The 457,096-nt window shown below is 65.7% G+C and carries 401 protein-coding genes, 8 tRNA genes and 1 CRISPR repeat array (2 of these 410 cut by a window edge); of the genes, 272 read left to right on the top strand and 137 right to left on the bottom strand.

Annotated elements, in window-relative coordinates; translation table 11 throughout:
• From ACQY46_RS16755 to ACQY46_RS16710, 10 genes are all read left to right on the top strand, one after another.
• Positions 1-1,118, top strand: the 3' portion of a protein-coding gene (locus ACQY46_RS16755; RefSeq protein WP_428697150.1) for an MBL fold metallo-hydrolase. 484 nt of this gene lie to the left of the window's left edge; only the last 1,118 of its 1,602 coding nucleotides appear in the window; its start codon lies beyond the left edge, outside the window; its stop codon occupies positions 1,116-1,118.
• A 126-nt stretch (positions 1,119-1,244) separates the two neighbouring features.
• Positions 1,245-2,294 carry a LacI family DNA-binding transcriptional regulator gene (locus ACQY46_RS16750; protein WP_428697149.1) on the top strand — a complete coding sequence of 350 codons (1,050 nt, stop codon included), beginning with the start codon at positions 1,245-1,247 and terminating at the stop codon, positions 2,292-2,294.
• Positions 2,295-2,394: 100 nt separating this feature from the next.
• Entirely contained in the window at positions 2,395-3,855 is a 1,461-nt protein-coding gene (locus tag ACQY46_RS16745; RefSeq protein WP_428697148.1) for an FAD-binding oxidoreductase, read from the top strand.
• Complete coding sequence (locus tag ACQY46_RS16740) at positions 3,848-5,344, top strand: xylulokinase (RefSeq protein WP_428697147.1); 1,497 nt, start codon at positions 3,848-3,850, stop codon at positions 5,342-5,344. Before ACQY46_RS16745 ends, ACQY46_RS16740 begins: the two co-directional genes overlap by 8 nt.
• Positions 5,344-6,426: an ABC transporter ATP-binding protein gene (locus ACQY46_RS16735; RefSeq protein ID WP_428697146.1), complete on the top strand. Its 1,083-nt coding sequence runs from the start codon at positions 5,344-5,346 to the stop codon at positions 6,424-6,426. The genes ACQY46_RS16740 and ACQY46_RS16735 overlap by 1 nt, the downstream gene beginning before the upstream one ends.
• A gap of 48 nt (positions 6,427-6,474) precedes the next feature.
• Complete coding sequence (locus ACQY46_RS16730) at positions 6,475-7,800, top strand: ABC transporter substrate-binding protein (RefSeq protein ID WP_428697145.1); 1,326 nt, start codon at positions 6,475-6,477, stop codon at positions 7,798-7,800.
• 83 nt (positions 7,801-7,883) lie between these two features.
• The gene (locus ACQY46_RS16725; RefSeq protein ID WP_428697144.1) at positions 7,884-8,744 is read left to right on the top strand and encodes a carbohydrate ABC transporter permease; all 861 of its coding nucleotides are present in this window, start codon (positions 7,884-7,886) and stop codon (positions 8,742-8,744) included.
• Positions 8,741-9,577 carry a carbohydrate ABC transporter permease gene (locus ACQY46_RS16720; protein WP_428697143.1) on the top strand — a complete coding sequence of 279 codons (837 nt, stop codon included), beginning with the start codon at positions 8,741-8,743 and terminating at the stop codon, positions 9,575-9,577. Before ACQY46_RS16725 ends, ACQY46_RS16720 begins: the two co-directional genes overlap by 4 nt.
• A gap of 3 nt (positions 9,578-9,580) precedes the next feature.
• Positions 9,581-10,630, top strand: coding sequence for a glycerol dehydrogenase (locus ACQY46_RS16715; RefSeq protein WP_428697142.1), 1,050 nt, complete (start codon positions 9,581-9,583; stop codon positions 10,628-10,630).
• A 29-nt stretch (positions 10,631-10,659) separates the two neighbouring features.
• Positions 10,660-11,349, top strand: coding sequence for an SDR family NAD(P)-dependent oxidoreductase (locus ACQY46_RS16710; RefSeq protein WP_428697141.1), 690 nt, complete (start codon positions 10,660-10,662; stop codon positions 11,347-11,349).
• 27 nt (positions 11,350-11,376) lie between these two features.
• Here the strand turns inward: ACQY46_RS16710 and ACQY46_RS16705 are convergent, their stop codons facing one another.
• The 7 genes from ACQY46_RS16705 to ACQY46_RS16675 form a co-directional block, all read right to left on the bottom strand.
• Entirely contained in the window at positions 11,377-12,105 is a 729-nt protein-coding gene (locus ACQY46_RS16705) for a hypothetical protein (protein WP_428697140.1), read from the bottom strand.
• A 150-nt stretch (positions 12,106-12,255) separates the two neighbouring features.
• The gene (gene menC, locus ACQY46_RS16700; protein WP_428697139.1) at positions 12,256-13,389 is read right to left on the bottom strand and encodes an o-succinylbenzoate synthase; all 1,134 of its coding nucleotides are present in this window, start codon (positions 13,387-13,389) and stop codon (positions 12,256-12,258) included.
• A gap of 49 nt (positions 13,390-13,438) precedes the next feature.
• On the bottom strand, positions 13,439-14,239 hold the full coding sequence (locus ACQY46_RS16695) for an ATP-binding cassette domain-containing protein (RefSeq protein WP_428697138.1): 801 nt from the start codon (positions 14,237-14,239) through the stop codon (positions 13,439-13,441).
• Positions 14,236-15,102, bottom strand: coding sequence for an ABC transporter ATP-binding protein (locus ACQY46_RS16690; RefSeq protein ID WP_428697137.1), 867 nt, complete (start codon positions 15,100-15,102; stop codon positions 14,236-14,238). The genes ACQY46_RS16695 and ACQY46_RS16690 overlap by 4 nt, the downstream gene beginning before the upstream one ends.
• The gene (locus ACQY46_RS16685) at positions 15,099-15,983 is read right to left on the bottom strand and encodes an ABC transporter permease (RefSeq protein ID WP_428697136.1); all 885 of its coding nucleotides are present in this window, start codon (positions 15,981-15,983) and stop codon (positions 15,099-15,101) included. The genes ACQY46_RS16690 and ACQY46_RS16685 overlap by 4 nt, the downstream gene beginning before the upstream one ends.
• A 4-nt stretch (positions 15,984-15,987) precedes the next feature.
• Positions 15,988-16,905, bottom strand: a complete 918-nt coding sequence (locus tag ACQY46_RS16680; protein ID WP_428697135.1) for an ABC transporter permease — start codon at positions 16,903-16,905, stop codon at positions 15,988-15,990.
• A 107-nt stretch (positions 16,906-17,012) separates the two neighbouring features.
• Positions 17,013-18,560 carry an ABC transporter substrate-binding protein gene (locus ACQY46_RS16675; RefSeq protein WP_428697134.1) on the bottom strand — a complete coding sequence of 516 codons (1,548 nt, stop codon included), beginning with the start codon at positions 18,558-18,560 and terminating at the stop codon, positions 17,013-17,015.
• A 155-nt stretch (positions 18,561-18,715) separates the two neighbouring features.
• On the opposite strand from ACQY46_RS16675, the gene ACQY46_RS16670 reads away from it, so the two are divergent.
• Entirely contained in the window at positions 18,716-19,495 is a 780-nt protein-coding gene (locus tag ACQY46_RS16670; protein ID WP_428697133.1) for an IclR family transcriptional regulator, read from the top strand.
• Positions 19,496-19,507: 12 nt separating this feature from the next.
• Here the strand turns inward: ACQY46_RS16670 and ACQY46_RS16665 are convergent, their stop codons facing one another.
• Positions 19,508-19,942, bottom strand: coding sequence for a YqaA family protein (locus ACQY46_RS16665; protein WP_428697132.1), 435 nt, complete (start codon positions 19,940-19,942; stop codon positions 19,508-19,510).
• A 399-nt stretch (positions 19,943-20,341) separates the two neighbouring features.
• Between ACQY46_RS16665 and ACQY46_RS16660 the strand changes: the two genes are divergently transcribed.
• From ACQY46_RS16660 to ACQY46_RS16570, 19 genes are all read left to right on the top strand, one after another.
• Positions 20,342-20,548, top strand: a complete 207-nt coding sequence (locus ACQY46_RS16660; protein ID WP_428697131.1) for a hypothetical protein — start codon at positions 20,342-20,344, stop codon at positions 20,546-20,548.
• Between the two features lie 524 nt (positions 20,549-21,072).
• Complete coding sequence (locus tag ACQY46_RS16655; protein WP_428697130.1) at positions 21,073-21,714, top strand: DUF6088 family protein; 642 nt, start codon at positions 21,073-21,075, stop codon at positions 21,712-21,714.
• Positions 21,715-21,722: 8 nt separating this feature from the next.
• Positions 21,723-22,808 (top strand): nucleotidyl transferase AbiEii/AbiGii toxin family protein, encoded by a 1,086-nt coding sequence (locus tag ACQY46_RS16650; RefSeq protein WP_428697129.1) that lies wholly within the window; start codon positions 21,723-21,725, stop codon positions 22,806-22,808.
• 576 nt (positions 22,809-23,384) lie between these two features.
• Positions 23,385-26,156, top strand: a complete 2,772-nt coding sequence (gene cas3 / locus ACQY46_RS16645) for a CRISPR-associated helicase Cas3' (RefSeq protein WP_428697128.1) — start codon at positions 23,385-23,387, stop codon at positions 26,154-26,156.
• Positions 26,157-26,225: 69 nt separating this feature from the next.
• Positions 26,226-27,914: a type I-E CRISPR-associated protein Cse1/CasA gene (casA, locus tag ACQY46_RS16640; protein ID WP_428697127.1), complete on the top strand. Its 1,689-nt coding sequence runs from the start codon at positions 26,226-26,228 to the stop codon at positions 27,912-27,914.
• On the top strand, positions 27,911-28,522 hold the full coding sequence (casB, locus tag ACQY46_RS16635) for a type I-E CRISPR-associated protein Cse2/CasB (RefSeq protein WP_428697126.1): 612 nt from the start codon (positions 27,911-27,913) through the stop codon (positions 28,520-28,522). Before casA ends, casB begins: the two co-directional genes overlap by 4 nt.
• A gap of 13 nt (positions 28,523-28,535) precedes the next feature.
• On the top strand, positions 28,536-29,612 hold the full coding sequence (gene cas7e, locus ACQY46_RS16630; protein ID WP_428697125.1) for a type I-E CRISPR-associated protein Cas7/Cse4/CasC: 1,077 nt from the start codon (positions 28,536-28,538) through the stop codon (positions 29,610-29,612).
• Entirely contained in the window at positions 29,609-30,355 is a 747-nt protein-coding gene (gene cas5e / locus ACQY46_RS16625) for a type I-E CRISPR-associated protein Cas5/CasD (RefSeq protein ID WP_428697124.1), read from the top strand. Before cas7e ends, cas5e begins: the two co-directional genes overlap by 4 nt.
• The gene (cas6e, locus tag ACQY46_RS16620; protein ID WP_428697123.1) at positions 30,352-31,092 is read left to right on the top strand and encodes a type I-E CRISPR-associated protein Cas6/Cse3/CasE; all 741 of its coding nucleotides are present in this window, start codon (positions 30,352-30,354) and stop codon (positions 31,090-31,092) included. The genes cas5e and cas6e overlap by 4 nt, the downstream gene beginning before the upstream one ends.
• On the top strand, positions 31,092-32,042 hold the full coding sequence (gene cas1e / locus ACQY46_RS16615; protein WP_428697122.1) for a type I-E CRISPR-associated endonuclease Cas1e: 951 nt from the start codon (positions 31,092-31,094) through the stop codon (positions 32,040-32,042). The genes cas6e and cas1e overlap by 1 nt, the downstream gene beginning before the upstream one ends.
• Positions 32,043-32,044: 2 nt before the next feature.
• Complete coding sequence (gene cas2e / locus ACQY46_RS16610) at positions 32,045-32,326, top strand: type I-E CRISPR-associated endoribonuclease Cas2e (RefSeq protein ID WP_428700515.1); 282 nt, start codon at positions 32,045-32,047, stop codon at positions 32,324-32,326.
• Between the two features lie 83 nt (positions 32,327-32,409).
• A CRISPR array of direct repeats spans positions 32,410-33,902; the repeat unit is 29 nt; unit sequence GCGTTCCCCGCACACGCGGGGATGAACCG.
• Between the two features lie 186 nt (positions 33,903-34,088).
• A complete protein-coding gene (locus tag ACQY46_RS16605) occupies positions 34,089-35,603 on the top strand; it encodes a Cas10/Cmr2 second palm domain-containing protein (protein ID WP_428697121.1) in 1,515 nt (504 codons plus the stop codon).
• Positions 35,600-36,172, top strand: a complete 573-nt coding sequence (locus tag ACQY46_RS16600; protein ID WP_428697120.1) for an RAMP superfamily CRISPR-associated protein — start codon at positions 35,600-35,602, stop codon at positions 36,170-36,172. Before ACQY46_RS16605 ends, ACQY46_RS16600 begins: the two co-directional genes overlap by 4 nt.
• A complete protein-coding gene (locus ACQY46_RS16595) occupies positions 36,169-37,566 on the top strand; it encodes a hypothetical protein (RefSeq protein ID WP_428697119.1) in 1,398 nt (465 codons plus the stop codon). The genes ACQY46_RS16600 and ACQY46_RS16595 overlap by 4 nt, the downstream gene beginning before the upstream one ends.
• Positions 37,556-38,848 carry an RAMP superfamily CRISPR-associated protein gene (locus ACQY46_RS16590; protein ID WP_428697118.1) on the top strand — a complete coding sequence of 431 codons (1,293 nt, stop codon included), beginning with the start codon at positions 37,556-37,558 and terminating at the stop codon, positions 38,846-38,848. The genes ACQY46_RS16595 and ACQY46_RS16590 overlap by 11 nt, the downstream gene beginning before the upstream one ends.
• Positions 38,838-39,305, top strand: coding sequence for a hypothetical protein (locus tag ACQY46_RS16585; RefSeq protein ID WP_428697117.1), 468 nt, complete (start codon positions 38,838-38,840; stop codon positions 39,303-39,305). The genes ACQY46_RS16590 and ACQY46_RS16585 overlap by 11 nt, the downstream gene beginning before the upstream one ends.
• Positions 39,302-41,545: a TIGR03986 family type III CRISPR-associated RAMP protein gene (locus tag ACQY46_RS16580; RefSeq protein ID WP_428697116.1), complete on the top strand. Its 2,244-nt coding sequence runs from the start codon at positions 39,302-39,304 to the stop codon at positions 41,543-41,545. Before ACQY46_RS16585 ends, ACQY46_RS16580 begins: the two co-directional genes overlap by 4 nt.
• Positions 41,542-41,838 (top strand): CRISPR-associated protein Csx16, encoded by a 297-nt coding sequence (gene csx16, locus ACQY46_RS16575; protein WP_428697115.1) that lies wholly within the window; start codon positions 41,542-41,544, stop codon positions 41,836-41,838. Before ACQY46_RS16580 ends, csx16 begins: the two co-directional genes overlap by 4 nt.
• A complete protein-coding gene (locus ACQY46_RS16570; RefSeq protein ID WP_428697114.1) occupies positions 41,835-42,767 on the top strand; it encodes a hypothetical protein in 933 nt (310 codons plus the stop codon). Before csx16 ends, ACQY46_RS16570 begins: the two co-directional genes overlap by 4 nt.
• Before the next feature lie 630 nt (positions 42,768-43,397).
• Here ACQY46_RS16570 and cas2 read toward each other — a convergent pair.
• Together cas2 and cas1 are read right to left on the bottom strand one after the other, a co-directional pair.
• Positions 43,398-43,688, bottom strand: a complete 291-nt coding sequence (cas2, locus tag ACQY46_RS16565) for a CRISPR-associated endonuclease Cas2 (protein WP_428697113.1) — start codon at positions 43,686-43,688, stop codon at positions 43,398-43,400.
• Positions 43,688-45,679 (bottom strand): CRISPR-associated endonuclease Cas1, encoded by a 1,992-nt coding sequence (gene cas1, locus ACQY46_RS16560; protein ID WP_428697112.1) that lies wholly within the window; start codon positions 45,677-45,679, stop codon positions 43,688-43,690. Before cas1 ends, cas2 begins: the two co-directional genes overlap by 1 nt.
• Positions 45,680-46,052: 373 nt before the next feature.
• Between cas1 and ACQY46_RS16555 the strand changes: the two genes are divergently transcribed.
• Positions 46,053-47,003 (top strand): hypothetical protein, encoded by a 951-nt coding sequence (locus ACQY46_RS16555; RefSeq protein WP_428697111.1) that lies wholly within the window; start codon positions 46,053-46,055, stop codon positions 47,001-47,003.
• A 476-nt stretch (positions 47,004-47,479) separates the two neighbouring features.
• Entirely contained in the window at positions 47,480-49,321 is a 1,842-nt protein-coding gene (locus tag ACQY46_RS16550) for a DUF3363 domain-containing protein (RefSeq protein ID WP_428697110.1), read from the top strand.
• Between the two features lie 308 nt (positions 49,322-49,629).
• On the opposite strand, the gene ACQY46_RS16545 is transcribed toward ACQY46_RS16550, so the two are convergent.
• Both ACQY46_RS16545 and ACQY46_RS16540 read right to left on the bottom strand, forming a co-directional pair.
• Positions 49,630-51,603: a hypothetical protein gene (locus ACQY46_RS16545; protein ID WP_428697109.1), complete on the bottom strand. Its 1,974-nt coding sequence runs from the start codon at positions 51,601-51,603 to the stop codon at positions 49,630-49,632.
• Between the two features lie 357 nt (positions 51,604-51,960).
• The gene (locus tag ACQY46_RS16540) at positions 51,961-52,212 is read right to left on the bottom strand and encodes a helix-turn-helix domain-containing protein (protein WP_428697108.1); all 252 of its coding nucleotides are present in this window, start codon (positions 52,210-52,212) and stop codon (positions 51,961-51,963) included.
• 190 nt (positions 52,213-52,402) lie between these two features.
• On the opposite strand from ACQY46_RS16540, the gene ACQY46_RS16535 reads away from it, so the two are divergent.
• Together ACQY46_RS16535 and ACQY46_RS16530 are read left to right on the top strand one after the other, a co-directional pair.
• Positions 52,403-53,143: a hypothetical protein gene (locus ACQY46_RS16535; RefSeq protein ID WP_428697107.1), complete on the top strand. Its 741-nt coding sequence runs from the start codon at positions 52,403-52,405 to the stop codon at positions 53,141-53,143.
• A 380-nt stretch (positions 53,144-53,523) separates the two neighbouring features.
• On the top strand, positions 53,524-53,781 hold the full coding sequence (locus tag ACQY46_RS16530; RefSeq protein ID WP_428697106.1) for a hypothetical protein: 258 nt from the start codon (positions 53,524-53,526) through the stop codon (positions 53,779-53,781).
• 798 nt (positions 53,782-54,579) lie between these two features.
• Here ACQY46_RS16530 and ACQY46_RS16525 read toward each other — a convergent pair.
• Positions 54,580-55,011: a hypothetical protein gene (locus tag ACQY46_RS16525; RefSeq protein WP_428697105.1), complete on the bottom strand. Its 432-nt coding sequence runs from the start codon at positions 55,009-55,011 to the stop codon at positions 54,580-54,582.
• On the opposite strand from ACQY46_RS16525, the gene ACQY46_RS16520 reads away from it, so the two are divergent.
• Positions 54,892-55,455 (top strand): tyrosine-type recombinase/integrase, encoded by a 564-nt coding sequence (locus tag ACQY46_RS16520; protein WP_428700514.1) that lies wholly within the window; start codon positions 54,892-54,894, stop codon positions 55,453-55,455. The genes ACQY46_RS16525 and ACQY46_RS16520 overlap by 120 nt on opposite strands.
• Here the strand turns inward: ACQY46_RS16520 and ACQY46_RS16515 are convergent.
• Both ACQY46_RS16515 and ACQY46_RS16510 read right to left on the bottom strand, forming a co-directional pair.
• Positions 55,415-55,490 (bottom strand) — tRNA-Glu (locus tag ACQY46_RS16515). The genes ACQY46_RS16520 and ACQY46_RS16515 overlap by 41 nt on opposite strands.
• 174 nt (positions 55,491-55,664) lie before the next feature.
• Positions 55,665-56,105 (bottom strand): VOC family protein, encoded by a 441-nt coding sequence (locus tag ACQY46_RS16510; protein ID WP_428697104.1) that lies wholly within the window; start codon positions 56,103-56,105, stop codon positions 55,665-55,667.
• Between ACQY46_RS16510 and ACQY46_RS16505 the strand changes: the two genes are divergently transcribed.
• From ACQY46_RS16505 to ACQY46_RS16470, 8 genes are all read left to right on the top strand, one after another.
• Positions 56,104-56,370 (top strand): hypothetical protein, encoded by a 267-nt coding sequence (locus ACQY46_RS16505; RefSeq protein WP_428697103.1) that lies wholly within the window; start codon positions 56,104-56,106, stop codon positions 56,368-56,370. The genes ACQY46_RS16510 and ACQY46_RS16505 overlap by 2 nt on opposite strands.
• A gap of 134 nt (positions 56,371-56,504) precedes the next feature.
• A complete protein-coding gene (locus tag ACQY46_RS16500; RefSeq protein ID WP_428697102.1) occupies positions 56,505-57,089 on the top strand; it encodes a cold-shock protein in 585 nt (194 codons plus the stop codon).
• 13 nt (positions 57,090-57,102) lie between these two features.
• A complete protein-coding gene (locus ACQY46_RS16495; protein WP_428697101.1) occupies positions 57,103-57,648 on the top strand; it encodes a DUF192 domain-containing protein in 546 nt (181 codons plus the stop codon).
• Positions 57,649-57,881: 233 nt separating this feature from the next.
• Positions 57,882-58,403: a methanogen output domain 1-containing protein gene (locus tag ACQY46_RS16490; RefSeq protein WP_428697100.1), complete on the top strand. Its 522-nt coding sequence runs from the start codon at positions 57,882-57,884 to the stop codon at positions 58,401-58,403.
• Positions 58,381-59,346, top strand: a complete 966-nt coding sequence (locus ACQY46_RS16485) for a GGDEF domain-containing protein (protein ID WP_428697099.1) — start codon at positions 58,381-58,383, stop codon at positions 59,344-59,346. The genes ACQY46_RS16490 and ACQY46_RS16485 overlap by 23 nt, the downstream gene beginning before the upstream one ends.
• 147 nt (positions 59,347-59,493) lie before the next feature.
• Positions 59,494-59,570, top strand: a tRNA-Pro gene (locus ACQY46_RS16480).
• A gap of 350 nt (positions 59,571-59,920) precedes the next feature.
• Complete coding sequence (locus ACQY46_RS16475; RefSeq protein ID WP_428700513.1) at positions 59,921-60,226, top strand: ETC complex I subunit; 306 nt, start codon at positions 59,921-59,923, stop codon at positions 60,224-60,226.
• 86 nt (positions 60,227-60,312) lie between these two features.
• Positions 60,313-60,389, top strand: a tRNA-Arg gene (locus ACQY46_RS16470).
• A gap of 21 nt (positions 60,390-60,410) precedes the next feature.
• On the opposite strand, the gene msrA is transcribed toward ACQY46_RS16470, so the two are convergent.
• Together msrA and ACQY46_RS16460 are read right to left on the bottom strand one after the other, a co-directional pair.
• The gene (gene msrA, locus ACQY46_RS16465) at positions 60,411-60,917 is read right to left on the bottom strand and encodes a peptide-methionine (S)-S-oxide reductase MsrA (protein ID WP_428700512.1); all 507 of its coding nucleotides are present in this window, start codon (positions 60,915-60,917) and stop codon (positions 60,411-60,413) included.
• Positions 60,918-61,127: 210 nt separating this feature from the next.
• Positions 61,128-61,556 carry a VOC family protein gene (locus ACQY46_RS16460; RefSeq protein WP_428697098.1) on the bottom strand — a complete coding sequence of 143 codons (429 nt, stop codon included), beginning with the start codon at positions 61,554-61,556 and terminating at the stop codon, positions 61,128-61,130.
• Between the two features lie 98 nt (positions 61,557-61,654).
• Here ACQY46_RS16460 and ACQY46_RS16455 point away from each other — a divergent pair, with 98 nt between their 5' ends.
• A complete protein-coding gene (locus ACQY46_RS16455) occupies positions 61,655-62,512 on the top strand; it encodes a LysR family transcriptional regulator (RefSeq protein ID WP_428697097.1) in 858 nt (285 codons plus the stop codon).
• Between the two features lie 15 nt (positions 62,513-62,527).
• Here ACQY46_RS16455 and ACQY46_RS16450 read toward each other — a convergent pair whose 3' ends face one another.
• On the bottom strand, positions 62,528-63,007 hold the full coding sequence (locus ACQY46_RS16450) for an Lrp/AsnC family transcriptional regulator (protein ID WP_428697096.1): 480 nt from the start codon (positions 63,005-63,007) through the stop codon (positions 62,528-62,530).
• Between the two features lie 143 nt (positions 63,008-63,150).
• On the opposite strand from ACQY46_RS16450, the gene ACQY46_RS16445 reads away from it, so the two are divergent.
• Positions 63,151-64,164: a 1-aminocyclopropane-1-carboxylate deaminase gene (locus ACQY46_RS16445; RefSeq protein ID WP_428697095.1), complete on the top strand. Its 1,014-nt coding sequence runs from the start codon at positions 63,151-63,153 to the stop codon at positions 64,162-64,164.
• Positions 64,165-64,580: 416 nt separating this feature from the next.
• Positions 64,581-66,062 carry a methyl-accepting chemotaxis protein gene (locus ACQY46_RS16440; protein WP_428697094.1) on the top strand — a complete coding sequence of 494 codons (1,482 nt, stop codon included), beginning with the start codon at positions 64,581-64,583 and terminating at the stop codon, positions 66,060-66,062.
• 29 nt (positions 66,063-66,091) lie between these two features.
• On the opposite strand, the gene ACQY46_RS16435 is transcribed toward ACQY46_RS16440, so the two are convergent.
• A complete protein-coding gene (locus ACQY46_RS16435; protein ID WP_428697093.1) occupies positions 66,092-68,236 on the bottom strand; it encodes a putative bifunctional diguanylate cyclase/phosphodiesterase in 2,145 nt (714 codons plus the stop codon).
• 416 nt (positions 68,237-68,652) lie between these two features.
• On the bottom strand, positions 68,653-69,474 hold the full coding sequence (locus ACQY46_RS16430; protein ID WP_428697092.1) for a phosphodiesterase: 822 nt from the start codon (positions 69,472-69,474) through the stop codon (positions 68,653-68,655).
• A gap of 240 nt (positions 69,475-69,714) precedes the next feature.
• Between ACQY46_RS16430 and ACQY46_RS16425 the strand changes: the two genes are divergently transcribed.
• From ACQY46_RS16425 to ACQY46_RS16410, 4 genes are read left to right on the top strand one after another with little or no spacing between them, the layout of a single operon-like run.
• The gene (locus ACQY46_RS16425) at positions 69,715-71,451 is read left to right on the top strand and encodes an ArnT family glycosyltransferase (RefSeq protein ID WP_428697091.1); all 1,737 of its coding nucleotides are present in this window, start codon (positions 69,715-69,717) and stop codon (positions 71,449-71,451) included.
• On the top strand, positions 71,448-72,437 hold the full coding sequence (locus ACQY46_RS16420; protein ID WP_428697090.1) for a phosphatase PAP2 family protein: 990 nt from the start codon (positions 71,448-71,450) through the stop codon (positions 72,435-72,437). Before ACQY46_RS16425 ends, ACQY46_RS16420 begins: the two co-directional genes overlap by 4 nt.
• The gene (locus ACQY46_RS16415) at positions 72,434-73,210 is read left to right on the top strand and encodes a glycosyltransferase family 2 protein (protein WP_428697089.1); all 777 of its coding nucleotides are present in this window, start codon (positions 72,434-72,436) and stop codon (positions 73,208-73,210) included. Before ACQY46_RS16420 ends, ACQY46_RS16415 begins: the two co-directional genes overlap by 4 nt.
• Before the next feature lie 8 nt (positions 73,211-73,218).
• Positions 73,219-73,533 (top strand): lipid-A-disaccharide synthase N-terminal domain-containing protein, encoded by a 315-nt coding sequence (locus tag ACQY46_RS16410; protein ID WP_428700511.1) that lies wholly within the window; start codon positions 73,219-73,221, stop codon positions 73,531-73,533.
• A gap of 79 nt (positions 73,534-73,612) precedes the next feature.
• Here ACQY46_RS16410 and metC read toward each other — a convergent pair whose 3' ends face one another.
• Complete coding sequence (metC, locus tag ACQY46_RS16405; protein ID WP_428697088.1) at positions 73,613-74,791, bottom strand: cystathionine beta-lyase; 1,179 nt, start codon at positions 74,789-74,791, stop codon at positions 73,613-73,615.
• Positions 74,792-75,107: 316 nt separating this feature from the next.
• On the opposite strand from metC, the gene ACQY46_RS16400 reads away from it, so the two are divergent.
• The 4 genes from ACQY46_RS16400 to ACQY46_RS16385 all read left to right on the top strand — a co-directional run bounded on the left by ACQY46_RS16400 (position 75,108) and on the right by ACQY46_RS16385 (position 79,639).
• The gene (locus ACQY46_RS16400; RefSeq protein ID WP_428697087.1) at positions 75,108-76,124 is read left to right on the top strand and encodes an amino acid ABC transporter substrate-binding protein; all 1,017 of its coding nucleotides are present in this window, start codon (positions 75,108-75,110) and stop codon (positions 76,122-76,124) included.
• Between the two features lie 157 nt (positions 76,125-76,281).
• Positions 76,282-77,484, top strand: a complete 1,203-nt coding sequence (locus ACQY46_RS16395; RefSeq protein WP_428697086.1) for an amino acid ABC transporter permease — start codon at positions 76,282-76,284, stop codon at positions 77,482-77,484.
• 127 nt (positions 77,485-77,611) lie between these two features.
• Positions 77,612-78,790, top strand: coding sequence for an amino acid ABC transporter permease (locus ACQY46_RS16390; protein ID WP_428700509.1), 1,179 nt, complete (start codon positions 77,612-77,614; stop codon positions 78,788-78,790).
• 48 nt (positions 78,791-78,838) lie between these two features.
• Positions 78,839-79,639: an amino acid ABC transporter ATP-binding protein gene (locus ACQY46_RS16385; RefSeq protein ID WP_428697085.1), complete on the top strand. Its 801-nt coding sequence runs from the start codon at positions 78,839-78,841 to the stop codon at positions 79,637-79,639.
• A 229-nt stretch (positions 79,640-79,868) separates the two neighbouring features.
• Here ACQY46_RS16385 and ACQY46_RS16380 read toward each other — a convergent pair whose 3' ends face one another.
• From ACQY46_RS16380 to dctP, 4 genes are read right to left on the bottom strand one after another with little or no spacing between them, the layout of a single operon-like run.
• Positions 79,869-80,846: an alpha/beta hydrolase gene (locus ACQY46_RS16380; protein ID WP_428697084.1), complete on the bottom strand. Its 978-nt coding sequence runs from the start codon at positions 80,844-80,846 to the stop codon at positions 79,869-79,871.
• Positions 80,843-82,186, bottom strand: coding sequence for a TRAP transporter large permease (locus ACQY46_RS16375; RefSeq protein WP_428697083.1), 1,344 nt, complete (start codon positions 82,184-82,186; stop codon positions 80,843-80,845). Before ACQY46_RS16375 ends, ACQY46_RS16380 begins: the two co-directional genes overlap by 4 nt.
• On the bottom strand, positions 82,183-82,692 hold the full coding sequence (locus tag ACQY46_RS16370; RefSeq protein WP_428697082.1) for a TRAP transporter small permease: 510 nt from the start codon (positions 82,690-82,692) through the stop codon (positions 82,183-82,185). Before ACQY46_RS16370 ends, ACQY46_RS16375 begins: the two co-directional genes overlap by 4 nt.
• Positions 82,693-82,742: 50 nt before the next feature.
• On the bottom strand, positions 82,743-83,720 hold the full coding sequence (gene dctP / locus ACQY46_RS16365; protein ID WP_428697081.1) for a TRAP transporter substrate-binding protein DctP: 978 nt from the start codon (positions 83,718-83,720) through the stop codon (positions 82,743-82,745).
• 101 nt (positions 83,721-83,821) lie between these two features.
• Here dctP and ACQY46_RS16360 point away from each other — a divergent pair, with 101 nt between their 5' ends.
• Positions 83,822-84,370 carry a MarR family winged helix-turn-helix transcriptional regulator gene (locus ACQY46_RS16360; RefSeq protein WP_428697080.1) on the top strand — a complete coding sequence of 183 codons (549 nt, stop codon included), beginning with the start codon at positions 83,822-83,824 and terminating at the stop codon, positions 84,368-84,370.
• Positions 84,371-84,438: 68 nt separating this feature from the next.
• Here the strand turns inward: ACQY46_RS16360 and ACQY46_RS16355 are convergent, their stop codons facing one another.
• The 3 genes from ACQY46_RS16355 to ACQY46_RS16345 all read right to left on the bottom strand — a co-directional run bounded on the left by ACQY46_RS16355 (position 84,439) and on the right by ACQY46_RS16345 (position 88,249).
• Entirely contained in the window at positions 84,439-85,260 is an 822-nt protein-coding gene (locus tag ACQY46_RS16355; RefSeq protein WP_428697079.1) for a response regulator, read from the bottom strand.
• Entirely contained in the window at positions 85,257-86,825 is a 1,569-nt protein-coding gene (locus ACQY46_RS16350; RefSeq protein WP_428697078.1) for a PAS-domain containing protein, read from the bottom strand. The genes ACQY46_RS16355 and ACQY46_RS16350 overlap by 4 nt, the downstream gene beginning before the upstream one ends.
• Before the next feature lie 389 nt (positions 86,826-87,214).
• Positions 87,215-88,249, bottom strand: coding sequence for a GlxA family transcriptional regulator (locus ACQY46_RS16345; RefSeq protein WP_428697077.1), 1,035 nt, complete (start codon positions 88,247-88,249; stop codon positions 87,215-87,217).
• 293 nt (positions 88,250-88,542) lie between these two features.
• Here ACQY46_RS16345 and ACQY46_RS16340 point away from each other — a divergent pair, with 293 nt between their 5' ends.
• Positions 88,543-89,457: a hypothetical protein gene (locus ACQY46_RS16340; protein WP_428697076.1), complete on the top strand. Its 915-nt coding sequence runs from the start codon at positions 88,543-88,545 to the stop codon at positions 89,455-89,457.
• Here ACQY46_RS16340 and ACQY46_RS16335 read toward each other — a convergent pair.
• Both ACQY46_RS16335 and ACQY46_RS16330 read right to left on the bottom strand, forming a co-directional pair.
• Positions 89,432-89,710 (bottom strand): PilZ domain-containing protein, encoded by a 279-nt coding sequence (locus tag ACQY46_RS16335; RefSeq protein WP_428697075.1) that lies wholly within the window; start codon positions 89,708-89,710, stop codon positions 89,432-89,434. The genes ACQY46_RS16340 and ACQY46_RS16335 overlap by 26 nt on opposite strands.
• Positions 89,711-89,940: 230 nt before the next feature.
• Positions 89,941-90,015 (bottom strand) — tRNA-Val (locus tag ACQY46_RS16330).
• A 330-nt stretch (positions 90,016-90,345) separates the two neighbouring features.
• Here ACQY46_RS16330 and ACQY46_RS16325 point away from each other — a divergent pair.
• Together ACQY46_RS16325 and ACQY46_RS16320 are read left to right on the top strand one after the other, a co-directional pair.
• On the top strand, positions 90,346-92,313 hold the full coding sequence (locus ACQY46_RS16325; RefSeq protein WP_428697074.1) for a methyl-accepting chemotaxis protein: 1,968 nt from the start codon (positions 90,346-90,348) through the stop codon (positions 92,311-92,313).
• 175 nt (positions 92,314-92,488) lie between these two features.
• Positions 92,489-93,625 carry a GNAT family N-acetyltransferase gene (locus ACQY46_RS16320; RefSeq protein WP_428697073.1) on the top strand — a complete coding sequence of 379 codons (1,137 nt, stop codon included), beginning with the start codon at positions 92,489-92,491 and terminating at the stop codon, positions 93,623-93,625.
• Positions 93,626-93,631: 6 nt separating this feature from the next.
• On the opposite strand, the gene ACQY46_RS16315 is transcribed toward ACQY46_RS16320, so the two are convergent.
• Positions 93,632-94,306: an HAD family hydrolase gene (locus ACQY46_RS16315; RefSeq protein WP_428697072.1), complete on the bottom strand. Its 675-nt coding sequence runs from the start codon at positions 94,304-94,306 to the stop codon at positions 93,632-93,634.
• Between the two features lie 133 nt (positions 94,307-94,439).
• Positions 94,440-96,209: a methyl-accepting chemotaxis protein gene (locus ACQY46_RS16310; RefSeq protein WP_428697071.1), complete on the bottom strand. Its 1,770-nt coding sequence runs from the start codon at positions 96,207-96,209 to the stop codon at positions 94,440-94,442.
• 241 nt (positions 96,210-96,450) lie between these two features.
• Between ACQY46_RS16310 and rpiA the strand changes: the two genes are divergently transcribed.
• The 3 genes from rpiA (at position 96,451) to gor (ending at position 99,203) form a co-directional block, all read left to right on the top strand.
• Complete coding sequence (rpiA, locus tag ACQY46_RS16305) at positions 96,451-97,146, top strand: ribose-5-phosphate isomerase RpiA (RefSeq protein WP_306028774.1); 696 nt, start codon at positions 96,451-96,453, stop codon at positions 97,144-97,146.
• 61 nt (positions 97,147-97,207) lie between these two features.
• The gene (locus tag ACQY46_RS16300) at positions 97,208-97,753 is read left to right on the top strand and encodes a DUF2059 domain-containing protein (protein WP_428697070.1); all 546 of its coding nucleotides are present in this window, start codon (positions 97,208-97,210) and stop codon (positions 97,751-97,753) included.
• A gap of 76 nt (positions 97,754-97,829) precedes the next feature.
• The gene (gor, locus tag ACQY46_RS16295) at positions 97,830-99,203 is read left to right on the top strand and encodes a glutathione-disulfide reductase (protein WP_428697069.1); all 1,374 of its coding nucleotides are present in this window, start codon (positions 97,830-97,832) and stop codon (positions 99,201-99,203) included.
• Positions 99,204-99,275: 72 nt separating this feature from the next.
• Here the strand turns inward: gor and ACQY46_RS16290 are convergent, their stop codons facing one another.
• Positions 99,276-100,484, bottom strand: coding sequence for an aminotransferase class V-fold PLP-dependent enzyme (locus ACQY46_RS16290; protein ID WP_428697068.1), 1,209 nt, complete (start codon positions 100,482-100,484; stop codon positions 99,276-99,278).
• Between the two features lie 92 nt (positions 100,485-100,576).
• Here ACQY46_RS16290 and ACQY46_RS16285 point away from each other — a divergent pair, with 92 nt between their 5' ends.
• Complete coding sequence (locus tag ACQY46_RS16285; protein ID WP_428697067.1) at positions 100,577-101,179, top strand: gamma-glutamylcyclotransferase family protein; 603 nt, start codon at positions 100,577-100,579, stop codon at positions 101,177-101,179.
• A 41-nt stretch (positions 101,180-101,220) separates the two neighbouring features.
• Here ACQY46_RS16285 and ACQY46_RS16280 read toward each other — a convergent pair whose 3' ends face one another.
• The 7 genes from ACQY46_RS16280 to ACQY46_RS16250 form a co-directional block, all read right to left on the bottom strand.
• Positions 101,221-101,502: a copper-binding protein gene (locus ACQY46_RS16280; RefSeq protein ID WP_428700508.1), complete on the bottom strand. Its 282-nt coding sequence runs from the start codon at positions 101,500-101,502 to the stop codon at positions 101,221-101,223.
• Between the two features lie 44 nt (positions 101,503-101,546).
• Positions 101,547-102,038 (bottom strand): cupredoxin domain-containing protein, encoded by a 492-nt coding sequence (locus ACQY46_RS16275; RefSeq protein WP_428697066.1) that lies wholly within the window; start codon positions 102,036-102,038, stop codon positions 101,547-101,549.
• A gap of 41 nt (positions 102,039-102,079) precedes the next feature.
• The gene (locus ACQY46_RS16270; protein WP_428697064.1) at positions 102,080-103,462 is read right to left on the bottom strand and encodes a multicopper oxidase family protein; all 1,383 of its coding nucleotides are present in this window, start codon (positions 103,460-103,462) and stop codon (positions 102,080-102,082) included.
• 15 nt (positions 103,463-103,477) lie between these two features.
• Positions 103,478-104,953, bottom strand: coding sequence for a TolC family protein (locus tag ACQY46_RS16265; RefSeq protein ID WP_428697063.1), 1,476 nt, complete (start codon positions 104,951-104,953; stop codon positions 103,478-103,480).
• The gene (locus ACQY46_RS16260) at positions 104,950-105,177 is read right to left on the bottom strand and encodes a hypothetical protein (protein WP_428697062.1); all 228 of its coding nucleotides are present in this window, start codon (positions 105,175-105,177) and stop codon (positions 104,950-104,952) included. Before ACQY46_RS16260 ends, ACQY46_RS16265 begins: the two co-directional genes overlap by 4 nt.
• Positions 105,178-105,257: 80 nt before the next feature.
• Positions 105,258-105,569, bottom strand: coding sequence for a hypothetical protein (locus ACQY46_RS16255; protein WP_428697061.1), 312 nt, complete (start codon positions 105,567-105,569; stop codon positions 105,258-105,260).
• A 184-nt stretch (positions 105,570-105,753) separates the two neighbouring features.
• A complete protein-coding gene (locus ACQY46_RS16250) occupies positions 105,754-106,476 on the bottom strand; it encodes a VIT1/CCC1 transporter family protein (protein WP_428697060.1) in 723 nt (240 codons plus the stop codon).
• A 264-nt stretch (positions 106,477-106,740) separates the two neighbouring features.
• Here ACQY46_RS16250 and ACQY46_RS16245 point away from each other — a divergent pair, with 264 nt between their 5' ends.
• From ACQY46_RS16245 to ACQY46_RS16220, 6 genes are all read left to right on the top strand, one after another.
• Positions 106,741-108,126 carry a class II 3-deoxy-7-phosphoheptulonate synthase gene (locus ACQY46_RS16245; RefSeq protein WP_428697059.1) on the top strand — a complete coding sequence of 462 codons (1,386 nt, stop codon included), beginning with the start codon at positions 106,741-106,743 and terminating at the stop codon, positions 108,124-108,126.
• Between the two features lie 267 nt (positions 108,127-108,393).
• On the top strand, positions 108,394-108,921 hold the full coding sequence (locus ACQY46_RS16240; protein WP_428697058.1) for a response regulator: 528 nt from the start codon (positions 108,394-108,396) through the stop codon (positions 108,919-108,921).
• Positions 108,922-109,020: 99 nt separating this feature from the next.
• Positions 109,021-110,736, top strand: a complete 1,716-nt coding sequence (locus tag ACQY46_RS16235; protein WP_428697057.1) for an NAD+ synthase — start codon at positions 109,021-109,023, stop codon at positions 110,734-110,736.
• A 63-nt stretch (positions 110,737-110,799) separates the two neighbouring features.
• Positions 110,800-112,014, top strand: coding sequence for an MFS transporter (locus ACQY46_RS16230; RefSeq protein ID WP_428697056.1), 1,215 nt, complete (start codon positions 110,800-110,802; stop codon positions 112,012-112,014).
• A 249-nt stretch (positions 112,015-112,263) separates the two neighbouring features.
• Entirely contained in the window at positions 112,264-113,511 is a 1,248-nt protein-coding gene (locus ACQY46_RS16225; protein ID WP_428697055.1) for an MFS transporter, read from the top strand.
• Between the two features lie 9 nt (positions 113,512-113,520).
• Positions 113,521-114,888: a glutamate--tRNA ligase gene (locus tag ACQY46_RS16220; RefSeq protein ID WP_428697054.1), complete on the top strand. Its 1,368-nt coding sequence runs from the start codon at positions 113,521-113,523 to the stop codon at positions 114,886-114,888.
• On the opposite strand, the gene ACQY46_RS16215 is transcribed toward ACQY46_RS16220, so the two are convergent.
• Together ACQY46_RS16215 and ACQY46_RS16210 are read right to left on the bottom strand one after the other, a co-directional pair.
• Positions 114,851-116,092 carry a DUF2865 domain-containing protein gene (locus tag ACQY46_RS16215; protein ID WP_428697053.1) on the bottom strand — a complete coding sequence of 414 codons (1,242 nt, stop codon included), beginning with the start codon at positions 116,090-116,092 and terminating at the stop codon, positions 114,851-114,853. The genes ACQY46_RS16220 and ACQY46_RS16215 overlap by 38 nt on opposite strands.
• A 199-nt stretch (positions 116,093-116,291) precedes the next feature.
• Positions 116,292-116,792 (bottom strand): MarR family transcriptional regulator, encoded by a 501-nt coding sequence (locus ACQY46_RS16210; RefSeq protein ID WP_428697052.1) that lies wholly within the window; start codon positions 116,790-116,792, stop codon positions 116,292-116,294.
• A gap of 239 nt (positions 116,793-117,031) precedes the next feature.
• Here ACQY46_RS16210 and ACQY46_RS16205 point away from each other — a divergent pair, with 239 nt between their 5' ends.
• Positions 117,032-117,418, top strand: a complete 387-nt coding sequence (locus ACQY46_RS16205) for a hypothetical protein (RefSeq protein WP_428697051.1) — start codon at positions 117,032-117,034, stop codon at positions 117,416-117,418.
• Positions 117,419-117,485: 67 nt separating this feature from the next.
• Positions 117,486-118,007: a CreA family protein gene (locus ACQY46_RS16200; RefSeq protein WP_428697050.1), complete on the top strand. Its 522-nt coding sequence runs from the start codon at positions 117,486-117,488 to the stop codon at positions 118,005-118,007.
• A gap of 157 nt (positions 118,008-118,164) precedes the next feature.
• Here ACQY46_RS16200 and ACQY46_RS16195 read toward each other — a convergent pair whose 3' ends face one another.
• A complete protein-coding gene (locus ACQY46_RS16195; RefSeq protein ID WP_306028794.1) occupies positions 118,165-118,497 on the bottom strand; it encodes an ArsR/SmtB family transcription factor in 333 nt (110 codons plus the stop codon).
• A gap of 164 nt (positions 118,498-118,661) precedes the next feature.
• A complete protein-coding gene (locus ACQY46_RS16190; protein ID WP_428697049.1) occupies positions 118,662-119,057 on the bottom strand; it encodes a hypothetical protein in 396 nt (131 codons plus the stop codon).
• Between ACQY46_RS16190 and ACQY46_RS16185 the strand changes: the two genes are divergently transcribed.
• Entirely contained in the window at positions 119,056-119,616 is a 561-nt protein-coding gene (locus ACQY46_RS16185; RefSeq protein WP_428697048.1) for an NADPH-dependent FMN reductase, read from the top strand. The genes ACQY46_RS16190 and ACQY46_RS16185 overlap by 2 nt on opposite strands.
• 24 nt (positions 119,617-119,640) lie before the next feature.
• Here the strand turns inward: ACQY46_RS16185 and ACQY46_RS16180 are convergent, their stop codons facing one another.
• Positions 119,641-121,422 (bottom strand): L,D-transpeptidase family protein, encoded by a 1,782-nt coding sequence (locus ACQY46_RS16180; RefSeq protein WP_428697047.1) that lies wholly within the window; start codon positions 121,420-121,422, stop codon positions 119,641-119,643.
• Between the two features lie 318 nt (positions 121,423-121,740).
• Here ACQY46_RS16180 and cysS point away from each other — a divergent pair, with 318 nt between their 5' ends.
• The 10 genes from cysS (at position 121,741) to pssA (ending at position 133,780) form a co-directional block, all read left to right on the top strand.
• Positions 121,741-123,186, top strand: coding sequence for a cysteine--tRNA ligase (gene cysS / locus ACQY46_RS16175; RefSeq protein WP_428697046.1), 1,446 nt, complete (start codon positions 121,741-121,743; stop codon positions 123,184-123,186).
• A gap of 436 nt (positions 123,187-123,622) precedes the next feature.
• Positions 123,623-124,033: an endonuclease domain-containing protein gene (locus ACQY46_RS16170; RefSeq protein ID WP_428700507.1), complete on the top strand. Its 411-nt coding sequence runs from the start codon at positions 123,623-123,625 to the stop codon at positions 124,031-124,033.
• Positions 124,026-124,556 (top strand): GFA family protein, encoded by a 531-nt coding sequence (locus ACQY46_RS16165; protein WP_428697045.1) that lies wholly within the window; start codon positions 124,026-124,028, stop codon positions 124,554-124,556. Before ACQY46_RS16170 ends, ACQY46_RS16165 begins: the two co-directional genes overlap by 8 nt.
• A gap of 84 nt (positions 124,557-124,640) precedes the next feature.
• Complete coding sequence (gene cimA, locus ACQY46_RS16160; protein ID WP_428697044.1) at positions 124,641-126,233, top strand: citramalate synthase; 1,593 nt, start codon at positions 124,641-124,643, stop codon at positions 126,231-126,233.
• Positions 126,234-126,268: 35 nt separating this feature from the next.
• Positions 126,269-127,198, top strand: coding sequence for an EamA family transporter RarD (rarD, locus tag ACQY46_RS16155; RefSeq protein ID WP_428697043.1), 930 nt, complete (start codon positions 126,269-126,271; stop codon positions 127,196-127,198).
• A 191-nt stretch (positions 127,199-127,389) separates the two neighbouring features.
• Positions 127,390-129,540 carry a TonB-dependent receptor domain-containing protein gene (locus tag ACQY46_RS16150; RefSeq protein WP_428697042.1) on the top strand — a complete coding sequence of 717 codons (2,151 nt, stop codon included), beginning with the start codon at positions 127,390-127,392 and terminating at the stop codon, positions 129,538-129,540.
• Positions 129,541-129,681: 141 nt separating this feature from the next.
• Positions 129,682-130,101: an ArsR/SmtB family transcription factor gene (locus ACQY46_RS16145; RefSeq protein ID WP_428697041.1), complete on the top strand. Its 420-nt coding sequence runs from the start codon at positions 129,682-129,684 to the stop codon at positions 130,099-130,101.
• Positions 130,098-132,047: an ABCB family ABC transporter ATP-binding protein/permease gene (locus tag ACQY46_RS16140; RefSeq protein WP_428697040.1), complete on the top strand. Its 1,950-nt coding sequence runs from the start codon at positions 130,098-130,100 to the stop codon at positions 132,045-132,047. Before ACQY46_RS16145 ends, ACQY46_RS16140 begins: the two co-directional genes overlap by 4 nt.
• Before the next feature lie 136 nt (positions 132,048-132,183).
• Positions 132,184-132,885, top strand: coding sequence for a phosphatidylserine decarboxylase (locus tag ACQY46_RS16135; protein ID WP_428697039.1), 702 nt, complete (start codon positions 132,184-132,186; stop codon positions 132,883-132,885).
• Between the two features lie 13 nt (positions 132,886-132,898).
• The gene (pssA, locus tag ACQY46_RS16130) at positions 132,899-133,780 is read left to right on the top strand and encodes a CDP-diacylglycerol--serine O-phosphatidyltransferase (protein WP_428697038.1); all 882 of its coding nucleotides are present in this window, start codon (positions 132,899-132,901) and stop codon (positions 133,778-133,780) included.
• A gap of 127 nt (positions 133,781-133,907) precedes the next feature.
• Here the strand turns inward: pssA and ACQY46_RS16125 are convergent, their stop codons facing one another.
• The 6 genes from ACQY46_RS16125 to ACQY46_RS16100 all read right to left on the bottom strand — a co-directional run bounded on the left by ACQY46_RS16125 (position 133,908) and on the right by ACQY46_RS16100 (position 141,120).
• Positions 133,908-134,651, bottom strand: a complete 744-nt coding sequence (locus ACQY46_RS16125) for an SDR family NAD(P)-dependent oxidoreductase (protein WP_428697037.1) — start codon at positions 134,649-134,651, stop codon at positions 133,908-133,910.
• 4 nt (positions 134,652-134,655) lie between these two features.
• Positions 134,656-136,161 carry an amidophosphoribosyltransferase gene (gene purF / locus ACQY46_RS16120; protein WP_428697036.1) on the bottom strand — a complete coding sequence of 502 codons (1,506 nt, stop codon included), beginning with the start codon at positions 136,159-136,161 and terminating at the stop codon, positions 134,656-134,658.
• Between the two features lie 154 nt (positions 136,162-136,315).
• On the bottom strand, positions 136,316-136,960 hold the full coding sequence (locus tag ACQY46_RS16115; RefSeq protein ID WP_428697035.1) for a CvpA family protein: 645 nt from the start codon (positions 136,958-136,960) through the stop codon (positions 136,316-136,318).
• A gap of 107 nt (positions 136,961-137,067) precedes the next feature.
• The gene (gene radA, locus ACQY46_RS16110; protein WP_428697034.1) at positions 137,068-138,471 is read right to left on the bottom strand and encodes a DNA repair protein RadA; all 1,404 of its coding nucleotides are present in this window, start codon (positions 138,469-138,471) and stop codon (positions 137,068-137,070) included.
• Positions 138,471-139,619 (bottom strand): alanine racemase, encoded by a 1,149-nt coding sequence (gene alr / locus ACQY46_RS16105; protein ID WP_428697033.1) that lies wholly within the window; start codon positions 139,617-139,619, stop codon positions 138,471-138,473. Before alr ends, radA begins: the two co-directional genes overlap by 1 nt.
• A 13-nt stretch (positions 139,620-139,632) precedes the next feature.
• Positions 139,633-141,120, bottom strand: a complete 1,488-nt coding sequence (locus ACQY46_RS16100) for a replicative DNA helicase (RefSeq protein WP_428697032.1) — start codon at positions 141,118-141,120, stop codon at positions 139,633-139,635.
• A gap of 410 nt (positions 141,121-141,530) precedes the next feature.
• Here ACQY46_RS16100 and ugpB point away from each other — a divergent pair, with 410 nt between their 5' ends.
• The 5 genes from ugpB (at position 141,531) to ACQY46_RS16075 (ending at position 146,905) form a co-directional block, all read left to right on the top strand.
• Positions 141,531-142,850: a sn-glycerol-3-phosphate ABC transporter substrate-binding protein UgpB gene (gene ugpB / locus ACQY46_RS16095; RefSeq protein WP_428697031.1), complete on the top strand. Its 1,320-nt coding sequence runs from the start codon at positions 141,531-141,533 to the stop codon at positions 142,848-142,850.
• A 138-nt stretch (positions 142,851-142,988) separates the two neighbouring features.
• Positions 142,989-143,870, top strand: coding sequence for a sn-glycerol-3-phosphate ABC transporter permease UgpA (gene ugpA / locus ACQY46_RS16090; protein ID WP_428697030.1), 882 nt, complete (start codon positions 142,989-142,991; stop codon positions 143,868-143,870).
• An 8-nt stretch (positions 143,871-143,878) separates the two neighbouring features.
• Positions 143,879-144,715: a sn-glycerol-3-phosphate ABC transporter permease UgpE gene (gene ugpE, locus ACQY46_RS16085; RefSeq protein ID WP_428700506.1), complete on the top strand. Its 837-nt coding sequence runs from the start codon at positions 143,879-143,881 to the stop codon at positions 144,713-144,715.
• Between the two features lie 5 nt (positions 144,716-144,720).
• Entirely contained in the window at positions 144,721-145,773 is a 1,053-nt protein-coding gene (gene ugpC, locus ACQY46_RS16080) for a sn-glycerol-3-phosphate ABC transporter ATP-binding protein UgpC (RefSeq protein ID WP_428697029.1), read from the top strand.
• Between the two features lie 16 nt (positions 145,774-145,789).
• A complete protein-coding gene (locus tag ACQY46_RS16075) occupies positions 145,790-146,905 on the top strand; it encodes a DUF4261 domain-containing protein (protein WP_428697028.1) in 1,116 nt (371 codons plus the stop codon).
• Between the two features lie 152 nt (positions 146,906-147,057).
• Here the strand turns inward: ACQY46_RS16075 and ACQY46_RS16070 are convergent, their stop codons facing one another.
• The 3 genes from ACQY46_RS16070 to ACQY46_RS16060 all read right to left on the bottom strand — a co-directional run bounded on the left by ACQY46_RS16070 (position 147,058) and on the right by ACQY46_RS16060 (position 151,875).
• A complete protein-coding gene (locus tag ACQY46_RS16070) occupies positions 147,058-148,725 on the bottom strand; it encodes a hypothetical protein (RefSeq protein WP_428697027.1) in 1,668 nt (555 codons plus the stop codon).
• 134 nt (positions 148,726-148,859) lie between these two features.
• Entirely contained in the window at positions 148,860-149,993 is a 1,134-nt protein-coding gene (locus ACQY46_RS16065; protein WP_428697026.1) for a M20 family metallopeptidase, read from the bottom strand.
• A gap of 205 nt (positions 149,994-150,198) precedes the next feature.
• Positions 150,199-151,875 (bottom strand): methyl-accepting chemotaxis protein, encoded by a 1,677-nt coding sequence (locus tag ACQY46_RS16060; RefSeq protein ID WP_428697025.1) that lies wholly within the window; start codon positions 151,873-151,875, stop codon positions 150,199-150,201.
• 289 nt (positions 151,876-152,164) lie between these two features.
• On the opposite strand from ACQY46_RS16060, the gene ACQY46_RS16055 reads away from it, so the two are divergent.
• The 3 genes from ACQY46_RS16055 to ACQY46_RS16045 all read left to right on the top strand — a co-directional run bounded on the left by ACQY46_RS16055 (position 152,165) and on the right by ACQY46_RS16045 (position 155,762).
• Entirely contained in the window at positions 152,165-152,854 is a 690-nt protein-coding gene (locus ACQY46_RS16055; RefSeq protein WP_428697024.1) for a glutathione S-transferase family protein, read from the top strand.
• 186 nt (positions 152,855-153,040) lie between these two features.
• On the top strand, positions 153,041-153,463 hold the full coding sequence (ndk, locus tag ACQY46_RS16050) for a nucleoside-diphosphate kinase (protein ID WP_428697023.1): 423 nt from the start codon (positions 153,041-153,043) through the stop codon (positions 153,461-153,463).
• 202 nt (positions 153,464-153,665) lie between these two features.
• Positions 153,666-155,762 carry a molybdopterin oxidoreductase family protein gene (locus tag ACQY46_RS16045; RefSeq protein ID WP_428697022.1) on the top strand — a complete coding sequence of 699 codons (2,097 nt, stop codon included), beginning with the start codon at positions 153,666-153,668 and terminating at the stop codon, positions 155,760-155,762.
• Positions 155,763-155,783: 21 nt separating this feature from the next.
• Here ACQY46_RS16045 and ACQY46_RS16040 read toward each other — a convergent pair whose 3' ends face one another.
• Positions 155,784-156,587 carry a glutathione S-transferase family protein gene (locus tag ACQY46_RS16040; RefSeq protein ID WP_428697021.1) on the bottom strand — a complete coding sequence of 268 codons (804 nt, stop codon included), beginning with the start codon at positions 156,585-156,587 and terminating at the stop codon, positions 155,784-155,786.
• Between the two features lie 43 nt (positions 156,588-156,630).
• Between ACQY46_RS16040 and ACQY46_RS16035 the strand changes: the two genes are divergently transcribed.
• Positions 156,631-157,377 (top strand): helix-turn-helix transcriptional regulator, encoded by a 747-nt coding sequence (locus ACQY46_RS16035; RefSeq protein ID WP_428697020.1) that lies wholly within the window; start codon positions 156,631-156,633, stop codon positions 157,375-157,377.
• 5 nt (positions 157,378-157,382) lie between these two features.
• On the opposite strand, the gene purN is transcribed toward ACQY46_RS16035, so the two are convergent.
• Positions 157,383-157,988, bottom strand: coding sequence for a phosphoribosylglycinamide formyltransferase (gene purN / locus ACQY46_RS16030; RefSeq protein WP_428700505.1), 606 nt, complete (start codon positions 157,986-157,988; stop codon positions 157,383-157,385).
• 65 nt (positions 157,989-158,053) lie between these two features.
• A complete protein-coding gene (gene purM, locus ACQY46_RS16025) occupies positions 158,054-159,172 on the bottom strand; it encodes a phosphoribosylformylglycinamidine cyclo-ligase (protein WP_428697019.1) in 1,119 nt (372 codons plus the stop codon).
• Between the two features lie 274 nt (positions 159,173-159,446).
• Between purM and ACQY46_RS16020 the strand changes: the two genes are divergently transcribed.
• The 4 genes from ACQY46_RS16020 to ACQY46_RS16005 all read left to right on the top strand — a co-directional run bounded on the left by ACQY46_RS16020 (position 159,447) and on the right by ACQY46_RS16005 (position 165,077).
• Positions 159,447-160,550 carry an AI-2E family transporter gene (locus tag ACQY46_RS16020; protein WP_428697018.1) on the top strand — a complete coding sequence of 368 codons (1,104 nt, stop codon included), beginning with the start codon at positions 159,447-159,449 and terminating at the stop codon, positions 160,548-160,550.
• Positions 160,543-161,226 (top strand): HdaA/DnaA family protein, encoded by a 684-nt coding sequence (locus tag ACQY46_RS16015; protein WP_428697017.1) that lies wholly within the window; start codon positions 160,543-160,545, stop codon positions 161,224-161,226. The genes ACQY46_RS16020 and ACQY46_RS16015 overlap by 8 nt, the downstream gene beginning before the upstream one ends.
• A gap of 109 nt (positions 161,227-161,335) precedes the next feature.
• Positions 161,336-163,558 (top strand): RNA degradosome polyphosphate kinase, encoded by a 2,223-nt coding sequence (locus tag ACQY46_RS16010; protein ID WP_428697016.1) that lies wholly within the window; start codon positions 161,336-161,338, stop codon positions 163,556-163,558.
• Positions 163,551-165,077 carry an exopolyphosphatase gene (locus tag ACQY46_RS16005; protein ID WP_428697015.1) on the top strand — a complete coding sequence of 509 codons (1,527 nt, stop codon included), beginning with the start codon at positions 163,551-163,553 and terminating at the stop codon, positions 165,075-165,077. Before ACQY46_RS16010 ends, ACQY46_RS16005 begins: the two co-directional genes overlap by 8 nt.
• Before the next feature lie 99 nt (positions 165,078-165,176).
• Here the strand turns inward: ACQY46_RS16005 and rnd are convergent, their stop codons facing one another.
• Entirely contained in the window at positions 165,177-166,406 is a 1,230-nt protein-coding gene (gene rnd / locus ACQY46_RS16000; protein WP_428697014.1) for a ribonuclease D, read from the bottom strand.
• 229 nt (positions 166,407-166,635) lie between these two features.
• Between rnd and aspS the strand changes: the two genes are divergently transcribed.
• Together aspS and ACQY46_RS15990 are read left to right on the top strand one after the other, a co-directional pair.
• Complete coding sequence (gene aspS, locus ACQY46_RS15995) at positions 166,636-168,420, top strand: aspartate--tRNA ligase (RefSeq protein WP_428697013.1); 1,785 nt, start codon at positions 166,636-166,638, stop codon at positions 168,418-168,420.
• A 79-nt stretch (positions 168,421-168,499) separates the two neighbouring features.
• Positions 168,500-170,287: an ABC transporter ATP-binding protein gene (locus ACQY46_RS15990; RefSeq protein ID WP_428697012.1), complete on the top strand. Its 1,788-nt coding sequence runs from the start codon at positions 168,500-168,502 to the stop codon at positions 170,285-170,287.
• Between the two features lie 809 nt (positions 170,288-171,096).
• Here the strand turns inward: ACQY46_RS15990 and ACQY46_RS15985 are convergent.
• The 3 genes from ACQY46_RS15985 to ACQY46_RS15975 all read right to left on the bottom strand — a co-directional run bounded on the left by ACQY46_RS15985 (position 171,097) and on the right by ACQY46_RS15975 (position 175,539).
• Positions 171,097-173,148: a hypothetical protein gene (locus tag ACQY46_RS15985; RefSeq protein ID WP_428697011.1), complete on the bottom strand. Its 2,052-nt coding sequence runs from the start codon at positions 173,146-173,148 to the stop codon at positions 171,097-171,099.
• An 89-nt stretch (positions 173,149-173,237) separates the two neighbouring features.
• A complete protein-coding gene (locus ACQY46_RS15980; protein WP_428697010.1) occupies positions 173,238-174,443 on the bottom strand; it encodes a hypothetical protein in 1,206 nt (401 codons plus the stop codon).
• Positions 174,444-174,585: 142 nt separating this feature from the next.
• Complete coding sequence (locus ACQY46_RS15975; protein ID WP_428697009.1) at positions 174,586-175,539, bottom strand: sugar kinase; 954 nt, start codon at positions 175,537-175,539, stop codon at positions 174,586-174,588.
• Between the two features lie 143 nt (positions 175,540-175,682).
• Here ACQY46_RS15975 and ACQY46_RS15970 point away from each other — a divergent pair, with 143 nt between their 5' ends.
• Positions 175,683-177,296, top strand: coding sequence for an EAL domain-containing protein (locus ACQY46_RS15970; protein ID WP_428697008.1), 1,614 nt, complete (start codon positions 175,683-175,685; stop codon positions 177,294-177,296).
• 207 nt (positions 177,297-177,503) lie between these two features.
• Positions 177,504-178,049 (top strand): hypothetical protein, encoded by a 546-nt coding sequence (locus tag ACQY46_RS15965; RefSeq protein WP_428697007.1) that lies wholly within the window; start codon positions 177,504-177,506, stop codon positions 178,047-178,049.
• Positions 178,050-178,350: 301 nt separating this feature from the next.
• Here the strand turns inward: ACQY46_RS15965 and ACQY46_RS15960 are convergent, their stop codons facing one another.
• The gene (locus tag ACQY46_RS15960; RefSeq protein WP_428697006.1) at positions 178,351-179,163 is read right to left on the bottom strand and encodes a hypothetical protein; all 813 of its coding nucleotides are present in this window, start codon (positions 179,161-179,163) and stop codon (positions 178,351-178,353) included.
• Between the two features lie 41 nt (positions 179,164-179,204).
• Between ACQY46_RS15960 and ACQY46_RS15955 the strand changes: the two genes are divergently transcribed.
• Entirely contained in the window at positions 179,205-179,405 is a 201-nt protein-coding gene (locus ACQY46_RS15955; RefSeq protein ID WP_428700557.1) for a hypothetical protein, read from the top strand.
• Between the two features lie 651 nt (positions 179,406-180,056).
• On the opposite strand, the gene ACQY46_RS15950 is transcribed toward ACQY46_RS15955, so the two are convergent.
• Together ACQY46_RS15950 and ACQY46_RS15945 are read right to left on the bottom strand one after the other, a co-directional pair.
• Positions 180,057-180,440, bottom strand: coding sequence for an NADH:ubiquinone oxidoreductase subunit NDUFA12 (locus tag ACQY46_RS15950; RefSeq protein WP_428697005.1), 384 nt, complete (start codon positions 180,438-180,440; stop codon positions 180,057-180,059).
• A gap of 180 nt (positions 180,441-180,620) precedes the next feature.
• Complete coding sequence (locus tag ACQY46_RS15945; protein ID WP_428700504.1) at positions 180,621-181,328, bottom strand: response regulator; 708 nt, start codon at positions 181,326-181,328, stop codon at positions 180,621-180,623.
• Positions 181,329-182,243: 915 nt separating this feature from the next.
• Here ACQY46_RS15945 and ACQY46_RS15940 point away from each other — a divergent pair.
• The 3 genes from ACQY46_RS15940 to ACQY46_RS15930 all read left to right on the top strand — a co-directional run bounded on the left by ACQY46_RS15940 (position 182,244) and on the right by ACQY46_RS15930 (position 187,492).
• Positions 182,244-185,981, top strand: coding sequence for a vitamin B12-dependent ribonucleotide reductase (locus ACQY46_RS15940; protein ID WP_428697004.1), 3,738 nt, complete (start codon positions 182,244-182,246; stop codon positions 185,979-185,981).
• A 551-nt stretch (positions 185,982-186,532) separates the two neighbouring features.
• Positions 186,533-186,706, top strand: coding sequence for a hypothetical protein (locus tag ACQY46_RS15935; protein ID WP_428697003.1), 174 nt, complete (start codon positions 186,533-186,535; stop codon positions 186,704-186,706).
• A gap of 363 nt (positions 186,707-187,069) precedes the next feature.
• A complete protein-coding gene (locus ACQY46_RS15930) occupies positions 187,070-187,492 on the top strand; it encodes a hypothetical protein (RefSeq protein WP_428697002.1) in 423 nt (140 codons plus the stop codon).
• Positions 187,493-187,505: 13 nt separating this feature from the next.
• Here the strand turns inward: ACQY46_RS15930 and ACQY46_RS15925 are convergent, their stop codons facing one another.
• A complete protein-coding gene (locus ACQY46_RS15925; protein ID WP_428697001.1) occupies positions 187,506-188,477 on the bottom strand; it encodes a D-alanyl-D-alanine carboxypeptidase family protein in 972 nt (323 codons plus the stop codon).
• A 259-nt stretch (positions 188,478-188,736) separates the two neighbouring features.
• On the opposite strand from ACQY46_RS15925, the gene ACQY46_RS15920 reads away from it, so the two are divergent.
• Positions 188,737-189,138 carry a hypothetical protein gene (locus tag ACQY46_RS15920; RefSeq protein WP_428697000.1) on the top strand — a complete coding sequence of 134 codons (402 nt, stop codon included), beginning with the start codon at positions 188,737-188,739 and terminating at the stop codon, positions 189,136-189,138.
• Between the two features lie 48 nt (positions 189,139-189,186).
• Here the strand turns inward: ACQY46_RS15920 and xth are convergent, their stop codons facing one another.
• Positions 189,187-189,969, bottom strand: a complete 783-nt coding sequence (gene xth, locus ACQY46_RS15915) for an exodeoxyribonuclease III (protein ID WP_428696999.1) — start codon at positions 189,967-189,969, stop codon at positions 189,187-189,189.
• A 33-nt stretch (positions 189,970-190,002) separates the two neighbouring features.
• Positions 190,003-190,356: an iron-sulfur cluster insertion protein ErpA gene (erpA, locus tag ACQY46_RS15910; protein ID WP_428696998.1), complete on the bottom strand. Its 354-nt coding sequence runs from the start codon at positions 190,354-190,356 to the stop codon at positions 190,003-190,005.
• Positions 190,357-190,625: 269 nt separating this feature from the next.
• On the opposite strand from erpA, the gene ACQY46_RS15905 reads away from it, so the two are divergent.
• From ACQY46_RS15905 to ACQY46_RS15720, 38 genes are all read left to right on the top strand, one after another.
• The gene (locus tag ACQY46_RS15905; protein ID WP_428696997.1) at positions 190,626-191,843 is read left to right on the top strand and encodes a deoxyguanosinetriphosphate triphosphohydrolase; all 1,218 of its coding nucleotides are present in this window, start codon (positions 190,626-190,628) and stop codon (positions 191,841-191,843) included.
• A gap of 111 nt (positions 191,844-191,954) precedes the next feature.
• Complete coding sequence (gene argS / locus ACQY46_RS15900) at positions 191,955-193,721, top strand: arginine--tRNA ligase (RefSeq protein ID WP_428696996.1); 1,767 nt, start codon at positions 191,955-191,957, stop codon at positions 193,719-193,721.
• Between the two features lie 11 nt (positions 193,722-193,732).
• Entirely contained in the window at positions 193,733-196,264 is a 2,532-nt protein-coding gene (locus ACQY46_RS15895) for an SPOR domain-containing protein (RefSeq protein WP_428696995.1), read from the top strand.
• Between the two features lie 136 nt (positions 196,265-196,400).
• On the top strand, positions 196,401-197,423 hold the full coding sequence (nagZ, locus tag ACQY46_RS15890) for a beta-N-acetylhexosaminidase (RefSeq protein WP_428696994.1): 1,023 nt from the start codon (positions 196,401-196,403) through the stop codon (positions 197,421-197,423).
• Positions 197,424-197,463: 40 nt separating this feature from the next.
• Entirely contained in the window at positions 197,464-198,306 is an 843-nt protein-coding gene (locus ACQY46_RS15885; RefSeq protein WP_428696993.1) for a segregation and condensation protein A, read from the top strand.
• A 136-nt stretch (positions 198,307-198,442) separates the two neighbouring features.
• Positions 198,443-199,078, top strand: coding sequence for an SMC-Scp complex subunit ScpB (scpB, locus tag ACQY46_RS15880; RefSeq protein WP_428700503.1), 636 nt, complete (start codon positions 198,443-198,445; stop codon positions 199,076-199,078).
• Positions 199,062-200,186, top strand: coding sequence for an ABC transporter ATP-binding protein (locus ACQY46_RS15875; protein ID WP_428696992.1), 1,125 nt, complete (start codon positions 199,062-199,064; stop codon positions 200,184-200,186). Before scpB ends, ACQY46_RS15875 begins: the two co-directional genes overlap by 17 nt.
• A 97-nt stretch (positions 200,187-200,283) precedes the next feature.
• A complete protein-coding gene (locus ACQY46_RS15870; RefSeq protein WP_306028856.1) occupies positions 200,284-200,517 on the top strand; it encodes a twin-arginine translocase TatA/TatE family subunit in 234 nt (77 codons plus the stop codon).
• 128 nt (positions 200,518-200,645) lie between these two features.
• Entirely contained in the window at positions 200,646-201,185 is a 540-nt protein-coding gene (gene tatB / locus ACQY46_RS15865) for a Sec-independent protein translocase protein TatB (protein ID WP_428696991.1), read from the top strand.
• Positions 201,182-201,964, top strand: coding sequence for a twin-arginine translocase subunit TatC (gene tatC / locus ACQY46_RS15860; RefSeq protein WP_428696990.1), 783 nt, complete (start codon positions 201,182-201,184; stop codon positions 201,962-201,964). Before tatB ends, tatC begins: the two co-directional genes overlap by 4 nt.
• Positions 201,965-202,031: 67 nt before the next feature.
• A complete protein-coding gene (serS, locus tag ACQY46_RS15855; RefSeq protein ID WP_428696989.1) occupies positions 202,032-203,312 on the top strand; it encodes a serine--tRNA ligase in 1,281 nt (426 codons plus the stop codon).
• Positions 203,312-204,070 carry a 5'/3'-nucleotidase SurE gene (gene surE / locus ACQY46_RS15850; protein ID WP_428696988.1) on the top strand — a complete coding sequence of 253 codons (759 nt, stop codon included), beginning with the start codon at positions 203,312-203,314 and terminating at the stop codon, positions 204,068-204,070. Before serS ends, surE begins: the two co-directional genes overlap by 1 nt.
• A 29-nt stretch (positions 204,071-204,099) precedes the next feature.
• Positions 204,100-204,798 (top strand): protein-L-isoaspartate(D-aspartate) O-methyltransferase, encoded by a 699-nt coding sequence (locus ACQY46_RS15845; protein WP_428696987.1) that lies wholly within the window; start codon positions 204,100-204,102, stop codon positions 204,796-204,798.
• A 114-nt stretch (positions 204,799-204,912) separates the two neighbouring features.
• Positions 204,913-206,274, top strand: a complete 1,362-nt coding sequence (locus ACQY46_RS15840; RefSeq protein ID WP_428696986.1) for a peptidoglycan DD-metalloendopeptidase family protein — start codon at positions 204,913-204,915, stop codon at positions 206,272-206,274.
• Positions 206,275-206,507: 233 nt separating this feature from the next.
• A tRNA-Asp gene (locus tag ACQY46_RS15835) sits at positions 206,508-206,584 on the top strand.
• A 41-nt stretch (positions 206,585-206,625) separates the two neighbouring features.
• Positions 206,626-206,702, top strand: a tRNA-Asp gene (locus ACQY46_RS15830).
• A gap of 152 nt (positions 206,703-206,854) precedes the next feature.
• Positions 206,855-207,673, top strand: coding sequence for a class D beta-lactamase (gene blaOXA, locus ACQY46_RS15825; RefSeq protein WP_428696985.1), 819 nt, complete (start codon positions 206,855-206,857; stop codon positions 207,671-207,673).
• 246 nt (positions 207,674-207,919) lie between these two features.
• Positions 207,920-208,285 (top strand): NADH-quinone oxidoreductase subunit A, encoded by a 366-nt coding sequence (locus ACQY46_RS15820; RefSeq protein WP_306028864.1) that lies wholly within the window; start codon positions 207,920-207,922, stop codon positions 208,283-208,285.
• Positions 208,276-208,854: a NuoB/complex I 20 kDa subunit family protein gene (locus ACQY46_RS15815; RefSeq protein ID WP_306028865.1), complete on the top strand. Its 579-nt coding sequence runs from the start codon at positions 208,276-208,278 to the stop codon at positions 208,852-208,854. Before ACQY46_RS15820 ends, ACQY46_RS15815 begins: the two co-directional genes overlap by 10 nt.
• A gap of 64 nt (positions 208,855-208,918) precedes the next feature.
• Positions 208,919-209,518 carry an NADH-quinone oxidoreductase subunit C gene (locus ACQY46_RS15810; protein ID WP_428696984.1) on the top strand — a complete coding sequence of 200 codons (600 nt, stop codon included), beginning with the start codon at positions 208,919-208,921 and terminating at the stop codon, positions 209,516-209,518.
• Between the two features lie 11 nt (positions 209,519-209,529).
• Positions 209,530-209,964 (top strand): GFA family protein, encoded by a 435-nt coding sequence (locus tag ACQY46_RS15805; protein ID WP_428696983.1) that lies wholly within the window; start codon positions 209,530-209,532, stop codon positions 209,962-209,964.
• Complete coding sequence (locus ACQY46_RS15800) at positions 209,957-211,141, top strand: NADH-quinone oxidoreductase subunit D (protein ID WP_428696982.1); 1,185 nt, start codon at positions 209,957-209,959, stop codon at positions 211,139-211,141. Before ACQY46_RS15805 ends, ACQY46_RS15800 begins: the two co-directional genes overlap by 8 nt.
• Positions 211,141-212,343, top strand: a complete 1,203-nt coding sequence (locus ACQY46_RS15795) for an NADH-quinone oxidoreductase subunit E (RefSeq protein WP_428696981.1) — start codon at positions 211,141-211,143, stop codon at positions 212,341-212,343. Before ACQY46_RS15800 ends, ACQY46_RS15795 begins: the two co-directional genes overlap by 1 nt.
• Before the next feature lie 14 nt (positions 212,344-212,357).
• Positions 212,358-213,662, top strand: a complete 1,305-nt coding sequence (gene nuoF / locus ACQY46_RS15790) for an NADH-quinone oxidoreductase subunit NuoF (protein WP_428696980.1) — start codon at positions 212,358-212,360, stop codon at positions 213,660-213,662.
• A gap of 7 nt (positions 213,663-213,669) precedes the next feature.
• A complete protein-coding gene (locus ACQY46_RS15785; RefSeq protein WP_428696979.1) occupies positions 213,670-214,020 on the top strand; it encodes a pentapeptide repeat-containing protein in 351 nt (116 codons plus the stop codon).
• On the top strand, positions 214,017-216,116 hold the full coding sequence (nuoG, locus tag ACQY46_RS15780; protein ID WP_428696978.1) for an NADH-quinone oxidoreductase subunit NuoG: 2,100 nt from the start codon (positions 214,017-214,019) through the stop codon (positions 216,114-216,116). The genes ACQY46_RS15785 and nuoG overlap by 4 nt, the downstream gene beginning before the upstream one ends.
• 12 nt (positions 216,117-216,128) lie before the next feature.
• The gene (gene nuoH / locus ACQY46_RS15775; RefSeq protein ID WP_428700502.1) at positions 216,129-217,187 is read left to right on the top strand and encodes an NADH-quinone oxidoreductase subunit NuoH; all 1,059 of its coding nucleotides are present in this window, start codon (positions 216,129-216,131) and stop codon (positions 217,185-217,187) included.
• Between the two features lie 24 nt (positions 217,188-217,211).
• A complete protein-coding gene (locus ACQY46_RS15770) occupies positions 217,212-217,448 on the top strand; it encodes a hypothetical protein (RefSeq protein WP_428696977.1) in 237 nt (78 codons plus the stop codon).
• A 136-nt stretch (positions 217,449-217,584) separates the two neighbouring features.
• On the top strand, positions 217,585-218,073 hold the full coding sequence (gene nuoI / locus ACQY46_RS15765) for an NADH-quinone oxidoreductase subunit NuoI (protein ID WP_428696976.1): 489 nt from the start codon (positions 217,585-217,587) through the stop codon (positions 218,071-218,073).
• 129 nt (positions 218,074-218,202) lie between these two features.
• Positions 218,203-218,817, top strand: a complete 615-nt coding sequence (locus ACQY46_RS15760; protein WP_428696975.1) for an NADH-quinone oxidoreductase subunit J — start codon at positions 218,203-218,205, stop codon at positions 218,815-218,817.
• 80 nt (positions 218,818-218,897) lie between these two features.
• The gene (gene nuoK / locus ACQY46_RS15755) at positions 218,898-219,206 is read left to right on the top strand and encodes an NADH-quinone oxidoreductase subunit NuoK (RefSeq protein WP_029057158.1); all 309 of its coding nucleotides are present in this window, start codon (positions 218,898-218,900) and stop codon (positions 219,204-219,206) included.
• A gap of 7 nt (positions 219,207-219,213) precedes the next feature.
• Positions 219,214-221,175 (top strand): NADH-quinone oxidoreductase subunit L, encoded by a 1,962-nt coding sequence (nuoL, locus tag ACQY46_RS15750; RefSeq protein ID WP_428696974.1) that lies wholly within the window; start codon positions 219,214-219,216, stop codon positions 221,173-221,175.
• Positions 221,175-222,689 carry an NADH-quinone oxidoreductase subunit M gene (locus ACQY46_RS15745; RefSeq protein WP_428696973.1) on the top strand — a complete coding sequence of 505 codons (1,515 nt, stop codon included), beginning with the start codon at positions 221,175-221,177 and terminating at the stop codon, positions 222,687-222,689. The genes nuoL and ACQY46_RS15745 overlap by 1 nt, the downstream gene beginning before the upstream one ends.
• Positions 222,690-222,710: 21 nt before the next feature.
• Positions 222,711-224,171 (top strand): NADH-quinone oxidoreductase subunit NuoN, encoded by a 1,461-nt coding sequence (gene nuoN, locus ACQY46_RS15740; protein WP_428696972.1) that lies wholly within the window; start codon positions 222,711-222,713, stop codon positions 224,169-224,171.
• Positions 224,172-224,227: 56 nt separating this feature from the next.
• On the top strand, positions 224,228-224,989 hold the full coding sequence (locus tag ACQY46_RS15735) for a biotin--[acetyl-CoA-carboxylase] ligase (RefSeq protein ID WP_428696971.1): 762 nt from the start codon (positions 224,228-224,230) through the stop codon (positions 224,987-224,989).
• A gap of 174 nt (positions 224,990-225,163) precedes the next feature.
• A complete protein-coding gene (locus tag ACQY46_RS15730; RefSeq protein ID WP_428696970.1) occupies positions 225,164-226,831 on the top strand; it encodes a ribonuclease J in 1,668 nt (555 codons plus the stop codon).
• Positions 226,832-226,961: 130 nt separating this feature from the next.
• Positions 226,962-227,366 carry a methylmalonyl-CoA epimerase gene (gene mce / locus ACQY46_RS15725; RefSeq protein ID WP_428696969.1) on the top strand — a complete coding sequence of 135 codons (405 nt, stop codon included), beginning with the start codon at positions 226,962-226,964 and terminating at the stop codon, positions 227,364-227,366.
• A 34-nt stretch (positions 227,367-227,400) separates the two neighbouring features.
• Entirely contained in the window at positions 227,401-227,670 is a 270-nt protein-coding gene (locus ACQY46_RS15720; RefSeq protein ID WP_428696968.1) for a DUF1467 family protein, read from the top strand.
• Positions 227,671-227,746: 76 nt separating this feature from the next.
• On the opposite strand, the gene ACQY46_RS15715 is transcribed toward ACQY46_RS15720, so the two are convergent.
• Positions 227,747-228,010 carry a hypothetical protein gene (locus ACQY46_RS15715; RefSeq protein WP_428696967.1) on the bottom strand — a complete coding sequence of 88 codons (264 nt, stop codon included), beginning with the start codon at positions 228,008-228,010 and terminating at the stop codon, positions 227,747-227,749.
• Between the two features lie 377 nt (positions 228,011-228,387).
• On the opposite strand from ACQY46_RS15715, the gene ACQY46_RS15710 reads away from it, so the two are divergent.
• From ACQY46_RS15710 to ACQY46_RS15690, 5 genes are all read left to right on the top strand, one after another.
• Complete coding sequence (locus ACQY46_RS15710; protein WP_428696966.1) at positions 228,388-229,050, top strand: protein-L-isoaspartate O-methyltransferase family protein; 663 nt, start codon at positions 228,388-228,390, stop codon at positions 229,048-229,050.
• A 533-nt stretch (positions 229,051-229,583) separates the two neighbouring features.
• On the top strand, positions 229,584-230,900 hold the full coding sequence (locus ACQY46_RS15705) for a TolC family outer membrane protein (protein ID WP_428696965.1): 1,317 nt from the start codon (positions 229,584-229,586) through the stop codon (positions 230,898-230,900).
• A 395-nt stretch (positions 230,901-231,295) separates the two neighbouring features.
• Positions 231,296-231,823, top strand: coding sequence for a PopZ family protein (locus tag ACQY46_RS15700; RefSeq protein ID WP_428696964.1), 528 nt, complete (start codon positions 231,296-231,298; stop codon positions 231,821-231,823).
• A 137-nt stretch (positions 231,824-231,960) separates the two neighbouring features.
• Complete coding sequence (locus tag ACQY46_RS15695; protein ID WP_428696963.1) at positions 231,961-234,807, top strand: valine--tRNA ligase; 2,847 nt, start codon at positions 231,961-231,963, stop codon at positions 234,805-234,807.
• Between the two features lie 28 nt (positions 234,808-234,835).
• Positions 234,836-235,399 (top strand): DUF2155 domain-containing protein, encoded by a 564-nt coding sequence (locus tag ACQY46_RS15690; protein WP_428696962.1) that lies wholly within the window; start codon positions 234,836-234,838, stop codon positions 235,397-235,399.
• 18 nt (positions 235,400-235,417) lie between these two features.
• On the opposite strand, the gene ACQY46_RS15685 is transcribed toward ACQY46_RS15690, so the two are convergent.
• Positions 235,418-236,476 (bottom strand): alpha/beta hydrolase family protein, encoded by a 1,059-nt coding sequence (locus ACQY46_RS15685; protein ID WP_428696961.1) that lies wholly within the window; start codon positions 236,474-236,476, stop codon positions 235,418-235,420.
• A gap of 88 nt (positions 236,477-236,564) precedes the next feature.
• Positions 236,565-237,434, bottom strand: coding sequence for an ATP-binding protein (locus tag ACQY46_RS15680; RefSeq protein WP_428696960.1), 870 nt, complete (start codon positions 237,432-237,434; stop codon positions 236,565-236,567).
• A 288-nt stretch (positions 237,435-237,722) separates the two neighbouring features.
• On the opposite strand from ACQY46_RS15680, the gene yajC reads away from it, so the two are divergent.
• The 6 genes from yajC to ACQY46_RS15650 all read left to right on the top strand — a co-directional run bounded on the left by yajC (position 237,723) and on the right by ACQY46_RS15650 (position 244,106).
• Positions 237,723-238,055, top strand: a complete 333-nt coding sequence (yajC, locus tag ACQY46_RS15675) for a preprotein translocase subunit YajC (protein ID WP_428696959.1) — start codon at positions 237,723-237,725, stop codon at positions 238,053-238,055.
• A 74-nt stretch (positions 238,056-238,129) separates the two neighbouring features.
• Complete coding sequence (gene secD, locus ACQY46_RS15670; RefSeq protein ID WP_428696958.1) at positions 238,130-239,740, top strand: protein translocase subunit SecD; 1,611 nt, start codon at positions 238,130-238,132, stop codon at positions 239,738-239,740.
• 19 nt (positions 239,741-239,759) lie between these two features.
• Positions 239,760-240,728, top strand: a complete 969-nt coding sequence (gene secF, locus ACQY46_RS15665; protein ID WP_306028892.1) for a protein translocase subunit SecF — start codon at positions 239,760-239,762, stop codon at positions 240,726-240,728.
• Positions 240,729-240,741: 13 nt separating this feature from the next.
• The gene (locus tag ACQY46_RS15660) at positions 240,742-241,140 is read left to right on the top strand and encodes an Mth938-like domain-containing protein (protein WP_428696957.1); all 399 of its coding nucleotides are present in this window, start codon (positions 240,742-240,744) and stop codon (positions 241,138-241,140) included.
• 60 nt (positions 241,141-241,200) lie between these two features.
• On the top strand, positions 241,201-242,073 hold the full coding sequence (locus tag ACQY46_RS15655; protein ID WP_428696956.1) for a phytoene/squalene synthase family protein: 873 nt from the start codon (positions 241,201-241,203) through the stop codon (positions 242,071-242,073).
• A 161-nt stretch (positions 242,074-242,234) separates the two neighbouring features.
• On the top strand, positions 242,235-244,106 hold the full coding sequence (locus ACQY46_RS15650) for a mechanosensitive ion channel family protein (RefSeq protein ID WP_428696955.1): 1,872 nt from the start codon (positions 242,235-242,237) through the stop codon (positions 244,104-244,106).
• A gap of 39 nt (positions 244,107-244,145) precedes the next feature.
• On the opposite strand, the gene trmFO is transcribed toward ACQY46_RS15650, so the two are convergent.
• Complete coding sequence (gene trmFO, locus ACQY46_RS15645) at positions 244,146-245,558, bottom strand: methylenetetrahydrofolate--tRNA-(uracil(54)-C(5))-methyltransferase (FADH(2)-oxidizing) TrmFO (RefSeq protein ID WP_428696954.1); 1,413 nt, start codon at positions 245,556-245,558, stop codon at positions 244,146-244,148.
• Positions 245,559-245,694: 136 nt separating this feature from the next.
• Between trmFO and ACQY46_RS15640 the strand changes: the two genes are divergently transcribed.
• The 20 genes from ACQY46_RS15640 to lpxB all read left to right on the top strand — a co-directional run bounded on the left by ACQY46_RS15640 (position 245,695) and on the right by lpxB (position 272,572).
• Positions 245,695-246,354: a hypothetical protein gene (locus tag ACQY46_RS15640; RefSeq protein ID WP_428696953.1), complete on the top strand. Its 660-nt coding sequence runs from the start codon at positions 245,695-245,697 to the stop codon at positions 246,352-246,354.
• 570 nt (positions 246,355-246,924) lie between these two features.
• A complete protein-coding gene (gene proS, locus ACQY46_RS15635) occupies positions 246,925-248,253 on the top strand; it encodes a proline--tRNA ligase (RefSeq protein WP_428696952.1) in 1,329 nt (442 codons plus the stop codon).
• 241 nt (positions 248,254-248,494) lie between these two features.
• Positions 248,495-249,793, top strand: coding sequence for a lipoprotein-releasing ABC transporter permease subunit (locus tag ACQY46_RS15630; protein ID WP_428696951.1), 1,299 nt, complete (start codon positions 248,495-248,497; stop codon positions 249,791-249,793).
• 8 nt (positions 249,794-249,801) lie between these two features.
• Positions 249,802-250,506 (top strand): ABC transporter ATP-binding protein, encoded by a 705-nt coding sequence (locus ACQY46_RS15625; protein WP_428696950.1) that lies wholly within the window; start codon positions 249,802-249,804, stop codon positions 250,504-250,506.
• 392 nt (positions 250,507-250,898) lie between these two features.
• Positions 250,899-253,028, top strand: a complete 2,130-nt coding sequence (locus ACQY46_RS15620; protein WP_428696949.1) for a tetratricopeptide repeat protein — start codon at positions 250,899-250,901, stop codon at positions 253,026-253,028.
• A gap of 838 nt (positions 253,029-253,866) precedes the next feature.
• Complete coding sequence (dnaE, locus tag ACQY46_RS15615) at positions 253,867-257,307, top strand: DNA polymerase III subunit alpha (RefSeq protein ID WP_428696948.1); 3,441 nt, start codon at positions 253,867-253,869, stop codon at positions 257,305-257,307.
• Positions 257,308-257,851: 544 nt separating this feature from the next.
• A complete protein-coding gene (gene rpsB, locus ACQY46_RS15610) occupies positions 257,852-258,709 on the top strand; it encodes a 30S ribosomal protein S2 (protein ID WP_428696947.1) in 858 nt (285 codons plus the stop codon).
• Positions 258,710-258,836: 127 nt separating this feature from the next.
• Positions 258,837-259,760, top strand: coding sequence for a translation elongation factor Ts (gene tsf, locus ACQY46_RS15605; protein ID WP_428696946.1), 924 nt, complete (start codon positions 258,837-258,839; stop codon positions 259,758-259,760).
• A 131-nt stretch (positions 259,761-259,891) separates the two neighbouring features.
• Positions 259,892-260,611, top strand: a complete 720-nt coding sequence (pyrH, locus tag ACQY46_RS15600) for a UMP kinase (protein ID WP_306028903.1) — start codon at positions 259,892-259,894, stop codon at positions 260,609-260,611.
• Between the two features lie 151 nt (positions 260,612-260,762).
• A complete protein-coding gene (gene frr / locus ACQY46_RS15595) occupies positions 260,763-261,326 on the top strand; it encodes a ribosome recycling factor (RefSeq protein ID WP_428696945.1) in 564 nt (187 codons plus the stop codon).
• A gap of 41 nt (positions 261,327-261,367) precedes the next feature.
• Positions 261,368-262,138: an isoprenyl transferase gene (locus tag ACQY46_RS15590; RefSeq protein WP_428696944.1), complete on the top strand. Its 771-nt coding sequence runs from the start codon at positions 261,368-261,370 to the stop codon at positions 262,136-262,138.
• Entirely contained in the window at positions 262,135-262,995 is an 861-nt protein-coding gene (locus tag ACQY46_RS15585) for a phosphatidate cytidylyltransferase (RefSeq protein ID WP_428696943.1), read from the top strand. The genes ACQY46_RS15590 and ACQY46_RS15585 overlap by 4 nt, the downstream gene beginning before the upstream one ends.
• Positions 262,996-263,058: 63 nt before the next feature.
• Positions 263,059-264,222, top strand: coding sequence for a 1-deoxy-D-xylulose-5-phosphate reductoisomerase (gene dxr, locus ACQY46_RS15580; protein ID WP_428700501.1), 1,164 nt, complete (start codon positions 263,059-263,061; stop codon positions 264,220-264,222).
• Between the two features lie 94 nt (positions 264,223-264,316).
• Positions 264,317-265,453: an RIP metalloprotease RseP gene (gene rseP / locus ACQY46_RS15575; RefSeq protein WP_428696942.1), complete on the top strand. Its 1,137-nt coding sequence runs from the start codon at positions 264,317-264,319 to the stop codon at positions 265,451-265,453.
• 187 nt (positions 265,454-265,640) lie between these two features.
• Positions 265,641-268,007, top strand: a complete 2,367-nt coding sequence (gene bamA / locus ACQY46_RS15570) for an outer membrane protein assembly factor BamA (protein WP_428696941.1) — start codon at positions 265,641-265,643, stop codon at positions 268,005-268,007.
• Between the two features lie 70 nt (positions 268,008-268,077).
• The gene (gene lpxD, locus ACQY46_RS15565) at positions 268,078-269,145 is read left to right on the top strand and encodes a UDP-3-O-(3-hydroxymyristoyl)glucosamine N-acyltransferase (protein WP_428696940.1); all 1,068 of its coding nucleotides are present in this window, start codon (positions 268,078-268,080) and stop codon (positions 269,143-269,145) included.
• Positions 269,146-269,178: 33 nt separating this feature from the next.
• A complete protein-coding gene (gene fabZ, locus ACQY46_RS15560; protein WP_428696939.1) occupies positions 269,179-269,643 on the top strand; it encodes a 3-hydroxyacyl-ACP dehydratase FabZ in 465 nt (154 codons plus the stop codon).
• An 11-nt stretch (positions 269,644-269,654) separates the two neighbouring features.
• Positions 269,655-270,455 (top strand): acyl-ACP--UDP-N-acetylglucosamine O-acyltransferase, encoded by an 801-nt coding sequence (gene lpxA, locus ACQY46_RS15555; RefSeq protein WP_428696938.1) that lies wholly within the window; start codon positions 269,655-269,657, stop codon positions 270,453-270,455.
• 3 nt (positions 270,456-270,458) lie between these two features.
• Positions 270,459-271,358 carry an LpxI family protein gene (locus ACQY46_RS15550; RefSeq protein WP_428696937.1) on the top strand — a complete coding sequence of 300 codons (900 nt, stop codon included), beginning with the start codon at positions 270,459-270,461 and terminating at the stop codon, positions 271,356-271,358.
• Positions 271,355-272,572: a lipid-A-disaccharide synthase gene (gene lpxB, locus ACQY46_RS15545; protein ID WP_428696936.1), complete on the top strand. Its 1,218-nt coding sequence runs from the start codon at positions 271,355-271,357 to the stop codon at positions 272,570-272,572. The genes ACQY46_RS15550 and lpxB overlap by 4 nt, the downstream gene beginning before the upstream one ends.
• Before the next feature lie 105 nt (positions 272,573-272,677).
• Here the strand turns inward: lpxB and gltA are convergent, their stop codons facing one another.
• Positions 272,678-273,970 carry a citrate synthase gene (gene gltA / locus ACQY46_RS15540; RefSeq protein WP_306028914.1) on the bottom strand — a complete coding sequence of 431 codons (1,293 nt, stop codon included), beginning with the start codon at positions 273,968-273,970 and terminating at the stop codon, positions 272,678-272,680.
• A 265-nt stretch (positions 273,971-274,235) separates the two neighbouring features.
• The gene (gene gltX, locus ACQY46_RS15535) at positions 274,236-275,666 is read right to left on the bottom strand and encodes a glutamate--tRNA ligase (protein WP_428696935.1); all 1,431 of its coding nucleotides are present in this window, start codon (positions 275,664-275,666) and stop codon (positions 274,236-274,238) included.
• A gap of 197 nt (positions 275,667-275,863) precedes the next feature.
• Between gltX and ACQY46_RS15530 the strand changes: the two genes are divergently transcribed.
• Positions 275,864-278,305 carry a ComEC/Rec2 family competence protein gene (locus tag ACQY46_RS15530; RefSeq protein WP_428696934.1) on the top strand — a complete coding sequence of 814 codons (2,442 nt, stop codon included), beginning with the start codon at positions 275,864-275,866 and terminating at the stop codon, positions 278,303-278,305.
• A gap of 112 nt (positions 278,306-278,417) precedes the next feature.
• Here ACQY46_RS15530 and lexA read toward each other — a convergent pair whose 3' ends face one another.
• From lexA to ACQY46_RS15500, 6 genes are all read right to left on the bottom strand, one after another.
• Positions 278,418-279,134, bottom strand: a complete 717-nt coding sequence (lexA, locus tag ACQY46_RS15525) for a transcriptional repressor LexA (RefSeq protein ID WP_428696933.1) — start codon at positions 279,132-279,134, stop codon at positions 278,418-278,420.
• A gap of 284 nt (positions 279,135-279,418) precedes the next feature.
• A complete protein-coding gene (locus ACQY46_RS15520) occupies positions 279,419-280,633 on the bottom strand; it encodes a molybdopterin molybdotransferase MoeA (protein WP_428696932.1) in 1,215 nt (404 codons plus the stop codon).
• A gap of 1 nt (position 280,634) precedes the next feature.
• A complete protein-coding gene (gene moaC / locus ACQY46_RS15515; RefSeq protein ID WP_428696931.1) occupies positions 280,635-281,147 on the bottom strand; it encodes a cyclic pyranopterin monophosphate synthase MoaC in 513 nt (170 codons plus the stop codon).
• A gap of 13 nt (positions 281,148-281,160) precedes the next feature.
• Entirely contained in the window at positions 281,161-281,973 is an 813-nt protein-coding gene (gene trpC, locus ACQY46_RS15510) for an indole-3-glycerol phosphate synthase TrpC (RefSeq protein ID WP_428696930.1), read from the bottom strand.
• Complete coding sequence (trpD, locus tag ACQY46_RS15505) at positions 281,966-282,997, bottom strand: anthranilate phosphoribosyltransferase (protein WP_428696929.1); 1,032 nt, start codon at positions 282,995-282,997, stop codon at positions 281,966-281,968. Before trpD ends, trpC begins: the two co-directional genes overlap by 8 nt.
• A 35-nt stretch (positions 282,998-283,032) precedes the next feature.
• Positions 283,033-284,922: a SurA N-terminal domain-containing protein gene (locus ACQY46_RS15500; RefSeq protein WP_428696928.1), complete on the bottom strand. Its 1,890-nt coding sequence runs from the start codon at positions 284,920-284,922 to the stop codon at positions 283,033-283,035.
• A 252-nt stretch (positions 284,923-285,174) separates the two neighbouring features.
• Between ACQY46_RS15500 and tpiA the strand changes: the two genes are divergently transcribed.
• The 11 genes from tpiA to ACQY46_RS15445 all read left to right on the top strand — a co-directional run bounded on the left by tpiA (position 285,175) and on the right by ACQY46_RS15445 (position 299,387).
• Positions 285,175-285,927 carry a triose-phosphate isomerase gene (gene tpiA, locus ACQY46_RS15495; RefSeq protein WP_428696927.1) on the top strand — a complete coding sequence of 251 codons (753 nt, stop codon included), beginning with the start codon at positions 285,175-285,177 and terminating at the stop codon, positions 285,925-285,927.
• 135 nt (positions 285,928-286,062) lie between these two features.
• Positions 286,063-286,434 (top strand): preprotein translocase subunit SecG, encoded by a 372-nt coding sequence (gene secG / locus ACQY46_RS15490; RefSeq protein WP_428696926.1) that lies wholly within the window; start codon positions 286,063-286,065, stop codon positions 286,432-286,434.
• Between the two features lie 121 nt (positions 286,435-286,555).
• Positions 286,556-288,184, top strand: coding sequence for a CTP synthase (locus ACQY46_RS15485; RefSeq protein ID WP_428696925.1), 1,629 nt, complete (start codon positions 286,556-286,558; stop codon positions 288,182-288,184).
• Between the two features lie 32 nt (positions 288,185-288,216).
• Entirely contained in the window at positions 288,217-289,083 is an 867-nt protein-coding gene (locus ACQY46_RS15480; RefSeq protein WP_428696924.1) for a VOC family protein, read from the top strand.
• A 127-nt stretch (positions 289,084-289,210) separates the two neighbouring features.
• Positions 289,211-290,356 (top strand): efflux RND transporter periplasmic adaptor subunit, encoded by a 1,146-nt coding sequence (locus ACQY46_RS15475; RefSeq protein WP_428696923.1) that lies wholly within the window; start codon positions 289,211-289,213, stop codon positions 290,354-290,356.
• 6 nt (positions 290,357-290,362) lie between these two features.
• Entirely contained in the window at positions 290,363-293,518 is a 3,156-nt protein-coding gene (locus tag ACQY46_RS15470; RefSeq protein ID WP_428696922.1) for an efflux RND transporter permease subunit, read from the top strand.
• Positions 293,519-293,602: 84 nt separating this feature from the next.
• Positions 293,603-293,678 (top strand) — tRNA-Lys (locus ACQY46_RS15465).
• Between the two features lie 484 nt (positions 293,679-294,162).
• Complete coding sequence (locus ACQY46_RS15460) at positions 294,163-294,459, top strand: hypothetical protein (RefSeq protein WP_428696921.1); 297 nt, start codon at positions 294,163-294,165, stop codon at positions 294,457-294,459.
• A 570-nt stretch (positions 294,460-295,029) separates the two neighbouring features.
• Positions 295,030-295,980 carry a TAXI family TRAP transporter solute-binding subunit gene (locus tag ACQY46_RS15455; RefSeq protein ID WP_428700500.1) on the top strand — a complete coding sequence of 317 codons (951 nt, stop codon included), beginning with the start codon at positions 295,030-295,032 and terminating at the stop codon, positions 295,978-295,980.
• Positions 295,981-296,118: 138 nt separating this feature from the next.
• Positions 296,119-298,950, top strand: a complete 2,832-nt coding sequence (locus tag ACQY46_RS15450; RefSeq protein ID WP_428696920.1) for a TRAP transporter permease — start codon at positions 296,119-296,121, stop codon at positions 298,948-298,950.
• Between the two features lie 5 nt (positions 298,951-298,955).
• Positions 298,956-299,387, top strand: a complete 432-nt coding sequence (locus ACQY46_RS15445; protein WP_428700499.1) for a universal stress protein — start codon at positions 298,956-298,958, stop codon at positions 299,385-299,387.
• Positions 299,388-299,416: 29 nt separating this feature from the next.
• Here the strand turns inward: ACQY46_RS15445 and ACQY46_RS15440 are convergent, their stop codons facing one another.
• The 3 genes from ACQY46_RS15440 to ACQY46_RS15430 form a co-directional block, all read right to left on the bottom strand.
• A complete protein-coding gene (locus tag ACQY46_RS15440; RefSeq protein ID WP_428696919.1) occupies positions 299,417-300,508 on the bottom strand; it encodes a YeeE/YedE family protein in 1,092 nt (363 codons plus the stop codon).
• Positions 300,509-300,605: 97 nt separating this feature from the next.
• Positions 300,606-300,938: an ArsR/SmtB family transcription factor gene (locus ACQY46_RS15435; protein ID WP_306027360.1), complete on the bottom strand. Its 333-nt coding sequence runs from the start codon at positions 300,936-300,938 to the stop codon at positions 300,606-300,608.
• Positions 300,939-301,058: 120 nt separating this feature from the next.
• Positions 301,059-301,469: a transcriptional regulator gene (locus ACQY46_RS15430; protein ID WP_428696918.1), complete on the bottom strand. Its 411-nt coding sequence runs from the start codon at positions 301,467-301,469 to the stop codon at positions 301,059-301,061.
• 212 nt (positions 301,470-301,681) lie between these two features.
• Here ACQY46_RS15430 and ACQY46_RS15425 point away from each other — a divergent pair, with 212 nt between their 5' ends.
• From ACQY46_RS15425 to ACQY46_RS15380, 10 genes are all read left to right on the top strand, one after another.
• Positions 301,682-302,419, top strand: a complete 738-nt coding sequence (locus ACQY46_RS15425; protein ID WP_428696917.1) for a cytochrome c biogenesis CcdA family protein — start codon at positions 301,682-301,684, stop codon at positions 302,417-302,419.
• A gap of 180 nt (positions 302,420-302,599) precedes the next feature.
• Positions 302,600-303,055, top strand: a complete 456-nt coding sequence (soxX, locus tag ACQY46_RS15420; RefSeq protein WP_428696916.1) for a sulfur oxidation c-type cytochrome SoxX — start codon at positions 302,600-302,602, stop codon at positions 303,053-303,055.
• 86 nt (positions 303,056-303,141) lie between these two features.
• On the top strand, positions 303,142-303,594 hold the full coding sequence (gene soxY, locus ACQY46_RS15415; RefSeq protein WP_428696915.1) for a thiosulfate oxidation carrier protein SoxY: 453 nt from the start codon (positions 303,142-303,144) through the stop codon (positions 303,592-303,594).
• A gap of 52 nt (positions 303,595-303,646) precedes the next feature.
• Complete coding sequence (gene soxZ / locus ACQY46_RS15410) at positions 303,647-303,973, top strand: thiosulfate oxidation carrier complex protein SoxZ (RefSeq protein WP_306027366.1); 327 nt, start codon at positions 303,647-303,649, stop codon at positions 303,971-303,973.
• A gap of 93 nt (positions 303,974-304,066) precedes the next feature.
• The gene (soxA, locus tag ACQY46_RS15405) at positions 304,067-304,921 is read left to right on the top strand and encodes a sulfur oxidation c-type cytochrome SoxA (protein ID WP_428696914.1); all 855 of its coding nucleotides are present in this window, start codon (positions 304,067-304,069) and stop codon (positions 304,919-304,921) included.
• A 188-nt stretch (positions 304,922-305,109) separates the two neighbouring features.
• Entirely contained in the window at positions 305,110-306,804 is a 1,695-nt protein-coding gene (gene soxB / locus ACQY46_RS15400; RefSeq protein WP_428696913.1) for a thiosulfohydrolase SoxB, read from the top strand.
• Positions 306,805-306,891: 87 nt separating this feature from the next.
• Positions 306,892-308,181, top strand: a complete 1,290-nt coding sequence (soxC, locus tag ACQY46_RS15395) for a sulfite dehydrogenase (protein WP_428696912.1) — start codon at positions 306,892-306,894, stop codon at positions 308,179-308,181.
• Positions 308,165-308,830: a c-type cytochrome gene (locus tag ACQY46_RS15390; RefSeq protein ID WP_428696911.1), complete on the top strand. Its 666-nt coding sequence runs from the start codon at positions 308,165-308,167 to the stop codon at positions 308,828-308,830. The genes soxC and ACQY46_RS15390 overlap by 17 nt, the downstream gene beginning before the upstream one ends.
• Positions 308,831-308,887: 57 nt before the next feature.
• A complete protein-coding gene (locus tag ACQY46_RS15385) occupies positions 308,888-309,625 on the top strand; it encodes a c-type cytochrome (RefSeq protein ID WP_428696910.1) in 738 nt (245 codons plus the stop codon).
• Positions 309,626-309,680: 55 nt separating this feature from the next.
• Complete coding sequence (locus tag ACQY46_RS15380) at positions 309,681-310,964, top strand: FCSD flavin-binding domain-containing protein (protein ID WP_428696909.1); 1,284 nt, start codon at positions 309,681-309,683, stop codon at positions 310,962-310,964.
• Positions 310,965-311,040: 76 nt separating this feature from the next.
• Here ACQY46_RS15380 and ACQY46_RS15375 read toward each other — a convergent pair whose 3' ends face one another.
• Together ACQY46_RS15375 and ACQY46_RS15370 are read right to left on the bottom strand one after the other, a co-directional pair.
• Complete coding sequence (locus ACQY46_RS15375) at positions 311,041-312,012, bottom strand: DMT family transporter (RefSeq protein WP_428696908.1); 972 nt, start codon at positions 312,010-312,012, stop codon at positions 311,041-311,043.
• A gap of 63 nt (positions 312,013-312,075) precedes the next feature.
• The gene (locus ACQY46_RS15370; protein WP_428696907.1) at positions 312,076-313,155 is read right to left on the bottom strand and encodes an SPOR domain-containing protein; all 1,080 of its coding nucleotides are present in this window, start codon (positions 313,153-313,155) and stop codon (positions 312,076-312,078) included.
• Between the two features lie 268 nt (positions 313,156-313,423).
• Between ACQY46_RS15370 and glmS the strand changes: the two genes are divergently transcribed.
• The gene (gene glmS / locus ACQY46_RS15365) at positions 313,424-315,250 is read left to right on the top strand and encodes a glutamine--fructose-6-phosphate transaminase (isomerizing) (RefSeq protein WP_428696906.1); all 1,827 of its coding nucleotides are present in this window, start codon (positions 313,424-313,426) and stop codon (positions 315,248-315,250) included.
• 100 nt (positions 315,251-315,350) lie between these two features.
• Here the strand turns inward: glmS and ACQY46_RS15360 are convergent, their stop codons facing one another.
• Positions 315,351-316,697 (bottom strand): hypothetical protein, encoded by a 1,347-nt coding sequence (locus tag ACQY46_RS15360; protein WP_428696905.1) that lies wholly within the window; start codon positions 316,695-316,697, stop codon positions 315,351-315,353.
• A gap of 167 nt (positions 316,698-316,864) precedes the next feature.
• Positions 316,865-317,275, bottom strand: a complete 411-nt coding sequence (locus ACQY46_RS15355; RefSeq protein WP_428696904.1) for a YbaN family protein — start codon at positions 317,273-317,275, stop codon at positions 316,865-316,867.
• A gap of 150 nt (positions 317,276-317,425) precedes the next feature.
• Between ACQY46_RS15355 and ACQY46_RS15350 the strand changes: the two genes are divergently transcribed.
• Positions 317,426-318,175, top strand: a complete 750-nt coding sequence (locus ACQY46_RS15350) for a DUF502 domain-containing protein (protein WP_428696903.1) — start codon at positions 317,426-317,428, stop codon at positions 318,173-318,175.
• Positions 318,176-318,196: 21 nt separating this feature from the next.
• Here the strand turns inward: ACQY46_RS15350 and recG are convergent, their stop codons facing one another.
• Positions 318,197-320,320, bottom strand: a complete 2,124-nt coding sequence (gene recG, locus ACQY46_RS15345) for an ATP-dependent DNA helicase RecG (protein ID WP_428696902.1) — start codon at positions 320,318-320,320, stop codon at positions 318,197-318,199.
• Positions 320,321-320,510: 190 nt separating this feature from the next.
• Here recG and ACQY46_RS15340 point away from each other — a divergent pair, with 190 nt between their 5' ends.
• From ACQY46_RS15340 to ACQY46_RS15285, 12 genes are all read left to right on the top strand, one after another.
• Complete coding sequence (locus ACQY46_RS15340) at positions 320,511-320,834, top strand: succinate dehydrogenase assembly factor 2 (protein ID WP_428696901.1); 324 nt, start codon at positions 320,511-320,513, stop codon at positions 320,832-320,834.
• 17 nt (positions 320,835-320,851) lie between these two features.
• Positions 320,852-324,349, top strand: a complete 3,498-nt coding sequence (gene mfd, locus ACQY46_RS15335) for a transcription-repair coupling factor (RefSeq protein ID WP_428696900.1) — start codon at positions 320,852-320,854, stop codon at positions 324,347-324,349.
• Between the two features lie 126 nt (positions 324,350-324,475).
• The gene (locus tag ACQY46_RS15330; protein ID WP_428696899.1) at positions 324,476-324,808 is read left to right on the top strand and encodes an FtsB family cell division protein; all 333 of its coding nucleotides are present in this window, start codon (positions 324,476-324,478) and stop codon (positions 324,806-324,808) included.
• Between the two features lie 199 nt (positions 324,809-325,007).
• A complete protein-coding gene (gene pdhA / locus ACQY46_RS15325; protein WP_428696898.1) occupies positions 325,008-326,060 on the top strand; it encodes a pyruvate dehydrogenase (acetyl-transferring) E1 component subunit alpha in 1,053 nt (350 codons plus the stop codon).
• Between the two features lie 15 nt (positions 326,061-326,075).
• Entirely contained in the window at positions 326,076-327,464 is a 1,389-nt protein-coding gene (locus ACQY46_RS15320) for a pyruvate dehydrogenase complex E1 component subunit beta (RefSeq protein WP_428696897.1), read from the top strand.
• 15 nt (positions 327,465-327,479) lie between these two features.
• On the top strand, positions 327,480-328,850 hold the full coding sequence (locus ACQY46_RS15315; protein ID WP_428696896.1) for a pyruvate dehydrogenase complex dihydrolipoamide acetyltransferase: 1,371 nt from the start codon (positions 327,480-327,482) through the stop codon (positions 328,848-328,850).
• A gap of 137 nt (positions 328,851-328,987) precedes the next feature.
• Positions 328,988-330,436 (top strand): dihydrolipoyl dehydrogenase, encoded by a 1,449-nt coding sequence (gene lpdA / locus ACQY46_RS15310; protein WP_428696895.1) that lies wholly within the window; start codon positions 328,988-328,990, stop codon positions 330,434-330,436.
• 133 nt (positions 330,437-330,569) lie between these two features.
• Entirely contained in the window at positions 330,570-330,818 is a 249-nt protein-coding gene (locus ACQY46_RS15305) for a GlsB/YeaQ/YmgE family stress response membrane protein (protein WP_428696894.1), read from the top strand.
• A gap of 71 nt (positions 330,819-330,889) precedes the next feature.
• The gene (locus tag ACQY46_RS15300) at positions 330,890-331,129 is read left to right on the top strand and encodes a GlsB/YeaQ/YmgE family stress response membrane protein (protein WP_417767671.1); all 240 of its coding nucleotides are present in this window, start codon (positions 330,890-330,892) and stop codon (positions 331,127-331,129) included.
• A 49-nt stretch (positions 331,130-331,178) separates the two neighbouring features.
• Positions 331,179-331,613: an acyl-CoA thioesterase gene (locus tag ACQY46_RS15295; RefSeq protein ID WP_428696893.1), complete on the top strand. Its 435-nt coding sequence runs from the start codon at positions 331,179-331,181 to the stop codon at positions 331,611-331,613.
• Positions 331,614-331,667: 54 nt separating this feature from the next.
• Positions 331,668-332,651: a lipoyl synthase gene (gene lipA / locus ACQY46_RS15290; protein WP_428696892.1), complete on the top strand. Its 984-nt coding sequence runs from the start codon at positions 331,668-331,670 to the stop codon at positions 332,649-332,651.
• A 146-nt stretch (positions 332,652-332,797) separates the two neighbouring features.
• Complete coding sequence (locus tag ACQY46_RS15285; protein WP_428696891.1) at positions 332,798-333,256, top strand: type II toxin-antitoxin system RatA family toxin; 459 nt, start codon at positions 332,798-332,800, stop codon at positions 333,254-333,256.
• 16 nt (positions 333,257-333,272) lie between these two features.
• Here ACQY46_RS15285 and ACQY46_RS15280 read toward each other — a convergent pair whose 3' ends face one another.
• The 3 genes from ACQY46_RS15280 to ACQY46_RS15270 form a co-directional block, all read right to left on the bottom strand.
• Complete coding sequence (locus ACQY46_RS15280; protein WP_428696890.1) at positions 333,273-333,725, bottom strand: hypothetical protein; 453 nt, start codon at positions 333,723-333,725, stop codon at positions 333,273-333,275.
• Between the two features lie 81 nt (positions 333,726-333,806).
• Entirely contained in the window at positions 333,807-334,331 is a 525-nt protein-coding gene (locus tag ACQY46_RS15275; protein ID WP_428696889.1) for a CinA family protein, read from the bottom strand.
• Position 334,332: 1 nt separating this feature from the next.
• Positions 334,333-335,589 (bottom strand): bifunctional 2-C-methyl-D-erythritol 4-phosphate cytidylyltransferase/2-C-methyl-D-erythritol 2,4-cyclodiphosphate synthase, encoded by a 1,257-nt coding sequence (locus tag ACQY46_RS15270; RefSeq protein WP_428696888.1) that lies wholly within the window; start codon positions 335,587-335,589, stop codon positions 334,333-334,335.
• 147 nt (positions 335,590-335,736) lie between these two features.
• Between ACQY46_RS15270 and dusB the strand changes: the two genes are divergently transcribed.
• The 9 genes from dusB to hflX all read left to right on the top strand — a co-directional run bounded on the left by dusB (position 335,737) and on the right by hflX (position 347,436).
• Positions 335,737-336,765 (top strand): tRNA dihydrouridine synthase DusB, encoded by a 1,029-nt coding sequence (gene dusB, locus ACQY46_RS15265; RefSeq protein ID WP_428696887.1) that lies wholly within the window; start codon positions 335,737-335,739, stop codon positions 336,763-336,765.
• Positions 336,762-337,877, top strand: coding sequence for a two-component system sensor histidine kinase NtrB (locus tag ACQY46_RS15260; RefSeq protein ID WP_428696886.1), 1,116 nt, complete (start codon positions 336,762-336,764; stop codon positions 337,875-337,877). The genes dusB and ACQY46_RS15260 overlap by 4 nt, the downstream gene beginning before the upstream one ends.
• Before the next feature lie 18 nt (positions 337,878-337,895).
• The gene (gene ntrC / locus ACQY46_RS15255; RefSeq protein WP_428696885.1) at positions 337,896-339,332 is read left to right on the top strand and encodes a nitrogen regulation protein NR(I); all 1,437 of its coding nucleotides are present in this window, start codon (positions 337,896-337,898) and stop codon (positions 339,330-339,332) included.
• Positions 339,333-339,493: 161 nt separating this feature from the next.
• Positions 339,494-341,776, top strand: a complete 2,283-nt coding sequence (locus tag ACQY46_RS15250; RefSeq protein WP_428700498.1) for an ATP-binding protein — start codon at positions 339,494-339,496, stop codon at positions 341,774-341,776.
• Positions 341,766-343,133: a sigma-54-dependent transcriptional regulator gene (locus ACQY46_RS15245; RefSeq protein WP_428696884.1), complete on the top strand. Its 1,368-nt coding sequence runs from the start codon at positions 341,766-341,768 to the stop codon at positions 343,131-343,133. The genes ACQY46_RS15250 and ACQY46_RS15245 overlap by 11 nt, the downstream gene beginning before the upstream one ends.
• A gap of 79 nt (positions 343,134-343,212) precedes the next feature.
• Positions 343,213-344,589, top strand: coding sequence for a Trk system potassium transporter TrkA (gene trkA, locus ACQY46_RS15240; protein ID WP_428696883.1), 1,377 nt, complete (start codon positions 343,213-343,215; stop codon positions 344,587-344,589).
• A 54-nt stretch (positions 344,590-344,643) separates the two neighbouring features.
• On the top strand, positions 344,644-345,507 hold the full coding sequence (locus ACQY46_RS15235) for a D-amino-acid transaminase (protein ID WP_428696882.1): 864 nt from the start codon (positions 344,644-344,646) through the stop codon (positions 345,505-345,507).
• Between the two features lie 252 nt (positions 345,508-345,759).
• Positions 345,760-346,017, top strand: coding sequence for an RNA chaperone Hfq (gene hfq, locus ACQY46_RS15230; RefSeq protein ID WP_306027403.1), 258 nt, complete (start codon positions 345,760-345,762; stop codon positions 346,015-346,017).
• Entirely contained in the window at positions 346,018-347,436 is a 1,419-nt protein-coding gene (gene hflX, locus ACQY46_RS15225) for a GTPase HflX (protein WP_428696881.1), read from the top strand. It abuts the gene before it with no gap.
• Here hflX and mazG read toward each other — a convergent pair.
• Complete coding sequence (gene mazG / locus ACQY46_RS15220; protein ID WP_428696880.1) at positions 347,382-348,290, bottom strand: nucleoside triphosphate pyrophosphohydrolase; 909 nt, start codon at positions 348,288-348,290, stop codon at positions 347,382-347,384. The genes hflX and mazG overlap by 55 nt on opposite strands.
• Before the next feature lie 179 nt (positions 348,291-348,469).
• Between mazG and arfB the strand changes: the two genes are divergently transcribed.
• A complete protein-coding gene (gene arfB, locus ACQY46_RS15215) occupies positions 348,470-348,907 on the top strand; it encodes an alternative ribosome rescue aminoacyl-tRNA hydrolase ArfB (protein WP_428696879.1) in 438 nt (145 codons plus the stop codon).
• 11 nt (positions 348,908-348,918) lie between these two features.
• On the opposite strand, the gene ACQY46_RS15210 is transcribed toward arfB, so the two are convergent.
• Positions 348,919-349,731: a helix-turn-helix domain-containing protein gene (locus ACQY46_RS15210; RefSeq protein ID WP_428696878.1), complete on the bottom strand. Its 813-nt coding sequence runs from the start codon at positions 349,729-349,731 to the stop codon at positions 348,919-348,921.
• A gap of 131 nt (positions 349,732-349,862) precedes the next feature.
• Between ACQY46_RS15210 and ACQY46_RS15205 the strand changes: the two genes are divergently transcribed.
• The 3 genes from ACQY46_RS15205 (at position 349,863) to xylA (ending at position 353,200) form a co-directional block, all read left to right on the top strand.
• A complete protein-coding gene (locus tag ACQY46_RS15205; protein ID WP_428696877.1) occupies positions 349,863-350,267 on the top strand; it encodes a hypothetical protein in 405 nt (134 codons plus the stop codon).
• 165 nt (positions 350,268-350,432) lie between these two features.
• Positions 350,433-351,896, top strand: a complete 1,464-nt coding sequence (gene xylB / locus ACQY46_RS15200; RefSeq protein ID WP_428696876.1) for a xylulokinase — start codon at positions 350,433-350,435, stop codon at positions 351,894-351,896.
• Positions 351,893-353,200: a xylose isomerase gene (xylA, locus tag ACQY46_RS15195; protein ID WP_428696875.1), complete on the top strand. Its 1,308-nt coding sequence runs from the start codon at positions 351,893-351,895 to the stop codon at positions 353,198-353,200. Before xylB ends, xylA begins: the two co-directional genes overlap by 4 nt.
• A 109-nt stretch (positions 353,201-353,309) precedes the next feature.
• Here the strand turns inward: xylA and ACQY46_RS15190 are convergent, their stop codons facing one another.
• Positions 353,310-353,513 (bottom strand): hypothetical protein, encoded by a 204-nt coding sequence (locus ACQY46_RS15190; RefSeq protein WP_306027411.1) that lies wholly within the window; start codon positions 353,511-353,513, stop codon positions 353,310-353,312.
• A gap of 182 nt (positions 353,514-353,695) precedes the next feature.
• Between ACQY46_RS15190 and ACQY46_RS15185 the strand changes: the two genes are divergently transcribed.
• Positions 353,696-354,589: a LysR family transcriptional regulator gene (locus tag ACQY46_RS15185; protein WP_428696874.1), complete on the top strand. Its 894-nt coding sequence runs from the start codon at positions 353,696-353,698 to the stop codon at positions 354,587-354,589.
• 55 nt (positions 354,590-354,644) lie between these two features.
• Here the strand turns inward: ACQY46_RS15185 and ACQY46_RS15180 are convergent, their stop codons facing one another.
• Both ACQY46_RS15180 and ACQY46_RS15175 read right to left on the bottom strand, forming a co-directional pair.
• Entirely contained in the window at positions 354,645-357,080 is a 2,436-nt protein-coding gene (locus tag ACQY46_RS15180; protein ID WP_428696873.1) for a GcvT family protein, read from the bottom strand.
• 104 nt (positions 357,081-357,184) lie between these two features.
• Entirely contained in the window at positions 357,185-358,774 is a 1,590-nt protein-coding gene (locus ACQY46_RS15175) for a trimethylamine methyltransferase family protein (RefSeq protein WP_428696872.1), read from the bottom strand.
• A 522-nt stretch (positions 358,775-359,296) separates the two neighbouring features.
• Between ACQY46_RS15175 and ACQY46_RS15170 the strand changes: the two genes are divergently transcribed.
• The 4 genes from ACQY46_RS15170 (at position 359,297) to ACQY46_RS15155 (ending at position 365,194) form a co-directional block, all read left to right on the top strand.
• Complete coding sequence (locus ACQY46_RS15170) at positions 359,297-360,988, top strand: ABC transporter substrate-binding protein (protein ID WP_428696871.1); 1,692 nt, start codon at positions 359,297-359,299, stop codon at positions 360,986-360,988.
• Between the two features lie 125 nt (positions 360,989-361,113).
• Positions 361,114-362,064, top strand: coding sequence for an ABC transporter permease (locus tag ACQY46_RS15165; protein WP_306027416.1), 951 nt, complete (start codon positions 361,114-361,116; stop codon positions 362,062-362,064).
• A gap of 18 nt (positions 362,065-362,082) precedes the next feature.
• Positions 362,083-363,102, top strand: a complete 1,020-nt coding sequence (locus tag ACQY46_RS15160; protein WP_428696870.1) for an ABC transporter permease — start codon at positions 362,083-362,085, stop codon at positions 363,100-363,102.
• 13 nt (positions 363,103-363,115) lie between these two features.
• Positions 363,116-365,194 (top strand): dipeptide ABC transporter ATP-binding protein, encoded by a 2,079-nt coding sequence (locus ACQY46_RS15155; RefSeq protein ID WP_428696869.1) that lies wholly within the window; start codon positions 363,116-363,118, stop codon positions 365,192-365,194.
• Between the two features lie 5 nt (positions 365,195-365,199).
• On the opposite strand, the gene ACQY46_RS15150 is transcribed toward ACQY46_RS15155, so the two are convergent.
• Positions 365,200-365,949: a DUF1194 domain-containing protein gene (locus tag ACQY46_RS15150; RefSeq protein ID WP_428696868.1), complete on the bottom strand. Its 750-nt coding sequence runs from the start codon at positions 365,947-365,949 to the stop codon at positions 365,200-365,202.
• A 204-nt stretch (positions 365,950-366,153) separates the two neighbouring features.
• On the opposite strand from ACQY46_RS15150, the gene ACQY46_RS15145 reads away from it, so the two are divergent.
• Positions 366,154-367,344 carry an adenylate/guanylate cyclase domain-containing protein gene (locus ACQY46_RS15145; RefSeq protein ID WP_428696867.1) on the top strand — a complete coding sequence of 397 codons (1,191 nt, stop codon included), beginning with the start codon at positions 366,154-366,156 and terminating at the stop codon, positions 367,342-367,344.
• Between the two features lie 113 nt (positions 367,345-367,457).
• Positions 367,458-368,066 (top strand): pyridoxamine 5'-phosphate oxidase family protein, encoded by a 609-nt coding sequence (locus tag ACQY46_RS15140; protein WP_428696866.1) that lies wholly within the window; start codon positions 367,458-367,460, stop codon positions 368,064-368,066.
• A gap of 21 nt (positions 368,067-368,087) precedes the next feature.
• Here the strand turns inward: ACQY46_RS15140 and ACQY46_RS15135 are convergent, their stop codons facing one another.
• Complete coding sequence (locus tag ACQY46_RS15135; protein WP_428696865.1) at positions 368,088-369,083, bottom strand: SLAC1 anion channel family protein; 996 nt, start codon at positions 369,081-369,083, stop codon at positions 368,088-368,090.
• A gap of 193 nt (positions 369,084-369,276) precedes the next feature.
• On the opposite strand from ACQY46_RS15135, the gene glmU reads away from it, so the two are divergent.
• Positions 369,277-370,641: a bifunctional UDP-N-acetylglucosamine diphosphorylase/glucosamine-1-phosphate N-acetyltransferase GlmU gene (glmU, locus tag ACQY46_RS15130; RefSeq protein ID WP_428696864.1), complete on the top strand. Its 1,365-nt coding sequence runs from the start codon at positions 369,277-369,279 to the stop codon at positions 370,639-370,641.
• A gap of 14 nt (positions 370,642-370,655) precedes the next feature.
• Here glmU and ACQY46_RS15125 read toward each other — a convergent pair whose 3' ends face one another.
• Complete coding sequence (locus ACQY46_RS15125) at positions 370,656-371,666, bottom strand: NAD-dependent epimerase (RefSeq protein ID WP_428696863.1); 1,011 nt, start codon at positions 371,664-371,666, stop codon at positions 370,656-370,658.
• Positions 371,667-371,692: 26 nt separating this feature from the next.
• Positions 371,693-372,574 carry a UTP--glucose-1-phosphate uridylyltransferase GalU gene (gene galU / locus ACQY46_RS15120; RefSeq protein ID WP_428696862.1) on the bottom strand — a complete coding sequence of 294 codons (882 nt, stop codon included), beginning with the start codon at positions 372,572-372,574 and terminating at the stop codon, positions 371,693-371,695.
• 254 nt (positions 372,575-372,828) lie between these two features.
• Between galU and kdsA the strand changes: the two genes are divergently transcribed.
• From kdsA to ACQY46_RS15105, 3 genes are all read left to right on the top strand, one after another.
• On the top strand, positions 372,829-373,674 hold the full coding sequence (gene kdsA / locus ACQY46_RS15115; RefSeq protein WP_428696861.1) for a 3-deoxy-8-phosphooctulonate synthase: 846 nt from the start codon (positions 372,829-372,831) through the stop codon (positions 373,672-373,674).
• Positions 373,675-373,828: 154 nt separating this feature from the next.
• The gene (gene eno / locus ACQY46_RS15110; protein WP_428696860.1) at positions 373,829-375,103 is read left to right on the top strand and encodes a phosphopyruvate hydratase; all 1,275 of its coding nucleotides are present in this window, start codon (positions 373,829-373,831) and stop codon (positions 375,101-375,103) included.
• A gap of 290 nt (positions 375,104-375,393) precedes the next feature.
• Positions 375,394-375,840, top strand: a complete 447-nt coding sequence (locus tag ACQY46_RS15105; RefSeq protein WP_428696859.1) for a hypothetical protein — start codon at positions 375,394-375,396, stop codon at positions 375,838-375,840.
• A 36-nt stretch (positions 375,841-375,876) separates the two neighbouring features.
• On the opposite strand, the gene ACQY46_RS15100 is transcribed toward ACQY46_RS15105, so the two are convergent.
• From ACQY46_RS15100 to ACQY46_RS15080, 5 genes are all read right to left on the bottom strand, one after another.
• Positions 375,877-376,572: a hypothetical protein gene (locus ACQY46_RS15100; protein ID WP_428696858.1), complete on the bottom strand. Its 696-nt coding sequence runs from the start codon at positions 376,570-376,572 to the stop codon at positions 375,877-375,879.
• 115 nt (positions 376,573-376,687) lie between these two features.
• Positions 376,688-377,365, bottom strand: a complete 678-nt coding sequence (locus tag ACQY46_RS15095; protein ID WP_428696857.1) for a DsbA family oxidoreductase — start codon at positions 377,363-377,365, stop codon at positions 376,688-376,690.
• A 56-nt stretch (positions 377,366-377,421) separates the two neighbouring features.
• On the bottom strand, positions 377,422-378,636 hold the full coding sequence (locus ACQY46_RS15090; RefSeq protein ID WP_428696856.1) for a hypothetical protein: 1,215 nt from the start codon (positions 378,634-378,636) through the stop codon (positions 377,422-377,424).
• Entirely contained in the window at positions 378,633-380,255 is a 1,623-nt protein-coding gene (locus ACQY46_RS15085) for an AMP-binding protein (RefSeq protein WP_428696855.1), read from the bottom strand. Before ACQY46_RS15085 ends, ACQY46_RS15090 begins: the two co-directional genes overlap by 4 nt.
• Positions 380,256-380,274: 19 nt before the next feature.
• Positions 380,275-382,110, bottom strand: coding sequence for an extracellular solute-binding protein (locus tag ACQY46_RS15080; protein WP_428696854.1), 1,836 nt, complete (start codon positions 382,108-382,110; stop codon positions 380,275-380,277).
• 343 nt (positions 382,111-382,453) lie between these two features.
• Here ACQY46_RS15080 and ACQY46_RS15075 point away from each other — a divergent pair, with 343 nt between their 5' ends.
• On the top strand, positions 382,454-383,080 hold the full coding sequence (locus ACQY46_RS15075; RefSeq protein WP_428696853.1) for an invasion associated locus B family protein: 627 nt from the start codon (positions 382,454-382,456) through the stop codon (positions 383,078-383,080).
• Between the two features lie 109 nt (positions 383,081-383,189).
• On the opposite strand, the gene hspQ is transcribed toward ACQY46_RS15075, so the two are convergent.
• The 3 genes from hspQ to ACQY46_RS15060 form a co-directional block, all read right to left on the bottom strand.
• Entirely contained in the window at positions 383,190-383,513 is a 324-nt protein-coding gene (gene hspQ / locus ACQY46_RS15070) for a heat shock protein HspQ (RefSeq protein ID WP_306027437.1), read from the bottom strand.
• A gap of 126 nt (positions 383,514-383,639) precedes the next feature.
• Positions 383,640-384,683: an HpcH/HpaI aldolase/citrate lyase family protein gene (locus tag ACQY46_RS15065; protein WP_428696852.1), complete on the bottom strand. Its 1,044-nt coding sequence runs from the start codon at positions 384,681-384,683 to the stop codon at positions 383,640-383,642.
• A gap of 112 nt (positions 384,684-384,795) precedes the next feature.
• A complete protein-coding gene (locus ACQY46_RS15060) occupies positions 384,796-385,671 on the bottom strand; it encodes a lysophospholipid acyltransferase family protein (RefSeq protein WP_428696850.1) in 876 nt (291 codons plus the stop codon).
• 189 nt (positions 385,672-385,860) lie between these two features.
• Between ACQY46_RS15060 and ACQY46_RS15055 the strand changes: the two genes are divergently transcribed.
• Together ACQY46_RS15055 and ACQY46_RS15050 are read left to right on the top strand one after the other, a co-directional pair.
• On the top strand, positions 385,861-386,814 hold the full coding sequence (locus ACQY46_RS15055; protein ID WP_428696849.1) for an AEC family transporter: 954 nt from the start codon (positions 385,861-385,863) through the stop codon (positions 386,812-386,814).
• A gap of 25 nt (positions 386,815-386,839) precedes the next feature.
• Complete coding sequence (locus ACQY46_RS15050; RefSeq protein WP_428696848.1) at positions 386,840-387,922, top strand: CaiB/BaiF CoA transferase family protein; 1,083 nt, start codon at positions 386,840-386,842, stop codon at positions 387,920-387,922.
• An 8-nt stretch (positions 387,923-387,930) separates the two neighbouring features.
• Here ACQY46_RS15050 and ACQY46_RS15045 read toward each other — a convergent pair whose 3' ends face one another.
• Positions 387,931-389,184, bottom strand: coding sequence for a UbiH/UbiF family hydroxylase (locus ACQY46_RS15045; RefSeq protein WP_428696847.1), 1,254 nt, complete (start codon positions 389,182-389,184; stop codon positions 387,931-387,933).
• Positions 389,185-389,424: 240 nt separating this feature from the next.
• Here ACQY46_RS15045 and ACQY46_RS15040 point away from each other — a divergent pair, with 240 nt between their 5' ends.
• The 14 genes from ACQY46_RS15040 (at position 389,425) to ACQY46_RS14975 (ending at position 404,458) form a co-directional block, all read left to right on the top strand.
• On the top strand, positions 389,425-390,330 hold the full coding sequence (locus ACQY46_RS15040) for a DUF2182 domain-containing protein (protein ID WP_428696846.1): 906 nt from the start codon (positions 389,425-389,427) through the stop codon (positions 390,328-390,330).
• A 146-nt stretch (positions 390,331-390,476) separates the two neighbouring features.
• The gene (locus ACQY46_RS15035; RefSeq protein ID WP_428696845.1) at positions 390,477-391,223 is read left to right on the top strand and encodes a CDP-alcohol phosphatidyltransferase family protein; all 747 of its coding nucleotides are present in this window, start codon (positions 390,477-390,479) and stop codon (positions 391,221-391,223) included.
• 95 nt (positions 391,224-391,318) lie between these two features.
• Positions 391,319-392,041: a TerC family protein gene (locus ACQY46_RS15030; protein WP_428696844.1), complete on the top strand. Its 723-nt coding sequence runs from the start codon at positions 391,319-391,321 to the stop codon at positions 392,039-392,041.
• An 81-nt stretch (positions 392,042-392,122) separates the two neighbouring features.
• Positions 392,123-393,100 (top strand): quinone oxidoreductase family protein, encoded by a 978-nt coding sequence (locus ACQY46_RS15025; RefSeq protein WP_428696843.1) that lies wholly within the window; start codon positions 392,123-392,125, stop codon positions 393,098-393,100.
• A gap of 69 nt (positions 393,101-393,169) precedes the next feature.
• Positions 393,170-394,111, top strand: a complete 942-nt coding sequence (locus ACQY46_RS15020) for a LysR family transcriptional regulator (RefSeq protein ID WP_428696842.1) — start codon at positions 393,170-393,172, stop codon at positions 394,109-394,111.
• A gap of 129 nt (positions 394,112-394,240) precedes the next feature.
• Complete coding sequence (gene uraH, locus ACQY46_RS15015; protein ID WP_428696841.1) at positions 394,241-394,603, top strand: hydroxyisourate hydrolase; 363 nt, start codon at positions 394,241-394,243, stop codon at positions 394,601-394,603.
• Between the two features lie 3 nt (positions 394,604-394,606).
• Positions 394,607-396,091, top strand: coding sequence for a xanthine dehydrogenase small subunit (xdhA, locus tag ACQY46_RS15010; protein ID WP_428696840.1), 1,485 nt, complete (start codon positions 394,607-394,609; stop codon positions 396,089-396,091).
• Positions 396,081-398,420 carry a xanthine dehydrogenase molybdopterin binding subunit gene (gene xdhB, locus ACQY46_RS15005; RefSeq protein ID WP_428696839.1) on the top strand — a complete coding sequence of 780 codons (2,340 nt, stop codon included), beginning with the start codon at positions 396,081-396,083 and terminating at the stop codon, positions 398,418-398,420. The genes xdhA and xdhB overlap by 11 nt, the downstream gene beginning before the upstream one ends.
• The gene (xdhC, locus tag ACQY46_RS15000) at positions 398,417-399,442 is read left to right on the top strand and encodes a xanthine dehydrogenase accessory protein XdhC (RefSeq protein WP_428696838.1); all 1,026 of its coding nucleotides are present in this window, start codon (positions 398,417-398,419) and stop codon (positions 399,440-399,442) included. The genes xdhB and xdhC overlap by 4 nt, the downstream gene beginning before the upstream one ends.
• A gap of 19 nt (positions 399,443-399,461) precedes the next feature.
• Positions 399,462-401,045: an ABC transporter ATP-binding protein gene (locus ACQY46_RS14995; RefSeq protein ID WP_428696837.1), complete on the top strand. Its 1,584-nt coding sequence runs from the start codon at positions 399,462-399,464 to the stop codon at positions 401,043-401,045.
• Positions 401,035-402,114: an ABC transporter permease gene (locus ACQY46_RS14990; protein WP_428696836.1), complete on the top strand. Its 1,080-nt coding sequence runs from the start codon at positions 401,035-401,037 to the stop codon at positions 402,112-402,114. Before ACQY46_RS14995 ends, ACQY46_RS14990 begins: the two co-directional genes overlap by 11 nt.
• A 3-nt stretch (positions 402,115-402,117) precedes the next feature.
• On the top strand, positions 402,118-403,038 hold the full coding sequence (locus ACQY46_RS14985) for an ABC transporter permease (protein WP_428696835.1): 921 nt from the start codon (positions 402,118-402,120) through the stop codon (positions 403,036-403,038).
• Between the two features lie 104 nt (positions 403,039-403,142).
• Positions 403,143-404,210: a BMP family ABC transporter substrate-binding protein gene (locus ACQY46_RS14980; RefSeq protein WP_428696834.1), complete on the top strand. Its 1,068-nt coding sequence runs from the start codon at positions 403,143-403,145 to the stop codon at positions 404,208-404,210.
• 110 nt (positions 404,211-404,320) lie between these two features.
• Positions 404,321-404,458 carry a hypothetical protein gene (locus ACQY46_RS14975; protein WP_428696833.1) on the top strand — a complete coding sequence of 46 codons (138 nt, stop codon included), beginning with the start codon at positions 404,321-404,323 and terminating at the stop codon, positions 404,456-404,458.
• 67 nt (positions 404,459-404,525) lie between these two features.
• On the opposite strand, the gene ACQY46_RS14970 is transcribed toward ACQY46_RS14975, so the two are convergent.
• Positions 404,526-405,074: a DUF3291 domain-containing protein gene (locus tag ACQY46_RS14970; RefSeq protein ID WP_428696832.1), complete on the bottom strand. Its 549-nt coding sequence runs from the start codon at positions 405,072-405,074 to the stop codon at positions 404,526-404,528.
• A 54-nt stretch (positions 405,075-405,128) separates the two neighbouring features.
• Positions 405,129-405,500, bottom strand: a complete 372-nt coding sequence (locus ACQY46_RS14965; RefSeq protein WP_428696831.1) for an SH3 domain-containing protein — start codon at positions 405,498-405,500, stop codon at positions 405,129-405,131.
• A gap of 388 nt (positions 405,501-405,888) precedes the next feature.
• On the opposite strand from ACQY46_RS14965, the gene ACQY46_RS14960 reads away from it, so the two are divergent.
• A complete protein-coding gene (locus ACQY46_RS14960) occupies positions 405,889-407,832 on the top strand; it encodes a diguanylate cyclase domain-containing protein (protein ID WP_428696830.1) in 1,944 nt (647 codons plus the stop codon).
• Positions 407,833-408,021: 189 nt separating this feature from the next.
• Positions 408,022-408,936, top strand: a complete 915-nt coding sequence (locus ACQY46_RS14955) for a hypothetical protein (protein ID WP_428696829.1) — start codon at positions 408,022-408,024, stop codon at positions 408,934-408,936.
• 17 nt (positions 408,937-408,953) lie between these two features.
• Here ACQY46_RS14955 and ACQY46_RS14950 read toward each other — a convergent pair whose 3' ends face one another.
• The 9 genes from ACQY46_RS14950 to ACQY46_RS14910 form a co-directional block, all read right to left on the bottom strand.
• Complete coding sequence (locus ACQY46_RS14950) at positions 408,954-409,460, bottom strand: regulatory protein RecX (RefSeq protein ID WP_428696828.1); 507 nt, start codon at positions 409,458-409,460, stop codon at positions 408,954-408,956.
• Between the two features lie 35 nt (positions 409,461-409,495).
• Positions 409,496-410,320, bottom strand: a complete 825-nt coding sequence (locus tag ACQY46_RS14945) for an MBL fold metallo-hydrolase (RefSeq protein ID WP_428696827.1) — start codon at positions 410,318-410,320, stop codon at positions 409,496-409,498.
• Between the two features lie 5 nt (positions 410,321-410,325).
• On the bottom strand, positions 410,326-411,132 hold the full coding sequence (locus tag ACQY46_RS14940) for a TatD family hydrolase (protein WP_428696826.1): 807 nt from the start codon (positions 411,130-411,132) through the stop codon (positions 410,326-410,328).
• Entirely contained in the window at positions 411,132-412,697 is a 1,566-nt protein-coding gene (gene metG / locus ACQY46_RS14935; RefSeq protein ID WP_428696825.1) for a methionine--tRNA ligase, read from the bottom strand. The genes ACQY46_RS14940 and metG overlap by 1 nt, the downstream gene beginning before the upstream one ends.
• Before the next feature lie 61 nt (positions 412,698-412,758).
• Positions 412,759-413,832 (bottom strand): DNA polymerase III subunit delta', encoded by a 1,074-nt coding sequence (locus ACQY46_RS14930; protein WP_428696824.1) that lies wholly within the window; start codon positions 413,830-413,832, stop codon positions 412,759-412,761.
• Positions 413,829-414,509, bottom strand: coding sequence for a dTMP kinase (gene tmk / locus ACQY46_RS14925; protein ID WP_428700497.1), 681 nt, complete (start codon positions 414,507-414,509; stop codon positions 413,829-413,831). Before tmk ends, ACQY46_RS14930 begins: the two co-directional genes overlap by 4 nt.
• On the bottom strand, positions 414,499-415,653 hold the full coding sequence (locus ACQY46_RS14920; protein WP_428696823.1) for a D-alanyl-D-alanine carboxypeptidase family protein: 1,155 nt from the start codon (positions 415,651-415,653) through the stop codon (positions 414,499-414,501). The genes tmk and ACQY46_RS14920 overlap by 11 nt, the downstream gene beginning before the upstream one ends.
• Positions 415,654-415,904: 251 nt before the next feature.
• Positions 415,905-417,026 carry a septal ring lytic transglycosylase RlpA family protein gene (locus tag ACQY46_RS14915; RefSeq protein ID WP_428696822.1) on the bottom strand — a complete coding sequence of 374 codons (1,122 nt, stop codon included), beginning with the start codon at positions 417,024-417,026 and terminating at the stop codon, positions 415,905-415,907.
• Between the two features lie 498 nt (positions 417,027-417,524).
• Positions 417,525-417,926 carry a hypothetical protein gene (locus ACQY46_RS14910; RefSeq protein ID WP_428696821.1) on the bottom strand — a complete coding sequence of 134 codons (402 nt, stop codon included), beginning with the start codon at positions 417,924-417,926 and terminating at the stop codon, positions 417,525-417,527.
• Between the two features lie 441 nt (positions 417,927-418,367).
• On the opposite strand from ACQY46_RS14910, the gene ACQY46_RS14905 reads away from it, so the two are divergent.
• The 5 genes from ACQY46_RS14905 to ACQY46_RS14885 all read left to right on the top strand — a co-directional run bounded on the left by ACQY46_RS14905 (position 418,368) and on the right by ACQY46_RS14885 (position 422,374).
• Positions 418,368-418,457, top strand: a tRNA-Ser gene (locus ACQY46_RS14905).
• A 336-nt stretch (positions 418,458-418,793) separates the two neighbouring features.
• On the top strand, positions 418,794-419,360 hold the full coding sequence (locus ACQY46_RS14900) for a TetR/AcrR family transcriptional regulator (RefSeq protein WP_428696819.1): 567 nt from the start codon (positions 418,794-418,796) through the stop codon (positions 419,358-419,360).
• A gap of 49 nt (positions 419,361-419,409) precedes the next feature.
• Entirely contained in the window at positions 419,410-420,378 is a 969-nt protein-coding gene (locus tag ACQY46_RS14895) for a quinone oxidoreductase family protein (protein WP_428696818.1), read from the top strand.
• 50 nt (positions 420,379-420,428) lie between these two features.
• Positions 420,429-421,196, top strand: coding sequence for an alpha/beta fold hydrolase (locus ACQY46_RS14890; protein ID WP_428696817.1), 768 nt, complete (start codon positions 420,429-420,431; stop codon positions 421,194-421,196).
• Positions 421,197-421,336: 140 nt separating this feature from the next.
• Positions 421,337-422,374, top strand: a complete 1,038-nt coding sequence (locus ACQY46_RS14885; RefSeq protein ID WP_428696816.1) for an alpha/beta fold hydrolase — start codon at positions 421,337-421,339, stop codon at positions 422,372-422,374.
• A 625-nt stretch (positions 422,375-422,999) separates the two neighbouring features.
• Here the strand turns inward: ACQY46_RS14885 and ACQY46_RS14880 are convergent.
• Positions 423,000-423,407, bottom strand: coding sequence for a DUF6194 family protein (locus ACQY46_RS14880; protein ID WP_428696815.1), 408 nt, complete (start codon positions 423,405-423,407; stop codon positions 423,000-423,002).
• Between the two features lie 92 nt (positions 423,408-423,499).
• Between ACQY46_RS14880 and ACQY46_RS14875 the strand changes: the two genes are divergently transcribed.
• The gene (locus ACQY46_RS14875; RefSeq protein WP_428696814.1) at positions 423,500-424,030 is read left to right on the top strand and encodes a PadR family transcriptional regulator; all 531 of its coding nucleotides are present in this window, start codon (positions 423,500-423,502) and stop codon (positions 424,028-424,030) included.
• Between the two features lie 229 nt (positions 424,031-424,259).
• Here ACQY46_RS14875 and ACQY46_RS14870 read toward each other — a convergent pair whose 3' ends face one another.
• A complete protein-coding gene (locus ACQY46_RS14870; protein WP_428696813.1) occupies positions 424,260-424,706 on the bottom strand; it encodes a helix-turn-helix domain-containing protein in 447 nt (148 codons plus the stop codon).
• A gap of 69 nt (positions 424,707-424,775) precedes the next feature.
• Between ACQY46_RS14870 and ACQY46_RS14865 the strand changes: the two genes are divergently transcribed.
• The gene (locus ACQY46_RS14865; RefSeq protein WP_428696812.1) at positions 424,776-426,023 is read left to right on the top strand and encodes an MFS transporter; all 1,248 of its coding nucleotides are present in this window, start codon (positions 424,776-424,778) and stop codon (positions 426,021-426,023) included.
• Positions 426,024-426,048: 25 nt separating this feature from the next.
• Here ACQY46_RS14865 and ACQY46_RS14860 read toward each other — a convergent pair whose 3' ends face one another.
• Together ACQY46_RS14860 and ACQY46_RS14855 are read right to left on the bottom strand one after the other, a co-directional pair.
• Positions 426,049-426,351, bottom strand: coding sequence for a DUF6958 family protein (locus ACQY46_RS14860; RefSeq protein WP_428696811.1), 303 nt, complete (start codon positions 426,349-426,351; stop codon positions 426,049-426,051).
• Positions 426,335-426,835, bottom strand: a complete 501-nt coding sequence (locus tag ACQY46_RS14855) for a GFA family protein (RefSeq protein ID WP_428696810.1) — start codon at positions 426,833-426,835, stop codon at positions 426,335-426,337. The genes ACQY46_RS14860 and ACQY46_RS14855 overlap by 17 nt, the downstream gene beginning before the upstream one ends.
• Before the next feature lie 125 nt (positions 426,836-426,960).
• Here ACQY46_RS14855 and ACQY46_RS14850 point away from each other — a divergent pair, with 125 nt between their 5' ends.
• A complete protein-coding gene (locus tag ACQY46_RS14850) occupies positions 426,961-427,620 on the top strand; it encodes a TetR/AcrR family transcriptional regulator (RefSeq protein ID WP_428696809.1) in 660 nt (219 codons plus the stop codon).
• A gap of 10 nt (positions 427,621-427,630) precedes the next feature.
• Here the strand turns inward: ACQY46_RS14850 and ACQY46_RS14845 are convergent, their stop codons facing one another.
• The 3 genes from ACQY46_RS14845 to ACQY46_RS14835 all read right to left on the bottom strand — a co-directional run bounded on the left by ACQY46_RS14845 (position 427,631) and on the right by ACQY46_RS14835 (position 429,276).
• Positions 427,631-428,215 (bottom strand): ASCH domain-containing protein, encoded by a 585-nt coding sequence (locus ACQY46_RS14845; protein WP_428696808.1) that lies wholly within the window; start codon positions 428,213-428,215, stop codon positions 427,631-427,633.
• Positions 428,216-428,374: 159 nt separating this feature from the next.
• Positions 428,375-429,061, bottom strand: a complete 687-nt coding sequence (locus tag ACQY46_RS14840) for a LysR substrate-binding domain-containing protein (RefSeq protein WP_428696807.1) — start codon at positions 429,059-429,061, stop codon at positions 428,375-428,377.
• A complete protein-coding gene (locus ACQY46_RS14835; protein WP_428696806.1) occupies positions 429,058-429,276 on the bottom strand; it encodes a LysR family transcriptional regulator in 219 nt (72 codons plus the stop codon). Before ACQY46_RS14835 ends, ACQY46_RS14840 begins: the two co-directional genes overlap by 4 nt.
• 3 nt (positions 429,277-429,279) lie before the next feature.
• Between ACQY46_RS14835 and ACQY46_RS14830 the strand changes: the two genes are divergently transcribed.
• Together ACQY46_RS14830 and ACQY46_RS14825 are read left to right on the top strand one after the other, a co-directional pair.
• Complete coding sequence (locus ACQY46_RS14830) at positions 429,280-430,266, top strand: DMT family transporter (protein ID WP_428696805.1); 987 nt, start codon at positions 429,280-429,282, stop codon at positions 430,264-430,266.
• A 145-nt stretch (positions 430,267-430,411) separates the two neighbouring features.
• Complete coding sequence (locus ACQY46_RS14825) at positions 430,412-431,032, top strand: LysE family translocator (RefSeq protein ID WP_428696804.1); 621 nt, start codon at positions 430,412-430,414, stop codon at positions 431,030-431,032.
• A 43-nt stretch (positions 431,033-431,075) separates the two neighbouring features.
• Here the strand turns inward: ACQY46_RS14825 and ACQY46_RS14820 are convergent, their stop codons facing one another.
• The 3 genes from ACQY46_RS14820 to ACQY46_RS14810 all read right to left on the bottom strand — a co-directional run bounded on the left by ACQY46_RS14820 (position 431,076) and on the right by ACQY46_RS14810 (position 435,310).
• On the bottom strand, positions 431,076-431,459 hold the full coding sequence (locus ACQY46_RS14820; RefSeq protein ID WP_428696803.1) for a hypothetical protein: 384 nt from the start codon (positions 431,457-431,459) through the stop codon (positions 431,076-431,078).
• Between the two features lie 93 nt (positions 431,460-431,552).
• Positions 431,553-434,288 carry an HAD-IC family P-type ATPase gene (locus tag ACQY46_RS14815; protein WP_428696802.1) on the bottom strand — a complete coding sequence of 912 codons (2,736 nt, stop codon included), beginning with the start codon at positions 434,286-434,288 and terminating at the stop codon, positions 431,553-431,555.
• 86 nt (positions 434,289-434,374) lie between these two features.
• Entirely contained in the window at positions 434,375-435,310 is a 936-nt protein-coding gene (locus ACQY46_RS14810; RefSeq protein WP_428696801.1) for a LysR substrate-binding domain-containing protein, read from the bottom strand.
• A gap of 146 nt (positions 435,311-435,456) precedes the next feature.
• Between ACQY46_RS14810 and betC the strand changes: the two genes are divergently transcribed.
• Positions 435,457-436,938, top strand: a complete 1,482-nt coding sequence (betC, locus tag ACQY46_RS14805; RefSeq protein ID WP_428696800.1) for a choline-sulfatase — start codon at positions 435,457-435,459, stop codon at positions 436,936-436,938.
• Positions 436,939-436,980: 42 nt separating this feature from the next.
• Positions 436,981-438,627 carry a BCCT family transporter gene (locus tag ACQY46_RS14800; RefSeq protein ID WP_428696799.1) on the top strand — a complete coding sequence of 549 codons (1,647 nt, stop codon included), beginning with the start codon at positions 436,981-436,983 and terminating at the stop codon, positions 438,625-438,627.
• 124 nt (positions 438,628-438,751) lie between these two features.
• Here the strand turns inward: ACQY46_RS14800 and ACQY46_RS14795 are convergent, their stop codons facing one another.
• The gene (locus ACQY46_RS14795) at positions 438,752-439,855 is read right to left on the bottom strand and encodes a fatty acid desaturase (RefSeq protein ID WP_428696798.1); all 1,104 of its coding nucleotides are present in this window, start codon (positions 439,853-439,855) and stop codon (positions 438,752-438,754) included.
• Between the two features lie 216 nt (positions 439,856-440,071).
• Here ACQY46_RS14795 and ACQY46_RS14790 point away from each other — a divergent pair, with 216 nt between their 5' ends.
• From ACQY46_RS14790 to ACQY46_RS14780, 3 genes are all read left to right on the top strand, one after another.
• Positions 440,072-440,617, top strand: a complete 546-nt coding sequence (locus ACQY46_RS14790; RefSeq protein ID WP_428696797.1) for a hypothetical protein — start codon at positions 440,072-440,074, stop codon at positions 440,615-440,617.
• Positions 440,604-442,775, top strand: coding sequence for a putative bifunctional diguanylate cyclase/phosphodiesterase (locus tag ACQY46_RS14785; protein WP_428696796.1), 2,172 nt, complete (start codon positions 440,604-440,606; stop codon positions 442,773-442,775). The genes ACQY46_RS14790 and ACQY46_RS14785 overlap by 14 nt, the downstream gene beginning before the upstream one ends.
• 156 nt (positions 442,776-442,931) lie before the next feature.
• A complete protein-coding gene (locus tag ACQY46_RS14780) occupies positions 442,932-444,131 on the top strand; it encodes a lytic murein transglycosylase (RefSeq protein ID WP_428696795.1) in 1,200 nt (399 codons plus the stop codon).
• Positions 444,132-444,134: 3 nt separating this feature from the next.
• Here the strand turns inward: ACQY46_RS14780 and map are convergent, their stop codons facing one another.
• The 3 genes from map to ACQY46_RS14765 all read right to left on the bottom strand — a co-directional run bounded on the left by map (position 444,135) and on the right by ACQY46_RS14765 (position 445,558).
• Positions 444,135-444,914 carry a type I methionyl aminopeptidase gene (gene map / locus ACQY46_RS14775; protein ID WP_428696794.1) on the bottom strand — a complete coding sequence of 260 codons (780 nt, stop codon included), beginning with the start codon at positions 444,912-444,914 and terminating at the stop codon, positions 444,135-444,137.
• 1 nt (position 444,915) lies between these two features.
• Positions 444,916-445,122, bottom strand: a complete 207-nt coding sequence (locus ACQY46_RS14770) for a ParD-like family protein (RefSeq protein ID WP_428696793.1) — start codon at positions 445,120-445,122, stop codon at positions 444,916-444,918.
• A gap of 112 nt (positions 445,123-445,234) precedes the next feature.
• Positions 445,235-445,558: a PilZ domain-containing protein gene (locus ACQY46_RS14765; RefSeq protein WP_428696792.1), complete on the bottom strand. Its 324-nt coding sequence runs from the start codon at positions 445,556-445,558 to the stop codon at positions 445,235-445,237.
• Between the two features lie 264 nt (positions 445,559-445,822).
• Here ACQY46_RS14765 and ACQY46_RS14760 point away from each other — a divergent pair, with 264 nt between their 5' ends.
• Positions 445,823-446,281, top strand: coding sequence for a DUF4864 domain-containing protein (locus ACQY46_RS14760; protein WP_428696791.1), 459 nt, complete (start codon positions 445,823-445,825; stop codon positions 446,279-446,281).
• Between the two features lie 53 nt (positions 446,282-446,334).
• Here the strand turns inward: ACQY46_RS14760 and tgt are convergent, their stop codons facing one another.
• The 4 genes from tgt to ACQY46_RS14740 form a co-directional block, all read right to left on the bottom strand.
• Positions 446,335-447,480, bottom strand: coding sequence for a tRNA guanosine(34) transglycosylase Tgt (tgt, locus tag ACQY46_RS14755; RefSeq protein ID WP_428696790.1), 1,146 nt, complete (start codon positions 447,478-447,480; stop codon positions 446,335-446,337).
• On the bottom strand, positions 447,477-448,577 hold the full coding sequence (gene queA / locus ACQY46_RS14750) for a tRNA preQ1(34) S-adenosylmethionine ribosyltransferase-isomerase QueA (RefSeq protein ID WP_428696789.1): 1,101 nt from the start codon (positions 448,575-448,577) through the stop codon (positions 447,477-447,479). Before queA ends, tgt begins: the two co-directional genes overlap by 4 nt.
• A gap of 133 nt (positions 448,578-448,710) precedes the next feature.
• Entirely contained in the window at positions 448,711-449,160 is a 450-nt protein-coding gene (locus ACQY46_RS14745) for a PACE efflux transporter (protein WP_428696788.1), read from the bottom strand.
• 216 nt (positions 449,161-449,376) lie between these two features.
• Complete coding sequence (locus ACQY46_RS14740) at positions 449,377-450,204, bottom strand: tetratricopeptide repeat protein (RefSeq protein ID WP_428696787.1); 828 nt, start codon at positions 450,202-450,204, stop codon at positions 449,377-449,379.
• Positions 450,205-451,069: 865 nt separating this feature from the next.
• On the opposite strand from ACQY46_RS14740, the gene parE reads away from it, so the two are divergent.
• From parE to ACQY46_RS14715, 5 genes are all read left to right on the top strand, one after another.
• A complete protein-coding gene (parE, locus tag ACQY46_RS14735; RefSeq protein ID WP_428696786.1) occupies positions 451,070-453,139 on the top strand; it encodes a DNA topoisomerase IV subunit B in 2,070 nt (689 codons plus the stop codon).
• Positions 453,140-453,208: 69 nt separating this feature from the next.
• A complete protein-coding gene (locus ACQY46_RS14730) occupies positions 453,209-453,943 on the top strand; it encodes a sulfotransferase family 2 domain-containing protein (RefSeq protein WP_428696785.1) in 735 nt (244 codons plus the stop codon).
• 159 nt (positions 453,944-454,102) lie between these two features.
• A complete protein-coding gene (locus tag ACQY46_RS14725) occupies positions 454,103-454,504 on the top strand; it encodes a hypothetical protein (protein ID WP_428696784.1) in 402 nt (133 codons plus the stop codon).
• 167 nt (positions 454,505-454,671) lie between these two features.
• Positions 454,672-456,339 (top strand): DEAD/DEAH box helicase, encoded by a 1,668-nt coding sequence (locus ACQY46_RS14720; RefSeq protein WP_428696783.1) that lies wholly within the window; start codon positions 454,672-454,674, stop codon positions 456,337-456,339.
• 380 nt (positions 456,340-456,719) lie between these two features.
• A protein-coding gene (locus ACQY46_RS14715) for a diguanylate cyclase (RefSeq protein ID WP_428696782.1) crosses the window boundary here: on the top strand, positions 456,720-457,096 show its 5' portion. It continues 682 nt past the right edge of the window; 377 of the gene's 1,059 nt are visible here — the first part of the coding sequence; its start codon is at positions 456,720-456,722; its stop codon lies off the right edge, out of view.

The following is a 457,096-nucleotide window of genomic DNA, read 5'->3' as shown; positions in this document are numbered from 1 at the left end:
GCTTCTGGAACGCGGGCCACCTGCTTGGCTCGGCCTCGGTCGAGCTGGAGATCGCCGAGCCGGCCACCCGGCTGCTGTTTTCCGGTGATATCGGCCCCGATTACAAGCTGTTGCATCCCGACCCGGAGGCACCGAGCGGTGTCGACTATCTCATTTGCGAAAGCACCTATGGCGACACAGATCGGGAGGACGCCACCCCGGCGCACCGGCGGGCGCAACTGCGTGCCGAAGTGAAGGCGGCGATGAACCCGGACGGGGTCCTGCTTATTCCGTCCTTCGCGGTGGAGCGGGCACAGGAACTGATCAGCGATCTGTGCCAGCTGATGGCCGAGGGTGCCCTGCCGCAAATCCCGGTCTACCTGGACTCGCCGCTGGCCGCCGCCGCGACCCGCGTCTTCGCCCGCCATGCCCGCGAGCTGGAGGGCGGCGAGACGCTGCTGCAGGGGCTCGCTGCCGGCAACCTGCAGATGACCGAGACGGTGGAGCAGAGCAAAGCGCTCGACCGCGTCCGAGGCTTCCACATCGTCATCGCGGCCAGCGGCATGTGTGAGGCCGGCCGCATCCGCCACCGACTGAAGAACTGGCTGTGGCGCGACGAGGCGACCGTTCTGATCGTTGGTTATCAGGCAACCGGCACGCTCGGCCGCATACTGCAGGACGGCGCGCCGTCCGTCCGCATCCAGGGCGAGGAGTTTTCCGTCCGTGCCCGGATCCGTTCGATCGACCTTTATTCCGGCCATGCGGACGGCCCGGAGCTTGCAAGCTGGATCGGTGACCGGCTGCCGTTGACACATGACCTGTTCCTGGTCCACGGCGAGCAGGAGGCGATAGAGGGACTTGTCGTCCGTCTGCCCGGCATCGTCGAGGCCGACCACGTGCTGCGCCCCGACCTTGACGAGACGTTCGAGCTGACGAGGGCAGGCGCCGTCCGGCTGGCCGGCCTGCTGCCGCCGCGGCTGCCGCGCGAGGAGGTGGCCCATCTCGATTGGCACAACGACGTCTCTCGCCTGCTGCTGGACATCAGCGACCGGCTTTCCGCCGAGCCGGACGAGAAGAGGCGCAACGTGATGATTCGCCGTCTCCGCCGGGCGCTTTCCGGAGACGAGGCGGCGGAATAGGCGACTGGTGTCGCAGGTTGGCCTTGCCTCTGCGAAAACGTTTGGGCAACTTTCCTGCTTCGACGGAAACGGGATGCGGCACGGCCAATGGCCGACAGTCCGGCCCCGAAGCAGGATCGGCCGGGAATGACCAGGGAAACGACTTCCGCGCAGCGTTCGCGCAGCACCACCTTGCGCGACGTGGCCAAGGCGGCGGGCGTGGATGTCTCCACCGTCTCGCGGGTCCTGAAGAACGACAAGGACGTGCGGACCAGCGCGGAGACGCGCCAGCGCATCATCGATGCGGCCGAGCGGCTGAAATACCGGGCGAACCCGCTGGCGCGGGCGCTGAAGACGGCGCAGTCGCGCACCTTGCTCATCGTCGTGCCGCAGATCGAGAACCCGGTCTTTGCCTCCGCGATTCTCGGGGCGGAGGCCGAGGCGCGGGCGAGGGGATATGTGCTGCTGGTTGCCTATGACCAGAACGGCTCCGCGGCGAGCGTCTTGGAGCGGGTCTCGCAATCGAGCCTGATCGAGGGCGTCATCATCGCGAGCTTCGACGAGGATGACAGCCTGCGTCAGAGCATCGCGGCGATGAACCGCCCCTATGTGGTCATCAACCGCGTCCTTCCCGGCGATGTGCCCTGCGTCGCCGTGGATACCTGTGCGGCCAGCGCGATAGGCGTGCGGCATCTGATCGATCTGGGGCACCGGCGCATCGGGCATGTGGCGGGCCGGCTGGGGCGCTTCAACGGGAATGCCCGCCGGCAGGGCTGGGAGGAGGCGATGTCGGCTGCGGGTCTGGACCCCGATCCGCAACTGGTGGCGGAGGCGGGATACGATCCCGAGCGGGTTCCGGCGGCCGTCGACCGCCTGCTGGACCGCAAGGTGACGGCCATCCATGCCGCGACGCTGCTGACGGGGGCGGCCACCATCGCGCATCTGCACAAGCTCGGACTTGACGTGCCCGGCGATATTTCGGTCGTGACGATGCATGACGACCTTCTTGCCCGCGTGGTCTATCCCGAAATCACGACGGTCGGACTGCCCACGTCGGAAATGGGACACGAAGCCGTGAGAATGCTTGTGGATCAACTCGTGACGCCATCCGACGCAGCGTCGCAAAGGCCTCCCGTTCTGCTGCTGGCACCGGGAAATCTCGTCGTTCGGGGCTCTGCCTCTTCCCTGAAAATTTAGGTGTTGACGTCGCCGGGTCTTTTGCATTCTATTTGAACAAACGTTTGCTCAAGTGTCCGGCCGCGCGAAATCACGCCGCCGTAGTCGAGAAGGGAGGACCATGGTGAGCAGTGAAACGCGGTTCGCGGAGTTTGCGGATATCGTCGGAGCGGAGAACGTCCTGACAACCGAGGAAGATCGCAGGCGGTACGCCCACGACAAGCTGCCCTATGCGAATTACCGGGCCCGCGCCGGGGCGCTGGTCGGCACCCTGCCGGGTGTCGTCCTGCGCCCGGGATCGGCCGACGAGGTCCAGCGGATCGTGCGTCATGCCGCCAAGGCCGGTCTGCCCGTCATCCCCTATGGCAGCGGTTCCGGCGTCCTTGGCGGCACCATTCCGCTCGAGGGCGAGGTGATGATCGACATGCAGCGCATGGACCGGATCACCAGCGTCGACTACGAGAATGCGCTGGTGACGGTCCAGGCCGGCATGAACGGCGAGCTTTTCGAAGCGGAACTCAACGCGAAGGGCTACACGGTCGGCCATCTTCCCCAGTCCTTGACCATTTCCACCACCGGAGGCTGGGCCGCCTGCCGGGGCGGCGGGCAGGAGTCCAGTCGCTACGGCAAGATCGAGGACATCGTCGTCGGCCTCAAGGCAGTGCTTCCCGACGGCCGCCTGCTGGAGATCCGGCCTTTGCCGAAGCGGGCGACCGGCCCGTCGATCCGCGACCTGATCGTCGGCAACGAGGGCACGCTCGCCATCATCACCGAATTGACCCTGCGCCTGTGGAAGCAGCCCGAGGCCGAAGAGGTCATGGTGTTCGCGCTGCCGAAGCGCGCCGCAGCGCTCGGCCTTGCCCGCCGTATCATGCAGGCGGGGCTGCATCCCAGGATCGTGCGGCTCTACGACGAGCGCGAGACGGCATCGCGCACGGAAGGGGTCGCCGCCTTCGCCGACCGGCCCGTGATGGCCAATATCGTGGTCTGCGGGGAGCCGGGCCTCGTGGCTGCCGAAGCGGCACTGGTGCGCTCTTTCGCGGCCGAGGTCGAAGCGGTGGAAACCGAAACCCGGCCCTTCGACGAATGGCGGGCGACCCGTTACAAGTCGATCAGCAAGCTGTGGCAGGACAAGGGCTATTACAACGACACCATCGAGGTGACGGTGAACTGGTCGCGCGCCGCCGCGCTCTACGAGGCGATCGAGAAGCAGGTCCCGGGGATCTGTCCGGATGCGCATTTCAGCGCCCACTGGTCGCATGTCTATCCGGAAGGGGTCTGTCAGTACATGACGATCCGCCTGCCGCAAATGCCGCAGGACGAGGCCCTTCCGCTTCATGCGCGGCTGTGGGAACTGCTGGAGGGTGAAACGCTCGCCCATGGCGGCTCCATCGCCCATCACCACGGCAGCGGCCTGTTCCGAGGTCCCTGGATGGATGGCGAGCTCGGCGTCGGCATGGACCTGCTGCGCGCCGTGAAGCAGGCGATCGATCCGCAGAACCTCTTCAACCCCGGCAAGCTCGGCCTGCCGCCGCGTGCCGGCTCCATCGACCCCTATCGAGACAGGGTGGACCATGCCTGATCCGTTGCTGCTGGGCATAGACCTCGGTGCCGGCTCGCTCAAATCGACCGTGATCGACGGGGCCGGCAAGGTTCACGGCGCGGCCTCGGCCGCGGTCGAGACGCTGGCTCCGCATCCCGGGTTCAGCGAGCAGGATCCGCTCGGCTGGCGGGCGGCGATGATCGACACCCTGTCGCAGCTCTGGCGGCAGGGGATCGATCCGGCCCGGATCGGCGGCATTGCCTTCACCGCCGGCGCGCACACGCATGTTCTCGAGGATGCCGACGGCCATGCGCTTCGCCCGGCGATCATGTGGAACGACCAGCGCTCGGGACGGCAGGTCGCGGCTCTTCGCCAGACGCACGGGGATCGGATCCTGGAGTTGTCCGGCAATCTGGTCAGCGCGACCTGGACGTTGCCGCAGCTTGTGTGGACGCGCGAGAACGAGCCAGAGCTGTTTGCCCGCATCCGGCGCATACGCCCGGCCAAGGACTGGTTGCGGCGTCAGATCGACGGCAGCGATGCAACGGACATCACCGATGCCTGGGGGCTGATGCTGGCCGATGCCGGCGGCTCCGGCTGGTCGGACGAGCTTTGCCGGATGGCGGGGATCGATCCGTCCGTGCTGCCGCCCATCGTCGGCTCGACAGAGGTCACGGGAACGGTCACGGCGGCGGCCGCGCAGGCGACGGGCTTGACGGCCGGAACGCCGGTGATCTGCGGGACGTCGGACACCAATGCAGAGACCTTCTGCGGCGGCATGACCCGCGCCGGGCTCGGCGCGCTCAAGCTGGCGACCGCGGGAACCGTGTCGACGCTCACCGCAAGCCCGGCCTTCTCGGAAAAGGTCATCCATTACCCGCATCTGGTGCCTGGCCATTGCTACACGATCCTTGGAACCAATTCCTGTGCGTCGGCGCATCGCTGGCTGCGTGACACCCTGTTCGGCGCCATCGGCTTCGACGGCATGGACCGCGCCGCGCAAGGTGTGCCGCCGGGAAGCGACGGACTGGTCTTCCACCCCTATCTCAACGGCGAGCGGAGCCCCTACTGGGATCCGGACCTGAGGGCGTCCTATGTCGGCCTCGGCTTTGCCCATGGTCCGGGCCATTTCGTCCGGGCCCTCTATGAGGGCATCGCCTTCAGCCTGCGCGACTGCCTGGAAGTGCTTCGCGGGCTGGGCATGGGCTTTTCGACAGCCAGGCTGGTCGGCGGAGGCACCCGCAGCGAGCTCTGGCAGCAGATCATCGCCGATGTGACGGGCCTGGTGATCGAGATCCCGCGCGAGGGAGATGCCTCCTTCGGCGCCGCCCTGATCGCCGGTCTCGGCGCAGGCGTCTTTGCCGACACGCAGGCGGCGGCCGCCGTGATCGAGGTCAAGGCGACACGCCGGCCCGACCCGGAAGCCGCGCGGCGCTACGAGGAGGGTTTTGCCGTCTACCGCGAAACCAAGGACGCGCTGACGCCCGTCAACCACCGCATCGCCGCAGCCGGCAGGGAAGGGAACTGATGGCCGAAGTGAGCCTGCGCAACCTGCGCAAGACCTATGGCGGCGTGACCGCCGTCGAAGGGGTCAACCTGGACATTGCCAAGGGCGAGCTGATCGTCCTGCTGGGGCCGTCGGGCTGCGGCAAGTCGACAACGCTTCGCATGGTGGCGGGTCTGGAGAGCATTTCCGGCGGGGAGCTGTTCATCGGCGAACGCGATGTCACCAACCTGGAGCCGAAGGATCGCGATATCGCGATGGTGTTCCAGAACTACGCGCTTTATCCGCACAAGACGATACGCGCCAATCTGGGCTTCGGCCTGAAGATGCGCGGCATGACCGCCGCCGACACGGCCCGTCGCGTCGAAGAAGTCGCCGAGATGCTGGCGATCACGCATCTGCTGGAGCGCAAGCCGCGCCAGCTTTCCGGCGGGCAGATGCAGCGTGTGGCACTTGGCCGGGCGCTGGTGCGCGATCCGGCGGTGTTCCTGCTCGACGAGCCGCTGTCGAACCTCGACGCGAAACTCCGGGTGCGCATGCGCGAGGAGATCGCGCTGCTGCAGAAGCGCATCGGCAAGGCGATGGTCTACGTCACCCACGACCAGACCGAGGCGATGACGCTGGCGGACCGCATCGTGATCATGCGCGACGGCCACGTCCAGCAGATCGGCGCGCCGCTGGAGGTCTATGACCGGCCGCGCAACGTCTTCGTCGCCGGCTTCATCGGATCGCCGGAGATGAACCTCTTTCCCGCCGAAATCGGCGAGGGTCGCCTGCGCATGGGGCCGTCCGACGAGATGTCGCTGCCGGCGCCGTCCGGCGCGCCCGACGGGCCGGTGGTCGCCGGCGTGCGGCCCGAAGCGCTCTTCGTCGCCGACGAGGGCATTCCCTTCGTTGTCCGCGCCGTCGAGCAACTGGGCTCGCAGACCTTGCTGATCGGCAGGATCGGCGAGCACCAGCTGCGCGTCATGGAGGACCGGCGCGACGACATCCGCGCCGGCGACACGGTGAACGTGTCGGCCGATCCGGCGGGCATCCATCTCTTCGACAAGGAGACCGAACTGCGACTGGCGCTGTCCGCCTCTGCGGAACCAGCGCGGGACTGAACGATACAACCGCGGCGGAGGACGCGGGGCAACTCGGGAGGAGACATCATGAAGAATTCAGGCAATTCACGGCTGATCACGCGGCGCCAGACCCTGCAAGGGGCCGGCGTGCTGGGCCTTGGCGCGGCGCTGTCGAGCCTCGGCGCACCCGCCCTCAGGGCGCAGGGACGCAAGGAAATCCGGTTCCTCAACTGCGAGACGGGCAAGGATACGCTCGCCTTCTTCGACAGGATCGCGAAGGAGTACCAGGAGAAGACCGGCATCGAGGTGCGGATCGATTCCGTTCCCCTTGGCGAGGCCTTCACCAAGATCACCAACGGCATCCGCAGCGGAACGCCCTACGACATCGCCAATGTCGGCTTTATCGGACACGTCCTGATCCTGGCCGACCAGGGGCAGATCGTGCCGCTGAACGAACTCACCGATCCGTATGAATGGGGCAACAACATCCTGTTCCCGATGGACGACAAGGTCTACTGGTACCCGTTCGACTACAACCTTTCGGTCATCTACTACCGCAAGGACCTCTACGAGCAGAAGGGCCTGTCGATCCCCAACACCTGGGACGATTTCGTCGCCAACTGCCAGGCCACCATCGAGGGCCGGCGCAAGGGTTGCCTGTTCCCCATCGGATCGAACGGCGCCACCAACTGGATGTCGGTCGCCTTCATGTGGGCCGAGGGCGTCAAGCTGTTCGACGACCAGTGGAATGTCACCCTGGACGCCGAAGGCATGAAGTCCAAGGCCGCCGCCTATCTCGACTTCATGGAGCGGCTCTACCCGACCATGCCCCCGGGCGCGATCCAGGCCGATTACGCGACCGTGTTGTCCAATGTCGTCGGCGGGTCCGTCGCGCATGGCGCCTATGCGGGCCGGGTGCTGGAAGCTGCGGAGCGGGACAATCCGCAGGTCGCGGAAAACCTCGGCATCATGCCGTACATGGACAGCGCCGGGAACAACAAGGCTGTCAGCCACGGCTATGACGGCTGGGTGGTCCTGAAGACCGACAATACCGGCCCGGCGATGGAGTTCATGCGCTGGATGACCACCGACCGCCTGGTCGACTTCCTGCACACCGCGCCCGTCCACTTCCAGCCGGCGCGGCTCGACATCTATGACAATGACCGCTGGCGCGACAACGCGATGATCAAGAAGTATTCCGAACAGATCGAGACGATGCGCGGCATGGTCACCGACGACAAGATGCTGGTCACCTCAATCGACACCCAGGGACCGCATCCCGACATTCGCCCGGGCAAGGTGTTCGAGGCCTTCGTCATGCCGGAGATGCTTCAGAACAAGCTCATCAAGGGCATGTCGTCGATGGAGGCCGTCGAGACGGCGGCGGCGCGGATGCGCGACCTGGTGAACTGACCACCGGTTTCGTTCCCGACACCATTCCGGAGGCGGCGCTGCTTGCCGCCTCCGGCCTTCCGGATTGCAAAAAGGGTGCAAGAATGACCCGCTGGATGCTGCCGGCCTTCCTGGCTGTAGGCGTGATCGTGACATTGCTGCTGATCGTCGGTCCGGCGGTCTATGCCGTGTCGCTGAGCTTCTTCGACCTGCCGTCGCTGACCTCCGACCCGGTCTGGGTGGGGTTGGCGAAATACCAGGCCGTGCTGGCAAGCGCGGAGTTCTGGAACGCGCTGTGGAACGGCATCGTCTATGCCGGGCTGGCGATCGTTCTTCAGGTGGTGCTGGGCATCAGCTTCGCGCTCATCCTGCACCAGCCGTTCCGTGGCCGGGCTCTGGTGCGCGGCATGGCGTTCCTGCCCTATCTGCTGCCGACGGTGATTGCGGTGCTGACCTTCAAATGGATGGTCGACGGATCGCTGGGCATCGTCACCATCCTGATGGACGATTGGGGCCTGCCGCCGATCTACTGGTTCGAAACCGAGCAGGCGGCGATGATATCGGTGATCCTGATTTCGGTCTGGCTGTGGACGCCCTTCGTCACCACCACCTTCCTGGCCGGACTGCAGACGGTGCCGACCCAGCTCTACGAGGCTGCCCGCGTCGACGGCGCCGGGCCCGTCCGCCGGTTCTTCCATGTCACGCTTCCGGTGCTGCGGCCGATCCTGACGGTGATCGTGCTGCTGCGCGGGGTGTGGATGTTCAACAAGTTCGACGTCATCTGGCTGACGACGGGCGGCGGGCCGCTTGGGGCGACCGAGCATCTGCCGATCCTGTCCTACCGGACGGCCTTCGCGCTCTACGACATCGGTACGGGCGCGGCGGTCGCGACGATCTCCTTCCTGTTCCTGTCGCTCGCCGTTTTCCTCTATTTCCGAGCCTTTCCCATGGAGGACGATGCATGACAACCGCATCGCGCCGGCCGCTCGCCCGTATCGGCCTCTATCTCGCGGCGATCGCCATCGCGCTCTACAGCGCCTTTCCCATCTACTGGATGGTGTCGTCGTCCCTGCGTCCGACGCCGGAGATGCTGCTCAACCCGACGCTCGTGCCGACCGAGCTGACCTTTCGGTACTATTACAGCCTGCTTGCCCAGACCGATTACCCCCGGCAGTTCCTGAACAGCCTGATCGTCGCCCTGTCGACGGTGGTGCTGACCATGTTCCTGTCGGTGATGATCGCCTATGGCGTCACCCGGCAGAGGATCCGGGGCAAGAAGGCGATCATCGCCGGCATGCTCTATGCCTACATGTTCCCGCCGCTGCTGCTCGCCATCCCGCTCTACGCGATGTTCACCAAGGTCGGGCTGAACGACACGCTCTTTTCCCTCGTTATCTCGCATCTGACCATGACCATGCCGCTCGGGGTCTGGTTCCTGTGGGGGTTCTTCAAGGCGATGCCGTTCGAACTGGAGGAGGCGGCGATGGTCGATGGCTGCACGCGGCTCGGGGCCTTCCTGAGGGTGGTGCTGCCGCTCTCCGTGCCGGGGCTGGTGACGGTGGCGATCTTCGCCTTCCTGCTGTCCTGGACCGACTACACGTTCGCGCTGGTGATGATCGGCTCGGACGTGAACAAGACCGTGCCGCTCGGGCTTGCCTCCATGATCGGTGCGTTCGACCTGCGCTGGGGCGACATCATGGCCGGATCGACGCTGATCGCGATGCCGCTGTTCATCGCCTTCATCCTGCTGTCGCGCTATTTCGTGCAGGGCCTGACGGCCAGCGCGGTGAAAGGTTAGGTCATGGCTCTGCGTATTCTCGGCGCCCCGCAACGCTACGTCCAGGGACCCGGCGCGGTTGCCACGCTCGCCGAGGAGGTCGAGCGGCTGGGAGGAGGCCCGGTTGCCATCGTGATCGATCCGGTTGCCCGCGACCTGCTCGGCGAACAACTCGGGCAATGCCTTCCGCAGGCGCGTCTGCTGTCCTTCGGGGGCGAGTGCACGGCGGAGGAGATCGAGGCGCGCGCCGCTGAGATCGGCGAAGCGCGCCTGATCCTGGGCATTGGCGGGGGCAAGGCGATCGACACGGCCAAGGGTGCGGCGATCCTGCGCGACCTGCCGGTTGCGATCGTTCCAACGATCGCCTCCAACGACAGCCCGACCAGCCACATCGCGGTGGTCTATACCGCCGATCACGCGGTCGAGGGCGTGCGCCACATGCGGGCCAATCCGGTTCTGGTGCTGGTCGATACGGCCGTCATCGCGTCCGCGCCGCGCCGCTTCCTGGCCGCCGGCATCGGCGATGCCATGTCGAAACCCTATGAGCTGGCCGGGGCACTGGCGGGGGGCGGCCTCAACTTCTTCGGCGGCACCCCGACCGAGCTGACCAGGGCCATCGTCGAACGTGCCGGAACCATCCTGCTGGAGGACGGGGAAGCGGCGATGCGGGCCGGGGAGCCGGACGAAGCCTTCGAGCGGGTCGTCGAGGCGGCGATCCTTCTGAGCGGGCTGGCGTTCGAAAGCGGCGGGCTTTCCATCGCACACTCCATGGTGCGCGGGTTCTCGGCCATGCCGCAGCTCGCCCGTCTCCTGCATGGCGAGATGGTGGCGCTCGGCACGCTGACGCAGCTCGCCGCCGGGCAGGGCAGCGAGGCGGAGATCGCGCAGCTTTCGGCCTTCTTCCGGCGGATCGGATTGCCGGTGTCGTTCGCGGAATTCGGGCTGACCGAGGAGGCCGATTTCCGGAAGATGGCCGAGATCTCCCTGACGGCGCCCTATGCCGGGAACTACATGCGCCGGCTGGAGCCGGACGATCTGGTCGCGGCCATGCGCGCCCTCGACGGGCGGTCTTGATGAGCCCATCACACCTGCGGGGAACTTCCATGCGAACGGCAATTGTAACGGGCGGGGGAACCGGCATCGGGCGCGCGACGGCGGAAGGACTGGTCGGGCGCGGCTGGAACGTCGTCGCGGCGGGCCTGGAACGCGACGACGCGCTGTCGAGCGAGGTTTCCTTCATCGAATGCGACATCACTGACGCGACCGCCCGCAAGGCGCTCTTCGCCTCGGTGCCGGAGTTGCACGGGCTCGTCAATTGCGCCGGTGTGATCCGCTTTGACGACGAATGGACGGAGGACGGTTTTCGCAAGGTGATGGACATCAATGTCGGCGGCAGTTTCGCTGCGGCCAACGCCGCCCTGCCGGCGCTTGAACGCGCGGGCGGCGCGGTCGTCAACATCGCCTCGATGTGGAGCTGGTTCGGCAACGCGGCGGCGCCCGCCTACTCCGCGAGCAAGGGGGCCGTCTCCTCCATGACGCGTTCGCTGGCGGTTGCCTGGGGCGGGCGCGGCGTTCGCGTCAATGCGGTGGCGCCGGGCTGGGTCGACACGAAACTGTCGGCCCGGGCGAAGGCGGATCCGGTACGCGGACCGCGGATCGAGGCGCGCATACCTCTCGGTCGCTGGGCGCAGCCTGCCGAGATTGCCTCGGTCATCGCCTTCCTGCTGTCGGAGGAGGCCTCCTACGTTCACGGGGCAATCATCCCCGTCGATGGCGGTTATCTGGCCGCCTGACCCGGGCAAGAACCTGGTGTCGTACCGCTACTGATAATCGGAGAAATCCGGCGCCGGCAGGAGTGTCGACAGCCTCGGGCGGTGGCGTCCGCCGAGGACATGGAAGATGTCCCCGAAGATATAGGTCCAGGGCACCGGATAGCGCGATATCTCGCCATCATGGACATCGCCCGGGCGCTCGCGCGGAGAACGCGCAGGGTTCTCGACCAGCGCCGGAAGCAATGCGTCGAGCCGCCGGTTCATCTCCTCCCACCAGGCCTTCGCGAAGGGCGTTTGCGGTTTGAACACGAAGGCGCAGCAGCCGATCAGGCTGCGGAACTGCAGCTGCAGCCACTTGCGATGCAGGTAGGCGCCGACCCGTTGGTCGAGGCTTTCACCCAGCAGGCAGCTTGAAGAGTACATGTTGGAAATCGCGCCGGGGGAGGGCTCCCGGTAGCCGGCGGCCCAGATCGCGGCGTTCCCGTCCAGCAGCCGGAAGGCCGGTTCCCAGCTGTGGTAGTGGGGCTTGATGTCGGCATAGCCGCCGCCATGGTGCAGCATGGCGTAGCAGCGCAGGAAATCGGCCCGATGCGCGAGATTGAGATAGGGATAGGCGGGATGCAGATCGCTGGCGGGGATGAAATCCGCCACCTGCTCGGCCGTGATCAGCTCGATCCTGCAGCCTGAGTGGTAGCGAAGCGCGGCAAGCCCTTTCTTCCGGTTCTCCGTCAACGGGTTTTCCCCGGTCCAGAAACAGAAGATCCGGCGCTCGAGCATGGGTTCGCATCCCGCGGGAGAAGGGCTGGCGGAGGTGCGGAAGCACGGACGCTGCCGGTCCCGCTGACATTGCTCCTAGCTAGCACGGCCCGGATGCGTGCGCAGCCCTGCGATTTCGCAGCCTGCACCCGCCTCCGGCCCGTTCGCGGTTCAGAACGTCTCGCGTTCGCCGGTGACGCTTTCCAGGAACTCCCGGTCGAGGCGCACGCCGATGCCCGGGCCTTGCGGCACCGCCATCATGCCGTCCTCGGTCTCCAGGCTTTCCACGATGATGTCCTTGCGGAAATAGCGGCTGGCGCTCGAGGTGTCGCCCGGCTTGCGGAAGTTCGGCAGAGTGGAGAGGTGGATGTTGTGGGCGCGGCCGATGCCGGCCTCGAGCATGCCGCCGCACCACACGGGCACGGCCCAGGCGGCGGCGATGTCGTGGATGCGCATCGCCTCCGCATGGCCACCGACCCGGCCCACCTTGATGTTGATGACCCGGGTTGCATCGTTGGCCATCGCCTTGCGGGCGTCTGCGGCCGAGCGAATGCTTTCGTCGAGGCAGATCGGCGTGACGATTCGCTGCTGCAGCACGGCATGGTCGTGCAGGTCGTCATAGGCAAGCGGCTGCTCGATGTATTCGAGGTCGAAGGCGTCGAGGGCGCGCATCACCTTGGTGTCGGCGAGCGAGTAGGCTGTGTTGGCATCGACGCTGAGCCGGGCGCCGGGCAGGGCGGTCCGAACGGCCGAGACAAGCGCGATGTCATGCCCGGGCTGGATCTTCAGCTTGATCCGCTTGTAGCCCTCGGCGTGATGGCGTTTCGCCGCCTCGACCGTTGCCTCGATCGTGTCGATGCCGAGCGAGACACCGACGGCGACCTTGTCGCCGGAGCCGCCAAGCAGGGTCTTGAGCGGCAGGCCGAGGGACTTCGCCCACAGGTCCCAGAACGCCATCTCCACGGTCGCCTTGGCCATCCAGTGGCCGCGCCAGGGGGCGAGCAGGCGTTCGAGTTCGCCCGGGTTGGAGAAGCTCTTGCCGACGACATTCGGCAGGATCGCCTCGCGCAGGAAATGGGTGGTGGCCGATATCGTGTCGTCGAGATAGTCCGGCAGCGGGTCCATGACGCCCTCGGCGATGCCTTCCAGCTCGCCGGACTTCAGCACCAGAACGGGCAGGACCTTCTCGCGCATGGTTCCCGTCGAGGTGGTGAAAGGGTTGATCAGCGGCAGGTGAACGATGCGCAGTTCGGCGCTGTCGATGGTCAGGGCTGCGGATTGCCGGGCGGCAAGCGGAGAGGTCATCTGGGGTCCTCGAAGGATGCTGGAAAAGCTGGAAAGCGGTCGTCGCCTGTCAGCTGGCGAGCGGAACGGTGAGCGCGGAGGCAAGCAGGCGGCGGGTGTAGTCATGCGCCGGGCCGGCGAAGAGGCGCTCTGCCTCGGCCAGTTCGACAATCCTGCCCTCCTGCATCACCGCGACCCGGTCGGCGATATATTCAACAACGGCGAGATCGTGGCTGATGAACAGATAGGTGAGGCCGAACTCGGCTCGCAGCTCCATCAGGAGGTTGAGCACTTCCGCCTGGACGGAAACGTCGAGCGCCGAGGTCGGCTCGTCGCAGATGACGATCTCGGGGCGGGAGATGAGCGCCCGGGCGATCGCCACACGCTGTCGCTGGCCGCCTGACATCTGGCTCGGATAGGCGTCGAGCATGCGCGCGGGCATGCGCAGGATGTCGAGCAGTTCGCGCACCCGCGCGAGCCGCTCGGATGCTGCCACGCCGCCGGCGATGACCAGTGGCATCTCGATGAGCTGGCGCACGGTCTTGCGCGGGTTGAGCGAGGAATAAGGGTCCTGGAACACCGGCTGGACGCGCGCGGCGAACTTGCGCCGGGCGATCGAGGAAACCGGCTTGCCGTCGAGAAAGACCTCGCCCGAGGTCGGTGCCTCGAGGCCGAGCAGGATGCGGGACAGGGTGCTCTTGCCGCTGCCCGATTCCCCGACCAGCGCCAGCACCTCGCCCCGCCGGAGATCAAGACTCACTCCGGCAAGCGCGTCGAGGTTTTTGGGTTTGCCGAAGAGGCCGCCGCTGAGCTGATAGGTGCGTCGGATGTCCCGGATTTCCATAACCGGATCGGTCGTGCTGCCTGTCACGGGCGTATCTCCCGGCTCGCGGTGTCGTCCGCTTCCTCGCTCCAGCGGATGGCGCCCAGCGTGTCGCGGCCCCAGCGCATGCCGCGCCGCGGCACGGAGGAGAGCAGCGCCCTCGTGTAGGGGTGCTTTGGACGGCTGAGGAGGTCGTCGACCGGTCCGCCGTCGACCGTGCGCCCGCCATACATGACCTGGACGCGATGGGCGATGCGCGAGACGACGCCGATGTCGTGGCTGATGAAGACCATGGCGAGGCCGCGCTCCTGCTGCAGCCCGGCGATGAGGTCGAGGATCTGCGCCTGTACCGTCACGTCGAGCGCCGTTGTCGGCTCGTCGGCGATGATCACCTCGGGATCGCACAGGAGTGCCATGGCGATCATCACCCGCTGCCGTAATCCCCCGGAGAGCTGGTGCGGGTAGACGTCCATTCGCTCGCGCGGATGCGGGATGCCGACCCGGTCGAGCAGGTCGATGGCGCGTTCGCGCGCCTCCTTCATCGGCGTCCTGCGATGGCGGAGCCAGGTTTCGGTGAGCTGCCGCCCGACGGTGAGCACCGGATTGAGGGCGGTCATCGGTTCCTGGAAGATCATCGCCATGCGCTCGCCGCGCAGGTCCGCCATTCGCCGCTCGCCCAGCGTCAGGAGATCGGTCTCGCCAAGGCGCATCTCGTCGGCGGTGACGGCGATGCGTTCGGGCAGCAGGCGCATCACGGCCATCGAGGTGACCGACTTGCCGCAGCCGCTTTCGCCGACGATGCCGAGCGTTTCGCCGGCCGCGACTTTCAGGTCGACGCCGCGCACGGCGGCGAGCGGTCCGGCATGGGTGGGGATGGAGACTTCGAGATTGCGGACACTGAGCACGGTCATCCCCGTCCCTCCGGGGTGAGAACGTCGCGCAGGCCGTCGCCGATCAGGTTGATGCCGAGCACGAGGATGGCGATGGCCGCGCCGGGAAGTGCGATCAGACGGGCGTCGAAGAAGACCATGCCCTTGCCCTCCGACACCATCAGTCCCCATGAAGGGGTCGGTGGCTGAACGCCGAGACCGAGGAAGGAAAGCGCCGATTCCAGCAGGATCGCATGGGCCACCTCGAGCGAGCCGATGACGACCAGCGGCCCGACGAGATTGGGCAGCAGCTCGACGATCAGGATGCGCGGCGTCGAGGCGCCCATGGCGCGCGCGGCGGTGACGAATTCCTGGTTACGCAATTGCTGGGTGGCGGAGCGCACGACGACGGCGAAGCGGTCCCACAGCAGCAGGCTGAGCACCGCGACGACGATCCACAATTCACCGCCGAACAGCGACACGACGGCAAGGGCGACGAGCACCACGGGCAGCGCCAGGCGCACGGAGACGATGAAGGTGACGAGGCTGTCGACCTTGCCGCCGAAATAGCCGGCGAGAAGCCCGAGCGTGGTGCCGATGATGCCGGAGCCGAGCGCGGCGGTGAGGCCGATCAGCATCGAGACGCGGGCCCCGTAGAGGATGCGGGAGAAATAGTCCCGGCCGAGCGCGTCGGTGCCGAAAATGTGCTCCCACGAGCCCTTGTCGGACCAGACCGGAGGCACGAGCCGCTTGCTGAGATCCTGAAGGTAGGGATCGTGCGGTGCGATCAGAGGGGCGGCAAGCCCGACAAGCAGCACGGCAAGGACGATCGTACCGCCGATCAGCAGGCCGCGATGCGCCCTTGCGCGCTTCATCAGGATGCGGCGGGGCGAGGGATGGGGAAGACTGGAGGCGACGGTCATCGGGTCAGCTCACGCGGATGCGGGGATCGAGCCAGGCGTTGATCACGTCGGCAAGGAAGGTCAGCCAGACATAGATCATCGCGTAGACGAGAATGATCGCCTGGATGGTCGGGAAATCGTTGCGGGCGATGCTTTCCCAGGCGAGCAGGCCGACACCGCGAATGCCGAACACGCTCTCCACGACGACCGAGCCGCCGAGGATGAAGCCGAATTCGACCGCGGCGACGCTGATCACCGGCAGGATGGCGTTGCGGATGGCGTGGCCGAACAGGACCTGGCGCGGCAGCATGCCCTTGGCCCGCGCCGTGCGGACATAGTCGGAGGCGAGCGCATCGATCATGCCGGCACGGCACAGGCGCAGCATGGAGGGCGCGGCGTAGTAGCCCAGCACCAGCGCCGGCAGCACGAAGTGGGCAAGCGTCTGGGAACCGGAGACCGGCAGCACCCGCAGCTTGACGGCGAAGAGCCAGATCAGCATCAGTCCGAGCCAGAAGCTTGGCGTCGCCTGGCCGATGGTGCCGAAGGTGAGGGCGGCACGGTCGGACACCTTGTTCTGGCGCATCGCGGCGATGATGCCGAGCGGGATCGACAGGACCAGCGCGACGATGATGGCGAGAACGCCGAGCGTCGCGGTCGCCGGAAAGCGCTCCGCGAGCAGGCTGACGACAGGCTTGCTGAAATAGATGCTGTCGCCGAAATCGCCGCGCGCCGCATTGGCGACCCAGGCGCCATACTGGACGAGGATCGGCCGGTCGAAGCCGTAGCGGGTGCGGATGACGGCGATGTCGTCTTCCGTGGCGCCTTCGCCGGCGATCGCGATCGCGGGGTCGCCGGAGACGAACATCAGGCCGAAGCTGATGCCGGAGACGACCAGGGCGACGAGGGCGGCGATCGCCAGTCTCTTGAGGGTGAAGCGGAGCATGCCGGGCCTTTGCGGGAAAGCTGTGCCACGGCGCGAGACATCGCGGCAGTCAGCGAAAATGAACGGGTCCGGCGCCGCATCCGGGCGCGGCGCCGGACCCCTTGCCGTTACTTCCAGCTTGTCGCGTAGAAGCGCGGCAATTCGTCAGCCGACGGCGTGAAGTCGAGCTGCGCGTTGTAGGTGTAGTTCTTGGTGTAGCTGAACAGCGGCAGCCAGTAGACCTCGTCGGCGATCAGCTGGAGGGCCTCCGTGTAACCGGCCTTGCGCACGAAGGCATCCGTCGCCAGATCGGCGCGGCGGACGGCTTCCTGGAGGGCCGGATCCTTGGCCGGATCGTCCGGACCGCCACCGAAGAAGTAGCTGGTGATGGCAGAGACGTCGGGGATCGAGGACGAACCCCAGGTCATGTTGGCAACCGGCGCCTTCCCTTCCCGGATCAGGTCGCGTGCGGCGGCGTATTTCATCCAGCGCAGGTTGGCCTTGATACCGACCTTGGCGAGATCGCCCATGATCGCCTCGGTCACTTCACGGTCACGATAGCCGTAGAGGTCGACGCTGAAGCCGTCCGCCTTGCCGGCTTCGGCAAGCAGGGCCGTTGCCTTCGCCGGGTCGTAGTCATAGGCGGCGACGTCGTCGGTGCAGCCGAACTGGGTCGGGTGGCAGGCGGCATTCACCACCTGGCTGTTCTCGCCCATCAGGTACTTGGCGATGCGGGCCCGGTCGATGGCGTGGCCGACGGCCTTGCGCACGCGCACGTCGGTGAAGACGTCGGTGCCGCTCGTGCCCTTCACGTCGAAGGTCAGGTAGCTGATGCGCATGGTCGGCGCGTTGACCGACGTCAGGTGCGGTGCCTCGGCAAGGGCGGCGGCCTGGTCGTTGCTGATGCCCCAGACCCAGTCGACGCCGCCGGTCATCAGCTCGGCGATCTGCGTTGCGCCGTCCGAGATGGTGCGGTAGGTGATCGCGCCGATGGTCGGCTTACCCTTGGGGCTGCCCTCGAAATAGGCCTCGTTGGCTTCCATCGTCACCGTGTCGCCGGTACCGAAGCCCGTCACCTTGTAGGGGCCGGTGCCGTTCGCCGGGACAGCGGCGAAGCGCTTGTTGCCGTCGCTGCCGGCCTCGGCCTTGTCGAAATGTCCCTCGGCCATGATCGGCAGCACGAGGGCCAGATAGGAGAGGGCGGCGGGGAAAGGCTCGTTGAGATGCAGGCGGACCGAATTGTCGCCGATCTTCTCCACGCTCTTCAGCCACTTGATGTCGCCGTAGTTGAGGACGGCGTTCTTCGGGTCGACGACGAAGTTCAGCGTGTAGACCACATCCTCGGGACCGAAGCTGCTGCCGTCATGGAACGTGACGCCGTCGCGCAGGTCGAATTCGAGCGTGTAGGGGTCGACCTGGCGCCAGGCCGTGGCCAGAAGCGGCTCGAAGGTCTGGGCGGCCTGGTCCCAGTAGACGAGCCCGTCATAGACATGCTGCGAGACAACGACCGCCTCGCGGGACGTGTCGAAATAGGTGTCGGCCGCGGTCAGTTCCTTTTCCGCCGACCACACGAGCGTGTTCTCCGCGGGTCCGGCAAGGGCCGGGCTGGCGAAGGGAGCGGCGAGGAAGAGGGATGCGGCAAGTGCCGTTCCGAATTTCAAGCTGTTCAGGGACATCTGGACCTCCTGGGCGCTGGATCGCCCTTAATCGATATTTTGTTACGATTATCAAATAATGATTATCGACATCGTTATTTAAACGTGGCAACTTATTGCTTGTCAAGCGCGGCCGTCTCGTGCGGCAAATGAGGCGAGGGGAGCGACGACACGCCATGAACGAACAGGCCAGGCCACCGGTGCTTGCCAGCACGCTCGAACGGGGGATGCGGGTGCTGGCGCTTTTCCGCGACAACCACGCCCCGCTCAGCTTGACGGAAATCGCCGAGGCGGCGGGGCTGGAGAAGAGCGCCGCACAGCGGTTGACCTACACGTTGCACGCGCTTGGTTATCTTGACCGCGACGAGAAGACCCGCCGCTATCGGCCGGGTCTCCGGATGCTCGATCTCGCCTATGCCTTTCTCATTCACGACCGGCTTCTGGAGCGCGCGTTGCCGCGCATGATCGAGGCGAGCCGGACATTCCGGAGCACCGTCAATCTCGGCGTTCTCGACGGTCACGAGGTCGTCTACAAGGCCCGGATTCCTCATACGAGCCTTGCCTATGACACGACGCTGATCGGCGTGCGCCAGCCGGCGGCGGTGACGGCGGTGGGGCAGGTGATCGCCGCCTTCTCGCCGCCCGAGGTGCTGGAGCGGATGATGGAGCCGGGCCTGCCGGAGCCGGTGACGCCCTTCACCTGCCAGGATCCGAAGATCGTGCGGGCGCGCGTCGCCCAGGCGCAACGCGACGGCTATGTCATCTCGGTGCAGCAGATCATGGTGCAGGAGATCGTCATCGCTGCGCCCGTGATCGGGGCGAACCGGCAGGCGGTCGCGGCGATCAGCATGCCCGTCTATCTGCCCGAATGGGACGAGGAGCGGGTGCGCCGCGAACTCGTGCCGGCAATCACCGACGCATCGCGGACGATTTCCTCGATCGTGGCGCTGAGCTGACGCGGGCCGCCGTCACATGACCTGGAGTGTCGCGGCGGCGAGGGCCGCATAGCGGCCGGTCTTGGCAATGGCGACCAGCACGAGAAACACGACGAAGCGCTCGCGCATGATGCCGGCCGCCAGCGTCAGGGGGTCGCCGATCACCGGCATCCAGGAAAGCAGCAGCGACCATTTCCCGTAGCGCGCGTACCAGCCCTGCGCCCGCGCCAGCGCGGCTTCGCCGACCGGGAACCAGCGCCGGCCGCGAAACCGCTCGATGCCCCGTCCCAGCATCCAGTTGATGATCGAACCGAGCGTGTTGCCAAGGCTTGCCACGACGACAAGGCCGCCCACCGGGTGCCCGGCCAGCAGCAGGCCGGCAAGCAGCCCTTCCGATTGCAGCGGCAGCAGCGTTGCCGCTCCGAAAGCGGAGAGGAACAGCCCCCCGTAGATGCCAAGCAGCAGCATGTGTCGCGGCGATCCTTCCGTCCCGTTTGTCCAGCAGCCTATAGGCCAGCGGGCGGCCGCCGTCACGCGCGGAGGAGCGGATCAGGCATCGCTGGAAAGGGCCCGGATGGGGAAGGAGCGTCCGCCGGGCCCGCCAGCTGGGGTGGGAAAGGCGCTGGCACTGGTCCGGCGGACGCGAAGGGTTTTTATCCGCGACATGTTTTACGTCGATGGGGCGTCGCGGTTCGTTGTGTGGCGGCGGGCGGGAGACGGGCTGACCTTCCGTCGACCGGCAGTGCCGCTTATTCGATGAACCAAGAACCGTGCCAAGTGCGAGATGGTGGCGTTCCTGACGGAAAACCGTGCACCGGGCGCGCTTGGCCGCGTCAAGGCTGCGGTGGTGACCTGTTCGATCCGCATATGGCATCGGTGGATTCGCGTTTCGCGAAGAAACATTCCCGATTTGCAATCGTATTCAGTTTGTCGCTCCGCGAAGTTCGTTGCGCGGATCGTGAAATGATCGGAAAGACCGGGGTGATGACCGGTCGTCAACGTTCGGGAAGCATCCACGGGATCGACGCAGGTGGCCTGGCGGCCGGCTGGCGTGAAATGAGCCGGGGCCGCTGATGGCGGCTTGCTTGCGCATCGTCCAGGGGGAGTTGCTCTTCGCCGGTGAACCGCTTTTGAAGCGGTGTGGTACGCCCAACGGAAGTAGACAGAGAAAAGAAAAACAATGGCTTAGGCGAAAAATCGTCTAACCAACGAGCCATTGATTCACATAGCAAAATTAGGAAATCTCCTAACCGTTCCAAGTGAGTGGAAGGTCTTCCGCCGATACAGTGCCACAACCGAATTCGTTCTGCTGATACAGGTCTTTATGTCGAGCGACCGCGCCGGGATCAAATCACGCTCCCGCAACCAAAACAAAGAATCAAGAACTTCGCTAAGCCAATCGGTGGCTTTTTTTGTTTTGGTTGCTCACTGCCTGGTTCATAAAAATCAATGACTTAGGTTCACAGGTTCAAATCGTGGGTCGTGTATCCCGCAACCGACCACACACCGGCGGAGATCGTCGCATTGTCCGAAATTTGCATACAGACTTCGGACTCCTTGCTTGCAGGGTGTCCGAAATAGAACTACAAATTTCGGACATGGTGGACACTGCAGTAGATTTAAAAACCGCGATCCTGAAGCGTATCGAAAAGGGTGCGACAAGAGGAGTCTGGACGCCGCGAGACTTCCTCGACCTTGGCGCGCGCGACGCCGTGGATAAGACACTGCAGCGGCTGACACGCGCTGGAAGTTTGCGGCGGGTGGATCGGGGGCTTTACGACAAACTGTCGTTCAACAGTCTGACACAGAAAAGCAATCCTCCCGACCCAAGACAGGTTATCGAGGCCATCGCCCGGCGGGACCAGATCCGCGTACTCGTCGACGGTATGACTGCCGCCAATGATCTCGGACTTACGAATGCGGTTCCTGCAAAAATCGTAGTGCACACGGATGCGCGGCTCAAGTCGATCTCGCTTGGCCAACTTGGAATCACGTTCAAACCAACCGCTGCGAGCAAGCTGTACTGGGCCGGCCGGCCGGCCATGCGCATCGTCCAGGCATTGCATTGGCTACGGGACACCATGGGCCAGGTCGATGACGACGCAATTCTCAAGCGTCGTCTGAACGCAATTCTTCATAATCCGAAAGATGGGCAGGTGCTTCGGACTGACCTGTTGACGGGCCTGTCGACGTTGCCGAGCTGGATGCAGAGCCTGTTGCGGCCGATGTTGAAAGAATAGGCTGGCACATGATGAACCCCGCATTCGATCAGGTCATCGCAGCAGACGATGAGACAAGGTTGGGTCTTTACACGACGACAGCGCAACGCCTCGGTACGACGCCCCAGAATGTCGAAAAAGACTTCTGGGTCTGTTGGACCCTTGATGTGCTCTTCAATGGATTGGCAGACCGGCCACGCTTGCTGTTCAAGGGCGGCACATCGCTCTCCAAAGGGTTTGGCCTGATCAAGCGCTTCTCGGAAGATATCGATGTCACTGTCTTTCGTGACGATCTGGGAGAAGCGGCCTCAATCGAAGAGCTGGAGGCTCTCAGTGGTAAGAAACGCGGCAAAGCTCTGGATGCAATCAAAGCAGCGTGCGAGGCTTACATCAATGGCCCGTGCCTAGCGGAGCTGTCCGCGATCATAGGTGAAACGGCCAACCGCAATGGGTTAAGCACGGAACAGTTCCGCATTGAGCCCGACCCCGAAGACAGTCAGGCGCTCTATGTGCGTTATCCGACGGCAACGCCCGAAGATGCCTATGTCGGCAAGGCTGTAAAGATCGAGTCCGGCGCGAAGTCGGCTCTCGATCCCAATTCAGTTCGCGTCATCCGGCCATATCTGGAAAGCGATATCCTAGGTATCGATCTGGGTGTCGGTAACGTCACAACAGTCGATTCTGAACGAACCTTTTGGGACAAGGTCGTGATCCTGCATGGGCTTCGGCGCTGGTTCGATAATCGTGGCGAACTCAAGGGAAACGGTCAGCGGGTTTCGCGCCACTACTACGACCTATTCCAGTTGCTGGCTTCAGGAGCCGGGCAGAGGGTGTTGAAAGATCGCGAACTGGGCGCCGACTGCGTGGCCCATGCCCGCATGTTCTTCAATCGCCCGGCCTTCGATCTCGCGACGGCAACGCCCCCCACATTCTCCCTTCGGCCCGAGGGCAAGATGCTCGATGACCTCAGGCGCGACTATCGCGCCATGTCGGGCATGATCTTCGGAGAAGCTCCTGTCTTTGAAACGATCATCGAGGATATCATTGAACTTGAGACGGCCCTGAATGCTCTGGCAGAAGGAGCTGAAGAAAGCGACGGCCAGGAACATGGCTAAGAAAACAAAAGTCCGGAAACCGCGCCGTGATCCAAAGTCATCGCCTAAACCGGACAATGCTGATTCCAACGCCGGCAGGAGCTTTCACTATCAGGACGCTGTGTCTGCCTGGCTAGCGGCAGCAATATGGACTGGTCAGCGAGCACCCGCCATCGTGATCCCGGAAGGTGGTGACGATATTGAGCTGCGTGATGAAGCAACGAGCTTTGTTCAGGTCAAGAGCGGGTGTGAGCACCTTGGGACTATACGGAAGGCGAGACAGCCAGACACATTGAAGATCTATGGAATCGGTCGCTCGCCTCCGCGCCGTGGCCGGAGCGACTGGAACTCGTTCTTGAGCGGGAGGCGGCGGGCCTCAGTCCTCTCAATGACCACCCCGCAGTCCGTTTGATCGAAGGTCCGATCAGTACCAGACTTGCAAAATTCAATGGGGCTTCCGATTTTCTCCCGAAACCGTCGCTCACCATGGCGACCTCACCGCAGGAATGGGCGATCAGTCTAATCGTAGATCGGCTGACCTGAACCCGCATCCTCCTCCAGTTTGAGGTAGAATCCGCCCCAACGAGGAGACGGACGATGAAGCCGAATGACACGGCTGCACTCGGCTTGTTCTGGGCCAAGACAGTCACATCACCATCTTTGGACTCTTGTCCCGATACGCAGCCTTTAGCTCCGCTCTACAAACCGGTCCTGCACCATTTTCTGGATGTAGCGGCGTCCGCACTTGCCTGGCAGAGCGCCCGACCAGCTTTCATCGACCGTCTCGGGGCGCGCATCGGTGTGAACCAGGATTGCCTCATCCAAACCTCTGCCTTCCTGGCCGGGCTGCACGATCTGGGCAAGATTTCCCGAAGTTTTCAGGCCAAACGGCCGGATCTTTGGCCCGAGGCAGGGCTCGGCAGGCAGGTGCGAGTTCCTGAACGTGCTCATTGGCGTAACACAGCGCTGCTTCTGCGGGCGGGGCCTTTGCAGGACAAGTTGTTTGGCCTTTTCCCGGGCATCCTGGGCAAGGATACGGATTGTCTTGCGCCCCTCATCGCCGCGGTGGCGGGCCATCACGGTCAGCCCCCAACGGCTGATGAACTCAACGCAAAGCCGAATGATGCGGCGCACGATCCGCAACTCGGTGCCGAGTGTGTTGGGCTCGCCAGAGTTGCTTTCCAGCTTTTGCGAGAAATTGTCGGGCCCTGTCCACTCTCTGGCTTGACCAGCCTTGCTGCATTCAAGGCGTGGTCCTGGTCCCTGTCGGGTCTTGTGACCCTTTCCGATTGGATCGGTTCCGATGCGGAGCATTTTCCGCTCCAACCTGTGGAGACACCATTGCCTGACTACTGGGCACTTGCCCAGACCCAGGCCAAAGAGGCACTTCTTGGCAAGGGTCTGATGACATCGCCCATATTTTCCGCCCCGACGCTAGGCAGGGTTTCCCCTTTGGCGAGCCGATCGCCTCGTCCACTACAAGCATTCGCGAACGCCTTCGAACCGGCTGAGGGGCAGCAGCTTGTCATTCTGGAAGACACAACGGGTGCGGGCAAAACCGAGGCCGCCCTGGTTCTGGCGGCGCGCATGATGGCTGCGGGCAAAGGAGAAGGCGTATTCTTTGCGCTGCCCACCATGGCGACAGCGAATGCCATGTATGAGCGCCTTGCCGGGGCGTACGCAGCCCTTTTCATCGATGGCGCTCAACCGTCGCTTGTTCTGGCCCATGGGCGCGCCGGCCTTTCCGTTCCCTTCCAGGCGAGTGTCGGTTCACCGCTGGCCAATGGTCACCTAGAAGAGGAGACGGCATCGCGGTTTTGTGCAAGCTGGATCGCCGACAGCCGCAAGAAGTGTTTTTTCGCCGATGTGGGTGCGGCTACCATCGATCAGGCCTTTTTGGCGGTCTTGCGCAAGAAACACCTCACCCTTCGTCAGTTGGGCCTTGGCGGGCGCATTCTGATCGTCGACGAGGCCCACTGTTTCGATGCCTACATGAACGAGGAGATGTATACGCTGCTGGAACTGCAAGCCATGCTTGGCGGGTCGGCGATTGTACTTTCGGCGACTTTGACCTTAAAACAAAAGCAGAACATGGCGGAGGCCTTTGGGGCAGGCCTCGGGCTACGAGATGCCGGTGATCTGCGCGAGGAAATCGTCAGCCGGGACTATCCGCTGGCGACGTCGGTCGAGGCCGGCGGCGTGTCGGAACATGCTCCAGGCTTCGATGTCTCACTTCGGCGACGCGTGAGCGTCAGGCGGTTGGGCAGCCGCGAGGAGGCCGTCACGGAGGCGCTGAATGCCGCCGCGGACGGGGCCGCGGTTGCGATCATCTGCAACGCCGTTGACGAGGCGATTTCCGTCCATGCCGAAATCAGGGCCCACTTCGGCGAAAAGGCACATCTGTTCCACGCTCGGTTTGCCCAGTCGGACCGGCAGGCAATCGAAGACGAGATGCTGCTCCGCTTCGGCAAGGCGGGGACGAAAGAGGGGCGGTCGGGCCATGTTCTGGTGGCTACCCAGGTCATCGAGCAATCCCTGGATCTCGATTTCGACCTGGTGATTTCCGACCTGGCGCCGATCGACCTGCTGATCCAGCGTGCGGGGCGGTTGTGGCGGCACGCGGACAAGCGGCCGCCGGCAACGAGACCGATTGCGGGGCCCATGCTCATGGTGGTCAGTGCCGACCCGGGCGCGGTCTCCGGCGCGGATTGGCTCGAACCGGTGTTGGGGAAAGCCGCGTTCACATATCGGGATCCTGCGATTTTGTGGCGCTCGGCGCGGGAAGCCTTCTCGAAGGGGCTGATCGAAACCCCCGGAGATTTCCGGCCGATGATCGAGGCCGTCTACACAGAAGCGGATTTGTCTGATGTTCCTCCCTGTCTGAGAGCCAGGGCTCAACGGGCACAGGGAGAGGCCAGCGGGCAGGGCAGCCTTGGGCGGTTGAATGTCGTCGACTTGCAGGCAGGTTACGCCGGCCTGTCGGGGCAGTTAAGCGCTGACGAGGACATCGGCACCCGGCTTGGCGAGCCGACCGTCACATTGCGGCTGGCGCGGTCTGAGGCAGGACGCCTGGTGCCGTGGTCAAACACGGCCGACCCTGCGACCGCCTGGGCCATGTCGGAGATCCGGGTTCGCACGAAGTGGCTTGGTATTTCGCTGCCGGTTGCCGATGACGAACCAAGGGCCGCTTTGCGAAAACATTGGCCGGAGTGGGAGCAGCAAATTCCTGTGGCGATTGTGAACGATCGAGGCTGCGTGGATTTCGGACGAGGGAGCGCGGCTGACTTTCGCTATCACGACACAATTGGCTTTAGGAGGAATGGCGAGAATTCTCCCGAGGATGCACTGGTTGATTTCATTCATAAATGATTAAGTAGCTGAAGGTTGCAGTCTTCAATGTGCCCGCAACCAACCCAACGTTGGTCTAGGCGAGGCATCATGACCTTCAACCTTCTTTCTGATCGTATGTTTCCGGTTGTTATGCGTGGCGGCGGGCGGGTCTGGTTGAGCTTTCCGGAGCTGGCTGCGGGGCGAACTGCGGACGACGAGTACGCCCTGGATTTCGATTGGGGGCGTCCGGATCTGGATACCGCGTCCTTCGAGTTGTGCATTGGCATCTGCCAACTCGCCTTCGATATCCGCAACGGCGACGATTGGCGGCTGTTGTGGACCGCGTCGCTGAGCGCGGAAGCGATTGCCGGGAAGATCGAGCCGCTGCTTTCTGCTTTCGTGCTTGATGGCGACGGGCCGCGTTTTCTTCAGGACCTGGAACCGTTCGAGGTCCTCGCGAAAGAAGCGGATATCAATGCGATCGAGGCGCTTTTCATCGATACGCCGGGGCAGAACGGCCAGAAGAAAAACGCGGATCTCCTGACGCATCGTGATCGCTTTGCGGGGCTGGGCCTGCCGGCCGCAGCCATGGCGCTTTATGCGCTGCAGGCTTTTGCGCCGGCCGGCGGGGCGGGCAACAGGACATCGATGCGCGGTGGCGGGCCGCTGACAGCCTTGGTGATGCCCACCGCCGCTGATGGCGAGGCGCCTGTGTCCCTGTGGCGGAAAATTCTCGCCAATGTCTGTTACGCGGATCGCGTCAAACCAGGGAACCTTGAAACGGTTCTGCCCTGGCTGTCGCCGACCCTGACCTCCGGCAAGGAGGCCGGGGGGCGGATGATCAACCCGGCGCGGGACGGGGCGGCGCATCCGCTTCAGGCGTTTTTCGGCATGCCGCGGCGACTGCGCCTCGTTTTTGCCGATGCGCCGGGAACCTGTGCGCTGACCGGGACAAAAGGGCCGGTTGCCGTCGGTTTCGTGCAACGGCCGTTTGGAGTGAACTACGGGATCTGGCGCCATCCGCTGACGCCGTACCGGCGCCAGAAGGAGGGGGCCGAACCCTATTCGGCCAAACCGAAAACCGGGCGCTTCGGCTATCGCGACTGGGTCTCTGTCACCATCGGGCAGCAGGAGGGGCTGCTCGCCGACATGGCGGAGACAGTGGCTTGCGCACGGCGGGAACGTGGCGGGGCCCTTCTTTCGTGCGGCGCCGATCCGCGGATCAGGGTTGCCGGCTGGGCCATGAACAACATGGAAGCGGTTGCCTATCTGTTTTCCGAGCAGCCGTTGCATCTGGCACCAACAGCAGCCAAGGCGGAGCTTCTGGAGAAAACGGCACGTGACCTGGCCCGGTCTGCCGACCTTGCACTCTCGGCCTTGCGGGACGCGCTCCGGCGCGGCCTGTTCGGTCCTGCCGGTGCCGATGGCGACAAAGGCGTTCTGAGCCAGGCGCAGACGGCGTTTTACGAGCAGACCGATGCAGCGTTCCATGAATTGCTTGACCGGTTGCTGGTCGATGCCGGGGGAAAAGACGATGCCGGGCGCGCGATTGCCGACGGTTCGCGGCGAGCCTGGCTCAGCCGGCTTCGCAGGACCGCCCTCCGGCTTTTCGATCAGCTCGTGCCGGTGCCGGTCGATGATTTCGAGAAAGCGGAGCCGATTGTTGCGGCCTACCAAGGGCTCGCCCTGACATTGAGCGGCTACGGCAAGGTTGGAGCCAGGCTGTTTGCCGAGCTTGAACTTCCGGTGCCGGAAAAACGACAACGAACCGGACAGGAGGAGCGGGAGGAAGCATGAGGGTGTTCCTGAACGATGAAGCTGTGAATGCCGTCCTTGCCTGGTGGCATGAACTGCATCCCGCTGCAAACGGGCGTGGCGGCAACCGGGGAGGGCGGGCCAGGTTGCGGCGCGCCGAGACGCCGCTCGATGCGCTGCTGGAAGCGGAAACCCAGGCGCTGATCGGCGGCGTTCTCACGGCGCACGGCAGCAGCCGTGCCCGCAGCCGTGCGGCCGACCTCAACCTCCAGACACGCCTCGCCATCTTGGCGATGGCACTGGCTCAGGTTGCGCCTGGCAAGAGGGGAGACCTGAGTTTTGCCGAGATGCTCGGCCGTACATCCGACGGAAAATATGCGGGAAAGGAAGATCGCAGGCGTCTGTCTCCGGCCCGCTTTGGAGCGCTGCTTCGTGCCGCCGACGATCCGGAAAACCTGTGCCGTCTGGTGCGGCGGGCCGTGAAAGTCAGTGGCGATGCCGGGTTCAACATTCGCAAGTTCGTGCGCGACGTCCTTGCCTTTGACGACGACACGCGCCGCGACTGGACCTTCGAATATTACCAGACCCACAGGCCGGGAACGAAAGACACCGGCACGGAAACCGATCTGCCCCAAACGGCGGACGCCTGAGGAGACCCCGAGAATGAGCCGTTTTCTGCAATTGCACGTCCTCACCGCCTATCCGCCGTCCAATCCCAACCGTGACGATCTCGGCCGGCCCAAGTCGGCGGTGATCGGCGGCGTCCAGCGCATGCGGATTTCCAGCCAGGCGATCAAGCGGGCCATCCGGACGGCACCTGCCTTTGTCGATGCCTTGACGGGGCAACTGGGAAACCGGACGCAGCGCCTGGGCGAAGTGATAAGGGAGCATGCGCTCGGCAAAGGGGCCGACGATGCAACGGCGACGACTGTCGCCCGCGAGATTGCGGCCGCGTTCGGGAAGCTGAAGTCCGAAAAGGACGCGCATCCCACCTATACCGAGCAGCTTGCCTTCATCTCGCCTCAGGAGCGCAAAATGGCGCTTGCCCTGGCGGACAAGCGCATCGCCGGAGAAAAGCTGCCCAAGGACAAGGACCTTGCGAAGCTCGTGCTGTTGCGGGCGGACGGGGCCGTGGACATCGCCATGTTCGGTCGCATGCTGGCGGACAACCCGGACTTCAACCGGGAGGCGTCAGTCCAGGTGGCCCATGCCTTCACCACCAACCGGGTCGCCATCGAGGACGACTATTACACGGCCGTCGACGACCTGAAGCTTTCGAGTGAGGATGCGGGGGCCGGGTTTATCGGCGAAGCAGGGTTTGGTGCAGGCGTCTTTTACCTCTACGTCTGCGTCAACCGGGACATTCTGGTGGACAATCTGGCCGGCGACCGGGAACTGGCGGAAACGGCGCTGAAGGCTCTGGTCAAGGCCGTGGCCACAAGTTCGCCCTCCGGCAAGAAGAACTCCTTCGCCAACCATGTCCGCGCCGAGTTCGTTCTGGCGGAACTGGGGGACGGCCAGCCGCGAACCTTGGCCAGCGCGTTCACCGCACCGGTCTCGGGCGATCACCAGATGACCGCTTCAGGGACGGCCTTGATGGGCAAACGCGCTGAGTTCGCCAAGGTCTACGGCCGGGACTGGGCGGACGAACGGCTGATGCAGGTCGGCAGCCCGGAGAGCGTTTCACTGGAGGACCTTGTCTTCTTCGCCGCCTCGGGCCTTGCAGGCGATGTATCATGACCGACTGGCTTGTGGTCACCCTGGCCGGGCCGATGGCGAGCTTCGGCGAAGAGGCGGGAAATGCCCAGCGGAGCACCGCGGACCGGCCGTCGCGATCGGCATTGACCGGCCTCGCCGGCGCGGCTCTCGGCATCTTGCGGGACGACGCGGAAGGCCAGCGACGGCTCGCGCGCGCGTTCCGGGTCGCCACCTGGACCTTGCAGGCCGGAACGCTGCTGTCGGATTTTCATACCTACCAGTCGCTTCCCGGCCCCGCCGGGCGGCCTGCAACGCGTGCCGAGGCGCTGAAACGCCGTTCGGACCTGGCGACGTCGATCACTCGCCGGGAATACCGCAGCGATGTGTTGTATCTGGCGGGATTCCGGTCGACCGGGGCCGGGGCGCCGGGACTGGCGGATCTGCAGGAGGCCTTTCGTCAGCCGGTTTTCACACTCTGTCTCGGGCGCAGGTCCTGTCCGCTGTCGCGGCCGTTGAGCCCGCGGACAATACACGCAGAAACGGCGACAGATGCCTTTCGGGCCTATGTCGACGAGGATGCATCGTTGCTGCGGCGAGGGCGGGCGGCCGGGACGCTTGCCGGCGAGACGATGGCCGATCTCGGGGAATCCAACGAGGCGGCCAGGGCACACATGAGACGTGATGAGCCCGGAGACCGGCGGACCTGGCAGTTCTCGAGCCGGCGCGAATTCGTTCGCCATCTGGCTGTTGCGGCCGTTCGCGGCGGCGAGGGAGATCCGGCATGAGCGAAAACTATCTGTCGAAGCTCACATTGCGCCGGGATGCGGCATCGGTCGCGCCCTTGATTGAGGTGCTGAACCCAGCTGCACCGGGAGCGCGGGTCAATGTCGATCATAAACTGTTGTGGACGGTCATGCCGGAAAACACCCGATCCGGCCCGGCGGGACCGGACACGGGCCGCCGCTCCGCGTTTCTCTGGCGCCGGGACAGCGACGAGGGGCACTTCTACATGCTCGGACCGCAACCGGTCACGGACACGCCCTTCTTTCATGTCGAGACCAGGCCGTTTGCCCCGGCCCTGGTTGCCGGCGACCGGCTGGCTTTCGACTTGCGGGCCAACGCGACCATCGACCGCAAGATCGGCGCCGACGATGCCGGCAAGGCTGTCCGCCAGCGGGTGGATGTGGCGATGGATCTGATGAAGAAGGAAAAAGAGGCGGCCGGCGGCGGCAAGGGCTGGTACGCCCCCCGCCGGCAGGCGCTGGCCGAAACGGCTGCCGAGGCGTGGCTGCAATGCCAGGGCACCGCCAACGGGTTCCGCCTGGAAGCGCTTCATCTCGACGCCTATCGGACGCAGATGGTCCCGCGCGGTGATCGAGGCAAGGCCCGGTTCGGCGTTCTCGACCTGCAGGGCGTTTTGACCGTCACCGACCCGGAGGCCTTTTTGAACCGGCTTGTGGCGGGTTTCGGCCGGGCCAAGGCCTTTGGTTGCGGCCTGATGCTGATCCGCAGGAGCGGCTGATGGCGAGCACCGGCCAGATATCCGGCGCGCCACCGCCCAAACCCATTCCTCTCAAGGACCGGGCATCGATCGTTTTTGTCGAAAGGGGCCAGCTCGATGTGATCGACGGTGCCTTCGTGCTGGTGGATGCCAACGGCGTGCGGATGCATATTCCGGTCGGCGGACTGGCGGCGATCATGCTCGAACCCGGGGTTCGTATCAGTCATGCAGCTGTCGTGCTTGCCGCGCGCGCCGGAACCTTGCTGGTCTGGGTCGGCGAGGCGGGAGTGCGGGTCTACTCCACGGGGCAGCCCGGCGGGGCACGATCCGACCGGCTGTTGTGGCAATGCCGGCTGGCGACGGATCCGGATGCGCGGCTTCGTATCGTGCGCAAGATGTTTCAGGTCAGGTTCGGCGAGAAGGCACCCGAGCGGCGGTCCGTCGACCAGTTGCGCGGTATTGAGGGTGCGCGCGTGCGGACGATCTACCAGGGTCTTGCCGGGCAGTTCGGCGTGACGTGGAAGCGGCGCAACTACGATCCGGGCAACTGGGACGTTTCCGATGTGCCGAACAGATGCCTGTCCGCGGCGACGGCCTGCCTTTACGGTCTGGCGGAAGCCGCTGTCCTGGCCGCCGGATATGCACCTGCGGTCGGCTTCCTGCATACCGGAAAGCCGCTGTCGTTCGTTTATGACGTGGCGGATATCTTCAAGTTCGAGACCGTCGTTCCGGAGGCCTTCCGGATTGCGGGGCGTCACGCCAAGGGTCGGCTTGACGGGCCGCCCGACCGGGAAGTGCGGCTGGCCTGCCGCGACGTTTTCCGGCGTACCAATCTTCTGTCCCGTCTTATTCCGACCATTGAGGAGCTTTTGCTCGCGGGCGAACTGCCGCCGCCCGACATCGCGCCGGATGCTGTCGGACCGGCATTTCCTGATGCACCGCAAAGCGGTGATCCGGGGCACCGGTCATGATGATGGTCGTGACCAACAACGCGCCGCCCCGGTTGCGGGGCAGGCTCGCGGTCTGGCTGCTGGAAGTTCGGGCGGGGGTCTATGTTGGCACCTATTCCGCCCGGACCCGGGAGATGATCACGGAACAGGTGCGGGACATGATCGAAATCGGTGATGCCGTGATCGCCTGGACAGCGGCCAACGATGCCGGTTTCGACTTCGAGACTTTCGGCCAAAACCGGCGGGAAGCGGTGGACTTCGACGGTCTGAAACTCGTTGCTTTCAAGCCGGATGTGCCCTTGTAAGGCTGCTCGCTTTTGGGGTTGCCAAAAGCGGTGCATGCCTGTTCTTTGAAAATGTGCAAGGATATCAGTCGTATCCGGAAAGAGCGTTCCCCGCACACGCGGGGATGAACCGGCCTTCTCGTCGCCGCGGTGCGGGTCGATGTGGCGTTCCCCGCACACGCGGGGATGAACCGCCGAGGCTCTCCCTCGCCCAGCGGACGCCAATGCGTTCCCCGCACACGCGGGGATGAACCGGCCCTGTTCTACATATCTATTAGCCAACCACTGCGTTCCCCGCACACGCGGGGATGAACCGGTTTCCGTTGTCAAATGCAGCGACATCGACAGGCGTTCCCCGCACACGCGGGGATGAACCGCTCAAAGGCAAAAACAAGCCGATGGGCCACAAGCGTTCCCCGCACACGCGGGGATGAACCGGCCCGCACCACATCGTCGGAAAGCCTGTTCGCGCGTTCCCCGCACACGCGGGGATGAACCGAGGCTTGTGCGTGTCGAATTGCGTCTCATAGTGCGTTCCCCGCACACGCGGGGATGAACCGAATAGGTCGGGTCCTCCGTTTCGACGGCCCAAGCGTTCCCCGCACACGCGGGGATGAACCGTTGGACAGAGAAAGGGTGATGCCGTTGTTCTGGCGTTCCCCGCACACGCGGGGATGAACCGCCCACCGACCTTCGCAATACGGCCTATCTGGAGCGTTCCCCGCACACGCGGGGATGAACCGACGCTCTCAGGAGCGGCCGAATTCGCCTCTCGGCGTTCCCCGCACACGCGGGGATGAACCGATCTCCGCAACGATCATCACGACGCCGCCCGTGCGTTCCCCGCACACGCGGGGATGAATCGGTCAGAAAGCGGCCTCCGCGTCTGACAGGGTGGCGTTCCCCGCACACGCGGGGATGAACCGCTTCCCGGCGATCACGCATGGAGGCCCCTGAAGCGTTCCCCGCACACGCGGGGATGAACCGACCGAGGATGACAGCGGAGCAATCACCTGCGTGCGTTCCCCGCACACGCGGGGATGAACCGTCGGAGCGGCATCAAGAACAGGGGTGGCGTGCGCGTTCCCCGCACACGCGGGGATGAACCGACGGTGTTCCCGACGATCTCAACGCCGCCCTGGCGTTCCCCGCACACGCGGGGATGAACCGCGCCTCCCGTTCAGGTCGTTAGACGTGGGCGGGCGTTCTCCGCACACGCGGGGATGAACCGATGAAGGGGCAAGGGCGATGAGTGATGAAGAGGCGTTCCCCGCACACGCGGGGATGAACCGCGTGCCTCCTTTCTCTACGCCGTGCCCGGGGAGCGTTCCCCGCACACGCGGGGATGAACCGCGACGACATGCGCGCCGAACGAACTGGTTCCGGCGTTCCCCGCACACGCGGGGATGAACCGGTGCTGGTGCTTTCCGGCTCGGGCCTTGTCTAGCGTTCCCCGCACACGCGGGGATGAACCGTCTCCGCCGGAGAGATCCGGGTCGAAACCATAGCGTTCCCCGCACACGCGGGGATGAACCGAACGCCATGAACGCCGCCTGCCGGCGGCATGAGCGTTCCCCGCACACGCGGGGATGAACCGATGGGATCTAGTTCAAGTCGCGCCGATCCACCAGCACGCATCTGTATCGGATTTAATGAGTCCGCCGCCCAGGGGGACTGTTCGGCACCAATGAGCGTCATAGTGGGACAAGTGCTGAAACTGGTTCGCGTTATGGTTGTTGACTATTCGGTTCGGCACAACCCTAATGGGCTAGGGGGACGTTGCATGGTATTTCAGGCATACCTTTTCGAGATTCGACAAATTCAGTCATACGTATTCGCCACAGGCAAGCTGCGCGATGCCAGTGGGGCCAGCGAACTGATAGATGCGATCAGTGGCGATGTGGGAGAGGGCGTGTCGGGTCTTGCCGGTCGGGTGCTGCAGGCCGTGGGACTGGATCCGACCGTCTTCCGCGCGGCAGGCGGGGTGCTGGATTTCACATGCCTGGAACCTGACCTGCTGAGAAGGTTTCGTGCGACCTTCCGGCTGACCCTTGCGAAACAAGCGCCTGGCCTTGTGTTCAACGATTGCACCGCTGCGGGGGAAACCGTCGCCAAGGCCCGCGATGCGGCGCGCAACGGGATTGCGGCGGAAGGGCCGGTACGCGGCGCGGCGTTCCCCCTGGGTTCGCCCATGCTGCGACCGGCGCAACGGTCGGGAGGCAACCCGGCAATCCTGCGCGGGGCGACAGGGCAGGACGGCCGCTGCGTGATCACGAAGGAGTTTGCCGATCTGCCGACCCTGGCAAAGCGGCAGTATCTCAAGCGCGGGCAGACGCTGGCCGGCAAGTTCGTGGCACGGAACCAGCGCGCAGGACTGCAATGGCCAACTGTGTTTCGCGAGGACGAGGACGAGGCATCCGATCGGGTGATCTTTCCATTCGGGGAAAAATCGATCCCGCGGGTGGCGGTGCTGCATGCCGACGGTAACGGGATGGGCAAGCTTTTCGTCGAAGCCGTGCAAAGGTTGTCCATCGAGGAGGTGCGCTTCCTTTCGGGCCGGTTGACCGCAGCCACGCAGGCCGCGGTGCAATGTGCCATGTTGCGGGTTGTCGAGGCCGCCGAAGAAGGAGTGGTTCCTGCACGACCGATCCTGTTGGGTGGTGATGACGTTACGGTGATCCTGCGCGCCGATCTGGCCAGTCAGTTCGCGCTGGATTTTGCCTGTGCCTATGAGCGACTGGCGACCGCGGCGGTCCGCGGATTTGCGGCTTTGCAGGACTGGCCCGTGCTGACGACCAAGATCGGATTCGTGGTGATCGGGCCCAATCAGCCCTTCGCGCAAGCCTATCGTCTGGCCGAGGAACTGGCGCGCGAGGCGCGCGATCCGGGGCAAAGCAAGGTCGCCTTCTATCGTGTGACGGGCGCCGCCATTCCGGAAAAAGCCGAAGACATCGCCGCGCAGGGCAAGGCTGACGAAGACTTCACGCTGTGGCGGGCGGCGCATGGGATGGCGGAGTTCGAGTCGCTCAGGGCGCTGGCGCGTTTGCTTGACGATGACGACGTCGGTCGCGGCGGTCTGCGGAAGGTTCCAGAGGTTGTGAAGACGAGTCGCGAGGACGCGCAAAGGCTGTTTGTTCGCGCGAAGCAGGTGGTCAAGGCGCGGGGCGAAACTGTTGCGCACGAACTCGATGCAGCGCTGGCTGCCGCAGGGATGCCCGATCTGACGGCCGCCGATGGCGGTTGGGTGCCGCTGTTGGCGGCGCATGACCTGGCGCATATCGACAGGAGCCAGGCATGAAGCTGATTTTCCGCATCCTGTCGTTCTGGCAGGTCGGCACCGGAGCCGGTGAGATGGGCATCTTCGATGAACGGCCGATCAGGGATCACGAGGGACTGCCATTCATTCCGGGTCGCCAGGTCAAGGGACTGTGCCGCCAGGCAGTTCGCGATGCCGAGGTTCTTGGCTGTGTGAGTGCAGGAACGGCAGATGTGCTGTTCGGTGCCCGCGCAGAACCTGGCAAGCCCCTGCTCGACGATCCCGATCCCGGTGTTCTGCGCTTCGATGATGCGCGGCTGCCGGTGGCGGAGCGTCAGGCACTTGTTGGCCGGCATAAACTGATTTCCGGTCTGTACCGCACCCGGCGCAGCACGGCCATGACCGAAGACGGCGTTGCCCGGCCGCATTCGCTGCGCTTCGAGGAAGTCGCCATCCCGCTGACGCTGGAGGCCGAGGTGTCGCGCCCTGATGAGGCGGATGACGAATGGATGAAGGATCTGGAGAAGGTCCTGCCTTTGATCATCGCACTGGGTTCGGGGCGGACGCGCGGCATGGGGCGCGTGATCGTGACGACGGGGGATGAACGATGATCCGCCAGGGGCTTGAAATTGCCCTGATCGATCCTGTCATCGCCTCATTTGACGTGGCAACGGCGGCGGTTCCGACAAGCCTGCCCTATCTGCCCGGAGCGATGCTGTGGGGCGTCCTGGCGAACCGGGCCTACGGCTCCGCGAAGCCGGCCGGCGAGGTGCTGGACTGGCTGTACGGAGGGGGGCTCCTGGTCGGCGATGCCTGGCTGGCGGTGGAGGGCGATGTCGCCTTGCCGGTGCCGATGTCGTTTCACCGCGACAAGGATACCGGCCAGCTGCTCGACCTGACGACGGACGAGCGCAAGGCCGGATGCAAGCAGCAGCGCGACAAGCAGATCCGGCCGGGCGACGGCAAAGGCGACCACGCCGAGGCCGTGGTTGCGACCGTCGCCACGCGCCGCACGTCCATCGATCCCGACACCCTGCGCGCCTCGGACGGGCACTTCTACAGTTTGCAGGCGCTGGCCGCCGGGCAACGCTTCGTGGCATGGATCGAGGGGCCGCAGGACCAGGTCGACTGGGCCATCGACGCGCTGAGCGGGCAACATCTGCTTGGGCGCTCGCGCATGGCCGAATTCGGACGTGCGCGGATCCGGTCGATAGACCCGCCCGCCATGCCCGCTACCGGCGAAGGAGCCGCGCGATACCTGTGGTGTCTGTCCGATCTGGCAGGACTGGACGAGCATTTCACCCCGACCGAGCGGCCGGAGCGGCTGCTCGGCGCGCAGATCGACTGGTCGCGCAGCTTCGTGCGCCATCGGACCTATGCGCCGTTCAATGCGAAATGGGGCCGGCGGCAGAGCGAGCGGCTGGTGATCGCGCGCGGCTCCGTCCTGACCCTGGAATCCGACGTGTCCGCCGGGCTGCATCGGGCGGGTCTGTGGCAGGAACAGGGGCTCGGACTGATGCTGGCCTCGTCCGACCCGCCGCGCGAGGTGCTGCGACGCTGGAAACGTTGTGACAGGCCGGAACCAGAGGCGCCACCGCAAGTCGTCGAAACGGACCTGTCCCGCCTCCTGCTGGGCTGGGCCGAGACGAAAAAGGAACAACGCGAGCTGAACGCCAGCGCGGCGCGTGTCTGGGACGAGTGGGGCAAGCTGTACGCGACCGCTGAACGCCTGCAAGGGGAACGCTGCGGGCCGACCGCATCGCAATGGGCGGCGCTGGCGCAGATGCCGGACGCCGGCATCCGACCCTTCCTCGAGCGGGCGCGCGACAGCGAGGGAGCCAAGGAGGTCCTGGCCTGGCAGGCCAGGTTCGCACCCGACGCACCGGGAACCTTTGTCGGAAAGGCCCTGGCGATCCTCGACGCCGAAGGCGCGGCGGCGCTCAAGCGTCTGGCCAAGGCCTTGCGCGACAGCCTGAAACGGGAGGCATGGTTCGATGCAACGTGACTGGACCATCCTGCGGGTCACACTGCAAAGCCGCTCGCCGCTGATCATTGCCTCGGGCGAGGACGAGGCGATGTCCGACACCGACCCGGTGCGCGATGCCAACGGCCTGCCTATGCTGCCGGCCACATCGCTGGCCGGGGCGCTGCGGGCGCGGGCCGGGAACACAGCGGACGACTGGTTCGGCTGGCAGGTTGAAGACGGGGGCAAGCGCAGCTCCGTCGCTTTCACCGACGGCCTGTTCCACTGGGCGGACGATCGGCCGCGCGACGGCCTGGTGTTGAAACCGGACGATCTGGCGGGGATGAGCGGCGACGATCTGTGCAAGGCCGTGCTTCCCGGCCAGCGCCCGCTGATCCGTCAACATGTCCGCCTCAACGACAAGGGCACGGTGGACGGCGACGGCAAGTTCTCGCGCGATGCCGTGCCGACCGGCGCCCGCTTCACCTTCGAGATGCGGACCGACAATCGCGCTGCGGCGGATGCGCTGCAAGGGCTGATCCGTGAAGGGCTTTTTCTCGGTGGAGCGACGCGGTCGGGCTACGGCGAGACGGCCTGTGTGCGGCTTCTCCGCGAGGACCTGACGCTGCCGGCGGACTGGTCGCGCTGGTGCGCCATCTTCGGCGGCGACCTGGGACAAGACCGCGACATGAAGGAAAGCGCCTCCGCCACGGCGCGGGGCGCGGATCCTGCGGGATGGGTGCTGTCGGGGAGGATGGAGGGGCCGCTGCTGATTGGCGCCGACGGGCGCAACGATGGCGAGGATCGCGCGCCCTGGCGGGAGCCGCGGATCGTCTGGGACGGTCGCAAGGGACGGCTGGACCAAGAGGTCTTCGTCATCCCCGGCAGCGCCATCAAGGGTCCGGTGCGCCATCGTGCTTTGTATCATCTGCGCAAGGCGAAGGTCGCCGATGCGCAAGCCGTGCTGAATGACATGTTCGGCCATGCGGCCAAGGGCGGCTCTGGTCGCGCGGGACGGCTGCGGTTTCACGATGTCGCGATTGCGAATGCCGAGGTGATCGCCCAGACCCATGTCGGCCTCGACCGGTTCAGCGGCGGGGCGAGGCGCGGCGTTCTTTTCACCGATGCGTTGCTCTGGCGGCCGAGACTGGAAATCCGGATCACGAAACTCGGGTTGTTGACGAGCGAGATGCTGCGGGCACTGGAGGACAGCCTTTCCGACCTGAAGGCGGGGCGCCTTGGCATCGGCGCGGAATGGGGCGAGGGAGCGGGCATCTTCGTGCCCGATCAGCCCTTGGCGGAGGAGGTGGAAGATGCAGCCTGACGACATCCTCGCCTGCCTGCCCGATGATCACGGCTTCACCCGCCTGTCGGTGACGATCTCGGCAAAGGAAACGACGCACCAGAAGGATATCGAGGATCTGGTCCGGACCTGGGCGGGGAAGGGCGCCTCGGGCTGGATCGCGCGTCAATCCGGCGTTGTGTTCCCTCCCGGCGCGGACAATCCCGCCCTCGGCGCGGTCCTCGAGGCCGAGCTCGGCACCCGCGACGCCAGCCTGCAGATCCGGCGGATCGGCGCGGGCTGGGTCTGGACGACCTTCGAGGAGACGGCGGCGGGCGCCGGTGTCTGCGACGACGTCGTGCTGGTGACGGCGCCGCTTGAAAAGGCGGACGCCGCAGGGCCGAGGGCGTCGCGGTATCGGCGCTACTGGCGCCTGCCGGACAACGGGGCGGCGGAAATCTTCGCCTGCCGGCTTGTCGGACTGGAGGAGATCGCATGACCGACGTCACCGCGCCCTACAATTTCGTGCCGCTGGCAAGGCATGTCTGCAAGGCCTCCGATCTGGGCCTGACGGTTCCGCCCAGCCAGGACATGCCGGCGGCCGGCGCGGTCAGCGGGTCAATCGAGATGACGCTGACCTGCGACACGCCCTTTCTGGTCAACTGGGGACCGGAGCGGGAGCCGGGCGTGAAGGCCTTCGGCAGGACGCCCGACGATATCCCCGCGATCCCCGGTTCGACCCTGCGCGGCATGGTCCGCGGCGTGCTGGAAATCGCCGGCTTCGGCAAGATGGCGCTGGCCGACGACGCGCGCACGAGCGTGCGGGATCTGACGCCAGCGGCTCGGCTCGATTACGGGGAGCGGGTCACGGTCGAGCGTGCCGATGGCGCGTATGAACCCCTGAGTCGCGGCGGCTGGCTAAGGATCGATGGAGACACGCTTGTCCTGACGGCGTGTGAATTCGCGCGAATTGAGCATGATGAACTTTCAAAAATTTCGAAGAACTTCAAGACACGCGTCAGGAAAAATGACAATTTTTCCTCCGCTGAAATCATTCAGCAGGAATTTACTGGATCGCCACCCGAGATCCCGATCACACAATCGCTTTTTGTTGAAAAGACGGCCCAAAACCACAAGCACGGTCTGAAGAACAAGAAAAAACCGGAGCTTGGGCACAAGTATATAAGGTACCGCAAAGCCACAGTTGCTGCGTCCAGTGGGTTGGCGGGAACGTTCGAGAAGAAATGTGGCCGCCTCGTCTTTACCGGAATGCCCAGCAAAGACAAGCATATGGAGTTCTTCTTCTACGATCCGGCGCCGCACAAGGCCTTCGAGGTTCCAAAGCAGGTCTGGCGCGGGTTTCTCGACGTGCACGAGCGGCAGGAGAAGATCAGCGACACATGGAGGTGGCGCAAGGCGGCGCTCGGCCGGGGCGAGGCGATCCCGGTATTCTACCTGACCGATGGCGCGGAGATCACCCATCTCGGCCTCGCGATGATGTTCAAGCTGCCGGCCGACACCTCCATCGGCGAGATGATCAAGCACAGTTCGCCCGACCACCGCGACCCGCAGGCCGTCGACCTGGCCGAGGCGATCCTCGGGCGGCTGGAAAGCGGCAAGGGCAAGGGCGACGGCTGGCGGGGGCGGGTGTCCTTCGGCTGGGCGCTGGCCGAGGCCGGCTCCTGGCGCGAGGATCAGGACCCGACCCGGGCAATCCTGGCGAGGCCCAAGCCCGGCTACGCCCCGGCCTATGTGCGCCAGCGCGATTTTCAGTCGGACGATGGAACGGAGCTTCTGAAGGTCGGGACGCACGCGAACGGCGATCCGATCCGGGCCAACTACCGGTCCTACATGAACTGGGATCCGACCGGAAAGGATCCCGTCAAGGAGGAGATCCGCGGCTGGAAGCGCTACCCGGTGCGCGGGCAACCGCATGTGCCGCCGCCGACCGTCGAGGGCGACAGTGTTGGCCGCTTGCGCCCGCTTTGCCCGGTGCCCGAGGGTCCGATCACCTTCACCTTCCGCCTGCGCTATCACAACCTGCATCCGGTCGAACTCGGCGCGCTGCTGTGGGCGGCACTCTGGGGCGGGGACGACGGGCTGCGCCATGCCGTCGGCATGGGGCGGCCGTTCGGCTGGGGACGGGCGAAGGTGGCGGCGGCACTGGACGCGGCCCAGCGCGAGGCGATGCGGCAATTTGCCGAGGCGATGGAGACATGGGCCAGACAAAAAGGCATTGCCGGCGGCTGGGCGGACAGCGTGCAATTGCGCCAGTTGAGGGCGATGGCGGATCCCGAAAAGGGCGCCGACGAGCAAGCGCAGGACCGCATGAAACAGATGCAGATCATTGTCGGAGTCGCCAATGACTTTGTCGATGCAAAGAAGGCCGGAACCGTCCTGCCCGAATATGCCGGCATGGCGGCAACGGAGGTTGCCGATCCGATCGACGAGGACAGCATCAAGATGTCACCGCCGCGCGCGCTCGGCCAGCAGGCGAAAACGACCGTACGGACATTCAACAATGCGGTCCGCGCCCGACAGGGTCGCGGGACGGTTCAAGCTGCGCCTGCGGCGGCGGGCGACGACCGCTTTCCGGTTGGGTCCCGATGGCAATGCGAGGGCCATGGACATGTCGAGATTGTCCGATGGCTCGCGCCCGACCGCCGCTGGGTGCGCCGGGCCGATCGCCCGGATGATGATGGCCGGCCAGTCAGCGTCCGCGCGTTGAGGCCGCTATGACCGCCATCCTCGTCACCCGCCATCCCGGCACGATCGACTGGGCGGCGCGGCACGGGATCGAGGCGCGGGTGGTCCCGCATCTCGATCCGTCCACCGTGGCGCCGGGGGATGTGGTGATGGGCACGCTGCCGGTGCATCTGGCGGCCGAGATCTGCGACAGGGGCGCGCGCTATCTGCACCTGACGCTCGACCTGCCGCCGCAGGCGCGCGGCCGCGACCTGAGCGCCGACGAGATGGAGCGGTTCGGGGCAAGGCTGACGGAATATCTTGTCACGAAGGGAGGCGCCGGATGAAACGCCAGATCCACCCCAAACGCCACCGTGTCGTCAGCGCCGGGCGCCTGGCCTTGTCCTTCCTGGTTGGCGTCGCGGCGGTGGCGACGGTGGGCTACTCGGTCGAGGCGTTTCTCGCGCCGGTCTTCGATCTGCATCCCCTTGCCTTCGCGGCGATCTCCATCCTGCTCGTGGGCGCGGCGGCCTGGCTGGTGTCCTACTGGCAGCATGACCGCCTGCAGCGGCTGGTGCGCTCCGAGGCGCGGGAACTCGATGATCAGGACATCGCGGCGCGGCCCTTCGTGATCATGGGCTTTTCCAGGCTCGGGCGCACGCCCGAGGACTGGACGCGGCTGAGCGCGGGCATCGAGACGGCGCTGCAGGGGATCGACCCGAACCGGATCGGCGAGATCTGCGACGACCAGAAGGAATGGGCCGCCAGGCTGACAGGCTGGCAGCAGGGCCTGCGCCTCCTGCGCTTCCTGCACGAGCGCGGCGAGATGAGGGCGGTCTATGTCATCGACAACGGCACCGGGCAGATCGGCCTGTTCTGCCGCCTGCTGCGCACCTGCTTTCCAGGACTTGAGGTGTCCACGGTCCCCGAGGGCGCGGAGGACGGCGTGAAGCCGTTGCGGATCGACCGCAACTACCAGCCGAAGCCCGATTATGAATCCTACGAATATGTCACCGCCGCCTTCGATCGAGCCTTCGAGCGGATCAGGAAGGACAGCGGCCTGCCGAGGGCCGAGGCGGAAGCGGCGACCTATATCGACGTGACGGCGGGGATGAAGGTCTTTTCCATCGCCGCCGCCATCCAGACGCTCAACCGCGGCGCGATCTTTCTCTACGTCACGAGCAACAGTGATTCCGACAGGGTGTCAGGACGACCGGGCGGACACGCGGTTCTTGGCTATGACGCCGACGCGCAGTTCAACCTGGCGCGGCATTAGGAGCGGGAATCATGTTCGGAAAGGGAGCAAGCTCAGGTGATGAAAGGGAAATTGCGAAATATTCAGGCTTTGTTCCTTTCGAAGGAGTCTGGAAAGTACCTCTGGTTGCGATCCGACGTGCGGAAATCCCTTGCGCGCAGTGGGTTGCACGGGGTAGGGGTGCTGAAGCACTGGCCGCATGACAGCGGATTGAAACTTCGAAGGCTCTTTCGTCACCTCGGCCAAAGTGCTGAAGCACTGGCCGCATGACAGCGGATTGAAACTCTCCATTTCCATGGTCGTTAACTCCCCCTGTGCTGAAGCACTGGCCGCATGACAGCGGATTGAAACTCGCCTCGATGATGAGGTGTTGCGGGCCGTGGTGCTGAAGCATTGGCCGCATGACAGCGGATTGAAACTTCACGCCGTGCTTGAGCTGGTCGCGGTACAGTGCTGAAGCACTGGCCGCATGACAGCGGATTGAAACCTTGGCCGCGAGGCAGTCGATATGTACCGGTGCTGAAGCATTGGCCGCATGACAGCGGATTGAAACAGAACGAAGGAACAAACTAAGACCCTTGAAAGTGCTGAAGCATTGGCCGCATGACAGCAGACAGCCGGGCGGGGCGACCTGCCCGGGTTCTCCGTGGCTCAGAACAGCCAGTAGTCCGCGTCGGCTTCCATCGGTGGGCTGTCGCCATAGACACGGCTGCGGGTCTCGCCATCGGCGGACAGGACATAGACGCGCAGGCTGTCGCCGTCGCCCAATTCGGCGGCGATGCGCTGGGCCAGCGCCTCGGCCCGCGCCCGTGTCAGCCGCGCCTCGAACACCGAGTACTGCACCCGTGTCGCGGCGTCCTCCAGCAGCCGGGCCACTCGCCTGCGTCGCCGGTTCGCGCCGACGTCATAGGTGAAGACCGTCAGCATCTCGCCCCGTGCCATCACGGTTCCATCAGGTAGGGGGTGAACAGCGCCGGGTCCTGCTGTTCTACCGCATCGGCCAGCCGCTGCGCCTGCCAGCGCATCATTGGCCGCCATGCCAGCCGTTGTCCGCGCCCCGGAACATTGACGACGCGGGTCGCCGCCGTTTCATAGCCGCGCACCAGTGCACGCCGCCCGGCCGGGTCGATCGCCACGCTCTTCGGATGCACCTCGAACATTTCGGGGCGCAGGCGGCGGGCATTGAACAGATAAGCGGCGATGCCTTCAGTCAGCGGGGTGCGGAAGGGTTCCATCAGGTCCCACACCAGCGCCCAGTTGCCGTCGCGTGCGGCATGCAGGAAGCCGAAGCCGGGGTGGAGGCCGCTCGCGCCGATGGACTGCGCGACATCGCGTTCCAGTATCCCCGTCAGGTAGTTGATCGCCGCGTTCAGCGGATCGGTTGCGGGCCGTCTGCGGCGGAATGGCACTGGCGCACCGTCGGCCAGACGCCCGAGCGCCGGCCAGAACAGCGCGGCGGCGTGCCCCTCGGCGCCGCGCAGGGCGGCGACATCGGCAAAGCCTTGCAATTTCGCCAGGTGCCGCTTCAGCGTGGCCAGAGCAGCCGTAACCTCGCCATCAGCAACCTTCCGGTTCAGGCGGAAGAGTTGTGTGCGCATGTTGCGGATGCGGGCATCCACCAGTGCGCGGGTCACGGCCGTGGCAAAATCTCCGTCCAGCGCCGCCCGCGCCTGCGCCAGATGCAGCCCGGCCCTGTCCATGCCGCGCGGGGTCCACATCGCCGCCGTTTCGCCCCTTGGGCCGACGATCGCCATCGGTACGTCGTTGCGCAGGGCAAGTCGCTGGGCCTCCCAAGACACCTCGACGCCGGAACCGATCTCGATCCGACCGACGCGCGAGGGTGCGATTCCGGCCAGCAGGTGCCCGCCCGTCGCCATCACGGCAAACACATGCCCCTCGACCAGCAACTGGCGTCCGGGCTCGGTGACATGCAGAACCCGCGTTCCCCGATCATAGCCTGCGCGCCCCTCGTGTTCAGTGCGCTCCTCGGTCTCGGCATCTGCTTCAGCCACGGCGCGCAAGGCTGATACCGGATCCTCCTCGCGGTCCTCGTCCGTCGATTGCATCTGCAGGCCACGCACGAACAAATCGCCCAGAAACTCGAAACCACGGTCGAAGTCGCGCACCCGGCTACCGGCGGCGTGCATCTCCAGTCCCTCTTCGGCGAGCACTTCTCGGGCTTCGGCGAGTGCGGCCTCGGCGCTGTCGCGCTTGCGGGCAAGAATGATGAAATCATCCCCATAGCGGATCAGCCGCAGTCCCTTGTCATCAATCGCGTCGTCCAGTGCGTCCAGGTAGAGGTTCGACAACAGCGGCGACAGCGGCGAGCCTTGCGGCACGCCGCGCCCCGCCACGCCGCTGTCCTGCGCCTGGCCCTCCAGGATCAGCGCCACCAGGTCGACAACCCGGCCCGCCCCCTTGTGCCCGGCCAGTGCGACATCGAGCTTGGACAGCAGCCGGTCATGGCGGACATTGTCGAAGAACGAGACGATATCGGCCTCGACCACATGCCAGAAGCCGCGGTCGCGCCATCTGGCCACCGCTGCAAGCGCCTGTTTGACAGACCGACCGGGGCGGTAGGCGAAACTGGCATCGCTGAACTGTGGTTCAAGGATCGGCGTCAGCGACAGGCCGACCGCCCCATGCACCACCCGGTCCGGCACGGGCGGGATCATCAACCGTCTGGTGCCGCCCTTGCGCTTGGGGATGTCCACCGCCCGCGCGGGGCCCGGTCGCCAGCGGTCCGAGCGCAGGGTGCCGGACAGCCGCAGCAACCGCTGTGTCACACCTTCGGCAAAGCGCGCGACGCTCATGCCGTCGCCGCCGGCAGCGCCATTGTTGGCCAGAACCCGCGCCCAGGACGCCCGCAGGCTGGACAGGTCGGTTGTCGCAAGCCACAATTCATCTGCCGGGGGCTGGCGGTAACGGGGCATCCTTGCGAAATCCGGTTCGGAAAGGAGGTAGCTTCATATGAAATATCAGGAAAACAGCGGTATTCCGACTTTGTTCTTATACACTCTCTCGCCAATGATACTCTGGTCCGGATCGATCGGGAAAAAAATCATTGCCGGAAACAGCTTGCAGAATGTGGGTGCTGAAGCATTGGCCGCATGACAGCGGATTGAAACGCAGATGCCGGCACGGCAGCAACCAGGGTTGCGTGCTGAAGCATTGGCCGCATGACAGCGGATTGAAACCCCTCCAAATTGTCGCTGTTACGAATGACGGTGCTGAAGAACTGGCCGCATGACAGCGGATTGAAACTGGATCGTTGACCTCTTACGCGGCCCCGGTCATCGTGGGCCGATGACGGACGCGATCCCTACGGGTCTGGCGCAATGGCTGGCCGCGCCGGCCGCGGGGGGCGATCTCGCGGCTATCGCGTCGCTGTGGCGCGATCAGGACTGCAGCGTCATTCTCGCCCCGGTGGCACCGGTCGATGCGGGGATCGGTGCGCACCTTCGCCGGTCCTATCTCGGTGCTCTGGCTTCTGGTGCCTCGGCAGCCGCGCGGGCCGGCCAACCGTGCCCGTGGGACCCGCCTTGCGCACTGGATGTTTTCCTGCGCGAGCAGCTGCGGTCCGGAGGCGACGGGCTGCCGAAGCCGTACGTCTTGTTCTGGCACCAACAAGGCCCCGTCCTCACCGTCACCCTGCGCGTGTTCGGCACGGCTTGCGATTGGTTCCCGGTTGCGGCCGAGGCACTGGTGGCCGGCCTTTCCGGCATCCTGCCCTGGACCAAGGCTGTGAAGGGGCAGCGCGCGGCGCCCGAACTTCTTGCACGGCAGACCGGGATTACGCCTTGGGCAGAGGTGCCCGAGGGCCCGCTGACCTTGCGTCTTCTCTCGCCCATGGATGATGAAGGCACCCGGCCGGCAGACAATCGAGACATCGCCGCGCGTATCCTGTCACGCACGCTGCGGCGGGTAGATGCGCTAGCGCGCTGGAGCGGTGCGTCCCTGACCGAGGACGCCCATCGCCAGTTGACCGCCGCCGCCCATGATGTTCAGGCCCAGGCCTTGCGCCTTACGCGCGGCAAGACTGCAAGCCCCAACCGAAAGGGTGAAGCTCGGACGAGGCAGGTGGTCACCGGTGAAATCGACTTGCCCACAATCCCCGCGGACCTGCGTTTGCTGCTGGCGTTTGCCGTCCGCAGCCATATCGGGCGCGGTACGAATGAAGGGCTGGGGAGGATCGGCATCGGACAGAATGCACGCCTGATCGAAAGCCGCGCGGCTGTGGCAGAGAAGACGGAGTGAGCCACCGGGAGCGAAGGTTTCAGCCTGCGGCGTATGGACCAGACCCGTTTCGTCGTGGCGGGTTGGGTCCGTGCGGCGCGAGCAGGTGCGAACCTGTTGATGGCAATCTGGCTTTTGCGCGACGACATAATACGGACCGGGGGAGTGAAATGGGCAGAAAATGACAATGGGGACTTGACGATAGGGATCAGATCAGGAGTGCAAGATAAAGCGAACTCGCGTTCGCACTCCCGCTGGTCGTTAAGTCATTGTCTGCACATTGTTTTTTGAGCAGCCGCCTAGTGCCATTCCGGCACCATTAGAAGGCTGCATGGTGCCGGAGAGTCGGATTCCTTCGTGGTTTCAATGGCTTGGTATGGTGCCATTGAAAGACTGAAGCCAGGCAGCTACGCCCTTCTTGCCTTTATGTCCGCCCACCTGCGATCACGCGGCTTTCGCCCTTGAACGCTCGGAACCGTCGGCCCAGGTCAGCTCTCATGGCAGACGATTTCGATGACATCTTCCGCGTCCGGCCGGGACCGCCGCACAGCCGGGGTGGCGGCGGCAAGTCGGGCGGAAACCCGTTCCGCCGCCAGGTGGAAATGGCGGTGCGCAAGGCGGGCGGCGATCCGCGCCGCATCGGACGGATGGCCGGAAGGGGGAGCGGCCGGTTCAACGCCCGCGGCCGCGGCTCCAAACTGGCGGCAGCGTTGCCCAAAGAAGGCAGCGGCTGGAAGCCCAATGAAGGCGGGATGCGCTTCCGCTCGCGCCGTGTCGTCGCGAAGGCCCGTGTCGTGAAGCTGAATGCAGGGCGCAGCGCCCGCGGTGGCCGCAGCTTCGTCACCAGCGCCAAGGCGGTCGATGCACATCTGCGCAATCTCGAACGCGACGGCGTGACCAAGGACGGCAAGACCCTCAACATCGCCGGCGACTACATCGCCTATGGCATCCGCCACCGGGCATCGGAACGGCTGACGCTGGAACTCGGCCCGCAGAGCGAGCGGGAGGTTGCCCAAAAGCTCGCCAGGGAAATCGATGCCGACCGGCTGACACGGCTCGACCGGATGCTGATCTCCCAGCAACGGGACCACGGCCTGGTCGATCTCAATCCGAATGCGAGCGACAGCTACACCATCCGCGCCAACCGCTATCTGCTGATCGACCGGGTGCGCAAGCTGGAGCGCATGGGGCTGGCGGGAGAAATCGACACCGGACAATGGTCGTTGTCCGACAAGGCCGAGAAGACGCTGAGGGATCTTGGCATCCGCAACGACATCATCAAGACCATGCACCGGGCGCTGACGGCCCATGACCTGGCCGAAGAGCGATCACCGGGCAGCTACGAAATGCATGGGGCAAGCATCAAGGAACCGATCATCGGCCGTGTGCTGGCCAAGGGGCTGGCCGGCGACCAGATGAGCGACCGGCTGCATGTCATCATCAATGGGGTCGACGGCCGCACCCACTATGTGGAGACAGTCGACGCGGCAAGGCTCAATGACATCGACAACGGCCACATCGTCGCCCTGGGGCCGGTCCAGGCCAAGACCGAGCCACGAGCTGCTGACATCAACATCCGCGATGCCACGGACGAGAACGGCATCTACCGGCCAAGCCACCACCTGGAGCTGGCGCGCGACAAGATCAAGCGCATCGGCGGGGATCCTGATGCCTTTATCCGGTCCCATGTTCGTCGCCTCGAAGCGCTGCGTCGGGCAGGGCACGTCGAGCGCGTCGACGAGAACCATTGGAAGGTTCCGCCCGACCTGCCGGAACGCGGCCTCGCCCATGACACCCGCAACAGGGGCAAGGACTTCACCGTGCGCATGCTTTCGGCTTTCGATCTTGAAGCGCAGATCGGCAGCGACGGCGCCACATGGCTCGACCGCGAGCTCACGTCAGGCGACCAGACCAAGCTCGTGCCCAGCGGTTTCGGGAGGGAGCTTACCCAAGCGCTCGACAAGCGCACCTTCAAACTGGTCGAGATGGGCATTGCCACACGGGATGCGACAAACGGCGTCATCACCTTTCCGCGGGGCATGCTGCGCACGCTCGAACGCCAGGAGGTGGCTCGCGTTGGGCGCAAGATAGCCAAGGCCAGAGAGCGAGTGTTCACGACGGTGGAAATCGCAGACGAAGCACGCGGCAAGCTCGTCGGCGCCGCCAATCTCGCCAGCGGCCGCTACGCGATGCTCGACGACGGGTTCCGGTTCCATCTCGTGCCCTGGGAGCCGATGCTGGAAAAGCGGATCGGCCAGACCATCAGCGCCCATATCCGAACCACCGGAGGCATCGAATGGACCTTTGGCCGGCAGCGCGGGATTGGCATCGGGATGTGAGTGGCATGGCATCCCTTACTGGATGGCTGCTGCCGGTCCTGCTCTTTGGACGCGTCAGTTGCGCGCCAGCAGCCGTCCTCGCCAAAGCCGATCTCGAAATGTTGTGTTTGGTGCTGTAAACTGGACTGTCAGGTCTTGGCAGCAGTCACGCAGATAGCTGCCGTTCTGCAGCCGACCCCATTGCGGTCTTCTGGGATGGTTTCGTTGCATCCCAGAACCTGCCATTCGTTCGGCTCAAACGGACGGCTGGAACTGCGGCCAGAAGCGGACTGGCGGCTTGCGGTGATAGGATTCGAGTAGATGATCAGCTACCCCCCTTTTGGCTGCCGCCAGCCATGTCTGCCCGTCAAGAGCTGGCTGTCAGCAAACGCTATCTCGGTCCAGAAATCTCTCGTCCCGAACGTGAGGTGCTGTAGCGGACGGAATGCGGCAGAAACGGACGGCGCACGATCCAGGGCATAGAGGAGCTGGCCAAGGTCCATCCAATAGACATCGATGAAGTATGGGAACAAATCGAGCTCTCCTTGGTCATTGGTGGGCGCGACCTTGGCGAGCCGATCGAGAATCTCGGTTGTTGCCGCGTTGAAGTCCTCAATCGCCTTCACATCTTCGGCCTTAGCGCTAACCGAACCGAACTTTCGGCCCAGGATTGCCGGCATGGCAGTGGCGGTGAGCAACCGGTCCATGATCGGACCGTAGCTCAGCGGAGAAACAGCCACCTTGAAGACCTTGAGGTCTTCCATCTTTTCGTCACCGGAAGTCAGGGGCGGCAGACCAGTCTTGCGAAGATAGAAGTCGTGGCGGACCAGTTGCTTGAGTATCGCGAGGAAACTATCGGCGTAGTCGATAAATCCCGAATAGATGATCCCCGAGCGTGCTTTGGCGGTGAGCGACTTGGCCTTCGTCTCGAATAGCACGAGCGCGCTTTCGTCCCGCGTGCCTACGTCAAGTTGAAACACTTGGTTGTCGCGTTCGTAGGATACATCCGGCGCCACAATGGGTGGCGACTTCTCGCGGCAGGCGGCCGCAATCGCCAATTCCAGCACCTGCCCCGTAACTTCGGCAGCTCGCGATTTGGGTAACCGTCGCCAGATCAGCCTGAACAGCATCTCGCAGGCAGCGTTGACCGCCAGCGGACGTGGCAGCAAGGCGACGCTGTTGTCCGTTGCTTCGAAGATCAGAAACCTGTCCTGGTTTCGGTGGTGACTGTCTGCCGGTTCCTTATAGCCTGGGTTGACCTTGTCTTTGTTGCCGAGGGCTTCGCGCCAAAGGATCGGGTGCGAAGCACGGACTGGCCCGGATGCGAATAGCCGAAGTTCGGTATCGTGACTCTGAACGAGAAGGAGCCGCAGCTCGTTCAGTAGATCGACTAACTTGAACCCGAGCTTTTCCTCGTCCACCGGCTTCAGGCAATCCTTCAGAGCATCGCTGATTTTCATCACGATGAGCTGCGGCGCCTGCGGAAGCGAAAACAGCTCGCGCCATGTGATACTTTCCCGCAGAACCCGCTCGAACTCCTCTGGCGGAATCCGAGCCATCTGCTCGTACTGGCTGTATCGCTGGCAGTCGTGGATGGCGGCAAAATCTCTCGCCAAATCCGTCAGCGTTTTCCAAGCAACCTCTGGCTTGTTTGCGCTGCCCGGAGAGCCGAGGTTCGCGATGGCAAGTGTTAGGAGCCAGCCCCATGGATAGGCCGGCGCATACTCTCTTGGCGTTGATGAGACCCTATTGCCGAAGATGAAAAACCCGTCATGGACAGCCTTGCTCTCAACCAGTACCCGAAAAATCTGCTGGGCGCAGGAAGCGCCCCCTAAGAGCTTCACCAGCGAGATAATCTGATTGCAGATTTGCTTGACGGTTTCCGGCGATGCGTATGGTCCGAATGCCGAAGCTTCGATTCTGTATCCTCGTTTGATCAGGCGACTCGCAGCCTTGCCAACATGAGCGACCCGCTCGGTCCATGACGGCTCCTTAAGAAAGTCAGGCTGCTTCTTCGCCCAGCATATCGCTTCTATCCACGCCTCTGGGTGGTCGAAACCGGCATATCGATCCCCGGACACATCCTTGCTCACTATGCCCAACGTGATGGCAACTGCTTCAGACATCAGACCTGCTGAGGCCGCAATCTGAATTGAGCGCGACAATCGCCAGAGATCTGCTGCATTTAGGCCACCCTCTGCAACTGCTAGAAGTTCGCTGGGCGGACGCGGGTCGGCGAAGCGGCTCTTCTCGGCGTTCAGGAAATATTCCTCGAAAAGCTTGTGATCATCTTTGTGCAACATCTGACCACACTATTCGATCCCTCCGTCTTGTAGAAGGCTCCCGCTATCAGCAAAAGTCTATTGAAGTGACTGCTCTTACACCCAATCTTAACCCTGTTGAATGACCGCAATAGGTGCGCCTAACCGCCGAAATGTGGTGACCACCGGAGTGACCGCTTTACCGACTGAGTCGCTCAAAACCCGACATTCGGGAATCCACCCCATTTCAGACGTGAACGGCGTCGCGGCTTAACGGCTGCTTTCGAGGTTCGGTCTCACCAACCTGAACGTCCAACGTGAAGGCGCTAAGCCGTCATTTCCCGCGAGCATGGCCAAGGTCTCCTTCGCTGAAAGGCTAACCCCGTTCCGCTCAGATGATCACTCGCTGTTAATCGGCCGCGCCAGCCGAACGCCTGGACCACCGCCATTCTGTGAAATGAACTCTACGCCAGCAGCTTCAAGTGCTCTCCGAAGCGCTTCAATCGTCACCTTGTTGGCTTTCAACGGCCCGGAATTCGGCTCAAGCCGCTTAATGGTTGCGAGAGAGACCATGGACACGGCGGCTAAAGTTTTCTGGTCCCATTGCAGCAGCGCTCTTGCCGCTCGTAACTGTTCACTCGTGACTGTCATATGGACTCTGAGTATCATTTGATGCCACAGGCATTGAATCTATGGCAAAGTTCACGTAGGGTAGTCCGCGATTCTGAGTGCGTTCGCACTGCAACTTTGCGCGCGCAACCAGCATTTAAAGCGGCCGAACGCAATGTTGACGCATCGCGATCGGCCTGACCACAACCCAAGCTGTAAGGGAGCTCGGATCATGGATGATTCGGACGATACCACGACTCTGCCTTCCGTCACCCGCAGGCGTTTGCTGAAGGGAACGATAGCGACAACGGCAGCGTGGCCGTTGCAAGACGGGGCGGCGATTGCCGGCGTGCTGGCCAGCAACTCGTCCTTCGACCCGACGCTTTCGCTCTGGCGCGAGTGGAAAGCCGCGTATCTCCACACCGCCGCCCTGTGCCGCAAGCAGCAGCGTTTGGAAACGAAGCTGGTCGGCCGCGTCGGGTTCCCTCAAGCGCAGGTCCATCTGCCGGGCGAAGACGTCACCGTCTCCTGGCTTGGGGACATCGAGGAGCTGTTGGGCGACGATCCCGCGCTGGCCAACATTCGCTCCCAGGCCGAAGCCGATCTCGCCGCCCATCAGGCGCGCTGGGCGGCGGCCGATGCTCAGATCGGCTATTCCTCCGCCAAACGGGAAGAGCAGGAGGCGTCCGACCACGAACAGGGCGTGTTCGATAGCTTAACCCACACGCCCGCCACCTCGCTTTCTGGCGTGGCCGGTAAGCTTGATGCCATCCTGCACGAGGGCGAGAGTGGGGAAAACTGCTCCGACTTTCCCTGGCCACAGGTGCGCTCGGTGCTCGTCGATGTCGTCCGCATCGGGCAGAGGCTGCAGCCTGATGCTTTCATGCCGGGCAGCGATCGTAAGGGGCCGTATCAGCGCCGCCATAGGGACGGCTGCAGCGTTCGGGTCAGGAAGGCTCCGGACGGGAGTTGAAGGCCTGGGCCCGCCAAAAACCTGACGCCCTCGATGCCGAACTCACTGGACCTCGCCGATCCTGAGGAGGTGGCCGCAATGCCCTACGGGAGGCAGACTTCCGCTTCTGGTTTGAAGTGTTCGTCAAGCCGTCTGCCGATCATGAACGGGCCTAGTAATCGCTATGCATGCGCTCGACCTTGGTTCTCGCGTGAGGGCGAGCAGTGGTCGCTTCGCCCGCAGTGACACGAGGAAGCGGCATTGGCGATGAGAGCTTCCCAGAACATACAACGCCCTATGCACCTTTATGTACCCGCCAGAACGACACGATGAAGATTCTGCTTTGAACCCGCCGATTGCCCGTATTTCCTGCCTAAACGCACAGCGTGTTGGAGAATGGCATGGAAGACGAAGCCAAGTTCGAACGGGAAGACACCGATCAGCCGGCCAACGACAATTCCGGACCGGAGCATGCCAATGTCGAGGACGCCGATATCGCACCCTGGCAGCGGGTGGGTCGGGTGGTTCTGAGCGTCACCCGACTGATCGGTCGCCAGATCGCCCGCGAGCGCTTCGAGGCCTTGCAGGTGGCAAATGACAATAGGCGCCCGGTGGAAGAGGCAGAGAGCCACGGTCGGAAGAGCAAGGAAGAAGGATAGAGGAGAAAGCTCCAATGCATCGCACTGCGTTCTACGCCCGCTACTCATCGGGCAACCAGTGGGAAACCTCCATCGAGGGCCAGTTCCGTCTGCGCGAGGAGCATGCGGCACGCGAGGATTGGGTCCAGCATGATCCTGAGGTGGTGCGGACTACCGCTTCTGGCTTGGGGCTTCACCGGCTCCAAGCCTCCTGGATAGGCAGGCGATCGGGGGTTGGACGGGCGATCGAAGTTATGGACAAGGCGGCCGGCCCTGATGACGTTGATGCCTTGCACTGCGCGCTAGGAGTTGGAAGGGCGAATGCGTGACGCAAACGTGTGAGCGCTGGCCGCGTGGGTTGAGGCGGGCTTCCGCCGCAGCCTATCTCGGCATTTCGCCTTCGCAGTTCGATAAGGAGCGGGCGGCGAGACGGATTCCAGCGCCAAAAGACTTGTTCGGAGTGCAAATTTACGATCGGCACGACCTGGACGCGATTTTTGACGGCAAGTTGATCGAAACAGGCAATGACAATGAGTTAAATGCATGGGACGCGCATTGGTTGGGTACCGCAAGCCAAAATACGTGAATGCCTACGAAGATCGACACGGCAAGCTGCGAATCTATTTACGCCGCCCTGGTCAACCGCAGGTGCCCCTGCCTGGCCCGCTGTACTCTGAGCCGTTCTGGATTGCCTACCATAAGGCGATGGAGGGCGAGGCGGTTGCCAAGGTTTCAGGGGCGCCGACGCGATCGGTTTCGGCGGCCATCGCAGCCTACTATGTAAGCGCAGAATTCAAGTCACTAGCATCTATTACACAATCAACGTACCGGAATACGCTGGAGCGATTCCGGAATGACTACGGTCACTTGCCGCTGGCCGGGATGCGGACGCAAGACGTCAACTGCGTTCTTGCCAGCATGTCGCCTGGATCGGCAGTTCATCTCCGCAAACGCCTGCATCAATTGTTTGAGTTCGCGAGAGCGGTCGGCCTCGTCACCGGCAATCCAGTTAAGGAGGCAATGCGCATTCGCAAAAAGTCGGTCGGCTATCGCACGTGGAGCGAGGCTGACATTGCCTCCTTCCGTGCCCACTGGGACGAGGGGACGCCGCAGCGACTGGCCATGGAAATCCTGCTGTACACGGGGCTGCGGCGATCGGATGCCGTGCGGATTGGCTGGCGGCATATTGTCGATGACCGAATCGAGATCGTGGCCAGCAAGACCGGCGTGGACTTGAGCATTCCGATCCATGATGAGCTATGGCGCTTCCTCAAGGAGAGGCCGCTTACCGACCCGACCTTTATCATCACCGCCTACGGCCAGCCGCGTTCCGAGAAGGCATTCACCGGCTTTATAAGCGAGGCGGCGCGTGATGCCGGGATTGAAGCACAGGCCTCACCCCACGGCCTGCGCAAGGCCGCTTGCCGCAGGCTTGCAGACGCGGGCGCCAGCGCGCATGAGATCATGGCCGTCACCGGCCACACGAAGATAGAGGAGATATTGACCTATACTAAGGCAGCGGAACAAAAGCGATTATCACAGACTGCGATGGCGAAAATGGCCGGTGCGTTCGATCTCAAATCGCCTAACCCAGATGAGCGGTTAGGCAAAAGTACCGATAACGTATTGAAAAAACTTGCGCAGATAAGCGATGTGGTACGCCCAACGGGACTCGAACCCGTGTTTCCGCCGTGAAAGGGCGGCGTCCTAGACCGCTAGACGATGGGCGCCCGGTCGGTCGATGTGCGCGGGTTATAAGCAGGTTTGCCGCGGTCGGCAAGAGGGTAGATGGTGCGTCATCCACAGGTCCGGCGACCGGCCCCGCCGGGCCCCGTGCAAAGGACGGGAGCGCCCGCCGGGCAGGTCTTTCGATGCGCCCGGCGGAGATATCGTCTTGCGGCGTGTTACCAGCTGCCGGTGTTGCCCATGGATGCCCATGGCTCCTTCGGCTCCCGGGCACCGCCCTTGTTCAGGATCTCGATCGAGATATTGTCCGGCGAACGGATGAAGGCCATGCGGCCGTCGCGCGGCGGACGGTTGATGGTCACGCCGGCTGCCGCAAGCTTCTCGCAGGTGGCGTAAATGTCGTCGACCTCATAGGCGAGATGGCCGAAATTGCGGCCGCCGTCATACTCCTCCGGGTCCCAGTTGTAGGTGAGCTCCAGCGCGGGAGCCTGTCCGTTGCGCACGGCCTCGGCATCGCCGGGTGCCGCGAGGAAAATCAGGGTGAAGCGGCCGGCCTCGCTTTCATGGCGGCGCACTTCCTCAAGACCGAACTTGTTGCAATAGAAGTCGAGCGACTCGTCAATGTCGCGGACGCGGACCATTGTGTGCAGGTAACGCATGAAAACCTCGTTTTTCCAGTATGTCCGGGGTGGAACGGCTGTTGCCGCCGGGCGGGAGGGCGTGACTTTGGCGCAAGTGCCACCGAACCCGGCGCCGCCGGCCGGGAAGGGCCGCTGGCCGGGCTTCGCGATCCCCGCCTTCGCCGTCAAACAATATGACCTTCGGCCGCGACATCAATCCCGACGGAACAAAATCGGCACACTGAAAGCCAAAACAGCATTGTTGGGCTTTGCGAATCGCTTGAAGGCCGACAAACTTGGTTAAGAAAGCGCCCATGGCACTTTTTCGCAAAATTGACTGGTTCCGGCCTCTCGGGATGCTATCCTTGGCTCGCGGAATCGACGGTATCACGGTTTTGCGCTCACGGATCCAGCTTACGGCGTATCAGAGGCAGGACTATGAAGAACTTGGGGGCAAAGCCTGTCGTGGCGGCGCGTGACGCAGGATCGGAGGATCCCGGCGTTGAGCTTGCGGTGGTCGCGGGGGCGATCAAGTGGTTCGACGTGGCGAAGGGATACGGTTTCATCGTTCCCGACGACGGCCAGCCAGATATCCTTCTTCACGTGACGTGCCTGAGACGCGACGGGTTCCGCACGGCCTATGAGGGCGCTCGCATTGTCTGCGAGGTGGTGCCCGGGTCCCGCGGATTGCAGGCGTTCCGTATCCTGTCGATGGACGAGTCGACCGCCGTTCACCCCTCTCAGCTGCCGCCCTCGCGCACCCATGTCCAGGTCACCCCGGAAGGTGGCTACGAGCGAGCCACAGTCAAATGGTTCAACCGTGTCAAGGGCTTCGGGTTCCTGACCCAGGGCGAGGGAACGGAAGACATCTTCGTCCACATGGAAACCCTGCGCCGTTTCGGCATTACCGAGCTGCGGCCCGGACAGACAGTCATGGTGCGCTTCGGCAAGGGGCCGAAGGGGCGCATGGCGGCCGAGATCCGGCCTGACGGGGATGGCGTCCATATCCCGTCCTCGCACTGAGCGGCCACCCCGCTTGACGAACCTGGCACTCATCGCGCATCCGCGTTCCGTCGGCTTCCGCCGGGGACGTTCCGCCTGGGGTGCCGGGACATTCCTTCTCCTGTGCTTTTCCATGCTGGTGCTTGCGTTCCTGTCCATGCCAGGTCTGGCCGGACAGGGCGATGAACTGGTGCGAGAGCCGCTGGAGATCCGCTCGGCCTCCGGAGTGCACCGCTTCGAGGTGGAGATCGCCGACACGCCGCAGGCCCGGTCCTTCGGGTTGATGCATCGGCAGCATCTCGCGTCGGATGCCGGCATGCTGTTCGACTTCAAGGAGGACCGCGAGGTCGCCTTCTGGATGAAGAACACGCTGATCTCCCTCGACATGCTGTTCATCGACCGCACCGGGCGAATTGCCCATATCGCCGCCGATACCGTGCCGCTGTCGGAAGACCTGGTGCCGTCCCGGGAGGTCGTGCGCTTTGTTCTCGAGGTACCGGCAGGCACCAGCGCCGCCCTCGGGATAGCGCCCGGCGACATGGCGACCAGCGCCACCATCAAGGCCGCGGCTGCCGACTGACCGCCGGTGCGAAGCTCCCGCACCTGATCGGCCCGAACATCGCCGCATTCGTCAGTGCAACGTTATGGCACCGTTATTTTGGCCTTTCAGGGCCCTGAAGACGCGCTTTCAGGGAGCGAATCGTTTTCCGATTCAGCGTAGTGTCGCTATCGGAAAATACGAATCGAACTATGGTTCCTTGAGTTCTGGCGTCAGGACGGATCGCGCCGGGGCGTGCAGACCAAGGAAAACGCATGGATGACGGGAAAGGGCCTGCCGGTGTTGCCGGCTGCGATGTCGATCTGAATCAGACCGGATTTTTTCAGCAAGTCATTGGCACGCTCGCCAATACCCTGGAAGAGGTTGTCGGGCTGGAGGATGCGGCTTCGTTCGTCGGCGTGGTCGGCGGGGAGATCGGCGACGAGCTTTCCCGGAAGTACAGCATGGCGCTTGGTCGCCGCGAACTGGATGTCGGCACGATTGCCGCCATCCTGGTCGATCTGAAGGCCCGCATCGGCGGAAGCTTCCGGATCGAGTCGATTACCGAAGACGAAATCTGCCTCGTCAACGGACATTGCCCCTTTGCCCGGCAGGTTGTCGGGCGACCATCGCTTTGCATGATGACAACCAATGTTTTCGGACGGATCGTATCGAGGGCCTCAGGATATGCGCATGTCGAAATCCTTGAAGCAATTGCTACCGGGCATGCCGGATGCCGCGTCCGTGTCCATCTCAGGCCACAGGCCGATATGGATGGATACGAGTTTTTCGCATGAAACCGGGCTGATGCTCGATGGGGTACGGATCGCCATCGAGAACATGCCGAAGCCGACGCTGGTCATCGATCCCGATGGGCGCGTGCATTTTTCCAACCGGCTCGCCGTCAAGCGGTTCGGCGACCTGTCGCAGGACGGGGTCTTTGCCCTGACCGGCCTGCCACGCGAACTCGTCGAGGAGCGCATGGAGCGGGCCTTCCGTGCGTCCACGCCGGCCTTCATCGGGCTCGAGGGCACCTGCGGGGCGAAGCTGACCTTTTTCGGCTGGCGGCTTGCCGGCATTCCGGGGCTGCAAACGCCGCTCGCCATCCTGCAACTGGACCAGAGCAAGTCGCTGGCCGCAAAGTTCCTCGCCGCGTCGCAGGAAGTGGCGGCACATCGCGAGCGGCTGGCTGACAGTCTCGAGCAACAGCGCAAGCTGCGCGACGAGGCCCGGCGCCTGCAGAGGCTGTCGGTCACCGACCGCATGACAGGCCTGCTCAACGCCATCGAGTTCCGCATCCAGGCGACGGCGCTGATCGCCCAGATCGGCGAAGCCTGTCCTTGCGTCACCTTTGTCTATATCGATCTCGATCATTTCAAGCAGATCAACGACCGGTTCGGCCATCTGGCAGGTGACGCGGCGATCCGGTCGGTCGCACGGGTGCTGAAACGGGCGGTGCGAGAGACCGATATCGTGGGGCGGATGGGGGGCGACGAATTCATGATCGCCTTTGCCGGGGCGACCAGCCACGACATTTGCGAGCGCGTCGAGGAGATCAGCGACCAGATCCGCGAACCGCTGCGCTGGCGCCCGCCCGACGGTGGTCCGCCCTGCCTTCTTGCGACCTCCGCTTCGGTCGGCCTGCACGGTATCAGCGATCCGAACACGGGCTTCGACACGGTGCTGCGCGCGGCGGAAGCGCGGATGTACGATATGAAACATATCAGCCGGGAAGTCTGATCCGGTTGTTCGGCGTATCGTGCGGCCGGCGACGCCTGCCACCGGCGAGCAAAGGTCTGCATTTGCCATGCCTGCGCCTTGTTTTCCCTGTTCGTTCCCGGTTGACGCGGTGGGGCGAAGCCCGATACACCGCATCTTTCCAAGGTCCGGGGTATAGCGCAGCCTGGTAGCGCATCTGCTTTGGGAGCAGAGGGTCGCAAGTTCGAATCTTGCTGCCCCGACCAACCACTCGTTCCGGCCAGGGAACGGGAACCGCGGAGCGGTACGCTCGCTTGAGCCCGCTCCGGATCCCGTCATTTTCGAACAATCTCGACAATTCCGGGCAGAAATTTTCGAAAACTTGTCGTGATTCTGCGCGATTTTTGTCGCACCGGAGAGATCGCGCCGCCGACCGCGGCCGAATCCCCAGGATCGAGGGCTTTGCCGAGTTGACTTCGGCCGGCGAACCAATGAATAACCGGGGATGAGCGGCAGCGCGCGCGGGAACAGTGCGAGGATGCCGATGGTGTCGCGTCTCGGGACTTTCGCGAAAGCGGACCCTGCCGGCGCAATGTTCCGAGCAAGGGTTCTGACCATGGTCGCACGCATCTATTCCCCGGCGAAGACAGCCACCCAGTCGGGTCGCGGCAAGGCCCATGACTGGGTGCTTGAATTCGTGCCGGAACAGGCGCGCTCCATCGAGCCGCTGATGGGCTACACGTCCTCCACCGACATGAAGCAGCAGGTGCGGCTTCGCTTCGAGACGCAGGACGAGGCGATCGCCTATGCCAAGAAGAACGGCATCGCCTACCGGGTCGAGATCCAGCGCGAGCGCCGCGTGCCGAAGATCGCCTATTCCGACAATTTCAAGTACGACCGCTACATGCCCTGGACGCACTGAGCGTCCGGTTCGAACAGTCCTGACCGCGCGGCCTTGCCGGTCGCGCGCCCGCGCCGCGGACGGCTTCCCGCCGCCGCGCCGCCGACGGCCCCGTAGCTCAGCTGGATAGAGCACCGGCCTTCTAAGCCGATGGTCGCAGGTTCAAGTCCTGCCGGGGTCGCCAGTTTTCCTCTGCCCCATCCGCCTATTCGGCCGCGTCGCGGCGCGGAAGAACCCAGCCGGCTCGCGGGAAGTGGCAGGTATAGCCGTTGGGAAAGCGCTCCAGATAGTCCTGGTGCTCGGGCTCGGCCTCCCAAAAATCCCCGACCGGCTCGACCTCGGTCACAACCTTGCCCGGCCACAGACCGGACGCCTCGACATCCGCGATCGTGTCCTGCGCAATCCGCTGCTGCTCGTCGGACGTGTAGTAGATGGCGGAACGGTAGGACGGGCCGATGTCGTTGCCCTGACGGTTGCGGGTGGTGGGATCGTGGATCTGGAAGAAGAATTCCAGCAGCCTGCGATAGTTCGTGACCTGCGGATCGAAGATGATCTCGATCCCCTCGGCGTGGCTGCCGTGATTGCGGTAGGTCGCATTCGGCACATCGCCGCCCGTATAGCCGACGCGGGTCGCAAGGACACCGGGCAGGGCGCGGATCAGGTCCTGCATGCCCCAGAAGCAGCCTCCGGCCAGAACAGCGCGCTCGTTCATCATGCGTCCTCCAGAAGTTTGCGGAAGGTCCCCGAACGCTTTCAAGCGTCGGGCACGCCTTCAAGTATAGGGCAAGGCGGCCGGGTGGGAAGGCAGCGGGCATCATGCCCGTCCCGCCTTGTCCCTGTCCCAGTCCCTGTGCTTGTGCCTGTGTCGGCCCGGCCGGACCGGGCGAGGGATGTTCCTGTCCGGCGGGGTCTGGCGCTCCGATCAAGTTGCGAAGAGCTGGTCCATGTTGGCAAACGCCTTCAGCTCGACCGCGTTTCCGGCCGGATCGGTGAAGAACATCGTTGCCTGCTCGCCGGGCTGTCCCTTGAAGCGGATATAGGGCTCGATGACGAAGTCGACACCGGCCGCGGTCAGCCGGTCGGCCATCTGCTGCCACTCGTCCATCGCCATCACGAGGCCGAAATGGCGCACCGGCACTCCGTGTCCGTCGACCGCGCTGGTCGCGCCCTTGCCGGTTTCCTCCGGTGCGAGATGGGCAACGATCTGGTGGCCGTAGAAGTCGAAATCCACCCAGTGGGGCGAACTGCGGCCCTCGCGGCAGCCGAGAAGCCCCTTGTAGAAGGCGCGGGCGGCCTCGAGATCGTCGACCGGAAAAGCGAGGTGGAAGGGGCGAATGGCACGGTCCGTCATGGTCAGCTCCTGAAATGAATCGATCGCGGCACCCTATCAACGCCCACTCATCATTGATAACTGTATGTTGTGAGGCTGAGGAAAACAAAAGCTTATGAATGATCTCTGAACTCAAGACCCTCGTCGCCGTGGCGCGGCACGGCACCTTTGCAGCGGCGGGCGAGCGGATCGGCCTGACGCAGGCTGCCGTCAGCGGCCAGATGAAGCGGCTGGAGGAGAAGCTCGGCCAGCGCCTGTTCGACCGGACGGGCCGTTCCGCCACGCTGAACGAAACCGGGCGACGGGTGCTTGCGCGCGCCGGAGAACTGCTGGCTCTGGCCGACAGCCTGGCCGAGCCCATGGACCTTTCCAGACAGCACGGATGCCTGCGCATCGGGGCGATCGTCTCGACCCAGCCGACGCTGGTGCGCCGGGCGCTGACCGGGTTCCATCGGGCCTGCCCGGGATATCGGGTGCAAGTGATCCCGGGTCTGTCGCTCGACCTGCTGGACCGGCTCGATGCCGGCGAACTGGATCTGGCGGTGATCATCCGGCCGGGTTTTGGCCTGCCGCAGGATGTCGGCTGGGAACCCTTGGTGCGGGAGCCGTTCGTTCTGGCCGTCCCGCGGGACTGGCCGGACACGGACTGGCGGACGAGCGCCGCGACCCGGCCGTTCCTTAGATACAGCCGCCACTCCTTCGGCGGACGCCAGGTCGAGAGATTCCTCGATCAGCAGGGGGTAAGCGTCAGTGACTGGGCCGAACTCGACGACATTCCGGCGCTGCTGACGATGGTCGCCAACGGACTGGGCGTGGCGATCGTACCGCAGTCAGAGGCTTACATGGGCTATTTCGGCAAGGTCCGCACCGTGTCGCTGGATGCTCCGGACTTCGCGCGGGAGATCGGCGTTGCCGGCCCGATGGCGCGGGACGAGGTCGTTGCCCTGATGATCGGAGAGTGCCGGAAAGCACTGTGAGGGGTCGCTTGCGCCTCAAAAGTCGAGCGGAGCGTTGTCGATCACTTCCTTCATCACGAAGAAGGTGCGGGTCTGGCGGGTGCCGGGCAGGGCGATCAGCTTCTCGCCGTGCAGCCGGTTGAAATCCGCCATGTCGCGCACCCGGATCTTGAGGAAGTAGTCGAAATCCCCGGCCACCAGGTGGCAGTCGAGCACGAAGCTCAGCTTGCGCACGGCATGCTCGAACTCGGTGAAGCTTTCCGGTGTCGATCGGTCGAGCACCACCCCGACCATGACCAGCGCGCCGCGACCGACCTTGTCCGGGGCGACCATGGCGCGGACCTGCGGGATGTACCCCTCGGCCAGCAGCCTCTGGGTGCGACGGTGGCAGGTGGCGGGAGAGGTGTTGGTGCGCAGCGCCAGGTCGGCATTGGTCAGGCGCCCGTCTTCCTGCAGGAGCTTCAGAATCCTGAGATCGGTTCGGTCGAGCAGGGATGATTTGGTGGAATCTTTCATTTTTTCCGGATCAATGACGCTGTGAACTCAATCATACTCATAATACATCAACTTCATCTCGAATAGTACCTTGATTTAGAGAGTACATTTCAAAGCTGAATTGCTAGCGTTTTCGGCATCGAACACTCCTGCCGAGGACAGACATGCTGGACAAATTTGAACGTTATCCGCTGACATTCGGACCGACCCATATCGAGAAGCTCGACCGTCTTGGCGCGCATCTGGGCGGCAAGGTCGAGATCTATGCCAAGCGCGAGGACTGCAATTCCGGTCTTGCCTATGGCGGCAACAAGCTTCGCAAGCTCGAGTACATCATCCCCGATGCAATCCGGAGCGGCGCGGACACGCTCGTCTCCATCGGCGGCGTTCAGTCCAACCACACCCGCATGATCGCCGCCGTTGCGGCCAAGATCGGGTTCAAGTGCCGGCTGGTGCAGGAAAGCTGGGTACCGCACGAGGACGCGGTCTACGACCGGGTCGGCAACATCATGCTGAGCCGGATCATGGGCGCCGACGTGCAGATGGTCGACGAGGGCTTCGACATCGGCATCCGCAAGAGCTGGGAAGAGGCGCTGGCGGATGTGGAGGCAGGAGGAGGCAAGCCCTACGCGATCCCCGCCGGTGCCTCGGTGCACAAGTATGGCGGGCTCGGCTATGTCGGTTTCGCCGAGGAGGTGCGCGCGCAGGAGGCGGAACTCGGCTTCAAGTTCGACTATATCGTCGTGTGCACGGTGACCGGATCGACCCATGCCGGCATGCTGGTCGGCTTTGCCGCGGACGGCCGCGCGCGCCAGGTGATCGGCATCGACGCATCCGCAACACCCGAGCAGACGAAGGCCCAGGTTCTGGAGATCGCGCGGCGTACGGCGGATCTGGTGGAGCTGGGCCAGCCGTTGAGCGAGGACGATGTGGTGCTCGTCGAGGACTATGCCTATCCGCTCTACGGCGTGCCGTCGGAGGAGACGAAGGAAGCGATCCGCGTCTGCGCCCGTCTTGAGGGAATGATCACGGACCCTGTCTATGAGGGCAAATCCATGCAGGGCATGATGGATCTCGTCAGGAAGGGCTATTTCCCGGAAGGATCGAAAGTGCTCTATGCCCATCTCGGCGGCGCTCCGGCCCTGAACGGCTACGGTTACACGTTCCGCAACGGCTGACGACAGGGCGGCCGGTGTCATCACCGGTCGCCTTTGCCTCGATACTCGCCATGAGCACAACCTGAGGGTGATTTCGACAAAAGGGATGGAAGCTTGCCGTGCAGCAGCCTGTGCCGTGATGGCAGATGCGGTATGCGGGCGACATCGAACGCGACGTGGAGTTCCGGAAAACGTAGGGGTTCATGCCGATCTTGGGAGCTTCCAAGGAGCTTCTTCCGGAAGCGATTCTGCGCGAAACGATCGTGATTTTGCTTAGGGGGAATCACTATCATATTGAAAGAAAATCGGTTTTTTGCAGTTAATTGAAAGTTATAAATATCTCTCTTAAGTTGTGATAGGGCAGCATTCCAGTTCAAAGGATGCCGGGGAGGGGGATCATTTAATCCAGGCTCGTCTTTTGGACGAAAGGAAAAGCCATGTTTCGCTTTGGTGGGCGCAAGGTATCGGAATCCGAGGCCATTCGCATTGCGCTGGACAAGTCACAGGCACGCATCGAATTTTCCGCTGACGGAACCATTCTCGACGCCAACCAGAACTTTCTCGACGCGCTCGGCTACAGGCTCGACGAGATCATCGGCAATCACCATTCGATGTTTGTCGACAAGGACTACGCCAGGAGCTCCGAATACAGCGATTTCTGGAAGCGGTTGGGGCGCGGGGAATACCAGGCCGGGCAGTTCAAGCGCTTCGACAAGGAGGGCGTCGTCGTCTGGATCGAGGCCTCCTACAATCCGATCCTGGCCGCGAACGGCAGCGTCCTCAAGATCATCAAGTTTGCCTCCGACGTGACGTCCGCGACGATCGAGGCGGCGGAGATGAAGGGGCAGGTGGAGGCGATCAACAAGGTCAGCGCCGTCATTTCCTTCGACCTGGACGGAACGATCACGGATGCGAATCCGAACTTCCTGGGAGCGGTCGGCTATCGGCTGGAGGAGATCGTCGGCAACCATCACGGGATGTTTGTCGATGACGACTATCGCAAGAGCGCCGATTATCGGGAGTTCTGGCGGAAGCTGCGCGGCGGCGAGTTCCAGGCCGGACAGTTCCGTCGCTACGGCAAGGACGGCAAGGAGATCTGGATCGAGGCGTCCTACAACCCGATCCTGACGCCTGACGGCAAGCCCTACAAGATCATCAAGTTCGCCACCGACATCACCGCGCAGATGAAGCTGCTGCAGAACCTGCAGGAGCTGATTCACAAGAACTTCGCGGACGTGGAGACGGCGCTGTCGCGCACCGACAGGCAGGCCGAAACCGTGGCCGGGGCCGCGGACCAGACCTCCGACCACGTGCAGGCGCTGGCCTCGAGCGCCGAGGAGCTGGCCGCCTCGATTGCTGAAATCTCCCAGAACATGTCCCGATCCCGCGTCGCGACCGAAAGTGCCGCCGAGCATGCGAAGGCGGCCGAGGCGGCGACCGAGAAGCTCGTCAGCGCGGCGACGGCGATGGGCGGGATCGTTGGCCTCATCCAGGATATCGCCGGCCAGATCAACCTTCTGGCGCTGAATGCCACGATCGAGTCGGCGCGCGCCGGCGAGGCCGGCCGCGGCTTTGCCGTGGTGGCCAGCGAGGTGAAGAACCTCGCCGGGGAGGCGGCCAAGGCCACCGACCAGATCGCCCGCGAGATCGACGGCGTGCAGACCGTCACCAGCGACGTGGTGATGACGCTGGAAAACATTCGCGGGGCTGTCGATACGGTCTTCGGTCAGGTGGCCGCCGCCGCGTCCGCGGTGGAGGAACAGAGTGTTGTCACCAGCGGCATGTCGGAAAGCATGCATCAGGTCGCGGCGGCGGTGGGGGCGATTTCCGGCTCGATCACCGAGATCGGGGATGCGGTGACGCAGATCGACGTCGCCTTCAAGACGACCAAGGAGGCGGCCACCGTCCTTGCCAGATAGCGGCCCCGGGCCGTCTCCCGCCGCAGTCGTCAGTGGGTGATGCCGTTGCCGAGATAGGTGCGGATGTCGGACTCGCTCGTGGTCGGGCGGCCGAAGAGGTAGCCCTGGGCGAGGTCGCAGCCGTTTTCCTGCAGGAAGGCGAGCTGTTCCAGCGTCTCGATGCCTTCGGCCACGACATCCATGCCAAGCGATTTGGCCAGGCTGATGACGGTGCGCACGATGACGGCGTCGTCAGGGTCGGTCTCGACATCGCGGACAAACGACTGGTCGATCTTCAGCCGATCCACCTGGATGCGCTTCAGGTGGGCGAGCGAGGCGTAGCCGGTGCCGAAATCATCCAGCGCGATGCGGGTGCCAAGTCGCCGCAATTCGCGCAGGGTCAGGGCAATGCGCTCGGCAAAGCGCCCGAAGATGACGGTCTCCGTCACCTCGACCTCGAGCCTCTCGGCCGGCAACCCGTGCTCTTTCAGCATTGCGGCGACGGTGGCGGCGAAGTCGGGTTCGCGCAGCTGCGCGGCCGAGACATTGACCGAGATCGTGCCATGGTCGAATCCGGCATCGGAGAGCAGTCGCGCAAGGCGCAGCGTGCGGCGCAGGAGCACAAGGCCGAGGGGCACGGCGAGGCCTGTCTCCTCCGACAGGGGGATGAACTCGGCCGGCGAGATCGGCTGGCCGTCCAGCGTCCAGCGGGCGAGCGCCTCGAAGCCCTTGTGAAGGCGGCTGCTCGCCTCGACGATCGGCTGGAAGGCGATGCACAGCTCGTCGGCGGCAATGGCCGCGCGCAACGCCTCGGCAAGGCGCCTGCGACGCTCGCGCACGGCGCTCAGTGCCGGCGAGAAGAACGTGTAGGTCTGCCGGCCCGCAGCCTTGGCCTCGAACAGGGCAATATCTGCATGTTTCAAGAGCGTGTTGGGCGTTTGGCCGTCACGGGGGAAAATCACCGCGCCAAGCGAGACGCTGGTCGACAGGTCGCGGCCTTCGATGCGGACATCCTGCGACAGGCGCGCACTGATGCGGCCGATCACCCTGCGGACCGTGTCCTCGTCCTCGGCCTGGCCGAGAACCACGACGAACTCGTCGCCGCCGATCCGCGCGACGATGTCGGAGGGGCTGACGCATTCGCCCAGCCGCGCGGCGGTGGCGCGCAGGAAGCGGTCGCCGGCATCGTGCCCGAGCGTGTCGTTGATGTCCTTGAAATGATCGAGGTCGAGGAGGATCAGCGCGCCGGAGCGGCCATCCTCCAGCCGCTGGCGCAACGCATCGTCCAGGCGATGGCGCAAAAGGGCGCGATTGGCAAGCCCGGTGAGCTCGTCGCGCTCGGCGAGGCGGCGGATTTCCTCGTCCTTGAGCCGCTGGTTGGTGACGTCGAGGATGACGCTGTGCCAGACGGTTTCTCCGTTTGCCTCGCGGCGCGGCTGGCCGCGCCCCTCAAGCCATTTGAACTTGCCGGAGGGGGTCGTCAGTCGCCAGATATAGTGCCAGGGGGTCAGGCTGCGGGCGGATTCGAGCACCGATTCCATCATCGGCGGCACGTCCTGGGGATGGATCATGTTCCAGATCGGCGTCGGGTCGCTGTTGATCGCCTCCGCCGGCAGTTCCCAGATGCTCTCGCAGCCTGGCGTCATGTCGAAGATCTGGTGCACGCCGTCCTTGCGCAGCCGGTAGCGGAAGATGGCGCCGGGGATGTTTTCTGCCAGCGCACGGAACCTGGCCTCGCTCGCATGCAGGTCCGCATAGGCCTGCATCTGGGCGGTGACGTCGGTGATGGTGATGTTCCAGGCGTCGTTGGGCAGGTCGTGACGGGGCAGGCCGCGTCCGACCGCCCATTTTTCCCGGCCATTGCCGATGTCGATCCGCAGGGTCGCCGTCCATTCTTCGCGCGTGCGGGCGCCGCCGCGCAGCCGGTCGATCACATGCGGCAGATCGTCGGGATGCACGCGTGACCAGAGCCTGCCAAGGTCTTCGCCGACGTCCTGGGGATCCAGACCCCAGACCTCGGCGCAGCTCTCGCTGATATAGTCCACGACATAGGTTCCGTCCGGCCCGCGCGACACGCGCATGACGACGAAGGGCAGGGGATTGGCCAGCATCAGGCGGGCAGCCGGATTGTCCAGGGCCCGCGCCCTGGCAGCGCTGCGTCGTGTCGGTCGGAGCTGCGCCGGCGGCCGTTTCAATATCCCTGTCCGGTTGCTTGCGTCGCCCCTCCTGCCCATGAAACGCATCGGCCGGCGACGACGCTGACGAGTCAGACGTCTGTCGTATACGTAAAAGTGTAGTTCCAACTTCGGCTTAATGGAAATTGATATTTCTACCGTCGTCCACCGGGAGATCAGAGTATGGTATACGCGGTGCAATACTTAAAACCATTCGAAAATTAATATAAACTTGTCGAAAGGGTTTTTTGCCGATGGTTAAAGAGCGGAGGCCGTTCGAAACCTTCGCGGCCGGGGGCTTGTCATCTCTCATAGTGAGGCGGACGGTCCGGCCGCCTGGCGCGGCAACCGGACCTGAGTTCATCTGCTGTTACCCGAATTCGAAGCTTGCTCCCGGGCTTGCCGCAACCATCGAAGCGAACTTCACCTTCAAGACGCTAGAAGCTGACGCCTTCGTCGGCGAAGAAGGGGTAGGGGCCGGCAAATTTCTCAACATAGGCGAGATGGCTGACCACACCGCTGTCACGAGTGTGGTGATGCATGAAGAAGGCCGGCGGCTCCATGATGAATTCGCCCTCGCCCTTGTCGAGTATGTCGAGATGGACCTGATGGCCGGTGCTGGGCGCCAGCGTCATCACCGTTCCGCCGACTGCCGCGATGATCGTGCGGTGGATATGGCCGCACATGACGCGTGCCACGTGGCCGTGACGCGAGATGACGCCGGCAAAGGCGGTGGCATCCTTCAGGCCGATGCGATCCATGTGGGCAATGCCGGTCAGCGCCGGCGGGTGGTGCAGGGCAACCAGCGTCGGGCGGTCGTTCTCGGCCAGCGTGCGATCAAGCCAGGCGAGCTGGGCCTCGCCAAGCTCGCCATGCGGGGCACCCGGGACGGCGCTGTCGAGGGCGACCAGGCGAACATCGCCGATATCGACCGCATAGTGCATCTTGCCGTTCTCGCCCTCGTGGATCGGGCCGACCCCGCTCAGGCTCTCGCGCATAAGCTTGACGGAATCGTGGTTGCCGGGAAGCACGTAGACCGGGGCCTTTAGCCGGGACAGCAGGCGCTGAACGCCGGCATATTCGCGTTCATCCGGGGCGTCGCCGAGATCGCCGGTGACGACGATGGCGTCGGGCTGCGGGTCGAAGGCGTTGAGCGCCTCGATGGCGCGCCGGGCGAGCATGTTGGTTTCGCTGACCCGGTAGCAGGCAAGCCCGCGCGGGCGAATGTGCAGGTCGGTGATCTGTGCGATCAGGGTCATCGGTCTCTCCGTCTTGGGGCGGCACATGCCGGCGCAGTGTCCTGATTTAGCGAAACTGTCCGGCACAGGCGAGGGAAGAAAGCATCGACCGGGTTCCGGATGCGTGGAGCCGGTGCCCGGGGTCAACAGAATGGTTGCGGGATGCGCGCGGAAGGTTTCCCTTTCGCGCGCGCTCATGTAGGAAGCGCGCGGGGGTGTTGGCGCTTGCCGTGGCAGGCCGCAGTAGCAGGCGAATTTGACATGAGCGAAACGACTGCCGGGCAATCCACAGAGGCTTTCGCCGGGCCCGGTGCGCGCTGGTTGCGGACGGTCGGGCATCGCGGCATCGCACCGTTGATGCTGCTCGCGCTTTCGCTTGCCTTCTTCCTGCCCGGTCTTGCGCAGGTGCCGCCGCTCGACCGGGACGAGCCGCGTTTCGCCCAGGCCACCAAACAGATGGTGGAAAGTCGCGATTTCATCGACATCCGTTTCCAGGACGAGGCCCGGCACAAGAAGCCGGTCGGCATCTACTGGCTGCAATCCGCCGCCGTCGAGGCAAGCGGCCTGGGCTCGAAGGCCCCCATCTGGGTCTATCGGCTGCCCTCGCAGATCGGCGCGATCCTCGCCGTGCTCCTGACCTATTGGTGCACGCGGGCCTTTGCCGGCCCGCGCGCCGCCTTCTTTGCCGGCGCGCTTGTCGCGGGGACCCTGCTGCTCGGGGTCGAGGCCCGGCTGGCCAAGACCGATGCGATGCTGCTTGCCACGATCCTGGCGGCGCAGGGCGCGCTGGCGCGCATCTGGCTCGACCGCGAGAGCGGACGCCACCCGCGCCTTGCCGCCGTCTTCTGGGTTGCTCTGGCGCTTTCCGTGCTGATCAAGGGGCCGGTCGGCCCGATGGTCGTCGGTCTGGCGCTTGTTGCTCTTTGCGTGGTGCAACGCCAGCTTTCCTGGCTGAAGCGGCTCTATCCGCTAAAGGGGGGCATCGCGTTCGCGCTGATGGTGCTGCCCTGGTTTGTCGCGATCTATCTTCAGACCGACGGCGCCTTCTTCGACGAGGCGATCGGCAAGGACCTTCTGGCCAAGGTCGGCAGCGGACAGGAGAGCCACGGGGCGCCGCCGCTCACACATCTGGCCGCAGCGCTGGTCACCTTCTGGCCGCTGCCGGCATTCGCCGTGCTGGCCCTGCCGATGCTGATGCGGTCGGTGAAGAGCCCGGTTGTGCTGTTTTCCCTGTGCTGGATCCTGCCGTCCTGGGCGGTGTTCGAGCTGACGGCGACGAAGCTTCCCCATTACACGCTGCCGCTGCTGCCGACGATTGCGCTGCTTGCCGCCGTGCTGCTTTCGCGGCAGTCGGGAGACGCTGAGCAAATGCCCTCGAAGGCGTGGCGCTACGCATCTGCCGGACTGCTGGCCGTGCCGGTGGCGGGTGTCGTCGTGGCGAATTTCGCGGCCGGGCCGGTGCTGGGCACCTGGCCATCGCCTCCTGGCGCGATGATCGCCGTGCTTGCGCTGCTGCCGGCACTTGCGGCGATGCGCCGGCTGGCGCGGGGCGCGGCCGCCGCCGCCCTGCCGCCGACGCTTGCTGCCGGCCTCTTGCTGATCGTCGCGACCTGGGGGTTCACCTTGCCGAGCCTGTCGCCAATGTGGATCAGCCCGCGACTTGCCGCGGAAGTCGGCACGGTCGCAGGGTGTGCGGATCCGCTCGTTGCCAATAGCGGGTTCAACGAGCCGAGCTACATTTTCCTGCAAGGCACTGACACGCGACCGCTTTCGGCTGCGGACACGGCCGCCTTCCTTCTGGAGGTGTCGCAGGCAGGCGGGACCGGACGTTGCCGGATCGCCGTCGTTGAGGCACGCGAGGAAGCTGCCTTCCTCGCCGCGCTGGCCGCGAGCGGGCGCGCGAAGGCGGTTCCCGCAACGCGCATCCAGGGCTTTAACATCAATGGCGGCAAGAAACTGGATTTCGGCATCTACCGGGCCACGGACCTGAACGAATGAGCGAGACCGACAAGAACAGTGACGTGACCGCGACCGACAGCGCCGGTCAGGGCGGGGAGCCGGTGACATCGAGGCTGCCGGCCCGGCTGCGGCGCGCGTTCGAGCGGGCCCGGGCCAACGCGGCGCGCATGAAGGTGCTGGTGGACGGGCGCAATGCGCGGGTCGCCAGCGCGACGCGGACGCTGCCGCCCGGCCATCGGCCGCAGGATGTCCTGGCGGTGCTGCTGCTGACGGTCGGCATTGCCGTCATCGCGCTGGATATCCCGACCTATCCCTGGCTGCGTTCGCTGCCGCAGGAGTACAAGGCGGCCTTCTCGGCGATCACGGATCTTGGCAAGGGGCACTGGATCCTGTGGAGCACCGGTCTTTACTGCCTGCTGACGCTGGCGCTCGACTGGGACGCCATGCGCTTCCGGATACGCATGGCGCTTGGCACCGTGTGGACCTTCGCCGCCTACATCTTCGCGGCGGTGGCGGCAAGCGGTGTTGCCGTTCTGCTGCTGAAATGGGTGCTCGGCCGGGCACGGCCAAAGCTCTACGAGATGGTCGGCCCGGTGCATTTCGACGTGTTCGCCTTCAAAGGTGCCTATACGAGCTTTCCGTCCGGCCATTCCACGACGGTCGCCGCCTATGCCACCGCGCTGGCGCTGATCTTTCCAACCTACCGCTGGCTGATCATCGTGTGCGCCTTCTGGATCGCCTTCAGCCGCATCATGGTCGGGGCGCATTATCCCAGCGACGTGATCGCCGGCACGCTGCTGGGCATGAGCGTGGCGCTGGTCGTCGGACGCTGGATGGCGCGACGGCGCATCGGCTTTGTCTTCGACGATGCCGGCAGCATCCGCCCGATCATCGGCCGGACAGGAGCCCGGCTCGGTGCCAGGGCGCTGCTGCGCGCACTGACCGGAAAGCGCCCGATCGCGGGCACGCCCATCCCCACGCCTTCCGCCGAGGCGCGGCATGACATTCAGGACACACACAAATGAGTGCCGCCGAGCCCGATATTTCCGTCATCGTCCCGGCAAAGGACGAGCGCGACAACCTGGGCGAGCTGATCACCGAGATCTCCGTCGCGCTTGATGGCCGGCTCTTCGAGATCATTGTCGTCGACGACGGTTCGAGCGATGGCACGGCCGGCTATCTGGCGGAACTCGCGCAACAGGCCCCCTATCTGCGAGGGCTGCGTCACGAGGTGGCCTGCGGACAGAGTGCGTCGGTGCGCTCGGGGCTGCATGCCGCGCGCGGGCGCATCGTCGTCACCATAGACGGCGACGGCGAGAACGATCCTGCCTATATTCCGGCGCTGCTCGAAGCGCTTGAGGCGGCCGGTCCCGGCGTGGCGCTGGCGGCCGGGCAGCGCACCGGACGCAAGGCGAGCTGGGCCAAGCGCCAGGCCTCGCGCCTTGCCAACGGGCTGCGCGGCCGGCTGCTGCGGGACCAGACGCGCGATTCCGGCTGCGGGCTGAAGGCAGTGCGGCGGGAGGTCTTTCTGCTTCTGCCTTATTTCGACAGCTGGCACCGCTTCCTGCCGGCGCTGGTTCTGCGCGAGGGGCATGGCGTGACCCATGTCGATATCGTCGACCGGCAACGCCGGCATGGCAGTTCAAAATACGGGATCTTCGACCGCGCGCTGATCGGTATCCTCGATCTTTATGGCGTTTGGTGGCTGCGTCGGCGCCGCCGCAAGGTGCCGCAGGTGACGCCGATCGCGGGCTTCTCGGGTTCGGTCCCGACGAGTGTGGCAACAGGCAAGGAGTGAGCGCCGTGCTGAACGATCTTCTCGCCTGGCTCTATCTGGTCTTTATCGAGCGCTTCGACGGATGGGTGGCGCTCGGCTTCGTCGCCCAGGCGATGTTCATGATGCGCTTCGTGGTGCAGTGGATCGCCTCGGAGCGGGTCGGCCGGTCGATCGTGCCGGTCGCCTTCTGGTTCTTTTCCGTCGCCGGCGGCGGGCTGCTGCTCGTCTACGCGATCCAGGCGGGCGATCCGGTGTTCATCGCCGGGCAGGGACTGGGGCTTGTGATCTATTTCCGCAATCTCTGGCTGATCTTCCGCGAGAAGCGCAAGGACCCCAGCATCTGAAACGCCGCCAGGGGCTTGCCCGCAAGGCCGATGAAAAGCGGGGAAGGGACGGCGCGGGCCGGCGCCGTCCCTTTTTGTTTCAGCCCTTGAGGGCGGCGAAGCCCGCTTCCAGGTCGGCGCGGATGTCGGCGACATCCTCCAGGCCGATATGCAGGCGGATGCCCGGTCCGCCCTCGGGCAGGGGCGTTGCCGTGCGCGCACCCTTGAGGCGAACGGGGATCGCCAGGCTCTCGAACCCGCCCCAGGAGTAGCCGAGCCCGAACAGCTTCAGCGCGTCGAGGAAGGCGTGGCTCTGCTCGAGGCTGACGCTGTCGGTGAAATCGAAGGCGAAGAGGCCGCAGGCGCCGGTGAAATCGCGTTTCCATATGGCATGGCCCGGATCTTCGGGCAGTGCCGGATGGCGGACCCGCGCGACCTCGGGCCGCGTCTGCAGCCAGCGCGCGATCTCCAGGCCGCTGGCCATGTGATGGCGCAGGCGCACGTCCATGGTGCGCAGCCCGCGCAGGCCGAGGAAGACATCGTCCGGCCCGACATGCAGGCCGAGCGCGCCATAGGTCTCGATCAGCCCGTCAAGGGCACGGGGGCTGGCGGCGACGGTGCCCAGCATCGCGTCCGAGTGGCCGACCAGATATTTGGTTCCGGCCTGTATCGACAGGTCGACGCCGTGCTCGATGGCGCGGAAGAAGCAGGCGGTCGCCCAGGTGTTGTCCATCAGAACGAGTGCGCCGGCGGCATGCGCCACCTCGGCGATCGCCGGAATGTCCTGCATCTCGAAGGTCAGCGACCCCGGGGCCTCGGTCATCACCGCCTTCGTGTTCGGCTTGAACAGGGCGGCGATGCCCGCGCCGATGGTCGGGTCGTAATAGTCGACGTCGATGCCCAGGCGCCGAAGCGTGGTTTCGGCGAGATTGCGGGTCGGACCATATGCGCTGTCGGTGATCAGCACGTGGTCGCCGGAAGACAGGCAGGAGAGCAGGGCGAGCGAGATTGCCGCGAGCCCGGACGGGGCGAGCCTGGCACCGGCGGCGCCCTCGATCTCGGTGACGGCGTCCTCAAGGGCGTTGGTGGTCGGATTGCCGCGTCGCGCGTAATGGAAGGGCTGCGCGCCTGTCAGCATTGTCTTGCTGTCGGGGAAGAGGACTGTCGAGGCGTGAACCACCGGCGGGTTCACGAAACCATGGAAATCTTCCGGCGTTCGGCCTGCATGCGTCAGGCGTGTCGCAAGACCTCGCGCCGGGTTGGACTGGGACGCGGACATCTGGATCCTTTCGGAGCTTCTGGCTGGATTTTCGCATTGCGAAAAGTTTTTCACAAATCGTGCCTTACTGTGCGTCGGCCTCTTGACCCATAGCGATAAATGCCATCGAATGCACCCATGAGATGACGGTGGTATCTTCGACGATCACAGAAAAACCAAGATCGCGAAGACGCCGGGAGGGGGTATTCCAGTGTCGACACTGCTTCTTGATGTTGATCGGGGCGGAGTCTGCACACCATGGTCGCATCCTGTATCCCAGACGCGTGATCTCGAAAAAACCCAGAATAAACAGGGCAAAAGAGAAGGCTGCATAACCATGACGCATAAATTCCTTCCGATCGTGCTCGGCGCGGCGCTTGGCTTGACCGCCACCGCCGCTTCCGCTGCGACGCTCGATGATGTGAAGGCCAAGGGCTTCCTGCAGTGCGGCTCGAACACCGGTCTTGCCGGTTTCGCCGCTCCGGACGACAAGGGCGAGTGGAACGGCCTCGATGTCGACACCTGCCGCGCCATCGCCGCGGCTATCTTCGACGATCCGAACGCGGTCAAGTTCACCCCGCTGACGGCCAAGGAGCGCTTCACCGCGCTGCAGACCGGCGAAGTCGACGTGCTGGTGCGCAACACCACCTGGACGATGAGCCGCGACACGACGCTCGGCCTCAACTTCACGGGCGTGAACTACTATGACGGCCAGGGCTTCATGGTCCGCAAGTCGCTCGACGTTTCGTCGGCGCTCGAGCTGTCCGGCGCCTCGGTCTGCGTGCAGACCGGCACCACCACCGAGCTGAACCTGACGGACTACTTCAAGGCCAACGGGATGGACTACAAGCCGGTGGTGTTCGAGAAGCTCGAGGAGGTCAACGCCGCCTACGACGCCAATCGTTGCGACGTCTACACGACCGACGCCTCGGGCCTCTACTCGATCCGCCTGCAGCTTACCAATCCGGGCGACCACATCGTGCTTCCGGAGATCATCTCCAAGGAGCCGCTCGGGCCGGCAGTGCGCCAGGGCGACGACCAGTGGTTCAACCTCGTGAAGTGGGTCCACAACGCGATGCTCAATGCTGAGGAGCTCGGTGTCACCTCGGCCAATGTCGAGGAGATGAAGGCCTCCGAAAACCCGAACATCCGTCGTCTTCTGGGTGTCGAAGGCCAGTTCGGCGAGGCCATCGGCCTCAGCAACGACTGGGCCGCGCGCATCATCAAGCATGTCGGCAACTACGGCGAAACATTCGACCGCAATGTCGGTCCGGATACTCCGCTTGGCATCGCCCGCGGCGTGAATGCGCTGTGGTCGAAGGGTGGCCTGCAGTACGCACCGCCGATCCGCTGATCCGCAAGGACTGAATCGGCCCGGCGCATGATGTGCCGGGCCGGCCTTTCAGTGAAAACCGAGCCTGGTCGTACCGGGCCGGGCATGCCCGCAAAGCGGGTTGGTTTTACGGATCAGGCTGAAGACAGCCGGTCCGGGCGAGGGGAACTTGTCTGACATGACACCTGCGAGCTCTGCCCTTGGCGAGCAAACGGGCGGCGCATCGGGTACATCCTGGTTCTACAATCCGCGCGTGCGCGGTGTGGTCTTCCAGGTGCTCGTCGTCGCTTTCCTTTTCGGGATGCTTGCCTTCTTCGCCTATAACGCGAAGATCAACCTGGAACGTGCTGGGATCGCTTCCGGACTCGGGTTTCTCTCCGAGCGCGCCGGCTTCGACATCTCGCAGACACTGGTCCAGTACACGAATGACAGCAGCTATTTCCGCGCCTTCCTCGTGGGCCTGCTGAACACGCTGCTGGTCGCCGCGATCGGTATCCTGATCGCCACCGTGCTCGGCTTCATCGTCGGTATCTCGCGGCTCTCCAAGAATTTCGTGATCCGCCAGCTCGCCACCTGGTATGTCGAGCTGTTGCGCAACATCCCGCTGCTGCTGCAACTGCTGTTCTGGTACAAGGCCGTGCTGTCGGTGCTGCCGTCGCCGCGCCAGTCGCTGGAACCGCTTTCCGGGGTCTTCCTCAACAATCGCGGCCTGATCCTGCCGGAGATCGTCGGCCAGCCGGGATCCTCGCTGATCGGCTACGCCCTGATCGCCGCCATCGCCGGCGCCTTCGGCCTGTCCCGCTGGGCACGCAAGCGCCAGCTGGCAACGGGCAAGCAGTTCCCCAGCGGCTTCGTCGGCCTCGGCCTGATCCTGGGCCTGCCGCTGCTGGCCTTCCTGCTCGCCGGCATGCCGATGGAGCTCGCCTACGCGGAGCTCAAGGGGTTCAATTTCCGCGGCGGCGTCGTCGTCAACCCGGAATTCATGGCGCTCCTGCTCGGCCTGTCGCTCTACACTGCGGCCTTCATCGCGGAGATCGTGCGTGCCGGTATCCTGGCCGTCTCGCACGGCCAGACGGAAGCCGCCTTCTCGCTCGGTCTCCGGCCGCGGCGCACGCTGCAACTCGTCGTCATCCCGCAGGCGATGCGGGTGATCATTCCGCCGCTGACCAGCCAGTACCTGAACCTGACCAAGAACTCCTCGCTCGCGGTCGCGATCGGTTATCCCGATCTGGTCGCGGTGTTCGCGGGAACGGTGCTCAACCAGACCGGCCAGGCCGTCGAGGTGATCATCATCACGATGCTCGTCTACCTCACCCTGTCGCTGCTCACCTCGGGCTTCATGAACTGGTACAACGCGCGCATGGCGCTGGTGGAGAGGTAGGGCGATGACCACCAACAAGATCGCCTACTTGCGCAAGGACGAGGCGCCCAGCCTGCCGCCGCCGGTGACCAAGACCGGCGCCATCGGCTGGGTGAGGGACAACCTGTTCGACAGCGTCGCAAACTCGATCCTGACGATTGTCGGCATTGCCATCCTGGCGCTGATCCTGCCACCGATCATCAACTGGCTGTTCATCGACGCGGTCTGGACCGGCACCGGCCGCGATGCCTGCGTCGCCGAAGGCGCCGGAGCCTGCTGGGCCTTTGTCTATGCCAAGTTCGGTCAGTTCATGTATGGCCGCTATCCGGATCCGGAGCGCTGGCGGGTGGACCTGACCGGCCTGCTTTTGATCGCCGGCCTGGTGCCGGCGGCGATCCCGCAGGTGCCGTTCAAGCGGGAGACGGTGATCTACCTGCTGGTCGTCTTCCCGATTGTCGGCTTCATATTGCTGACCGGCGGCAATGTAGACATTTCCGGCACCTTCTGGCTTGGTTTTGCGATCATCGGCGGCGTTCTTCTGGCCGTCACGACGATGGTGTGCATGAACGCCGGCATCCCGCTCGCCGGGCCGCTGACCGCGGTCTTGTCCGGGTGGGCAGCGCTGGCGCTCGTCTTCGGTGTGGTGTCCTTCGACTTCGGGCTTGTCTATGTCGAAACGCAGCTGTGGGGCGGGTTGCTGGTGACCCTGGTGGTTGCCATCGTCGGCATCGTCGCCTCGTTCCCGCTGGGTATCGTCCTGGCTCTCGGGCGCCGGTCGAAACTGCCGGCGGTGAAGCTGATCTCGGTGATCTTCATCGAGTTCTGGCGCGGCGTGCCGCTGATCACCGTGCTGTTCATGTCCTCGGTGATGCTGCCTCTGTTCCTTCCTGACGGCGTCAATTTCGACAAGCTGCTCAGGGCGCTGATCGGCGTCGCACTGTTTGCCTCCGCCTATATGGCCGAGGTGGTGCGTGGCGGGTTGCAGGCGATCCCCAAGGGGCAGTACGAGGCGGCCGACGCGATGGGCCTGTCGTTCTGGCAGGGTATCGGGCTGGTGATCATGCCGCAGGCGCTGAAACTGGTCATTCCCGGCATCGTCAACACCTTCATCGGCCTGTTCAAGGATACGAGCCTGGTGCTGATCATCGGGCTGTTCGACCTGCTCGGCATCGTGACGCTGAACTTCTCGGACTCCAACTGGGCCTCACCCAACACGCCGGCGACGGGCTTCATCTTCGCGGCCTTCGTCTTCTGGATCTTCTGCTTCGGCATGTCGCGCTACTCCATCTACATGGAGCGCCGCCTGCATACCGGTCACGCGCGCTGACGCGCGCGGACCCCGGAGCGACCGACATTCGAATTTGGAGCAAGTGACATGACCGAGAACGCAGTCGAGGCCGAGAGCATCCCCGCCGTCCGCAGCAAGATGACGGTGTCGGACACGGATGTGGCCATCGAGATCACCAACATGAACAAGTGGTACGGGGATTTCCACGTGCTGCGCGATATCAACCTGAAGGTCATGCGCGGCGAGCGCATCGTGATCTGCGGCCCTTCGGGCTCGGGCAAGTCGACGATGATCCGCTGCATCAACCGGCTGGAGGAGCACCAGAAGGGTTCCATCGTCGTCGACGGGATCGAACTCACGGACGATCTCAAGAAGATCGACGAGATCCGCCGCGAGGTCGGCATGTGCTTCCAGCACTTCAACCTGTTTCCGCATCTGACGATCCTGGAAAACTGCACGCTGGCGCCGATCTGGGTGCGCAAGATGCCCAAGGCCAAGGCCGAGGAAATCGCCATGCACTACCTGGAGCGGGTGAAGATCCCCGAGCAGGCGAGCAAGTATCCGGGGCAGCTGTCCGGCGGCCAGCAGCAGCGCGTCGCGATCGCCCGTTCGCTGTGCATGAGCCCCAAGATCATGCTGTTCGACGAGCCGACCTCGGCGCTCGATCCGGAGATGATCAAGGAAGTGCTCGACGTGATGGTCGGTCTTGCCGAAGAGGGCATGACCATGCTTTGCGTCACCCACGAAATGGGATTTGCCCGCCAGGTGGCCAACCGGGTCATCTTCATGGATGCGGGTCAGATCGTCGAGCAGAACGAGCCCGAGCCGTTCTTCACCAACCCGCAGCACGAGCGCACCAAGCTGTTCCTCAGCCAGATCCTGCACTGAGGGCAGGGCACGGCGTGCGGACGCCTGTATCCGGTGTGCCTGCCGTTGCGACGCGAGAAGAGCGAAAGGCGCGGACCTGCGATGGTCCGCGCTTTTTTGTGCCGTGCGGAGAGGGGGCCGGTTTTGTCCGGCGCCAGCTGTACCGGCATCGCGGTTTCCGGGCTGTTCTGCCTGAGGGCGAGGGCCAGGACCTCCTTGCGCGCCATGTCGGCTGCCACAGGAGTTGTGGCTATCTTGCGTGTGGGGCGCCGTCTTGCAGAAAGCGCGTTGCCGCATCGAAAACGGACGGGGCCTGTCGTTCGGCGCTGACGAAATGGGCGCCGTTGGCAATCTCCAGATAGTGCTTTTGCCGCGAGGCGAGGCGGTCGAGGAGCTGCAGTGCATCGGCGCGTGTCGAGGTGGGGTCGGCGCCGCCGCGGATCAGCAACACGGGTGCGCGGATCGCGGCCGGATCGTAGAGCGGGCGGGCGCTGAAGGCTTCGAACAGATCGACGAAGGTGCCGTTCGGCGCGCGAAAGGCGGGCGGATCGTGGCGTGCCGAATGCGGGTCGTCGGCAAGCGAAGCGCGCACCATCGCCTGAAAGACGTCCTCGTCGCGCCAGTTCGCGCCCTCGGGCATTTCCGCGTCCCAACGGGCCCGTGTGCCGGTTTCGCTGACAAGGCGGCAGGCGCCGAAATTCGGGTTGAGGCGCGCGGTGTCGTGGGGATCGGCAAGCAGCGACAGCCAGCCGTCGTTCTTCTTCGCGAAAATCGGTGCATAGAGAACCAGCCGGTCGATCCGGCTTCCGCCGATGCCGGCGACATAGGATGCGGTGGTGATGGACCCCCAGGAACCGCCAACGAGATGCAGCCGCGACCGGTCGTGGCGGGCAAGGATCCAGGTCACGGCATCGTCGATGTCGCGCCGTGCCATGGCGGCGCAGGCATAGGGCCTGCCTGAACGCTCCATGGCCGGCGAATGCGACTTTCCGTAGCCGCGAATGTCGATCGCATAGGCGGCGAAGCCCGCAAGCGCGGTCGCTTTCAGCCAGCTTGCCCCAGGGTGCGGCACGTCATAAAGCCGGCTGGCATAGGTCGCGCCATGAACGAACAGGACGGGGATGCGGCCGGGTTCGTCGCCATGGGCGCGCAGGTGCAGCCGCAGCTCCGGGTCATCCGTCGAGGCGACAAAATGCGAGGTCGCGGTGTCATGCCGTCGCCAGCTCATTTGAGCAGCGCCGGGATCGTGGTGACGAGCGCGGGCACCGCCCAAAGGATCAGCATGCCGGCAAGGAAGATGCCGACCACCGGCCACGCGGCGGAAAAGACACGTGCCGTGCTGAGCGAGGGATTGGCGCCGCGCAGGGCAAAGAGCGTGTAACCGAACGGGGGCGTCAGGCTGCCGACCGTCAGGATGATCAGGAACAATGTCCAGAACCAGATCGGATCATAACCCATGGCGGCGACCACCGGCTGATAGATCGGCACGGCGAGCAGCATGAAGGCGATCTGGTCGATGAACATGCACAGAAGGAACGGAATCAGCATCATCAGGAGAAGGGTGAAGTCCGGGCCAAGACCAAGCTCCCCGGTCAGGGCGACGAGGCCGCGCGTCGCGCCGGCCAGGGACAGCAGCTGACTGAAAAGCTTGGCCGAACAGACGATGACGAGAATGACGCCGGATATGGTGACGGCCGAAGCAACCGCATCGCCGAGCATGCGCACCGACAGCCGGCCGAACAGCGCTGCAACGATGACCGCGCCGACGACGCCGGTGGCGGCGGCTTCCGAGGGCGTGGCGATGCCCAGCAGGATCAGGCCCATGACGGAGAAGACGACAATCAGGAAGGGCAGCATGCGGGCGATGGCCAGGGGCACCGAAAGACCGGTGCCTGAAACCGGGACACCTGAAGCCGGAACATCCGAAGCCGGAATGCCTGGAGGTGGGGCCGATGGCCGCGTGGCGGCGCTGTCGCCGCTGAGCAGGACCCAGCCAAGGGTGAGGCTTGCGAACAGGATGCCTGGAACGATGCCGGCGACGAGCAGGCCGGCGATGGAGACATCGGCAAGCGAGCCGACAATGATTGCCAGCAGGCTCGGCGGGATGATGGGAGCAAGGCTGGCGCCGGCGAGGATCGTGCCGGCGGAGAGGCGCGTGTCGTAGCCCCGCTCCTGCATCAGAGGCAGGACCGAACGGCCGAGCATGGCCGCGACGGCGACGGCGGAGCCCGACAACGCGCCGAAGACGGTGGAAAGCGCGATGGTCACCACATAGAGGCGGCCCCGCAGCCGGCCCACCAGCCGGTCGATGCTGTCGAACAGGACGGCGACGGTGCCGGACCGGAACAGGACCTCGCCCATCAGCACGAAAAGCGCGACGGTCATCAGCGACTGGGAGGTTGCCGTCTCGTATATGGAGTTGGAAAACAGGCCGAAACCGCGCGGCCCGAGCAACAGGGTCAGGCCGACGAGGTTGAGCGCCAGGAAAGCGGCGAAGATGCGCACGCCGGCAAACAGGAGCGCCAGAAGCAGTCCGATGGCGACGAGCAGGAACACGGCCCACGTCATCGATGTATCTCGCGGGGCTGAGAGCGGGGCTGAGAGCGGGTCTGGGCGAACTGGCGCGCCAGGTGCACGGCGGCGCTTGCCAGGCCAAGCGCGATAACGGCCGTGATCCACCAGCGCGGGATCGGATTCGCGGCGTTCGTCATCAGGCCACGCTGGAACTGTTTCACGGCTTCTCCGCCGACGATCCAGCCGGAGACAGCGCAGGCGATCGTCGCGACCGCCAGGTTGAACCGGCCAAGCCACAGGGCCAGGCGCGGTCCGGCCATTTCTGGCACGAGGTCGATGGCGACATGGGCGCGGGTGCGGGTGATCTCGGGCAGGGCGCAGAAGATCACGAGCGCGAGGGCGTATTGCACCGCCTCGCCGGACCATGTCGTCGGGGCATCGAAGAGGTAGCGGGCGACAACCTCGAAGACATAAAGCAGCGTGGCCGCGACAAGCCCGCATCCCGCGAGCAGGAAGAGCCCGCGGGAGGCAAGATCATGGGCGAGGGCGAGGCGGTGCATGGAGCGCGTCCGTGCTGTTGCGTGATGGTTGTGGCGCCGGCTCTTCAGCGTCAGTCCGTCAGTCCGGCGCCGCGGGCCAGTTCTCGCAACTCGCCGACCGGCCCGGGCGCGCTTTTCTCGGCCACGGCCCAGACACCGTTCGACCAGAGCGCCTCGAAGCGCTGCGCCTCCTCCCGGGAGAAGCTTGTCATCTTCATGCCGAGTTCAAGCAGGTCGCTTTTTTCCCGGGCGGCCAACTCATCGAAACGGGCGATGCTGTCGCGTTCGAGTTGCAGCGCCGCCCGCTCGATAGCGGCCCGCTCATCGTCGGCGAGGTCGTTCCATGTGTCCAGGTTCATGAAGATCATCAGTCCGACCTGGCCGAAGACGGGATCGGCCATGTAACCGGCGACCTCGTTCCACTTGAAGTCCCGGGCGCCGGACAGTCCCCAGGCGGCGCCGTCGATGACGCCGGTCTGCAGTGCCGAATAGACATCGCCGCCGCCCATGACGACGCCGCTGCCGCCAAGCGCCTCGATCATCGGATGGTAGGAGACGGTGCCGCGAATCTTGCGGCCCTGAAGGCCCGGGCTGCCGGTCACCGGTTGCTTGAGAAAGTAGCGGAATCCCTTGGTTCCGGTTGCCGGCGCCGCGATCAGCTTCATGCCGAGCGTGCGGTAGTGGGCGTCGATAAAGTCGATCACTCCCGAGGAACGGCGTTTTTCGGGATCGGTCGCGATGGCGTCGATGGACAGTCCGACCGGCGTCGTTCCGGCGTGATAGGCAGGGTGGGTGAACAGCATGTCGAAGGCGCCAGCCTGAACGGGTTCGAACTGCTCAAGGCCGGGAACCGCATCGGGGCCGGTGAACGTGACACTCAGCGAGCCGCCGGTTTCCCGCGAAAGCGTCTCGATGAAGGGCGTCGCGATCTCCCGTGTGAAAACGAAATTCTCCGGAAAACCGCCGAGAAGCCTCAGTTCGCGGGCCTCGGCCGCTCCGGCCAGCAGGCTTGCCACCAGGGCTCCGGCCAGAACCAGTGTCTTGCGCATGTCATCCTCCCTTGCGTGTTCAACGCTTATGAGAGAGATATAGTGCCATCTGGAACCAAAAGTAAAGTTCCATTTGGAACCTTTATCTCAAGGGAAACGCCATGCCCGAAGACGCCACCGCCAGTTCCGGGACAACCGGCGGGATCTCGCATGACACCGCCGAGCAGGCGCTGCGCGCACGTTTCGGTGCGCTTGCCGTGACGATGCTCAACGACACGCAGCTTGTGCCGGCGTGGAGCATCAGCTTCATCGCCAACTTCTTCACCGGACCGATCTACCGGGATCTTGGCGAGCGCTTCGGTTTGTCACGGCCCGAATTCGTGATCCTGTTCAGCTTGTTGCAGAAGCCGGGGCTGGTGGCGCGCGATGTCAGCCTGGCAACGGGCCTGCCCAAGAACTCGATCAGCCGGGCGGTTTCCGACCTGCTCGGCAAATCGCTGATCGAGCGGGAGACGGATGCCGGCGACAAGCGGGCGAAGCTGCTCCGACTGACGGAGGCGGGGCAGGACGTGATCTCGCGCGTGGTGCCGTTGTTCGAGACCCGCCAGAGGGCGATGCGTGCCGTTCTCAGCGCGGCGGAGTGCGCCACGTTCGACGCTTTGCTGGCCAAGATGATCTATGCGATGCCGGACTGGGTGGGGTCCGAGTAAGGCGAGGGGGACCGGATGGCGGTGAGGCGGCGGATATCAGGTCCGCCGCGGATGCCGCGCAGGACCTGTCACGCCGGCTGCAGGCAGCCCATCACCAGCTTGAACACGTCGACCGGCCGGTAGGGGTATTCGATGAACTCGTCGACCCCGGTTTCCGCCAGGCCGCTGCGGACGCCGTCCGTCATGTGCGGCGGCGCCAGCAGGACGATCTTGCCCTGCTTCGGGCGTACGCCCGAGTTGGTCATGTATTGCAGGAAGAAGTGGACGATCTTGCTGTAGACGAGGAAAACAAGGTCCTGCGACCCGATGTCGAGGCTCTTCGTCTTCAGCTTCTCCTCCGGGACGAGGATCACCTCGCATCCCAGTTCCTCCAGCGCGGCGCGGATCGGTTCCGTGACCTTCGGCATGCCGCTGACGATCGAGACGCGAAGCGGGCGTTTGTGCACCTCGCGCGACTGGCGCACGGCCTTTTCGATCTTCTTCAACTGCATCCTGTGCGCCAGGCTGATGCGCTCGACTTCCTTCAGCCGGGTTTCGACCGTCGCCAGCAGCATGTCGAAATCGAGCGGCTTGGTCAGATAATCGTCGGCGCCGAGCTTCTTGCCCTGGATGATGTCCTCGCGGGTGGCGAGGGCGGTCAGGAAGATGAAGGGCACGCGCGTCAGCTGCGGCAGGTCCTTGCGGATGCGCTCCAGGACTTCGGGGCCGCCCATGTTCGGCATCATCACGTCGCAGATGATCAGGTCCGGCGTCTGGGTGGCGAGACGCTCCAGCCCCTCCTTGCCGTTGGAAGCGGTGAGAACCTCGTAGCCGGCCTCCTCAAGTTCTTCCTGGAGGTCCTCGAGCAGAAGCGTTTCGTCCTCGATGCAGAGTATTTTTTTCTTGGTCATGTCACGGCCTCGCCTGAGAGGGGGGTGCCGGTGGTTTCCCCGTGATGGGGAAGGCGGATTTCCACGACTGTGCCTTGCCCGACCTGGCTGGTGACGAGCAGCCGTCCCCGGTGTTCCGAGATGATCATCTCCGTCATGTTCAGCCCGATTCCGGTTCCCGGAATGCCGCTGGAAGTGGAGGCACGATAGTAGCGGTTGAAGATCTTCGGGATCTCGTTCTCGGGGATGCCGACCCCCTGGTCCACGAAGCGAATGACGGTAGAGCGGTTGTCGGTCAGCCCTTCGACGCGGATACTGTCCTTGCCGGGAGAATACTTGATGGCATTGGACAGGATGTTGCTCACGCATTGCTCGAAAAGGCGGGCGTCGATCATTGCGCTGTCCGGCAGACGATCGAGATCCGTGTCGATGCGATGGGTTGCGCAGACGCTCTGCTGGCGCTTGCAGACACGCTGGATGAGTTCCTTGAGCGGCGAGGGCTCCGGTTTGATCTCGAGCGCGCCCGACTGGTGCTGGGAGAAACTCAGGAAGCGGTTGATCAGATACTGCATCCGGTCGACCGATTCCCGGATGTTTGCGAGACGTTTGGTGACCGCGTCCGTGTCCAGCACCGCATCGGCCGCCGTGCTGGCAAGCCGGTCGAGACCGCGCTTCAGACGCTGGGCATTGCTGTCGATGATGGCAAGCGGGGTGCGGAATTCGTGCGAGGCCATCGACACGAACTCGCGCTGCATCTCGTTGATCTTCTGCTCGTCGCGCAACATCTTCACGAGCTTGTCGGTGTGCCGTTGCAGCGTGCGGTGCTGGTCCTTGAAGGTCGTGACGTCAGCGAACTTGTAGGTCACCATCCCGTTCTCGCCGGTGGCGCGCCGGCTGACGCGATACCACCTGTCCCTGGCCATGCGGAATTCGCACGGCGTCTCGGGATCGTTCTCCAGCCCCTCAAGGGCTTCCGCCAGACCGGCCGGGCCGAAGCGCTGCATCGTGGCGACAATGTCGGCACCGTCTACGACCCAGCTCCGCTCGCTCGGGAACAGGGTGTCGAAGGTCTCGTTGGTGAGGATGATCCGGCCCTGCGTGTCGACGACGACAAGGCCGTCATTGACCGCGTTGACCGCATTGACCAGCAGGTCGTGACCCTTGCGCAGTTCCGCGGTGCGTTCTTCCAGCCGCTCCTCGAGCAGGTCGCGTTTCTCGGCATCCGCGACTTCCCTGTGGTGAGCCTCGGTCACGTCGGTGTAGATCGTGACGAAGCCGCCGTCGGGCATCGGGGTTCCCTGAACCCGCAAGACGGTGCCGTCCGGGCGGTGACGCTCGAAGTCATGCGCCTCGCGCCGGCGGGCAAGCGTCAACCGGTCCTGCACGAGCGTTTCCACGTCGCCGGGACCATAGTCTCCGCGCTCGGCGTTGAAGCGCAGAAAATCCTCGAAGTTGGCCATGCGTTCGATGAGTTCGACGGGCAGGTCGAGCAACTGTCTGGCCGTTTCATTGGCCAGCACCAGTCGCAGGTCGGGATCCAGCACCGTGATGCCCTGGTGCACGGTGGCCAAAAGGTGCTTCAGCACGCTTCTTTCAGAACTTCCGTCCCGGATGAAATGGTTCACTTGGAGGTCCTGTTCTGGGAACGCTCTGGTTGCGGTCCTCGACTAGAGCACGAAAGACGGAGATTCGAAGCTGAAGTCAAAAACGGCCTTAACGGGACCTTTCAAAAACGCCGTTCGACGTCGCGGAACGCTGACTTCCGGTCAGGTGTCCCGGCTGGGGGGCGAACACGGCCATGCGTCGCCGGCCAGTCAATTTACTAGCCACAACAACAACTTGGGGTTTCATGGAAGAGGGAGGGGAAGTGTTCGCGGCCGGTCGGCCAGTGCCCGTTCGGCACCGTCTCCGCATGACTACCTAGGTCGCCCAGGCGCCCTCGTTTTGCGGGTGCCGGCGGCGAAGGTTCGTCGTGTCAGCTGACCGTCACGAGACGCGCGGCGGCGCCTCGCATCGGCGCCTTGCGGCCGCCCTGCGCCCAGAAATAGGACTGCCGCTCCTCGGTCGGGGTGCAGTTGTAGCGCTCCCGGTAGCATTTGGTGAAATGCGAGGTCGATGCGAAGCCACAGGCAATCGCCACGTCGAGCACCGCGCGGTTGGTGCGGCGAAGCAGGTCGCGGGCCGTTTCCAGCCGGAGCTTGAGATAGTACTGGCCTGGGGTGCAGTCGAAATGGCGGCGGAACAACCGCTCGAGCTGGCGCGGGCTGAGGTTCACCGTCATTGCCAGCTGCTGGCAGGAGAGCGGATCCTCGATATGCAGGTCCATGATGCGGATCGCGTCGAGGATCTTGACGTTGGAGATGCCGGTGCGGCTCTCCAGGTCGTGACGCTGCGCGCTCTCGCCGGAGCGCATGTTCTGGTAGAGCGCGACTTCGGCCACCTCGTGCGCCAGATAGGCGCCGTGCTGGATGGCGATGACGCGCAGCATCATGTCGAGCGCGGCCATTCCGCCGGCGCAGGTGATGCAGTTGCGGTCGATGGCGAAGAGGTCGCCGGACACCTCGATCTCTGGGAACTCCTCGCGGAAGGAGCGCAGGTTCTCCCAGTGAATGGTGCAGCGACGGCCGTCGAGAAGGTGGTAGCGCGCCAGTACGTAGGAACCGGTGCAGACCGCGCCATAGGTGCGCCCGCGCGCGTTCAGCTTGCGCAGCTTGGTGCCGAGCTCCCTGGGCAGCGGAATGCGCTCAACGTCGACCCCGGAACAGATCAGCGTGATGTCGGCGTCCTCTATGTCGGCGATGGCGCCATTGACCGACATGTAGCAGCCGTTGCTCGCCTGGACGGTGTTGCCGTCGACCGAATAGGTCTTCCAGGAATAGAACTCGTCGCCGAGCACCCTGTTGGCGATGCGGATCGGCTCGATGGTCGAGGTGAAGGCGATCAGCGAAAACTGATCCAAAAGGATAAGAGCCACCGATTGTTTTTCGGTGGTGCCGGTCTGTGCCGTCATGCGCTGCGCCCGATCTGTAGACGTCTGGAAAGCTTATGCTTCTTGTTCCGTTTAGTTTGTGAGCGCCCAGCAGACTTGTCAAATAAATTTGGCTTTGAATACATGTGAATGCAGCTTATGGCTGAAATCATGAAATAAACGGGGCGCGCTTCAACAAAATGTCATGGCCGCCGCCGTCGATGCGCGGTGAACGCATGCTCAATCCCTTGCCGGCAATGATGGGCCGTCGATGACGGGTCGGCAATGACGGGCGGGCAATGATGGGCCGTCGATGACGGGGGCGCCGAGGGGGCTTGTCCGAACGAACCCATGCCGGCTTCGCTGTGCGGACGCCGTTCGAACGACGCTATGTGAAGGACCTTGCCGCGAGCGCTCATCCGGACGCGGTCCGCGCCTTCAATGCGACACCGCCCGTGCGGCGCAAGTATTTCGCCGGCGCGCGCGGCTTGTACAGGCCCGAGCATCACTATGTGGTGGTGCCGCCGCGCTGGGAGCGCACGGCAGAGGGAAAGGTCTGGCTCGGCGTATTCGCCCACGAGATCGGACATGCCATCGACATGCACGGGCGAGGCGTGGCGGGTGCGCGCTCGATCGCGCTGGCGCCGGCGATCCGCCGCGACCGGGCCCGGCTTGGCGCGCGTATCGCCGCCGAACGCCGGCTGCCGAAGCGCCAGAGGGGAAGCGAGGGAACCGGGGGACTGTGCCGCTTCCCCGCCGGCGCGCGCGCGGTGCTGCTGCGCACGCTGCCGCATGCCAAGGCGGCGGCGACCTTCGCGCGGGCCTGGCATGACGGCGCGCCGCGCGAGGCGCTGCGGGAACTCGCCGAACGAATGACGCCAATGGAGGGTGCGGGGCAAGACCCGAGACGCAGCCGGCAGACCCGCGAGACAGCGCGGCTGATGGCCTATGCGCTGGCCAGCGTCGGAGATTTCATCGGGGCCGTCTACGACCTTGAGGGCGGCGGGCGTTCACGGGGCTATTACAACCGCTTTCCGGCCGTATCCGGGCCTTCCCTGACGGTCGGCCATACGGCGGAGGCCTTCGCCAACGCCTTTGTCTCGGACGTGCTGGAGGGGAGGGAACTGCTTTCCTACCTGACGCGCACTGCCGCGCCGAGCACCCATGCGGCCTATCGGAACCTGCTTGCCGACATCGGGCGTGCGGGAGCGGCCTGCGGGCAGGTCAGTCGAGATTTTTCATCCAGGTGATGGGCTCGGCGAATTCCACGCCGATCTCGTTGTCCTTGCGCCAGATGATGGTGAGTTCGGCGCGAATGTTCTCGGGAAGGAAGACAAGTTCGACCGCGCCGTCGGTGACCAGCGGCGTCTCCAGCTTCAGCCGCGCGCCTTTCGAGGACATGTTGACGATGCGGCAGTCGATTCCGAACCCGCCCTTTCCGGCGAGCACGACGCGTCCCTGTTTCAGGGTTCTCACGCGGGTCTTCTTGCGAGAGTCGTCCATCGGCAAATTCCTTGTGCCCCTGTGAAACGGGGCGAACGCAGGCGCGGCAGGGTGAGTGATCCCATTGTTTCACCGTCTCCTGCCGCGTCAATATGTTCCGTAGCGTTACGTAGTCGCGCCGTCATCTGCAAGCCGGACGGCGCAGACGCAGTTCGTCGCCGCGCATTCGGGATGAGGAGCCGCTCGAAGGCAGGTCGCAGCGGTTTGTTTTGTAGGGGGAAACAAAGGAATGGTGGGCGATACTGGGATTGAACCAGTGACCCCTCCCGTGTGAAGGGAGTGCTCTCCCGCTGAGCTAATCGCCCTGGCCGTGTCGGCTGGTGGCGGAGGTCTATTATAGGTCGGGGGGATAGGCAATAGGCAAATGACGTTTTCGAACAGGCAAGGCCGGCATCCGGCCCGGTCGTCGGGCGCCGGCACGTCTTCGCGGCGTATTCGCTCCATGCAGGAGAGGCGCATTCAAGATTGCCGGCCCGGATACGCGCGCGACGATTGCGGCGCGCGGCGTATACACGCCTGCGGCCCGTTGTGACGTAGAGTTAGTATTCAATTCTTTGGTTACGAATCAGGCGTAAATCTGCGGGAAAGCTATCCCGCGTGACGTCTTTCCGCGGGGACCTCACGGAGAGTTTCGTATGCCAATCAGCAAGATGTCAGTCGGCGGCAAGGGGCTCATGACCCGCATCCTTGCCGCGGCGACGATGGTGATCGTGTTCGTGTTCGCGGGCTTCGCCTTCTACAACGATGTGGTGAAGCGTGCCGACACGGCTGAAAAGGTCACAGAGAACATGACCATTCTCGGCAAGGCGATGGCGCGCAGCGTCGAGACCTGGCTGGGTGGCAGGGTTTTGCTCACCGAAACGGCGGCACAGGGGCTCAAGGACCTGCCGAACGGGGAGGTGATGCCCGAGCGCTTCAATCTTCCCGCGCTCGTTACAACCTTCGACATGACCTATTACGGCACCTCCGAAGGCGTGATGATCAGCTGGCCGTCGACCGAGATGCCCGAAGGCTACGATCCGCGCAAGCGGCCGTGGTACGAGGCGGCGGTGGCGGCGAAGGGGCCGACGGTCACCGAACCCTATCTCGATGCCACGTCCGGCGGACTTACGGTCACCGTGGCGGTGCCGCGCATGATCGGGGAAACGGTTGCCGGCGTGGTCGGCAGCGACTTTGCCATCGATACCGTGCGCCGCATGCTGGCGGAATCCGATCTCGGCCCGCTCGGCTATCTCTTCATCGCGGATGCTTCCGGCAAGATCCTCATTCATCCGAAGGCGGAGATGATCTCCAGGACGCTGGCGGAGGTGTTCCCCGGCGAGACGATTTCCCTGTCCGGAGACTTGCAGCCGGCGCGTGACGCGGCCGGCTCCGACCGGCTGGTGCGCTTCGAGCCGATCCCGGGCCTGCCGGGCGTCGACTGGCATGTGGGCATGTCGCTTGACCGCGATGTGGCCTATGCCGAAGTGGCCGAGTTTCGCCAGACGGTACTGGTCGCGGTGCTGATCGCGATCGCCGTCATGCTGCTGACGCTTGGCACCGTGTTCCGTCGCCTGCTGGCGCTGCCGCTCAACAGCATCACGTCGGCGATGAGCCGGATTGCGGATGGTGACCTTGCCATCGAAGTGCCGGGACTGGAGCGCCGCGACGAGATCGGTGCGATCGCCGCCGCCGTCGAGGTGTTCAAGGCCAACAGCATCGAGCGCGCGCGGCTCGAACAGGCACAGCAGGCCGAGCAGGCGGCCAAGCAGCGGCGTGTCGAGGCCGTCGACCGGCTGATCGACCTGTTCGGTGCCGACGTCAGCACGGCGCTGGAGACGGTGACCTCCGCCACGGCCGAGGTCGAGGGGACGGCGCGGCAGCTTTCCGCCACCTCGCAGGATAGCGCGCAGAGCGCTACCGCGGCGGCCGCCGCGTCCGAGGAATCGGCCGTCAACGTGCGCTCCGTCGCGGCAGCGTCGGAGGAGCTGACCTCGTCCATCGCCGAGATCGCCAGCCGGGTGGAGAACTCCAACCGCATCGCCGGCCGTGCTTCCGATGCCGCGCAGCAGACCAATGCGACGGTGCACAGTCTGGTCCAGACGACCGACAAGATCAGCCAGATCGTCAGCCTGATCAACGACATCGCCGCGCAGACCAACCTTCTGGCGCTGAATGCGACGATCGAGGCAGCCCGCGCGGGCGAGGCCGGCAGGGGGTTTGCCGTCGTGGCCGCGGAAGTGAAGAGCCTGGCCAACCAGACGGCGTCGGCGACCGAGGAAATCGCGACGCAGATCCAGGCGATGCAGGCGGTGTCCAACCAGGCTGCAACCGCCATCGAGGGGATCGGCGAGGTCATCGGCGAGATGAACCTGATCTCCTCGGAAATCGCTGCCGCCGTCGACCAGCAATCGGGGGCGACCAACGAGATCGCCCGCAATGTGCACGAGGTGGCAAGCGGCACGCAGAACGTGTCGGAGACCCTGTCGCATGTCTCGCGCGGGGCGGCGGAAACCGGCGAGAGCGCGACGGTGCTGCTGACCGCGGCCACCTCGCTGGCGCGTCAGTCGGACACGCTGCGCGATCGCATCAAGGGGTTCCTGAGTGATATCCGGGCCGCCTGACCCGGCACGGGTTCTGGCGGGAAAACATGCAAGGGGCGCGGGCGACCGCGCCCCTTTTACTTTGTTGGGCGCGCATTTCGGCGCCGGACGTAACGTCCGTTTAAACCTGGGTGCAAGACTGGCGGCACCGACAACTATGCGTGTGTGACCCTGGAAACCGGATGGCGGAGCGAGGATGCAGCGGGATGCGAAGGACGGGCTGACATCCGTGGACCTGACGAGTTGCCATTCGGGGCGGGCGATGCGCCGTGACGACCTGCCGGCGGTCGCGGATCTGTTCGCCAGGGTGTTTCGCGGCGGCGTTCGCGCGCCCGATGACGGGCTGGAAGCGTATCTGGAGACGCTGTGCTTCGGCAGCCCCCACTGGACACCGCGGACGGGAAGTCTCGTCTATGAAGCGCCGCCGGGTGAAATCCATGCGGCGATCCTGTCCATGCCGATGCGCTTCCGGGCGGATGGCGAACCGATCGTCGGCCGGCTCCTGGGCAGCTTCATGGCGGATGGCAACGAGGGCAAGCGGGGGGCTGCCTGGCTGTCCCGCCATTTCAGGGCCCGCAATCACGATCTCCTGTTCTCCGACACGGCCCGCGCGGTCAGTGCCGACCACTGGCGGGTGGCGGGCGGGCAGGTGCTGCCCATTCACAGCCTCGACTGGACGCGTGTCTTCCGGCCGCTGGGAGGCATCGCCCTGCGGCTGGCGCAGGGACGCAGCCGCATCGGACGGGCGCTGGCCTATCTTCCTCACGGTCTTCCCGACAGGCTCGTGCGCAGGGCGCGCCCCTCTCTGCGCGCGCAGATGCCCGCGGGATACGGTATCGAGGAAACCGACAGGGCCGGTTTCCTGGCGGCGGCAAGGACGATGCTCCCGCGTTTCACGGTCCATCCGGACTGGGATGCGGCGGAACTCGCCTGGCTCGGCGAGCTCGTTGCCGGCAACCGACATCTCGGTCCGCTGCACCTGAGGCTGGTGACCGGCAGCGATGCGAAGCCCGTGGCCGCCTATGCCTATTGCGGCCGTGGCCGGGGAAAGGCGACGGTTCTCAACCTGTTGTGCCGTGAAAAGCGTGAGGCGGACGCGGTATCGGCCCTGTATGCGGAACTCGACAATGCCGGCTACGCGCTTGCCGGCGGCATGGCCCAGCGGTTCCTCATGACGGCGCTGCAGCGCCACCCGCACGTCACGTTCCGCCACCGCGGCTTCTTCTGCATTGCCAGCCGGCGCGATGCCGTCAATGAGGCGGCACGACAGGGGCAGTTCTATGCGGGCGGCTTCGCATCGGAGACATGGTCGCGGTTGCTGGTGGATTTCTGACCCCGGTCAGCCACCCGCAAGACCGGCCAGCGCTTCTGCGAGCTGGTCGAAATGGTCGATGACGACATCGGGCCCCAGTTCCGAGACCGGCGTGTCGGTGTAGCCGAAGGTGACGGCGACCACCGGCAGCCCGGCGGCGCGTGCCGCATCGATATCGGTCCGGCTGTCGCCGATCATCACCGAGCCCTCAACACGGCCCCCGCTCTGCCCTATCGCCCCGAGAAGCGGCATTGCGTCGGGCTTCGGACGGGCAAAGGTGTCGGCGCCGACCACCGTCCGGAAACGGTCGATCAGGCCCAGTTCGACGAGCAGCTCACGGGCGACCACCTCGGTCTTGTTGGTGCACACGGCCATCTGCCAGCCGGCATCGCGCAGGGTGTCGAGCGCATCGACGGCGCCGGGGAAGGGGCGGCTCAGGGTGGCGATGTCGGCGCGGTAAAAGGCGATGAAGTCACGGTTGAGCCGCTCGATGGTCTCCGGCGTCGGTTCGCTCACTCCGCTGTCGGCCAGCGCCCTGCGCAGCATTGCCCGTCCGCCCTGGCCGAAGAGATGGCCAAGGCGTTCCACGCTGATCTCGTTGTGGCCTTCGGCACGCATCACCGCGTTGATCGCGGCGGCAAGATCGTGGCTCGTATCGACCAGGGTGCCGTCGAGATCGAAGAGAAGAACGGGGAAAGACATTGGCGCGCTCCGCAAGGGTCGGACAGCGCCTTATACAGGCGCTTGCCGTGCGGTGCGAGGACCAAGACCTGTGCGGCAGGCGCCATGGCGCGGCCGGGCGACATGCCCGAAGGCTTCCGTCTTTCCGGCCGGTCTACAGCTTGTAGGCCGTGCGGAAGGCGCCCCAGTGACGGTCGCCGATGACGATCGGGGCATCGACCTCGCGCATCCAGATGATCGTGCCGTTGCCCATGTCACGCGGATACGTCTGAACCAGGAAAGGGCGGGTGTTGCGGGCGGCGCTCAGACCGGCGCGGTCGTCGAAGACGCGCCTGTTGCGGCAGTTGGCGGCGTTCCAGGCCGGATCGTCCGCGCGCTGCGGTTTGGAATAGACGAGATTGTGCACCGGCAGGTAGCCGTTGCGATCGACCGAGGCGCAGAACGCCATGCCGGTTCCGTCGGCCCGGCCGAGAATCTCTTCCTGGATCGGCGGCAGGATCCGGTCGAGCACCGCAAGTGCCCGGTTGGAGACCTGACGCGGGTCGGTGCCCGCCATCGGCTGGTAATCGGTGTCGAACAGGTCGTCCAGCGTCAGGGCGTTGCCCTGGAGGGCCGTTTCCATGGCCTCGATCACCCGCCGGGCGCCGTCCTGCGCGCATTCGATGGACGGGTTGAGTTCGGCGCGCACCCGGGCGAGCACATCGACCAGCCGGCCGGTGAAGGCCTCGCCAGGCTCCTCGAAGGCGCAGTGCATGCCGTTTTCGGAGACGGCGACGACCCGCAGCGCCGTGCGCCCGAGACCGTCGATATCGGCCGTGGCCTGGCCGGTCGAGCCATTGGAGGCTCCGCCCTGCGGCACCAGCAACACGCCGCCGGCGGAAACGTCGCGCGTCTTGACCGGCACGCGGGTGCCACCTTGCGTGACCGTGCCGGTCATCTCGACCGGCAGGCGATCGTCGCGGCGGCGGTCGCCGATGGTGGTCTGCCGGATCATCATGGTGAAGCGGTTGTTGAGGCTCGTTCCGAGCGCCAGCATCTGACTGGAGGCGTTTCCGGCGGCTGTGCCGGCGCGCTCGGCGCTGTCGGTGGCGGCGGCGATGGTCGAAACCTTGTCGGTCACGGCGCGCACGAAATCCGCCGTCTGGCGCGCGGTCTCGCCCACTGACTTCGAGGTTTCCATCTGCTGGCCGACGGCCTCCGCGACGGCGGAGAAACTGGGCAGGATCTCGCCGATCACGCCGATGATGCGGTCGACGGCGTGAATGCTGCCTTCGGCCGACTGCTGCAGCCTGGCGATATTGGCGACGATCTCGTCGGTCGCGGTCTGGGTTTCCACCGAAAGCGCCTTGACCTCGTTGGCGACGACGGCGAAACCCCTGCCGGCCTCGCCGGCGCGCGCCGCCTCGATCGTCGCATTCAACGCCAGAAGGTTGGTCTGCTTGGCAACGTCGGAGATCAGGCGGACCACGTTGGCGATGTCGTCGATCGCCGTCTTCAGTTCCTGTATGCCGGCATTGGCGGTGTCGGCCACCTGCCGGGCCTCCTCGGCAAGCTTGCCGGAGGTGCGCACCTGGGTGTCGATCTCGTTGCTGGCCGCGACCAGGCTTTCCACCGATTGCGACAGGTGATGGGCGGTTTCGTCGGCATGCTGGGATTCGGAGCGCAGCGCCTCGGAATGTCCGCGAATGTCGGAGAGCAGCAGAAGCTGTTCGCCGACCCGCTCCCGCAGCTCTTCTGCGCCGGAGCCGATGCCGGCGGCGGCCGCGCGCAGGTCGGATTCGATCAGGTCGAGCGTCAGGGCGGTCTGATGGTCTCGCCCGAGCGAGGTCGTCTGCGCCTCCGTTGGCGTGCCGGCCTCCTCGATCACTTCCAGAACATCAGTTATTTCAACGGCTTTACGGCGCAATGCCGGAAACATGCGCATGTTTTTTTCTCCGAGGACGTAACTTCCCCAAGGGACTCTGGCCTTTTCTTCATTCAAGGGTCGCAGATTTACTTGAACTGTTGGTTAACGATGCAATGGCGCAGCCTTCGACTTTCGCCGCATGTCAGGGCAGCCGTGCTGGCGGTGGTCCGCGGGTTCTTTGCCTTGCGCGGTTCCCATGCTAAACCCGCGCGACGCTGGCTGTGGCCGGCCCCGCAACCTCAAGGACAGACGGAACGGAATGAGCGAAGACCTGAAGCGACTGGCCGCCGAAGCGGCGCTTGACGAGGTTCGTCACGGCATGCGTCTGGGCATCGGCACGGGATCGACTGCAGAACATTTCGTTCGCGCGCTGGCGGAGAAGGTGAGGGAGGGGCTCGAGGTCATCGGTGTACCGACATCGGAGCGCACCGCAGCCTTGTGCCAGGACCTGGACGTTCCGCTGACGACGCTCGAGGATTGCCCGGAGCTGGACCTGACCGTTGACGGCGCCGACGAACTCGACGCCCGGCTTTGCCTGATCAAGGGCGGCGGCGGTGCGCTGCTGCGTGAAAAGATCGTGGCATCGGCCTCCACTCGCATGATCGTGATCGCCGATGCAAGCAAGAAGGTGGAGGCGCTTGGAGCCTTTCCCCTGCCGGTGGAAGTGGTGCCGTTCGGCCTTGCCTCGACACGCAACGCGATTGCCCGCGCGCTTTCCGGACTTGGTTACGAAGCGCCGATCTGGCTGCGTGGCGGCGACACGCCTTTCGTCACCGATGGCGGACACCATATTCTCGACATTGACATGCGCCAGATCACCGACCCGGCGGCGCTTTCGCGCGCGTTGCTCGATATTCCGGGCGTCGTCGAGCATGGACTTTTCATCGGCATCGCGGATGCCGCCTATCTCGCCGGAAAAACCGGGGTCGAGCGCCTCGTTCCGGTGACCGAATAACCTGACGGCGCCGCCCGGCCGCAAGGGCCGGGTGCCCGATCACTTGCCCATGGAGTACCCGATGTTTCGAAATAGCCGGAAGACCGCGACGATTGCCGCAACGGCCCTCGCGCTTGTCCTGTCGCTGGGGCAGCCGCTCACCGCGCAGGAGAGCTTCACCGACGAGCATATCGCTGCGGCGCGCGACGCGGTCTCTTCCGCCAACGCCATCCGTGCCTTCGACAATGTGCTGCCGTTGATGGCCGACCGGACGCGGACGCTGTTCATCCAGAACAACCCGGCCAATACCGCGATGATCGACGAGGTCGTGAACGAGACGGCCCTCGGGCTTGCCGAGCGCCGGCCGGAGCTGAACCGGGTCGTCTATGAAGTCTGGGCGCGACGGTTCACCGTCGAGGAGCTGAAGGAACTGGCCGCGTTCTACAAGACGCCGTTGGGGCAGAAGTATTCCAAGGTCGAGCCGGAACTGCGCGCGCTGTCGATCGGGGCCGCCAAGCAGTGGGGCGACGTGATCTCGACGGAGATGGTGACCCTGGTGCGTGAGGAGCTGACCAAGCGCCTCGCCGCGCAGGAAAGCCAGGCGACGCCCGAGGCGCCGGCACAGTAAGGACATGCCCGGCCGGATGCCGGGCGGTCCTTTTCGGCACGGACGGGTGCAGGGGCATGGAGCGCAAGGGCGAGGCATGAGCGATTTCGAGTTTGACCTGTTCGTCATCGGTGGCGGATCGGGCGGTGTGCGTGCGGCGCGCATCGCCGCCGGGCACGGTGCACGCGTCGGCATTGCCGAGGAGTACCGCTATGGCGGAACCTGCGTCATCCGCGGCTGCGTGCCGAAGAAACTCTTCGTCTACGCCTCGCGCTTTTCGGAGGAATTCGAGGACGCGGCGGGCTTCGGCTGGCAGGTCGGCGAGAGCCACTTCGACTGGGAACGGTTGATCGATGCCAAGGACCGGGAGATCACCCGGCTCGAAGGCGTCTATCGCCGCAACCTGGAGCGGGCCGGCGTCGAGATGTTCGACAGCCGCGCCGTGCTGGAAGATGCCCATACGGTGCATCTTCTCTCGGACGGTCGTCGCATTCGCGCGGCGAAGATCCTGATCGCGGTCGGCGCCACGCCCAATGTGGATGCCGGCCTGGAGGGCGGCGAGCACGTCATCACCTCGAACGAGGCGTTCCATCTGTCCGACCTGCCCAAGCGGGTGATCGTGGCTGGCGGCGGTTACATCGCCGTCGAATTCGCCGGCATCTTCGCAGGCCTGGGCGCCGAGACGACGCTCATCTATCGCGGCGAGGAGATCCTGCGCGGCTTCGATGACGACCTGCGCAAGGCGCTGCATGAAGAGATGGAAAAGAAAGGCATCCGAGTCATTTGCGGCGATGTCTTCACCTCGATTGAGAAGAATGGAACGGAGCTGGTCGGCCACACCCGCAAGGGCGAGGCGCTGGTTGCCGACAAGATCATGTTCGCCATCGGCCGTCGACCGAACACCGCCGGTCTCGGCCTCGATACCGCCGGTGTCGAGCTTGCCCCCTCCGGCGCGATCATGGTCGATGGGCAGTCGCGCACCAGCGTGCCCTCGATCTTCGCCGTCGGCGATGTCACCGACCGGGTCAACCTGACGCCCGTGGCCATCCGCGAGGGCCATGCCTTCGCCGACACCGAGTTTGGCGGCAAGAGCTGGAGCGCCGACCATTCGATGATCCCGACGGCGGTGTTCTCGCAGCCCGAGATCGGCACGGTCGGCCTGACGCAGGCCGAGGCGCTGGCCGCGCATGGCGCCGTCGACGTCTATCGCTCGCAATTCCGGCCGATGAAGCACACGCTTTCAGGGCGCGACGAGAAGATGCTGATGAAGATTCTCGTCGAGCCGGAGAGCGACAAGGTGCTCGGCGTGCACATTCTCGGGCACGATGCCGGCGAACTGGCACAGGTGCTCGGCATTGCCTTGCGGATGGGCGCCACCAAGGCGGATTTCGACGCCACCATGGCCGTGCATCCGACAGCGGCGGAAGAACTCGTCACCATGCGCGAGCCGACCGAGCGGGTCACCGCCTGACGTTACTGATGTTTCCGACGTTTCGGGCGGCGCCTGTTTCGCCGCCCGGCCGGGTTGGCGATTTCCCCGGGTCTACCGATCCCGTATGGCCTTCAGGAAGGTCCCGATTTCCTCTTCCGTGTTGTAGGCATGGAGCGAGGCCCGAAGCAGTGCGTCGAGGCCGCGGCGCGGCAGGTCGATACGGGCGGAGGAAGCGGTCGAGACCGATGTGTTGATGCCGCAGGCGGAAAGTCGCGCCTTCGTTTGCGCAGGATCCTCGCCCTCCACTGTCAGCGTGACGATGCCGCAGCGGTGCGTGCCGCGGTCGTGAACGGCGGCACCGGGCAGTTTCGCAAGCTCCTCGCGCAGCAATGCCGCCAGCCCCGAGATGCGCGCCTCCAACCGCGCCGGCCCGATGTCGAGCGCGTAGCGCACGGCGCGGGCCAGGCCGATCTGGCCGGCAAAGAAGCGCTCCCAGTTTTCGAACCGCCTTGCGCCGTCGACAAGACGATAGCTCTCGGCATCGAGCCACTGGGTGGATTCCAGGTCGACAAAGGCGGGTTCGAGTTGATCGATGACCTCGTCGCAGACATAGAGGAACCCGGTGCCGCGCGGTCCGCGCAGGTATTTGCGCCCCGTTCCCGACAGCATGTGACAGCCCAAGCGGGTAACATCTAGGGCAATCTGGCCGGCCGACTGGCAGGCGTCGAGCAGGTAGAGAATGCCGTGACGCCGTGCGATGGCGCCGACCTCCTCGGCCGGATTGACGAGGCCGCCGAAGGTCGGAACGTGTGTGAGCGCGATCAGCCGGGTCCTCGGAGTGATCGCGGCCTCGAGCGCCTTCAGGTCGATCTGGCCGCTTTCGTCGTCGTCGACAAGGTCGATCTCGATGCCGGCGCGCGCCTTCATTTGCAGCAGCGCGACGTAGTTCGAGACGTATTCCGCGCGCCCCGTTATCACCCGGTCGCCCGGGCGAAAGGGCACGGAATAGAAGGCCATGTCCCAGGCGCGGGTGGCGTTTTCGATGAAGGCGATCTCGTGGGGACGCGCGCCGATCAGCGCGCCGATGGCGGGATAGAAGTCCGCAACCGCTGCCTCCGCCCGGTCGGCGGCCTCGTATCCGCCGATCTCCGCTTCCAGATCGAGATGGGCCTTCACCGCCTCCAGAACGGGGGAGGGCGGAAGGCTCGCGCCCGCATTGTTGAAGTGGACGAGCCGCGCGCAAGCCGGCGTGTCGGCGCGCAACCTGTCGGTGTCGGACGCGTTCCAGGGGCCGGATTGCAAGTTTTCAGTGCTGGTCATGGCGGTGATGATCCTTTAGGCATTTACGCGGCAGGGTAGCGGATGCGCGGTTCGGGGGCGAACGCGGCGTTTCCGGCGGGGGACAGTTGGCAATGACGCACATCACCTATTTCGGCTACGGCTCGCTCGTCAACACGCGCACGCTTGGCCCGGACGCGTCCGCGGTTGCCGGGATGCTGCATGGCTGGCGCCGCGAATGGCGTGCCTGGTGGCCGCATGACCGCTCCAACCGGTTGAGCTGCGTCTGCACGCTGACGGTTTTCCGCGACCCGGGAACCCGGATCCGCGGCGTCATGGTGCGCGAACCGGCCGAGCGGCTTGCCGTGCTCGACCGGCGCGAGCGGCGGTATCAGCGGATCGACGGGATCGGCGATCACTTCGTCTGCGACCAGGAGGGATCGCGGGTCGCCGCCAACGCCTTTCTTTACGAGGCGGACGCGGACATTCGTCGCTGGGGCGACGAGAGCCATCCGATCCTGCAAAGCTATGTCGACTGCGTGATGGCGGGATTTTACGATTTCTGGGGGGAAGAGGGGGTACGTCACTTCATCGAAACCACCGATGGCTGGCACGCGCCGATGCTGGCCGACCGCGCCGCGCCGCGCTATCCGCGTGCACAGAAGATCGATCCCGAACTGCTTGCCCTTTTCGATCGGCATTTAACGAAAGCCGGCGTGGAGCATATGCCGGCTTGAGGCGGCCGGGGCGGTATCTCCACCGCCCCGGCACCGCGCGTCTACTTCAGTTCGATGATCGTCAGTTTGCCGGCGACCCGTTCGGCAACGAACTCGATCTCCGCCCCTTCCTTCAGTGTCTCCAGCATGGCGCCGTCGGCGGTGCGAAACACCATGGTCATGGCCGGCATATCGAGGTTCTTCAGTTCCTGGTGAATGACAGTGACCTTGCCGGCGTGCAGGTCGACCTTCTTGACGACGCCCTTGGTATATTCGGCGGCGAGCGCCGTGGGCGCGGCGGAGAAAGCGGCAAGGGCGGCAACGAGGGCTGTTGCGAGTTTCATCTTGATCATCCTGGTCTCCTGGGAGGGGTGGTGTCGCGCGCGGGTCATTTGCGGCCGACGCTGATGTCGCCATGCATGCCGGACTCATAGTGTCCCGGGATCAGGCAGGCGAACTCGAACGTGCCGGCCTTGCTGAAGGTCCAGACAACCTCACCCTCTCCCCCGGCGTCCAGCCGGACGGAGTTTGGATCGTCGTGTTCCATCTCCGGGAACTTGGCCATGATTTTCTTGTGTTCCTGGTTCCGAACATGCGTGTCGATGACGAACTCGTGCTCGATCTCGCCGGTGTTGGTGACCTGGAAGCGGATCGTTTCTCCCTGCTTCACCTGCAGCGAAGCCGGCTCGATCGCCATGCCCTCGTCGGTTTCCTTCAGCGTGATGTCGACAGTGCGCGCTGCGGCCGTGGCCTTGCCGGGGCTGCCTGCGGCCATCTCGTCGCCGTGTCCGCCGGCATGGGTGCCGGCGGCAAGCGCGTCACCCATGCCAAGGCCGAGGGCGCAAAGGGCTGCGGCGAGTGTCATTGAAGCGTGTTTCATGATCTGACTGTCCTTTCAGTTTCGGGGGGTATCGGGCGGCATCAGCCGCCATGCTTGTGCGGAGCGACTGGCGCTGGCCGCGGAGCATCGGTAAGGGTGGTGGAGGCGTCGGTGGCGCGGGCGAAGTCCGGCAATTCGCCGGTCCATTCCCAGGCCTGCGTGCCCGGCGGATTTTCGTACCAGCCGGGGTCTGCGTAGTCGCCGGCGGCAAGCCCATCGCGCACTTTCACCACGGAGAACATCCCGCCCATCTCCAGCGGACCGTGGGGACCCCAGCCGGCCATCATGGGGATGGTGTTGTCAGGAAGCGGCATTTCCATCTCGCCCATGTCGGCCATACCGGCGGTTCCCATCGGCATGTATTCGGGCTGCAGCTTGCGGATCTTCGCGGCAAGCGCCGTTTTGTCGACACCGATGAAGGTCGGCACGTCGTGACCCATCGCGTTCATCGTGTGATGCGACTTGTGGCAATGGATGGCCCAGTCGCCGGGATGGACGGCGTCGAACTCGTAAGCGCGCATGGCGCCGACGGGGATGTCGATCGAGACCTCGGGCCAGCGTGCAGATTCAGGCACCCAGCCGCCATCCGTGCAGGTGACCTCGAAGTCGTAGCCATGCATGTGAATGGGATGGTTGGTCATGGTCAGGTTACCGACCCTGACCCGCACCCGGTCGCCCTGGGAGACGACCAGCGGGTCGATATCCGGAAAGATGCGGCTGTTCCAGGTCCACAGGTTGAAGTCGGTCATGGTCATTATCTTCGGCACGTAGGAGCCGGGATCGATGTCGAACGCGTTGAGCATGATCAAGAAATCGCGGTCGACGCGCATGAAGGAGGGATCCTTCGGGTGCACGATGAAGAAGCCCATCATGCCCATCGCCATCTGCACCATCTCGTCGGCATGCGGGTGGTACATGAAGGTGCCGCTCTTCACGAGATCGAACTCGTAGACGAAGGTCTTGCCCGGCGGGATGCCGGGATGGGACAGGCCGCCGACGCCGTCCATGCCCGAGGGAAGGATCAGACCGTGCCAGTGCACGGACGTGTGCTCGGGCAAGCGGTTCGTCACATAGATGCGGACCCGGTCGCCTTCGACCGCCTCGATGGTCGGTCCGATCGACTGGCCGTTATAGCCCCACAGAAAGGCGGTCATGCCGTCGGCCATCTCCCGCTCGACTGGCTCTGCGACCAGATGGAACTCCTTGACGCCGTTATTCATGCGATGCGGCAAGGTCCAGCCGTGGAGGGTGACGACCGGGTTGTAGTCGGGTCCGGAGGTGGGTGTGAGCGGAGCCTGGGTCCGCGGATTGTCCATCGTGGCCGCTTCGGGCAGGCCCGTGTTGGAGGTCTTCGACCAGGCAGTGGTGGAGGCCAGGGTAGCGCCTGCCGCCCCGGCTCCAAGGATCTGACGTCTGTTCAGCATTGTCTGCTCCGTTTCTCAGTGACCGCCGCCGGCATCGGCAAGCGGGGCCTCACCGCCTTCTTCGGCGGCCGCAGGGGCGCCGCCGCCATGGATCGCGGCGGCGAGGTTCGCCTCGGCAAGCCAGAAGTCCCGCTTGGCACGCGCCGAGAGCAGCACGGTGCCGATGCGCGCCCTGGTGTCGGCGAGCAGTTCGAACGTGTTGGTGATCATCCCGTTGTAGGTAAGAAGAGCCTCCTCCTGGACCTGGGTGCGAAGGGGCAGCACGGAGTCGCGGTAGTGGCGGGCAATCTCGTGGGACGCGCGGTAGGCGAGATAGGCCGAGCGTGCCTCCGAGCGGACGTTGACGGCCCGTTCCGCAAGCCGGTTGGCAGCCCGCATGTAGGTGAACTCCGCCTTCTTCATCCGGGCAGCGCCGCTGTCGAAGATCGGAATGGCAAAATCCAGTTCCAGCTGCGCCGTACCCTTGGTCTGGATTTCGCCGTCCTCCAGCTCCCGTTCCGTCTCAAAACCGGCGACGAGGCCGAGATCGGTGACGTAGCGGGTCGCCTTCGTCAGGCCGAGCTCGCGAGCCGTCGCCTCAAGCTCGATCCTGGCCATCTGCAGGTCCGTGCGTCGCTGCAGGGCCTCGCGTTCCACATGTTCCTTCTTCATCAGCCGTCCGGGCAGGGCCGGCAGGGCATCCGGCACGAAGAACTTCGTGTCCGGCCCCCAGAGACCCATGACGCGGGCGAGCTTCTCCTTGGCGAGCTTCGCCGCCAGCCTTGCTTCCGCGATCTGGCCTGTCAGCTCGGCGTGGAACGCATGCTCGCGGGCCTGTGCGGCCTTCGGCATGGCACCGCTCTGGCCGAGCTTTTCCGCCAGTTCGGAGGCGGCGTCGGCGGCCTGGCGCGCCTGGTTGAGAGAGGCGAGTGCCTCGAAGGCGGCCACCGCCCCGACCCACGCCTGGCGGGTTTCCGCCGCGACACGCAAGGTCTCGCCGGCCGCCTGCATCTGCGCCTGGCGGAAGCGGGTTTCGGCGATGGCGCTGCGCCTGGAATGCGTCGCCAGGGCAAGGATATTGCTGGCAAGGAGGCCTTCGATCGTGCGGAAGGCAACGAGCCCGGGTTGGCCGATGCCGAGCAGCCCGACCGAGACCGTCGGGTTTGGCAGCAGGGTCTGCTGCCACGCATCTGCTGCGCTGATACCGAGATCGGAATAGGCGGCCTGCAGCCCGCGATTGTTGATCAGCGCCACCTGGACGGCCGTTTCCGCGCTGATCGTCTTGCCTTGCACCAGCTTGCTGACGCGGTCCGAGACTGTGCGGGCCTGCTCGGCGTTCTGCATCCATGCCGGGCGCGCCTTGCCGGTGGATGGAGCCACCTGGCCCAGCACTTGGGTGAAGCCGGCATCGCCGGGGCCGTAGAGGTCGGAAGAGGCTGTGGCGACGCAGCCACCAAGCAGCAACGGGCCGGCGACCGTCGCCGCCAGTCGATAGAGGCGCGGCCGGATCATGATGCACCTCCGCCCGGTGCCTGGTGGTCATTGAGGCGGCGCCAGTTGCCCGGACCGACCGGAACGCGGTGTGTGTAGGGAGCGACGACCGATGAGCCCTGCATGTGGACGATGCCCGACCGTGCGTCGTCGGGGGCCGGCCCGTGATCGAGCACGGGCAGGGGCGTGGTGCCGCAAGCGGCCACCACCAGCGGCACGACGGCCGCCAGAAGTCTGGAGAGCATGGTGATTTCCTCGAGAATGACAAGGGCGCAGGCCGCACCGGGCGGCACGCGGCAACGGGCCGGTTAGGCCGGCCGGTCGGTCAGGCTCGAGGGGGGCGTTCGGGGCCGTGCGAAAGCGCGGCGACCAGTGTACGGACACTTCGGTCGCTGTCGGGCTTTACGCGCGCTCGCAGCGGAGCGGGCGCGATCTCGCTCGCAAGAACAGGGAAGCAGAAGGACAGGCAGCATTCCGCCTGGGTGGTGTCGCCGTGGTCATGACGGGGCGTGTCGGTGCCTGCGGCATGCTTCGCCGTGTTGCCCGGCTCTGCCTGGGCCATGATCTCGTCGGCAAGGAGATGGTCGTCACCGCGGGCATGGGACATCGCGTCGGCATGGCGGGCATGCCCGGACATATGTCCCTGCGTCGCGGATGAGGAGGCAAGTGTCATTGCAACGCCGCCGGGAGCGGTGTTGGCCAGGATGATCAGTGCCGCGAGAAACAGCCTGAAAAGGCAGGCGGCGAGAGGGCGGGGGGACCCTTGCATGGCGTGAAATGTAATGACGGGGGAGGCAAGCGCAAGCAGAAAATGTCGCTCGTCAGGCTATGAACCTTTCGAGCAGATGGCCGGCCGCCCAGGCAAGTCCGGCAGCGGCGAGCCCGATCGAAAGGGTTTCAAGGCCCGACCGCAACCAGCCCTGCGTCGACCATTTCGACTTGGCCGAACCGATGGCGAAGAAGACGATGCCGGTCGCGATGGCGGCGGTCATCGCCGAGGCGGGCAGTCCGGCGACGAAGGGGACGAGCGGCACCGCGCCACAGACAACGAAGGCGGAAAAGGTCGCCATGGCCGATTTCAACGGGTCGTGCAGTCCGTTGGAGACGCCGTGCTCTTCCGCCAGCATGGTCTCCACCCAGACTGTGCGGCGCGACGTGATCAACGCCGTCATCTGTTCCAGCTCCTCGCCCCGGTAACCCTTGGCCTTGAAGATCTGGCGGATCTCCTCCGTTTCCCCGCCCGGCTCGCGATCGATGTGGCGCTCCTCCATTTTCCTCAGCCGGTCGTAGTCGTCGTGCTCGGCCTTGGTACCGGAATAGTTGGCGGCGGCCATCGAGAAGCCGTCGGCGATCAGATTGGCGATGCCGAGGATCAGGATCACCCGGGCCGAGAGATTGGCACCGATGCTGCCGGCGACGATGGCGAAGGTGGTGACCGCACCGTCGATGCCGCCATAGATCCAGTCGCGCAGATAGCTGACACGCGGACCCTGCGCCAGTCTCGCGGCGATCCCCGCGGCGGTGTGATCGTGTTCGAGCGGCATTGCGGCTTTCCCGTCCAGGAGGTTCCGCCGCCAGAGTTTCAGGGGCCGGGGCGCGATGCAATGCGCAACATCACGGGTGCGGACGGGAACGCGGGTGCCCGCGTTAGGTGTGGCCTCGTGGGGCGGGCGCGTGTATAACGCGCGGCACTGCCGTTCCGCGCAACTTTCGCCAGGGCGGACAGGGATGGACGAAACGCGAAACCGGAGCGGATGCCGGCAGAGACGGAATCTTGCCGCAGGTCGATTTTTAACGGAGTTGGGAAAATGGCGCAGAACTGGACACCGGAAAGCTGGCGGTCAAAGCCGATCGTGCAGGTGCCCGAGTATCGCGACGCGGACGCGCTCGCGGAAGTGGAGCGCCGCCTGTCCGACTTTCCGCCGCTCGTTTTTGCAGGTGAGGCGCGCAAGCTGAAGTCCCAACTCGCCGAAGTCGCCGAAGGACGCGGGTTTCTCCTCCAGGGCGGCGATTGCGCCGAGAGCTTCGCCGAGCATCACGCGGATCACATCCGCGACTTCTTCCGCGTCTTCCTGCAGATGGCGGTGGTGCTCACCTATGCCTCGGCCCAGCCGGTGGTGAAGGTCGGCCGGATCGCCGGCCAGTTCGCAAAGCCGCGTTCCTCTCCGATGGAGAAGAAGGGCGACATCGAGTTGCCGAGCTACCGGGGCGACATCGTCAACGACATCACGTTCGATGCCGTGGGCCGCGAGCCGGATCCGCAGCGCCAGATCATGGCGTACCGCCAGTCGGCGGCGACGCTGAACCTCTTGCGCGCCTTTGCACAGGGCGGTTTCGCCAATCTCGACCATGTGCACCGCTGGATGTTGTCCTTCGTCAAGGACAGCCCGCAGAGCCACCGCTATCAGGCGCTCGCCGACCGCATCTCGGAGAGCCTGGAATTCATGCGTGCCTGCGGCATCGATCCGGACACGGCGCCGCAACTGCGCTCGACCGATTTCTTCACCAGCCACGAGGCGCTGCTGCTCGGCTACGAGCAGTCGATGACCCGTGTCGACAGCACCTCGGGCGACTGGTACGCGACGTCGGGCCACATGCTCTGGATCGGCGACCGCACCCGCCAGCCGGACCATGCGCATGTCGAGTTCTTCCGCGGCATCAAGAACCCGATCGGCCTGAAATGCGGTCCGAGCCTGAAGCCGGACGAGCTGTTGCAGTTGATCGACACGCTGAACCCGGCCAACGAGGCGGGCCGGCTGACGCTGATCTGCCGCTTCGGCGCCGACAAGGTGTTCGAGCACCTGCCGGCGCTGGTGCGCGCGGTGGAGCGCGAAGGGCGCAAGGTGGTCTGGTCCTGCGATCCGATGCATGGCAACACGATCACCGCCAATGGCTACAAGACCCGACCCTTCGACCGCATCCTGCGCGAGGTCGAGGCCTTCTTTGCCGTGCACCGGGCCGAAGGCTCCTATGCCGGCGGCATCCATATCGAGATGACCGGCAAGAATGTCACCGAATGCACGGGCGGTGCCCGGGCGCTGACCGCGGAGGATCTCGCCGACCGCTACCACACCTATTGCGATCCGCGCCTCAACGCCGAGCAGGCCATCGAACTGGCCTTCCTTGTTGCGGAGAACGTGCGCAAGGAACGCGAGGCCCGTGGCGACAGCGAGCGTGAGGCGGCGATCGCCTGACGCCTCCACCGGATTGACGCGACAAGAGAGGCGGCCCTTCAGGCCGCCTCTTTTCGTTTGCGGGAGGCGGCTGCGACATTTTCGGCGGCGCACCCGATCCCGAAAGAAAATCGCAACCAGTCGGGGCGTATGGCGGTTCCCTCAGCGGATACGGGGAAATGGGGGAGGCAGCAAACGCACGGTTGCGGAAACATGCTTACGTAAAGGAAATATTGAGGCGTTTCGCATATATTGAACTATGCGCCAATCGGGAGGGGACCGAACGGCATGATACTGGACCTGTCGGAACTGTCGGTGCTTGTCATCGACGACAATTCGCATATGCGCAGCCTGTTCAGGGCCATCCTGAGCGGCTTTGGCGTTCGCCGCGTGCTGGAGGCCGGTGACGGCTCGGACGGGCTCGCCATGATGCTCGACCGCAAGCCGGATCTCGTCATCTGCGACTGGGTGATGTCGCCGCTCAATGGCGCCGAATTCCTGTCCATCCTGCGCTCGGACACGGATCCGCTGCTTGCCACCACGCCGGTGATCATGGTCAGCGCCGATGCGCGCAAACCGGTGATCCTGCGGGCGCTGGATCTCGGCATTCACGAGTTCCTGGCCAAGCCCGTTTCGCCGGCGATGCTCTACCAGCGCATGCAGCGGGTGCTTACCGAGTATCGGCCGTTCGTGCGCAAGGACGAGGGCCTGCGGCCGGCGCCGCGTGCACCGCAGCCCGCGGCAATGCCCTCGGCTGCCGTCATCGCCAGGAGCGGGGCCTCACGCGGCCATGATGCGGGAACCGTCTTTCTCTGATAAATCGGACCGATCCCTGGAGGGGCCTCGCGCGGAGCGCGCGGCGGCCATGCATCGCGTCGATTGCGCAGGCGGCGGGGCCGCGATAAACCGTTTTGCATGAGCACGCCCCGGACAGATTCTCCCGCAGTCGACCGATCCCAGCCGGCCCGCGACGGCCGTCTCAGACTGGCGGTCGCACAGCTTAACCCCACGGTCGGCGATGTTGCCGGAAACCTGGCTCTGGTCCGCAAGGCCCGCGCGCAGGCCTCCGAGGCCGGCGCCGATCTGGTTCTCTTTTCAGAGCTGTTTCTCTCCGGGTATCCGCCGGAGGATCTCGTCCTCAAGCCGGCTTTCGTTTCGGCCTGCCGGGCAGCGCTCGAGCAACTGGCTGGCGAGACCGCCGATGGCGGCCCGGGCCTCATTGTCGGGCTGCCCTGGCGCGAGGGCGACAAGCTCCACAATGCCGTGGCGCTTGTCGATGGCGGCCGCATCGAGGGCGTACGGTTCAAGGTCGACCTGCCGAACTATGGCGAGTTCGACGAGAAGCGCGTTTTCCAGGCGGGCCCGCTGCCGGGGCCGGTCGGCTTTCGCGGCATCCGCCTCGGCATTCCCGTGTGCGAGGATGCCTGGTCCGACGAGGTCTGCGAGTGCCTGGCGGAGACGGGCGCGGAACTGCTGCTGGTGCCCAACGGCTCTCCCTTTTATGCCGGCAAGCCGGAGGTGCGGCTGCAGGTGATGGTTCAGCGGGTGGTCGAAACCAGCCTGCCGCTCGTCTATTGCAACCAGGTTGGCGGGCAGGACGAACTTGTCTTTGACGGCGGCTCCTTCGCGCTTCAGGCCGACCGCAGGCTTGCCTTCCAGATGGGCGAGTTCATCGACGAGATCGCGATCACCGACTGGCAGCGCTACAGCGACGGTACATGGGCCTGCGAGAGCGGCCCGAAGGCGGCGTTGCCGGACATGGATGCGGCGCGCTGGCAGGCCTGCGTGCTGGGCTTTCGCGACTATGTCGAAAAGAACCGTTTTCCGGGCGTGGTGCTGGGACTTTCCGGCGGCATCGACAGCGCCGTCGTCGCTGCGATGGCCGTCGATGCCCTGGGGGCCGAGCGGGTTCACTGCGTGATGCTGCCCTATCGCTACACCTCCAGCGAAAGCCTTGTCGATGCGCAGGCCTGCGCCGACGCGCTCGGCATGCGCTACGACACGGTGGCGATTTCCCCCGTGGTCGAAGGATTTTCCGCGTCGCTGAACAGGCTCTTCGCCGGCACCGAGGCCGGGGTGACGGAGGAAAACATCCAGTCGCGCACGCGCGGCACGATCCTGATGGCGATCTCCAACAAGTTCGGGGCGATGGTCGCGACGACCGGCAACAAGTCGGAGATGTCGGTCGGCTACGCGACGCTCTATGGCGACATGAACGGCGGCTTCAATCCGATCAAGGATCTCTACAAGACCCAGGTCTACCGGCTCGCCGCCTGGCGCAACGAGCATCGTCCGGACGGGCTGCTCGGCCCGCAAGGCGAGGTGATCCCGGTCAACATCATCACCAAGGTGCCGACGGCGGAGCTGCGCGAGAACCAGACCGACCAGGATTCGCTGCCGCCTTACGAGGTGCTCGACGACATTCTCGAATGCCTCGTGGAGAATGAGATGTCCGTCGGCGACATCGAGGCGCGCGGCCACGACCGGGCACTGATCCACCGGATCGAGCACCTGCTTTACATCGCCGAGTACAAGCGCCGCCAGTCGGCGCCCGGCGTCAAGATCACCCGCAAGAATTTCGGCCGCGACCGCCGCTATCCCATCACCAACCGCTTCCGCGACCGGAGCTGACGGGGGTAATCCCGCCCCTTCCGTCCGGTCCGGCTTCCGCTCTCCAGCCGCCAGGGGAGGCCCATGCGCCTCGACCGGTTTCGCCTCGTCACTATCCTTGCGCTCGGACAGATCGTCGGCTGGGGCACCACCTTCGACATGCCTGGCGTGCTCGGCCGCCTGATGGCCGACGATCTCGGCCTGTCCAACGCGCTCGCCTTCGGCGGGTTGACGGCGATGATGCTGGTCGGCGGCATCGCGGGCCCCTGGACCGGACGGTTGCTCGACCGGCACGGCGCGGCGCGGGTGCTGGCGGCGGGGGCAGCGATCATGGCCGCAGGCCTTGCCCTGATGAGCGTGGCCGAGGGGGTGGCACTCTATTTCGCTGCCTGGGTGATCATGGGCATCGGCGGCGCCTTCGGCCTCTCCGTGCCCTGCAACACCGCCGTCGTCGAGCGCGAAGGCCCGGGCGCGCGGCGGCTGATCGGCGTGCTGATGATCTTCACCGGCCTGTCGGCGGCCGTTTGCTGGCCGCTGTGGAGCCTGCTGGAGCAGGCTGTCGGCTGGCGCAGCGCGATGCTTGTCGCGGTTGCCGCGCAAGTCGTGCTTTGCCCGCTCTATCTGTTCGCGCTGCCGGCGCGCAAGGCGGCCACAACCGAGAGCACGGCCGCTGCCGCGGTCGAGCCGCTGGCCCTGACGCGGCGCGGATCGAGGCTTGCCTTCGCGCTCATCGCCTTCGTCACCATTGTCTTCAGCCTTGTGACCACGGGGCTTGCACCCTCGCTGATCGCGCTGCTGCAGATGGCGGGTGCATCGCCGGTGCTGGCGCTGCAACTGGGCTCGCTTCGATCGGTGCTCGGCATCTCCGCGCGACTGGTCGATCTGGTAGCGGGCCGCTGGGCGACGCCGGTGACCTCCGGCATTGTCGCGGCGGCTCTCCTGGTCGGCTCGCCGCTGATCCTGCTGTTCGCCGATGGTCGCTCGTCGCTGCTGTTCCTGTTCATCGCCTGCTACGGCTTCGGCTCCGGCATCTCCGCCCTGACACGGGCCCTGCTGCCGCTCAGCTATTTCTCGGCCAGCCGCTACGCCCGGGCGAGCGCCACCCTCTCGCTGCCCAGCAATGTCGCGATGGCTGCCGGACCGCTTCTGGTGACGCTGGCGCTCGACCATGGCGGCGTCGCGGGTGTCGTCGGCTATGCGACTGCGTTGTCCGCGCTGGCGCTGGCTGCGCTCGTCTGGCTGATGGTGATGGCATGGCGGGCGCCGGTGCACAGGGCAGGGGCGGCCGTACCCCGGTGATCCGGTCGACGGGCGCGGCATCCGGCGCGGTACTCGGGATATCTTCCTTGGGAAATTCCGCGACTTTCGCGTCATCGCCCGTTTCTCTATGCTGGAGGTCTCACGGTTTCCCTACCGAGCGTATTTCACCGACACCAGCAAGGCGCCTGATCCGCCGCCCGGCACCGCCCGTGCGGACCGGCGCCGCCTGACGGGGGGCAGGGTCGGTCATCCGCCCCACCGTTCGCCAAGACGTCGCAGGACGAACTCATGCCGTTTTTCAGTTTCATCAGGGACAATCTTCGCTGGCTGTTCGCCGGCCTGCTGCTGACATTCTTTTCCAGCTTCGGGCAGACCTATTTCATCTCGCTGGTGGCGGGCGAGCTGCGTGTGGAGTTCAATCTCAGCCATGGCGAGTTCGGCGGTCTCTACATGGCGGCGACGCTGCTGTCCGCGCTGTCGCTGACCTTTGTCGGCAAGCTGGTCGACAGCCAGCCGCTGGCGGTGGTCTCCGGGGGCGTGGTCGTGGCGCTGGCGCTGTTTTCCGCCGGCATGGCGGGCGTTTCCTCCGTCGCCATGCTGTTTGTTGTGCTTTATGGCCTGCGGCTGTTCGGGCAGGGGATGATGACCCATGTCGCGATGACCGCGATGGGGCGCTGGTACGACGCGCAGCGCGGTCGCGCGGTGTCTGTCGCCTCGCTCGGCATCCAGTGCGGGGAGGCAAGCCTGCCGCTGGTCATGGTGCTCCTGTCCGGCATCGTCGGCTGGCGCGGAGCCTGGTGGATCGGGGTGGGGGTGCTGCTTCTCGTCGCGCTGCCCGCCCTGATGATGCTCCTCAAGGTGGAGCGCATCCCGCGCGGCACCATCCACACCGACGAGCGCGCCGCGCCGCAGCGGCAATGGACCCGGGCCGAGGTGCTGCGCGATCCGGCCTACTGGGTGATGTCCGCGGGCACGCTGGCGCCGCCTTTCATCGGCACGACGATCTTCTTCCACCAGGTCTATCTGGTCGAGCTTCGCGGCTGGTCGATGGAGCTTTTCGCCTCCGCCTTCATGGCGATGTCCGCAATGACGATCACCTGCACGCTTCTCGCCGGTTATCTGGTCGACAAGGTGACCGCCTTGCGCCTGCTGCCCGTCTTCCTCATTCCGCTGGGGCTTGCCTGCGTGCTGCTTGGCACGGTGACGCATCCCGCCGCCGCCTTCGGCTTCATGGCGCTGCTCGGCATCAGCTACGGGTTCAGCTCGACGCTGTTCGGCGCGCTCTGGCCGGAAATCTACGGCTCGCGCAATCTCGGTTCGATCCGTTCCATCACGGTCGCCATGATGGTCTTTGCCTCGGCGCTTGGTCCGGGCCTCACCGGCTATCTGATCGACGCGGGCGTCGCCTATTCGGCCCAGGTCTATGCCATGGCACTCTACTGCCTCGTCGCCGCCCTGGCGCTGACACTGACATCGCGGCATGTGCGGCGGCGACAGGCGAGCGGCGGCGTTGCGGGCGGTGCGGCTTCCGGTTAAGAGGTGCCCATGAGTGTCACCGTTCGTTTCGCCCCGTCGCCGACGGGCTTCCTGCATATCGGCAATGCCCGCCCGGCCCTGATGAACTGGCTCTTCGCGCTGAAGAACCAGGGCCGTTTCATCCTGCGCTACGACGATACCGACCGGGAGCGCTCGACAGCCGAATTCGCCGATGCCATCGCCGGAGATCTCGGCTGGCTCGGCATCGCCCCGCACCAGAGCGTGCGCCAGTCCGACCGCATCGCGCTCTATGATGCGGCGGCGGAACGGCTGAAGGCGCAAGGCCTTCTCTATGCGTGCTACGAGACCTCCGACGAGCTCGAACGCCGCCGGGCGCGGGCGCGGGCGCTGGGGCGGCCGCCGGTCTACGACCGGGCCGGGCTGAAGCTTACGGACGAGGACCGGGTGCGACTGGAGGTGGAAGGGCGACGGCCGCACTGGCGTTTCCTGTTGCCCAACCATGACGGCGATCCCTTCGTGACGCGCCGGACCGAGATGGCGTGGGACGACCTTTGCCGGGGCGCGCAGAGCGTCGACCTCGCCTCGCTGTCGGATCCGGTGCTGGTCCGCGAGGACGGCAGCTATCTCTACACGCTGCCTTCCATCGTCGACGATATCGAGCTGGGGATCAGCCATGTCATCCGCGGCGAGGATCATGTGGCCAACACCGCCGTGCAGCTGGCGATCTTCGCGGCGCTTGGGGCCGCCGCACCGGTTTTCGCCCATCACAACCTGCTGACCACCGTCTCGGGCGAGGGGCTGTCCAAGCGCAAGGGCGCGCTGTCGCTGCGCTCGCTGCGGGAGGCGGGCGTCGAGCCAATGGCCGTTGCCTCGCTCGCGGTGCTGACGGGCACCAGCCATGCGATCGAGCCGGCCGACAGTCTGGAGACGCTTGCCGGCATGGTCGATCTTGCCGATGTTTCGCGGTCCTCGGCGAAGTTCGATCCGGACGATCTCGGACCGCTCAACGCGAAGCTGGTGCACGGGCTCGCCTTTGCCGATGTGGCCGGGCGGCTCGCGGCGTTGGGGATTGCCGGCGAGAAGGCCGAGGCGTTCTGGCTGGCAGTGCGGGAGAATTGCGCAACGGTGGGCGAGGCGGCGCGCTGGTGGACGGCGATCACCGATCCTGTCCGGCTGCCGGTCGATGCGGAGGACGCCGATTATGTGACGCTGGCGGCGAGCCTGCTGCCGGAAGAGCCTTTCGACGAGACCACCTGGGGTGCGTGGACCGGGGCGCTGAAGGCGCGTACCGGGCGCAAGGGGCGGGCGCTCTTCCTGCCCTTGCGCAAGGCGCTGACGGGCGAGGCGCACGGCCCCGACATGAAGGCGTTGCTGCCGCTTATTGGGCGACGAAATAGCGTGGGCCGACTATCCTGACATTGCGCTCTTCGGCCGGGAGCGCGGGGTCGGTCTCCGGCTCGACCGGCAGTATCGCGGCGACCGGCTTTTCCGGTTTCGCGGTGACGCCGAGAACCGGCAGCGTCGGCGAGGCCCGCACCGGGGCAAAGCCCAGTTCCATGTTCATCAACGTATCGGGATCGCGCCCGTGGGTGGCCGCCTCGATGGCTTCGGCGGCGACGCCCGACGGCGTCATGCCGCTCCGCAATCCGTCGACGCCCATGCCGCCGGTCGGTTGTCCGTCGCGCAGATAGGTGAGTGCCTCGTCGTCGCCGCTGCGGATCAGGCTTGCCATCGTCTTGCGATCGCTCGAGGCCGACTGGCACCCGCAACCCTCGACATAGGCGGTGCGAAAGCGGTTGGCATTGGGCAGGTCCGCATAGGGCATGCCCTCGACCGAGACGAGGTTTTCGACCGTCTCGCCGGGATTGCGGTGAACGAAAAGCTGAGCCTCGACCGCCGGGCACATGGACCGGCACACGGCGGCGTCGCGACCGAACCCGTCCTGGCTGGTGGAGAAGCTGACCGGAAAGTAGAAGCCGTCGCAGGTGCGCACGCACATGGTCCGGTAGGTGGGGCCGCTTGCCCGGCGCGTGGTGAAGGCGGGCTCCGAGGAGGCGCGGACGCGCGCGGTGGAGCGGGTGCCCGCCTCCTCGCGCAGGGCCACGTCCTGGACCGGCGGCTCGCTGCCGCGCCCGATGCCGAACAGGGCGAGGAACCCTCCGCCGGAGCGCGAACTTGCCCGGATGCCCGGCGTGTCGCCGGCGGCGGCCTGCCGTGTCCCGCCGCAGCCCTGGCGGCGCAACGCGGCGCGCAGCTTGCTCTTGCGCGATGCCGCGCCCGGTGTGGCGTGGCGGTCGCGTTGCCGCTCGATGCTGGCCAGGTTGGAGCGCATGCGCTTGATCTTGTCGCCAAGTCCCGAGCAGGAGCCGGCGGAGGAGGCCGCACAGCCAAGATGGCGGTAGTCGCGCTGCGCAAGGCCGAGAGCCTTGGACTGGTCGCGTGCGGCGGCATCCCATTTGCGGAATTCCGGCGATTTCGCCGATCCGGCGGAAACGCGCTGCAAGTCGGCCTGGAGCGCCGTGCAACTGGCGGAGAGCGCCGGGCCGGCCGTCATGACGAGCATGGCGGCGGCGGCGAAGCTCCGCATCAGCCCTGTCGATCTTGTTGCGATCGGTGCCATACCGGTTTCCGCTGTGCCTTCGGCGCCTGGCCCAGGCGCGGGACCTTCCCTGTGGCGGGTTCGCTGACCCGCGCGGCGGAGGGCCGGCCGGAGCCCGCCGCCAGCGGCCCGGTCAGGACCGGGCTCTTGCCTTGCCTGAACTATGGCTGCGGGCGCTCCCCAAACACAAGGAAAGCCTCGAATTTTAGTAAACTCGCGCCTAACCGGCCGCGGTCTCGCCGGTGGTCGCGGCCTCGCGCTGAAGGTTGGCGCTGAGCAGTTCCGCCTGCCGTGTCAGACGGGTAAGCAGCCGGTCGAGCAGGGCGCGCTCGCCTTCGTCGAGAGGATGGAGAAGCGCATCGACGAACTTTCGCGCCTCCGGAACGAGCGAGCGATAGACCTCGGTGCCGCGCGGTGTCAGGTCGAGGAAGCTTTCGCGCATGTCCCGCGTGTTGGCGGTGCGAAGGATCATGTGCCGCGCCTCCAGCGCGGCGGCGGCGCGCGAGACCTTGGTCTTGTGCATGCGGCTGTGCTGGCCGATCTCCTTGGCGGTCATCGCGCCGAACTGCCCGAGCGTTGCCATGATGCGCCATTCGGGTACCGAAATCCGGTACCGGCGGCGATAGATGCCGGCCAGCGACTGGCTGGCGGTCTCCGCCAGCACGTTCAACCGGTAGGGAAGAAAGCCTTCCAGTTCGAGCAGGGTCTTGTCTTGCGTCATGCCGAGGGTCCGCAGCGGGGAGTGATGACGGCTGACGATGCAATCAGCGCGCGTATGATTGCAATTGTAACCAGTTGCGTCACAGACGGGCAAGGGTCTGGCGGAAAGCCCTGCTGCCATGCGACCGGTGGGCGCAGGCGCGGCGCTTGCCTGTCAGTCGCCGGCGTGGCACTCAGGTTCGACCGTCGATGCCGGTCGCCCGTAGGAGCGGCCCCGGCGAGCAGGAGGCGACAGGCAGCATGGCAGGTTCACCATCGACATCCGGCGAGGCCGGTTCCGCGGGCAGTGAACGCCGGGGAACGCCGCCGCAGAGCGGCGCTTTGGTCTGGACCGTTCTCACCCATGTGCTGTTCCTGCCACTCGCCGGCGCATTCCTGCCGATGCTCATGTTCGGGGCCGGACCGCAGGGCGGCTTTCAGGTGTCCGCCACCGGCGTGACCGTTGCCCTTGCCCTGGTCATCGCAGCCCTGCACGGCTTCGGCTGGTATCTTGCCGGGCGGGCCGGCGAGCGGCGGCTGCAATATGCGGTCCTGCTGCTGGGGGCAACGAGCCTCGCCTCGCTCGTTTTTCTTGCGACGCCGTCGCCGCTGGTCGGCCTGGTGCACATTGCCGGTCTTTTCTTCTGACACCGGTTTGCTTGCGGGGGTTGCTCCCTGCGCCCATATGGGAAAAGCACACCACCGGGAGTTCATGATGATCGCACGCTTTCTTCGCGCCGCCCTGCTTGCCGCCGCCGCACTGGTGGCCATCGCCCAACCGGCCTATTCGGCGGACGAGCCGGATCTGATCTTCAAGAAGTCGACGGTGTGGAAATTCCTGACGCCCGACCACAAGCTGGCGACCTACGCGGTTGACGATCCGCTGGTCGAGGGGGTCGCCTGCCATTTCACCGTTCCCGAAAAAGGCGGCGTCTCCGGCTGGCTTGGCGTTGCCGAGGAAGTGTCCGACATCTCGCTTGCCTGCCGCCAGGTGGGACCGGTTACGTTCACGGCGAAGTTCGAGCAGGGCGAGGAGATGTTCCGCCAGCGCCGCTCCTTCATGTTCAAGAAAATGCGGATCGTGCGCGGCTGCGATACCAAGCGCAACGTACTCGTCTATCTCGTCTATTCGGACAAGATCATCGAGGGCAGTCCCAAGAATTCGACCTCGACGGTGCCGATCATGCCCTGGGGCGAGGCGGCCGCGCCGCGCTGCGCCGACTGGCTGGACGACTGATCCTTCGGCACCTGCCCGGTCATCGGCCTTCGCTCACCCGGTTTGGTTCATCCCTTCGATCACCCCGTGCCGGCCAGTTCCTGCCAGCCAGTTCCTGCCGGTAACGCCGATGCGAGCGCGCACGGATCCCGGCACGGGCGCGAAGGCGCGATCCGGCTCAGGAGGCCGTTTCCAGGGTCTTGAGGCCGAGCGTTGTTTCCGGCGGGCAAAAGTGCTTCTGCAACAGCGCCAGAACGTCCTGCGCGACCTCGCTGTCGAGGCTGTAGTAGATTGTCGTGCCTTCGCGCCGGGTCCGCACAAGGCCCTGGGCGCGCAACAGGGCCAGTTGCTGCGAGACGGTGGGCATGCGCATGCCGGTCAGATCGGCGAGTTGACCGACATTGGTCTCGCCGTTGGACATGTGGCACAAGAGCATCAGGCGCGGTGCGGAGGCGAGCATCTTGAGAAAGCCCGCCGCATCTTCGGCCTTTTCCTGAAGAGCGTTGATCATTCCTGTCCTTCCCGAATGCCTGTCGGCCGGCTTGCGGTTTGACGCGCGATCCTGCAATCACGCCCCAGTTTCGGGTCCGAATGTGGCCTCTTCGAGAGGAGCCTCAGGCATCTGCAATTCGAAGTCGCGACATTAGAGGCGAACAATCGGGCGGAAGCAAGATATCAGCGAATGCTAAAAGACGAACCCTTGGCAGGAATCGCAATAGAGCACACGTTTTCGCTGTAGGAACACGTGGAGTGTGCCGCAATGCGCTGCGAGATGTCCCGATCCGCACCGCCCGAGAGCACGAAAAGCGCGACCGGAGACAGCAACACGGCACCGAAGAGAATCGCCGCAACCATCTGGCGGCAGGTCGAGACGCGGGCAGGGGAGGACTTGGACATGGCGGGCTCCGATACGCAGGAGTTGATCATGGCGCGATCATGCCCGTTCGCATCTGAACCCGTTCTGAGCCGCCCCTTTATCCGCCGTTCAGATTGGTAAACCGCGCCGCCCGGTGCCGCCGCGCGGGCTGTGCGCATTGACAGCGGCCATTGGCTCGCCACTATCGCGGCCATGAAGTTCCTCGCCATATCCGGCAGCGCCCGGGCCGGTTCCACCAATACGGCGCTGCTGCGGGCCTTGCAGGACGCCGTGCCCCGGGGAATCGAGCTCTCGGTGTTTGACGGGGTCGGACGCCTGCCGGTGTTCTCGCCGGACCTTGACGGCCCGAACCCGCCGGACGCCGTGCGCCGGTTCATGCGGATGATCGAGGACAGCGACGGGCTGATCGTCTCCAGTCCGGAATATGTGCGCTCCATTCCCGGCGGGCTGAAGAACGCCATCGACTGGCTCGTGTCGGGAGAGGCGATCGTCGACAAGCCCGTCGCCCTTGCCCATGCCTCTCACAGGGGCGATGACATGCTGGAAAGCCTGCGCGCGGTTCTTTCGACGGTCAGCGGACGTTTCACGTCCGATATCTTCCTGCGGCTGCCCTTGATGAAGATGGAGCCGGCGGAGATATCGCGGATCGTCGGGAGCCCCGAACATCGCAGCCAGGTGCAGGCCTACCTTCAGGCTTTCGCGCTCTTTTGCGCGGACGGCACGAAGCCCGCTGGGGGCTCCATGCCGTTTTGAGGCCATCCGTTCCGCGGGAACGCCCTAAAGATCCGTCGGCCGCAGCGAGGCGATCGCCTTGGCCAGAACCTTGTCGCGTTCATAGATGTCGCGGCGGAAATGCACCGAGCCGTCCTTGTTCACCCAGGCCGTCAGGTAGGTGAGATGCACGGGTAGGGGAGTGGCCAGCTTGATCACCCGGCGCTGACGGGTGTCGCGGGCCGCCTCGAGCTTGCGCTTGTCCCAGCCGTCGGGGGCAAGCAGCGCCTCGCCGAGCGCGAAGGGATCCTCCGCGCGGATGCAGCCGTGGCTGAACGAGCGTTGGGCGCGGGCGAACAGGGCCTTGGACGGCGTATCGTGGATGTAGATGTTGAACGAATTGGGGAACATGAACTTGATGCGGCCGAGCGCATTGTTCTCGCCCGGGTCCTGGCGCAGCGTGAAGGGGAAGCTGCGACGGCTGTAGCTGCCCCAGGTGACCGACCAGGGGTCGATCTCGCGATTGCCGGAAAAGACGCGGATGCCCTTGGCAGCGAGCGCGCCGGGATTGCCCTGCAGCATCGGCAGGTATTCCTTCGTGGCGATGGAATAGGGCACCGTCCAGTACGGGTTCACCTCCGCATAGGTGATCTGGTCGGAAAAGACCGGCGTGGCGTGATAGGGCTTGCCGACCACGACCCGGGTGGTGTGGATGGTCTTGTCATTGTCGACGACCTTCAGGTTCTGGTCGGCGAGATTGACGAAGACGTAGCGGCGGCCGAGATCGTCGGGCATCCAGCGCCGGCGCTCCATGTTGAGTTCCATCTGGTCGATGCGCGTGCCGATCGGCACGTTGATCTCGGCCAGGGTGTTCTTGCCGATGACGCCGTCGACGGCCAGCCCGTGGCGCTCCTGGAAAAGCTCCACCGCCTCGACAAGAGCCCCGTCATAGACATCGCCGGCATGCGTGCCTGCGGTGAACAGGTCCTGTTCGGCGAGGCGTGCGCGCAGGGCCTCAAGCCGCGTGTCGGTCATGCCCGGCTTCAGGGCCTCGCCATCGGGAATGACGGTGAAACCGCCGGACTTTTCCTTGTTCCGGTAGTCGGCGAGCGCTGTCTTGAGACGTGCGTAGTTGGGCGTGTTGGGCGAAAGGCTGTCGAGGGCAAGGGCGAAATCCTCGCCGGATTCCACGAATTCCAGCAGCACGGCCGGGTCGGGCGCCCTGGGGAAGAGGTTGAGGGACTTGTTGACCTCGTTCGGCTTCACCCGGCCGGCCGTCAGGTGGTTGGCGTAGGAGACGAACGTGTTCGAAAGGGCCACCTCGAGGGTGGCGAGATCGTCCACGCCGGCCGCGCTGCCGGCCATCGCCTGGAGCCGCTCGGCGTCGTAGTCGGCCGGGTCGAGCGCATGTTGCGCGGCTGTCTCGAAGGCCTTCAGCAGCATTTCCCCATGCGGGTTGAGCCCGGCATCGGTGACCCAGAGCGGCTGGAATATGCGCCCCTCGTAAAAGCCGGAAATACCGAGTTCCAGTTCATCCTCGCTGCCGGCATTGAAGGCGGCGTCGAGCATCACCGTGGTGTTGGTGGAGAGCTCGCGGGCAATGGCCATCGCCAGCGGATCCGTGGGAAGGGCGGCAGACGATGCCTCGGCCTCTGCCGTGTTGGCCTGAGCCGTGTCGGCGGAGGGGGCTCCGGTCGGGGCAGTCTCCACCGGCAGCGCCGACTGGGCGAAGGCCGGACCGGTGCCGGCGCCAAGGAGCAACGCCAGGGCAAGGCCGGCGATCGTTGCCGGCACGCCGCGCCGGCGGTCTCCCGGCGTCGTGGCATTGGCGCTTTCGAACTGGCTCATGAAAACCTCCCCTTCATATGGCTGACTCGCACCGGCAATATGGCACGCGTCCCACAACGCCAGTGTGATGCAGGACACGTGTCGCGCACCAGCAAAAAGCCTGCCGAAGGGGCATCAAGCTGCCCTTTGCGGCTTGACCGGGGCGGGCAAACGGGTCAGAACCATGATCATGACAACGGCCACCCGGATGACGATTTCGATTCTCATTATTTGCAGCTAGCGACAAAGCTGGCTGTGGCCGTTCCCTCATGCGTGATGCTCTCCGACACGGGAGATTGAGACGGACGCCCCGGCCAGCCGGCCAGGAGACGACCGATCATGCCTTCCGCTCATCGATTGAAGCTGACCAACACGCTGACCCGCACGAAAGAGGATTTCGTGCCGGAGGACGCCGGCAACGTGCGCATGTATGTGTGCGGGCCAACCGTCTACGACTATGCCCATATCGGCAATGCCCGGCCCGTCGTCGTCTTTGACGTGCTCAACAGGCTGCTGCGCCATATCTACGGTGCCGAGCACGTCACCTATGTGCGCAACATCACTGACGTCGACGACAAGATCAACGCGCGTGCCCTGCGCGACTATCCTGCGCTTGCCCTCAACGAGGCGATCGCGGAGGTCACGCGAAAGACGGCCGACCAGTTCCATGCCGATGTGAAGGCGCTGGGCTGCCTGGAGCCGGATTTCGAGCCCCGCGCCACCCAGCACATCGCCGGCATGATCGAGATGATCAACACGCTGATCTCCCGGGGACATGCGTATCAGGCCGGCGGCGAGGTGCTGTTCGACACCGCCTCGATGCCCGCCTATGGCGACCTCTCCAGGCGCAACCTGGAAGACCAGAAGGCTGGCGCGCGGGTCGCCGTCGATGCTCACAAGAAGAGCCCCGGCGACTTCGTCCTGTGGAAGCTTTCCTCCGGCGACGAACCGGGCTGGGACAGCCCCTGGGGGCGGGGGCGTCCCGGCTGGCATATCGAGTGCTCGGTGATGAGCGCCCATCATCTCGGACCCGTCTTCGACATTCACGGCGGCGGGCTCGACCTGATCTTCCCGCATCACGAGAACGAGATCGCCCAGTCCTGCTGCGCCCATGGCACCCAGCTGATGGCGCGTTACTGGCTCCACAACGGCTTCCTGCAGGTGGAAGGCGAGAAGATGTCGAAATCGCTCGGCAACTTCATCACCCTGCACGACCTTCTGGAGACGGAGAAGGTGGGGGGGCGGAAGTGGCCGGGCATGGCGATCCGCCTCGTCCTGCTGATGACCCAGTACCGCCAGCCCCTCGACTTCACCGAAAAGGCGCTGGAGGAGGCGGAAGGCCTGCTGCAGAAGTGGGACGACCTCCTGTCGCGATCCGGCGTCGTCGCGACAGCCGGCGCGGAACCTGCGGCCGAGTTCCTCGAAGCCATGGTCGACGACCTCAACACGCCGCGTGCGCTGGCCGTCCTTCACGGACTGGCGCGCGATGCGCGGGGCGGGGACGCAGAGTCGGCGCAGGCGCTTGCCGACGCGCTGGCGTTCCTCGGCTTTGACCTTGCCGCTATCCGCAAGGCCGTCGATGCCGGCCGGCCCACCGCCGCCGATCCGGCACTTGCCGCAAGGGTCGATGCGCTGATCGCGGAACGCAACGCGGCGCGGGAGGCGAAGGACTGGGGCGAGGCGGACCGCATCCGCGACCTGCTCGCCGCCGAGGGCGTCGTACTGAAGGACACGAAGGACAAGGCGACCGGCCTCGTCGAGACAAGCTGGGAGATGGCGCAGTGATTGTGCCCCGAACTCCTTCCTCCTCTTGAGGGGGAGAGATGCGGGCGAAGAGGGGTAACTCGCACATCAGGTGGTCGAGAACGTTTCCCCCCTCTGTCTCCTGCGGAGACATCTCCCCCTCAAGGGGGGAGAGGGGCGCGGGGGACGGGATGACTGTCCTTCGGCAGGTCTGCGACGGCTGCAGGGCATGGAAGTGACGGGCGGTTCGAGCGGTGCCACAACCTCCATTCTCCCCCCCCTTGAGGGGGAGAGGGGTGCGGGGGACGGGATGACTGTCCTTCGGCAGGTCTGCGACGGCTGCAGGGCATGGAAGTGACGGGACGGTTCGAGCGGTGCCACAACCTCCATTCTCCCCCCCTTGAGGGGGAGATGTCGGCGATAGCCGACAGAGGGGGGAATGTCGGGGCCGGAATGGGGGCAGGGGGCTGGGCAGGGCATGGCGCGACAGGAGCAAGCAACCCGCCTGCGAACCAATGCCAAGCGCCTGCGCAAGGACATGACCGGAGCGGAGCGCCGTCTTTGGAATGTGCTCAGGGCGCACCGTCTCGAAGGCATAGGATTTCGCCGGCAGATGCCGATTGCCGGCTATATCGTCGATTTCGCGGCACCGGCCCACCGCGTGATCGTTGAACTGGACGGGTCGCAGCACGGCGAAATCAACGGTCTTCGGGCTGACAGGCGGCGCGACCTGCGACTTGAGGAGCTTGGATGGACGGTGCTCAGGTTCTGGAATGTGGATGTGATGAACGAACTGGACGGCGTCTGCAGGCGGATACTTGTCGAGTGTCAGTCAAAAGGCACTGGGCTCGAACCGAGCGGTGCCATACGGGAGAACGGACATGAGTGAAACTGAGACCCATACCGGCGGTTGCCAGTGCGGCGCTGTTCGCTTCCGCATTTCCGGGGCGCTGGGCCGTGCCTCGATCTGCCACTGCCGCATGTGCCAGAAGGCGTTCGGCGGCTTCTATGCCCCGCTTGTCGCCATCGACAAGGAGCAGATTGTCTGGACGCGCGGCGAGCCGGCGCATTTCCGCTCCTCCAACCACGTCGCGCGCGGGTTCTGCGCTGCATGCGGCACGCCGCTCACCTATGAGGAGCCGGGAAACACGATGGCGGTTGCCATCGGCGCCTTCGACGCGCCGGGCGGCATCGTGCCGACCATCCAGTACGGAGTGGAGGGCAAGATCGCCTCTGTCGACCACCTGGCCGGCCTGCCGAGCCTGAAAACCATCGAGGATTTGGAAAACGCCGGTTTTCTGGCCGACATCCGCTCCAACCAGCACCCGGACGAAGACACCGGTGACTGGCCGCCTGCCGACTGGCCCCAGGATGCGTGGTCGCATCCCCCCGGTCCGGCGCGGCGCGACTGACATGCCGCCGGCGGGGTTCGCCGGCGACAAGAGAGAAATCATCAGGACCGGCCTGAAGAGCCGGCGGCCCCAGGGATCACGATCATGACAGCGGAACGCCTCTACCTGTTCGACACCACGCTGCGCGACGGAGCGCAGACGGCGGGGATCGATTTCTCGGTGGAGGAGAAGATCGTGATTGCCGAGCTGCTGGAGCGGCTCGGCGTCGACTACGTCGAAGGCGGCTATCCGGGCGCCAATCCGACGGACACGACCTTCTTCGAGGAAAAGCGAACGAGATCTGCGACCTTCACCGCCTTCGGCATGACCAAGCGCGCCGGCCGTTCGGCTGCCAACGACCCGGGCCTCCAGACGGTGCTCGGTTCGGCGGCCGATGCGATCTGCCTTGTCGCCAAGAGCTGGGACTACCATGTGCGCGTCGCGCTCGGTTGCTCCAACGAGGAAAATCTCGTGTCGATCCGCGAGAGCGTCGAGGCGGTCGTTGCAAGCGGCCGCGAGGCGATGATCGACTGCGAGCATTTCTTCGACGGCTACAAGGCCAATCCCGACTATGCGCTGGCCTGCGCGAAGACGGCCTTCGAGGCGGGGGCCCGCTGGGTGGTCCTGTGCGACACCAATGGCGGCACGCTGCCGCACGAGGTCTCGGAGATCGTGCGGCTGGTGGGCGCCCATGTCCCCGGCGCGCGACTGGGTATCCATGCCCATGACGACACTGGCCATGCGGTCGCCAATTCGCTCGCCGCGGTGGCGGCCGGTGCGCGCCAGATCCAGGGCACGCTCAACGGGATCGGCGAGCGTTGCGGTAACGCCAATCTCGTCACGCTCGTGCCGACCTTGATGCTGAAGGCGCCGTTCAAGGACATGTTTACGCTTGGCGTGACGTCCGAGGGCCTGGCCGACATCACGGCGATCTCTCGGGCCTTCGACGAGATCGTCAACCGCTCGCCGAACCGCCACGCGCCGTATGTCGGCGAGAACGCCTTCGCCACCAAGGCCGGCATCCACGCGTCCGCGATCCTCAAGGAACCGGAGACCTACGAGCATGTGCCGCCGGAGACGGTCGGCAATCGCCGCCGGGTGCTCGTTTCCGACCAGGCCGGCAAGTCGAACCTGATCGGCGAGCTTGCCCGGCTCGGCATTTCGGTCGACAAGGCGGATCCGCGTCTCGACACGCTGCTCGCCGACGTCAAGGAGCGCGAGGCCCAGGGCTATGCCTACGAGGCGGCGGACGCATCCTTCGAACTGCTCGCGCGCCGCCGGCTCGGCGAGGTGCCGCGCTATTTCGACATCCATTCCTTCCGCGTCATGGTCGAGCGGCGCTTCAATGCGATCGGCGAACTGGTGACCGTGTCGGAGGCGGTGGTGAAGGTCGATATCGACGGCGAGACGCGCATGTCGGTGGCGGAAGGAAACGGCCCGGTCAATGCGCTCGACACGGCGCTCAGGAAGGATCTCGGCCGCTATCAGGATGTCATCGACGAGATGGAACTGACGGATTTCAAGGTGCGTATCCTCAATGGCGGCACCGACGCCGTCACGCGCGTCCTGATTGAGAGCCAGAACCGGCGCACGCATAAACGCTGGTTCACGATCGGCGTTTCCGGCAATATCGTCGATGCGTCTTTCCAGGCGCTGATTGATTCCCACACCTACACGCTGCTGAAGGCGGGCCGCTGACGGGCCTGCGGGCAGCTGCACCGGACCAGCTGATCATGACGACCTCCCCGGCGAGCGGGGCGGAGGATGCCGAAAGGCGCCTCGGCCTTGCCTTTGCACTTTCGGCCTTCCTGCTGTGGGGCTTCCTGCCTGCCTATTACAAGTGGACGGCCGCGATCCCGGCCGATCTGGTGGTTGCTCACCGGATCCTCTGGTCCGTGCTGTTCCTGGCGATCTTCCTGGGCCTGCGAGGCCGGCTGGGGGAGGTTGGGGCGATCCTGCGCGATCCCGCGACGCTTTCCAAGCTGACGCTGTCGGCCGCGGTCATCTCGATCAACTGGCTGGTGTTCATCTGGGCGGTGGAGCGTGGCCGCATCCTTGAGGTGAGCTTCGGTTATTTCGCCAATCCGCTGGTCTCCGTCGCCATCGGCATGATCGTGCTGAAGGAGACCTTGAGCCGCTGGCAGGCCATTGCCATCGGGCTTGCCACCGTCGCGGTGGGCGTCCAGGCGCTGGCGCTGGGCGGTTTTCCCTGGGTGTCGATGGCGCTGGCCTTCTCCTTCGCCTCGTATGGCTATCTGCGCAAGACGGTGGCCGTCGGCGCCTCGCCGGGGCTGATGGTCGAGGCCATCGTGCTGGCGCCGCTGGCGCTGGCCTATCTGGTCTATGCCGGGATGTCCGGCGGCGGGGCGGCCATGGCCGACGTGCTGCCGGTCGACAGGCCGGGCCTGTTCATGCTGCTGATCGGGACCGGCGTGGTGACGGCGGTGCCGCTGGCGCTGTTTGCCGCCGGGGCGCGGCGCCTGTCGCTGACGGCGGTGGGACTGATGCAATACATCGCCCCGAGCATCCAGTTCCTGCTGGCGCTCTATGTCTATGGCGAGGAGGTGGTGCCGGTGCGTTTGGCCACGTTCGGCCTGATCTGGGTGTCGCTGGCGATCTTCACGACCGACACGCTCTATCGCCACGAGCGTCGCCGAAAGTGACGCTGGGTCACAAATCCCATTGGAATGATTGCCGATTTTAAACTTGACTCTTTTTCTCATATTTTTAGGTTGCGCTCGAGCCACCAGCATCCGGGAGCAGGGTGCGGGGCCACGATACAGCCAGCCGACTTTCTCGCAGCCCTGTCTGCCTGAGACCGCCAGCGACCCCAATCGCAACAATGGAGGCTCATGTGAGCAGGACACGATATCGCGGCGGGCAGACCGCGTTGGTGGTTGTCTGGATGGCCGCGCTGTGCGGCACGCCGTTTTCGGCAATGGCCCAGGACAGCGGAAACAACGAGGATGGCGAGGCGGCGGCAGGCGGCCGGACCCTGCTCCAGCGCATCACCGTCCCCTGGACGAATTTCGAGACGAACCCATACGGCCGGCCGGTCGCCGGCAGCTACACATCGGGGGAGGACCTGCAGGACCGCTTCGGCGGCGATGTCAACGAGGCGCTGCGTTCCAATGCCGGCACCTTCACACGCCAGTCCTCGGACCAGCCGGGCATCACGCCCAATATCCGCGGATTGCAGGGGCAGAGCCGGGTCAACGCGACCATTGACGGCGTGCCGCAGACCTTCACCAACCTGTCGGGCCACGGCGGCACCTTCGACAATTTCGTCTATGTCGACCCGAACCTGGTCGCCGGCATCGGCGTGACGCGGGGCCCGAGCACCGGTGCCGAGGGCATGGGCGCGCTGGCCGGCGCCGTCAATTTCCGCACGCTGGAGGCCGAGGACGTGTTGCGCCCGGGCAAGGCGTTCGGCGCGATGACCACATGGCGGGCCGGCACCAACGCGTATGGCTGGTCGGGCATGAGCGCGGCGGCCGCGCGGGCCGCGTTCTCCGAGGGCGAGATCAGTGTCATCGGCGCCTACAGCCTTTCCGAGTTCAACCACTATGACAATGGCGATGGCGACAAGGTGCCGTTCAACCCCTCGCAGATGCCGCAATCCGGCCTGTTCAAGGTGGCGGTGTCGCCCAATGCCAATCACCGGCTGAAGCTCGGCGGACGCTGGTATTCCAACGCCTTTTTCGTCCAGAGCGGGGGCTATGACTGGTCGATCGACAACCAGACCTACACCGCCAATTACGAGTACACGCCGGGCAATGACTGGTTCGACCTGCGCGCCAATGCCTATCACAACATCACCGAGGTCGCCTTCGACGGCATCGGCGGCACGTTCTCGGGCCGAAGCGGCACCCAGACGGGCACCGGCTTCGACGTGACCAATACGAGCCGGACGGAACTCGGCGAGATCGGCCTGCGCTTCAACTACGGCTTTGCCTTCTCGCATGACGACTACGAGGGCAACGACCAGCGCGGCGCCAATCCCGACGGGACGCTGATCAAGTCGGGCACCTTCGCCGAGGCGGTTGCCTCCTACGGGATCTTCGACCTGACGCTGGGCCTGCGCTACGACACCTGGAACATCGAGGGCGTGCGCGACTACGACGCGCCGGGAGCAGGCAGCTGCCCGCCCGGAGGAGCGGCCTGTCCGGTCGACATGGCGTCGCGGTCGGGTTCGGAATGGAACCCGCGCATCGGCCTCAGTGCCCGGGCGACGGACTGGCTGCAGCTCTATGCCAGCTACGGTCGCAGCTACCGGGCGCCGACGGCCTCGGAAATGTTCTATCCCGGCGGACACAATTTCAACGGCGTCGGCGATCCGATCGCGGGCAATCTCGATCTCGTTCCCGAAATCATGTGGGGGCTCGATATCGGCGCCAACATCACGGCTGAAAATCTCGTGATCGATGGCGACAGCCTCCGCTTCAAGCTTGGCTATTTCGACAACCGGATCGACAATTTCATCACCTATGGCCTCGACCAGAAGCCGGGCGAGCCGCGTCCGATCCCGCGCTGGGTCAATGTCTCCGGCAAGACCCGGATGAACGGCTTCGAGATAGAGGGCGGCTACGATGCCGGTTTCGCCTATGCCAATGTCGCGGTGACGCTGGCCGATACCGAGCAGCCCTTGCCCTATTTCGCCGGCATCGGCACGGATGTCGGCCGGCTGCCGGACGATTTCGCGACACTCGATATCGGTGCCCGCTTCCTCGACCGGACCCTTACGCTGGGCGGTCGCATGAACTATGTCGGCGACAGCGTCCAGGCCTTCGTCGACCAGCGCAACTCGATCCCGATCCCGAGCTACGTCACCGTCGATATCTATGGTTCCTGGCAGTTCAGCGAGCAGGGCAAGCTCTTTGCCTCGGTCGAGAATGTCGGCGATGTCTCCTATGTGGCGGCCAATGCGGGCTTCGCGGATTCCTATTCGGGCAAGGCGACCGGACGCGGGCGCACGTTCCTGGCCGGAGCCAGCCTGAAGTTCTGACCTGTCGCTTGTCCCCGCGAGTGACGTGAAGGGCGCCTCCCGCGAGGGGGGCGCCTTTTTTGTTCGGGCCGGGGCCTTGCCGTCGGCCGGCCGGTCTTCTAGAACTCGTCTCATCGTCAAATTACGATAGGACAAGGTCCCTTGGAAACGACTCACGCTGCCCGCGGCCGTGAGCGGCCCGCGCCGCCCGCTCCTTTGCCCGTCACGCTCCCTTCTGCCGAGGGCGAGCGGCTGGCGAGGGTCTTCAAGGCGCTTTCCCACCCGGTGCGGGTGGAGATCGTGTCGGCGCTGTCGGCCTGTGCGGGGGCCTGCTGCGGCGACATCGTCCGCAACCTGCCGCTTGCCCAGTCGACCGTCTCGCAGCATCTGGCCGTTCTCAGGGCCAGCGGCCTCATCGAGATGCGCGGGGAAGGGCGCTGCTGCCACTACCGGCTTGCGAGCGACGCGCGGGTGCTTGTCGAGACCGCCATTCGCCAGGTTTTCGCCGCGCGCGGATGCGTCGGCCTTGCACCCAACACGGAGCAGGCACCTGCGGGCGCCTGTCGAAAGGACACGGAATGACCAGCCGACGCTCGGGCATTGCCCGGCCCGCGCCACAGATTTCTGCCGATGAGGTTTCCACCCTCAAGACGCTCGGACAGCTCTGGCCCTATATCTGGCCCTCGGAGCGGGGCGACCTGAAGATGCGCGTCGGCCTTGCCGTGCTGGCGCTGGTCATCGCCAAGATCGTCACGGTGTTCTCGCCCTATTTCTTCAAATGGGCAACCGATGCGCTGACGGTGGAAGGCGGCGATGCGGCCGCGTCCGGCGGGACGCTCGGGCTCGGCGTGCTTCCGGTCTGGCTGGTGGCGCCGGTGATGCTGGTCATCGCCTACAATGTCGCCCGGGTGCTGTTCGTGGGCTTCAACCAGCTGCGCGACGCGCTGTTTGCCCGCGTCGGCCAGCATGCCGTGCGCCAGCTCGCCTTTCTCACCTTCCGGCACCTGCATGCGCTGTCGCTGCGCTTCCACCTGGCGCGGCGCACCGGCGGGTTGTCGCGGGTGATCGAGCGCGGCGTCAAGGGCATCGAGAACATCGTCCGCTTCACCATCCTCAACGGCATTCCCACGATCATGGAATTCGGCGCCATGGCCGGGGTGATCTGGTTCCAGTTCGGCTTTGTCTACGTTGTCGTCGTTGCCGCGATGATCGTCGCCTACACCTGGTTCACGGTGCAGACCTCGAACTGGCGCATCGCCATTCGCCGGGAGATGAACGACAACGACACGGAGGCCAATTCCAAGGCCATCGACAGTCTGCTCAACTTCGAGACGGTCAAGTATTTCGGCAACGAGCAGATGGAGGCCGAGCGGTTCGACCGCTCGATGGCCGGCTACGAGAGCGCGGCGACGCGGACCTGGACGTCGCTTGCCTGGCTGAACTTCGGCCAGGCCGTCATTCTCGGCGGCGGAACGGCGATCTGTATGGTGATGTCGGCGCGCGCGGTGATGGCCGGAACCCAGACCATCGGCGATTTCGTCATGATCAACGCCTTGCTGCTGCAACTGTCGATCCCGCTCAACTTCATCGGCTTCCTCTATCGCGAGATCCGCCAGGGACTGACCGACCTGGAGGCGATGTTCCAGCTGCTCGGCCAGCCGGCCGAGATCACCGACCGGGCGGGGGCGAAACCGCTGGCGGTTGCGGGCGGCACCGTGCGGTTCGAGGACGTGGTGTTCCATTACGACGCCGACCGGCCCATCCTGAAGGGCATCAGCTTCGAGGTGCCGGCGGGGCGGACGGTGGCCATTGTCGGGCCGTCGGGTGCGGGCAAGTCGACGATCTCGCGGCTGCTCTTCCGCTTCTACGACGTCACCGGCGGGCGCATCACCATCGACGGGCAGGACGTGCGCGACGTCACCCAGGAAAGCCTTCGCAAGGCGACGGGCATGGTCCCGCAGGACACGGTGCTGTTCAACGACACCGTCGCCTACAACATCCGCTACGGCCGGCCCGACGCCAGCGATGCGGACCTGCGCGAGGCCGCCCGGATGGCGCAGATCGCCGACTTCATCGGGGCGCTGCCGCAGGGCTACCGGACGGAAGTCGGCGAACGCGGACTGAAGCTGTCGGGCGGCGAGAAACAGCGCGTCGCCATCGCCCGCACGATCCTCAAGGCGCCGCCGATCCTGATCCTCGACGAGGCAACCTCCGCGCTCGACACCCATACCGAGCGTGAGATCCAGGCAGCACTTGACCAGGTCTCGCGTAACCGCACGACCGTGGTCATCGCCCACCGGCTTTCCACCGTCGTCAATGCCGACGAGATCCTGGTGCTGGAGCAGGGGCGGATCGTCGAGCGCGGCCGCCACCAGGAGCTTCTGGCCGCGCAGGGGCTCTACGCCTCCATGTGGACGCGCCAGCAGGAGGCGAGCGAGGCGGAGGAGCGGCTGCGCGCCGCGCGCGAGAACGACACGGGCTTCGTCCTGCGCGGTCCGAGGGCCGGCGAGGAGGTGCCGGCGGAGTAAGCGGAGGAGCAACGACGGGCTGCCTCATTTTCCGCGACGGATTGATTTTGCCGCGCTCTCCGGTGCAAAAGGGGCGGGATTGTCGCGTGCGGGGCTTTGGCCCGCTGCGCGACCGCGCTCACCAACGGGACCGCCCATGTCGCTGACCGATACGATTACCAAGACGCTCGTCCCCATCCATCGCGAGGGCTGGCCGTTCGTCGCCATCGCCGGCGCCGCGACGCTGGTCATCGGCTGGTTCGTCGACCCGCTGTTCTGGATCGGCCTGATCCTGACCGCCTGGGTCGCCTATTTCTTCCGCGACCCGGCCCGCGTGACGCCTATCGACGACGATCTGGTCGTCTCCCCGGCCGACGGCACGGTGTGCCAGATCGGGCAGGCCGTACCGCCGGTGGAGCTCGATCTCGGCACGGAGCCGATGATGCGCGTCTGCATCTTCATGAATGTGTTCAACTGCCATGTGAACCGCGCCCCGATCGGCGGGCGTATCACCCGCGTCGCCTATCGTGCCGGTTCGTTCCTCAATGCGGAGTCCGACAAGGCGAGCGAGGAGAACGAGCGCAACGGGCTGGTCATCGAAAGCGGGGAGAGCCGCATCGGCGTGGTGCAGATCGCCGGTCTCGTGGCGCGCCGCATCGTCTGCTTCGTGCGCGAAGGCGAGAATATCGGCGCGGGCGAGCGTTTCGGCCTGATCCGCTTCGGTTCGCGGCTCGATGTCTACCTGCCGGAAGAGGCGAGCGTGCGGGTCGCTGTCGGCCAGACCATGATCGCCGGCGAAACGGTGATCGCCGACCTTGCCACCGAGACGCGCGAAAGCGTGCTCTCGCGGGTCAGCTGAGGCAATCCGGCCGATGTCCGCCCCTTTTGCTCCGTACGACCCGGGTCCGACGCGCCGCCGCCGCGGCCGTGCGCCGCGTTTCAGCCGGGTGCCGCTGCGCCTGATCCTGCCCAACCTGGTGACGCTGCTGGCGCTGTGCTCCGGCCTCACCGCCATTCGCATGGCGCTGGAGGCCCGCTGGGACTACGCCATCGGCGCCATCGTCATCGCCGCCGTTCTCGATGCGCTCGACGGTCGCGTGGCAAGGCTGCTCAAGGGCACCTCGAAATTCGGCGCGGAACTGGATTCGCTTGCCGATTTCGTCAATTTCGGCGTCGCGCCGGCATTGATCCTCTATTCGTGGCTCTTGCAGGAAGTGCGCTCCATCGGCTGGATCGCCGCGCTGATCTTCTCGATCTCGGCTGCCCTGCGGCTCGCCCGCTTCAACGTCTCGATCGACGATCCGGACAAGCCCGCCTGGGCGGTGAACTTCTTCACCGGCGTTCCCGCACCCGCCGGGGCCCTGTCCGTGCTCTTTCCGGTCTATCTGGAACTCGTCGGCGTGCTGCCGCACTGGCCCGAACTTGCGCCTGCCGTGGCACTTTACGTGGTGGCCGTCGCGCTCCTCATGGTCTCGCGCCTGCCGACATTCTCGGGCAAGAAGCTCGGCTCGCGGGTGCGCCGCGACCTCGTGCTGCCGCTCTTCGTCGTGGCCGTGTTTCTCGTCGCGCTTCTCGTCAGCTACCCGTTCGAGATCCTTGCGCTCGGCGTTGCCGGCTATCTGGTCTCGATCCCGCTGGCCTGGCACTGGCACCAGAAATATCTCAAGGGCGAGGCGGCGGAAGCCGTCGATGACGGCGAGGAGGAGACCGACCTCGACCATCTCGGCGACGACGACAAGGACGATGCCGGCTGAGCCTGCCGGACAATGGTCGCGGGATACCGAAAAGGCGAGCCATGCATCTTGTGCGTGGCTCGCCTTTTTCTTTCGAAGGCATTGTCGGAAGTAACTATTTTTCCGCTGCGGGAGTGGCAGGGAAACCTTACGAGGACACTTGAATAAAGTCTCGTAACTCTTTCGATGGAAAGTCGAAAAGCTTCCCGTTTGCCTGATTTTCCGGCGCCGCGAGATCGAGGATCGACGCAGCCAGTTCGGAGGGGTGCGGCAGCGTTTCGGGGTCCTCGCCCGGCATTGCCTCGGCGCGCATCGCGGTGCGCATCGGGCCGGGATTGACCAGCATGCCGGTGACCGGCGTCTGCATCGTCTCCGCCACATAGGTGCGCACCAGCGCTTCAAGGGCCGCCTTGGAGACTGAATAAGGCCCCCAATAAGCCTTGCACTTGTGCGCGGCGCCCGAGGACAGGAACACGACGCGGCCGGCGTCCGACTGGCGCAGCAAGGGGTCGAGCGAGCGGATCAGGCGCCAGTTGGCGGTGACGTTGATCGCCATCACCTTGTCCCACACCCGCGGCGCGATATGGCCGAGCGGCGACAACCCGCCGAGAATGCCGGCATTGCCGATCAGCACGTCGAGCTTGCCCCAGCGCTCGTGGATGGCGGCACCCAGCCGGTCGATCGCGTCATAGTCGGTGAGGTCGACGGGAACCAGCGTCGCCTGGCCGCCGACGCTGCGGATCTCGTCGTCGAGTTCCTCCAGCCCCCCGACCGTGCGCGCCACCGCCACCACATGCGCGCCCTCGGCGGCGAGCGCCCGGGCGGTGAAGTAGCCGATCCCGCGCGAGGCGCCGGTGACAACGGCGACCCGCCCTTCGAACCTTTTCGTCATGCCGTTATCCTACTTCGACCAGGCGCGGCAGATGGGTGACATCCCCGTCCTCGGCCATGTCGGTGAGCGGCGTCGGATAGTCGCCGGTGAAGCAGTGATCGGTGAATTGCGGCGCCTCGTTGTCGCGCCCCTCGTAGCCGATCGCCTTGTAGATGCCGTCGACCGAGAGGAAGGCGAGGCTGTCCGCGCCGATATAGTTGCGCATTTCCTCGAGGCTGTATTTCGCCGCCAGCAGCTTCTCGCGAACCGGCGTGTCGATGCCGTAATAGTCGGAGAAGCGGATCGGCGGCGAGGCGAGGCGGAAGTGGACCTCCCGGGCGCCGGCGTCGCGGATCATCTGGACGATCTTCACCGAGGTGGTGCCGCGCACCAGGCTGTCATCGACCAGCACCACGCGCTTGCCTTCGATCTGCGCCCGGTTGGCCGAGTGCTTGAGCTTCACGCCGAGCGTGCGGATCTGCTGGGTCGGCTCGATGAAGGTCCGCCCCACATAATGGTTGCGGATGATGCCGAGCTCGAAGGGAACGCCGGAGGCATCCGCGTAGCCGAGCGCTGCCGGGACGCCGGAATCGGGCACCGGCACGACGACATCGGCCTCGATCGGGGTTTCCAGCGCCAGCTGGCGGCCGAACTCCTTGCGCACATTGTAGACGCTGCGCCCGCCAAGGATCGAATCCGGCCGGGAGAAATAGATGTATTCGAAGATGCAGGGGCGCGCCGGACGGCGGCCGAAGGGGAAGTAGCTCTCGATGCCGCCGGGGGTGCACACGACCACCTCGCCGTTTTCCACTTCGCGGATGAACTTGGCGCCGATGATGTCGAGCGCGCAGGTCTCCGAGGCGAAGATCGGGGCGCCGTTGAGATCGCCCAGCACCAGCGGGCGAATGCCGAAGGGATCGCGCGCGCCGATCAGCTTCTTGCGGGTCAGCGCGACCAGCGAATAGGCGCCTTCCATCTGGGTGATGGCGTCGATGAAGCGGTCGACGATCTTGTCCTTGCGCGAGCGGGCGACCAGCTGCAGCACGACTTCCGAATCCGAGGTGGACTGGCAGATCGCGCCTTCCTTGATGAGCTTCTTGCGCAGTGTCATCGCGTTGGTGAAGTGGCCGTTGTGGCAGACCGCGATGCCGCCGCCGTCGAGCTCGGCGAAGAGCGGCTGGACGTTGCGCAGGATCGTCTCGCCTGACGTGGAGTAGCGCACATGGCCGATCGCGTAGGGGCCCATCAGCCGGCGGATCGTCTCGGCGTCCGAGAAGTGATCGCCGACGAGGCCCAGATGCCGTTCGGAGCGGAACTGGCTGCCGTCGAAGGTGACGATGCCGGCCGCCTCCTGGCCTCGATGCTGGAGGGCGTGCAGGCCGAGCGCGGTGATCGCCGCGGCGTCGTCATGGCCGAGGATGCCGAACACGCCGCACTCCTCGTGCAGCCTGTCGCCCTCGATCTCCTCGCGCCAGAAATCGGTCGTCACGCTCTCGTTGCGGGAAGCATCATCATGTTCGGGATAGGCCATGGCCTTGCTCCTGGTTGCCCCTGGCGGTGCGGCGCCTGCCGTCGTCAGAAGGGGCTGCAAAACGCGCAAGGGACGGAACCGGTCTTGGCGGTCCGCCCTGGGCGCAGGGATAGCTGTCGGGGTCCGGGCCGGCTTCGTGTCCGGACACGGCACCTTAGTTGGTGGACGAACCCGACGTCGTCAACTGTTCGAGGCCGCGGCGCTCGCTGTCGGAGTAGCCCGGTTCCCCGGCGCTTGCCGCCGGTTGGCTGGCGGGAGGCGTCGTGCCGCCCTCGCTCGGCTCGGTGCGGTTACGGATCCGGTCGAGGATGGTGTTTTCCGGGTTCTCCGGCAGGGCGGAGATCAGCCGGTCGCCGATGCTGTCGAGCATCGGCTTGGATTTCGCCGTCGCGATCCAGGCGGGCTGCTCCTGCCCGGGCACGAACCAGTTGAAGAACAGCATTGCCACGACCACCAGCAGCAGGCCCCGTGCCGCGCCGAAAACGAAACCGACCGTGCGGTCCAGCGCGCCGATGCGGCTGTCGAGGACGAAGTCGGAAATCCGCATCGTGATGTAGCTGACGACGATCAGGGTCACCAGGAAGACGGCGATGACCGCCACGCCGAGCGCGACATTGTCGTTGTTGATGTACTGCTTGGCGAAGGGCAGGACCTGCTTGTGCAGGTAGAAGGCCGCAACGGCCGCCGCCACCCAGGAGGCGATCGACAGGACCTCGCGGACGAAACCCCGGATCATGGCCAGGACGGCCGAGAGGAGCATTATGACGAGAAGGATTCCGTCGAGAATCGTGATCGGCATCGCTCGGCCTGGTCCTTGATCGCAGCCTTAAAGGCGTTGTCGACCCAGTTTTCCGCGTGGGTCGGGCGCGGTTCGTGTCCGTTTGTCCGCACCGGACGAGGTCCGGCCTATCCTTCGGCGTCCGCCGGCCGGTCGGCACCGGCCGAGCTTGCCGCAATCCGGGCGACGAGATCGGTGAGCTCGCTCAGACCCGTCACCTGGTCGCCGTCGGCATCGCCGGCATTCGCCTCCGGCACGAAGGCCGAGGTGAAGCCCAGCTTCCGCGCTTCCTTCAGGCGACTTTGCGCCTGCGAGACCGCGCGCACCGCGCCGGAGAGGCTGACCTCGCCGAAATAGACGCAATCGGCGGGAAGGGCAACCCCGCTGAGCGAGGAGATGAGGGCGGCCGCAACCGCGAGGTCGGCGCCGGTTTCGCTCACCCTGAGGCCGCCGGCGACATTCAGGTAGACGTCGTTCTGGGCAAAGCGCACGCCGCAACGCGCTTCCAGCACGGCCAGGATCATGGAAAGCCTTGCGCTGTCCCAGCCGATCACGGCCCGGCGCGGGGTGCCGAGCGGCGAGGGGGCGACCAGCGCCTGGATCTCGATCAGCAGCGGCCTTGTGCCCTCCAGCCCGGCGAAAACCGCCGATCCCGGCGTACGCCCGGAGCGTTCGCCGAGAAACAGGGCCGAGGGATTGGCGACTTCGGCGAGCCCCTTGTCGGTCATCTCGAAGACGCCGATCTCGTCGGTCGCGCCGAAGCGATTCTTGACCGAGCGCAGGATGCGGTACTGGTGGGCGCCGTCGCCCTCGAAATAGAGAACCGCGTCGACCATGTGCTCGACGACGCGCGGGCCGGCGATCTGGCCGTCCTTGGTGACGTGGCCGACCAGGATCACCGTCGCGCCGCTCGATTTGGCGTAGCGTACCAGCGCCTGCGCGGAGGCCCGCACCTGCGTCACCGTTCCCGGCGGCGATTCCACCATTTCCGACCACAGGGTCTGGATCGAATCGATGATCACCAGCGCCGGCGCCGGACCGTCGGTCAGCGTTGCCAGGATGTCCTCCACGCTGGTCTCGGCGGCAAGTCCGACGGGGGCGTCGGAGAGGCCAAGGCGGGCGGCGCGCAGCCGCACCTGGTCGATCGCCTCCTCGCCCGAGATGTAGACGGCGCGATGGCCGAGCAGCGCGACACGGGCGGCCGCCTGGATCAGCAGCGTCGACTTGCCGATGCCCGGGTCGCCGCCGACGAGCAGCGCCGAACCGCGCACGAAGCCGCCGCCGGTGACGCGGTCGAGCTCGCCGACCCGCGTTTCGACGCGCGGCGGCGCCTCGCTTTCGCCGGACAGTCCGACCAGCGGCACGACGCGGCCGCGCTTGCGGGAGGCGACGGTCGGCGAACCGCCGACGCCGGAGCCGCTGCGCTCCTCGACCAGCGTGTTCCACTCGCCGCAGCTGTCGCAGCGCCCGGCCCATTTGGCGGCAACCGCGCCGCAGGACTGGCAGACATAGGCGGTCGCGCGTTTGGCCATCAGCGTTTGGTTCCGGTCGGGTCGCCGACATGGCGGCGGGTGAAGCGGTGGCCCAGCGAGGTGAGCAGTTCGTAGCCGATGGTTCCGGCGGCGGCGGCGACCTCGTCGACGCCGATATTCGCCCCGAACAGCTCGACGAAGACGCCCCGTTCGGCAAGCCCTTCCGGCAGGGCGCTGATGTCGAAGGCGGTCATGTCCATCGAGACGCGGCCGAGCGCCGGCAGGCGGTATCCGGCAAGCCAGGCATCGGCACCGGCGCGCGCGTCGCTCGAACCGGCGCTTCTCAGGTAGCCGTCCGCATAGCCGGCGGCAACCATGGCGACGCGCATGTCGGCGGGCGCCGTCCAGGCCGCGCCATAGCCGATGGTCTCGCCGCGCGCCAGCACGTGGGTGTGCAGGATGCGGGCCTCGAGCGTGACGACGGGCGCCAGCCGGCTGGCCGCGTCGTTCGAGGGCTGGCCGCCGTAAAGCGCGACCCCCGGGCGGGCGAGATCGAAATGGAAGGTGGGGCCGAGAAAGATGCCGGCGGAGTTGGCAAGCGAGCGGGGAACGCCCGGAAACAGCGCCGAGATCTCCCGGAAACGCGAAAGCTGGCGGGCGTTCGAGGGCGCGTCCGGCGTGTCGGCGCAGGCCAGATGCGACATCACCAGAGACAGTCGCGGCAGCCCGCTCGCGGCGACCCCGGCCGTTTCCCCGGCGGAGAGGCCAAGACGGCTGATGCCCGTGTCGACATGGAGCGCTGCGGGGCCGGGGGCTCCGGCCTCGCGCCACTCGGCGACCTCGGCCGGCGAACCGAGGCAGGGGCGCAGTTCATGGGCGGCATAGTAGTCCGCATCGCCCGGATAGAGGCCGTTCAGAATGTAGGCGGCCGCCTCGGGCAGCATGGCGCGCAGCCTTGCGCCTTCCTGCGGCGTCGCGACGAAGAACGTGCGGCAGCCGGCCTGCCAGAGGGCGCTCATGCAGGGCGCATCGCCGAGGCCGTAGCAGTCGGCCTTGACCGCCGCGCCGCATTCGGTGCCGTCATTCAGCCGGGCGGCAAGGGTGCGCCAGTTGGCGGCCAGCGCCGCCAGGTCGACCGTGATGCGGCCATTGTCGCCCGGCTGCGGGGTGTCCGTGCGAGGCAGGGAGCTGGAGAGGAGGTCTGTCACGGCGCGGTCCGCTTCAATGGGGGTCGGGGAACCGGTCCGGATCGGCAAGGTCGGAGAAGCGTGTGAACTCGCCCTGGAAATGCAGGTTGGCGGTGCCGGTGGGGCCGTGACGCTGCTTGGCGATGATCACCTCCGCGCGGTTTTTCGCCCGGTCGAGCTTCTCCATGTCCTCCGGCGTTGCCTCCGTGCCGATCGCCTTGGCAAGATAATATTCCTCGCGATAGACGAAAAGCACCACGTCGGCGTCCTGCTCGATGGAACCGGATTCACGCAGGTCCGAGAGAATCGGGCGCTTGTCGTCGCGCGATTCGACCTGGCGCGAGAGCTGGGACAGCGCGATGATCGGGACGTTCAGTTCCTTGGCCAGCGCCTTCAGCCCGGTGGTGATCTCGGTGATCTCCTGAACGCGGTTGCCCTGGTTCTTCGAAGAGCCGGTGAGCAGCTGGATATAGTCGACGATCAGCAGGTCGAGGCCGCGCTGGCGTTTCAGCCGGCGGGCGCGGGCGACGAGCTGGGCGATGGAGATGCCGCCGGTCTGGTCGACATGCAGCGGCACGCTCTGCATCGTCTGCGAGGCGGCGGCGAGCTTCTCGAAGTCGTGCTCGGAAATGTCGCCGCGCCGGATCTTCGAGGAGGAGATTTCCGTCTGCTCGGAAATGATACGCGTGGCCAGCTGCTCGGCCGACATTTCCAGCGAGAAGAAGCCGACGACGCCGCCATTGACGGTCTTGATCGTGCCGTCGGGCTGCTCTTCCGACATATAGGCTTCGGCGACATTGTAGGCGATGTTGGTGGCAAGCGAGGTCTTGCCCATGGCCGGGCGTCCGGCGAGCACGATCAGGTCCGAGGGCTGGAGCCCGCCCATCAGGGCGTCGAGGTCGCGCAGCCCGCTGGCGATGCCCGACAGCGCGCCCTCGCGCTGGAACGCGGCCGCCGCCATCTCGATGGTCGCCGTCAGTGCATCGCCGAAGGAGACGAAGCCCTGGTCGGAGCGGCCCTTCTCGGCAAGCTCGAAAAGGCGCCGCTCGGCATCGTCGATCTGCGCGCCGGGCGGCATGTCGATCGGCGCGTCGAAGGCGATGTTGACCATGTCCTCGCCGATGCGGATGAGGTTCCGCCGGATCGCGAGATCATAGATGGCGTGGCCGTAATCCTCGGCATTGATGATCGATGCCGCATCCGCGGCGAGCCGCAGGATGTACTGCGCGGCCGACATGTCGGCGATCTTGCCGTCCTGGGGGAAGAACGTCTTCAGCGTGATCGGCGAGGCGATCTTGCCGGCGCGAATGAGCTGGCCGGCCTTCTCGTAGACCTCCCGGTGCGGAGCGATGAAGAAATGCTCCGGCTCCAGAAAGTCCGATACGCGGTAATAGGTCTCGTTGTTGACGATGATCGCGCCCAGCAGCTGGCGCTCGGCCTCCGCGTTATGCGGGGCGACGCGCATCGTCGCGGCGTTCGTGTCGTTCGCCGGTAGCGGACCCTTCATGTCGTTTCCCCTCATGTGCCTTTGTTCCTAGCGGAGGAGGGGGGCAGGGTGGAAGCGTAAATCACAGGCAGCGCCCATCGCAAAGAGGAACGGGGATAACCGCCCCCGCCGGTTGACGTTCGCGGCGGCTTGCGTTCCGCCGTCGCCCGGTCCTGAAAACGTGGTTTTTCCGCGCGCGGCGGTGCTGTCATACTGCTGTCGCCCGGCATCGGCGAAAAAGCGAACGGGATGTGAAAACCCTCGCGCAATCTGGGGGTTGCGAACGTCATTGAACTGTCGCTTAATGTTCATGTGAGCGACATATCGCGTTCATATGAAAACAATACGAAATGCGGGCGTTTTCGTTCGGCACGACCGGAGAGCGGATCGTGATCGCAACTCAACCGCATGTCGGGCATACCCCCGAGCCTTGGGAGCAAACGAACATGGCATATCGCAAGACATTGGCCGGCCTCGTCGCGGCGACGATCCTCGCCGGCAGCACCGGCGTTTCCTTCGCCGCGACCGAAATCCAGTGGTGGCACGCGTTCACCGGCCGCCTGGGCGATCTGCTCGCCGAGCAGGTCGAGAAGTTCAACGCCTCGCAGGGCGACTATGTCGTCGTCGCCTCGCACAAGGGCAACTATTCCGAGACGCTGAACGCGGGCATCGCCGCCTTCCGCGCCGGCGAGCAGCCGCATGTGCTGATGGTGTTCGAGGTCGGCACCGCGACGATGATGGGTGCCAAGGGCGCCATCAAGCCGGTCTACGAGCTGATGGCCGAGACCGGCAAGCCGTTCGACCAGGACGCCTATCTGGCGGCCGTCGCCGGCTACTACACCACCACCGACGGCGAGATGCTGTCGCTGCCCTACAACTCCTCGACGCCGGTTCTCTATGTCAACCGCGACGCGCTGTCGGCCGCCGGCATCGATCCGGACGCGGACCTGTCGACCTGGGAGAAGGTCGGCGAGGCGCTCGACAAGCTGAAGGCCTCCGGCTCGTCCTGCCCGCTGACCACCGCCTGGCAGAGCTGGGTGCATCTGGAGAACCTCTCCGCCTATCATGACGTACCCTTCGCCACGAAGGAGAACGGCTTTGCCGGCGTCGACACCGAGCTCGCCTTCAACGGCCCGGTCCAGGTCGCTCATGTCGAGGCCATGGGCCAGTGGGCCAAGGACGGCAAGTTCATCTATGCCGGCCGTCGCAACGAGGGCGGCGCCCGCTTCCGCTCGGGTGAATGCGCGTTCTTCACCGAATCCTCGGCCGGTTATGCCGGCGTCAAGGCCGAGGCCGAGTTTGCCTTCGACATCCGCCCGCTGCCGTACTGGGCCTCGGTCGAGGCCGCTCCGGTCAACACCATCATCGGCGGTGCCTCGCTGTGGGTGATGACCGGCCACGAGGCCGCCGAATATGCCGGCGTCGCCGAGTTCCTGAACTTCCTGTCCTCCGCCGACATCCAGGCGAAGTGGCACCAGGACACCGGCTACCTGCCGATCACCCATGCCGCCTATGACCAGACCAAGGCGGCCGGCTTCTACGAGGCCAATCCGGGCACCGACATTGCCGTCATCCAGATGACCGGCAAGGCCCCGACGGCCAACTCGAAGGGTCTGCGTCTGGGCAGCTTCGACCAGATCCGCGGCATCATCGACGAGGAACTGGAAGCCGTGTGGGCCGGTGACAAGGCCGCCAAGGACGCGCTGGACAACGCCGTCGAGCGCGGCAACCAGTTGCTGCGCCGCTTCGAGCAGGCCAACCGCTAAGCCTGAAGTCGGGCCGCGGGCAGGGCGTTTCCCTGCTTGCGGTCCACCCGTTTCGGGAAGCGGTCCGGCGGTCTCCGCCGGGCCGTTTTCTCCCGTCGGCGACAGCCGACGCCTCTGTTTCCGCCGGTGGTCCGCGCCATGCACAAACGCGTCGTCTTCAACAACCGGGTGCTGCCCTACCTGCTGCTCGCGCCGCAGATCCTGGTGACGCTCGTCTTCTTCTTCTGGCCCGCCGGCCAGGCGATCTACCAATCGGCCTATATTCCAGACCCCTTCGGTCTCTCCTCGCAATTCGTCGGCTTCGGCAATTTCGAGTTCCTGCTGAGCGACCGCTACTATCTCGCCTCGTTCAAGACGACGGTCATCTTCTCGACGCTTGTCACGACCCTCTCGATGGGCGCCGCGCTGTGGCTTGCCGTGATGGCCGACCGGGTGATCAAGGGATCGAGTGCCTACAAGACGCTGCTCGTTTGGCCCTATGCGGTGGCGCCCGCCGTTGCCGGTGTCCTGTGGCTGTTCATGTTCAATCCCAATGTCGGCCTCGTCGCCTGGTACCTGAAGGCGATGGGCTACGACTGGAACCACGTGCTCAATGACGGCGAGGCGATGGGCCTTGTCGTCGTCGCCTCGGCATGGCGGCAGATCAGCTACAACTTCCTGTTCTTCCTCGCCGGCCTGCAGGCGATCCCGAGGAGCGTCATCGAGGCGGCCGCCATCGACGGGGCGAGCTTCGCCCGCCGCTTCTGGACCATCGTCTTTCCGCTCCTGTCGCCGACCACCTTCTTCCTGCTCGTCGTCAACATCGTCTACGCCTTCTTCGAGACCTTCGGCGTGATCCACACGATCACCTCGGGCGGGCCGCAGCAGGCGACGACGATCCTTGTCTACAAGGTGTTTTCCGACGGTTTCGTCGGCCAGGATCTCGGGTCCTCGGCGGCCCAGTCGGTCATCCTTCTCTTCGTGGTCGGGCTGCTGACGGTGGTCCAGTTCCGTTACATCGAACGCAAGGTGCACTACTGATGAGCGGCATGGTCGAAAAACGCGGGCTCAGTGTCTGGCTGACCCATCTCGGGCTGATCATTGGCATCGCCATCATCTGCTTCCCGATCTACATGGCCTTCGTCGCCTCGACGGTGACGCAGCCCGAGATCGCCCGGCCGCCGATGCCGCTGCTGCCGGGCGGGCATCTCATCGAGAACTACACGGCTGCGCTGACCAGGGGCGTCAATTCGCCGGTGCTCCTGATGCTGTTCAATTCCAGCGTCATGGCGCTCGGCATCACCATCGGCAAGATCGTCATCTCGATCATATCCGCCTATGCGATCGTCTATTTCCGCTTTCCCTTCCGCATGGCCTTCTTCTGGATGATCTTCCTGACCCTCATGCTGCCCGTCGAGGTGCGCATCGTGCCGACCTACGAGGTCGTCGCCGGCTTCGGCATGCTCAATTCCTACACGGGCCTGATCCTGCCGCTGATCGCCTCGGCAACCGCGACCTTCCTGTTCCGCCAGTTCTTCCTCACCGTGCCGGACGAACTCGTCGAGGCGGCCCGGGTCGACGGGGCAGGGCCTGTGCGCTTCTTCCTCGACATCCTGCTGCCGATGTCGCGCACCAACATCGCGGCGCTCTTTGTGATCCTCTTCATCTACGGCTGGAACCAGTATCTCTGGCCGCTGCTGATCACCACCAAGCCGGACATGAACACCATCGTCATGGGCATCAAGCAGATGTTCCCCTCCGGCGACGACATCGCCGACTGGCCGGTGATCATGGCAACCACGCTGCTGGCGATGCTGCCGCCCGTCGCCGTCGTCATCTTCATGCAGGGGCTCTTCGTGAAGGGCCTCGTGGAAAGCGAGAAATAGATTCCATGGCTGAGATCGCCTTTTCCAACGTCCGCAAGTCCTACGGACCGACCGAGGTCATCCACGGGGTCGACGCGCAGATCGCCGACGGCGAACTGATCGTCATCGTCGGCCCGTCTGGCTGCGGCAAGTCCACCTTGCTGCGCATGGTGGCGGGGCTGGAGACCATCACCTCGGGCGAGATCTCCATCGGCGGCCGGCTGGTCAACGACCTGGAGCCGCGCGAGCGCGACATCGCCATGGTGTTCCAGAACTACGCGCTCTATCCGCACATGTCGGTCTTCGCCAACATGGCCTACGGGCTGAAGATCGCCGGCGTGCCGAAGGCCGAGATCGCCGAGCGCGTCGGCCAGGCGGCGAAGATGCTGGAGCTCGAGCCCTATCTCGACCGCAAGCCGCGCCAGCTCTCCGGCGGCCAGCGCCAGCGCGTCGCCATGGGCCGGGCCATCGTGCGCAAGCCGTCGGTCTTCCTCTTCGACGAGCCGCTGTCCAATCTCGACGCCAAGCTGCGCGTGCAGATGCGCGTCGAGATCAAGACGCTGCAGCGCCGTCTTGCCGTCACCTCGCTCTATGTCACCCACGACCAGGTCGAGGCGATGACCATGGCCGACCGCATCATCGTCATGAACGGCGGCAATGCCGAGCAGGTCGGCACGCCGCTGTCGGTCTACAACAAGCCGGCGACCGTCTTTGTCGGCGGGTTCATCGGTTCGCCGCCGATGAACTTCCTGCAGGCGGCGCGGCTTGAGGCCAGCGGCCTCCTGCGCAAGGTGGCGGAAACGGCCGGCCCGACGGAGGCGCTCGACACGGTCGGCGTGCGCCCCGAGCATCTGTCATTCTGCGAGGAGGGGGCTGCGGTGCTCTCCGGCAAGCTGGTCATTGCCGAGGCCCTGGGTGCGGAGACGCTCGCCCATGTGGAACTCGACGACGGCGAGCGGATGATCGTGCGGGTCGATGGCGGGCGCGAGGTGCCGGTCGCCGGCGCGCGGGTGCATCTGTCCTGCGGTGCCGGACACCTGCACTATTTCGGCGCGGACGGGAAGCGGCTGCCCGACTGACAAAAGCAAGCCGCGCTTGATCCGCACATGCGGATTCACGCATCTGCAACCGTTGGTATCTAGTCTTTGGCGCACCGTTTCAGAGGATGTGCCGATGTCCGACCGTTTCTTCAGTCTCGTGCTGCTCGACGCTGCCCGCCGCCTCGACATGGCGGCCCTGGTCCTGCAGATTCGCCAGCTCACGGCGCCAATCGGGCTCTCCGTCGAGCTCTTGCGCGACGCGCAAGGGGCCGAGCCGGCGATGGTCGGGGTCGGCGGGGTTCCGTTGACGGTCATCGCCCAAGCGGCACCGGTGCCACCGGGGACGATGGAGCAGGCGGTTGCCGCATCCTTGGCCTGGCCGGAATCCGGCGCGGCGGTCGAGGCGCATGGTGCCCATCTCATCGTCGGTTGTGTGGAGCAGCCGGCGGATCACGAGCAGGCCCTGCATTTCGCCATGGTCACCACCTTCGTCACCGCCGCGGCGCTCGATGTGAGCGACGGCCTTGGCGTCTATTGGGCGAGCGGCGAGATGATGCTGTCGCCCGAGGGCATGCGTGAGGCGGTGCGCGCCATGCTGTCGAAAAGCCTGCCGGTCGAGGACTGGGTCAACCTGATGTGGTTCCGGGACGAGATGACCGGGCAAGGTCAGGCGATCGGTGCGGCGACCCTTGGCGCACGCCACTTTTTCGGCATGGAGATTGAATTCCTGCCGGCACCGAAACCGCCGGTCGATGTGGCGCAACGCATCTTCGGGCTGGTCCGCTACCTTCTGGCCCATGGCGCGGTCGTCAAGGACGGCGACACGATCGGTGAAAGCGAGACCGACATCACGCGGGTGCGCTTCCTGGACAGAGGCATGTTTGTGCCCGGCCGGGTATTGCAGCTCGCCGTGGAAACGCGCGGGGAGGAGATGGCCATGTCTTCGCCGGCGTCGCAGTCTTTCCCCGAGGCATCCGGTGAGCCATCGGCCGCGCCGCTAGCGCCTGCTCCCGGCGGCCCGGCGCCCGACGATCAGGAGGCGGAGGAGGCTCTGTCCCCGGCGCCCGCCGCACCGGCCAGTCAGTATCCGGAGGCGATGGTGGCCTTTCCCGATCCCGCCGCCGGCACCGTCCCGAGGCGTCCCGTCTTCGGCAGGCGCGGCCGGACCTGAAATCCCCCCGCTCACGCTAGCGTTTCGATCAGCCGCCGCATCGGCTGCATCCGTTCGCCCGGCGAGGGGATGAGGATGTGCTCGTTGAGGGTGTGGACGTCGTCGCCGTCGGGGCCGAGGCCCGCCGCTGTGTTCCGCGACCTGGCGCGGGCTCAGGAGGTAATCTGGAAGCGCGTGCAGCTCCCGACGCGTTCGGCGGTTTTCTCCGGCCAGTCGACGAACCCGTGTATCGCCTTGATCAGACGGACATCCGTCGAGAAATCGATCCCGCGCAAGCGCCCTTCATTGTCGAAGAGAGCCGCATTGGCGGTGGGTTTGGAAAAATCCGTGCTTTCCGATGCATGAAAGGCGATGGCGCCAAGGCTGCTCAACTCGCTCGGCGCGTAGCAGCCGAGCCTCGCGACCCTGGTTCCGAGGACTTCCGCCGCCTTCTCGAAAGCACTCGCCCCCGTGAGAAGCGCATTGCCGGTCACGCCGAACGCATTGCCGGAAAAGCGTACGAAGAAAGCGTCCTCGTCTTCCACCGCCAGCGACTTCAGCACCGCCGGATCCGCTGCGGTTCCGGAGAAAACGGCCCTTTCGAGATCCGCCATCTGCGTGTTGACGTTGCGGTTGCCGAAATCGCCGCGTGGTTGGGCAAGGGTCCACGTTTCGTTGTGCAAGCGCAATTGCGCGAGTTCGGCCTGGGAGAAGCAGGCATCGCTGTGGGCGTGCGGCGCGGCGGCATAGCGTACGCCCCCGGTCATCTCCTCGAGCGCCGACCACATGGCGATCGCCGTGTCCCGCCTGGACAGCTTGAGCTGGCTTCGCAGCGACGAGCGCAGGTCGTTGCAAACCTCCCTCAGGTCGACGTTGGCGTTCGGGTCGGACAGGTCGACGGCGATATCGGACGCGTGAACCCGCAGCGGCGTGTTCGCGTTGAGCAGTTTGGCGCGGATTGTCTTGTCGCTTTCCGCGAAGATCGGCCTGTCGAGCACATCGGAGCCCCGGCCGATGCTCACGTCCTCACGGTCGAAGAAAAGCGATTCCAGGTATCTCAGGCGAATGTCCACGCTGCTCACGGGCTCGAACACAGCGTCGTTCGACGGCGCTGCGAGGAGCGAAGCCCTGATGATCGTGTTGACGTCGTCGCTGTCGATCGGAAAGGTTTCCTTCGCTTCGACCTGGGCTCCCAGACGCTGATTGAAGGTGCGTTGCAGGTCTTCCAGCATTTCCAGCGACGCGTCGGTTGCCAGGACCTTTCCGGCCCAGCCGGAAACCCCGAAAACATCGCGGGCCCCGGCCGCCAGGTTCTGGATGCCGGAAAGCATCGTTATGTCGACGGCGTCCGTCTTCGACATGCCGAGCGTCATCGAGAACTCGGCGTTGTGCCGGACGGGAAAAATCGGCGTCACACTGCCCGAGATCAGGCCGGAGATGCAGTTCTTGTCGTCGTCGCCGGAGCGGACATCCGTGTAGGTGATGTGCAGAAACGGCAGGTTCTCGACGATGAAGTTGCCGTCATAGTCCTTGATGGACATCGTCAGCTGCGCCGACTGGTTCTCGCGCCGTGCGAGCGAGCGCAGCATGCGCCAAACAGTGTCGTTTTCCCGGCAGTTGAAGACGGAGTAGCCGCTCAGCGCGCCGATCCCCATCTGGTTTTGGATCTCGAGCGAAACATAATTGTCTTCCGAGGGCGAAACCGGCTCGGTGCCGCCCGTCTCGACGCGCCCGGTGATCTGCAGTTCCTCGAAGACAGGGAAGAACTCGTCTGCCCGGGCCTCCGGGGCCAGACCCGAAATGGCCAAAAGCCCGCAGGCGGCAAACCGTCGCAACATCATCCCTTACCCCCCAGATCGAGATTGCAGGGGGAATTCAATTGCAATTCATGGTGGCTGTCAATTGCGGGCGCGGTTGCAGGCGCCGCTGCCAGCAGCGTCCTTGCCCGCTGGTGGCTGACGCCAAGGACGCCTCCTCACTCCAGCGTTTCGATCAGTCGCCGCATCAGCTGCATCCGCTCGCCCAGCGAGGGGATGAGGATGTGCTCGTTGAGGGTGTGGACGTCGTCGCCGTCGGGGCCGAGGCCGTCGAGCGTCGGCACCGCATGGGCGATGAAATTGCCGTCCGAGCCGCCGCCGGTCGTCTCGCCGATCAGCTCGAAGCCGATCTCGGCGGCCAGTCCCGCCGCATGGTCGAAGAGCGCCTTGCTGGCCGGCGACTGCTCGAAGGGCGGGCGGTTCATGCCGCCGGTGACCGTCAGCTTCGTGTCCGGAGTCTTCGGCGTGAGGGAGGTGATGCGGGCAACCATTTCCTCGGCGGCGGCGAGCGTCGGCACGCGCAGGTCGATCTCGGCCACGGCGAATTGCGGCACGACATTGGTGCCGGTGCCGCCCCGGATCTCGCCGACATTGACGGTGATCTCGCGGTCGTAGTCGGTCATCGCCTCCAGCGCGATGATCTGGTGGGCAAGTTCGGTGACGGCGCTGCGGCCCTGCCAGTGGCGCGCGCCGGCATGGGCAGGGCGGCCCTCGACCTTCAGCGTGAAGCGGCCGACGCCCTTGCGCGCGGTGACCACGTGGCCGCCATTGCGGGCCGGCTCCGTCACCAGCGCGTATTTCGCCTTCGCCCCCTGTTCCTCGATCAGCGCCTGCGAGGTCGGGCTGCCGATCTCCTCGTCGGCGGTGAAGAGGATGCTGACGGCCAGCGCCGGGATCGGCCCGCCGGCCTCGATGGCATTGGCGACACTGCGCATGGCGGCGAGGCCGTTGTAGGCGCCGCCCTTCATGTCGCAGATGCCCGGGCCGTAGCAGCGGTCGCCCTCGACGCGCACGGGCAGGTCCTTCTCGATGGTGCCGCGCGGATGCACCGTGTCGAGATGGGAGAGGAAGAGGATACCGGGCGTCGAGTGGTCGCCCCAGGGCGAGCGGACCAGCAGATGGTCGCCGCGGCCGTCGCGGCCGGCAAAGCGCTGCGTGGTCGCGCCGAAGGCCTCGGCCTCGCGGGTCACGAGGTCCATCAGCCGGTTGAGCCCCTCGACATCCGGCGTGTGGGTCTCGATGCGCACCCAGTCGAGCAGGCCGGCGAGCAAGTCCTCCGACGACGGCGTCATGGCTATCCTCATGTGATGTGATGTGGTGTGAAACGTCAGGCGGGAGGCGAATGATAGCGCGGCGTTTCATGCTTCGCGAGGGGCAAAATCGGCAGCCGGCGAAGGTTTTGCCGGTGATCGCCGAGGGACCCGACGTCCGCCGCGGCACAAAAAAACCGCCGGCATTGCTGCCGGCGGCCTGGTCGGTCGAATGCGGGGGCCGCGATCAGGCGGCGCGCACGCCTCCGAGGAAGTTTTCGACTTCCTGCTTGAGGGCGGCGGCGTCGCGGTTGACGGCGGAGGCCGCATTGGTGACGTCGCCGGCGGCGGTCCGGGTCTCGTTCGCCGCGTGGGAAACGCCGAGAATGTTCTCGGTCACTTCCTGGGTGCCGCGCGAGGCCTCTTCGACGTTGCGGGCGATCTCGCCGGTGGCGGCGCCCTGTTCCTCGACGGCGGCGGCGATGGCGGCGGCGATCGCGTTCATCTCCTCGACGGTGCGGCCGATGGACTGGACGGCGCCGACCGCGATCCGCGTCTCGGACTGGATCGCGGAGATCTGCGAGGTGATCTCCTCGGTCGCCTTGGAGGTCTGCGAGGCGAGCTCCTTGACTTCGGCCGCGACGACGGCGAAGCCGCGTCCCGCTTCACCGGCGCGCGCGGCCTCGATGGTCGCGTTGAGCGCCAGGAGGTTGGTCTGCTCGGCAATGGCGGCGATCATGCTGACCACCTGGCCGATCTTCTCGGCGGCATCCGCAAGGCCCTGGATCTGGCTGTCGGTGCGCTGCGCCTCGCCGACGGCCTGGGAGGCGATCTGCGACGACTTGGAGACCTGCGAGCTGATCTCGGAGATGGAGGAGGAGAGCTCCTCCGTGGCCGAGGCGACCGTCTGCACGTTGGCCGCTGCCTGCTGGGCGGCGGTCGCGACCGTGGTCGAGCGGGCGTTGGTGCCTTCCGCGATGTCGGCCATCGAACGGGCATTGTGCTCCATCTCGCCGGCCGACGAGGTGACAGCGGTGAGAAGTGCCGTGGCGCTCTCGTCGAAGCGGCGGGTCATCTCCTCGATGCGGCGGGCACGCTCCTCGCGGGTGCGCTGCTCCTCGATCTGCGCGACGGAGAGGTCCTGGGCGCGCAGCATGCCGTCCCGGAAGACTTCGGTCGCATCCGCCATCTGGCCGATCTCGTCCTTGCGCCCGGCGCCGGGCACCGAGACGGAAAGGTCCCCTTGCGCAAGATGGCGCATGGCATCGGTGATCGCGGCGATGGGCCGGGTGATGCTGTTGGCGAGGAACAGGGCGAAGCCGGCGATGAGCAGGATCAGCGGAACCACCCAGGCGGCGGTCGCGATCAGGTGTGCGTTGAAGGCGGTGTCGACGTCATCGACGTAGAGCGCCGTGCTGATGGCCCAGTTCCAGGGCGCGAAACCCATCGTGTAGCTGATCTTGGGGGCCGGCACGCTCTCGCCCAGACGCGGGAACAGGAAGGAGGTGTAGCCGCCGCCGCGACGGGCGTTCTCGATCTGGCCGACGACGAACTCCGTGCCGTTCGCGTCCTTGGCCGCCCACAGGTTCTTGCCTTCGACCTCGGGGCTGGGATGGGCGACGACGAAGCCCTGGTTGCCGCGGCTGGAGTCGAGCACGATGAAGTAGTCGTTGCCGTTGAAACGCATGGACCGCAGCTTGTTGCGTGCCATCGCCTGGGCTTCTTCGTCGGTCAACCGGCCGGCCTCCGCCTCGTCGTGGAACGTCTTCACGAGGCTGAGGGCGGTCTCCACCTGGGACTGGACCAGGGCGCGGCGGCCGTCCATCAGGCTCTTGTGGAAGGTGTAGGTCTGGACGCCGAGCACGAGAAGGAGCGCGGCGAGTGCGCCCGTGAGCAGCACGAGCATTTTCTGTTTGATCGACATGGGAAAAGCGGCCTCGCAGGACTGAAGATAGCCGCAGTAAATGCTTGGAACGCTGAACCGACCGTAAATGTTTTTCAGAAAATCGCCTTCCCGGGATCTTGCCGTCGCGGCATTTTTTCTTTGATTCAATCTAGGATTATAAAACATCGAAACAATGCACCCTATGATTGAAATGACGTGCTGAGCACGTGTGCGACAGTAACGCGGTTCGTCCTTGGCCGGGCGGGTGGCGAGGGATAGTCTGCGCGGCGAACGGGGAAGCGACCCGGATCCCGAGGGGAGAGACATCTTGAGCCTGATCCTTTACGAACTGCGCGGTGCCGATGCCGCACGCCCTTTCAGCCCCTATGCGTGGCGTGTGCGCATGGCCCTGAAGCACAAGGGCCTCGATTTCGAGACCCGGCCGAAGCCCTTCACGCAGATCGCCTCGATCGCACCGGAGGTCGGCAAGACCGTGCCGATCCTGGTCGACGGGGAGCGGACGATCTGCGACAGCTGGGCCATCGCCACCTATCTGGAAGAGACCTATGCCGACCGGCCGAGCCTGTTTGGCGGACCGGGCGGCCTGGCGGCGGCGAAACTCGTAGAAAGCTGGGCCAATGCCTCGGTGAGCGCGCGGATCGTGCGGATGATCGTCAAGGACATCTGCGACTTGCTCGCACCGGAGGACCAGGCCTATTTCCGGCCGACACGCGAGGAGCGGTTCGGCATGAGCCTTGAAGAGGTGCAGGCGGGGCGCGAGGAGCGGCTTGCCGATCTCGCCACGGCCTTGCTGCCCATGCATCTGATGCTGAAGTCGCAGCCCTTTATCGGCGGCGACAGCCCGCTCCAGGGCGACTACATGCTGTTCGGCACGTTCCAGTGGGCGCGCATCACGAGCGCCTTCCAGCTCCTTGAGCCGGGCTCGCCGGTCGCCGAGTGGCGCGAACGGTGCCTCGATCTCTTCGACGGCTACGCACGCGCCGTTCCGGCGGCCTGACATCCGGCGAGAAACAGCGGGATCCGGCGCCCCTGACGCCTTGCGGGGGCGCCGATCCCCGGCTATACGCATGGCGCGCCCGAAACGGGCGCCACGAGATCAAGGATCGTCCGGCTTTCAAGGCACGGACGGGCGAGGCGCCGCGAGGGCGCGGAGGCCTCGCTGAACAACAACGGGAAAACGATAATGGCGATCGAGCGCACCTTTTCGATGATCAAGCCGGACGCGACGCGTCGCAACCTGACCGGCGCGATCACCGCGATGCTGGAAGAGGCGGGCCTGCGCGTCGTCGCTTCCAAGCGCGTGTGGATGTCGCGCCGCGAGGCCGAGGGCTTCTACGCGGTCCACAAGGACCGTCCCTTCTTCGGCGAGCTGGTCGAGTTCATGTGCTCGGCCCCGACGGTCGTGCAGGTTCTTGAAGGCGAGAACGCGATTGCAAAGAACCGCGAAGTGATGGGCGCCACCAACCCGGCGAATGCCGACGAGGGCACCATTCGCAAGACCCATGCGCTGAACATCGGCGAGAACTCGGTGCACGGCTCCGACGGCGCCGACACGGCCGCCCAGGAGATCTCCTACTGGTTCTCCGAGACCGAGATCGTCGGCTAAGGCCGACTGTCTCCGCGGTTTCCGCGAAGTGTTGCAAGACCGGCCCTTTGGCCGGTCTTGTCGTTTCGGGAGGAGGCGCTCTCTCCCCTGCGGTTTGCGGTTCCGGGGAGCCGGCCCCTTCGTTTGTGGGCCGACCGGTTCTTGACAGCGGGCACGCATGTGCGGACCTTGACGGCTTGTTTCCCTTGCCCGCGAGTGCTGCATGAACGCCCCCGTTGCGAATGCTCCGATCCTGAAGGCTTCCGCCTGTCCGCATGACTGCCCCTCGACCTGCGCGCTGGAGGTGGAGCTGCTTGCCGACGGCACCATTGGCCGGCTCAAGGGCGCGCGCGACAACGCCTATACGGCCGGTGTCATCTGCGCCAAGGTCGCCCGATACGCGGACCGGCTCTATCATCCCGACCGCCTGATGCGTCCGCTGAAGCGCGTCGGGCCGAAGGGGGAAGGGCGCTTCGAGGAGATTTCCTGGGAAGAGGCGCTCGACACGGTCGCGGCTGCCTTTCTCAAGGCGGAGGCCGCGCACGGGGCGCAGGCCGTCTGGCCCTATCACTATGCGGGCACGATGGGGCTGGTGCAGCGCGATTCCATCCACCGGCTGCGTCATGCCAAGGGCTATTCGCGCCAGTTCGACACGATCTGCACCAACATGGCCTGGACCGGCTACATCGCCGGCACGGGGCTGCTTGCCGGGCCCGACCCGCGCGAGATGGCGCGTGCCGACATGGTGGTGATTTGGGGCACCAACCCCGTCTCCACCCAGGTCAACGTGATGACCCATGCGGTCACAGCGCGAAAGACGCGCGGGGCGAAGATCGTCGCCATCGACGTCTATCCGACCCAGACGGTGAAGCAGGCCGATCTCGGCCTCGTCCTGAAGCCCGGCACGGATGCGGCGCTTGCCTGCGCCGTCATGCATGTGCTCTTCCGCGACGGCCATGCCGACCGGGACTACCTCGCCCGCTATACCGACTGTCCGGATGAGCTGGAAGCGCATGTGGCGGCGCGCTCGCCGCAATGGGCGGCGGCGATAACGGGCCTGTCCGTGGAGGAGATCGAGCGTTTCGCGGCGATGGTCGGGGCGACGAAGAAGACCTATTTCCGCCTCGGCTACGGCTTCACCCGGCAGAGGAACGGGGCGGTCTCCATGCATGCCGCCTCCTGCATCGCGGCGGTGACCGGTGCCTGGCAGCATGAAGGGGGCGGGGCGTTCCACAACAACGGCGCGATCTACACGCTCGACAAGTCGATGATCGAGGGGCATTCGCTGATCGACCCGGCGGTGCGGCAGCTCGACCAGAGCCAGATCGGCCAGGTGCTGACCGGCGATGCGGAGGCGCTGCGCCACGGGCCGCCGGTGACGGCGATGCTGATCCAGAACACCAATCCGGTGTCGGTCGCGCCCGAACAGGAGCTGGTCAAGCAGGGTTTCGCCCGGGAAGACCTCTTCGTCTGCGTGCATGAGCAGTTCATGACCGAGACCGCGAAGATGGCAGATATCGTCCTGCCGGCGACGCAGTTCCTCGAGCATGACGACCTCTACAAGGGCGGCGGTCACCAATACCTGATGTTCGGTCCCAAGCTCACCGAGGGACCCGGCGAGACGCGCCCCAATCTTTACGTCCTCAACGAGATCGCCCGCCGCGTCGGGGCGGTGGAGCATCCCGGCTTTGCCATGAGCGCGCGCGAGCATGTCGACTGGATGCTGAAGGCGTCGAATTTCGGTTCGCTGGAGGAGATCGAGCGCGAGCGCTGGGTCGACTGCCAGCCGGAGTTCCGCAAGGCCCACTATCTCGACGGGTTCGCCTGGCCGGACGGCAAGTTCCGCTTCAAGCCCGACTGGCCGACAGTGCCCGCGCCCAATGCCGGACCGATGGGCCCTTTCGAGCAGATGCCGGCCCTGCCGGACTACTGGGCCGTGGTGGAGGAAGCGGATGCGGAGCATCCCTTCCGCCTCGCCACCTCGCCGGCGCGCTCCTTCCTCAACTCGACCTTCAACGAGACCGCCGCCTCGCGTTCCAAGGAAGGCCGGCCGGATCTGATGATCGGGGCGGAGGACGCACAAGGCCTCGGCATCGCCGATGGCGACGCGATCCGCATCGGCAACCGGCGCGGCGCGGTGATGCTGCATGCGCGGTTCACCGCCGGGCTGAAGCGCGGCGTGGTGATCGCCGAAGGCATCTGGCCGAACGAGGCCTATCCGGACGGGAAGGGCATCAACACGCTGACCGGTGCGGACGCGGTTGCCCCTTATGGGGGCGCTGCGTTCCACGACATTTCGGTCTGGGTGCGCAAGGCCTGAGCCCGCCCGGTTCGATCCGCCTCAGGCGGCTTCCGCCGCGCGCTTCAACCGGTCGGGGATCTTTGCTGCCGGCCCGAACACCGTGCGCTCGAAGCGCAAGGCATAGTCCGCGAAGGTCTGGATCGCCCAGGCATGGCGCGTCAAGGTCGTGTCGATCCGGCTTGTCAGCATGTTGATCAGGAGCCCGGCAAGGAACGCATCGACGCTGGTCGGCCTGTCGCCCATGAAGAAGGGCTTGTCGTCGAGGAAGGTGGCGATCGCGTCGAGGTCGTTGCATCCGAACGTGTAGATCTCCTCCGGCGTGTGCCGACCCAGGCCGTGCATGTGGAGCGCCTGGCGGACCTGTTCGCGCACGCCGAGAAAGACATCGCGGCGCATGGCCTCCGGCACGCCGCCGAAGGCCGCGTCGATCATTTCCTCCTCGCCGGCCGGATCGATCCATCGGGCCTGCACCATGCTCCAGCGCAGATGCTCCTCGGCCATGCGGCGGAAGGCTTCCGCCATGGCACGCTCGACGCCCGTCAGCTGTGCATCGATGTCGAGACCGTAACGGCGTTCCAGATGGCGCTGGATCAGCGAACTGTCGGGAATGACGAGGTCTCCGTCCTTGAGCACCGGCACCTTGCCGTGCGGGAGGACGGAGAAGTCGACGACCTCCTCCCTGGTGTAGTCGCGACCGGCGAGCGCGATCAGCGCTTCCGCCTTGTAGGCGAAGGGCGAAAGGCTGCGCAGGCCCAGAGCGGCGGGGAAGTCGAGCAGGACGAGCATGGTGAAACTCCCGGTCAGGTGGTGTTCCAGCTTGTAGCGCTCCCCTGCTGACAGCATACTGTCAGCATTGATAGGCTTCTTGTCAGGTGGAAGGAAACTCATGCGTCGGGCCGACAGGCTGCTTCAGATCATCCAGGTCCTGCGCCGTGCCCGCCGCCCCGTCAGCGGCGGGGCCATCGCGGCCGAGCTGGAAGTGTCGCTGCGCACGGTCTATCGCGACATCGTCGCGCTGCAGGCCTCCGGCGTGCCCGTGCTTGGCGAGGCGGGTGTCGGCTACGTGCTGGAGGACGGCTACGACCTGCCGCCGCTGATGTTCACCTCCGAGGAGCTGGAGATCGTCATGCTCGGCCTGCGCATGGCGCAGACGCGCGGCGACGAGGCGATCTCGCGAACGGCCCGCGATGCGGTCGCCAAGATCGCCACCGTGCTGCCGGAAGAGCTGCGCGGCGGGTTTCTCGACGCTCCGCTCTACGCGCCGCCGCCGGCCTCGCTGCCGGCCGACCGGATCGAGCTGGCCCGGCTGCGCGAGGCGCTGCGGCTGGAGCGCAAGGTGGAAATCCTCTACCAGGTGCCCGGCCGCGAGCCCGAGCGCCGCGTCGTGTGGCCGATCGTGCTGGCCTTTTTCGAGCGCGCCCGGGTGCTTGCCGCCTGGTGCGAGCTGCGCCAGGACCACCGCAATTTCCGCACGGATCGCATGCTGGAAATGACCGTTCTGGAGGCACGACCGCCGCGTGGCCGCAAGCGGCTTTATGCCGAGTGGTGGAAGAAGCGGGCCGAGGAAGCGGCGTGCATGCAGATCGAGGATGCCGTGTCGCCCGAGGCGCCGGCGCGCCGGGCGGCGGGGTAGGCGACTTACGTGGCCGGTACGATCAGCGGTGCCGGGGGAGCTCCGTCGCCCGATTTCAGGCGCACGCGCATGCCGTCGATCTCGACCGCGCCCGAGGCGACCAGCGCCAGCCCCTTCGGATAGATCGCATGCTCGATCTCCAGCACCCGCGCGCCCAGGGTTTGCGGCGTGTCGCCGTCCATCACCGCGACCGCGCCCTGCGCGATGATCGGCCCTGCGTCCATTTCCGCGCGGACATAATGCACGGTGGCGCCATGCAGCCGGCAGCCTTCGGCCAGCGCACGCGCGTGAGTATCGAGGCCCTTGAAGGCCGGCAGCAGGGCCGGGTGAATGTTGAGCAGCCGGTCGTGCCAGCGCTCGACGAACCAGGGCGTCAGGATGCGCATGAAGCCGGCGAGGCAGACGAGTTCGATGTCGCGGGCACGCAGTTCCGCGTCGAGCCGTTCCTCGAACCCCTTGCGGCCGCCCTGGGAGCGATGATCGACGGTCGCGGTTGTGATGCCGGCGGCGGCGGCCTTGTCCAGGGCGGGCGCGCCGGGCACGTTGGCGATGACCAGCGCGATTTCGGCCGGATAGGCCGGATCGCGCGCGGCATCGAGCAGCGCGGTCATGTTCGAACCGCGCCCGGAAACGAGAATGGCCGTGCGCTTGCGGCGGCCTGCGTCCGCTTCGCTGGTCAAAGCGCCAGCGCCCCGTCGAAGATGACGGCCCCGGTGCCTGCTGCACGCTCCTCGAGCCGGCCGATGCGGGCGACGGTCTCGCCCTCGGCGGCAAGCGCCGCGACGACCGCGTCGGCCTCGTCCGCCTCGACCGCGACCACCATGCCGACACCGCAATTGAAGGTGCGCAGCATTTCCGACTGGGCGACGCCGCCGGTCTTCGCCAGCCAGCCGAAGACGGGCGGCACGGCGATCACCGAAAGGTCGATGCGCGCGGCGAGGGTGTCCGGCAGCACGCGCGGCAGGTTCTCCGGCAGCCCGCCGCCGGTGATATGGGCGAGCGCCTTGATGCCGGCGCCGGCCTTCAGGGCGGCGAGCAGCGGCTTCACATAAATGCGGGTCGGGGTCATCAGCGCAGCGCCGAGCGTGGTGCCGGGGGCGAAGGGGGCGTCGGCGTTCCAGTCGAGACCGGCATGTTCGACGATCTTGCGCACCAGCGAGAAGCCGTTGGAATGGACGCCGGAGGAGGCGAGCGCCAGCAGCACGTCGCCGGGTTTCGCATCGCCGCGCGGCAGCAGCGATCCGCGCTCGGCCGCCCCGACGGCGAAGCCGGCAAGGTCGTAGTCGCCGGCCCGGTACATGCCCGGCATCTCCGCCGTCTCGCCGCCGATCAGCGCGCAGCCCGAGATGCGGCAGCCTTCCGCAATGCCCTTGACCACGTCGGCGGCAACATCGATATCGAGCGCGCCGCAGGCATAGTAGTCGAGGAAGAACAGCGGCTCGGCGCCCTGGACGACGAGATCGTTGACGCACATGGCGACGAGGTCGATGCCGACGGTGGCATGGGCACCGCTGTCGATGGCGATCTTCAGCTTGGTGCCGACGCCGTCATTGGCAGCAACCAGAACCGGATCGCTGAAGCCGGCCGCCTTGAGGTCGAAGAGCCCGCCGAAGCCGCCGATCTCGCTGTCGGCGCCGGGTCTTGCCGTCGCCTTGACGAAGGGCTTGATCCGCGTGACGAGGGCGTTGCCCGCGTCGATATCCACCCCGGCATCGGCGTAGCTCAACCCGTTCCCGGAGCCGTTCTCGGGGCCGTTTTGGGAACCGTTCCCGGCGGAAGAACTCGCCTCGCTCATGCTTGTCGTCTCCGAAACCCTTGCAGGGCGCGCATACAAACACAGAAAAGCCGGAATGCAAGCGAAACCGGGCGGTCTTTGCACAGGCTGACGGGCGGACACGCAGGTTGCCATCCGGTCCGGACAATTTGCCGCCCGCGCCTGTGGGCGGTGCGGGACAGCGGGCACAAACGCGAGCCTTTCCGCGCGCCCCGCCTTGACGCTCGGTAGCGTGGCTGCCTATCTGCTTGCAAGGACACGGCGGGTCGGGGCGCCTTGGCAAGGGAAACTTTTCGTGACGCTGCAGCGGCAAATCTATTTCTGGCTCGCCTCCTTCGCGCTGTTCGCAGGGTTCGTCTATCTTTTCAGCCCCATCCTGCTGCCTTTCGTCGCCGGCATGGCGCTTGCCTACCTGCTCGATCCGGTCGCCGACAGGCTGGAGACCTTCGGCCTGCCCAGGCTTGGCGCAACGATCCTCATCCTGGTGCTCTTCGTCATCTGTTTCGTGCTGATCCTGCTCCTGCTGCTGCCGATCCTCGGCACCCAGCTGGCGGCCTTCCTCAAGGCGCTGCCGGGTCTGGTGAATTCTCTGCAGCAACTGATGAGCGACGCGCTCGGCAGTCGCCTCTTTGAAATGATCGGCATCGGTGGCGGCGACATCAAGGCGAATGTCGGCGGTCTGTTGGGCGAGGGGGCCGGTTGGGTCGCGGGCCTGCTCAAGTCGGTCTGGAACGGGGGGCAGGCGCTTTTGTCGCTGGTCTCGCTCTTCGTCGTCACGCCGGTTGTCGCCTTCTACCTGCTGCTCGACTGGGACCGAATGGTCGAGCGCATCGACAGCTGGCTGCCGCGCCAGCATCGCGAGACCGTCCGCAAGCTTGCCCGGGAGATGGACGGGGCCGTTGCCGGCTTCGTGCGCGGCCAGGTCAGCGTCTGTTTCATCCTCGGTGCGTTCTATGCCATCGGCCTTGCCATGGCCGGCCTCAATTTCGGCCTCCTGATCGGCATCGGCGCGGGGCTCGTCAGCTTCATCCCCTATGTCGGCGCGACGCTCGGCCTCGTCGTCTCGCTGGGCGTCGCGCTGGTGCAGTTCTGGCCCGACTGGCCGATGATCGCGGTCGTGCTGGCGATCTTCGTCACCGGCCAGTTCCTGGAGGGCAACGTGCTGCAGCCCAAACTGGTGGGCAGCAATATCGGCCTGCATCCGGTCTGGCTGATGTTCGCGCTCTTCGCCTTCGGCTACATGTTCGGTTTCGTGGGCATGCTGATCGCGGTTCCGGCCTCGGCGATGATCGGCGTGCTCATCCGTTTTGCGCTCTCCCAGTACATGGCAAGCTCGCTCTACTACGGCAGGGCCGGCAGGGACGCCGATATCGACGGCGGCGAGGGGCGCGATGGCTGACATTCGCCGCCACGGGGGGGAACAGCTGCCGCTTGTGCTGCCGCACGAGGTCGCGTTCGGGCACGACGACTTCCTCCTCGGCGCGTCCAACCGGGCCGCCTTCTCGCTGGTCGGGAGCTGGCCGGCCTGGCCCTCGCAAACGGCGGTGATCGCCGGCCCGGTCGGCTCGGGCAAGACGCATCTCGCCCATGTCTGGCAGGGTGTCAGCGGCGCTCCGATCCTGTCGGCCGGCACGCTGCGCGGCGAGGACGTCACGGCGCTGGCGGCAAATCGTGCGGTGGCGATCGAGGATGCCCATGCCGGGTTCGACGAGACGGCGCTGTTCCACCTGTTCAATGCCGCGCGCGACAGCGGCGCGAGCCTCCTGATCACCTCGCGCAGCTGGCCCCAGTCCTGGGGACTGCGGCTGCCGGATCTCGCCTCGCGGCTGCGGGCGGCGACGCCGGTGGAGATCCTGGAGCCGGACGACGATCTGTTGCGCCGGGTCCTGGTCAAGCTTTTCGCCGATCGCCAGATCGACATCGATCCGGCCGTGGTAGAGTTTCTGGTGGTGCGCATGGAGCGCTCCGTCGCCGCCGCGCAGATCCTGGTCGAGCAACTCGACCAGGCGTCGCTGTCGGCGGCACGCAGGATCACCCGGCCGATGGCGGCAAAGGTTCTGGCATCAGCCGGGTAAGGATGCGGACGGGTGGCGAGTGATGCAAATCCGTCAAAACAATCCGATACAGTCGCGCCCGACAGTGACAATCGGATAGCCGGCCATGGCCGGCTCGCAGGAGGCAGGCATGAACGAGACAGGCGCAAACCCGAAGGATGCGGAAGCGGTTGAAGCGCCGGAAACAGCGAAAAGGACCGGCGTCTCCGACGCCGCCGAGGCGCTGTCGGATCATCCCAGCCGGTTCATCAACCGGGAACTTTCCTGGCTTCAGTTCAACCGCCGGGTGCTGGAGGAGGCTGAAAACGCGTCGCATCCGCTGCTCGAGCGCCTGCGTTTCCTCTCGATTTCCGCCAACAATCTCGACGAGTTCTTCATGGTCCGCGTCGCCGGCCTGCGCGCCCAGCAGCGCGAGGGCATGTCGGCCCGTTCGATCGACGGACTGACGCCGAACGAGCAGCTGGAGCGGATCTCGGCGGCGATCCTGGCCCTGCAGAACGAACAGCAAAGCGTCTGGCGCGAGATGCGCAAGCTTCTGGCCGGCGACCGCATCTCGATCATCGACGGGACGAACCTGTCGGCACAGGACCTGCAGTGGCTGGAAGACTATTTCCTCGCCCACATCTTCCCGGTGCTGACGCCGCTGGCCATCGACCCGGCCCACCCGTTCCCGTTCATCGCCAATCTGGGTTTTTCGCTCGTGCTCGAACTGGCGCCGGAAAAGGGCGGCCGGGGCATGACGGCCTTGCTGCGCATTCCCGCCCAGATCGACCGGTTCGTGCGCCTTCCGGCCGCCGACAGCGAGGGAACGGACCGCTACATCACCATCGAGAACGCCCTCGGCCTGTTCATTACCCGGCTGTTCCCGGGCTACGAGATCCGGGGCAAGGGTGCCTTCCGCGTCATCCGCGATTCCGATCTGGAGATCGAGGAGGAAGCGGAGGACCTGGTGCGGCTTTTCGAAAGCGCGCTGAAGCGCCGCCGGCGCGGCTCGGTGATCCGTTTGGAGATCGAGGAATCGACTCCTGCGTCCCTGCGCGAGTTCGTGGCCGAGGCCCTCGGCGCGTCGGCGGAGGAGGTGTTCATGGTTGACGGGCTTCTTGCCCTCAACAACCTGTCGCAACTGGTCTCCATCGACCGCGACGAGCTCAAGTTCGAGCCCTACACGCCGCGCTTTCCCGAGCGCATCCGCGAGCATGGCGGCGACTGTTTCGCGGCGATCCAGCAGAAGGACATCATCGTTCACCACCCGTACGAGTCCTTCGACGTGGTGGTCCAGTACCTGCGCCAGGCGGCCCAGGACCCGGACGTGGTGGCGATCAAGCAGACGCTTTACCGCACCTCGAACAACTCGCCGATCGTCAAGGCCCTGGTCGAGGCGGCGGAGGCCGGCAAGTCGGTGACGGCGCTGGTCGAGCTGAAGGCGCGATTCGACGAGGAGGCGAACATCCGCTGGTCGCGCGATCTCGAGCGCGCCGGCGTGCAGGTCGTCTTCGGCTTCCTGGAGCTGAAGACCCACGCCAAGCTCTCCATGGTGGTTCGCCGCGAGCATGGCGAATTACGCACCTACTGCCATATCGGTACCGGCAACTACCATCCGATCACGGCGCGCATCTACACCGACCTTTCCTATTTCACCGCCGATCCGCGCATCGGGCAGGAGGTCGCCAAGATCTTCAACTTCATCACCGGCTATGCCGAGCCGGTGGAGCTGAAGAACATGATGGTCTCGCCGGTGACGCTGCGACGCGACTTCATGGCGATGATCTCGGCCGAGGCGGAACACGCCAGGGCCGGCCGGCCGGCACAGATCTGGATGAAGATGAACTCGCTTGTCGATCCCGAGATCATCGACGCCCTCTACAAGGCCAGCCAGGCGGGCGTGCAGATCGATCTTGTGATCCGCGGCATCTGCTGCCTGCGGCCGGGGATCCCGGGACTGTCGGAAAACATCCGGGCCAAGTCGATCGTCGGCCGTTTCCTGGAGCACAGCCGCATCTTCTGCTTCGGCAACGGTCATGGGCTTCCCTCGCCCAATGCGGTCGTCTATATCGGCTCGGCGGACCTGATGCCGCGCAACATCGACCGACGGGTGGAAACGCTCGCGCCGCTGTTGACCCCGACCGTGCACGAACAGGTTCTCGATCAGATCATGGTCGCCAATTTCAAGGACAACCAGCAGAGCTGGCGGCTTCTGCCCGATGGCGGGCATGAGCGGGTGCATCTGTCGCGCGGCGAGAAGCCGTTTAACGCGCACCAGTATTTCATGACAAATCCGTCGCTGTCGGGGCGTGGCAAGTCGCTGCGCAGCCACAGCCCGAAACCCTTCGCGGAGCCGAGGAAGCGTGGCTGACGATGCCCATCATGCGATCGTGCGCGGCCGGCTCAACGGGAGCGGGCCGGTCGCGGTGATCGATATCGGATCGAATTCGATCCGCCTTGTGGTCTATGAACGCCACGCCCGGACGCCGACGGTCCTGTTCAACGAAAAGGTGCTTGCCGGGTTGGGGCGCGGGGTCGGGGCGACCGGCCGCCTCTCGGATGCCGCGACGGAGCAGGCGGAGCGGGCGCTGGTCCGCTTCCGCCGGCTGTGCGACCAGATCGGCGTCGGCTACCTGCATATCCTGGCCACGGCCGCGACCCGCGATGCGGACAATGGCCAGCAGTTTCTCGATGCGGTGGAGGCGATCTGCCGGACGCCGGTGCGCCTGCTTTCGGGGCGCGACGAGGCGCGCCTGGCGGCGCTCGGCATCGTCTCCGGCATCTGGCGTCCCGACGGCATTGTCGGGGACCTGGGGGGCGGCAGCCTCGAACTGGTAGAGCTGAAGCATGACGTGATCGGACGCGGCCAGACCCTGCCGCTCGGCGGCATTCGCCTGCAGGAGGAGGCTGACGGCAAGACCGCGAAGGCGCAGAAGATCGCCGAACAGGCGCTCGACAATGTCGACTGGCTGCCGATCGGCTCCGGCAAGCCCTTCTACGCGGTTGGCGGGACGTGGCGCTCGCTTGCCCGGCTGCATCTGCACCAGAACGGCTATCCGCTGCATGTCATGCACGACTATGCGATCCCGGCCGAGGAGGCGATCGAGTTCTGCCAGCTCGTCGCGCGCCGCGACCCCGACAGCCTCGACATGATCGAGGTCGTCTCGCGGGCCCGTCGCCAGTTGCTGCCTTTCGGCGCGGTGGTGATGGAGAAGGTGCTGCGCCGGTCCAAGGCCTCGAAAGTGGTGATGTCGGCCCTCGGCCTGCGCGAGGGGCTGCTCTACGACCTGCTGCCGGAGGAAACACGCCGCCAGGACCCGCTGGTCGAGGCGGCCCGCGAACTTTCGGTCCTGCGCTCGCGCTCGCCCGCCTATGGCGAGGAGCTGATCATCTGGACGGACAAGCTGTTTCCCGCCGTCGGCATTGACGAGACGGAATACGAACGCCGCCTGCGCGCCGCCGGCTGCCTGTTGTCGGATATCGGCTGGCGGGCGCATCCCGATTATCGCGGCGAGCAGAGCCTCAACATCATTTCCAATGCCGGCTTTGTCGGGATCGACCATCCGGGCCGCGCCTATCTGGCGCTTTCCGTCTTCTACCGGCACCAGGGGCTGGTCGAGGATGCGCTCGGACCGCGCATCCGCGAGCTCGCCCACACCCGCCTCAAGGACCGCGCGCGCGTCCTGGGCGGCGCGCTCCGGGTCGCCTCCGTGCTCAGCGCCTCGGTTGCCGGCATCCTGCCGCAGGTGCAGGTGGCCGTCGACGAGGGTGAAGTCGTGATGACGCTGGAGGGGGAGCTTTGCGCCCTTGCCGGCGAGCGGCTGAACAAGCGGCTGACGCAATTCGCGCGGCTGCTCGGGCTCAAGGCGCGGGTCGAGACCCGCCCCTGAAGTTTCCACGCCCCTGAAGCCTCCAAGTTCCTGAGGCTTCCACGTTCCTGAGGCTTTCACGTTCCTGAGGCTTTCACGCCGGGGCGTGTGGCCGCGGTGTTATTCCGCGGCCGCCTTTTCCGTCTTTTGCCGGTTGCGACGGCGTTTCGAGGGCTCGGCCTTGGGGGCGACGACCGGCTCGTCCTGCTCGACGGAGACGATTCGCTTGCCGTTGAAGGCAAGGGCGATCTCGCCGCGCTTCAGCTTCAGGGCGGCCTCGCCGAAGAGTTCCCGGCGCCAGCCCTTCAGGGCGGCGACGTCGGCCTCGTCGCTGGCCGCGATCTTTTCCAGGTCTTCCATCGTCGCGATCACCTTGGAGGCGACGCCGTTGGCCTCGCTGATCAGCTTGAGCAACACCTTGAGAAGATCGACGGCGGCGGCGGACCCGTCCGGCGCGGAGCGGCCCTTGGGAACCTGCGGCAGCTCGTCCTTGGGGATCGCCAGCGCCCGCTTGACCGCGCCGAGGATGTCCTCGGCCGTGCGCGAGCGCTCGAAGCCGCGCGGAATGGTGCGCAGCGCGGCGAGCGCCTGGGTGTTGGTCGGCTGCTGGGCGGCGACCTCGTAGATCGCGTCGTCCTTGATGATGCGGTTGCGCGGCACGTCGCGTTCATGCGCCTCGCGTTCGCGCCAGGCGGCCACTTCCTGCAGCACGGCGAACTCGATGGGCTTGCGGACCCTGAGCTTGAGCCGTTTCCAGGCGTTCTCCGGATCGCTCCTGTAGGTGCTCTCGGAGGTCAGGATCTCCATCTCGTCGCCCACCCAGTGGCTGCGGCCCTGTTCGGCAAGATTGGCCTTGAGGAAGTGATACACCTCCCGCAGATGGGTGACGTCGGCGAGCGCGTAGTCGAGCTGCTTGTCGGAGAGGGGCCGCCGCGCCCAGTCGGTGAAGCGCGACGACTTGTCGATCCGCTCCGCCGTGATGCGGTGGACGAGCTGGTCGTACGAGATCGAATCGCCGAAGCCGCAGACCATCGCCGCCACCTGGGTGTCGAACACCGGGTGGGGGATGAAGCCGCCGAGATGGTAGACGATCTCGATGTCCTGACGCGCGGCGTGGAACACCTTGACGACGCTTTCGTCGCGCATCAGGTCGAAGAACGGACCGAGATCCAGCTCGTCGGCGAGCGGATCGACGATCACGGCTTCCTCGACACTGGCCAACTGAATGACGCAGAGTTTTGGCCAGAAGGTGGTTTCGCGCAGGAACTCGGTGTCGACCGCGACGAAATCATGTTGGGCGAGACGCCGACATACGTCGGCTAGGTCTTTTGTGCTTGTTACGATATGCATGTCGACCGCGAGATATATCCCAAGCCTGCCCGCTTGTCGCCACGAAATCGCCTTGAAGGGGCACCTTGCGCACAAGGGCCCGGAACGGGCCCGAACGGGCGCTCTGCCTTGACTTTGTCGTCGTGCCGTTGTTTGTGCACGGCGCGCGTCGGCGCCGGTCTTCGGCCCGGACTTCTGCCATGCCGCAGGCCTTTCGGCTTTCTTCAAACTTCGGGTCATCGAGGACGAAATGCACCGTTATCGCAGTCACACGTGCGGGGAACTGCGCGAAACCCATGTCGGCGCAACGGCGCGCCTGTCGGGCTGGGTGCACCGCGTGCGCGATCATGGCGGCCTGCTGTTCATCGACCTGCGCGACCATTACGGCATGACGCAATGCGTGGTCGATCCCGATTCGCCCGCCTTCAAGCTGGCCGAGACGGTGCGCGCCGAATGGTGCCTGCGCATCGACGGCGAGGTGAAGAAGCGCACCGACGAGACGATCAACCAGGCGCTGCCGACCGGCGCGATCGAGCTCTTTATCCGCGACATCGAGGTCCTGGGCGCGGCGCGCGAACTGCCGCTGCCGGTCTTCAACGAGCCGGACTATCCCGAAGACATCCGCCTGACCTACCGCTTCCTCGACCTGCGCCGCGAGACGCTGCACGCCAACATCATGACGCGCACGAAGATCATCTCGTCGCTGCGCCAGCGCATGGGCGAGACCGGCTTCACCGAGTTCCAGACGCCGATCCTGACCGCCTCCTCGCCGGAGGGCGCGCGCGACTTCCTGGTGCCCTCGCGGCTGCATCCGGGCAAGTTCTACGCGCTGCCGCAGGCGCCGCAGCAGTTCAAGCAGCTCCTGATGATGTCGGGCTTCGACCGCTATTTCCAGATCGCACCGTGTTTCCGCGACGAGGATCCGCGCGCCGACCGCCTGCCGGGCGAGTTCTACCAGCTCGACGTCGAGATGAGCTTCGTCGAGCAGGACGACGTGTTCTCGACGATGGAACCGGTGATGCGCGGCATCTTCGAGGAATTCGCCAAGGGGAAGGCGGTCACCGAGGTCTTCCCGCGCATTCCCTATGCCGATGCAATCGCCAAATACGGCTCCGACAAGCCGGACCTGCGCAACCCCATCGAGATGCAGGACGTCGGGGCCCACTTTGCCGGGTCGGGCTTCAAGATCTTCGCGCGCCTGCTGGAAGACGAGAAGAACGCCGTGTGGGCCATTCCCGCCGCGACAGGCGGCAGCCGCGCCTTCTGCGACCGGATGAACTCCTGGGCGCAGGGCGAGGGCCAGCCGGGCCTCGGCTACATTTTCTGGCGCGAGGAGGCCGGTGCCATCGAGGGCGCCGGGCCGCTTGCCAAGAACATCGGGCCGGAGCGCACCGAGGCGATCCGCACCCAGCTCGGGCTGAAGGCGGGCGATGCCGCGTTCTTCGTCGCGGGCGACCCGAAGAAGTTCGCCGATTTCGCCGGCAAGGCCCGCACCAGGGCGGCGGAGGAGCTCGACCTTGTCGACCGCGACCGTTTCGCGCTCGCCTGGATCGTCGACTTCCCGTTCTTCGAGTGGGACGAGGAGGAGAAGAAGGTCGAGTTCGCCCACAATCCCTTCTCCATGCCGCAGGGCGGTCTCGAGGCGCTTCAGACCATGGATCCGCTCGACATCAAGGCCTTCCAGTACGACCTCGTGTGCAACGGCTACGAGATCGCCTCCGGCTCGATCCGTAACCAGTCGCCGGACCTGATGGTCAAGGCGTTCGAGACGGTCGGCCTCACCAAGGCGGATGTGGAGGAGCGCTTCGGCGGTCTTTACCGGGCCTTCCAGTACGGCGCCCCGCCGCATGGCGGCATGGCGGCCGGCGTCGACCGCATCGTCATGCTGCTCGTCGGTGCGAAGAACGTGCGCGACGTCAGCCTGTTCCCGATGAACCAGCAGGCCCAGGACCTCCTGATGGGCGCACCGTCCGACGTCTATCCGAAGCAGTTGCGCGAGCTTCACATCCGTCTCAACCTCCCGGAAAAGGGCTGACGCCGACGGCGCCAGCCTCCTCAAGGCACAGCGCGGCCCCGGGGGCGGCCGCCGCGCATCAACGGACAAGGCCGACGCATTGAAACGCATCTGGTCCTCCCTGTTTGCCGACCCGGAAGGGGCGCCCTTCCTGATCCGCCGCCTGGTGCAGGAAAACGCCCGCGACTATGTCTGGCGCTACGCGCTCGCCTTCGTTTTCATGGGGCTCGTCGCGGCCTGCACAGCGGCCAGCGCCTGGATCATGAAGGACGTGATCAACGGGGTGTTCCTGGAGCGCAACGCGACCATGGTGGTGCTCATCGCCGCCTTCGTCCTGTTCGTCTTCACCTTGAAGGGCGCGGCCACCTACGGCCAGCAGGTGGTGCTCGGACAGATCGGCAATGCAATCGTCGCCCGCACCCAGTCGCGCCTGTTTCACGCCATCACCCGCCAGGATGTCGGTTTCTTCGAAACCTCGGGCATTGGCGATCTGGGCACGCGCCTGTCGCATAACGCCACGGCCGCGCGGGCCGCGCTCGAACTCGTCGTCACGGCGCTGGGGCGCGATCTTCTGACGGTGATCGCCCTTGTTGCGGTGATGATCGCCCAGGATCCCCTGATGAGCCTGATCGCGCTGGTGATCATGCCGCCGGCGATCATCATCATCGCCGGGCTGGTGCGGCGGGTGCGCCGGGTCGCCAAGACGCAGTTCGTTTCGCTGACCCGCATCCTGTCTATCGCCCAGGAGACGATTTCCGGCATCCGTGTCGTCAAGGCCTTCGCCGTCGAGAACCGGCTGCGCGCCGAAATGGATGCCGCCGTCGCCGATGTCGAGCTGCGCGCCAACAAGATCACGCGCCTGTCGGCGCGCACCTCGCCGGTGATGGAGACGCTCGGCGGCGCGGCGATCGCGCTGGTCATCCTCTATGGCGGGTACAGCGTCATAGAGCGCGGCGGCGATCCCGGCGCCTTCTTCGCCTTCATCACGGCCCTGTTGCTGGCCTACGATCCCTCGCGGCGGCTGGCGCGCCTCAATGTCAATCTTTCCGCCCACATGGTCGGCATCCGCCTGATGTACGACATCCTCGACAGGGTGCCGGGCGAAAGCGACGAGGTTCCGGCGTCCGGCGACGAGACCGTCACCGAAGGGACCGTGCGGTTTGAGGACGTCACCTTCCACTATGGCGAGGTGCCGGCGCTCGACGGTCTCGATTTTACCGCCCGCGCGGGCGAGGTGACGGCACTGGTCGGCCCGTCGGGGGCGGGCAAGTCAACCGTCTTCGCGCTGATCGAGCGCTTCTACGATCCGACCTCGGGGCGCGTCCTGATCGACGACGCGGATGTCCGCGACCGGTCGCTGGCGGCCCTGCGCGGCCGCATCGCGCTGGTCTCGCAGGACACGTTCCTGTTCGATATCTCGGTGCGCGACAACATCTCCATCGGCCGGCCCGGGGCCAGCGACGAGGAGATCCGCCAGGCGGCGCGCGAGGCCAACGCGCATGACTTCATCCTCGCCCTTGAGGACGGCTACGAGACCCGTGTCGGGGAGGGCGGCGGGCGGCTGTCCGGCGGTCAGCGCCAGCGCGTGGCGATCGCCCGCGCGATCCTGCGCGATGCGCCGCTGCTGCTGCTCGACGAGGCGACCTCGGCGCTCGATTCCGAATCGGAAGCAAAGATCCAGGCGGCGCTGGCCAACCTCATGCGCGGTCGCACCACGATCGTCATCGCCCATCGCCTGGCGACCGTGCGCGAGGCGGACCAGATCGTCGTGATGGACCAGGGCCGGGCCATCGAGCGCGGCACCCATACAGAGCTTTTCGCCCATGGCGGGCTCTACAAACGGCTTTGCGACCTGCAATTCGCCGAGAGCGGTTCGAGCGACGCCTGAGGGCGCTTCATCCCTCCCTGCGGTTGTCCTTCCGTGTTCCCGCCGCACCCGCTCTGGGAACGAATGGGCCCCGGGTCGCGCTTCGCTTGCCCGGGGTGACGGCCGAAGGTGGCACGCCGGCCTTGCCTCCTCTCAGACGTCATCCCGGACTTGATCCGGGATCCATTGGCAACCCCGGCAGGCGTGATCGGCACCGCTGGTCGCGGCAAAGCCGGCACGCAGCCTCCGCGCCCTCGCATCCACCGCTCTGGGAACGAATGGGCCCCGGGTCGCGCTTCGCTTGCCCGGGGTGACGGCCGAAGGTGGCACGCCGGCCTTGCCTCCTCTCAGACGTCATCCCGGACTTGATCCGGGATCCATTGGCAACCCCGGCAGGCGTGATCGGCACCGCTGGTCGCGGCAAAGCCGGCACGCAGCCTCCGCGCCCTCGCATCCACCGCTCTGGAAACGAATGGGCCCCCAAGACTTGCATCTCGCGGCTTCGCCTTGCCCGGGGTGACGGCCCGAGGGTGGGAACAGGGCAGCGAGCCGCTCGTGAGCGCTGGGGCGCCCGAATGGGGCAACGACGGCGAGCCGGCCGCGAGCGGGCGGGCAGCCTGAATGTGGGGCAGGACAACGAGCCAGCCGCCGCACGCGGGGCCGACCTGAATGCGGGGCCGGCGGGGGGCACGCCGGCCTTGCCCCCACTCGGGCGTCATCCCCGGCTTGACCGGGGATCCATTGGCAACCCCGGTATGATCGGTACCGCTGGTCGCGGCAGGGGCGGTCGAGCGCTGGAGGAGGGCTGCGCGCAGCCCTCCAGCCCGTCTTCAGCGGCCCGGATTGGCGCTCACAGTCGCGTTGAGCAGTTGCGGCAGCGTGTTCGGCGCGGTTGCCAGCACGCCCATGATCTGCATTGCCGGCACGGGGTTGGCAGGCTCCACGCTCAGCACCAGTTCGTCCGGCGAGACCAGGAACGCTTTCAGCGCGCCATGCAGGCTCTGGCCGAAGGGGGTGTCCTTCACCGGACCCATCTGGCCTGCCGCCTGGTCGGCGAGGCCGAGAGCCAGCGTTTCCGGCGACAGGCCGGAGCCCTTCGCCTGCTGGGCGATGAAGGCGGAGACGAGCTTGGCGTCGCGCACGGTGATCCGCGCCCGGTTGACGGTCGCCGTGGCGATCGCCATCTGCGCCTGCTCCGGGCTTTCGAAGACGATGCGCGGAATGCCGCCGATCTCCATCTCCATGTCGATCGATCCGCCGCCCTCGATGTTGAAGGACACCGGATCGGCGCTCAGCACCTGGGTGTCCGGATCCCAGCGCAGCCGCATGCGGTCGGAGTAGCGCACGATATCGAGACCCAGCGCCTCGAACAGGGCGCGCGCCTCGTCCTCCTCGATCAGCGAGACCGGGAAGACGGCGTTCTCGGTGAGCCCTTCGATCGCGGTCGGGAACGGCTGGATGAAATCGCTCATCGCCAGCCGGTAGCGACCCAGCAAGACCGGCGCCAGAAGGTCGTCCGAGGCAACCTTGAGCCCCTTGATCTCGATCAGGCCGAGCGTCGGCACGATGGAGAGAATTTCGGCAAGCGAGGGTTCGCTTTTGGCGGCAGCCAGTCCGAAGTCGAGATAGGAGGCGAGCCGCGCCAGGCGCAGGTCCTTCATGGTGAAACCGGCAAGGTCGAAGACGCCGTCGTTCTCCGCGGTCTTGAACGAGGCATCCTTGATGGAGAACTCGCCAACCCCGCCATAGGATGCGTTCCTGGCCGTGACAGTGCCGATGGCGCCGTTGACCGCCTCGCTGCTCACCGCCAGCGCCTCGAGATCGAAACTGTCGAGAGACAGGGCTTCCAGCGCGTCGAGCGCCTCGCGGCCGATTGCGGCAAGGCCCGTCTCGTTCGTGGGCAAGGTGCCGAGCATGGCTTTGTCGCCGATACCCGCCAGGTCCACGGCCGGCTTATCGGCCGCGATGCGGAAACCGGCCGCGGCCATGCTCCGGATCGCGCCCGATCCGAACGAGCCGACGGTGATTTCCACGTTCTCGACGCTCATGGCCTCGATCATCGCGTCGCCGGTCAGCTGGTCCTTGGGCAGCATGCCGAGCAGGCGCAGCAGCGGCTTGATGTCGGTGCCGGTGACGACCTGCGGACCAGCCTCCTGGCGCATCGTCATGGTCTGGCCGTCCGACCCCGGAGCAGGCTTGAACAGCGTCTCCGAAACGGTCTTTTCGATGCGCTGTTCGTCCATCCGGCCGTTGGCGACGCCGGTGATGGTGAAGTTCTCGTAGCGTTCGGTGCTACTGCCGCCATCCGGGAGTTTCGACCTGCCCTCCATGAGACGCACGGACATGCGGTCCATGCGTCCCCGGAGCGAGGCGACGATGGCCGGCACGAAGCGGGAAACGGGCCGTGCCGCGTCCTCCTCGACCCGCAGGAAGGGCTGGAAAAGGTTTTCGGCGACGAGATCGTATTGCGTTGCGGTGATGTCGAAAGGGGTGCGCCGGCCGTTTTCGGTGGCGCCGCCGCTGAACGAGAACTCATGTCCGCCCGGTTGCTCGTACCGGTCGAAATGGACGCCGTCCCCTTCCATGCGGACGCCGATCAGCCGCGTTTCCGGGCTGTCGATGCGGATGTCGATGTCGATATCGACCTTGCCGAAGGAAAAGGCGAAGTCCCAGCCGAGCTTCGCCCCGCGCAGGATCGCATCGGACGGCGCCGTCTCGGTCAGGCTCTCGTACTCGGCGACCGTCGCGCCGTTCGCCTTGGCCCAGGCGAAGAAGGCCTCGGTCGTCTCGATGGCCGGGTTGGCGCTGGCCGGGGCACTGAGCGCCGTCGCGGCAAGCAGGAAGGCGCCGGCGACCGGCGCGCGCAAGAATGTGTTCGACATGATCGGTGTCCGTCGCTGGAAATGGATGTGTGAAGCGCTTCAATCAGCCTGATGCGGAAGCGGGAGGGCGTGAGCCCTCCCGCGATTGCTCAGTTCTCGTTGGCGGTGATGGTCACGCCGAGAATGTCGGGCAGCGTCTGCGGCGCCATCATCGCGGTGCCCAGCACCTGGGCGAAGGGCACCGGCGCCGACGGCATCGCCGTCGCGCTGAGCGACTTGGGATCGTTGAGGAAGGTGGTCGCGGCGGCGGCGACCTTCTTCTGGAAACCGGGATTGTTGATCATCGACAGCATGAAGGGCAGGGCGCCGGTCAGCTGCTGCACGAACTCCTCGCGCGTGGCGCCGGCTTCCTTGGCCTGGTTGTCGAGGAGCCGGTCGACGAGCGAGCCGTTGTCGATGCGCAGCGTCAGGCTCTCCACGAGCAGGCCCTGCATCAGGCCCATCGCCTTTTCCGGATTGTCCTGGGCCGCGTCGAGCTGCTGAACCACCTCGCGGGTCAGGCCGTTGACGCGCAGCGTGGCGTTGATCGTGGCGGCGTTTTCGCCGGTGAGCGTCAGCTTCTCGATGTTGAGGGCGCCGCTTGCCGGATCCCAGTCGATCTTCATCTGCAGGCTCAGCATGACCTTGTCGTAGCCAAGGTCGGTGAGGGTCTTGCGCTCGTCCTCGTCAAGGGCGTCGGCGCTCACCTCCACGCCTTCCAGCGACAGCGAGCCGGCGGTGGGCAGGTCGCCGTCCATCCTGTCGACCACGGCGCTGGCCCGCGCGATGGGGATCGTGCCCTGGTCCTCGGTCTCGACGACGATGCCGGTCAGCTCGGCGCTCGAATATCCCGGCGCGATGGCGTCCGTCGTGGCCTTGGCCTTGACGCTGGCGGCCGAGGGCAGCACCGGCTTGACGATGGCGACGCGGGCAACGCGTGCGTTCACCTTGTCCTTGCCGTCCGTGTCGTCGATGGCGACGTCCGTCATCGTCATGGCGTCGGCCGACAGCTTGCCCTCGGCATCGACGCTGCCGCCCTCGATGGCGGTCTCGGCGATGGAGAGGTCGGACGTCTTGCCGTTGTCGTCGACGCTGGCGCGCAGGCCCGTGATGACGACGTCGCCGCCGCTGCCCGAGATCCCGTCATAGCCGGAGATCGTCGCGTTGCCGGCCTCCAGGATCTCCATGAAGGTGTCGGCGACCTGGTTGCCGGAGGCATCGAAGGCGAGCGCCGAGGGGGAGAGAAGGGGCGCGGCGAGCAGGAACGGGCTGGCCAGCGCGAGCGCGCGGACGCGGCGTAGGGGAAGATAGGTCATGCAGACGTCTCCGAATTTCGTTTGCTGTTATCCGCTCCCTGCCTGCGGAGCGCTACGATGCGTCAAATATGTCCCAAGGACAAGCCGCGCGCGAAGATTGTCCCGCGGAAACCAGGGCAGCGAAAGGGTTGCGTGCGCCGGGCTAGGATGCGGATGCCAAACGCTTTTCCGGCCATTCGGCCATGGCATTTGCGACCATTTCAAGGCCCGGCAGGCTGGCCTCGTTGCCAAGGTGCTGGATCGCGTGCGCCGAGGCCGCGCGGGCGAAGCGGAAATGCGCCTCCCAGTCCTGTCGGGGCCTGTCCTGTCCGGGCCAGTCCTGTGCGGGCCAGTCCTGTCTGGGGGTGGCGAGGAAAGAGTGGATATAGGCGCCGTGAAAGACGTCGCCGGCGCCATTGGTGTCGATGATCCGCTCGCGCGGCACGTCGAGGGCGGGCAGGTGCTTCGTCGGACCGCCATCCTCGTACCAGACGAGGCCCTCGTCGCCGAGCGTCACGCCGCCCACCCGGCAGCCCCTTTCGCGCAAAAGGTCGAGCGTCTCCTCCACGCTTGACCCCAGCTGCTCGCAGAAGCGGGCGGAGACGATGGCGACGTCGATGAAGCGCAGCAGCTCCTGCGTGTTCTCGCGCACCGCGCCGCCGTCGAGCGAGGTCAGGATGCCGGCCTCGCGTGCCGCGCGGGCATAATGGAGCGCGGCGTCCGGCATGTGCCCGTCCAGGTGCAGCGCCCGGCAGCCGTCGAGATTGAGAACCGGGAAGGGGTGCAGGAAATCATTGTCGCGGCAGCGCACGATGGCGCGCTTGCCACCCTTGGGCATGATGAAGGAGAGGGACGATTCGCGCACCTTGCGGCCATGCACCGAGATGCCGTATTTCGCCGCCATGTCGAGGAACATGCGCGCCAGCCAGTCGTCGGCCTGCGAGCACAAGAGGTCGGGGGCGATGCCCAGTTTCGCGCAGGCAAAAGCCGCCGTCACCGCGTTGCCGCCGAAACTGACGGCGTAGTCGCGGGCGATCGTCTTGTCGTCGCCGGTGGGCAGCGCGTCGGTCAGGAAGGTGATGTCGATATAGGCCTGGCCGATGAACAATGCCTGCATGCGGGGCTCCTCTGGCGCAAGATCAACGCAGGCGGCTAAGTGGCCGTGCGTCCGGAATTATTTTCACCGCGTCCGGCCCCTCTTCAGGGGTCATTTACGAAAGCGGCGCATAGTGGCACGGCTGTTCAATCCCGGATGATCGCGTGCCGCATCGCTATACCCGCTTCCTGAAAACGCTCGTGATCGCCCTCGGACTGGCGATCGCGCCCCTGATCGCGGCCAATTACATCCTCAACAACTATGCCGTAACACAGGCCGAAACCGAGATGAAGGCGGTGGCGGAGCGCTATGTGCTGCGCGCCGAGAAGGCCATCGGCGATGCCGTCCAGGTTCTCCAGGGCCTGCACCAGAACGGCTTCGTCACCTGTTCGGCCGCCGACCGCGCCGCCTTCCATGCCGGCCTGATCGAGGCGCCCTTCGTGCAGATGATCGGCGTCGTCAATTCCAGCGGCGTGCTGATGTGCAACGTGCCGGACGAGGCGAGCAGCGGCGAGCCGGTGCTGCCCGTGCTGCAGTCCGAATCGCCGCTGGTCGGCATCGGCATGCGCGACCGCGCCTATGAGGGCACCCGCGTCGCCCTGGTCAGCTGGCGGATCGGCAATGGCAGCCGGCTGCTTGCGGAAATCTCGCCGGTGGCGATCTCCATCGATCCGGGCCCGGAATACCTGCGCGCCCATCGCCATGTCGAGCTGCGCCTCGGCGACGGCGTCGTGTGGCTGCGCTCGGGCGAGTACGGCCGGCTCGATTCGCGCTCCGGCGAGCGCGAGCTCGTCGTCGAGGTCGCCTCGGCGAAATACCCGATGCTCGCCACCGTCACCGCGCCGGCCTCGGCCGCCGACAACCTGGTGCGCGATCTCAAGGTGGTCACGGCCATCGCCGCCGTCGGCTTCGCCATTCTCTTCGTCGCCGTCAGCGTCTGGTTCTCCTGGCGGCCGGAGAGCGAGGCCGAGGACGAGTTCGTCCAGTCGATCCGCCGGGGCGAGTTCGTGCCCTATTACCAGCCGGTGATGGACATCGAGACCGGCCGCCTGCGCGGCTGCGAGGTTCTGATGCGGTGGGCCCGGCCGGACGGCTCCGTCATTTCGCCCGGCGCCTTCATGACCTTCGCCGAGACCTCCGGCCACATCTTCGAGATGACCCGCCAGATCATGCGCAAGACGCGCGACGAGGTCGGCGACCTCTATTTCCAGAACCCGGAATTCAAGCTCTCGGTCAACCTCTTCGCCGGCCATTTCGAGGACCGGCGGATCGTCGAGGACATCATCGAGATCTACGGCGATTCCAAGATCGCCTTCCAGCAGATCGTCATGGAAGTGACCGAGCGCCAGCCTCTGTCGGACATGGACACGGCGCGCAAGATCATCGCCGAGATGCAGGCCGTGGGCGTGCGCGTCGCGCTCGACGACGTGGGCACCGGCCATGGCGGCTTCGCCTATCTGCAGAAGCTGGGCATCGACATCATCAAGATCGACAAGATGTTCATCGACAGCCTCGGCACCGACGACAATTCCACCACCATCGTCGACACGATGGTGGAGCTTGCCGACAACCTGGGCATGGGCATCATCGCCGAGGGCGTCGAGACGATGGAGCAGATCGAGCGGTTGCGCGAGCTTGGCGTCTCCGCCGCGCAGGGCTACATCTTCGCGCCGCCGCTGCCGGCGAAACTCTTCATCGACCTTGCCACCGCGCTCTCCGGCGGCAAGGCCGCCGGCGAAGAGGACGAGAGCGCCGAGGCCGTCGCCAAGGTGGCGTGAGGGAGGCTGGAGAGGGCGGGGGCAATCGATTTCGTCGCCCTTCCGCTTCAGGTCGCCCGGTCGCTTGCCCTTCCATCTCCTTCGCGATTGGGCTGAGCCGGGCACGCCGGAGTTTGACAAAGATTCCGGTTGTCTGATTATCTGTCCTCAGTCCGCGGACAAAGGACAGAAAGCCGGAGCCGGATGAAAAGCCAGGACATCGTCATATTGCTGAAGCTCGCGAGCCTGCAGGAGCAGGAAGATCTTGGCGTGCTTGAGAGCCCCGATGAAATGCCGGGACGCGAAGAACCCTATTCCGTTCGCGGTCTGGGGGCTTCGCTTGGTATCAGCAAGACAGAAGTGAGCGCCTCGCTCAATCGCAGCCTTGCGTCCGGCCTTGCGGTCAGGGACCGGGAGCGCGGCCGGGCGAAGCCCAGCAGGCGCAGCCTCTGTGACTTCATCATTCACGGCTTGAAGTTCGTGTTCCCGGCAAGACCCGGCGCGCCTCAACGCGGCGTTCCAACGGGTTTTGCCGCGCCCATGCTGCAAGGACGCCTCGTGAGCGCCGGCGACGATATCTATGTCTGGCCCGATGCGAAGGGGAGGACGCGGGGTCTGTCGGTCGAGCCCCTGTTCAGGTCCGTGCCGCAAGCGGCCGGGCAGGACGAAAGGCTGTACGAGTATCTCGCGCTTGTCGACGCGATCAGGCTCGGGCGGCAGCGCGAGGCCCATCTTGCCGCAGACCTCATCAGGAAAAGGCTCCTCAAGCGATGAGCGTCCTGGGCGTGGTTCTCGACATGCTTAAAACCGTCGCCGAGGCTCTCGGCGAGGACCTTCGGGTGAGGCTGGTCTTTGACGGGGAATGCCTCAACGAGACGCTTATTCGTCACTGGCCGAGGCTCGAGAGCGGATCAGCGCATGGAAGGAAGACCGCTGCAGCCGTCAACCGCACTCCTCGCCGGGCAATCTCACACCCAACCAGTTTGCCAGTCAAACGGCACCCGAGAAACAGGTTGCATAGGGCCAAACATCAACCCAAGACTCTCTCCAAAATCTGAGGAGACTTTGGATCAGGTCATTCGATCCCGCAATATCTATCGATAATCCCATCCAAGTCAATTCTAAACGAAAATATATTATCGGAACGAAAAACACTTCTTGCAGAGCCGATTTCTTCTATGTTTTTAGACGTATAATTATCAGAGTAACTGGTAATGGCGTCCACCATTACATCCTCATTCAGGCCGGTAAAAAAAAGAATCGCATTTCTGGAAGACCGAAACTCACCCTTCGTAGATCTACGCTTGGAAGGGCATATCCCCATGATCGATTCGCAGTTTCCAGTTTCACGGCAAACGACAATTTCTGAATTCCTAATATAAAAGTCTTCCGTTGCCACACTTATAGCAACTCCGAGTTTTCTCCCGCCGGCTTTTGATAAAGTAACGATCAAATCGCCCCTTTCTGTATATGAACCGTACTGATAAGCAACTATGTCTCCCGAATTGATAATCGGAGAAAATCCACCGGAAGCAACTCGAGCAGTATTATAATTTTGATCAATTGCGAAATTCATAAACAAAAGAATTATGTATACCAAAGGTACTGAAGTCGATCTTAATGTAATTTCGCGACGATTTTCTCTAAATTTTCTTACAGAAAATATGAAAAGAACTATAAATACTAAAACAGATAACAATGTAGAGTATTTAATATATATGAATCCAAAAATAACATTATCCTTGTTTCCAATAAAAATAATACAGTTTATAATTGATGCTATGTATAGAAACTTATTTGATCCAAAAAAGAAATTTCCCGAAAATGGCAATAGCATATTCATTGCTAATGCTGACGCATAAATTTTACTTTCACTTCTGTATTTCATGGAAAAGCTTCCATTTTTTATATTGAGAGTACGGCGACGGAATGTACAAAGATGGTAATCGCCTGCAAGTTCCGCATTTTGAAGCGGTTCGAGGCGACGTGGGATCGTTGTTGATTGAAACCTGTTTCGACCTGGTTGTCAGCGGTTCTCTTTTCGGTTTTGCCAGTGGTTCTGACACACTGCCGGGCAGGTCGTTGATCGAAGCCCTGAGGGGCGTTCGCCCGTTCAAGTTGCGGCCCTGATGCGGGTGCATGCCATTGTCGGTGGCGAGCCAGGCGCCGAGCGCCCTTCCGCATCACCTTGCAGGTTCTGGACACGTGGGAAAGGTCACTCGCAATATCAAGCAGGGACAGCTTGCGGCGTGCTACCTTGTCCTTCGTAGTCATGTTCGTTGGTACTTGGATTTGAGGTGTTCAACGACGCCATCAAACCCGCTCCAACGCGGCATGGCTGCGCCCTCTCAGGCGGGTCAAATATCAGGCGACTACTATCTCAGGACAGACTTTGGTGTCGAAGTTGTCCCTCTGGAAGATTCCGAGAATGCGGGGGATCGGCCCCGGCGGTCGAGTTCTTTTCGCACTTGATATCTGTTTATTGGGGTAGATATCCGCTGCTTCTTTCCAAGATCCTTGTGGGGGCTCCGTAAGTGCAGTTCTCTGATGAGCATGTTCTACGTTTTTCGCCTGCGTTCCAACATGGACAGAATTCAGCCTCACGGTTCAATCAATAACTCTGTCGGTTTTCCTGCGACGGGTTCACACCACCCCAAACGAAAACACCCCGCCGGGCGGTTCCGGCGGGGTGTTTTCGTGTCTCTTCGAAGGCCTGTCGGTGCGCGCCTCTGTCCGTATGGCAGGGCAGCACCGGGCAGGGCAGGAGCCTGAGGCCCGCCCTTACTCGCCCGGTGTCCAGGGCTGGTAGTCGCCGGTGACCTGCGGGCGCTTGTCGCCGGTCAGGATCGAGCCCTTGGGGCGGTAGGCGGCATGCGTGCCGGTGCGGTTGGGGATGTGCGGGGCTTCCCAGGCGCGCGGGGCGTAGTCGGTCTCGCTCGGGGCGACATCCGTGCGGTGGTGCATCCAGCCGTGCCAGCCGGGCGGGATCGTCGAGGCTTCCGCGAGGCCGTCATAGATCACCCAGCGCTTCTTGCCGCCGCGCTCGCGGTAGTAGGAATTGCCGAACTCGTCCTTGCCCACGAACTCGCCCTTGCGCCATGTGAAGAGGCGCGTGCCCCAAGTGGCGCTGTTCCACCAGGTGAAGAATTGCAGCAGGGTTTTCATCGGCTCGCCGTCTCATTTGATCCCGTTGTCCTCGCATAGCGCACCCTTGCGCGTTGCGCAATGCGGCGGGGCGTCCGCAGGCGGGGCGGCAGGCCTTGCGGGCGGTGGCGGGGGAGCGCTGCCTGCCCCGGGGGGCGGGCCGTGGCGTCTTCTCTTTCTTTTCGTCCCGGGCGGCTCTTTTCAGGCGGCGTTCTTGTCGCGCTTGGGCCGCACGGTGGCGAAGCCCGCCCGGCCGCTTTTCTGTCCGGTCTTCTGTCCCCCGGCCATGTCGCCAGCCGCCACCTCGTGCACCGGGGGGTGTGCCGTTTCCGGCTTTCCGGCCAGGCTCTGCGGCACGTCGCGGCGCGTCACGGCGGGCTTGACGGTGACGACATTGCGGCCGTTGCCGATCTGCTGCCACTTGCGCGCCTTGGCGTCGAGACTGTCGGCGACGCCGTCGATGACATAGCGCCCGTCCTCGCCCATCACCAGCGGGCGCGCGTCGCGCAGCGTCCACATCAGCCGGTCGTAAAGGGCGGAGGGCGACAGCGGCTTGGTCAGGACGTGCTGGGCGCCGTCGCGCAGGATCCGGTCGATCAGGGTGCGGGTGCCGTGCGCGGTGCAGAACATCACCGGCAGGAAGCACAGCGGCGCCATCTTGCGCTGGCGGATGGCGCGCAGCAGGGCGACGCCGCTCATCGGTTTCATCCGCCAGTCGGTGATGATGAAATTGGGCGGGTCGAGCCGCATCACCTCGAGCGCCGCCTCGGCGGTGTCGAAGGTCCTGACCCGGCGCACGCGGAACGACAGCAGCGTCGATCGCAGGATCGCCTGCATCGGCTTGGAATCGTCGACGACGACGACATCGAGATCGCCGATGTCCAGTCCGTATGCGTAATGCCGCGTCATCCGAGCCACGTTGCCATCCCGGTTGGAGGTCCTTGGGAGGCATTTAGAGCACAGCCGGATTTCCCCGCGATTGAGGGGAACAAGACGATTCTCAGACAGTTTTGCTAAAATTGAATCAGTATCGCTGTTATATTGGCAAAACAGACGTGATTCTGTTTTTCGCTGGCGCTGTTTCAGGCTGTTTTTGGCCGATTTTGGCGCAAACGGGGACAGATCCGCGCTATCCCCGGAGTGTTCCGGGGCGCCCCGGACGGCTCCGTTTTTCGGGGCGGTTTTCGGGACGGGAAGACAGCCAATCCCCGCAAGCGGCGGTGTGGCGGCGCTCCCGTCTAGCGAGGCCGGAGAGACGCCGGGCAGGGCAGAGGGCCACTTGCAAGGCCTATCTGGCGGCCAAGCCGGCAAAGCACCCGTCATCCTCGTTATCCACACGCACACACTACATTTGGGGTCTGGCCGGGACGTGACCACAATAGATGGATTTGGGTGCTTGACGCTCACCGGCGATTCACCCTAACGTCCGGGTGTCGGATAAATCGCAGACAGGTTGGGGCTTCGACCCCGCGTCCTCATCAACTGCAAGCGTATGGTCCCCGGAGCGATCCGGGTTTCGGCATGGCGACCGCGGCGGTTCGCGATGCGGGAAAATTGCGCCTTGCGTTGACGATATGTCGTGACAATTGGGCGATGATCTACTATATATAGTGCTCATCCTTCACACATGACCGCGCGCTCAAGCGCGGCGACATCACAGGGCGGCGGGGACAAGGGCTTGCGCATCATCAGGTGCGCGGCCCGGCGGCATGGCCGCCTCGCACCGGGCGCCGGCGTCTTGCCGCGCGCCGCTCCACCGGCGGCCTTGGCCGCGAATGAACACCCACGGCCCGCGGGGCCGATGCACGTTAAGGGGGCTTTTGGATGAAGATCGAGCGGCGTTACACGAAGGGCGGCCAGTCGCCCTATGCCGAGATCGCGTTTCGCGTGGCCACAAGCGAAATTCGGAATCCGGACGGCTCGATCGTCTTCCGGCTTGAAAACATTGACGTTCCTGCGCAGTTCTCGCAGGTCGCCGCGGATATCCTGGCGCAGAAATATTTCCGCAAGGCCGGCGTTCCCGCCCGCCTGAAGCCGGTCGAGGAGAACACCGTTCCCTCCTGGCTGTGGCGGCAGGAAGCCGACCTTGCGGCGCTCGAGGCGCTGCCCGAGGAGGAGCGCTACGGCTCCGAGATCGATGCCCGCCAGGTCTTCGACCGGCTCGCCGGCACCTGGACCTACTGGGGCTGGAAGGGCGGATATTTCGACAGCGAGGCGGACGCGCAGACTTTCTACGACGAGCTCCGCTACATGCTCGCCACCCAGAAGGTGGCGCCGAACTCGCCGCAATGGTTCAACACCGGCCTGCACTGGGCCTATGGCATCGACGGCCCGAGCCAGGGGCATTTCTACGTTGATTTTCAAACAGGTGAGCTGACCCGCTCGGCCACCGCCTACGAGCATCCGCAGCCGCATGCCTGCTTCATCCAGTCGGTGCAGGACGATCTCGTCAACGAGAACGGCATCATGGACCTGTGGGTGCGCGAGGCGCGCCTGTTCAAGTACGGATCGGGGACAGGCTCCAACTTCTCCCGCGTGCGCGGCGAGGGCGAGAGGCTTTCGGGCGGCGGCAAGTCGTCCGGCCTGATGAGCTTCCTCAAGATCGGCGACCGGGCCGCCGGCGCCATCAAGTCGGGCGGCACGACGCGCCGCGCCGCCAAGATGGTGGTGGTCGATGTCGATCACCCCGACATCGAGGACTACATCACCTGGAAGGTCCGCGAGGAGCAGAAGGTGGCCGCCCTCGTCACCGGCTCGAAGATCTGCCAGAAGCACCTGACCGCGATCATGAAGGCCTGCGTCAATTGCGAGGCCGACAACGGCGACTGCTTCGATCCGGCGAAGAACCCGGCATTGAAGCGCGAGATCCGCGCCGCCAAGAAGATGATGGTGCCGGAGAACTACATCCAGCGCGTCATCCAGTTCGCCCGCCAGGGTTTCACGAAGATCGAGTTCCCGACCTACAACACGGACTGGGATTCGGAAGCCTACCTGACGGTTTCGGGCCAGAACTCGAACAACTCGGTGCGCGTCACCGACGGCTTCCTGACCTCCGTGATCGAGGACGGCGACTGGAACCTGACCGCCCGCAAGGACGGCCGCGTCACCAAGACGCTGAAGGCCCGCGAATTGTGGGAGCAGATCGGCTATGCGGCCTGGGCCTCGGCCGATCCGGGCATCCAGTACCACACGACCATCAACGACTGGCACACCTGCCCGGCCTCGGGCGAGATCCGCGCCTCGAACCCGTGCTCCGAGTACATGTTCCTCGACGACACGGCCTGCAACCTGGCGTCGCTGAACCTTCTGCAGTTCCGCGGCAAGGACGGCGTGTTCGACGTCGAGGCCTATGAGCACGGCGTGCGCCTGTGGACCATGGTGCTCGAGATCTCGGTGCTGATGGCTCAGTTCCCGTCGAAGGAGATCGCGGAGCTCTCCTATCGCTACCGCACGCTCGGCCTTGGCTACGCCAATATCGGCGGGCTGCTGATGACCTCCGGCATTCCCTATGATAGCGACGAGGGGCGGGCGATCTGCGGCGCGCTCACCGCGATCATGACCGGCGTTTCCTATGCGACCTCGGCGGAAATGGCGGGCGAACTCGGCCCGTTCCCGGGCTATGCGGACAATGCCGGGCACATGCTGCGCGTCATCCGCAACCACCGCCGCGCCGCCCATGGCGAGAGCGAGGGCTACGAGGGGCTGAGCACCAACCCGGTGCCGCTCGACCATGCGTCCTGCGCCGACAAGGTGCTGGTCGAGCGGGCGAAGGCGGCCTGGGACCTGGCGCTGGAGCTGGGCGAGAAGCACGGCTACCGCAACGCCCAGTCGACGGTGATCGCGCCGACCGGCACGATCGGCCTCGTGATGGATTGCGACACGACCGGCATCGAGCCCGACTTCGCGCTGGTGAAGTTCAAGAAGCTGGCCGGTGGCGGCTACTTCAAGATCATCAACCGGGCGGTCCCCGAAGCCCTGCGCACGCTCGGCTATTCCGAGAGCGAGATCGCCGAGATGGAGGCCTACGCGGTCGGTCACGGCACGCTCGACCAGGCCCCGGCCGTCAACCCCGGCCGCCTGCGCGCCAAGGGGTTCACCGACGCCGCTCTTGAGAAGGTGGGGGGCGCGCTGAAGTCGGCCTTCGACATCAAGTTCGTCTTCAACCGCTGGACGCTCGGCGACGACTTCCTGACCGGCGCGCTGAACGTGCCGGCCGAGAAGCTCGACGATCCGGATTTCGAGCTGCTGGCGCATCTCGGCTTCTCGCGCGCCGATATCGAGCAGGCCAACACCCATGTCTGCGGCGCGATGACGCTGGAAGGCGCGCCGTTCCTCAAGCAGGAACACTACGCGGTCTTCGATTGCGCCAATCCGTGCGGCCGCCTGGGCAAGCGGTTCCTGTCGGTGGAGAGCCACATCCGCATGATGGCGGCGGCCCAGCCGTTCATCTCCGGCGCGATCTCCAAGACGATCAACATGCCGAACGACGCGACGGTCTCCGATTGCGCCGAGGCCTACATGCTGTCCTGGCGCCTGGCGCTGAAGGCCAACGCGCTCTACCGCGACGGCTCGAAGCTGAGCCAGCCGCTCAACTCCCAGCTTCTCGCCGACAGCGACGATGACGAGGAGGATGCGGTCGAGGCGCTGATGGCGCAGCCGCAGGCGGCACGGGCCGAGATGGTGGCGGAACGCATTGTCGAGCGTATCGTCGAGCGGGTGGTGGAACGCACCGTGCGCGAGCGCGAGAAGATGCCGGACCGGCGCAAGGGCTACACCCAGAAGGCGCGTGTCGGCGGCCACAAGGTCTATCTCACCACGGGCGAGTATGGCGACGGCCGTCTCGGCGAGATCTTCATCGACATGCACAAGGAAGGCGCTGCCTTCCGCTCGTTGATGAACAATTTCGCCATCGCCATCTCGCTCGGCCTCCAGTACGGCGTGCCGCTCGAGGAATATGTCGACGCCTTCACCTTCACCCGGTTCGAGCCGGCCGGCATGGTGCAGGGCAACGAGGCGATCAAGAACGCGACCTCGATCCTCGACTACATCTTCCGCGAATTGGCGGTCTCCTATCTGGACCGGCACGACCTGGCGCATGTCTCGCCGGAATCGCTGTCGACCACGTCGATCAGCGGCGGCGAGAACGAAGGCCGTCCGGCCGGCACCGCGCATAGCGGCGTCGTGTCCAAGGGACTGGTGCGCGGCCAGACGGAGCGCTTCCGCCTTGTCGGCACCCCGGGTGAGCCGGCCGGCGCGCTTGGCGCTGGCGAGAGCGGCGGCACCAAGGGCGGTACGGCCTCGGCGATTGCCACCAGTGGCATCCATGGCCGCACGGCGGCGGTCGCGACCGCCTTCAAGCGGGAGGTGGACGTGGCACCGGAGACGGATGTCGCCGTCGGCACCGCGGCGCCCGCCAGGGCAAACCAGGCGCAGCAGATCGCCAAGGCCCGGATGCAGGGCTACGAGGGCGAGAGCTGCATGGAATGCGGCAACTTCACCATGGTCAGGAACGGCACCTGCCTGAAATGCGACACCTGCGGCTCGACGAGCGGCTGCAGCTGATAGAGGCGGCGGGAGGCCGGCTGGAAGGCCGGTCCCCCGCTGTTCGGTATACGAGACACAAAACCCGTCCGGCAGCGATGCCGGGCGGGTTTTTGTTTTCAGGAACAAGGCGCAAGGCGTGGCGGCCGGGTCTCACCCGTCATTCCGGACAAGCGCGGCGAAGCCGGCGCGCCGATCCGGAAACCAGTGGATCAGCGCGGGCGCAGCCCGCTCTCCTCACAAGGAAGCCGGCAGGACGCGCCTGCGGCGCGGCTGACACGCTGGATGCCGGATCCGGCCATGCGCCTTGCGGCGCAGACCGTCCGGCATGACGGGAGCATGAGGAGCCCGAACCGGCCCTTGCATAGGCGGTCTTGCGGTCAGCAGGTCGTTCCCCGATCGTTTATTCTTATTCACGCTCTCCGGAGGTAGACGCAGTTTCAGCCCGAAATACTCTGTGTGACCTGCGATCCTCATTTCCCGGTGGGTGCCTGCGGGGTGGTCGCATAACGAAGGTTTTTGCATTCTTGCCCCCACGCCACATCAGTGCGGCGCCGGTGGGAGAACCGAAGATGACCAGCCTCACGGACGACGAGATGGACGCTTGGCTCGACCGGTTCACCGAAGCGATGGCGCGGCCGGGCGAGGCCGAGGAGGCGTACTTTGCGCGGCGGCGTGAACTCGGCCTTGGCGTCGGCCTTGATGACGATGGCAACCTTGTGCGCGCGCCCGAACCCGAGGGCTGAGCGCCTGTCCATACGGCGGAGCCTTTCCCGCCCGCCGCGCTGCCGCGCTCCGCGGACAAAATGTGATCCGCCAAAGCCCCCTCGCGTAAACCGAAAGGAAAGCGTCTTCGCCGGACGCTTCTGCCGACGTCCGTGGTCGTCGGTAGTCGTCCTGACGTCGATATCAGTGCCGGATGGTCGGAAAACTGTGGTAGGATCAGGCACTTCGCGGGTTGTTGGCCGGTTTTCTGGTCGGTTTGCAGGCATGAGCCAACCGGCAGGCGCCAGGCTCTTCGTTCCGCTTCTTTCGGCGGTTCCGGACCATGGGCCATGGCTGACGGAGGCGTTGCAGGAGGCACCGGGAAGGCAAGGGGAGGTAACGGTATGGTGACCGGTCGTTTTGCCCTGGTTCTTGCGATCGTTTTGCCGCTCATGGCGGCAGGCGGGTTTTCCGCTTCGGCTTTGGCGATGGAGCCGGTGCCGGGCACGAAGGTCGGTACCGATCTCAACGAGATCGTCATGAACCTTGCCGAATCCGGCTATACCACCCTGCGCTACATGAACAAGGACGGGCGCATCGAGATCGTGGCGCGCAAGGAGGGCCGGCGCTTCTTCCTGCTGGTCGACGGCGCGAGCGGCATCATCGTGACCGTCGTGCCGGAAGGCGGCGATCCCCTGCTGGAGAAGCCCGAGACCTCTCCGGGGGACGACAGTTCCTCGAGCATTGGCGAGAAGGGACACTTGTCGAAGGCCGCGCCGCTCTCCGGCGAAGGCACGCGCCAGGTCCCCGCGCGGACGGTGTCCTAGGCAGCAATGACAATCACAGGTACTGCTCGATCAGGGCCGTGACCTCGCGGTCGCGCGCGCCCTCGCTCTCTCCCCCGAACACCACTGCAATCACCTGCCGTCCGCCGCGCCTTGCGGAGGCGGCGAGATTGTAGCCCGACAGGCGGATATAGCCGGTCTTGATGCCGTCGACGCCGGCGACGCGGCCGAGCAGGTTGTTGGTCGCCTCGAACGTGCGGCCGTTATAGGCGAAGCTGCGGGCGGTGAAGGCGCGGGCGCGGTTGGCGTGGCGGCTCTTCAGGGCCCGCGACAGGATCGCCATGTCGCGCGCCGTCGTCACCTGGCGTGGATCGGGAAGGCCCGAGGCATTGACGAAATGGGTGCGCCGCATGCCCAGCGCCCGGGCCTTGGAGGTCATGGAGCGGGCGAAGGCGTCTTCGGAGCCGCCGAGGTTTTCGGCAACAGTGACGGCAACATCATTGGCCGACTTGACCGCCAGCGCCTGGATGGCCTGCGAAACGGTGATCGTCCCGCCTTGCCTGAGGCCGATCTTCGCCGGCGGCTGTCCGGCGGCGCGGGCCGAAACCGAAAGCTGTGTGTCGAGGGAGACCCGGCCTTCCGATACGGCGTCGAACAACAGGTAGAGCGTCATCATCTTGGTCAGGGAGGCGGGATAGCGCAGGGCGTCCGCCTGTTCCTCGTGCAGGACGCTGCCGCTCGCCGCGTCGATGACGATCGCGGCATGGGCGCGAGGCTCCGCCTGTCCGGGAGGGGCGAAGGCAAGCGCCGGACCGGCGCTTGTCGTGGCGGTGCCCGGCAGGGCGGGCAGGGTGGCCGTCTGCACGGCGGCAGCGTTCGCCGATACGGAGGTGCCGGCCGGCCTGCCGGCCGTCTGGCAAGCGGCCAGCGCAAGGCTCAGCGACAGGACGGTCGCGATCCGCGACCAGGACCGCTCCGGGGTCCCGCATGCCTGCGCCTTGTGCGGCGATGCGCGTCTGCCAGTCACCTTGCCAGTCACCTTGCCAGTCACCTTGCCAGTCATTTTGCCAGCCACCATGTCAGCCAACTTGCCAACCACCTTGCCAGTCACTTTGGATGTCTCCGCTTGCCGGGAAGTCCGGCGGCCCTGTCGGCGCGCACCATATCGGATCGGGACGGGGGGAAAAAGCCGGGAGAGGACGGCCCCGGCCGATTGTTGCGCGGGGGGCAGGAGAGGCACGGCGCACCCGGCTCGTTTCCATCGCGTTTTCATGGTATGATATGACATGGGCAAGAAGGGCTGGATCCGGACAAGACGTCTGAAGACCCTGCCGAACCCGGCCGCAAGCACCGGCAAGGTGTTTACCGGGAGGGGAATGCTCGCGCTGTTGCTGCTTGTCGCGCTGCCGGCCTTGCCCGGCCTTACGGGGCAAACGGACACTGCCAGGGCGGGCGAGATCCGGCAGGCGGGCGCAAACATGAACTGCACCTGCCGCTTCTTCGGAACCGACTACAAGCTCGGCGACATGGTCTGCCTGCGCGGGCCCGACGGGCCGAGGATGGCCCGCTGTTCGATGAACCTCAACAACACGGCCTGGAAGACACTGGAACGCTCCTGCCCGACATCGCTCAGGCAGTCGCCGCGCGGCGACACGACCACGCTGGCCGGCCTGCCCGCAACGCATTGAGCCACCGTTCCGGGTTGGCCGCAGGCGGCGCAACCCTGGCCGCCATATTCAGGCGGCGAGATCCACCCACACAGGAACATGGTCCGAGGGCTTTTCCCAGCCGCGCACATGCACGTCGATGCCGACGCCTTCCAGGACATCGGTCGCCTCGGGCGACAGCAGCACGTGGTCGATGCGAATGCCGTTGTTCTTCTGCCATGCGCCGGCCTGGTAATCCCAGAAAGTGTAGACGCCGTCCTCCTGGTTGGTGGCACGCACGGCATCGGTCAGGCCAAGCGCGAGCAGGGCCCGGTAGGCGCCGCGGCTTTCCGGCTGGAACAGGGCATCGCCCGTCCAGTTCTCCGGATGGCGGGCATCGCGCGGGTCGGGGATGACGTTGTAGTCGCCGAGGAGGACAAAGCGCTCCTCCTCCTCGAGGCGCATGCGGGCATGACGGACCAGACGGTCCATCCAGCCGAGCTTGTAGGGAAATTTTTCGGTGCCGAGCGGATTGCCGTTCGGCAGGTAGAGACAGCCGACGCGCAAGGGACGCCCGTCCGTCTCGATGCGGGCCTCGATGTAGCGGGCCTGCTCGTCGCTGTCGTCGCCGGGCAGGCCGCGCCGGATATCCGTCAGGGGGACACGGCTCAGAAAGGCGACGCCGTTGAAGCCCTTCTGCCCGTGCGTCTCGACCTGGTAGCCCGCCTCCTCGAAGGCGGCGCGGGGAAAGCCCTCGTCGACCGACTTGATCTCCTGCAGGCAGGCGAGGTCGGGTTTCGCCTCGTCGAGCCAGGCAAGCGTTGTCTCAAGGCGCGCCTTGACGCCGTTGATGTTCCAGGTGGCGATTTTCAACGGCGTCGGTCCTTTGGATCGGTAGGCGGAAGGTCAGATCGAGAAGCTGGTGCCGCAACCGCAACCGGCGGCGGCGAGCGGATTGCGGATCTGGAAGGACTGGCCCATCAGGTCATCGACGAAATCGATGACCGAGCCGCTCATGTATTGCAGCGAGACCGGGTCGATGAGCACGCTCGCGCCGTCGCGGGCGATGACGAGGTCGTCGCTCTCCTGCTCCCGCACGAGGTCGTATTTGTACTGGAAACCCGAACAGCCGCCGCCCTCGACGCTGACGCGCAGGCTGGTTCCTTCCGGTTCCGCGGAAAGGATGCGGGCAATGCGCTTCACCGCCGTGTCGCTGAGGTCGACCGTCTCGGGCGTCGCGTCCGTGATGTGATCCGCCATGGTCATGCTCTTCCGTTTTTTCGGGCGCTGCCGGTGCCGGCGGGGCAATGTCTCCCCGGGCAGCGGACGGCTCCGGTGCTTGCCGCGCCGGGTGATCCGGCCGGGCGGCTTGCGGCTTGCGGGAAATCGCATGCTCCGAGCAAGGCCGCCCTGTGCAAGGCGTTAGTGAATAGGTATGAACAGCGCGGGCATGCGTCAACAGTCTCGCTGCCCGAAAGCGTACGCGATCCTCGCGCACGTCTATCTCCGGCAGACGACCAGGAGGCCTCATGACCGCACCGCTTGGCTATGGAGCCCAGCCGCGCGCCGCCTACGCCACCGACCCGGACAGAAGCGCCGGACGCCTGGTGCCCGAGGCGGAGAGCCCGACCCGCACGCCGTTTCAGCGCGACCGCGACAGGATCATACACTCCACCGCGTTTCGCCGCCTCAAGCACAAGACACAGGTCTTCGTCTATCACGAGGGCGACCATTTCCGCACGCGGCTGACCCACACGATCGAGGTGTCGCAGATCGCCCGCTCGCTCGCCCGGGCCATGCGGCTCGACGAGGATCTGGCCGAATGCCTGGCGCTTGCCCACGATCTTGGCCACACGCCGTTCGGACATGAGGGGGAAGACGTCATGGACGCCGCGATGGCGCCTTTCGGCGGTTTCGACCACAATGCCCAGTCGCTGCGCGTCGTCACCGTGCTGGAGCGTCGCTATGCCGAGTTCGACGGGCTGAACCTCAGCTGGGAGACGCTGGAGGGGCTGGTCAAGCACAACGGGCCGCTTGTCGACGGAAACGGGCATCCGCTCGGCAAGTTCAAGGATACGGGGCTGCCTTTCGCCATCCGCCAATATGCGCAGAAGCAGGACCTGCGCCTCGACAGCTGGCCGAGCGCCGAGGCACAGGCCGCCGCGATCGCCGACGACATCGCCTATGACGCGCATGATCTCGACGACGGGTTGCGCGCCGGGCTGCTCAGCATCGAGCAAATGCGCGAGGTGCCGTTCCTGGCCCGGATCCTTGAGGAGGTCGACGCGCGCTATCCGCAGCTGGAAGAGGCGCGGCGCATTCACGAGATCGTGCGCCGCTCGATCACCCGGATGGTCGAGGACGTGATCGGCGAATCCCTGCGCCGGCTTGCAGCGCTCTCTCCCGGAGATGCGGAGGACATCCGCGCGGCGGGAGCGCCCGTTGTCGCCTTCTCCGAGGAGATGGCGGCACGCGAGCGAGAGGTGAAAGCCTTCCTGTTCGCCAATCTCTACCGGCACGAGACGATGCTCGCCGTCCGCCGACAGGTGGCCGGAGTGGTCCGCGACCTGTTCAAGGCCTACATGAGCGAGCCGGCAGAACTGCCGGAGGAATGGCGGCGCGGTCTCGAGCAGGACGACGACACCCGGCGGGCGCGGCGGGTGTGCGATTTCATCGCCGGGATGACCGACCGTTTCGCCGTCGACGAGCATCGCCGGCTGTTTGACCACACTCCCGATTTGGGATAGGCCCGCCGCGCGGTATACGCCGCTTTTCCAACCGGCCCCGACACGGCCGAACCAGACCAGACCGGATTGCGGCCCACGGGACGTAATCCTCTCCACGGACACAAGAACGCGATGAACATCTTCAGCCACTATGCCGAGCTTGTGCGGGCCGCGATCCTCGAACTCCATCCGGGAGGGGAGGTCGGAGCGGACCTGTTGCAGCGATGCGTGGTGGAGCCGCCGCGCGACAGCGCCCATGGCGATCTTGCGACCAATGCGGCGATGGTGCTGGCAAAGCCGCTGAAGACCAATCCGCGCGCGCTGGCCGAAAGCCTTGGCGCCGTTCTGGCGCGCAACGAGGATATCGTCAGCGCCGAGGTCGCGGGTCCGGGCTTCATCAACCTGCGGCTTGCCGACAGCGTCTGGGCGCGGGTGCTGAAGGCGGTGCTGGAGAGCGGTACCGACTTCGGGCGCTCGGCCATGGGCGGCGGGCTGAAGGTCAATGTCGAATACGTGTCGGCCAATCCGACCGGGCCGATGCATGTCGGCCATTGCCGGGGCGCCGTTGTGGGCGATGCGCTTGCTTCCCTGCTCGATTTCGCGGGCTATGACGTCACCCGCGAGTATTACATCAACGATGCGGGCTCCCAGGTCGACGTGCTCGCCAATTCCGCATTCCTGCGTTACCGCGAGGCGCTGGGCGAGGATATCGGCGCGATCCCGGAAGGGCTCTATCCGGGCGACTATCTGGTGCCGGTCGGCAAGGCGCTTGCGGACGAACATGGCGATGCGCTTCTGGCCATGAGCGATGCCGAGCGTCTGCCCCTGGTCGAGGAAGCCACGATCGCGGCGATGATGGGACTGATCCGCGCGGACCTGGCGCTGCTCAACGTCCATCACGAGGAGTTCTTTTCCGAACGCACCCTGCATGCGCGGGGCGAGGGCAACAGCTCGCCGATCGACCGGATGCTCGATGAACTGCGCGCGCGCGACTTCGTCTATGAAGGCACGCTGCCGCCGCCCAAGGGGCAGCTGCCCGAAGACTGGGAAGACCGCGAGCAGACGCTGTTTCGCGCCACCGCCTTTGGCGACGACATCGACCGGCCGCTGAAGAAGTCGGACGGTTCCTACACGTATTTCGCCGCCGACGTTGCCTATTTCCTGTCGAAATACGAGCGCGGCTTCAAGGAAATGATCTTCATCCTGGGCGCCGACCACGGCGGCTACGTGAAGCGGCTGGAGGCGGTCGGCCGGGCGATTTCGGGCGGCGATGCCAAGGTGATCGTGCGGCTTTGCCAGCTGGTGAAGCTGTTCCGCGCCGGCGAGCAGGTGACCATGTCGAAGCGGTCGGGCGAGTTCATCACGCTGCGCGAGGTTGTCGAGGAGGTCGGCTGCGATCCCGTGCGCTTCATGATGCTGTATCGCAAGAACGACGCGCCGCTGGACTTCGATTTCAAGAAGGTGACGGAACAGTCGAAGGACAATCCCGTCTTCTACGTGCAATACGGCCATGCACGTTGCAGCTCGGTATTGCGTCAGGCGGGCGAGGAATTCGGGGGCATCGATCTCTCGGCGAAGGCCTTGTCGGACATCGACTTTTCCGGCCTCACCGATTCGGGCGAGCGCGACATCGCGGCGAAGCTTGCGGCATGGCCGCGGCTTGTGGAAAGCGCGGCGGAAGCACACGAGCCGCACCGGGTGTCTTTCTACCTGCACGAACTGGCCAGTGCCCTGCATTCTCAATGGAATAAAGGCAAGGATTCGCCGCAATTACGTTTTATTAACGCTGAAGATCGACAAACAACACTGGCCCGCCTTGGTCTCGTACGTGCGGTCTCCCTTGTTCTAGCCTCCGGCCTTGGCATTCTTGGCGTGGCGGCTCCTGAGGAGATGCGGTAGGGCGGGGTGTCATGTCGGCGCGTACGCGCGCCGCAGCCAGCGGGGAAGTCCTCAGCACCATGTCCAATCGCTCGAACTATCCGGCCGGAGGTCCCGACCCGCGCGACGACCGCTATCGCGCCGATGACGGGCATGCCGGGTTCGACGAGGATCCGCTTGTCGAGCTCGCACGCATTGTCAGCGAGGGGAACGCGAAGTACCGGCCTGTCGCGCTGGTGGATCCCGCCGAGGTCGACGAGCCCGAAGCACCGCGCGGCAGCTACGACGCGCGCCGGGACCTGATCGACCACGAAGCCTGGGCGCGTGACCTGGAGGCCGGCCTTTCGGACGATTTCGGCGGCTATGCGCCGGAGCCCGCGTATCGCGAGGAACCGGCGGCGGATGCCGGATATTCCGAAGAGGGCTATTACGAAGAGCCTTATGCGGACGATGCCGGTCCGGCGCCGCAAGCCTATGCGGAAGAGGTTTACGAGCCGCGGGTGCATGCTCCCCGGGAGCCGGCGGTCCACGACCCCTATGCGTCCGAACCCGTCCACACTCCGCAGGCTTATGCACCGCATGACCCCTACGAACCCGCGGCCTATGCGGACGAGGGCCATGCCGGAGCGGACGAGGCCGATGCCGGCCACCATGGCTGGGCCCATGGCGCCGAAGCCTATCCGGGCGAAGGCGCGCCCCTTGATCCGGTCTTCGATCCGCGTTCAGTCACGCCCGAACCGGCCCTGCCGGCCGATGCCTATGGCCAACAACCGGTTGCACCTGCCGGCCATGCCGAAGAGTTTGCCGCCGAACCCTACGCCGAACCCTACGCCGACCCCTACAGGGACGAGGCGCGCTTCGACGAGGCCGATCTCGGCGCTCCGACCCGCGATCCCTATGAGGGCCAGGTCCCGATGCAGTCGGCATTCGGCGCGCCGGCCGGTTTCGACACCGATTTCGATGCGACGCCGACCCGCGAACGGGCGCTGACCGACGACCTGAGCGCATCGCTCGAAGACGAACTGCTTGGCGCGATGGGGGCCGGCCGGCCGCAGGCCGGCGCGCCTGTCCAGCCGCAGGACGATCCCTATCAGGTCGATTCGCGCTACCCGGCACAGGCAAGCGGATATGCCGGGGAACCCGCGTTCGAGGACGAGCAGCTTGACGACCTGCTGCTGGAAGACGATCGGCTGCTGGCGACGCCGGCGCAGGGGTCTCATGCATCCGCCTATGCGGGCGAAGGCTTTGACGAGGCTGTCGACGATATCTTCCAGAGCGATCCCGAGGCCCCGCCGCCGCCGGGCGGATACGATCTCGACGAGGTTGCCCAGGCCATGCGCGAGGGCGATCCGCAGCTGGGCGGTCATGGCGTGCTGCCGCCGCATTCCCAGGGCGGGGAAGAGGCGGCGCCCGAACAGAAATCGCGCCGCGGGCTCTATGCGGCCGCCGCGGTTCTGGGACTTGTCGTGCTTGGCGGCGGCGCGTTCGCCGTCATGGACTTCGGCGACGAGGCCAGCGGTCCGCCGCCGGTGATCACCTCCGATGGCGAGCCGATGAAGGTCTACCCGGAAGGGCAGGAGCCGCCGGCGAACGGGCAGAGCAAACTGATCTACGACCGTGTCGGCGGCGTCGAAACGCCGCGCGACGAGCGTCTGGTCCTGCAGGACCAGACGCCCGTGGCATCGCTGCCGCCGGCGCCGGACACCGCGGGCACCTCGCAAAGCAATGTTCCGGCGGGACCGCGCCGTGTGCGCACGGTCGTCGTGCGTCCGGACGGCACCATCATTTCCAGCGACGAGCCGGTGACCGCCGGCCCGGAAACCCAACCCGATGCCGCCGCCCAGCCGGGTGCGGTGACGACACCGGCCGATCTCCGGGTGCCGGGCACCGATGCCGCGCCGCGCGTGGTGGGCACGGATGCCGGTCAGCAACCCGTCGTGCCGGCCGCAGGACAGAACGCGGGGCAGACCGCACAGCAGGTCGCCGATGCCGCGCGTCAGGTGCGCACCACGGCGATCGTGCCGGATGGCGGACCGGCAACGCAGGCCCCGGGCGACGTTTCGGCCGCGACCGCGAGCACGACCGGCACCGATGCGCCGGCCAACGTGCCGCGCATCAAGCCGGGCGATATCGACACGCTCGCTTCGAGCGCGGCGCCGCCGCTTGCCGTCAACCGACAGGCAACGCCGGCGAGCAGCTCCCCGGCACCGCTCGACCTGACGGCCCAGGCGGGTCGCGCCCAAAACACGCAGAGCGCGCCCGCGGCACCGGTGCAAACCGCTTCCGCTCCGGCGGCAAGCAGCGCCTCGATCCCGTCCGGCGCCTATATCGTGCAGGTTTCCTCGCAGCGCACGCAGGAACAGGCGCAGACCGCGTTCAACGATCTGCAGCGGCGCTACGGTTCGGTCCTTGGCGGTGTGTCGCCGGTGATCCAGCGGGCCGATCTGGGCGATCGGGGCACCTTCTACCGGGTGCGCATTCCCGCCGGCTCCCGCGATGATGCGATCTCGCTCTGCGAGCGGCTGAAATCGGCCGGCGGCGACTGTTTCGTACGTCGCAACTAGGGGCAGGCCCCGGGGTTGCCTCTGGCCGTGCTGCATGCAAAAGACATTTCAAACGGGCGGACGCGGTGCGTTCCGCCCGTTTTCTGTAAGGGCTTCCGCGCCGGGCCGGCGGGAAGCGGGAAAGTGCGGAGCGATCATGACGAAGGCCTTCATCGCGGGTTGCGCGGGTGAAACCCTGAGCGCGGAGGAGCGCGCGTTCTTCGCAAGGGAGCGACCCTGGGGCCTGATCCTGTTTTCCCGCAATTGCATCTCGAGCGAGCGGATTCGCGCCCTGGCGGATGACTTCCGGTCCGTCGTCGGGGTCTCCAACGCACCCGTCCTGATCGATCAGGAAGGCGGGAGGGTTCGCCGGCTGCGTCCCCCGCTTGTCGACGACTACCCGGCGGGAGCCGTTTACGGGCGCCTGTTCGCGGCCTCGCGCGAGGCGGGCAGGCGGGCGGCGTATCTGGGCGGCCGGCTGATCGGCGCCGACCTTGCCGGGCTCGGCATCACCGTCGACTGCGCGCCGATCCTCGATGTGCCCACCCCGCTCACCAGCCAGGCGATCGGCGACAGGGCATACGGGCCGGACGCCGATACCGTGACGGAGATCGGGCGCGCCTTCGCCGAGGGGCTGATGACCTCCGGGGTGCTGCCGGTGGTCAAGCACATGCCCGGACACGGGCGGGCACGCGTCGACAGTCACTATGAGCTGCCGGTGGTGGACGCCGACCCGGCGGCGCTGGAGGCGGTCGATTTCGCGCCGTTTCGCGCGCTTGCCGACCTGCCGATGGCGATGACGGCGCATGTGGTCTTCACCGGGCTGGACCCGGACTGCTGCGCGACCCAGTCGCTCCGGGTGATCGACGGGATCGTTCGCGGACGGATCGGTTTCGACGGGCTGCTGATGAGCGACGACCTGTCGATGAAGGCGCTCGGCGGGGACGTCCATGACCGCGTTGCCAGGCTTTTTGACGCCGGTTGCGACATGGCGCTCCACTGCAATGGCGAAATGGACGAGATGATCGAGGTGGCGCGGGCGAGCCCCGTTCTGGCTGGAGAGGCGGAGCGCCGGGCGCAGGCCGCCCTTGCCGCCTGGCGCCCGGGGCTGCCGTTCGACCGCGCCGAGGCGCGGGCCGAGTACGAGGCTTTGCTGGCGGAGGCGGCCGCACTGTCCTAAAAACGGATGGAACCGATCTGGAACCGAGTTGGGGGCAGGGGTGCAGGACACCTTTTTCGAGGATCCGGATCCGGTCGCAGGCGCAGCCGACCGTGCGACGACCGATCCGGCGCTGGTGGTGGATGTCGACGGCTTCGAAGGGCCGCTCGACCTGCTGCTGACGCTCGCCCGCAAGCAGAAGGTCGACCTTGCCCGCATATCGATCCTGGCGCTTGTGGAGCAGTATCTGGGCTTTGTCGCGGAGGCGCGCCGGCTGCGGCTGGAGCTGGCCGCCGACTATCTCGTCATGGCCGCCTGGCTCGCCTATCTGAAGTCGCGGCTGCTCATTCCCGAGCAGAAGGACGAGGACCAGCTTACCGGCGAGGAAATGGCGGCGGCCCTTGCCTTCCGCCTGCGCCGCCTGGAGGCGATGCGCGAGGCCTCGGAAAAGCTGATGAACCGCAACCGCTCGGGGCGCGACGTCTTTGCCCGGGGCAAGCCGGAAGCCGTCTCCATCGCCCGGCGCAGCGCCTGGACGGCGTCGCTCTACGACCTCCTGATCGCCTATGCCGCGCAGCGCCAGCGAACCTCGGTGACCTCGGTTCACGTGCGCAGGAGAACCGTCTGGTCGCTGCAGGAAGCCCGCGACCTGCTGACACGGCTGGTCGGATTGCATATGGACTGGGCGCCGCTGGACACCTATCTGTCGAGATATATCGGCGAGGCGGGGCAGGCGAGCACCGTTCTGGCCAGCAGCTTTTCCGCGAGCCTGGAACTGGTGCGCGAGGGAGAACTGGAACTGCGTCAGGCGGAGCCTTTCGCCCCGCTCTACCTGAGGCGCAAGGTGCCCGATCCGAATCGCGACATCGCGGTGGAGAGCGGGCCGGAAGACAACGAGGCGTGACGTGACAGGCGGCCGAGAGCAGACCGCGCAGGGCGACGACATGAATGCCGCGACGCGTGATGGCGCACCGGAGACGGGCGGCGGCGAGGCACTGTCCGACAGCGAGAGGGCACTGGCGCTGGCCAGCGGCGTGCGCATGGTCGAGGCGCTGCTTTTCGCTTCCCGCGACCTGCTGAGCGCCGAGGAACTCGCCATTCGCCTGCCGGCGGGTGCCGACATCCCGGCGCTGGTTGCCGAGCTCCGGCGGATCTACGCCACGCGCGGGGTCAATGTCATCGAGATCGGCGGCAAATACGGCTTTCGCACCGCCGAGGACCTGTCCTACCTGCTTGCCCGCGAACAGGTCGAGGAGCGCCGGCTGTCGCGCGCGGCGCTGGAGACGCTGGCGATCATCGCCTACCACCAGCCGGTGACGCGGGCCGAGATCGAGGAAATCCGCGGCGTCTCGACATCGAAGGGCACGGTCGACGTGTTGCTGGAAACCGGCTGGATACGCATGCGCGGCCGGCGACGGACGCCCGGGCGCCCCGTTACCTACGGCACCACGGACGCATTCCTGGAGCATTTCATGCTGGCCTCCGTCGGCGACCTGCCGGGACTTGAGGAACTGAAGGGCACGGGCCTTCTCGACAGCGCCGTGCCGGCCGGCTTCACCGTTCCGGTGCCGAACGATTCGGCGGAGCTGGGCGCGGAGGAAGACCCGATCGAGGACGACGAACTGTTCGACCTGGACGATACGAGCGGCGAGGCCGAACATGACGACCATGGCTGAGCCGGCTGCCAACGACACGGCGCTGAAACGCTGGGGCGTGCGCGGTACGGCGGGCGCGACCATCGCCGCCAGGCTGGCCTTCGAGGCCGTCAGCCACGCCTATGCGGGGCTTGCGGCGGTGCGTTCGGTCGACCTGACGGTTGAGCCAGGCGAGGTTCTCTGCCTGCTCGGCCATTCCGGCTGCGGCAAGACCACCCTGCTCAGGATCGCCGCCGGCGTCGAGCGGCAGAGCGCGGGCCGGGTGCTGATCAACGAGCGCGAGGTCGCCGGCCCGAGCGTGTTCCAGCCGCCGGAAAAGCGCGGCGTCGGGTTGATGTTCCAGGACTACGCGCTGTTTCCGCATCTGACGATCGCCGACAATGTCGCCTTCGGCCTGACCCATCTGGGCAAGGCGGAGGCGCAGCGCACGGCGCTCAACGCGTTGACGCGGGTCGGCCTTTACGATCATGCACAGGACTATCCGCATGCGCTGTCCGGCGGCGAGCAGCAGCGGGTGGCGCTGGCGCGCGCCATCGCGCCGCGTCCCGGCGTGCTCTTGATGGACGAGCCGTTCTCCGGCCTCGACCGGCGGCTGCGCGACACGGTGCGCGACGAGACGCTGTCGGTGCTGCGCGAGACGCGCGCCACCTGCATGCTGGTGACCCACGATCCGGAGGAGGCGATGCGCATGGGCGACAGGATCGCCCTGATGCGCAAGGGCCGCCTGGTGCAGCTGGGCAGCGCCAACGACCTCTACAATCATCCGGTCGACATGTTCGTCGCCCGCTTCTTCTCCGAGCTGAACGAGCTTGACGCCGTGGCGGGGGAGGGCGAGGTCGAAACGATCTTCGGTCGTCATCCGGCGCCCGACATCGCCGCCGGCACCGCGGTGGACGTGTGTGTCCGGCCGCAGGGCATCGTGCTGGGCGAACCGGGCGAGGGGCGCTCGGGGCGCATCATGCGCCGCCGTTTCATCGGCGAGGTCGACCTTGTCGAGGTGGCCGTCGACGGGCTCGAACTGCCGCTGCAGGCGCGCATCCGCGACGGGGGACGCTTTGCCGTGGGCATGGATGTCGGCGTGCGGATCGACGCGCGCGACGTGCTCGCCTTTGCCCGTCCGGTCGATTGACCGGGATCGGCGGAAACGGTTGGTTGCGGTCGCGACCGCTTTGTTGCAATAGTGCCGCGCCGGAGCGCGTGCACCGGAAAGACCAGGGAGTTGGCGTATGGGTATCAGCATTTGGCAGATCCTGATCATCGCGGTGATCGTTGTTCTGCTGTTCGGTCGCGGCAAGATCTCCGAGCTGATGGGAGACGTCGCAAAGGGCATCAAGAGCTTCAAGAAGGGGCTCAACGAGGACGACGACGCCACCACGGCCGACGGTGCCAAGACCATCGACCACAAGGCGGACGAGACGGTCGTCACCAACAAGTCCGAAGACAAGTCCCAGGCGGGCTGAGCGCCATCACGCCCGGCCGGTCGGCGCACTCGGTCGCCGGCGGGCACGGCCTGCCCGGCATCCGGTCCACTCAAGTGGTCCCCGGAGCCGCGGTGTTGTGACCTCGCGAGCGCGGAAAACGGACCCAGATGTTCGATATCGGCTGGACGGAACTGCTGGTTGTCGCCGTCGTCATGATCCTCGTCGTCGGACCGAAGGACCTGCCGCGCATGCTGCGGACCTTTGGTCAGACGCTGGGGAAGGTGCGCCGCATGGCGAGTGATTTCCAGTCGACATTCAACGAGGCGCTGCGCGAGGCCGAGCAGCAGGCCGACCTTGCCGACATGAAGTCGCAGGTCGAGAAGGCCGCGAATTTCGATCCGCTCGGCGATCTCAAGAAATCCATCAATGTCGACAAGGCGAGCAAGCCCAAGGCGAAGGCGGCCGGAGCCCAGTCGGCAGGAACCCAGTCGGCAGGGACCCAGTCGGCAGGGGGGCAGTCGGCCGCGACTGACGCGCCTTCCGGCAAGACGGACGCGGCGGCGGATGCCGGGGATGCTCCCGCTGCCGCCGGTCCGCAGGGCGGGGCGGACACGCAAGGCCCCGCGACTTCTGCCGGTGCATCCGCAGAGGCGCAGGGCGACAACGACGAACAGGCGCCCAAGACGGCGGGTGACGGCAAGGCATGAGCCAGGATGATATCGACGCCTCCAAGGCGCCGCTGATCGAGCACTTGATCGAACTGCGCAGCCGGTTGCTGAAGACCGTGGTGGCGGTGCTCATCGCCTTCATCGTCTGCTTCTACTTTTCGCAGACCATCTACAACATCCTGATCATCCCCTACGAGAACGCCGCCGGCCGCCAGGTGGAAATGATCTTCACCGCGCCGCAGGAGCTGTTCTTCACCCAGTTGAAGCTCGCCTTCTTCGGCGCGCTGTTCATCGCCTTCCCGGTGATCGCCTCGCAGCTCTACATGTTCGTCGCGCCCGGCCTCTACAAGCACGAGCGCGGCGCCTTCCTGCCGTTCCTGGTGGCGACCCCGATCCTGTTCAGCATCGGCGCCTCGCTGGTGTTCTTCCTGATCATGCCGCTTGCCATGGGCTTCTTCCTGTCGATGGAGCAGGACGGCACGGACGGCCAGGCCAAGATCCAGCTGATGGCGCGGGTGAGCGAGTATCTCGGGCTGATCATGACGCTGATCTTCGCCTTCGGTCTCGTCTTCCAGCTGCCTGTCCTGCTGACGCTGCTCGGCCGGGTCGGTATCGTGACCGCCGAGGGCCTGCGGGCGAAGCGCAAATACGCGATCGTCATCGGCTTCGTGCTGGCCGCGGTGCTGACGCCGCCCGATCCGATCAGCCAGATCGGCCTTGCACTTCCCACCCTGCTTCTCTACGAAGTGTCGATCATTTGCGTCCGGCTGGTCGAGAAGAAGCGGGCCGAGCGGGAGGCTGCCGAGGCGGACGCCTGAGCAGCATTCCGGGCCGGGTTCTTCTGCCGCCGCAACGGCGCGCGCGTACCTATCCCGGGGTTCTTTCATGTTCGACATCAAGTGGATCCGCGACAATGCCGCGGCTTTCGATCATGCCATGAAACGGCGCGGTCTCGGCCCGCAGGCCGGGGCGCTCGTCGACATCGACGACCGCCGCCGCGCGCTGATCGCCGAACTCCAGCAGGCCCAGGAGCGCCGCAACGCCGCCTCCAGGGAAATCGGCAAGGCGAAGGCGTCGGGCGACGAGGCGGCCGCGCAGGCGGTCATCGACGAGGTCGCCAAGCTCAAGGCCGCGATCCAGGACGGCGAGGAGCGCGAGCGCCAGATCACGGCCGAGCTCCACGACGCCCTGTCGGTCCTTCCCAACATGCCGCATGACGATGTTCCCGAAGGCGCCGACGAGAGCGACAACGTGGAACTGCGCGCCGTCGGCACGCCGCCGGTCCTCGGTTTCGCGCCGAAGGAGCATTTCGAGATTTCCGGCATCCAGGCCGGGCTTGCCTTCGAGCGCGCCGGGCGCATGTCCGGGTCGCGTTTCGTGATGCTGCAGGGCAAGCTTGCGCGGCTGGAACGCGCGCTCGGCCAGTTCATGATGGACCTGCAGACCGGCGAGCACGGCTACATGGAAGTGGCGCCGCCGCTCTTGGTGCGCGACGAGGCGCTTTTCGGGACCTCGCAGCTGCCGAAATTCGCCGAGGATCTCTTCCGGACCACCGACGGCCGCTGGCTGATCCCGACCGCCGAGGTGCCGCTGACCAACATGGTCGCCGGCGAGATCCTCGACGAGGCCGAACTGCCCTTGCGCGTCACGGCGCTGACCCCGTGCTTCCGCTCGGAAGCCGGATCTGCCGGACGCGACGTTCGCGGCATGCTGCGCCAGCACCAGTTCTGGAAATGCGAGCTTGTGTCGGTGACGCGGCCGGAGGGCTCGCTTGAGGAACTGGAGCGCATGACGGCTTGCGCCGAAGAGGTGCTCAAGCGCCTCGGCCTTGCCTACCGGGTGATGGCGCTGTGCGCCGGCGACATGGGCTTCGGCGCCCGCAAGACCTATGACATCGAGGTCTGGCTGCCGGGGCAGAACGCCTATCGGGAGATTTCGAGCTGTTCGGTCTGCGACGACTTCCAGGCCCGGCGGATGAATGCCCGCTATCGCCCGGCGGGCGAGAAGGGATTGAAGTTCGTTCACACGCTCAACGGATCGGGCATTGCCGTCGGCCGGGCGCTGATCGCGGTGCTTGAGAACTATCAGAACGCGGACGGCAGCATCACGGTGCCCGACGCCTTGCGGCCCTATATGGGCGGGCTCGAGACCATCGAGGGACTTTGATGCGCATTCTCCTGACCAATGACGACGGCATTCATGCCGAAGGCTTCGCCGCGCTTGAAAAGATCGCGCGGGAACTCTCCGACGACGTGTGGATCGTGGCGCCGGAAAGCGACCAGAGCGGTGTCGCGCATTCGCTGACCCTGCATGACCCGCTGCGGGTGCGCAAGCTGGGCGACCAGCGCTACTCGGTGCGCGGCACGCCGACCGATTGCGTGATCATGGGCGTGCGCGAGATCCTTCCCGAGCGGCCCGACCTGATCCTGTCCGGTGTCAATCGCGGCCAGAACGCCGCCGACGACGTCACCTATTCGGGCACCATCGCGGGCGCAATGGAGGGCACGCTGACGGGCATCCGCTCGATCGCGCTGTCGCAGGCCGTCGCCTGGTCGGAAGGCGCGCGAGCGGACTACGCCTGCGCGGTGGCGCATGCGCCGGCTCTGATCGGCAAGCTGCTCGGTTTCACCTTTCCCGCCGACACGCTGCTCAACCTGAATTTCCCGGCCTGCGCGCCCGACGCCGTCGCCGGTGTCGAGGTGACCCGCCAGGGCAAGCGCAAGGTCAGCGAGCTCGCCGTCGATGCCCGCACTGACGGGCGCGGCGTTCCCTATTACTGGCTCGGCTTCCGCAACGCGGAGGAGAACCCGCCGCGCGATACCGACTTGTCGGCGCTGGCCAACCGGTACATTTCCGTGACGCCGCTGAAGCTCGACTTGACGTCCTTCGACGTTATCGGCGAACTGAAGGACCTTTTGGCCTGAGCCTGCCGCGCGGGCGCGGGGAGGGAACGTTGAGCGAGGACGGCGACAACATCGGCGAGCGGATGGATGCGGGCGCGCGACAGGCGGAAGCCGACCGCGAGGCCAATGCCGCGCTGATCCTGAGCCTGCGCTCGCAAGGCATCCGCAGCCACAAGGTGCTCTCGGCCATCGAGCGGGTGCCGCGGCGGCTGTTCCTGTCGGCGGCGCTGCAGCGCCATGCCGCGATGGACAGCGCCCTGCCGATCGAGTGCGGCCAGACCATCTCCCAGCCAAGCCTCGTGGCGATGATGACGGAGGCACTCGACGTCCAGACCGCACACCGTGTTCTCGAAGTCGGCACCGGATCGGGCTATCAGGCCGCGATCCTGGGCCATCTGTCCGGCGAAGTGCATTCGCTGGAGCGCTACCGCACGCTTGTCGATCTTGCGCGCGAACGGCTGGCGACGTTGAAGATCGGCAGCGTCGAAGTGCATCATTGCGACGGGCTGGAAGGGCTGGCGGAGAAGGCGCCCTTCGACCGGATCGTGGTCACCGCGGCCGGCCCGGACATTCCCCGGCCGCTGGCCGATCAACTCGCTGACGGCGGCAAGATGATCCTGCCGCTCGGCCCCAAGGGCACCGTCCAGCAGCTTGTCATGGTGGAAAGACGGGGCGCGGTGCTGGGGCGCCGGGTGCTTGCGGATGTGCGCTTCGTGCCGCTGGTCGAAGGGGTGGCGACCCGCCTCTAGCTGGTATCGTTTGCAGATGGTTTACGTAAAAACAGCCTGCTTTAAGTCTTTATAAACGTTACCGGCATTTAATCGGACATAACGAACTCAGGTGTCTTCAGTCCGAGTAGCGCCATGTCCATGCAGACTTTCCGTCCTTCATCCCGACTGCTTTCGCAGACCGCCATCGTGCTTGTGCTTGCCGCACTTGCCGGGGCGTGCAGCGGAGGTGTCGAGCGCTTCGAAGATCCCATCTTCACCGGAAACACCGCGAACCAGCGCGCCATGCTCGGCACGTCGCAGCCAAGCTTCGACGATGTCGCGGCCGGCCCGCGGAGCGATGCTCGCCCCCAGGCCAGTGCGAGGGTCGAGCGGTCGACCCTGCCGCCGCCGACCCCGGCCAATTCTCGCATCTCCACGGGCTCGATCCCGGCACGCGCGCCGACCACGCCGACGCGTCCGGCAACATTCGCATCCGTGCCGACACCCCGTGCAAGCACCGTGTCGACCACGCCGGTCACGAATGACGGCGAAGCCCGCGCGATCATGTCGTCGAATGCCTCCACCGGGGCTGCGCAGCGCACCGTGCGCGGCTGGACGACGGCTGGCGCGACGCAAGTCAGCGCCAGGTCCGGCGATACCGTCGCCAGCATGTCGCGCCGCTACGGCATTCCCCAGCACGTGCTGGCCGAAATCAACGGGGTGGAGCCGAACGGGTCGTTCCCCGCCGGCCAGCGCGTCACCATTCCGACCTATGTCCATGGCGCCCCGAATATCGCGGCGGCGGCCCCCTCGCAGCCGGTGCGCCTGCCGCCGGCCGGCGGGACGCCGAGCGTGACCGGATCGATCCCGGCCGGTGCGGCCTTCGCCGCAAACGCTCCGAAGCCGCATGCAAAGCCCGGAGCGCCGGTGCGCGTCGCATCGCTCTCCACGCCGACGCGCAGCGATGCCCCGTCCGTCGGGGCTCAGCCGAAGCGCAAGCCGGCGACCCTGTCCAGCCGTACGCCGTCAGCCTCGACGAGCGAGCCGGTTCCGCCGCGCGTGGCGCGGGTCGAGGCCGCACCCACGGCACCGATCGCGGTCAATCGCGACACGGGAGCTGCATCCGGCGACAGCGAGCGCCGGTTCCGCTGGCCCGCCAAGGGGCGGATCATTTCCGACTTCGGCTCCAAGCCGGGCGGGGCGCGCAATGACGGCATCAACCTGGCCCTTCCGGAAGGCACGGAGATCAAGTCCGTTGAGGACGGCACGGTGATCTACTCGGGCAACGAGCTGAAGGGCTATGGCAGCCTCGTGCTGGTCCGCCACGACGATGGCTGGGTCTCCGCCTATGCCCATAACAGCGAATTGCTGGTCAAGCGCGGCGACACCGTGCAGCGCGGCCAGACTGTCGCCAAGGCCGGTTCCACCGGCTCTGTGACGCAGCCGCAGCTTCACTTCGAATTGCGCCGCGGCAACAAGCCGGTCGACCCGATGCTGTATCTGGCGCGGCTCTAAACCGGCCCTGGCCCCTTGCGGCAATGACGGATTTCGGAACGGGCGCGCCATGACGGCGCGCCCGTTGCGCGTTGTGCCGGCCCCTGTCCCGTCGTTTTCCACAGATGGCAGGGCAGGGCGGGCATGGCGCTTTGCAGAAACGTCACAATGGGAGACCGCTTGCGCTTGACTTGAAGCGCGGCTCGCCGTACATCACCGCCACTCCCGGCGGCCTTGTGTCGCCAAGAGGCCAAGCGGGTGTAGCTCAGTTGGTTAGAGTGCCGGCCTGTCACGCCGGAGGTCGCGGGTTCGAGCCCCGTCACTCGCGCCACTTGCCTCTTACGGAGCCCTTCGCGCATGCGAAGCGGGCGAGCGGGTGTAGCTCAGTTGGTTAGAGTGCCGGCCTGTCACGCCGGAGGTCGCGGGTTCGAGCCCCGTCACTCGCGCCACTCGCCCCACATTTCCCCACGAGATCCTGAAAATTCCCCCCGCCGGGGTTCCCCTGGCGGCCCTGCGGCATCGCGGCCGGGATCACACTTTCGCAACATCCTTCCGGTTCCATTGGCGGTCATTGACGGTGTTTCTTGCGAAAGGACTGATCGTGATCATCAAGCCGGTTCTGAGTGCCGCGACGACCCTGATCCTTCTGGCCGGCATCGGCGCGGCGCAGGCGGGGGTCGTCTGCACCCTTGTCATTGATTCGCAGGACGGTGCGCCGTTGCTGGAGGCGGGCGACTGCGACAGCCGGGTGACGCCGGCCTCGACGTTCAAGGTGGCGCTTGCCGCCATCGGTTTCGAGGAAGGCATCCTTGCCGGGCCGCACGCGCCGGTCTGGACCTACGCCAAGGGCGAGGTCGACTGGGGCGGCGACCCGTGGCGCGGGGATGTCGATCCCGCCTGGTGGATGAAATATTCGGTGGTCTGGTATTCGCAGCGCATGGCGCGGAAGCTGGGGACGGCGAGGCTGGAGGAGCGGGCCCGGGCGATCGGCTACGGCAACGCGGATTTTTCCGGCGACCCGGGCAAGGACAACGGGCTGGAGCGCGCCTGGATCGCCTCCTCGCTGAAGATCTCGCCCCGCGAGCAGGCACGCTTTCTCCAAGGCCTTCTGAACCGCTCCCTGCCGCTGTCGGAGGCGGCAATGGCGCAGGCCGAGGGGATCGTGGAAAGCGTCGAGCCGGGCGCGGGCTGGCGCATGGCGGGCAAGACGGGCGGCGCCTATCCGCGCCGCGCGGACGGCAGCTTCGACCGCTCGCGCGGCCATGGCTGGTTCGTCGGCTGGGCGCAAAAGGGCGCGCGCCGGGTGGTCTTTGCAAGGCTGGTTCAGGACGAGAGCCGGCAGCGCGGCTCGCCGGGTATCCGTGCCCGCAAGGCGCTCGTTGCGCAGTGGCCCGAACTGGCGGCGCGCTTCGCGCGTTGAGGTGCGCGGGCTTTGCCTTCAAATTGACGTCAACGTCATTTCGCGCTTGCGAAAATGCCGCTTCGATTACACCGTCGTCGGGCTTGCGTTGCGGTGGAGCGTGGGCTAAGCGTGCCCCTATGGGCACTGGCGGTCGCGCCTCTCCACGCGCACTGCCACAATCGCCGGGATTAGGCTCGGCCGCGTCCGCGCGGCCTGTTAAGCGCACTTCGGTGCTGAGGGCCTGGCGCAAGGACACGTTTGAACATGGAAGAGCTCCTGAGAGACTATGTTCCGATCCTCGTCTTCATCGGGGTATCGCTCGTCATCGGTCTCGCGCTTCTGATTTCGCCGTTCATTCTCGCTTACCAGAACCCCGATTCGGAGAAGCTGTCGGCCTATGAGTGCGGCTTCAACGCATTCGACGACGCGCGGATGAAGTTCGACATCCGGTTCTACCTGGTGGCGCTGCTGTTCATCATCTTCGACCTGGAAGTGGCGTTCCTGTTTCCGTGGGCGGTCGCGTTCGGCGATCTTGGCTGGTACGGCTTCGGATCGATGATGACGTTTCTCGGCGTGCTGACCGTCGGCTTCATCTACGAATGGAAAAAGGGAGCACTGGAATGGGACTGACGTCGCGCGAGCCGCTCGTTGCCCAGGCTCCGAAGGGCATTCTCGATCCGGCCACCGGCAAGCCGGTCGGGGCCAGCGATCCGTTCTTCCTCGAGATCAACGACGAACTGGCCGACAAGGGCTTCGTCGTCACCGCCACCGACAACCTGATCCAGTGGGCGCGCACCGGCTCGCTCATGTGGATGACATTCGGCCTTGCCTGCTGCGCGGTCGAGATGATGCAGATGTCGATGCCGCGCTACGATGTCGAGCGCTTCGGTTTCGCGCCGCGCGCCTCGCCGCGCCAGTCGGACGTGATGATCGTCGCCGGCACGCTGACCAACAAGATGGCGCCGGCGCTGCGCAAGGTCTACGACCAGATGCCCGAGCCGCGCTATGTCATCTCGATGGGCTCGTGCGCCAATGGCGGCGGCTACTACCACTATTCCTATTCGGTGGTGCGCGGCTGCGACCGGGTGGTCCCGGTCGACATCTATGTCCCCGGCTGTCCCCCGACCGCCGAGGCGCTGCTTTACGGCGTGCTTCTTCTGCAGAAGAAGATCCGCCGCACCGGTACGATCGAACGCTGAACCTGCGCCAACGCGGACCCCGGGCGGGTCCGAACTCCCCGGCGCGACAAGACGGGTCAGGATCATGGACGAGACGCTCGCCGAACTTGGCGAACACATTCAGGCGCATCTGGGCGATGCCCTCGACGGCTTCGCCGTGGCCCATGGCGAGCTGACGCTCGCCGCGCGGGCTTCGGATATCGTCCAGGTGGTGCGCTTCCTGCGCGATGATTCCAGCTGCCTGTTCGTCAACCTTGTCGATATCTGCGGTGTCGACTGGCCCAAGCGCGACCGGCGCTTCGAGGTGGTCTACCATTTCCTCTCGCCGGTGCAGAACCTGCGGGTGCGGGTCAAGGTGACGACCGACGAGGAGACCCCGGTTCCCTCGATCATCGACGTGTTCGCCGGTGCGGAGTGGTTCGAGCGCGAAACCTACGACATGTACGGCGTGCTGTTTTCCGGCCATCCGGACCTGCGGCGCATCCTCACCGACTACGGCTTCGACGGCTATCCGCTGCGCAAGGATTTCCCGCTGACCGGTTATGTCGAGGTTCGCTACGACGACGAGAAGAAGCGGGTGGTCTACGAGCCGGTCCGGCTCAACCAGGAGTTCCGCGACTTCGACTTCATGTCTCCCTGGGAGGGCGTCGATTACGTGCTCCCGGGCGACGAGAAGGCAAGCTGAGGGATCACGGGATGGGCGACCGGCTGAACGGTGGATGTCTTTGCGGCGCGGTGCGCTTTTCGGCCGAGCCGAAGGACCGCAACATGGGCGTTTGCCACTGCACCATGTGCCGCCGCTGGAGCGGCGGCGTCTACATGGCCGTGCAGTGCGCGGGCGATGTCGCCATCGAGGACGAGACGGCCGTTGGCGTCTACCGGTCGTCCGGCTATGGCGAGCGGGTGTTCTGCAAGACCTGCGGCACGTCGCTGATGTGGCGGATGCAGGACGGTTCGCACCACAGCGTTTCCGCCCCGGCGTTCGACGACCCGTCGGTCTTCGCGTTCAATTCGGAAATCTTCATTGACGAGAAGCCCGACAACTACACGTTTGCCAATCCGACCCAGAAAATGACAGGCGCCGAGGTGTTCGCTCTCTTCGCGCCCAACCAGGATCCTCAAGATGGCTGAGGCCCAGGTCCGTAACTTCAACATCAATTTCGGTCCGCAGCACCCGGCCGCGCACGGCGTGCTGCGTCTCGTGCTGGAGCTGGACGGCGAGGTGGTGACGCGCGTCGACCCGCATATCGGCCTGCTGCATCGCGGCACCGAGAAGCTGATCGAACACAAGACCTATCTTCAGGCGGTGCCCTATTTCGACCGGCTCGACTATGTCGCGCCGATGAACCAGGAGCACGCCTTCGCGCTGGCGGTGGAAAAGCTCGTCGGCGTCCAGGTGCCCAAGCGCGGCCAGCTTATCCGGGTGCTCTATTCGGAGATCGGCCGCATCCTGTCGCATCTGCTCAACGTGACGACGCAGGCCCTTGATGTCGGCGCGCTGACGCCGCCGCTGTGGGGCTTCGAGCCGCGCGAGGAGCTGATGGTGTTCTACGAGCGGGCCTCGGGATCGCGCATGCATGCCGCCTTCGTGCGGCCGGGCGGCGTGCACCAGGACCTGCCGCCGGACCTGCTCGACGACATCTGGGATTTCTGCGATCCGTTCCTGCAGACGCTCGATGACATCGAGGGCCTGCTGACCGACAACCGCATCTTCAAGCAGCGCAATGTCGACATTGCGGTGGTTTCGCTGGAAGACGCCTGGGCGCGCGGTTTCTCGGGCGTGATGGTGCGCGGGTCGGGCGCGGCCTGGGACCTGCGCAAGTCGCAGCCCTACGAGTGCTATTCCGAGCTCGAGTTCGACATTCCGGTCGGCAAGAACGGCGACTGCTACGACCGCTACCTGATCCGCATGGAAGAGATGCGCCAGTCGGTGCGGCTGATGAAGCAGTGCCTGGAGAAGCTGACGGTCGAAAAAGGTCCGGTCTCGTCCATCGACGGCAAGGTCGTGCCGCCCAAGCGCGGCGAGATGAAGAAGTCGATGGAAGCGCTTATCCATCACTTCAAGCTCTACACCGAAGGTTACCGGGTGCCGGAAGGCGAGGTCTACGCGGCCGTCGAGGCGCCGAAGGGCGAGTTCGGCGTCTTCCTGGTCTCCGACGGCACCAACAAGCCCTATCGCTGCAAGATCAAGGCGCCGGGTTTCGCGCATCTGCAGGCGATGGATTTCCTGTGCCAGGGGCACATGCTGGCGGACGTGTCGGCGATCCTTGGTTCCCTCGATATCGTGTTCGGAGAGGTTGACCGGTAATGGCCGTTCGTCGCCTTCACCCTGAGCAGCCCGAGAGTTTCGCCTTCACGGCGGCCAATCTGGACTGGGCCAAGAAAGTCATCTCGCGCTATCCGGAGGGGCGTCAGGCCTCTGCCGTGATCCCGCTCCTGTGGCGGGCGCAGGAGCAGCACGAAGGCTGGTTGCCGGAACCGGCGATCCGCTATGTGGCGGAGATGCTGTCGATGCCGGACATCCGCGTGCTGGAGGTCGCGACCTTCTACACGATGTTCCAGCTCGCCCCCGTCGGCAAGAAGGCGCATATCCAGGTCTGCGGCACGACACCGTGCCAGCTGCGCGGTTCGGAGGACCTGATCCGGGTCTGCAAGTCGAAGATCGCGGCCCATGCGCACGAATTGTCCGGCGACGGCGATTTCTCCTGGGAAGAGGTCGAGTGCCTCGGCGCCTGCGTCAACGCGCCGATGGTCCAGATCTTCAAGGACACCTACGAGGACCTGACGGCGGAAAGCCTCGAGGCGCTGATCGACGATATCGCGGCGGGTCGCGAGATCACGCCGGGCCCGCAGAACGGCCGCCGCTTCGGCGCGCCGGAAGGCGGCGCGACGACGCTGACCGGCCTTTCGGACAAGACGAAAGGTGCCGATCCCCTGCCGCATCTGGTCAATGGCGCGGAGGTTGCCTCGCACGCCTTCGCCGGTGCCTCGATCAACGGCGGCGGCAACGACTTCAACGGCGTTCCGGGTGTTTCTGCCGGAAAAACGTCCGCGAAGAAGGCTCCAGCTGCAACGCCGGCGGCGAAAGCCAAGGCGCCTGCCGCCGAGGCAGCAGCTCCCAAGGCCGCAACTCCCAAGGCCGCCGCGCCGAAGAAGCCGGACGTCAAGACGGTGCTTGCCGACCAGACGAGCCTCGACCTTGCGCCGGGTACCGAGAAGGAGCCCGAGCTGCTCAAGGGCGCGCGCGGCGGCAAGGCCGACGACCTCAAGCGGATCAAGGGTGTCGGCCCGAAGATCGAGGGCATCCTCAACGAACTTGGCGTCTATCATTTCGACCAGGTCGCGAGCTGGACCGAGGAGAACAAGGCCTGGGTCGATACCAGGTTGAAGTTCAAGGGCCGGATCGACCGCGAGGACTGGATCGCGCAGGCCAAGGTGCTTGCTGCGGGCGATGAAACCGAATTCTCGAAGCGCGTCGACGGTGGCGACGTTCCTTCGAGCAAGGCGTAAGGGAAGGGGTCTGGATGCTCAAGGATCAGGACCGGATCTTCACCAATATCTACGGCCTGCACGACTGGGGCCTCGAGGGCGCGCGCCAGCGCGGCCATTGGGACGGCACCAAGGCGCTGCTCGACAACGGCCGCGACTGGATTGTCAACGAGATGAAGACCTCGGGCCTGCGCGGCCGCGGCGGCGCCGGGTTTCCGACCGGCCTGAAATGGTCGTTCATGCCGAAGGAAAGCGACGGCCGCCCGGCCTATCTCGTCGTCAATGCCGACGAATCCGAGCCCGGCACCTGCAAGGACCGCGAGATCCTGCGCCACGACCCGCACACGCTGGTCGAGGGCTGCCTGATCGCCGGTTTCGCGATGGGCGCGATCGCCGCCTACATCTATGTGCGCGGCGAGTTCATTCGCGAACGCGAGCGCCTGCAGGCCGCCATCGATCAGGCCTATGACGCCGGCCTGATCGGCAAGAACAACAAGAACGGCTACGACTTCGACATCTACGTTCATCACGGCGCCGGCGCCTATATCTGCGGCGAGGAAACCGCGCTGCTCGAAAGCCTCGAGGGCAAGAAGGGCCAGCCGCGCCTGAAGCCGCCGTTCCCGGCCAATGTCGGTCTCTACGGTTGCCCGACGACGGTGAACAATGTCGAGTCCATCGCCGTTGCCCCGACCATCCTGCGCCGCACCGGCGCCTGGTTCGCCGGGCTCGGCAAGCCGAACAACACCGGCACCAAGCTCTTCTGCATCTCCGGGCACGTGAACAAGCCGTGCACGGTCGAGGAGGAGATGGGCATTCCCTTCCGCGAGCTGATCGACCGCCATTGCGGTGGCATTCGCGGCGGCTGGGACAACCTGCTCGCGGTGATCCCGGGCGGATCCTCGGTGCCTTGCGTGACGGCGGAGAACATCGCCGACTGCTCGATGGATTTCGACAGCCTGCGCGGCCTGGGCTCCGGCCTCGGCACGGCGGCGGTGATCGTCATGGACCGCTCCACCGACATCATCAAGGCGATCGCGCGGCTCTCCTATTTCTACAAGCATGAGAGCTGCGGACAGTGCACGCCGTGCCGCGAGGGCACCGGCTGGATGTGGCGCGTGATGGAGCGCATGGTCGCCGGCAACGCGGCCAAGGAAGAGATCGACATGCTCTTCGACGTCACCAAGCAGGTGGAAGGCCACACGATCTGCGCGCTCGGCGATGCCGCCGCCTGGCCGATCCAGGGCTTGATCCGCAACTTCCGCCCCTTGATCGAGGAGCGTATCGACCAGTACACGGCCAAGAGCCGCAAGCCGGCGCACGCGCTGGCGGCGGCAGAATAGGGCTGTCATGAGGATCGACGACGAGAAACACAGGCTGGACGTGGAAAAGAGCTGCCTTTCGGGTTCGCGCTTCCACGATGTCGACATGTCCGGCAGTGCGTTCGACGACGTCAACCTGTCGGGCGGCCGCTACACGAATGTCAATTTCTCTGGCTGCTCGTTTCAGAACCTGAACATGTCGGGCTGGACGGTGTCGGATGCCAATCTGACAGGCCTGCGGATTGACGATGTTAATCTCGCCGGGGCGACCATCACGAACAGTCGATTGCAGGGCATGACAATCGACGGCATAGACGTTTCGGATCTCCTCGAACTGTGGTTCGAGACGCAGAAAAGCCGCGAGGGCAGCACAGCATGAACAAGACGATCTTTGTCGACGGCAAGGAGATCGAGGTTCCGCAGGACTACACGCTGCTGCAGGCTTGCGAGGCGGCGGGTGCCGAGGTGCCGCGTTTCTGTTTCCACGACCGGTTGTCGATCGCCGGCAACTGCCGCATGTGCCTTGTCGAGGTGAAGGGCGGACCGCCGAAGCCGGTGGCCTCCTGCGCGATGAACGTGCGCGACCTGCGTCCCGGCCCGAACGGCGAGGCGCCGGAGGTGTTCACCAAGACGCCGATGGTGAAGAAGGCCCGCGAGGGCGTGATGGAGTTCCTGCTGATCAACCATCCGCTCGACTGCCCGATCTGCGACCAGGGCGGCGAGTGCGACCTGCAGGACCAGGCGATGGCCTATGGCGTCGACGCCTCGCGCTATGCCGAGAACAAGCGCGCCGTCGAGGACAAGTATATCGGCCCGCTGGTCAAGACGATCATGACCCGCTGCATCCACTGCACGCGCTGCGTCCGTTTCACCACGGAAGTCTGCGGCGTCGCCGATCTCGGCCTGATCGGCCGCGGCGAGGATGCGGAGATCACCTCCTATCTGGAGAACGCGCTGTCCTCGGAGATGCAGGGCAACGTCGTTGACCTGTGCCCGGTCGGTGCGCTGACGCACAAGCCCTATGCCTTCCAGGCGCGGCCCTGGGAACTGAAGAAGACCGAATCCGTCGACGTGATGGACGCGGTCGGTTCGGCGATCCGCGTCGATACGCGCGGCCGCGAGGTGATGCGGGTGCTTCCGCGTCTCAACGAGGCGGTCAACGAGGAGTGGATCTCCGACAAGACCCGCTACATCTGGGACGGGCTGAAGACGCAGCGGCTTGACCGGCCCTATGTCAAGACCGGCGGCCGGCTCGCCGCCGCCAGTTGGGGCGAGGCCTTTGCCGCCATCGCCGACAAGGTGGCGGCCTCGAAGCCGGAGCGGATCGCGGCGATTGCCGGCGACCTTGCCAGCGTCGAGGAGATGTTCGCGCTGAAGGCGCTGATGGACGGGCTCGGCTCGGCCAATCTCGACTGCCGGCAGGACGGGGCGGCGCTCGATCCCGCGCTCGGCCGGTCCTCCTATCTCTTCAATGCCACCATCGAGGGCATCGAGGACGCTGACGCCGTCCTCATCATCGGCTCCAATCCGCGCATCGAGGCGCCGGTCCTGAACGCGCGCATCCGCAAGCGCATGCGCATGGGCGAGCTTCCCGTCGGCGTCATCGGCCAGCAGGCCGACCTGACCTACCCGACCACATATCTGGGCGCCGGTCCCGACACGCTCGCCGAACTCGTGGCCGGCAAGCATGCCTTCGCCAAGGTCCTGAAGAAGGCGCAACGCCCGCTTGTCATCATCGGCCAGGGCGCGCTGTCGCGTCCCGACGGGGCCGCCGTTCTCGCCGCCGCCGCCGAACTGGCAAATGCGGTCGGAGCGGTCACCGAAGACTGGAACGGCTTTTGCGTGCTGCACACGGCCGCGGCCCGGGTTGGCGGCCTCGATATCGGCTTCGTGCCGGGCGAGGGCGGCAAGGGCACAGCCGGGATCCAGCAGGCGGCGAGCGCCGGCGAGATCGACGTGGTCTTCCTGCTCGGCGCCGACGAGATCGATATGACCGCCTTCGGCGATGCCTTTGTCGTCTATCTGGGCACCCATGGCGATCGCGGCGCCCACCGGGCCGACGTGATCCTTGCGGGTGCGGCCTATACCGAGAAGTCCGGCACCTGGGTCAATACCGAAGGCCGTGTCCAGCTTGGCGAGCGCGCCGGCTTCCCGCCGGGCGAGGCCCGCGAGGACTGGGCGATCCTGCGGGCGCTGTCGGCACGACTCGGCAAGGCGCTTGCCTTCGATTCCCTCGACGAGTTGCGCGGCGCGCTCTACGCGGCGCATCCGCACATGGCGGCGATCGACGCGATCGCCGGCGATGACGGCACGGGCGTTGCCAATGCGGCCGCACGCGGCGGCAAGATGGCCGGCGAGGCGTTCCATCCGGCGATTGCCGATTTCTATCTGACCAATCCGATCGCGCGGGCCTCCGCGACGATGGCCGAGTGTTCGGCCCTCGCCAAGGCACGCGCGGCAGAGGCCGCGGAGTAAACGGGGGCAATGATGGCGGACTTCTGGGCGGATTACCTCTTCCCCTTGATCATCATGCTGGCACAGAGCGTCCTTATGCTCGTCGTGCTGCTGGTGATCGTGGCCTATATCCTCTACGCCGATCGCAAGATCTGGGCGGCGGTGCAGATCCGGCGCGGTCCGAACGTCGTCGGTCCCTGGGGATTGCTGCAATCCTTCGCCGACCTGTTGAAGTTCGTGCTGAAGGAACCGGTGATCCCGGCCGGCGCCAACAAGGGCCTGTTCCTGCTGGCGCCGCTCGTCACCGTGACGCTGGCGCTGGCGGCTTGGTCGGTGGTGCCGGTGGCCGAGGGCTGGGTGATCGCCGACATCAACGTCGGCATCCTGTTCATCTTCGCGATTTCCTCGCTCGGCGTTTACGGCATCATCATCGGCGGCTGGGCTTCGAACTCGAAATACCCGTTCCTGTCGGCGCTGCGTTCGGCGGCGCAGATGGTGTCCTACGAGGTGTCCATCGGCTTCGTCATCGTCACCGTGCTCCTGTGCGTCGGCTCGCTGAACCTGTCGGACATCGTCCTGGCGCAGCAAACGGGCCTTGCGACGGCGCTCGGCGTGCCGTGGCTCGCCTTCCTGAACTGGTACTGGCTGCCGCTGTTCCCGATGTTCGTGATCTTCTTCATCTCGGCGCTGGCGGAAACCAACCGGCCGCCCTTCGACCTGGCGGAGGCGGAGTCCGAGCTCGTTGCCGGCTTCATGGTCGAGTACGGCTCCACGCCCTACATGATGTTCATGCTGGGCGAGTATGCTGCCATCGCGCTGATGTGCTCGCTGACGACCATCCTGTTCCTGGGTGGATGGCTGCCGCCGTTCGACTTCGCGCCGTTCACCTGGGTGCCGGGCGTCGTCTGGTTCCTGCTGAAGTCGCTGTTCGTGTTCTTCATGTTCGCGATGGTCAAGGCGATAGTCCCGCGCTACCGCTACGACCAGCTGATGCGGCTCGGCTGGAAGGTGTTCCTGCCGCTGTCGCTGGCGATGGTGTTCATCGTCGCTGCGGTGCTGATGGCCATGGGCTGGGCTCCGACGGGAACCTGAGGACCGGCCGGGGAGGGCGCTGACATGTCGATCTCGATTGCCGGGCTGATCGGCGCGGCCATCGGCCTTTACGTGGGCTGGATCGACTACAAGATCGTCGTCGGCGTGCTGAAGGGCGCGGCGGAACGGCAGCGGCAGAGAACCGGGCGCGAGAGCCTGCTTGGCCGCTACATGGGCGCGATCAGGATTGTGGTCCTGGGGTTCGCCCTGATCGGGTTTCCGGCCGTCGGCTATTTCGCCGGCAGCGCGCTGGCCGGGTAGGGCCGGCCGTAACATTTCGACGGTTCCAGGAAGGGACCGCAAACCAGACTGAAGGACCGCCGGGTCCGGTGCTGCACGCCACAGGCGGCGGCGCCAGGGCGGTCCGAAGGGAAACGAGAGAACGAGGCTGAACGCCATGGCACTGCAACAGGCTGCCAAATCGCTCTTGCTGAAGGAGTTCGTATCCGCCTTCTTCCTGGCGATGCGCTACTTCTTCAAGCCGAAGCCGACGATCAACTACCCCTTCGAAAAGGGGCCGGTGAGCCCGCGCTTCCGCGGCGAGCACGCGCTGCGCCGTTATCCCAACGGCGAGGAACGCTGCATTGCCTGCAAGCTGTGCGAGGCGATCTGCCCGGCGCAGGCGATCACCATCGAGGCCGGTCCGCGCCGCAACGACGGCACGCGCCGCACGACGCGCTACGACATCGACATGGTGAAGTGCATCTATTGCGGGTTCTGCCAGGAGGCCTGCCCGGTCGACGCCGTCGTCGAGGGGCCGAATTTCGAGTTCGCCACCGAGACCCGCGAGGAGCTCTATTACGACAAGGAGAAGCTCCTTGCGAACGGAGACCGCTGGGAACGGGAAATCGCCAGCAACATCGCCATCGACGCGCCCTATCGCTGAGCGCGCGGGGAGTGGACGCCGCGCGGCGGCTGGTCTAAGACGAGGCCGTTCCGCACCGGGACACGCCCAACCAACTTGAAGCCGCCACGGGCCGCTTCGCACCAATCGGGGACGGGGGCACATCGCGAAATGGTCCTGCAAGCCATCTTCTTCTATCTCTTCGCCGCGACCGCCGTGGCGTCGGCCTTCATGGTCATCGCCTCGCGCAATCCCGTGCATTCGGTGCTGTTCCTGATTCTCGCCTTCTTCAACGCGGCCGGCCTGTTCATCCTGCTCGGCGCGGAGTTCCTGGCGATGCTGCTGGTCGTCGTCTATGTCGGCGCGGTGATGGTGCTGTTCCTGTTCGTGGTGATGATGCTCGACGTCGATTTCGTCGAGATGCGCCAGGGTTTCCTGCAGTATCTGCCCGTCGGCGCGCTTGTCGGGCTCGTGCTGCTGGTCGAACTGCTGCTGGTGCTCGGTGTCTGGGTGATATCGCCGGAGATTGCCGGGCACACGGCGGCGCCCGCGCCGCTGCCTTCGGACATGTCCAACGTCCGGGCGCTCGGCGAGCTGATCTACACCCGCTACATCCTCTATTTCCAGACGGCAGGGCTGGTGCTGCTGGTCGCGATGATCGGCGCCATCGTGCTGACCCTTCGTCACAAGGAAGGGGTCAAGCGCCAGGATATCTCCGCGCAGGTCGGGCGTACGCGCGAGGCGTCGATCGAGGTGCGCAAGGTCGAAACCGGCAAGGGGATCTGAGGATCCCCGCCTAATCTTTCCGGCCGCGCCGTCACCCTGGCGCCCGGGTCCGTCTTAATCGGGAGCATCACGAGGCGCCCATGGAAATCGGTCTGTCCCACTATCTGGCGGTTGCAGCGATCCTGTTCACGATCGGTATCTTCGGGATCTTCCTGAACAGGAAGAACGTGATCGTCATCCTGATGTCGGTCGAGCTGCTGCTGCTCTCGGTCAATCTCAACCTGGTCGCCTTCTCCTCGTTCCTCGGCGATCTGGTCGGACAGGTCTTCGCGCTGCTGGTGCTGACCGTTGCGGCCGCGGAAGCTGCCATCGGCCTTGCGATCCTCGTCGTCTTCTATCGCAACCGCGGCTCGATCGCGGTCGAAGACGTCAACATGATGAAGGGGTGAGGGCAGGATGTACCAGCTAATCGTCTTTCTGCCCCTTGTCGGCTTCCTGATCGCCGGTCTCTTCGGCCGCTTCATCGGCGCCAAGGCGAGCGAGTATGTGACCTCGGGCCTCCTGATCGTCGCGGCCCTCTTGTCGTGGGTGGCGTTCTTCTCGGTCGGCTACGGCGAGACGCCCGTCGTGCGCGAGACGTTGCTGCGCTGGATGTCGTCCGGTGCCTTCACTGTCGACTGGATGATCCGCGTCGACACGCTGACGGCGGTCATGCTGGTGGTGGTCAACACCGTGTCGGCGCTCGTGCATGTCTATTCGATCGGCTACATGCACCACGATCCGCACCGGCCGCGGTTCTTCGCCTACCTGTCGCTGTTCACCTTCGCCATGCTGATGCTGGTGACCTCCGACAACCTGCTGCAGATGTTCTTCGGCTGGGAGGGCGTCGGTCTTGCGTCCTACCTGCTGATCGGCTTCTGGTTCAAGAAGCCCTCGGCGAACGCTGCCGCGATGAAGGCCTTCGTCGTCAACCGCGTCGGCGACTTCGGCTTCATCCTGGGCATCTTCGGCGTCTTCTACCTGTTCAATTCCACCGACTACGACACGATCTTCGCCAATGCGCAGTCCTTTGCCGCGGCCGAGCCGGCGACGGTGATGAACTTCCTCGGCTACGAGCTCGACCAGGGCGCGGCGCTGACCGTCGTGTGCCTGCTGCTGTTCATGGGCGCCATGGGCAAGTCGGCGCAGTTCCTGCTGCACACCTGGCTGCCGGACGCGATGGAGGGTCCGACGCCGGTCTCCGCGCTCATCCACGCCGCGACCATGGTCACGGCGGGCGTCTTCATGGTGGCGCGCCTGTCGCCGATCTTCGAGCTGTCGCACACCGCGCTCACCGTGGTGACGCTGTTCGGCGCGACGACGGCCTTCTTCGCCGCCACGGTCGGCCTGGTGCAGAACGACATCAAGCGCGTCATCGCCTATTCGACCTGCTCTCAGCTCGGCTACATGTTCGTCGCGCTCGGCGTCGGCGGCTACTCGATCGCGATCTTCCACCTGTTCACGCACGCCTTCTTCAAGGCGCTTTTGTTCCTCGGCGCCGGCTCGGTGATCCATGCCGTGTCGAACGAGCAGGACATGCGCAAGATGGGCGGGCTCAGGAAGCACATCCCCATCACCTACTGGATGATGGTGATCGGCACGCTGGCGCTGACCGGCTTCCCGCTGACGGCCGGCTTCTTCTCCAAGGATGGCGTGATCGAGGCGGCCTTTGTCGGCCACAATGCCTTTGCCATGTACGGCTTCTGGATGACGGTTGTCGCCGCCGCGCTGACCTCGTTCTACTCCTGGCGCCTGGCGTTCATGACCTTCCACGGCAAGCCGAGGGCCTCGGTCGACGTGATGAAACACGTGCATGAGAGCCCGCTGGTGATGACCGTGCCGCTGATGATCCTGGCGGTCGGTGCGCTCTTTGCCGGTCTCGTCTTCTCCGGCGTGTTCATGGGCCATGGCTACGAGGCGTTCTGGAAGGGTGCGCTCTTCACGTCCGAGGAGAACCACATCCTGCACGACATCCACGAGGTGCCGCTGTGGGTGAAGGCCTCGCCGTTCGTGATGATGCTCGGCGGTTTCGCCGTCGCGTGGCTGTTCTACATCAAATCGCCCGACATTCCGCGCCGGCTTGCCGAGCGGCATGACGGCCTGTACCGCTTCCTGCTCAACAAGTGGTATTTCGACGAGCTCTATGACGCGATCTTCGTCAAGCCCGCCATGTGGATCGGCCGCCAGCTCTGGAAGAAGGGCGACGGGGCGATGATCGACGGGCTCGGTCCCGACGGCATCGCGGCGCGGGTGCAGAATGTCAGCACCTGGGCCGTGCGGCTGCAGACCGGCTATCTCTACCACTACGCATTCGCCATGCTGATCGGTGTCGCGGCGCTGATCACCTGGTCCATGTTCTCCGTCGGGGGCGCTCACTGATGAGCAACTGGCCGCTTCTTTCCATCACCACCTTCCTTCCGCTGGTCGGTGTCTTCTTCATCCTGCTCGTTCGCGGCGAGGACGACGGGGCGAAGGAGAACATGCGCCGGGTGGCCCTGATCACCACGGTGTTCACCTTCGTCATCTCGCTGTTCATCTGGGGCGGGTTCGATCCGAACAACCCGGGCTTCCAGTTCCAGGAAAGCGAAGAGTGGCTCGGCGGCAGCATCGGCTACCGGATGGGCATCGACGGCATCTCGATGCTGTTCGTCATCCTCACGACCTTCCTGATGCCGTTCTGCATCCTGGCCAGCTGGAAGAGCGTCCAGGTCCGGGTGAAGGAGTACATGATCGCCTTCCTCGTGCTGGAGACGCTGATGATCGGCGTGTTCTGCGCGCTCGATCTGGTGATGTTCTACGTCTTCTTCGAGGCCGGCCTGATCCCGATGTTCCTGATCATCGGCGTGTGGGGCGGCAAGCGGCGCGTCTATGCGAGCTACAAGTTCTTCCTCTACACGCTGCTCGGCTCGGTGCTGATGCTGATCGCGCTGATGGCGATGTACTGGGACGCCGGCACGTCCGACATCCCGACGCTGATGGCGCACGGCTTCCCGGCCGGCATGCAGACCTGGCTGTGGCTCGCCTTCTTCGCCAGCTTTGCCGTGAAGATGCCGATGTGGCCGGTGCACACATGGTTGCCTGATGCCCACGTTGAGGCGCCGACCGCGGGCTCGGTGATCCTCGCGGCCATCCTTCTGAAGATGGGTGGCTACGGCTTCCTGCGGTTCTCGCTGCCGATGTTCCCGCTGGCGAGCGAGATGTTCGCGCCCTTCGTCTTCACGCTCTCGGTGATCGCCATCGTCTACACCTCGCTGGTGGCGCTCGCCCAGGAGGACATCAAGAAGCTGATCGCCTATTCCTCCGTCGCCCACATGGGCTATGTGACCATGGGCATCTTCACGATGACCGAGCAGGGCGTCCAGGGTGCGCTGTTCCAGATGCTCTCGCACGGCATCGTTTCGGGCGCGCTGTTCCTGTGTGTCGGCGTGATCTACGACCGGATCCACACCCGCGACATCGCCGCCTATGGCGGGCTCGTGAACCGCATGCCGTTCTACGCGGTCGCGTTCCTGATCTTCACCATGGCGAATGTCGGCCTGCCGGGCACGAGCGGGTTCGTGGGCGAGTTCCTGACGCTGATGGGGGCCTTCCAGGTCAACACATGGGTGGCGCTGATCGCAACGTCCGGCGTCATTCTGTCGGCGGCCTATGCGCTCTTCCTCTACAAGCGGGTCGTGTTCGGCGCGCTCGACAAGGAGAGCCTGAAGTCGATCATGGATCTCAGCCTGCGCGAGCGCGTCATCATCGTGCCGCTGATCGTGCTGACGATCCTGTTCGGCTTCTATCCGGCGCCGATCCTCGACGCCACGGCCGCGTCGGTCGGAGCGCTTGTCACCAATTACCAGGCCGCGATCGAGGCGGCGCCGTCGACCGCCTTGCTGGCGACGCATTAAGGTCCGAGGACGAGAGACGCCATGAACGCCTATTCCCAACTCCCGGATCTCTCGCCCGCGCTGCCGGAACTGTTTCTGGCCGGCGGCGCGCTGGCGCTGCTGATGCTCGGTGTCTTCGGCGGGCGCAAGATCACGCCCTATGTGACGGCGCTCTCCGTGGCCCTTTTGGCGGTGGCGGCATTGCCGCTGCTGTTGCCCGCGCAGTTCGGCATCACCGAGGCCAGCAGCACCAGCTTCCACGGCGCCTTCATCCTCGACGGCTTCGCCCGTTACCTGAAGCTCCTGACGCTGCTGGGCTCCGGTTTCGCCATCGCCATGTCGGTCGCCTATGCGCGCAACGAGAATTTCGAGCGGTTCGAGTACCCGGTGCTGATCGTGCTCGCCACGCTCGGCATGATGCTGATGCTGTCGGCGAACGACCTGATCACGCTCTATCTCGGGCTCGAGCTGCAGTCGCTGGCGCTCTATGTCATCGCCGCCTTCAACCGCGACAGCGTGCGCTCGACGGAAGCCGGCCTGAAGTATTTCGTCCTTGGCTCGGTCTCCTCCGGCATGCTGCTTTACGGCATGTCGCTGGTCTACGGGTTTACCGGCCAGACCGGGTTTGGTCCGATCGCGGCCGCGATCGCGCATGAGGGCGGATCCTCGCTCGGCCTCGTCTTCGGTCTGGTGTTCATCCTGGCCGGCCTTGCCTTCAAGATCTCGGCGGTGCCGTTCCACATGTGGACGCCGGACGTCTACGAGGGTGCGCCGACGCCTGTGACGGCCTTCTTCGCCGCCGCTCCCAAGATCGCCGCCATGGGCCTTTTGACCCGCGTCGTGATCGAGGCATTCGAGCCGGTGACGCGCGACTGGCAGCAGATCATCGTCTTCGTCTCCATCGCCTCGATGGTGCTCGGCGCCTTCGCCGCGATCGGCCAGAAGAACATCAAGCGGCTGATGGCCTATTCCTCGATCGGTCACATGGGCTTTGCCCTGGTCGGCCTTGCCGCGGGCTCGAAGACCGGCGTCGAGGGCGTGATGATCTACATGACCGCCTATCTGGCGATGACGCTGGGTGCCTTTGCCTGCATCCTGTCGATGCGTCGCAAGGACGGCATGGTGGAGGAGATTTCCGATCTCTCCGGCCTGTCGCGCACCAACCTGCCGATGGCGGTGCTGCTCGGCGTGATCCTGTTCTCGCTTGCCGGCATTCCGCCCTTTGTCGGCTTCTTCGCCAAGTTTTACGTGTTCCTGGCAGCGGTCGAGGCGGGGCTCTATCCGCTGGCGGTGATCGGCGTGCTGGCCTCGGTGGTCGGTGCCTATTATTACCTGCGGATCGTCAAGGTGATGTTCTTCGACGAGCCGGTCCGCGGCTTCCTGCCGATGCCGGTCGAACTGAAGTTCACCCTTGGCCTGTCGACGGCCTTCGTGGTTCTGTTCGTCGTGTTTGCCGGTTCCGTCGTGGAGATGGCGAGTGCGGCGGCGGGGACGTTGTTCTGAGCACGCTTGTTTTCGACGGACGTATTCGCGAGGTCCCCGGCGTCGCGGGATACCGCGTGACCGCGCATGCGGAGCTGGGTTCGACCAACAGCCACGCGCTGGCCGCGGCGGGCGAGGGCGATCCGGGCAATCTGTGGATCGTCGCCAGGCGCCAGGTCGCCGGCCGGGGCCGCAGGGCGCGGGCCTGGGTGTCCGAGCCCGGCAATCTTTACACCTCGCTTCTGCTGATCGATCCGGGCGAGGGCGAGCGGGTCGGCCAGCTGCCGCTGGTGGCGGCGCTGGCACTTGCCGAGGCGGTCGATGCCATGACCGGCAGCTACGGGCTGGCGCGGCTGAAATGGCCGAACGACCTTCTGGTCGACGGAGCCAAGATTTCCGGCATCCTGCTTGAGGCGACGGTTCTGGCCGACGGGCGGCGTGCCGTCGTCTGCGGCTTCGGCCTCAACCTTGCGCATCATCCGGACCTGCCGGGATATGCGGCCACCGACCTTGCGGGGCTGGGCTTTTCCGTTGCGCCGGAACGCGCGTTCCGGGCGCTCGCCGAAAGCGCTGCGAAACAGCTGGCGCGTTGGTCGGGCGAGCCGTTTGCGGGAACTCTGGCGGACTGGCGCCGGCGGGCCGTGGGCATCGGCGCGCCGATCCGCGTGCGGCTGGAAGACCGCGAGCTGACCGGCGTGTTCGCCGGGCTCGACAGCGAGGGGCGCCTTGTTCTGGACCAGGGAGAAGGCCGGCACATGACGGTGTCGGCCGGAGATGTCTTTTTCGAACCGTCGGCGATATCCGGCGGCGCGGCCGGGAGCGCCGGTCAGGGAATGTGAGGCGGGGCAGGGCCGGGAAAGACACCGGTCCTGAATGTCCCCGCACAGGCATTTGTAAAGCAAAGCGGTGGCCCGTCCCCTGGACGCATGGCTGCCTGATGGCACATGGGAGATCGTTGCCGCAGCCGACCCAGCAAGGGCGTGCCGCCGTGCGGTCCAGACAGGAGTTTCATAATGGCGGGCAAAGAAGAGCTCGTATTCGTCGCGCTTGGCGGCCTTGGCGAGATCGGCATGAACATGGCGCTTTACGGCTACGGGCCGGCGCGTGACCGGCGCTGGCTGATGGTCGATTGCGGCGTGACATTCGCCGGGCCGGAACTTCCGGGCGTCGACATCGTCGTTCCCGACACGCGCTTCATCGAGGAGAATCTCGACCGGCTCGACGGCATCGTCATCACCCATGCGCATGAGGATCACTACGGTGCCATCGTGCATCTGTGGCCCAAGCTCAAGGCGCCGCTCTACATGACGGCGTTCACCGCCGGCCTGCTCGAAGCCAAGGCCTCGAGCGAGCCGGGCGTCGGCAAGATCCCGGTCACGGTGGTGAAACAGGGCGGCCGCATCAACGCCGGTCCCTTCGAGGTCGAGTTCGTGGCGATGTCGCACTCGATCCCGGAACCCTGTGCACTGGCGATCCGCACGCCGGCGGGCACCGTCGTCCATTCGGGCGACTGGAAGATCGACCCGACGCCCGGCGTCGGCAAGCCGATCGACACCGAGCGCCTGGCCGAGATCGGCCGCGAAGGGGTGCAGGCGCTGATCTGCGACAGCACCAACGCGGTGCGCGACGGCGTCAGCCCGAGCGAAATGGACGTGGCGGCCGACCTCACCAAGGTGATCAGGAAGGCCAAGCGCCGCGTCGCGGTAACGACCTTCGCCTCGAACGTCGCACGCATCCGCTCCATCGCGCTTGCCGCCAAGGCTGCGGACCGCGACGTGGTCGTGATGGGGCGCTCGATGCACCGGGCCATCGAGGTGTCCCGGGAGCTGGGCTATCTCGACGACCTGCCGGCCTTCCTGTCCGAGGACGCCTACGGCTACCTGCCGCCCGAGCGGGTGGTGCTGCTGCTGACCGGCAGCCAGGGCGAGGAGCGCGCCGCGCTGGCGCGCATCGCGTCGGGCGACCATCGCAACGTGGCCCTGTCGAAGGGCGACCTGGTCATCTTCTCGTCCCGCACCATTCCCGGCAACGAGAAGGCTGTCGGCGCCATCCTCAACAAGCTGGCCGAGGCCGAGGTCGAGATCGTCACGGACCGCGATGCGCTGGTGCATGTCTCCGGCCATCCGCGCCGGGGCGAGCTGACGCAGCTCTACGACCTCTTGAAGCCGCAGGGGCTGATCCCCGCGCATGGCGAGGCTGTGCACCTGAAGGCGCATCGCGACCTGGCCCTGCAATACGGCATCAAGAATACGCTGATCGCGCGCAATGGCGACGTCGTCCGGCTGGCGCCTGGCAAGCTCGCGGTCATCGACGACCTGCCGACCGGCATCGCCGTCAAGGACGGGCTGATCTTCGGCGACCCGGAGGAGACGGGCGTTCACGAGCGCCGCAAGCTCTCCTTCGCCGGGGCGATCGTCGTCTCCGTGGTGATCGATGCCAAGGGAACGGTGATCGGCGAGCCCCAGGCCGCTCTCTTCGGGCTTCCGGATGTGGACGAGAACGGCGACGATCTGGAAGATATCGTCATCGACGAGGTCGTTGCGGCGCTGGACAGCATCCCGAAGAACCGCCGCAAGGATGCCGATCTCGTGGCGGAGGCGGCGCGCCGCGCGGCCCGCGCCGCCATTCGCGATTGCTGGGGCAAGAAGCCCCTGACCGAGGCGCTTGTCGTGCGCGTGTGACCATTTGCCGGGTGGCGCGATGGTCCGCGAGCGGGCAATCGTGCGGTCGTCCGGCGGTCGAATTCGGCGATCGGCCGGCCCCGCTGCCCGGGGCCGCGCTGCAAGGCCTGCCTGTTGAGGAGGAAGTGAGATGATCGGACGCCTGAACCATGTCGCCATCGCCGTGCCGGATCTCGAGGCGGCGACGGCGATGTACCGGGACACGCTGGGAGCGAAGGTGTCGCAGCCCCAGTCCGAGCCCGATCACGGCGTGACGGTGGTGTTCATCGAACTGCCCAACACCAAGGTCGAACTGCTCGCGGCGCTCGGCGAAAACTCGCCGATCAACGCCTTCCTGGAGCGCAATCCCTCCGGCGGCATTCATCATGTCTGCTACGAGGTGGAGGATATCCTGGCGGCCAGGGACAGGCTGACGGAGAAGGGTGCGCGGGTGCTGGGCAGCGGCGAGCCGAAGATCGGCGCGCATGGCAAGCCGGTGCTCTTCCTGCACCCCAAGGACTTCAACGGAACGCTGGTCGAGCTCGAGCAGGTCTGAGCAGGCACCGTTCCAGGACAAGAGGGTGAACCCGGTGTCGTTCGTATCCGCGCTGGCAATCTATTTCATCATCTGGTGGATCGTGCTCTTCGCCATCCTGCCGATCGGGGTCGTGACGCAGGAAGAGGCCGGCGAGGTGACGCCGGGCACCGAGTCGAGCGCGCCCGGCCGTCCGCAGCTGCTGAAGAAGGCCCTGCTGACGACGCTCGTCGCCGGCATATTGTTCGCGGGCATCTACTGGCTGCGGGTGCATTCCGGCCTGACGCTGGACGACCTGCCGTTCAAGCCCCCTAGCAGCCGTTGAACGGGGCCACCGTCAAACGTCACATGTCAAAAAGGGCTCGTTGACGGGCGGTTCGGGCATCCTTCGACGGGAAGCGTCAAAGCGGTTTCGGTGCCAGCAGCCTTTGGCCTTTGCCCGACACGGTCGCCGCAAGTTCCTTCTCGCAGTCGACGACCAGCATCGCCTTCTGCTGCCGCGTGAGCAGCGACAGGTCGCCCGTGCCGAAGCGGTAGCAGGCAAGCCGCACGGCCAGCGGCATCAGGTCGTGGCGCTTCAGTTTCATCAGCAACTGGTCGAAACGCCAGTCGACGGACCAGCCGCTGTCCGACGGGCCCTTGTCATGGGGATCACCAAGCAACATCGATAAGTCCTCCGGCCTCCGGCCGTCATCGTCCCTTGCGACAGGTTGAACCTTGAACGATAGCCGGAGACTGTGCGGGGAATGTCCGCGGGGCTCGGGCGCGCGACGGGTTGAGGACAGAACGCCTTGTACCGTATCGTGTCGGCAAGTGTGCCGAGGATGGCGTGATTAATCCGTTATGCCGCCGCTTGCGCGGCAACGGATGCCTGCGGCGCTTGTCCGGCTTGTCAGGCGCGCCGGACATCGCTAAGGAACCGGGATGACGATCACGGCGGCGCGTCCGGCCCGGACGGGTGGCGCCGACGATATTCGACGGGATCCGCACGCCTGAGGAAACGGCAGGCGTGCCGGGATACGGCAAAGGGAAGAGGCGCGCGATGGGCGACTACGAGCAGGTTCGCACCCACATGGTGGACAACCAGCTGCGAACCAACGACGTTACCGACCTGCGGGTTCTCGACGCGATGGAGGCCGTGCCGCGCGAGCGCTTCGTGCCGGCCTCCCGGCGCTGCATCGCCTATAGCGACCAGGATATCGCGCTGACCTCCGGCTCGAGCCCGCGCTATCTGATGAAGCCGCATATCTTCGCCAAGCTGGTGCAGCTCGCGGCGGTTCGTCCCGGCGAGGTCGCCCTTTGCGTTGGCTGCGGCACGGGATATGGCGTCGCCGTGCTGGCGCAGCTGGCCGGCTCGGTCGTGGGGATCGACAACGATCCGGAGACGGTCGCCACGGCTTCGGAACTGCTCGTCGACCTGGGAATCGAGAATGCCGCGGTGATCGACGGCGACCTCGTCACCGGTGCGGCCTCCGAAGGGCCCTATGACGTGATCCTGATCGACGGGGCGGTCGAGCGTCTGCCCGATGCGCTGACGGCGCAGCTCAAGGACGGGGGGCGGCTGGTGGTCATTCGCGGTCGCGGCGGCTCGGGAACCGCCGAGCTGCATGTGCGCTCCGGCGATGTCGTTTCGGGGCGGTTCGCGTTCAACGCGGCGGCGCAGGTGCTGCCGGGCTTCGAGCAGCCCAGGGAATTCGTCTTCTGACGAGGCGACGTTCGAGGATTTCAAGGAAGCCGCCGCGCGGGTCAGCGCCGGCGGCTTTTTTGTTCCGCCCGGGATGCGCCGGGGTGTTGCCGAGAGGTCGCAGCGATGCGCGAATGCATCGCCGCACCGCTTTCAAAGGTTGTCACCCGACCGGACGGAGATAACAGTATCGGCGCGTCGCCCTGCCTGCATGACGGGCTGGAGGGTTGCCGAGCAAATTTGCCACTCCCGCAAGGAGCCGACCGGCGCAAGAGGCCGAAAGATCGGCGCGGGCGGGGAGGGAACCCGGCAGGTTGCCAGTGCGGCCGGCCGGGCGGAAGGATCGAAAAGCGGTGGACGCCAGCCGGCGGACCGACAAGCCGTGGATCCGGTACGGACAGGAAATCGGGTCGCAGGGACCCGCGTCAAAGTGATGACGGCGAGTGCGCGCGATCGTGCGCGCCGCTGAATTCCGGAGTTGTACAGGGGTGTTCAAGGTGAATCGGACGGGTTCTTGGCTCATTGCAGCCGCCATTTCCGTGGCGGCGGCGGGCGTGCCCGCGACGGCGCGTTCTCAATCGATCGGCGAGGCACTTGGCCAGGCCTATTCGGCAAACCCGACGTTGAACGCGGCGCGCGCGGCGCTGCGTTCCGTCAACGAATCGGTGCCGCAGGCCCTTTCCGGCTGGCGGCCCCAGATTTTCGGCCGCTTCGACGTCGGTTCCCAATACTCGAAATCCGACCCGGGCCGTGCCCGCTACGGCAACACGGCATCGGTCGGCCTGTCTCTGTCGCAGGCCCTGTTTCGCGGCTTCCGCACGGTGAACTCGGTTCGCCAGGCCGAGGCCGTGGTGCGCGCCGAGCGCGAAAGCCTGCGCGCGACGGAGCAGTCGGTGCTGCTTCAGGCGGCAACGGCCTATATGGACGTGATCAGCAACACGGCGATTGTCTCGCTGCGGCGCAGCAGCCTGACCTTCCTGGCCGAGCAGGTTCGCGCCGCCGATGACCGCTTCGAGGTCGGCGAGGGCACCCGCACGGACGTGTCGCAGGCCCGTGCCCGCTTCTCCGAGGCGCAGTCGGAACTCAACCTGGCGCTGGCCAACGTGAACAGCAGCCGCGCCGTCTACCGCCAGATCATCGGCTCCGACCCGAAGTCGCTGTCCGCGCGCACGACCGTCTACCGCCAGTTGCCCAGGAACCTGGACATGGCGCTGAAGGCGGGCGCCGGCAGCCATCCCTCGATCCTGGCCGCCCAGCATCTTGTCGATGCGGGAACGTTTGGCGTGAAGACGGTCGAGGGCGAGTTGCTGCCGACCGTGACGCTTGAAGCCGACATGCAGCGCCAGTGGAGCCCGCCGAGCTCGCCGGGTGCGGACACGGTCGACAGCGCCAGCATTTTCGGCCGGGTCTCCATTCCTCTCTATCAGGGCGGAGCGGTCTCCTCCCGCGTGCGCCAGGCCAAGGAAGACCTCGGCCAGACCCGTATCCAGCTTGATGTCGCGCGCGACCAGATCCGCGCTTCGGTCGTCTCCGCCTGGGGGCAGTACCAGGCGGCGGAAGCCTCGATCCAGGCGGCCCAGGATGCCGTGTCGGCCAACCAGCTGGCGCTCGAGGGCGTGATCGAGGAGCAGCGGGTCGGCCAGCGCACGACGCTCGACGTGCTGAACGCCCAGTTCGAACTGGTCAACAGCCGGGTCAGCCTGATCAGCGCGCAGCGCAATCGCACGGTGGCGGCCTACTCGTTGATGTCGGCGGTGGGTGGACTGACGGCGGACCGCATCGGTCTGGGTGTCGCCCTCCACGACGAGAAGGCGCACTACAAGAAGGTGCGCAACAGCTGGTACGGCATTCGCACGCCCGACGGCCGTTGACGCGGGTCAGGTTGCGGCAGCCGCCGGCAGCCTGGACCGGGCCCGATGGTTCCGGCCATCGGGTTTCACGTGCAAAAGCGACCGAATCGGGGAATTGTTGCACTTGACAAGGCCGCCGGGCCGGTTCGTGACGTTGTCACGCTTTTCCCCCGGCGGATTAACGCGTTATATTCTGCAGGATCGAGTCGGCATGCAAATCAGTGCATCCGGCCCGATGCCAGGGCCCTCCAGCCGGACGGTTGGGCGCAGAGTTGTCGAGTGCGGGGATCGGTATGGCTAACGCCAATCAGGCTCAAGAACCTTCTATGGAAGAAATCCTGGCGTCCATTCGCCGGATTATTTCCGATGAGGATACACCGTCTGGTGACAAGGCCGAGGCTGCAGCCGAGGCCGACATGACGGACGACGCTCTTGCCGATGGCGGCGAGGAGATGTCGCAGGACGACCTCGACAAACTGTTCGATTCCGCCGGCGATGCCGACGTGGAAGTCGAGCCGGACCCCGAGCCCGAGGTCGAAGAGGCGGTCGATGTCGACGACGTCCTGGAGCTGACCGAGGACCAGGCCGTCGACGAGGACGAGTTCGATCTTGTCGAGGGCCTTGCGACCGAGGAAGAAGATACCGGCGACGTCGCATTCGTCGACGAGCGTGCCGAGGCCGAAACGCCGAAATCCGATCCCTGGACACGCACGGCGCGCGACAGCACGGCGGAAGAGCTGCTGTCTCCCTCGGCGGACCAGGCCGTGCAGGCCGCGTTCCACAATCTGGCCGGCACGATCCTTTCCAACAACGCCCGCACGCTGGAGGATCTCGTCAAGGAGATGCTGCGGCCGATGCTGAAGGGCTGGCTCGACGAGAATCTTCCCCCGCTCGTCGAGCGGCTCGTACGCCAGGAGATCGAGCGGGTATCGCGCGGACGCTGATCCGCGCCGTCATATCCGCTCGTCACGCCGCCCTCCGGGCGGCGTTTTCGTTTCCAGCCCGCATGTGCGCGGTGGTTGACTTGGCGACATGCCTGCGAGTAACCACGCGTTCAGTTCACAGTTCCCCGGGAAAACCGATGCTCGACAAGACCTACGATGCCGCCACAGTCGAACCCAGGATCGCCAAGGCCTGGGAAGACGCAGACGCCTTCAGGGCCGGCGCCGGCGCCGAACCGGGGGCGGCGTCCTTCTCGATCGTGATCCCGCCGCCCAATGTCACCGGCTCCCTGCACATGGGCCATGCGCTCAACAACACGTTGCAGGACGTTCTGGTGCGGTTCGAACGCATGCGCGGGCGCGACGTGCTCTGGCAGCCGGGCATGGACCATGCGGGCATCGCCACGCAGATGGTGGTCGAGCGGCAGCTGGCTGAGCGCAAGGAGCCGGGGCGGCGTGACATGGGGCGCGAGGCCTTCGTCAACCGGATCTGGGAGTGGAAGGCCGAATCCGGCGGCATGATCTTCAACCAGCTGAAGCGGCTGGGCGCGTCCTGCGACTGGTCGCGCGAGCGCTTCACCATGGATGAGGGCCTGTCGCGGGCCGTTCTGGAGGTGTTTGTCGGGCTCTATCGCGAGAACCTGATCTACAAGGACAAGCGGCTGGTCAACTGGGACCCGAAGCTTCTGACCGCGATCTCGGACCTTGAGGTCGAGCAGGTCGAGGTGAAGGGCAATCTCTGGCATTTCCGCTATCCGCTGGAAAACGGCGAGACCTTCGAGGCGCCTGTCGCCTTCGACGAGGACGGCAAGCCGACGGAGTTCGAGACGCGCGACTACATCACTGTCGCGACGACGCGCCCGGAAACGATGCTCGGCGACACCGCCGTCGCCGTCAATCCGGAGGATCCGCGCTACAAGGGGCTGATCGGAAAGCATGTGGTTCTGCCGCTGGTCGGCCGCCGCATTCCCATCGTCGCCGACGATTACGCCGACCCGGACGCGGGATCAGGCGCGGTGAAGATCACCCCGGCGCATGATTTCAACGATTTCGAGGTCGGCCGTCGCCATGACCTGCCGATGATCTCGGTCCTCGACCGCGAGGCGAAGGTCCGCCTTGCCGACAATGCCGAGTTCCTGGAGGGCGTGGCGTCCAGCGTGGAACTGTCGGAGACGATCGCCTCCTATGAGGGGGGCGACCGTTTCGACGTGCGCAAGCGGCTGGTCGAGCGGATGGAGGAACTCGGTCTTCTCGAGCAGGTCGAGCCGCATACCCACATGGTTCCGCATGGCGACCGTGGCGGCGTGCCCATCGAACCGCTCCTGACCGACCAGTGGTATGTCGACGCCAAGACGCTGGCCAAGCCGGCGATCGCCAGCGTGCGCGAGGGGCGGACCAATTTCGTGCCGCGCAACTGGGACAAGACCTATTACGAGTGGATGGAGAACATCCAGCCCTGGTGCATCTCGCGTCAGCTGTGGTGGGGCCACCGGATTCCGGCCTGGTACGGCCCGGACGGCCGGATCTTCGTCGAACGCGGCGAGGAAGAGGCCTGCGCGGCCGCGGGCGAGCATTACGGCAAGCCCGTCGAGGTCATCGACATGGAGGCCGCGCTTGCCCGCTGGGAGAGCGGCGAGGACGGGGCCGGCATCGCGCTCTACCGCGACGAGGACGTGCTCGACACCTGGTTCTCCTCGGCGCTGTGGCCGTTCTCGACGCTCGGCTGGCCGGACAAGACGCCGGAGCTTGCCAACTACTACCCGACAAGCGTGCTGATCACCGGCTTCGACATCATCTTCTTCTGGGTCGCCCGGATGATGATGTTCGGCGATCACTACATGAAGACCGAGCCCTTCCACACGGTCTACATCCACGCCCTCGTCCGCGACGAGAAGGGCCAGAAGATGTCGAAGTCGAAAGGCAACGTCATCGATCCGCTGGCCCTGATCGAGGAATACGGCGCCGACGCACTGCGCTTCACGCTGGCGGCGATGGCCGCGCAGGGACGCGACATCAAGCTGGCGACGAGCCGCGTCGCGGGCTACCGCAACTTCGTCACCAAGCTGTGGAACGCGGCGCGCTTCGTCGAGATGAACGGCGGGGCCCGGCCGGAGGGGTTCGACCCGGCGGCCGTGCGCGAGACCGTCAACCGCTGGATCGTCACGGAGACGGGGCGCTGCGTCACCGAGGTCACCGAGGCGCTGGAGGGCTTCCGCTTCAACGAGGCGGCGGGCGCCGCCTACCGCTTCGTGTGGAACACCTATTGCGACTGGTACCTGGAGTTCGCCAAGCCGATCTTCAACGAGGGCGCCGAGGAGGCGCAGGCGGAAACCCGCGCGACCGCAGCCTGGGTTCTCGACGAGATCCTCAAGATGCTGCATCCGTTCATGCCGTTCATGACCGAGGAATTGTGGGCTCGTGCGGTCGAGGAGGATGCGGCGGCGAGCCGCGACAACCTGCTCGTCCACACCCGCTGGCCAGGTTCGGCCGGCGGCGACCAGGGCGCGGCGGACGAGATCAACTGGGTGGTCGACCTGATTTCCTCGATCCGCTCGGTGCGCGCCGAGATGAACGTTCCCGCCGGAGCGAAGGTGCCCCTGGTGGTAACCGGCGCCAACGAGGTGACGCGCCAGAGGCTCAAGGCGCACGAGGCGGCGATCCTGCGCCTTGCCAGGGCCGAGGCGATCTCGCATGGCGACGCGCCGCCGCGCGGCTCGGTGCAGATTGTCAGTGGAGAAGCGGTTTTCTGCCTTCCTCTTGCCGACTTCATCGATCTTGGTGCGGAAGCGGCACGCCTTGCCAAGGAAGAAGGCAAGCTCGACGACGAGATCGCACGCATCGACAAGAAGCTCGGAAATGCCGCTTTCGTCGCCAAGGCGCCGGAAGAGATCGTGGCGGCCGAGCAGGAGAAGCGGGTCGAGCTGGTCGAGCGACGCGACCGGGTTGTCGAGGCGCGCAAGCGGCTTGCCGACCTGTCGCATGCGTGACCGGGCGATCTGTACGGGGAAGTAGCGGATGATGCGTTTTGCGGGATTGCGGAATGGGCGCGCGGGTGTCGCGCGGGGGCGGGGCGCGCTTGCCGCCGGCCTGATCGCGCTTGGTGCGTCGGCGGGCCTTGCCTCGCCGGCGCTGGCCGAGAAGATCGTCAATCCTGTCGCCGTCTTCTCCGGGCTCGACAAGATCACCGGCCGCATCATCGCGTTCGACGTCTATGTCGGCGAGACGGTGCAGTTCGGCGCGCTGCAGGTGACCCCGCGCGAGTGCAACACCCGGCCGCAGACCGAGGCGCCGCAGACGACCGCCTTCGTCGAGGTCGACGAGATCACGCTGAACAACGAGGTGCGGCGGATCTTCACCGGCTGGATGTTCGCCGCCAGTCCCGGCCTGCATGCCGTGGAACACGCCGTCTACGACGTGTGGCTGACCGACTGCAAGCAGTCCTCGAGCGTCGCCCCGCCGGCGAACTACAGCGGCCCGCCGATCTCCGAACAGGCTGCGGCCGGCAACGATCCGCTGGCAGGAACCGCGCCCAAGCTCGGGCCGGAACAGGTTGTTCCGCGCATCAAGCCGCCGCAATAGGGGGATGCCGGTACGGCATCACTCTCCCGTGACGTTGCGGATCCACTCGCTCATCGACGCAATCGCGCCCGGCGCATAGGCCTTGCGGCCGAGCGCCACGAAGGCGGCCTTGGCATGCCAGGGCATCTGGTCGGGCAGCTGATAGTTGAACAGGCTCGCCCGCAGCAGGCCGTGCGTCGCGCCCGGCAGCGTTGTCACGACGCTTGGCGGCGCGGGGCGATGCAGGCGCCGGTAGTCGGCGGCGTTTGTCCGCGGGTTGACGTTGAGGTCGCGCTCGCCCCAGACCGCCATGAACGGCCTGCCGATCCGCGCGATGTCGGTGCTCGCATCCTCATGCCGGTTGCGGGCGATGAAGGCGAGGCGTTCCGGCGTCACGTCGATCCGCCGGGCGGCTTCGCCGGGCGCGAGGGTTCCCGTGGCAAGGCCCGAGAACAGTTCCGTCTCCCGGCGATCCGCATCGATCAGGTGTCCTGCGATCCGCTCCGGCGTCCAGCCTTCCGCCTCAAGCCGCCGCGCGGTGTAGTAGTCGCCCTGGCGCTGCCAGTTCACGGCGCCCCCGACAAGCACGAAAAAATCCGCGTCCGTTTCCGTCGAGGCAAGGCGCGGCAACACCCAGCCGGCTTGCGAGAAGCCGAGGAAACCGATCCTGCCGCGCGCCTGCGGCAGGCTGCCCGCAACGGCCGACAGGGCCGCCCGCGCCTCGTCGGCACGGTCCTGCATCGACTGGGCGAGCCAGTCGCCGGTGCTCGCGCCGATGCCGGGCTTGTCCCAGGTGAAGACCGCGATCCCGTCATCGAGCAGGGCGTTGACGAGGGGAAGGTAGCCGCCGGCGGAAAAGCGGTCCTGGGGACCGTCGCCATGGACGATCAGCACCACCGCCTGCGGCCGCTCGCCGGTGTTCCCGGGCAGAAGCAGCGTCCCCGACAAGCCGGCCCCGCCGCTGTCGAAGGTCAGTTCGCGCTGCGTGCGCCCGGCAATGTCGAAGTCCGACAGTCCGTGCAGCGCAAGGCCCGCGACCGCGAGCGCCAGGACAGCGCCCGCGATCAGCCAGCGGATCAACCGTCCCTGTTTGCGCATCCCGCCTCCTTGCTGACTGCCCGCCGTCGTTTCAGGTCAGGTGGGGACGGCGGGCGGCCTGTTCAACCTGCGCTTCCGTGTGCCCGGATCAACCCTGGAGGCTCCTGCCCAGGCGTCCGGCGAGGTCCTGGATGAACTGGAAGGCGACGCGGCCCGAGCGGCTGCCGCGCGTCGTCGCCCACTCCAGCGCCTCGGCCCGCAGCGTCTGCGCGTCATGCTCAAGGCCGTAATGGGCCACATAGGCCTCGATCATCTCCAGGAACTCGTCCTGGCTGCATTTGTGGAAGCCGAGCCAGAGGCCGAAACGGTCTGAGAGCGAGACCTTTTCCTCGACGGCCTCGCCGGGATTGATCGCGGTGGAGCGTTCGTTTTCGATCATGTCGCGCGGCAGCAGGTGGCGGCGGTTCGAGGTGGCGTAGAACAGCACCGTTTCGGGGCGTCCTTCGATGCCGCCGTCGAGCGCGGCCTTCAGGGACTTGTAGGAGGCATCGCCGCTGTCGAAGCTGAGATCGTCGCAATAGACGATTGTGCGGTGGCCGCCGGCCTTCACCAGCTTCATCAGGGCCGGCAGGCTCTCGATGTCCTCGCGGTGGATCTCGATCAGCTTCAGCCGGTCATCCTTGCCGTCCTGTGCGAGCAGGGCGTTGACATGGGCGTGGGTCGCCTTGACCAGCGAGGACTTGCCCATGCCGCGCGCGCCCCACAGGAGCACGTTGTTGGCGGCGAACCCGCTGGCGAAACGCATCGTGTTGTCGACCAGCTGGTCGCGGGCCCGGTCGACGCCCTGGAGCAGCGAGATGTCGATCCTGTTGACGCGCTCTACCGGTTCGAGCGTGCCTTCCGATGCATGCCAGACAAAGGCGTCCGCGGCGGTGAAATCCGGCGCGGGGCGCTCCGGCGGCACCGCGCGCGCGATGAGACCGATCAAGATGTCCAGCCGCGATGCGATGGCGGTCATTTCGGACTTGTCGTGTTGCTGGGGATCCATATCTGTGCCGTGGGTCTTTGTTCTGGTTGTCTGGTGGCGGCCGGGGGAGGGCCGCGCGGAGGATGCCGGTTACCTAGCATGCCGGCAGCCGCACCCCAAGACCACCGCAACGGCCGCGCGGAGCTTTCCGCCTCTCCGCCGGTTCGCCTTGCAAAGCCGGGCGCGACTTGTATAGTCCGCGCGACTTTTGGTTCAGTTGCCGGTGACTTGCCGTGCTTGCGCTAGGACGCAGGGGCAGGGCCGGCCAGGGAGACACATATGCTGATTTCACCGGCCTACGCACAGGGTATCGGAGGGGGTACCCCCGACCTCCTGATGTCGATCCTTCCGTTCGTGCTGATCTTCGTGATCATGTATTTCCTCATCATCCGGCCGCAGCGGCAGCGGATGAAGCAGCACCAGGAACTGGTCGCCAACCTGCGCCGGGGCGATACGGTGGTGACCGCCGGCGGTCTCATCGGCAAGGTCTCCAAGGTCGTCGACGAAAGCGAAGTGCAGCTTGAGCTGGCCGAGGGTCTCAAGGTTCGCGCCGTGCGCAGCATGATCACGGAAGTGCGGTCCAAGTCCGAACCGGTCAAGGACAACGGCTGACACCGGCCTTGATGCCATTTTTTCCCGGCGCGGCCTGACGGTCGCGCCGACGGCACAGCAGAAACGGCAACGCCATGCTTTATTTCGCGCGCTGGAAGATCACCCTGATCGTCCTCGTCATTCTCGTCGGGGCAATCACGACCCTGCCGAACTTCCTGTCTCCCGCGACCTTGAGGGCCATGCCCGACTGGCTTCCCAAGAGCCGGATCGTGCTGGGTCTCGACCTGCAGGGCGGTGCCTATCTGCTTTATGAAGTCGACCGGGCCGACTACATCCAGAAGCGGCTGAAGACGCTGGAAGGCGACATTCGCCAGACCCTGCGCGACGAGCCGCGCATCGGTTACACGGGCCTTGGCGTGCAGGGCAACGGCACGCAGGTGCGCATTCGCGACCTGACGCGTCTTGACGAGGCGCGCACGCGCCTGTCCGGGCTCACCAACCCGCTCGTCACCAACGTGTTCGGCGGCCAGGCCGTCGACGAGTTCGAGATGTCCGTTGCCGACGACGGTTTGGTGCGGTTCTCCTATACCGAACAGGGACTGTCGCAGCGCATCAGCTCCATCGTGCAGCAGTCGATCGAGGTGATTCGACTGCGTCTCGACGAGTTCGGCACAACCGAACCCAGCATCCAGCGACAGGGCGAGGACCGCATCCTGGTCGAGGCGCCGGGCGAAGGCGACCCGCAGCGGCTGAAGGAGCTTGTCGGGCAGACCGCGCAGCTCACCTTCCACATGGTCGACCAGTCGATGTCGGCGGAGCAGGCCATGCAGAACCGTCCGCCGGTCGGTTCGATCGTGATGTATTCGGCCGACGATCCGCCGTTTCCCTATCTGCTCGAGGAAGCCCCGCTCCTGTCGGGCGAGGACCTGATCGACGCACAGGTCTCCTTCGACCAGCAGTCCAACGAGCCGGTGGTCAATTTCCGCTTCAACACGTCGGGCGCGCGCACCTTCTCGGTCGTCACCCAGCGTAATGTCGGGCGACCGTTTGCCATCGTCCTCGACCAGGAAGTGATCTCGGCGCCGGTCATCCGCGAGCCGATCACCGGCGGCTCGGGGCAGATCTCCGGCAGTTTCACCGTCGAGAGCGCCAACGATCTGGCGGTGCTGCTGCGTGCCGGCGCGCTGCCGGCCAAGCTGACGGTCGTGGAGGAGCGTTCCATCGGTCCGGGCCTGGGGCAGGATTCTGTCGATGCGGGCCGTGTCGCCTCGATCATCGGCGCCGCGCTGGTGATCGGCTTCATGGTGCTGGCCTACGGGCGCTTCGGCGTGATCGCCGATCTGGCGCTTGCCACCAACATCATCCTCATCTTCGGCGCGCTGACCTTCCTGCAGGCGACGCTGACCCTGCCGGGCATTGCCGGCATCGTGCTGACCATCGGCATGGCGGTCGACGCCAACGTGCTCATCTTCGAACGCATCCGCGAGGAGGCGAGGGCCGGACGGTCCGCCATCAGCGCCATCGACGCCGGTTACTCGCGCGCGCTCGGCACCATCCTCGATGCCAACATCACCACGCTGATCGCCGCGCTGATCCTGTTCCAGCTGGGCTCCGGCCCGATCCGGGGCTTTGCCGTGACGCTGGCGATCGGCATCTTCACCACGGTGTTCTCGGCCTTCACCGTTTCGCGCCTTCTGGTGGCTGTCTGGGTGCGCTGGAAGCGCCCGAGCCACCTGCCGATCTGACCATCCGGGGACCCGAGCCATGCTATTGAGAATGATCCCGGACAACACGCGCATCCGCTTCATGTGGCTGCGCAGCGTTTCCTTCCCCCTGTCGGCCGTGATGTTTCTCGCGTCGATCGCGCTGTTCTTTTCGGTCGGGCTGAATTTCGGCATCGACTTCAAGGGCGGCACGGTCTTCGAGATGAAGACGATGGAATCGCCGGCCGACATTTCCGCGATCCGCACGCAGCTGGGCACGCTCAATCTGGGCGATGTGCAGGTGCAGCAGTTCGGCGCCGAAGACGAGGTGCTGGTGCGCGTGCAGCAGCCCGAAGGCGGCGAGCTTGCCCAGCAGGCGGTGGTTTCGCAGGTGCGCGAGATCTTCGGCGAGAGCGTCGAGTTCCGCCGTGTCGAGGTGGTCGGCCCGCGCGTTTCCGGCGAGCTTGCCCAGGCGGGCATGATCGCCGTTATCGCCTCGCTTGTGGTGATCCTGTTCTACATCTGGTTCCGGTTCGAATGGCACTTCGCCGTCGGCGCGATCCTGACGACGATCAACGACATCGTCGTCACCGTCGGCCTGTTCGTCGTGCTGCAGCTGGAGTTTTCGCTGTCGAGCATCGCCGCCATCCTGACGATCATCGGCTATTCGCTGAACGACACCGTTGTCGTCTATGACCGCATCCGCGAGAACCTGCGGCGCTACAAGAAGATGGCGCTGCCGGAGCTGCTCGACCGCTCGATCAACGAGATGCTGTCGCGCACCGTGATGACGTCGGTGACGACCCTGCTTGCGTTGATCGCCCTTTATTCCTTCGGCGGCGAGGTGATCCGCTCCTTCACCCTGGCGATGATTTTCGGCGTGGTGATCGGCACCTATTCGTCGATCTTCCTTGCCGCTCCGTTCCTCATCCTTCTCAAGCTGCGTCCCTCCAGCGTCACCGGCGGTGACGGCGGGGCGGATGCCGACAAGGCGGACGAGGGGTCTTCCGGCTCCGCCGCTTCCGCCTGAGCGGGAGCGGGTGATGGCCGGGCGCGGACAAGGCATCGTCATCCGGGATGCCCATTTTCCCGGGCGCGCGCCGATCGAGGCGTATGGCGACGGCGGCTTCCGGTTCGCGGGAATGTCGCATCGCGGCTCGATCCTGTGCGTGCCGAGCGGCATCTACGGGTTCGAGGCGGCATCGGCATCGGAGCTGGATGCCGCAGCGCTCGAGAAGGTGTTCGAGGAAGCGGCCGATATCGAGGTGCTCCTGGTTGGAACCGGCGAGGGCCTCGTGCCGCTGAAGCGCGAGCTTCGCGAGGCCGTCCGTGCCGCCGCCATCATGGCCGACCCGATGTCGACCGGCGCGGCCGTGCGCACCTACAACGTGCTTCTTTCCGAGGACCGGGCCGTCGCGGCCGTCCTGCTGGCGGTCGGCTGATGGGATCGCCGGGACAAGACCGCTCTCCACTTTTTCCGCCGCCGCGCTAGGTGTCGTTCGATGACAGCCGATGACACGGTGGGGGGCGATCACTGTCTCGCGCTCGTCCGCCAACACGATTTCGACCGCTACCTCTCCGTGCTCTATGCGGGGGAGCCGGCGCGCTCGGCCCTTGCCGCGCTCTATGCGTTCAACATGGAGATCGCGCGGGCACGGGAAATCGTTTCCGATCCCATGCCGGGGGAGATCCGCTTCCAGTGGTGGCGCGATGCGCTTGACGCCCCGCCCGGCTCCGATGTCGACCAGCATCCGGTCGCGGGCCGGATCAGGGCCGTGATCGCGGCCTACGCATTGCCGCTCTCCGCTTTTCACGACCTGATCGATGCCCGTGTCTTCGATCTTTACGACGATCCGATGCCGAGCGTTCAGGATCTGGAAGGCTATGCCGGGGAGACGTCTTCGGTGCTGATCCAGCTCGCCGCGATCATCCTGGCCGGCGGCAAGGATCCGGGAACCGCCGAGGTTGCCGGTCATGCCGGCGTAGCCTATGCGATCACCGGCCTGTTGCGGGCCCTGCCGTGGCATGCGCGGCGGCGGCAGCTCTATCTGCCCGCCGACCTGCTCGACGCGCACGGGGTCGAGCGGGAAGACATCTTCGCGGCGAAATGCACTCCCGAATTCAAGCAGGCGGTTTCCGCGCTTGCCGGCGTCGCGCGCGCGCATCTGGGGCGCACGCGTGCCGGGATCGGCTGCGTCTCCCGCGAGATCGTGCCGGCCTTCCTGCCCGTGTCCCTGGTCGAGCCGCTGCTTGCGCGGATCGAGCGGCCGGGTTTCGATCCCTTGAGCGACCGGGCGGAGCTGTCGGCGCTGCGGCGCAACTGGATGCTTTGGCGGGCATCGCGGAAGGCGGGTCGCCGAACTTCGCAGGCTTAACCGGCACTTCAAGTTTGCCCCCTAGGGTCCCCCGCAGGATCAACGGGGGCAAACGAGTCGGCATGTTTTTTCCAGGCTATCGAGCAGTCAGTCGATACGGCCGCGCCCTCGGGGTTGCCGGGTGTCTTGTAATTGCGGCGGCAATCGGCCTTCCCGGCCCCTTGTCCGAGCCTGCCGCGGCCCAGTCCGCCGCTGGCGGCGGGCTCGTCCAGCCGAGCGTCCTGCGCGGTGGAACGGTCGACAGCTCGCGACAGGTGGAAGAGGACATTCGCAGCCGGGTTCCCGACCTGCAGAGGCTTTTCCGTGAATATCCGATCGCTCCCCCCGACACCTCCAGCCCGCGCGCCACGCTGGAAAGCTTCATGGTTCTCCTGTTCGAGGCCGGCCGGATCTGGCGGGGCGTTCGCGACGAGTATCAGGAAAGCGGCGAGTTTTTCCTGAGCAGCGATCAGGAGCGCCGCCTCGACGTGGTGCGGCTGCTGATCGCCAAGGCCCGGCAGGTCTTTGACCTTGAGGACATCCCGCAGACGGCGCGCGATGGCGCGGGCATCGAGATCGTGCTGCAGTTCCAGGAGATACTGGACAGGATCTACATGCCCGACCTTGACGCGGTGCCAGGTCAGGAGGCCGGCGCCTTCATCCACGCCCGGGAAGCCGTCGACCTTCCCGACCGCTGGACGATCCCCGGCACGAGCATCGTTTTCGCGCGGGTGGGCAAGGAGAAGGGCGAAGTCCGGTATCTTGTCTCCCGGGAGACGGTCGCCCGCATCCCCGATGACTACGAGGCCGTCAAGCTCTTCCCCTCGCGCTCGGATACCGGCGAGGATCTTTACGCCTACTACATCTACACGCCGGGCAACCTGGTCGCTCCGCGCTGGTACGACCTGGTTCTCGCCGGGCCGGACTGGTTGCGCAAGGAGTTCAACAACCAGGCCGTCTGGCAGTGGATTTCGCTGGGCCTGCTGTCCGCCCTGGCTATTTGCGCGCCGCTCGGCCTGCAGCGCCGGAACCGCTGGCGAGCCGTTCCCCTGTCCGAGGTTCGCAGGCGCCTGCGACGCATGCAGCAGCCGGTGGTCCTGTTCTCGACGATCCTCCTCTTCCGCTATCTCGTCGACCATCAGGTCAACATCACCGGCGGGTTGATGGTCGTTGTCGGAACCGTGTCCGAGGCGGTCATGTGGGCCAGCATCGCCTGGTTCGCCTATCAGGCGGTCGACTTCCTGGCGAGTTGGGTCATGAAGAACCCGGCCGTGCCCACCGGCAGCCTCGATTCCAGCCTGCTGCTCTCGGCATTTCGCCTTGCGGGTCTCGCGCTTGCGATTGTCCTGCTCGGCTACGGAGCGACCCGGATCGGCATTCCGGTCTATGGCGTGATCGCCGGCCTCGGCGTTGGCGGCCTGGCGGTGGCGCTTGCCGCCCAGCCGACGCTGGAGAACCTGATCGGCGGCGTGATCCTCTACGCCGACCGCATGGTGCGCGTGGGCGAGTATTGCGAGTTCGACGGACTGTCCGGAACCGTCGAGGCGATCGGCATCCGCTCGACGCGCATCCGTGCCCTCGACCGCACGATCATCACCGTGTCCAACTCGGATCTCGCCAAGCGCAAGATCGTCAATTTCAGCCGGCGCGACCGTTTCCTGCTTCGCCACACCATCGGGTTGCGCTACGAGACCGATCCGGGCGCGCTGCTGGCGATCACCGCCGCCGTACGGGAGCATCTTGTCGCGCATCCCAAGGTGGCCGATCAGGTGGCGCTGCGCGTGTCCTTTGTCGGCTACGGCGCCTATTCGCTCGACCTGGAGCTCTTCACCTACATCTCGACCGCCGACCGCTCGGAGTTTCTCGCCATCCAGGAGGAGATTCTGCTGGGCATCGGCGAGATCGTGCGGGCGCACGGCTCGGACTTCGCCTTCCCCTCGAACGTCACCTATATCCGCCGGGACGGCGGGCTCCCCGAGGCGAGGCAGGCGGATGGCAACGGCAACGGCAATGGCGAGGCCGGTTCCCTCGACCGGCCGGCCCCTGCCATCTGAGGCCGGGCCGGCGGGGCTCGCGCGGGGGCGGAGGAGAACCTATTCAGCCGCCAGCGGCAGCGGCGCCGAGGCGGCGATCCACTCGGCGAAATCGGCCCGCGCGCGGCGGGTCATCGCAAGCTTCTTTGCCCTGGTCTTGTCCTTGCCCTTCAGCCGCTTGCCCTCGTCGTCGACCTTCGGCGCCTCGACCGGCGGGAACAGTCCGAAATTGACGTTCATCGGCTGGAACGAGCGCGGGCCCGGCTCGTCGCGCAGGATGTGGCCGCCGGTGATATGGCCGAGCAGCGCGCCCATGGCGGTCGTCGCCGGCGGCGGCGGGCACTGCGTTCCCAGCCGCTCGGCCGCGGCGAAGAGACCGGCCATGCAGCCGACGCTGGCCGATTCCACATAGCCCTCGCAGCCGGTGATCTGGCCGGCGAAGCGCAGTGCCGGGCGCGCCTTCAGGCGCAGCGTGCCGTCGAGCAGCTTCGGCGAGTTGAGGAACGTGTTGCGGTGCAGGCCGCCGAGGCGGGCGAAGACCGCGTCTTCCAGCCCCGGGATCATCCGGAACACCTCGAGCTGGCCGCCATGCTTCAGCTTGGTCTGGAAGCCGACCATGTTGTAGAGCGTGCCGAGCGCGTTGTCCTGGCGCAGCTGGACCACCGCATAGGCCTTTTCCGTAGGCTTGTGCGCGTTGGTCAGGCCCATCGGCTTCATCGGTCCGTGGCGCAGGGTCTCGCGGCCGCGCTCGGCCATCACCTCGATCGGCAGGCAGCCGTCGAAATAGGGGGTGTTCTCCTCCCATTCCTTGAACTCGGCCTTGGGCGCGGCGATCAGCGCGTCGATGAAGGCGTCGTACTGGGCCCGGTCCATCGGGCAGTTGATGTAGTCCTTGCCGGTGCCGCCGGGGCCGACCTTGTCGTAGCGCGACTGGAACCAGCAGATGTCGAGATCGACGCTGTCGAAATGCAGGATCGGCGCGATCGCGTCGAAAAAGGCAAGCGCGTCCTCACCGGTGGCCGAAAGGATGGCTTCCGACAGGGCGGGGGAGGTCAGCGGACCGGTCGCGACGATGACGCTGTCCCAGTCCTCCGGCGGCAGGGCGGTCAGTTCGCCGCGCTCGACGGTGACAAGGGGATGGGCCTCCAGCGCCTGCGTCACCGCGGCGGCGAAACCGTCGCGGTCGACCGCAAGCGCGCCGCCGGCGGGCACCTGATGCGCATCGGCGCTGGCCATGATCAGCGAGCCGGCGGCGCGCAGCTCTGCATGCAGCAGGCCGACGGCGTTCTGGTCGGCATCGTCCGAGCGGAACGAATTGGAGCAGACCAGCTCGGCCAGGTCCTGGGTCTTGTGCGCGTCGGTCGCGCGGGTCGGGCGCATTTCGTGCAGGATCACGGGGACGCCGCGCCGGGCGAGTTGCCAGGCTGCTTCGGATCCGGCCAATCCGCCACCGACAACATGAACTGGCTGCATGAACGATGTCCTTCGCATTCGTGGTGTCCGGCATGGTGAGCCGGAGCCGATATACCTGCGCGGTGACTTAGCGCGTCCCCTTCCATCAGGCAATCGGAGGGGCGATAAGAAGAGAGGACACGCTGGGGGAACAGCCATGATTCGATACGAGGCGGCCGGGTATGCCGTCAGGCTCGGGGCGAGGCAGGCGATCAGGCTGGCTGGCGCGCTGGCATGCGCGGCCCTGCTGGCGGGGTGCGCCGGCCAGTCCGCGGGACCCGCACGGGCCTGGTTCGGCGCCCATGACGGCGTCGCGCCGAAGGGCGAGCGGATCTATGTCTGCCACGCATTCGGATGCGCCCGAAAGACGCCCGTCGACCTGTCGGGGCGCCATCTTGCGCGGCTGAAGTCGATCCTTGCGAAAGGCCGCGCCTCGCCCGAGGCAGAGCGGCGCGCGATCGCCGACGCGGTCGCCTGGCACGAACGCGCGATCGGTCCGATCGTCGGCTCGCAAGGCGATGTCGGCGGCTACGACCTGCACAATTCCGGCGTGCCGGGGCAGATGGACTGTATCGACGAGGCGACCAACACCACGAGCGTCCTGCTGGTCGTGGCCGAGAAGGGCTATCTCAGGCACCACGGCGTGTCCGGGCCGGTGGCGCGCGGCTTCTTCCTGGACGGGCGCTATCCGCATGCCACCGCCGTCATTCGGGATACGGCGAACGGAACATCCTATGCGGTCGATTCCTGGCCGGACGCCAACGGCGAGCCGCCGGTCGTGCAATCGCTGGATCGCTGGTTCGAAGAGCGCGGCTAGGGCGCCGGCTTCCAGCGTGAAAGGTCGGGGAGCGGGGAGGAACTCTGCGTAACGTGCTTTCGGTTTTTCGGAACCGAAGGCGCGTTCTTCAATGCCTGTCCGAGGTAATCGTTCAAATAAAGCGAGGGCCGGAAAAAGAAAAAGCAAGGCACAAGGCCTTGCTTTTTAGGTTTCGCGTATCGCACCTTCATGCGCCAAAGGCAAATATAAATCTGTTCGGCGGGCAGCGGTCTATCAAGACGCGCCAGAAGGCTCTTCCTCCCAAGACTCAGACCGCGATGTCTGTTTATTCGGCTTCGTAAGCCTTGCGACTTCTTGCCTTGTTATGAGGACGGACAATAGCGCATCGTTATCGTCTTGTCACCATTTTGTGCAGGACAAGCCCATTTTTTTTGCTGGGCGGGCCTTGAAGTCTCCGATGGCCGGACGCTGCGGCTGTTTTCGTCCCGCCGGGGCGCGTATCGGCAAGGCGGGGCTTGTGTTTTTGCGGCGCATGCGGTTTCACTGCCGAAACTTCAGGCGTCGCTTCCGGCGCCGTTCCCCCGCATACCAGAGCCCGAGATCCCGTCGATGCGTCTTTCCCGTTACTTTCTTCCGATCCTAAAGGAAACGCCCAAGGAGGCGGAGATCGTCTCGCATCGCCTGATGCTGCGGGCCGGCTTGATCCGCCAGGAGGCCGCCGGCATTTATGCCTGGCTGCCGATGGGGCTGCGGGTGCTGCGCAAGATCGAGCAGATCGTGCGCGAGGAGCAGAACCGGGCGGGCGCGCACGAGTTGCTGATGCCGACCATCCAGCCGGCCGACCTGTGGCGCGAGAGCGGGCGCTACGACGCCTATGGCAAGGAGATGCTGCGCATCCAGGACCGCCACGAGCGCGACATGCTTTTCGGGCCGACCAACGAGGAGATGATCACCGACATCTTCCGCGCCTCGGTCAGGAGCTACCGCGACCTGCCGCTGAACATGTACCACATCCAGTGGAAGTTCCGGGACGAGGTGCGGCCGCGATTCGGCATCATGCGCGGCCGCGAGTTCCTGATGAAGGACGCCTATTCCTTCGACCTGGACAAGGAAGGCGCGCGCCATGCCTACAACCGCATGTTCGTCGCCTATCTGCGGACCTTCGACCGGATGGGGCTGCAGGCCATCCCGATGCGCGCCGACACCGGGCCGATCGGCGGCGACATGAGCCACGAGTTCATCATTCTCGCCTCCACGGGCGAGAGCGAGGTGTTCTGCGACAAGGCGATCCTGGATCTGCCGATCCCGGGCCAGGAGACGGATTTCAGCGCCGACCTGACGCCGGTCATCGAGGCCTGGACCGCGCCCTATGCCGCGACCGACGAGATGCATGACGAGGCCGCCTATGCCGCGGTTGCCGAGGACGACCGCATGTCGGCGCGCGGCATCGAGGTCGGCCACATCTTCTACTTCGGCACCAAGTATTCCGAGCCGATGGGGGCGAAGGTCACCGGTCCCGACGGCGTCGACGTGCCGGTGCACATGGGCTCCTACGGCGTCGGCGTGTCGCGCCTGCTCGGTGCCATCATCGAGGCGCATCACGACGATGACGGCATCATCTGGCCGGCATCGGTCGCGCCGTTCCATGTCGGGCTGGTCAATCTCAAGCCGGGCGACGAGGCGGCGGATGCGGCTTGCGACGATCTGGAGCGGCAACTGACAGCCGCCGGGATCGAGGTGCTTGTGGATGACGTCGACACCCGGGCCGGTGCGAAGTTCGCCACCATGGACCTCATCGGCCTGCCGTGGCAGCTTATCGTTGGTCCGCGCGGTCTGAAGGACGGCGTGGTCGAGCTGAAGAATCGCGCCAGCGGCGAGCGGGTCACCATTTCGCCGCAAGAGGCGGTCAATCGACTGGTCGACGAACTCGTCGGCTGATCCCGAAGCGTTGTCTGCCCGGTTTGGCGCTTGCCGGATCGTGCGGATCGCGCCCGGGCAGATGCCGGAAGCCGAAAGGCACCATCAGATACCTGTTTCCGGGGAGCGGCTGAATTCGACGTTTGAGGATGCGGAGCCGCACGAGGTGCCCGCGGGTTGAATTCGCTCCATCCGGGCGGGCAGGGCCCGGGACCGGCGGTACGAGGCAGGTGGCACGGGGCACCGGGAACGGGGAACGGGAATGAAGGCAGCCGCAAAGGCGACGGCCAAATCGGCGAAATCGGGCGAGACGCCGATGTTTGCCGGCTTCGAGTGGATGCTGGCCGGGCGTTACCTGAGGTCTCGCCGCCGGGAGGCGTTCATCTCGGTCATCGCCGGCTTCTCGTTTGTCGGCATCATGCTCGGCGTCGCGACGCTGATCATCGTGATGGCCGTCATGAACGGGTTTCGCGGCGAACTGCTTTCCAAGATCCTGGGCATCAACGGCCATCTGCTGATCCAGCCGATCGGCAGTGAGCTGGACGACTATGACGCCGTCGCGGCGCGCATCGAGAATCTCGAGGGCGTCACCTTCACCCTGCCGTTCGTCGAGGGGCAGGCGCTGGTTTCCGGTCCCTCCGGCGCTTTCGGCGCGCTGGTGCGCGGTGTGCGCGAGACCGACCTCAGGCGGCTGCCGCTTGTCTCCGACACCGTCACATCCGGCACGTTCGAGAATTTCGACAGCAGCACGGGGCTCGCCATCGGCACGCGCATGGCCCGCCAGCTCGGCGTTTCCGTCGGCGACACCATCACGCTGGTCAGCCCGCGCGGCAATGTCACGGCGCTCGGCGTGACGCCGCGCGTCAAGGGCTACCCGATCAAGGCGATCTTCGAGATCGGCATGTCGGAATATGACGGCACCATCGCCTTCATGCCGCTGTCCGAGGCACAGCTCTATTTCAACCAGGAAGGCATCGTCACCGGCATTGAGGTCTTCACCGACGATCCGGACAGCGTCGGGCGCATGCGCGAACTCGTCGAGGAGGGGGCCGGACGTCCGGCCTTCGTCAGCGACTGGCGCTCGCGCAACATGACGTTCTTCTCCGCGCTCGAGGTGGAGCGCAACGTGATGTTCCTGATCCTGACGCTGATCGTGCTGGTGGCGGCGCTCAACATCATTTCCGGCATGACCATGCTGGTGAAGGACAAGGGCCGCAACATCGCCATCCTGCGCACGATGGGGGCGACGCGCGGCGCGGTGATGCGCATCTTCGTCATCACCGGGGCAAGCATCGGCATCGTCGGCACGCTGGCGGGCTTCGCGCTCGGTCTCGTCGTCTGCCTCAACGTGGAGAGCATTCGCCAGGGCATTTCCTGGATGACCAGCACCGAGCTGTTCTCGCCCGAACTGTATTTCCTCAGCCGGCTGCCGGCGGACATGGACACGGGCGAAACCATCACGGTCGTCGTCATGGCGATGGTGCTGTCGCTGCTGGCGACGCTCTATCCGGCCTGGCGCGCGGCACGGCTCGATCCCGTCGAGGCGCTCAGGTACGAATGAAGATGACGATGGATCAGGACGACATCGAGGGCACGAACGGGCTGCCGCTGGTTCTTGCCGGGATCAATCGGGGCTTCCGCGAGGGCGAGGGCAGGCTCGACATCCTGCGCGATGCCAACCTTGCCCTGCATCCGGGCGAGCTGGTCGCGCTGGTGGCGCCGTCGGGCGCGGGCAAGTCGACGCTGCTTCACATTGCCGGGCTGCTGGAGCGACCGGACAGCGGCGAGATCTATATCGGCGGGCGCGCCTGCGGCACCATGGACGATGCCGACCGCACCCGCATTCGTCGCACTGAAGTCGGTTTCGTCTACCAGTTCCACCATCTCCTGCCGGAATTCACGGCGCTTGAAAACCTGATGATGCCGCAGCTCATTCGCGGGCTCGACAAGCGCGAGGCGAAAGAGCGGGCAAGCCAGCTGCTCGATTACATGCGGCTCGGCCAGCGCGCGGACCACCGGCCCTCGGAACTGTCCGGCGGCGAGCAGCAGCGTGTCGCCATCGCGCGCGCCGTCGCCAACGCGCCGCGGGTGCTTTTGGCGGACGAACCGACGGGCAACCTCGATCCTGTGACCTCCGCCTATGTGTTCGATGCGCTTGTCGCGCTGGTGCGCGCCTCGGGGCTGGCGGCCCTGATCGCCACCCACAACATGGAGCTGGCGGGCAAGATGGACCGGCGGATCACGCTCAAGGACCAGCAGATCGTCGAGCTCTGATCGGCGTCACGGTTTGATCGGCAGGGCGCGGCGTCTTCGCCTGTCCTCCCGGACGCACAACCCTCCCTTCCTCCTCCCGCACGCAGCCTCTCTTTCGTCCTCCCGGACGGAGGCGAAGCCGGAGATCCGGGATCGGCGAGCCGAGGGCCTGTCGAAAACACTCCCGAACAACACCTCCGTGCCGCCCCGATCCCGGCTCGGCGCTGCGCGCCGTCCGGGAGGACGCCGAGGAGAGGCCGGAGGGAGAGGAAGGCGCGACGGGACCGACAGCCCACTCCGCAGCCCATCCCTTAGCCCGCCGACGCGCGGCGGAAAAGCCTGCATCCTCCGCTTGTGATCGCCCCCCGCCTTGCTAGGATGGCGGGCAGGGGACGAGAGTTGCGGGGGCTGAATTGGGGGAAAAATCCGCGATCCGCGAAGCGGTGAAGATGGCCGCCGGCTGTCTCATCGCGACGGGCGGAACCCTAACCGGCCTCCCTGTTCCTCCCGGCGCTGTCGAGGCGGTCTTTGCCGGCGGCGCGTGGTTCGGCGCGCTGTCGAGCGCCCGTCGCCGCGATCTCGAACGCGTGATCGAGCGCACGGCCGAGGAGGTCGAGGCGGAGTTGGCGGCCTGGGCATCCCATTCTTCCCAAACCGACTTGGGCGACCTCGCCCATGCGAAAGCCTCCTTCATCGACGTGCTGCCGCAGGCGATGCCGGCGCCAGCCGACCTCGTCGGCAGGGACCTGCGCCCAGACGGGATCGCGGCGCTGGTGCTGGCGCGCGCCGAAGCGACGCGACCCGACATCTACAAGGACACGGGCCCCAAGGACTCGGCCAATCAGCTCGCCCGCCGCTTTCTGCTTCAGGTGATCGAACGCGCCTGCGCGCGCCTGCTCGCCGATGCCGAGTTTATCGACGACCTGCGCCCGTCGCTGTGGCGCGAACTCCTGGAGCGCACCGGTCGGATCGAGGACAACACGGAGAAGCTGCTCGCCGGCCAGCGTGCGCAGGACGAGCAGTTGAACGATATCAAGGCCCTGCTCGCCGCCATGGGCGACAAGGCCGCGACCGCCCGTGCCAGCGGCATCACCGACGCAGCCTTGATCGAACTGGCCCGCCGCGTCTCCGCCGACATTTCCGACCCGCAACAGGCCTTCCGCGAACTCGAAAACGCCGTCGAGATCGCCATTCGCGTCCAGCAGGAAGGGCGGCAGGGCTCCAATCTCGGTGCCTTTGTCGACGAGGTGCTGGCCCGCGTCGCCACGCTCTCCGCCACCGGCGCCTATGACGAGGCGACGGCCGAAATCGACGCGGCGCTTGCCAGGGAGGCGGAGGAAGCCCGCCGTCTGGAGGAGCGCCGGCAGGAGTCCCGCGCCCGCAGCCTGCGCCTGCTCGACGCTGCCATTGAGCAGGACCTGCTGCGCCGCGATGCCGACAGCGCCGCCGCCCGCCTTGTCCGCAAGGTCGAGATCGAGCTTCCCGAGGGCGCGAGCCTGTTCGATTATCTGCTTCGCCATCAAAACGAATGGTACGAACGCGGCCGCGACAGGGGACTCAATCTCGATCTTAACGTCTCCATCGCCCTTGCCCGCCGCACGGAAGGCCTTGCCACAGATGCCGATCAACGCGGGACCGCGCTGAACAATCTCGGCAACGCGCTTGCCGTACTCGGCATGCGCGAGACCGGCACGGCGCGGCTGGAACAGGCGGTCGAGGCCTACCGGCTGGCGCTGGAGGAGCGGATGCGGGAGCGTGTGCCGCTCTATTGGGCGACGACGCAGAACGATCTCGGCGCCGGGCTAGCCGAACTCGGTGTGCGCGACGCCTACCCGGCACGGCTGGAACAGGCGGTCGAGGCCTTTCGGCTGGCGCTGGAGGAGCGGACGCGGGAGCGCGTGCCGCTCGATTGGGCGATGACGCAGAACAATCTCGGCAACGCGCTGCAAGAGTTGGGCACGCGCGAGGCCGGCACGGCGCGGCTGCAACAGGCGGTCGAAGCCTTTCGGCTGGCGCTGGAGGAGTTGACGCGCGAGCGCGTGCCGCTCTATTGGGCGACGACGCAGAACAATCTCGGCAACGCGCTGCGAGAGCTCGGCACGCGCGAGGCCGGCACGGCGCGGCTGGAGGAGGCGGTCGGGGCCTACCGGCTGGCGCTGGAGGAGTGGACGCGGCAGCGCGTGCCGCTCGATTGGGCGATGACGCAGAACAATCTCGGCAGTGCGCTTGCCGAGTTGGGCACGCGCGAAGCCGACCCGGCGCGGCTGGAACAGGCAGTGGCTGCCTACCGGCTGGCGCTGGAGGAGCGGACGCGGCAGCGCGTGCCGCTCGACTGGGCGACGACGCAGAACAATCTCGGTACCGCGCTTGGTGAACTCGGCACGCGCGAGGCCGGCACGGCGCGGCTGAAACAGGCGGTCGAAGCCTACCGGCTGGCGCTGGAAGAATTCACCCCCGAGACAGCGCCGTATTATCACGAAGGAACGACGCAAAACCTTGCCCGTGCGCAATCACTGCTGGACGAGCGGCGAAAGGTGCCTTGAGGCCGGCGACGACACGCGGGCCGCACCCCACGCTCCCTTCTCCCCCTCCCAAAAAAGATAATGAGGGGGAGATGTCGGCGCAGCCGACAGAGGGGGGCGAGCAGCGCCCGCGATGGAGTGCAGTTCTCTCTTTCGTCCTCCCGGACGGCGCGTCAGCGCCGAGCCGGGATCGGAGAGCCGAGGGCGTATGAGGTGCGCTCCGGAACCATGCCACGACCGCCGTGCCTCCCCGGTCCCGGATCGTCGGCCTTCGGCCTCGTCCGGGAAGACGCCAGGCAGAGGCATCCCGCCTCATGCCGGCCGAGTTTGTCCCGCGCCCTCACTCTCGACCCTGCGCCCGGTTTAACCGCGCGCTAACCATGAGTCGTGCCGTCGGATAGAGGGGGTTGTGCAAAGAACAAAACATGAACATACTACGGAAATCGAGAGTTTGGAACGCGGGAGGGCACCATGTTCAACGACATTCGGGAAACGTTCCAGGACCTGATGGCGCTCGGCGCGCTGATGCTGTTCGGGGTGACGATGCTGCTGTGGAGCGACGCCTTGGCGGAACTCTTCCTGGCCTGAGCGCGGGCCGATCCGCGCGCGCATCGCCGTCCCTGGCTGGGGACGGTCTTGCGGCAACTGGGGATGGTTCGCCGCCCGGCCTCGACATCGGGAGGGCGAGAACCGACACTGACCGCTTGGCATCTGTCCGCCCGGCCTCCGGCCGCGTGGCATCCGGATGCCATCACGCGCGCCTTGCCTGACCGGCACGCCGGTGCCGCGACCCCGACAACGGGGTGCGCGGGCGCCGCGCCGAGGGCAGGCGGGCCGAGCAACGCGGTGGTGCAGGCACATGAACGGTCCGGGTTTCGTCCATCTCAGGGTTCATTCCGGATATTCCCTGCTTGAGGGGGCCTTGCCGATCGCCAGGCTGATCGACCTTGCCAAGGCCGACGGGCAGCCGGCCATCGCGATCACCGACACGTCCAACCTGTTCGGCGCGCTGGAATTCTCCGAGAAGGCCTGGGGCTCCGGCATCCAGCCGATTCCCGGCGTGCAGCTTGCGGTCGATTTCGGCGACGGCGGCGTGCGCAAGGGACGCGGCACCGAGCATCTCAGCGATGTCGTGCTGCTGGCCGCCGATGCCGAGGGCTATACCAACCTGATGGACGTGGTCAGCCGCGCCTATCTGGATACCGATCCCTCGATGCGCGCCCATGTGCCGCTGTCGCGCATCCTGGAAAAGTCGGCCGGCGTCATCCTTTTGACCGGCGGCGTCGGCGGGCCGGTCGGCCAGGCGATCTGCGCCGGCGATCCGGCCCGCGCCCGGGCCCGCCTCGAGGCGCTGGCGGGCGTCTTCGGCGACCGGCTCTATGTGGAGATCCAGCGCCACGGCATGCCGGAGGAGGCCGCGAGCGAACCCGGGACGCTGGAGTTGGCCTACGATCTCGGCCTGCCGCTGGTCGCCACCAACGAGCCGTTCTTCGCCGCCCGCGACGACTACGAGGCGCATGACGCGCTGATCGCGATCGCCGAAGGGCGGGTGATCGCCGAGGACGATCGCCGCCGGTTGACGCCGGAGCATTGCTTCAAGACCCGGGCGGAGATGCTGGAGCTGTTCTCCGACCTGCCCGAGGCGACGGCCAACACGGTCGAGATCGCCCTGCGCTGCCGTGCCAGGCCGCTGAAGCGGGCACCGATCCTGCCGCAATTCGCCGGTGCCTCCGCCGATCCCGAGACCGTCTTCGCAGCCGAGGTGGAAGAGCTGCGGCGCCAGTCGCGCGAGGGCCTGACGGCGCGTCTTGCGGCGCACGGGCTGGCGCCGGGCATGGCGGAGGAGGATTACTGGAGCCGGCTCGACTACGAGCTCGGCGTCATCGAGGGCATGCGCTTTCCCGGCTACTTCCTGATCGTCGCCGACTTCATCAAGTGGGCCAAGGGGCAGGACATTCCGGTGGGACCGGGGCGTGGCTCCGGTGCGGGCTCGCTCGTTGCCTGGTCTCTGACCATTACCGATCTTGACCCAATGCGTTACGCGCTTCTGTTCGAGCGGTTTCTCAACCCCGAACGCGTGTCGATGCCGGATTTCGACATCGATTTCTGCCAGAACCGCCGCGAGGAGGTGATCCGCTACGTCCAGGGCAAGTACGGACGCGCGCAGGTCGCCCAGATCATCACCTTCGGTACCCTGCAGGCGCGCGCCGTGCTGCGCGATGTCGGCCGCGTGCTGCAGATGCCCTACGGCCAGGTCGACCGGTTGTCGAAAATGGTGCCGGCGACGCCCGGCCAGCAGGTGACGCTCGAGCAGGCGATCCGCGACGAGCCGCGCCTGCAGGAGGCGCAGCGCGAGGAGGAGATCGTCGCCCGCCTTTTGGCGATGGCGCAGAAGCTCGAGGGGCTTTACCGGCACGCCTCGACCCACGCCGCCGGCGTCGTCATCGGCGACCGGCCGCTGGAGCAGCTCGTGCCGCTCTACCGCGATCCGCGCTCCGACATGCCGGTCGCCCAGTTCAACATGAAATGGGTGGAGCAGGCCGGGCTGGTGAAGTTCGACTTCCTCGGCCTGAAGACGCTGACGGTGATCGATGTCGCGGTGAAGCTGATCGCCGACAAGGGGATTGCCGTCGACATGGCCTCGCTGCCGATGGACGATCCGGCGACCTACCGGCTGCTTGCCGCCGGCGAGACGGTCGGCGTGTTCCAGCTGGAAAGCCAGGGCATGCGCCGCGCCATCGCCGGCATGAAGCCGGACCGGTTCGAGGACATCATCGCGCTGGTGGCGCTCTACCGTCCCGGCCCGATGGACAACATCCCCGTCTACAACGCCGTCAAGCATGGCGAGCAGGAGCCCGACTACCTGCATCCGCTGCTGGAGCCGATCCTGAAGGAGACGAACGGCATCATCGTCTACCAGGAGCAGGTGATGCAGATCGCCCAGGTGCTGTCGGGCTATTCGCTCGGCGAAGCCGACCTCTTGCGCCGCGCGATGGGCAAGAAGATCGCCGCGGAAATGGAGGTGCAGCGGGCCCGTTTCGTCAACGGCGCGGTCGAGCGCGGCGTCGACAAGGGGCAGGCCGGCACGATCTTCGACCTGGTGGCGAAATTCGCCAATTACGGCTTCAACAAGTCGCATGCCGCCGCCTATGCGCTGGTCTCCTACCAGACGGCCTGGCTGAAGGCCAACCATCCGGTCGAGTTCATGGCCGCCTCGATGACGCTCGATCTCGGCAACACCGACAAGCTCAGCGATTTCTGCGTCGAGGCACGCCGGATGCGGATCGAGGTGCTGCCGCCCTCGGTCAACCGCTCGGGCGTGCAGTTCAGCGTCGAGGGCGAGAAGATCCGCTACGCGATGGGCGCCATCAAGGGGGTCGGCGAGGGCGCGGTCGAGCATGTCATCGCCATGCGCACGGACCGGCCCTTTGCCTCGATCGGCGATTTCGCCAGCCGCATCAGCGCCCGGCAGCTCAACAAGCGGACGCTGGAAAGCCTCGTCAACGCCGGTGCCTTCGACGCGCTGGAAGCCAACCGGGCGCGCCTGGCTGCCGGAATTGACCGGATCGTCGGCGTCGCGCAGCGCACGGACGAGGAAAAGCAGAGCGGCCAGAACGACATGTTCGGCGGCGGCGAGGAGGGCGAGACCGTCCACCTGCCGGATGCCGCGCCCTGGCTGCCGGACGACCAGCTGCAGCGCGAGCAGGCTGCCATCGGCTTCTATCTCTCCGCCCATCCGCTGGACAGCTACCGCCCGCTTCTGGAGCGGATGCGGGTGCAGATGTGGAGCGATTTCTCGCAGGCCGTGAAACAGGGCGCGACCGCCGGGCGGCTCGCGGGAACGGTGCTGGCGCGTCAGGAGCGCAAGACCCGCTCGGGCAACCGGATGGGCATCGTCCGGCTGTCCGACCCGACCGGCCAGTATGAGGCGCTGCTGTTCTCGGAGAGCCTGCACCAGTATCGCGACGCGGTCGAGCCGGGCAAATCCGTGGTGCTTCTCGTCGGCGCCGACATGCGCGACGACGAGCCGAGCCTCAGGATCCAGTCCGTCCGCCCGCTGGAGGAGGAAGCCTCGCGGGTGCAGAAGAGCCTGACGGTGTTCCTGCGGGACGAGCAGGCGGCGCGGCGCATCGCCCGTCATCTGGGCGATCGCGGCGATGGCGAGGTCAGCGTCGTCGTGCTGTGCGGCAGCGGCGAACGGGAGGTGGAGGTGAAACTTCCCGGCCGCTACCGGCTGACGCCGCAAATGGCCGGCGCGATGAAGACGATCCCGGGCGTCATCGAGGTGCAACTCGCCTGAGGAGGGCAGGGCCGGGGGCACCTCTCGAGTGTCCTCCCGGACGGAGACCCATCCTTTCGTCCTCCCGGACGGCGCTTGGCGCCGAGCCGGGACCGGCGAGCCGAGGGCTTCAGGGAAAGCGCTTCCGGCCGTCCCCACGAACGCTTGTGCCTCGCCGGTCCCGGATCTTCGGCCTTCGGCCTCGTCCGGGAAGACGCGGGGAAAGATATGTGCGACAAGCATCCCTAGAAGGTGCCAATTGCTCCCGGCTCGCGCTTGCGCTTGACCGGGATGACACCCGGGTGGGAGGCACCGCCTCGCCACCCCCACCGCCGTCACCCCACCCAGCGCAGGCCCGCGTCCCTTCGCCGCCCGCATCTTTCAGTGGCGGGCGGGGCAAAAGGCGGACCGGCGGGGCTTGTCTTGGCGGGCAACGCCCTTTATAACGCGCGCATTCCACACGCAGGGTCGGTTTTCGTCACGGACGGGGTCCATCCGGTGTCGGCGCATGAGCGCTTTCACACCCTGCGGAGGTACAACCGGAAAATCAAGGAGTTGCACGGCCATGGCCCTGCCCGATTTCACTATGCGTCAATTGCTGGAGGCCGGTGTTCACTTCGGTCACCAGAAGCACCGCTGGAACCCGAAGATGGGTTCCTACATTTTCGGCGTGCGCAACAACATCCACATCCTGGATCTGGCGCAGACCGTTCCGCTTCTGCACCAGGCGCTGAAGACCGTGTCCGACACGGTCGCCGCCGGCGGCCGCGTCCTGCTGGTCGGCACCAAGCGTCAGGCCCAGGAAGCTGTCGCCGACAGCGCCCGCCGCTCGGCCCAGTACCATGTCAACGCCCGCTGGCTCGGCGGCATGCTGACCAACTGGAAGACCATCTCCCAGTCGATCCAGCGCCTGCGCAAGCTTGAGGAGACGCTCAGCAACCCGAGCGGCCTCACCAAGAAGGAGCGCCTGTTCATGGACCGTGAGCGCGAGAAGCTCGAGCGGAACCTGGGCGGCATCAAGGACATGGGCGGCCTGCCCGACCTGCTCTTCGTGATCGACACGAATCGCGAGGCGATCGCGATCCAGGAAGCCAAGCGCCTCGGTATCCCGGTCGCGGCAATCGTCGACAGCAACTGCGATCCCGTCGGCATCGACTTCCCGGTTCCGGGCAACGACGACGCCGGCCGCGCGATCTCGCTCTATTGCGACCTGATCGCACGCGCCGCCATTGACGGCATCTCGCGTGCCCAGGGCGGCATGGGCGTCGATGTCGGCGCTGCCGAGGAGGCTCCGGTGGAGCCGGTGCTCGCGGCCGAGGCCGAAGTCGAGGCCGAAGTGGCGGCTCCGACCGAAACCGCTGACGCTGGCGAGCAGCCGGCGGCGGAAACGGTCGCCGAGGAAGCTCCGGCCCAGGCCGGCTGACGGTGTAAGCGATGGCCGGCGGACGTTCGTTTCGCCGGCTGCCGCCGTCACGGCGGCTCCTGTCATCAATCTTAAGCAAGGCCTCGGCTAAACGTGCCGGGGTAAACACCCGTCAACGAGGCGATCTATGAGCATTACCGCAGCTATGGTGAAAGAGCTCCGCGAGAAGACCGGCGTGGGCATGATGGACTGCAAGGCAGCCCTCACCGAAACCAACGGCGACATGGAAGCGGCAATCGACTGGCTGCGCACCAAGGGTCTCGCCAAGGCGGCCAAGAAGGCCGACCGCGTCGCGGCCGAGGGTCTGGTCGGCGTTGCCTCCGAGGGCACCAAGGCCGCCGTCGTGGAGCTGAACTCCGAAACCGATTTCGTCGCCCGCAACGAGGCTTTCCAGGCGCTGATCGCCGGAACCTCGCAGGCTGCGCTTGCCGTCGACGGCGATCTCGAGGCGCTTGCCTCCTCGACGTTCCCGGGCTCGTCCAAGAGCGTGTCCGACACGATCAAGGACGCCATCGCGACCATTGGCGAGAACATGTCGCTGCGCCGTTCGGCCGCTCTTTCGGTCTCCAGCGGTGCAGTTGCCACCTATGTGCACAGCGCCATTGCCGACAACCTGGGCAAGATCGGCGTGCTCGTCGCGCTCGAGTCGGAAGGCGATGCCGGCGAAGTGGCCGCGTTCGGCCGCAAGATCGCGATGCATGTCGCGGCGACCAACCCGCTGTCGCTCGGCGTCGAGGATCTCGACCAGGATGTCGTCGAGCGCGAGCGCCAGATCTTCTCCGAGCAGGCGCGCGAATCGGGCAAGCCGGAAAACATCATCGAGAAGATGGTCGAAGGTCGCCTGCGCAAGTTCTACGAGGAAGTGACGCTGACCAAGCAGTCCTTCGTCATCGACCCGGACAACACGGTCGAGCAGGCCGTCGAGGCGTTCGCCAAGACGCTCGGCAAGCCGGTGAAGCTCACGGGCTTCGTGCGCTATGCGCTCGGCGAGGGCATCGAAAAGGAACAGACCGATTTCGCCGCGGAAGTCGCGGCGGCCGTCGGAAGCTAAGCCAATCTCGGGGCGCCGGTCATTCCGGCGCCCTTCTTCTATGCGCGGCGCAAGCGAACGGGGTTGTCCTGTCCGCTTGCGTTTGTGCGCGTGTCCAAGACAAACTGCTTCTCTGAAACGGCGAGAAAAATATGACGGGAAAACTTCGCTGGCGGCGCGTGCTCGTGAAACTTTCGGGCGAGGCGCTGATGGGATCGCAGGATTTCGGCATCGACCCGCAGACGGTGGACCGGGTCGCGAAGGAAATTGCCGAGGCCGTGTCGCTCGGCGCCCAGGTGGGCGTCGTCGTCGGTGGCGGCAACATCTTCCGCGGTGTCGCGATCGCGGCTAAGGGCGGCAACCGGGTCACTGGCGACCACATGGGCATGCTGGCCACGGTGATGAACTCGCTGACGCTTGCCGACGCCCTGCGCCGCCTTGGCGTGCCGGCCCGCGTTCTGTCGGCCGTGCCGGTGCCCTCGATCTGCGAGACCTTCACCCAGCGTAGCGCCGAGCGCTACATGGAGGACGGCGACGTGATCGTCTTCGCCGGTGGCACGGGCAATCCCTTCTTCACCACCGACAGCGGCGCCGCCCTGCGCGCCGCCGAGATGCGCTGCGATGCCTTCCTCAAGGGCACCAGCGTCGACGGCGTCTATTCGGACGACCCCAAGAAGGTGCCGGACGCGGAGCGTTACGACACGCTGACGCCGGGCGAGGTGCTCGGGCGCGACCTGAAGGTGATGGACGCCACCGCCATCGCGCTGGCGCGCGACAACGCCATTCCGGTCATCGTGTTCTCGATTCGCACGCCCGGCGCGCTTGTCGATGTGATGAACGGCGCCGGCCGCTACACGGTGATTTCCGACTGACGTGGCGCCGGCCGGGGCGCCGGTCGGCATCCCCGTCCCCGCAAAAGAGGGGCGGGGGCCTTGCCTTTGGAGCCCGCGTCATGGAAATAAGACGCGAAGGTTTCGGTCGTTCCGGTCCTCCTGGACGGACGCTTCAACAAAAGAGGACAAGATGGCGGACCAGGATATCGATTTTGGCGATCTCGAGCGACGCATGAACGGCGCTCTCGGCGTGCTGAAGACCGATCTGGCGGGGCTGCGCACCGGTCGCGCCTCGGCCAACATGCTCGATCCCGTTTCCGTCTCGGCCTATGGCTCCGACATGCCGCTCAACCAGGTGGCGACCGTCAGCGTTCCCGAGCCGCGGATGATTTCGGTCCAGGTCTGGGACAAGTCGATGGTCGGCGCTGTCGAGCGCGCGATTCGCGAATCCAATCTCGGCCTCAACCCGATTGTCGACGGTACCAACCTGCGGCTGCCGATTCCCGAGCTCAACGAGGAGCGCCGCAAGGATCTGATCAAGCTGGCGCACAAATATGCCGAGCAGTCGAAAGTCGCCGTGCGCCATGTGCGCCGCGACGGCATGGACACGCTGAAGAAGCTCGAGAAGGACGGCGATATCAGCGAGGACGACGGCCGCGTGCAGGCTGACAGGGTCCAGAAGATGACCGATGAGATGATCACGGAAATCGACGCCATGCTGGCGAAGAAAGAACAAGAAATCTCCCAGATCTGATCGCACAGTCGCGGTCCGGTCGGCGGGTCAAGGAGTTTGGGATGACGGTCACGGCAGACCTTGGCGTTTCCGCGCAGGTTGACGCGGGGGAGCGTATCGGGGTGCCCAGACACGTGGCCGTGATCATGGACGGAAACGGCCGGTGGGCTGTCGGGCGCGGGCTGCCGCGCACCGAGGGCCACCGGGCCGGCGTCGCGGCGTTGCGCAGGATCGTCAAGCACAGCGCCAAGCGCGGCGTCGAGATCCTGACGCTGTTCTCCTTCTCCTCGGAAAACTGGAACCGGCCTCCGGCCGAGGTCGGCTTCCTGATGGGGCTGCTTGAGCGGTTCGTGCGCCGGGACCTTGCCGAAATCCACCGCCAGAACGTCCGCGTCACGATGATCGGCGAGCGCGAGGGACTGGATCCCTCGATCCTCGGCCTGATCGAGGAAGGCGAGGCGCTCACCCGCGAGAACACCGGCATGACCCTGGTCGTCGCCTTCAACTATGGCGGCCGCAACGAGATTGCCCGCGCCGTGAAGCGGCTCGCCGCCGACGTGGCGCAAGGGGTCGTCGCGCCGCAAGACGTGAACGAGGACAGCATCTCCCGCTATCTGGACACGGCAGCGCTTCCCGATCCGGACCTGATCATCCGCACCAGCGGCGAGCAGCGCCTGTCCAATTTCCTGCTCTGGCAGGCCGCTTATAGCGAGTTCTATTTCGCCGACCTGCATTGGCCGGATTTCGACGAGTGCGCGCTGGACAGCGCTTTCGAGGCCTTCGCGGCACGCGATCGCCGGTTTGGCGGGCTTTCGGCGAAAGTCGCCAGATGACGGACGGGGCCTCGGGGGGAGGCCGCACCCGGTCCACCGAACTCAGGCTCCGGGTCATTTCGGCGCTGCTTCTCGCACCCGCCGTGCTTCTTGCGACCTATGTCGGGGGCTGGCCCTTCGCGATCGGCGCGGCGCTGTGTGCCGCGATACTGCTGCAGGAATGGGTCGTCATCGTCCGGGCGCAAAACCTCATTGCCACGGTTGGAGCCGCCCTTGCCGTCGCCGGGGCGATGCTTGCCGTTGCCACGGGCCACGCGCAGATAGCGCTCGGCCTGTTGCTGCTCTCCGCTGCGGTGCTGCTCGGCGCCGGGTGGCTCCTGGGGGCGGTCGGCGTCGCCTGGCTTGCCGGGGGCGTGCTCTATGCCGGACTGACCGGTGTGGTTCTCGTGATCCTGCGGGCGGGCGAGGCCGGGTTCATCGTCATCGTGTTTCTCTTCGCCGTGGTCTGGGCGACCGACATCGCCGCCTATTTCGCCGGCCGGCGCATCGGCGGGCCGAAACTGTGGGCGCGCGTCTCGCCGAAGAAGACCTGGAGCGGGGCGATCGGCGGGTTTCTTGCCGCCGTGCTGGTGGGGCTGGTCGCAGGTCTGCTCGTCGGGCGGGCGCCGCTATCGGTCTGGCTGGTCGCCGCCGGCGTTCTTTCGGTTTTCTCGCAGGTCGGCGACCTCTTGGAATCCGCCCTGAAGCGACGGTTCGGGGTGAAGGATTCGGGACGGATCATTCCCGGTCATGGCGGCGTCATGGACCGGGTCGACGGGCTCACCGGCGCCGGCGTGCTCGGATATCTGGTCGCGGTGGCGGCGAGCGGGGCTCTCTCCGATCCGGTTGCCGCGCTCGTGGGCATGCAGGGATACTGACCATTGACCGCCCAGGACGGCCATGACGAAGCGCCAGGCGGCGCGCGCGCGGATGCCCGGCCGATGCGGCTGACGGTGCTCGGCGCCACCGGCTCGATCGGCACCTCGACGCTGGACCTGGTGGCACGCAACCCGGAGCGTTTCGAGGTTGTCGCTGTGACCGCAAACGCCCGCGCGGAAGAGCTTGCCCGGCTGGCGATCCGGATGCGTGCCCGCCACGCGGTGGTCGCCGATCCGGCCGCCCATGGCGCGCTCAAGGCGGCGCTTGCCGGCTCCGGTATCACCGCGGCCGCGGGCGCGCGGGCGGTTTGCGAGGCGGCGGCGCTGCCGGCCGACATGGTCGTTGCCGCGATCGTCGGGGCGGCGGGGCTCGGACCGACGCTGGCGGCGGTTGCCCGGGGCACGACGATCGCCCTGGCCAACAAGGAATGCCTTGTCTGCGCGGGCGATCTGTTCATGCGGGCCGCGCGCGAGGCTTCAGCCACCATCCTGCCGGTCGATTCCGAACACAATGCCGTGTTCCAGGTGCTGGAGCGCGGCAATGTCGAGCAGGTCGAAAAGCTGATCCTGACGGCGTCGGGCGGCCCGTTCCGCACCCTTGCGCTGGAGGAGATGCGCGGCGTCACGCCGGAAGAGGCGCTGCGCCATCCCAACTGGAGCATGGGCGCCCGGATCTCCATCGACAGCGCCACGATGATGAACAAGGGCTTCGAGATCATCGAGGCGCGGCATCTCTTTCCGCTGCGGCCCGATCAGATCGACGTGCTGGTGCATCCGCAATCCGTGGTGCACGGCATGGTGCAGTACCGGGACGGGTCGCTGCTGGCGCAAATGGGGGCTCCCGACATGCGCACGCCCATCGCCCATTGCCTTGCCTGGCCGAGGCGCATGGGAACGCCGGCCGAGCGCCTTGATCTTGCCGCATTGGGAACGCTCACCTTCGAGGCGCCGGACCCGGTCCGGTTTCCCGCGCTGCGGCTTGCCCGCGAGGCGCTGGCCGCCGGCACGGCCGCGACGGCGGCGCTGAACGCGGTCGACGAGGTGATGGTGAAGGCGTTCCTGGCGCGGCGCGCCGGGTTTCTGGATATCGTGACAACCGCCGAGCGGGTTCTGGAGCGCATGGCCGGCACGTCCGGCCTGGGCGAGATGACCTCCACCGACGATGTGTTCGCGGTGGATGCCACGGCCCGGCGTCTTGCCGGCGAAATTGCCGGGACAGAACCTTGAGGCGGGCGGGCGGGAACCGCTGAAACGCGGCGGCCGGTCGCCAACGGGATGTTAACGCGCCGCGAGGACACTGCCCCGCGGCAATGGAGATACAATGGAACTGATCGGATCGCTCTTCGGCTCGGTGGCGGGCTACGCCCTGCCGTTCCTGTTCGTGCTGACGGTGGTGGTGTTCTTCCACGAACTCGGCCATTTTCTCGTCGGTCGCTGGTGCGGCGTGCGCGTCAACGCGTTCTCCGTCGGCTTCGGCCCGGAACTCATCGGCCGCACCGACCGTCACGGCACGCGCTGGAAGCTGTCCGTCATTCCGCTTGGCGGCTATGTGAAATTCGCCGGTGACGAGAACGAGGCGAGCGTGCCCGACCAGGAGGCGCTGCGCGCTATGAGCGCCGACGAGCGCGCCGGTGCGTTCCAGACCAAGTCCGTCGCGCGCCGGGCCGCCATCGTCGCGGCCGGTCCGATTGCCAATTTCATCCTCGCCATCGTCATTTTCGCTGTTCTGTTCGCGCTGATGGGCCGCCCGGAGATCTCGCCGCGGGTCGACCAGGTGCAGCCAGACAGCGCCGCGGCCGAGGCAGGCCTCCAGGCCGGCGACCTGGTCGTGGCGATCGACGGCAGCAGCATCGGCACCTTCGCCGAACTGCAGCGCACCATCAGCGTCAGCGCCGACATTCCGCTGCGGATGGAGCTGGACCGGGGCGGGGAGCGCGTCGAGGTGACGATCACCCCGAAGCGGCGCGAGATCACCGATCCCTTCGGCAACGTCCAGTCCGTCGGCCTGCTCGGCGTCAGCCGCAGCGCCAAGCCGGAGGACGTGATCACCCGTCGCTTCGGCCCGGTCGAGGCCGTTGTCGAGGGAAGCAAGGAGACATGGTTCGTCGTCACCCGGACGGCGGGCTATCTCGGCGGCATCCTGACGGGGCGCGAATCCGCCGACCAGCTTGGCGGCCCGATCCGGGTCGCGCAGATTTCGGGTCAGGTCGCGACGCTCGGATTCGGTGCGCTGCTCAATCTCACGGCGGTGCTGTCGGTCAGCATCGGCCTTTTGAACCTGCTGCCGATCCCGATGCTGGACGGCGGTCACCTGTTGTTCTACGCGGCGGAGGCGCTGCGGGGGAAGCCGCTGAGCGAGCGTGCCCAGGAATACGGATTCCGGATCGGCATAGGCATCGTCCTGTTCCTGATGGTTTTCGCGACCTGGAACGATGTTCTGCACCTGAGTTCGTTGTAGCGGGCGGGGCGAGCGTGTCTCGACTGCAACGCTCCGGTGCGAAACGGTTTTTGCGGGATTTGGGCGGTTGCTTCCGCTCCAAAAGCCTGTAAAACGACTGACGGATATAGAGAATCTCGACCACCACATCCGTAGCGCCCGGCGCCGGAAAAAAGTGTGGCGGAAAAACCGAAGGCGAAGCGTCTTTATGCAGCGTGTCCAGAACCTGACCAGAACAATCCTGGTAGCCGCCGTGATGAGCGGTGTCGCACCGATCCTGCCGGTGGCTTTCCCCGGTCTCGGTGCACCCGAGGCGGAAGCCGCGGTGGTCAGCCGGATTGATGTTCGCGGAAACACCCGCATCGATGCCTCGACGGTCGAGAGCTATCTGACGATCCGTCCGGGGCGTTCCTTCGGTCCTGCCGATATCGATGAATCGCTGAAGACGCTGTTTGCCACCGGCCTGTTCGAGGACGTTGCGATCAACCAGCAGGGCGGCACGCTGGTCGTGACCGTCACCGAGAATCCGATGGTCAACCGGATCTCGTTCGAGGGCAATCGCCGTCTCGATGACAAGACGCTGACCGGTGTCGTGCGGACCGAGGAGCGCTCGATGCTGACGCGCGCCAAGGTGCAGTCCGACGTCCAGAACGTGCTTGAGGCCTATCGCCGTTCCGGTCGCTACCGCGCGACCGTCGAGCCGAAGATCATCAGCCGTTCCAGCAATCGCGTCGATCTCGTGTTCGAGATCAACGAGGGCGACCGCACCGGTATCGAGCGGATCACCTTCATCGGCAATTCCACGTTCAGCGACGGCCGCCTGCGCGACGTGATCCGCACCCGCACCAGCGGCCTGCTGAGCTTCCTGCGCACGACCGACTCCTTCGATCCAGATCGTCTCGATGCCGATCAGGAGCTTCTGCGCCAGTTCTACTATCGCCACGGTTATGCCGACTTCCAGATCGTCTCGGCCGTTGCCGATCTCGATCGCGAGGAGAACGTCTTCTATGTCACCTTCACGGTGGAAGAGGGCGAACAGTACACCTATGGCGATATCGACCTTCAGACCTCGCTGAGCGATGTCGATCCCGAGGAACTGCGCCGCAAGCTGCGTACCTCGCCGGGCGACACCTATTCCTCGCTCGAGGTGGAGAAGTCGCTTGAGGACCTGACGCTGGACGTGTCCCGCCAGGGCTACGCCTTCGCCCAGATCCGTCCGCGCGCCTCCCGCGACTACGAGAACCGCACGATCTCGCTGACCTACTTCATCGAGGAAGGTCCGCGCGTCTATATCGAGCGCATCAACGTTCGCGGCAACGACCGGACCCGTGAGTACGTGATCCGCCGCGAGTTCGACCTGGTCGAGGGCGACGCCTTCAACCGCGTCCTCATCGACAAGGCGGAGCGCCGCCTGAAGGACCTGCAGTTCTTCAAGAACGTGCGCATCACGACCTCGCGCGGCAGTGCGCCTGACCGGATCATCGTGAATGTCGATGTCGAGGAGCAGGCAACCGGCGAGATCGGCTTCGGTGTCGGTTACTCGACCTCGGACGGCGTCATCGGCGACATCACGCTGCAGGAAAAGAACTTCCTGGGTCGCGGCCAGTTCATTCGCGCCAAGGTCGGCGCGGGTGCATCCTCGCAGACCTACGAGTTCGCGTTCACCGAGCCGTATTTCCTCGGTCGCCGGATCGCGCTGTCGCTGGATGTCTATCGCCGCACCTTCGACCGCAACGACTACCGCAATTACGAGCTTGAGACGACCGGCGGCTCGATCGGCCTCGGCCTGCCGCTGCGCGACGACGAGCTGCGCCTCAATCTGGTCTATCGGATTTTCGATCAGAAGCTGTCGCAGAACGTTCCGAGCAACCTGTCCGGCGGTCTGCAGTCGTCGCTCGGGCGCAACCTGACCTCGGCCATCGGCTACTCGCTGGTCTACGACACCCGTGACAGCCGGACCGATCCGCGCGACGGCTTCTACGTGTCGTTCGGCCAGGAAGTCGCCGGCCTCGGCGGCGATTCCCGCTACCTCTCGACCAGCATCGATGCGCGCGCCTACAAGGAGATCCTGCCCGAGTGGGGCGTGATCGGCATCCTGCGCGCCGGCGCCGGCAACATCTTCGGCCTCGGGCGCAGCCTGCGTGCCTCGGACCAGTTCCAGCACAGCGACAGCTGGTTGCGCGGCTTCGAGCAGCAGGGCATCGGCCCGCGCGATTCCCTCACCGGCGACTCGCTGGGTGGCCGCTGGTATGTCCATGCGAATGCGGAAGCGGAGTTCCCGATCCTCGGTCTTCCGAAGGAGCTGGGCCTGTCCGGTGCCGTGTTCACCGACTTCGGCGCGGTCTGGGACGCGGATCCGGCGATTGTCAATTGCGTCGGCGTCGCCGCCTGCGGCACCACCCAGGTTCCGGCCACGGTTCAGTCCAACAGTTTCCAGCCGCGTGTTTCCGCCGGTGTCGGCGTGAAATGGGCATCGCCCTTCGGTCCGCTGCGGGCCGACTTCGCCTGGCCGCTGCTCAAGGAGTCCGGCGACCGGACGCAGTTCTTCCGCATCGGCGGCGGCACACGCTTCTGATCCTGGCGGGCTTTTTGGATATCGAACCGGCCGCCGTGCATTCGGCGGCCGGATTCATTGTGGGAAGACGATGAGCGAACCCTTTTTCTTTGAGCCGTTCGCGCCCACGGGCGTTTCCGACATCGCGGACTGGGTCGGCGGCGAACTGCCGCGCGGCGAGAGCGATGCGAAGATCACCGCCGTGGGACCGCTCGAGGATTCGGCCGCCGGCCAGCTGGTGTTCTTCGACAACCCGAAATATCTCCCCATGCTCGAGACAACCCGGGCCGCGGCCTGCCTGGTGGCGCGCAAGCACGCCGACAAGGTGCCGGACGGCGTCGTTCCCATCGTCGTGGAGCAGCCCTACAAGGCCTGGGGCCAGGTGCTGGCACGCCTTTATCCCGAGTCCATGCGCCCCACGTCGCTGGACGGATCGCGAGGCGTGTCCCCGCATGCGCGGATCGATCCGGCGGCACGGATCGAGGCCGGCGTGATCATCGAGGCCGGCGCGGTCGTCGGCCCGGAGGCGGAGATCGGCGCGGGTTCGCGCGTTCACGCCAATGCGGTGATCGGCGCGGGCGTGCGCATCGGCCGCGACTGCTCGGTCGGCGCGAATGTCGTTCTCCAGCACACGCTGGTGGGTGACAGGGTGATCCTTCATTCCGGCGTTTGCAGCGGTCAGGACGGGTTCGGCTTCGCCATGGGGCCGGGCGGGCACAGGAAGGTTCCCCAGATCGGCCGGGTCATCATTCAGAATGATGTCGAGATCGGCGCCAATACGACCGTCGATCGTGGCGCGAACCGGGATACAGTGATCGGCGAGGGCACCAAGATCGACAACCAGGTCCAGATCGGCCACAACGTGGTGATCGGCCGGCATTGCGTCCTGGTTTCTCAGGTCGGCATTTCCGGCAGCGCGACGCTTGAGGACTATGTCGCGATCGGCGGCCAGTCGGGTGTGCGCGGCCATGTCACCATCGGCATGGGCGCCCAGATTGCAGCGGTCAGCGTGGTCGAGGCCGACGTGCCCGCCGGTGCCCGCTACGGCGGCGTGCCGGCAAAGCCGGTGAAGGTGTGGTTCCGCGAGGTGATGACCCTTGCGAAGCTTGCCGAACGCGGCCTCGGGCAGGGTACGCCGAAGGCGCGCGACAAGGATTGAACTCGGGCTGGTCCGAGCGTTGGGGAAATGGATATGAGCGAAGGCGAGAAGAAGACGCTGGATAGCGCCGACATCATGCGGATCATGGAGCTGCTTCCGCATCGCTATCCGTTCCTGATGGTCGACCGTATCGTTGACATGGATGGCGACAATTCAGCGGTCGGGATCAAGAACGTGTCGGCCAACGAACCGCATTTCATGGGGCATTTTCCCAATCAGCCGGTCATGCCGGGCGTTTTGCTGATCGAGGGGATGGCGCAGACGGCGGGGGCCTTGTGCGTGCATTCGCGCGGCGATTCCGGGACGCCGAAGCTCGTCTATTTCATGACCATCGACAAGGTGAAGTTCCGCAAGCCGGTCATGCCCGGCGACCAGGTTCGCTTTCACATGACCAAGATCCGCAACCGCACGAACATCTGGAAGTTCGAGGGCGTGGCGATGGTCGATGATACCAAGGTCGCCGAGGCCGAGATCAGCGCCATGCTGGTCGATCACTGAGACGGGGCGGAATGACGTCTGGAATTCATCCAACTGCCATTGTCGAGGATGGCGCACAGATCGGCAGCGATGTCCGGATCGGACCGTTCTGCCACGTCGGACCGGACGTCGTGCTCGGTGACGGGGTCGAACTGAAGTCGCATGTCGCGGTCGCCGGTCGCACGCGCGTCGGCGCCCGCACCGTCGTGTTTCCCTTCGCCTCCGTCGGCCATCAGGCGCAAGACCTGAAATACCGGGGCGAGGCGGCAAACTTGAGCGTTGGCAGCGACTGCATCGTCCGCGAGGGCGTCACGCTCAATCCGGGAACGGAAGGCGGCGGGCTGGAAACGGTGATCGGCGATCGCTGCGCGTTTCTCGCCAATTCCCATGTCGGCCACGATTCGCGCCTCGGCAATGGCGTGATCCTGTCCAACAACGTCATGATCGCCGGCCATGTCACGGTCGGCGACAATGTCATCATGGGCGGCGGCGCCGCCGTTATCCAGTTCACACGCATCGGCGACAACGCCTTTGTCGGCGGCCTGGCGGGCCTTGAGAACGACCTCATTCCGTTCGGCATGGTGATGGGCAACCGCGCCCGCCTGAACGGGCTGAACCTTGTCGGGCTGAAACGCCACGGCTTTGCGCGCGAGGACATTCATGCGCTGCGCGGCGCCTACAAGGAGCTGTTCGAGAATGCCGAGGGCACCTTGCGGCAGCGGGCGGAAAAGGTCGCCGAGACCTATTCGACGGTCGCCCTGGTGCGCCGGGTGACGGACTTTATCCTGGCCGAAAGCGACCGCCGGTTCTGCACGCCGCCCTCGGAGGGTTGATCCATGAACGAGGCGTCGCCCGCGGCGTCCGGTGAGGATACCCCGCTTGCCGTGATCTGCGGCGGCGGCCGGGTGCCTGTGGAAGTGCTCTCGGCCGTGCGCGCCGGCGGGCGGCGGGTCGTGGCGGTCGCCATTCGCGGCGAGGCGGATGCCGGCGTCGAGGAATTCGCGCCGGTCCATCTCGGCTGGGGCCAGATCGGCAAGCTTGCCTCGCATCTGCAGCGCGAGGGCGTGCGCGACATCGTCATGATCGGCAGCGTCAGCAAGCGCCCCGAAATCCGCGAGATCGTCGGAGATCTGGGAACCATGCGGCGGCTCCCGAAGATCATTGCCTCGCTTGCCGGGGGCGACGATTCCCTTCTCAAGAAAATCATCCGCCTGTTCGAGGAGGAAGGGTTCCGCATCGTCGGGGCCCATGAGGTCGCGCCGGCCCTGCTGGCGAGCCCCGGCAGTCTCGTCGGCGCGCCGCCCAGGGGCGACGTGCTTCAGGATCTCCGGCTGGCCGCCCGTGCCGTTTCCGAACTCGGCCGTCTCGACATCGGCCAGGCTGCCGTCTGCCTTGGCGGGCGGATCATCGCGGTCGAGGGCGCGGAAGGCACGGATGCGATGCTGGAGCGCTGCCGGGACCTGCGGGCGCGCGGCCGGGTCAAGGGCAGGGGCGGGGTTCTGGTGAAATGCGCCAAGCCGGGGCAGGACCTGCGCGTCGACCTTCCCACGATCGGGCCCGACACGATTGACCGGGCGGCGGAAGCCGGCCTTGCCGGGATCGGCATCGAGGCCGGGCGCGTGCTCATCGCCGACAGGCAGCGGACCGAGGCCGGCGCGGCGCGCCAGGGGCTTTTCCTTGTCGGCGTCGGGCAGTCGGGACAACTGGAAGGCGACGGCGGGAAGGGCCCTTCATGAGCGACACCGCCGCACGTCCCTTGCTTGTCTACATGATTGTCGGCGAGGAATCCGGCGACCAGCTTGCCGCTCCCATGATGCAGTCGCTGCGCGCGCGCACCGCAGGGAACATCCGGTTCAAGGGCGTTGGCGGCGAACGCATGGAGCGGGAGGGGCTTGCGAGCCTGTTCCCGATCGAGGATATCGCGGTGATGGGGTTGTCGGCGGTGCTTGGCCGGCTGCCGCTCATCGTGAAGCGCGTCTATCAGTCGGTCGACGATGTCGTTGCCGCCGATCCGGATCTTCTGGTCATCATCGACAGTCCGGACTTCACCCACAATGTCGCCAAACGGGTGCGCAAGCGCGCCCCGCATATTCCCGTCGTCGGCTATGTCTCGCCCTCGGTCTGGGCGTGGCGGCCAGGCCGTGCGCGGCGGATGGCCGCCTATGTCGATCACCTCTTGGCGATCCTGCCCTTCGAGCCGGAGGTGCACCGGCGCCTCGGCGGACCGCCGACGAGCTTCGTCGGCCATTCCATCATCCAGCGGGCCGGGGATTTCCGCCCGGAACCCGGCGAGCGGAGCGATCCGGGCGCGGGAACGGCGCCGGTCCTGCTGGTGCTGCCCGGCAGTCGCCGCAGCGAGGTCACGCGCCTGCTCGCCGATTTCCGGGGCGCCGTCGACATCCTCAAGGCGGAGCGGCCGGACCTGCGCGTCCTGCTGCCCGCGGTTCCCCGTCTTTTGCCGCATATCGAGCAGGAGGTGGCGCGCTGGCGGCATCCGCCCGAGATCGTCACCGGCGAGGCAGGCAAGCTTGCGGCCTTCCGGTCGGCGCATGCCGCGCTTGCGGCCTCGGGAACGGTGTCGCTGGAACTGGCGATCTCCGGCGTGCCCATGGCGATCGCCTACAAGCTCGACTGGTTCTACCGCCGGATCAAGGACCTGAACCGGTTCCTGCCGATCGCCAGCGTGACCTCGATGGTGCTGCCGAACATCATCCTGGGCGAGAATGTCGTCCCGGAATTTCTCGACGGTGACGCCAACCCGCAGGCGCTGGCCGACGCGGTTCGCCCGCTTCTCGCCGACAGTCCTGAGCGCCGCGTCCAGGTCGAGGCCTTTGCCAGGCTCGACGAGATGATGCGGCTTCCCTCAGGTGCCGCGCAGGCCGACGAGGCGGCGCGCGTGGCGCTCGGCCTCGTTCAAAACTCGATCAATCTCGATCAAAATTCGGCCTGATTCTCGCAAATTTGACGTCAAACTTGCAGATATTGAGTCTGCCGAACGCAAAAACGGCGCCTCGCGGCGCCGTTTCCGTGTCTGCTCGGGGGTCGGTCGAACGCGTCAGCGACGCTGGGAGACCGGGACGTAGTCGCGCTGCGCCGCGCCCGTGTAGAGCTGGCGGGGACGACCGATCTTCTGCGACGGGTCTTCCACCATCTCCTTCCACTGGGCGATCCAGCCGACGGTCCGGGCCAGCGCGAACAACACGGTGAACATGTTGGTCGGGAAGCCGAGCGCGCGCAGCGTGATGCCCGAATAGAAGTCGATGTTCGGGTAGAGCTTCTTGGAGATGAAATACTCGTCATTGAGCGCGATCTTCTCGAGCTCCATGGCGACGTCGAGAAGCGGATCGTCGCGAATGCCGAGCTCGGCGAGCACTTCATGCGTGGTCTTCTGCATGATGCGCGCGCGCGGATCGTAGTTCTTGTAGACCCGGTGGCCGAAGCCCATCAGGCGGAACGGATCGTCCTTGTCCTTGGCGCGGGCGATGTATTCCGGGATGTTGTCGACCGAGCCGATCTCGGCGAGCATGTTGAGGGCCGCCTCGTTGGCGCCGCCATGTGCCGGACCCCAGAGGCAGGCGATGCCGGCCGCGATGCAGGCGAACGGGTTGGCGCCCGAGGAGCCCGCAAGACGCACGGTCGAGGTCGAGGCGTTCTGCTCGTGATCGGCGTGCAGGATGAAGATCCGGTCCATGGCGCGGGCCAGAACCGGGTTCACCTTGTACTCCTCGCAAGGCACGGCGAAGCACATGTGCAGGAAGTTCGCCGAGTAGTCGAGATCGTTGCGCGGATACACGAACGGCTGGCCGACATGGTACTTGTAGGCCATGGCCGCGATGGTCGGCATCTTCGCGATCATGCGCAGGGACGCCACCATCCGCTGGTGCGGATCGGAGATGTCGGTGCTGTCATGATAGAAGGCGGCAAGCGCGCCGACCGTTCCGACCATGATCGCCATCGGATGGGCGTCGCGGCGGAAGCCGGTGAAGAAGCGGGACATCTGCTCGTGGATCATCGTGTGATAGGTCACGCGATTGACGAAGTCGTCCTTCTGCGCCTTGGTCGGCAGTTCGCCGTAAAGCAGCAGGTAGCAGCTCTCGAGGAAGTCGCCATGGTCGGCAAGCTGCTCGATCGGGTAGCCGCGATACAGGAGCGTTCCGGCATCACCATCGATATAGGTGATGGCGGATTCGCACGATGCGGTCGATGTGAAGCCCGGATCGTAGGTGAAAGAGCCGGTCTGGGCGTAGAGAGAGGCGATGTCGATGACATCGGGTCCGATGGAGCCCGGGCGCATGCCCAGATCCCATGACTTTTCGCCGATCGTCAGCTTTGCAGTCTTGTCGCTCATTCAGGCTACCCCCTTGATGAAGCAAGCGCCGTGCAATTGTCTGGCTGCTCCCCAGGAGAGGTCGGGAAGGAGGCCGGACACACGGCGGGAGGAAAGGTCGCAAGTTGCGTACCCCATTTGTCCGCTCCCCGCAAGCGCGGGGCCCTAGCGCTTTCGTCACAGGGTGACGGGGCGTTCACATGGAAGCCGGGGACGCTGGGGAAGGCGGCCCGTCGTGACGACGGACGGGTCATGCCTGCCATGCCGGGCGCCCGCCCGGGCCGGTTCAGCCGGCGGTCTGATCGGCGATGCGGGCAAGCGATTCCTCGCGGCCGAGAACGGCGAGAACGTCGAAAATGCCCGGCGACGTGCCGCGTCCGGTAAGGGCGGCGCGCAGGGGCTGGGCCGCCTTGCCGAGCTTCAGGTCGCTCTCTTCCGCGTAGATCCGCACGACCTCCTCGGTGCTTTCCGCGCTCCATTCGGGAAGGGCTGCAAGGCGCGGATGGAGGGCGGCCAGGATCTCGCGGGCGCCATCGGCGGCCAGCAGCTTTTCGGCCTTCTCGTCAAGCGCGAGCGGGCGCGCGGCCCACAGATACTCGGCACTGTCGACCAGCTCGACCAGCGTCTTGGCGCGGTCCCTGAGGCCCGGCAGCGCGGCGCGCAGGGCGGCCTCGTTCCCCTCGGCCTGAAGCCAGGCGCGCAGGCCCGCGCCGTTTTCCGCATGGGGCAGGAAGGCAAGAAGGTCCGCCATCAGCGTGTCCAAGTCGGTGGCGCGCATGTAGTGGCCGTTGAGGTTCTCCAGCTTTCTGAAGTCGAAGCGCGAGGGCGAGCGTCCGATGGCATCGAGGTCGAACCATTCGGTCATCTGTTCCGTCGAGAAGATCTCCTCGTCGCCATGGCTCCAGCCGAGCCGGGCGAGATAGTTGCGCATCGCGGCGGGCAGATAGCCCATGGCGCGATACGCCTCCGCGCCGAGCGCGCCATGGCGCTTGGACAGCTTCGCCCCGTCGGGCCCGTGAATGAGCGGGATATGCGCCATCACCGGCACATCCCAGCCGAGCGCCTTGTAGATCAGCGTCTGGCGCGCCGCGTTGGTGAGATGGTCGTCGCCGCGGATGATGTGGGTGACGCCCATGTCATGGTCGTCGACGACGACGGCGAGCATGTAGGTCGGCGTTCCGTCGGAGCGCAGCAGGACGAGGTCGTCGAGCTCCTTGTTGGCGAAGGTCACGCGGCCCTGGACGCGGTCCTCGATCACCGTCTCGCCGTCGGTCGGAGCCTTGAGGCGGATCGCCGGCTTGACGCCGGCCGGGGCCTCGGACGGGTCGCGGTCGCGCCAGCGCCCGTCATAGCGCGGGGGCAGGTTGTTGGCGCGCTGCTCCTCGCGCATCGCGGCGAGCTCTTCCTGGGTGGCGTAGCAGCGATAGGCAAGGCCGGCGGCGACAAGCTGTTCCGCCGCCTCCCGGTGGCGGGCGGCGCGGCCGAATTGCGAGATCGGCTCGCCTTCCCAGTCGAGGCCGAGCCAGGTCAGGCCGTCAAGAATGGCGGTGATCGCAGCGTCGGTCGAACGCTCGCGATCCGTGTCCTCGATGCGCAGCAGCATCTTGCCGCCGAAGCGCCGGGCATAGAGCCAGTTGAAGAGCGCAGTGCGCGCGCCGCCGATATGCAGGAAGCCGGTCGGCGAGGGAGCGAAACGCGTGACGACGGGTGCGGTCATCGGGAAGCCTCGTGGTCGATTGATCGGATGACGCGACGACCGGCCGTCTCTCTTTCGGAAAGAAAACCGTTTCGCGTATTGCGCGAGTGCAGGTTGCAATGCAACGCTGCGGTCCCGGCGCGGTTGGCGTCCGTGTAGCACAGGGGTGCGCCGCCACCAATGCCCGAGGGGTGGCGGTCGAGGGCTGGGAGGAGCGCGTGTCTGTTGCCGGCGGCGGACGACCGGAAAGCGGGAAGGACGCGGTGACGGCGGCCGGACAGGTGCGCGCAGCCGGAGCGCCATCCGCCGGGGGCGCGCTGCTGGCCGACTTCCTCAGCCGGCGAAAGGGCGGACAACCGGGGGATGTTCGCCGCGCCAGGCTGCGCCCCGCGCTTGCCGCGGCGTTTCGCATGGCGGTGCGCGAGGAGATCGAGCGCGGCCGGGGGTTGATCTGGGCGGCTTTCGTCTTTGCCGGCGGTATTGCCCTCTATTTCGCGCTTCCCGCCGAGCCGATCGCTGCGGCAACCGCCGGGGCGGCGCTGGCCGCATGGCTCGGGTTTCTGCTCAAGGCGCGGCGCGGCCGCGGCGCGGCGGCGTTTCTCGTCGTCGCCCTTCTCGTCTCCGGCGCAGCGGCTGGTGCGATGCGGACAGCCTTCGTCGCCGCGCCGGTGCTCGATCGGGCCCGCAGCGCCACGATCACGGGTCTTGTGGAGAGCGTGGAACATCGTGAAAACGGCCTGCGACTGGTGTTGCGGCTGCGCGAGATGAGCGGTGTCGGGCAGGACCGCATGCCGGCACGCGTGCGGATTTCCCTGCGTGGAAAGGATACACTGGCCCCCGTGACTGGGGATACGGTGCGCCTGCGGGCCCGATTGATGCCGCCGGCCCCCGCCGTCATGCCGGGCGGATACGACTTTTCGTTTCGCGCCTATTTCGACGGGATCGGGGCGAGCGGCTTTGCCTTTGGCGGTGTCGAGCCGGTCGCCGAGGCCGGTGCCGGGGCAGTGCCGTGGGACCAGCGTCTATCCGCCGGTATCGAACGGTTGCGCGGCGGTATCGCCGGGCGGATCCGCGCGGCCCTGGGCGACACGACGGCCGCCGCCCTCGCGGTGGCGCTGATCACCGGCGACCGGTCCGGCATTCCGCCCGAGGTCACCGAGGCGCTGCGTACAGCCGGTCTGGCGCATATCCTGGCCATTTCCGGCCTCCACATGGCGCTCTTCGCGGGCTCGGTGTTCTTCGTGTTGCGGGCACTCCTGGCCTTGTCGTCGCGGCTGACACAGGACTGGCCGATCGATGTGTGGGCAGCGGGGGCGGCGCTGGCCGCGGCGGCCTTCTATCTGGCGATTTCGGGCGGGTCGATCGCCACCCAGCGCGCTTTCGTGATGATCGCGCTGGTGCTGGCAGGGCGCCTGTTCGGCCGCCGGGCCCTGACATTGCGCAACGCCGGCGTCGCCATGCTGCTGATCCTCGCGGCCACCCCGGAATCCCTCGTCGATCCCGGGTTCCAGATGTCCTTTGCCGCCGTGATCGCGCTGATCGCGGCCTATGAGGAGATGACGCGGCGACGGGTCGCGGCAAATCGGGGACCGCCGAAACGGGATGACGGGGCTCCGGTTTTCGGTCTGGTCGGCAGCCTGGCGAGTTGGTTCGGGGCGATCCTGCTCACTTCGCTCATTGCCGGGGCCGCGACGGGAGCGATCGGCGCCTATCATTTCCACCGGATCGCGCCGCTCGGACCGCTCGTCAACCTGGTGGCCATGCCGGTGGTGACGCTCGCGGTCATGCCCTTCGCGGTCCTTGCCCTTGCCCTGATCCCGTTCGGTCTGGAAGTGCTTCCCCTGGCCGTGATGGGGGTGGCGGTCGACCAGGTGGTGGCCGCATCGCAATGGGCCGCCAGCCTGACGCCCGGGGAGGGAACCGTCGGTGCGCCATCGGTCGCCGGGACGCTGCTGATGGTTCTGGCAGGGGGTATCGCCTGTCTTGCGCCGCGCGGGTTCCGCCGCGCCGCGCTCGTGCCGCTGTGCCTGTCCGCATGGTTTTATGCAACGCATCGCCAACCGGACATTCTGGTGTCGGCCAACGGGACGACGCTGGCCTTGCGCGACGCCACGGGAGCTCTGCGTGTGACGGCGCGGCCCTCCAGTTTCATTGCCGAGGTCTGGCTGCGCGCCGACGGCGTGGGGGGCGATGCCCGTTCCCGGCGGCATTTGCCCAAGTCCGCCATGTCCTGCGACCCGCTCGCCTGTCTGGTCCGGGCGCATGGTCCGGAAGGTGCGGGGCCGGATCCTCCCATGAGGGAAGGCGGGCCGGGGTCGCCCTTGCCGGAAGGCGGGCGAGGTCCGCCTTCGATGACGGATCAGGCGGTGAAAAGCCGGGAAACGAAGGATCAGGCGGGCGGGAGGACGTCGCTGCTTGTCTCGATCGTCCGCGACCCGGCCGCCTTTGCAGAAGACTGCGCCCGGGTGGACCTGATCGTCTCGGCCCATGACGCGCCGGCGGATTGTGCCGCGCCGCTTGTCCTGGACCGCGCGCGCCTTGCGCGCGACGGCACCACGGCCATCCGTCTCGGCGACGCCCTCAACGGGCTGTCCATCGCCGCGACAACCCCGAGCTACCGTCGCCTGCGACCCTGGACCCCGCGCCCGGCGGAACGCTGAGGGGCGCTGAAGAAACAGGGCCCCATATTGTCCGGTCAGGCTTCAATCTACAGGTCCGCTTCTCAGGCCCAATCCTCAGGCCCAATCGCCAGGCCGTGCCCGAGCCGGCCGCTCAATAGCGGCGGAAGAGAGAAACCAGCTTGCCCTGGATCCGCACCCGGCCCGGGCCGAAGATGCGGGTTTCATAGGCGGGGTTGGCGGCTTCCAGCGCGACGGATGCGCCCTTCTTGCGAAGCCTTTTCAGCGTTGCCTCCTCGTCGTCGATCAGGGCGACGACGATATCGCCGCTGTCGGCGGCGTCCGAGCGGCGGATGACGACCGTGTCGCCGTCGAGAATGCCGGCCTCGATCATTGAATCGCCCCGCACCTCAAGCGCGTAATGGTCGCCGCTGCCGAGCAGGTCGGCGGGCATGGAGATCGTGTGGCTGTGGGACTGGATCGCCTCGATCGGCACACCGGCGGCGATGCGGCCCATGACCGGGATCGCAATGCTGTCATTGGCGGGTTCCGGGAGGGGCGGCGCGGGCTGGGCCGGCCGAGGCTTGCCCAGGGATCCTTCGATGACCGCAGGCGAGAAGCCCTGGCCCCGGGACGCGGCAAGGCCGGGGGCAACCGATTCGGGAAGCTTGACGATTTCCAGCGCCCGCGCCCGGTTGGGCAGCCGGCGAATGAAGCCGCGCTCCTCGAGCGCCGTGATGAGACGGTGAATGCCGGATTTGGAGCGCAGGTCGAGCGCATCCTTCATCTCGTCGAAGGACGGGGGAACGCCGGTCTCCTTCAGCCTTTCGTGGATGAACAGAAGCAATTCGTGCTGCTTGCGAGTCAACATCCGCGTGGTTCCCCAACTTCCTCATTCGGCGGCAAACAGGACGGCGATGCGGCGCGGCAGGCCGAAAAGCCGCGCCGATGTCCAGTCCGTACGCGGCGACAGCCCGAAACGGACCGGACCCGGAGCGACGTTCATTCGCCGCCGAAACGGTTCGGAACATCACCCGCCAAAGCCAAACGCCTTCGCGACTCAGGCTACGTACAAATCATGAACATAGTCTAACCGTTCCCGGCTTGTTCCACAACATGCCTTCGAAAAAATGCAGGGATGCGGCGGGGGAGGCGTTATCGACGGGGCAGGCGGATGACGGGCACCCGGGCACCAGCGGCAAGCGGGCCGGCATGAGGCGGGCGCACGACGAGGGCGTCGGCGCGCGCCAGCGTTGCCAGCATGGAGGAATCCTGCCGTTCGGACGGGGCGACCGTCTCGCTGCCGTCATCGGCCCGCCGGATCGTGGCGCGCAGATAATCCTCACGCCGGTCGTTTCCGCCGATGTCGCCGGCAAGCGGCAGGTGCTCGCGGTCGCGCGCGGTCGCCTCGCGCCCGAGCAGCGTCTCGATCAGCGGACGCAGGAAGAGCAGGGAGCAGACAAGGCTGGAGACCGGGTTTCCCGGCAGGCCGAGAACGCGCATGGCCTCGATCCGGCCCGCCATCAGCGGTTTGCCGGGACGCATGGCGATGCGCCAGAAGGCAAGGTCCATGCCGGCATCGCCCAGAACTTCCTGGACGAGATCATGGTCGCCGACGGAGGCACCGCCCAGCGTCACCAGGATGTCGGCGCGGGCCTCGCGCGCTGCGGCGATCGCGGCGGCGATGGCCTGGCGGTTGTCGGGCGCGATGCCGAGCTGCAGGGGCTCGCCGCCGCAATCGGCGACAAGGGCGGCAACGCCCGCATGGTTGGAGGCGATGATCTGGTCGGGGCCGGGTTCCGTGCCGGGCTCCACCAGTTCGTCGCCGGTCGCCAGGATCGCCACTTTCGGCCGGCGGCGCACCGGCAGCACGGCGTGGTTCATGGCGGCGGCAAGGGCAAGCTCGCGGAAGCCGATGCGCTCGCCGGCGCGCAGAAGCACCTCGCCTTGCGCGAAGTCCAGCCCGGCCGGGCGGACGAACCGGCCGCGCGCCGCGCTTTCCAGCACGGCGATCGTGTCGCCGTCGCGGGTGGCGTTCTCCTGGATCAGGATCGTGTCGGCGCCCTGGGGAACCGGTGCGCCGGTGAAGATGCGCAGCGCCTCGCCCGGCTGCACGGTGCCGGCATAGCCGTGGCCGGCGGGCGCCTCGCCGATGACGCGAAGGGTCGCGGGAAGCGTGGCGATGTCCGCAGCGCGGACTGCGTAGCCGTCCATGGCGGAGGCCGGGAAGGGGGGCTGGGTGCGGGTGGCGGCAAGGTCGGCGGCAAGGATGCGGCCGTTCGCGGCGTCAATCGGAACGCGCTCGGTTCCGACCGGTTCCACGCCCGCAAGCAGTCTTGCCAGAGCCTCGTCGACCGAGATCAGCGACATGTCAGCCGCCGCCTTCCTGCGTGCCGCCGGCAACCGACCAGTCGCCGGACTTGCCGCCGGACTTCGACAGCACGCGGACGCCGCCGATGGTCATGCCCCGGTCGACGGCCTTGGCCATGTCGTAGACGGTGAGGCAGGCGACCGAGCACCCGGTCAGCGCCTCCATCTCGACGCCGGTCTGGCCGGAGAGCTTGGCGTAGCAGGTGACCCGCAGGCCGGGGAGGGTGTCGTCGGCGGTGATGTCGATGGCGACCTTCGACAGCGCCAGCGGATGGCAGAGCGGGATCAGCTCGTGGGTGCGCTTGGCCGCCATGATGCCGGCGATGCGGGCGGAGGCGATCACATCGCCCTTCTTCGCGGTGCCTGACAGGATCATGGCAAGCGTCTCGGGTTTCATCGCCACGTGGCCTTCGGCGGTCGCCTCGCGGGTGGTGACGGCCTTGGCCGAGACGTCGACCATGTTGGCCGCGCCGCTGTCGTCCAGATGGGTGAGGCGGGGAGGCGTGGCGCTCATCGCGAAATGTCCGTCATTCGGCAGCGGCGCTGGCCGGGCGTGCCAGCAAGGCGCGCGTGGCGGCGGCCACGTCGTCCTGCCGCATCAGGCTTTCGCCGATCAGGAAGGTGGAGATGCCGCAGCGCTCCATCCGGGCGAGATCGGCGGGCGTGAACAGGCCGCTCTCGCCGACGACGAGGCGTTCGTCACCGATTTTCGGCGCCAGCATCTCGCTGGTCTCGAGCCGCGTCTCGAAGGTCTTCAGGTTGCGGTTGTTGATGCCGATCATCGGCGAGGACAGCTTCAGCGCGCGGTCGAGCTCGTCCGCATCGTGAACCTCGACCAGCACGTCCATGCCGAGATCGAAGGCGGCCTGCTCGAGCGTTGCCGCCATCGCATCGTCGACCGCCGCCATGATGATCAGGATGCAATCGGCACCCCAGGCGCGCGCCTCGAACACCTGGTAGGGATCGTAGAGGAAGTCCTTGCGCAGGGCGGGCAGCGCGCAGGCGGCGCGGGCGGCGGCGAGAAACTCGGGCGCGCCCTGGAAAGACGGCGTGTCGGTGAGGACGGACAGGCAGGCGGCGCCGCCCTCCTCATAGGCCCGGGCAAGCGCCGGCGGGTCGAAATCGGCGCGGATCAGCCCCTTGGACGGGCTTGCCTTCTTGATCTCGGCGATCAGGGCGAAATGACCGGCCGCCTGTTTGGCCCGCAATGCCGCGAGAAATCCGCGCGGGGCGTCGGCGGCCGCCGCGCGCCGCTCGATCTCGGCCTGGGGAACGGCCGACTTGGCAGCGGCGATCTCCTGGCGCTTGTAGGTCTCGATGCGGGCCAGAATGTCAGTCATGGCTTGCCGCCGCTTCGTTGGAGACCTCGACAAGGCGCGAGAGGCGGGCAAGGGCGCTACCGCTGTCGATGGAGTTTGCCGCCATGGCGACGCCCTCGGCAAGGTTCGCGGCGCGGCCCGCAACCACCAGCGTCGCCCCGGCATTCATCAGCACCGTGTCGCGATAGGCGGTTTTCGCCCCGTCCAGCACGGCGCGCAGGGCAACGGCGTTTTCCGGCGCCTCGCCGCCCTTCAGGTCCTGCGGCCGGCAGGTCGCGAGGCCGACCTCGCCGGGCGAGACCTCGAACACCCGCACCTTGCCGTTTTCCAGCGCCGCGACCGTCGTCGGGCCGGTGGTGGTGATTTCGTCGAGCCCATCAGACCCGTGCACGACCCAGGCGGCTTTTGAGCCGAGCGTTGCCAGCACATGGGCGATCGGCTCGACCCACTGCCGGGCGAAAACACCGACCATCTGCCGCTGGACGCCGGCCGGATTGGAGAGCGGCCCGAGCAGATTGAAGATCGTGCGCGTGCCGAGCTCGGTGCGCGCCGGACCCACATGCTTCATCGCCGAATGGTGGTTGGGCGCGAACATGAAGCCGAGCCCCACCTCGGTGATGCAGCGAGATATCTGCGCGGGCGGGATGTCGATGTTGACGCCGAGCGCCATCAGGACGTCGGCGGCACCCGACTTCGAGGAGAGCGAGCGGTTGCCGTGCTTGGCGACGGGCACGCCGCAGCCGGCGACGACGAAGGCCGAGCAGGTGGAGATGTTGACGCTGCCCGAGGCATCGCCGCCGGTTCCCACCACGTCGACCGCGTCGGCGGGCGCCGACACGGGGATCATCTTGGCGCGCATGGTGGCGACGGCCCCGGCGATCTCCTCGACGGTTTCGCCGCGCACGCGCAGCGCCATCAGGAAGCCGCCGATCTGGGCGGGGGTCGCCGCGCCCGACATGATCACCTCGAAGGCGGCGCGCGCCTCGTCCTGGCTGAGCGCGTTGCCATCGGCCGCCTTGGCGATCAGGGTCTTGAGATTGCTCACTTCGTCGTCCTTTCGAACGGGCGGAGCGAAGGCGCTCAGCTTCCGCCCTGTCCGATCACCCGGTTGATGTTGGCCTGATTGACGTTGACGCCGAGGCGCGCCTCGCGCTCCCCGACATACTGGCCGATCACGGAGTTCTGGAGCGCGTCGGCAAGGCGCGTGTCGAGCGCCGCGATCTCGCCGGCCTCGCGGAAGAAGGCGGGCGCGGAAATGCCGGTCACGGTGTAGACGATGCGCTGCGCGCCGGCCTTGCTGGCGCTGCCGACAGTGCCGACCGGGCCGGAGAAGACACCGGCCAGGGCGTCGGCCGGGATCGCCGCGTTTTCGCCCGTGCGCTTCAGGCCGGACTGGGTCGCGACCTGAAGGCCGCGCTCCGTGGCAATGGCTTCGAGCGTTTTGCCGGCGTCCAGTTCCTTGACGATTTCGGCAGCCAGCGCATCGAGGCGTTCGGCGCGCTGCTCCTGCGTCCAGGCTTCGACCGCTTGCGTGCGCACTTCGTCGAGCGCACGGTCGCGGGCGGGCGTGACCTCGCGCACCTCGAACCAGAGGAAACCGGTTCGACCGAGCTGCAGCATGTCGGCCTCGATGCCGACGTCACTCTCGAAGACGTCCGAGATCAGGTCGGGCGCATCGGGAAGCGCGACCTTCGCGCCTGATGCGTCCTTGCCGGCGGTATCGAACGCCGTCGGAGTGTCGAGCGTCAGGGAGAAGCGCTCGGCGACTTCCGTCAGCGTGGCACCGCCCGCACGGGCATCCTCTATCTCGTCATGAAGGTCGAGCACCTCGCGCTCGGCAAGCCGCAGGGCGATTTCCTTACGAAGATCGCCGGAGACTTCATCCAGCGGCGTCTTGCGGGCCTCGGTGACTTCCGCGACCTTGAGCAGCACGTTGTTGAGCCGGCCCTCGATGATGGCGGAGGTTGCTCCCTCGGCAAGCGCGAAGGCCGCTTCCGCAATGGCGGGATCGAGAAGCTCCTCGCGGGCCATGTTGCCAAGCTCGACCTGCTCCACCGTGGTGCCGCGCATGGCGACGATGTCCTCGAAGGTCTTGCCCTCGGCAAGGGCCGCGCGCGCCTCGGCAACGGCATCGGCGCTCGGCAGGGCGAGCTGCAGGATGCGCCGGCGCTCGGGCTCGCCGAAGCGCTGGCCGGAGGCATCGTATTCGCGCTGCAGGTCCTCGGCGCTGATTTCGTCGGCGCGCGCGACCTTTTCCGGCGTCAGCTGCAAGAGGGCGACCTGGCGGTATTCGGGTGCGCGGAAGTCGGCCTTGTTCACCTCGAACCAGCTGGCAAGCGTGGTCTCGTCGGGAGCCGGGATCTCGCCGGCAAGGGCCGCGCCGAACTCGAGATAGTCGACCGTACGCTCCTCGTTGGCGTGGCGGTTGAAGGTCTCGAGCATGGCTGCCGGCGTCTTCAGGCCGCCGCTGATGGCTTCGGCGATCTGGCGGCGCTCCTCAAGCAGCCGACGTTCCGCGACGAACTGGTCCTCGGTCAGGCCGTTGGCCTGCAGGATGGCGGCAAGACGGGCGCGGTCGAACCCGCCGCCGGGCGCCTGGAAGGAGGGCGCCGTCTGGATCAGCCGCACAAGCTCGGCATCCGAGACACCCAGATTGTAGTCCCGCGCGGTTTCGTTCAGCGCGGCTTCGGCAACGAGGCGACCCAGGACCTGGCCAGGAATGCCGAGCGCGGCCCCCTGCACCGTGGACAGAGGCCGACCGATGTTGCGGCCGATGGAATCGAGCTCGCGGCGGTAGGCATTGTCGAAGTCGACGATTGAAATCTTGCGGTCGCCCACGGTGGCGACCTGGTCGCCGCCAATGTTCAGGAGGTCGCCCGAGATGCCCCAGATGGCGAAACTGATCACAAGAAGGCCGATCAGGAGTTTGGAAATCCAGGACTTTGCGCCGGCGCGCAGAGTGTCGAGCATTGCAGGTTCCGTTATTTCTTGGGCGACAGGGCAGCGTGGCCGTCGGTTCGGCCATGCCAAGGCGGGCGGATCATAGAGACGAGGGGCGCGGGGAGCAAGGCGGTACAAGGCGTTGCGGGGATCTGCCGGCGTCCGCTCCGGCGGTCCGTCTTGATTGCCGGCGAATTTCTGGTAGCACCGGCAGTCTGCATGGGACATTCCGGAAAACGGCGGTCCCTGTCGACAGGCCATTTCCAAGGGAGCACCACGCCGATGACGACCAAGCCGCTGATCGCAGGCAACTGGAAGATGAACGGGCTGTCCGCGGCGCTCGGCGAACTCGACGCCATCGCGCGCGCCGCGCGGGGCGGGCTTGCCGCCCGTGTCGACCTGACGATCTGTCCGCCGGCGACGCTGATCGCGGCCGCCGTCGCCATCGCGGGGGACAGCGGGCTCAGTGTCGGGGCGCAGGATTGCCACGCAGCCGCCAGCGGTGCCCATACCGGCGACCTGTCCGCGGAAATGCTGGCCGATTCCGGCGCACGCCAGGTGATCGTCGGCCATTCGGAGCGGCGCGCCGATCACGGCGAGGACGATGCGGGCGTCGCGGCCAAGGCGGAAGCGGTCTGGCGCGCGGGGCTCGTCGCGATCATCTGCGTCGGCGAGACGGAGGCCGAGCGCCGGGCCGGGCGCGAACTCGACGTGGTCGGACGCCAGCTGGCCGGCTCGGTTCCCGGCGGCGCGACGCCGGAAAATTGCGTCATCGCCTACGAGCCGGTCTGGGCGATCGGCACGGGACTGACGCCGACGCCGGAAGACGTTGCCAGCATGCATGCGTTCCTGCGCGGCGAACTGGGCAAACGCTTCGGCGCGGCGGGCGCCGCCATCCGGCTTCTCTATGGCGGGTCGGTCAAGCCGGCGAACGCCGCCGAGCTGATGTCGGTCGCCAATGTGGACGGCGCGCTGGTCGGCGGGGCGAGCCTGAAGGCGAGCGATTTCCTGGCCATTGCGGAGGCAGCCGGCTAACCGGACTGGCGCTTTGCGGCCCATGCGGGAGCCGCAGGGCCGCCCCGCGTTGAAGGTTGGCCGATCAAGGGTGGAAACGCCCGTGCCATTGGTGTAGAACGCCCAGCAAATCCGACAACCAAAGACTGGTCCTCGATGGAAACCGTTATCATCGTTATCCACCTGATGGTCGTGCTTGCGCTCGTCCTGGTCGTTCTCCTGCAGCGCTCCGAAGGCGGCGCGCTGGGAATCGGCGGCGGCGGGGGCGGCGGCATGATGTCGAGCCGCGGCACGGCGAACGTGCTGACGCGGGCGACCGCCGTCCTGGCGGCCGTTTTCTTCGCGACCTCGCTCGGGCTTGCGATCGTGGCCAAGAACAGCGACCGTCCGGCATCGATTCTCGACGCCGTGCCGGGCACGCAGTCCGCTCCGGTCGATGGCGGGACACCGGGTTCGGGCAACGGCATTCTCGACCAGTTGCGCCCGCCCGAGCAGCCGACCGGACCCCAGGTTCCGGCGGCGCAGTAGGCCCTTGGCCGGCTAGCCTCTTCATCTTATGCCCCGCGATACGCGTCGCGGGGCATTTTCTTGTGTGTTAACTCTGTGCCGGGCGTTCGAATCAGCGCTCGCGGCGATATGGTATTGGTCCATGGCGCGATACATCTTCATTACTGGCGGCGTGGTGTCCTCGCTTGGCAAGGGACTGGCTTCCGCGGCTCTCGGGGCATTGCTCCAGGCGCGGGGCTACAAGGTCCGGCTGCGCAAGCTCGATCCCTATCTCAATGTCGATCCGGGCACGATGAGCCCGTATCAGCATGGCGAGTGCTTCGTGACCGATGACGGCGCGGAGACGGATCTCGATCTCGGGCACTACGAGCGCTTCACGGGCCGGCCGGCCAACAAGATGGACAACATCACCACCGGCCGGATCTATCAGGACATCATCGCCAAGGAGCGGCGCGGCGACTATCTGGGCGGCACCGTCCAGGTGATTCCCCACGTCACCGATGCGATCAAGGCCTTCGTGCTTGACGGTAACGAGGAGTACGACTTCGTGCTCTGCGAGATCGGCGGCACGGTCGGCGATATCGAGGCGCTGCCGTTCTTCGAGGCGATCCGCCAGCTCGGCAACGAGCTGCCGCGCGGGCATGCGGTCTATATCCACCTGACCCTGATGCCGTTCATCGCCTCGGCAGGCGAACTGAAGACGAAACCGACGCAGCATTCCGTCAAGGAACTGCGTTCGATCGGCATCCAGCCCGACATCCTGATGGTCCGCTGCGACCGCAAGATCCCGGAAAGCGAGCAGCGCAAGCTGTCGCTGTTCTGCAATGTGCGCGAAGGCGCCGTGATCCCGGCCTACGACGTCAAGTCGATCTACGACGTGCCGATCGCCTATCACCAGGAAGGGCTCGACGACGAGGTGCTCGCCGCCTTCGGCATCACCGGCGCGCCGGCCCTTGACCTGACCCGCTGGACCGGCATTTCCGAGACGCTGGCCAACCCGGAAGGCGAGGTCACGATCGCCATCATCGGCAAGTACACCGTCCTGAAGGATGCCTACAAGTCGCTGATCGAGGCGCTTGTCCACGGTGGCATCGCCAACAATGTGCGCGTCAATATCGAGTGGATCGAGTCCGAGATCTTCGAGAAGGAAGACCCGACGCCGTGGCTCGACAGCGTGCACGGCATCCTGGTGCCGGGCGGCTTCGGCGAGCGCGGTGCGGAAGGCAAGATCGCCGCTGCGCGCTTTGCCCGCGTGCACAAGGTGCCGTATTTCGGCATCTGCTTCGGCATGCAGATGGCCGTCATCGAGGCGGCGCGCAGCCTGGCCGGGATCGCCGGCGCCAATTCGACGGAATTCGGCGAGGCGAGCGAGCCGGTCGTCGGACTGATGACGGAATGGGCGAAGGGCAACCAGCTCGAAGTCCGCCGCGCGGACGGCGAGTTGGGCGGCACGATGCGCCTTGGCGCCTATCCCGCGCGTCTTCAGGACCATTCGAAGATTGCCGGGATCTACGGGGCGGAGATGATTTCCGAGCGCCACCGGCACCGCTACGAGGTGAACATCGCCTATCGCGAGCGGCTGGAGGCGGCCGGCCTGCGATTCGCCGGCACCTCGCCGGACGGGCAGCTGCCGGAAACGGTGGAGATCGACGACCATCCCTGGTTCATCGGCGTGCAGTATCATCCTGAACTGAAGTCGAGGCCGTTCGAGCCGCATCCGCTGTTCGCGTCCTTCGTCGCGGCGGCTGTCGAGCAGAGCCGTCTGGTCTGATCCGTCAGGCATATCCGGCAGAGAGGGCGACAATGACGGCGCGCGGTTTCGATCACGTCGTATGGGCGGTGCATGACGTGGAGGCGGCCGCGACCTATCTGGAGGCGGCCGGTTTCACCGTCACCCCGCGCGCGCGCCATCCCTGGGGCACCGAAAACCGGCTCGTCCAGCTGGACGGGTTCTTCATCGAATTGCTGACCATTGGCGCGGCAGCCGAAATCCCGCCGGCGTCGGACCGGTTCTTCTCCTTCGGCGGGTTCAATCGCGACTTTCTGGAGCGCGGCGAGGGGGCGTCCATGCTGGTCATGGAAAGCGGAGATGCCGGCGACGACCGGCGTGCCTTCGAGCGGGCCGGCCTGCATGTCTACGAGCCGTTCTCGTTCGGGCGCGAACAGACACGCCCGGACGGCAGCATCCGCAAGGTCGGGTTCGACCTGACCTTCGTGCGCAACCCTTCCGATCCGCTGCACGGCTTCTTCACCTGCCACAACCTTTACCCGGAAAACTTCTGGTCGGCCGACTACCAGCGGCACGGGAATGGCGCGGCGGCCCTCGATACCGTGGTTGTCGTGTGCGAGGAGCCGGCCGAGCAGCATATCTTCTACGCGGCCTTCACCGGTGAGCGCGAGATGCGCGCCTCGAGTCTCGGCATCGCGATCGAGACGCCGCGCGGACGGCTCCACCTGATGCCGCCGTCGGCATTCGAGGCGCTGTACGGCGTTCCCGCCCCGGTGCTCACGCCCGGCGGCTCGGCCATCGCGGCGCTGGCCGTGGCCGGCGCGGACCGGGCAGCGGTTGCGCAGTCGCTGGCGCGCCGCGGCATCGCGGCGGTCGAATCCCGCGAGGGGCTGGTGCTGCCGGCCGCGAAGGGTTTCGGATTGGCGCTTGTTTTCGCCTGAAATCACTGTGTAACCTTCCTGGGCAAGACTTGCGTGCCGACAGGGCACGCCTTGAATGATGAGGCGGGATCGGGAGCCGGAACGGCTCTCGCGTCCAGGATCCGCGCCGACGGGGGAACCGATTTCCATGGCAAGACTGTCTCGTGCCGCACGCCACCTTGTCCTGCCGGCGATCGCCCTGCTGCTGACGGCCTGCAATCCTTCCGACGAGGCCAACGCGCCGGCCGCGCCGCCGCCTTCGGTCTCGGTCGCCGCGGCGGTCGCCAAGGACGTTCGCCAGTCGGCGCGGTTCGTCGGCCAGGTCGAGGCGGTCGACAATGTCAACCTGATCGCGCGCGTCTCCGGTTTCCTGGCCTCGAAGAATGTCGATGACGGGGCGACCGTCCGGACGGGGCAGTTGCTGTTCACCATCGAGCGGGCACCCTACGAGGCGGCGCTGGCCTCGGCCAAGGCGGACGCGGCCCGGGCCGCCGCCGATGCGGCGCTGAAGGCGGCGGATCTGGAGCGCGACGCGGATCTCTTCCAGAAGGGGCATGTCTCGAAGGCCAAGTTCGAGGCGACCAAGGCGGCCAGGGAACAGGCCGATGCCGCGGTGGCGGCGGCCAACGCGGCAACCACCCAGGCGGAGCTGAACCTTGGTTACACCGATATCGTCGCGCCGTTTTCCGGCCAGCTCGGCAAGTCGGCCTTCAGCGTCGGTGACGTGGTCGGCCCGTCGAGCGGTGCGATCGCCCGTCTGGTGCGAACAGCGCCGGTCTATGTGAATTTCGCGATCAGCGAGAAGGACTACCTGGAGGCGGTGCGCGGGGACCGGCCGGCGGAAGATATCGCCGACAAGAAGAACCTGCCCGGCATCCATCTGATCCTGCCGACCGGCAAGCGGTTCGCGGAGGACGGCGAGATCGTCTTCATCGACAATGCCGTCGACCCGAACACCGGCACGATCTCGGTGCGCGGACGTTTCGCCAACCAGAGCCGCCTGCTTATCGCGGGCGCCTTCGTCGAGGTGGTCGTCGAGGCGCCGGTCGCGATGAGCGAGATCGTCATCCCCCAGGCCGCGATCCAGCGAGACCAGCGCGGCCCGTTCGTTCTCGTCGTGGGCGCGCAGGAAACCGTCGAGCAACGCTACGTCGAACTCGGACAACAGGTGGATCTCGATTTCGTGGTGAAGTCGGGACTGCAGGAGGGCGAGCGGGTGATCACGCTCGGCCTGCAGAAGGTGCGGCCCGGCGTGCCGGTCAACGCCGTCCTGGCCTCCGGCGCGGCGGAGTAGGCGGCCATGTTCTCGCGGATGTTCATCTACCGCCCGAAATTCGCCCTCGTCATCTCGATCGTCATCACGATCGCCGGCGTGCTCGGCTACCTCGCGCTGCCGGTCGAGCAGTTCCCCAACATCACGCCGCCGGTGGTCAGCGTCTCGGCCAGCTATTCCGGCGCCAGCGCGCAGGTTGTCGAGGAAACGGTCGCGGCACCGATCGAGGCGCAGGTCAACGGCGTCGACAACATGATGTACATGTCGTCGAACAGCTCGGACAACGGCAGCTATTCGCTGAACATCGTTTTCGAGGTGGGCACGGATCCGGACATTGCCACCGTCAACGTCCAGAACCGGGTGTCGCAAGCGACCAGCTCGTTGCCGGCGGAGGTGACCCGCAGCGGCGTCACGGTGCAGAAGGCCAGCACCAACATGCTGCTGGTGGTGACGCTGTTCTCGCCCAAGCGCACCTATGACGAGGTCTTCCTCGCCAACTACGCCTCCATCAACATCAAGGACGCGCTGGCGCGGGTGAAGGGCGTCGGCAAGGCCGACGTGCTGACCGACTTCGCCTATGGCATGCGGATCTGGCTCGATCCCGACCGGCTTGCGAGCCTGTCGCTGACGCCGTCCGATTTCATCGCCGCGATCCAGGACCAGAACATCCAGGTGGCCGCCGGGCAGATCGGCGCACCGCCGGCCCCCGAGGGCCAGCAGTTCCAGTACACGGTGAAGGCGCAAGGCCGGCTTTCGACGCCGGAGGAGTTCAAGAAGATCGTGCTGCGCAGCGGTGCCGAGGGCGCGCTGGTGCGTGTCGGCGACGTGGCGCGGGTGGAGCTCGGCTCGCAGTTCTATTCCGCCAACGGCCGCTTCAATGGCAATCCGGCGACGGTGCTTGCCGTCTACCAGGCGCCGGGCGCCAACGCGCTGGCCGTTGCCGAAGGGGTGCGGGCCCGGATCGAGCAGCTTGCCAGGGCCTTCCCGGAGGACGTCGCCTACGACATCCCCTTCGACACGACCGAGTTCGTGGAAAAGTCGCTTGAAGACGTCATCATGACCTTGATGATGACCTTCGCGCTGGTCGTCACCGTGGTGTTCGTCTTCCTGGGCAGCTGGCGCGCCACGATCATCCCGATGGTGGCGATCCCGGTGTCGCTGATCGGTACCTTCGCCATATTGCTGGTCGCGGGCATGTCGCTCAACACGATCAGCCTGTTCGCGCTGGTTCTGGCGATCGGCATCGTCGTCGACGACGCCATCATCGTGGTGGAGAATGTCGAGCGGATCATCGCCGAGGAAGGCCTTTCGCCGAAGGAGGCGACCGCCAAGGCGATGGGGCAGATCACCACGCCGGTGATCGCCACGACGCTGGTGCTGCTTGCCGTGTTCGTCCCGACGATCTTCATGCCCGGCATCACGGGGCGCCTCTATTCGCAGTTCGCGGTGACGATCTCGGTTGCCGTGGTGATCTCGTCGATCAACGCGCTCACGCTGTCGCCGGCACTGTGCGGGCTGATCCTGAAGGCGCGCAGCGGGCCGCCGACCGGCATCCTCGCCGTGTTCGACCGGGGCATCGGATGGTTGCGCGACGGCTATGTCGGCATTGTCGCGAAACTGCTGCCGCGTTCGCTGGTCGGATTGGCCGGTGTCGGCCTCGCGGTGGCGCTGATCGTCGTTCTCAACGACCGCCTGCCGAAAGGCTTCCTGCCGCTGGAGGACCAGGGCTACCTGATGGTCGACGTGCAGTTGCCGGACGGCGCGGCACTGCCGCGCACCGAGGTGATCACCGACGAGATGGAGACCGTTCTGGAAGGGGTGGCGGGTGTGCGGCATGTCATCGTCGTCAACGGCTTCTCGATCCTCAATTCCGGGCTTGCGCCGAACACGGCCCTGATCATCGTCAAGCTGGAACCCTGGGCCGAGCGGACAACGCCGGAACTGAGCGCGGACGGTATCCTGGCGCATCTGTGGCGCGAGTTCGCCACGATCCCCGGCGCCAATATCATCGCCTTCAACGCGCCGCCGATTCCCGGTCTCGGGACGACGGCGGGCGTCGAGATGAAGGTGCAGCAGACCGGCGGCGGCACGCCGCAGGACCTTGCCTCCGGCGTCGGCTCGCTGGTCTATTCGGCCAATCAGCAGCCGTCGATCTCGCAGGCCTATTCGACCTTCCGCGCCAATGTTCCGCAGCTCTTCGTCGATCTCGACCGGGAGCGGGCGAAACTGCTCGGCGTCAATGTGAGCGACGTCTTCCTGACGCTGCAATCCTTCCTTGGCGGCTATTACGTGAACGACTTCAACCTGTTCGGTCGGGTCTACCGGGTCATGATCCAGGCGGAGGGAAGCTTTCGCGACCGGGCGGACGATATCGCCCGGCTGCATGTGCGCTCGCAATCCGGCTCCATGGTTCCGCTGCGCACGCTGGTCAGCGTCGACAACGTCCTGGGGCCGCAGATCCTCAGCCGCTACAACATGTTCCGTGCCGCCTCGGTCAATGCCGCGCCGAAGGCGGGCGAGGCGACCGGAACGGTGATGAGCGAGATGGAGACGGCCGCCACGGAGGCGCTGCCGTCCGGCTACACGTTCGAATGGACCGGCACGGCGCTGCAACAGCAGGGTGCGGGGGCGGTGGTCGTCATCGTGCTGCTTCTCTCCGTGCTGTTCGCCTACCTGTTCCTGGTCGCGCAATACGAGAGCTGGTCGATGCCGCTGGCGATCCTGATGTCGGTGACAGTGGCTCTGCTGGGAGCCTTCGCGGCCGTCATGGCGACGGGCAGGGACGTCAACCTGTACACGCAGATCGGAATGATCATGCTTGTCGGACTGGGCGCCAAGAACGCGATCCTGATCGTCGAGTTCGCCATGGAGGAACGGGCCAAGGGACGCTCGATCCTCGCCGCCGCCCGTGAGGCGGCGCATCTGCGCTTCCGGGCGGTGATGATGACGGCGCTTTCGTTCCTGCTCGGCGTCGTTCCGCTGCTGACGGCCAGCGGCGCGGGCGCGGCGAGCCAGCAGGCCATCGGCTTTGCCGTCTTCGGCGGGATGCTGTTCGCGACGGTGTTCGGCGTGATCCTGATTCCGGTGCTTTACGTCGTCATGCAGATCACCCGCGAGCGGATCAAGGGCGTCTATCGCGGGGCGGACGAGGAAACGCCGCCATCCGGCGCCGCGCCAGCCTGACGATCACCCGGGGACGGGTTATCCAGTGCAGGCGATTCAGCTCTTGTCACCGGGGCTTCGCGTTGTTACACGAACCCCCGGAGTGAGCCTGTAGCTCAGTTGGTAGAGCAACTGACTTTTAATCAGTAGGTCCAGGGTTCGAGCCCCTGCGGGCTCACCATTTCACCCCTTTTCAAGCCGAAGCGGTTTTCCGCCGCGACGTTGTCGCGGTCGCGCGGCCGCGTCCCGCGCCCTTCCCGATTGCCAATGAATGCAGGATGTTGCCGGGCAGGGAGCAACACCGCCCCGAACGCGATACAGAGCGGCCTTCCCGGAAAGGGCGAAACAGACAGTGATGCCTCGGCCCGGATGTTGAGCCGCGGGCCGGGACGCTCGTTATTGATCACATGATAAATAGCGACTGTGGAAAAATCCTGCTCCGTGTTGTAGGGTTTGGAAAGGTCCGCGTGAGAGACTGCAGGTTGCAGTCGGTCTCGACGGGGGTGCCAGGGCGTGGAAGGTTGCGTTCGCGATCCCTTGGCCTGTACCGGGAGACGTATTGCAAGGCGGATGTTATGCTGACGGGGCGAGGGATCCCCGGTCGCACGGTCGGGACGGCGGCGTGAAACCTGGGTGCGGACGTATTGGTATGATTGGAAGCGACGATGTCTGATTCCCCTGACGACAAGACGGCGAGCACGGCCGAGTACGAGTTCCTGAGGGGACATATCGCGGCGACAATGGCCCTCATTCACGGGCTGATCGCGCAAGGCGCACTCGACCGCCAGGCGCTCGACGACTATTTCACCGATTACCTGAGCCGGCTGCCGCACACCCGCGAAACGCTGGCCCTGCGTCTGGTGATCGACCAATGGCGCCAGGGGCTGCGCGAGGGGCAGGACGAAGCCCAGTTGCGCCGGAACTTCCTTGAAGTGATTTACGGCGGCAAGAGCAAGGACTGATCCTTCTCCCGCCCGCGGTCGCGCACCCTCGCCAACCGGCCGCTCCGGCATGCCGCGCTTGCGGGCGGGCAGTCCGCCGGCACATGCTCCCATTGTCCTGAAAACCTCCGGCTCTTCGCGGCCCGCGCGGCCTCACGGCCCGCGACGCAGGGTTTCGCGCGCGCGGGACACGCCAGGCGTGTCCGATAGGGGGTTGGAACAGCGTGTGGTTTCGGTCTAACCTCGATTGTCCGCATTTCCGCGGGAGTGCCTGGGCACCTGGTGTCCGGCATACGCAACACGAAGCGAGGAGGGTGATCGCCGAGGACGCAAGTCCGCTGCTTCGAACGGCCAGGCCGCCCGATCCGCCCGCGTTGGGCCGGGTTGCGAAATGGCCGGAACCGCCGGGGCCGCCCCCTGAGGAGGGTCGGGCCGGGGAGTCGCGGTCTCCTGCGTTTTACGGTCCCGAACCGGGATGGCGATGATCCAGAAGCGTTTCGGATGCGCGGCGGAGCCGACAAGGCTCCCTCGCGCGTCTCACCAGACCGCTGCCTATAAACGGGAGGCATCGCAGTGACATTCTTGAAATCCATGACCATGGGGACGATCCTGGCTGGCGCGCTCGCAGTTTCCGGCGCCGCGCAGGCCGAGACGTTCATCACCATCGGCACCGGCGGACAGACCGGCGTCTACTACCAGGTCGGCGGCTCCATCTGCCGTCTGGTCAACCGGGGCTCGGCCGAGCACGACATCAAGTGCACCCATACGACGGGCGGCTCGGTCGCCAACATCAACGGCATTCGCGCCGGCGATCTCGACATGGGTGTCGCCCAGTCGGACTGGCAGTACCATGCCTATAACGGCACCGCGCCCGATACGTTCCCCGATGGCAAGTTCGAAGAGCTTCGCGCGGTGTTCTCGGTTCATCCCGAGCCGTTCACCGTGGTGGCGCGGGCCGATTCCGGCATCCAGACCTTCGACGACCTGAAGGGCAAGCGGGTCAACATGGGCGATCCGGGTTCCGGCGCGCGGGCCACGTTCGAAGTGGTGATGGAGAAGATGGGCTGGTCGGCCTCGGACTTCTCGCTGGCCGCGGAACTGAAGTCGGCCGAGCAGGCCGCCGCCCTTTGCGACAACAAGATCGATGCGATCGTGTTCACCGTCGGCCACCCGGCCGGCACGATCAAGGAGGCCACCACCTCCTGCGAATCGCGCCTGATCGACGTCGACAACGAGGCGATCCGCAAGCTGGTCGACGACAATGCGTTCTACGCCATGGCAACCATTCCGGCCGGCATGTACGCGGGCACGGACAAGGACACGACGACCTTCGGCGTCGGCGCGACCTTCGTTTCCTCGACCAAGACCTCGCCGGACGTGATCTACGAGGTCACCAAGGCCGTCTTCGAGAATTTCGACCGGTTCAAGCGCATGCATCCGGCCTTCGAGAACCTGAAGGAGGAGGACATGATCAAGAACAACCTGTCCGCTCCGCTGCATGAGGGCGCCGTGCGCTACTACAAGGAACGCGGCTGGATGTAATCCGGCCCGGACGGCCGGCGCGGGTCTCCGCGCCGGCCGTTTCTTTCCTGCAGGCTCAACCGGTCCCGCAGGACGCCTCCCGTCAGCGGGGGGACACATGTTCACATCGTTTCAGGGCGCGGACGCGCGGGGGGATCCATGAGCGAGGACAAGAACACAGGGCAGCTGAGCGCCGCCGAACTTGAGGATCTTGTTGCCTCCACCGATACCGGCGGACGCAACCCGACCAGCCGCCAGGTGGCGCTCCTCATCGCCGGCGTCGCGCTCGCCTGGTCGCTCTTCCAGGTCTGGATCGCATCGCCGCTCCCCTACATGTTCGGCGTCGGTGTGTTCTCCAGCCGCGAGGCCCGGCCGATCCATCTCGCCTTCGCGATGTTCCTGGCCTATCTGGTGTTTCCGGCCTTCCGCACCTCGCCGCGCCGGTCCGTGCCGCTGGCCGACTGGGCGCTGGCGATCGGCGCCACCGCCTGTGCCCTCTATCTCTTCGTCTTCGACACAGCCCTGATCAAGAGCCTGCTCGGCTCGCGTCTTGCCGAACGGCCGAACGCACCCAACACGACCGATGTCGTGGTCTCCGTCTTCGGCATCCTGTTCCTGCTCGAGGCCACGCGCCGCTCGCTCGGCCCGCCGCTGATGATCGTGGCGATGGTGTTCCTCGGCTACACGTTCCTGGGCCCCTACGCGCCCGGGCTGCTTGCCTGGAAGGGCGCCAGCTTCAACGCCGTCGCCTTCCACCAGTGGCTGTCGACGGAGGGCGTGTTCGGCATCGCGCTCGGCGTTTCCACCGACCTGGTCTTCCTGTTCGTGCTGTTCGGCGCGCTTCTCGACAAGGCCGGAGCGGGCAACTACTTCATCAAGGTGGCGTTTTCGCTGATGGGCCATTTCAGCGGCGGTCCGGCCAAGGCCGCGGTCGTCGCCTCGGGCATGACCGGCCTGATTTCCGGCTCCTCGATCGCCAATGTGGTGACCACGGGCACCTTCACGATCCCGATGATGCGCCGCGTCGGCTTCTCCCGCGAGAAGGCGGGCGCGGTCGAGGTGGCCTCGTCGGTCAACGGCCAGATCATGCCGCCGGTGATGGGTGCTGCCGCCTTCCTGATGGTGGAGTATATCGGCATCTCGTATTTCGAGGTGGTCAAGCACGCGTTCCTGCCGGCGATCATCTCCTATATCGCGCTCGTCTATATCGTCCATCTGGAGGCCTTGCGGCTGGGCATGGAAGGCCTGCCGCGCGCCAACGAGCCGAAGCCCCTGAAATGGGCGATGATCTCCTTCGGCGTGACCATCTCCGTGCTCCTGGCCATCGCCGGCGGGGTCTACTACCTGTTCGCGGCCTTCCAGGCGCTCGGCTCGACGCCGAACCGGTTGCTGGCCGTCGCGATCATGCTGGGGCTCGCCTTCAGCGCGATGGCGCTGCTGCGCTCGCGCACGGACGAGGACACGCGCGCCAAGGTCGTCTCGACCGGTGCGCTGGTGCTGGGCATCGCCACCATCTCCGCCTTCGGCCTGTTCTATTTCATGGATCTGCTGCAGGCGACCGCCGGCGGGGCAACCTCCTGGGTCGTCGCGGCGCTGCTGCTTGCCGCCTATGTGGGACTGGTGCGCTATTGCGCGGCCTTTCCCGAACTCGAGCTCGATGATCCGAACGAGCCGGTGGTGCGGCTCCCCGACCCGGGGCCGACGGTCAAGTCGGGCCTGCATTTCCTGCTGCCCGTGCTGGTGCTGATCTGGTGCCTGATGGTCGAACGCCTGTCGCCCTCGCTGTCGGCGTTCTGGGCGACGGCGCTGATGATCTTCATCCTCGTCACCCAGCGGCCGCTGTTCGCCATGTTCCGCGGCCAGGAGCTTGCCGGCACGGCGAAGCTCGGCTGGACCGAGCTGATCGACGGGCTGATCGCCGGCGCGCGCAACATGATCGGCATCGGCATCGCCACGGCCGCCGCCGGCATCATCGTCGGCGCTGTGTCGCAAACCGGCGTCGGCTCGGTGCTGGCGGCGCTGGTCGAGTTCCTCAGCCAGGGACAGATCCTGCTGATCCTGATCTTCACCGCGATCCTGAGCCTGATCCTTGGCATGGGCCTGCCGACGACGGCCAATTACATCGTCGTCTCCTCGCTGCTGGCGCCCGTGATCGTCGCGCTTGGCCAGCAGAACGGCCTGATCGTTCCGCTCGTCGCGGTGCATCTGTTCGTCTTCTATTTCGGCATCATGGCGGATGTGACGCCGCCCGTGGGTCTTGCCTCCTTTGCCGCGGCCGCGGTGTCGGGGGGCGATCCGATCCGAACGGGCTTCGTCGCGTTCTTCTACTCGCTGCGCACGGCGCTCTTGCCGTTCCTGTTCATCTTCAACACGGACCTGCTGCTGATCGACGTGACGCCGGTGGAAGGGGCGATCGTGTTCGTCGTTGCGACGCTGGCCATATTGATATTCACCGCCGGCGCGCAAGGGTTCTTCATCGTGCGCTCGCGCCTGTGGGAATCGGCGGCGCTCATCCTGGTCGCCTTCACCCTGTTCCGGCCGGGCTTCTGGATGGACATGGCCGCGGCTCCCTACACGAATGTCGATCCGGTGACGATCGAGGAGACGCTTGGAGCCGCGACGCCGGGCACGGAGCTGCGCGCGACGGTCGCGGCGATCGACGATGTCGGCGATCCGGTCACGCTGACGATGATGATCCCGGTCGGCGACGAGCCAACGGGTGCGGAACGGCTGGAAGCGTTCGGGCTGCTGGTCTTCGAGCAGGACGGCAAGCTGGTTTCGGACGGCGCGTCGTTCGATTCCAGGGCGCAGGACGCCGGCTTCGACTTCGACCAGACGTTCCTGAGCCTTGAGGTTCCCGCCTCGCAGCCGCCGCGCGAGCTGTTCTACATCCCGGCGATCCTGCTGTTTGGCGCGATCTATGTCATACAGCGCCGCCGGCGGACCCTGCTTGGCGAGGAACGGGCGCGCGAAAGGGAGGCAGCGGCATGAGCAATATCTTCAAGCACGTTCTTGCCTGCGTGGACCTTGGCGACGAAGCCTCGTCGGCACAGGTGATCGCGGCCGCGATGGAAACGGTGGGCGGCAACGACACGCTGCATGTGTTCACCGCCGTGCCCGATTTCGGGCGCAGCATCGTCGGCTCGTTCTTTCCCGACGATTACGAGAAGTCGGCGATAAAGAAGGCACGCGATGCGCTGCACGCCTTCATCGACGCGCATGTGCCGAAGGGGACCCGCGTGCAGGCGGTGATCGGCCACGGCAACATCTACGAGGAAATCCTCGTTGCCGCGGGAAAGGTCAACGCCGACCTGATCGTCATCGGCTCGCACCGGCCGGAGCTGAAGGATTACCTGCTCGGACCCAATGCGGCGCGCGTCGTGCGCCACGCCAAGATCTCGGTCCTTGTCGTGCGCGGGAACACCTGAGGCGGGCTTTCGTCTTCCGGCGCGCTCACTCACCCGTCGCGGGGGAGGCGGTAGCGTTCGAACAGGCCGGCGAGGCTTCCCTCGACCAGCCAGGCGATGCCGAGACGGGCACCGATGGCGATCGACAGCATGACGACGGGCGCGGAGATGGCGAGCGCGGACGCGGCCGTGATGCCTTGGCCGATGGTGCAGCCGAACGCCATGATGCCGCCTGTTCCCATGAGGAAGGCGCCGCTCATGTGGCGGCGCAGCTCGCGGACGTCGTCGCAGGCCTCCCAGCGGAATTCGCGCTTGAACAGGGCGCCGGCGAAAGCGCCGCAGACGACGCCGAGAACCGAACCGATGCCGAAGGTCAGGCTGGCACCGCTGAAGGTCATCAGATAGACCAGCGCGTCTCCCAGGGGACGAACGAAGGTGAAGGATTCCAGTCGTTGCGGCTGGAACGGGTTGCTGCCGGCCAGGGCCGTCGCAACCCAGCCGGCGGCAATCACGAGACCGACGGCAAGACCGCTGGCGACGAGACGGCGTTCGCGCCGGAAGGCGGCGTCGCGGACCGCCCAGGCAAGCAGGGCTCCGGCGATCGAAAGGCCGACCGCGGGTCCCGTGTCCAGTCCCAGAAGCCGGTTGACGACCCCGTCGAGCGCCATGCCGCCGGTTGCCTCGAATGACACCGTGAAGGGGTCCACCAGCCACTGGCGGGCAACGCCGGTGAGGCCGCGCATCGCCATATAGGCCGAGACGGCCATCACCAGGAAGGTCACCACGGACCTGAGGTCTCCGCCGCCGATCCGCGCGAGCGTGCCGAATCCGCAGGTGCCGACCAGCGCCATGCCGACGCCGAACATCAGGCCGCCGGCAATCGCCCCAAGCCAGGGGAAGGAGGTGGGCAGATAGATGGAATGACGGAGATCGAAGATGCCGGCCGCGGCCAGAACCTGCGTCACGGCGATCGCCACCGCGATGGCAAGGCCCCAGCTTCTAAGTCGTCGCCGGTCATCGCCCAGGAAAGCATCCTCCAAGGCGCCCATCGTGCAGAAGCGGCCGACGCGCGCGGCAAGGCCGAGCACGACGCCGCCGCCAAAGCCGCTAAGGGCCACGATCTGCGTGGTCGTCAGTTCCATCGGCCGCGCCTCCCTCACGCAAGCTCGATCACCGGCCTGGACGTCTCTTCGCGACGGCCGGCCTCTCGCGGGCCGATGCTGCCGTCGCCGCGTCCGGTCAGTCCCTGCAAAATACGGTGTAGACCGCCTCGATGATCTGCCGGGCATCCTCGTTGGCGAGCCGGTAGTAGACGATCTTGCCGTCGCGCCGTGTCGTCACGAGCTTGTCCATGCGCAACCGCGCAAGCTGCTGGGACACGGTCGGCTGACGAAGCGACAGGAGCGATTCCAGCTCGGTCACGGATTTTTCGCCCTCGGCCAGGATGCAGAGGATCAGCAGGCGGCTCTCATGGGCGATCGCCTTCAGGAAATCGCTGGCATGTTTTGCCCTGTCGACGATCTTGTCGAGTTCCTCGGAGCATTCGAGGTCCTTGATACGGGGTAGTGACAAGTTCTGGTCCTCTGCCTGGAAGCTGGCATATGCGCCGACCGGGACGGTCCCGTGCGGCAGTCTATCGTGTATCGGAAAGATTGTCCGCGACCCTGGCGGGCACCGCGGCGGACACCTCGTTCAGCCCGGCGTTCGCGTCCCGTTGGACGCCTGGTCGCCGCCAAGCGTTCCCTTCAGCTTGCCGACCATCTCGCCGAGCAGGCCCCAGAAGAAATCCTCGCCCGGATAGCCGCGGATCCGGCCGTATTCGCGGCCCTCGTGGACCAGCGCGAAACTGGGCGTGAACCGCTCGCCGCGCATCCATGCCAGATCGTCCGGCATGGGCTCGTGAATGTCGACGCGGCGGAGCGGCGCGAAGGCGCCTTCCGCGGTCTTCGGGTAGATCGGCGCGATCTGCGCGTCCCACATCTCGCACCACTCGCAACCGCGCTGCTCGAACATGACCAGCTCGGCGGCGGCAAGGCGCTGCGATGCCGCTCCGGCGACACAGAGCGCGGTCACGAAGCCGAGGGCAGTCAGGCGGATGTCCATGTTCCGTGCTCGCTAAAAGGTGAGGCGACGATCGCCCGCTGCCAGCCTATACCAAAACAGATGGATCACATGCAAAAAACAGAATACGTGTATGTGTCACGAGGTCACATTGTCGTGCGCGCCCTGCACGCGCAGTCAAGGGGCATGACCGGCATGATACTTCCGAGCCGGATGCCGAAGACACGCCACCGCGAAGCCAGACAGGATCAGGCATGTTTCAGGACGTAACCCTTATCGGCGCATTCTTTGCCGGACTGCTTTCCTTCGTGTCCCCTTGCGTGTTGCCGCTGGTGCCGCCCTATCTGGGGTTCCTTGCAGGCGTCTCGCTCGACGAACTGACCGGCGAGGGAGAGGAGAAAGCGGATCCGCGCAAGGTGTTCTTCGCCTCGCTTGCCTTCGTCCTGGGCTTTACGACGGTTTTCGTGGCGCTCGGCGCCAGCGCTTCCTTCATCGGCCAGTTCGTCACCCAGCATATCCAGATCTTCGGTTATATCGCCGGTGCGGCGATCATCGTCATGGGGCTGCATTTTCTGGGCGTGTTCCGGATCGGGCTGCTTTACCGGGAGGCACGGGTTCATGTCGAGCGCAAGCCGGCCGGGCTTGTCGGGGCCTATGTCATCGGCCTGGCCTTCGCCTTCGGCTGGACGCCCTGCGTCGGCCCGATCCTCGCGGCGATCCTGTTCGTCGCCGGGAGCGAGGAATCGGTCCTGAAGGGAGCTGTTCTGCTGGGATCCTACGCACTGGGAATCGGGGTGCCGTTCCTGATCGCGGGACTTTTCGCTGCCCCGTTCATGCGCTTCATGAAGCGCTTCCGCCGGCACATGGTCACGGTCGAACGGGTGATGGGCGTGTTCATGATCATCACGGGCGTCGCCTTCATGACCGGCCAGATGGCGCGGCTGTCGTTCTGGCTTCTCGAGGCTTTTCCCGGACTTGCGACCATCGGCTGAGCTTTCCGGCGCGCACATGCCCGCCCGCCGGAGGGGCGGCGGCTTTATGTATTCTCATAATTGAATATGTGAATTGATCCCGGCGAGGCTTGCTGCTAGGCTCCTTCTGCGTCGTGATGTCACGGACACACGATACAAAAACAAAGCCGGGATCGCCGGCAGAGGGAAGGAACATCGCCCATGAAGGTCTTTCGCCGGAGCATGGTGGCCGGTTGCGCGCTGCTTCTCGGCATGTCCGCGGCCGTTGCCCAGGACATCGTCGCCTATGAAGTCGTCGACGGGACGATCCCCCAATCCTTGACCGGCACGCCGGGCGACCCGGTCGCAGGGCGCGAAGTGATGGTCGACCGGCGTCTTGGAAACTGCGTTGCCTGTCACACCGCGGGCGTCTTTTCCGACCAGCAGTGGCATGGCGAAGTCGGCCCGCCGCTCGACGGCGTCGCCGACCGCTGGGACGAGGCATCGCTGCGCATGATCATCGTCAACGCCAAGGCGGTCTATGACGGAACGATCATGCCGGCCTTCTATCGCAATGACGGTTTCAACCGCGTCGCGCCGAAATTCGCGGGCAAGACGATCATGTCGGCCCAGCAGGTCGAGGACGTGGTCGCCTATCTGATGACCCTGAAGGACTAGGATCAGCCCTGCCAAGGTGACTGATCCCGGGCCTTGAGACCGGCCCGGCAAGACCGGAGATCCGGACAAAGCGTGAGGAAAGACAAATGACAATCACACGACGCCAGGCTCTTGCGCTGGGTGCCGGTGCCGCAGTGCTGACGGCTGCCGGGCTGCCGAGCCTTGCTTTCGCCGACGACGCCAAGGTGCAGGCCGCCATCGACGCGTTTTCCGGTGGCGCCGCCCCGGAGACCGGAACGGTTTCCCTGACGGCTCCCGAAATCGCGGAAAACGGCAACACCGTGCCCATCGGCGTTTCCGTGGACAGCCCGATGACCGAGGCGGATCACGTGACAGAGGTCATCCTGCTGGCGGCCGGAAATCCGCAGCCGGGCGTGGCGACTTTCCACTTCTCGCCGATGTCGGGTGCGGCCGAAGCAACGACGCGCATGCGTCTGGCCAAGACACAGGACGTCATCGCCCTGGCGAAGACCTCGACCGGCAAGGTCTACATGGACCGCAAGTCGGTCAAGGTGACCATCGGTGGCTGCGGCGGCTGATCGCCGCGCGCATCCGACCACATCAAGCATTCAACGCCAGCAGGAGCGTGCGATGTCCACTTCCAAGCCCCGCGTCAAGGTGCCCAAGACGGCGTCCAAGGACGAGGTTATCCAGATCAAGACCCTGATTTCGCACACGATGGAATCGGGTCAGCGCAAGGATTCCGACGGCAAGCCGATCCCGCGCAAGATCATCAACAAGTTCAAGTGCGAGTTCAACGGCAAGACCGTTTTCGAGTGCGACATGGAGCCGGCGATATCGGCGAACCCGTATCTCGAGTTCAGCGCCAAGGTGCCGGAAAGCGGCACGTTCACCTTCACCTGGGTGGATGACGACGGATCGGTCTATTCGACCGATGCGAAGATCGCCGTCGAATAGACACGCCGGCCGGCGGCCGGCACCGTCGGCCGCAATGGCGCGACAAAGAAGAACGAGACGAACCGAACGGTTCGCGCTGGAGGGGAAAGCCATATGAGGACGCATCGGGGAACTATCCTGGCAGCCTGCGCGGTGGGATTGCTGGTGGCTTCCGGCCCGGCGGTGGCCGATCAGGACGGGATGCCGAGCATCGAGGGCGTGAAGATCGTGACGCGCGTCGCCCCGCCCGAGGGACATCCGCTGACGGAGATCATTTCCGGCTTCGAGTTCCGCACCAAGGAAACCCAGGACCTGGAGCTGGACGATTTCACCAATCCCGGCTTCCTGATGGTGGAGCAGGGCGAGGAAGCCTGGTCGACGGTTGAAGGCTCCGCCGGAAAATCCTGCGAGAGCTGTCACGGGGATGCGGCCGAGAGCATGAAGGGCGTGCGCGCGGCCATGCCGAAATGGAGCGAGGCGGCCGGCAAGCCGCAGACGCTCGAGCAGCACATCAACAGCTGCCGTACCGAGCGCATGGGCGCAGATGCGTGGAAGTGGGAATCCGACCAGATGCTCGGCATGACCGCCTATGTCGGCCTGCAATCGCGCGGCATGCCGGTTGGTGTCGACCTCAAGCAGGGCGACATGCAGAGCTGGTGGGACAAGGGCAAGGAGTTCTACTACACCCGCGTCGGCCAGCTCGACATGGCCTGTGCGAACTGCCACGAGAACAATTACGGAAACTACATCCGTGCCGACAAGCTGAGCCAGGGAAACAGCAACGGATTCCCGACCTATCGTTTGAAGTGGCAGAAAATGGGCTCGCTGCACCGGCGCTTCAAGGGCTGCATGGACAACATCCGTGCCGATGCCTACAAGCGCGGCTCGGACGAGTTCATCGCGCTGGAGACCTATCTGGCCTGGCGCGGGCAGGGGCTCTCGGTGGAGACGCCGTCGGTCCGCAACTGACCCCTCGGGGCGACCCGGCCAAACAGACGGGCGGCAGCAAAGCCGCCCGTATCCGACAGACAAGACTTCGGCAGACAAGCGCTTGAAAGCTGTTTCGTGCGCGCGGCCCGGTCCCGGGGCGCGACGGCGAAGCCTTGCCGGATTTTCGCCGAAGCGGCGAAGCGTAGAGACAAAAGTGGGAACGGACGATGATTTCGCGGCGTGAATTCCTGATGGCGGCGGTTGCCGCGGGCGCCATCACCAGCGGGTCCGGTTTCGGGCAATGGGCGCGCCTTGCCGCGCAGCAGGCGCTGCGCGAGGACGACATCCTGTCGTTCAAGCCGCTCGGCAATGTCACCCTGGTCCATCTCACCGACATTCACGCGCAGCTGATGCCGGTCTATTTCCGCGAACCGTCGATCAACCTGGGCGTTGGCGAGGTGAACGGCCTGCCGCCGCATGTGACCGGCGAGGATTTCCTCAAGCTCTACAACCTGGCGCCGGGTTCCCCGGAGGCTTATGCGCTGACGTCGGTGGATTTCGATGCCCTGTCGCAGGCCTATGGCCGCATGGGCGGTGTCGACCGGATCGCGACCGTGCTCAAGTCGATCCGCGCCGAGCGCGAGGACAACACGCTGTTCCTCGACGGCGGCGACACCTGGCAGGGCAGCTACACCTCGCTCAAGACCGGCGGCGCCGACATGATCGAGGTGATGAACGCCCTGCGGCCGGATGCGATGACCGGCCACTGGGAGTTCACCTACGGGGCGGACAAGGTCAAGGAGATGGTCGAGGCGCTGCCGTTCCCGTTCCTTGGCGGCAATATTCGCGACACCGAGTGGGATGAGGCGGTCTTCGAGGCATACCGGATCTATGAGCGCGGCGGCGTGCGCGTCGGCGTCATCGGCCAGGCCTTCCCCTATACTCCGGTCGCCAACCCGCGCTGGATGATGCCGACATGGTCCTTCGGCATTCGCGAGGAGGAAGTGCAGGCCAATGTCGATGCGGTGCGCGCGGAAGGCGCCGATGTCGTCGTGCTGCTGTCGCATAACGGCTTCGATGTCGATCGCAAGCTGGCCGGCCGCGTTGCCGGCATCGACGTCATCCTGACCGGTCACACCCATGACGCCCTGCCGGAGCCGGTCAAGGTCGGCAAGACGCTGATCATCGCTTCGGGTTCGAACGGCAAGTTCCTCTCCCGCCTCGATCTCGACGTCCAGGACGGCGAGGTGAAGGACTTCCGCTATCGCCTGATCCCGATCTTCTCCGACGCGATCACGCCGGATGCCGACATGTCGGCGCTGGTGGAGAAGGTGAGGGCGCCCTATGCGGGCGAACTGGCACGGGAACTGGCGACGACCGAGACGCTTCTTTACCGGCGCGGCAATTTCAACGGCACGTTCGACGACATGATCTGCGAGGCCCTGATCGAGCAGCGGGATGCGCAGATTTCGCTGTCGCCGGGCTTCCGCTGGGGAACCTCGGTGCCGGCGGGCAGCGCGATCACCGTCGAGGATCTGCACAATGCAACGTCGATGACCTATCCGGCCGCCTATCGTTCGGAAATGAGCGGTGCCCTGATCAAGGAGATCCTGGAGGATGTCGGCGACAACCTCTTCAATGCGGACCCCTATTACCAGCAGGGCGGCGACATGGTCCGCATCGGCGGCATGGCCTATGCGATCGACCCGAACGAGACCATCGGCAACCGCATCTCGGACATGACCCTGCTTGCCGACGGCAGCCCGATCGAGGCCGACAAGAGCTACGTGGTCGCCGGCTGGGCGAGCGTCAACGAGGGCACCGAGGGGCCGGCCATCTGGGACGTGGTCGAGGATCACCTGAAGGAACGCAAGACGGTCAGCCTCGAGCCGAACCGTGCGGTGCGCGTCAGCGGGCTCTAAGCCGGCCCGGTCGGGAGGCAAAGTGCGCCTCTATATTTGCGTTCATATGAATAAACGGATTTGATCCGAGGAAGACGGAGACGAAGGATGACAAGATCGTCGAAGCCCGAAGAGGGCCTTGCCAGTCCGGGCCGGCGCTCGCTGCTGAAGGCCGGCCTTGCGGCGGGAAGCCTTGCGGCGACGGCCGGCCTGGTGCGTGCCGGCGAGGCCAACCCGGAAAACCTGCCGCCCAATGTCGCCGACTGGAGCCGCTATCTCGGCGCCGGCGTCGATGCGGCGCCCTATGGCGTGCCGTCCGAGCACGAGGCGCATGTGGTGCGTCGCAGCGTCGAATGGCTGACCGCATCGCGCGAGAGCTCGGTCAACTTCACTCCGTTGCACGAGCTCGACGGCATCATCACGCCGAACGGTCTTTGCTTCGAGCGCCATCACGGCGGCGTCGCCGAGATGACGCCGACGGACTACCGGTTGATGATCAACGGGCTGGTCGAGACGCCGCTGATCTTCACGCTCGACGACCTGAAGCGCTTCCCGCGGGAGAACCGGCTCTACTTCCTCGAATGCGCGGCGAACTCCGGCATGGAGTGGCGCGGCGCGCAGCTCAACGGCTGCCAGTTCACCCACGGCATGGTCCATTGCGTGATGTATACGGGCGTGCCGCTGCGTTACATCCTGGAAGAGGCCGGCCTCAAGACCAATGCGAAATGGATCATGCCGGAGGGCGGCGATGCCTCGGGCATGAACCGGTCGATCCCGCTGGAAAAGGCGCTCGACGACTGCATGGTCGCGTTCAAGATGAACGGCGAGGCGCTGCGCCCCGAGCAGGGCTATCCGGCGCGGCTCGTGGTGCCGGGCTGGGAAGGCAACATGTGGGTCAAGTGGCTGCGCCGCATCGAGGTGGGCGATGCGCCGTGGCATGCCCGCGAGGAGACGTCCAAATACACGGACCTGATGGAAAACGGGAAGGCGCGGCGCTTCACCTGGGTGATGGACACCAAGTCGGTGATCACCAATCCGAGCCCGCAGGCACCCGTTACCCACGGCAAGGGGCCGATGGTGCTGAGCGGCCTGGCCTGGTCGGGCAACGGCCGGATCACGCGGGTCGATGTGACCACGGACGGCGGCAGGAACTGGCACGAGGCACGCCTCGACGGACCGAGCCTGCCCAAGGCGCTGCATCGCTTCTACCACGAGTTCGACTGGGACGGATCGGAGCTTCTCCTGCAATCGCGCGCCCATGACGAAACGGGATATGTGCAACCCACCAAGGACGCCTTGCGCGCGGTGCGTGGCACCAATTCCATCTACCACAACAACGGCATCCAGACCTGGTATGTGAAGGCTGACGGGAGCGTTGAAAATGTCGAGATTTCCTAAGCTCCTTGTGTCGGGCCTGGCACTGGCCCTGATCGTGTCCGGTCCGGCTTTCGCCGGCAAGCTGGGTCTGGGAACGCCGGCCACGCCCGAAGAGGTGGCCGGATGGGACATCGACATCCGCCCGGACGGCGAAGGGCTTCCCGCCGGCAAAGGCACGGTTGCCGAGGGCGAGGTGATCTTCACCGAACAATGCGCTGTCTGCCACGGCGATTTCGGCGAGGGTGCCGGGCGCTGGCCGGTGCTGGCCGGCGGCAGGGAGACGCTGGCCTCGCACAACCCGGTGAAGACAATCGGCTCGTACTGGCCGTATCTGTCGACAGTCTACGACTATATTTACCGGGCCATGCCCTATGGCAACGCTCAAAGTCTTTCGCCGGACGAAACCTATGCTATCGTGGCCTATCTGCTCTATCTCAACGATGTTGTAACCGACGAGGAATTCGAGCTTTCCAACGAGAACTTCACAACGGTCCGCCTGCCGAACGAGGACGGGTTCATCGACGACGAGCGCCCCGACACCAAGGTCGCCGGAGGGGAGGCGCCTTGCATGAGTGATTGCAAGGCCGAGGTGAAGATCACCAAACGAGCCCGGATCATCGATGTGACGCCCGAGGATGACAGCGATACCGCGGGAGTGAATGTGGATTGAGACATCCGGCGGGGGCCATCGCCCCTGCCGCCCGGCGCCTTGGGAGGGGCGGTCTGAATGGCGCTTCGTGCTGCCTGGCCTGCGGCAGCGGTTCTGGCCGTTGCCATGTTCATGCCGTTGTCTCCGACGCTTGCCGCAAGCGATCCGGAGATCGAGCGCGGGCGGAAGGCCTTCCTCAAATGCCAGGCCTGCCACCAGGTCGGGCCGGCGGCCCGCCACCGTGTCGGCCCCACTCTCAACAACATCTTCGGCCGCCGGGCGGGTACGCTCGACGGCTTCAGCTACTCCGACGGTATGCGCGACGCCGGCCAGAACGGTCTGGTCTGGAACGAGGCCGAACTGGCGAGCTTCATCGAGGCGCCGCGTCAGCATGTTCCCGGCACGACCATGATGTACCGGGGCCTGCCGGATGAGGGCGACAGACGGGCGCTGGTTGCGTTCATACGCCAGTATTCGCCAGGTTCGGCAAACATGCCCGAGACACCGCCGACAGAACCCGTGCGCAGCTCGGCAGGCGATCCGGATGTGCCCGAGCATGTCCTGTCCATCGCCGGCGATCCGGCCTATGGCGAATATCTCTCCAGCGAATGCGTGACCTGTCACCAGGCCAGCGGCGAGGACAAGGGCATTCCCTCGATCACCGGCTGGCCTGTTTGGCAGTTCGCGACGGTGATGCACGCCTACAAGTCGAAGCACCGGGAGAACCCGGTGATGCGTTCGATTGCGGCGAGCCTGGCCGACGAGGAGATTGCCGCGCTTGCGGCCTATTTCACAAATCTCGAACAGCGGCCATAATCTGGGGTAGAAATCTGAAAAATGCCCGTTTAACGGGAAGCGGAGGAGAGCCGGCATGAGCAGCATGACACGACGCCGATTTACCCAGACAGTCGCGGGGGTCGCGGGAGCCGGTCTCCTGACCGGTCTTGGCAGCGCCGCCTACGGGCAGCAGGCACGCCCCAGGGTCGTTGTGGTCGGCGGCGGCGCCGGCGGCGCGACGGCGGCCCGCTACCTTGCCAAGGACAGCCAGGGCACCATCGACGTAACCCTGATCGAACCGACCAAGACCTATTACACCTGCTTTTTCTCCAATCTCTATCTGGGCGGTTTCCGGACACTGGAATCGACCGGGCATACCTACGGCAAGCTTGCCTCCGACTACGGCATCAACGTCTTGCATGACTGGGCGGTGGCGATCGACCGGGACGCGAAGACGGTGGCGCTCGCAGGCGGTGGCAGCGTTCCCTACGACAAGCTGGTGATCGCGCCCGGTATCGACCTGATATACGACAGCGTTCCCGGCTACTCGCTGGAGGCATCCGGCGTCATGCCTCATGCGTGGAAGGCGGGAACCCAGACCACGCTGCTGAAGAACAGGATCGCCGCAATGCGCGAGGGCGGTACCTTCGTCATGGTGCCGCCGCCCAATCCCTATCGGTGCCCGCCCGGCCCCTACGAGCGGGTGTCAATGGTTGCGCACATGCTCAAGCAGTCGAATCCGACCGCGAAGATCATCGTGCTGGATCCAAAGGAAGCCTTCTCCAAGCAGGCCCTGTTCATGGAAGGCTGGGAAAAGCACTATCCGGGCATGGTCGAGTGGCTCCCGGCCTCCATCCATGGCGGCGTCGAGGCGGTCGATGTTGCAAGCGGGGAGATCGTCACGGGTCTCGACACGTTCAAGGCGGATGTCGGGAACATCATTCCGGCACAGAAGGCGGGGCTGATCGCAGAAAATGCAGGGCTTGCCAATGACAGCGGGTTCTGCCCGATCGAGCCGGCCACGATGGCGAGCAAGATGGATGGCAACATCCATGTCATCGGAGATGCCTGCATCGCCGGCGACATGCCGAAATCGGGCTTTTCCGCAAACAGCCAGGCGAAGGTCGCCGCCATGGCGATCCGTGCCGACCTCACGGGCTCCAGCAAGTTTCCGCCGCGCTTCTCCAATACGTGCTGGAGCCTGATCGCTACGGATGACGGCGTGAAGGTCGGCGCAAGATACGAAGCCGGCGAAGAAAAGATCGCCTCCGTCGACAGCTTCATCAGCAAGACCGGCGAGGACGCAGTGTTGCGCAAGGCAACCTACGAGGAATCCGTCGGTTGGTATGAAGGCATCACGGCCGACATTTTCGGCTAGAACCGGCCATTCCCGAGTTCTGAAGGAAGCCGCCGGCGCCAGAGCGTCGGCGGCTTTCCTGCGCCGGCGGAGCCTGTTATTCGGCGGGCGAGGAGGCGGGGTCCGGCCGCCTGAACAGGGCTGCCAGGCCGGATACACGTTGCAGCAGCCAGCGTGGGGCCGTGGCGAGGACAAGGCCGCTCATGATAAAAACAAAGCCGGCAAAATGATAGCCGTGCAGCTCCTCTCCCAGAAACACCACGGCCATGACAACGCCATAGGGCGGCAGCAGGTACATGAAGAGACCTGCCGTTGAGGGACCGACGACCTTGACGCCGTACTGGAAGCAGGAAAAGGCCAGAACCGAGGCCACCAGCGCCACGCCGAAGATGGACAACCAGGCATCCGCCGACACCGGGAACCTGCCTGTTTCCGCAATCTCGACGATGGTGAAGGGCAGCAGCGTGATCGCCCCGCCGAGCGCAAGGGCAGCAAAGAGCGCGAGCGTCGGCACCTCGTTCAGCGAGGAGCGTTTCAGCAGGACCGAGTAGATTGCCCAGCTGAGGGCGGCAATGGCGAAGAGCACGTCCCCGGCATTGAACTGCAGCGACAGCAGCAGCGCCAGCGATCCCTTGACGACGATGGCCAGGACGCCGAGCACGGCAAGGACGATGCCGATCCCCTCGCGCATGCCGACCGCGCGGCCGCGAAACAGCCATTCCAGCAGGATGATGAGGATCGGCGAGGAGGTGTAGATCAGGGTGCCGTTGGTCGCGGTGGTGTAATTCAGCGCGAAGTAGACACCGGCGCCGCAGAACCACATGCCGAGCAGGCCCATCAGGCCGATCAGGTCCCAGTGGCGCCGGAGGTCGCGGGCATGCCGGCGCAGGCCCGGCAGGGCGAAGGGCAACAGGATCAGGAAAGCAAGCACCCAGCGCAGGAAAGCAAGCGTCCAGGGCTCGACCGTGGCGGCGGCAGCCCGCCCGATGACCATGTTGGAGGAGAAGAAGAGCGGGGTCACGAGCAGCAGGACATAGGCCCTGTGCTGAGCATTGGCGGGATCGAACATGGAAAGCCTTGGGTCGCGGTCAAGCGGGTCTGTGAGCGCGCTCCCCGGTCCGGGCGCGGGGCGCTACCGGCTGGCGGCGACCGCGCGCGGGTAGGTCACGGGCCTGCAGGTGATAGCCCCGCTTCCCAGATAAACGCAAGCGGCGGCGGCATCGGCCGCGTTCGGATAGGGGCCTGCGAAAAGGTGAAAGGACCCGTCCGCCTCGTCAATAATACGGGTTTCAAGTGTCTGTGGCAGTTGGCTTTGCGTCGCCTTGAGCTCGTTCCAGGCCGCTTCCGCCTCGGCCGCGGAAGGATAGGTGCCAAGGTCGATGGCAAAGTCGGTGCGCTCGATCCTGTCGGCGCTTTCAAGCGCGATGCGGCCAGCCGCCCCGGTAATGGAGAGCAACGGCTTCTCTTTGGCGGCCGGTGCGGGGGGCCCCCCTTGGGGGATAGAGGCGACGCTGGCCGGTGCTTCAATGCCCGGCGCGGCAACGATGCGCACCGGGTTCCGCAGGGTCTGGGGAAGTGATTCCTCGATCATCCTGCGTCGGTCGGCGGTGCGAGTGTCGACAGTGGAAGACGGTTCTGCCCGAGGGGCTGTCCGGGATTGCTGATTGCGGGCAGAAGGCGCCGGCAAGGTCTCGACCGGCCTCGGCTGTCCGGCCCGCGCGTCGACGGCCGCGTCGATATCGTCGCTGACATCGGGTGCGGCAGCCTGTTCCGTCGTTGCGTCCCCGGCGGGGGCAATGCCGGGATGTACGTCCGCATCATCCTCGCGCGGGCCCGCGCTCAGCATGGCGTTGCGCTCCTGCATGACGGACATGGCGCGGCGCAGTTCCGCCACCTGGCGGCGCAAGGTCTCCATTTCCGCCTTGAGCGCACGGCGTGCCTGCTCGCCCTCGACGCCGCCACTGGAGGGATAGATCTCGATCCCTTCCGGGCCACGCGGAGTGATGGAGGCGGTCGTTCGGACATCCCCCTGCTGGGGAAGGGTCCGGCCCGCGATCCGCGTGCCGGGCTGCGAGGGAGAGGAGGAGAGGAACATCGAGGAAATTCCGACAAGCGCAAACAGCATCGCGCCGCCGCCCCAAAGGGCGATCCAGCGCGCATCCGCCCGGCCTTGCGAGGGGGCGTTCCTGTTGCCTGTCTTCAGCGGTTTCACGCTGCCAACCCCAATCCGTTCCATCCTGTATCTAGAAAACGCCAAACAGGGTTAACAAGCCTTAAAGTTCGGGGCGAAAGCGAGGGGCGCAAGGTGGATTTCTCCGGAATTGCGGCTCTTTCTGGTTTGTTTGCAATTCCGTGTCACGAAGTGAAACAGGTTTTGATTGTGCGGGTGGGGCCTGTGTTCGCTATGGGTGTGCCGGGGAACGCCCGGCGAGACGCGGGGGCTCCGGTGTCACGACACCGGATGGTGGAGACAGTCATACATGTGTGGAATTGTTGGTATTCTGGGAAAGGAGCCTGTGGCCGGGCTTCTGGTCGACGCTCTCAAGCGGCTTGAGTATCGCGGGTACGATTCGGCCGGCGTTGCGACCCTCGACGGCGGCAAGCTGGTGCGCAGCCGCGCGGCCGGAAAGCTGCGCAATCTCCAGGAAAAGCTGGAACGCGCGCCCGTCGCCGGTCTTGCCGGCATCGGCCACACCCGCTGGGCGACGCATGGCGCGGCAACGGAGGCAAATGCGCATCCGCACACGGCACCCGGCGTCTCGGTCGTGCATAACGGCATTATCGAGAACTACCTGGAACTGCGGGAGGATCTCGTCTCCTCCGGTTCGCGGCTGGCAAGCGACACCGATACCGAAGTCGTGGCGCATCTCGTGTCCCGCGAAATCGCCGGCGGAGCCTCGCCCAGGGAAGCGGTCGCCCGCACGTTACCCCGGCTGAAGGGGGCTTTCGCGCTGGCCTTCCTGTTCGAGGGCCATCCCGACCTGTTGATCGGTGCCCGTCGCGGCTCGCCTCTTGCCGTCGGCTATGGCGAGGACGAGATGTATCTGGGATCGGATGCCATCGCGCTGTCGCCGTTTACCGACCAGATCGCCTATCTGGAGGAGGGGGACTGGGTCGTCCTCACCCGCAAGGGCTGCGAGATCCTCGACGCGCGCAACGAGCCGGTCGAGCGGGCGGTAATCTCCTCCCAGGCCGTGTCGCTGACCATCGACAAGGGCAATTACCGGCACTTCATGGCCAAGGAGATCCACGAGCAGCCGGAGGTCATCGGTCACACGCTGTCGCGCTATCTCGACCTTTCCGGCATGAAGCCGGCGTTTTCCAACGGGATGTCGGTCGATTTCGCCGGGCTGGACCGGTTGATCATCTCCGCTTGCGGCACCGCCTATTATGCCGGCCTGGTCGCGAAATACTGGTTCGAGAAGATCGCCCGCCTGCCGGTCGACATCGATGTGGCGTCGGAGTTCCGCTACCGCGAGACGCCCATTCGCCCCAATGACATGGCGCTGTTCATCTCGCAATCGGGCGAGACCGCCGACACGCTGGCCGGCCTGCGCTACTGCAAGTCGCAGGGCATCAAGGTGGCGGCCGTGGTCAACGTGCCGGAATCGACCATCGCCCGCGAGGCCGACATGGTGTTTCCGACCATTGCCGGCCGGGAAATCGGCGTTGCCTCGACGAAGGCCTTCACCTGCCAGCTCGCCGTGCTGGCATCCCTTGCGGTCCATGCCGGGCGCCAGCGAGGGCATCTGAGCGAGGCGGAAGCCGCGGCGATGGTGCGTGCGCTCGCCGAGGCGCCGGGCACGGTCAACCGGGCGCTGTCGCTGGAAGCGGAGATCGAGGCACTGGCGCAGCCGCTGGCACGGGCCCGCGATGTCCTCTACCTGGGGCGCGGCACGAGCTTCCCGCTCGCCATGGAAGGCGCGCTCAAGCTCAAGGAGATCTCCTATATCCACGCGGAGGGCTATCCGGCGGGCGAACTGAAACACGGTCCCATCGCCCTGATCGACGAGGATGTGCCGGTCGTCGTCATCGCACCGTTCGACGCGGTGTTCGAGAAGACCGTGTCGAACATGGAGGAGGTTGCCGCACGCGGGGGCAAGGTGATCCTGATTACCGATGAAAAGGGCGCGGCTGCCTGCGGGGCGCCGACCTGGAAGACCATCGTCGTTCCCGACGTTCCGGAATTCGTGGCGCCGATCGTGTTCGCGCTGCCGGTCCAGCTTCTGGCCTACCACACGGCGGTGTTCATGGGCACCGATGTCGACCAGCCGCGCAATCTGGCGAAGTCGGTCACGGTCGAATAGGTCTCCCGCCGGCAACGACCGGCGCGGAGCGAACAGGACGAGGCAAGACGGCCGCCCGGAACATCCGGGCGGCCGTTTTGCTTCACGAGGTTGCCGGCGTTCAGTTGTTGCCGGCAGGCGCCTGTGCATCATCACCGGCGTCATCGGCCGGGGCCGGGCAGACCATGCCCAGCGTGCCGACGGAGACGCAGGAACTGCACCAGGTGATGTCCTGCTTTTCCTGCTGCTCGAGGAGGTCCTCCTCGCTCATGCCCTCGGGGGCGGGAATGCAGCTGCGGCCGCAGGGCTCGAGGGTCTCCTGCTCGGCGCTCAGCAAGGTATAGAGCTTGCCGGTCGCACACATGGCCGGGGCCGGGGTGAAATCACCGCCGATCCGCCCGGCATCGCCGGTGTCGCCGCCGGAGGACGTGTCGTCGCCGGAGGAGGTGTCGTCGCCTTCCGGTTTGTCGTCCGCGCCCGGTGTCGCGGGTCCTTCCTCGGGGGTGCAGGCGTCGAACAGCTTGGCCAGCGTTTCGGGATCCGTGAAGGGAGCCTGCCCCTCGCCCAGATCGCTGTCGCTGCGGAAGTCGGACCATGCCTCGCGGGTGCGCCGGCCCGTCAGCCCGTCAACCGGCCCGGCATCATAGCCGGCCGCGTTCAGGCAGGCCTGGATCCACGAGATGTTGTCCTGCGGAGCCGGGCTTCTTTGCACCGGCGGGTAGACGGCCGGCGGTGCGACGGAGGGCGGGATCGGCGCGGGCAGGACGCAGCGACGCGCGCGTGCCGAGTAGATGTAGGGCAGGCGGCAGCTGGGCGGACGCTGCGGGCGAACGCAACGGTCGCCGCGGCGCACGTCCGGCGGACGGCAGACGATCGGCCGGGGCGGCATCACGCAGCTTCCGCCCCGCATGACGCGCGGAGGCGCGCAGACGACCGGCAGGGCCACGCAACGACCACCGCGCATGACGCGGGGCGGCAGGCAGACGACCGGCGGGTTCACGCAACGGCCGCCGCGCATGACACGGGGCGGCAGGCAGAGGACGGGCGCGGGCATCACGCAACGGCCGCCCTGCATGACCCGCGGCGGGGCGCAGATGACCGGAGCCGGCAGCACGCAGCGTCCGCCGCGCATGACCCGGGGCGGCAGGCAGACTGCGGGCCGTATGGGCATTTCACAACGCCCACCCCGGATGACCCGGGGCGGGGGGCACAGGATCGGGCGGTCGGGCGAGACGCAGCGCCCGCCGCGCATGACGCGGGGCGGGGCGCAGAGTATCGGCCGCTCGGGAATGACGATCGGACGGTCGCGGCCAAAGTCGAAGGGCTGGGCCGCAGCCGGTACCTGGCCGACCATCCACATGGCCATGGCCAGCAGGACCGGAAGGACGATGGCCTGCCAGGCGGTTGCAACCCGGTCCGGCGGCCGGGCGGTGGCAATTCCCGATAACTGAAGGTGTGTCGTTGTCATTGCCGTATCCTCACATTGACGTTGCAGGACCGTCCTCGGTCCTTGCGGGATCGGATGACGGGATAAGACGAGTTTGCGCCCTGTTGGAAAATGCCGCCGTGATGGCTGTCACATGTGCCGACAGCCGTTTGGCACGTGGTAAACAGGACGTGAAACGCGTTCCGGCGTCAGTCTGACATGTCGGTGCCGGAGGGCCGGGTTGCGACATAGGCGGCACAACAGCCAAGCAACAGGGCAACCAGAAGCGCGAGCGGCAGGCCGGGCCGGGCGCTTGACAGGAAGAACAGGTAGCCGATCGCCATTCCGGCCAGGGCGGCAAGCTTGGCCCGCGGCCGGATCGCGCGCTCCTCCCGCCAGGCGAGAATGCCGGGACCGAAAAGCGGATGCTCCACCAGCCAGGCTTCCAGCGCGGGCGAAGATCGCGCGAAGCAGGCGGTTGCCCCGATGAAGAATATCGTCGAGGGCAGCAGCGGCAGAAAGGCCCCGACGATACCGATGGCGACGAGAGCGCCGCCGAGAAGCCGATAGAGAAGGCGGCTCGCCCGGGCGCCGCGCCGCGCGGGCTCAGCTTCATTCATTGTGGCGGTCTTTTCGTTTCAATGAATTCCCCAAAGAAGCCATCTACAGTATCAATCTAGTGGCAGGGGCAACAGGACACGGGCGGATACGCCCGCCGGGGAGCGCTTCGGCAATCCCCGGCGACAGTTACGGCAAGGTACAACACAAACATGACCGGCGATACGAGTTCGGAACCGACGGATGGCGGGCACCTGGAAAAACCTCCGCGTCCCGGCGCGATGACACGCTTGCGGAACTACTTCCTGACCGGGCTCATCATCGCCGGGCCGCTCGGGATCACCGCCTATCTCACATGGTCGATCGTGCAGTGGATCGACGGCTGGATCAAACCCTTCATTCCGGCGATCTACAATCCGGACACCTATCTGCCGTTTCCGGTGCCGGGTGTGGGGCTCATCGTCGCTTTTCTCGGATTGGTCGTCATCGGCTTCCTGACGGCGAACATCGCCGGCCGGACGCTTCTTTCCTATGGCGAATTGCTGCTCGGCCGCATGCCGGTCGTGCGCAATCTCTACAGCGGTCTGAAACAGATCTTCGAGACCGTCCTGGCGGAGCGCTCGAACAGTTTCAAGAAGGCGGCGATCATCCAGTATCCCCGTCCGGGTTTGTGGGCGATCGTCTTCATCGCCACGGACGCGCGCGGCGAGGTGGCGCACAAGCTCGGACATGCCGGCGCGGATGTCACGGCGGTGTTCCTGCCGACGACCCCCAACCCGACCTCCGGATTTCTCCTGTATGTGCCGCGGAGCGAGGTCATCGAGCTCGACATGACCGTGGAAGAGGCGGCGAAGCTGGTGATTTCCGCCGGTCTCGTCAGCCCGGACTACGACAAGCTCGTGCAGTTGCAGGCGGAGCCGAACGCGCCGGAAGCGCGTGAGCGGGCGAAGGCGGGCGGCTGAGACGGATGAGGGCCGGTTGCCTCAACCGGCGCGCAGCAGGCGGATCGCCTCGTCGCGACCGAACAGATAGAGCAGCAGTCGCAATGCCGGGCCGCGCGGGCCGCAGAGTTGCGGGTCGGTCTCGAGAATCAGCCGGGCGTCGTCTCGGGCAATTTCCAGCAGGTCGGCCTGGGTGGCGGCATCCGCGATCCTGAACCCTGGCGATCCCGACTGGCGCGTGCCCAGGATCTCGCCTTCGCCGCGCAGGCGAAGGTCTTCCTCCGCGATGCGGAAGCCGTCATCCGTCTCCCGCATGATCGACAGCCGGGCGCGCGCGGTCTCGCCGACGGGAGACTTGTAGAGAAGGAGGCAGGTCGAGGTCTCGCTGCCCCGGCCGACGCGGCCACGCAGCTGATGCAGTTGCGACAGGCCGAAACGCTCGGCATGTTCGATGACGATGATCGAGGCATCGGGCACATCGACGCCGACCTCGATCACCGTGGTCGCCACGAGAAGCCCCGCCGGCCCGTCACGAAAGGCGGCCATGGCGGCGGCCTTGTCGTCGCTCGACTGGCGGCCATGAACCAGTGCGATGCGCGGCCCGAGAACCTGGACGAGCATGGCGTGGCGTTCTTCGGCAGCGGCAAGGTCCGATTTTTCGGATTCCTCCACCAGCGGGCAGACCCAATACGCCTTCTTGCCCTCATCGAGTGCCGCGCGCAGCCGCTCGACAACGTCCTCCATCCGCTCGAGCGGCACGGTGACTGTCTTGATCGGCTGGCGCCCGGCCGGTTTTTCGGCGAGCCGGGAAACATCCATGTCGCCGAAATAGGTCAACACCAGCGTACGCGGGATCGGGGTCGCCGTCATCACCAGCATGTCGACGCCCTGGCCCTTGGCGGCCAGCGTCAGGCGCTGGTGAACGCCGAAGCGGTGCTGCTCGTCGACGACGACCAGGCCGAGATTGCGGAAGGCGACATCCCCCTGGAAGAGGGCATGCGTGCCAACGACGAGGTCGATCTCGCCGGCTTCCAGCGCGGCGCGGGCCTCGCGGCGCTTCCGCGTGCCGTCGCGGCCTGTGAGAATTTCCATGCGGATACCGGCCGCCTCGCAGAAGGGCGCGAGCGAGGCGAAGTGCTGGCGGGCCAGGATCTCCGTCGGCGCCATGATGCCGGCCTGGGCGCCGGCTTCCACGACCGCGGCGACGGCGAGCAGGGCGACCACGGTCTTGCCGGCTCCGACATCGCCCTGCAGCAGGCGCAGCATGCGGGTAGGTGCCGCCAGGTCCTGTTCGATCTCGGCGACCGCTGCGGCCTGGCCCTGTGTCAGCGAATAGGGCAGGGCCTCCAGAATGCGGCGCTTCAGGCGGCCGTCGAAGACCCGGGCGATGCCGCGTGTCTGGCGCATGGAGCGGCGGACCAGCGCGAGGGCGAGCTGGTTGGCGAGAAACTCGTCATAGCTGAGACGGGCCCGGGCGGGAGAAATCTCCGCCTCGCCGGTTGCACCGGCCTGCGCGACATGTTCCTCGTCCGGCCTGTGCATGGCCTTGAGCGCCTCGGAAAATGCCGGCCAACCCTCCCGGGCCATCAGGTTCGCGTCCAGCCATTCCGGCAGGTCGGGAATGCGGGCCAGCGCCTCGGCCATTGCCTTCTGCAGGGTCTTGCCGGAAAGCCCTTGCGTCAGCGGATAGACAGGTTCGACCAGCGGCAGGCTGTCGGCTTCCTCCACCGCGACGATGTGGTCGGGATGGATCATCTGCGGCCGGCCGTTGAACCATTCGACGCGACCCGAGACGATCAGGTCGGCTCCGACCGGCAGGGTCTTTTCCAACCAGGCGCTATGCGCATGGAAAAAGACGAAGGCGATTTCGCCGGTCTCGTCATGGGCATAGATGCGATAGGGCGCGCGGCTCGATCGGGGGGGCGCCTGATGGCGGTCGACCCTGACCTCGAGCGTGACGATCGCGCCTTCCGGAGCACGGGCGATTCCCGGTCGCAGACGCCGGTCGATGACACCGCCGGGCAAGTGAAACAGGAGATCGGCCACATGCGGCTCCCGGTCCCCGTCAACGCCGAGCAGCGTGGCAAGGTTGGCAGCCGTGCGTGGCCCGATGCCGGGCAGCGCGGAAACAGGGGCAAAGACGGGATCGAGGAGGCTGGGGCGCATGACTGGAAAGGCGACTTGTCCGGTGTGTTGTGGCAAGGCGGGGCCGGAACGCGCCGGCCGGCGTGGATTGAGTTTCCCGCTGGGACCGCTATAACCCGCGCACCATCAAGGTTCTGTCAAGTCCGCCGCCCGCCATCCACAAGTGGTCCGGTGCCCGTGGCGCGGAATGACGAGACGCGAAGGACGCATCATGGCCGAACGCATCGAAGCCAGCGCAACCGGAACTGCCGCCGGCGACGAGGCACGCCGCAAGCGGATCCTTTATCGTTGCCAGCACCGCGGAATGAAGGAGATGGACATCCTGCTCGGCGGCTATGCAAAGGCCCATATAGGATCCCTGCCGGAGGACAGGCTCGACATTCTCGAGCGGCTGATGGACGTTCCGGACCAGGATCTCTTCAACTGGATGATTGGCCGGGTGGCCGTGCCGGCGGAGCATGACACGGACATCTATCGGGCGGTCGTGGCGTTCAAGACCGCCGGCGACAGGTCGCCCTCCGATTTCTCAGCTTAGGACCGGGAATTCTCACGGTGTTTGATCAACTTTCGCTGCAGGGCGGCAACACGGTCGTCACCGGCGTGCCGGACGGTGCCGAGGCCTATGTGCTGGCGGGCCTTCTTGCCGATGCCAAACCCGGGCTCGCGCTTGTATTCGTCGCGCGCGATGCTTCGCACGCACAGGCCGTGCAGGAAGGCCTGGCATATTTCGCGCCTGCGGCCGAAGTGCTCGACCTGCCGGCCTGGGATTGCCTTCCCTATGACCGGGTTTCGCCGAACCCGGCGCTGGTCGCGCGCCGGCTGACGACCCTGAGCCGACTTGTCCGCGAGGGGAAAGAGGCGCAGCCGACCGTGCTCCTGACCACGGCCAACGCGATACTGCAGCGCCTGCCCGAACCGGATTTCGCACGTTCGCAGAGCTGGAGCGCGCGTCCCGGCAACCGCATCAACCTGTCGGAGCTGATCGCCTGGCTTGAGACCAATGGTTTCGCACGCGCTTCGACCGTCCAGGACACGGGCGAATACGCGGTGCGCGGCGGCATTGTCGACGTCTACGCGCCCGGCATGGAGGCCCCTGTTCGGCTCGATTTCTTCGGCGACACGCTGGAATCGCTGCGCTCCTTCGACACGGAGACCCAGCGCACGACGAAGCAGCTGAAGGAGCTCGACCTTGTCGCGATGAGCGAGGTGGTGCTGTCCGAGGAGGCGATCTCGCGGTTCCGCAAGCGCTACGTGGCCCGCTTCGGCGCCACGGATCGCGATGACATCCTCTACCAGTCAATCAGCGAAGGGCGGCGTTACGCCGGCATGGAACACTGGTTGCCGCTCTTCCACGAAGGGCTGGCGACGCTGTTCGACTATTGCGGCGGCGTACCTGTCGTGCTCGCCCCGTCCGTCGACGAGGTGGTTCGGGAGCGGCTCGAGCAGGTGGCGGAGCACCATCAGGCGCGTGTCGAGGCGCAGGGCAAGGCGGGCGGCAGCGGCTCGGTGCCCTACAAGCCGCTCGATCCGGGTGCGCTCTATCTTTCCGGCGAGGAATGGACGACGCGCCTTGCCGACGGCGAGAGCCTGCGGCTTTCGTCCTTCGACATCCCGCCGGGTACAGGCCGGAAAGTCGTTGCGCTCGACGGGCGGCAGGGGCGCAGCTTCGCGGCCGAGCGCAGTGCCGGTGACGTCAATGTCTTTGACGCGCTCACCACTCACGCGGCGGCGCGGCGCAAGGCCGGCGACCGGATCGTCATCGCCTGCTGGAGCGAGGGCTCGCGCGAGCGGCTCTCGCACGTGCTCGCCGACCACGGTCTCGACAGGGCCGCCCCGGTGGAAACGGATGCGGCGGCGCGGGCCCTGCCCAAGGGCATGGCAGCGCTCGCAGTCCTTGGCGTGGAGCAGGGGTTCGAGATCGACGGCCTGACGCTTGTCTGCGAGCAGGACATTCTCGGCGACCGGCTGGTGCGCCAGCGCAAGCGGCGGGCGAAAGGGGCCAATGTCCTGACCGAGGCGGCAAGCCTCGCGCAGAACGACCTCGTCGTGCATGTCGACCATGGTATCGGCCGCTTCATCGGACTGAAGACCATCGAGGCGGCCGGGGCGCCGCATGACTGCCTGGAGCTGCAATATGCCGGCGGCGACAAGCTGTTCCTGCCGGTGGAGAACATCGAACTGCTGACGCGCTACGGCTCGGAGGATACCGAGGCGCAGCTCGACAAGCTGGGCGGCGGAGCCTGGCAGGCGCGCAAGGCGCGCATGAAGAAGCGCATCCTCGAGATCGCCGACGGCTTGATCAAGACGGCGGCGGCGCGCGCGCTGCGCACGGCACCGCCGATCGCCCCGCCCGAAGGCGTCTATGACGAGTTCGCCACCCGCTTTCCCTATGACGAGACGGAAGACCAGCTCAACGCCATCGATGCCGTCTTCGAGGACCTGGCCTCTGGCCGGCCGATGGACCGGCTTGTGTGCGGCGATGTCGGCTTCGGCAAGACCGAGGTCGCGTTGCGCGCCGCCTTCATTGCCGCGATGACCGGACGCCAGGTGGCGCTGGTCGTGCCGACGACGCTGCTGGCCCGCCAGCACTACAAGACCTTTTCCGATCGCTTCCAGGGCCTGCCGATCAATGTCGCGCACGCCTCGCGGCTGGTGCCGGCAAAGGAGCTCGCGGCGACGAAGAAGGGGATCACCGACGGGTCCGTCGACATCGTCATCGGCACCCATGCGCTGCTTGCCAAGGGGATCTCGTTCCGCGATCTCGGTCTGCTGATCATCGACGAGGAGCAGCATTTCGGCGTCAAGCACAAGGAACGGCTGAAGGAACTCAAGTCCGAGGTTCATGTGCTCACCCTGTCGGCGACGCCGATCCCCCGGACGCTGCAACTGGCCCTGACCGGGGTACGCGAGCTGTCGCTCATTGCCACGCCGCCGGTCGACCGGCTGGCGGTTCGCACGTTCATTTCCCCCTTCGACCCGGTTGTCGTGCGGGAGGCGCTGCTGCGCGAGCGCTATCGCGGCGGCCAGAGCTTCTATGTCTGTCCGCGCGTGTCCGACCTGGCCGACCGCAAGGCGTTCCTTGAGGACGTGGTGCCGGAGGTGAAGGTCGCCGTTGCCCATGGCCAGATGCCGCCCAGCGAGCTCGAGGACGTGATGAATGCCTTCTACGAGGGCAAGTACGACGTGCTGCTGTCGACGACGATCGTTGAATCGGGCCTCGACATCCCGACGGCCAACACGCTGATCGTGCATCGGGCCGACATGTTCGGACTGGCACAGCTCTATCAGCTTCGCGGCCGGGTGGGGCGGTCCAAGACGCGTGCCTATGCACTGTTCACCGTGCCGGCCAACAAGACGCTGACGACGACCGCCGACCGCAGGCTGAAGGTGTTGCAGTCACTCGACAGCCTGGGGGCGGGCTTCCAGCTGGCCAGCCACGATCTCGACATTCGCGGCGCCGGCAACCTTCTGGGCGAGGAGCAGTCCGGCCACATCAAGGAAGTCGGTTACGAGCTCTACCAGCAGATGCTGGAGGAGGCGGTCGCCCAGTTGCGCGCCGGCGACGACACGGAAGCCGAGGAAACCTGGTCGCCGCAGATCCAGGTCGGCACGCCGGTGCTCATTCCCGAAAGCTATGTCGCCGACCTGCCGCTGCGCCTGTCGCTCTATCGCCGGCTTGCCGACCTGACGACGACCGAGGAGATCGATGCTTTCGGCGCCGAGATGATCGACCGCTTCGGCTCGCTGCCGGAGGAGGTCGACCATCTTCTGAAGATCGTCTTCATCAAGGGCCTGTGCCGGCGCGCCAACGTGGAAAAGATCGACGCAGGGCCGAAGGGCGTCGTGATCGCCTTCCGCGGCAACGAGTTCCCGAACCCGGGCGGGCTGGTGTCCTACATCGCCGAGCAGGGGATCCTGGCGAAGATCCGGCCCGACCAGAAGGTCGTGCTCATCCGCGACTGGGAGAGCGCCGAACAGCGGCTGAAAGGCAGCGCCGCCGTGCTCTTGAAGCTGGTGCGCATCGCCGAGGCCGAAACGGCCGCCGCCTGACAAGAGCATGTGCGCTCACGCCTGGCGGACATGCGGTTGCGGCAGTCCCGGTTCGGAAACCAACCATTAAGGCTGATATCCGATAGTCGGTACATCGAACTGTTTGTATCGAGTCGGGTCGCAACCGTGCCTTTCAATTCCACACGCTATCGCCGCCACACCATCCGCCAGCGCCTTGCCGCGCCGGCGATCGCCATCGGGCTTGTCGCCTATTTCGGGTTTCACGCGCTCAACGGCGAATTGGGGCTTGTCGGCAAAGCCCGGATCGAACATCGTTATGCGGCACTGGAGAAGGAACTGGCGACCCTGCGCGCCGAGCGTCAGGATCTGTTGAGGCGTGTCGTCCTGTTGCGTCCGGAAAGCCTCGATCCGGACATGATCGACGAACGGGCGCGGCTGGGTCTCAACCTCGTCCACCCGCAGGAGCTGGCCATCCTGCGGCCTCGGGGCAATCGGTAAATTTAACCCGTTTCCGATTTAACGCATTGATTTAACCGAAAACAGATTAATTTCTCGATTAGCTATTTTTATCAATGAGATACAGGCAGAAATCGCCTCTCACATCGTCCTTTTATTGACTTTTCCCTTCGGGTACCTTCCGCTAGGTTGCTGATGGGGAAACGCCGTCCCGAACGGGACGCAAAGCGAGATGAGGGACATGGCTGCAACGTCAGGCAAGACGGCCGGCGGGCGCTCTAGGAGCGCATCCCGGGCGAAGGGAGGGGCAGCCAAACAGGCGCCCGCGATCGCGGATTTCACCAAGGAACAGGAACTCGACGCCTACCGGCACATGCTGCTGATCCGGCGTTTCGAGGAAAAGGCCGGCCAGCTCTACGGCATGGGCCTGATCGGCGGCTTCTGCCATCTTTATATCGGGCAGGAAGCGGTTGTGGTGGGCATGCGCATGGCGGCCCGGGACGGCGACCAGATGATCACGGGCTATCGCGATCACGGCCACATGCTGGCGATGGACATGGACCCCAAGGGTGTCATGGCCGAACTGACCGGACGACGGGGCGGCTATTCCAAGGGGAAGGGCGGCTCCATGCACATGTTCTCCAAGGAAAAGCAGTTCTATGGCGGCCACGGCATCGTCGGCGCCCAGGTGTCGCTCGGCACCGGGCTCGGCTTTGCCAACAAGTACCGGGAGAACGGCGCCGTCGCGATGACCTATTTCGGCGATGGCGCGGCCAACCAGGGCCAGGTCTACGAGAGCTTCAACATGGCCCAGCTGTGGAAGCTGCCGGTCATCTACGTGATCGAGAACAACAAGTACGGCATGGGGACGAGCATCGAGCGCGCCTCGGCCACCACCGACCTGTCGCATCGCGGCGCTTCCTTCGGCATTCCGGGCGAGCAGGTCGACGGCATGGACGTGCGCGCCGTGATGGCGGCGAGCGAAAAGGCGCTGGAGCATTGCCGCACGGGCAAGGGGCCGTTCATTCTTGAGATGATCACCTATCGCTATCGCGGCCACTCCATGTCCGACCCGGCCAAGTACCGGTCGAAGGACGAGGTGCAGAAGATGCGGACCGAGCACGATCCGATCGAGCAGGTCCGCAAGCGCATCCTCGACAATGGCTGGGCAAGCGAGGACGACCTCAAGGGCATCGACAAGGAAGTGCGCGAGATCGTGGCGGAGTCCGCCGAGTTCGCGCAGACCGACCAGGAGCCGGACGTCTCCGAGCTCTATACCGATATTCTTCTTTGAAGGTGGGACCGAGCGATGCCGATTGAGATACTGATGCCGGCCCTCTCGCCGACGATGGAAGAGGGCACCCTGGCCAAATGGGTGAAGAAGGAAGGCGACAGCGTTGCCTCCGGTGACGTGATCGCCGAGATCGAGACCGACAAGGCGACGATGGAGGTCGAGGCCGTCGACGAAGGCACGATGGGCAAGATCCTCGTCGCGGAAGGCTCCGAGAACGTCAAGGTCAACACGCCGATCGCGCTGCTGCTCGGCGAGGACGAGGATGCGTCCGCGCTGGATGCCGCGACCAAGGCCGCGCCCGCTCCGGCGGCCGAGGCTTCGCCCGCGCCGTCCCCGGCCGCACCTGCGTCCGTTCCGGCGATGCCGGTAGCGCCGGCGCCCGACGTGCCGGCGGAGCCGGATGCTCCGGAAGGCACGCCGATGGTGAAGTCGACCGTCCGCGAGGCGCTGCGCGATGCCATGGCCGAGGAAATGCGCCGCGACGGCGACGTGTTCCTGATGGGCGAGGAAGTCGCCGAGTACCAGGGCGCCTACAAGATCTCGCAAGGGCTGCTGGACGAGTTCGGGCCGAAGCGCGTCATCGACACGCCGATCACCGAGCACGGGTTCACCGGCCTTGGCGTCGGCGCGGCGATGGCCGGATTGCGGCCGATCGTCGAGTTCATGACCTTCAACTTCGCCATGCAGGCGATCGACCAGATCATCAACTCCGCCGCCAAGACGCTCTACATGTCCGGCGGCCAGATGGGCGCGCCCATCGTGTTCCGCGGCGCCAACGGCGCGGCGGCGCGCGTCGGTGCCCAGCACAGCCAGGACTATGCCGCCTGGTACGCGCATGTGCCGGGCCTGAAGGTTGTGCAGCCGTGGTCGGCGGCCGATGCCAAGGGCTTGCTCAAGGCCGCGATCCGCGACCCCAATCCGGTGATCTTCCTGGAGAACGAGATCCTCTACGGCCAGACCTTCGAGATGCCGGATGTCGAGGATTTCGTCCTTCCCATCGGCAAGGCCAAGGTCGAGCGCAAGGGCAGCGATGTCACCATCGTCTCCTGGGGTATCGGCATGACCTACGTTATGAAGGCGGTCGAGGAACTGGCGGGCATGGGCATTTCGGCGGAAGTCGTCAACCTGCGCTCGATCCGTCCGCTCGACATCGACACGGTGATCGCCTCGGTGAAGAAGACCGGGCGGCTGGTGACGGTCGAGGAAGCCTATCCGGTGTGCTCGGTCTCCTCGGAAATCGGCTACCAGGTGCAGGAAAAGGCCTTCGACTGGCTCGATGCCCCGATCCTGCGGGTGACCGGCAAGGACGTGCCGATGCCCTATGCGGCCAATCTGGAGAAGCTCGCACTGCCGTCGGTGCAGGAAGTCATCGATGCGGTGAAAGCCGTGACCTACACCGCCTGAGGCGAGGGACGAACGATGCCAATCAAGATTTTGATGCCGGCCCTTTCTCCCACGATGGAAGAGGGCAACCTGGCCAAGTGGCTGGTGAAGGAAGGCGACACGGTCTCCTCGGGCGACGTCATCGCCGAGATCGAAACCGACAAGGCGACGATGGAAGTCGAGGCCGTCGACGAGGGCACGGTCGGCAAGATCCTTGTTGCGGAAGGCTCCGAGGGGGTGAAGGTCAACGAGGTGATCGCCCTGCTGCTGGAAGAGGGCGAGGACGCCTCCGCGCTTCAGGGGGCCGATGCGGCCCCCGCTCCGGTCCCTGCCCAGGCGAAGCCCGAGGCTTCAGCGGCTTCCGCGGAACAGCCGGCGAAGAGCCAGGCCGCTTCCGCTCCCGCCGCCGATACCGCGCCCGCCAAGGCCCCGCCGGCACCGGCCACGGCCGAGGGCGGGCGGATCTTCGCCTCGCCGCTGGCGCGCCGCCTTGCCTCGCAGAACAGCCTGGACCTTGCCGCAATCGGCGGTTCCGGTCCGCATGGCCGCATCGTCAAGCGCGACATCGACGAGGCGCTTGCGTCGGGCACCGGCAAGGCTGCGGCAGCTCCCGCCGCCGAAGCCCCGAAGGCAGCCAGCGCTCCGGCGCCGGCCATGGCAAAGGGACCGTCCAGCGACCAGGTGCTGAAGCTGTTCGAGGACGGGTCCTACGAGCTTGTCCCGCATGACGGCATGCGCAAGACCATCGCCAAGCGGCTGACGGAATCGAAGCAGACCATCCCGCATTTCTACGTCTCTGTGGATTGCGAGCTCGACGCGCTTCTGGCCCTTCGGGCGCAGCTCAACGACGCGGCGCCGAAGGACAAGGAGGGCAAGCCCGCCTATAAGCTTTCGGTCAACGACATGACCATCAAGGCGCTGGCGCTGGCGCTGCGCGACGTTCCGGACGCGAATGTCTCGTGGACGGACGAGGCGATGGTCAAGCACAAGCACTCGGATGTCGGTGTTGCCGTGTCGATCCCCGGCGGGCTGATCACGCCGATCGTGCGCAGTGCCGAGATGAAGCCGCTGTCGGTCATCTCCGGCGAGATGAAGGACATGGGCAAGCGCGCCAAGGAGCGCAAGCTCAAGCCCGAGGAGTATCAGGGCGGCACAACTGCCGTGTCCAACATGGGCATGATGGGCGTCAAGGATTTCGCGGCGGTGGTCAACCCGCCCCATGCGACGATCCTCGCCGTCGGCGCCGGGGAAAAGCGTCCGGTGGTGAAGAACGACCAGCTTGCCATCGCGACCGTGATGACGGTGACCCTGTCGACCGACCACCGTGCGGTCGACGGCGCGCTCGGGGCCGAGCTTCTCGGCGCCTTCAGGGGCTACATCGAAAATCCGATGTCGATGCTGGTGTGACCGAGCGCGGCGGTCGGAGCCTCGCGCTTCTGCCGCCGCATCGCGGTGTTTTTGCCAATCCCGTTTTCGGGTCCGTATACGGGCGGCCGCCGGCACATGAAGGCCGTTGATCCGCCGTCCGAGCTGGAGGACTTTCTATGAGCGGCACGTCCTACGACGTCATCATCATCGGCTCGGGACCGGGCGGTTATGTCACCGCGATCCGCGCCGCGCAGCTTGGCCTGAAGACGGCCATCGTCGAGCGCGAGCACCTGGGCGGCATCTGCCTCAACTGGGGCTGCATCCCCACGAAGGCGCTGCTGCGCTCGGCCGAGATCCTCGACCATGCCAATCACGCCAAGAGCTACGGCCTCAAGCTCGAAGGCAAGATGACGGCGGATGTGAAGGATGTGGTGGCGCGCTCGCGCGGTGTCTCGGCCCGGCTCAACGGCGGCGTCGCCTTCCTGATGAAGAAGAACAAGATCGACGTCATCTGGGGCGAGGCGAAGCTGACCAAGCCTGGCGAGATCGTCGTTTCGAAGTCGTCGAAGCCCGTCGTCGAGCCGCAGAACCCGGTGCCCAAGGGCGTCAAGGGCGAGGGCACCTATACGGCCCGCAACATCATCGTCGCCACCGGCGCCCGCCCGCGCGCGCTGCCGGGCATCGAGCCGGACGGCAAGCTGATCTGGACCTATTTCGAGGCGATGAAGCCCGATTTCATGCCGAAATCTCTGGTGGTGATGGGCTCGGGCGCCATCGGCATAGAGTTCGCCTCCTTCTACCGCTCCATGGGCGCGGATGTGACGGTGGTCGAAGTCATGTCGCAGGTGATGCCGGTCGAGGACGCGGAGATTTCCGCCCTGGCCCGCAAGCAGCTTGAAAAGCGCGGTCTCAAGATCCTGACCGAAGCGAAGGTCACCAAGGTCGAGAAGGGCGCCAACTCGATCACCGCTCATGTCGAGACCAAGGACGGCAAGGTGGAGAAGATCACTGCCGACCGGCTGATCTCGGCCGTCGGGGTGCAGGGCAATATCGAGAACCTGGGTCTCGAGGCGCTCGGCGTGAAGACCGACCGGGGCTGCATCGCCATCGACGGTTACGGGCGCACCAATGTGCCGGGCATCCACGCCATCGGCGACGTCGCCGGCCCGCCGATGCTGGCCCACAAGGCCGAGCACGAGGGCGTTGTCTGCATCGAGAAGATCGCCGGGCTGCCCAATGTCCACGCCATGGACAAGGCCAAGATCCCGGGCTGCACCTATTGCAACCCGCAGGTCGCCTCCGTCGGGCTGACGGAAGCGAAGGCGAAGGAACAGGGGCGCGACATCCGCGTCGGCCGCTACAGCTTCGCGGCCAACGGCAAGGCCATCGCGCTCGGCGAGGACCAGGGGATGATCAAGACCGTCTTCGACAAGAAGACGGGCGAGCTGATCGGCGCGCATATGGTCGGCACCGAGGTCACGGAGCTCATCCAGGGCTTCGTCGTCGCCATGAACCTGGAGACGACCGAGGAAGAGCTGATGCACACGATCTTCCCGCATCCGACCCTGTCGGAAATGATGAAGGAAAGCGTGCTCGACGCCTACGGCAGGGTCCTGAACGCCTGAGGAACCGGGTTCGGGGCTCTCGGGCAAGCAGGTGCGCGACGCGCGCGGCGGGCGCTGCAGCTTGAGTTGTCACGGGGAACGTCTAACCTTGGCGGGCGCTGAGGAGCGTACATTCGCAAAACGGGGATTCGATATGGACGTCAAAAACATCCTGATCTGGTGCGTTATCGGTCTGATCGCGGGCTGGCTTGCCAGCCTGGTGCTCGGCGGCGGCGGCCTGGTGCGCTATCTGATCACGGGTCTGGTCGGCGCATTCGTCGGCGGGTTCCTGTTCAACCTCGCCGGCATCAACATCAATGTCGGCAACGCCTTCGTGAACCAGGTCATCGTGGCGGCGATCGGTGCGATCGTCGTCGTTCTGGTCGCGCGCGTGCTCGCCTGACCTTTCCCACATGAACAGCCGGCCGGGTATTCCCGGCCGGCCCGCAGATACAGGCAAGCGACGGAGACATCATGGGTTTCATCGTCTGGATCGTGATCGGCCTGATTGCCGGCGCGGTGGCGCATCGCGTGCTCGACAGCCGCGGCGGGTTTCTCGGCAGCCTCGTCGTCGGCCTGATCGGTGCGCTTGTCGGCGGCAAGATCGCGGAACTGCTCGACCTCAATGTCACGGGCGGGTTCATCGACCAGCTGGTGCTAGCCACTGTCGGGGCCATCCTTTCGCTGTTTGTCTGGCGCAAGATCCGCAGCTAAGCGGGCGGCACCTGCCCGATGACAGGGCCACGTACAACAGGAACTTCAGATGGGCGACGCCCCCGATCTCGACGACTATCCGGTGAAATCCACCGACAAGCTGCGCTATTGCGACACCGACCGTCAGGGCCATGTCAACAATGCGGTGTTCTCGACCTTCCTGGAAACCGGGCGGGTCGACATGCTCTATGGCGGCGATGACAGCGTCGCCCGGCCGGGCGCGAATTTCGTGATCGCGCGATTGGAACTGGACTTTCTCGCCGAGGGAAAATGGCCGGGCTCGGTGGAGATCGGCTCCGCGGTGGAAAAGATCGGCCGCAGCTCGCTGACGCTGGACCAGCTCATCTGCCAGGCCGGCACGCCGATTGCCCGGGCGCGGACGGTGATCGTCCTGATGAACGACGAGACGCGCAAGTCGCAGCACCTTTCCCAGGAGGCGCTTGCGAAGCTCGGGCGCTTCATGAAGGCCGCTTCCAGGGCATAGCAGCCTTGCCGTGAAACACTTGACCTTTCTCACCAATAGCGACAGTTAGGGGCCATGGTCACGATCCTCGATACGGTTTCAAACCGGGACACAGACGCCGCGCGGCCCCGCCATCCGGAGAAGGCCCACCGGCCGGACAATCCGATCCAGCGCAAGCCGGCCTGGATCCGGGTGAAGGCGCCGACGTCGCCCGTCTACCGGGAAACGCAGCAGGTCGTGCGCTCCAACAATCTCGTGACCGTGTGCGAGGAGGCCGGCTGCCCGAATATCGGCGAGTGCTGGTCGAAGAAACACGCGAGCTTCATGATCCTGGGCGACACCTGCACGCGGGCCTGCGCCTTCTGCAACGTGCGCACGGGCATGCCCGGCCCGGTCGACCCGAACGAGCCGACCGGCGTTGCCGAGGCGGTGGCGACGATGGGGCTGCAGCATGTGGTCATCACTTCCGTCGACCGCGATGATCTCGACGACGGCGGGGCGGGGCATTTCGCCGAGGTGATCGGCGCGATCCGGGCACGCGCGCCGGGCACGACGATCGAGGTCCTGACGCCGGATTTCCTGCGCAAGCGGGGCGCGATCGAAACCGTGGTGCGGGCCCGTCCCGATGTCTTCAACCACAATCTCGAAACGGTGCCCTCGAAATACCTGAAGGTTCGCCCGGGCGCCCGCTACTTCCACTCCATTCGCCTGCTCCAGCAGGTGAAGGAGATCGACCCTGCGATGTTCACCAAGTCGGGCATCATGGTCGGGCTCGGCGAGGAGCGGAACGAGGTGTTGCAGCTGATGGACGACCTGCGCAGCGCGGATGTCGATTTCCTGACCATCGGCCAGTATCTGCAGCCGAGCTCGAAGCACCACGCGGTGGCGCGCTTCGTCACGCCGGACGAGTTCAAGGCCTTCGAGAAGATCGCCTATGCCAAGGGGTTCCTGAAAGTCTCGGCGAGCCCGCTGACCCGTTCCTCGCACCATGCGGGCGAGGATTTCGCCGATCTGAGGCGGGCCCGTGACGCGAAGCTGGGCGGCAAGGCCCTCGCCTGAGGCGAAGGGGCTCGGCGGCTCCTTTGGCGTAGCGCCGGAATCGCGCTAAACCCGGACCGGGCCAAATTGCGCGTGCGGAGCATTTCGCCGTGTGCGCGCCGGCCCGCAAGAACCGAAACAGGACCGGACGCGGACAGAAACCAGATATGCCGTCATTCCAGACCGTTCACAAGGTCGCCCACAGCAGCGACGACATGTTCTCGCTGGTGGCCGATGTCGAGAAGTATCCGGAATTCGTGCCGCTTTGCGAAAAGCTTCAGGTCCGGGGGCGGCGGGAGCTGGAGGATGGCCGGACGGTGCTCGTTGCCGACATGACGGTGGCCTACAAGCTGTTTCGCGAGACATTCACGAGCCGGGTGACGCTTGAGCCTGCCAACGGGCGTATCCTGGTCGAATATCTGGACGGGCCGTTCCGGCATCTGGAGAACACCTGGACCTTCCGTTCGCTCGGCGAGGACCAGAGCGAGATCGGGTTCTTCATTACCTACGAGTTCAAGAGCCGCGCGCTCAGCGCGCTGATGTCGGCCATGTTCGACAGGGCGTTCCGCAAGTTCTCCGACGCGTTCGAAGAGCGCGCCGATGTCGTTTACGGCAGCGCGGCCTGAGAGATCCGTGGAGCCGTCAGCGCCCGTGGTAGGATGGAGCGGACTGACCTGAATTGCTGTAGTCCGAAAATGTCTTGCGGATGACGATGAAGCGCTGGCGGCGGTTCATCGCCTCGTCACTGGCCCGCATCACCTCGACATTGGTGCCCGGCACGCCGATATCGGCCAGCTTGACCTGTTGGTCCGGATTCTCGCAGACACGGAACCAGCCGCTGCCCCGGTTGTATTCGAGGCCAACGTCACGACCTTCTTCCGCCTCGTAATTCATCCAGGCGACTGTTGCGGCCCTGGCGAAATAGGACCGGCCGCACAGCGCCACCTGATACAGGTTTTCGCCGTTTTTTTCGAAGATCTTGTGACTGGAATAGAAAGTGCCGTCCTGCTGGCGCGAGATCATGTGAAAGTCGCCTGCAAGCGCACTTGCGGGGACGAGCATGGCCAGGGCGGTGAACAGACAGGATTTACGCATAAGCCGGGTCCTTGTTTGGGCGGACTTTGCGTTCCATCCCCACAAAAAACAATTAACGGCAACAAGCACTTGCAAGTCTGGTCAATAGCCGGCTTCGTCGTTCGGTAAAATTGGACCGAATAGTCCCGCCAGTTCCTGCAGGACAACCCCGACCGTTGCCAGCCGGACCTTGTCGCGCCCGATGTCGCCAAATCTCTTTTCCAGGTGCCGCGCCGCAAAGCCGCGCCGGGCAAATCCGAAATGCACCAGCCCCACCGGTTTGTCCGGCGATCCGCCTCCCGGACCGGCGACGCCTGTCACCGAGACGGCGACATCCGCCCGCGAGCGAGCCAGCGCGCCTTCGGCCATCGCGATCGCGACCCGCGGGCTGACTGCGCCGTCGCTCGCGATGAGATCTGACGGCACGCCAAGCATCTCCGTCTTCGCTTCGTTCGAATAGGTGACGAAGCCGCGCTCGATGACCGCCGAGGAACCGGGGATTTCCGTCAGGACGCCGGCGATCAGGCCGCCAGTGCAGGATTCCGCCGTTGCCAGCATCCATCCTGCGCCGGAGAAGTCCCGGATCACCCGTGTGGCGAGGTTCTCGAGAGGAGCAAGATCGGTCATCTCAGACTTCCAGCGCCTCGTGCTCGTATTCGGGAAGGCGGACAGTGGCGGTGGCCAGGGCCGCGATGCCTTCCGAACGACCGGTGAAGCCGAGGCCTTCCGACGTCGTCGCCTTGACCGACACCCGGCTGGCGACGGTCGCGCAGATCTCCGCGATCCTTTCGCGCATGCGGTCGCGGTGCGGGCCGATCTTGGGATGCTCGCAGACGATGGTGGCATCGAGATGGGCGATCTCGCCGCCGCGCTCGCGCAGGCGCCCGACGGCGAAGGCGAGGAACCGGTCGGACGAGGCACCGCGCCACTGCGGGTCGCCAGGGGGAAAGTGCGAGCCTATGTCGCCATCGCACAGGGTGGCGAGCACAGCGTCGGTCAGCGCATGAAGCACGACATCGGCATCGGAATGCCCCTTGAGGCCCTGGTCGTGGGGGATCGGGACACCGCCAAGCATGACATGGTCGCCCGGCTCGAAGGCATGGACGTCATAGGCGGTGGCGACGCGGGTCTCGCGGTGCGCGTTCTGCGTCCGTAGGGCTTGCTGCTGCTCGGCCTGCATCAGGTCCTCCGCGCTGGTGATTTTCACATTCGCCGGATCGCCAAGCGTGACGGCGACCTTCATGCCGGCCCATTGGGCAACGCCCGCGTCGTCGGTCAGGGTGGTCAGTCCTTGCGCGGCAGCCGCCTCGTGCGCCTTGAAGATCGCGGCAAAGGCGAAGGCCTGCGGTGTCTGTGCCGCGTGCAGGGCAGTGCGGTCGATGGTCTGCGTGACATGACCGGTTCCCATGTCGATGCGCTTGAGCGTGTCGGCGACGGGAACGGCGGAAACGGATGCGTCCGCGCCCTCGCGAACCGCCGCGATCGACGCAGCGATGACATCGGCGGAAACAAAAGGGCGCGCGGCGTCGTGGACCAGCACGATGTCCGGTGCGGCCGGGGCGAGCGCACGCAGCCCGCACAGGACCGAGGCCTGGCGGGTGGCGCCGCCGGAAACGGGAGCGCGCATCCGGGGATCGCTTGCAAGATCGCCGATGCTGCGGTCATAGAAGGGGCGGTCGTCCGGGTGAATGACCACGGTGACCGTGTCGATTTCGGAGCAAGCCAGCAGAGCCTCGAGCGTGTGACGAAGCACGGCCTTTCCGCCAAGGTCGCGATACTGCTTGGGGATCTCGCCGCCGACGCGCGTGCCCCGGCCGGCCGCGACAATGATTGCGGAAACTCCGGTGGCAGGGGGGCTGTCTTTGGTGGCGGCCGGTCTTGTCATTCTTGCAACGTTGATTTTCGAAACTGACCTGCGGGTTTTGGAGCTTTCATTGCTCCTCCACAAGGCTTAAGTGCTGCGGTCCAATTTCGCTCTTGCAGCAATTCGGTCATTGTCTATTCTATAGGCAGAATGGAAAGTGCACATCATATGAGCAAAGAACGCAGTGGCAAGCTGGCAGGCGGAGTGCGGATCGGGTCCGTGACGAGCGCGAATCGTGCGTTCCTGGCTCCGATGTCGGGCGTCACCGATGTTCCGTTCCGTCGGCTCGCGCATCGCTTCGGCGCGGGGCTGGTCGTCTCCGAGATGGTTGCCTGCGAGCAGCTGGCCGAAGGCCATCCCGAAACGCGCCTGCGCAGCGAAGGTGTCGAGGGGGCCGCGCATGTGGTGCAGCTGGCGGGGCGCGAGGAGCACTGGATGGCGGAAGGCGCAAGGATCGCGGAAGGTGCCGGCGCCGATGTGATCGACATCAACATGGGATGCCCGGCCAAGAAGGTGACGTCCGGTTATTCCGGATCGGCGCTGATGCGCGATCTCGATCACGCGCTGCGCCTGATCGAGGCCACCATGGGCGCGGCGACCGTGCCGGTGACACTCAAGATGCGTCTTGGCTGGGACGAGGGCTGCCTGAACGCGCCGGAGCTTGCCCAGCGCGCGGAAGCGGCCGGCGTCGCGATGATCACGGTGCATGGCCGCACCCGCAACCAGTTCTACAAGGGGCGCGCCGACTGGGCCGCAATCGCCGCCGTTCGCGAGCGGATCTCCGTTCCGCTGATCGCCAATGGCGACTGCCTGGGCGCGGACGACGCCCGCACGATGCTGGAGCGCTCCGGGGCCGATGCGGTGATGATCGGCCGCGGCGCCTATGGCCGTCCATGGCTTCCGGGGATGGTCGGAGCCGCGCTTGACGGCGAGGCCGCGATGGCCGCGCCGACGGGGGCAGCACTCGGCGATCTGATCGAGGAACATGTCGAGATGATGCTGGCCCATTACGGCGCCGAGAAGGGGCTGAAGCTTTCCCGCAAGCACATCGCCTGGTATCTCGACGCCGGGGCGCCGGATCTGCCCGGCGATCTCCGGCGCGCGTTGCTGACCTCGACCGATCCGGTCTTCGTGACGCGCACCCTGCGCAAGTGGTTTGCCGACGCGCCGGACGCGCGGATGGAGAAGGCGGCATGAGGGGCATGCAGGAACCCGTTGTCAGCCAGCCGAGCGGTGCATCGAGCCAGATTCTCGATGCCCTTCCTCACCCGCTGATCCTGGTCGACCCGCAAGGACGGATCATCGAGGCGAACATGGCCGCGGAGAGCTTCTTCCGGGCCAGTGCGCAGGTTCTGCGTCGCCATCCGGTCTCGCATTTCGTGCCGTTCGGGAGCCCGCTCCTGATGCTGATCTCGCAGGTGCGCGAGCGCGGCGCGCCGGTCAACGAGTACAAGGTCGATATCGGCTCTCCGCGGATCGGCGCGGAGAAGATCGTCGACATCATCGCGGCGCCCGTCGCCGACCGGCCGGGGGCGGTGGTCCTGATGCTTCAGGAACGCGGCATGGCGGAGAAGATCGACCGGCAGCTGACCTCGCGCGGCGCGGCGCGCACCGTGTCGGGCCTGGCGACCATGCTGGCGCATGAGATCAAGAACCCGCTGTCCGGCATCCGGGGCGCCGCGCAGTTGCTGGAAGGCTCCGCCGGGGAAGACGACCGTCCGCTCACCCGGCTGATCATGGACGAGACCGACCGCATCGTGAAGCTGGTCGACCGGATGGAGGTGTTCTCCGACGAGCGGCCGATCGAGCGCGAGCCGGTCAATATCCACGTGGTGCTCGATCACGTGCAGCGTCTCGCTCATTCGGGGTTCGCCCGCAACACGCCCATCAATGTCGAATACGATCCCTCCCTGCCGCAGGTCTTTGCCAACCGGGACCAGCTCGTTCAGGTCTTCCTCAACCTTGTGAAGAACGCGTGCGAGGCGGTCAGCAGCGAGGCCACCGGCGAGATCACCCTGACCACCGCCTACCGGCCGGGCATCCGGCTTTCCGTTCCCGGTTCGCGCGAGAAGGTCAGCCTGCCGCTCGAGTTCTGCGTGCGGGACAATGGTCCCGGCGTCCCGGAAGACCTTCTGCCGCATCTCTTCGATCCGTTCGTGACGACCAAGGCCAACGGCTCCGGCCTCGGCCTTGCACTCGTCGCCAAGATCATCGGTGACCACGGGGGCGTCATCGAATGTGACAGCCAGCCGGGCCGCACCGTTTTCCGTATCCTGATGCCCGCTTTCGCGACGCAGGACGAGACCTGATACCTGGGAACCCCATACATGCCGACCGGTACAATCCTAGTTGCCGACGATGATGCCGCGATCCGGACGGTGCTCAACCAGGCCCTGTCGCGGGCCGGCTACACCGTCCGCCTGACATCGAATGCCACGACGCTCTGGCGATGGGTCAGTTCCGGCGACGGCGACCTCGTCGTCACCGACGTGATGATGCCGGACGAGAACGCGTTCGACGTGTTGCCGCGCATCAAGAAGCTTCGCCCGGATCTCCCGGTCATCGTCATGAGCGCGCAAAACACCTTCATGACGGCGATCCGCGCTTCGGAGAAGGGGGCTTACGAGTATCTGCCAAAGCCCTTCGACCTGAAGGAGCTGACGTCGATCGTCGGACGCGCGCTGTCGGAGCCGAAGCGCACCCGGGTGGAGCAGCCGGAGGACAATGGCGAGAACATTCCGCTGGTCGGCAGGTCGCCGGCCATGCAGGAAATCTACCGGGTCCTGGCGCGCCTCATGCAGACCGACCTGTCGGTGATGATCAACGGCGAGTCCGGCACCGGCAAGGAACTGGTCGCCCGTGCCCTTCACGACTACGGCAAGCGCCGCAACGGCCCCTTCGTCGCCATCAACATGGCGGCAATCCCGCGCGACCTGATCGAGGCGGAGCTGTTCGGCCACGAGAAGGGCGCTTTCACCGGCGCGCAGCAGCGCTCGGCCGGTCGTTTCGAGCAGGCTGACGGCGGCACGCTCTTCCTCGACGAGATCGGCGACATGCCGATGGAAGCGCAGACGCGGTTGCTGCGCGTCTTGCAGCAGGGCGAATACACGACCGTCGGCGGGCGCGTGCCCATCCGCACCGACGTGCGGATCGTGGCGGCGACCAACAAGGACCTGCGCCAGCTCATCAACCAGGGTCTCTTCCGCGAGGATCTTTACTACCGCCTCAACGTGGTGCCGATCCGGCTGCCGCCGCTGCGCGAGCGTATCGAGGACATCCCCGACCTCGTGCGCCACTTCTTCACGCTTGCCGAGAAGGAGGGCCTGCCGGCGAAGCAGATCGAGACGGCGGCTGTTGACCGGCTGCGACGCTACCGCTGGCCCGGCAATATCCGGGAACTGGAAAACCTGGTGCGCCGGCTGTCCGCGCTCTATCCGCAGGACGTGATTTCGGCTGCCCTCATCGAACAGGAACTGAGCCAGCCGGCGCCGAGCGTCGAGGAAGAGGAGAACAGCCAGGTTGACCTGTCCGGTTCGGTGGAACGCTATCTGAACACCTATTTCCAGGCGTTCGGGGACGCGTTGCCGCCTCCCGGCCTCTATCACCGGATCCTGCGCGAGGTCGAATATCCGCTGATCGGCGCGGCCCTGGCCGCGACCCGTGGCAACCAGATCAAGGCGGCGGAGCTCCTGGGCGTGAACCGCAACACGCTGCGCAAGAAGATCCGGGACCTGGACGTGCAGGTTATCCGCTCCAACCGCTGACACGCGGCGTTGTTCACACGCCCGGACATGGCCGGCGTGGATCGGGCCCGTCTTTCACAGGCGGCCTTCTCTGTCGTAATTTGGCAACATTGTGTGGTAAGGGTGCCGCATTCCCAGCGCCGGTCCCGCATGGATCGATTCCAACAGACGGTCGCTTGCCTGTGCTTGCCGAAAGAACGAGCAGCTTCTCTTCCCAGCCCGATCATGGTGGCCGCGGCCTTCGCGTGCGCCGGATCGGTCTCGTCCTCGTCATCATTTCGCTGATCTCGATAACGCTCACCTTCTTCGTGCTGATGGGCGTGACGCCGATTGCCCCGGACGGGCCGGTGGCGCAGGTCGCGATGGTGATCAACGGCGTGCTGGTGGCGATCCTGCTGCTGCTGATCGGGCTGGAATTCGCCGCGCTGTGGCAGGCACGCCGGCGCGGGCGCGCCGCCGCCCGGTTGCACGGGCGCATCGTGACACTGTTCAGCGTGGTGGCCGCCGTGCCGGCCGTGCTGGTTGCGATCCTGGCGACGATCACGCTCGACCGCGGCCTCGACCGCTGGTTCGAGGATCGCACGCGCCTCATCATCGACAATGCCCTGACGGTCGCCCAGGCCTATCTGCAGGAACATGCGAGGGTGCTGCGCGGCGACCTGATCGCCATGGCCAACGACATCGACCGGGCCAAGGCTGTCTATGATTTCGAGCCGACACGGTTCGACAGTTTCTTCCAGACACAGACGACGTTGCGCGCGCTTCTCGGCGCCTTCCTGATGAAGTCGGACGGGACGGTGATCACCCGGGTCATCGTCAATCCCGATATCGAGGTGCTGCTGCCTCCCACGGAAGCTTTCAGCCAGACGCAGGCGGGCGAGCCGGTGCTGATCGCGCCGGGTGTGTCGAACCTCGTGGGCGGCGTGATGAAACTCTCCGCCTATGACGACATGTATCTCTATGTCACCCGTGCCATGGACAAGCGTGTCGTCGACTATCTCAGACTGGCGGAGGACGGGGCGAGCCAGTACACCCGGATGGAGCAAAGCCGTTTTGGCGTGCAGGTTGCGTTCGCGCTCGTCTATACGGGCGTAACGCTGGTGTTGCTGCTGTCCTCGATCTGGATCGGCTTCGGTTTCGCCAACATGCTCGTCGCCCCGATAAGACGGCTGATCGGAGCGGCGGACCAGGTCTCCAAGGGCAACCTCTATGTCCAGGTGGAGACCGACAAGTCGGCCGGCGACCTCGCCAACCTGGGCTCGACCTTCAACAACATGACGGCGCAGCTGCGCGGCCAGCGCGACGCGCTGCTGGCGGCCAACGACCAGATCGACCGGCGCCGGCGCTTCACCGAGGCGGTGCTTTCCGGTGTTACTGCAGGCGTTATCGGCATCGACGACAGCGGCCGGATCACGCTGGTCAACCGGTCCGCGCTGCACCTGCTGGATTTCAGCGAGAGCACGCTGCTCGACGAACCTCTTGCCCGGGTGATCCCGGAGCTGGCGGAGGTCGTCGAGGACGCGCTGGCACGTGCTGACGACCGGATGAGCGAGACGCAGGTCTCCATCCACAGGCAGGGGCGGGAGCGGACGGTGAACGTGCGGGTCACCAGCGAACAGTCGACACGCAGCGAGCACGGCTTCGTGGTGACGCTCGACGACATCACCGACCTCGTGACGGCGCAGCGGACATCGGCCTGGGCCGACGTCGCGCGACGCATCGCGCACGAGATCAAGAACCCGCTGACCCCGATCCAGCTTTCGGCGGAGCGCATCCGGCGGCGCTACGGCAAGACGATCGTCGAGGATGACCGGTCCGTTTTCGACCAGTGCATCGACACGATCATTCGCCAGGTCGGCGACATCGGCCGGATGGTCGACGAGTTCTCCTCCTTCGCCCGCATGCCGAAGCCGACCATGAGCACCAGCGACCTTCGAACGACGGTGCGGGAGGCTGCTTTCCTGCAGAGCGTTGCCAATCCCGACATCTCGATCAAGACGCTGTTGCCGGACGAGGCGGTCAGGGCCAGCTTCGACCAGCGGCTGGTCGGCCAGGCTTTCACCAACGTGATCAAGAACGCGACGGAATCGGTGATGGCGCTGCCGCCCGAGCAGGCGGGGGGCGGGCGCATTCGCATCAATCTGGTGGAGGACGACAACCGCGTCGTGGTCGAGGTCATCGACAATGGCATCGGCCTGCCGGTGGAGAACCGGCAGCGACTGCTTGAGCCCTACATGACGACGCGCGAGAAGGGGACGGGGCTCGGGCTCGCGATCGTCAAGAAGATCATGGAAGAACACGGCGGCGGCATCGAGCTTCTCGACGCCCCGCAGGATGCCGAGGGAAGCGGGGGCGGAACAGGCGCGATGGTCCGGCTGACAATGGCCAGGAACACCGCTGAGGCCACAGGCCGGACAGACGAGGCGTCCGATACTCCGGAGACGGTTGCAACAGATGGCGTATGATATCCTAATCGTCGATGACGAAGCCGACATTCGAGACCTTGTCGCGGGCATTCTCGATGACGAGGGGTTCAAGACCCGCACGGCCGGGGACAGCGACAGCGCATTGGCGGCGATCAAGGAACGCCGACCCTCGATGGTCGTGCTCGACATCTGGCTCCAGGGCAGCAAGCTGGACGGCCTGGAACTCCTTGACGAGATCAAGAGCCAGGACGCGGAACTGCCCGTCGTGATCATCTCCGGCCACGGCAATATCGAGACCGCGGTCTCGGCGATCAAGCGGGGCGCCTACGACTACATCGAAAAGCCCTTCAAGGCCGACCGGCTGGTGCTGATCACGGAGCGGGCGCTGGAAGCCTCGTCCCTGAAGCGCGAGATCAGGCAGCTCAAGCAGCGCAGCAGCGACGCGCCGGAACTGCTTGGCAACAGCAGCGCCATGAACCAGTTGCGGCACACGATCGAACGGGTCGCACCGACCAACAGCCGCGTGCTGATCGCCGGCCCCTCCGGTGCCGGCAAGGAACTCACGGCCCGGACCATTCACGCCATGTCGCAACGGGCCCGCAACCCGTTCGTGGTGATCAACGCGGCGACGATAACGCCCGACCGCATGGAAGAGGAACTGTTCGGCATCGAGGATGTCGACGGTCGCATCCGGAAGGTTGGCGCGATGGAGGAGGCCCATGGCGGCACCCTCTATATCGACGAGGTCGCCGACATGCCCTACGAGACGCAGGGCAAGATCCTGCGGGTGCTGGTCGACCAGACCTTCACGCGGGTCGGAGGCGTCGGCAAGGTGAGCGTCGACATCCGCATCCTGTCGTCGAGCGCCCGCAACCTGGAGAACGAGATCTCCGAAACGCGGTTCCGGGAGGACCTGTTCCACCGGCTCGGCGTCGTTCCGCTGCATGTGCCGGCGCTGGCCGACCGCCGCGACGACATTCCCGACCTCGTGCAGTTCTTCATGGAGCAGATTTCGGTCGCCTCGGGACTGCCGATACGCAAGATCGGCGAGGACGCGATGGCCGTGCTGCAGGCACATGACTGGCCCGGCAACGTTCGCCAGTTGCGCAACAATGTGGAACGGCTGATGATCCTCTCGAGGGGGGAGCCGGATGCCGTGATCACCGCCGACCTGTTGCCCGGCGAGATCGGTGCGGACGTGCCGAACCTGCCGACCAATGGCGGCGGCGAGCACCTGATGGCGCTGCCGCTGCGCGATGCCCGGGAGATGTTCGAGCGCGACTACCTGCAGGCGCAGATCAAGCGGTTCGGCGGCAATGTTTCGCGGACGGCGGAATTCGTCGGAATGGAACGGTCCGCCCTGCATCGCAAGCTGAAGTCGCTCGGCTTGTCGTGAGCGCCCGCTTTTCCTGGCTTCGGCAGTCGGCATGCTCCCGATTGCCGGCCCTTAGGTTTCCGAAAGGACGCTGGATCCGATGAGAGTGGTGATTTGCGGTGCCGGTCAGGTTGGCTACGGCATTGCCGAGAAGCTGGCCGCCGAGCAGAACGACGTGTCGGTGATCGATTCCTCGCCGCGGCTGATCAACGCGATTCGCGACACGCTCGACGTGCGCGGGTTCGTCGGCCATGGCGCCCATCCCGATGTCCTGGCGCAGGCCGGTGCCGACCAGGCAGACATGCTGATCGCCGTCACGCTTTATGACGAGGTCAACATGGTCGCCTGCCAGGTGGCCCATTCGCTGTTCAAGGTGCCGACCAAGGTGGCGCGCGTGCGCGCGCAGAGCTACCTGAAGTCACATTGGAGCGACCTGTTCTCCCGCGACAATATGCCCATCGACGTGATCATCTCGCCCGAGATCGAGGTCGGCGAGATGGTGCTGCGCCGCCTTGCGCTGCCGGGCGCCGTGGAGACGGTGCGTTTCGCCGACGACCAGGTCGTCGTCGTGGGCGTCGTCTGCCGCGAGGACTGCCCGGTGGTGAACACGCCGCTGCGTCAGCTGACGGAGCTGTTCCCCGATCTGGGCGCCGTCGTGACGGGCGTCTTCCGCGGCAACCACCTGTTCGTGCCCAAGAGTTCCGACACGCTGCTTGTCGACGATCTCGTCTATGTGGTGGCACGGCGGGACCGGGTCCGGCGGACGCTTGCGATCTTCGGCCATGAGGAGCCTGAGGCCAGCCGCGTCGTGATCGCAGGCGGTGGCAATATCGGCCATTACGTGGCGCATACGCTGGAACAGCGCCAGTCGGCGGCGAAGGTCAAGATCATCGAGCATTCGCGCGAACGGGCGCTCAGCATCGCCGACACGCTGAAACGTGCCGTGATCCTGCATGGCAGTGCGCTCGACCAGAACCTGTTGCTCGAAGCGGACATCCAGGACGCCGACACGCTGATCGCGCTGACCAACGAGGACGAGGTCAACATCCTGTCCTGCGTGATGGCCAAGAAGCTCGGCTGCAAGCGCAACCTGTCGCTCCTCAACAACCCGAGCTACCCGACCTTCGCCCATGCGCTGGGGATCGACGCCTTCGTCAATCCGCGGCAGGTGACGATCTCGAAGATTCTCCAGCACGTGCGGCGCGGCCGCATTCGCGGCGTGCATGCCTTGCAGAACGGCGCGGCGGAAGTGATCGAGGCGGAGGCGCTGGAGACATCGCCGCTGGTCGGAAAGCCGTTGCGCGAGGTGGATCTGCCGGACGGCATCCGGGTGGGTGCGATTTTCCGGGACGGCAACGTGATTACGCCGGACGGGAGCGCCATTATCCGGGCGCATGATCGCTGCGTGCTCTTCGCCATTGCCGAGCGTGTTCGGCAGGTCGAGCAAATGTTCCGGGTGAGCCTGGAATTCTTCTGATAGAACCGGCGTTTCCACGCCATGTCCGCCTGATTGTCTGAACCCGGAGGGGAAATGAGCCGCATTGCCTATGTGAACGGGCGCTATGTCCGCCACGCGGAAGCCGCCGTGCATATCGAGGACCGGGGTTACCAGTTCGCCGACGGTGTCTATGAGGTCTGCGAGATCTGGCAGGGCAAGATCGTCGACGAGCGTCGGCATCTCGACCGGCTCGAACGTTCGCTTCGCGAATTGTCGATCCGCATGCCGATGAGCCGTGCGGCGCTATCCCAGATCCTGCGTCAGGTCGTGCGGAAGAACCTCGTGCGCGACGGTATTGTCTACATGCAGGTGACCCGCGGCGTTGCGCGCCGGGATCACGTGTTTCCGCCGGCGGACACGCCGCCGGCCCTGGTCATCACCGCCAAGCCGGTGCGGCCTGCAGCGGGCGAGAAGGCGGCCGAACAGGGCGTGGCGGTCATCACCGTTCCGGAAAACCGCTGGGACAGGGTGGACATCAAGACCGTCGGCCTGCTGCCCAATGTGCTGGCCAAGCAGAAGGCCAGGGAAGCCGGGGCCAAGGAAGCGTGGTTCGTCGATGCGGACGGCATGGTGACCGAGGGCGGGTCGACCAACGCATGGATCGTGACCCGGGACAATTGCCTCGTGACGCGACCGGCGCAGTCCGGCATCCTCAAGGGGATCACGCGGCAGGTTGTTCTGGATATGATTGAACGTGCCGGTTTAACGTTTGACGAGCGGCCCTTCAGCGTGGAAGAAGCACGTCAGGCAAAAGAGGCATTCATTACAGCTGCCTCGACCCTCGTGATGCCGGTGGTGCGGGTCGATGACACCACGATCGGCAACGGGCATCCCGGCGAGACCACGATGGAACTGCGTAAAATGTTCCACACGGTCAGCGAGTTGTCACCTGCTTGACCGGAAGGGACGAGCGGGGCAGGGGCGCCGCTCCCCGGCTCTGATCGTCTGTCCGGGTTGACCCAGAAACGGGCAGAAATGCAGATCGGGATGCGCTAGACTGCCGCTTGTGCGCCCGGGAGCTTTCCTCCGGGCTCTTGACGCCGACCCTTGCCCAGCGCAATGCTCGCGGTCGCGAGAAACCGGTTTCAGGTCGGGTTGTCGGTCGGGTGCACCAATAAACGACAAAGCGAATGCAGGACAATATAAAGCATGGCTGACCGCGCTCAAAACCTTCAGGACACTTTCCTCAATCACGTACGCAAACAGAAGACGCCGCTCACGATTTTCCTGATCAACGGTGTGAAGTTGCAGGGTGTCGTGACGTGGTTCGACAATTTCTGCGTTCTTCTTCGTCGTGACGGCCATTCGCAGCTTGTCTACAAGCATGCGATTTCCACCGTCATGCCGAATGCTCCGGTGCAACTCTTCGACCCGGCCGACGAGGCAGGCGAAAAAGCGGCGGACTGATTGAAAAAACAGCCCCGCCCAGGCAAGGACAAGCCCTCCGCGCAGGAGCCGAACAATCCGTTCGACGCTCCGCGCGGAGCTGCCGGCGCGCGCGCCGCCGTGATCGTACCTGTCCTGTCGGGCCGCTATCGCGGCGACGGCGCGACGGAAGCATCCCTGCGCCGCTCGCCTCAGGCCCGGCTTGAGGAAGCGATCGGACTGGCCGCCGCGATCGATCTCGACATTGTCTCTTCCGGCATCGTCAACGTCTCCAATCCCCGCCCGGGCACGCTCTTCGGCAGTGGCAAGGTCGAGGAACTGGGAGCGATCGTGAAGGCCGAGGAGGCCGAACTGGTGGTCATCGACCATCCGCTGACGCCCATCCAGCAGCGCAATCTGGAAAAAGCCCTGCAGTGCAAGGTATTGGACCGGACAGGCCTGATTCTCGAGATTTTCGGTGCGCGCGCCAGCACTGCCGAGGGCACGTTGCAGGTCGAACTGGCGCATCTGAAATGGCAGAAAAGCCGGCTCGTGCGTTCATGGACCCATCTGGAGCGGCAGCGCGGCGGTCTCGGCTTCATCGGCGGGCCCGGCGAAACCCAGATCGAGGCCGACCGCCGGCTGATCCAGGAACGCATCATGCGCCTGGAAAAGGACCTGGAGCAGGTCACCCGCACCCGCGACCTGCATCGACAGAAGCGCAAAAAGGTACCGCAACCGGTTGTCGCCCTTGTCGGCTACACCAATGCCGGCAAGTCGACCCTTTTCAACCGTCTGACGCAGTCCGACGTGTTTGCCAAGGACCTCCTGTTCGCAACGCTGGATCCGACGCTGCGGCGCGTCACGCTGCCGCATGGCAGCGACATCATCCTGTCCGACACCGTCGGCTTCATCTCCGATCTCCCCACGCATCTGATTGCCGCCTTCCGCGCAACACTGGAGGAGGTGACGGAAGCGAACCTTATCCTGCATGTGCGTGACATCTCGCATGAAGACACGGACGCGCAGGCGGCCGATGTGGCGGCGACGCTCGACATCCTCGGCCTCGACGAGGATCGCGATGCCCGGCTTGTCGAGGTCTGGAACAAGGTCGATCTCCTTCCGGAGGAGCAACGACGGACTCTGGTGGGAGCGAACCGCGCGGGCGCCGGGCCCGTTGCCGTTTCTGCCGTCTCGGGGGAGGGGGTGGACGATCTTCTCACCCGTATCGAGGACCGCCTGTCGGAGGGCAGCCACATCTATCGGGTTTCGGTGCCGCTCGAGGACGGCGAGAGACTTGCCTGGCTCTATCGGCACACCGATGTGCTGAAGCGGCAGGACCAGGAGGCTCGGACCCGCCTCCAGGTCCGTGTCGGCGAGCGGCGGAAGGACGAGTTCTCCGACCGTTATCGAGGCGCTTTTGTCGAGGTCGACGGGGACACGGACGACACGATGTCCTGATCTTCCGCCTGCTGCGTTGACGGTGGCTGCTTGGCCGCCTGCCAGACCTCTTCCATCTCCTCAAGACCCAGATCATCAAGCGTGCGGCCGGAGGATACGGCGGCGTCCTCTATCGCGGCGAAGCGATGGCGGAACTTCCGGTTGGTGCGTTTGAGCGCTTCTTCCGGATCGATGTCGAGATGGCGGGCGAGATTGGCGACGGCGAAGATCAGGTCGCCGATCTCTCCGGCGATGCGCTCGCGGCGATCTCCCGACAGGTCGCCGTCTTCTTCGATCTCGGCGGCAAGCTCCTCCGTTTCCTCGCGAATCTTGTCGAGTACCGGTCCGGCGCTGCCCCAGTCGAAGCCGACGCGGGCGGCCCGACGTTGCAACTTCTCGGCCTCGACAAGCGCCGGGAAGATGGCGGGCACATCGTCCAGGAAGCGGGGCTCGCGTCCGGGAATGCCGGCTGCTTCACGGGCGGCGGCGCGCTCGCGCTTCTCCTCCTGCTTGATGCGTTCCCACATGCCCTTGGCCATGCCGGCGGAGCGGGCCGCCTCGTCGCCGAAGACATGCGGATGGCGGCGGATCATCTTGGTGGTGATGCCCTCGACGACATCGGGAAAGGCAAAGGCGCCGTCCTCTTCGGCAAGCTGCGCGTGGTAGACCACCTGAAGCAGGAGGTCGCCCAGTTCCTCGCGCAGGTTGACCATGTCGCCGCGATGGATGGCGTCGGCAACCTCATAGGCCTCCTCGATCGTGTACGGGGCGATCGTGCCGAAATCCTGTTCCAGGTCCCAGGGGCAGCCGGTTCCCGGCGTCCGCAGCGCGGCCATGATCTCGATGAGGCGGTCGATCCTGCGATCCGGTTTCACGGGCGGCACCTTTGCGGGAAGACGGTTTCAGGAAAACGCAGATCCCGACATAGCATTGGCACGGACAGCCTCCAAGCCCGCCTCCCGAGTGCACGTTGAACCGCCCGGCGATATCGACTAGCACACAGGGGAGCGGCAACGATCATCGCATCCGACCAGGGAAATGAAGGACAGGCGGCATGGCGGAGGGCAGGAGCGCGCCTCTGGAAATCGGGCAGGGCATCGTCATTCCGGCGGAGGATCTGTCGGAGAGCTTCGTGCGGGCCTCCGGTCCGGGCGGGCAGAATGTCAACAAGGTCGCGACAGCCGTGCAGCTAAGGTTCCAGTTGCATGCCAACCGCACCCTGCCGGAGGACGTCAAGCAGCGGCTCGGGCGACTTGCCGGCAGCCGGCTGACGCTGTCCGGCGAGATCCTGATCCAGGCTGACCGCTTCCGTACCCAGGAGCGAAACCGTCAGGACGCGCTTGAGCGGCTTGCGGCACTCGTGCGCAAGGCGCTGGAGCGCCCCAAGCCGCGCAAGGCGACACGGCCGACGCGCGGATCGAAGGAACGCCGGCTCGCCTCCAAGAAGCAGCGATCCGCGGTCAAGCGCCTGCGTTCGTCGGCCGACGACTGACCGAGCCGGCTTCAGTTCGCCCCGGTTTGCGCCGTGATCCGGGCCATGGCGGCTGTCGTTTCTGCATCGGCGGGAAAGAAGCTCTCGATGACGAGTTCGGAGAGCAGGATGTCGACCGCCGTCCCGAACACCGTCGTCGTGCTCAGGAAGGACAGCGGGCCGGCCTCGCTTGCCAGTTGCAGCGGAATGGCGATCCCGGCGTGCCGGTCCGCGCCAAAAGGCCTGTAGGGGCGGGCGCCGGGCGGCACCGGGTAGCTTGCGATCTCGTCATGAAGGGCGGCGAGTTCCACGTCGCCGCTCGTCTCAACCTGGGCGGCCAGCCGCAGCAGGATGTGGGAGCGCCATTGCCGAAAATTGAGGATGCGCGGGGCCAGCCCCTCAGGGTGCAGGCTGACGCGCAGCACGTTGACCGGTTCGGCGAGCAGCGTCGGCGAGACGCCGGCAAGCAGGAACCGGGCGGCCGCGTTGGCGCGCAGCAGGCTCCAGTGGCGGTCGACGGCGATCGAGGGATGGGGAGCATGGCCGTTGAGGATCATCTCGACGACGCCAAGGGCCATCTCCATCTCGGGATGATCGATGGCCCGCGTTTCGGCCAAGGGGGCAAAACCGGCGGCAACAAGCAACGCATTGGTCTCACGCGGCGGCACGGCGAGGTGAACCGCGAGACGCTCCACCATGTCCCGGCTGGGTCTGGCCTTGCCCGATTCCAGGAAGCTGAGATGTCGCTGCGACAGGCCGGCCTCGCCGGCGAGGGCGAGCTGGCTCAGGCGGCGGCGGTTGCGCCAGATGCGGAGTTGGCCGGCGAACGTGCTTGCTGTGCTCATGAGGTCAGATTGGCGCTCCCTCGCGCGTGATTCAATGACCTTTGAGGTAATCGACCTCATGACCTTGAGATGCTTTTCTTCCGGTCATCGAGCGGCCAGCGCCGCATCGAGCCAACAGGAAGGAACCTGACATGTTCGACATCATCGCCCGTCTGTCGCTTCGCAATCTCCTCGTCGTCGACGCGCTCACCTGTGCCGTGATGGGCGCGCTGCTGCTGGTCGCCGACGGCCTTCTGGCCGGTCCGCTTGGCCTTCCGGCCGACTTGCTCTTCTATGCCGGCCTGCTGCTTCTTCCCGTCTCGGCGTTCATGGTGCTCGTCGCCCTTCCGGCACGCACACCCGGATCCGGGACCTTGATCGTCATTGCCGGAAACTGGCTCTGGGTGGCGGCAAGCATCGCGCTGCCAGTTCTCGGCCTGGTCGCACCGACGGCGCTCGGCCTTGCCTTTCTGGTCATCCAGGCGGTGGCGGTCGCGATGCTTGCCATCCTTGAGCAGAAGGCCTTCGCCGGGCGGCACGCGACGATGGCCGCTTGAGCGTCGCGTCGTCCATGCTGCAACGCCGCAATCCAATGCCGGTGAGGGTGCCCCTCGGGCGTCATCACCGGCATTTGCGAATCCTGCCTTTATTTCCTCGTGCCATGGTATATTTTGGTTTCGAAAAAAAACATGCGGCACGCGTGATGAAGGTCGGGAGGGAACGTGTATCTCGGGATCGATATCGGGACATCGGGCGTCAAGACGGTGCTCATGGACGAAACAGGCGCCGTTCTGGGCTCCGCCTCCAGCGCACTGACGGTCGAACGTCCGAGGCCCGCCTGGTCCGAGCAGGATCCGGAAAGCTGGTGGAGGGCTGTCGTCGGCACGCTCGACGAACTCACCAGCTCTCACTCTTCCGCCATGGCGCGCGTCGAGGGCATCGGCCTGTCCGGCCAGATGCATGGTGCGACCCTTCTGGACGAGGCGCACCGGGTGCTGCGCCCGGCGATCCTGTGGAATGACGGTCGCTCCGAGGCCGAATGCGCCGCGCTCGACGCGCGAGCCGACTTCCGCGGCATCGGCGGCAATCTCGTCATGCCCGGCTTTACCGCGCCGAAGCTTGAATGGGTGGCGCGGCACGAGCCGGAGGTCTTTGAAAAGACGCGGCTTGTGTTGCTGCCCAAGGACTATGTGCGCCTGCGCCTGACGGGCGAGGCGGTTTCCGACATGTCGGACGCCGCCGGCACGCTCTGGCTCGACGTCGCGCGGCGCGACTGGTCGGACGCGTTGCTCGCGGCGACTGGGCTCGACCGCAGCCAGATGCCGCGGCTTGCGGAAGGCAGTGACGCGACAGGCCGGGTGAAGGCCGATCTCGCCGGGCGATGGGGCTTCGCAGCGGCGCCGGTGGTTGCCGGCGGGGCCGGCGACAATGCGGCGAGTGCTTGCGGTATCGGTGCGGTTCGCCCCGGCGAGGCCTTCATCTCGCTCGGAACGTCCGGCGTGCTCTTCGTGGCCACCGACCGGTTCCGCCCGAACACGCAAGGCGCCGTGCATGCCTTCTGTCACGCCTTGCCCGAGACCTGGCACCAGATGGGGGTGATCCTGTCGGCGACCGATAGCCTCAACTGGCTGGCGCGCGTGTCCGGCTGCGATGTTGCCACGCTGGAAGCAGAGGCATCCGTGCGTTTCGACGAGCGCCACGGTCCGTCGGAGGTTGTTTTCCTGCCCTACCTTTCGGGGGAACGCACACCGCACAATGATGCAGGCGCTCGCGGTTCCTTCATTGGCCTGTCGCACGCGAACGACCGCGCCGATCTTGCGCTTGCCGTGCTGGAGGGCGTCGCCTTCGCCTTCAGGGACAGCCTCGACGTGCTGTCGGCCGCAGGGTCGAGCGTTGCCAGGGCGACGGCCATCGGCGGCGGGGCGCGCTCGGAATGTTGGTTGAAGATTCTCGCGGCCGTTCTGGGCATTCCGATTGATGTCCCGCAGCACGGCGATTTCGGCGCGGCCTTCGGGGCGGCCCGGCTGGGGCGCGCGGCCGCCGTCGGCCGGCACGACGCGTCGCTTTTCCCGTCTCCTGAAACGGATTTCACCATGGAGCCCGATGCCGGGCTTGCCGCGTCCTATCGGGAGGGGCTCGGTCGCTACCGGGCGCTTTACCCGGCACTGAAAGAGGTTCTGCGATGACTGCGTTTTTCGATGGTGTTCCGGCCATCCGCTACGAGGGGCCGGAGAGCGAGAACCCGTTTGCCTATCGCTGGTACGATGCCGACCGCGTCGTCATGGGCAAGCGCATGGAGGATCATCTGCGTTTTGCGGTCGCCTACTGGCACTCGTTCTGTTGGCCGGGCGGGGATCCGTTCGGCGGCGCGACATTCGAGCGGCCCTGGTTCGGCGACAGCATGGAGGCGGCGCGGGCGAAGGCCGACGTCGCCTTCGAGATGTTCGACCTGCTGGGCGCCCCGTTCTTCTGTTTTCACGACCGTGATGCCTCGCCGGAAGGCGCGACGCTGGCCGAGAGCAACCGCAATCTTCGGGAGATCGCCGACATCTTCGCCCGCAAGATGGAAACGTCGAAGACGAAGCTGCTCTGGGGCACCGCCAACCTGTTCTCGCATCGCCGCTACATGGCCGGCGCGGCCACCAATCCCGATCCGGATGTCTTCGCCTATGCGGCCGGTCAGGTGAAGGCCTGCATGGACGTGACGCATGAACTGGGCGGCCAGAACTACGTGCTGTGGGGCGGCCGCGAAGGCTACGAGACCCTGCTCAACACCGACCTGCGGCAGGAACTGGACCAGCTTGGCCGCTTCCTGTCGATGGTGGTCGAGTACAAGCACAAGATCGGGTTCCCCGGCGCCATCCTGATCGAGCCGAAGCCGCAGGAACCGACCAAGCACCAGTATGATTTCGACGTGGCGACCGTCTACGGCTTCCTTCAGGCCTACGGGCTGGAAAAGGAAGTGAAGGTCAACATCGAGGTCGGTCATGCGGTGCTTGCCGGCCATTCCTTCGAGCATGAGGTGGCGCTTGCCTCGGCTCTCGGCATCTTCGGGTCGATCGACATCAACCGGAACGACTACCAGTCCGGGTGGGACACGGACCAGTTTCCGATGAATGTCCCGGAAGTGGCGTTGGCGCTCTACTACATCCTGCAAGGCGGCGGCTTCACCACCGGCGGGCTGAATTTCGATGCCAAGCTGCGCCGCCAGTCACTCGACGCGGCCGACCTCATCCACGCGCATGTGGGGGGCATGGATACCTGCGCACGCGCGCTTCTGGCCGCTGCCGACATGATCGAGAAGGGTGACCTTTCATCGGCACTTGCCGAGCGCTATGCCGGCTGGCAGGGGACCGAGGCGCGCGCGATGCTGGCGGGGGAACGCTCGCTCGAGGATATCGCCGCGCGCGTGGAGCGGGAGCGCATCGACCCGCGCCCGGTGTCGGGACGCCAGGAGTATCTGGAAAACCTGCTCAATCGCAGATTCTGACGAGCGCCTGACACGCACGATCCTGTTTGGAAACGACAAAACCGCCGGAGTTGCCTCCGGCGGTTTTTCTGTAGACTGGAACTGGCTGTTGCGCCCGCGGGGATGCGGCTCAGCGGCCGTTGACGCCAAGGCGGGCGGCGTTCGATGCGCCGGGCTCACCGAAACGGAAAGCCTGGAAGCGCGCGCGCTTGGCGGCCTCACCGGCAAAGCCGAGATCGGAAAGGGTGCGCTGGTCGGTGTCGGCAACATGAAGCGCATGAACGCGCGTTGCGACGCCAAAAGTGTTGCCGAGGACCCGGGTCAGGTAGGACATGTCGCTCTCCATGTGCTCGTGTTGCAAAGTGCTCGTGTTGCGAAAACCGGCGGCATCCTGCGGTGCGGGATATCTCGCCGTCGTTCTGATTGGGGATATGGTCGTATTCGTCACTTCAGACAAACAAAAAGATCTAATAGGTATCGTCAATTCCATTGAAGTATGGATTCGGGAGTGCTGACATGGGCCTTGTGCCGGGAAAGGGAACGCCGCTGATCGAGATGGACCTCTATCGGACGTTCCTGCTGATCGCGGAAACGGGAAGTTTCTCAAAGACTTCCGAGATCATCGGTCGAACGCCCTCCGCCGTGTCGATGCAGATCAAGAAACTGGAGCTGCTGCTCGGCGTTGCGGTTTTCGCAAGAGAGGGGCGCAGCATACGCATGACTGCGGAGGGCGAGGCCCTGCTCGGATACGCCCGGCGGATCCTGCTGCTCAACGAGGAAGCCGTGGCGATGTTTCGCTCGCCGGAGATCGAGGGCGAGGTCCGCTTCGGGGCCCCGTCCGATTTCGGCACCCGTTTCCTGCCCAATATCCTGACGCGCTTTGCCCGGTCCCACCCGGGGGTCAATGTCGATGTGCATCTCGACGGCAGTCCGCCGCTTCTGCAGAAGCTCAAGGACAGTCAGCTTGACCTGATCCTCTATACCGCAAGGCCGGACAGCGATCTCGCCCGGGGCGGCGAGATTGTCTATACGGAGCCGCTTGCCTGGGCGGGGCTCGAGGGCGGCGTCGCCTACAGCCGGGATCCGCTGCCGCTGGCGCTTTCCGTCTCCGGCTGCCCGTGGCGCAAGGCGGCGCGGATCGCGCTCGACAAGTCCGATCACCCTTACCGCATCGCCTATCAGAGCTTTCACAGCGCCGGGCAGGAAGCCGCGCTTCTGGCGGATCTCGCGATTGCTCCGTTCCCCACCAGCGTCATCACGCCGCCGCTGCAAAAGCTCGACGACCGGCACGGGCTCCCCGAGATCGGCGACTATCATCTGATCCTCAAGGAGGCGGGAAATGCCGGCAAGGCGACAGCCGCGTTCGCCAGCCACGTCGTCGCCTGCTTCCGGGAGATCAATCCGGCGTGATGTGAATCACTTCAGGTTGTTGTTGTGGTTTCTTCAAGTGAAACGAGAACGGCTTCTACATCCGCATCCGTTCGGCTGACGGGTCGAAAAGCGGCTCGGTGATGATCCGTGCCTTGCGCATCTCGCCGATGATCTCGATCTCGAAGGCCCCGTCTTCCGTGATCGTTGCGAGCTCCTTCGGCAGGTAGCCCTGGGCCAGCGAGGCATCGACGAAGTGGCCGTAACCGCCGGAGGTGATCCAGCCGACCACCTTGCCGTCGTGCCAGATCGGTTCGTCGCCGATCACGTCGGCGTCCGTCGCTTCGACGACGAAGGAGACACGGCGCAGGGTTCCGCCGCCTTGCTTTTCCCTGAGCGCTGCCTCGCGGCCGATGAAGTCTCCCTTTTTCATCGAGACGAACCGGCCGAGGTCGGCCTCATAGGGCCCGTAGATCGGCCGGAACTCGCGGAACCACGTGCCGAAGTTCTTTTCGAGCCGCAGGCAGAGCAGGGCGCGCATGCCGAAATCGCGCAACCCCAGGTCGCCGCCCGCCGCGTGAAGCGCGTCGTAGACCTGTCGCTCGTAGTGCGGGGCCATCCAGATCTCGTAACCGAGATCGCCTGTATAGCTGATGCGACTGACATGGCAGGGTGCGTTGGCGACAACCATCGGACGGCTTGCCATGAAGGGGAACGCCGCGTTGGAGACATCGTCGCCGGTGACGCGCTCCAGCAGGTCCCGTGCCCTTGGACCGGCGATCGACAGGCCCACCCAGCCGAGATTGATCGGCCGGATGGCGACGCTGTCATCGCCCGGCAGGTGCCGCTCGAACCAGCGCATGTGATAGACCTCGGCCTGGCTCGATCCCCACATGAGGAAACGGTTCCCAGCCATCCTGGCGATGGTGAAATCGCCGATCAGCCTGCCATGCTCGTTGAGCATCGGCGTCAGGACCATGCGGCCCTCTGCCGGCATGCGGTTGGTCATCATCCGGTCGAGAAAGGCGGCGGCGCCACGGCCGGTGATCTCGTATTTCGCGAAATTGGCGATCTCGGTGATGCCGACGGCCTCCCGCACCGCCCGGCACTCCGCCTTCACATGCTCGAAGTCGTTGGACCGGCGGAAGGAGACGATGTCTTTCGCTTCGGTGCCTTCGGGCGCGAACCAGAGCGGGGTCTCCAGAGCCCAGCTGTCGCCCATGACGGCGCCGCGCGCCAGCATCCGGTCGTAGAGCGGCGTGGTCTGGTGCGGGCGGGCCGCCGCGAGTTCCTCGTTTGGATAGCGAATGCGGAAGCGGCGGGAATAGTTCTCGCGCACCTTGGCGTTGGTGTAGGCAAGTGTCGCCCAGTCGCCGTAGCGCGAGACGTCCATTCCCCAGATGTCGAACCCTGGATCGCCGTCGACCATCCAGTTGGCGAGTGCCAGGCCGACACCGCCCCCCTGGCTGAAGCCGGCCATGACGGCACAGGCGCACCAGAAGTTGGTCCGGCCGCGCACCGGGCCGACCAGCGGGTTGCCGTCGGGCGCGAAGGTGAAGGGGCCGTTGATGAACTGCTTGATGCCGGCGCCCTTCAGTGCCGGGAAATGGTCGAAACCGATTTCCAGCGACGGCGCGATACGCTCCAGGTTCGGCTCCAGCAACTCCTGGCCGAAATCCCATGGCGTTTCGCGCGGGCTCCACGGCGTTGCGGCCCGTTCATAGGTGCCGAGCAACATGCCGCCACGCTCCTGGCGCGTGTAGATTTCACCAGAGAAATCAATTGCGTGGACGAGTTCCTTGCCGGTCGATGCATTGATCTCGGCAATCTCCGGCATGTCCTCGGTCAAGAGGTAGTGGTGCTCCATCGCCAGAACGGGCAGTTCCAGGCCGACCATGCGGCCGACCTCTCGGGCCCAGAGACCGCCGGCATTGACGACGTGCTCTGCCTCCACCGTTCCCTGCTCGGTGACGACGAGCCAGGTTCCGTCCGGCTTTTGCGCCAGTTCCAGGACGCGGTTGCGAAGCGAGATTTCCGCGCCCGCCTTGCGCGCGGCCTTGGCATAGGCATGCGTGGTGCCGGAGGGATCGAGATGCCCCTCGATCGGGTCCCACATGGCGCCGACGAAATGGCGTTCGTCGATGAGCGGCAGCAGTTCCTTGGCTTCCTTCGCCGAGATGATCTCGGTTTCCATGCCAAGGTAGCGGCCGCGCGCATGTGCCATTTTCAGCCATTCAAGACGCTCGGGCGTGTCGGCCAGCTGCAAGCCGCCGGTCAGGTGCAGGCCGCAGGACTGGCCGGAGATCTCCTCGATCTCCTTGTAGAGCGAGACGGTGTAGGCCTGCAGCCTGGCGACGTTGGGATCGCCGTTCAGGGTATGGAAGCCGCCGGCCGCATGCCATGTCGACCCGGATGTGAGTTCGGAGCGCTCGATGAGCAGGACGTCGGTCCAGCCCCGCTTGGTGAGGTGGTAGAGCACGCTGCACCCAACCACGCCGCCGCCGATCACCACCACACGTGCCTGCGATTTCATTCCGTCTCGTCCTTCCGGTTTGCCGCTTGTTCAGTCTGTCGGGATGTCCTCCGCCGGCAGTGTCGACCGGCGGGAGGCCGGCGTCACCCGAAAACGGAGAAGGATCAGAAGTCGGTCGGTGCGCCGCCTTCCGCCTTGCGCCTTGCGACAAAGCCCGCCAGTTCCTCCGCGATCGCGGGATCCAGCGGCGGCGCCTCGTATTCCGCCAGGGCGGTCTTGTGGAGACGCTGCGCCTTGTCGTAGGCGGTTGGAGATCCCGCCTCCTGCCATGTCTCGAAATTGCGCCAGTCCGAGATGATCGGCGGATAGAAGGCGGTCTTGTAGCGGGATTGGGTGTGGGCGGTGCCGAAGAAATGGCCGCCGGGCCCGACGTCGCGGATCGCATCGACCGCCAGCGCCTCGGTGGAGACATCGAGCGGCTGCAGGAAGGTGTCGAGCATCTGCAACAGATCGATGTCGATGATGAATTTCTCGAAGCCCGCGGTCAGCCCGCCTTCCAACCAGCCGGCCGCGTGCTTGACGTAGTTGGCCCCGCCCATCAGCGCGCCCCAGAGCGAGAACACTGTCTCGTAGGCGGCCTGGGCATCGGGGGAGTTGGCGGCACACACGGCCGACGAGCGGTAGGGGATGTTGTAGCGCCGGGCGAGCTGGCCGCCGACAAGCGCTGCCTGCATGTATTCCGGAGTGCCGAAGGCCGGGGCGCCCGACTTCATGTCGACATTGGAGGTAAAGCCGCCATAGACGACAGGCGCTCCGGGCCTGACGATCTGCGCGAAGGCAAGGCCCGCCAGCGCTTCCGCGTTCTGTTGCACAAGCGCGCCGGCGATCGTCACGGGCGCCATTGCGCCGGCTAAGGTGAAGGGCGTCAGCACGATCGGCTGGCCGCGGCGCGACATCTCGATGATCCCCTGCAGCATCGGCGTGTCCAGGCGCAATGGAGAAGAAGAGTTGATTATCGATATGGTACAGGGAGTTTTGGAGAATTCTTCATCCGTCAGTCCAAGTGCGATGCGGGCGATCTCCATGCCGTCGAGATTGCGCTCGCGGCCCAGCGAATAGATGTGGAACGCCTTGTCGGTCAGCGTGACGAAATCGCTGATGCAGTCGAGATGGCGGATGCTTGCATGCAGGTCCACGGGCTCCACGGGATAGCCGCCGTTGAGGTCGATGACATTGAAGACCTGGCTGAGCCGGACGAAGTCGCGGAAGTCCTCCTGGCTGCCCGGCCTGCGACCGCCGGCGGCGTCCGCGCAGTTCGGGGCACTGGCCACACCGCTCCAGATGACGCTGTCGCCGCCAACGCGCAGATTGTGGGCGGGGTTGCGCGCATGCAGGGTGAACTCGGCCGGCGCGTGCGACAGGGCCTCCAGGACCAGGCCGCGGTCCATGCGGATTCGGTCCCCGGATGCGGGAACTTCGACGCCGGCGGCGGCGAGAACGGCCTTCGCCTCGGGATTGATAAAATCGATGCCGATATTTTCCAGAACGTCGAGCGAGGCATTGTGGATGGATTCAAGCTCGTCCGCCGACACGCAGGCGACCGGTTGAAACGGATTTCTTCTTGCCCGGAACGGCTTCTGCTCGATCGGGGCATCGCTCCCCGTGCCGTCCCGGCGGCCCCTGCGTCCGCGGCGCCTGGCCGGCGTCTCGGCGGTCTCCGCCTGGGGAGCACGAATGTCGTCACTGCTTGCCATGATCGGCGGCTTTCCGGGTTTTGGAAGTCGTCTGTTTCAAGGGTCTTGAATAAAGCAATCCTGCTCTCGAAAATGCCAAGCAAAAAGCCCGGATTTTCGAGTTCCTGCGCGTCTTTATACGCGGACGTTTCATGGAGCCTAGACCCGCCAACGAGGGAAAGGCGATATCAATTATGCGACCAGCTGTTGTCCGATACCGACATGCATGTCGGCGGATCAAAAAAATGCTGGCAAGGCTTTGCCAATCCGATCGGAATGCGTGCTAGGCTTAAATCCTGATGGGTCAGGTTCCGTTCCGGCGGGCCTGTCTCCTGGATCACACCAAGGATCAGCCGAGGGGGAGGGTCTGGATGGGTGGCCGTGAACCGGATGCCGAGACATGCGAACCAGCATGTTGTCGGCGTCGAGGTTTCCGGCCCGTACCGGTGCCGATTGGCGGCGTGACCGCGCGATGAAAATGCTCCGCGCGACCGGATAAACAATATCGACATGCATTCGAACAGACGGAGGGGAGACAGTCCTATGTCGACCAGCGATACATCGAACAAACTGCATCCGAAGGTCGGGGAAGCCCGCGAGCAGATGGACAGCGGCCGGCTGAGCCGGCGCGAGTTCGTCCGCTATGCCGCGTTGCTCGGCGTGGGGGCCGGGGCGGCCTACGCAATGGCCGGCCTGCCGAACCCGGCGGTCGCGCAGGACGCGGCGAACCTGCCGTTTCCGGCGGACGATGCCGGCGCGAAGTCGGGCGGCATCCTGAAGGTCGCGATGCAGGTCCAGAAGATCGACGATCCCGCGACATTCTCCTGGACGCAGGCCTCCAACCAGACGCGTCACATGCTCGAATACCTGGCGATGACCGGGCCGGACAACGTGACCCGGCCGATGCTGGCCGAGGGCTGGGAAGCCTCCGACGACCTGAAGACGTGGACTTTCCGCCTGCGCAAGGGCGTGAAATGGCACAACGGCGACGATTTCACCGCCGAGGACGTGAAGTTCAATTTCGAGCGCTGGACCAATCCGGAAATCGGCTCGTCCAACATCGGCCTGTCGTCGGTGTCGGCCATGGTCGAGGAAGTGGACGGCAAGAAGAAGCTGATCGACGGCTCCATCGAGGTGGTCGACGACCATACCATCCGCTTCAACCTGACGAAGCCGGTACTGTCCTTCCCGGAAGACATGTACAACTACCCGACGGCGATCGTGCATCGCGGCTTTACCCCGCCGCTCGACAACGCGCTGATCGGTACGGGTCCGTTCACGATCACCGAGAATGTCGTGGGCGACCGCTGCATCCTGAAGCGGGTGACGGAGGCCGGCGGCCAGCCGTTCGAGTATTGGGGCGGCACGGTCTTCCTCGACGAGATCCACTATTACAATTTCGATGCCGACAACCAGCTGACCGCCTTCGCGGGCCAGAGCGTGGATGCCATCTACGACTTCGGTGTCGAGCAGATGGAACTGGCCAAGGCCATCGACGGCAACATCATCGCCGCGCGCACCGCGCAGACGCTGTGCTGCCGGATGCGGGTGGATGCCAAGCCCTTCGACGACGAGCGCGTCCGCAAGGCCGTGGCGATGGCTATCGACAATGCCACGATCAAGCCGCTGGTCTATCCGGAGGGGGGCGATATCGGCGAGAACTACCACGTCGCGCCGGTGCATCCCGACTACGAGGCGCTGCCGCCGATCAGCCGCGATGTCGAAGGCGCCAAGGCGCTTCTGGCGGAAGCCGGGCATCCGGACGGCATCACGATCACCATCGATGTCGGCAACACGGACGGCCCCTGGCACCAGACGGTGGCGGAAGCCATGCGCGACCAGCTCCAGGATGCGGGCATCACGTTGAACATCAACGTCATTCCGGCCTCCAAATACTGGGAGATCTGGACCAAGACGCCGTTCGGCGCCACCGCCTGGACCCATCGCCCGCTCGGCACGATGGTGATGTCGCTTGGCTACCGGTCAGGCGTGCCGTGGAACGAGTCCGGCTTTGCCTCGCCGGAGTTCGATGCGGCCCTGGATGCGGCGGAAGCGACCCTCGATGTCGAGGAGCGCAAGGGACTTCTCGCCAAGGCCTCGAAGATCCTGCAGGACGCGGCCATCGTGGTGATGCCGATCTGGCGCCCGGTCTACTGCATGGCGTCCAAGTCGGTGCACGGCTATCCGGCTCACCCGACCCAGTATCACCAGTTCAACAAGGTCTGGATGGGCTGACACAGTTGCGCCGCGCGGTTTTCCGGCAAGGAGAACCGCGCGGTTTCCGTTCAGGCTCCTGAGGTCAGGGGAGGGTCGTCGCGCCGTCGTCTTCGGGGGCGCGATGCCGGACACGGTGGGCACACATGCTGAAACTCGTTCTGAGACGCCTGGTTCAGATGGTTCTGATCATGGCCGTCTCGTCACTGTTGCTCTTTGCGATCTTTGACACGCCGGAGTTCAAGAAGCGGCTCGCGGTACAGGAACTGGGCGGGTTCGCGGTCTCCGCGCTCACCGAGGACAGCTACCAGGACTGGCTTGCCGCACGCGGGCTCGACGTGCCGTTCTACCAGCGCTACGCCAACTGGGTCGGCAATATCCTGACCGGCGATTTCGGCTTCTCCTTCGAGAAAAACCGGCCGGTCGCGCCGCTCCTCGCCGATCGGCTGGCAAATACCGGCATCCTTGCTTTCTTCGTTTTCGCGCTGATGATCCCGATATCGCTCGTGCTGGGCGTTCTTGCCGGCATGAAGGAGGGGTCACTCCAGGACCGTTCGATCTCCTTCATCTCGGTCTTCACGACCAGCATTCCGGAGATCGCGAGCGCCATCCTGCTGACCATCGTCTTCGCGCTCGGCCTTGGCTGGCTGCCGGTCAAGTCGGCCATGATCGGCGGGTTCGACTTCCGCGAACTGGTGCTGCCGGTGCTGACGCTGGTGATCTACGATTTCGGCTACGTGGCGCGCATGACACGCGCTTCCATGGCCGAGGTGATGACCTCGCAATATATCCGCACTGCCATCCTGAAAGGCATTCCCTATCGCCGCGTGGTGATGAAACACGCGCTTCGCAACGCACTGATCGCGCCGTTCACGCTGATCGTTCTGCAGCTCAACTGGCTGCTGTCGGGCGTTGTCGTGGTCGAGGTGTTCTTCGAATATGACGGCTTCGGCAAGCTTCTGCTGGAGGCGGCGCTCTTCCCCGATGTCGAGGTGGTCCAGGCCTGCACCCTGGTTGCCGTTGCCGTTGCCGTCGTGTCGCAGATCATCTCCGACATCGGCTACACCTTCCTGAACCCGCGCATCCGATTTGCCTGAGCCCCGGAGACACACCCCATGGCAGTGACCGATATCCAGGCATCCCCGCCTTTCCTGTCCCGCCTGTCGCGGCCAAGGCCGGTAATCGCGCTGCTGCTGCTGATGTGGCTGCCGCTGATGGCCTATGTCATGTTCGGCAAGACCATCGGCAACAATGCGCAGATGGTGCTCCTGCCGGCGATCCCGGCGACGCTGATCCTTTACATCCTCGGCATTCGCGCGTTCCGCGAAAGCTGGGTCGCGGTGATCGGACTGACGCTGGTCTTCTTCTGGCTGCTCATGGCTGTGAGCGCGCCCTATCTGCCGCTCATCGACCCGAACAAGCCGATTGCCCCCTTCGCCACGCCCTTTACCGAGCGCAAGGACGTGTTCTTCTGGCTCGGCACGGACTTCAAGGGCCGCGACATGCTCTCCCGGATGATCTGGGGTTGCCAGCGGGTCCTTGTCTGGGGTGTCACGGCGACGCTGGTCGCGTACGTCGTGGGGGCCTTGTTCGGACTGATCTCGGGATATCTCAGCGGCTGGTGGGACGAGATCATCTCCTTCGCCGCCAATGTGCTGCTGTCGTTTCCGGTGATGGTGCTGTTCATCGTTATCCTGAACTATCTGGGGCCATCGGGGTTCAACATCGTCGTGGCGGTGACCTTCGCCTCGGCGCCGGCGATCATGCGCATCGTCAGGGGGCTCGCGCTCGACATCAAGACGCGGGACTATGTCTTCGCGGCGCAGACGCGGGGCGAGCATCCGCTCTACATCATGATCTTCGAACTGCTGCCGAACGTGCGCGGCCCGATCATCGTCGATGCCTGCCTGCGGCTCGGCTACACAACGGTGGCAATCACGACCCTGACCTTCCTCGGTCTCGGCCTGCAGCCGCCGGACCCCGACTGGGGCCTGATGATCCGCGAAAGCGCCAAGACGGCGATGCTGTGGAAGTTCTCCTACATGCTGCTCGTGCCGGCGCTATCGGTTTCGAGCCTCATTCTCGGCTTCAACCTGATGGCCGACGGCCTCAGGGAAATGAGCCTGCGTGACTGAGGAAGGGACCGTCATGAGCGACCAGACCCCGGTTCTGGAATGCCGGAACCTTTGCATCTCGTACTACACGCGGGCGGGCGAGATTCCGGCCGTCGTCGATTTCAATCTCAAGCTGATGCCCGGCGAGGCGCACGGGATCGTCGGCGAGAGCGGCTGCGGCAAGTCGACGGTCGCGCTCGCGATCATGCAGTACATGGGCAAGAACGGCGCCATTGTCGGCGGCGAGATCCTGTTCGAGGGGCGCGACATGCGTACCATGAGCGAGGAGGAGCTGCGCCGTATCCGCGGTTCGAAGATCGCCATGGTCTATCAGGAGCCGATGGCCTCGCTGAACCCCTCGATGCTGATCGGGGCGCAGCTTGCCGAGGTGCCGATCTATCACGACGGCCTGTCGGAGGCGGCGGCGCTGGCCAGAGCCGAGGAAATGCTGGCCAAGGTCCGCCTGCCGGATCCCAAGCGGATCCTCAATTCCTACCCGCACCAGATCTCCGGCGGCCAGCAGCAGCGCGTGGTCATCGCCATGGCGCTGCTGTCGAACCCCAAGCTCCTCCTGCTCGACGAACCCACCACGGCGCTCGACGTGACTGTGGAGGCGGGCATTGTCGAGCTGATCAACGAGATCGCCGAGGAATTCGGCACCTCGATGATCTATATCTCGCACAATCTCGGCCTGATCCTGGAGACCTGTGACCGGCTGACGGTGATGTATTCCGGCGAGGCCGTCGAGGTCGGCGATATTCACGACGTCTTCGAGGAAATGCGCCATCCCTATACGCGCGGCCTTTTCGGATCGATCCCGCTGCCCGGCGCCGACAAGAACGCCCATCCGCTGGTCGCCATTCCCGGCCAGTTGCCGCTGCCGCACGAGCGTCCGAAAGGCTGCAATTTCGCGCCGCGCTGCACGTTCTTCCGCGACGGGCTGTGCAATGTCGGGGCGTTGAAGATGCATCCGGTTCCCGGTGACGACGATCACAAGGTGCGCTGCGAGCGGTTCCAGGAAATCGACTGGGATCGGGACCTGCCCAAGGGCGAGGCAAAACCGCCGGTGCTACCCGGCGACATCGTGCTCTCCGTCGAGGACATGACCAAGCACTACATCATCGACGAGGGCGGGCTTTTCGTGTCCGGCGGCGATGCGCGTACGGTCAAGGCCAACGAGAAACTGAGTTTCGAGGCGCGGGAGGCCGAGACGGTCGCCATCGTCGGTGAATCGGGCTGCGGCAAGTCGACCTTCGCCAAGGTGCTGATGGGGCTTGAGGACGCCACCGACGGCAAGGTCATGCTCGGCAATGTCGAACTGGGCAGCCTGCCGGTCGACAAGCGGGACAAGTCGACCATCGCCAAGCTCCAGATGGTCTTCCAGAACCCGTTCGACACGCTCAATCCCTCGCACACGATCGGAGGGCAGATCGGACGGGTGATCCGCAAGTTCGGTGTGGCGAGCGACGAGGCCGAGGTCAACGAGATCGTCATGCGCCTGCTTGACACGGTGAAGCTGCCGCGCGACTTCGCCAAGCGCAAGCCGCGCCAGCTCTCGGGCGGGCAGAAGCAGCGGGTCGGCATTGCCCGCGCCTTTGCCGGCAATCCGAAGGTGGTGATCGCCGACGAGCCGGTCTCGGCGCTCGATGTTTCGGTGCAGGCGGCTGTGACCGAACTGCTGATGGACATCCAGCGCGAGAACCGCACCACCATGCTGTTCATCAGCCACGACCTCTCCGTCGTGCGCTATCTCGCCGACCGGATCGTGGTCATGTATCTCGGCCGGATCATGGAGCAGGGGACGACGGAGGAGATCTTCGCGCCGCCCTACCATCCCTATACGGAAGCGCTGCTTGCCGCGGTGCCCATCGCCGACACCAGGGTGGAGAAGAGGCATATCGTGCTGAAGGGGGAAATCCCCTCGCCATCGAATCCGCCCAAGGGATGCCCGTTCTCCACGCGCTGCCCCTACATGATCCCGGGCACCTGTGATGTCGACCTGCCACCAATGCGCAGCTTCGGCGAAGGGCATGGCATTCTCTGCCATCTCGATCCGGCAGAGCTTTCGAGGATGGAACCCGTGATCAAGCCGCGCGCGCAGGCGGCCGAATAGATCCGTCAGCGTCGGCTCGAGGCTGCGTCCGGCGCAATGGCTGCCAGCGGAGGCCGGTCCTCGATCTCGCGGAGCAGCTTGCGCCGCATGGCCTCGGCGAAGTCTTCGTAGCGTGCGACCGACATGACGAAGCTGCGCGGGCCGACCGCGACATTGTCGCGATACCATTGCGCCAGGCCGCGATCCTCGTTCTCGATGGCGAGCCCGTTGATGGTGATGCCCCGTCCCAGCGCCATGCCGCGCGCGGTGTCGATCAGTACGACATAGTCGCGTGGCGGCGTTTCCCGGCCGTCTCCCGAAACGTCGACGACCCGCCGGCGGCCGGCGAAGCCGTTCCGGTCGAAATGCCGCATGGCGTGGGCGAGACCGGCGCCGATGCCGGTGCCGCCATTGACGCGCCTTGGCCAGGTCTCGACTTCGCTGGCAAAGCGCCTGGCCGACGCGGCATCGGCAACCAGGTGGAAAGGGGAAAGGTCCGCGGGGCGCTCCGCCTCCGCCCATACGGCCAGCGCCACGACGATCCTGCCGGCGGGACCCGCGGCAATCGCCTGCTGCACGTCCGGCGCTCGGAACGCCGCGGCAATCCCGTTCATCTGCAGGGCGAACTCCGCCTCGTCAACGCTTGCCGATGCGTCCACCGCAAGGACGAGTTCGAGATCGACGGCCGTCTCGGCGGCGGCGCGGAGCGGCGACATGGTGATCGCGAGCGACATCAAACCGGAAGCAATCGCCAGGGCGCGCCGTGCCTGCTTCATGGATTTCCCGCTCCAGCCATTGGCGTTCGGCGCAACCTCGGCGACGCCCGGATTGCGTTCGCTAGGATGGACAGCCCCCGCGCAAGGACGCAGGATCGCACCGACAGAGCAGGAATGCGAGCGATGAACGGACAGGAGACTATTCAAAGGACCTATGCCAGCGGTGTCGTGCTGCGGCAGAGGTCCTGGCGCGACCCGGGCAAAATGATCGCCCCTCGGCAGACGGTCGACGATATTCGGGACTGGTTGCTTGGAGAGGCACTCGCGGTCGGCGACGTGCTTGCCTTCTTCGAGGCATTTTGCTGGCGCATGGCCTCGGCGCTGGTCTCGTTCGACCGCGCGAGCCTGCATGTCGGTACACTGCACCCGCAGATCTACGGCTTTGCCTGGAACTGGGAGAAGGGTGACGGCATCTGCGACGAGATCCAGGTCGGCGAGGATATCCTGGCAACCGATGCCTATCGGCGCAGTCCGCTCTACGGTGTGATCGAATACGGACGCGCATTCGAGGCGCGGATCGACGAGGAGACCCAGCAGCGCTACCCGTTGCTGCGCGAGTTGGGCGCGCAGGGTTACAGCCAGTATCTGGCACTGCCACTGACAGCGGGCGGCCGCCAGCACAATCTCGTGTCGCTGTCGACGCGGCAGCTGGGCGGCTTCCGGCCTGAGGAACTGGAGGCGGTGCACGGGTTGCTGCGCATCTTCGCTTTGCATGTCGAGCGGCATATCGACCGGCGCATCTCGGCGAACCTGCTCGATGCCTATCTGGGTACTGCAGCCGGCGGCAAGGTCCTCAGTGGCAGCATCCGGCGCGGCGTCGGAGAGGAGATCGACGCCGTCATCTGGATGTCCGACCTGCGCGGTTTCACCGACCTGTCGTCTCGCTTGCCCGGGTCCGCGATGACCGCCTTGTTGAATGCCTATTTCGAGCGCCTTGCTGCTGCGGTGATTGCCGAGGGCGGCGATATCCTCAAGTTCATGGGAGATGGCGTGCTTGCCGTCTTCCCGCAGCGTGGCGGCGCGGCGCAAGCCGCCTTGCGGGCCGCGGAACGGGCGCTCACTGCAATCGCGGCGCTCAGCGACGATCCTCCGCCCGACCTGGCCGCGATCGACGGATGGGCACCCTTGCGCAGCGGCATCGCCCTTCACGAGGGCAAGGTGTTCTTCGGTAACGTCGGTTCGACGGAACGTCTCGACTTCACTGTCATCGGGCCGGCAGTGAATGCGGCGAGCCGCATCGAGGCACTGACCAAGGCGCTTGGCCGCGCCATCCTGGTGTCGGAACCGGTCGCCCGGCAGCTCGATGCCCGGCTCGACGACATGGGCATGCATCCCTTGCGCGGTGTCGCCGGCGAGATGCGCCTCTTCAGCCCCCGGCCAATGTCGGCGGGGTAGTCCGTCCGGCTCCGAGCGGGCCCGTGTTGCGAGCGACAAGCGACGCTGCTAGCCTGCCGCCGCCGCCCGGATTCCCGGATGCACGGCCACCCCGGCACGACAGGAGACAGGCGATGACCGTCAGCACGCTGGAGGAGCTCGAACGCCTCTACGGGACGCCGAAGGATGCCTCCACCGTCAAGGAGATCGACTGGATTTCCGAGCACTATGGCGCCTATATCGACGCTTCGCCCTTCGTGTCCCTCGCAACCGTCGGCCCTGAAGGGCTCGACTGCTCGCCGCGCGGAGACCGCGGCGCGGTCGTCACCATCCTCGACCGCAAGACGCTGGCGCTTCCCGACCGGCGCGGCAACGACCGCATCGATTCCCTGCGCAACATCGTGCGCGACCCGCGCGTGGCGCTGCTTTTCCTCATTCCCGGCAGCGGCACGACATTGCGCGTCAACGGCACCGCCAAAATCAGCACCGATCCGCAATTGCTGGAGGATTTCACGGTCGACGGCCATGCGCCCCGCACGATCATCCTGGTCAGCGTCGAGAAGATCTACTTCCAGTGCGCCCGCGCCATCGTGCGCTCGCGCCTGTGGGACGCGGACGCCCAGGCGGACCTGTCGCACCTGCCGACACCGGGCACGATCCTGGCAGCCCTCACCGAGGACCGCGTCGGCGGGGAGAGCTACGACAGGGAATGGCCGGAGCGGGCGCGCAAGACGCTCTGGTAGCACGCCTTCATTCGGCGCCGGTCAACCTTCCGGCCGGCAGATCTCGTCGCGCCGGATGGCGGCCAGTGTCTTGGACACGAGGATTGCGATCACCACCCAAAGCACCGCATAGGCGACATAGGAGAGGCTCCTCTGGAAACCTGCCCCGGTGCGTTCGGCGAAGAGCGCGGACGCCACGGTGAAAGCCGCGACCGGGAAGGAATAGGCCCACCACGCCATCGAGAAGGGCAGGCGGATCAGCTTGCCGACCTGTGTCAGCGTCACCAGCACGAACATCGTCGCGCAATAGTAGAGCACGCGGGCGAAGGCATCGACCTCGCCGCCATTCAGCTGCAGCCACGCAACGAACCCGACCGATGGCGGGGCGACGAGAATGACAAGGGTGGGAAGCAGGCGCTCGGCGATCGGATTGTGGAAGATCAACCGGTTGAAGACCAGCGTCAGGAACACGAGCCAGAAGAGCATCCCGACCGAGAAGAAGAACCAGGAGATCTCGGGAAAGCCGAGGTGCACGCCGGCAAGAGGCACCAGCACGTTGCCGACGGCGGGTATGAACCAGGCCGGCGTCAGGTGCGCCTGCTCGAAGGTCCGATGGCTGATCCAGGCCGAGACGACGCCCAGGGTGACAGCCAGATGGGCGGCGGTCGCCGCCATCCACACCGGACGGATGATCTCGTCTCCAAGCGGCAGCAGGCCGGCGCAGATCAGCAGGACGCCGATGGTGATCGCGGGGAAGAAGGCGATCCGCACCGGATGCTCCCATTCCGCCCGCAAGGCCTTCGGATAGCGCAGGGCCTTGGCGACAAAGAACCCGGCGATTGCGGTGAAGGCCAGTGCGGTCACGGCCATCAGGACGAGGCTGACGCCGGCTGGGATCGCGCCCGCCACCTCCATTCGCAGGGTCGCCAGCGACAGGCCGGCAAGGCCCATGACAACGGCGAAGAAGGTGACCGGAAAATGCTTCAGCCGCGGTTCCGCAAGCGTTTCCGATCCGGGGTCGCCCTGTGTCGCTTCCATTTCTGACATTCCCTGCATCGGGTCCTGTTATATGTTTCTAACGTACGAAGTTTCGAGAATCGCCCGTCCATACCTCTTTGTTCTTGGCACGGACCGGGACAAAAAGGCAGTCCTGTGCGATCAATGACTTGACGCCGCGCGACCGGCCTTCGAGAACTTGACCTCATCCGATTGCCAACCCTTGAGACCCTCCATGCCGCATAACTCCCGCCTCGCCATTGTCCTTGCCGCCGGCCTCGGCACCCGTATGAAATCGGAACGGCCGAAGGTGATGCATGAGGTCGCGAACCTGTCGCTGGTCGGCCATGTGCTGAAGGCGGTGAGCGGCTCGGGCATCGATCGCATCGCGGTCGTCATCGGCCCCGACATGCCGGAACTCGAGACCGAGGTGGCCCGCCGGGCGCCGGGCGCGGGCTGCCACGTCCAGGGCGAGAGGCTCGGCACGGCGCATGCCGCGCGCGCGGCCGCTCCCGCCTTCGCCGACACTCCAGACCAGGTCCTGGTGCTGTTCGGCGACACGCCGCTCGTTTCCGCGCAGACGCTCTTGCGGGTTTCGGCCAGGCTGGAAAGTGGCGCTGACATCGCCGTGCTCGGGTTTCACGCCGCCGATCCGACCGGCTATGGCCGGCTGCTGGTCCGCGAAGGGCAGCTTCTTGCCATTCGCGAGGAACGTGACGCGAGCGCGGAGGAGCGCAAGGTCGATTTCTGCAATTCCGGCATCATGGGTTTTCGCGGGGCGCGTTTCGCCGAAATCCTCGGGCAGATCGGCAATGGCAACGCCAAGGGCGAGTATTATCTTACCGACGCGGTCGAGGTCGCCAACCGCCTGGGCCTGTCCGTGGTGACGGAAACCGCCGAGGAATGGGAAGTGCAGGGCATCAACACCCGTGCCCAGCTGGCGCGCGTCGAGGCCGACTTCCAGGCCCGCGCCCGCCTTGCCGCGATGGAAGAGGGGGCAAGCCTCGTCGCCCCGGAGGCCGTGTTCTTCTCCCATGACACAAGGCTCGGGCGCGATGTGCTGGTGGAGCCCAACGTGGTCTTCGGCCCCGGCGTCACTGTCGGCGACAAGGTGACCATCCGCGCCTTCTCGCATCTGGAGGAGGCCGTGGTCGAGGCGGGCGCGACGCTCGGCCCCTACGCGCGGCTGCGTCCCGGCGCGAAGATCGGCGAGGGCGCGCATGTCGGCAATTTCGTGGAGATCAAGAATGCCAGCATCGAGGCGGGCGCGAAGGTCAATCACCTGACCTATATCGGCGATGCCCGGGTCGGGGCGAAGGCGAATATCGGCGCGGGCACGATCACCTGCAACTACGACGGCTTCCTCAAGCACCACACGGATATCGGCGCGGGCGCCTTCGTCGGGTCGAACTCGACCCTGGTCGCACCGCTGACGATCGGCGAGGGGGCCTATCTGGCCGCCGGCGGGGTCGTGACCGAGGATGTACCGGCAGACGCCCTGTCGCTCGGCCGCTCGCGGCAGGTGATCAAGGAAGGGCGCGGCGAGCAGCTGCGCGCCCGTTTCGCCCGCGCCAAGGCGGAGAAGCAGGGCGGCAAGTAGCCCCCTTCCAGAACTTACACGCCGTAGAAGTCGCGATACCAGTCGACGAAGGCCTTCACGCCGTCCTCGACACTGGTCTTTGGCCGGAAGCCCGTCTCCTCGACCAGATCCTCGACATCCGCCCAGGTGGCGAGCACGTCGCCGGGCTGCAACGGCATGTAGTTGCGGATCGCCTTGACGCCGCAGGCCGCCTCCACCGCATCGACATAGCGCAGCAGCTTCACCGGTTCCGAGTTGCCGATATTGTGGATCCGGTAGGGCGCGCGGCTTGTCGCCGGATCCGGCTCCGCGCCGTTCCAGTCCGGGTTGCCCCTGGCCGGCCGCTCGGCGATCCGCACGATGCCCTCGACGATGTCGTCCACATAGGTGAAGTCGCGCAGCATCTCGCCATTGTTGTAGATGTCGATCGGCCGGCCTTCGAGAATGGCGCTGGTGAACTTGTAGAGCGCCATGTCGGGCCGCGCCCAGGGACCGTAGACGGTGAAGAAGCGCAGGCCGGTCAGCGGGATGCCGAAGAGGTGCGCGTAGCTGTGCGCCATCGCCTCGTTGGCCTTCTTCGTCGCCGCATAGAGCGAGATCGGATGATTGCCGCCGCGATGCGGGGAGAGCGGCATCGCCTCGTCGAGCCCGTAGGCCGAGGAGGTCGAGGCGAAGACCAGATGATCGACCGGGAAGGCGCGTGCCGCCTCCAGGATGGTCAGGAAGCCGGTCACGTTGGCATCCACATAGGCCTGCGGCACTTCCAGCGAATAGCGCACGCCCGGCTGCGCCGCGAGGTGGATGATCCGCTGCGGGGCGTGCTCCGCCATCAAGGCCATGACCGCGTCGCGATCCTGCAGCGAGATCCGCGCCTCGGTGAAATCGTCGATCCCGTTGAGGATCTTCAGCCGCGCCTCCTTCAGCGCCGGGTCGTAATAGGGGCTGACGCAGTCGAGCCCGATCACGCGCCAGCCGTCATCGAGGAGACGGCGGCACAGGTGATAGCCGATGAAGCCGGCCGAGCCGGTAACGAGAATGGTTCGCATGGTCGCCAGTGCCGTGGAGGTCCGTGTCAGGTGTTCAGCATCGCGGTGAGCAGCGGGCGGAGTTCCGCAGCCAGTTCCTCGTCCTCCAGCGCGTAGGCGATGTTGGCGGCCAGGAACCCGGACTTCGACCCGCAATCGTAGGTCTCGCCCTCGAAGCGCAGGCCTGTGAAAGGCTCCATGCCCATCAGCGCCAGCATCGCGTCGGTCAGCTGGATCTCGCCGCCGGCGCCCGTTTCCTGGTTCTCCAGCAGCTCGAAAATCTTCGGCTGCAGGATGTAGCGGCCGTTGATGAACAGATTGGTCGGCGCGGTTCCCGGCGCGGGCTTCTCCACCATGCCGGTGATCGAGAGGGTCTTCGCGCTGGTGTCCCCGTCGACCTCGACGATGCCGTAATTGTGGGTCTGGTCGTCGGGCACTTCCTCGACCGAGATGACGTTGCCGCCACGCTCGTTATAGACCTCGACCATCTGCGACAGGCAGCCCGGATCGGACTTCATCAGCATGTCGGGCAAGAGGATGGCGAAAGGCTCGTCGCCGATGATGTCGCGGGCGCACCAGATCGCGTGACCAAGGCCCAGGGGCTCCTGCTGGCGGGTGAAGCTGGTCGTGCCGGGCATCGGCCGAATCGCCTCCAGCAGCTTCAGCGCGCTGGCCTTGGTGCGGGACCGCAGCGTGTCCTCAAGCTCGTAGGCGATGTCGAAATGGTCCTCGATGACGTGCTTGTTGCGCCCGGTGACGAAGACGACATGCTCGATGCCGGCGGCGCGCGCCTCATCGACCACATACTGGATGATCGGCCGGTCGACGATGGTCAGCATTTCCTTGGGCAGGGCCTTGGTCGCCGGCAGGAAACGGGTGCCAAGGCCCGCCACGGGAAGGACTGCCTTGCGGATCTTCTTCTTCTGCATCGAACGCGCTTTCCGGTTTGGTCTGGCCGTCTCGCGAGGCCTGAGGTGCGGGAAGGTAGCCTGAAAGGATGACGGAACCAAGTTGGTGCATGCCGTGCATCCGCTTAAAGGGGAAGGCGTTTCCGTTTCGACAACGCAAGACCCCGGAGGGGCTGTGGCGGCCGATGCTTGCACGCACGCTCCATGCGGACTACTGACGGGCGGTGAAAATCTTGAAGGCCGGGGCGGCAAGGAGACACGACAAAGCCATGACGATGACCTGCAATAAGAGTGTGAAGGTCGGCAACGTGACATTTGCCCAGGAGGCGCCCTTCGCGCTGATCGCCGGGCCCTGCCAGATGGAAAGCCGGGCGCATGTGCTGGAATGCGCGACGGCCGTCAAGGAAATCGCCGACGGGCTCGGCATCGGCGTCGTCTTCAAGGCTTCCTTCGACAAGGCGAACCGCACCTCGATCGCCGCCTCGCGCGGGGTCGGCCTCAACGAGGCGCTGCCGGTCTTCGCCGAGATCCGCGAGACCTACGGCATGCCGGTCTTGACCGACATCCACTCGGCCGACCAGTGCGCGCCGGTCGCCGAAGCCGTCGACGTGTTGCAGATCCCCGCCTTCCTGTGCCGCCAGACCGACCTTCTCGTCGCCGCCGCGAAGACGGGCCGCATCGTCAACGTCAAGAAGGGCCAGTTCCTTGCCCCCTGGGACATGAAGAACGTGCTCGCCAAGATCGTCGAGACCGGCAATCCCAACGTGCTGCTGACCGAGCGCGGTGCCTCCTTCGGCTACAACACGCTGGTCACCGACATGCGCGCCCTGCCGGTGATGGCGCAGACCGGCGCGCCGGTCGTCTTCGACGCCACCCATTCGGTGCAGCAGCCGGGCGGGCAGGGGGCCTCCTCCGGCGGCGAGCGGCACATGGTGGCGGTGCTGGCGCGGGCGGCGGTTGCCGTCGGCGTTGCCGGCCTCTTCATCGAGACCCATCCGGACCCGGACAACACCATCTCCTCCGACGGGCCCAACATGATCGCGCTCAAGGACCTGAAGGACCTGCTTGAGGACCTGATGGCCTTCGACAAGGTCGCCAAGTCGCGCCCGCGCGGCATCTGAGCGCGCGCCCGCGCTTCCCCTTTTGCGCCGTCTCGGCTAGAAGCGCGGACGATACGTTCCACCGTCACGATTTCATCGTAAGCCGTGCCCGCGAGGCGCGCGGCGCAGCCAGCACCCGCCATCACAGCCATTCTGACGTCACAGGGAGACGAGCATGACCGCCATCGTGGACATTACCGGACGCGAGATCCTCGACAGCCGGGGCAATCCGACCGTCGAGGTCGACGTCTATCTCGAGGACGGCGCCTTCGGCCGGGCCGCCGTTCCCTCCGGCGCCTCCACCGGCGCGCATGAGGCGGTGGAGCTGCGCGACGGCGGCACCCGCTATCTCGGCAAGGGCGTCGAGCAGGCGGTCGATGCCGTCAACGGCGAGCTCTACGAGGCGCTCGGCGGGCTCGACGCGGAAGACCAGATCGAGATCGACGAGGCGATGATCGCGCTCGACGGCACGCCCAACAAGGCGCGCCTTGGCGCCAACGCCATTCTCGGCGTGTCGCTGGCCGTCGCCAAGGCCGCCGCCCAGTCGGCCGGCCTGCCGCTCTACCGCTATGTGGGCGGTGCCGGCGCGCGCCTGCTGCCCGTCCCGATGATGAACATCATCAACGGCGGCGCGCATGCCGACAACCCGATCGACGTGCAGGAATTCATGATCATGCCCGTCGGCGCCGACACGCTGAAGGACGCCGTGCGCATGGGCGCGGAGGTGTTCCACACGCTCAAAAAGGAGCTGAAGGACGCCGGCCACAACACCAATGTGGGCGACGAGGGCGGCTTTGCTCCCAATATCGGCTCTACCGACGAGGCCATCGGCTTCGTCATGAAGGCGATCGAGAAGGCCGGCTACCGTCCGGGCGACGACATCTGCCTGGCGCTTGACGCCGCCTCGACGGAATTCTTCAAGGACGGGAAGTATCATCTGGACGGCGAGGGCAAGGTGCTCGCTCCCGAGGAGATGGCCGCCTATCTCGCTGATTTCGTCAATCGCTACCCGATCATCTCGATCGAGGACGGCATGGCCGAGGACGACTGGGCCGGCTGGAAGGCGCTGACCGACATGGTCGGTTCCAAGTGCCAGCTCGTCGGCGACGATCTCTTCGTCACCAATTCCACGCGCCTGCGCGAGGGCATCCAGAAAGGCGTCGCCAACTCGATCCTGGTCAAGGTCAACCAGATCGGCACGCTGACCGAGACGCTCGACGCGGTCGAAACGGCGCACAAGGCGGCCTACACCGCCGTCATGTCGCACCGCTCGGGCGAAACCGAAGACGCGACCATCGCCGATCTCGCCGTTGCCACCAATTGCGGGCAGATCAAGACTGGCTCGCTGTCGCGCTCCGACCGGCTCGCCAAGTACAACCAGCTCATCCGCATCGAGGAAGAGCTGGGTACCCAGGCCCGCTACGCGGGACGGGATGTGCTGAGGGGGTAAAACTCTACTCCTGCGGCCGAATGGCGCGGCTTTCTGCGCTTCCGGTGCTCACGTACGCGAATGTACGCTGCGCCCCGGTTCTCGAAGGCCACGCCATTCGGCTCGTCGGAGCGAGTTTCCGAACCGTCTTTCAAAGGCGCGGAGACCCGCCCCAAAATAGAAGAACCCGGTGCGCACCCCACGCTCCGGTTTTTTTGTTGGGAGGAGGGCAATCGTTCAGCAAATGGGCGTCAACTGCTACCGCTGCGACAAGATTCGACACACTTGGAGGCCGGAATCGGCAACGTCGGATGAAACCTGTTTTCCGCCTTCTTCGTGGCGTCTTGCTTTTCGCGCTCCTCGGCCTCGGCCTGTGGGCCGCGACCGAGCTCTGGTTCTGCCTCCTGACCGACGCTAACACGCGTGGACTGCTAGGCGCGGCTTTGGATGTTCTGGGTCTTGCCCTGTTGGCCGGCATCGTATGGCTGCCCTTGCGACTGCTGGCGCCAAAGCGTGCGAGCGTCCTGAGCGTGCTACTGGCAGGTGCACTCTGGAGCGTCGGCAACTACTACTGGCTCGTTCAAGATAGCTCGAACGGCAGCTTCTCATTATTTGCCTATGGTCAACTGATGATCAAAAAGGGTGCAGTCACCGAAGCTGGTCATGCCATTTACTTGGCCACCCTGCTGTCAAGGCTGACCATGTTGGCGATGATGTTCATTCTAGTATTGGTGAAGATGAGATGGAGGCGAGCTTAGCGGACTGTGCTCAATCGCGTATGCGGGAATGTTCTCCTAATTCTTCCCGCCCGGGGCTGAGGGCGGTTCGCCGCGTTTGATCGTCAGATGGATACCATCCTCGCGGTGCAGGATCAGGAGTGTCTGGAGGCGGCACCAGGTGCCGCCGAAGCAGGGCGCGGCCCATTCGCCGACGAGATCGTAGCGCTCCGCCACCGCGAACCCGTCCTCGGGCGGGGACACGCGCACGGCCTTGAGCCGGAAGGACAGCCAGGGATCGAAGAGGACGGCCATGCCGGTCATGATCTTGCCGACGCCGTCGGCATAGTCCCATGCCCGCTTCCAGGCGACCCGGCACGCGCCGTTCGGCGCGGCATCGTTGGGAAGTCCGAGTTCGACATAGGGATGCCCGCCGGCGAAATCCTTCTCCTCGTCCCCGGTCATGGACAGGACTGTCGTCCTGGGCTCGGCGGCGGTTTCAAGGCCGAGGGCATGCAGGCTTGAGGAGACGATCCGGTAGCCTTCGGGAAGAAGCCGTTCGTCAAGGCCCTGTGTCACGGGCTGGCCGAGGCAGGCGGTCCGAAATGTGTCGAACACGTTCAGTATGCCCCGGAGGTCGGAAAAGTTCTTGTGGGAGAAGGCGATGCGCTGCGGCTCGGCCGAAACGGGTTGCCCGGCTGCCAGCGACAAACCCAGCGCAAGGCAGGAAAGCCGCAGCGCCGGCGGAAAACGGTGACTTGACGCGAACACCATCGTGATGACCCTCAGGTTATCGCCTCGCAATCGAAACAATAACACGAAAGCCGGCAGACCGAACCCGCGCCCCTAAGCCTTGCGCGGGGCGCGAGGACGGCGAGGCGTCATGCAATCACCCCGTCTTCGTCTCATGCGCGTGCTTGATCGCCGCTGCCAGCGTTTCCGGCTTTTCCGCGCCCATCACCATGAAGCGCTCGTCGATGATGAAGCAGGGAACGCCCGTGACGCCGATGGCGTGGGCCTTGTCGAGGTCCTTGCGGATCTTCTCGAAGTCGGAATCCGTCGGCAGCAATTCGGCGACAAGGTCCGACATCATGCCGACATCGGCGGCGGCGCCCACCAGCACCTGCGGGTCGGTCAGGTCGGCGCCTTCAACGAAATAGAGCTGGAACAGCCGCTCGGCCATCTCGCTCTGCACCCCGTCGGCGCGCGACCACAGGATCAGCCGGTGGCAGTCGAGCGTGTTGGGCGACTTCTTGATGCGCTCGAAAGCGAAGGGAATGCCCTCCTGCGCCCCGGCGGCGACAATCGGCGCGTAGACGGCCTCGGCCTGCGCCGCGCCGCCGAATTTTTCGGTGAGGTAGGCCTGGCGGTCCTTGCCCTCGCGCGGCAGCGTTTCGTCGAGCTGATAGGGCAGCCAGCGCAGCACGACGGGAATGTCGGGGACGCTCGCCAGCGCCTTTTCCAGCCTGCGCTTGCCGATATAGCACCACGGGCACATCACGTCGGAAATGACGTCGATCTGCATCGGCTGCGGGCCGGTTTCGGCATCGCTGGTTTCGGCATCCATGAGGGCGTCCTTTGCGGCTGGCCTATCTGCCCCTCGAAGCCGTGTCCGGGGAGGCGTCAGGCGAAACTTGTGCTGGCGACGATGGCCGCAATGCGGCGCTCGATGCGTTCGAGCGCCTGCCGGTTGCGGACAAGCGCGACGTCGCCGATTTCGGCCACCCTAGCAACAAAATCCTCGTCGCGCGATGCGGCGAGCGCGGCGGAACGCACAGGATTTCCAATCGCGGCCGCGAACGGATCGTCATTGTCGGCGGCGAACGGCGGTCTCGCGGCGTCGATCTCGTCAAGCCGCAGCAGGTGCGGTTCACCGCCGCGCAGGGCGAGCGCGCGCCGCAGGCCTGCGAGATAGCGCTCGAACGCGTCGCGCGGCAGGCCGGCGCGGGCGCGCGGTCCGCTTCCCCGGTAGCGCGACAGGCAGGCGCCGGCCAGATGCCGCCGCGCGCCGGTGCGCAGCAGCATGCGGCAGCGGGTGGCAAGATCCTCGTCGGGCGCGGTCGGGGCGACGACGTCGCTGGCGCCGGCTTCCAGCAGGGCGGCGGTCGCGCTCGCCCCCCCGGCAAGCACCATGACGGGCAGGGCGATGTGACGCGGATCGCGGCGCAGGGCGGCAACAAGATCGAGGGCGCGCGCCTCCGGCAGGTCCGCCACCAGCATGCGGAATGGGCGCTCGCCAAGCCGGGCAAGGGCGGCGTCCGGCGTCAGGCAGCCGACAAGCTCGATGGCGGACAGGCCGCCGGCCAGCGCGGCGGCGACGCGGCTGCCATTGCCGGCGACGAGAACGGGAATGCGGCTGCGCCGCGCCGCATCCTCTCCCGGCAGGAGCGGCATTGCATCCGGAGCGAAGGGATCGCGGCCGAAGGCGGCACGGCGCAACCGGGCCTCCTCCATGCGCAGGGACTGGCGCACCGCCTCCGCGAGGCGCTCCTGCAGGATCGCGGGAGGGCAGGCTTGCGGAACGATGGCGTCGACGGCGCGCGCGCACGCTCCGGCCGGCAGCCGGTCGCCGGAGATGACAAGGGGCAGGGCGGTTTTTCGCGCAAGCGCCCTCTCTTGCAGGATCGAGATGGCAGGCGACAACCCGCCCGCCGCCTCGCCGATCCACACGAGTGCATCGGGCAGCGGTGTATCGGGTTCATCGCTGTCGGCGGGGCAGGCAAAGGCACCCGGCATTGCCTCGACGAGGGCCTGCGCCCGTGCCTCGGCCCGTGCGTGCCCGGCATGGCCGACAAGAACGCGCGGGCCGAATTCCGCAGCTGTTGCCGGATCGCTCACGCCACTTGCGCCCGGCTCACGCCGGCGCGCGCGGCGAGTGCTGCGCGGTCGACCTTGCCGGTCTCGCTGCGCGGCAGGCGGGCGACGGGCATCACCCGGTGCGGGATTTCGGCAAGGCCGGCATGTTCCGCCTCCAGGTAGGCGTAGAAGCCCTCGACATCGAAGAGCAGGCCCTTTTGCGGAACCAGCGCGGTGTAAAGTCGGGCGCCGAGGAGGTCGTCCTCGGCGACGAAGGCGGCCGCTTCCAGGATGCCGGGATAGGCTGCGTAGAGCGCGTCGAGCGAGGGCAGGGAGCCAACGCCGGGCGCGCTCTGGCCGGGAACGCCGAAGGCGGTGATGCCGCTCTCGTTTTGCCGAAGCGGCAACAGCGTGTCGACGAAGCCGGTCTTGTCGGTCGGCACGCGCACCTTGCAGGCCGGCCAGGCGGCGTCGGGCACCATCGCGCCGCGCACTTTCAACGTGTTGGGCACGGCTTCGGTGTCGATGGCGATTTCCAGCAGCGCCGGCCCCTTCGGTGCGGTGGAAGGGGAACCGATGCGTCCGGCGGCGAAGGGGCGGGGCAGGGCGCTTCCCTCGCGCCGTCTTGCCACCATGGCGAATTCGTCGGCGACATGCACGTCGACCATGTCGCGGTTGGTCTGGTGGGGCGCGGCCGCGGCCGAATGCGCATGCCACACGGGCACGATGCGGCACTCGGCATTGTCGATGCGCCGTTCCAGCGCCGGGGCGAGCGAGCCCGGGCACAGCACCATGTCGGCATCGACGGCATCGGCATGGGCGGCGAGCCGGCGCAGCGAAGCCGGATGATGCAGATGCAGCGTGCCGCCCGAAAGCAGCCAGGGCACGAAGCCGGCGCCCAGACCGGCCATCCCCGTCAGCGCGTAGGGCTGGACGAAGACCGGTGCTTGCGGCAGCGACAGCTCCAGGTAAGGCATCAGGCCGGCGGCGATCCACTGGTTGTGGCTGCGGGCGATGGGCAGCGGCTCGCCGCTGGTCGAGCGGGTCCAGGTCAGCGTCGCCACGTGATCGGCGGCATTCGGGTCGCGGCGGATCGGTGCCGGCTCCATGTCGTCGGGCAGGTCGGCGAGGATCTTCTCGAGCTCCATCAACCCGTCCTCGACCCCGTCCCCGAGGCCGAAGACGAAGCGCAGGGCGAAAAGTTCGGCGGCCGTGTCGCGGGCTTCCATGCCGATGGAGCGTCCGCCGAAGCTCTCGCCGGCGATCAGCGCCTTGGCGCCGGCGCGCGTCAGCGCCTCGATGACGTTCTTCTGGCGCCAGTGCAGCGGCAAGGGGGCGACGACAAGGCCGGCGCGCAGCGCCGCCAGCAGGGAGATCACCGCATCGACCGTGTTGGCGCTCTGCAGGCCGACGACATTGTCCTGCTTGAGGCCGACGGCGGCGAAGAAGGCGGCGAGCCGCGCGATCTCGCGATCGGCCTCGGCATAGGTCAGCCGGCGCGGCGTGCCGCGCAGTCCGCCGCAAGCCTCCTCCGCATCGGCAAGCGCCAGACGGCCGGGGTGGGCGGCGGCCGTCTTGCGGAACAGGGCATCCAGCGTGACCTGGCCCCAAAGGCCGGTCTGGCGGTGCATCTCGATAGTCTTCAGCGGCGTCAGGATCATCGCGTTACATCCACAACACTCAATTGTCCCTGGCGGACCACCAGGTCTCGAAGCGGGGGCCGAAAACGGACTGCGCCTGGGGGCGGGCGATTTCCTGCCAGCGGGCGACCCATTTTTCGGGGAGATGGAAGAGCGGCACCACATAGGCGCCGGAAATCAGGGCACGGTCGAAGGCGCGCACGGCAGCGGTGAAGCCATCCTCGTCGCGGGCGGACAGCATCGCGTCGATCATCGCGTCGACGGCCGGGCTGGCAACGCCGGCATAGTTGAACGAGCCCTCCTGGCCGGCGGCCTGGCTGCCCCAGCGATAGCGCTGCTCGTTGCCAGGCGACAGCGACACGAGCCAGGTGTTCAGCACCATGTCGTAGTCGAAGGTCTGGCGGCGGCGCTGGTACTGGGCACTGTCGACGGAGCGGATCGTCGTGGCGATGCCCACGAGCTTGAGCGCCCGCTGATAGGCCAGCGCCAGGCGCTCCTGGTCCTGGGCGGCGACCAGCATCTCGAAGGCCAGCGGCACACCGTCCGGTCCCTTCATGACGCCGCTGTCGATCCGGTAGCCGGCCTTGGCCAGCGCGCCGACGGCCGCGCGCAGCACGGCCCGGTCGCGACCCGAGCCGTCGGCTTCCGTCGGGCGCCACGTTCCGTCGAGGACGGCCGGCTCGATCTCCCCGGCAAAGGGGGCGAGCAGATCGCGTTCGAGTGCGCCCGCGGGGCGGCCGAGCGAGGACAGCGGCGAGTTGTCGAAATAGCCGCCGGTGCGCGCGTATAGCCCGTGATAGAGCGTGCGGTTGACCCATTCGAAATCGAACAGCATGGCAAGTGCGCGGCGCACCTGCGGATCGGAGAAGACCGGCCGGCGGGTGTTGAAGACGAAACCGAACATGCCGGCTGGCGTGCCGAGGCGGAAGCTCTCCTTCAACACCTCGCCCCTGGCGACCGCGGGGAAGTCGATCGATGTCGTCCAGCGTGCCGGGTCGGCGACAGGCAGCACCTTTACGAGGCCCTTCTTAAACGCTTCGAGCAGCGCGTTCTCGTCGCGGAAATACTCGATCCGCACCTCGTCGAAATTGTAGAGGCCGCGACGGATCGGCAGGTCGTCCGCCCAGTAGTCCGGATTGCGGCGATAGGTGATGCGATTGCCCGGATCTACCGCGTCGATCACATAGGGACCGGAGCCGACCGGCGGCGTCAGCGTGCTCTTGTCGAATGTTTCGGGATCGATCGTGTGCTTGGCGAAGATCGGCGACATCCCCACAAGCAGCGGCAATTCGCGATCGGACCCGTCCTCGAAGGTGAAGCGGACGCTGCGTTCGCCCGTCTTTTCCATGGCGGTGATGCGCGCGTAGCGGGTCCGGAAATGCGGGCGCCCCTTTTCGCGCAGGATCTCGAAGGAGAAGATCACGTCCTCGACCGTCACCGGCGTGCCGTCGGAAAAGCGGGCCTTGTCGTTCAGCCGGAACTCGATCCAGTCACGCTCCTCCGGAAGTCGCACCGATTCGGCGAGCAGCCCGTAGAGCGCGAAAGGTTCGTTCATGTTGCGCTCAAGCAGGCTTTCGATGACCAGCGCACCGAAATCGGTGTCGCGGATGCCGCGCGCGGTCGTCGTGCCGCCCTGGACGATGAACTGATTGAGGCTGTCGAAGGATCCCTGAACGCCATGCGTAACCGTGCCGCCGCGCGGGGCCTCGGGGTCGGCATAGGGGAGGTGGGCGAAATCCGGGGCGAGGGCGGGCTCACCATGCATGGCGATGCCATGGCGCCACGGCGCCTCGTCCGCCGCCTGTGCCGCAAGCGGAAATGCCGCTGTCAACGCAAGCATGGCCGAGAGAATCAGGATTTTAAACGTGTGCTTCATGCGTTCATCTCTAACCTGCAATCACTTTGTTATGGTTAACGACGTCTCAACGCAGCCTCCTCGAGCCGGTGGGCCGGGCCTGCCGGGCGGGGTGCGGCTTTCGCGCAACATCCGTTTTCTCGTGGGGCGCAAACCACTGCTGGAGCCCTGTGCCACGCCGATAATCTGGATATTCGCGCAACTTGGCTGTAAAGATGCGCCCGTGACCGCAAGAGCCAAGGTCTTGCCGCATTCGTTGCGCAGAGGATTGGACGAGTGGGCGACACATTTTTCTCCGGTTCGCGGCGGCGGTGCGCTTATATCTGCCCGCTGCGACGAAACCATGGACTTAGGGACGCATTGCATGGCTGAGAGATTCAAGAACCACCTGACGGGCATGACCGTTGCCGTGGCTGCGGCGATCGCCACCATTGGCGGCGCCGGCGCGCAGACGGTTGAACCGCCGGCAGACACGCCCTGGGTGAAAATCTGCAACACGGACCCGCAGTCCAACAAGGAAATCTGCGTCGTCACGCAGGAGCTGCGCACCGACACCGGCCAGTTCCTTGCCTCCGTCGCCGTGCGCGAGATCGCCGGCGAGGCGCGCAAGACGCTGCTTCTCGCCGTGCCTCCCGGCATGCTGATCCAGCCGGGCCTGCGCGTCCAGGTCGACAGCGGCAAGCAGAGCGAAGCCAAGTACGGCATCTGCTTCCCCAATGCCTGCTATTCCGAACTGGTGATCGACGAGGAGTTCATCGCGTCGCTGAAGAAGGGCGGGAACCTCGTTCTCACCACACTGAACCAGCAGGCCAAGCAGGTGCCGTTCCAGCTGACCCTGTCCGGCTTCACCAAGGTTTATGAGGGCGATCCGATCGACGCGGCGGCCCTGCAGCAGAAGCAGCAGCAGCTCCAGTCCGAGCTGCAGAAGCGCGCCGAGGAAGCCCGCCAGAAGCTGATCGAGAAGCAGAAGGAAGTCTCCGGCTCGAACTGACCGGGGCACTTCTACGACATCGAAACGCAGAACGCCGCGGCCCCAGGGGCCGCGGCGTTCTGGTTTTCAGGGACTGACGGTTTTCAGGAACTGACCGCGCGAGTTCCCTTCAGTGCAGGTCCACGTCACGGGGCAGGTAGGAGCCGTCGTCCTGCTGCTCGAAGATCTCGTCGACCTGCGGATGACGGACCGGCTCTCCGGTGTCGTCGGGAACAAGGTTCTGCTCCGACACGTAGGCGACGTACTCCGTCTCGGAATTCTCGGCGAGCAGATGGTAGAATGGCTGGTCGCGGTCCGGGCGCACATCGTCCGGGATCGCTTCCCACCATTCCTCGGTGTTCGAAAAGGTCGGATCGACATCGAAGATGATCCCCCGGAAGGGATACACCCGGTGGCGAACGACCTGTCCGATCATGAATTTCGCGGTGCGCATTTCGTCAGTTCAGCCAAGTTGAGCAGGTCTGGGGAACAATTCCCCTTGATTCAAGACTAGCGCATACGCCCTCAACGTTCAGTTTACAAGCCGCGACGGCCGCCGTGACCAGTCCTCCACACGGAGCTACAATCCGTAAACGGAGGCGAGAGCCGGATCCTTTGCCGCAACGATGCGGGCAAGATCGACAATCACTTTCGCCTGTTTCCAGGTCGCGTCATCCTGCATCTTGCCGTCGATCATCACGGCGCCGGTTCCGTCCGGCATCGCCTCCAGGATGCGCAGGGCGAAGGCGACCTCGCCCGGCTCCGGGCTGAAGACGCGCTTGGCAATATCGATCTGGTTCGGATGCAGGGACCATGCGCCCACACAGCCCATCAGGAACGCGTTGCGGAACTGTGCCTCGCAGGCTTGCGGATCGGAAAAGTCGCCAAAGGGGCCATAGAAGGCCTTGATGCCCGCCGACATGCAGGCATCGACCATCTTCGCCACGGTGTAGTGCCACAGGTCCTGCTGGAATGCCCCGCGTGGTGCGTCCGTGCCGTCTCCGTCCGCGAGCACGGTATAGTCCGGGTGACCGCCGCCAACGCGGGTGGTCTTCATGCCGCGCGAGGCGGCGAGGTCGGCGGGACCAAGGCTCATCCCGTGCATGCGCGGGCTGGCGGTGGCGATCGCCTCGACATTCTTCACGCCTTCCGCCGTTTCCAGGATGGCATGCACCATGATCGGCCGGGTGACGCCGGCGCGCGCCTCGAGCTGTGCCAGAAACTGGTCGATGAAATGGATGTCCCAGGGACCCTCGACCTTGGGCAGCATCACGACATCGAGCTTGTCGCCGACCGCGCTGACGATCTCGTTGAGATCATCGAGCACCCAGGGACTGTTGAGACAGTTGATACGTGTCCAAAGGCCGGTGGTGCCGAAGTCGTTGTCGCGGGCCATCTGGATGAAGCCGCGCCGTGCCGCAATTTTCTGGTCGGCCGGAATTGCATCCTCAAGATTGCCGAGCACGACATCGACGCCGGAAATCAGATCGGGCACCTTGGCGCGCATCTTCTCCACATGCGGCGGCACGAAATGAATCATGCGTTCCAGCCGGACCGGCAGTTCGCGCCAGGGGGCGGGAGCTCCGATGGCCAGTGGCTGGTAGAATGCGCGTGGTGTCTTCACGTCCTGTTCCTCCCGAACGTTTATGCTGCAGTGCATATAAATACGTTCGCGGCGGTGCGTTCAAGCCGGACATATGTCTGGGGCGAGGCCGTGTTGCCGGCTCGTGCGCCGGTCAAACCCACTTGCGCATGATCCACATCCACTGGGACGGGTATTCTCGGATCCATTGCTCGAACAGCACGTGATAGCGCCGGGTGGCCTCCAGTGCGTCCGCCTTGCGATCGCCCGTGTCCGGCATTTCGACGATACGGGCCTCGATCCGGAAGCGGTTGCCGGACAGGCGGATCACGCGACTCGCAACGAGTGGAACGCCCGCCGCACGCGCTATGGTCGCAGGATAGAGCGTTGCATAGGCGTCATGGCCGAAAAACGGTATCACGCCGCCGCGACGATCCCGGAGATCCGCCAGCATCGCGGTCCGGCCGCCGGAACGCGCGAGCGTGAGCAGCCTGCGCGCCGTTTCATGGTTCTTGGGGAGCAGTCCTGCCGGGTAGAGCCTCGCGCGCAGGTCGTAGAGGATCCGGTCAGTCAGCGGGTTCTTGAGCGACTGGTAGACGCCTGCGGGTTGCCAACCGGCAGCGAGACCGCCCAGCGCTGTCACTTCCCAGTTGCCGGCATGTAGCGACACGACGACAGCACCGCCGTCGCCGACCGCTTCGCGCACGGCGTCGATATCGTAATCGAACCGCGTTGCATCGGCGGAAATCCGGTCCAGTTGCAGGGTCTCGGCGGCGATGCGTCCAAGGTTTTCCCACATATCACCTGCGATCCGTTGCTTCTCGCCTGGAGAAAGCTCGGGTATCGCGCGGGAGAGATTGGCGAGCGCGCGCCGGTGGCGGCTGTTGAACGGTGCGACGAGGCGCCAGGCCTTTCCCATCAGCCACGACGCTGTGTCGGGCGGCAGCAGGCGCAGCAACCAGAGGGTGAACGCCAGTGCGGCCCATTCGGCACGGTACCGAAGTCCGCGCAGTTCGGAGTTCGTGGTCATGTGCGAGACCGGGATCGAGGTTGCCGTCTCATTGAAAGCTGCCGCTGCGCGCCGTCATTCCAAAGTTCCCTTCGCTGCCGTTGACCGGTCTTTGCGAACCCGCTAGGCCTGCGGTGATTAACCAAGCGGCCCGGGCTTGGCAACATGCCGGCTGCATGCGGACGCTCCTCACGTCCGCCGGAGACCCCGATGGAAAATGTGATTTCACTGGCGCTTCCGTTCTTCGGCCTGATCTTTCTCGGGGTCGCGGCCGGAAAGCTGAAGAAGATCCCTGCATCGGGGCTGGCCTGGATGCAGTTTTTCATCATCTATATCGCCTTGCCTGCGTTGTTCTTCCGGCTGCTGGCCAAGACACCGATCGAGGAGCTGACCAATATCGGCTACGTCGCGGCGACGACCTTCGCAACCTATTGTGCCTTCGCCATCGCCTTCTGCGTTGGCGTACTGGCCTCGCGCGGCAACATTCCCGAGGCGACCATCCAGGCGCTTGCCGGATCCTATTCCAATATCGGTTATATGGGGCCGGGCCTGACACTGGCGGTACTCGGCCCGGCGGCGGCCGTGCCGACCGCGCTGGTGTTCTGTTTCGACAATATCCTGCTGTTCACGCTGGCGCCGCTGATGATGGCGATCGGCGGCTCCGACAACGAGTCTCCGCTGAGCACGGCCGTTACTGTCCTGAAGCGGATTTTCACCCATCCGTTCATTCTGGCCACCATCGCCGGTGTCCTTGCCGCGGCCGTCGGGTTCCAGCCGCCGCAGCCGCTCGAAACGCTGCTGACCTTCCTGAGCAACGCGGCCGCGCCCTGCGCGCTGTTCGCCATGGGGGTCACCGTGGCCTTGCAGCCGCTGGGGCGCACGCCGTTGGAACTGCCCGTGATCCTGGCCGTGAAGCTTGTCGCCCATCCGTTGATCGTGCTGGTTCTGCTCAATTGGGTCGGCGGGTTCGATCCGGCCTGGGTGGCGACCGCGGTTCTGATGGCCTGCCTGCCGCCAGCGGCGAATGTCTTCGTGATCGCGCAGCAGTATCAGGTCTATATCCAGCGGGCCTCCAGCGCGATCCTGCTCGGTACCGTTGCTTCGACCATTACGGTCTCGGTCTTCATCTACCTGATCACCGAGGGGCTCCTGCCGCTGCGCTGAGCAGCGGTGGCGGAGGAAGGGCTGCATGAGCGAACAACCGCTTTCCGGTATCACCATTATCGACTTCAGCACGCTGCTGCCCGGTCCCCTGGCAAGCCTGATGCTCGCCGAGGCGGGTGCGACCGTGATCAAGATCGAGCGGCCGGGCGGGGAGGACATGCGCTTCTTCCCGCCGCGCATCGGCCCGGCAAGCGCGCTGTACGCGATGCTCAACCGTGGCAAGACCTGTGTCGAGGCCGATCTGAAGAACCCCGCCGACCGCGACAAGGTGCTGGCGCTCGTGGATGGGGCCGATGTGGTCATCGAGCAGTTCCGGCCCGGCGTGATGCAACGTGTCGGGCTCGGTGCCGATGTGCTGACGGCGCGCAATCCGCGCCTTGTGCATTGCTCGATCACCGGCTTCGGACAGAGCGGGCCGCGTTCCGGCGAAGCCGGGCATGACCTCAACTACATGGCGCTGACCGGATTGCTGGCGCTTTCCTGCGGCACGGCCGAGGCACCGGTCCTGCCTCCCGCGCAGCTTGCCGATATCGGCGGCGGCAGCTTTCCGGCGGTTATCAACATCCTTTTGGCGCTGTTTGCGCGCGAACGGACGGGGAAGGGGGCTGTCATCGACATCGCCATGTGCGACGCGATGTTCACCTTCGCCCTGTTCGCCCATGCGAAGCTTGCCGCGACCGGCGTTCTTCCGGGCAACGGCGCGGACCTCCTCACCGGCGGCTCGCCACGCTACCGGATCTATCCCGCCTCCGACGGCGGACTGATCGCGGTCGGCGCGCTGGAGGAGAAGTTCTGGGCGGCGCTGTGCGAGGCCGTGGACCTGGCGCCCGAGTTTCGCGACGACACGCGGGCCCCGGCGGCAACCGGCGAGGCTCTCGCCGCGCGTTTCGCCGCGCATGACACGGCCCATTGGTCGACGGTGCTTGCCGCTGCGGACTGCTGCGCCACACCGCTCGCGACGCTGGAGGAGGCCCTGCGCGATCCGCATTTCATGGAGCGCGGGCTGTTCGACCATATCGTCGAGACCGGCGCGCATCGCCTGCCCGCGACGGTGATGCCGATTGCTCCGGCATTTCGCGGTCCCCGGGTCGCCAAGGCGCCGCTTTGACGCGCTGATCAACCGAGTGAAAGTCCGCGCATCAGGCGCGGGCGCGCCATCATCGGGGCGATTCCCTCGCGCATCAGCAGGCGGCGCAGGGGCGGCACGCGGCTCGCCGCATAGAGTCCCACGCTGCGCAAAGCCTGCACCGGCAACAGGTCGCTCATCAGCGACCTGTTGAGGAGGTCGACGGCGGTGGTCCGCGACGCGATGTCCGGGCGCCGGGCGCGCTCGTAGCGGGCAAGGACGGCGTCCGACCCGATATCCTCGCCCTTGCTCTTGGCCGCGACAAGCAATTCGGCAAGAGCTGCAACATCGCGCAGTCCCAGATTGAGCCCCTGGGCACCGATAGGCGGGAATGCATGGGCGGCCTCGCCGACGAGCGCGCAACGGCGTACCGCGACCGTTTCCGCCGTCATGCCGCCAAGCGGATAGACCTGCCGCTTGCCGACGACCCGCATGCGTCCGAGGACCGAGGCCGCCCGGCGCTCCAGCTCCAGCGACAGCGTCTCGTCATCCATGGAGAAGAGGCGTTCGGCCTCGTCCGGCTGTTCCACGCACACAAGCGACGACCGGCGTCCCTTCAGCGGCACCAAGGTGAAGGGCCCCGTCGGCGTGTGGAATTCGTTCGAATGATTGTGGTGCGAGACGTCGTGTTCGAGGTTCAGTACCAGGGCGGATTGGGGGTAGCGCCAGGACTTCGCCGCAATGCCGGCGGCCGCGCGCACGGCCGACATGCGACCGTCCGCGCCGATGACGAGACGGGCCTCGACCCGCCGGCCGCTCTCCAGCAGGAGCGTTGCACCGTCGGTTCCGGTCTCGACGCGCGACAGCCGGTCTTCGATGCGCAGCAGCGAGGCTTCTTGCTCGCAGGCCGCCGCCAGGGCACCGTTCAGTTCGCTGTTCCGGATATTGTGGCCGAAGGCGTCGAGCTTCAGTTCCGAGGCGTCGAAGACCACCTCGGGCGCGCGCAGCAGCCGGCCGGTGGCGTCGATCAGGCGCATGTGTCGCAGCGGCGCCGTGTGCGGCTCGATCGCGGCCCACAGGTCGAGTGCGCGCAGCATTTCCACGGACGAATCGAGAAGCGCCGTCGTCCTGTCATCCTGTGCAGGCAGCGCCGGGGCGACAAGCGCCGCGGAAAAACCGTGACGGGCAAGCGCGATCGCCATCGTCATGCCCGAAGGGCCCGCGCCGACGATCGCGACATCCACCCTGTCGGAGGTGCCTGTCGTCTCCGGTTTCCTCGAACTGGCGGATTTGCGCTTTGTCATTGCCGGCTCCCTCGGCGGGTCTGCATACTCTCTTTGTGTGGAAGATGACTGTCCGGGGCGGATTTGCAAGCACTGGACATGCGCGATTGGTCGCATCCGCAAGGAAGCGGATGAACGGCTATCCCGTCTTTTGCTACCTGTAGCGGTCTTGAGCTGAGGCCTAGCGCAGGGCCGAAACACGGAAACGGAGCGGCGTGCATGGCCGGACAGGAGAAAGCGGAGCGGGGCGGAGCAGGGCGTATGCCCGGCCTGCATGCGCTTGCCCGCCGGCCGAGGGGAGCCGTCTTCCTGGCTGTCGGCGTGGCGGCCCTGGCCGGCTGGGCCTATCTCGCGGCGATGGTCGCGGCCATGGTTCCGGTCATGGACATGTCGGAACTCGGTCCCGGCATGGGGCTGTTCAACCGGTTCAACATTTTTGCCGACCTCCCGGCGGAGGCGCGCGCGGCCCTTGCTGCCATCTGCCTGCCTGAAGGAGCGACGACCTTCGGCATGCCTGTCGATGGCGCTTGGTCGACCGCCGATGCCGGTCTTGTTTTCATCATGTGGGTGATGATGGCGCTGGCGATGATGCTGCCGAGCGCGGCACCGATGATCGCGACCTATTCCGAGCAGCCGCGCCTGATCGCGGGGCGCGAGGCACGCGGCCTGCCGGTCCTGACCCTGGCGCTCGGATACCTTTCCGTCTGGATTGCCTATGCGGTCGTCGCGACCGCGGCTCAAGGGGGACTGACCGCCCTGCGGCTGGTGTCGCCGATGATGGCGCCGGCGACCCTTGTCCTCGCCGGAACCACGTTGATCGCGGCCGGGATCTACCAGTTCACGCCGGCCAAGCTTGCCTGTCTCATGCGCTGCCGCCGGCCGCTTCCCTTTTTCCTCGAACGGATACCGACGGATTATTTCAGCGTGTTCCGCCTTGGCGTCATCCAGGGGCTGCTGTGCCTGGGATGCTGCTGGGCGCTGATGACGGTGATGTTCGCGGTTGGCATCATGAACGTCGTGTGGATCGCCGTTCTCGGCCTGCTCATGGCGGTCGAGAAGACCGTTCATGCCATGTGGGTGCCCCGCGCCGTCGGAGTGCTTCTTCTCCTATGGGGAACGCTTCTGCTGGCGGCCTCCGATGCCGGGAAGGCAATACTGGGGTTTTGAGCGTGCCGTCGGCACGAGATCATTTGCGACAATTCCGTGTCAGTTGTGTTGCAGTCTGGCGCACATGAAGGCATAGGAAGAGTTTGGGGGATGTTTCTCTCGTCTCGCCGGATCGACGGCGCGGACCATTTCGCGAGGCAAGGCCTGTGGCAAAGGGCAAGACGGCGGATCTCGACGCAGGCGTCGCGGAACGGCTCAAAAGCGCTCACCCGCTGTTTCTCATTCATGTCCTGACCGCGCTCGGCGCGCCCATTGCGCTGCTCGCGCTGCTTGCAGGATCGCGCGGCGACTGGAGCATGCTCTTCGTCTGGCTCGGTATCGCGCTGGTCAGCGACGGTATCGACGGCCCCCTTGCGCGTCGTTTCGATATTGCCAGGCGCATGCCGCAATGGTCGGGCGCGTCTCTCGATTTCGTCATCGATTACGCCACCTACGTGTTCCTGCCGGCCTTCGCGCTTGCCGCAAGCGGCATGCTGTCGACGCCCTGGAACTGGATCTGTGGCGGGCTTGTCGTGTTCACCGGCGCGCTATACTTCGCCGACAACGGCATGAAACAGCCTGACGGCTCCTTCAAGGGGTTCCCGGCCGGCTGGAACATGGTCGTCTTCGGCCTGATGGTGCTGTCCTCGTCCGAGGTGTTCACGGTGATTTTCGTCGTCGCGCTATGCGCGCTGACGTTCGCCCCGATCCGGTTCGTCCATCCGGTCCGCGTCGTCAAATGGCGCATCCTGACCCTGGCGATGACGCTTGTCTGGTTCATCGCGGCGGGCTTTGCCATCGCCAACGGGATGTCGGCGGAAGGTGTGGTCAAATGGATGCTGGCCGTCTCAAGCGTCTACCTGCTTTGCGTGTCCGCCGTGCAGCAGGGACTGGACGCGCTGCGCGGAGCGTGAATTCGCTCTTGGCTTCCGGCCGGGCATTTGCCATGAGGAGGTGAGGGCGGCGCTCCTTCCCCCCGATGCCGCCCCTTGCAAGACGAGGGACCGGCATGATCGAACTGCTGAATGATCCGGCTGTGTGGGCCAGCCTCCTGACCCTGACGGTCATGGAGATCGTGCTCGGCATCGACAACATCATCTTCATCTCCGTCCTGGTCAGCCGGCTCGATCCGAAGCAGGCCAAGCGCGCACGCCAGATCGGTCTGGCGCTGGCGCTGATCTTCCGCATCGCGCTCCTGTCCATCCTGACGGTGCTGATCGGCCTGACCGCGCCCGTCTTCACTGTCCTCGGCGAAGCGATCTCCTGGCGCGACCTGATCCTGCTCGGCGGCGGGCTGTTCCTGATCGTCAAGGGCACCCACGAGATCCACCAGGGCATCGAGGGCGGTCATGGCGAGAGCGGGTCGGCGGCGGTGGCCGGATTCGGCGCGGTAATCGCGCAGATCATCGTCATCGACATGGTGTTTTCGGTCGATTCCATCGTCACGGCGATCGGCATGGCGGAGCATATCGAGGTGATGGTCGCGGCCGTGATCATCTCGATGATCGCGATGTACCTGGCCTCCGGGCCGATCTCTGCCTTCGTGCAGAAACACCCGACGACCAAGATGCTGGCGCTGGCCTTCCTGTTGCTGATCGGCGTCGCGCTGGTTGCCGACGGGCTCGGCTTCCACATCCCGCGCGGCTACATCTACTTCGCGATGGCATTCTCGGCCGGCGTGGAGATCGTCAACATCCTGGCCGCCTCGCGCCGGAAGGCGAAACACCGGTAACGCGAAAAGGGTTGCCGGCATCGGCCGGCAACCCCATGATCCCGTCCAGTTCGACAACAAGTCCCGATGGGAGCACGCGAAATGGTTCACGCAATCAGGGTTCACGAGACCGGCGGACCCGAAGTCATGCGCTGGGAGGACGTCGAGGTCGGCGCGCCGGCCGCGGGAGAGGCACGTGTCCGCCACACGGCGATCGGCCTCAACTTCATCGATACCTACTTCCGCTCGGGCCTCTATCCCGCGCCGGCAGGCACGCCGTTCATTCCCGGCAACGAGGGAGCCGGCGTGGTCGTCGCCGTCGGTGAGGGCGTCACCCATGTCGCGCCCGGCGACCGGGTCGCCTATGTGGGACCGCTCGGCTCCTATGCCGAGGAGCGGCTGGTGCCGGCCGACCGGCTGGTCAGGATCCCGGAAGGGGTCGACGACAAGACTGCCGCCGGCATGATGCTGAAGGGCATGACGGCGCGTTACCTGCTGCGCCGCACCTTCAACGTCACCTCCGACACGACGCTGCTCTTCCATGCGGCTGCCGGCGGTGTCGGCCTGATCGCCGGGCAGTGGGCGGCAAAGCTCGGCGCCACTGTCATCGGCACGGTCGGGTCCGAAGAGAAGGCGGAACTCGCACGGGCTAACGGCTATACCCACGTGATCAACTATCGCACCGAGAATTTTGTCGAGCGGGTGCGCGAAATCACCGGCGGCAAGCTTTGCGATGTCGTCTATGATTCCGTCGGCAAGGACACCTATCCCGGCTCGCTCGATTGCCTGCGGCCGCTCGGCCTGTGGGTCTCGTTCGGCCAGTCGTCCGGCCCGATCGCCGATTTCAATCTCGGCCTGCTCGGTCCGAAGGGATCGCTGTTCGCCACCCGCCCGACGCTGTTCTCCTATATCGCCTCGCGCGCGGATCTCGAGCAGACCGCCGGAGACCTGTTCGACGTCGTTCGCTCGGGCGATGTGAAGATCCAGGTGAACCAGGAATACGCGCTTTCCGACGCGGTGCGTGCCCATCAGGACCTGCAGGGCCGCAAGACCACCGGCACGACGGTTCTCGTTCCCTGATCCGATCAACAGGGGCGGCGCCTGTCGGAAAGTCCGGACAGCCGCCGCCCGGAAAGCAGACAACAGGCCATGGATCGCGCGCGCCATCTCTACGGTCCGGCGCTTCGCTATTTCGCGGCGGTGGCGGCGGCCGGCTCCATTCGCGCCGCGGCGCGAGAGCTCAACGTTGCCTCGAGCGCGGTCAACCGTCAGATCCTCTGGCTTGAGGAGACACTCGGGCATGCGCTTTTCGACCGGGTGGCGCGCGGCGTTCGCCTGACGCCGGCCGGCGAGATCCTCCGTGCCCACGTGCTTCGCACCCTGTCGGATTTCGATGCCACCGCCGGCGATCTCGACGCCCTGACCGGCATGCAGCGCGGCGGCGTGCATGTCACAAGCGTCGAAAGCGTGGCGGAAAGCCTGTTGCCCGGCGTCATCGCCGCGTTCCGGCGCAAGTTCCCGGGCATTCACATCGCGGTGCGGCTCACCGGTTCAGAGCAGGTGGCGCTGGCGGTGATTGCCGGCGAGACCGATGTCGGCTTCACCTTCGAGCCGCCGGAGGACCCGCGCCTCGACATCGCTTTCCACCGCGATCTGGCGATCGGCGCGGTCGTCCGGCCCGGGCATCCCCTGACGGCAACGCACCGGCCGAACCTGGCCGACTGCCTGGCCTACCCGTTCTGCCTGCCGTCGTCCGGCCTGTCCCTGCGCAAGCGCATCGACATGGTGCTTGCCGACCGGCCGCTCGGCCGCAGCGCCTTCGTCGAGGCGAACTCGCTGAAGCTGATGAAAGCGCTCGCCATTGCCGATGACGCCGTCATCTTCCAGACCATTCTGGGACTGGAGCGGGAACTTGCCGACGGGTCGCTTGTCTTCCTGCCCTTGCGCGATCCGCCGTTGCAACGCGACCGGTTCACGGTGCTGACGTCGTCGCATCGCGGGTTGAGCCATGCAGCGCGTGCGTTCTTCGACCATTCGGTGACCGCATTGCGCGAACGACTTTCGCATATCGATGCCGAAACGGCATCATAGGGCGCGCGAATCTGTTCTGGTCGCTGTCACAATGCTGTTGCACTCTTTCAAGGCGTGCCCAAAGGGCGGTCATGGTTCAGACTTGGCCGGACCCTGGTGCGCAAAACCGGACAACTACGGAATGGGACGATGGGACGACTGACCACGCATGTTCTCGACACCGCACTCGGCAAGCCTGCAGCGGGGCTTGCCCTGTCGTTGTGGAAGGCCGGCGGAGCGGGCGAGGAAGAGTTCAGCTGCATCGTCCGGGCGGTCACCAATTCCGATGGACGCGTCGATGCCCCGCTGCTCGATGGCGATGCCTTCGTGACGGGCATTTACGAGCTCAGGTTCGAGGCAGGTGCCTATCTGGCCTCGTCCGGCGCGGCGCTCTCCGATCCGCCGTTCCTTGATGTCATCCCGCTACGGTTCGGAATCGCCGACGCCACCGCGCATTATCACGTGCCCCTGCTGCTTTCGCCCTTCAGCTATTCCACCTACAGGGGGAGCTAGGCCATGCGCCAGGAACTCCGCTTCCTGCACAGGGGCAAGGTGGTCGAACTCGCCGACGTGCGGCCGACCGAGACTGTTCTCGATTACCTGCGCCTACGGCGTGGCCTCGTCGGTACCAAAGAAGGCTGCGGGGAGGGCGACTGCGGCGCCTGCACGGTCGCCATCGGCCGGCTCGTCGAGGGCCGGCTCGTCTATCAGCCGGTCAATTCCTGCATCCAGTTTCTCGGCATGCTTGATGGCGCGGAGCTGGTCACGGTCGAGGACCTCGCTCAGGACGGGCGCCTGCATCCGGTGCAGCAGGCGATGGTCGATTGCCACGGGTCGCAATGCGGCTTCTGCACGCCGGGCTTCATCATGAGCCTTTTCACTCTTTATCACGCGCCCGACGCGCCGCCGACGCGCAAGACGGTGACGGACTGGCTCGCCGGCAACCTGTGCCGGTGCACAGGCTATCGTCCGATCGTCGATGCGGCGATGGAGGCCTGTTTCCAGGCGGCGGACGATGCCTTTTCGCGCCGCGCGGAGGAGACGACGGCCGCCCTCGTGGAGATGGCGAGCGATCCGCACGACCTGCGGCTTGGCGATGAGGAGCGGTTCTTTGCCGCGCCAGCCTCTCTCGACAATCTCGCCGAGCTCTACGGCGCGCATCCCGACGCGACCATCGTCGCCGGTGCCACCGATGTCGGTCTCTGGGTGACGAAGCAGCTTCGCGACCTTCCACAGGTGATCTGGCTCGGCCGGGTGCGCGATTTCGAGAAGGTCGAGGAAACGCCCGGCGGCGTGCTGCTGGGGGCCGGGGCGACGTTCTCGGACACGCATGCCTTCATGGCGCGGATCGATCCGGATCTCGGCGAGCTTTGGCGGCGGATCGGCTCCCGCCAGGTGCGGGCCTCCGGCACGGTCTGCGGCAATATCGCCAACGGTTCGCCCATCGGCGACAGCCCGCCGGCGCTGATCGCGCTGGGGGCGACGCTGGAGCTGCGCAAGGGCTCCGCCTCGCGCACGGTCGCGCTTGAGGATTTCTTCATCGATTACGGCAAGCAGGACCGGGGACCAGGGGAGATCGTCACCGGCCTTTACGTGCCGCGCCTCGATCCCAATCATGCGTTTCGCTGCTTCAAGATTTCCAAGCGTTTCGATCAGGACATCACGGCCGTGCTTTGCGCGTTGCGCCTGACGCTGGCCGACGGGACGATCACCGAGGCGCGCCTTGCATTCGGAGGCATGGCGGCGACGCCCCGGCGGGCGGCAAAGGCGGAACTGGCACTGATCGGGGCGCGACCGGACCAGCCTTCGAGCTGGGCGGCAGCACTGAAGGCGCTTGGCGACGACTTCGACCCGATCAGCGACATGCGCGCCAGCGACGCGTATCGCCGGGAGGTGGCACGCGCCTTGCTCGCCAAGTCACTGGTTGAAATCGGCGGAACGCCGGACGAGAGGACACGGGTGACCGGTTTGCGCGGCGGAGAGACAAGCAATGCGGCTTGAAAACCAAACCGATGCGGCGGAGAGCGGGCTTCGGCAGGTGCGTCAGCCATCGCCGCATGACAGCGCCGCACGTCATGTCACCGGCGAGGCCGTCTATGTCGACGACATCCGCGAGCCGGCCGGCACGCTGCATGTGGTGCCGGGATGGGCGCGTGATGCAACAAGGGGCAGGATCGTCTCGCTCGATCTCGACGCGGTGCGTGCCGCGCCGGGCGTCGTCGCGGTTCTCACCGGCGCGGACGTGCCGGGAAAGAACGACGTTTCGCCGGCGCTCGGCGACGAGCCGATGTTCGCCGAGGGCGAAATCGAGTTCTGGGGCCAGCCGGTCTTCGCGGTCGTTGCCACCACGCGCGAGGCCGCCCGCCACGCGGAGCGCAAGGCACGGTTCGAGATCGACGCGCTTGCCCCGGTCCTGACCGTCGAAGACGCGGTCGACGCCGAGACAACCGTCCTGCCGGACTACCAGTTCCGCAAGGGATCGCCTGAGACCGGGCTTGCGACCGCGCGCCAGCGACTCGAAGGGTCGATGCGGATCGGTGGCCAGGAGCATTTCTACCTGGAAGGGCAGGTCTCGCTGGCGGTGCCGGGCGAGGACGGCGACATGTTCGTGCACACCTCGTCCCAGCATCCAAGCGAGACGCAGCATGTGATCGCCCGCGTTCTGGGTGAGCCGGATGCCGCGGTCACCGTCGAGGTCCGACGCATGGGCGGCGGCTTTGGCGGCAAGGAGTCCCAGGCCAACCACTGGGCCGGGATCGCCGCCGTCGCAGCGCGGGTGACCGGGCATCCCTGCAAGATGCGCCTTGATCGCGACGACGACATGATCATGACCGGAAAGCGGCACGATTTCCGGGCGGACTGGGTCCTCGGGCATGACGAGAACGGCCTGGTGCGTGCCATAGACATGCGCTTCTTCGCGCGCTGCGGATACTCGGCCGACCTGTCGCTGGGTGTCGTCGACCGGGCGATGTTCCACGCCGATTCCAGCTATTTCTACCCGGACGCGCTGATCCATTCCCGCAGGCTGAAAACCAACACCTGCTCGAACACGGCCTTTCGCGGATTTGGCGGACCGCAGGGGATGCTTGCGGCCGAGCTGATGATGGACACGCTTGCGATCCGTCTCGGCATCGATCCGCTCGACGTCCGCAAGCGCAATTTCTACCGCGACGGGCGCGACGTCACTCCCTTCGGCATGAAGGTGGAGGAGCATGCCACGCTGCATGCCGTTGTCGACGAACTGGAGGAAAGCTCCGGCTATCGGGCCCGGCGCGAGGCCATCGCCGCCTTCAATTCGACCAGCCCGATCCTGAAGAAGGGCCTGGCCCTGACCCCGGTGAAGTTCGGCATCTCCTTCACGCTGAAGCATCTCAACCAGGCCGGCGCGCTGGTGCATCTTTACACCGACGGCTCCATTCACCTGAACCATGGCGGCACCGAGATGGGGCAGGGGCTGTTCCAGAAGGTTGCCCAGATCGTTGCCGAGGAATTCGGCGTTTCGCTTGACCGGGTAAAGATCACCGCCACCCATACGGGCAAGGTGCCGAACACGGGTCCGACCGCGGCCTCGTCGGGCACCGATCTCAACGGCATGGCCGCCAGGATCGCCGCGGAAAAGATCAGGGCGCGGCTGGTTGCCTTCGCGGCCGAGCGCTTTCAGGTCGAGCCCGACACGATCTCCTTCCGGGACAATGGCGTGCGTATCGGCGAGGAGACCATCACCCTCGGCCAGCTGGCGCGCGAGGCCCACATGGCGCGGATCCAGCTCTCCGCCACGGGCTTTTATGCGACGCCGGGCATCACCTGGGACCGGCCGAGCGCCTCCGGCCAGCCGTTCTTCTATTTCGCCTATGGCGCGGCCTGTTCAGAGGTCACCATCGACACGATGACGGGGGAGATGCGCGTCGACCGGGTCGACATCCTTCACGATGTCGGCCATTCCCTCAATCCTGCCATCGACATCGGCCAGATCGAGGGTGGTTTCGTCCAGGGCATGGGCTGGCTGACCACTGAAGAACTCGTCTGGGACGATGCCGGCCGGCTGCGCACCCATGCGCCATCGACCTACAAGATCCCCACCGCCTCCGATGTGCCGGAGGACTTCCGCGTGAGCCTGTTCGGCTCGGCCGGCAATCCGTCGCCGACCGTCTACCGCTCGAAGGCGGTGGGCGAGCCGCCTGTCATGCTGGCGATCTCCGTGTTCAGCGCCGTCCACGACGCGGTGGCAAGTCTCAATCCCGGCGTGGTCCCGGACCTCGATGCCCCGGCGACGCCGGAAGAAATCCTCAAGGCCGTTTCTCATATGAAGCGGAGCCGGGCCCGCGCATGAGAGATCCCTGGAGCGCTGTCGCCGCACTGCTGGAGCGCCACGGCACTTGCGCCATGGTCAGCGTTCTTGCGCTCGAGGGCTCCGGTCCGCGCGAGACGGGCGCGCGCATGGTGGTCGCGCCCGACGGGTCGTTCCACGGCACGATTGGCGGGGGAACGCTGGAGTTCGAGGCCATTGCCCTTGCACGGAAATGCGCCGTGGCGGCAGACGATCGCCTCGCGCTGCACGGTTTCTCGCTCGGCCCCGACCTCGGCCAGTGCTGCGGCGGACGGGTGACACTCGCGGTGGAGAGCTTCAGTACCGTACGCCGGGACGAAGTGGGCCGGCTCGCGGCGACGGCCCTGTCGGGCAGGATCGCGACCCGCGCCCGGATCGCCGCGGACGGGACGGTCGGACCGCGCGAAATCCTTTCGGCGGATGCGGCCGACGGGCCGGCGCTGGACCTTTCGGGATCGCTGTTGATCGAGCGCTTCGAGATGCCGGCGACATCGCTGCTGCTGTTCGGAGCCGGGCATGTCGGACGCGCCCTGGTTCTCGCTCTGGCGCCGCTGCCGTTCAGGATCAGCTGGGTCGACAGCCGTTCGGATGCGTTTCCAGGCCATGCGCCGCGCAACGTCGTGTCCATCCATCACACCGATCCGCCCTCGCTTTTGACCGGTGCGAGCGGGCAGGACAGTGCCCTGCCGGCGGACGGGGCGGAGGTGCTGATCATGACCCATGACCACGCGCTCGACCTTGCCATCGCCGACACAGCCCTGCACCGGGCGGGCATTCGCGGGGTCGGCATGATCGGCAGCCGCACCAAGGCGGCACGCATGCGCTCCAGGCTGCGCGCGGCCGGTCACGGCGAGGAGGCGTTGGCGCGCTTTCGCTGCCCGATCGGCGTTTCCGGGATCACGTCGAAGGAGCCGCCGGCCATCGCCCTTGCCGTGGCCAGCGAACTGATGATCCGGCGAGAGGCGGCCACGACTTTCCACAACAAAGAAGATGGCAGGCTTGCCGGGGGATTGAGGGTCGTATGATAAGGGCTCGGGGGGAGCGATGACAGACAGAATACCGAGCGATCCGCCGGCGCCAGGCCGCGACAGGCAGGGAGAAATCCTGCTGGAGGCCAAGGGGATTTCCAAGCAGTTCGGCGACATCCTCGCCAATGACGACGTGTCCCTGACGATGCGGGCGGGTGAAATCCATGCGCTGCTCGGCGAGAACGGCGCTGGCAAGTCGACCCTGGTCAAGATCCTCTATGGCGCGCTCGAACCGAATGCCGGCAGCTTGCACTGGCAGGGCAGGGAGGTGTCGATCGAGACACCGGCGGAGGCGCGCCGTCTCGGCATCGGCATGGTGTTCCAGCATTTCTCGCTGTTCGAGGCGTTGACGGTCGCGGAAAACATCGCTCTGGCGATGACCCGCACAATGCCGATGCGTGATCTTTCTGCGCGCATTCGCGAGGTGTCGCGCGACTATGGCCTGACGCTCGATCCAGGTGCTGTGGTCGCGGATCTTCCCGTCGGCATCCGCCAGCGCATCGAGATCGTCCGCTGCCTGCTTCAGGAACCGCGGCTGATCATCATGGACGAACCGACATCCGTGCTGACGCCGCAGGAGGCGGATCAGCTGTTCCTGACATTGCAGCGCCTCACCTCGGAGGGCTGCGCGATCCTCTACATCTCCCACCGGCTCGAGGAAGTGCAGCGCATCTGCCACCACGCCACCGTCATGCGTCACGGCAAGGTGGTGGCCGAATGCGACCCGGCTGAGGAGACCGCCGGTTCGCTTGCCAGGCTCATGGTCGGCACCGCGGTGCATGACCTGAAGCGCGGCGTGCCGTCCCGCGAGGGGCCCGCGCGGTTGCAGCTCTGCGGACTGTCGGCCGGAGCGGAAGGCCCGTTCTCTGTGCCGCTTGAGGGCATCGACCTGACCGTGCACGGGGGCGAGGTCGTGGCGATCGCCGGCATAGCGGGAAACGGGCAGGGGGAACTCTTCGACCTGGTGTCGGGGGAACGGCGGGCCGAGAGGGCGGACAGTGTGCAGATTGACGGCAAGCCGGTCGGACGCACGGGCATTACGGCCCGGCGGCGGTCGGGGGCGGCCTTCGTCCCAGAGGAGCGGCTCGGCCATGGCGCGGTGCCCGGACTGAAGCTCTCGGAAAACATCGTGCTGACGCGCCATGCAACGGGCGACGAACTGACGCGCGGGGGCTTCGTCGACGGTCTGCGCGCCGGCCAGATGGAGCAGCGCATCAAGACCAACTACGATGTGCGCATGTCGCATGACGATCCGGAAGCGCGCTCGCTTTCGGGCGGCAACCTGCAGAAATTCGTGATCGGCCGCGAGCTTGACCGCCGACCCGGCGTGCTCGTCGTCAACCAGCCGACCTGGGGTGTCGATGCAGGCGCGGCCGCGCTCATCCGGCAGGAACTGATAGACCTCAGCCGTCAGGGTGCGGCCGTTCTGGTCATCAGCCAGGATCTCGACGAGATCTTCGAGCTGGCCGACAGGGTCGCCGTTATTTCGCGCGGGCGGCTTTCCCGGCCCGAGCCCGCGCACGGCATGACGCGCGAGCGCATCGGCCTGCTGATGGGCGGCGTCGGGGAAGGCACCGGGGGCGCGACACATGCGGCTTGAGCTGGAAAAACGCGCCGAACGATCCGGCCTGATGGCGCTGCTGTCGCCGGTGATCGCGCTCGCGCTGACGCTTGTCACCGGGGGCATCCTGTTCGCAGCCCTGGGGCAGAACCCGGTCATTGCCCTCTATACGTTCTTCATCGAACCGCTGACGGCGTCCTGGTCCCTGCAGGAGCTGGTCGTCAAGGCGACCCCGCTGATCCTCATCGGCGTCGGGCTTGCCGTCTGCTACCTGTCGAACAACTGGAACATCGGCGCGGAGGGGCAATTCACCTTCGGCGCCATTGTCGGCTGTGTCCTGCCGATCATGTTCCCCGGCTTCGCGAGCGTGCTGACGCTTCCCCTGATGCTTCTCATGGGCATCGCCGGGGGCATGGCCTGGGCGGCGATCCCGGCCTTTCTCAAGGTCCGCTTCGGCACCAACGAGATCCTCACCAGCCTGATGCTGGTCTATATCGCGCAGCTGCTGCTCGACTGGCTGGTGCGCGGCCCCTGGCGCGATCCGGAAGGGTTCAACTTTCCCGAAAGCCGCGTCTTCTCCGAGGCCGCGACCCTGCCGGCACTTTCCGACGGACGCATGCATGTCGGGGCCATCTTCGCGGTCATCGCGGTGCTGATCATGGCGGTGGTCCTGCTCAAGTCGCTGAAGGGCTTCGAGATCAGGGTGCTGGGGCAGGCACCGCGCGCGGGCCGCTTCGCCGGTTTCTCGCAGAACCGGATGGTCTGGTTCGCCTTCCTGCTTGCCGGCGGCCTTGCCGGCCTTGCCGGCATCAGCGAAGTCTCCGGGTCCGTGAACCAGCTGACGCCGATCGTCTCGCCGGGTTACGGCTTCACCGCGATCATCGTGGCGTTTCTCGGCCGGCTCAACCCGATCGGAATCTTCGTTTCCGGCTTCCTTCTGGCGCTGTCCTATCTCGGCGGGGAGGCGGCACAGGTCGGGCTCGGTATCTCCGACAAGACCACTCGCGTCTTTCAGGGCATGCTGCTTTTCTACGTGCTCGCCTGCGACACGCTCATCCTCTACCGGATCCGGCTCGGCCGGCCGGTGGCGAAGGGCAGGGGGAACTGATCCATGGGAGCCTATGAATCCATTCTGTTGACGGTGATCACGGCGGCGACGCCGCTGCTGCTTGCCGCCATCGGCGAACTGGTGGTGGAACGTTCCGGGGTGCTCAATCTCGGTGTCGAGGGGATGATGATCGTCGGCGCGGTGATGGGCTTCGCCGGAGCGCAGGCCACCGGCTCTCCCTATGTCGGGGCGCTTTGCGCGTTGCTCGCCGGCATGGGCATGGCGCTGCTTTTCGGCTTCCTGACGCTGCATCTGGTGGCCAATCAGGTGGCGACCGGACTGGCGCTGACCCTGCTCGGACTGGGACTGTCCGGCATGATCGGCGAAGCCTTCGTCGGCCGGCCCGGGATCAAGTTGCAGGCCCTTTCCATTCCCGGCCTCAGCGACCTTCCGGTCGTCGGGCGGATCGTGTTCGGGCAGGACCTGCTTGTCTACGTGTCGCTGGCGCTCGTTGCGGGCGTGACCTTTGTCCTGTTCCGCACGCGCGCCGGCCTTGTCATTCGCGCCGTCGGCGACAATCACGGTTCCGCCCATGCGCTCGGCGTCTCGGTGCTCAAGGTGCGTTATCTTGCGGTGCTGTTCGGCGGCGCCTGCGCGGGGCTTGCCGGGGGCTATCTCTCGCTTGCCTACACGCCGCAATGGATCGAGGGAATGACGGCCGGCCGCGGCTGGATCGCGCTGGCACTGGTCGTCTTCGCCACATGGCGGCCGTTGCGCGTGCTGGCCGGTGCCTATCTCTTCGGCGCTGTCGGCATCCTGCAGTTCCACGCACAGGCGCACGGGGTCGCTATTCCCTCGCAGTTCCTGTCGGCCTTGCCCTATGCTGCGACCATCGCCGTGCTTGTGATCATATCGCGAAATCGTATCCTGACCCGGATCAACACGCCGGCCTGCCTCGGCAGGCCCTTCGTGCCGGACCGGTGATGCGTGGAATGCCGGGCAGGGGTGGCCGATGCTCTCCCTCCCGCAAAAAGAGCCGTCGGGGGACAACCGGCGTCGGCTTCAAACAGGGGACGTAGGAGCTTGAAATGAAGAAAGTTCTTGGACTGGCGGCGGTAGCGCTGCTTGGCATGGGCCTCGTTGGCGCCCAGGCCGCGGACAAGCTGAAGATCGGCTTCATCTATGTCGGCCCGATCGGCGACCACGGCTGGTCGTACCAGCACAACCAGGGCCGTATCGCCATCGAGGAAGAGTTCGGCGACCAGGTCGAGACCGTCTATATCGAGAATGTCTCGGAAGGTCCGGACGCCGAGCGCGCCATCGAACGCCTGGCCCGCGACGGCGCCGGGCTCATCTTCACCACCTCGTTCGGCTTCATGAACCCGACCGTCAAGGTCGCCAAGAAGTTCCCGGACGTGAAGTTCGAGCATGCCACCGGCTACAAGCGCGCCGACAACCTGTCGACCTATTCGGCCCGCTTCTACGAGGGACGCTACATCATCGGCCAGATCGCCGCGAAGATGTCGAAGTCCGGCACCGCCGGCTACATCGCCTCCTTCCCGATCCCCGAGGTTGTGCGCGGCATCAACTCCTTCATGCTCGGCGCCCAGTCGGTCAATCCGGACTTCAAGGTCAAGGTCGTGTGGGTGAACACCTGGTATGATCCCGGCAAGGAAGCTGACGCGGCCAAGGCACTGCTCGACCAGGGCGCCGACGTGATTTCCCAGCACACGGACAGCCCGGCGCCGCTGCAGGTTGCCGAAGAGCGTGGCGCGGTCGCCTTCGGCCAGGCCTCCGACATGATCAACTTCGCACCCAAGGCGCAGCTCACCGCCATCGTCGACGACTGGAGCGTCTACTACAAGGGCCGCGTCAAGGCGGCTCTCGACGGCACCTGGAAGAGCGAGGACGTCTGGGGCGGCCTGGCCGCCGAAATGGTGCTGATGGCGCCGTACACCAACCTGCCGGAAGACGTTGCCAAGGCCGCGGCGGAAACGCAGGAGAAGATCCGCTCGGGCGAGTTCCATCCCTTCACCGGTCCTATCTTCAAGCAGGACGGTTCGCAGGCGGTCGGTGAGGGCGAAATCCTCGACGACGGCACGCTGCTCGGCATGAACTGGTACATCAAGGGCATCGACGACAAGCTGCCGCAGTAAGACGCGACCAGCCGTCATCGGCCATCACGGCCGAAAGGACGTGCCGGGAGAGGGGATCTCCCGGCATTTTCTTTTTCGACATTCCGCATGCGCATGCACATCTCGTTCCGATGGTCGAGGGCACGGACATCACCTCGCGTCGCTACATCCGCGAGGAACCGCTCACCTTTGCCGAGATCCCGTCGCCGCCGCATTCAGAGCTTGCGGAAGTTGCGAGAGAAATCCGTGCGGCGATGGAGGAGGGGTAAGCTACAGGATAAAATTCCATTTTCATTTATTAAAACAATGTGTTATAAATTCTTCTATCAGACTTGATCATGCTTTCCGGGCATTCTGTTCGGCCAGGCTCTTGATCTCGACAGCACTCGGCTTCACAGGTCGGCCGCCGGGATCGTATGCCGCTTTGAAGGTGAAAGCCCGCGGGGTCGGGCCATGGAACATCAGTTCCTCGAACCGGCCGACCGCTTCGCTCCAGTCCGGTCTGCGACCGTCTTCAACCCACCACAGCACGTGTTCGGGAATGTGATCTGCCGGAACGTGCCAGGCTGGGCCGTGCCGGAGAGCACGTCCATGAAGACCGTGATAGGTGGCGGCCATGAGCGCTTCGAGCGTCGACCAGAGCGAGAGGGTCGAGGGAGCCCAGCCATCGCCATTGGAATTTGTCCAGCAGGCGGGAAACACCTGTTCGCCCCAGCTTTCGGGCCCGGGTTCGCCATCGTAGCCGGACCGTGAAATGAAGCCTTCGGCCTTTTCGAGAGCTGCGAACGTGCCGGGCTCGGCGTCCCTGAAGCCCTTTATCCGCTCCGATTGATACGGGGCGACGAACTGGTTGAATGTGTAGACAGCGAGCCTGTGCTTCCGCATTCACTTCTTCCCGGTCATCTGCGCTGGCACGGGTTACCTTGCTGCACGCCGCTTTTACGACTGAAGCTCCACAACTGCATCGGGTATCCAGGCACGGTCGCGCGTTTCCGTCTCGCAGAACAGAAAGCCGCTTTCGCCGTGGAGAAGCTGCAGGCGGTCGCCCTTGCGCACTGTCAATTCAAGAGCGCTGAAATCGCGCAACAGCCGCCAGCCATCGTCCACCGGTTGGCACCAGGCGTCCGGCGTCCAGCCCGCGCGTCCGTCGGGACCGATGCACCAGGTCCATCCCATGAAGTCGGTTTCCATGGAGCCGTCCGTGACAGGGCGGACTGTCTCACCCGCCTGAACGCTGATCGGGTTCTCGTAAGGCCGGTCATAGTCGGCGACGGCAATCACGAATGTCGCGGGGGGAAATGTGTAGAGCATGGTGTCCTTCGGAGCACGGTTGGGCAGCGTCGGCGCGTTTCCTAACACCTGCGCCTGATATGGCAAGGGCATGGCGCGGCTGTCTCAACGCATCTTCTGTCTCATCAGGCCTGGATGGACCAGCCAGCGCGTCAGGAAGGCGGAGAGCGAAGCCTCCAACGTTCTGATGCCCCGGAACATGCGAAAGTCGCATAAGATATATTATGGAATAAAAAAGATAACAAAGAAGTGAGCCGAAAACGGTGTGGCTGGCGGGTCTCCGCCGATTCCCTCCATTGATTGTCAATCAGCGTGCTTTACCCGTAATTATGACGATATTGCCTGCCGACTGTTTGTGAAATTTGCCCCTCATGGGGAATTGCTGCCGGGGGTTGGGGAATTGAAGAACGTGCCGCCACGAAACGTCGCCCGAGGCCGCGTGGGCCTCAACATGTATCTGGCGGCGCTCGCGCTGGTTTGCATCGTGCCGATGGCGATGCTCTCCGGATATGCAGCCTGGCGCACGGGCAATGCCTACAAGCAGACAGCCACGGCGCGACTGAGCGACACGGCCCTGACGCTGGCGAGTTCCATCGAGTCCGACATCGACAGCCATTTCACGGCGTTGAGCGTGATCGCATCGCTCTGGCCGCTGCAAACGCAGTCCGGAACCTTCAACCTGACGTCCAGCCGCTTCGACGGCATCGGCCTGGACGGCGGGGTCCAGGTGGTCGAGGTTTTCGATGGCGAGGTCGCGGCGACGCTGCCGCCAGCAGTTGCCGAGGTCGCCTTGAGGTCCGCAGAACGGGACGCGCCGGCGAAGTCCAATCTGGTTCCGGGCGGCAGCTACACCGAACACCGGATCCATCTTGCCATGCCGCTTGGCAACAAGGGCGAGCCGAATGATCGCATTGCCGTGCTGTCGATTCCCCCCGGTCAACTGATCCACACGCTGCAGCAGCGCGAAGGCGCCCTCACGGGAATACTGGTGGCCGTCACGGATGGCAACGGCCGGATCGTCGCCCGGTCGCGCGACCCCGAGAAGGTCGTCGGCATGACGGCTCCGGACTGGAAAAAGCTGGAGGATCTCGGCACTGAAAGCGGCTGGTTCGAGGCGAGGACGACGGAAGGCCTCTCGACGGTGCTTTCCTTCCAGAAGCTCAAGGGGCCGGAAGGATGGACGCTTGTCGTCGGGGAACCGCTCGATGTGTTCAACGCCCGCTGGCAGACCCCGTTCGTGGGGCTGCTGCTCGGCTCTGTGCTGGCTCTTGCCTTTGCAACGGTTGCGGTGATCAAGATCGGCGGGTTGATCCGCCGCCCGGTGGAAGCTCTTGCCGCGCACAGCATGGCGGTCGCCAATGGCGACGGCAGTTCCGCACTGGCTCCGATACCCCCCTCCTCGGTTTGCGAGTTCGAGACCCTTAGAACCAGCGTGGAAGCGGCCGAGGCAGCGCGGCGGGAGAACGATCGCCGGTTGCGTACCGTCGCCAGTGCCGGCGCGCTGGTGTTCTGGCGCTGGTCCCCGGGCGGTAACATCGTGTGGGTCGAGGGCTGGGAGACGCTGACCGGCGTGCCCGACCACGAAGCCCTTGGCATGGCGTGGCTCGACCGTGTGCATCCCGACGACCGGGACCGTGTTGTCGAAACATTCCGCCAACAGGTCGGCGAGGCGGAGCTTGTCGACATCGAGTTCCGGCTGCTTGTGGCCGGCGAGCGCTGGCTTTGGGTGCGCGATCGCGGCGGCCCGGTGATCGATGATGCGGGCGATGTGCTGCAGTGGGCTGGCGTTCTGGAGGATATCGATGCGCGCAAGTGCAACGAGGCCAGGATTGCCTATATGGCCTTGCACGACGCGCTCACCGACCTTGGCAATCGCACCCTCTTGCGCGACCGCCTCGACCAGGCGGCGGCACGAGCCGGACGCGGCGAGATCTCCGCCCTGATGGCGCTGGATCTCGACCGCTTCAAGCAGGTCAACGACACGTTCGGACATCCGGTGGGAGACGCCCTGCTGCGCGAGGTCGCCGACCGGCTGCGCCACAGCACGCGTGACGTTGATCACGTGGCGCGGCTTGGCGGCGACGAGTTCGCCATCCTGCAACATGATGTCGAGGACGAGGACGCGGTTCTGCTTCTCGCCGCGCGGATCATCGCCGCGATCTCCGCGCCCTACGAGATCGACGGTCACACGATCACCATCGGTGCCAGCATCGGCATGGTGCTGATCGACGCCAAGGCACCAGGTGTCGACGAGTTCATGCGGCGGGCCGACAAGGCGCTTTATCGTGCCAAGGAGAATGGCCGCGGGCAGGCCGCATTCCACTCCCGTGCGGGCAACATTGCAGCCAGCTGATGCGATGGCGAGCGGGCACCCTTCCCCGCTCGTTGCGCCACGTGGGCCGGGCGTCTAGGCTCCGCCAGTTGGAATGCGCGCCGGCCTGCATTCGTGACGCAAGCAAGAGCGGCAGGAACCCTGCCGGCTCAGCCAGTTGAACACCTGGGTGTCCGGATCCCGCGCCTTCGCTCCGGGGAGATTGCAATCATGTCTTTTCAGATCCGCCGAAGCCGGGCGCCCGGCACGTTTTCCGCCTTGCTGTTCGCCCTGGTGCTGGGCTGGCAACCGCTTGATCCTGCCTGGGCCACGATGGACACGGTGCTTGCGAGCGAGCGGCAGAGCCTTGCCGACAGTTGCCGGGAAATGGAGTTTCTCGACGGTTTCGCCAGGGAGGTCGACGTCAACGGCGATGCGCAACCGGATGTGCTGGTCGACTATGGCCAGCTGAAATGCGACGGCTTCCAGTCGAGCTTTTGCGGGTCTGGCGGCTGCACGCAGAACCTCTATGTCCAGCGCATGGGCGGCGCTTACGACAAGGTGGCGGAATTCCTCGCCCATGATCTGCGCTTCGACCGCCCGTCGCAGGCCTCGTTCCTTGCCGTCCTTCATGGCGGCTCCTGCGGCCGTTCCGGTGCCGAGACCTGCTACAGGCGCTACAGACTGGCCGGCTCCGGTGTGCAAGGGCTGCACGAGGAGCCGCGCGATCGCTGGTTCTTCGCGGCGGAGCCGGCGCCCGTGGCGATGTTTGAAGCCGCGAGCGGCGACGGGATGCGGCTCGTGTGCGAGGGCGCATCCGTGCGTATCCATTATGGACCGACATGGATGTGGAACGAGGATGGCTCGGTGAGCGATCACGTGCGGGATCTGGTGAAGCCGCAGGGACGCCTCGAGATCGAGATCGAAGTCGACCGTGGACAGGCGACCCGGGTGCCCTTCTCCATCGACGAAGGGTCGCGCACACTGTTGTCGCCAAGCCTGGCGAGCGACCAGCCGTTCTTTGCCCAATTGATGCGGGGGCGGGCCGCCGTGTTTCATCTCGGCGGCTCGCTGGAGCACATGCGCTCGTTCCCGCTTAAAGGGTCGTCGAAGGCGGTCGGCGGATTGCTTGGCAACTGCGGCTAGCGCGACCGAACCCGGCGCTAGTCGTCAGGCGAGCTCTCTTCCAGCAGGCGCTCGGTGTCATCCGCCTCCACGACCTTTCGGGCAATGCCGAAGGAAAACCCCTGGCGGCAGAGCGCGGCAATCTCCTTGCGCTGCCGGTCCGCGTCCGCCTCGCCCCTGCGCCAGGGACCGAAGCGCCTCTTGCGCGCGGCGATGCAGGCGGCGGCAAGGTCTCCCCCCTCCTCTTCGGCCATCAGGTGTTCGGCGAGTTCGCTCTCGACACCCTTGGCCTGAAGCACCGCGTTGATGCGGCGCGCCGAACGGCCCTTGCGCCGCTCCGAGGCGATGCGGGCCTCGGCGAAGAGGCGGTCGTCAACCAGACCCGACCTGACGCAGCGCTCCACGGTGCTGGCGATTATGTCGTTGAAATCGGCGGGGTCGAGATCGAGTTCGTGGGCCACGCGCATGACCTTGCGCTCCAGCACCCGGCGCAGGTTCTCGCGGCTCGATCCGTATCTGTCGAGATAGTGCAGCGCCGACTTCATCAGGCGCTCTTCCGTCGGCGGTCTCGCCGGGCGTTTCATGCCCCGTCGTGGAGATCGACGGAAAAGCGCATTCCGTCAAAACCCGGCTCGACCCCTGACGGCAGTTCGGCGCACAGCGTGGCATAGTCGAGATCGACATGCATGTTGGTCAGAATGGCATGCTCCGGCGCGGTGCGCGCGATCCACCCAAGCGCTTCTGACAGCGAGAAATGCGAGGGATGCGGCGTACGGCGCAGTGCGTCGATCACCCAGATCCGCAGTCCTGCGAAAACGCTTTCCACGCTCGCCGGGATCTCCTTGACATCCGGGAGGTAGGCAAGCGGTCCGAAGCGGAAGCCGAGAGCGGGAATGTCGCCGTGCTCGACCTCGACCGGCAGGAACGGGATCGGCCCGCCCGCCCCGTCGATGCTACCGGGTTCCCCCGCCACGATCCTCATGTCCTTCAGGATCGGCGGGTAGCTCGACCCCGGCGGGGTGACGAACCCGTAGTAGAAAAGCTCGTGCGCGCGGCGCGCGGTCAGCGCATCCATATGGACGGGAATGAGCTTGCGGTGGGTGATGGCCAGCGGCCGCAGGTCGTCGATGCCGTGAATGTGGTCGGCATGGGCATGCGTCACCAGCACCGCGTCGAGATCCGTGACCCCGGCATCGAGCAATTGCTGGCGCAGGTCCGGTCCCGCGTCGACGAGCACCGTCGTCGTACCGCCCGGCCCGTGCCGCTCGACCAGCAGCGCACAGCGCTTGCGCCGGTTTTTCGGCTCGTTCGGATCGCAATCGCCCCAGATGTTGCCGACGCGCGGAACGCCGGCGGACGAGCCGCATCCCAGAAGCGTGAAATCGAGCCTTGCTGCCGCAGCCATCGGTATCAGCCCCCGGCTGACGGGTTGAAGCGCGCCGGCACGCGGGAGAACAGGCGGAAGAAATTCTCCGTGGTCTGCCGCGCCATCTCGGCCTCGGCAACCCCGCGCGTCTCGGCCAGCACCTTGTTGGTATGGGCGACATAGGCGGGTTCGTTGCGTTTTCCCCGCCAGGGCTGCGGCGCCAGATAGGGCGCATCGGTCTCCACCAGCAACCGGTCGGCGGGAAGTTCGGCGGCAATGGCGCGCAATTCGTCCGAGCGCTTGAAGGTCACGATGCCGGAGAACGAGACATAAAGCCCGAGCTCGATGCCGGTCACGGCCAGGTCACGGCCGGACGAGAAACAGTGGAGCAGAGCCGGAAAAGCCCCCTTCTCCGTTTCATCCCTGAGAATGGCGGCCATGTCCTCGTCGGCATCGCGTGAATGGATGACGAGCGGCAGACCGCTCTCGCGTGCCGCTGCGATATGCCGCCGCAGTCCTTGCGCCTGCGCCTCGCGCGGGGCCTTGTCGTAGAAATAGTCGAGCCCGGCCTCGCCGATGGCGACGACCTTTTCGTGCTGCGCCAGGCGAACGAGATCAGCCGTCGTGACGCCGGTTTCCGCCTCCTCGCCCGCGTTGTGCGGATGGGTGCCGACCGAGCAGAAGACGTTGTCATGGCTCTCCGCGAGCGCCCGGATCGCATCGAAGCGTGCGACCCGGGTGCAGATGGTCACCATCAGGCCCACCCCGGCCTCGCCGGCGCGGGCGATGATCGCGTCGCGCTCGGCATCGAAGTCCGGAAAATCGAGATGGCAATGGCTGTCGACAAGCATCACTTCGCCCCGTCGTCGGGATGTTCCGCTTCCACATAACGCGGGAAGACGCCTTCCGGCTTCGGAAGAGCGCGGCCCGGGACAAGCCGGCCGCCGCTGCCCAGCGAGGCGAAATCGCGTCCGCCCTCATCCAGTGCCAGCAGGTCGAGCAGCCGTGCCGCGCTTCCCGGGACGACCGGCTGGGCCAGGATCGACACCTGGCGGATCACCTCCGCCGTGACATAGAGCACCGTGCCCATGCGGTCCGGGTCGCTCTTCTTCAGCGCCCAGGGCTCCTGACCGGCGAAATAGCGATTGGCTTCGGCGACGCAGGCCCAGACGACGGAAAGCGCCTGATGGATCGCCTGTCTTTCCATCGCCTCGCGCGCAGCCGGCAGCATCGCGTCGGCCTGGGCCAGGATCGCCTCGTCCTCCGCGGTGAACGCACCCGGCTGCGGCAGGCGTGCCTCGCAGTTCTTGGCGATCATTGACAGCGAGCGCTGCGCCAGGTTGCCAAGGTCGTTGGCGAGATCGGCATTGATGCGGTTGACGATCGCGTCGTGGCTGTAGTTGCCGTCCTGGCCGAAGGGGACTTCGCGCAGGAAGAAATAGCGCACCTGGTCGAGGCCGTAATGGTCGACGAGCGCGAAGGGATCGATGACGTTGCCGACCGACTTCGACATCTTCTCGCCCCTGTTGAACAGGAAGCCGTGCGCATAGACCCTTTTCGGCAGCGCGATCCCGGCCGACATCAGGAAGGCCGGCCAGTAGACCGCGTGGAACCGGACGATGTCCTTGCCGATCACATGCAGGTCGGCCGGCCAGTAGCGCCAGCGCGGGTTGTTCTCGTCGGGAAAGCCGGCAGCGGTGATGTAATTGGTCAGCGCGTCGACCCACACATACATCACATGGCGCTCGTCGCCGGGCACCTTTACGCCCCAGTCGAAGGTGGTGCGCGAGATCGAGAGGTCCTTCAGGCCGCGCTTGACGAAGCTGACGATCTCGTTGCGCCGCTCGTCCGGGCCGATGAAGTCCGGATTGGCCTCGTAGTGGGCCAGCAAACGCTCCTGATAGTCGGACAGGCGGAAGAAGTAGCTCTCCTCCTCGACCCATTCCACCGGCGAGCCCTGCGGTCCGTAGCGCACGCCGTCAGCGCGCAGCTCCGTCTCGCCTTCCTGGTAATAGGCCTCGTCGCGCACCGAGTACCAGCCGGAATAGCTGTCCTTGTAGATGTCGCCCCTGGCCTCCATGCGGCGCCAGATCTCCTGGCTGGCGGCATGATGGCGCGGCTCGCTGGTGCGGATGAAGTCGTCGTTGGAACAGCCGAGCGCGCCGACCATCTCGCGGAAGCGGGTGGCGTTGCGTTCTGCCAGGTCCTGGACCGGAATGCCCTCCGCGCGTGCCGTCTGCAACATCTTCTGCCCGTGCTCGTCGGTGCCGGTCAGGAAGAACACATCCCGGCCGTCGAGTCGCTGGAAACGCGCGATGGCGTCGGTCGCCAGGGCCTCATAGGCATGTCCGATATGCGGGGCGCCGTTGGGATAGGAAATGGCGGTCGTGACGAAAAAGGGGGTGCGTTCGGTCATGGCCTGTCAAAGGGTCCGGCGTTCGGGTGGCATGTCATAGAGCGTGCAAGCGTCGGCGAAATCAGGGGCGCGCGGCGTCGGCAAGATCGCGCAGTGCATTGAGCACCACCTGCTTCCTGTCGAGATTGAAGGCATCCGCCTCGCGGGCGGCGCGGGTGGTCTTTTCCCATACCTCGCTGACCCTGACAAGGCGCGGGAGAGGCTGCCCCCGGTGTCCGGAGATCAGGGCGTGCAGATGCTCGCCGACGAGATCGTGGAACAGGCTCCAGGCATCGTCCGCGCCATGCTTCGACACCTGGTCGGCCAGCGCATGTGCGGCGGCCGTGTCGAGTTGCGGCAGGTGCGAGACAAGACCGGCGAAACTGTCTGCCAGCGCGATTGTGTCGCCATCGGCAAGGGTGATCGCCTTGCGCAGGGAGCCGTGGGCGAGATCCGCGGCACGCTGCGCCGTACGGCTCGACGGCTCGGCGACGCCGAGGCTCGCCAGGCCCGCCAGCACTTCCTCATGCGCGAGCTCGCGCATGGGCAGCAGCCGGCAACGCGAGCGGATTGTCGGCAGCAGCCGGCCCGGCGCGTGCGACAGGACGAGAAACAGGGACCGGCGCGGCGGTTCTTCCAGAACCTTGAGCAGGGCGTTGGCGGCATTGCTGTTCATGTCGTCGGCCGCATCGACGATACAGATGCGCCAGGACCCTTCCGAGCCGGTCGAACCGAAGAACGGCACCGTCCTGCGGATTTCGTCGACCGTCAGGTCCTGTTTGATCTTGTCCTTTGACTTGCGCTTGGGATCATAGGGCCGTCGCAGATGGAGAAGCCCGGGATGGGCTCCGCCCGCCACCTTGCGAAAATCGGGATGGTCGGGCGCCAATGTCAGATCCGTGGCATTGAGCACGTCCGGCGCGGCGGGGTCCGGATACGCCAGCGCGAAACGGGCGAACCGGAAGGCGAGCGTCGCCTTGCCGATGCCCTTCGGCCCGGCCAGGATCCACGCGTGATGCATGCGCTGCGAGCGATAGGCTGCCAGCAGGGCCTGTTCGGCCTCGGCATGGCCGAGCAGCGTCTCGCGCGCGCGCGGCAGCGGGATGTCTTCCAGGGCGTCCGCCTCGGTGACGAGCGGGTCGGCGAGTTCATTCATCCGCGTGCGTCCAGGTCGTTGGCGAAACGGGTTCTCACCGCGCTCCAGATTGCCTCTTCCACCTCGTCGGCGGGTGCCGTCCCGTCAACGACAAGAAACCGGCCCGGCCGGCTGTGCGCCAGCTCCAGGAAGAGCTCGCGGCGGCGGGCATGCACCGTCTCGCCGTCGGTCTCGAAGCGGTCGGGCACGGGTGCGCCCGCCGTGGCGCTGCGGGCCGCGACCCGCGCCAGGCCCGTTGCCGGCGGCACGTCGATCAGCACCGTCATGTCCGGACGGTGGCCGGCGACAGCCAGCGTTTCCAACCGGTCGAGAAAGCCGGTGTCGACGCCGGCCTCGCCCTGGTAGACGCGGGTGGAGTCCGAAAACCGGTCGCACAGCACCCAGCAGCCGGCCTCGAGAGCTGGCCGGATCGTCGTGTCGACATGGTCGGCCCTTGCGGCGGCGAACATGACCGCCTCCATCTCCGGGCCGAGCGGCTTGACGCGTCCGCCGAGCAGCATCCGCCGGATGGTCTCGGCCCCGGGCGATCCTCCCGGTTCGCGCGTCACCAGCGCCTCGACGCCGGCCTCGTTGAGACGCGCCTTCAGCCGCGTGATCTGCGTCGACTTGCCCGCGCCCTCGCCTCCCTCGAAGGTCAGGAAACGGCCCGTTCTCGCGATTGCCGCCTCATCCTTCATCAAGCCACCATCCGAACAGGGTTTCGCGCAGGACATCTCTCGCCCGGCCGGTCACCGTGCCGCGCTCCACGGCGCCCGCGGTGACGAGCGGCGCCCGGTAGACGACGGTCTCGCCCCGCAGGACACGGAACTCGCCAACCTCACGACCACGCTCTACCGGGGCCGACAGGGGACCCTCGTAGACGGCCCGCAGGTGATAGTCGTGGCGGTCTCCGCGCGGCAGCAGGATCTCCACGGACCGGTCGACCCTCAGGGGTACCTGGGAAGCGGTTCCGCCAAACACGCGCGCCTGCGTAACCGCATCGCCAGCGGCATACAGCACCACCTCCTCGTAGTCCTTCTCCAGGCTGTCGAAGAGATCGCGCAAGGCATCGCGGCGATCATCGGAGGTCTTGTGGCCCGCCACGACCCCGACGAGGCGTCGCGAGCCGCGCAGCACGGATCCGATGCCGTTGAAGCCTGAAGTTTCGGAATATCCGGCGACAAGGCCGTCGAGCCCGGGAATTTCCGCGAGCAACGGGTTCTTGTTGCGCTGGAAAATGCCGTTCCAGGTGAAGTCCGGGGCGCTGAAGAGCGTGTAGTAGGGCGTATGTCGGGAGAGCACATAGGCGGCAAGGTGTGCGAGATCGCGCGCGCTCGTGTGGGCGCTTGCCGCCTCGTAGCCGGTCGGGTTGGCAAAACGCGTGTCCGTCATTCCCAGTTCGGCCGCCCGGGCGTTCATGCGGGCCGCGAATGCCTCCTCGCTGCCGGCCATGCCCTCCGCCAGCACGATTGCCGCGTCGTTGGCGTTCTGGATCAGCAGCCCGCGCAACAGGTCGATCACCGGCACGTCGCTCTTGAGTCGGGCGAACATGGTGGTGACCCGTGCCGGCGCACCGCCCGTGCGCCAGGCATGTTCACTCACCGGGAATGCCTGTTCCTGGGTGATTTCGCCTGCCGCCAGGGCATCGAACGCGATGACGGCGGTCATCAGCTTGGCGGAGGAACCCGGCTGAAAACGCAAGTTGGCGTTGCGGTCGGCAAGCAGTGTGCCCGTGGTGAAGTCGAGCAGCAGCGCCGATGTCGCATCCGCCGGTTTGGCCGTGTCCTGGGCCCTTGCCGGTCCCGCGGCGGAAACGACGACCGGCAGGAGAAGTGCAAGCATGAGGCCGGCCTTGCGGATCACACGGCGCATTGCGGCCATCTGATCTGCCTGCGGGATGTGTGCGTGCGGCGGGTTTGCGTGCGGCATCGCCCTTGCCCCGGCATGCGCCGTCATGCGTCCTGCTCCTGTCGCCATCCTTGCCTTGCCGGCGAAAACGGCCGGCGCACACCCCGCGCCTTGCGGCGCAGGGGCGAAACATACCGTCTTGGAGTGGGTACGCCTACCGGCTATTTGCCGATTGCCGAACTGTTTCAGCGCGGTGCGCGGGCAAGATCACGCGGTGCCACGCCGCCGGAGATCGCGTCGAAGGCGCTGTAAGCAGCCTCGATCCGGGCCGTTGCATGGTAGGACGAGATCGCCGATCCGCGTGCGAACGTGCTCGGCTGACCCAGATAGGCCGGACCGGGTGCCGTTTCGCGCTCGCCCGTCAGGCTGAGCGGGCCGTTGCCCTGCCCCGTTCCGCTCTCGTCGTAGCCGAGCGCGGGCTGGGCGGCGGACACGTCCGGCGCGGGAGTGGAGAAGGTGTTGAGCGAGGCGACCCGCACCGTCGCGGCGCCTGCCTCGAAGGCGGTCGCCGGATCGAACGCGGCCGTGACCATCCGGCCGAAATCGCCCGATCCCGCGAGAACCGGACCGTAGGGGCGGTTGCGCGGTACGGGGGCCGGGCCGATGGCGACGGGGACCGAGGGCTGCGGATCCGCCATGGCAAGCATGGTGCCCGGCATGGTCGCGCCCGGCTCGACGGCGCCCGGGCCGCGATAGGATGCCATAAGGAAGGCCTCGTCCTTGCCGTGCAAGGGGGCGCGGCCGATATACTCGACCTTGACCTTCGCAACGCCCTTGCTCTTGTAGTCGAGCATGGTCGCGACGCGTTCGGAAAGGTCGATCGTGCGGTTACCGTGGAACGGGCCGCGATCGTTGACACGCACGATCAGCGAGCGGCCGTTCTTGACGTTGGTCACTTTGGCATAGGACGGCAAGGGCATCGTCGTGTGCGCGGCCGTCAGCGCGTTGCGGTCGAAGATCTCGCCATTGGCGGTCATGCGGCCGTGGAATGTCGGGCCGTACCAGGAAGCCAGCCCCTCGGACTGGTAGTTCGGGTCGAGCTTGGGACGATACCATTTGCCGGCGACCTTGTACGGCTTGCCGACCATGTAGCGACCGCCGCCCTTGGGCACCGGCTTGCCGCCATCGACCATGCGCGGACTTGCCGCGACGCCGTATTTGTCTTCGCTGAATTTGACCTTGCCACCGCTTTTCGGCGCGGAACCGCAGCCGGCCAGCGCCAGGCAGAGAGTGGAGACCGTCACGAACGCAAGCGTGCGGGGCGTCGCAAGTCGCGACAGTCCACCCGCACCCGGCAAGGGTGTCATGTGACGGGAAATCCTGGGGTTTGCGCTCAAGTTCCGGCGGTTGTCCGCCAGTGCCTTGTCGTTCGTCATGCTGCCGCCCTACTCGATACCTGAACCGGCGGATTCCGGAGCCGTGAAGACGGCCCCGCATGCATCCGGGACGTTTTCACAACAGCTCGCGTTCCTCATGTCCACTGCCGGCGGAAATCCTTCCCGCCGGTCCGACATGTCCGGGCACTGCCATCGTCCCGACTTCACCGTGTTGGCGACCCTCAGTGGCCGCATTCCGCGATGACGGGATCTGTTCCTCGGCAGTGCACGCCGGTCGGACCCGTTTTCACGATGCCGCCCCCCAAATGGCGCATCACGACACGAGTACCACAGCGTCTCTTACTGCAAGGTGAAGACAGGGTCGATAAGCTGACCGCGCAAGAAAACCGCTTTTCCACCGACCTGTAGCAAAAGGGCCGCAGTTCCCGGATCCGTCGAACCCCGATTGCCTGCCTGGGCGGTGCCGGTTCAGTTTCCGATTCTGGCGCGCCCTGACAGACCGTCGTCGCGTTTCCAGAACAGCATGTCGCCCTCTCCCTTCGACAGGGTGAAGCAGAACTGCTTGCCGTCGTACCAGCTCTGCCACTTCTGGCAGAGGCGATTGCCCCTCACCCACCATTTGCCCTGGTCCTTGGGCTGCATGAAGCGACCGAGGCCGACGGCATCGCCCGATCCGTTCACAAGGCCGTTGGACTTGTAATAGAGCGGAAATTCACCGCCGAGCGGGGTCTTGAGGTAGACGCGCTTGCCGGCGACGGTTTGCAGGATCTCGCGCTCCGACAGCGGGGTTCGGGCCTGCGCGACGGTTGCGGTGGCCGCGCAGGCCGCCAGCGCGAACACCGCCGCGCGTGCTGAAAACTGCCTGGTCATGCCTTGTCTCCCGGATATCGATTGCTGGGCGAGCGGCGGATCACGCCGCCCCGGCTCTCTCCATCCCTCGGTACGGACGGGGCGGCGAAGCGGATCAGGAGACGGCAGGGCGGGACCTTCGACAGCGGCCACGCCACCGCGATCTTCAGGCGATCTCGGGCGACCTCGGGCGGGCGCGCCTGTTCGTGCGGGATTTTTCGGCCCGGCACGCACTTGTGTGACGCCGGTCACACAACGTCTGCAGGGGCTACGCTACAACGAGGACATGGCGCGTGCCCCCGCGCCGGACGCCGATCAAACGGCGCTGCCGCCGATCCGGTCCCTGCCTCGACCTTCCGGATCGGCGGCTTTCGTTTGCGCGGCGCGAACCCGCCCTCCTCCACCGCAACTCCCCCTTGCCGCTTGACAAGAAGACGCGGCAAGGCGAAACGGGATCGCGCAGGATGGGTGGCCGAGTGGTTTAAGGCAGCGGTCTTGAAAACCGCCGTGCGGGAGACCGTACCGTGGGTTCGAATCCCACCCCATCCGCCACGTTGGCCGAAACAGCCAAAACAGAGAACGCTTTCCCACCGATTTCCCTCCAGAGCCCTCGCGCCGAGCGCGCGGCTTCTCATATCTTTACAAACTGGCGGCACGCGAAGTTCTTCCGACGTAGCCCATCGCTCGACGAGCACCCGGCCTGCAAAAGCGGATCGAAGCTTTGGGCGAAAGGGTAAAGCACGCATCGGAGCGGAGGCCGGAACCAGTCCCGTCTGAGCATTGGCGATCCCTCGCACTTCGCCTGGGCGCAGTCGGCGGGCGTTGATCGCGAGCAAATTCTCAGCGCTTGATATTGAATGATCGTTCCATAACCCTTATATGGGCTGCATGGCTAGACCTAGAACCTTTGATGTCGACACGGCTCTAGACGGCGCAAGCCGTGTGTTCCGCGAACACGGATTCGAGGGCACTTCGGCTCAAATGCTCGTCGACGCGATGGGGATCGGCCGCCAGAGCCTCTACGACACCTTCGGCGACAAATGGCAGCTCTATCTTGACGTGGTGCGGCGGTATGCGATCGCGGAAGCTGGGGAACATCGCGCGGCTTTGCGTACAGGGCAGCGCGCGATCGACGGTATCCGGGCAATGCTCGACCGTGTCGTGCGTGAGGCCGAAGTTCCTTGCCTTGGCGTAAACTCGATTGCCGAATTCGGTTGTTCCCATCCCGAACTCACGGAAATCAATGCAGCGGCTGATCGGGGCCTGCGCGCCGCCATGGTCGAAAGCATCCGAAAGGCTCAGGCCGAGGGTGACATCGCCGTAACGCTCGATCCCGATCGACTGGCGACCTTCCTGATGGCGAGCTTCGCGGGCATTCGGATCGCGGCCCGCGGTGGGGCTCAACCGGATAATCTCGCCAATCTTGGCGAAATGGCGCTTCGGGCAATGCGCTAGCTATATTTTTTGCCCAATAACGGAACGATCGTTCAAATAAGGTGATGTGATGAAAGCAGTTGTAATGAACGGAATCGGAGAGCCGGATCAACTCGACTATGTCGAGCGCCCTGATCCTCTCCCTGGCGCTGGAGAGGTCCTGATCGAGGTGGCTGCGGCCGGTGTCAATTTCATGGACATCGGCGTGCGTCGCGGGATCGCGTGGACGGAAATGCCCAATCCGAAAATCCTTGGCGTCGAAGGCTCCGGGCGCATTGAGGCGTTGGGAGAGGGCGTGGCGGATTTCACTGTCGGGGACCGTGTGGCGTGGGTCTACATGCCGGGAAGCTATGCCGGGAAACTGGTCGCGCCGGCCGCTGCGCTCGTCCGTGTTCCGGACGCCATCGATGACCGAACAGCGGCTGCGGTGATGATGCAGGGATTGACCGCCAGCCACTTCGCCACCGACTTCTATCCCGTACAGGCCGGCGATATCGCGCTGATCCATGCAGCGGCAGGCGGCCTCGGCCTGTTTCTGACCCAGATCGTGAAGCTACGCGGGGGCACGGTGATCGGCCGCGTGTCCAGCGAGGCGAAGGTCGAAGCGGCGCGCAAAGCCGGTGCCGATCACGTCATTGTCGACAGCGAGGGTAAGTTTGCCGAGCAGGTGCTCGAACTGACGAACGGCGATGGCGTGCATGTCGTCTATGACGGCTCAGGTCCAGTGACATTCGCGGGGTCGCTGGCGGCGCTGCGCCGGTCGGGGACGTTCTGCTGGTATGGGCCGGTTCTCGGCGGTCCCGGCCCGATCGACATTATGAGCCTGCCGAAGAGCATCAAGCTCGGCTATGCCGTCTTCGCCGACCATATTCCCACGCCCGCGCTATTGCGTGCCCACACGACGCGCCTCTTCGACTGGATTGCCGAGGGCAAGCTGAAGGTCGAGATCGGCGGCGTATATCCGCTGGCAGACGCAGCGAAAGCTCACAGCGACATGGAAAGCCGCATGACCACCGGCAAGCTTCTCCTTCTTCCCTGACGCAACCCGCCCGCGCAGCGAGGTTCAACAAACCAACAAGGAAAACCATCATGTCAAAGTTTGCGGCCATCGCAGTTATCGCCTCGGCGCTCCTGTCGGGGACGGCCGGCGCCCAAACGGTCAAGCCGACCATCGTTCTCGTCCATGGCGCATTTGCCGATTCATCGAGCTGGAATGGCGTCATCACCATCCTTCAAAAGGACGGATACAAGACTATCGCCGTCGCCAATCCTCTACGCAGCGTCGCAACGGATGCCCGCGACGTTTCGGATGTGCTCGCAAGCATTAAGGGGCCGGTGGTCCTCGTCGGGCACTCCTACGGCGGCCAGGTCATCACGAATGCGACCAAGGGTAACGCCAACGTCAAGTCACTGGTCTATGTTGCCGCCTTCGCGCCGGATGAGGGTGAATCCGCAGCAGATCTCGCCGGCAAGTTCCCTGGAGGCACGCTCGGCGAAGCACTTGCTCCGCCGGTTAAGCTCGCTGACGGTGGCGTCGACCTATATATCGACCAGGCGAAGTTCCATGATCAGTTCGCCCACGACGTGCCGGTTGCGCAGGCGGCGTTGATGGCTGCGGGGCAAAGGCCCATCACGGAAGCTGCATTGACTGAGAAGTCGGGTGAACCGGCCTGGAAGGCGTTGCCCTCCTACTTCGTGTATGGGGATGGCGACAAGAACATCCCGCCTAAGGCCTCTGCGTTCATGGCTTATCGCGCCAGCTCCAAAGACACGGTCGTGGTCCAGGGCGCGTCGCATGTCGTCATGGTCTCAAAGCCTGAGGCCGTCGCCGAACTGATTGAAGAAGCCTCCCGATAAAGTCGTTCGGCAGATGAAAAGGGCAACGGCGCTAGAGCGCCGTGGCTCGCTGGTCCAGCTACGTCCGCGGGCAGAGAAGTCCAAGCCGACGATATAGCCGAGATTTCCTTCTTCCTCACGCGATAACGAAAGGAACTGCCATGGATACAAAGGGACAGATCGAACGCCGAACATTCATCGCTGGGGCGATTTCCGGTGCGGCAGCTTCGTTGCTGCTCAGTAGCGAGGCGATGGCCCAATCGAGTCAGCCGCCCTCACACGCGCCGGCGACTGGCTTCGCTCCGCTCAAGCATGTCCGCACGGATCTGCTCGAAATCTCTTATGCAGAAGATGGCCCCTCTGATGGACAGGTTGTGCTGTTGTTGCACGGATGGCCATACGACATTTTCAGCTACGCAGAGGTCTCGCGACTTCTAGCGCAGGCGGGCTACCGGGTGATCATGCCCTACCTGCGCGGGTACGGTCTGACCCGGTTCCTTTCGGATACCAGTAAGCGCAACGGTCAGCAGGCCACCTTCGCCGTCGATATGTTCGATCTCATGGACAAACTCGGCATCCGGCAGTTTGTGGTCGGTGGCTACGATTGGGGAGCACGGACCGCCTGCATCATGGCCGTGCTTCATCCAGACCGCGTCAAAGGGCTCGTATCGGTCAGCGGTTATCTGATCGGCAGTCAGGCTGCCAACGCCAAACCGCTTCCTCCAGCGGCAGAGGAGCGCTGGTGGTATCAGTTCTACTTCGCGACCGAACGCGGTCGGGAAGGTTATGCCGCAAACAGACACGCCTTCGCCCGATTGATCTGGCAAACCGCATCGCCCCGCTGGGCATTCGACGATGCGACCTTCGAACGGTCGGCCGTCGCACTCGACAATCCTGATCATGTTGCACTCACCATCCACAACTATCGCTGGCGCTTGGGGCTTGCCGAGGGCGAGGCGCGCTATGACGCCATTGAACAGCGTCTTGCGACATTCCCCCCCGTTACGGTGCCGACGATCACCATGGAAGGTGATGCCAATGGCGCGCCACATCCAAGGCCGGAGGATTATCGCAGCCGCTTCACCGGTCCTTATCAGCATCGGTTAATCGAGGGAGGTATCGGTCACAACTTGCCGCAGGAAGCGCCGCAGGCGTTTGCCCAAGCGATCATCGACACCGCGGGGACAGTCGGAAAATGAGGGGCGTCGGGTGGTTGCGTCTTGGCGCTGTAGCGACGACCGCGAGCCATCGCAGTGGGCGCGTCGTTGCTCGCAATAAAGCCAGATAGCGCGAATGTCCCACCCTTTTATGGGGTGGCTATTCCGAAGGGCTGCCGAAACTGACAATTCATCGCTCTGCGACAGAGGATGCCCCGCTCGATGAACTGCGCAGTGTGCTTGGCAATTGGATCGCGATCGGAGCATTCAGGCGTTATATCCGCGCGTTCCCCGATGGCGCGATTCTCATGAAGCCGGCTTGGAAGTGCGAGCGGTGAACAAGCTTTCCTTCGGCCACGGTTCCCGGAGCGGCGACGACCGTGCAAGTCATGGTGAAAGATGCGGCGCGCTATCCTGATTCAGGAGGCTGAGGCTATGGGCGAACAGCATAAGTCATCTGCGCCCCACCCGATGAACCCCGCCGAGCACCCTCTATCACCGCCGGAAGCCGCGTAATCGACGCCAAAAGCCACCGATTGCCGCGAAATGCGAAATAACCGCATAAACATCAGAGGCTTAAAACGATCTCATAGTTCTCATCTTCGTCGGGCGCGGCCCGCCACGTCGGCCCGCCTTGCCTCGCACTTCCTCGCAAACCTCGACAGTCCTATCGACGGGCCAGTTCATAGGCCTTGCCGAAAAGGACCCGGCATCGGGCATAGACGCTGTCGGGATTCACGACGCAAACCCAGTGCATTCGTCCATAAACGGGATGCGGCAAGATTTCGTCGCGAGCGGTGTAATCGAAATTGGCGGCTTCGAGAGCAGAGCGAGAGGTGTGGTCGGGGAAGAGGCCCCCAAACGTCTCCCGGTCAAGCGCGATATTCAGCCGGAACGACCCGTCGCCATCAAGCCGGGCAAAACTATCGTACTCGGTGTCTCGTGTCACAATGGTGGCGAAGGGCATGCGCCTCTCTGCGCCTCTAAAAAAGAAAAGATCGGGCGTGCTGGTATCGACGTGAACATCCGAACCAAGGGAAACAATGTCGGACCTGATGATTTCCTGCGAGGGCATACGGAGCTCCAGTTTAACCAAATTTGGCTAAACGAGGCATAGCGTATTTAGCCAAATTTGGCTATGGGGTTCTGAATAAAGGCTGGACCATCATGAACGTCACCCGTCTGCTCGTTCTGGGCACGATCCGATACCTCGGCACAGCACATGGATATGCGGTTCGCCGCCAGTTGGATGACTGGCGCGTCGAAACATGGACGACGGTAAGGTCAGGATCGGTTTATCACGCGCTCGGGCAGCTACACAAAGAAGAGAAGCTAGCGACGTGTGGCAGCGAGGCCGGTGCACGGGGAGCGGAACGGACGGTTTTTTCCCTGACCCCTAGCGGGGAAACGGAGTTCTTCTCACTTCTGGAAAAAGCGCTGGGAAGCTTCGACCTTCCTCAACTGAGCGCCGGCATTGCTTTCCTCGGACAACTTCCGCCCAGCCGAGCCCAAAGCCTCCTTGCATCCCTTCATGAGCGTCTCACCGCAAATAAAGTGTTCCTCCAAAAGCTGGCGGAGACCATGCCAAATGACCAAGCAGTGCCGCGCACTGCTGATCTTCTGGACCTATGGGCCGGCAATCTTGAGGCGACGGCTCGGTTCGTGGCTCGGCTCAAATCGAAAAATATCAGCGAGTAGGCGGACCAGGCAGCGGGATCGCTCAATCTGATCCCGTTGCGTGCCAAGGCGAGTTTGACGTCTGCCATGTAGTTGCTGGGATACTTTTCGCATCATCGCGCGACGGCCCTTAAATGCTTGAGTTTGTTGAAACCTCTCTCGGCCGGATAGCTCTCCGCCCCGCGGCAGAACGCGTCATGAATGTCGCCATGGGCGGGTCGATCATCGCGGCGTGCCTGCTGGCGTTTCTCTAGTCGCCGCCGCCGCCGCCCCCTTTCGGTCCGCGCTTTTGCCTCTTCGTCCCGGAGCGCCGTCCGGCCACATCGACAAGACGCCGGAAAGTCGGGCATTCCATGTGAGAAGGCGCGGGGCAGTCGGCGACGTGGCGCAGCGTGTCGCGCAGCGCGGCGAGTTCACCGATCTGCCTGTCCAGCTCGTCCGCCTTTTCATGCAGCAATGCGCGCGGCAGGTCCGGGGCGCCGTTGCCGCCGAACATGCCCGATATCTCGTCCAGCGAGAAACCGGCCGACTTTCCCATGGCGATCAGCTTGAGCTGCAGCAGCACTTCCGGCGGGAACTGGCGCCGCAGGCCGCTTCGGGCGATCGAGGAGATCAGCCCGACCTCCTCGTAGTAGCGCAGCGCCGAGGGGCGCATGCCGCTGCGTTCGGCGACCTCGCCGATGTCGAGAAATTTCATGCTTGACCTCAAGTCGACTTGAATTTGTAGCCTGCCCTCCCTGAGCGTTTCAGGCAAGAGGAGCCCGACATGAATCCCGCAAAGTCACCCGCACCGGCCACCGCCAATCGTGCAAGCATGGTCGTTCTTGGTCTCTCGATGCTGCTTGCTTCCTTGGGGACGAGCATTGCAAATATCGCCCTGCCCGCGCTTGCGGAGGCTTTCTCGGCGCGCTTCCAGGACGTCCAGTGGGTCGTTGTCGCCTATCTGGCCGCGCTGACGGTGTCCGTCGTCGTCGCGGGGCGGCTTGGCGATATTTTCGGGCTGAGACGCATGCACCTTGCCGGCCTCGGACTGTTTTGCCTGGCCTCGTTGCTGTGCGGGCTCGCGCCGGATCTCGGGTTGCTGATTGCCGCCCGGACGCTTCAGGGTATCGCGGCCGCCTTCCTGATGACACTGACCATCGCGCTTGTGCGCGAGACCGCGAGCCCCGCGCGGATGGGGCGGGCCATGGGGCTGATGGGCACGGTGTCGGCGATCGGCACGGCTCTCGGCCCTTCGCTTGGCGGCGTACTCGTGTCGTCAACCGGCTGGCAGGGCATCTTTTTCGTTCAGGTCCCGGTTGCCGCGGCGACCCTTGTCCTGGCCTTCGTGTCGCTGCCGCGCGATGCGGAACGGACGAAGCCGGCCGCAGCCGGCCTCCGCCCTGCCTTCGACCTTGGCCGGGGAACGGGCCTGGCGCCGGCCCTTCTGGTCAACATCCTGGTCGCGGCGGTGATGATGACGACGCTGGTCGTCGGTCCGTTCTATCTCGGTCTCGCGCTGGGCCTGAGCGCCATGGCCGTCGGCATGGTCATGTCGGTCGGTCCGGCGATCTCGATCCTCAGCGGCCTGCCCTCCGGACGCGCTGTCGACGCATGGGGCACGCGGCCGGTGCTCGGCACCGGGCTGGGACTGCTCGCCGCCGGGGCGTTCTCCCTGTCGGTGCTGCCGGGCCTGATCGGCGTTGCCGGCTACGTGCTGGCTGTTGCGGTCCTGACGCCGGGCTACCAGCTCTTCCAGGCCGCGAACAACACGGCCGTCATGGCCGATGTTGCAGGAGACCGGCGCGGCGTGGTGTCGGGGCTGCTCAGCCTGTCGCGCAATATAGGCCTCATCCTCGGCGCATCCGCGATGGGGGCCGTCTTCGCCATTGGCGTGGGCACAGGCGATTTCCAGGCGGCCTCCCCCGGTGCGGTGGCCGGCGGCATGCGGCTGGTGTTCGGTGTCGCGGGCGCGCTCATGGTGCTTGCCATCGGCATCGCCTTCGCGCGCCCCGTCCTGCGGAAAACGTCGTGACAGCGGCCCGGGTCGGCGCCCGGGATCAGCCGACCCGATGCAGACGCAGCGGCTTGGTCGCCTCGCGCCGGATGCGGCCTTTCGCCTCGAGATCGAGCTGCGCCGCCTTCAGCCACCAGCCGGCCTTCTCGCCGCCGGGAAACAGCTCCTGCGGCAGCAGAGGCAGCAGCTTTTCCTTGGCCTCGGCCACGCTCAGCCCCGGCGGGCGGGCCGGCAGGACCGCCAGAAGCGCGTCCCGCATCGCCTCGTATTTGGCCTTGTCCACCCGGACCACATGCCCCGGAGAGGTGAAGTTCTCGATCTCGATCTTTTCAGCTTTCGGCGCCATTGAGACGACCTCCGACATAAGTGATTTCCGGTGAGCGGAAGCCCATGGCGACCCATGCCGCGAGTAACCGCAGGACAAACGCAAGGGATGACCGCCCGCGCTCCGTTTCGCCCCCTTCAGCTCCCTCGATACGGTCGCGATAGACGGTCAGCCAGTGCCCCCTGGTGAAGTCGAGAAACATCGCGGTGTTGCAGCAGGTCGCCACGACACGCCGTGTCGGCGATCCCGGATCGAGGCGGTGTTCACGAAGCAAGGCGGCGCCGCGCGCGCAGCGCACACGATCCTTCCTGTACAGCGTGCAGGGCGTTTCGCCGTTGGCATCGAGAATGGGGGCTGCTCCCGGCAGGGCCTCGAGCAGCCGGCCCGCCTTGCGGCAGCTGGAACACCGGCAGGCGGTGGTGATGATGGGCGACCCCGTCACCTCAAGCGCCACGGCCCCGCATCGGCAATTCACGGCCCGGGTTTGCGCCCTCGCCTGGTTCATCGCGCATCTCCTCATTGAAAACTAGACTAGACAGTCCAGTTTGATCGGTCAAGGCCGCCATGCTAGGTTCGCGAGATCGCAGGGGACGCGCCGGACAACCGGACGCGGGGCAAGGGGAAACCAGGATGAGCGCTGGCGGCAAGGCCCGCATGGAACGGACCCGCAGGGCGATCCTGGACGCTGGCGAGGCGGTGTTTCTCGAACATGGCTTCCTCGGCGCCAGCATGGACCAGGTGGCCGAGCTTGCCGGCGTTTCGAAGCAGACGGTCTATGCGCATCTGCAAAGCAAGGAAGCGCTGTTTCTCGAGGTTGTCGGCGGCATGACCGGCGGCGCCGGCGACAGGCTGGCCGAACAGGTCGCCGATCCGCAGGTGGACCGTCCCCTTGCCGATTTCCTGCTGGATTTCGCGCGGCAGCAACTCGAGATCGTCCTCACCCCTCGCCTGATGCGGCTGCGGCGGCTGGTGATCGGCGAGGTCGGGCGGTTTCCCGATCTCGGCCGGATGCTGCACGAACGCGGCCCCGGGCGCTCGATCGCGCGGCTTGCCCGCGCCTTCGAGGCCTATCGCGACGCCGGGCATGTTGCCATCCCGGATCCGCGCGAGGCGGCATCCCACTTCAACTGGCTGGTGATGGGCGGCCCGGTCAACGCCGCGATGCTGCTGGGGGACGAGGCCATTCCGGACAAGGACGACCGACTTCGCCATGCCCGGGAATGCGTGCGCATATTCCTTGCGGCCTATGGGGCGTGGGATGGATCGCGGCTGCCCCCTGATCCGGTATAGCGCCCATCGATCATCGCTTGCTTCGAAATGAACGCACACACTCGCCACGCACCGAAAGGCGGTAGCCGGTCTCCAGGCTTTCCGTCAGGCCAAGTTCCTTGAGGCGGCGGATACGGGTCTTGAACGCAAGCTTTTCCAGTTCCATGTCTGCAGCCAGATCAGCTGCCGGGACGCCGGGCCGGCTGGCGATGAGGTCCATGGCGCGCGCCGTCCAGCCTCCCTCTCTGGCCCGTGCGTCGATGGCGTCGAGCCGCGCGGCGACGCCCGCGAGTTCTTCGACGGAAAGCGCGGCCTCCGCGCGCAGGGCGACACGCGGATCCTCGCCGAGCCAGGAAATCTCGATCCGTTCCAGTTCTCCCGCTTTGCCGCTGGCGAGCCATGCGCGCAAGGCGGCAGCGTCGGCGAAACCGGCCATGCATGCGTCCCTGTCGGAAAGTTCCGCTTCGCCAACCGGGGTGATCGCCCCGATGCGCAGGACGCCGACGGCGGTACGCAGCGTGCCGCCGGGCTTTACCGTCCGGCGTTTCCAGCGGCGGAACTGCAGGGAGATCTCCCCCGCCCTGATCCTTTCGAGGATCTCGCGTTTTATCAGCATCGCTCCCTCTCCTGCCCGAGATCGGTGCATCCGGGCGGCAACATGATCGGGAATGACCGCTCCATGTTCAACCGTCGCGTGCGCGGCGAGCGGCCCGACAAGGAAACTGCTCCTTCCGGCGCAGTTCATTGACCCGGACACGCGGCAGGCCGGATGAATTCAGACCGGCTCCGAAAACTCATCCTGCAACCAGTCAAGCAGGGCCTGCGTTTCCCGGTGATTGCCGGGTCGCGTGCCTCGGAATACCGAGATTTCCGCTGGTCGTGCGACAATCTCGCAGCAGGGCCGGACGAGCTTGCCGTCCTCCAGCAGGCTGCTCACGGTTCGCCTCCATCCAAGGGCGATGCCCTGACCGGCGACTGCGGCCTGCAGCACCAGCGGAAAACTGTCGAAGGTGATCTTGCTAGCGCCTCTTCGCAGCGGCAGGCCCACTGCCTCGAACCAGTCCGGCCAGTCCATCCAGTCCTGCGGGACGACCCGATGCGACAGCAGGGTGAAGTCCGGCAGTTCTGAAGGCCGAAGCGGGAGCGACAGGCTTTCCAGCAGGCCCGGGGAAGCAACCGGAAACACGTCATCCGAGGCGGTGAAGGCAAGGCGGGCGCTGCCGCAGGCGCGCCCCGACGTCTGGATGGCAACATCGAAGGGTTCAACGGCCTGTGTCAGGGGAGCCAGCGAGCTGATGACCCGGATCTCGACCCCCGGATGACGTTCGTGAAAGCGGGAGAGACGCGGCATCAGCCAGTAGAAAGCCTCGCAAAGCTGACAGTGCAACACGAGCCCACCGGGACGGCGCGTGCCGCGAAGCTCGGCCGTTTCTGCGGCGATGTCGGACAGCGCGGCGCTCACGACCCTGCCGAAGCGACGCCCTCCTCGGTCAGGAAGACGGCCCGGTTGCGTCGTTCGAAAAGGCGAACGCCGAGATCCTCCTCCAGCGCGGCAATCTGCTTGCTGACCGCCGTCTGGGTCAGGCCGAGCTCGGTCGCCGCCTGGGTAAAGCTTTCCAGACGGGCGGCAGCCTCGAAGGGGCGCAGGCGCGCCAGTGGCGGCAGGACCCGGGTCATGAGATGCATTCCACAGGCTCATGCCTGTTTGATGATTCTTCATTTTTCAAAAGCGATAACCCCTGCACTTTGTCGGCAATGGAATGGATTGTCGCACGTTTGACGAGGCTTGAACCACGCAAAGCCGGGATCTTTTCGATCCTGCTGGCCGTTCTCTTGCTATCGCTGTCCGATGCCCTGGTGAAAAACACGGGCGGCAGGTTCGCCCTCGGGCAGATTGTATTCCTCAGGTCGCTTGTCGCCGGAGCCCTGATCGCGGCCGTTGTCGGCATGGTGTCACGCGGGATCCGCTTGCGCGTGTGCTACTGGGTCTGGATCCGCAGCCTGTGCCTCACGGCCATGTGGTTCTGCTATTACGCCGCGCTGCCGTGGATGTCCTTCACCCTCGCCGCCGCGTGCTACTATTCCTCGCCGGTCTGGATGGCGCTCATGTCACGGTTCATCCCCGGGGAGGCAGCAAGTCGGCGGCAGTGGCAAGCGGTGCTTCTGACGGCCGCGGGTGTGGTTGTCGCGGCGAACCCGAGGGTCGGAGAGCTGTCGCCCGTCACTCTCCTTCCGGTGATCGCAGCGGTTTTCTATGCCCTGGCGGCGGTCGTGACCCGAAGCCGCTGCCGGGAAGAACCCTCGCTGGTCATGGCACTGAACCTGAACATCACCCTCGTGCTTGCCAGCGGCATGGTCATCGCCACGCGCGCGCTGCTTGCCCCGTCCGACGCGGGCGTTCTCGCCGGTTTGGCATGGTCCCCCCTGCGGCTGGGGGACTGGGTTCTGGCCGCGTTCCTGGGCCTGCTTCTTGCCATCGTCGCAACCGCCGTGGCACAAGCCTACAAGCTGGCGCCCTCTCCTGTCGTGGGGGTGTTCGACAATGGCTATCTGGTGTTTGCGGCATTCTGGAGCGTGGTTCTGATTGGCGAGCCTCCAACATTGCGTGAAATCGCCGGGATCGCCCTGATCGCCTCGGGCGCGCTTCTTGCCGTGCGCCGGCGATGAGGAAAACCCCGCCCGCCCCTGGGGCGTGAACTCATGATTCCGATGAGAAACGGTATGAAGGAACGGGACTGGAGACCACGCCCTGGGCCGACCGGCTGGCACGCGGTATTGAGATCGTCCCGGCAAAGGTTCGAGGAAGTCCCGGATGTCCTTTGAAAACTGGTTTGCCTTCACCATCGCCTGCATCGTCCTGACGCTTGTCCCGGGCCCCAGCGTTCTTCTCGTTGTCGGTCAGGCGCTGACAAGGGGCAGGAAGGCCGCCCTGATGTGCGTGGCCGGCGACCTGATCGGCGGCATCGTGCTGATGCTGCTCTCGTTCCTGGGCGTTGGCGCCATCCTGGCGGCGTCCGCGCTCCTGTTTCAGGCGGTCAAGTGGGCGGGTGTCCTCTACCTGGCCTGGCTTGGCTATCGGCAGATCTCCGAGGCCAGGACGGGAACATTCGAATTGCCCGGGCAGGACGCTGTCTCGTCCGGCTGGGGGAGCCTTTGGGCCGGAACGATCACCGCCATCCTGAACCCCAAGGCGATTGTCTTCTACATGGCCTTTCTGGCGCAGTTCATTGATCCGGCAGGAAGTCTTGCCCGGCAGATGCTGATCCTGACCGTGACCTCGACGATTGTCGTGGCGGTTCTCCTCTCGGCTTACGCCATCATCGCGATCCGCGCACGCCAGGTCTTCGCAAGCAGATCGGCAAAGCGGAGGATCGGCTATGCCGGAGGTACGTTCCTGCTGGGCGGAAGCCTGTTGATGGCAACGACACGCTAGGCGCAGGCACGCGCCTGCCGTCCACCTTGCCGTCTCCGGCCACTCATCCCCTGCAACCGAAGGGCAGGAACGAGCCGGTGATCCCTTGCGAGACGGCCATCATCGACAGGGTGTCGGCGGCCTTGAGCTCCGCCGCGCTTCTCGGACACACGCCGGCAGGCGTCGAACACCCGCCGGCGATGAAGCGCTCGTTCCCATCGATGAAGTCATGGCCAAGCCCCTCGCGGCCCTGCCATTCGACGACCTTGCGCCAGGCCTCGCCATAGAGCGTGCATTTCTTCTGCGACCAGGCATCGGCGGTGGCGGTATTGGCGGCGACGAGCGGCGAAAGCAGCATGGCGAGCGAAAGCGCACCGACAACCGTGTTTCGGGCAAACCGCGTTCCGGCAAGGGTCAGAAATCTAAAATCGTGCTGCATCAAGGTCATGGCCTCATGTCATGATACCTGTCTCTGGCCGGCATCCGGCCCCGCCACGGCCGGTACTGCCGAAGCCGGGCCACAAGATGGCACGTGGCGCATTCATGTCGCCGTCCTGCCGCGCCGTACGGCCAGGCGGAGCTGCTTTTCCGTCTCGACGAGAGCCAGGAAAACCACGCCGATCGCGACGACGAGGGCACCGTCGGCGAGCGGTACCGGCCGGGTCCCGAAAACCTGCTGCAGCGGCGGAAAATAAGTGATGGCGAACTGGGCCGCGGTGATGGCGCCAACGCAAAGCCAGACCACGGGCGTGCCGCGCACGGCCTTCCAGGTGAGCGAGGTGCCGTAGATGTTGCGGATGAAGAAGAGGTGGAAGATTTCCAGCGCCACCAGCGTGTTGAGCGCCAGCGTCCGGGCCAGTTCCTCCGAATACCCCTGATCGACCGCATAGGTGTGGATGCCGAAGATCGCGCCGAGGAACAGGAGCGAGACCACGACCACGTGCCAGATCAGGCCTGCGCCCAGAAGCGGCTCTCCGCGTGGTCGGGGCAATCGCTTCATCGTGTTCGCCTCGGTCGGCTCGAACGCCAGCGCCAGTCCGAGGGTGATGCCGGTGATCAGGTTGACCCAGAGGATCTGCACCGGCGTGATCGGCATCGAAAGACCCAGAAAAAGCGCGACGATAATCGTTGCCGCCTCGCCGCCGCTGGTCGGCAGCGTCCAGCTGATCACCTTCTTGATGTTGTCGTAGACCGTGCGCCCCTCGCGCACCGCCGCCACGATCGAGGCGAAATTGTCATCGGCCAGAACGAGATCGGCGGTTTCGCGCGCCGCGTCGCTCCCCTTGCGGCCCATCGCGATGCCGGCATCGGCGCGCTTGAGGGCCGGCGCATCGTTGACCCCGTCGCCCGTCATCGCGACGGTCAGACCATGCGACTGAAGCGCACTCACCAGCCTCAGCTTGTGCTCCGGGCTGGTCCTGGCGAAGACATCCGTATCAAGGACGATGGCGGCCAGTTCCGCCTCGTCCATGGCGTCCAGTTCCGTGCCGGTGATCACGCGGTCGGGATTGGCAAGCCCTATCCTTCCGGCAATGGCCGCTGCCGTCCCGGCATGATCCCCGGTGATCATCTTCACCCGGATACCGGCCCTGTGGCACTCGATGACAGCCGCCACGGCTTCCGGTCGCGGCGGATCGATCAGTCCGACAAGACCAAGCAGCACCAGGTCTCGGCCAAGCACCTCCGCCGACAAAGTGCCGCCGCTTTCTGCCGTCCGGCCGGACATGGCGAGCGCCAGAACGCGCTGCCCCTTCGCCGCGATCGCCTCGACCTGCTCGTGCCAGAAGGCCGCGTCCAGCGCCTCGGTGGCGCCACCGGCGCCGCGCTGGCCCGCCGCCATCGCCAGGACCTGTTCCGGCGCGCCCTTCACATGGATCTCGCCGACGCCATCGGGGTTGCGGTGCAGCACCGCCATGTAGCGATGGGCGGCATCGAAGGGGATGGTATCGAGGCGGACCCAGTCGGCGAAGGGACTGGCGCCCTCGCCGGTGATCTTGCCGGCAAGCGCTTTCAGCGCGCCTTCCATGGGATCGCCTTCAGCGCGCCAGCCGTCCTCGCCGGGCAGCAGGGCCGCGTCGTTGCAAAGGGCGGCAGCACGCGCGATTTCAAAGAGGACCGGATGGGCGGCGGGATCGACATCGGTTTCCCTCGAGACGAGCCGCAGGGCCCCGTCCGGCGCATACCCCTCCCCGGTGACGCCGTAGACCTCGCCGGCGGCGGACAGCGAGGCGACGAGCATCTCGTTGCGGGTCAGGGTGCCGGTCTTGTCGGTGCAGATGACCGAGACGGAGCCGAGCGTCTCGATCGCCGGCAGCCGGCGGACGATGGCGTTGCGACGGGCCATCGCCTGCACGCCCACGGCAAGCGTGATGGTCAGGACCGCCGGCAGTCCTTCGGGTATCGCCGCCACGGAGAGCCCGACGACCGACATGAAGACGTCGGTGAAGGCCATGTGGCCGACGAAATAGCCGTAGACGAGCAATATCCCGGCGATCAGCAGGATGAGCACCGTGAGCCATCGCGCAAAGGCATCCATCTGGAGGATGAGCGGCGTGGTCAGTTGTTCGACCCGGGCAAGCATGCCGCTGATCCGGCCGATCTCCGTCTCGCCGCCGGTGGCCACCACCGCGCCGAGCCCGGTTCCCGCCGAAACCATCGTGCCGCTATAGGCCATGCAGGTACGGTCCCCCAGCGGCGCGGCGACGGCGACGGGCGCCAGCTGCTTTTCGGCCGGCACGGATTCGCCGGTCAGGATCGCCTCGTCGACCCGCAGCCCCCTCGCCTCGATCAACCGCAGGTCGGCGGGGACCTTCTCTCCCGCTTCCAGCAACACGATGTCGCCGGGGACGAGGTCCGCGCTGTCAACGCTGCTTCGGCGGCCGTCGCGCAAGACGGAACTGTGCGGCGCAAGCATGTGGCGAATGGCGTCCATCGCGGTTTCCGCACGCCCTTCCTGGACGAAGCCGATGACCGCGTTGGCGATCACCACGGCGAGAATGACGCCTGTATCGACGAAATGGCCGAGGCCCGCGGTGATGACGGCCGCCCCGATCAGCACATAGATCAGCACATTGTGGAAATGCGCCAGAAAGCGCAGCACGGCGTTGCGACGTGGTGGTTCGGGCAACCGGTTCGCGCCCCGCTCGGCGAGCCTTTGACGCGCCTCGTCGCAGGAGAGGCCGCCTCGTTCCGTGCGAAGGCCCGCGATCACCTCCTCCGGCGCCATCGCGTGGGCCGGCCTGTCACGGTCCATCGAGGTGATGTCGACGTCGCTCATGCATTCCTCAAAAGCCTGGTTGCACCGCAGCAAGACTGACGAAGCGCCGCGCCTGCGTACAGGCAGGAAAACACGTAGCGGCGGCGTCAACCGGTCTTTTCCGTCGCCTTGCAGACCTCGTCCAGGATCCAGTCATGGACGCGGTTGGCGGCCGGTGACGGTGCCTCCTGGCCCATGTGGATGAAATACCCCCTCCCGCTTGCGGCGACGTCGGGCACGGCCGGCACCAATCCGCCCTCTTCCAGCAGGTCGTCGATCAGGCCGTGCCAGCCGAGTGCCACGCCGAGGCCCGCCTGCGCGGCGCGCACGACGATGTCGTAGCTGGTGAAGCTGGTGCGTTCGCTGTCGGAGCGCGCGTCGATGCCGAAATGGGCGAACCAGCTTCCCCAGTCATACCAGTGCGAGGTCGGCGGGGTGGCCAGGCTGAGAAGCGGCAGGCCGACGAGATCGGCGGGACCCGCGAGCCCCGGATGGCCGGCCAGAAAATCCGGGCTGCACACGGCCGAGACCCGCTCGTCCATCAGCTTCGTCTCGCGTGCCTCGATGTCGTCTCCCTCGGCCATGCGGATCGTCAGGTCAACGCTGAGCCCGGCGGCCAGTTCCGGCTGCTGCGAGGTCAGCATGGAAATGTCGATCGGATGGATCGCCTCGCGCAGGCGCGCCAACCGGGGCAGCAGCCAGAAGGAGGCAAACGCGAAATCGACGGAGACAAGCACCGAAGGGGTTCGCTTGCGATGGGTGAACCGGCGGAAGTTCGCGGCGAGGTTTCCGAGCAGGGGCTCGACCGTCGCCAGCAGCTCGGCCCCCTGTTCCGTCAGGCGGACGCCGCGATGGGTGCGCTCGAACAGGGTGATCTGCAGGCTGTCTTCAAGGTTTTTCAGACGCTGGCTCAGTCCGGGCTGGGAAATGCGCAACTCGCGCGCGGCGGCCGACAGCTGGCCATGGCGTGCGACCAGCACGAAGGCGCAAAGGCCGGCCGCGTGCCGGCTCATCATGATATAATCAAGGCTTATATCACTCATAGAGAAATCTCTGTGGAAGCGCCGGGTTCAATCCGCCAAGCTAAGAAATCCATTAATTCATCAGTTTTGCGGCGGGGGCAATGCAGAACAGCGGGACAGACGAAAAGACACAGGCGGCCGGAGGGCGGCCGAACATTCTGATCTTCATGGTGGATCAGTTGAACGGGACGCTTTTTCCCGACGGCCCGGCCGACTGGCTGCACGCTCCCAACCTGAAACGACTTGCCTCCCGCTCCGTCCGGTTCGCCAATGCCTACACCGCCTCGCCGCTCTGTGCACCGGGCCGTGCCTCGTTCATGTCCGGCCAGCTGCCGTCGCGGACCAGGGTCTACGACAATGCCGCGGAGTTCGCCTCCGATATCCCGAGCTATGCCCATCACCTGCGCCGCGCGGGCTACCAGACCTGCCTTTCCGGCAAGATGCACTTCGTCGGGCCGGACCAGCTGCACGGGTTCGAGGAGCGGCTGACCACCGACGTCTACCCTCCCGATTTCGGCTGGACGCCCGATTATCGCAAGCCCGGCGAGCGGATCGACTGGTGGTATCACAACATGGGTTCGGTGACGGGCGCGGGCGTTGCGGAGATCAGCAACCAGCTCGAATATGACGACGAGGTCGCCTATCACGCGACCCGCAAGGTGCTCGACCTTTCGCGCGGCAACGACGCCCGTCCCTGGTGCCTGACGGTGAGCTTCACCCACCCGCACGACCCTTACGTGGCGCGGCGGCGCTACTGGGACCTCTACGAGGACAGCACACACCTGCTGCCGCGCGTTCCGGCGATGGACTACGCGGCGCATGATCCGCATTCCAAACGGATTTTCGATGCCAACGACTGGCGCTCCTACGACATCACGGACGAAGATATCCGCAGGGCGCGGCGCGCCTATTTCGCCAATGTCTCCTATGTCGACGACAAGATCGGCGAGATCCTCGACGCGCTTGAGCGAACCCGCCAGGAGGCGGTGATCCTGTTCGTTTCCGATCATGGCGACATGCTCGGCGAGCGCGGGCTGTGGTTCAAGATGAGCTTCTTCGAAGGCTCGGCCCGGGTGCCGCTGATGGTGTCCGCGCCCGGTCTCGCGCCGGGACGGATCGCCGTGCCGGTCTCGACGCTGGACGTGACGCCGACGCTGTGCGCCCTGGCCGGAGTGCCGCTCGACGAGGTGGCGCCGTGGACGGATGGCGAGAGCCTGCTGCCGCTGGCCGGGGGCGCAGCGCGCGCTCGCCCCGTGGCGATGGAGTATGCGGCGGAGGCCTCCTATGCGCCGCTGGTGGCGCTGCGCGAGGGGCGGTGGAAATACACGCGCTGCCGGCTTGACCCGGAGCAGCTCTTCGATCTCGACGCCGACCCGGACGAGCTTTCGAACCTCGTCGGCGACCCGGCCCATGGCGAAATTCTCGAACATTTCCGGTCGCTTGCCGAAAGCCGATGGGACCTTGAGCGATTTGACGCGGAGATCCGCCAGTCGCAGGCCCGCCGGCTCGTCGTCTACGAGGCGCTGCGCAACGGCGCGCATTTTCCCTGGGATTACCAACCGCTGCAAAAAGCGAGCGAGCGCTACATGCGCAATCACATGGACCTCAACGTCCTGGAGGAGAGGCAGAGGTTCCCCCGTGGCGAATGACCTTCCCGCCGCGATAACAACAAGCAAAAAGGACCAGACCAGATGAGTGTGAAACCACCCCTGCTCGACCTGCCGATCAAGATCGCCAAACGCGGTTTCTACAACGGCTTCATCCTTGACGTGACGATCACCTCGAAACTGGCGGTCGGAGCGCTGGTCCTGTGGGCGGTCGCCTTTCCCCAGCAGGCGAGCGACGTTCTCGCCGGCTTCAACAGCTTTATCCTCGCCAACTTCGCGCTGTGGTATTTTTACGTTATGGCCGCCTTCGTGCTTGCCTGCATCGTGCTCGCGCTGTGGCCGACAGCCGGGCGCATGAAGCTGGGCGGTCCCGACGACAAGCCGGAGTTCTCGCGCTTCTCCTGGTTCTCGATGATGTTCGGTGCCGGCATCGGCGTGGGCATGCTGACCTGGGCGGTGGCGGAGCCGATCTACCACTTCAAGAGAAACCCGGACGTGATCCAGGGACTGGCGACGAGCGGCGGGGCCGACAACGTGCTCAACGCCTTCAAGTGGTCCTACCTCCACTGGGGGTTCTCGGCCTGGTCGTCCTATGCGATCGCCGGCCTGGCGCTCGGCTTCTTCGCCTATCGCCGCGGGTTGCCGCTGACCATCCGCTCCTCGCTTGCTCCGCTCTTCGGCCGCAGCCTGTCGGGTCCGGTCGGTCATGCGATCGACATCGTCGCGGTGATCGCAACCATTCTCGGCGTTGCCCAGATGCTCGGCTTCGGCGTCGAACAGTTCGTTGCCGGCATGGCGCGCATCGGCATCGGCGACTGGCTGATCAACGACAAGGGCACGGCCTCCTCGCTCGGCATCATCGTCGCCATCGTCATCATCATGGGTGCCTCGACGCTGTCGGCTCTGTCTGGCGTCGGCAAGGGCATCAAGTGGCTGTCGAACCTGAACATGGTGCTCAGCACCTTCCTGCTCGGCTTCTTCCTGCTCTTCGGTTCGACCTGGTTCGGCCTCAACGCGCTGTTCGTCGGCGGGTTCGAATATCTTATGGCCCTGCCGTCGATGATCTTCACGGTCTATTCCGGCGAGGGCGAGACGGCCAAGGCACTGGAAGGCTGGCAGGGTGCCTGGTCGGTCTTCTACTGGGCCTGGTGGGTGGCGTTCGCACCCTTTGTCGGGCTCTTCCTCGCCCGCATCTCCAAGGGCCGCACGATCCGCGAGTTCGTCGTCGGGGCGGTGATCGCGCCGGCGATCATGTGCTTCGTCTGGTTCGCCTTTGCCGGGGGAACCGCGATCCAGATGGAACTCAGCGGCGTCGCGGGCGGCGCGATCAACTCGGTGCCGGACGGCGACAAGATCTTCGCCATGACCGGCCTGATGCTGTCGCCGGTGCTTGGCTGGCTGATGGCGGTGCTGATCGTCGTGCTGCTGATGACATATCTGATCACGTCGGCAGACTCCGCCGTGCTGATCGTCAACACGATCAATGCGGCGGGCGACGAAGGGCCCAAGGCGCGGCCGCACATCCTGTTCTGGGGCGTCTCGCTGGGAGTGGTCGTGGCGGCGCTGCTGCTGGTCGGCGGGCTGAAGGCGATCCAGACGGCGATGGTGATCGGCGCCCTGCCCTTCTCGCTGGTGATGGTCCTGATGTGCGTGTCGCTTTTCAAGGCGATCTATCGCGACGGCATGCGCGAGCGGGCCGGACTGCAGACCACCTACGGCGAGGTCACCTGACCCGAGACCGGCGGCGCCTCACGGTGCCGCCGGTTGTCGCAAAACGAGCCGAGGTTTTGCGCAATTTCGAACAAAGAATTGCGAAAAATTGCGCGTTTTTGTATCGAAATTGATCGATATCAGTTCAAGCGTCACCCGTGCGCGGGCATCGCCGGGACTGGTCCTCGCCCTGCAGCGGACTGCGGCGCGAGGTCTTGAAATCCCCGCACACATGATCCCACCAATACCCGAGATAGGAGCGCTCGGCACGGGCGCTGAAGACCTCCGGGGCGCCGCGCGCCAGCTCCGGCAGGCGCGTCCAGGCGACGTTCGGAAAGGTGTGGTGCTCGTTGTGATAGCCGGTGTTGAACAGCAGCCGGTTGATCCAGCCATAGGTCGAGCGGGTGGGCGCGTCGACGTCGTCGCCGGGATGCTCGCTGAGCGACTGGCCGAGATTGGAGATGCCGAACTTGCCCAGAAAGATCGACAGGGCCCAATTGTGATAGAGCCAGCCGAACACCCCGAAAAGTGACAAGAGAGCGACGTTGACGGCGAGCGACCAGGCGATGAACAGGCGACGCTGCCAGAGCGGCGCGCGGGTCGAACGGACATGCCGCTCGCCATCGCGGGCGACGCGGCCGGTGAGCCGCTCGTAGAGGCGGGGAAAGATCTCGTCGGAGATGATGAAGCCGAAGGGCAGCAGGTGGACGACAAGCGTCGCCACCGTCAGCACCCGCTGCAGGCGCGGCCGCCCCTCGACCAGCATCTCGCGCGCCTTGAAGGCGCACAGGTCCTCATGCTCGTAGTCGCGCTCATAGTCGCCGATGAAGGGATGATGGCTCGACAGGTGCTCGTGCTGGTAGGTGAGCTGCTTGCCGAAGGAGCCGAGAACCGTTTCCAGGCCGAGATCGAAGGCAAGCTTCGCCTTGTCGCCGCGGAAGATCAGCCGGTGGGCGGTCTCGTGAACGAGCGCGCCGGCGGCGTGGATGACGAACTGGCCGAACAGGAAGGCCGCGAGGAAGACGACCAGCAGGTTGCTGTCCGATACCGCCCAGGCCATGCCCCAGTGCAAGGCGAGGAGCAGCGGCACGAAGAGCGCCGTGCGCCGGTCGGGGCCGGCAAGGTCCCGCAGGCCGGGATGCGCCTTGAGGGTCTCCTTGCGCATTTGCAGGTGCCGGCGCGCCTGCGGCGAGATGCTTTCGCGGGTCTGTGCTTCGCCCATCGTCCCTGTCGCCTGAACGGTTTTCATGAAATGTCCGGTTTTCCCACGTTCCACGGGCACAGGGTGGAACGCGACAGGGAGCGGATGTCAAACGGAATTCGCTCCCGCACGCTCCGCCGCGACCTGAGACCGCGCCTTGCGGGCAGAAAGTGACGTCGGGATATCCGGCAATTTTAGCGCCTGGCTTAAACAGCCTTTCACGACTCGCCAATAGTGTTGGATGGTGGGGGTTCGGAGGTTTGAATGGGTCAGGTTCGCAAGGCTTTCGCCGCTACATTTGTTGTTTTCGCGGTTGCGGCAGCCATCCAGGCGGGTGCGGTCCCCGGCGCGCGCGCCGACACGGGCGGCATCGAGACGGTTCACGCGCGCTCGGCCGGCCCGGACCTGGACGCCGTGCGCCGGGACGTCGGCGACCTTGCCGTTCTGGCGCAAAAGCACATCGGCGAGGCGGGCCTGCGCCAGGCGCTGAAGGATTTCAGCGGCGCACCCTGGGTCCGCGATGCCAATGGCCTGCATCTTTGGGGCGTGACCGTTTCGGGTGTAAGCTGGTTCGATACCGGCCATCCGGAGCTTGTCGGCATCGATGTGAGCAACATCACCGATATCGAGGGACGCTTCTGGGCGAAACTGGCGGTGCAATCGGCTCTGGGCACCGGCGACAAGGTGTTCCTGCTGCTGTTCCCGCATCCGAAGACCGGAAAGTCGGCTGTCGGCTTCCATAGCTGTTTCGCACTGGAGGACGGCGAACGCGTTCTGTGCGCGGGAGCATTCGAAGATGCGTCGAGGTAGAAAGCTGGCCGGACGCCTGCGTTTCTCGAACTGGTCGATCCTGGCGAAGGTGATGGCCGCGCCGCTGGTGATGCTGGTCGCGCTGACGCTGATGACGTTCGTCGCGTGGCAGACGCTGAAGACGCAGCGAACGGCGATCGTGTCGGGGATTGCCGAGTACGAGGCGGCGCTTGAGCGCGCCTATCATGTCTCCCATCACCTCGCCAGCGTCGAGGCGAACCTCTACAAGCTCTCCATGTGGAGCGAGATCGGCGTGCGCGGCGCCGAACTGGAGGGCACGCTGCGCGCCATTTCCTACTATCTCGACATCAGCGATACAGACATTGCCGAGATGCAGGAGGCCGGGCTGTCGGGAGCCGACGAGTTGCGCGCCGCATTCAAGACCTACAAGCAGAACACCTCGCAGGCGGTGCTCCTGATCCTGCGCAACGCCACGCTCGGAGCAGTCGCGACACGGGGCGGCCACCAGGCCTATGCGCGGGTCGAGGGCCTCGCGCAGACCGTCGCCACCCGGGCCTCCAACGATTTTCGCGAGGCGAGCGAGCGCACGTCGGTCATGTCCGACCGCCTCGCCCGCGATTTCGTCGTGGCCGCCGCGCTGACCGGCCTGATGGCGATCATCGTCAGTTTCGCCGCCTCGCGAATGATCACACGCCCGATCCTGGGGCTGGTGCGCACGGTCCAGTCGCTGTTGCGCGGCGATCTTGCCGTGGGCGTGCCCTTTGTCGAGCGCCGCGACGAGTTCGGCCGCATCGCGGTCTCGGTGCGCGAGTTGCAGCGCGTGATGGTGCAGAACCGGGAACTGGCTGACGAACGCGAGCAGAAGCAGGCGGAACTGGAACATATCGCCAGCCATGACGGGTTGACGGCGGTGGCCAACCGCAAGGCCTTCGACACATTCCTCGACGCGATCTGGCAGAACACGCAGGACGGCGAGGAATTCATCTACCTGCTGGTCGACCTGGACAGCTTCAAACCGATCAACGATGCCTATGGCCACGACGCGGGCGACGCGGTGCTGAAGACGCTGGCGCAGCGCTTCCGCGAACTGACGCGGCCGGGCGACTTCGTCGCGCGGCTCGGCGGCGACGAGTTCGGCATCATCGTGCCGGTGACGGACCACCGGCGCGACCCGGAAACCATCGCGCGCCGGATCCTCGAGGCAACCGCCCGGCCGATCTCGTTCAACGGCAGGGAACTGCGCGTCGGCGCCAGCATCGGCGTCGCCTGCAGCCGGGATGTCGCCGGCGCGGCGCACGAGCTGATGGCCGCCGCCGACCAGGCGATGTATGTCGCCAAGCACGAGAAGCGCCCCTCCTACTCGATCTATTCGCCGAGCATGATGCCGGAGCGTTTCGGCCTCGACGACAAGGAAGAGATCGAAACGGCGCTGGAACGCGGCGAGTTCGTCATGCACTACCAGCCCAAGGTGCGGCTGGGCACCGGCGGGCATGCCGGCTTCGAAGCGCTCGCCCGCTGGCAGCATCCGGAAAAGGGCCTGTTGCCGCCGTCCTACTTCCTGCCTCGAATCGGCAGTTTCGGGCTGCAGGGCGATTTCACGGTGGAGGTCGCGCGGCAGGTGTTTGCCGACCTACGCCGCTTTGCCGCGGCCAGGCTCGACACGGGCGGGGTCGCGATCAACCTGGACGAGGCGACGCTGGCGACGCGCAGCGGCATGGATGCCCTGCGCGGCCTGTTCTCCGAAAACATCGACCTTGCCGGGCTGATTACCCTGGAAATCACCGAGGACGTGTTCATCGCCCGCTCCGCCGACATCATCCGCGACAATGTGGAGATGCTGGCCGGGCTCGGCATCCGCATCTCGATGGACGACTTCGGCACCGGCTACGGCTCGTTCAAGCACTTGCGCGAGTTCACCATCCACGAGTTGAAGATCGACACCCAGTTTGTCGCCGGCATCGGCCGCGACAAGTCGTCGGAAGTGATCATCGACGGCTTCCTGGCGATCGCCTCGGGCCTTGGCGCGGATGTTGTCGCGGAGGGCATCGAGACACCGGAGCAGCAGCAGTACCTGACCCGGCGCGGCTGCCATTTCGGCCAGGGCTTCCTGTTCTGCCGTCCCCTGCCCTTCGAGGGCGCGGCCGCCTATCTGGAAGAGCGCGCGCCGCAGGCCCGGGAGAAGACGAAAGTCGGCTGAGGCGCGGCGTCTGGTGCGCGCAGGCCGGACAGCCCCTTGCGCAAAATGCCGTCCGGTGTCGCCTCCTTGAATTTTCCGGCCCCGGGGCCTTGTCTAATCCTGCCGGCATCGACCATCATCGGCGCGACTTTTGCTTTGCTCGACAAGGACCCGCCGATGACCACCCGCCTCTCGTGCCGCCCGCTTGCGGGCCTTGCCCTTGCCGCCATGCTCCTCGCGCCCCTGCCCGCGCTCGCCAACACGCCGTGCGGCGGGGATTTCGGCGCCTTCCTGAACGGTGTCGCCGAAGAGGCCCGCGCCAAGGGCCTGCCGGACGCCGCCATCCGCCAGACCCTTTCGGGGGCGCGGATCGACCGGACGGTGCTGTCGCGCGACCGCGCGCAGGGCGTTTTCAAGCAGGACTTCCTCACCTTCTCGAAGCGCTCGGTGAGCGGCTACCGGTTGAAGCACGGCGCCGGCAACATGAAGAAGTTCGCCAAGGTCTTCGCCAAGGCGCAGGCCGATTACGGCGTGCCGGCGCCGGTGATCACCGCCTTCTGGGCGCTGGAGACGGATTTCGGCGCGGTGCAGGGCGACTTCAACACGGTCAACGCGCTGGCGACGCTCGCCCATGACTGCCGGCGGCCGCATCTGTTCCGCCCGCAACTGATCGCGGCGATCGAGATGGCGGCCCATGGCGACCTCGACCCGGCACGCACGACCGGCGCCTGGGCCGGCGAGATCGGCCAGGTGCAGATGCTGCCCGAGGACATCATCCGCTTCGGCAAGGACGGCGACGGCGACGGCCATGTCGACCTCAAGAAAAGCTCCGCCGACACGATCCTCACCGCCGCTGGCTTCATCAGGAACCTCGGCTGGCGGACGGGCGAACCCTGGCTCACGGAAGTGAAGCTGCCGGCGAACCTGCCATGGGAAAAAACCGGGCTCAACTTCGACACGACCGTCGGCGAGTGGGCGAAGGCAGGCGTTACGGCGCGCGAGGGATCGCTGCCGGCGGCCAGCCTGCCCGCAGCGCTTCTGATGCCGCAGGGGCACAAGGGGCCGGTCTTCCTGGCCTATCCGAATTTCCGCGTCTATCTGGAGTGGAACCAGTCCTTCATCTACACGACGACGGCCGCCTATCTGGCGACGCGGCTTGCCGGCGCCAGCCGCTACGATCCGGGCAACCCGGATCCCGGGCTTTCGGACGCCGCCATGCGCCAGTTGCAGGAAAAGCTTGCGGCAAGGGGCCATGACGTCGGCAAGATCGACGGGATTCTGGGCGCCGGCACGCGCGCGGCGGTGCGCACCGAACAGCTGCGCCTCGGCGTTCCGGCGGACGGCTGGCCGACGCCCGCGCTCCTGTCCCGGCTTTGAGGGTCAGGCGCTTTGCGCCAGGAACCGCGTTTCGTCGCGGCGCAGGGTCAGGACCTCGACGCCGGTTCCGGTAACCGCGACCGTATGCTCGAACTGGGCGGACAGCTTGCGGTCGTCGGTGACGACGGTCCACCCGTCCTCCTCTGTCGAGACCTTGCGGGTGCCCTGGTTGATCATCGGCTCGATGGTGAAGACCATGCCCTCGCGCAGCTTCGGCCCCGTTCCCGGCCGGCCGAAATTCAGCACCTGCGGTTCCTCGTGCATGTCGCGACCGATGCCGTGCCCGCAATATTCCCGGACGACCGAACAGCCGTTCCTTTTGGCGTGCCGTTCGATCGCCGCGCCGATGTCGCCCAGATGCGCGCCCGGCCGCACCTGCCCGATCCCTTTCCACATCGCATCGCGGGCGACCCGCACCAGCCGCCGCGCGGCCGGCGAGGCATTGCCGACGAGATAGGTCTTGCTGGAATCGGCGATGAAGCCGTTCTTTTCGAGCGTGATGTCGAAGTTGACGATATCGCCGTCGCGGATGGTCTCCTCACGGCTCGGCACGCCATGGCACACGACATGGTTGACCGAGCAGTTCAGGACATGCTCATAGCCGTATTGTCCCTTGCTCGCCGGTCGCGCGGCCAGGTCGTCGGTGATGAAACGGTCGACGAGGTCATTGACCTGCATTGTCGACATGCCGGCGAGGTCCTGCCCGTCCAGCATCTCGAAAACCGACGCCAGCAACCGTCCCGATATGCGCATCAGCGCCAGTTCGTCCGCGGTCTTGACCATGTCAGGCGACCGCCGCGTCCGCGAGACGCACATGCGCCGTTTCCAGCTGCATCCTGACGATCTCGTTGAACGACAGGGCCGGATTGGCTTCCGCCAGCATGCCGATCTTCATCCAGAATTCGGCCTGCGCGTTGATGGACCGGCACATGACCGTGCTGGCCCGCCGTATGTCCTCGTGCAGATCATCGCCGATCTTGACGATACCCATGAACATCTCCCGATAGCGAGGTGAATATACGTTTCATATATGATTCGTATATTCTCACGCAATCGCGGGACGGAAGGAACGATGGTGCGCCAGCGCGGTTCGGGACGGTCGCCTACGCGACTTCCGGGTCGGAACGAGACGGCTCGTCGCCCCCCGTGCCGGGAGCGGCGCCCTTGTGCAGGAAGCGGATGCCGGCCTCCTCGCCGTTGAGCCAGACGAGTTCCGCATCGACCTTGATGCCGCGCCTGGGAAACTCGAAGGCAAAGCGATCGCTCAGCCGGCCGTGACCGTTCATGCGCACCCGGCAACCGTTGATGCTGAGATCCTCGACCGTGCAGGCAAGGGAGACGCCGCGATCCACGATGATCGCCGGTATCGCGCAGACCGCTCTGGGAGCCCCGCGGATCTCCCCACGGACATTTGGCTTGTACGGCATGATCAGCTCCGACGGCAGAAGGCCGGTGTGCCGGCCTGCATACGAATTCAATTGTATGAATATTGGTAGCGCAAGTCTCTCAACGGAAGATGAAGACCGACGGTGAAACCGGCGCGCCGCGCGCTCGCACGAATGCACATCCGACAGGGACGACTTGGCGTATCATCAGGAGACGCGGCGTTCCATGCCGGCAGCACACCGGCTTGCAACGCCCTCACACGCCCTCCGCCGCGAGGCGGACGGCCGACCAGCCGGAGGTCCGCGATGACCCGTGCCAACATCTCCGTTGCCGAAAGACGCCAGCCGCTGCTGCCCTTTCTGCTCGCCGCCCTGATGGCGCTGTCGCTCGTCGTCCAGGCGGGCCTCGCGCGCGCCGACGACGGGGTGACGCTGCGCTCCCTGGTCGAGGGCCAGATCGCCGCCTTCCGCTCGGGAGACGCGACCACCGCCTATTCCTACGCGGCGCCTAAAATCCGGAAAATGTTCCCCACGCCCGACCGTTTCATGCGAATGGTGGAGCGCGGATATCCGCCGGTTGTGGCACCGCGTGCGGTCAGTTTCGGCCGGTTGCGCGACACTGCGCGCGGGCCCGTGCAGGAGGTCTACCTGACGGATGCGGGGGGCACCGACTGGCTGGCGCTCTACACGTTCGAGCAGCAGGGCGACGGCAGCTGGAAGATCTCCGGCTGCGTGCTGACAAAGAGCCCCGGCGCGTCGGCCTGAGGCGGCGACAGGTCGCCGAGTTCCCGGTTCTGCGGAGCCAGGTCGCCGGATCTCTATGTTTGCGGCGACACGTCGCCGCGGGCCCAATCCTCGCGCGTCTTCGCCCGGAAGTCCTCGAAGCGGCCCTCCTCGATTGCCGCGCGCATCTCGCGCATCAAGGTCTGGTAATAGGCGAGATTGGTCCAGGTCAGCAGCATCGCGGCGAGCCCCTCGCCGGCCTTCACAAGATGGTGAAGATAGGCGCGGGAGTAGTCGCGCGCCGCCGGGCAGTCGGAGGCCTCGTCGAGCGGGCGCGGATCGTCGGCATGGCGGGCGTTCTTGAGATTGACCTTGCCATGGCGGGTATAGGCAAGGCCGTGGCGGCCGGCCCGGGTCGGCATGACGCAGTCGAACTGGTCGATGCCGCGCGCGACGCTCTCCAGGATGTCCTCCGGCGTGCCGACGCCCATCAGGTAGCGCGGCTTGTCGACAGGCATGGCCGGCGTCGTCACCTCCAGCATCGCCAGCATCACGTCCTGCGGCTCGCCGACGGCGAGGCCGCCGACCGAATAGCCCTCGAACGGCATCTCCCCCAGCGCCTGCGCCGAGGCAATGCGCAGGTCCGGCACGTCGCCGCCCTGGACGATGCCGTAAAGCGCCTGCCCCCTGCCCGGTCCGCCCATCGTCTCAAACTGGGCGCGCGAGCGCTCCGCCCAGCGGAGCGACAGGCGCATGGCGCGCTCCACGTCCTCGCGCGGGGCGGGCAGCGCGATGCACTCGTCCAGCTGCATCTGGATATCGGAGCCGAGCAGTTGCTGGATCTCGACCGAGCGCTCCGGCGTCATCACATGGCGCGAGCCGTCGATATGGCTCTGGAAGGTGACGCCGTCCTCGGTCAGCTTGCGCAATTGCGCCAGCGACATGACCTGGAAGCCGCCCGAGTCGGTGAGGATCGTGTGCGGCCAGTTCATGAAGGTGTGCAGCCCGCCGAGCCTTGCGATGCGCTCCGCGCCGGGGCGCAGCATCAGGTGGTAGGTGTTGCCGAGCACCACGTCGGCGCCAAGCTCCCGAACCTGGCCGGGATACATCGCCTTGACGGTCGCTTGCGTGCCCACCGGCATGAAGGCGGGCGTCGAGACCCGCCCGTGCGGGGTGACGATCTCGCCGCGCCGGGCCATGCCGTCGGTGGCCAGAAGGCGAAAGGAAAAGGGCGCGGTCATTCGGTCACCTTGGGAAAGAGCAGCGAGGCATCGCCGTAGGAATAGAAGCGGTAGCCGTTCTTGATGGCATGCGCATAGGCACCGCGCATCGTGTCGAGGCCGGCAAGCGCGCTCACCAGCATGAAGAGCGTCGAGCGCGGCAGGTGGAAATTGGTCATCAGCGCATCGATGGCGCGGAAGCGGTAACCGGGCGTGATGAAGATCGAGGTCTCGCCGGTGAAGGCCGCAAGCCCCGCCTCCCCTTGCGCCGCGCTTTCCAGGATGCGCAGCGAGGTGGTGCCGACGGCGACAACCTTGTTGCCCCGCGCCCGCACGGCGCGAAGGGCGGCGGCGGTTTCCCCGCTCACCGTGCCCCGTTCGGCATGCATCCTGTGGTCGGCCGTGTCGTCCGCCTTGACGGGCAGGAAAGTGCCGGCGCCGACATGAAGCGTCACCGTGTGGCGGGAAACGCCGCGCGCATCGAGCGCCGCCAAAAGGTCGGGCGTGAAATGCAGGCCGGCGGTGGGAGCCGCCACCGCGCCGTCCTTGTCGGCGAAGATCGTCTGGTAGTCGGCGCGGTCCTGCGCGTCCTCGCCGCGCCTTGCCGCGATATAGGGCGGCAACGGGATGTGGCCGGTGGCGGCGATGGCCTCGTCGAGCAGCGGGCCGGAGAGGTCGAAGGCGAGGAGCACCTCGCCGCCCTCGCGCTTTTCGGCAATGGTCGCGTCCAGCGCGCCAAGCAGGCAGGCGCCGCCCTCTCCGCGCGCGGGATCGTGGGTGAAGCGGACGCGGTCGCCGACGGCGAGCTTCTTGGCCGGGCGGGCGAAAGCCCACCAGCGATCCTCGCCGGCGCGCAGGTGCAGGGTGGCGGAAATGCCGGCGACCGCCTCGCCGCGCGTGCGGGTGCCCTCGAGCTGGGCCGGGATGACGCGGGTGTCGTTGAAGACGAGCGCGTCGCCCGGCTCGAGCAGGCCGGGAAGATCGCGCACCCCGGCATCGGAAAGCACGGGCGCGGCGGCGGTGCGCACGACGAGCATGCGCGCGGCGTCGCGCGGACGGGCCGGCCGCAACGCGATCCGCTCCTGCGGCAGGTCGAAATCGAAATCGTCAACACGCATGGAATTCGGCAACTCGCTGGAGGGGCGGACCCGGCCGCGCCGGTCTGGCGATGGCCCGCGCCAGTGGTTCGTGGCGGACCCGCCACAGGCCACGGCTCTTAGCGGTCCGCCGGAACAGGGTCAACCGCGGCGATCAGGCGCCACCGGCCTCGCCCGCGCGCATCTCGCGCTCCGCCGGGAGCGGGAAAACGAGATCATAGGCCCAGTTGAAGACGAAGGCATAGACCACATAGAAACCCGCGAAGGAGACGTCCATCAGCAGCGCCTGGATGAGCGATACGCCCAGATACCAGGCGATGAAGGGCATCAGCAGGACCAGGAGGCCAAGCTCGAACAGGCCGGCATGGACGAGACGCAGCCACAGCGTCTTGCGCACATCGCCCCTTGTCCGCAGCAGGGCATGGTCGAAGGCGAGGTTGAAGACGTAGTTCCACACGGTGGCCAGCGTCGCGCCGACCAGGGCGACGACGCCGATCTCGTTCACCGGAGCGTGGAACGCCCAGGCACCGAGAGGCGTGACAAGCGCCAGGCCGATGATCTCGAAGGAAATGGCGTGGCGGATGCGGTCACGGGTGGTGCGCATGGGAAAACTCCCTTCCAGGGCTTTCGGGTCGTCCCGAATGTGTGTCCCGGATGGGGGAGGCCGTCCTCGCTTGCCGCTGAGATAAGATCCGCCGCGCGGGTTTCAAGAGCCGGTTGCCGCGCAGGCATCACAGTCATTCGCCACAAGGCGGATGGCAACGGTGGAAAAGGCCGAGAAGCAGTCCGCCGACACCGCTGCATGGCGGCATGCAGCGGCCTATTCGGCCTTGCCGGCGATCAGCGAGGGGTTCTTCGCCAGCCAGTTGTCGGCAAGCGTCGTGGCGCGGCGGCGCACTTTCTCGGAGGCAAGGCCGAAGCTGCGCTCCTGCGCCTCGGTGATCCACATGTTCTCGTGGCCCGCGACGCGGCGCTGGGCGACCGTCAGCCACATCAGCCCGGCCGTGCGGTTGTCGGAGCCGCCGAACTCGCCGTTCGACAAGAGTTCGCCGAGCCGCGCCTGGGCGTGCAGGTGCCCTTTCTGGGCGGCAAGCTTCAACCAGCGCGCGGCCATGTGAGGATTGCGGTCGGGCTCCTCGAGATAGAGCATGCCAAGGTGATACTGCGCATCGGCATCGCCGAAATAGGATGCCGCGTAGGTGAAGATCTCGCGGGCCCGGGTGACGTTGGGCTGGATGGCGCTGTCGTGGATGCCGGTGAGATAGTAGGAGCCGAGCTCGACAAACGCGCTGGCGATGAACGGCGCGCGGGGCGAACTGGGGCTGTCGTCGGCATAGTTGGAGGCGATCTGGCGGAAATACTCGAACGCCTTGATGTCGTCTTCCTTGACGCCGTCGCCGCGCGAATACATCCGGCCAAGCTTCCACGCCGCCAGGGGATGGCCCTGTTCGGCCGCGAAACGCAGGGAATCCAGCGCGCGTTCCTTCTCGCCCGCATAGTAGAAGCGGGTGCCGTTGCGCAGCGCCTCGCCGGGAGAAATGTCGGCATTGTCCCGAACGGCGCCCGAAAGCTTCGCCGCAGCCTCCGCAGCGGTCTCCTGCGCGCTCGCCGAAACCGGCGCCGCAAGCAAGACCGCCAAGGCACACATGACGCCTGACCCTTTAGTCCAACCAGTGATCCGCATTATCGACCGCCTCGCATGCGCCGGACATTCTGCCCCGTCGATCGGCCGTATCGGCCGGTTCCCCGGGAGGCGTGTCCTTCGCGCACGCGCCTTCATCCTTGTTTTTCGCGAGTCCGCGCCTGCCGCGAGCGACCTGGTCGCAAGGGTCGGCGAGACCCGTCGGGTGTGATGACACGCTTCCCGCGTGCCGCCTTCCCCCCCAATTCACCAGGAGTTCAATCCTGGCCTCTTTCAAAAACCGCGCCCCGTCAGGGCACGCCCCGAAGCCCGTTTCAAGGACCCGGCCGGGCCTCGGGAAAGACCCTCGACCCAGTGGAACCGAGACTAGACCGGCAACTGGGCAAGAGTAGGACCTGACCGGTCATTCCGCCGCCGCATTCCCGCCGGGCGCGTCCGGAAGAACTCCACGTTGGCCGTCAAAAAAAGGCCGAAACACGGCAATCGTGACACGATCGGGCCGGTCATTGCAGAGTCCTGCAACACTGTTGCCGGCCGGCCACAGCCCCTCGGCTCCCTGCGAGGGCCAGGGCAATCAGCCGGCGACCACCAGGATCATCGCATTGGCCAGCAGCAGGCCGGCGGCGACAAGTTCCACATGCACGCCGAAGCGCCTTGACGAAGCGGTCATCTTGACTTCCTCCTCCAACACACGGCCGGCAAGCGGAGACCTCGACGCGGTCTCCCCGCGACCTGGATGCAGTCTATCCGAGAGCGGTTGAAAAACGGTTTTCAACGGGCCTGCGCTTGATCCTTGGACGAATCCGTCGCACACGGCAGAATCATGAGTGATTCGGGGCCGGCCACCGCACGCCCCGCAACCGGACAGAGCATGACCACCGCAGACGATCTTTTCGAAGAGGGCTCCGGCCCGGCGACCCAGAAGCCCGCCGCAGCCGACGACACGGCCAAGGCGCCGGCAGCGGCCAAGCGTGCCCGTCCGACCGCGCCGGCGCGCACGGAACGCGGCGACGGATCCGACTACACGGCGGAGCATATCGAGGTCCTGGAGGGGCTGGAGCCGGTCCGGCGGCGTCCGGGCATGTATATCGGCGGCACCGACGAGCGCGCCCTGCATCACCTCTTCGCCGAGGTGATCGACAATTCGATGGACGAGGCGGTCGCCGGCCATGCCAGCTGGATAGAGGTGAACCTCACCGCCGACGGCTGGCTGTCGGTGGCCGACAACGGCCGCGGCATCCCGGTCGATCCGCATCCCAAGCACAAGGACAAGTCGGCGCTCGAGGTCATCATGACCACGCTGCACGCGGGCGGAAAATTCGACAGCAAGGTCTACGAGACCTCCGGCGGCCTGCACGGCGTCGGCGTCTCGGTGGTCAACGCGCTGTCCGAGGAACTGGTCGTCGAGGTGGCGCGCGCCCGCAAGCTCTACCGCCAGACCTTCCGGCGCGGCCTGCCGCAGGGCGGGCTGGAGACGGTGGGCGATGTGCAGAACCGGCGCGGCACCCTGGTGCGCTTCCGCCCCGATCCGGAGATCTTCGGCAAGGGCGCGACCTTCAAGGCGGCGCGCCTGTTCAAGATGGCCCGCTCCAAGGCCTATCTCTTTTCCGGCGTCGAGATCCGCTGGCGCTGCGCGCCCGAGGTGGCGGAGCGCGAGAGTGTCGAGGCGGAGGCCACGTTCCACTTCCCCGGAGGCTTGCGCGACTATCTTGCCGACGCACTGGGCAAGGAACGGCGCGTCATCGACGACACGTTCGCCGGACGCACCAAGGACACCGGCCGGCACGGCTCGGTGGAGTGGGCGATCACATGGTTCGCCGGCGACGGCTTCATCAATTCCTACTGCAACACGGTGCCGACGCCGGAAGGCGGAACGCACGAGGCGGGCCTGCGCTACGCCCTGCTGCGCGGGCTCAAGGCCTATGCCGAGCTGACCGGCAACAAGAAGGCCTCGATCATCACCGGCGACGACATCGTCACCTCGGCCGGGGCGATGCTTTCCGTGTTCATCCGGGAGCCGGAATTCGTCGGCCAGACCAAGGACAAGCTGGCCTCGGCGGAAGCGACCCGGGTGGTCGAGGTCGCGGTGCGCGATGCCTTCGACCACTGGCTGACGGCCTCGCCCAACCAGGCCAACAAGCTGCTGGAATGGGTGATCGACCGGGCCGACGAACGGCTGCGGCGACGCCAGGAGAAGGATGTCGCGCGCAAGACGGCGGTGCGCAAGCTGCGCCTGCCGGGCAAGCTTGCCGACTGTTCCTCGAACCAGGCGGCGGGATCGGAACTGTTCATCGTGGAGGGCGACTCGGCCGGCGGCTCGGCCAAGCAGGCGCGCAACCGCATGAACCAGGCGGTGCTGCCGCTGCGCGGCAAGATCCTCAACGTGGCCAGTGCCGGGCGCGACAAGCTGGCCGCCAACCAGCAGCTCGCCGACCTCGTCCAGGCGCTCGGCTGCGGCACCGGCAAGACCTATCGCGACACGGACCTGCGCTACGAGAAGGTCGTGATCATGACGGATGCCGACGTCGACGGGGCGCATATCGCCTCGCTGCTGATCACGTTCTTCTACCGCGAGACACCGGACCTGATCCGCAACGGACACCTTTATCTCGCCGCCCCTCCCCTGTATCGCCTGACGCAGGGCGGCCGGACGATCTACGCCCGCGACGATGCCCACAAGGACGCCCTGCTTGCCAGCGAGTTCAAGGCCGGCTCGAAGGTGGATATCGGTCGTTTCAAGGGTCTGGGCGAAATGCTGCCGGCCCAGCTGAAGGAAACCACGATGGACCCTTCCAAGCGCAACCTGCTGAAGGTGGAGATCGACGAGAGCGAGGCCGCGGGAACCGGACCGGCGGTCGAGCGGTTGATGGGCAACAAGCCGGAGGCGCGCTTCCAGTTCATCCAGGAAAACGCGCGTTTCGCGGAAGAACTCGATATCTGAGGCATGGCAACGCGGATGGCATCCCCCTCCACAATGCCGTTGACCCATCAACCGGGAAAGGCCGGTGCCTTGCTGACGGCACTCATCAATGCCTACCTGCGCCGGCGGCGGCCCCTGCACGACCACAGCTTCCTGGTGCTGACCGGTCACGGGCTGGCCTTTGGCCGCTGTCCGAACGCAGCCAGCGAAGGCATTCGCACCGCATTGCTGCGCCTTGCCGGCGCGCCGGCCGGCATGGCGGGACGCCCCCGCTACGCGACCGGAACCCTGTCGTCCTGGACCGACGGGCTGACCCTTCTGTCGGGACGACAACTGACGCGGCTGCACCCGCAGGCGCTGGTCTTCACCGTGGTGCGCGATCCGCTGACACGGGCCGCCTCGTGTTTCGACAAGCTGGAACGCGGTGTGACGCCGCCTTCGGAGCATGATCCGGTTCTGGTCAACGGGCTCGACTTCGCCCGGTTCGTCTCCCGCATCTGCGCCACGCCGGACTGGCGCAGCGCCAATGCCTATCGCAGCCAGACATCGATCCTGGCGCACAAGAACCGGCTTCTGCCCACCCGGGTGCTGCGCTACGAGACGGCGGACGCCGACTGGGAGGCGCTGCGCTGGGACGTGGCGGCGCGCAGCGATGCCGACATCGGTCCGCTGCCGGCGATCGCGGATGCCGGGGAGCAACGCATCGCGGAGCTGGCGGGCGGCCTCGACCCGGCCTTGCGGCTGGCCCTGCGCCGTCGCTACGCAGCCGACTACCGGGCGTTCTACGAGGGCACCGACCTGGCCGTGCCGGTGACGGGGCGGTGACAGGACCAGCGACGGGCAGGCCGGTTGTCGACCCCCGGTAAAATCGCCCGGTTCCGGTCGCCTCCGGCTTGTTCTAGAGTGACCTGCAATATCCCTTCCGACCGGAGCGGCCCTGCCGGCGCGCAGCTCCCGCCGGACCCGTCAAGGAGACGCCCGCCGATGCGCATCCCCTTCCCTTCCGCCCCGATTGCCGCGCTCCTCCTGCTGGGCGCGAGCGTGCCGCTTGCCGCCGATCCGGTCGGCGATCTCGTCGGGGCGCTGCCGGAGTCCCTGCTCGGACTGACGCGGCTGGCCGGGCCGGACGGCAGCGACACCGGCTTCGTGGTGGCGCGCGAGGCTGCGCGCGACCGGCTGTTCATCCTGCGCGGCGGGGCCGTCGTGGAGGTCGGGGAAGCGGGTGAAACGGGCGGGCGGATCACCTCGCTGCGCAGCGAAAAGGATGCGCACGGCGTGCTGGCCTTTGTCGATATCGCCGGCGCCGACGGAGCGGAAACCACTTACGAGCTGTTTCTCGAAGGCGAGAATGCAGCCGGTTACGTATTTCAGCAGGCAAGTAACTGAGACGCACCGGCTCCAGCGATGAAGCCGATAATTCTTGGCGAGGGCGCCTGCGAGACTTTGGATCGTTGACATTTTATTTTGAAACTGTAGTGTGCGCGCCAAAGTGCCGGAACCTGAAGCACCAACTCGGGACCCGGCTATGTTCCCTGTCATAACATCAAGGTCATATGTCCTTTTCCTCACTTGGATTGAGCGAGAAAGTGCTCGCCGCCGTGGAAGCGGCCGGGTACACCGAACCCACCGCCATTCAGGTCGGCGCCATTCCGCATGTCCTGCAGAAGCGCGACGTGCTGGGGCTCGCCCAGACCGGCACCGGCAAGACCGCGTCCTTCACCCTGCCGATGCTGACATTGCTGGAAAAGGGCCGCGCCCGGGCCCGAATGCCGCGCACGCTCATTCTCGAGCCGACGCGCGAGCTGGCCGCCCAGGTCGAGGAAAACTTCAACAAGTACGGCGTCAACCACAAGCTGAACGTGGCCCTGCTGATCGGCGGCACGTCCTTCGGTGACCAGGACAAGAAGCTGGATCGCGGCGTCGACGTGCTGATCGCGACGCCGGGGCGGCTGCTCGATCATACCGAGCGCGGCAAGCTGCTGCTGCAGGGCGTCGACATCCTCGTTATCGACGAGGCCGACCGCATGCTCGACATGGGCTTCATCCCGGACATCGAGCGGATCTGCAAACTGATCCCGATGACCCGCCAGACCCTGTTCTTCTCGGCGACGATGCCGCCGGAGATCCAGCGCCTGGTCGACACGTTCCTGCACAATCCGGCGCGCGTGGAAGTGGCCCGCACCTCCTCCACCGCCGACACGGTGACGCAGCAGGTCGTGGCCGCCGGCTCCAAGGACTTCGACAAGCGCGCAACGCTGCGCAAGATGATCGACCAGGCCGAGAACCTGACGAACGCCATCATCTTCTGCAACCGCAAGCGCGACGTGCAGACCGTGTTCCGCTCGCTGCAGCGGCACGACTACTCGGTCGGCGCACTGCATGGCGACATGGACCAGCGCTCGCGGATGGCGACGCTGGAGCAGTTTCGCAAGAACGAGCTGACGCTGCTGGTCGCCAGCGACGTCGCGGCGCGCGGCCTCGACATTCCCGCTGTCAGCCATGTCTACAACTATGACATACCGACCCATGCCGAGGACTATGTCCACCGCATCGGCCGCACGGGCCGGGCCGGGCGCAGCGGTGTCGCGATCACCCTCATCACCGGCGGCGACCAGAAATATCTGGGCGCCATCGAGAAGCTAATCGAGCGCAAGCTGCCCTGGCTGGAAAACGAGATCGACTTCGAGGCGGAAGCCGCAGAGGCCAAGGGCCGTCGCGGACGCGGCGGCGATGCCGCTCCCGCACGCGGTGGCAAGGGCCGCTCCGGCGGACGCGGCAAGGATGCCGAGGACGATGGCCGCAGCCGGGCCGCGACCCGCACCCGCAGCAAGCGCGCCGCAACCACGGATGCGCCGGCAGCCGATGCAGAGGCGGCAACAAGCCCCGCCGAGATCGCGGAAGCCGTCGAGGCGACCCCGCCTGCCCGCAAGGAGCGCGCGCCCCGGGCACCGCGCCAGCGCAAGCCCGCTGCACCTGCTGCCGCTGCCGGGACGGCTCCGGCCGAAGAGACAAAGGCCGCACCTGCTGCCCCTGCTCCTGCCCCGCGCCGGGCGCGCGGCGGCAAGCCGGCTTCCGGCAATGACGGCAACAACGCCAAGCGCGGCGACAACAACAATAACAAGCGGCGGCGCGGCGGCAATGACGACGAGCCGGTGATCGGTCTCGGCGACCACGTACCGGCCTTCCTGCTGCGTGGCATCCGCCCGACCAAGGCCGGCTGAGGCCGGCTTTCAAGACAGGTTCGAAAGAACGAATCCCTCCCGCGCGGCCATCGCAATACGGGACGAAAACGGGCAGATCTTGCCCATGCCGGCGGTGCATTTTTGCCGCCGGCGAGAAGTTGCCCACCGTCAAAAAGACGGATGATTTCTTGCCAGCCATTTGAAAATAAGGCGAAAACCCGCCATTTTCCGCGAATTTTTTTCCGGCCCTGCCCACTCCCGGGAACACCGCGCGCGCGAACTGCAAGCAGCGCATTGACGGAACGTTCCGACAAGCTTAACCGTGCCTTAAGCGTTCAATGAGATACACTCAGTCGTAGATTTCTTGATGGTCGCGTGCATTGACTTGCAGCACGTCACCGATACGTGTGGAACCTTGCATGGCCCAGGAAGACGACCACAAGCGGACGATCGTCTACGGTGACGCGGCGCTCAAGTATATCCGGAAGAACACGCTTCCGGCATATCCGCGTTTCTATGAGCTCTGGTACACCTACGCCGCAGGTTTCAACCATTCCCTGAACCGCGCCGTCAACGAGATCGCCGGCACGAACGGATCCGTCACCACCGAACAGCTTCAGCAGATCTACAACAGCTTCCTGTCCCCGACGAAACTCGGCGACCGGATCGACGAGGTCGGCGAGAAGATCTCCGACGAGATCCGCGACATGGTCGACATTCTCGGCCAGAGCGTGGATTCGGTGTCGGAATACGGCCAGTCGCTGGCCGGCGCCCAGGCGCAGCTGGAGAGCATCAG

The organism is Stappia sp. (assembly GCF_965276915.1).
Taxonomy (GTDB): domain Bacteria; phylum Pseudomonadota; class Alphaproteobacteria; order Rhizobiales; family Stappiaceae; genus Stappia.
This window is presented reverse-complemented; position numbering and strand designations above follow the sequence as displayed.

Excerpts from the sequence above, each read along its gene's own strand:
- ACQY46_RS16750 (WP_428697149.1), top strand. The coding sequence starts at position 1,245 with ATGACCAGGGAAACGACTTCCGCGCAGCGTTCGCGCAGCACCACCTTG.
- ACQY46_RS16745 (WP_428697148.1), top strand. The coding sequence starts at position 2,395 with ATGGTGAGCAGTGAAACGCGGTTCGCGGAGTTTGCGGATATCGTCGGA.
- ACQY46_RS16740 (WP_428697147.1), top strand. The coding sequence starts at position 3,848 with ATGCCTGATCCGTTGCTGCTGGGCATAGACCTCGGTGCCGGCTCGCTC.
- ACQY46_RS16735 (WP_428697146.1), top strand. The coding sequence starts at position 5,344 with ATGGCCGAAGTGAGCCTGCGCAACCTGCGCAAGACCTATGGCGGCGTG.
- ACQY46_RS16730 (WP_428697145.1), top strand. The coding sequence starts at position 6,475 with ATGAAGAATTCAGGCAATTCACGGCTGATCACGCGGCGCCAGACCCTG.
- ACQY46_RS16725 (WP_428697144.1), top strand. The coding sequence starts at position 7,884 with ATGACCCGCTGGATGCTGCCGGCCTTCCTGGCTGTAGGCGTGATCGTG.
- ACQY46_RS16720 (WP_428697143.1), top strand. The coding sequence starts at position 8,741 with ATGACAACCGCATCGCGCCGGCCGCTCGCCCGTATCGGCCTCTATCTC.
- ACQY46_RS16715 (WP_428697142.1), top strand. The coding sequence starts at position 9,581 with ATGGCTCTGCGTATTCTCGGCGCCCCGCAACGCTACGTCCAGGGACCC.
- ACQY46_RS16710 (WP_428697141.1), top strand. The coding sequence starts at position 10,660 with ATGCGAACGGCAATTGTAACGGGCGGGGGAACCGGCATCGGGCGCGCG.
- ACQY46_RS16705 (WP_428697140.1), bottom strand. The coding sequence starts at position 12,105 with ATGCTCGAGCGCCGGATCTTCTGTTTCTGGACCGGGGAAAACCCGTTG.
- menC (WP_428697139.1), bottom strand. The coding sequence starts at position 13,389 with ATGACCTCTCCGCTTGCCGCCCGGCAATCCGCAGCCCTGACCATCGAC.
- ACQY46_RS16690 (WP_428697137.1), bottom strand. The coding sequence starts at position 15,102 with ATGACCGTGCTCAGTGTCCGCAATCTCGAAGTCTCCATCCCCACCCAT.
- ACQY46_RS16685 (WP_428697136.1), bottom strand. The coding sequence starts at position 15,983 with ATGACCGTCGCCTCCAGTCTTCCCCATCCCTCGCCCCGCCGCATCCTG.
- ACQY46_RS16680 (WP_428697135.1), bottom strand. The coding sequence starts at position 16,905 with ATGCTCCGCTTCACCCTCAAGAGACTGGCGATCGCCGCCCTCGTCGCC.
- ACQY46_RS16675 (WP_428697134.1), bottom strand. The coding sequence starts at position 18,560 with ATGTCCCTGAACAGCTTGAAATTCGGAACGGCACTTGCCGCATCCCTC.
- ACQY46_RS16670 (WP_428697133.1), top strand. The coding sequence starts at position 18,716 with ATGAACGAACAGGCCAGGCCACCGGTGCTTGCCAGCACGCTCGAACGG.
- ACQY46_RS16665 (WP_428697132.1), bottom strand. The coding sequence starts at position 19,942 with ATGCTGCTGCTTGGCATCTACGGGGGGCTGTTCCTCTCCGCTTTCGGA.
- ACQY46_RS16660 (WP_428697131.1), top strand. The coding sequence starts at position 20,342 with ATGGCATCGGTGGATTCGCGTTTCGCGAAGAAACATTCCCGATTTGCA.
- ACQY46_RS16655 (WP_428697130.1), top strand. The coding sequence starts at position 21,073 with ATGGTGGACACTGCAGTAGATTTAAAAACCGCGATCCTGAAGCGTATC.
- ACQY46_RS16650 (WP_428697129.1), top strand. The coding sequence starts at position 21,723 with ATGATGAACCCCGCATTCGATCAGGTCATCGCAGCAGACGATGAGACA.
- cas3 (WP_428697128.1), top strand. The coding sequence starts at position 23,385 with ATGAAGCCGAATGACACGGCTGCACTCGGCTTGTTCTGGGCCAAGACA.
- casA (WP_428697127.1), top strand. The coding sequence starts at position 26,226 with ATGACCTTCAACCTTCTTTCTGATCGTATGTTTCCGGTTGTTATGCGT.
- casB (WP_428697126.1), top strand. The coding sequence starts at position 27,911 with ATGAGGGTGTTCCTGAACGATGAAGCTGTGAATGCCGTCCTTGCCTGG.
- cas7e (WP_428697125.1), top strand. The coding sequence starts at position 28,536 with ATGAGCCGTTTTCTGCAATTGCACGTCCTCACCGCCTATCCGCCGTCC.
- cas5e (WP_428697124.1), top strand. The coding sequence starts at position 29,609 with ATGACCGACTGGCTTGTGGTCACCCTGGCCGGGCCGATGGCGAGCTTC.
- cas6e (WP_428697123.1), top strand. The coding sequence starts at position 30,352 with ATGAGCGAAAACTATCTGTCGAAGCTCACATTGCGCCGGGATGCGGCA.
- cas1e (WP_428697122.1), top strand. The coding sequence starts at position 31,092 with ATGGCGAGCACCGGCCAGATATCCGGCGCGCCACCGCCCAAACCCATT.
- cas2e (WP_428700515.1), top strand. The coding sequence starts at position 32,045 with ATGGTCGTGACCAACAACGCGCCGCCCCGGTTGCGGGGCAGGCTCGCG.
- ACQY46_RS16605 (WP_428697121.1), top strand. The coding sequence starts at position 34,089 with ATGGTATTTCAGGCATACCTTTTCGAGATTCGACAAATTCAGTCATAC.
- ACQY46_RS16600 (WP_428697120.1), top strand. The coding sequence starts at position 35,600 with ATGAAGCTGATTTTCCGCATCCTGTCGTTCTGGCAGGTCGGCACCGGA.
- ACQY46_RS16595 (WP_428697119.1), top strand. The coding sequence starts at position 36,169 with ATGATCCGCCAGGGGCTTGAAATTGCCCTGATCGATCCTGTCATCGCC.
- ACQY46_RS16590 (WP_428697118.1), top strand. The coding sequence starts at position 37,556 with ATGCAACGTGACTGGACCATCCTGCGGGTCACACTGCAAAGCCGCTCG.
- ACQY46_RS16585 (WP_428697117.1), top strand. The coding sequence starts at position 38,838 with ATGCAGCCTGACGACATCCTCGCCTGCCTGCCCGATGATCACGGCTTC.
- ACQY46_RS16580 (WP_428697116.1), top strand. The coding sequence starts at position 39,302 with ATGACCGACGTCACCGCGCCCTACAATTTCGTGCCGCTGGCAAGGCAT.
- csx16 (WP_428697115.1), top strand. The coding sequence starts at position 41,542 with ATGACCGCCATCCTCGTCACCCGCCATCCCGGCACGATCGACTGGGCG.
- ACQY46_RS16570 (WP_428697114.1), top strand. The coding sequence starts at position 41,835 with ATGAAACGCCAGATCCACCCCAAACGCCACCGTGTCGTCAGCGCCGGG.
- cas2 (WP_428697113.1), bottom strand. The coding sequence starts at position 43,688 with ATGGCACGGGGCGAGATGCTGACGGTCTTCACCTATGACGTCGGCGCG.
- cas1 (WP_428697112.1), bottom strand. The coding sequence starts at position 45,679 with ATGCCCCGTTACCGCCAGCCCCCGGCAGATGAATTGTGGCTTGCGACA.
- ACQY46_RS16555 (WP_428697111.1), top strand. The coding sequence starts at position 46,053 with ATGACGGACGCGATCCCTACGGGTCTGGCGCAATGGCTGGCCGCGCCG.
- ACQY46_RS16550 (WP_428697110.1), top strand. The coding sequence starts at position 47,480 with ATGGCAGACGATTTCGATGACATCTTCCGCGTCCGGCCGGGACCGCCG.
- ACQY46_RS16545 (WP_428697109.1), bottom strand. The coding sequence starts at position 51,603 with ATGTTGCACAAAGATGATCACAAGCTTTTCGAGGAATATTTCCTGAAC.
- ACQY46_RS16540 (WP_428697108.1), bottom strand. The coding sequence starts at position 52,212 with ATGACAGTCACGAGTGAACAGTTACGAGCGGCAAGAGCGCTGCTGCAA.
- ACQY46_RS16535 (WP_428697107.1), top strand. The coding sequence starts at position 52,403 with ATGGATGATTCGGACGATACCACGACTCTGCCTTCCGTCACCCGCAGG.
- ACQY46_RS16530 (WP_428697106.1), top strand. The coding sequence starts at position 53,524 with ATGGAAGACGAAGCCAAGTTCGAACGGGAAGACACCGATCAGCCGGCC.
- ACQY46_RS16525 (WP_428697105.1), bottom strand. The coding sequence starts at position 55,011 with ATGGATCGGAATGCTCAAGTCCACGCCGGTCTTGCTGGCCACGATCTC.
- ACQY46_RS16505 (WP_428697103.1), top strand. The coding sequence starts at position 56,104 with ATGAAAACCTCGTTTTTCCAGTATGTCCGGGGTGGAACGGCTGTTGCC.
- ACQY46_RS16510 (WP_428697104.1), bottom strand. The coding sequence starts at position 56,105 with ATGCGTTACCTGCACACAATGGTCCGCGTCCGCGACATTGACGAGTCG.
- ACQY46_RS16500 (WP_428697102.1), top strand. The coding sequence starts at position 56,505 with ATGAAGAACTTGGGGGCAAAGCCTGTCGTGGCGGCGCGTGACGCAGGA.
- ACQY46_RS16490 (WP_428697100.1), top strand. The coding sequence starts at position 57,882 with ATGGATGACGGGAAAGGGCCTGCCGGTGTTGCCGGCTGCGATGTCGAT.
- ACQY46_RS16485 (WP_428697099.1), top strand. The coding sequence starts at position 58,381 with ATGGATACGAGTTTTTCGCATGAAACCGGGCTGATGCTCGATGGGGTA.
- ACQY46_RS16475 (WP_428700513.1), top strand. The coding sequence starts at position 59,921 with ATGGTCGCACGCATCTATTCCCCGGCGAAGACAGCCACCCAGTCGGGT.
- msrA (WP_428700512.1), bottom strand. The coding sequence starts at position 60,917 with ATGAACGAGCGCGCTGTTCTGGCCGGAGGCTGCTTCTGGGGCATGCAG.
- ACQY46_RS16460 (WP_428697098.1), bottom strand. The coding sequence starts at position 61,556 with ATGACGGACCGTGCCATTCGCCCCTTCCACCTCGCTTTTCCGGTCGAC.
- ACQY46_RS16455 (WP_428697097.1), top strand. The coding sequence starts at position 61,655 with ATGATCTCTGAACTCAAGACCCTCGTCGCCGTGGCGCGGCACGGCACC.
- ACQY46_RS16450 (WP_428697096.1), bottom strand. The coding sequence starts at position 63,007 with ATGAAAGATTCCACCAAATCATCCCTGCTCGACCGAACCGATCTCAGG.
- ACQY46_RS16445 (WP_428697095.1), top strand. The coding sequence starts at position 63,151 with ATGCTGGACAAATTTGAACGTTATCCGCTGACATTCGGACCGACCCAT.
- ACQY46_RS16440 (WP_428697094.1), top strand. The coding sequence starts at position 64,581 with ATGTTTCGCTTTGGTGGGCGCAAGGTATCGGAATCCGAGGCCATTCGC.
- ACQY46_RS16430 (WP_428697092.1), bottom strand. The coding sequence starts at position 69,474 with ATGACCCTGATCGCACAGATCACCGACCTGCACATTCGCCCGCGCGGG.
- ACQY46_RS16425 (WP_428697091.1), top strand. The coding sequence starts at position 69,715 with ATGAGCGAAACGACTGCCGGGCAATCCACAGAGGCTTTCGCCGGGCCC.
- ACQY46_RS16420 (WP_428697090.1), top strand. The coding sequence starts at position 71,448 with ATGAGCGAGACCGACAAGAACAGTGACGTGACCGCGACCGACAGCGCC.
- ACQY46_RS16415 (WP_428697089.1), top strand. The coding sequence starts at position 72,434 with ATGAGTGCCGCCGAGCCCGATATTTCCGTCATCGTCCCGGCAAAGGAC.
- metC (WP_428697088.1), bottom strand. The coding sequence starts at position 74,791 with ATGTCCGCGTCCCAGTCCAACCCGGCGCGAGGTCTTGCGACACGCCTG.
- ACQY46_RS16400 (WP_428697087.1), top strand. The coding sequence starts at position 75,108 with ATGACGCATAAATTCCTTCCGATCGTGCTCGGCGCGGCGCTTGGCTTG.
- ACQY46_RS16395 (WP_428697086.1), top strand. The coding sequence starts at position 76,282 with ATGACACCTGCGAGCTCTGCCCTTGGCGAGCAAACGGGCGGCGCATCG.
- ACQY46_RS16385 (WP_428697085.1), top strand. The coding sequence starts at position 78,839 with ATGACCGAGAACGCAGTCGAGGCCGAGAGCATCCCCGCCGTCCGCAGC.
- ACQY46_RS16380 (WP_428697084.1), bottom strand. The coding sequence starts at position 80,846 with ATGAGCTGGCGACGGCATGACACCGCGACCTCGCATTTTGTCGCCTCG.
- ACQY46_RS16375 (WP_428697083.1), bottom strand. The coding sequence starts at position 82,186 with ATGACGTGGGCCGTGTTCCTGCTCGTCGCCATCGGACTGCTTCTGGCG.
- ACQY46_RS16370 (WP_428697082.1), bottom strand. The coding sequence starts at position 82,692 with ATGCACCGCCTCGCCCTCGCCCATGATCTTGCCTCCCGCGGGCTCTTC.
- dctP (WP_428697081.1), bottom strand. The coding sequence starts at position 83,720 with ATGCGCAAGACACTGGTTCTGGCCGGAGCCCTGGTGGCAAGCCTGCTG.
- ACQY46_RS16360 (WP_428697080.1), top strand. The coding sequence starts at position 83,822 with ATGCCCGAAGACGCCACCGCCAGTTCCGGGACAACCGGCGGGATCTCG.
- ACQY46_RS16355 (WP_428697079.1), bottom strand. The coding sequence starts at position 85,260 with ATGACCAAGAAAAAAATACTCTGCATCGAGGACGAAACGCTTCTGCTC.
- ACQY46_RS16345 (WP_428697077.1), bottom strand. The coding sequence starts at position 88,249 with ATGACGGCACAGACCGGCACCACCGAAAAACAATCGGTGGCTCTTATC.
- ACQY46_RS16335 (WP_428697075.1), bottom strand. The coding sequence starts at position 89,710 with ATGGACGACTCTCGCAAGAAGACCCGCGTGAGAACCCTGAAACAGGGA.
- ACQY46_RS16325 (WP_428697074.1), top strand. The coding sequence starts at position 90,346 with ATGCCAATCAGCAAGATGTCAGTCGGCGGCAAGGGGCTCATGACCCGC.
- ACQY46_RS16320 (WP_428697073.1), top strand. The coding sequence starts at position 92,489 with ATGCAGCGGGATGCGAAGGACGGGCTGACATCCGTGGACCTGACGAGT.
- ACQY46_RS16315 (WP_428697072.1), bottom strand. The coding sequence starts at position 94,306 with ATGTCTTTCCCCGTTCTTCTCTTCGATCTCGACGGCACCCTGGTCGAT.
- ACQY46_RS16310 (WP_428697071.1), bottom strand. The coding sequence starts at position 96,209 with ATGCGCATGTTTCCGGCATTGCGCCGTAAAGCCGTTGAAATAACTGAT.
- rpiA (WP_306028774.1), top strand. The coding sequence starts at position 96,451 with ATGAGCGAAGACCTGAAGCGACTGGCCGCCGAAGCGGCGCTTGACGAG.
- ACQY46_RS16300 (WP_428697070.1), top strand. The coding sequence starts at position 97,208 with ATGTTTCGAAATAGCCGGAAGACCGCGACGATTGCCGCAACGGCCCTC.
- gor (WP_428697069.1), top strand. The coding sequence starts at position 97,830 with ATGAGCGATTTCGAGTTTGACCTGTTCGTCATCGGTGGCGGATCGGGC.
- ACQY46_RS16290 (WP_428697068.1), bottom strand. The coding sequence starts at position 100,484 with ATGACCAGCACTGAAAACTTGCAATCCGGCCCCTGGAACGCGTCCGAC.
- ACQY46_RS16285 (WP_428697067.1), top strand. The coding sequence starts at position 100,577 with ATGACGCACATCACCTATTTCGGCTACGGCTCGCTCGTCAACACGCGC.
- ACQY46_RS16280 (WP_428700508.1), bottom strand. The coding sequence starts at position 101,502 with ATGAAACTCGCAACAGCCCTCGTTGCCGCCCTTGCCGCTTTCTCCGCC.
- ACQY46_RS16275 (WP_428697066.1), bottom strand. The coding sequence starts at position 102,038 with ATGAAACACGCTTCAATGACACTCGCCGCAGCCCTTTGCGCCCTCGGC.
- ACQY46_RS16270 (WP_428697064.1), bottom strand. The coding sequence starts at position 103,462 with ATGCTGAACAGACGTCAGATCCTTGGAGCCGGGGCGGCAGGCGCTACC.
- ACQY46_RS16265 (WP_428697063.1), bottom strand. The coding sequence starts at position 104,953 with ATGATCCGGCCGCGCCTCTATCGACTGGCGGCGACGGTCGCCGGCCCG.
- ACQY46_RS16260 (WP_428697062.1), bottom strand. The coding sequence starts at position 105,177 with ATGCTCTCCAGACTTCTGGCGGCCGTCGTGCCGCTGGTGGTGGCCGCT.
- ACQY46_RS16255 (WP_428697061.1), bottom strand. The coding sequence starts at position 105,569 with ATGTCCGGGCATGCCCGCCATGCCGACGCGATGTCCCATGCCCGCGGT.
- ACQY46_RS16250 (WP_428697060.1), bottom strand. The coding sequence starts at position 106,476 with ATGCCGCTCGAACACGATCACACCGCCGCGGGGATCGCCGCGAGACTG.
- ACQY46_RS16245 (WP_428697059.1), top strand. The coding sequence starts at position 106,741 with ATGGCGCAGAACTGGACACCGGAAAGCTGGCGGTCAAAGCCGATCGTG.
- ACQY46_RS16240 (WP_428697058.1), top strand. The coding sequence starts at position 108,394 with ATGATACTGGACCTGTCGGAACTGTCGGTGCTTGTCATCGACGACAAT.
- ACQY46_RS16235 (WP_428697057.1), top strand. The coding sequence starts at position 109,021 with ATGAGCACGCCCCGGACAGATTCTCCCGCAGTCGACCGATCCCAGCCG.
- ACQY46_RS16230 (WP_428697056.1), top strand. The coding sequence starts at position 110,800 with ATGCGCCTCGACCGGTTTCGCCTCGTCACTATCCTTGCGCTCGGACAG.
- ACQY46_RS16225 (WP_428697055.1), top strand. The coding sequence starts at position 112,264 with ATGCCGTTTTTCAGTTTCATCAGGGACAATCTTCGCTGGCTGTTCGCC.
- ACQY46_RS16220 (WP_428697054.1), top strand. The coding sequence starts at position 113,521 with ATGAGTGTCACCGTTCGTTTCGCCCCGTCGCCGACGGGCTTCCTGCAT.
- ACQY46_RS16215 (WP_428697053.1), bottom strand. The coding sequence starts at position 116,092 with ATGGCACCGATCGCAACAAGATCGACAGGGCTGATGCGGAGCTTCGCC.
- ACQY46_RS16210 (WP_428697052.1), bottom strand. The coding sequence starts at position 116,792 with ATGACGCAAGACAAGACCCTGCTCGAACTGGAAGGCTTTCTTCCCTAC.
- ACQY46_RS16205 (WP_428697051.1), top strand. The coding sequence starts at position 117,032 with ATGGCAGGTTCACCATCGACATCCGGCGAGGCCGGTTCCGCGGGCAGT.
- ACQY46_RS16200 (WP_428697050.1), top strand. The coding sequence starts at position 117,486 with ATGATCGCACGCTTTCTTCGCGCCGCCCTGCTTGCCGCCGCCGCACTG.
- ACQY46_RS16195 (WP_306028794.1), bottom strand. The coding sequence starts at position 118,497 with ATGATCAACGCTCTTCAGGAAAAGGCCGAAGATGCGGCGGGCTTTCTC.
- ACQY46_RS16185 (WP_428697048.1), top strand. The coding sequence starts at position 119,056 with ATGAAGTTCCTCGCCATATCCGGCAGCGCCCGGGCCGGTTCCACCAAT.
- ACQY46_RS16190 (WP_428697049.1), bottom strand. The coding sequence starts at position 119,057 with ATGGCCGCGATAGTGGCGAGCCAATGGCCGCTGTCAATGCGCACAGCC.
- ACQY46_RS16180 (WP_428697047.1), bottom strand. The coding sequence starts at position 121,422 with ATGAGCCAGTTCGAAAGCGCCAATGCCACGACGCCGGGAGACCGCCGG.
- cysS (WP_428697046.1), top strand. The coding sequence starts at position 121,741 with ATGCCTTCCGCTCATCGATTGAAGCTGACCAACACGCTGACCCGCACG.
- ACQY46_RS16170 (WP_428700507.1), top strand. The coding sequence starts at position 123,623 with ATGGCGCGACAGGAGCAAGCAACCCGCCTGCGAACCAATGCCAAGCGC.
- ACQY46_RS16165 (WP_428697045.1), top strand. The coding sequence starts at position 124,026 with ATGAGTGAAACTGAGACCCATACCGGCGGTTGCCAGTGCGGCGCTGTT.
- cimA (WP_428697044.1), top strand. The coding sequence starts at position 124,641 with ATGACAGCGGAACGCCTCTACCTGTTCGACACCACGCTGCGCGACGGA.
- rarD (WP_428697043.1), top strand. The coding sequence starts at position 126,269 with ATGACGACCTCCCCGGCGAGCGGGGCGGAGGATGCCGAAAGGCGCCTC.
- ACQY46_RS16140 (WP_428697040.1), top strand. The coding sequence starts at position 130,098 with ATGACCAGCCGACGCTCGGGCATTGCCCGGCCCGCGCCACAGATTTCT.
- ACQY46_RS16135 (WP_428697039.1), top strand. The coding sequence starts at position 132,184 with ATGTCGCTGACCGATACGATTACCAAGACGCTCGTCCCCATCCATCGC.
- pssA (WP_428697038.1), top strand. The coding sequence starts at position 132,899 with ATGTCCGCCCCTTTTGCTCCGTACGACCCGGGTCCGACGCGCCGCCGC.
- ACQY46_RS16125 (WP_428697037.1), bottom strand. The coding sequence starts at position 134,651 with ATGACGAAAAGGTTCGAAGGGCGGGTCGCCGTTGTCACCGGCGCCTCG.
- purF (WP_428697036.1), bottom strand. The coding sequence starts at position 136,161 with ATGGCCTATCCCGAACATGATGATGCTTCCCGCAACGAGAGCGTGACG.
- ACQY46_RS16115 (WP_428697035.1), bottom strand. The coding sequence starts at position 136,960 with ATGCCGATCACGATTCTCGACGGAATCCTTCTCGTCATAATGCTCCTC.
- radA (WP_428697034.1), bottom strand. The coding sequence starts at position 138,471 with ATGGCCAAACGCGCGACCGCCTATGTCTGCCAGTCCTGCGGCGCGGTT.
- ACQY46_RS16100 (WP_428697032.1), bottom strand. The coding sequence starts at position 141,120 with ATGAGGGGAAACGACATGAAGGGTCCGCTACCGGCGAACGACACGAAC.
- ugpB (WP_428697031.1), top strand. The coding sequence starts at position 141,531 with ATGGCATATCGCAAGACATTGGCCGGCCTCGTCGCGGCGACGATCCTC.
- ugpA (WP_428697030.1), top strand. The coding sequence starts at position 142,989 with ATGCACAAACGCGTCGTCTTCAACAACCGGGTGCTGCCCTACCTGCTG.
- ugpE (WP_428700506.1), top strand. The coding sequence starts at position 143,879 with ATGGTCGAAAAACGCGGGCTCAGTGTCTGGCTGACCCATCTCGGGCTG.
- ugpC (WP_428697029.1), top strand. The coding sequence starts at position 144,721 with ATGGCTGAGATCGCCTTTTCCAACGTCCGCAAGTCCTACGGACCGACC.
- ACQY46_RS16070 (WP_428697027.1), bottom strand. The coding sequence starts at position 148,725 with ATGATGTTGCGACGGTTTGCCGCCTGCGGGCTTTTGGCCATTTCGGGT.
- ACQY46_RS16065 (WP_428697026.1), bottom strand. The coding sequence starts at position 149,993 with ATGACGCCGTCGTCGGAGGACTTGCTCGCCGGCCTGCTCGACTGGGTG.
- ACQY46_RS16060 (WP_428697025.1), bottom strand. The coding sequence starts at position 151,875 with ATGTCGATCAAACAGAAAATGCTCGTGCTGCTCACGGGCGCACTCGCC.
- ndk (WP_428697023.1), top strand. The coding sequence starts at position 153,041 with ATGGCGATCGAGCGCACCTTTTCGATGATCAAGCCGGACGCGACGCGT.
- ACQY46_RS16045 (WP_428697022.1), top strand. The coding sequence starts at position 153,666 with ATGAACGCCCCCGTTGCGAATGCTCCGATCCTGAAGGCTTCCGCCTGT.
- ACQY46_RS16040 (WP_428697021.1), bottom strand. The coding sequence starts at position 156,587 with ATGCTGTCAGCAGGGGAGCGCTACAAGCTGGAACACCACCTGACCGGG.
- ACQY46_RS16035 (WP_428697020.1), top strand. The coding sequence starts at position 156,631 with ATGCGTCGGGCCGACAGGCTGCTTCAGATCATCCAGGTCCTGCGCCGT.
- purN (WP_428700505.1), bottom strand. The coding sequence starts at position 157,988 with ATGACCGCGCTGCTCGATGCCGCGCGCGATCCGGCCTATCCGGCCGAA.
- purM (WP_428697019.1), bottom strand. The coding sequence starts at position 159,172 with ATGAGCGAGGCGAGTTCTTCCGCCGGGAACGGTTCCCAAAACGGCCCC.
- ACQY46_RS16015 (WP_428697017.1), top strand. The coding sequence starts at position 160,543 with ATGGCTGACATTCGCCGCCACGGGGGGGAACAGCTGCCGCTTGTGCTG.
- ACQY46_RS16010 (WP_428697016.1), top strand. The coding sequence starts at position 161,336 with ATGAACGAGACAGGCGCAAACCCGAAGGATGCGGAAGCGGTTGAAGCG.
- rnd (WP_428697014.1), bottom strand. The coding sequence starts at position 166,406 with ATGCATATCGTAACAAGCACAAAAGACCTAGCCGACGTATGTCGGCGT.
- aspS (WP_428697013.1), top strand. The coding sequence starts at position 166,636 with ATGCACCGTTATCGCAGTCACACGTGCGGGGAACTGCGCGAAACCCAT.
- ACQY46_RS15985 (WP_428697011.1), bottom strand. The coding sequence starts at position 173,148 with ATGTCGAACACATTCTTGCGCGCGCCGGTCGCCGGCGCCTTCCTGCTT.
- ACQY46_RS15980 (WP_428697010.1), bottom strand. The coding sequence starts at position 174,443 with ATGACCTATCTTCCCCTACGCCGCGTCCGCGCGCTCGCGCTGGCCAGC.
- ACQY46_RS15975 (WP_428697009.1), bottom strand. The coding sequence starts at position 175,539 with ATGCAGGCATTGTTCATCGGCCAGGCCTATATCGACATCACCTTCCTG.
- ACQY46_RS15960 (WP_428697006.1), bottom strand. The coding sequence starts at position 179,163 with ATGAAATACAGAAGTGAAAGTAAAATTTATGCGTCAGCATTAGCAATG.
- ACQY46_RS15955 (WP_428700557.1), top strand. The coding sequence starts at position 179,205 with ATGTACAAAGATGGTAATCGCCTGCAAGTTCCGCATTTTGAAGCGGTT.
- ACQY46_RS15950 (WP_428697005.1), bottom strand. The coding sequence starts at position 180,440 with ATGAAAACCCTGCTGCAATTCTTCACCTGGTGGAACAGCGCCACTTGG.
- ACQY46_RS15945 (WP_428700504.1), bottom strand. The coding sequence starts at position 181,328 with ATGACGCGGCATTACGCATACGGACTGGACATCGGCGATCTCGATGTC.
- ACQY46_RS15940 (WP_428697004.1), top strand. The coding sequence starts at position 182,244 with ATGAAGATCGAGCGGCGTTACACGAAGGGCGGCCAGTCGCCCTATGCC.
- ACQY46_RS15935 (WP_428697003.1), top strand. The coding sequence starts at position 186,533 with ATGACCAGCCTCACGGACGACGAGATGGACGCTTGGCTCGACCGGTTC.
- ACQY46_RS15930 (WP_428697002.1), top strand. The coding sequence starts at position 187,070 with ATGGTGACCGGTCGTTTTGCCCTGGTTCTTGCGATCGTTTTGCCGCTC.
- ACQY46_RS15920 (WP_428697000.1), top strand. The coding sequence starts at position 188,737 with ATGGGCAAGAAGGGCTGGATCCGGACAAGACGTCTGAAGACCCTGCCG.
- erpA (WP_428696998.1), bottom strand. The coding sequence starts at position 190,356 with ATGGCGGATCACATCACGGACGCGACGCCCGAGACGGTCGACCTCAGC.
- ACQY46_RS15905 (WP_428696997.1), top strand. The coding sequence starts at position 190,626 with ATGACCGCACCGCTTGGCTATGGAGCCCAGCCGCGCGCCGCCTACGCC.
- argS (WP_428696996.1), top strand. The coding sequence starts at position 191,955 with ATGAACATCTTCAGCCACTATGCCGAGCTTGTGCGGGCCGCGATCCTC.
- ACQY46_RS15895 (WP_428696995.1), top strand. The coding sequence starts at position 193,733 with ATGTCGGCGCGTACGCGCGCCGCAGCCAGCGGGGAAGTCCTCAGCACC.
- nagZ (WP_428696994.1), top strand. The coding sequence starts at position 196,401 with ATGACGAAGGCCTTCATCGCGGGTTGCGCGGGTGAAACCCTGAGCGCG.
- scpB (WP_428700503.1), top strand. The coding sequence starts at position 198,443 with ATGGTCGAGGCGCTGCTTTTCGCTTCCCGCGACCTGCTGAGCGCCGAG.
- ACQY46_RS15875 (WP_428696992.1), top strand. The coding sequence starts at position 199,062 with ATGACGACCATGGCTGAGCCGGCTGCCAACGACACGGCGCTGAAACGC.
- ACQY46_RS15870 (WP_306028856.1), top strand. The coding sequence starts at position 200,284 with ATGGGTATCAGCATTTGGCAGATCCTGATCATCGCGGTGATCGTTGTT.
- tatB (WP_428696991.1), top strand. The coding sequence starts at position 200,646 with ATGTTCGATATCGGCTGGACGGAACTGCTGGTTGTCGCCGTCGTCATG.
- tatC (WP_428696990.1), top strand. The coding sequence starts at position 201,182 with ATGAGCCAGGATGATATCGACGCCTCCAAGGCGCCGCTGATCGAGCAC.
- serS (WP_428696989.1), top strand. The coding sequence starts at position 202,032 with ATGTTCGACATCAAGTGGATCCGCGACAATGCCGCGGCTTTCGATCAT.
- surE (WP_428696988.1), top strand. The coding sequence starts at position 203,312 with ATGCGCATTCTCCTGACCAATGACGACGGCATTCATGCCGAAGGCTTC.
- ACQY46_RS15840 (WP_428696986.1), top strand. The coding sequence starts at position 204,913 with ATGTCCATGCAGACTTTCCGTCCTTCATCCCGACTGCTTTCGCAGACC.
- ACQY46_RS15820 (WP_306028864.1), top strand. The coding sequence starts at position 207,920 with ATGGAAGAGCTCCTGAGAGACTATGTTCCGATCCTCGTCTTCATCGGG.
- ACQY46_RS15815 (WP_306028865.1), top strand. The coding sequence starts at position 208,276 with ATGGGACTGACGTCGCGCGAGCCGCTCGTTGCCCAGGCTCCGAAGGGC.
- ACQY46_RS15810 (WP_428696984.1), top strand. The coding sequence starts at position 208,919 with ATGGACGAGACGCTCGCCGAACTTGGCGAACACATTCAGGCGCATCTG.
- ACQY46_RS15805 (WP_428696983.1), top strand. The coding sequence starts at position 209,530 with ATGGGCGACCGGCTGAACGGTGGATGTCTTTGCGGCGCGGTGCGCTTT.
- ACQY46_RS15800 (WP_428696982.1), top strand. The coding sequence starts at position 209,957 with ATGGCTGAGGCCCAGGTCCGTAACTTCAACATCAATTTCGGTCCGCAG.
- ACQY46_RS15795 (WP_428696981.1), top strand. The coding sequence starts at position 211,141 with ATGGCCGTTCGTCGCCTTCACCCTGAGCAGCCCGAGAGTTTCGCCTTC.
- nuoF (WP_428696980.1), top strand. The coding sequence starts at position 212,358 with ATGCTCAAGGATCAGGACCGGATCTTCACCAATATCTACGGCCTGCAC.
- ACQY46_RS15785 (WP_428696979.1), top strand. The coding sequence starts at position 213,670 with ATGAGGATCGACGACGAGAAACACAGGCTGGACGTGGAAAAGAGCTGC.
- nuoG (WP_428696978.1), top strand. The coding sequence starts at position 214,017 with ATGAACAAGACGATCTTTGTCGACGGCAAGGAGATCGAGGTTCCGCAG.
- nuoH (WP_428700502.1), top strand. The coding sequence starts at position 216,129 with ATGGCGGACTTCTGGGCGGATTACCTCTTCCCCTTGATCATCATGCTG.
- ACQY46_RS15770 (WP_428696977.1), top strand. The coding sequence starts at position 217,212 with ATGTCGATCTCGATTGCCGGGCTGATCGGCGCGGCCATCGGCCTTTAC.
- nuoI (WP_428696976.1), top strand. The coding sequence starts at position 217,585 with ATGGCACTGCAACAGGCTGCCAAATCGCTCTTGCTGAAGGAGTTCGTA.
- ACQY46_RS15760 (WP_428696975.1), top strand. The coding sequence starts at position 218,203 with ATGGTCCTGCAAGCCATCTTCTTCTATCTCTTCGCCGCGACCGCCGTG.
- nuoK (WP_029057158.1), top strand. The coding sequence starts at position 218,898 with ATGGAAATCGGTCTGTCCCACTATCTGGCGGTTGCAGCGATCCTGTTC.
- nuoL (WP_428696974.1), top strand. The coding sequence starts at position 219,214 with ATGTACCAGCTAATCGTCTTTCTGCCCCTTGTCGGCTTCCTGATCGCC.
- ACQY46_RS15745 (WP_428696973.1), top strand. The coding sequence starts at position 221,175 with ATGAGCAACTGGCCGCTTCTTTCCATCACCACCTTCCTTCCGCTGGTC.
- nuoN (WP_428696972.1), top strand. The coding sequence starts at position 222,711 with ATGAACGCCTATTCCCAACTCCCGGATCTCTCGCCCGCGCTGCCGGAA.
- ACQY46_RS15730 (WP_428696970.1), top strand. The coding sequence starts at position 225,164 with ATGGCGGGCAAAGAAGAGCTCGTATTCGTCGCGCTTGGCGGCCTTGGC.
- mce (WP_428696969.1), top strand. The coding sequence starts at position 226,962 with ATGATCGGACGCCTGAACCATGTCGCCATCGCCGTGCCGGATCTCGAG.
- ACQY46_RS15715 (WP_428696967.1), bottom strand. The coding sequence starts at position 228,010 with ATGTTGCTTGGTGATCCCCATGACAAGGGCCCGTCGGACAGCGGCTGG.
- ACQY46_RS15710 (WP_428696966.1), top strand. The coding sequence starts at position 228,388 with ATGGGCGACTACGAGCAGGTTCGCACCCACATGGTGGACAACCAGCTG.
- ACQY46_RS15700 (WP_428696964.1), top strand. The coding sequence starts at position 231,296 with ATGACGGACGACGCTCTTGCCGATGGCGGCGAGGAGATGTCGCAGGAC.
- ACQY46_RS15695 (WP_428696963.1), top strand. The coding sequence starts at position 231,961 with ATGCTCGACAAGACCTACGATGCCGCCACAGTCGAACCCAGGATCGCC.
- ACQY46_RS15690 (WP_428696962.1), top strand. The coding sequence starts at position 234,836 with ATGATGCGTTTTGCGGGATTGCGGAATGGGCGCGCGGGTGTCGCGCGG.
- ACQY46_RS15685 (WP_428696961.1), bottom strand. The coding sequence starts at position 236,476 with ATGCGCAAACAGGGACGGTTGATCCGCTGGCTGATCGCGGGCGCTGTC.
- ACQY46_RS15680 (WP_428696960.1), bottom strand. The coding sequence starts at position 237,434 with ATGACCGCCATCGCATCGCGGCTGGACATCTTGATCGGTCTCATCGCG.
- yajC (WP_428696959.1), top strand. The coding sequence starts at position 237,723 with ATGCTGATTTCACCGGCCTACGCACAGGGTATCGGAGGGGGTACCCCC.
- secD (WP_428696958.1), top strand. The coding sequence starts at position 238,130 with ATGCTTTATTTCGCGCGCTGGAAGATCACCCTGATCGTCCTCGTCATT.
- secF (WP_306028892.1), top strand. The coding sequence starts at position 239,760 with ATGCTATTGAGAATGATCCCGGACAACACGCGCATCCGCTTCATGTGG.
- ACQY46_RS15660 (WP_428696957.1), top strand. The coding sequence starts at position 240,742 with ATGGCCGGGCGCGGACAAGGCATCGTCATCCGGGATGCCCATTTTCCC.
- ACQY46_RS15655 (WP_428696956.1), top strand. The coding sequence starts at position 241,201 with ATGACAGCCGATGACACGGTGGGGGGCGATCACTGTCTCGCGCTCGTC.
- trmFO (WP_428696954.1), bottom strand. The coding sequence starts at position 245,558 with ATGCAGCCAGTTCATGTTGTCGGTGGCGGATTGGCCGGATCCGAAGCA.
- ACQY46_RS15640 (WP_428696953.1), top strand. The coding sequence starts at position 245,695 with ATGATTCGATACGAGGCGGCCGGGTATGCCGTCAGGCTCGGGGCGAGG.
- proS (WP_428696952.1), top strand. The coding sequence starts at position 246,925 with ATGCGTCTTTCCCGTTACTTTCTTCCGATCCTAAAGGAAACGCCCAAG.
- ACQY46_RS15630 (WP_428696951.1), top strand. The coding sequence starts at position 248,495 with ATGAAGGCAGCCGCAAAGGCGACGGCCAAATCGGCGAAATCGGGCGAG.
- ACQY46_RS15625 (WP_428696950.1), top strand. The coding sequence starts at position 249,802 with ATGGATCAGGACGACATCGAGGGCACGAACGGGCTGCCGCTGGTTCTT.
- dnaE (WP_428696948.1), top strand. The coding sequence starts at position 253,867 with ATGAACGGTCCGGGTTTCGTCCATCTCAGGGTTCATTCCGGATATTCC.
- rpsB (WP_428696947.1), top strand. The coding sequence starts at position 257,852 with ATGGCCCTGCCCGATTTCACTATGCGTCAATTGCTGGAGGCCGGTGTT.
- tsf (WP_428696946.1), top strand. The coding sequence starts at position 258,837 with ATGAGCATTACCGCAGCTATGGTGAAAGAGCTCCGCGAGAAGACCGGC.
- pyrH (WP_306028903.1), top strand. The coding sequence starts at position 259,892 with ATGACGGGAAAACTTCGCTGGCGGCGCGTGCTCGTGAAACTTTCGGGC.
- frr (WP_428696945.1), top strand. The coding sequence starts at position 260,763 with ATGGCGGACCAGGATATCGATTTTGGCGATCTCGAGCGACGCATGAAC.
- ACQY46_RS15590 (WP_428696944.1), top strand. The coding sequence starts at position 261,368 with ATGACGGTCACGGCAGACCTTGGCGTTTCCGCGCAGGTTGACGCGGGG.
- ACQY46_RS15585 (WP_428696943.1), top strand. The coding sequence starts at position 262,135 with ATGACGGACGGGGCCTCGGGGGGAGGCCGCACCCGGTCCACCGAACTC.
- dxr (WP_428700501.1), top strand. The coding sequence starts at position 263,059 with ATGCGGCTGACGGTGCTCGGCGCCACCGGCTCGATCGGCACCTCGACG.
- rseP (WP_428696942.1), top strand. The coding sequence starts at position 264,317 with ATGGAACTGATCGGATCGCTCTTCGGCTCGGTGGCGGGCTACGCCCTG.
- bamA (WP_428696941.1), top strand. The coding sequence starts at position 265,641 with ATGCAGCGTGTCCAGAACCTGACCAGAACAATCCTGGTAGCCGCCGTG.
- lpxD (WP_428696940.1), top strand. The coding sequence starts at position 268,078 with ATGAGCGAACCCTTTTTCTTTGAGCCGTTCGCGCCCACGGGCGTTTCC.
- fabZ (WP_428696939.1), top strand. The coding sequence starts at position 269,179 with ATGAGCGAAGGCGAGAAGAAGACGCTGGATAGCGCCGACATCATGCGG.
- lpxA (WP_428696938.1), top strand. The coding sequence starts at position 269,655 with ATGACGTCTGGAATTCATCCAACTGCCATTGTCGAGGATGGCGCACAG.
- ACQY46_RS15550 (WP_428696937.1), top strand. The coding sequence starts at position 270,459 with ATGAACGAGGCGTCGCCCGCGGCGTCCGGTGAGGATACCCCGCTTGCC.
- lpxB (WP_428696936.1), top strand. The coding sequence starts at position 271,355 with ATGAGCGACACCGCCGCACGTCCCTTGCTTGTCTACATGATTGTCGGC.
- gltA (WP_306028914.1), bottom strand. The coding sequence starts at position 273,970 with ATGAGCGACAAGACTGCAAAGCTGACGATCGGCGAAAAGTCATGGGAT.
- gltX (WP_428696935.1), bottom strand. The coding sequence starts at position 275,666 with ATGACCGCACCCGTCGTCACGCGTTTCGCTCCCTCGCCGACCGGCTTC.
- lexA (WP_428696933.1), bottom strand. The coding sequence starts at position 279,134 with ATGTTGACTCGCAAGCAGCACGAATTGCTTCTGTTCATCCACGAAAGG.
- ACQY46_RS15520 (WP_428696932.1), bottom strand. The coding sequence starts at position 280,633 with ATGTCGCTGATCTCGGTCGACGAGGCTCTGGCAAGACTGCTTGCGGGC.
- moaC (WP_428696931.1), bottom strand. The coding sequence starts at position 281,147 with ATGAGCGCCACGCCTCCCCGCCTCACCCATCTGGACGACAGCGGCGCG.
- trpC (WP_428696930.1), bottom strand. The coding sequence starts at position 281,973 with ATGACTGACATTCTGGCCCGCATCGAGACCTACAAGCGCCAGGAGATC.
- ACQY46_RS15500 (WP_428696928.1), bottom strand. The coding sequence starts at position 284,922 with ATGCTCGACACTCTGCGCGCCGGCGCAAAGTCCTGGATTTCCAAACTC.
- tpiA (WP_428696927.1), top strand. The coding sequence starts at position 285,175 with ATGACGACCAAGCCGCTGATCGCAGGCAACTGGAAGATGAACGGGCTG.
- secG (WP_428696926.1), top strand. The coding sequence starts at position 286,063 with ATGGAAACCGTTATCATCGTTATCCACCTGATGGTCGTGCTTGCGCTC.
- ACQY46_RS15485 (WP_428696925.1), top strand. The coding sequence starts at position 286,556 with ATGGCGCGATACATCTTCATTACTGGCGGCGTGGTGTCCTCGCTTGGC.
- ACQY46_RS15480 (WP_428696924.1), top strand. The coding sequence starts at position 288,217 with ATGACGGCGCGCGGTTTCGATCACGTCGTATGGGCGGTGCATGACGTG.
- ACQY46_RS15475 (WP_428696923.1), top strand. The coding sequence starts at position 289,211 with ATGGCAAGACTGTCTCGTGCCGCACGCCACCTTGTCCTGCCGGCGATC.
- ACQY46_RS15470 (WP_428696922.1), top strand. The coding sequence starts at position 290,363 with ATGTTCTCGCGGATGTTCATCTACCGCCCGAAATTCGCCCTCGTCATC.
- ACQY46_RS15460 (WP_428696921.1), top strand. The coding sequence starts at position 294,163 with ATGTCTGATTCCCCTGACGACAAGACGGCGAGCACGGCCGAGTACGAG.
- ACQY46_RS15455 (WP_428700500.1), top strand. The coding sequence starts at position 295,030 with ATGACCATGGGGACGATCCTGGCTGGCGCGCTCGCAGTTTCCGGCGCC.
- ACQY46_RS15450 (WP_428696920.1), top strand. The coding sequence starts at position 296,119 with ATGAGCGAGGACAAGAACACAGGGCAGCTGAGCGCCGCCGAACTTGAG.
- ACQY46_RS15440 (WP_428696919.1), bottom strand. The coding sequence starts at position 300,508 with ATGGAACTGACGACCACGCAGATCGTGGCCCTTAGCGGCTTTGGCGGC.
- ACQY46_RS15430 (WP_428696918.1), bottom strand. The coding sequence starts at position 301,469 with ATGGACATCCGCCTGACTGCCCTCGGCTTCGTGACCGCGCTCTGTGTC.
- ACQY46_RS15425 (WP_428696917.1), top strand. The coding sequence starts at position 301,682 with ATGTTTCAGGACGTAACCCTTATCGGCGCATTCTTTGCCGGACTGCTT.
- soxX (WP_428696916.1), top strand. The coding sequence starts at position 302,600 with ATGAAGGTCTTTCGCCGGAGCATGGTGGCCGGTTGCGCGCTGCTTCTC.
- soxY (WP_428696915.1), top strand. The coding sequence starts at position 303,142 with ATGACAATCACACGACGCCAGGCTCTTGCGCTGGGTGCCGGTGCCGCA.
- soxZ (WP_306027366.1), top strand. The coding sequence starts at position 303,647 with ATGTCCACTTCCAAGCCCCGCGTCAAGGTGCCCAAGACGGCGTCCAAG.
- soxA (WP_428696914.1), top strand. The coding sequence starts at position 304,067 with ATGAGGACGCATCGGGGAACTATCCTGGCAGCCTGCGCGGTGGGATTG.
- soxB (WP_428696913.1), top strand. The coding sequence starts at position 305,110 with ATGATTTCGCGGCGTGAATTCCTGATGGCGGCGGTTGCCGCGGGCGCC.
- soxC (WP_428696912.1), top strand. The coding sequence starts at position 306,892 with ATGACAAGATCGTCGAAGCCCGAAGAGGGCCTTGCCAGTCCGGGCCGG.
- ACQY46_RS15390 (WP_428696911.1), top strand. The coding sequence starts at position 308,165 with ATGTCGAGATTTCCTAAGCTCCTTGTGTCGGGCCTGGCACTGGCCCTG.
- ACQY46_RS15385 (WP_428696910.1), top strand. The coding sequence starts at position 308,888 with ATGGCGCTTCGTGCTGCCTGGCCTGCGGCAGCGGTTCTGGCCGTTGCC.
- ACQY46_RS15380 (WP_428696909.1), top strand. The coding sequence starts at position 309,681 with ATGAGCAGCATGACACGACGCCGATTTACCCAGACAGTCGCGGGGGTC.
- ACQY46_RS15375 (WP_428696908.1), bottom strand. The coding sequence starts at position 312,012 with ATGTTCGATCCCGCCAATGCTCAGCACAGGGCCTATGTCCTGCTGCTC.
- glmS (WP_428696906.1), top strand. The coding sequence starts at position 313,424 with ATGTGTGGAATTGTTGGTATTCTGGGAAAGGAGCCTGTGGCCGGGCTT.
- ACQY46_RS15360 (WP_428696905.1), bottom strand. The coding sequence starts at position 316,697 with ATGACAACGACACACCTTCAGTTATCGGGAATTGCCACCGCCCGGCCG.
- ACQY46_RS15355 (WP_428696904.1), bottom strand. The coding sequence starts at position 317,275 with ATGAATGAAGCTGAGCCCGCGCGGCGCGGCGCCCGGGCGAGCCGCCTT.
- ACQY46_RS15350 (WP_428696903.1), top strand. The coding sequence starts at position 317,426 with ATGACCGGCGATACGAGTTCGGAACCGACGGATGGCGGGCACCTGGAA.
- recG (WP_428696902.1), bottom strand. The coding sequence starts at position 320,320 with ATGCGCCCCAGCCTCCTCGATCCCGTCTTTGCCCCTGTTTCCGCGCTG.
- ACQY46_RS15340 (WP_428696901.1), top strand. The coding sequence starts at position 320,511 with ATGGCCGAACGCATCGAAGCCAGCGCAACCGGAACTGCCGCCGGCGAC.
- pdhA (WP_428696898.1), top strand. The coding sequence starts at position 325,008 with ATGGCTGCAACGTCAGGCAAGACGGCCGGCGGGCGCTCTAGGAGCGCA.
- ACQY46_RS15320 (WP_428696897.1), top strand. The coding sequence starts at position 326,076 with ATGCCGATTGAGATACTGATGCCGGCCCTCTCGCCGACGATGGAAGAG.
- ACQY46_RS15315 (WP_428696896.1), top strand. The coding sequence starts at position 327,480 with ATGCCAATCAAGATTTTGATGCCGGCCCTTTCTCCCACGATGGAAGAG.
- lpdA (WP_428696895.1), top strand. The coding sequence starts at position 328,988 with ATGAGCGGCACGTCCTACGACGTCATCATCATCGGCTCGGGACCGGGC.
- ACQY46_RS15305 (WP_428696894.1), top strand. The coding sequence starts at position 330,570 with ATGGACGTCAAAAACATCCTGATCTGGTGCGTTATCGGTCTGATCGCG.
- ACQY46_RS15300 (WP_417767671.1), top strand. The coding sequence starts at position 330,890 with ATGGGTTTCATCGTCTGGATCGTGATCGGCCTGATTGCCGGCGCGGTG.
- ACQY46_RS15295 (WP_428696893.1), top strand. The coding sequence starts at position 331,179 with ATGGGCGACGCCCCCGATCTCGACGACTATCCGGTGAAATCCACCGAC.
- lipA (WP_428696892.1), top strand. The coding sequence starts at position 331,668 with ATGGTCACGATCCTCGATACGGTTTCAAACCGGGACACAGACGCCGCG.
- ACQY46_RS15285 (WP_428696891.1), top strand. The coding sequence starts at position 332,798 with ATGCCGTCATTCCAGACCGTTCACAAGGTCGCCCACAGCAGCGACGAC.
- ACQY46_RS15280 (WP_428696890.1), bottom strand. The coding sequence starts at position 333,725 with ATGCGTAAATCCTGTCTGTTCACCGCCCTGGCCATGCTCGTCCCCGCA.
- ACQY46_RS15275 (WP_428696889.1), bottom strand. The coding sequence starts at position 334,331 with ATGACCGATCTTGCTCCTCTCGAGAACCTCGCCACACGGGTGATCCGG.
- ACQY46_RS15270 (WP_428696888.1), bottom strand. The coding sequence starts at position 335,589 with ATGACAAGACCGGCCGCCACCAAAGACAGCCCCCCTGCCACCGGAGTT.
- dusB (WP_428696887.1), top strand. The coding sequence starts at position 335,737 with ATGAGCAAAGAACGCAGTGGCAAGCTGGCAGGCGGAGTGCGGATCGGG.
- ACQY46_RS15260 (WP_428696886.1), top strand. The coding sequence starts at position 336,762 with ATGAGGGGCATGCAGGAACCCGTTGTCAGCCAGCCGAGCGGTGCATCG.
- ntrC (WP_428696885.1), top strand. The coding sequence starts at position 337,896 with ATGCCGACCGGTACAATCCTAGTTGCCGACGATGATGCCGCGATCCGG.
- ACQY46_RS15245 (WP_428696884.1), top strand. The coding sequence starts at position 341,766 with ATGGCGTATGATATCCTAATCGTCGATGACGAAGCCGACATTCGAGAC.
- trkA (WP_428696883.1), top strand. The coding sequence starts at position 343,213 with ATGAGAGTGGTGATTTGCGGTGCCGGTCAGGTTGGCTACGGCATTGCC.
- ACQY46_RS15235 (WP_428696882.1), top strand. The coding sequence starts at position 344,644 with ATGAGCCGCATTGCCTATGTGAACGGGCGCTATGTCCGCCACGCGGAA.
- hfq (WP_306027403.1), top strand. The coding sequence starts at position 345,760 with ATGGCTGACCGCGCTCAAAACCTTCAGGACACTTTCCTCAATCACGTA.
- arfB (WP_428696879.1), top strand. The coding sequence starts at position 348,470 with ATGGCGGAGGGCAGGAGCGCGCCTCTGGAAATCGGGCAGGGCATCGTC.
- ACQY46_RS15210 (WP_428696878.1), bottom strand. The coding sequence starts at position 349,731 with ATGAGCACAGCAAGCACGTTCGCCGGCCAACTCCGCATCTGGCGCAAC.
- ACQY46_RS15205 (WP_428696877.1), top strand. The coding sequence starts at position 349,863 with ATGTTCGACATCATCGCCCGTCTGTCGCTTCGCAATCTCCTCGTCGTC.
- xylA (WP_428696875.1), top strand. The coding sequence starts at position 351,893 with ATGACTGCGTTTTTCGATGGTGTTCCGGCCATCCGCTACGAGGGGCCG.
- ACQY46_RS15190 (WP_306027411.1), bottom strand. The coding sequence starts at position 353,513 with ATGTCCTACCTGACCCGGGTCCTCGGCAACACTTTTGGCGTCGCAACG.
- ACQY46_RS15185 (WP_428696874.1), top strand. The coding sequence starts at position 353,696 with ATGGGCCTTGTGCCGGGAAAGGGAACGCCGCTGATCGAGATGGACCTC.
- ACQY46_RS15180 (WP_428696873.1), bottom strand. The coding sequence starts at position 357,080 with ATGAAATCGCAGGCACGTGTGGTGGTGATCGGCGGCGGCGTGGTTGGG.
- ACQY46_RS15175 (WP_428696872.1), bottom strand. The coding sequence starts at position 358,774 with ATGGCAAGCAGTGACGACATTCGTGCTCCCCAGGCGGAGACCGCCGAG.
- ACQY46_RS15170 (WP_428696871.1), top strand. The coding sequence starts at position 359,297 with ATGTCGACCAGCGATACATCGAACAAACTGCATCCGAAGGTCGGGGAA.
- ACQY46_RS15165 (WP_306027416.1), top strand. The coding sequence starts at position 361,114 with ATGCTGAAACTCGTTCTGAGACGCCTGGTTCAGATGGTTCTGATCATG.
- ACQY46_RS15160 (WP_428696870.1), top strand. The coding sequence starts at position 362,083 with ATGGCAGTGACCGATATCCAGGCATCCCCGCCTTTCCTGTCCCGCCTG.
- ACQY46_RS15155 (WP_428696869.1), top strand. The coding sequence starts at position 363,116 with ATGAGCGACCAGACCCCGGTTCTGGAATGCCGGAACCTTTGCATCTCG.
- ACQY46_RS15150 (WP_428696868.1), bottom strand. The coding sequence starts at position 365,949 with ATGAAGCAGGCACGGCGCGCCCTGGCGATTGCTTCCGGTTTGATGTCG.
- ACQY46_RS15145 (WP_428696867.1), top strand. The coding sequence starts at position 366,154 with ATGATCGCCCCTCGGCAGACGGTCGACGATATTCGGGACTGGTTGCTT.
- ACQY46_RS15140 (WP_428696866.1), top strand. The coding sequence starts at position 367,458 with ATGACCGTCAGCACGCTGGAGGAGCTCGAACGCCTCTACGGGACGCCG.
- ACQY46_RS15135 (WP_428696865.1), bottom strand. The coding sequence starts at position 369,083 with ATGGAAGCGACACAGGGCGACCCCGGATCGGAAACGCTTGCGGAACCG.
- glmU (WP_428696864.1), top strand. The coding sequence starts at position 369,277 with ATGCCGCATAACTCCCGCCTCGCCATTGTCCTTGCCGCCGGCCTCGGC.
- ACQY46_RS15125 (WP_428696863.1), bottom strand. The coding sequence starts at position 371,666 with ATGCGAACCATTCTCGTTACCGGCTCGGCCGGCTTCATCGGCTATCAC.
- galU (WP_428696862.1), bottom strand. The coding sequence starts at position 372,574 with ATGCAGAAGAAGAAGATCCGCAAGGCAGTCCTTCCCGTGGCGGGCCTT.
- kdsA (WP_428696861.1), top strand. The coding sequence starts at position 372,829 with ATGACCTGCAATAAGAGTGTGAAGGTCGGCAACGTGACATTTGCCCAG.
- eno (WP_428696860.1), top strand. The coding sequence starts at position 373,829 with ATGACCGCCATCGTGGACATTACCGGACGCGAGATCCTCGACAGCCGG.
- ACQY46_RS15105 (WP_428696859.1), top strand. The coding sequence starts at position 375,394 with ATGAAACCTGTTTTCCGCCTTCTTCGTGGCGTCTTGCTTTTCGCGCTC.
- ACQY46_RS15100 (WP_428696858.1), bottom strand. The coding sequence starts at position 376,572 with ATGGTGTTCGCGTCAAGTCACCGTTTTCCGCCGGCGCTGCGGCTTTCC.
- ACQY46_RS15095 (WP_428696857.1), bottom strand. The coding sequence starts at position 377,365 with ATGGATGCCGAAACCAGCGATGCCGAAACCGGCCCGCAGCCGATGCAG.
- ACQY46_RS15085 (WP_428696855.1), bottom strand. The coding sequence starts at position 380,255 with ATGATCCTGACGCCGCTGAAGACTATCGAGATGCACCGCCAGACCGGC.
- ACQY46_RS15080 (WP_428696854.1), bottom strand. The coding sequence starts at position 382,110 with ATGAAGCACACGTTTAAAATCCTGATTCTCTCGGCCATGCTTGCGTTG.
- ACQY46_RS15075 (WP_428696853.1), top strand. The coding sequence starts at position 382,454 with ATGGCTGAGAGATTCAAGAACCACCTGACGGGCATGACCGTTGCCGTG.
- hspQ (WP_306027437.1), bottom strand. The coding sequence starts at position 383,513 with ATGCGCACCGCGAAATTCATGATCGGACAGGTCGTTCGCCACCGGGTG.
- ACQY46_RS15060 (WP_428696850.1), bottom strand. The coding sequence starts at position 385,671 with ATGACCACGAACTCCGAACTGCGCGGACTTCGGTACCGTGCCGAATGG.
- ACQY46_RS15055 (WP_428696849.1), top strand. The coding sequence starts at position 385,861 with ATGGAAAATGTGATTTCACTGGCGCTTCCGTTCTTCGGCCTGATCTTT.
- ACQY46_RS15050 (WP_428696848.1), top strand. The coding sequence starts at position 386,840 with ATGAGCGAACAACCGCTTTCCGGTATCACCATTATCGACTTCAGCACG.
- ACQY46_RS15045 (WP_428696847.1), bottom strand. The coding sequence starts at position 389,184 with ATGACAAAGCGCAAATCCGCCAGTTCGAGGAAACCGGAGACGACAGGC.
- ACQY46_RS15040 (WP_428696846.1), top strand. The coding sequence starts at position 389,425 with ATGCCCGGCCTGCATGCGCTTGCCCGCCGGCCGAGGGGAGCCGTCTTC.
- ACQY46_RS15030 (WP_428696844.1), top strand. The coding sequence starts at position 391,319 with ATGATCGAACTGCTGAATGATCCGGCTGTGTGGGCCAGCCTCCTGACC.
- ACQY46_RS15025 (WP_428696843.1), top strand. The coding sequence starts at position 392,123 with ATGGTTCACGCAATCAGGGTTCACGAGACCGGCGGACCCGAAGTCATG.
- ACQY46_RS15020 (WP_428696842.1), top strand. The coding sequence starts at position 393,170 with ATGGATCGCGCGCGCCATCTCTACGGTCCGGCGCTTCGCTATTTCGCG.
- uraH (WP_428696841.1), top strand. The coding sequence starts at position 394,241 with ATGGGACGACTGACCACGCATGTTCTCGACACCGCACTCGGCAAGCCT.
- xdhA (WP_428696840.1), top strand. The coding sequence starts at position 394,607 with ATGCGCCAGGAACTCCGCTTCCTGCACAGGGGCAAGGTGGTCGAACTC.
- xdhB (WP_428696839.1), top strand. The coding sequence starts at position 396,081 with ATGCGGCTTGAAAACCAAACCGATGCGGCGGAGAGCGGGCTTCGGCAG.
- xdhC (WP_428696838.1), top strand. The coding sequence starts at position 398,417 with ATGAGAGATCCCTGGAGCGCTGTCGCCGCACTGCTGGAGCGCCACGGC.
- ACQY46_RS14995 (WP_428696837.1), top strand. The coding sequence starts at position 399,462 with ATGACAGACAGAATACCGAGCGATCCGCCGGCGCCAGGCCGCGACAGG.
- ACQY46_RS14990 (WP_428696836.1), top strand. The coding sequence starts at position 401,035 with ATGCGGCTTGAGCTGGAAAAACGCGCCGAACGATCCGGCCTGATGGCG.
- ACQY46_RS14985 (WP_428696835.1), top strand. The coding sequence starts at position 402,118 with ATGGGAGCCTATGAATCCATTCTGTTGACGGTGATCACGGCGGCGACG.
- ACQY46_RS14980 (WP_428696834.1), top strand. The coding sequence starts at position 403,143 with ATGAAGAAAGTTCTTGGACTGGCGGCGGTAGCGCTGCTTGGCATGGGC.
- ACQY46_RS14975 (WP_428696833.1), top strand. The coding sequence starts at position 404,321 with ATGGTCGAGGGCACGGACATCACCTCGCGTCGCTACATCCGCGAGGAA.
- ACQY46_RS14970 (WP_428696832.1), bottom strand. The coding sequence starts at position 405,074 with ATGCGGAAGCACAGGCTCGCTGTCTACACATTCAACCAGTTCGTCGCC.
- ACQY46_RS14965 (WP_428696831.1), bottom strand. The coding sequence starts at position 405,500 with ATGCTCTACACATTTCCCCCCGCGACATTCGTGATTGCCGTCGCCGAC.
- ACQY46_RS14955 (WP_428696829.1), top strand. The coding sequence starts at position 408,022 with ATGTCTTTTCAGATCCGCCGAAGCCGGGCGCCCGGCACGTTTTCCGCC.
- ACQY46_RS14950 (WP_428696828.1), bottom strand. The coding sequence starts at position 409,460 with ATGAAGTCGGCGCTGCACTATCTCGACAGATACGGATCGAGCCGCGAG.
- ACQY46_RS14945 (WP_428696827.1), bottom strand. The coding sequence starts at position 410,320 with ATGGCTGCGGCAGCAAGGCTCGATTTCACGCTTCTGGGATGCGGCTCG.
- ACQY46_RS14940 (WP_428696826.1), bottom strand. The coding sequence starts at position 411,132 with ATGCTTGTCGACAGCCATTGCCATCTCGATTTTCCGGACTTCGATGCC.
- metG (WP_428696825.1), bottom strand. The coding sequence starts at position 412,697 with ATGACCGAACGCACCCCCTTTTTCGTCACGACCGCCATTTCCTATCCC.
- ACQY46_RS14930 (WP_428696824.1), bottom strand. The coding sequence starts at position 413,832 with ATGAATGAACTCGCCGACCCGCTCGTCACCGAGGCGGACGCCCTGGAA.
- tmk (WP_428700497.1), bottom strand. The coding sequence starts at position 414,509 with ATGAAGGATGAGGCGGCAATCGCGAGAACGGGCCGTTTCCTGACCTTC.
- ACQY46_RS14920 (WP_428696823.1), bottom strand. The coding sequence starts at position 415,653 with ATGCTTGCACTTCTCCTGCCGGTCGTCGTTTCCGCCGCGGGACCGGCA.
- ACQY46_RS14915 (WP_428696822.1), bottom strand. The coding sequence starts at position 417,026 with ATGACACCCTTGCCGGGTGCGGGTGGACTGTCGCGACTTGCGACGCCC.
- ACQY46_RS14910 (WP_428696821.1), bottom strand. The coding sequence starts at position 417,926 with ATGACCAGGCAGTTTTCAGCACGCGCGGCGGTGTTCGCGCTGGCGGCC.
- ACQY46_RS14900 (WP_428696819.1), top strand. The coding sequence starts at position 418,794 with ATGGCTAGACCTAGAACCTTTGATGTCGACACGGCTCTAGACGGCGCA.
- ACQY46_RS14895 (WP_428696818.1), top strand. The coding sequence starts at position 419,410 with ATGAAAGCAGTTGTAATGAACGGAATCGGAGAGCCGGATCAACTCGAC.
- ACQY46_RS14890 (WP_428696817.1), top strand. The coding sequence starts at position 420,429 with ATGTCAAAGTTTGCGGCCATCGCAGTTATCGCCTCGGCGCTCCTGTCG.
- ACQY46_RS14885 (WP_428696816.1), top strand. The coding sequence starts at position 421,337 with ATGGATACAAAGGGACAGATCGAACGCCGAACATTCATCGCTGGGGCG.
- ACQY46_RS14880 (WP_428696815.1), bottom strand. The coding sequence starts at position 423,407 with ATGCCCTCGCAGGAAATCATCAGGTCCGACATTGTTTCCCTTGGTTCG.
- ACQY46_RS14875 (WP_428696814.1), top strand. The coding sequence starts at position 423,500 with ATGAACGTCACCCGTCTGCTCGTTCTGGGCACGATCCGATACCTCGGC.
- ACQY46_RS14870 (WP_428696813.1), bottom strand. The coding sequence starts at position 424,706 with ATGAAATTTCTCGACATCGGCGAGGTCGCCGAACGCAGCGGCATGCGC.
- ACQY46_RS14865 (WP_428696812.1), top strand. The coding sequence starts at position 424,776 with ATGAATCCCGCAAAGTCACCCGCACCGGCCACCGCCAATCGTGCAAGC.
- ACQY46_RS14860 (WP_428696811.1), bottom strand. The coding sequence starts at position 426,351 with ATGGCGCCGAAAGCTGAAAAGATCGAGATCGAGAACTTCACCTCTCCG.
- ACQY46_RS14855 (WP_428696810.1), bottom strand. The coding sequence starts at position 426,835 with ATGAACCAGGCGAGGGCGCAAACCCGGGCCGTGAATTGCCGATGCGGG.
- ACQY46_RS14850 (WP_428696809.1), top strand. The coding sequence starts at position 426,961 with ATGAGCGCTGGCGGCAAGGCCCGCATGGAACGGACCCGCAGGGCGATC.
- ACQY46_RS14845 (WP_428696808.1), bottom strand. The coding sequence starts at position 428,215 with ATGCTGATAAAACGCGAGATCCTCGAAAGGATCAGGGCGGGGGAGATC.
- ACQY46_RS14835 (WP_428696806.1), bottom strand. The coding sequence starts at position 429,276 with ATGACCCGGGTCCTGCCGCCACTGGCGCGCCTGCGCCCCTTCGAGGCT.
- ACQY46_RS14830 (WP_428696805.1), top strand. The coding sequence starts at position 429,280 with ATGCATTCCACAGGCTCATGCCTGTTTGATGATTCTTCATTTTTCAAA.
- ACQY46_RS14825 (WP_428696804.1), top strand. The coding sequence starts at position 430,412 with ATGTCCTTTGAAAACTGGTTTGCCTTCACCATCGCCTGCATCGTCCTG.
- ACQY46_RS14820 (WP_428696803.1), bottom strand. The coding sequence starts at position 431,459 with ATGACCTTGATGCAGCACGATTTTAGATTTCTGACCCTTGCCGGAACG.
- ACQY46_RS14815 (WP_428696802.1), bottom strand. The coding sequence starts at position 434,288 with ATGAGCGACGTCGACATCACCTCGATGGACCGTGACAGGCCGGCCCAC.
- ACQY46_RS14810 (WP_428696801.1), bottom strand. The coding sequence starts at position 435,310 with ATGAGTGATATAAGCCTTGATTATATCATGATGAGCCGGCACGCGGCC.
- betC (WP_428696800.1), top strand. The coding sequence starts at position 435,457 with ATGGTGGATCAGTTGAACGGGACGCTTTTTCCCGACGGCCCGGCCGAC.
- ACQY46_RS14800 (WP_428696799.1), top strand. The coding sequence starts at position 436,981 with ATGAGTGTGAAACCACCCCTGCTCGACCTGCCGATCAAGATCGCCAAA.
- ACQY46_RS14795 (WP_428696798.1), bottom strand. The coding sequence starts at position 439,855 with ATGAAAACCGTTCAGGCGACAGGGACGATGGGCGAAGCACAGACCCGC.
- ACQY46_RS14790 (WP_428696797.1), top strand. The coding sequence starts at position 440,072 with ATGGGTCAGGTTCGCAAGGCTTTCGCCGCTACATTTGTTGTTTTCGCG.
- ACQY46_RS14785 (WP_428696796.1), top strand. The coding sequence starts at position 440,604 with ATGCGTCGAGGTAGAAAGCTGGCCGGACGCCTGCGTTTCTCGAACTGG.
- ACQY46_RS14780 (WP_428696795.1), top strand. The coding sequence starts at position 442,932 with ATGACCACCCGCCTCTCGTGCCGCCCGCTTGCGGGCCTTGCCCTTGCC.
- map (WP_428696794.1), bottom strand. The coding sequence starts at position 444,914 with ATGGTCAAGACCGCGGACGAACTGGCGCTGATGCGCATATCGGGACGG.
- ACQY46_RS14770 (WP_428696793.1), bottom strand. The coding sequence starts at position 445,122 with ATGGGTATCGTCAAGATCGGCGATGATCTGCACGAGGACATACGGCGG.
- ACQY46_RS14765 (WP_428696792.1), bottom strand. The coding sequence starts at position 445,558 with ATGCCGTACAAGCCAAATGTCCGTGGGGAGATCCGCGGGGCTCCCAGA.
- ACQY46_RS14760 (WP_428696791.1), top strand. The coding sequence starts at position 445,823 with ATGACCCGTGCCAACATCTCCGTTGCCGAAAGACGCCAGCCGCTGCTG.
- tgt (WP_428696790.1), bottom strand. The coding sequence starts at position 447,480 with ATGACCGCGCCCTTTTCCTTTCGCCTTCTGGCCACCGACGGCATGGCC.
- queA (WP_428696789.1), bottom strand. The coding sequence starts at position 448,577 with ATGCGTGTTGACGATTTCGATTTCGACCTGCCGCAGGAGCGGATCGCG.
- ACQY46_RS14745 (WP_428696788.1), bottom strand. The coding sequence starts at position 449,160 with ATGCGCACCACCCGTGACCGCATCCGCCACGCCATTTCCTTCGAGATC.
- ACQY46_RS14740 (WP_428696787.1), bottom strand. The coding sequence starts at position 450,204 with ATGTGTGCCTTGGCGGTCTTGCTTGCGGCGCCGGTTTCGGCGAGCGCG.
- parE (WP_428696786.1), top strand. The coding sequence starts at position 451,070 with ATGACCACCGCAGACGATCTTTTCGAAGAGGGCTCCGGCCCGGCGACC.
- ACQY46_RS14725 (WP_428696784.1), top strand. The coding sequence starts at position 454,103 with ATGCGCATCCCCTTCCCTTCCGCCCCGATTGCCGCGCTCCTCCTGCTG.
- ACQY46_RS14720 (WP_428696783.1), top strand. The coding sequence starts at position 454,672 with ATGTCCTTTTCCTCACTTGGATTGAGCGAGAAAGTGCTCGCCGCCGTG.